At 62.8% G+C, this 449,885-nt stretch carries 439 protein-coding genes, 4 tRNA genes and 7 pseudogenes (1 of these 450 cut by a window edge); 271 read left to right on the plus strand and 179 right to left on the minus strand.

The window, feature by feature from the left end; genetic code table 11:
• Positions 1–43: 43 nt before the first annotated feature.
• The 5 genes from H0I86_RS05095 to aotJ all read left to right on the plus strand — a co-directional run bounded on the left by H0I86_RS05095 (position 44) and on the right by aotJ (position 3,953).
• On the plus strand, positions 44–1,438 hold the full coding sequence (locus tag H0I86_RS05095; protein ID WP_023969683.1) for a PhoH family protein: 1,395 nt from the start codon (positions 44–46) through the stop codon (positions 1,436–1,438).
• A 262-nt stretch (positions 1,439–1,700) separates the two neighbouring features.
• Positions 1,701–2,174: a cyclic pyranopterin monophosphate synthase MoaC gene (gene moaC, locus H0I86_RS05100; RefSeq protein WP_180924262.1), complete on the plus strand. Its 474-nt coding sequence runs from the start codon at positions 1,701–1,703 to the stop codon at positions 2,172–2,174.
• Positions 2,171–2,413, plus strand: coding sequence for a molybdopterin converting factor subunit 1 (moaD, locus tag H0I86_RS05105; protein WP_007932097.1), 243 nt, complete (start codon positions 2,171–2,173; stop codon positions 2,411–2,413). The genes moaC and moaD overlap by 4 nt, the downstream gene beginning before the upstream one ends.
• A gap of 1 nt (position 2,414) precedes the next feature.
• Positions 2,415–2,867: a molybdopterin synthase catalytic subunit MoaE gene (moaE, locus tag H0I86_RS05110; protein ID WP_007932098.1), complete on the plus strand. Its 453-nt coding sequence runs from the start codon at positions 2,415–2,417 to the stop codon at positions 2,865–2,867.
• Positions 2,868–3,176: 309 nt separating this feature from the next.
• Positions 3,177–3,953: an L-arginine-binding protein AotJ gene (gene aotJ / locus H0I86_RS05115; protein WP_180924263.1), complete on the plus strand. Its 777-nt coding sequence runs from the start codon at positions 3,177–3,179 to the stop codon at positions 3,951–3,953.
• A gap of 96 nt (positions 3,954–4,049) precedes the next feature.
• Here the strand turns inward: aotJ and H0I86_RS05120 are convergent, their stop codons facing one another.
• From H0I86_RS05120 to H0I86_RS05140, 5 genes are all read right to left on the minus strand, one after another.
• Positions 4,050–4,676, minus strand: coding sequence for a helix-turn-helix transcriptional regulator (locus H0I86_RS05120; RefSeq protein ID WP_009047099.1), 627 nt, complete (start codon positions 4,674–4,676; stop codon positions 4,050–4,052).
• A gap of 87 nt (positions 4,677–4,763) precedes the next feature.
• Complete coding sequence (locus H0I86_RS05125) at positions 4,764–5,891, minus strand: NAD(P)/FAD-dependent oxidoreductase (RefSeq protein WP_180924264.1); 1,128 nt, start codon at positions 5,889–5,891, stop codon at positions 4,764–4,766.
• A gap of 118 nt (positions 5,892–6,009) precedes the next feature.
• Positions 6,010–6,984, minus strand: a complete 975-nt coding sequence (locus tag H0I86_RS05130; protein WP_180924265.1) for an ornithine cyclodeaminase family protein — start codon at positions 6,982–6,984, stop codon at positions 6,010–6,012.
• Positions 6,985–7,123: 139 nt separating this feature from the next.
• Positions 7,124–8,614 (minus strand): ATP-dependent RNA helicase RhlB, encoded by a 1,491-nt coding sequence (gene rhlB / locus H0I86_RS05135; protein WP_180924266.1) that lies wholly within the window; start codon positions 8,612–8,614, stop codon positions 7,124–7,126.
• A gap of 95 nt (positions 8,615–8,709) precedes the next feature.
• Positions 8,710–9,366, minus strand: a complete 657-nt coding sequence (locus tag H0I86_RS05140) for an alpha/beta hydrolase (RefSeq protein WP_025806518.1) — start codon at positions 9,364–9,366, stop codon at positions 8,710–8,712.
• 467 nt (positions 9,367–9,833) lie between these two features.
• Here H0I86_RS05140 and H0I86_RS05145 point away from each other — a divergent pair, with 467 nt between their 5' ends.
• From H0I86_RS05145 to H0I86_RS05160, 4 genes are all read left to right on the plus strand, one after another.
• Positions 9,834–10,862, plus strand: coding sequence for an amino acid ABC transporter substrate-binding protein (locus H0I86_RS05145; RefSeq protein WP_180924267.1), 1,029 nt, complete (start codon positions 9,834–9,836; stop codon positions 10,860–10,862).
• A 65-nt stretch (positions 10,863–10,927) separates the two neighbouring features.
• The gene (locus tag H0I86_RS05150; protein WP_180924268.1) at positions 10,928–12,109 is read left to right on the plus strand and encodes an amino acid ABC transporter permease; all 1,182 of its coding nucleotides are present in this window, start codon (positions 10,928–10,930) and stop codon (positions 12,107–12,109) included.
• A 10-nt stretch (positions 12,110–12,119) separates the two neighbouring features.
• Positions 12,120–13,217, plus strand: coding sequence for an amino acid ABC transporter permease (locus tag H0I86_RS05155; RefSeq protein WP_180924269.1), 1,098 nt, complete (start codon positions 12,120–12,122; stop codon positions 13,215–13,217).
• A 10-nt stretch (positions 13,218–13,227) separates the two neighbouring features.
• Positions 13,228–13,992 (plus strand): amino acid ABC transporter ATP-binding protein, encoded by a 765-nt coding sequence (locus H0I86_RS05160; RefSeq protein ID WP_124319255.1) that lies wholly within the window; start codon positions 13,228–13,230, stop codon positions 13,990–13,992.
• Positions 13,993–14,051: 59 nt separating this feature from the next.
• Here the strand turns inward: H0I86_RS05160 and H0I86_RS05165 are convergent, their stop codons facing one another.
• Entirely contained in the window at positions 14,052–14,528 is a 477-nt protein-coding gene (locus H0I86_RS05165; protein WP_180924270.1) for a type II toxin-antitoxin system MqsA family antitoxin, read from the minus strand.
• Entirely contained in the window at positions 14,525–14,836 is a 312-nt protein-coding gene (locus tag H0I86_RS05170; protein WP_180924271.1) for a type II toxin-antitoxin system MqsR family toxin, read from the minus strand. The genes H0I86_RS05165 and H0I86_RS05170 overlap by 4 nt, the downstream gene beginning before the upstream one ends.
• A gap of 165 nt (positions 14,837–15,001) precedes the next feature.
• On the opposite strand from H0I86_RS05170, the gene H0I86_RS05175 reads away from it, so the two are divergent.
• From H0I86_RS05175 to H0I86_RS05195, 5 genes are all read left to right on the plus strand, one after another.
• Positions 15,002–15,661, plus strand: coding sequence for a FadR/GntR family transcriptional regulator (locus tag H0I86_RS05175; protein ID WP_180924272.1), 660 nt, complete (start codon positions 15,002–15,004; stop codon positions 15,659–15,661).
• Complete coding sequence (locus H0I86_RS05180; protein ID WP_180924273.1) at positions 15,651–16,970, plus strand: CynX/NimT family MFS transporter; 1,320 nt, start codon at positions 15,651–15,653, stop codon at positions 16,968–16,970. The genes H0I86_RS05175 and H0I86_RS05180 overlap by 11 nt, the downstream gene beginning before the upstream one ends.
• 99 nt (positions 16,971–17,069) lie before the next feature.
• Positions 17,070–17,540, plus strand: coding sequence for a nuclear transport factor 2 family protein (locus H0I86_RS05185; protein WP_180924274.1), 471 nt, complete (start codon positions 17,070–17,072; stop codon positions 17,538–17,540).
• Between the two features lie 51 nt (positions 17,541–17,591).
• On the plus strand, positions 17,592–17,915 hold the full coding sequence (locus H0I86_RS05190; RefSeq protein WP_180924275.1) for a GIY-YIG nuclease family protein: 324 nt from the start codon (positions 17,592–17,594) through the stop codon (positions 17,913–17,915).
• Between the two features lie 84 nt (positions 17,916–17,999).
• Complete coding sequence (locus H0I86_RS05195) at positions 18,000–18,935, plus strand: glutathione S-transferase family protein (RefSeq protein WP_180924276.1); 936 nt, start codon at positions 18,000–18,002, stop codon at positions 18,933–18,935.
• 69 nt (positions 18,936–19,004) lie between these two features.
• Here the strand turns inward: H0I86_RS05195 and H0I86_RS05200 are convergent, their stop codons facing one another.
• Both H0I86_RS05200 and yejK read right to left on the minus strand, forming a co-directional pair.
• On the minus strand, positions 19,005–19,358 hold the full coding sequence (locus H0I86_RS05200; protein WP_180924277.1) for a glutaredoxin family protein: 354 nt from the start codon (positions 19,356–19,358) through the stop codon (positions 19,005–19,007).
• Positions 19,358–20,362 (minus strand): nucleoid-associated protein YejK, encoded by a 1,005-nt coding sequence (gene yejK, locus H0I86_RS05205; protein ID WP_007932136.1) that lies wholly within the window; start codon positions 20,360–20,362, stop codon positions 19,358–19,360. The genes H0I86_RS05200 and yejK overlap by 1 nt, the downstream gene beginning before the upstream one ends.
• Positions 20,363–20,757: 395 nt before the next feature.
• Here yejK and H0I86_RS05210 point away from each other — a divergent pair, with 395 nt between their 5' ends.
• Positions 20,758–21,039, plus strand: coding sequence for an HU family DNA-binding protein (locus H0I86_RS05210; protein WP_007932138.1), 282 nt, complete (start codon positions 20,758–20,760; stop codon positions 21,037–21,039).
• Between the two features lie 102 nt (positions 21,040–21,141).
• On the opposite strand, the gene rlmF is transcribed toward H0I86_RS05210, so the two are convergent.
• The 5 genes from rlmF to H0I86_RS05235 all read right to left on the minus strand — a co-directional run bounded on the left by rlmF (position 21,142) and on the right by H0I86_RS05235 (position 27,884).
• Positions 21,142–22,167 carry a 23S rRNA (adenine(1618)-N(6))-methyltransferase RlmF gene (gene rlmF, locus H0I86_RS05215; RefSeq protein WP_180924278.1) on the minus strand — a complete coding sequence of 342 codons (1,026 nt, stop codon included), beginning with the start codon at positions 22,165–22,167 and terminating at the stop codon, positions 21,142–21,144.
• A 215-nt stretch (positions 22,168–22,382) separates the two neighbouring features.
• A complete protein-coding gene (locus tag H0I86_RS05220) occupies positions 22,383–25,229 on the minus strand; it encodes a valine--tRNA ligase (protein ID WP_180924279.1) in 2,847 nt (948 codons plus the stop codon).
• A gap of 218 nt (positions 25,230–25,447) precedes the next feature.
• Complete coding sequence (locus H0I86_RS05225) at positions 25,448–25,897, minus strand: DNA polymerase III subunit chi (RefSeq protein WP_180924280.1); 450 nt, start codon at positions 25,895–25,897, stop codon at positions 25,448–25,450.
• A gap of 7 nt (positions 25,898–25,904) precedes the next feature.
• Positions 25,905–26,333 (minus strand): DNA polymerase III subunit chi, encoded by a 429-nt coding sequence (locus H0I86_RS05230; RefSeq protein ID WP_007932146.1) that lies wholly within the window; start codon positions 26,331–26,333, stop codon positions 25,905–25,907.
• Between the two features lie 60 nt (positions 26,334–26,393).
• Positions 26,394–27,884 (minus strand): leucyl aminopeptidase, encoded by a 1,491-nt coding sequence (locus H0I86_RS05235; protein ID WP_124337714.1) that lies wholly within the window; start codon positions 27,882–27,884, stop codon positions 26,394–26,396.
• A 311-nt stretch (positions 27,885–28,195) separates the two neighbouring features.
• On the opposite strand from H0I86_RS05235, the gene lptF (H0I86_RS05240) reads away from it, so the two are divergent.
• The 8 genes from lptF (H0I86_RS05240) (at position 28,196) to pdxJ (ending at position 36,680) form a co-directional block, all read left to right on the plus strand.
• Positions 28,196–29,314, plus strand: coding sequence for an LPS export ABC transporter permease LptF (gene lptF / locus H0I86_RS05240; RefSeq protein ID WP_180924281.1), 1,119 nt, complete (start codon positions 28,196–28,198; stop codon positions 29,312–29,314).
• Positions 29,307–30,368: an LPS export ABC transporter permease LptG gene (lptG, locus tag H0I86_RS05245; RefSeq protein WP_180924282.1), complete on the plus strand. Its 1,062-nt coding sequence runs from the start codon at positions 29,307–29,309 to the stop codon at positions 30,366–30,368. The genes lptF (H0I86_RS05240) and lptG overlap by 8 nt, the downstream gene beginning before the upstream one ends.
• Positions 30,369–30,536: 168 nt before the next feature.
• Entirely contained in the window at positions 30,537–32,336 is a 1,800-nt protein-coding gene (gene lepA, locus H0I86_RS05250) for a translation elongation factor 4 (protein ID WP_009042305.1), read from the plus strand.
• A gap of 5 nt (positions 32,337–32,341) precedes the next feature.
• A complete protein-coding gene (gene lepB, locus H0I86_RS05255; protein ID WP_007932153.1) occupies positions 32,342–33,196 on the plus strand; it encodes a signal peptidase I in 855 nt (284 codons plus the stop codon).
• A gap of 214 nt (positions 33,197–33,410) precedes the next feature.
• Complete coding sequence (gene rnc, locus H0I86_RS05260; protein ID WP_009042306.1) at positions 33,411–34,100, plus strand: ribonuclease III; 690 nt, start codon at positions 33,411–33,413, stop codon at positions 34,098–34,100.
• Positions 34,093–34,995, plus strand: a complete 903-nt coding sequence (gene era / locus H0I86_RS05265) for a GTPase Era (RefSeq protein ID WP_180924283.1) — start codon at positions 34,093–34,095, stop codon at positions 34,993–34,995. Before rnc ends, era begins: the two co-directional genes overlap by 8 nt.
• 124 nt (positions 34,996–35,119) lie before the next feature.
• A complete protein-coding gene (gene recO, locus H0I86_RS05270; RefSeq protein WP_009042307.1) occupies positions 35,120–35,809 on the plus strand; it encodes a DNA repair protein RecO in 690 nt (229 codons plus the stop codon).
• 127 nt (positions 35,810–35,936) lie between these two features.
• Positions 35,937–36,680 (plus strand): pyridoxine 5'-phosphate synthase, encoded by a 744-nt coding sequence (gene pdxJ / locus H0I86_RS05275; RefSeq protein ID WP_023969711.1) that lies wholly within the window; start codon positions 35,937–35,939, stop codon positions 36,678–36,680.
• Between the two features lie 118 nt (positions 36,681–36,798).
• Here the strand turns inward: pdxJ and mltF are convergent, their stop codons facing one another.
• Entirely contained in the window at positions 36,799–38,259 is a 1,461-nt protein-coding gene (mltF, locus tag H0I86_RS05280) for a membrane-bound lytic murein transglycosylase MltF (RefSeq protein WP_009042308.1), read from the minus strand.
• Between the two features lie 287 nt (positions 38,260–38,546).
• Here mltF and purL point away from each other — a divergent pair, with 287 nt between their 5' ends.
• Both purL and H0I86_RS05290 read left to right on the plus strand, forming a co-directional pair.
• Positions 38,547–42,443 (plus strand): phosphoribosylformylglycinamidine synthase, encoded by a 3,897-nt coding sequence (purL, locus tag H0I86_RS05285; RefSeq protein ID WP_180924284.1) that lies wholly within the window; start codon positions 38,547–38,549, stop codon positions 42,441–42,443.
• Positions 42,444–42,448: 5 nt separating this feature from the next.
• Positions 42,449–42,760, plus strand: coding sequence for a YqfO family protein (locus tag H0I86_RS05290; RefSeq protein ID WP_009047129.1), 312 nt, complete (start codon positions 42,449–42,451; stop codon positions 42,758–42,760).
• A 78-nt stretch (positions 42,761–42,838) separates the two neighbouring features.
• Here H0I86_RS05290 and nagE read toward each other — a convergent pair whose 3' ends face one another.
• The 7 genes from nagE to H0I86_RS05325 all read right to left on the minus strand — a co-directional run bounded on the left by nagE (position 42,839) and on the right by H0I86_RS05325 (position 51,437).
• Entirely contained in the window at positions 42,839–44,560 is a 1,722-nt protein-coding gene (gene nagE, locus H0I86_RS05295; RefSeq protein ID WP_180924285.1) for an N-acetylglucosamine-specific PTS transporter subunit IIBC, read from the minus strand.
• Between the two features lie 26 nt (positions 44,561–44,586).
• Complete coding sequence (ptsP, locus tag H0I86_RS05300; RefSeq protein WP_180924286.1) at positions 44,587–47,109, minus strand: phosphoenolpyruvate--protein phosphotransferase; 2,523 nt, start codon at positions 47,107–47,109, stop codon at positions 44,587–44,589.
• Positions 47,110–47,139: 30 nt separating this feature from the next.
• A complete protein-coding gene (locus H0I86_RS05305; RefSeq protein ID WP_180924287.1) occupies positions 47,140–48,162 on the minus strand; it encodes an SIS domain-containing protein in 1,023 nt (340 codons plus the stop codon).
• Positions 48,143–49,249 (minus strand): N-acetylglucosamine-6-phosphate deacetylase, encoded by a 1,107-nt coding sequence (gene nagA, locus H0I86_RS05310; RefSeq protein WP_180924288.1) that lies wholly within the window; start codon positions 49,247–49,249, stop codon positions 48,143–48,145. The genes H0I86_RS05305 and nagA overlap by 20 nt, the downstream gene beginning before the upstream one ends.
• Before the next feature lie 57 nt (positions 49,250–49,306).
• A complete protein-coding gene (locus H0I86_RS05315; RefSeq protein WP_180924289.1) occupies positions 49,307–50,038 on the minus strand; it encodes a GntR family transcriptional regulator in 732 nt (243 codons plus the stop codon).
• A gap of 295 nt (positions 50,039–50,333) precedes the next feature.
• Positions 50,334–50,837 carry a L,D-transpeptidase family protein gene (locus H0I86_RS05320; RefSeq protein WP_023969718.1) on the minus strand — a complete coding sequence of 168 codons (504 nt, stop codon included), beginning with the start codon at positions 50,835–50,837 and terminating at the stop codon, positions 50,334–50,336.
• A 48-nt stretch (positions 50,838–50,885) separates the two neighbouring features.
• On the minus strand, positions 50,886–51,437 hold the full coding sequence (locus H0I86_RS05325) for an NUDIX hydrolase (RefSeq protein ID WP_009042316.1): 552 nt from the start codon (positions 51,435–51,437) through the stop codon (positions 50,886–50,888).
• 413 nt (positions 51,438–51,850) lie between these two features.
• Between H0I86_RS05325 and H0I86_RS05330 the strand changes: the two genes are divergently transcribed.
• The 5 genes from H0I86_RS05330 (at position 51,851) to purT (ending at position 55,133) form a co-directional block, all read left to right on the plus strand.
• The gene (locus H0I86_RS05330) at positions 51,851–52,450 is read left to right on the plus strand and encodes a CoA pyrophosphatase (RefSeq protein WP_009047136.1); all 600 of its coding nucleotides are present in this window, start codon (positions 51,851–51,853) and stop codon (positions 52,448–52,450) included.
• Between the two features lie 66 nt (positions 52,451–52,516).
• On the plus strand, positions 52,517–53,038 hold the full coding sequence (locus tag H0I86_RS05335; protein WP_009047137.1) for a gamma carbonic anhydrase family protein: 522 nt from the start codon (positions 52,517–52,519) through the stop codon (positions 53,036–53,038).
• Positions 53,038–53,250 carry a DUF1289 domain-containing protein gene (locus H0I86_RS05340; protein WP_180924290.1) on the plus strand — a complete coding sequence of 71 codons (213 nt, stop codon included), beginning with the start codon at positions 53,038–53,040 and terminating at the stop codon, positions 53,248–53,250. The genes H0I86_RS05335 and H0I86_RS05340 overlap by 1 nt, the downstream gene beginning before the upstream one ends.
• Before the next feature lie 129 nt (positions 53,251–53,379).
• A complete protein-coding gene (locus H0I86_RS05345; RefSeq protein ID WP_180924291.1) occupies positions 53,380–53,847 on the plus strand; it encodes a VUT family protein in 468 nt (155 codons plus the stop codon).
• 104 nt (positions 53,848–53,951) lie between these two features.
• A complete protein-coding gene (gene purT / locus H0I86_RS05350) occupies positions 53,952–55,133 on the plus strand; it encodes a formate-dependent phosphoribosylglycinamide formyltransferase (protein WP_009047140.1) in 1,182 nt (393 codons plus the stop codon).
• 79 nt (positions 55,134–55,212) lie between these two features.
• On the opposite strand, the gene H0I86_RS05355 is transcribed toward purT, so the two are convergent.
• The 3 genes from H0I86_RS05355 to H0I86_RS05365 form a co-directional block, all read right to left on the minus strand.
• Positions 55,213–56,529 carry an MFS transporter gene (locus H0I86_RS05355; protein ID WP_180924292.1) on the minus strand — a complete coding sequence of 439 codons (1,317 nt, stop codon included), beginning with the start codon at positions 56,527–56,529 and terminating at the stop codon, positions 55,213–55,215.
• Between the two features lie 339 nt (positions 56,530–56,868).
• Positions 56,869–58,107, minus strand: a complete 1,239-nt coding sequence (locus H0I86_RS05360) for a transporter associated domain-containing protein (protein WP_180924293.1) — start codon at positions 58,105–58,107, stop codon at positions 56,869–56,871.
• Positions 58,108–58,119: 12 nt separating this feature from the next.
• A complete protein-coding gene (locus tag H0I86_RS05365; RefSeq protein ID WP_007927682.1) occupies positions 58,120–58,932 on the minus strand; it encodes a cytochrome C assembly family protein in 813 nt (270 codons plus the stop codon).
• Between the two features lie 197 nt (positions 58,933–59,129).
• On the opposite strand from H0I86_RS05365, the gene ffh reads away from it, so the two are divergent.
• The 6 genes from ffh to H0I86_RS05395 all read left to right on the plus strand — a co-directional run bounded on the left by ffh (position 59,130) and on the right by H0I86_RS05395 (position 63,204).
• Positions 59,130–60,506 carry a signal recognition particle protein gene (gene ffh, locus H0I86_RS05370; protein ID WP_007927681.1) on the plus strand — a complete coding sequence of 459 codons (1,377 nt, stop codon included), beginning with the start codon at positions 59,130–59,132 and terminating at the stop codon, positions 60,504–60,506.
• Between the two features lie 248 nt (positions 60,507–60,754).
• Positions 60,755–61,006, plus strand: a complete 252-nt coding sequence (rpsP, locus tag H0I86_RS05375; RefSeq protein ID WP_007927680.1) for a 30S ribosomal protein S16 — start codon at positions 60,755–60,757, stop codon at positions 61,004–61,006.
• A gap of 5 nt (positions 61,007–61,011) precedes the next feature.
• Entirely contained in the window at positions 61,012–61,548 is a 537-nt protein-coding gene (gene rimM / locus H0I86_RS05380; RefSeq protein WP_007927679.1) for a ribosome maturation factor RimM, read from the plus strand.
• Positions 61,549–61,592: 44 nt separating this feature from the next.
• On the plus strand, positions 61,593–62,303 hold the full coding sequence (trmD, locus tag H0I86_RS05385) for a tRNA (guanosine(37)-N1)-methyltransferase TrmD (protein ID WP_230589668.1): 711 nt from the start codon (positions 61,593–61,595) through the stop codon (positions 62,301–62,303).
• Between the two features lie 45 nt (positions 62,304–62,348).
• Positions 62,349–62,699, plus strand: coding sequence for a 50S ribosomal protein L19 (gene rplS, locus H0I86_RS05390; RefSeq protein WP_009047143.1), 351 nt, complete (start codon positions 62,349–62,351; stop codon positions 62,697–62,699).
• A 91-nt stretch (positions 62,700–62,790) separates the two neighbouring features.
• Entirely contained in the window at positions 62,791–63,204 is a 414-nt protein-coding gene (locus H0I86_RS05395; protein WP_180924294.1) for an acyl-CoA thioesterase, read from the plus strand.
• A gap of 69 nt (positions 63,205–63,273) precedes the next feature.
• Here H0I86_RS05395 and H0I86_RS05400 read toward each other — a convergent pair whose 3' ends face one another.
• On the minus strand, positions 63,274–65,079 hold the full coding sequence (locus H0I86_RS05400; protein ID WP_180924295.1) for a cation:proton antiporter: 1,806 nt from the start codon (positions 65,077–65,079) through the stop codon (positions 63,274–63,276).
• A gap of 107 nt (positions 65,080–65,186) precedes the next feature.
• Between H0I86_RS05400 and xerD the strand changes: the two genes are divergently transcribed.
• The 6 genes from xerD (at position 65,187) to H0I86_RS05430 (ending at position 74,977) form a co-directional block, all read left to right on the plus strand.
• On the plus strand, positions 65,187–66,083 hold the full coding sequence (gene xerD, locus H0I86_RS05405) for a site-specific tyrosine recombinase XerD (RefSeq protein WP_180924296.1): 897 nt from the start codon (positions 65,187–65,189) through the stop codon (positions 66,081–66,083).
• A gap of 188 nt (positions 66,084–66,271) precedes the next feature.
• Positions 66,272–67,003 (plus strand): thioredoxin fold domain-containing protein, encoded by a 732-nt coding sequence (locus H0I86_RS05410; RefSeq protein WP_180924297.1) that lies wholly within the window; start codon positions 66,272–66,274, stop codon positions 67,001–67,003.
• A gap of 131 nt (positions 67,004–67,134) precedes the next feature.
• Entirely contained in the window at positions 67,135–68,439 is a 1,305-nt protein-coding gene (locus tag H0I86_RS05415) for a homoserine dehydrogenase (protein ID WP_007927672.1), read from the plus strand.
• 62 nt (positions 68,440–68,501) lie between these two features.
• Positions 68,502–69,911 carry a threonine synthase gene (gene thrC, locus H0I86_RS05420; protein WP_016702738.1) on the plus strand — a complete coding sequence of 470 codons (1,410 nt, stop codon included), beginning with the start codon at positions 68,502–68,504 and terminating at the stop codon, positions 69,909–69,911.
• Positions 69,912–70,066: 155 nt separating this feature from the next.
• Complete coding sequence (locus H0I86_RS05425) at positions 70,067–73,642, plus strand: transporter substrate-binding domain-containing protein (protein ID WP_180924298.1); 3,576 nt, start codon at positions 70,067–70,069, stop codon at positions 73,640–73,642.
• Positions 73,643–73,732: 90 nt separating this feature from the next.
• Positions 73,733–74,977 (plus strand): EAL domain-containing response regulator, encoded by a 1,245-nt coding sequence (locus H0I86_RS05430; RefSeq protein WP_180924299.1) that lies wholly within the window; start codon positions 73,733–73,735, stop codon positions 74,975–74,977.
• 8 nt (positions 74,978–74,985) lie between these two features.
• On the opposite strand, the gene H0I86_RS05435 is transcribed toward H0I86_RS05430, so the two are convergent.
• Complete coding sequence (locus H0I86_RS05435) at positions 74,986–75,648, minus strand: response regulator (RefSeq protein WP_180924300.1); 663 nt, start codon at positions 75,646–75,648, stop codon at positions 74,986–74,988.
• A gap of 477 nt (positions 75,649–76,125) precedes the next feature.
• Here H0I86_RS05435 and H0I86_RS05440 point away from each other — a divergent pair, with 477 nt between their 5' ends.
• Entirely contained in the window at positions 76,126–76,410 is a 285-nt protein-coding gene (locus H0I86_RS05440; protein ID WP_016702741.1) for a DUF3509 domain-containing protein, read from the plus strand.
• Positions 76,411–76,576: 166 nt separating this feature from the next.
• On the opposite strand, the gene H0I86_RS05445 is transcribed toward H0I86_RS05440, so the two are convergent.
• Complete coding sequence (locus H0I86_RS05445; RefSeq protein WP_180925791.1) at positions 76,577–77,419, minus strand: TIGR02285 family protein; 843 nt, start codon at positions 77,417–77,419, stop codon at positions 76,577–76,579.
• Positions 77,420–77,525: 106 nt separating this feature from the next.
• Entirely contained in the window at positions 77,526–78,725 is a 1,200-nt protein-coding gene (locus H0I86_RS05450; protein WP_180924301.1) for a CaiB/BaiF CoA transferase family protein, read from the minus strand.
• Between the two features lie 149 nt (positions 78,726–78,874).
• On the opposite strand from H0I86_RS05450, the gene H0I86_RS05455 reads away from it, so the two are divergent.
• The 3 genes from H0I86_RS05455 to H0I86_RS05465 all read left to right on the plus strand — a co-directional run bounded on the left by H0I86_RS05455 (position 78,875) and on the right by H0I86_RS05465 (position 82,603).
• The gene (locus tag H0I86_RS05455; RefSeq protein ID WP_007923023.1) at positions 78,875–79,414 is read left to right on the plus strand and encodes a YaeQ family protein; all 540 of its coding nucleotides are present in this window, start codon (positions 78,875–78,877) and stop codon (positions 79,412–79,414) included.
• A 61-nt stretch (positions 79,415–79,475) separates the two neighbouring features.
• Positions 79,476–81,185 (plus strand): single-stranded-DNA-specific exonuclease RecJ, encoded by a 1,710-nt coding sequence (gene recJ / locus H0I86_RS05460; RefSeq protein WP_180924302.1) that lies wholly within the window; start codon positions 79,476–79,478, stop codon positions 81,183–81,185.
• 311 nt (positions 81,186–81,496) lie between these two features.
• Complete coding sequence (locus tag H0I86_RS05465; RefSeq protein WP_180924303.1) at positions 81,497–82,603, plus strand: NADH:flavin oxidoreductase/NADH oxidase; 1,107 nt, start codon at positions 81,497–81,499, stop codon at positions 82,601–82,603.
• 114 nt (positions 82,604–82,717) lie between these two features.
• On the opposite strand, the gene H0I86_RS05470 is transcribed toward H0I86_RS05465, so the two are convergent.
• Positions 82,718–84,337 (minus strand): glucan biosynthesis protein D, encoded by a 1,620-nt coding sequence (locus H0I86_RS05470; RefSeq protein WP_180924304.1) that lies wholly within the window; start codon positions 84,335–84,337, stop codon positions 82,718–82,720.
• 191 nt (positions 84,338–84,528) lie between these two features.
• Here H0I86_RS05470 and H0I86_RS05475 point away from each other — a divergent pair, with 191 nt between their 5' ends.
• Positions 84,529–85,062, plus strand: coding sequence for a GNAT family N-acetyltransferase (locus H0I86_RS05475; RefSeq protein ID WP_180924305.1), 534 nt, complete (start codon positions 84,529–84,531; stop codon positions 85,060–85,062).
• Positions 85,063–85,284: 222 nt separating this feature from the next.
• On the opposite strand, the gene H0I86_RS05480 is transcribed toward H0I86_RS05475, so the two are convergent.
• Entirely contained in the window at positions 85,285–85,596 is a 312-nt protein-coding gene (locus tag H0I86_RS05480) for a hypothetical protein (RefSeq protein WP_180924306.1), read from the minus strand.
• Between the two features lie 166 nt (positions 85,597–85,762).
• Between H0I86_RS05480 and H0I86_RS05485 the strand changes: the two genes are divergently transcribed.
• A complete protein-coding gene (locus H0I86_RS05485) occupies positions 85,763–86,191 on the plus strand; it encodes a hypothetical protein (protein WP_258019401.1) in 429 nt (142 codons plus the stop codon).
• A 19-nt stretch (positions 86,192–86,210) separates the two neighbouring features.
• Here the strand turns inward: H0I86_RS05485 and H0I86_RS05490 are convergent, their stop codons facing one another.
• The 7 genes from H0I86_RS05490 to H0I86_RS05520 all read right to left on the minus strand — a co-directional run bounded on the left by H0I86_RS05490 (position 86,211) and on the right by H0I86_RS05520 (position 94,525).
• A complete protein-coding gene (locus tag H0I86_RS05490; RefSeq protein WP_180924308.1) occupies positions 86,211–87,635 on the minus strand; it encodes a gamma-aminobutyraldehyde dehydrogenase in 1,425 nt (474 codons plus the stop codon).
• Positions 87,636–87,776: 141 nt separating this feature from the next.
• Positions 87,777–88,604, minus strand: a complete 828-nt coding sequence (locus H0I86_RS05495) for an ABC transporter permease (protein ID WP_180924309.1) — start codon at positions 88,602–88,604, stop codon at positions 87,777–87,779.
• Positions 88,594–89,541 (minus strand): ABC transporter permease, encoded by a 948-nt coding sequence (locus H0I86_RS05500; protein ID WP_180924310.1) that lies wholly within the window; start codon positions 89,539–89,541, stop codon positions 88,594–88,596. The genes H0I86_RS05495 and H0I86_RS05500 overlap by 11 nt, the downstream gene beginning before the upstream one ends.
• 1 nt (position 89,542) lies before the next feature.
• Entirely contained in the window at positions 89,543–90,580 is a 1,038-nt protein-coding gene (locus H0I86_RS05505; protein WP_180924311.1) for an ABC transporter ATP-binding protein, read from the minus strand.
• Positions 90,581–90,776: 196 nt separating this feature from the next.
• A complete protein-coding gene (gene ydcS, locus H0I86_RS05510) occupies positions 90,777–91,928 on the minus strand; it encodes a putative ABC transporter substrate-binding protein YdcS (RefSeq protein WP_180924312.1) in 1,152 nt (383 codons plus the stop codon).
• An 87-nt stretch (positions 91,929–92,015) separates the two neighbouring features.
• Positions 92,016–93,506 (minus strand): gamma-aminobutyraldehyde dehydrogenase, encoded by a 1,491-nt coding sequence (locus tag H0I86_RS05515; protein WP_080748335.1) that lies wholly within the window; start codon positions 93,504–93,506, stop codon positions 92,016–92,018.
• 104 nt (positions 93,507–93,610) lie between these two features.
• Positions 93,611–94,525, minus strand: coding sequence for a LysR family transcriptional regulator (locus H0I86_RS05520; RefSeq protein ID WP_081362584.1), 915 nt, complete (start codon positions 94,523–94,525; stop codon positions 93,611–93,613).
• Between the two features lie 190 nt (positions 94,526–94,715).
• On the opposite strand from H0I86_RS05520, the gene H0I86_RS05525 reads away from it, so the two are divergent.
• The 15 genes from H0I86_RS05525 to H0I86_RS05595 all read left to right on the plus strand — a co-directional run bounded on the left by H0I86_RS05525 (position 94,716) and on the right by H0I86_RS05595 (position 111,097).
• The gene (locus H0I86_RS05525; protein WP_180924313.1) at positions 94,716–95,420 is read left to right on the plus strand and encodes a tellurite resistance TerB family protein; all 705 of its coding nucleotides are present in this window, start codon (positions 94,716–94,718) and stop codon (positions 95,418–95,420) included.
• 232 nt (positions 95,421–95,652) lie between these two features.
• On the plus strand, positions 95,653–97,275 hold the full coding sequence (locus H0I86_RS05530; protein WP_180924314.1) for a methyl-accepting chemotaxis protein: 1,623 nt from the start codon (positions 95,653–95,655) through the stop codon (positions 97,273–97,275).
• A complete protein-coding gene (locus H0I86_RS05535) occupies positions 97,275–97,811 on the plus strand; it encodes a chemotaxis protein CheW (protein WP_180924315.1) in 537 nt (178 codons plus the stop codon). The genes H0I86_RS05530 and H0I86_RS05535 overlap by 1 nt, the downstream gene beginning before the upstream one ends.
• Entirely contained in the window at positions 97,808–99,079 is a 1,272-nt protein-coding gene (locus tag H0I86_RS05540; RefSeq protein ID WP_180924316.1) for a CheR family methyltransferase, read from the plus strand. The genes H0I86_RS05535 and H0I86_RS05540 overlap by 4 nt, the downstream gene beginning before the upstream one ends.
• On the plus strand, positions 99,076–99,762 hold the full coding sequence (locus tag H0I86_RS05545; protein ID WP_180924317.1) for a chemotaxis protein CheW: 687 nt from the start codon (positions 99,076–99,078) through the stop codon (positions 99,760–99,762). The genes H0I86_RS05540 and H0I86_RS05545 overlap by 4 nt, the downstream gene beginning before the upstream one ends.
• Positions 99,759–102,095: a hybrid sensor histidine kinase/response regulator gene (locus H0I86_RS05550; RefSeq protein ID WP_180924318.1), complete on the plus strand. Its 2,337-nt coding sequence runs from the start codon at positions 99,759–99,761 to the stop codon at positions 102,093–102,095. Before H0I86_RS05545 ends, H0I86_RS05550 begins: the two co-directional genes overlap by 4 nt.
• Positions 102,092–103,105 carry a chemotaxis response regulator protein-glutamate methylesterase gene (locus H0I86_RS05555; protein WP_180924319.1) on the plus strand — a complete coding sequence of 338 codons (1,014 nt, stop codon included), beginning with the start codon at positions 102,092–102,094 and terminating at the stop codon, positions 103,103–103,105. Before H0I86_RS05550 ends, H0I86_RS05555 begins: the two co-directional genes overlap by 4 nt.
• Positions 103,106–103,153: 48 nt before the next feature.
• The gene (locus H0I86_RS05560) at positions 103,154–104,155 is read left to right on the plus strand and encodes a response regulator (RefSeq protein WP_007927977.1); all 1,002 of its coding nucleotides are present in this window, start codon (positions 103,154–103,156) and stop codon (positions 104,153–104,155) included.
• Between the two features lie 108 nt (positions 104,156–104,263).
• Positions 104,264–105,359 (plus strand): peptide chain release factor 2 gene (gene prfB / locus H0I86_RS05565; protein WP_124310445.1). Its coding sequence is split into 2 segments (ribosomal slippage): positions 104,264–104,335 and positions 104,337–105,359, totalling 1,095 coding nucleotides; the frame shifts between segments, so codons are not numbered across the junction.
• A 110-nt stretch (positions 105,360–105,469) separates the two neighbouring features.
• Positions 105,470–106,969 carry a lysine--tRNA ligase gene (gene lysS / locus H0I86_RS05570; protein ID WP_180924320.1) on the plus strand — a complete coding sequence of 500 codons (1,500 nt, stop codon included), beginning with the start codon at positions 105,470–105,472 and terminating at the stop codon, positions 106,967–106,969.
• 101 nt (positions 106,970–107,070) lie between these two features.
• A complete protein-coding gene (locus tag H0I86_RS05575) occupies positions 107,071–107,787 on the plus strand; it encodes a TetR/AcrR family transcriptional regulator (protein ID WP_009047176.1) in 717 nt (238 codons plus the stop codon).
• Between the two features lie 63 nt (positions 107,788–107,850).
• A complete protein-coding gene (locus H0I86_RS05580; protein ID WP_180924321.1) occupies positions 107,851–108,396 on the plus strand; it encodes a hypothetical protein in 546 nt (181 codons plus the stop codon).
• A 32-nt stretch (positions 108,397–108,428) separates the two neighbouring features.
• On the plus strand, positions 108,429–109,706 hold the full coding sequence (locus tag H0I86_RS05585) for a flavohemoglobin expression-modulating QEGLA motif protein (RefSeq protein ID WP_081362576.1): 1,278 nt from the start codon (positions 108,429–108,431) through the stop codon (positions 109,704–109,706).
• A 150-nt stretch (positions 109,707–109,856) separates the two neighbouring features.
• Positions 109,857–110,774: an alpha/beta hydrolase gene (locus tag H0I86_RS05590; RefSeq protein WP_038630690.1), complete on the plus strand. Its 918-nt coding sequence runs from the start codon at positions 109,857–109,859 to the stop codon at positions 110,772–110,774.
• A complete protein-coding gene (locus tag H0I86_RS05595) occupies positions 110,771–111,097 on the plus strand; it encodes a PA3694 family proteiin (RefSeq protein ID WP_180924322.1) in 327 nt (108 codons plus the stop codon). Before H0I86_RS05590 ends, H0I86_RS05595 begins: the two co-directional genes overlap by 4 nt.
• Before the next feature lie 107 nt (positions 111,098–111,204).
• Here the strand turns inward: H0I86_RS05595 and lptF (H0I86_RS05600) are convergent, their stop codons facing one another.
• From lptF (H0I86_RS05600) to H0I86_RS05610, 3 genes are all read right to left on the minus strand, one after another.
• Positions 111,205–111,993 (minus strand): lipotoxin F family OmpA-related lipoprotein LptF, encoded by a 789-nt coding sequence (lptF, locus tag H0I86_RS05600; protein WP_180924323.1) that lies wholly within the window; start codon positions 111,991–111,993, stop codon positions 111,205–111,207.
• Positions 111,994–112,046: 53 nt separating this feature from the next.
• On the minus strand, positions 112,047–112,460 hold the full coding sequence (locus H0I86_RS05605; RefSeq protein ID WP_180924324.1) for a DUF4398 domain-containing protein: 414 nt from the start codon (positions 112,458–112,460) through the stop codon (positions 112,047–112,049).
• Positions 112,461–112,746: 286 nt separating this feature from the next.
• Entirely contained in the window at positions 112,747–113,091 is a 345-nt protein-coding gene (locus H0I86_RS05610; protein WP_009047183.1) for a hypothetical protein, read from the minus strand.
• A gap of 240 nt (positions 113,092–113,331) precedes the next feature.
• On the opposite strand from H0I86_RS05610, the gene ppc reads away from it, so the two are divergent.
• The 6 genes from ppc to H0I86_RS05640 all read left to right on the plus strand — a co-directional run bounded on the left by ppc (position 113,332) and on the right by H0I86_RS05640 (position 119,880).
• Positions 113,332–115,962: a phosphoenolpyruvate carboxylase gene (gene ppc, locus H0I86_RS05615; RefSeq protein WP_180924325.1), complete on the plus strand. Its 2,631-nt coding sequence runs from the start codon at positions 113,332–113,334 to the stop codon at positions 115,960–115,962.
• A gap of 289 nt (positions 115,963–116,251) precedes the next feature.
• Positions 116,252–116,899, plus strand: coding sequence for an adenylate kinase (gene adk / locus H0I86_RS05620; protein WP_009047185.1), 648 nt, complete (start codon positions 116,252–116,254; stop codon positions 116,897–116,899).
• Between the two features lie 98 nt (positions 116,900–116,997).
• The gene (gene tsaB, locus H0I86_RS05625; protein WP_180924326.1) at positions 116,998–117,672 is read left to right on the plus strand and encodes a tRNA (adenosine(37)-N6)-threonylcarbamoyltransferase complex dimerization subunit type 1 TsaB; all 675 of its coding nucleotides are present in this window, start codon (positions 116,998–117,000) and stop codon (positions 117,670–117,672) included.
• 184 nt (positions 117,673–117,856) lie between these two features.
• Entirely contained in the window at positions 117,857–118,159 is a 303-nt protein-coding gene (locus H0I86_RS05630; RefSeq protein WP_180924327.1) for a hypothetical protein, read from the plus strand.
• Entirely contained in the window at positions 118,159–119,019 is an 861-nt protein-coding gene (locus H0I86_RS05635; RefSeq protein ID WP_180924328.1) for a DUF72 domain-containing protein, read from the plus strand. Before H0I86_RS05630 ends, H0I86_RS05635 begins: the two co-directional genes overlap by 1 nt.
• Positions 119,020–119,052: 33 nt before the next feature.
• Positions 119,053–119,880 carry an isocitrate lyase/PEP mutase family protein gene (locus H0I86_RS05640; protein WP_180924329.1) on the plus strand — a complete coding sequence of 276 codons (828 nt, stop codon included), beginning with the start codon at positions 119,053–119,055 and terminating at the stop codon, positions 119,878–119,880.
• A 68-nt stretch (positions 119,881–119,948) separates the two neighbouring features.
• On the opposite strand, the gene H0I86_RS05645 is transcribed toward H0I86_RS05640, so the two are convergent.
• Positions 119,949–120,569, minus strand: a complete 621-nt coding sequence (locus H0I86_RS05645) for an energy transducer TonB (protein ID WP_180924330.1) — start codon at positions 120,567–120,569, stop codon at positions 119,949–119,951.
• 94 nt (positions 120,570–120,663) lie between these two features.
• On the opposite strand from H0I86_RS05645, the gene H0I86_RS05650 reads away from it, so the two are divergent.
• Complete coding sequence (locus tag H0I86_RS05650; protein WP_180924331.1) at positions 120,664–121,446, plus strand: class I SAM-dependent methyltransferase; 783 nt, start codon at positions 120,664–120,666, stop codon at positions 121,444–121,446.
• Between the two features lie 56 nt (positions 121,447–121,502).
• Here H0I86_RS05650 and H0I86_RS05655 read toward each other — a convergent pair whose 3' ends face one another.
• Positions 121,503–122,147: a TetR/AcrR family transcriptional regulator gene (locus H0I86_RS05655; protein ID WP_180924332.1), complete on the minus strand. Its 645-nt coding sequence runs from the start codon at positions 122,145–122,147 to the stop codon at positions 121,503–121,505.
• Between the two features lie 93 nt (positions 122,148–122,240).
• On the opposite strand from H0I86_RS05655, the gene H0I86_RS05660 reads away from it, so the two are divergent.
• Together H0I86_RS05660 and H0I86_RS05665 are read left to right on the plus strand one after the other, a co-directional pair.
• A complete protein-coding gene (locus tag H0I86_RS05660) occupies positions 122,241–123,341 on the plus strand; it encodes an efflux RND transporter periplasmic adaptor subunit (RefSeq protein ID WP_180924333.1) in 1,101 nt (366 codons plus the stop codon).
• A 6-nt stretch (positions 123,342–123,347) separates the two neighbouring features.
• Positions 123,348–126,413, plus strand: coding sequence for an efflux RND transporter permease subunit (locus tag H0I86_RS05665; protein ID WP_180924334.1), 3,066 nt, complete (start codon positions 123,348–123,350; stop codon positions 126,411–126,413).
• 114 nt (positions 126,414–126,527) lie between these two features.
• Here H0I86_RS05665 and H0I86_RS05670 read toward each other — a convergent pair whose 3' ends face one another.
• Genes H0I86_RS05670 through plsB form a run of 3 tightly spaced genes read right to left on the minus strand, consistent with a single transcriptional unit; the run spans position 126,528 to position 130,200 of the window.
• Positions 126,528–127,217, minus strand: coding sequence for a DUF4197 domain-containing protein (locus H0I86_RS05670; protein ID WP_180924335.1), 690 nt, complete (start codon positions 127,215–127,217; stop codon positions 126,528–126,530).
• Positions 127,218–127,244: 27 nt separating this feature from the next.
• Positions 127,245–127,643, minus strand: a complete 399-nt coding sequence (locus tag H0I86_RS05675; protein WP_180924336.1) for a YbaY family lipoprotein — start codon at positions 127,641–127,643, stop codon at positions 127,245–127,247.
• A 52-nt stretch (positions 127,644–127,695) separates the two neighbouring features.
• Complete coding sequence (gene plsB, locus H0I86_RS05680; RefSeq protein ID WP_180924337.1) at positions 127,696–130,200, minus strand: glycerol-3-phosphate 1-O-acyltransferase PlsB; 2,505 nt, start codon at positions 130,198–130,200, stop codon at positions 127,696–127,698.
• 244 nt (positions 130,201–130,444) lie between these two features.
• Between plsB and H0I86_RS05685 the strand changes: the two genes are divergently transcribed.
• Positions 130,445–130,654 (plus strand): cold-shock protein, encoded by a 210-nt coding sequence (locus H0I86_RS05685; protein WP_007927922.1) that lies wholly within the window; start codon positions 130,445–130,447, stop codon positions 130,652–130,654.
• Between the two features lie 51 nt (positions 130,655–130,705).
• Here the strand turns inward: H0I86_RS05685 and H0I86_RS05690 are convergent, their stop codons facing one another.
• The 4 genes from H0I86_RS05690 to H0I86_RS05705 all read right to left on the minus strand — a co-directional run bounded on the left by H0I86_RS05690 (position 130,706) and on the right by H0I86_RS05705 (position 135,921).
• On the minus strand, positions 130,706–131,083 hold the full coding sequence (locus tag H0I86_RS05690; protein WP_007927921.1) for a hypothetical protein: 378 nt from the start codon (positions 131,081–131,083) through the stop codon (positions 130,706–130,708).
• A gap of 83 nt (positions 131,084–131,166) precedes the next feature.
• Positions 131,167–131,976 carry a putative RNA methyltransferase gene (locus H0I86_RS05695; protein ID WP_009047200.1) on the minus strand — a complete coding sequence of 270 codons (810 nt, stop codon included), beginning with the start codon at positions 131,974–131,976 and terminating at the stop codon, positions 131,167–131,169.
• On the minus strand, positions 131,976–133,127 hold the full coding sequence (dapE, locus tag H0I86_RS05700) for a succinyl-diaminopimelate desuccinylase (RefSeq protein ID WP_180924338.1): 1,152 nt from the start codon (positions 133,125–133,127) through the stop codon (positions 131,976–131,978). Before dapE ends, H0I86_RS05695 begins: the two co-directional genes overlap by 1 nt.
• Before the next feature lie 199 nt (positions 133,128–133,326).
• Positions 133,327–135,921 (minus strand): glycosyltransferase, encoded by a 2,595-nt coding sequence (locus H0I86_RS05705; protein ID WP_180924339.1) that lies wholly within the window; start codon positions 135,919–135,921, stop codon positions 133,327–133,329.
• Positions 135,922–136,184: 263 nt separating this feature from the next.
• Between H0I86_RS05705 and tcdA the strand changes: the two genes are divergently transcribed.
• Positions 136,185–136,994, plus strand: coding sequence for a tRNA cyclic N6-threonylcarbamoyladenosine(37) synthase TcdA (gene tcdA / locus H0I86_RS05710; protein ID WP_180924340.1), 810 nt, complete (start codon positions 136,185–136,187; stop codon positions 136,992–136,994).
• A gap of 141 nt (positions 136,995–137,135) precedes the next feature.
• Here tcdA and H0I86_RS05715 read toward each other — a convergent pair whose 3' ends face one another.
• From H0I86_RS05715 to H0I86_RS05730, 4 genes are all read right to left on the minus strand, one after another.
• A complete protein-coding gene (locus H0I86_RS05715; protein WP_180924341.1) occupies positions 137,136–137,546 on the minus strand; it encodes a SufE family protein in 411 nt (136 codons plus the stop codon).
• Positions 137,543–138,748, minus strand: a complete 1,206-nt coding sequence (locus tag H0I86_RS05720; RefSeq protein ID WP_180924342.1) for an aminotransferase class V-fold PLP-dependent enzyme — start codon at positions 138,746–138,748, stop codon at positions 137,543–137,545. The genes H0I86_RS05715 and H0I86_RS05720 overlap by 4 nt, the downstream gene beginning before the upstream one ends.
• 76 nt (positions 138,749–138,824) lie before the next feature.
• Complete coding sequence (gene dapD, locus H0I86_RS05725; protein WP_180924343.1) at positions 138,825–139,859, minus strand: 2,3,4,5-tetrahydropyridine-2,6-dicarboxylate N-succinyltransferase; 1,035 nt, start codon at positions 139,857–139,859, stop codon at positions 138,825–138,827.
• Positions 139,860–139,893: 34 nt separating this feature from the next.
• Entirely contained in the window at positions 139,894–140,202 is a 309-nt protein-coding gene (locus H0I86_RS05730) for an arsenate reductase (protein WP_231999350.1), read from the minus strand.
• A 280-nt stretch (positions 140,203–140,482) separates the two neighbouring features.
• On the opposite strand from H0I86_RS05730, the gene H0I86_RS05735 reads away from it, so the two are divergent.
• The gene (locus H0I86_RS05735) at positions 140,483–142,129 is read left to right on the plus strand and encodes a Na+/H+ antiporter (RefSeq protein WP_180924344.1); all 1,647 of its coding nucleotides are present in this window, start codon (positions 140,483–140,485) and stop codon (positions 142,127–142,129) included.
• A gap of 112 nt (positions 142,130–142,241) precedes the next feature.
• On the opposite strand, the gene dapC is transcribed toward H0I86_RS05735, so the two are convergent.
• The 3 genes from dapC to map are packed head-to-tail and all read right to left on the minus strand — an operon-like array spanning position 142,242 to position 147,013.
• A complete protein-coding gene (gene dapC / locus H0I86_RS05740; protein WP_180924345.1) occupies positions 142,242–143,441 on the minus strand; it encodes a succinyldiaminopimelate transaminase in 1,200 nt (399 codons plus the stop codon).
• Between the two features lie 39 nt (positions 143,442–143,480).
• Entirely contained in the window at positions 143,481–146,183 is a 2,703-nt protein-coding gene (locus H0I86_RS05745; protein WP_038581786.1) for a [protein-PII] uridylyltransferase, read from the minus strand.
• Between the two features lie 47 nt (positions 146,184–146,230).
• Complete coding sequence (gene map / locus H0I86_RS05750; RefSeq protein WP_009047211.1) at positions 146,231–147,013, minus strand: type I methionyl aminopeptidase; 783 nt, start codon at positions 147,011–147,013, stop codon at positions 146,231–146,233.
• Positions 147,014–147,420: 407 nt separating this feature from the next.
• On the opposite strand from map, the gene rpsB reads away from it, so the two are divergent.
• From rpsB to ispD, 23 genes are all read left to right on the plus strand, one after another.
• Complete coding sequence (gene rpsB, locus H0I86_RS05755) at positions 147,421–148,161, plus strand: 30S ribosomal protein S2 (RefSeq protein WP_007924078.1); 741 nt, start codon at positions 147,421–147,423, stop codon at positions 148,159–148,161.
• 204 nt (positions 148,162–148,365) lie between these two features.
• Entirely contained in the window at positions 148,366–149,232 is an 867-nt protein-coding gene (gene tsf / locus H0I86_RS05760; protein WP_009042383.1) for a translation elongation factor Ts, read from the plus strand.
• 208 nt (positions 149,233–149,440) lie between these two features.
• Entirely contained in the window at positions 149,441–150,184 is a 744-nt protein-coding gene (pyrH, locus tag H0I86_RS05765) for a UMP kinase (protein ID WP_007924076.1), read from the plus strand.
• On the plus strand, positions 150,181–150,738 hold the full coding sequence (gene frr / locus H0I86_RS05770) for a ribosome recycling factor (protein ID WP_180924346.1): 558 nt from the start codon (positions 150,181–150,183) through the stop codon (positions 150,736–150,738). The genes pyrH and frr overlap by 4 nt, the downstream gene beginning before the upstream one ends.
• Positions 150,739–150,752: 14 nt before the next feature.
• On the plus strand, positions 150,753–151,508 hold the full coding sequence (uppS, locus tag H0I86_RS05775) for a polyprenyl diphosphate synthase (RefSeq protein ID WP_180924347.1): 756 nt from the start codon (positions 150,753–150,755) through the stop codon (positions 151,506–151,508).
• Positions 151,508–152,314, plus strand: coding sequence for a phosphatidate cytidylyltransferase (locus H0I86_RS05780; RefSeq protein WP_180924348.1), 807 nt, complete (start codon positions 151,508–151,510; stop codon positions 152,312–152,314). The genes uppS and H0I86_RS05780 overlap by 1 nt, the downstream gene beginning before the upstream one ends.
• Positions 152,311–153,501: a 1-deoxy-D-xylulose-5-phosphate reductoisomerase gene (gene ispC / locus H0I86_RS05785; RefSeq protein WP_180924349.1), complete on the plus strand. Its 1,191-nt coding sequence runs from the start codon at positions 152,311–152,313 to the stop codon at positions 153,499–153,501. The genes H0I86_RS05780 and ispC overlap by 4 nt, the downstream gene beginning before the upstream one ends.
• A 52-nt stretch (positions 153,502–153,553) precedes the next feature.
• Positions 153,554–154,906: a sigma E protease regulator RseP gene (rseP, locus tag H0I86_RS05790; protein WP_180924350.1), complete on the plus strand. Its 1,353-nt coding sequence runs from the start codon at positions 153,554–153,556 to the stop codon at positions 154,904–154,906.
• A gap of 74 nt (positions 154,907–154,980) precedes the next feature.
• On the plus strand, positions 154,981–157,368 hold the full coding sequence (bamA, locus tag H0I86_RS05795; RefSeq protein ID WP_180924351.1) for an outer membrane protein assembly factor BamA: 2,388 nt from the start codon (positions 154,981–154,983) through the stop codon (positions 157,366–157,368).
• Between the two features lie 45 nt (positions 157,369–157,413).
• On the plus strand, positions 157,414–157,917 hold the full coding sequence (locus H0I86_RS05800) for an OmpH/Skp family outer membrane protein (RefSeq protein WP_007924063.1): 504 nt from the start codon (positions 157,414–157,416) through the stop codon (positions 157,915–157,917).
• A 3-nt stretch (positions 157,918–157,920) separates the two neighbouring features.
• On the plus strand, positions 157,921–158,976 hold the full coding sequence (lpxD, locus tag H0I86_RS05805) for a UDP-3-O-(3-hydroxymyristoyl)glucosamine N-acyltransferase (protein WP_180924352.1): 1,056 nt from the start codon (positions 157,921–157,923) through the stop codon (positions 158,974–158,976).
• Between the two features lie 109 nt (positions 158,977–159,085).
• The gene (gene fabZ, locus H0I86_RS05810) at positions 159,086–159,526 is read left to right on the plus strand and encodes a 3-hydroxyacyl-ACP dehydratase FabZ (protein ID WP_007924058.1); all 441 of its coding nucleotides are present in this window, start codon (positions 159,086–159,088) and stop codon (positions 159,524–159,526) included.
• Positions 159,523–160,299: an acyl-ACP--UDP-N-acetylglucosamine O-acyltransferase gene (gene lpxA / locus H0I86_RS05815; protein ID WP_180924353.1), complete on the plus strand. Its 777-nt coding sequence runs from the start codon at positions 159,523–159,525 to the stop codon at positions 160,297–160,299. Before fabZ ends, lpxA begins: the two co-directional genes overlap by 4 nt.
• Before the next feature lie 2 nt (positions 160,300–160,301).
• On the plus strand, positions 160,302–161,432 hold the full coding sequence (gene lpxB / locus H0I86_RS05820) for a lipid-A-disaccharide synthase (RefSeq protein WP_373369404.1): 1,131 nt from the start codon (positions 160,302–160,304) through the stop codon (positions 161,430–161,432).
• Between the two features lie 11 nt (positions 161,433–161,443).
• On the plus strand, positions 161,444–162,076 hold the full coding sequence (gene rnhB, locus H0I86_RS05825; RefSeq protein ID WP_016705311.1) for a ribonuclease HII: 633 nt from the start codon (positions 161,444–161,446) through the stop codon (positions 162,074–162,076).
• A 69-nt stretch (positions 162,077–162,145) separates the two neighbouring features.
• Positions 162,146–165,670: a DNA polymerase III subunit alpha gene (dnaE, locus tag H0I86_RS05830; RefSeq protein WP_180924354.1), complete on the plus strand. Its 3,525-nt coding sequence runs from the start codon at positions 162,146–162,148 to the stop codon at positions 165,668–165,670.
• Positions 165,671–165,810: 140 nt separating this feature from the next.
• Complete coding sequence (locus H0I86_RS05835) at positions 165,811–166,758, plus strand: acetyl-CoA carboxylase carboxyltransferase subunit alpha (RefSeq protein ID WP_180924355.1); 948 nt, start codon at positions 165,811–165,813, stop codon at positions 166,756–166,758.
• Positions 166,759–166,877: 119 nt separating this feature from the next.
• A complete protein-coding gene (gene tilS / locus H0I86_RS05840) occupies positions 166,878–168,206 on the plus strand; it encodes a tRNA lysidine(34) synthetase TilS (protein ID WP_180924356.1) in 1,329 nt (442 codons plus the stop codon).
• Positions 168,207–168,480: 274 nt separating this feature from the next.
• Positions 168,481–170,112, plus strand: a complete 1,632-nt coding sequence (gene pyrG, locus H0I86_RS05845; RefSeq protein WP_087091385.1) for a CTP synthase — start codon at positions 168,481–168,483, stop codon at positions 170,110–170,112.
• Between the two features lie 5 nt (positions 170,113–170,117).
• On the plus strand, positions 170,118–170,963 hold the full coding sequence (gene kdsA, locus H0I86_RS05850) for a 3-deoxy-8-phosphooctulonate synthase (protein WP_009047224.1): 846 nt from the start codon (positions 170,118–170,120) through the stop codon (positions 170,961–170,963).
• Between the two features lie 157 nt (positions 170,964–171,120).
• Complete coding sequence (gene eno / locus H0I86_RS05855) at positions 171,121–172,410, plus strand: phosphopyruvate hydratase (protein ID WP_009042397.1); 1,290 nt, start codon at positions 171,121–171,123, stop codon at positions 172,408–172,410.
• 172 nt (positions 172,411–172,582) lie between these two features.
• Positions 172,583–172,861, plus strand: a complete 279-nt coding sequence (gene ftsB / locus H0I86_RS05860) for a cell division protein FtsB (protein ID WP_007924039.1) — start codon at positions 172,583–172,585, stop codon at positions 172,859–172,861.
• Complete coding sequence (gene ispD, locus H0I86_RS05865; protein ID WP_180924357.1) at positions 172,858–173,565, plus strand: 2-C-methyl-D-erythritol 4-phosphate cytidylyltransferase; 708 nt, start codon at positions 172,858–172,860, stop codon at positions 173,563–173,565. Before ftsB ends, ispD begins: the two co-directional genes overlap by 4 nt.
• Before the next feature lie 164 nt (positions 173,566–173,729).
• Here the strand turns inward: ispD and H0I86_RS05870 are convergent, their stop codons facing one another.
• On the minus strand, positions 173,730–174,626 hold the full coding sequence (locus H0I86_RS05870) for a LysR substrate-binding domain-containing protein (protein ID WP_180924358.1): 897 nt from the start codon (positions 174,624–174,626) through the stop codon (positions 173,730–173,732).
• A 106-nt stretch (positions 174,627–174,732) separates the two neighbouring features.
• Between H0I86_RS05870 and H0I86_RS05875 the strand changes: the two genes are divergently transcribed.
• From H0I86_RS05875 to rpoS, 8 genes are all read left to right on the plus strand, one after another.
• Positions 174,733–175,845, plus strand: a complete 1,113-nt coding sequence (locus tag H0I86_RS05875; protein ID WP_007924035.1) for an S-(hydroxymethyl)glutathione dehydrogenase/class III alcohol dehydrogenase — start codon at positions 174,733–174,735, stop codon at positions 175,843–175,845.
• An 83-nt stretch (positions 175,846–175,928) separates the two neighbouring features.
• Positions 175,929–176,780, plus strand: coding sequence for an S-formylglutathione hydrolase (fghA, locus tag H0I86_RS05880; RefSeq protein ID WP_180924359.1), 852 nt, complete (start codon positions 175,929–175,931; stop codon positions 176,778–176,780).
• A 52-nt stretch (positions 176,781–176,832) separates the two neighbouring features.
• Positions 176,833–177,306 carry a 2-C-methyl-D-erythritol 2,4-cyclodiphosphate synthase gene (ispF, locus tag H0I86_RS05885; RefSeq protein ID WP_180924360.1) on the plus strand — a complete coding sequence of 158 codons (474 nt, stop codon included), beginning with the start codon at positions 176,833–176,835 and terminating at the stop codon, positions 177,304–177,306.
• Positions 177,303–178,361, plus strand: a complete 1,059-nt coding sequence (gene truD, locus H0I86_RS05890) for a tRNA pseudouridine(13) synthase TruD (protein ID WP_081362552.1) — start codon at positions 177,303–177,305, stop codon at positions 178,359–178,361. The genes ispF and truD overlap by 4 nt, the downstream gene beginning before the upstream one ends.
• Positions 178,349–179,098 (plus strand): 5'/3'-nucleotidase SurE, encoded by a 750-nt coding sequence (gene surE / locus H0I86_RS05895; protein ID WP_009047229.1) that lies wholly within the window; start codon positions 178,349–178,351, stop codon positions 179,096–179,098. Before truD ends, surE begins: the two co-directional genes overlap by 13 nt.
• Positions 179,099–179,139: 41 nt before the next feature.
• Positions 179,140–179,775, plus strand: coding sequence for a protein-L-isoaspartate(D-aspartate) O-methyltransferase (locus tag H0I86_RS05900; protein ID WP_172667005.1), 636 nt, complete (start codon positions 179,140–179,142; stop codon positions 179,773–179,775).
• 209 nt (positions 179,776–179,984) lie between these two features.
• Positions 179,985–180,818 carry a peptidoglycan DD-metalloendopeptidase family protein gene (locus H0I86_RS05905; RefSeq protein WP_180924361.1) on the plus strand — a complete coding sequence of 278 codons (834 nt, stop codon included), beginning with the start codon at positions 179,985–179,987 and terminating at the stop codon, positions 180,816–180,818.
• A gap of 106 nt (positions 180,819–180,924) precedes the next feature.
• Positions 180,925–181,929, plus strand: coding sequence for an RNA polymerase sigma factor RpoS (rpoS, locus tag H0I86_RS05910; protein ID WP_007924026.1), 1,005 nt, complete (start codon positions 180,925–180,927; stop codon positions 181,927–181,929).
• 501 nt (positions 181,930–182,430) lie between these two features.
• Here the strand turns inward: rpoS and fdxA are convergent.
• Together fdxA and mutS are read right to left on the minus strand one after the other, a co-directional pair.
• Positions 182,431–182,754: a ferredoxin FdxA gene (gene fdxA / locus H0I86_RS05915; protein ID WP_007924025.1), complete on the minus strand. Its 324-nt coding sequence runs from the start codon at positions 182,752–182,754 to the stop codon at positions 182,431–182,433.
• 142 nt (positions 182,755–182,896) lie between these two features.
• Positions 182,897–185,476 (minus strand): DNA mismatch repair protein MutS, encoded by a 2,580-nt coding sequence (gene mutS, locus H0I86_RS05920; RefSeq protein ID WP_180924362.1) that lies wholly within the window; start codon positions 185,474–185,476, stop codon positions 182,897–182,899.
• A 187-nt stretch (positions 185,477–185,663) separates the two neighbouring features.
• Between mutS and H0I86_RS05925 the strand changes: the two genes are divergently transcribed.
• The 11 genes and pseudogenes from H0I86_RS05925 to H0I86_RS05975 all read left to right on the plus strand — a co-directional run.
• Entirely contained in the window at positions 185,664–186,398 is a 735-nt protein-coding gene (locus tag H0I86_RS05925; RefSeq protein ID WP_164485924.1) for a LexA family transcriptional regulator, read from the plus strand.
• 543 nt (positions 186,399–186,941) lie between these two features.
• On the plus strand, positions 186,942–187,130 hold the full coding sequence (locus tag H0I86_RS05930; protein ID WP_180925793.1) for a Com family DNA-binding transcriptional regulator: 189 nt from the start codon (positions 186,942–186,944) through the stop codon (positions 187,128–187,130).
• Between the two features lie 8 nt (positions 187,131–187,138).
• Complete coding sequence (locus H0I86_RS05935) at positions 187,139–187,720, plus strand: DUF642 domain-containing protein (protein WP_180924363.1); 582 nt, start codon at positions 187,139–187,141, stop codon at positions 187,718–187,720.
• A 102-nt stretch (positions 187,721–187,822) separates the two neighbouring features.
• Positions 187,823–188,170 (plus strand): phage holin family protein, encoded by a 348-nt coding sequence (locus H0I86_RS05940; protein WP_009047293.1) that lies wholly within the window; start codon positions 187,823–187,825, stop codon positions 188,168–188,170.
• Positions 188,171–188,336: 166 nt separating this feature from the next.
• Positions 188,337–189,101 (plus strand): N-acetylmuramoyl-L-alanine amidase, encoded by a 765-nt coding sequence (locus H0I86_RS05945; protein ID WP_180924364.1) that lies wholly within the window; start codon positions 188,337–188,339, stop codon positions 189,099–189,101.
• A 213-nt stretch (positions 189,102–189,314) separates the two neighbouring features.
• Positions 189,315–189,839 carry a hypothetical protein gene (locus tag H0I86_RS05950; protein WP_180924365.1) on the plus strand — a complete coding sequence of 175 codons (525 nt, stop codon included), beginning with the start codon at positions 189,315–189,317 and terminating at the stop codon, positions 189,837–189,839.
• Between the two features lie 3 nt (positions 189,840–189,842).
• Positions 189,843–190,451: a phage baseplate assembly protein V gene (locus tag H0I86_RS05955; RefSeq protein ID WP_180924366.1), complete on the plus strand. Its 609-nt coding sequence runs from the start codon at positions 189,843–189,845 to the stop codon at positions 190,449–190,451.
• A gap of 13 nt (positions 190,452–190,464) precedes the next feature.
• On the plus strand, positions 190,465–190,797 hold the full coding sequence (locus H0I86_RS05960; RefSeq protein ID WP_180924367.1) for a phage baseplate protein: 333 nt from the start codon (positions 190,465–190,467) through the stop codon (positions 190,795–190,797).
• A complete protein-coding gene (locus H0I86_RS05965) occupies positions 190,794–191,789 on the plus strand; it encodes a baseplate J/gp47 family protein (RefSeq protein ID WP_180924368.1) in 996 nt (331 codons plus the stop codon). The genes H0I86_RS05960 and H0I86_RS05965 overlap by 4 nt, the downstream gene beginning before the upstream one ends.
• Positions 191,786–192,421, plus strand: a complete 636-nt coding sequence (locus H0I86_RS05970; protein ID WP_038630731.1) for a phage tail protein I — start codon at positions 191,786–191,788, stop codon at positions 192,419–192,421. Before H0I86_RS05965 ends, H0I86_RS05970 begins: the two co-directional genes overlap by 4 nt.
• A pseudogene (locus H0I86_RS05975) lies at positions 192,422–193,015 on the plus strand (phage tail protein); the annotation flags it as partial.
• 36 nt (positions 193,016–193,051) lie between these two features.
• Here H0I86_RS05975 and H0I86_RS05980 read toward each other — a convergent pair.
• Positions 193,052–194,271, minus strand: a protein-coding gene (locus H0I86_RS05980; protein WP_373369362.1) for an IS3 family transposase whose coding sequence is annotated in 2 segments (ribosomal slippage) — positions 193,052–193,926 and positions 193,926–194,271 — 1,221 coding nt in all. Because the reading frame shifts where the segments join, the coding sequence is not laid out codon by codon here.
• A 73-nt stretch (positions 194,272–194,344) separates the two neighbouring features.
• On the opposite strand from H0I86_RS05980, the gene H0I86_RS05985 reads away from it, so the two are divergent.
• From H0I86_RS05985 to recX, 36 genes are all read left to right on the plus strand, one after another.
• Positions 194,345–195,292 carry a gp53-like domain-containing protein gene (locus tag H0I86_RS05985; protein WP_180924369.1) on the plus strand — a complete coding sequence of 316 codons (948 nt, stop codon included), beginning with the start codon at positions 194,345–194,347 and terminating at the stop codon, positions 195,290–195,292.
• A gap of 10 nt (positions 195,293–195,302) precedes the next feature.
• The gene (locus H0I86_RS05990) at positions 195,303–195,728 is read left to right on the plus strand and encodes a phage tail assembly chaperone (RefSeq protein ID WP_180924370.1); all 426 of its coding nucleotides are present in this window, start codon (positions 195,303–195,305) and stop codon (positions 195,726–195,728) included.
• A 100-nt stretch (positions 195,729–195,828) separates the two neighbouring features.
• On the plus strand, positions 195,829–196,050 hold the full coding sequence (locus tag H0I86_RS05995) for a hypothetical protein (protein WP_180924371.1): 222 nt from the start codon (positions 195,829–195,831) through the stop codon (positions 196,048–196,050).
• 2 nt (positions 196,051–196,052) lie between these two features.
• Positions 196,053–197,219, plus strand: coding sequence for a phage tail sheath protein (locus tag H0I86_RS06000; RefSeq protein ID WP_180924372.1), 1,167 nt, complete (start codon positions 196,053–196,055; stop codon positions 197,217–197,219).
• Positions 197,219–197,725, plus strand: coding sequence for a phage major tail tube protein (locus H0I86_RS06005; protein ID WP_023969819.1), 507 nt, complete (start codon positions 197,219–197,221; stop codon positions 197,723–197,725). Before H0I86_RS06000 ends, H0I86_RS06005 begins: the two co-directional genes overlap by 1 nt.
• 127 nt (positions 197,726–197,852) lie before the next feature.
• Positions 197,853–198,434 carry a phage tail assembly protein gene (locus H0I86_RS06010; RefSeq protein ID WP_081362543.1) on the plus strand — a complete coding sequence of 194 codons (582 nt, stop codon included), beginning with the start codon at positions 197,853–197,855 and terminating at the stop codon, positions 198,432–198,434.
• Complete coding sequence (locus tag H0I86_RS32035) at positions 198,431–198,556, plus strand: hypothetical protein (RefSeq protein ID WP_003184823.1); 126 nt, start codon at positions 198,431–198,433, stop codon at positions 198,554–198,556. Before H0I86_RS06010 ends, H0I86_RS32035 begins: the two co-directional genes overlap by 4 nt.
• A gap of 6 nt (positions 198,557–198,562) precedes the next feature.
• On the plus strand, positions 198,563–200,833 hold the full coding sequence (locus H0I86_RS06015; protein ID WP_180924373.1) for a phage tail tape measure protein: 2,271 nt from the start codon (positions 198,563–198,565) through the stop codon (positions 200,831–200,833).
• Positions 200,833–201,216, plus strand: coding sequence for a phage tail protein (locus H0I86_RS06020; RefSeq protein WP_180924374.1), 384 nt, complete (start codon positions 200,833–200,835; stop codon positions 201,214–201,216). Before H0I86_RS06015 ends, H0I86_RS06020 begins: the two co-directional genes overlap by 1 nt.
• Positions 201,209–201,421, plus strand: coding sequence for a tail protein X (locus tag H0I86_RS06025; RefSeq protein ID WP_023969822.1), 213 nt, complete (start codon positions 201,209–201,211; stop codon positions 201,419–201,421). Before H0I86_RS06020 ends, H0I86_RS06025 begins: the two co-directional genes overlap by 8 nt.
• A gap of 9 nt (positions 201,422–201,430) precedes the next feature.
• Positions 201,431–202,450, plus strand: a complete 1,020-nt coding sequence (locus H0I86_RS06030) for a contractile injection system protein, VgrG/Pvc8 family (protein ID WP_180924375.1) — start codon at positions 201,431–201,433, stop codon at positions 202,448–202,450.
• Between the two features lie 180 nt (positions 202,451–202,630).
• Positions 202,631–203,215 carry a phage tail terminator protein gene (locus H0I86_RS06035; protein ID WP_180924376.1) on the plus strand — a complete coding sequence of 195 codons (585 nt, stop codon included), beginning with the start codon at positions 202,631–202,633 and terminating at the stop codon, positions 203,213–203,215.
• A complete protein-coding gene (locus tag H0I86_RS06040; RefSeq protein WP_007923975.1) occupies positions 203,212–203,394 on the plus strand; it encodes a DUF2635 domain-containing protein in 183 nt (60 codons plus the stop codon). Before H0I86_RS06035 ends, H0I86_RS06040 begins: the two co-directional genes overlap by 4 nt.
• The gene (locus tag H0I86_RS06045) at positions 203,394–204,890 is read left to right on the plus strand and encodes a phage tail sheath subtilisin-like domain-containing protein (RefSeq protein ID WP_180924377.1); all 1,497 of its coding nucleotides are present in this window, start codon (positions 203,394–203,396) and stop codon (positions 204,888–204,890) included. Before H0I86_RS06040 ends, H0I86_RS06045 begins: the two co-directional genes overlap by 1 nt.
• A 66-nt stretch (positions 204,891–204,956) precedes the next feature.
• Complete coding sequence (locus H0I86_RS06050) at positions 204,957–205,304, plus strand: phage tail tube protein (RefSeq protein WP_007923973.1); 348 nt, start codon at positions 204,957–204,959, stop codon at positions 205,302–205,304.
• Complete coding sequence (locus H0I86_RS06055) at positions 205,301–205,597, plus strand: phage tail assembly protein (protein WP_180924378.1); 297 nt, start codon at positions 205,301–205,303, stop codon at positions 205,595–205,597. Before H0I86_RS06050 ends, H0I86_RS06055 begins: the two co-directional genes overlap by 4 nt.
• A 130-nt stretch (positions 205,598–205,727) precedes the next feature.
• Positions 205,728–207,680: a phage tail family protein gene (locus H0I86_RS06060; protein WP_180924379.1), complete on the plus strand. Its 1,953-nt coding sequence runs from the start codon at positions 205,728–205,730 to the stop codon at positions 207,678–207,680.
• A complete protein-coding gene (locus tag H0I86_RS06065) occupies positions 207,667–208,905 on the plus strand; it encodes a DNA circularization protein (RefSeq protein ID WP_009047312.1) in 1,239 nt (412 codons plus the stop codon). Before H0I86_RS06060 ends, H0I86_RS06065 begins: the two co-directional genes overlap by 14 nt.
• A 3-nt stretch (positions 208,906–208,908) precedes the next feature.
• Positions 208,909–209,949, plus strand: coding sequence for a phage baseplate assembly protein (locus H0I86_RS06070; protein WP_180924380.1), 1,041 nt, complete (start codon positions 208,909–208,911; stop codon positions 209,947–209,949).
• A gap of 64 nt (positions 209,950–210,013) precedes the next feature.
• Positions 210,014–210,523: a phage baseplate assembly protein V gene (locus tag H0I86_RS06075; protein ID WP_180924381.1), complete on the plus strand. Its 510-nt coding sequence runs from the start codon at positions 210,014–210,016 to the stop codon at positions 210,521–210,523.
• Positions 210,523–210,921 carry a phage GP46 family protein gene (locus H0I86_RS06080; RefSeq protein WP_007923962.1) on the plus strand — a complete coding sequence of 133 codons (399 nt, stop codon included), beginning with the start codon at positions 210,523–210,525 and terminating at the stop codon, positions 210,919–210,921. Before H0I86_RS06075 ends, H0I86_RS06080 begins: the two co-directional genes overlap by 1 nt.
• On the plus strand, positions 210,911–211,951 hold the full coding sequence (locus tag H0I86_RS06085; protein ID WP_038581716.1) for a baseplate J/gp47 family protein: 1,041 nt from the start codon (positions 210,911–210,913) through the stop codon (positions 211,949–211,951). The genes H0I86_RS06080 and H0I86_RS06085 overlap by 11 nt, the downstream gene beginning before the upstream one ends.
• Positions 211,939–212,538: a YmfQ family protein gene (locus H0I86_RS06090; protein ID WP_009042430.1), complete on the plus strand. Its 600-nt coding sequence runs from the start codon at positions 211,939–211,941 to the stop codon at positions 212,536–212,538. Before H0I86_RS06085 ends, H0I86_RS06090 begins: the two co-directional genes overlap by 13 nt.
• Positions 212,539–212,549: 11 nt before the next feature.
• Positions 212,550–213,407, plus strand: a complete 858-nt coding sequence (locus H0I86_RS06095) for a glycine-rich domain-containing protein (protein ID WP_101336991.1) — start codon at positions 212,550–212,552, stop codon at positions 213,405–213,407.
• A 4-nt stretch (positions 213,408–213,411) separates the two neighbouring features.
• Positions 213,412–214,053 (plus strand): hypothetical protein, encoded by a 642-nt coding sequence (locus H0I86_RS06100; RefSeq protein ID WP_180924382.1) that lies wholly within the window; start codon positions 213,412–213,414, stop codon positions 214,051–214,053.
• A gap of 109 nt (positions 214,054–214,162) precedes the next feature.
• Positions 214,163–215,083: a glycine-rich domain-containing protein gene (locus H0I86_RS06105; RefSeq protein ID WP_180924383.1), complete on the plus strand. Its 921-nt coding sequence runs from the start codon at positions 214,163–214,165 to the stop codon at positions 215,081–215,083.
• Positions 215,083–215,571 (plus strand): phage tail assembly chaperone, encoded by a 489-nt coding sequence (locus H0I86_RS06110; protein WP_180924384.1) that lies wholly within the window; start codon positions 215,083–215,085, stop codon positions 215,569–215,571. Before H0I86_RS06105 ends, H0I86_RS06110 begins: the two co-directional genes overlap by 1 nt.
• Positions 215,572–215,739: 168 nt before the next feature.
• Complete coding sequence (locus H0I86_RS06115; protein ID WP_180924385.1) at positions 215,740–216,660, plus strand: gp53-like domain-containing protein; 921 nt, start codon at positions 215,740–215,742, stop codon at positions 216,658–216,660.
• 2 nt (positions 216,661–216,662) lie between these two features.
• Positions 216,663–217,148, plus strand: a complete 486-nt coding sequence (locus tag H0I86_RS06120) for a phage tail assembly chaperone (RefSeq protein WP_180924386.1) — start codon at positions 216,663–216,665, stop codon at positions 217,146–217,148.
• Positions 217,149–217,220: 72 nt separating this feature from the next.
• On the plus strand, positions 217,221–217,961 hold the full coding sequence (locus H0I86_RS32645) for a gp53-like domain-containing protein (RefSeq protein ID WP_180924387.1): 741 nt from the start codon (positions 217,221–217,223) through the stop codon (positions 217,959–217,961).
• A gap of 2 nt (positions 217,962–217,963) precedes the next feature.
• Positions 217,964–218,395, plus strand: coding sequence for a phage tail assembly chaperone (locus tag H0I86_RS06130; protein WP_180924388.1), 432 nt, complete (start codon positions 217,964–217,966; stop codon positions 218,393–218,395).
• 45 nt (positions 218,396–218,440) lie between these two features.
• The gene (locus H0I86_RS06135) at positions 218,441–219,004 is read left to right on the plus strand and encodes a glycoside hydrolase family 19 protein (RefSeq protein WP_180924389.1); all 564 of its coding nucleotides are present in this window, start codon (positions 218,441–218,443) and stop codon (positions 219,002–219,004) included.
• Positions 218,986–219,522: a lysis system spanin subunit gene (locus tag H0I86_RS06140; RefSeq protein WP_180924390.1), complete on the plus strand. Its 537-nt coding sequence runs from the start codon at positions 218,986–218,988 to the stop codon at positions 219,520–219,522. Before H0I86_RS06135 ends, H0I86_RS06140 begins: the two co-directional genes overlap by 19 nt.
• A gap of 82 nt (positions 219,523–219,604) precedes the next feature.
• Positions 219,605–220,105, plus strand: a complete 501-nt coding sequence (locus tag H0I86_RS06145; protein WP_180924391.1) for a CinA family protein — start codon at positions 219,605–219,607, stop codon at positions 220,103–220,105.
• 83 nt (positions 220,106–220,188) lie between these two features.
• Positions 220,189–221,241 carry a recombinase RecA gene (gene recA / locus H0I86_RS06150; RefSeq protein ID WP_007923942.1) on the plus strand — a complete coding sequence of 351 codons (1,053 nt, stop codon included), beginning with the start codon at positions 220,189–220,191 and terminating at the stop codon, positions 221,239–221,241.
• A gap of 8 nt (positions 221,242–221,249) precedes the next feature.
• Positions 221,250–221,717: a recombination regulator RecX gene (recX, locus tag H0I86_RS06155; protein WP_180924392.1), complete on the plus strand. Its 468-nt coding sequence runs from the start codon at positions 221,250–221,252 to the stop codon at positions 221,715–221,717.
• A gap of 45 nt (positions 221,718–221,762) precedes the next feature.
• Here recX and H0I86_RS06160 read toward each other — a convergent pair whose 3' ends face one another.
• Positions 221,763–222,878: an LOG family protein gene (locus H0I86_RS06160; RefSeq protein WP_180924393.1), complete on the minus strand. Its 1,116-nt coding sequence runs from the start codon at positions 222,876–222,878 to the stop codon at positions 221,763–221,765.
• Positions 222,879–223,361: 483 nt separating this feature from the next.
• Here H0I86_RS06160 and H0I86_RS06165 point away from each other — a divergent pair, with 483 nt between their 5' ends.
• Complete coding sequence (locus H0I86_RS06165; RefSeq protein ID WP_180924394.1) at positions 223,362–223,556, plus strand: hypothetical protein; 195 nt, start codon at positions 223,362–223,364, stop codon at positions 223,554–223,556.
• Position 223,557: 1 nt separating this feature from the next.
• Here the strand turns inward: H0I86_RS06165 and H0I86_RS06170 are convergent, their stop codons facing one another.
• Positions 223,558–223,980 (minus strand): PA3611 family quorum-sensing-regulated virulence factor, encoded by a 423-nt coding sequence (locus tag H0I86_RS06170; RefSeq protein WP_007923938.1) that lies wholly within the window; start codon positions 223,978–223,980, stop codon positions 223,558–223,560.
• 188 nt (positions 223,981–224,168) lie between these two features.
• Here H0I86_RS06170 and H0I86_RS06175 point away from each other — a divergent pair, with 188 nt between their 5' ends.
• From H0I86_RS06175 to H0I86_RS06185, 3 genes are all read left to right on the plus strand, one after another.
• The gene (locus H0I86_RS06175) at positions 224,169–224,879 is read left to right on the plus strand and encodes a tRNA-uridine aminocarboxypropyltransferase (RefSeq protein ID WP_180924395.1); all 711 of its coding nucleotides are present in this window, start codon (positions 224,169–224,171) and stop codon (positions 224,877–224,879) included.
• 335 nt (positions 224,880–225,214) lie between these two features.
• Positions 225,215–225,865: a response regulator transcription factor ErdR gene (erdR, locus tag H0I86_RS06180; protein WP_009047330.1), complete on the plus strand. Its 651-nt coding sequence runs from the start codon at positions 225,215–225,217 to the stop codon at positions 225,863–225,865.
• A 75-nt stretch (positions 225,866–225,940) separates the two neighbouring features.
• Positions 225,941–226,303, plus strand: a complete 363-nt coding sequence (locus tag H0I86_RS06185) for a diacylglycerol kinase (RefSeq protein WP_096373215.1) — start codon at positions 225,941–225,943, stop codon at positions 226,301–226,303.
• On the opposite strand, the gene H0I86_RS06190 is transcribed toward H0I86_RS06185, so the two are convergent.
• On the minus strand, positions 226,300–227,226 hold the full coding sequence (locus H0I86_RS06190; protein ID WP_007923931.1) for a LysR family transcriptional regulator: 927 nt from the start codon (positions 227,224–227,226) through the stop codon (positions 226,300–226,302). The genes H0I86_RS06185 and H0I86_RS06190 overlap by 4 nt on opposite strands.
• Before the next feature lie 135 nt (positions 227,227–227,361).
• On the opposite strand from H0I86_RS06190, the gene fpr reads away from it, so the two are divergent.
• A complete protein-coding gene (fpr, locus tag H0I86_RS06195) occupies positions 227,362–228,141 on the plus strand; it encodes a ferredoxin-NADP reductase (RefSeq protein WP_009047333.1) in 780 nt (259 codons plus the stop codon).
• Positions 228,142–228,213: 72 nt separating this feature from the next.
• Here fpr and tsaA read toward each other — a convergent pair whose 3' ends face one another.
• From tsaA to rimO, 5 genes are all read right to left on the minus strand, one after another.
• Positions 228,214–228,909, minus strand: a complete 696-nt coding sequence (gene tsaA / locus H0I86_RS06200) for a tRNA (N6-threonylcarbamoyladenosine(37)-N6)-methyltransferase TrmO (RefSeq protein WP_180924396.1) — start codon at positions 228,907–228,909, stop codon at positions 228,214–228,216.
• 48 nt (positions 228,910–228,957) lie between these two features.
• Positions 228,958–229,419, minus strand: coding sequence for a YehS family protein (locus H0I86_RS06205; protein ID WP_180924397.1), 462 nt, complete (start codon positions 229,417–229,419; stop codon positions 228,958–228,960).
• Between the two features lie 66 nt (positions 229,420–229,485).
• Positions 229,486–230,196 carry an rRNA pseudouridine synthase gene (locus H0I86_RS06210; protein ID WP_180924398.1) on the minus strand — a complete coding sequence of 237 codons (711 nt, stop codon included), beginning with the start codon at positions 230,194–230,196 and terminating at the stop codon, positions 229,486–229,488.
• 82 nt (positions 230,197–230,278) lie between these two features.
• Positions 230,279–230,752, minus strand: coding sequence for a GNAT family N-acetyltransferase (locus tag H0I86_RS06215; RefSeq protein WP_180924399.1), 474 nt, complete (start codon positions 230,750–230,752; stop codon positions 230,279–230,281).
• Positions 230,753–230,858: 106 nt separating this feature from the next.
• The gene (gene rimO / locus H0I86_RS06220; protein ID WP_016702026.1) at positions 230,859–232,196 is read right to left on the minus strand and encodes a 30S ribosomal protein S12 methylthiotransferase RimO; all 1,338 of its coding nucleotides are present in this window, start codon (positions 232,194–232,196) and stop codon (positions 230,859–230,861) included.
• A 391-nt stretch (positions 232,197–232,587) separates the two neighbouring features.
• Between rimO and H0I86_RS06225 the strand changes: the two genes are divergently transcribed.
• Positions 232,588–234,429 (plus strand): potassium transporter Kup, encoded by a 1,842-nt coding sequence (locus H0I86_RS06225; protein ID WP_373369422.1) that lies wholly within the window; start codon positions 232,588–232,590, stop codon positions 234,427–234,429.
• A 202-nt stretch (positions 234,430–234,631) separates the two neighbouring features.
• Here H0I86_RS06225 and H0I86_RS06230 read toward each other — a convergent pair whose 3' ends face one another.
• The 4 genes from H0I86_RS06230 to H0I86_RS06245 all read right to left on the minus strand — a co-directional run bounded on the left by H0I86_RS06230 (position 234,632) and on the right by H0I86_RS06245 (position 239,216).
• Positions 234,632–235,927, minus strand: coding sequence for a virulence factor family protein (locus tag H0I86_RS06230; protein WP_180924401.1), 1,296 nt, complete (start codon positions 235,925–235,927; stop codon positions 234,632–234,634).
• Positions 235,927–238,488, minus strand: coding sequence for a bifunctional lysylphosphatidylglycerol flippase/synthetase MprF (gene mprF, locus H0I86_RS06235; RefSeq protein ID WP_258019451.1), 2,562 nt, complete (start codon positions 238,486–238,488; stop codon positions 235,927–235,929). The genes H0I86_RS06230 and mprF overlap by 1 nt, the downstream gene beginning before the upstream one ends.
• Before the next feature lie 366 nt (positions 238,489–238,854).
• A tRNA-Met gene (locus tag H0I86_RS06240) sits at positions 238,855–238,931 on the minus strand.
• 208 nt (positions 238,932–239,139) lie between these two features.
• Positions 239,140–239,216, minus strand: a tRNA-Met gene (locus tag H0I86_RS06245).
• 299 nt (positions 239,217–239,515) lie between these two features.
• Here H0I86_RS06245 and dinB point away from each other — a divergent pair.
• Positions 239,516–240,580, plus strand: coding sequence for a DNA polymerase IV (gene dinB / locus H0I86_RS06250; protein ID WP_180924403.1), 1,065 nt, complete (start codon positions 239,516–239,518; stop codon positions 240,578–240,580).
• 64 nt (positions 240,581–240,644) lie between these two features.
• Here the strand turns inward: dinB and H0I86_RS06255 are convergent, their stop codons facing one another.
• The 4 genes from H0I86_RS06255 to H0I86_RS06270 form a co-directional block, all read right to left on the minus strand.
• On the minus strand, positions 240,645–241,598 hold the full coding sequence (locus tag H0I86_RS06255) for a hypothetical protein (protein WP_180924404.1): 954 nt from the start codon (positions 241,596–241,598) through the stop codon (positions 240,645–240,647).
• A 17-nt stretch (positions 241,599–241,615) separates the two neighbouring features.
• Entirely contained in the window at positions 241,616–243,331 is a 1,716-nt protein-coding gene (locus tag H0I86_RS06260) for a proline--tRNA ligase (protein WP_180924405.1), read from the minus strand.
• 129 nt (positions 243,332–243,460) lie between these two features.
• Entirely contained in the window at positions 243,461–245,038 is a 1,578-nt protein-coding gene (locus H0I86_RS06265; RefSeq protein ID WP_180924406.1) for an AmpG family muropeptide MFS transporter, read from the minus strand.
• A gap of 44 nt (positions 245,039–245,082) precedes the next feature.
• Positions 245,083–245,436 (minus strand): MGMT family protein, encoded by a 354-nt coding sequence (locus H0I86_RS06270; RefSeq protein ID WP_009047348.1) that lies wholly within the window; start codon positions 245,434–245,436, stop codon positions 245,083–245,085.
• A 163-nt stretch (positions 245,437–245,599) separates the two neighbouring features.
• On the opposite strand from H0I86_RS06270, the gene H0I86_RS06275 reads away from it, so the two are divergent.
• The gene (locus H0I86_RS06275) at positions 245,600–246,607 is read left to right on the plus strand and encodes a DUF481 domain-containing protein (protein ID WP_180924407.1); all 1,008 of its coding nucleotides are present in this window, start codon (positions 245,600–245,602) and stop codon (positions 246,605–246,607) included.
• 94 nt (positions 246,608–246,701) lie between these two features.
• Here H0I86_RS06275 and H0I86_RS06280 read toward each other — a convergent pair whose 3' ends face one another.
• Positions 246,702–248,099, minus strand: a complete 1,398-nt coding sequence (locus H0I86_RS06280; protein ID WP_258019402.1) for a toxin-antitoxin system YwqK family antitoxin — start codon at positions 248,097–248,099, stop codon at positions 246,702–246,704.
• A gap of 145 nt (positions 248,100–248,244) precedes the next feature.
• Positions 248,245–248,454: a cold-shock protein gene (locus H0I86_RS06285; protein WP_002554837.1), complete on the minus strand. Its 210-nt coding sequence runs from the start codon at positions 248,452–248,454 to the stop codon at positions 248,245–248,247.
• A 352-nt stretch (positions 248,455–248,806) separates the two neighbouring features.
• Between H0I86_RS06285 and dcd the strand changes: the two genes are divergently transcribed.
• Together dcd and H0I86_RS06295 are read left to right on the plus strand one after the other, a co-directional pair.
• Positions 248,807–249,373, plus strand: a complete 567-nt coding sequence (dcd, locus tag H0I86_RS06290; protein WP_009047351.1) for a dCTP deaminase — start codon at positions 248,807–248,809, stop codon at positions 249,371–249,373.
• Between the two features lie 106 nt (positions 249,374–249,479).
• Positions 249,480–249,686, plus strand: a complete 207-nt coding sequence (locus H0I86_RS06295; protein ID WP_016702032.1) for a hypothetical protein — start codon at positions 249,480–249,482, stop codon at positions 249,684–249,686.
• An 85-nt stretch (positions 249,687–249,771) separates the two neighbouring features.
• Here H0I86_RS06295 and H0I86_RS06300 read toward each other — a convergent pair whose 3' ends face one another.
• The 7 genes from H0I86_RS06300 to H0I86_RS06330 form a co-directional block, all read right to left on the minus strand.
• Complete coding sequence (locus tag H0I86_RS06300) at positions 249,772–250,536, minus strand: ABC transporter ATP-binding protein (protein ID WP_009047353.1); 765 nt, start codon at positions 250,534–250,536, stop codon at positions 249,772–249,774.
• Between the two features lie 13 nt (positions 250,537–250,549).
• Positions 250,550–251,668: a succinylglutamate desuccinylase/aspartoacylase family protein gene (locus H0I86_RS06305; protein WP_180924408.1), complete on the minus strand. Its 1,119-nt coding sequence runs from the start codon at positions 251,666–251,668 to the stop codon at positions 250,550–250,552.
• A 20-nt stretch (positions 251,669–251,688) separates the two neighbouring features.
• On the minus strand, positions 251,689–252,399 hold the full coding sequence (locus H0I86_RS06310) for an ABC transporter permease (protein WP_009047355.1): 711 nt from the start codon (positions 252,397–252,399) through the stop codon (positions 251,689–251,691).
• Positions 252,396–253,124: an ABC transporter permease gene (locus H0I86_RS06315; protein ID WP_180924409.1), complete on the minus strand. Its 729-nt coding sequence runs from the start codon at positions 253,122–253,124 to the stop codon at positions 252,396–252,398. Before H0I86_RS06315 ends, H0I86_RS06310 begins: the two co-directional genes overlap by 4 nt.
• 56 nt (positions 253,125–253,180) lie before the next feature.
• The gene (locus H0I86_RS06320; protein WP_180924410.1) at positions 253,181–253,963 is read right to left on the minus strand and encodes a transporter substrate-binding domain-containing protein; all 783 of its coding nucleotides are present in this window, start codon (positions 253,961–253,963) and stop codon (positions 253,181–253,183) included.
• A 319-nt stretch (positions 253,964–254,282) separates the two neighbouring features.
• Positions 254,283–256,706 (minus strand): penicillin acylase family protein, encoded by a 2,424-nt coding sequence (locus H0I86_RS06325; RefSeq protein ID WP_180924411.1) that lies wholly within the window; start codon positions 256,704–256,706, stop codon positions 254,283–254,285.
• Between the two features lie 185 nt (positions 256,707–256,891).
• Positions 256,892–257,536 carry a glutathione binding-like protein gene (locus tag H0I86_RS06330; protein WP_180924412.1) on the minus strand — a complete coding sequence of 215 codons (645 nt, stop codon included), beginning with the start codon at positions 257,534–257,536 and terminating at the stop codon, positions 256,892–256,894.
• A gap of 147 nt (positions 257,537–257,683) precedes the next feature.
• On the opposite strand from H0I86_RS06330, the gene H0I86_RS06335 reads away from it, so the two are divergent.
• On the plus strand, positions 257,684–258,244 hold the full coding sequence (locus H0I86_RS06335) for a cysteine hydrolase family protein (RefSeq protein ID WP_180924413.1): 561 nt from the start codon (positions 257,684–257,686) through the stop codon (positions 258,242–258,244).
• A gap of 126 nt (positions 258,245–258,370) precedes the next feature.
• On the opposite strand, the gene H0I86_RS06340 is transcribed toward H0I86_RS06335, so the two are convergent.
• The 4 genes from H0I86_RS06340 to H0I86_RS06355 all read right to left on the minus strand — a co-directional run bounded on the left by H0I86_RS06340 (position 258,371) and on the right by H0I86_RS06355 (position 260,113).
• Positions 258,371–258,571 (minus strand): SEC-C metal-binding domain-containing protein, encoded by a 201-nt coding sequence (locus tag H0I86_RS06340; protein WP_007923047.1) that lies wholly within the window; start codon positions 258,569–258,571, stop codon positions 258,371–258,373.
• Entirely contained in the window at positions 258,568–259,062 is a 495-nt protein-coding gene (locus H0I86_RS06345; RefSeq protein ID WP_180924414.1) for an LEA/WHy family protein, read from the minus strand. The genes H0I86_RS06340 and H0I86_RS06345 overlap by 4 nt, the downstream gene beginning before the upstream one ends.
• A gap of 72 nt (positions 259,063–259,134) precedes the next feature.
• Complete coding sequence (locus H0I86_RS06350; protein WP_180924415.1) at positions 259,135–259,611, minus strand: YchJ family protein; 477 nt, start codon at positions 259,609–259,611, stop codon at positions 259,135–259,137.
• Between the two features lie 4 nt (positions 259,612–259,615).
• On the minus strand, positions 259,616–260,113 hold the full coding sequence (locus H0I86_RS06355) for a DUF6231 family protein (RefSeq protein ID WP_180924416.1): 498 nt from the start codon (positions 260,111–260,113) through the stop codon (positions 259,616–259,618).
• Between the two features lie 195 nt (positions 260,114–260,308).
• On the opposite strand from H0I86_RS06355, the gene H0I86_RS06360 reads away from it, so the two are divergent.
• From H0I86_RS06360 to H0I86_RS06375, 4 genes are all read left to right on the plus strand, one after another.
• The gene (locus tag H0I86_RS06360) at positions 260,309–261,001 is read left to right on the plus strand and encodes a PA1041 family peptidoglycan-binding anchor lipoprotein (protein WP_028681813.1); all 693 of its coding nucleotides are present in this window, start codon (positions 260,309–260,311) and stop codon (positions 260,999–261,001) included.
• A 102-nt stretch (positions 261,002–261,103) separates the two neighbouring features.
• Positions 261,104–261,823, plus strand: coding sequence for a PA1041 family peptidoglycan-binding anchor lipoprotein (locus H0I86_RS06365; RefSeq protein ID WP_180925795.1), 720 nt, complete (start codon positions 261,104–261,106; stop codon positions 261,821–261,823).
• A gap of 120 nt (positions 261,824–261,943) precedes the next feature.
• A complete protein-coding gene (locus tag H0I86_RS06370) occupies positions 261,944–262,222 on the plus strand; it encodes a DUF1145 domain-containing protein (RefSeq protein WP_180924417.1) in 279 nt (92 codons plus the stop codon).
• Positions 262,215–262,973 carry a collagen-like protein gene (locus H0I86_RS06375; protein ID WP_180924418.1) on the plus strand — a complete coding sequence of 253 codons (759 nt, stop codon included), beginning with the start codon at positions 262,215–262,217 and terminating at the stop codon, positions 262,971–262,973. The genes H0I86_RS06370 and H0I86_RS06375 overlap by 8 nt, the downstream gene beginning before the upstream one ends.
• An 87-nt stretch (positions 262,974–263,060) precedes the next feature.
• Here H0I86_RS06375 and H0I86_RS06380 read toward each other — a convergent pair whose 3' ends face one another.
• Complete coding sequence (locus H0I86_RS06380; protein ID WP_087089239.1) at positions 263,061–263,525, minus strand: CopD family protein; 465 nt, start codon at positions 263,523–263,525, stop codon at positions 263,061–263,063.
• Between the two features lie 99 nt (positions 263,526–263,624).
• Between H0I86_RS06380 and dinG the strand changes: the two genes are divergently transcribed.
• The 5 genes from dinG to pdxH all read left to right on the plus strand — a co-directional run bounded on the left by dinG (position 263,625) and on the right by pdxH (position 271,646).
• Complete coding sequence (gene dinG / locus H0I86_RS06385; protein ID WP_016702043.1) at positions 263,625–265,769, plus strand: ATP-dependent DNA helicase DinG; 2,145 nt, start codon at positions 263,625–263,627, stop codon at positions 265,767–265,769.
• A 93-nt stretch (positions 265,770–265,862) separates the two neighbouring features.
• Positions 265,863–268,289 carry a beta-galactosidase gene (locus H0I86_RS06390; protein WP_180924419.1) on the plus strand — a complete coding sequence of 809 codons (2,427 nt, stop codon included), beginning with the start codon at positions 265,863–265,865 and terminating at the stop codon, positions 268,287–268,289.
• 219 nt (positions 268,290–268,508) lie between these two features.
• A complete protein-coding gene (locus H0I86_RS06395; protein ID WP_180924420.1) occupies positions 268,509–269,654 on the plus strand; it encodes a serine hydrolase domain-containing protein in 1,146 nt (381 codons plus the stop codon).
• A gap of 140 nt (positions 269,655–269,794) precedes the next feature.
• Positions 269,795–270,967: an OmpA family protein gene (locus H0I86_RS06400; protein WP_180924421.1), complete on the plus strand. Its 1,173-nt coding sequence runs from the start codon at positions 269,795–269,797 to the stop codon at positions 270,965–270,967.
• A gap of 31 nt (positions 270,968–270,998) precedes the next feature.
• Positions 270,999–271,646: a pyridoxamine 5'-phosphate oxidase gene (gene pdxH, locus H0I86_RS06405; protein ID WP_009047373.1), complete on the plus strand. Its 648-nt coding sequence runs from the start codon at positions 270,999–271,001 to the stop codon at positions 271,644–271,646.
• 12 nt (positions 271,647–271,658) lie between these two features.
• On the opposite strand, the gene H0I86_RS06410 is transcribed toward pdxH, so the two are convergent.
• A complete protein-coding gene (locus tag H0I86_RS06410) occupies positions 271,659–271,895 on the minus strand; it encodes a hypothetical protein (RefSeq protein ID WP_092299109.1) in 237 nt (78 codons plus the stop codon).
• 173 nt (positions 271,896–272,068) lie between these two features.
• Between H0I86_RS06410 and H0I86_RS06415 the strand changes: the two genes are divergently transcribed.
• On the plus strand, positions 272,069–272,533 hold the full coding sequence (locus H0I86_RS06415) for an outer membrane lipoprotein (protein WP_023969877.1): 465 nt from the start codon (positions 272,069–272,071) through the stop codon (positions 272,531–272,533).
• A gap of 79 nt (positions 272,534–272,612) precedes the next feature.
• Here the strand turns inward: H0I86_RS06415 and nhaA are convergent, their stop codons facing one another.
• Positions 272,613–273,800, minus strand: coding sequence for a Na+/H+ antiporter NhaA (nhaA, locus tag H0I86_RS06420; protein WP_180924422.1), 1,188 nt, complete (start codon positions 273,798–273,800; stop codon positions 272,613–272,615).
• Between the two features lie 323 nt (positions 273,801–274,123).
• Between nhaA and H0I86_RS06425 the strand changes: the two genes are divergently transcribed.
• Complete coding sequence (locus H0I86_RS06425; RefSeq protein ID WP_009047376.1) at positions 274,124–275,218, plus strand: PLP-dependent cysteine synthase family protein; 1,095 nt, start codon at positions 274,124–274,126, stop codon at positions 275,216–275,218.
• Between the two features lie 66 nt (positions 275,219–275,284).
• On the opposite strand, the gene H0I86_RS06430 is transcribed toward H0I86_RS06425, so the two are convergent.
• From H0I86_RS06430 to H0I86_RS06440, 3 genes are all read right to left on the minus strand, one after another.
• Entirely contained in the window at positions 275,285–276,898 is a 1,614-nt protein-coding gene (locus H0I86_RS06430; protein ID WP_180924423.1) for an NAD(P)/FAD-dependent oxidoreductase, read from the minus strand.
• A 110-nt stretch (positions 276,899–277,008) separates the two neighbouring features.
• Positions 277,009–277,692: a COG3650 family protein gene (locus tag H0I86_RS06435; protein WP_180924424.1), complete on the minus strand. Its 684-nt coding sequence runs from the start codon at positions 277,690–277,692 to the stop codon at positions 277,009–277,011.
• A 149-nt stretch (positions 277,693–277,841) separates the two neighbouring features.
• Positions 277,842–278,441 (minus strand): short chain dehydrogenase, encoded by a 600-nt coding sequence (locus H0I86_RS06440; RefSeq protein WP_180924425.1) that lies wholly within the window; start codon positions 278,439–278,441, stop codon positions 277,842–277,844.
• Positions 278,442–278,547: 106 nt separating this feature from the next.
• Between H0I86_RS06440 and H0I86_RS06445 the strand changes: the two genes are divergently transcribed.
• Positions 278,548–279,456, plus strand: a complete 909-nt coding sequence (locus H0I86_RS06445) for a LysR family transcriptional regulator (protein ID WP_180924426.1) — start codon at positions 278,548–278,550, stop codon at positions 279,454–279,456.
• Positions 279,457–279,583: 127 nt separating this feature from the next.
• Here the strand turns inward: H0I86_RS06445 and H0I86_RS06450 are convergent, their stop codons facing one another.
• The 9 genes from H0I86_RS06450 to H0I86_RS06490 all read right to left on the minus strand — a co-directional run bounded on the left by H0I86_RS06450 (position 279,584) and on the right by H0I86_RS06490 (position 287,254).
• Positions 279,584–280,093 (minus strand): DoxX family protein, encoded by a 510-nt coding sequence (locus tag H0I86_RS06450; protein WP_096373238.1) that lies wholly within the window; start codon positions 280,091–280,093, stop codon positions 279,584–279,586.
• Between the two features lie 2 nt (positions 280,094–280,095).
• On the minus strand, positions 280,096–280,866 hold the full coding sequence (locus tag H0I86_RS06455; protein ID WP_180924427.1) for an HvfC/BufC N-terminal domain-containing protein: 771 nt from the start codon (positions 280,864–280,866) through the stop codon (positions 280,096–280,098).
• Entirely contained in the window at positions 280,863–281,747 is an 885-nt protein-coding gene (gene bufB / locus H0I86_RS06460) for an MNIO family bufferin maturase (protein ID WP_258019403.1), read from the minus strand. Before bufB ends, H0I86_RS06455 begins: the two co-directional genes overlap by 4 nt.
• Before the next feature lie 31 nt (positions 281,748–281,778).
• Positions 281,779–282,084, minus strand: coding sequence for a BufA1 family periplasmic bufferin-type metallophore (locus tag H0I86_RS06465; protein WP_009047384.1), 306 nt, complete (start codon positions 282,082–282,084; stop codon positions 281,779–281,781).
• Positions 282,085–282,252: 168 nt separating this feature from the next.
• Positions 282,253–282,954 carry an ABC transporter ATP-binding protein gene (locus H0I86_RS06470; protein ID WP_007926621.1) on the minus strand — a complete coding sequence of 234 codons (702 nt, stop codon included), beginning with the start codon at positions 282,952–282,954 and terminating at the stop codon, positions 282,253–282,255.
• Positions 282,955–283,722 (minus strand): high-affinity branched-chain amino acid ABC transporter ATP-binding protein LivG, encoded by a 768-nt coding sequence (gene livG, locus H0I86_RS06475; RefSeq protein WP_009047385.1) that lies wholly within the window; start codon positions 283,720–283,722, stop codon positions 282,955–282,957. It lies immediately after the preceding gene.
• The gene (locus H0I86_RS06480; RefSeq protein ID WP_180924429.1) at positions 283,719–284,975 is read right to left on the minus strand and encodes a high-affinity branched-chain amino acid ABC transporter permease LivM; all 1,257 of its coding nucleotides are present in this window, start codon (positions 284,973–284,975) and stop codon (positions 283,719–283,721) included. Before H0I86_RS06480 ends, livG begins: the two co-directional genes overlap by 4 nt.
• Entirely contained in the window at positions 284,972–285,895 is a 924-nt protein-coding gene (gene livH, locus H0I86_RS06485; protein ID WP_007926616.1) for a high-affinity branched-chain amino acid ABC transporter permease LivH, read from the minus strand. Before livH ends, H0I86_RS06480 begins: the two co-directional genes overlap by 4 nt.
• Positions 285,896–286,126: 231 nt before the next feature.
• Entirely contained in the window at positions 286,127–287,254 is a 1,128-nt protein-coding gene (locus tag H0I86_RS06490) for a branched-chain amino acid ABC transporter substrate-binding protein (RefSeq protein ID WP_180924430.1), read from the minus strand.
• Positions 287,255–287,593: 339 nt separating this feature from the next.
• Between H0I86_RS06490 and H0I86_RS06495 the strand changes: the two genes are divergently transcribed.
• The gene (locus tag H0I86_RS06495; protein ID WP_180924431.1) at positions 287,594–287,905 is read left to right on the plus strand and encodes a DUF2288 domain-containing protein; all 312 of its coding nucleotides are present in this window, start codon (positions 287,594–287,596) and stop codon (positions 287,903–287,905) included.
• Between the two features lie 267 nt (positions 287,906–288,172).
• Here the strand turns inward: H0I86_RS06495 and H0I86_RS06500 are convergent, their stop codons facing one another.
• Positions 288,173–290,356, minus strand: coding sequence for a hypothetical protein (locus tag H0I86_RS06500; RefSeq protein WP_180924432.1), 2,184 nt, complete (start codon positions 290,354–290,356; stop codon positions 288,173–288,175).
• A gap of 192 nt (positions 290,357–290,548) precedes the next feature.
• On the opposite strand from H0I86_RS06500, the gene H0I86_RS06505 reads away from it, so the two are divergent.
• Positions 290,549–291,445 carry an NAD(P)-dependent oxidoreductase gene (locus H0I86_RS06505; RefSeq protein ID WP_180924433.1) on the plus strand — a complete coding sequence of 299 codons (897 nt, stop codon included), beginning with the start codon at positions 290,549–290,551 and terminating at the stop codon, positions 291,443–291,445.
• Here H0I86_RS06505 and H0I86_RS06510 read toward each other — a convergent pair.
• The gene (locus tag H0I86_RS06510; protein WP_180924434.1) at positions 291,336–293,624 is read right to left on the minus strand and encodes a putative bifunctional diguanylate cyclase/phosphodiesterase; all 2,289 of its coding nucleotides are present in this window, start codon (positions 293,622–293,624) and stop codon (positions 291,336–291,338) included. The genes H0I86_RS06505 and H0I86_RS06510 overlap by 110 nt on opposite strands.
• A gap of 144 nt (positions 293,625–293,768) precedes the next feature.
• Positions 293,769–294,128 carry a YkgJ family cysteine cluster protein gene (locus H0I86_RS06515; protein ID WP_180924435.1) on the minus strand — a complete coding sequence of 120 codons (360 nt, stop codon included), beginning with the start codon at positions 294,126–294,128 and terminating at the stop codon, positions 293,769–293,771.
• Between the two features lie 337 nt (positions 294,129–294,465).
• Here H0I86_RS06515 and H0I86_RS06520 point away from each other — a divergent pair, with 337 nt between their 5' ends.
• Positions 294,466–295,812, plus strand: coding sequence for a spinster family MFS transporter (locus H0I86_RS06520; RefSeq protein WP_180924436.1), 1,347 nt, complete (start codon positions 294,466–294,468; stop codon positions 295,810–295,812).
• Positions 295,813–295,887: 75 nt separating this feature from the next.
• Here H0I86_RS06520 and rapA read toward each other — a convergent pair whose 3' ends face one another.
• Positions 295,888–298,734: an RNA polymerase-associated protein RapA gene (gene rapA, locus H0I86_RS06525; RefSeq protein ID WP_009047393.1), complete on the minus strand. Its 2,847-nt coding sequence runs from the start codon at positions 298,732–298,734 to the stop codon at positions 295,888–295,890.
• A 218-nt stretch (positions 298,735–298,952) separates the two neighbouring features.
• On the opposite strand from rapA, the gene H0I86_RS06530 reads away from it, so the two are divergent.
• The 3 genes from H0I86_RS06530 (at position 298,953) to ccoM (ending at position 299,945) form a co-directional block, all read left to right on the plus strand.
• A complete protein-coding gene (locus H0I86_RS06530) occupies positions 298,953–299,294 on the plus strand; it encodes an aspartate-semialdehyde dehydrogenase (protein WP_180924437.1) in 342 nt (113 codons plus the stop codon).
• Positions 299,295–299,524: 230 nt separating this feature from the next.
• Positions 299,525–299,683: a hypothetical protein gene (locus tag H0I86_RS06535; protein ID WP_023968072.1), complete on the plus strand. Its 159-nt coding sequence runs from the start codon at positions 299,525–299,527 to the stop codon at positions 299,681–299,683.
• 145 nt (positions 299,684–299,828) lie between these two features.
• The gene (ccoM, locus tag H0I86_RS32345) at positions 299,829–299,945 is read left to right on the plus strand and encodes a cytochrome c oxidase subunit CcoM (protein WP_007926603.1); all 117 of its coding nucleotides are present in this window, start codon (positions 299,829–299,831) and stop codon (positions 299,943–299,945) included.
• A gap of 153 nt (positions 299,946–300,098) precedes the next feature.
• Here ccoM and H0I86_RS06540 read toward each other — a convergent pair whose 3' ends face one another.
• Positions 300,099–301,574, minus strand: a complete 1,476-nt coding sequence (locus tag H0I86_RS06540) for an inorganic phosphate transporter (RefSeq protein ID WP_180924438.1) — start codon at positions 301,572–301,574, stop codon at positions 300,099–300,101.
• Positions 301,575–301,927: 353 nt separating this feature from the next.
• Positions 301,928–302,128, minus strand: a complete 201-nt coding sequence (locus H0I86_RS06545) for a hypothetical protein (RefSeq protein ID WP_009047397.1) — start codon at positions 302,126–302,128, stop codon at positions 301,928–301,930.
• Between the two features lie 99 nt (positions 302,129–302,227).
• Here H0I86_RS06545 and H0I86_RS06550 point away from each other — a divergent pair, with 99 nt between their 5' ends.
• From H0I86_RS06550 to pcaC, 12 genes are all read left to right on the plus strand, one after another.
• Positions 302,228–302,572, plus strand: coding sequence for a hypothetical protein (locus tag H0I86_RS06550; RefSeq protein WP_180924439.1), 345 nt, complete (start codon positions 302,228–302,230; stop codon positions 302,570–302,572).
• A 201-nt stretch (positions 302,573–302,773) separates the two neighbouring features.
• The gene (gene pcaR / locus H0I86_RS06555; protein ID WP_009047398.1) at positions 302,774–303,616 is read left to right on the plus strand and encodes a pca regulon transcriptional regulator PcaR; all 843 of its coding nucleotides are present in this window, start codon (positions 302,774–302,776) and stop codon (positions 303,614–303,616) included.
• Positions 303,617–303,928: 312 nt separating this feature from the next.
• A complete protein-coding gene (gene pcaK, locus H0I86_RS06560) occupies positions 303,929–305,275 on the plus strand; it encodes a 4-hydroxybenzoate transporter PcaK (RefSeq protein WP_180924440.1) in 1,347 nt (448 codons plus the stop codon).
• A 297-nt stretch (positions 305,276–305,572) separates the two neighbouring features.
• Complete coding sequence (locus tag H0I86_RS06565) at positions 305,573–306,430, plus strand: CoA transferase subunit A (protein WP_009047400.1); 858 nt, start codon at positions 305,573–305,575, stop codon at positions 306,428–306,430.
• Complete coding sequence (locus H0I86_RS06570; protein ID WP_174248213.1) at positions 306,427–307,209, plus strand: CoA-transferase subunit beta; 783 nt, start codon at positions 306,427–306,429, stop codon at positions 307,207–307,209. The genes H0I86_RS06565 and H0I86_RS06570 overlap by 4 nt, the downstream gene beginning before the upstream one ends.
• On the plus strand, positions 307,206–308,411 hold the full coding sequence (pcaF, locus tag H0I86_RS06575; RefSeq protein WP_180925796.1) for a 3-oxoadipyl-CoA thiolase: 1,206 nt from the start codon (positions 307,206–307,208) through the stop codon (positions 308,409–308,411). The genes H0I86_RS06570 and pcaF overlap by 4 nt, the downstream gene beginning before the upstream one ends.
• A gap of 29 nt (positions 308,412–308,440) precedes the next feature.
• The gene (pcaH, locus tag H0I86_RS06580) at positions 308,441–309,145 is read left to right on the plus strand and encodes a protocatechuate 3,4-dioxygenase subunit beta (RefSeq protein WP_180924441.1); all 705 of its coding nucleotides are present in this window, start codon (positions 308,441–308,443) and stop codon (positions 309,143–309,145) included.
• A 1-nt stretch (position 309,146) separates the two neighbouring features.
• Entirely contained in the window at positions 309,147–309,713 is a 567-nt protein-coding gene (gene pcaG, locus H0I86_RS06585; protein WP_180924442.1) for a protocatechuate 3,4-dioxygenase subunit alpha, read from the plus strand.
• Positions 309,714–309,844: 131 nt separating this feature from the next.
• Complete coding sequence (locus tag H0I86_RS06590) at positions 309,845–311,140, plus strand: MFS family transporter (protein WP_180924443.1); 1,296 nt, start codon at positions 309,845–309,847, stop codon at positions 311,138–311,140.
• A gap of 47 nt (positions 311,141–311,187) precedes the next feature.
• The gene (locus tag H0I86_RS06595; RefSeq protein WP_180924444.1) at positions 311,188–312,552 is read left to right on the plus strand and encodes a 3-carboxy-cis,cis-muconate cycloisomerase; all 1,365 of its coding nucleotides are present in this window, start codon (positions 311,188–311,190) and stop codon (positions 312,550–312,552) included.
• An 11-nt stretch (positions 312,553–312,563) separates the two neighbouring features.
• Positions 312,564–313,364, plus strand: coding sequence for a 3-oxoadipate enol-lactonase (gene pcaD, locus H0I86_RS06600; protein ID WP_180924445.1), 801 nt, complete (start codon positions 312,564–312,566; stop codon positions 313,362–313,364).
• 11 nt (positions 313,365–313,375) lie between these two features.
• Positions 313,376–313,768: a 4-carboxymuconolactone decarboxylase gene (pcaC, locus tag H0I86_RS06605; protein WP_007926582.1), complete on the plus strand. Its 393-nt coding sequence runs from the start codon at positions 313,376–313,378 to the stop codon at positions 313,766–313,768.
• 223 nt (positions 313,769–313,991) lie between these two features.
• Here the strand turns inward: pcaC and H0I86_RS06610 are convergent, their stop codons facing one another.
• The 4 genes from H0I86_RS06610 to emhA form a co-directional block, all read right to left on the minus strand.
• Positions 313,992–315,257, minus strand: a complete 1,266-nt coding sequence (locus H0I86_RS06610) for an OprD family porin (RefSeq protein WP_180924446.1) — start codon at positions 315,255–315,257, stop codon at positions 313,992–313,994.
• Positions 315,258–315,556: 299 nt separating this feature from the next.
• Positions 315,557–317,017 (minus strand): AdeC/AdeK/OprM family multidrug efflux complex outer membrane factor, encoded by a 1,461-nt coding sequence (gene adeC / locus H0I86_RS06615; protein ID WP_180924447.1) that lies wholly within the window; start codon positions 317,015–317,017, stop codon positions 315,557–315,559.
• The gene (gene emhB, locus H0I86_RS06620) at positions 317,014–320,160 is read right to left on the minus strand and encodes an efflux RND transporter permease subunit EmhB (protein WP_180924448.1); all 3,147 of its coding nucleotides are present in this window, start codon (positions 320,158–320,160) and stop codon (positions 317,014–317,016) included. The genes adeC and emhB overlap by 4 nt, the downstream gene beginning before the upstream one ends.
• 3 nt (positions 320,161–320,163) lie before the next feature.
• Positions 320,164–321,321 (minus strand): efflux RND transporter periplasmic adaptor subunit EmhA, encoded by a 1,158-nt coding sequence (gene emhA / locus H0I86_RS06625; protein ID WP_180924449.1) that lies wholly within the window; start codon positions 321,319–321,321, stop codon positions 320,164–320,166.
• Positions 321,322–321,584: 263 nt separating this feature from the next.
• Here emhA and emhR point away from each other — a divergent pair, with 263 nt between their 5' ends.
• Positions 321,585–322,217: an efflux system transcriptional repressor EmhR gene (gene emhR, locus H0I86_RS06630; protein WP_009047414.1), complete on the plus strand. Its 633-nt coding sequence runs from the start codon at positions 321,585–321,587 to the stop codon at positions 322,215–322,217.
• Between the two features lie 162 nt (positions 322,218–322,379).
• Positions 322,380–323,267, plus strand: coding sequence for a DMT family transporter (locus H0I86_RS06635; protein ID WP_180924450.1), 888 nt, complete (start codon positions 322,380–322,382; stop codon positions 323,265–323,267).
• A 77-nt stretch (positions 323,268–323,344) separates the two neighbouring features.
• Here H0I86_RS06635 and H0I86_RS06640 read toward each other — a convergent pair whose 3' ends face one another.
• Genes H0I86_RS06640 through H0I86_RS06650 form a run of 3 tightly spaced genes read right to left on the minus strand, consistent with a single transcriptional unit; the run spans position 323,345 to position 325,917 of the window.
• Positions 323,345–324,394, minus strand: coding sequence for an alkene reductase (locus H0I86_RS06640; protein WP_180924451.1), 1,050 nt, complete (start codon positions 324,392–324,394; stop codon positions 323,345–323,347).
• Between the two features lie 28 nt (positions 324,395–324,422).
• The gene (locus H0I86_RS06645; RefSeq protein ID WP_180924452.1) at positions 324,423–325,589 is read right to left on the minus strand and encodes an MFS transporter; all 1,167 of its coding nucleotides are present in this window, start codon (positions 325,587–325,589) and stop codon (positions 324,423–324,425) included.
• A gap of 13 nt (positions 325,590–325,602) precedes the next feature.
• Positions 325,603–325,917 carry an ArsR/SmtB family transcription factor gene (locus H0I86_RS06650; RefSeq protein WP_009047418.1) on the minus strand — a complete coding sequence of 105 codons (315 nt, stop codon included), beginning with the start codon at positions 325,915–325,917 and terminating at the stop codon, positions 325,603–325,605.
• 153 nt (positions 325,918–326,070) lie between these two features.
• Here H0I86_RS06650 and H0I86_RS06655 point away from each other — a divergent pair, with 153 nt between their 5' ends.
• The gene (locus H0I86_RS06655) at positions 326,071–326,652 is read left to right on the plus strand and encodes an acyl carrier protein phosphodiesterase (RefSeq protein WP_081362488.1); all 582 of its coding nucleotides are present in this window, start codon (positions 326,071–326,073) and stop codon (positions 326,650–326,652) included.
• Between the two features lie 26 nt (positions 326,653–326,678).
• On the opposite strand, the gene H0I86_RS06660 is transcribed toward H0I86_RS06655, so the two are convergent.
• Complete coding sequence (locus H0I86_RS06660) at positions 326,679–327,473, minus strand: lysophospholipid acyltransferase family protein (protein WP_180924453.1); 795 nt, start codon at positions 327,471–327,473, stop codon at positions 326,679–326,681.
• Positions 327,473–328,228: an L-ornithine N(alpha)-acyltransferase gene (gene olsB / locus H0I86_RS06665; protein ID WP_114759865.1), complete on the minus strand. Its 756-nt coding sequence runs from the start codon at positions 328,226–328,228 to the stop codon at positions 327,473–327,475. Before olsB ends, H0I86_RS06660 begins: the two co-directional genes overlap by 1 nt.
• Positions 328,229–328,368: 140 nt before the next feature.
• Between olsB and H0I86_RS06670 the strand changes: the two genes are divergently transcribed.
• The 9 genes from H0I86_RS06670 (at position 328,369) to H0I86_RS06710 (ending at position 337,853) form a co-directional block, all read left to right on the plus strand.
• A complete protein-coding gene (locus H0I86_RS06670; RefSeq protein ID WP_180924454.1) occupies positions 328,369–329,244 on the plus strand; it encodes an acyl-CoA dehydrogenase family protein in 876 nt (291 codons plus the stop codon).
• 89 nt (positions 329,245–329,333) lie between these two features.
• Positions 329,334–330,431, plus strand: a complete 1,098-nt coding sequence (locus H0I86_RS06675) for a serine hydrolase domain-containing protein (RefSeq protein WP_180924455.1) — start codon at positions 329,334–329,336, stop codon at positions 330,429–330,431.
• On the plus strand, positions 330,428–330,757 hold the full coding sequence (locus H0I86_RS06680) for an amidase (RefSeq protein WP_180924456.1): 330 nt from the start codon (positions 330,428–330,430) through the stop codon (positions 330,755–330,757). Before H0I86_RS06675 ends, H0I86_RS06680 begins: the two co-directional genes overlap by 4 nt.
• A 213-nt stretch (positions 330,758–330,970) precedes the next feature.
• Positions 330,971–332,146 carry a M20 aminoacylase family protein gene (locus tag H0I86_RS06685; protein ID WP_180924457.1) on the plus strand — a complete coding sequence of 392 codons (1,176 nt, stop codon included), beginning with the start codon at positions 330,971–330,973 and terminating at the stop codon, positions 332,144–332,146.
• Positions 332,147–332,254: 108 nt separating this feature from the next.
• Complete coding sequence (locus tag H0I86_RS06690; RefSeq protein ID WP_180924458.1) at positions 332,255–333,565, plus strand: citrate-proton symporter; 1,311 nt, start codon at positions 332,255–332,257, stop codon at positions 333,563–333,565.
• Entirely contained in the window at positions 333,565–335,022 is a 1,458-nt protein-coding gene (locus H0I86_RS06695; RefSeq protein WP_180924459.1) for an amidase, read from the plus strand. The genes H0I86_RS06690 and H0I86_RS06695 overlap by 1 nt, the downstream gene beginning before the upstream one ends.
• An 86-nt stretch (positions 335,023–335,108) precedes the next feature.
• Positions 335,109–335,879 (plus strand): IclR family transcriptional regulator, encoded by a 771-nt coding sequence (locus H0I86_RS06700; RefSeq protein WP_009047428.1) that lies wholly within the window; start codon positions 335,109–335,111, stop codon positions 335,877–335,879.
• Positions 335,880–336,103: 224 nt separating this feature from the next.
• Positions 336,104–336,694, plus strand: coding sequence for a YceI family protein (locus H0I86_RS06705; protein ID WP_180924460.1), 591 nt, complete (start codon positions 336,104–336,106; stop codon positions 336,692–336,694).
• A 1-nt stretch (position 336,695) separates the two neighbouring features.
• Positions 336,696–337,853, plus strand: coding sequence for a phospholipase D-like domain-containing protein (locus H0I86_RS06710; protein ID WP_180924461.1), 1,158 nt, complete (start codon positions 336,696–336,698; stop codon positions 337,851–337,853).
• A 129-nt stretch (positions 337,854–337,982) separates the two neighbouring features.
• Here H0I86_RS06710 and bglX read toward each other — a convergent pair whose 3' ends face one another.
• A complete protein-coding gene (gene bglX / locus H0I86_RS06715) occupies positions 337,983–340,304 on the minus strand; it encodes a beta-glucosidase BglX (RefSeq protein ID WP_180924462.1) in 2,322 nt (773 codons plus the stop codon).
• Between the two features lie 253 nt (positions 340,305–340,557).
• Here bglX and H0I86_RS06720 point away from each other — a divergent pair, with 253 nt between their 5' ends.
• From H0I86_RS06720 to H0I86_RS06735, 4 genes are all read left to right on the plus strand, one after another.
• Positions 340,558–341,166: a LemA family protein gene (locus H0I86_RS06720; RefSeq protein WP_180924463.1), complete on the plus strand. Its 609-nt coding sequence runs from the start codon at positions 340,558–340,560 to the stop codon at positions 341,164–341,166.
• 72 nt (positions 341,167–341,238) lie between these two features.
• The gene (locus H0I86_RS06725; protein ID WP_081362480.1) at positions 341,239–341,988 is read left to right on the plus strand and encodes a TPM domain-containing protein; all 750 of its coding nucleotides are present in this window, start codon (positions 341,239–341,241) and stop codon (positions 341,986–341,988) included.
• Between the two features lie 29 nt (positions 341,989–342,017).
• A complete protein-coding gene (locus H0I86_RS06730; protein ID WP_038581565.1) occupies positions 342,018–342,635 on the plus strand; it encodes a TPM domain-containing protein in 618 nt (205 codons plus the stop codon).
• Between the two features lie 165 nt (positions 342,636–342,800).
• Entirely contained in the window at positions 342,801–344,018 is a 1,218-nt protein-coding gene (locus H0I86_RS06735; RefSeq protein ID WP_180924464.1) for a class I SAM-dependent methyltransferase, read from the plus strand.
• A 136-nt stretch (positions 344,019–344,154) separates the two neighbouring features.
• Here the strand turns inward: H0I86_RS06735 and H0I86_RS06740 are convergent, their stop codons facing one another.
• Complete coding sequence (locus tag H0I86_RS06740) at positions 344,155–345,048, minus strand: DMT family transporter (protein WP_180924465.1); 894 nt, start codon at positions 345,046–345,048, stop codon at positions 344,155–344,157.
• A 308-nt stretch (positions 345,049–345,356) separates the two neighbouring features.
• On the opposite strand from H0I86_RS06740, the gene H0I86_RS06745 reads away from it, so the two are divergent.
• Positions 345,357–345,938: a DJ-1/PfpI family protein gene (locus H0I86_RS06745; RefSeq protein WP_180924466.1), complete on the plus strand. Its 582-nt coding sequence runs from the start codon at positions 345,357–345,359 to the stop codon at positions 345,936–345,938.
• 76 nt (positions 345,939–346,014) lie between these two features.
• Positions 346,015–346,320: a ribbon-helix-helix domain-containing protein gene (locus H0I86_RS06750; protein ID WP_009042529.1), complete on the plus strand. Its 306-nt coding sequence runs from the start codon at positions 346,015–346,017 to the stop codon at positions 346,318–346,320.
• Between the two features lie 34 nt (positions 346,321–346,354).
• On the opposite strand, the gene H0I86_RS06755 is transcribed toward H0I86_RS06750, so the two are convergent.
• The 3 genes from H0I86_RS06755 to H0I86_RS06765 form a co-directional block, all read right to left on the minus strand.
• The gene (locus H0I86_RS06755; RefSeq protein ID WP_180924467.1) at positions 346,355–348,928 is read right to left on the minus strand and encodes a TonB-dependent receptor; all 2,574 of its coding nucleotides are present in this window, start codon (positions 348,926–348,928) and stop codon (positions 346,355–346,357) included.
• A gap of 121 nt (positions 348,929–349,049) precedes the next feature.
• The gene (locus tag H0I86_RS06760; protein ID WP_180924468.1) at positions 349,050–350,009 is read right to left on the minus strand and encodes a FecR family protein; all 960 of its coding nucleotides are present in this window, start codon (positions 350,007–350,009) and stop codon (positions 349,050–349,052) included.
• Positions 350,006–350,545: an RNA polymerase sigma factor gene (locus H0I86_RS06765; RefSeq protein ID WP_180924469.1), complete on the minus strand. Its 540-nt coding sequence runs from the start codon at positions 350,543–350,545 to the stop codon at positions 350,006–350,008. The genes H0I86_RS06760 and H0I86_RS06765 overlap by 4 nt, the downstream gene beginning before the upstream one ends.
• A 215-nt stretch (positions 350,546–350,760) precedes the next feature.
• Here H0I86_RS06765 and H0I86_RS06770 point away from each other — a divergent pair, with 215 nt between their 5' ends.
• On the plus strand, positions 350,761–351,096 hold the full coding sequence (locus tag H0I86_RS06770) for a YegP family protein (RefSeq protein WP_038581550.1): 336 nt from the start codon (positions 350,761–350,763) through the stop codon (positions 351,094–351,096).
• A gap of 224 nt (positions 351,097–351,320) precedes the next feature.
• Here the strand turns inward: H0I86_RS06770 and H0I86_RS06775 are convergent, their stop codons facing one another.
• Positions 351,321–352,208 carry a dihydrodipicolinate synthase family protein gene (locus tag H0I86_RS06775; protein ID WP_180924470.1) on the minus strand — a complete coding sequence of 296 codons (888 nt, stop codon included), beginning with the start codon at positions 352,206–352,208 and terminating at the stop codon, positions 351,321–351,323.
• Between the two features lie 30 nt (positions 352,209–352,238).
• Positions 352,239–353,021 (minus strand): aldolase, encoded by a 783-nt coding sequence (locus H0I86_RS06780; protein WP_097302274.1) that lies wholly within the window; start codon positions 353,019–353,021, stop codon positions 352,239–352,241.
• 159 nt (positions 353,022–353,180) lie between these two features.
• On the opposite strand from H0I86_RS06780, the gene H0I86_RS06785 reads away from it, so the two are divergent.
• Positions 353,181–353,723: a helix-turn-helix domain-containing protein gene (locus H0I86_RS06785; RefSeq protein WP_007922237.1), complete on the plus strand. Its 543-nt coding sequence runs from the start codon at positions 353,181–353,183 to the stop codon at positions 353,721–353,723.
• A gap of 294 nt (positions 353,724–354,017) precedes the next feature.
• Here H0I86_RS06785 and H0I86_RS06790 read toward each other — a convergent pair whose 3' ends face one another.
• Positions 354,018–355,037: a DUF4917 family protein gene (locus H0I86_RS06790; protein ID WP_180924471.1), complete on the minus strand. Its 1,020-nt coding sequence runs from the start codon at positions 355,035–355,037 to the stop codon at positions 354,018–354,020.
• A gap of 157 nt (positions 355,038–355,194) precedes the next feature.
• On the opposite strand from H0I86_RS06790, the gene yiaY reads away from it, so the two are divergent.
• From yiaY to H0I86_RS06820, 6 genes are all read left to right on the plus strand, one after another.
• On the plus strand, positions 355,195–356,343 hold the full coding sequence (yiaY, locus tag H0I86_RS06795) for an L-threonine dehydrogenase (protein ID WP_180924472.1): 1,149 nt from the start codon (positions 355,195–355,197) through the stop codon (positions 356,341–356,343).
• A 315-nt stretch (positions 356,344–356,658) separates the two neighbouring features.
• Entirely contained in the window at positions 356,659–357,369 is a 711-nt protein-coding gene (locus H0I86_RS06800) for a PA3715 family protein (protein WP_258019404.1), read from the plus strand.
• A gap of 84 nt (positions 357,370–357,453) precedes the next feature.
• Positions 357,454–357,870, plus strand: a complete 417-nt coding sequence (fos, locus tag H0I86_RS06805; RefSeq protein WP_180924474.1) for a fosfomycin resistance glutathione transferase — start codon at positions 357,454–357,456, stop codon at positions 357,868–357,870.
• A 127-nt stretch (positions 357,871–357,997) separates the two neighbouring features.
• Positions 357,998–358,636, plus strand: a complete 639-nt coding sequence (locus H0I86_RS06810; protein ID WP_180924475.1) for a LysE family translocator — start codon at positions 357,998–358,000, stop codon at positions 358,634–358,636.
• A 111-nt stretch (positions 358,637–358,747) separates the two neighbouring features.
• A complete protein-coding gene (locus tag H0I86_RS06815; RefSeq protein WP_180924476.1) occupies positions 358,748–360,088 on the plus strand; it encodes a sensor domain-containing protein in 1,341 nt (446 codons plus the stop codon).
• 138 nt (positions 360,089–360,226) lie between these two features.
• Positions 360,227–360,751 (plus strand): DUF4142 domain-containing protein, encoded by a 525-nt coding sequence (locus H0I86_RS06820; protein ID WP_038581538.1) that lies wholly within the window; start codon positions 360,227–360,229, stop codon positions 360,749–360,751.
• A gap of 92 nt (positions 360,752–360,843) precedes the next feature.
• Here the strand turns inward: H0I86_RS06820 and H0I86_RS06825 are convergent, their stop codons facing one another.
• Positions 360,844–361,242 carry a low affinity iron permease family protein gene (locus tag H0I86_RS06825; RefSeq protein ID WP_062823429.1) on the minus strand — a complete coding sequence of 133 codons (399 nt, stop codon included), beginning with the start codon at positions 361,240–361,242 and terminating at the stop codon, positions 360,844–360,846.
• Positions 361,243–361,482: 240 nt separating this feature from the next.
• Between H0I86_RS06825 and H0I86_RS06830 the strand changes: the two genes are divergently transcribed.
• A complete protein-coding gene (locus H0I86_RS06830) occupies positions 361,483–362,568 on the plus strand; it encodes a type I restriction endonuclease (RefSeq protein WP_162094560.1) in 1,086 nt (361 codons plus the stop codon).
• A 70-nt stretch (positions 362,569–362,638) separates the two neighbouring features.
• On the opposite strand, the gene H0I86_RS06835 is transcribed toward H0I86_RS06830, so the two are convergent.
• The 7 genes from H0I86_RS06835 to H0I86_RS06865 all read right to left on the minus strand — a co-directional run bounded on the left by H0I86_RS06835 (position 362,639) and on the right by H0I86_RS06865 (position 368,465).
• Positions 362,639–362,869: a hypothetical protein gene (locus tag H0I86_RS06835; RefSeq protein WP_180924477.1), complete on the minus strand. Its 231-nt coding sequence runs from the start codon at positions 362,867–362,869 to the stop codon at positions 362,639–362,641.
• 60 nt (positions 362,870–362,929) lie between these two features.
• Positions 362,930–363,802 carry an AarF/UbiB family protein gene (locus tag H0I86_RS06840; RefSeq protein WP_180924478.1) on the minus strand — a complete coding sequence of 291 codons (873 nt, stop codon included), beginning with the start codon at positions 363,800–363,802 and terminating at the stop codon, positions 362,930–362,932.
• A 222-nt stretch (positions 363,803–364,024) separates the two neighbouring features.
• A complete protein-coding gene (locus H0I86_RS06845; RefSeq protein ID WP_180924479.1) occupies positions 364,025–364,801 on the minus strand; it encodes an AraC family transcriptional regulator in 777 nt (258 codons plus the stop codon).
• A 112-nt stretch (positions 364,802–364,913) separates the two neighbouring features.
• Positions 364,914–366,176: an NAD(P)/FAD-dependent oxidoreductase gene (locus H0I86_RS06850; RefSeq protein ID WP_180924480.1), complete on the minus strand. Its 1,263-nt coding sequence runs from the start codon at positions 366,174–366,176 to the stop codon at positions 364,914–364,916.
• Complete coding sequence (locus H0I86_RS06855) at positions 366,173–366,406, minus strand: (2Fe-2S)-binding protein (RefSeq protein WP_180924481.1); 234 nt, start codon at positions 366,404–366,406, stop codon at positions 366,173–366,175. Before H0I86_RS06855 ends, H0I86_RS06850 begins: the two co-directional genes overlap by 4 nt.
• The gene (locus tag H0I86_RS06860) at positions 366,403–367,536 is read right to left on the minus strand and encodes an NAD(P)/FAD-dependent oxidoreductase (protein WP_180924482.1); all 1,134 of its coding nucleotides are present in this window, start codon (positions 367,534–367,536) and stop codon (positions 366,403–366,405) included. The genes H0I86_RS06855 and H0I86_RS06860 overlap by 4 nt, the downstream gene beginning before the upstream one ends.
• A complete protein-coding gene (locus H0I86_RS06865; RefSeq protein ID WP_180924483.1) occupies positions 367,533–368,465 on the minus strand; it encodes a 4-hydroxyproline epimerase in 933 nt (310 codons plus the stop codon). The genes H0I86_RS06860 and H0I86_RS06865 overlap by 4 nt, the downstream gene beginning before the upstream one ends.
• 413 nt (positions 368,466–368,878) lie before the next feature.
• Here H0I86_RS06865 and H0I86_RS06870 point away from each other — a divergent pair, with 413 nt between their 5' ends.
• From H0I86_RS06870 to H0I86_RS06885, 4 genes are all read left to right on the plus strand, one after another.
• Entirely contained in the window at positions 368,879–369,799 is a 921-nt protein-coding gene (locus H0I86_RS06870) for a dihydrodipicolinate synthase family protein (RefSeq protein WP_009047461.1), read from the plus strand.
• 173 nt (positions 369,800–369,972) lie between these two features.
• Entirely contained in the window at positions 369,973–371,541 is a 1,569-nt protein-coding gene (locus H0I86_RS06875; RefSeq protein ID WP_180924484.1) for an APC family permease, read from the plus strand.
• Between the two features lie 40 nt (positions 371,542–371,581).
• The gene (locus H0I86_RS06880; protein ID WP_180924485.1) at positions 371,582–373,156 is read left to right on the plus strand and encodes an aldehyde dehydrogenase (NADP(+)); all 1,575 of its coding nucleotides are present in this window, start codon (positions 371,582–371,584) and stop codon (positions 373,154–373,156) included.
• Positions 373,157–373,275: 119 nt separating this feature from the next.
• Positions 373,276–374,289 (plus strand): Ldh family oxidoreductase, encoded by a 1,014-nt coding sequence (locus H0I86_RS06885; protein ID WP_180924486.1) that lies wholly within the window; start codon positions 373,276–373,278, stop codon positions 374,287–374,289.
• Here H0I86_RS06885 and H0I86_RS06890 read toward each other — a convergent pair.
• Positions 374,261–374,785 carry a Fic/DOC family protein gene (locus tag H0I86_RS06890; protein WP_258019405.1) on the minus strand — a complete coding sequence of 175 codons (525 nt, stop codon included), beginning with the start codon at positions 374,783–374,785 and terminating at the stop codon, positions 374,261–374,263. The two genes, H0I86_RS06885 and H0I86_RS06890, sit on opposite strands and share 29 nt — an antisense overlap.
• Positions 374,728–374,916: a YhfG family protein gene (locus H0I86_RS31925; RefSeq protein ID WP_219637313.1), complete on the minus strand. Its 189-nt coding sequence runs from the start codon at positions 374,914–374,916 to the stop codon at positions 374,728–374,730. Before H0I86_RS31925 ends, H0I86_RS06890 begins: the two co-directional genes overlap by 58 nt.
• An 87-nt stretch (positions 374,917–375,003) precedes the next feature.
• Between H0I86_RS31925 and H0I86_RS06895 the strand changes: the two genes are divergently transcribed.
• Together H0I86_RS06895 and H0I86_RS06900 are read left to right on the plus strand one after the other, a co-directional pair.
• Positions 375,004–375,534, plus strand: coding sequence for a GNAT family N-acetyltransferase (locus H0I86_RS06895; protein WP_180924487.1), 531 nt, complete (start codon positions 375,004–375,006; stop codon positions 375,532–375,534).
• A gap of 182 nt (positions 375,535–375,716) precedes the next feature.
• Positions 375,717–376,058: a YXWGXW repeat-containing protein gene (locus H0I86_RS06900; RefSeq protein WP_009047466.1), complete on the plus strand. Its 342-nt coding sequence runs from the start codon at positions 375,717–375,719 to the stop codon at positions 376,056–376,058.
• Between the two features lie 92 nt (positions 376,059–376,150).
• On the opposite strand, the gene H0I86_RS06905 is transcribed toward H0I86_RS06900, so the two are convergent.
• The gene (locus tag H0I86_RS06905; RefSeq protein WP_180924488.1) at positions 376,151–376,813 is read right to left on the minus strand and encodes an NADPH-dependent F420 reductase; all 663 of its coding nucleotides are present in this window, start codon (positions 376,811–376,813) and stop codon (positions 376,151–376,153) included.
• Between the two features lie 102 nt (positions 376,814–376,915).
• On the opposite strand from H0I86_RS06905, the gene H0I86_RS06910 reads away from it, so the two are divergent.
• Both H0I86_RS06910 and H0I86_RS06915 read left to right on the plus strand, forming a co-directional pair.
• Positions 376,916–377,806 (plus strand): LysR family transcriptional regulator, encoded by an 891-nt coding sequence (locus H0I86_RS06910; protein WP_180925797.1) that lies wholly within the window; start codon positions 376,916–376,918, stop codon positions 377,804–377,806.
• 234 nt (positions 377,807–378,040) lie between these two features.
• The gene (locus tag H0I86_RS06915; RefSeq protein WP_180924489.1) at positions 378,041–379,819 is read left to right on the plus strand and encodes a putative bifunctional diguanylate cyclase/phosphodiesterase; all 1,779 of its coding nucleotides are present in this window, start codon (positions 378,041–378,043) and stop codon (positions 379,817–379,819) included.
• A 33-nt stretch (positions 379,820–379,852) separates the two neighbouring features.
• On the opposite strand, the gene H0I86_RS06920 is transcribed toward H0I86_RS06915, so the two are convergent.
• The 10 genes and pseudogenes from H0I86_RS06920 to H0I86_RS06960 form a co-directional block, all read right to left on the minus strand.
• The gene (locus H0I86_RS06920; RefSeq protein ID WP_180924490.1) at positions 379,853–380,767 is read right to left on the minus strand and encodes an SGNH/GDSL hydrolase family protein; all 915 of its coding nucleotides are present in this window, start codon (positions 380,765–380,767) and stop codon (positions 379,853–379,855) included.
• A 129-nt stretch (positions 380,768–380,896) separates the two neighbouring features.
• On the minus strand, positions 380,897–381,073 hold the full coding sequence (locus H0I86_RS32040; RefSeq protein WP_258019406.1) for a hypothetical protein: 177 nt from the start codon (positions 381,071–381,073) through the stop codon (positions 380,897–380,899).
• Positions 381,074–381,301: a hypothetical protein gene (locus tag H0I86_RS32045; RefSeq protein WP_258019407.1), complete on the minus strand. Its 228-nt coding sequence runs from the start codon at positions 381,299–381,301 to the stop codon at positions 381,074–381,076.
• A 209-nt stretch (positions 381,302–381,510) separates the two neighbouring features.
• Positions 381,511–381,918 (minus strand): type II toxin-antitoxin system HicB family antitoxin, encoded by a 408-nt coding sequence (locus H0I86_RS06930; protein WP_180924491.1) that lies wholly within the window; start codon positions 381,916–381,918, stop codon positions 381,511–381,513.
• Between the two features lie 32 nt (positions 381,919–381,950).
• Positions 381,951–382,073, minus strand: a pseudogene (locus tag H0I86_RS31930) (type II toxin-antitoxin system HicA family toxin); the annotation flags it as partial.
• 354 nt (positions 382,074–382,427) lie between these two features.
• Positions 382,428–382,501: transfer RNA gene (locus H0I86_RS06940), tRNA-Gly, on the minus strand.
• 202 nt (positions 382,502–382,703) lie between these two features.
• Complete coding sequence (locus tag H0I86_RS06945; RefSeq protein WP_180924492.1) at positions 382,704–383,588, minus strand: alpha/beta fold hydrolase; 885 nt, start codon at positions 383,586–383,588, stop codon at positions 382,704–382,706.
• 351 nt (positions 383,589–383,939) lie between these two features.
• Positions 383,940–384,632 (minus strand): pseudouridine synthase, encoded by a 693-nt coding sequence (locus tag H0I86_RS06950; RefSeq protein ID WP_180924493.1) that lies wholly within the window; start codon positions 384,630–384,632, stop codon positions 383,940–383,942.
• A gap of 33 nt (positions 384,633–384,665) precedes the next feature.
• Positions 384,666–384,884, minus strand: a complete 219-nt coding sequence (locus tag H0I86_RS06955; protein ID WP_308416482.1) for a cysteine-rich CWC family protein — start codon at positions 384,882–384,884, stop codon at positions 384,666–384,668.
• Between the two features lie 7 nt (positions 384,885–384,891).
• A complete protein-coding gene (locus H0I86_RS06960) occupies positions 384,892–386,379 on the minus strand; it encodes a sensor domain-containing diguanylate cyclase (RefSeq protein ID WP_180924495.1) in 1,488 nt (495 codons plus the stop codon).
• 272 nt (positions 386,380–386,651) lie between these two features.
• Here H0I86_RS06960 and H0I86_RS06965 point away from each other — a divergent pair, with 272 nt between their 5' ends.
• Positions 386,652–387,023, plus strand: a complete 372-nt coding sequence (locus H0I86_RS06965; RefSeq protein WP_373369405.1) for a hypothetical protein — start codon at positions 386,652–386,654, stop codon at positions 387,021–387,023.
• Positions 387,024–387,163: 140 nt separating this feature from the next.
• Here H0I86_RS06965 and dspII read toward each other — a convergent pair.
• A pseudogene (gene dspII, locus H0I86_RS06970) lies at positions 387,164–388,270 on the minus strand (enoyl-CoA hydratase/isomerase DspII); the annotation flags it as partial.
• Positions 388,271–388,401: 131 nt separating this feature from the next.
• Between dspII and ung the strand changes: the two are divergent.
• A pseudogene (gene ung, locus H0I86_RS06975) lies at positions 388,402–389,093 on the plus strand (uracil-DNA glycosylase).
• Positions 389,094–389,255: 162 nt separating this feature from the next.
• On the opposite strand, the pseudogene H0I86_RS06980 reads toward ung, so the two are convergent.
• The 5 genes and pseudogenes from H0I86_RS06980 to H0I86_RS07000 all read right to left on the minus strand — a co-directional run bounded on the left by H0I86_RS06980 (position 389,256) and on the right by H0I86_RS07000 (position 394,669).
• Positions 389,256–390,286 (minus strand): annotated as a pseudogene (locus tag H0I86_RS06980) (AbrB family transcriptional regulator).
• A complete protein-coding gene (locus H0I86_RS06985) occupies positions 390,279–391,793 on the minus strand; it encodes a tripartite tricarboxylate transporter permease (RefSeq protein WP_180924496.1) in 1,515 nt (504 codons plus the stop codon). The pseudogene H0I86_RS06980 and the gene H0I86_RS06985 overlap by 8 nt, the downstream one beginning before the upstream one ends.
• A gap of 1 nt (position 391,794) precedes the next feature.
• Positions 391,795–392,253 (minus strand): tripartite tricarboxylate transporter TctB family protein, encoded by a 459-nt coding sequence (locus tag H0I86_RS06990; protein ID WP_180924497.1) that lies wholly within the window; start codon positions 392,251–392,253, stop codon positions 391,795–391,797.
• A 56-nt stretch (positions 392,254–392,309) separates the two neighbouring features.
• Positions 392,310–393,296, minus strand: coding sequence for a Bug family tripartite tricarboxylate transporter substrate binding protein (locus H0I86_RS06995; protein WP_009042578.1), 987 nt, complete (start codon positions 393,294–393,296; stop codon positions 392,310–392,312).
• An 80-nt stretch (positions 393,297–393,376) separates the two neighbouring features.
• Positions 393,377–394,669: an OprD family porin gene (locus H0I86_RS07000; protein ID WP_180924498.1), complete on the minus strand. Its 1,293-nt coding sequence runs from the start codon at positions 394,667–394,669 to the stop codon at positions 393,377–393,379.
• Positions 394,670–394,905: 236 nt separating this feature from the next.
• On the opposite strand from H0I86_RS07000, the gene tctD reads away from it, so the two are divergent.
• Complete coding sequence (gene tctD / locus H0I86_RS07005; protein WP_009042580.1) at positions 394,906–395,577, plus strand: two-component system response regulator TctD; 672 nt, start codon at positions 394,906–394,908, stop codon at positions 395,575–395,577.
• Positions 395,570–396,955, plus strand: coding sequence for a two-component system sensor histidine kinase TctE (gene tctE / locus H0I86_RS07010; RefSeq protein ID WP_180924499.1), 1,386 nt, complete (start codon positions 395,570–395,572; stop codon positions 396,953–396,955). The genes tctD and tctE overlap by 8 nt, the downstream gene beginning before the upstream one ends.
• A gap of 17 nt (positions 396,956–396,972) precedes the next feature.
• On the opposite strand, the gene H0I86_RS07015 is transcribed toward tctE, so the two are convergent.
• Both H0I86_RS07015 and ygfZ read right to left on the minus strand, forming a co-directional pair.
• Positions 396,973–397,794, minus strand: coding sequence for an HDOD domain-containing protein (locus H0I86_RS07015; RefSeq protein WP_180924500.1), 822 nt, complete (start codon positions 397,792–397,794; stop codon positions 396,973–396,975).
• A gap of 37 nt (positions 397,795–397,831) precedes the next feature.
• A complete protein-coding gene (gene ygfZ, locus H0I86_RS07020) occupies positions 397,832–398,773 on the minus strand; it encodes a CAF17-like 4Fe-4S cluster assembly/insertion protein YgfZ (RefSeq protein WP_180924501.1) in 942 nt (313 codons plus the stop codon).
• A gap of 149 nt (positions 398,774–398,922) precedes the next feature.
• Here ygfZ and H0I86_RS07025 point away from each other — a divergent pair, with 149 nt between their 5' ends.
• Both H0I86_RS07025 and H0I86_RS07030 read left to right on the plus strand, forming a co-directional pair.
• Positions 398,923–399,177, plus strand: a complete 255-nt coding sequence (locus H0I86_RS07025) for an FAD assembly factor SdhE (protein ID WP_007930227.1) — start codon at positions 398,923–398,925, stop codon at positions 399,175–399,177.
• On the plus strand, positions 399,161–399,613 hold the full coding sequence (locus tag H0I86_RS07030; RefSeq protein WP_180924502.1) for a protein YgfX: 453 nt from the start codon (positions 399,161–399,163) through the stop codon (positions 399,611–399,613). The genes H0I86_RS07025 and H0I86_RS07030 overlap by 17 nt, the downstream gene beginning before the upstream one ends.
• Here the strand turns inward: H0I86_RS07030 and nadB are convergent.
• The gene (gene nadB, locus H0I86_RS07035; protein WP_180924503.1) at positions 399,582–401,198 is read right to left on the minus strand and encodes an L-aspartate oxidase; all 1,617 of its coding nucleotides are present in this window, start codon (positions 401,196–401,198) and stop codon (positions 399,582–399,584) included. The genes H0I86_RS07030 and nadB overlap by 32 nt on opposite strands.
• A 570-nt stretch (positions 401,199–401,768) precedes the next feature.
• Between nadB and rpoE the strand changes: the two genes are divergently transcribed.
• The 4 genes from rpoE (at position 401,769) to H0I86_RS07055 (ending at position 405,614) form a co-directional block, all read left to right on the plus strand.
• A complete protein-coding gene (gene rpoE, locus H0I86_RS07040) occupies positions 401,769–402,350 on the plus strand; it encodes an RNA polymerase sigma factor RpoE/AlgU (RefSeq protein WP_007930230.1) in 582 nt (193 codons plus the stop codon).
• A gap of 31 nt (positions 402,351–402,381) precedes the next feature.
• Positions 402,382–402,969 carry a sigma-E factor negative regulatory protein gene (locus tag H0I86_RS07045; RefSeq protein WP_180924504.1) on the plus strand — a complete coding sequence of 196 codons (588 nt, stop codon included), beginning with the start codon at positions 402,382–402,384 and terminating at the stop codon, positions 402,967–402,969.
• 8 nt (positions 402,970–402,977) lie between these two features.
• Positions 402,978–403,940: a MucB/RseB C-terminal domain-containing protein gene (locus H0I86_RS07050; RefSeq protein WP_180924505.1), complete on the plus strand. Its 963-nt coding sequence runs from the start codon at positions 402,978–402,980 to the stop codon at positions 403,938–403,940.
• 246 nt (positions 403,941–404,186) lie between these two features.
• The gene (locus tag H0I86_RS07055; RefSeq protein ID WP_180924506.1) at positions 404,187–405,614 is read left to right on the plus strand and encodes a DegQ family serine endoprotease; all 1,428 of its coding nucleotides are present in this window, start codon (positions 404,187–404,189) and stop codon (positions 405,612–405,614) included.
• Between the two features lie 76 nt (positions 405,615–405,690).
• Here H0I86_RS07055 and H0I86_RS07060 read toward each other — a convergent pair whose 3' ends face one another.
• Positions 405,691–407,124, minus strand: coding sequence for a M48 family metalloprotease (locus H0I86_RS07060; RefSeq protein WP_180924507.1), 1,434 nt, complete (start codon positions 407,122–407,124; stop codon positions 405,691–405,693).
• A gap of 97 nt (positions 407,125–407,221) precedes the next feature.
• Here H0I86_RS07060 and H0I86_RS07065 point away from each other — a divergent pair, with 97 nt between their 5' ends.
• Positions 407,222–407,461: a sulfurtransferase TusA family protein gene (locus H0I86_RS07065; RefSeq protein ID WP_007930235.1), complete on the plus strand. Its 240-nt coding sequence runs from the start codon at positions 407,222–407,224 to the stop codon at positions 407,459–407,461.
• 41 nt (positions 407,462–407,502) lie between these two features.
• Positions 407,503–408,573 (plus strand): AI-2E family transporter, encoded by a 1,071-nt coding sequence (locus H0I86_RS07070; RefSeq protein WP_180924508.1) that lies wholly within the window; start codon positions 407,503–407,505, stop codon positions 408,571–408,573.
• A gap of 72 nt (positions 408,574–408,645) precedes the next feature.
• Here the strand turns inward: H0I86_RS07070 and H0I86_RS07075 are convergent, their stop codons facing one another.
• Entirely contained in the window at positions 408,646–409,119 is a 474-nt protein-coding gene (locus H0I86_RS07075; protein ID WP_023968160.1) for a peroxiredoxin, read from the minus strand.
• Positions 409,120–409,129: 10 nt separating this feature from the next.
• Positions 409,130–409,690, minus strand: a complete 561-nt coding sequence (locus tag H0I86_RS07080) for a glycine cleavage system transcriptional repressor (protein ID WP_007930238.1) — start codon at positions 409,688–409,690, stop codon at positions 409,130–409,132.
• A gap of 326 nt (positions 409,691–410,016) precedes the next feature.
• On the opposite strand from H0I86_RS07080, the gene dapA reads away from it, so the two are divergent.
• From dapA to H0I86_RS07105, 5 genes are all read left to right on the plus strand, one after another.
• A complete protein-coding gene (dapA, locus tag H0I86_RS07085) occupies positions 410,017–410,895 on the plus strand; it encodes a 4-hydroxy-tetrahydrodipicolinate synthase (protein WP_009042590.1) in 879 nt (292 codons plus the stop codon).
• Positions 410,896–410,912: 17 nt separating this feature from the next.
• Positions 410,913–412,025, plus strand: a complete 1,113-nt coding sequence (gene bamC, locus H0I86_RS07090) for an NlpB/DapX family lipoprotein (RefSeq protein WP_009047492.1) — start codon at positions 410,913–410,915, stop codon at positions 412,023–412,025.
• Positions 412,026–412,029: 4 nt separating this feature from the next.
• Positions 412,030–412,788 (plus strand): MBL fold metallo-hydrolase, encoded by a 759-nt coding sequence (locus H0I86_RS07095; RefSeq protein WP_180924509.1) that lies wholly within the window; start codon positions 412,030–412,032, stop codon positions 412,786–412,788.
• Positions 412,789–412,816: 28 nt separating this feature from the next.
• On the plus strand, positions 412,817–413,527 hold the full coding sequence (gene purC, locus H0I86_RS07100) for a phosphoribosylaminoimidazolesuccinocarboxamide synthase (protein WP_180924510.1): 711 nt from the start codon (positions 412,817–412,819) through the stop codon (positions 413,525–413,527).
• Between the two features lie 84 nt (positions 413,528–413,611).
• Positions 413,612–413,701, plus strand: a tRNA-Ser gene (locus H0I86_RS07105).
• Between the two features lie 182 nt (positions 413,702–413,883).
• On the opposite strand, the gene H0I86_RS31935 is transcribed toward H0I86_RS07105, so the two are convergent.
• A complete protein-coding gene (locus H0I86_RS31935) occupies positions 413,884–414,378 on the minus strand; it encodes an abortive infection family protein (RefSeq protein WP_258019409.1) in 495 nt (164 codons plus the stop codon).
• Positions 414,379–414,447: 69 nt separating this feature from the next.
• Positions 414,448–415,589, minus strand: a protein-coding gene (locus tag H0I86_RS07115) for an IS3 family transposase (protein WP_180924511.1) whose coding sequence is annotated in 2 segments (ribosomal slippage) — positions 414,448–415,355 and positions 415,355–415,589 — 1,143 coding nt in all. Because the reading frame shifts where the segments join, the coding sequence is not laid out codon by codon here.
• A gap of 294 nt (positions 415,590–415,883) precedes the next feature.
• Here H0I86_RS07115 and H0I86_RS07120 point away from each other — a divergent pair.
• Positions 415,884–416,372 (plus strand): Hpt domain-containing protein, encoded by a 489-nt coding sequence (locus H0I86_RS07120; protein ID WP_180924512.1) that lies wholly within the window; start codon positions 415,884–415,886, stop codon positions 416,370–416,372.
• 109 nt (positions 416,373–416,481) lie between these two features.
• Here the strand turns inward: H0I86_RS07120 and H0I86_RS07125 are convergent, their stop codons facing one another.
• Positions 416,482–417,111, minus strand: coding sequence for a response regulator transcription factor (locus tag H0I86_RS07125; protein WP_180924513.1), 630 nt, complete (start codon positions 417,109–417,111; stop codon positions 416,482–416,484).
• 518 nt (positions 417,112–417,629) lie between these two features.
• On the opposite strand from H0I86_RS07125, the gene H0I86_RS07130 reads away from it, so the two are divergent.
• The 8 genes and pseudogenes from H0I86_RS07130 (at position 417,630) to H0I86_RS07160 (ending at position 422,311) form a co-directional block, all read left to right on the plus strand.
• Complete coding sequence (locus tag H0I86_RS07130; RefSeq protein WP_180924514.1) at positions 417,630–418,193, plus strand: fimbrial protein; 564 nt, start codon at positions 417,630–417,632, stop codon at positions 418,191–418,193.
• A gap of 24 nt (positions 418,194–418,217) precedes the next feature.
• Positions 418,218–419,007 (plus strand): annotated as a pseudogene (locus tag H0I86_RS07135) (fimbrial biogenesis chaperone).
• A gap of 288 nt (positions 419,008–419,295) precedes the next feature.
• Positions 419,296–419,529, plus strand: a complete 234-nt coding sequence (locus H0I86_RS07140; RefSeq protein WP_373369406.1) for a FimD/PapC C-terminal domain-containing protein — start codon at positions 419,296–419,298, stop codon at positions 419,527–419,529.
• 35 nt (positions 419,530–419,564) lie between these two features.
• A pseudogene (locus H0I86_RS07145) lies at positions 419,565–419,828 on the plus strand (fimbrial biogenesis chaperone); the annotation flags it as partial.
• A 55-nt stretch (positions 419,829–419,883) separates the two neighbouring features.
• The gene (locus H0I86_RS32060; RefSeq protein ID WP_258019412.1) at positions 419,884–420,219 is read left to right on the plus strand and encodes a hypothetical protein; all 336 of its coding nucleotides are present in this window, start codon (positions 419,884–419,886) and stop codon (positions 420,217–420,219) included.
• Positions 420,216–420,830 (plus strand): fimbrial protein, encoded by a 615-nt coding sequence (locus H0I86_RS32065; protein ID WP_258019413.1) that lies wholly within the window; start codon positions 420,216–420,218, stop codon positions 420,828–420,830. Before H0I86_RS32060 ends, H0I86_RS32065 begins: the two co-directional genes overlap by 4 nt.
• 95 nt (positions 420,831–420,925) lie before the next feature.
• Positions 420,926–421,855, plus strand: coding sequence for a LysR substrate-binding domain-containing protein (locus tag H0I86_RS07155; protein ID WP_180924515.1), 930 nt, complete (start codon positions 420,926–420,928; stop codon positions 421,853–421,855).
• Positions 421,856–421,948: 93 nt separating this feature from the next.
• Complete coding sequence (locus H0I86_RS07160; RefSeq protein ID WP_180924516.1) at positions 421,949–422,311, plus strand: 5-carboxymethyl-2-hydroxymuconate Delta-isomerase; 363 nt, start codon at positions 421,949–421,951, stop codon at positions 422,309–422,311.
• A gap of 24 nt (positions 422,312–422,335) precedes the next feature.
• Here H0I86_RS07160 and H0I86_RS07165 read toward each other — a convergent pair whose 3' ends face one another.
• The 5 genes from H0I86_RS07165 to H0I86_RS07185 all read right to left on the minus strand — a co-directional run bounded on the left by H0I86_RS07165 (position 422,336) and on the right by H0I86_RS07185 (position 427,010).
• Entirely contained in the window at positions 422,336–423,274 is a 939-nt protein-coding gene (locus H0I86_RS07165; RefSeq protein WP_180924517.1) for a LysR family transcriptional regulator, read from the minus strand.
• 184 nt (positions 423,275–423,458) lie between these two features.
• On the minus strand, positions 423,459–424,367 hold the full coding sequence (locus tag H0I86_RS07170; protein ID WP_180924518.1) for a DMT family transporter: 909 nt from the start codon (positions 424,365–424,367) through the stop codon (positions 423,459–423,461).
• A gap of 16 nt (positions 424,368–424,383) precedes the next feature.
• Entirely contained in the window at positions 424,384–425,568 is a 1,185-nt protein-coding gene (locus H0I86_RS07175) for a cyanate transporter (RefSeq protein ID WP_180924519.1), read from the minus strand.
• A 235-nt stretch (positions 425,569–425,803) separates the two neighbouring features.
• The gene (gene cynS / locus H0I86_RS07180) at positions 425,804–426,274 is read right to left on the minus strand and encodes a cyanase (protein WP_009042607.1); all 471 of its coding nucleotides are present in this window, start codon (positions 426,272–426,274) and stop codon (positions 425,804–425,806) included.
• Positions 426,275–426,350: 76 nt separating this feature from the next.
• Complete coding sequence (locus H0I86_RS07185; protein ID WP_180924520.1) at positions 426,351–427,010, minus strand: carbonic anhydrase; 660 nt, start codon at positions 427,008–427,010, stop codon at positions 426,351–426,353.
• A gap of 124 nt (positions 427,011–427,134) precedes the next feature.
• Here H0I86_RS07185 and cynR point away from each other — a divergent pair, with 124 nt between their 5' ends.
• Positions 427,135–428,025, plus strand: coding sequence for a transcriptional regulator CynR (gene cynR / locus H0I86_RS07190; RefSeq protein ID WP_180924521.1), 891 nt, complete (start codon positions 427,135–427,137; stop codon positions 428,023–428,025).
• Here cynR and H0I86_RS07195 read toward each other — a convergent pair.
• Entirely contained in the window at positions 427,998–428,780 is a 783-nt protein-coding gene (locus H0I86_RS07195) for a transporter substrate-binding domain-containing protein (RefSeq protein WP_081362423.1), read from the minus strand. The two genes, cynR and H0I86_RS07195, sit on opposite strands and share 28 nt — an antisense overlap.
• 266 nt (positions 428,781–429,046) lie before the next feature.
• Between H0I86_RS07195 and H0I86_RS07200 the strand changes: the two genes are divergently transcribed.
• The 5 genes from H0I86_RS07200 (at position 429,047) to H0I86_RS07220 (ending at position 434,070) form a co-directional block, all read left to right on the plus strand.
• On the plus strand, positions 429,047–430,696 hold the full coding sequence (locus tag H0I86_RS07200) for a phosphoethanolamine transferase (protein ID WP_180924522.1): 1,650 nt from the start codon (positions 429,047–429,049) through the stop codon (positions 430,694–430,696).
• 84 nt (positions 430,697–430,780) lie between these two features.
• Positions 430,781–431,464: a class I SAM-dependent methyltransferase gene (locus H0I86_RS07205; protein ID WP_180924523.1), complete on the plus strand. Its 684-nt coding sequence runs from the start codon at positions 430,781–430,783 to the stop codon at positions 431,462–431,464.
• Positions 431,465–431,586: 122 nt separating this feature from the next.
• Positions 431,587–432,720: a ribonuclease D gene (rnd, locus tag H0I86_RS07210; RefSeq protein WP_180924524.1), complete on the plus strand. Its 1,134-nt coding sequence runs from the start codon at positions 431,587–431,589 to the stop codon at positions 432,718–432,720.
• The gene (locus H0I86_RS07215) at positions 432,717–433,010 is read left to right on the plus strand and encodes a YcgL domain-containing protein (RefSeq protein ID WP_009047566.1); all 294 of its coding nucleotides are present in this window, start codon (positions 432,717–432,719) and stop codon (positions 433,008–433,010) included. Before rnd ends, H0I86_RS07215 begins: the two co-directional genes overlap by 4 nt.
• A gap of 127 nt (positions 433,011–433,137) precedes the next feature.
• Positions 433,138–434,070 (plus strand): D-2-hydroxyacid dehydrogenase, encoded by a 933-nt coding sequence (locus H0I86_RS07220; protein WP_180924525.1) that lies wholly within the window; start codon positions 433,138–433,140, stop codon positions 434,068–434,070.
• A 132-nt stretch (positions 434,071–434,202) separates the two neighbouring features.
• On the opposite strand, the gene H0I86_RS07225 is transcribed toward H0I86_RS07220, so the two are convergent.
• On the minus strand, positions 434,203–434,796 hold the full coding sequence (locus H0I86_RS07225; RefSeq protein ID WP_180924526.1) for a nitroreductase family protein: 594 nt from the start codon (positions 434,794–434,796) through the stop codon (positions 434,203–434,205).
• Between the two features lie 280 nt (positions 434,797–435,076).
• Here H0I86_RS07225 and H0I86_RS07230 point away from each other — a divergent pair, with 280 nt between their 5' ends.
• On the plus strand, positions 435,077–435,526 hold the full coding sequence (locus H0I86_RS07230; protein ID WP_007926912.1) for a YcgN family cysteine cluster protein: 450 nt from the start codon (positions 435,077–435,079) through the stop codon (positions 435,524–435,526).
• Positions 435,527–435,572: 46 nt separating this feature from the next.
• Positions 435,573–436,811, plus strand: coding sequence for a hypothetical protein (locus H0I86_RS07235; protein ID WP_180924527.1), 1,239 nt, complete (start codon positions 435,573–435,575; stop codon positions 436,809–436,811).
• 77 nt (positions 436,812–436,888) lie between these two features.
• On the opposite strand, the gene H0I86_RS07240 is transcribed toward H0I86_RS07235, so the two are convergent.
• The 4 genes from H0I86_RS07240 to H0I86_RS07255 form a co-directional block, all read right to left on the minus strand.
• Positions 436,889–437,266, minus strand: a complete 378-nt coding sequence (locus H0I86_RS07240; RefSeq protein ID WP_180924528.1) for a YgaP family membrane protein — start codon at positions 437,264–437,266, stop codon at positions 436,889–436,891.
• An 88-nt stretch (positions 437,267–437,354) separates the two neighbouring features.
• Positions 437,355–437,822: an RNA methyltransferase gene (locus H0I86_RS07245; protein WP_007926908.1), complete on the minus strand. Its 468-nt coding sequence runs from the start codon at positions 437,820–437,822 to the stop codon at positions 437,355–437,357.
• 166 nt (positions 437,823–437,988) lie between these two features.
• A complete protein-coding gene (locus H0I86_RS07250) occupies positions 437,989–438,354 on the minus strand; it encodes a YajD family HNH nuclease (RefSeq protein WP_009042617.1) in 366 nt (121 codons plus the stop codon).
• 49 nt (positions 438,355–438,403) lie between these two features.
• Complete coding sequence (locus H0I86_RS07255; RefSeq protein WP_009047571.1) at positions 438,404–439,090, minus strand: spermine/spermidine synthase domain-containing protein; 687 nt, start codon at positions 439,088–439,090, stop codon at positions 438,404–438,406.
• A 75-nt stretch (positions 439,091–439,165) separates the two neighbouring features.
• Here H0I86_RS07255 and H0I86_RS07260 point away from each other — a divergent pair, with 75 nt between their 5' ends.
• The gene (locus H0I86_RS07260; RefSeq protein WP_180924529.1) at positions 439,166–439,471 is read left to right on the plus strand and encodes a hypothetical protein; all 306 of its coding nucleotides are present in this window, start codon (positions 439,166–439,168) and stop codon (positions 439,469–439,471) included.
• On the opposite strand, the gene H0I86_RS07265 is transcribed toward H0I86_RS07260, so the two are convergent.
• Both H0I86_RS07265 and H0I86_RS07270 read right to left on the minus strand, forming a co-directional pair.
• A complete protein-coding gene (locus H0I86_RS07265; protein WP_180924530.1) occupies positions 439,468–439,941 on the minus strand; it encodes a cyclic nucleotide-binding domain-containing protein in 474 nt (157 codons plus the stop codon). The two genes, H0I86_RS07260 and H0I86_RS07265, sit on opposite strands and share 4 nt — an antisense overlap.
• Before the next feature lie 109 nt (positions 439,942–440,050).
• A complete protein-coding gene (locus tag H0I86_RS07270) occupies positions 440,051–442,105 on the minus strand; it encodes a S9 family peptidase (protein WP_180924531.1) in 2,055 nt (684 codons plus the stop codon).
• A 101-nt stretch (positions 442,106–442,206) separates the two neighbouring features.
• Here H0I86_RS07270 and H0I86_RS07275 point away from each other — a divergent pair, with 101 nt between their 5' ends.
• The 3 genes from H0I86_RS07275 to H0I86_RS07285 are packed head-to-tail and all read left to right on the plus strand — an operon-like array spanning position 442,207 to position 444,057.
• Entirely contained in the window at positions 442,207–442,701 is a 495-nt protein-coding gene (locus H0I86_RS07275) for a hypothetical protein (RefSeq protein ID WP_009047575.1), read from the plus strand.
• Positions 442,702–442,726: 25 nt separating this feature from the next.
• On the plus strand, positions 442,727–443,503 hold the full coding sequence (locus H0I86_RS07280; RefSeq protein ID WP_016703228.1) for a class II glutamine amidotransferase: 777 nt from the start codon (positions 442,727–442,729) through the stop codon (positions 443,501–443,503).
• Positions 443,504–443,514: 11 nt separating this feature from the next.
• Positions 443,515–444,057: a DUF2937 family protein gene (locus tag H0I86_RS07285; protein WP_096373318.1), complete on the plus strand. Its 543-nt coding sequence runs from the start codon at positions 443,515–443,517 to the stop codon at positions 444,055–444,057.
• Positions 444,058–444,198: 141 nt separating this feature from the next.
• Here the strand turns inward: H0I86_RS07285 and H0I86_RS07290 are convergent, their stop codons facing one another.
• On the minus strand, positions 444,199–445,113 hold the full coding sequence (locus H0I86_RS07290) for a LysR family transcriptional regulator (protein ID WP_101281963.1): 915 nt from the start codon (positions 445,111–445,113) through the stop codon (positions 444,199–444,201).
• A 134-nt stretch (positions 445,114–445,247) separates the two neighbouring features.
• Here H0I86_RS07290 and H0I86_RS07295 point away from each other — a divergent pair, with 134 nt between their 5' ends.
• From H0I86_RS07295 to H0I86_RS07310, 4 genes are all read left to right on the plus strand, one after another.
• On the plus strand, positions 445,248–446,534 hold the full coding sequence (locus H0I86_RS07295) for an MFS transporter (protein WP_009042625.1): 1,287 nt from the start codon (positions 445,248–445,250) through the stop codon (positions 446,532–446,534).
• Positions 446,535–446,603: 69 nt separating this feature from the next.
• On the plus strand, positions 446,604–447,353 hold the full coding sequence (locus H0I86_RS07300) for a 5-oxoprolinase subunit PxpA (RefSeq protein WP_038581381.1): 750 nt from the start codon (positions 446,604–446,606) through the stop codon (positions 447,351–447,353).
• On the plus strand, positions 447,350–448,054 hold the full coding sequence (locus H0I86_RS07305) for a 5-oxoprolinase subunit B family protein (protein ID WP_180924532.1): 705 nt from the start codon (positions 447,350–447,352) through the stop codon (positions 448,052–448,054). Before H0I86_RS07300 ends, H0I86_RS07305 begins: the two co-directional genes overlap by 4 nt.
• A complete protein-coding gene (locus tag H0I86_RS07310; protein ID WP_180924533.1) occupies positions 448,051–448,968 on the plus strand; it encodes a 5-oxoprolinase subunit C family protein in 918 nt (305 codons plus the stop codon). The genes H0I86_RS07305 and H0I86_RS07310 overlap by 4 nt, the downstream gene beginning before the upstream one ends.
• A 137-nt stretch (positions 448,969–449,105) precedes the next feature.
• Here the strand turns inward: H0I86_RS07310 and H0I86_RS07315 are convergent, their stop codons facing one another.
• Positions 449,106–449,885, minus strand: partial view of a vWA domain-containing protein gene (locus tag H0I86_RS07315; protein ID WP_007926886.1) — the 3' portion only. Its footprint extends 399 nt past the window's final position; only the last 780 of its 1,179 coding nucleotides appear in the window; the start codon falls outside the window, past its right edge; the stop codon is at positions 449,106–449,108.

Raw genomic sequence — 449,885 nt, forward strand, 5'->3', positions numbered from 1 at the left:
CCATGGTATTGCGTCGACTGGCCCCCACATAAGGTGACCGAGTATGGATGACCACGGACGTAGCCCTTCCTCCAACCAGCCAATCCTTTATGTACTCGATACCAATGTATTGATTCACGATCCAAACGCCCTGCTGAACTTCGAAGAACACCATGTGGCGATCCCGATGATCGTCCTGGAGGAACTCGACAAGCTCAAGAGCGGCCATCACAGCGTTGCAGCGGAATGCCGCCAGGCCATTCGCCTGATCGACAAGACCCTGGGTGAGGCTTCGCCGGAAGATGTCGAGCTGGGTGTGCCTATTCAGCGTGGCAAGAGCGGCCCCAAAGGCCTGCTGTCGATCCTCATGAGCAAACGCTCGGAGCCCAACAGCCTGCTGCCGGAAAACCTCAACGACAACATCATCATCAACCAGTTGATCGACCTGCACGCGCGCAACAAGGAGCTGCGCGTGGTGCTGGTGACCAAAGACATCAACATGCGTCTCAAGGCGCGCGCCTGCGGGATCGCCGCCGAGGACTACAGCACCGACCAGCTGGTCGACGACGTGGCCTTGCTGCCCAACGGCTTCCACAACATGACCGGCTCCTTCTGGGACCGCGTGAGCAAGGTGGAAACCCGCCAGGACCACGGCCGCACCTGGCACCAGGTGCAACTCACCGACAACCTGCCGGCGGTGCACATCAACGAGTTCATCATCGACGAACAGGGTTTCGTCGGCTGGATCAAGGAGATTCGCGCCGATGTGCTGCTGATCCTCGACCTGCATCAGGAACCCTTGTTGCACCAGGAAGCCTGGGGCCTGAAACCGCGCGACATCTATCAAGGCCTGGCGCTGTTCGCCCTGCTCGATCCGGATATCCATCTGGTCAACCTGTCCGGGGCTGCCGGTTCGGGCAAGACCATCCTGGCCCTGGCCGCGGCCATCGAGCAGACCATGGTCAGCAAGCGTTATCGGCGCATCATCGCCACCCGCAGCGTGCAGGGGCTGGACCAGGAGATCGGCTTCCTGCCGGGCACCGAAGCGGAAAAGATGGAGCCCTGGCTCGGCGCCATCACCGACAACCTCGAAGCCCTGCACATGGATGACGAAAGCACCCATGGCAGCGTCGACTACATCCTCAGCAAGGTGCCGCTGCAGTTCAAATCCCTCAACTACATCCGTGGCCGCAGCTTCCAGCAGAGCCTGATCCTGATCGACGAATGCCAGAACCTCACCCCGCACCAGATGAAAACCATCATCACCCGTGCCGGCGCCGGTTCCAAAGTGGTGTGCCTGGGCAACCTGGCGCAGATCGATACCCCTTACCTGTCCGCGACCAGCTCCGGGCTGACCTACCTGACTGAACGCTTCAAGGACTTCCCCAACGGGGTGCACATCACCCTGCAGGGGGTTCCCCGCTCGATCCTGGCCGAATACGCCGAATCCCATCTGTAACCTTCACCCAACGGGCGGCCGCAAGGCCGCCCGTTTTTTTGTGCCCGAACCCAACCTGCTGTAGCCGCTGCCGCAGGCTGCGATCGGCTGCGCAGCAGACGCAACGGCCCTATAGAGTTTCGTCAGGAAAACCTGTGTGTATGGATGGCGGCCGCTACGCGACCGATCGCAGCCTGCGGCAGCGGCCACAGGGGGCATAATCAGGCGTGCGGAAAATTGACCCTCGGGTTTACAATCGCCTTTCCTGATCAGGAGTAAGGCTGTGCTGACTCATCTCGATTCCCAAGGTCGTGCCAATATGGTCGACGTCACCGACAAAGCCGTGACGTCCCGCGAAGCGACGGCCGAAGCCCGGGTGCGCATGCTCCCGCAAACCCTGCAAATGATCGTCAGCGGCGGTCACCCCAAGGGCGATGTGTTCGCCGTGGCGCGCATCGCCGGCATCCAGGCGGCGAAAAAGACCAGCGATCTGATCCCCCTGTGCCATCCGCTGATGCTCACCAGCGTCAAGGTCGAACTCAGCGCCGAAGGCGAGGACAGCGTGCGCATCGTTGCCTGCTGCAAGCTGGCCGGGCAGACCGGGGTGGAAATGGAAGCCCTGACCGCCGCCAGTGTCGCCGCCCTGACTATCTACGACATGTGTAAGGCCGTGGACCGCGGCATGACCATCGAAGGCGTGCGCCTGCTGGAGAAACTGGGTGGCAAGAGCGGCCATTACCTGGCGGGTGAGCAATGAACCTGACCGTGAAGTTTTTCGCCCGCTACCGCGAGGCGCTGGGCGTGGATTCGCTGCGGGTCGCCGGCGATTTCGCCACGGTCGACGATGTGCGCGCACTGCTGGCGCAGCGTGAGGGCGCCGAGGTGCTCAGCGAACAGAACCTGATGTGCGCCCGCAACGAGGACCTCTGCCAGCTCGACGAGCCGGTGAGCGATGGCGACGAAGTGGCGTTTTTTCCTACCGTGACCGGGGGCTGACATGGCGATTCGCGTGCAATCGGGCGCCTTCGATCCGGGGGCGGAAGTCAACGCGATGCATGCGGCGAATGTCGGCGTCGGCGCGGTGGTGAGCTTTGTCGGTTACGTGCGTGATTTCAACGACGGCCTGGATGTGGCGGGGATGTTTCTCGAGCATTACCCGGGCATGACCGAAAAGGCCCTGGGCAAGATCGCCGCCGAGGCCGAACAGCGCTGGCCGCTGCTCAAGCTGGAAGTGCTGCATCGCATCGGTGCACTGGAGCCGGGCGAGCCGATCGTCTTCGTCGGCGCCGCCAGCGCCCACCGCCAGGCGGCGTTCGACGCCTGTGCCTTTGTCATGGACTACCTGAAGACCCGCGCGCCGTTCTGGAAGAAGGAGACCACCGCCGACGGCCCGCGCTGGGTGGAAGGCCGCGACAGCGATCATGCGGCGGCGGATCGCTGGAAAGAGTGACTGCCTGATCCATCCGTATTGACCGCAAGTCCGCCATCGCGGGCAGTCGAGCGTCGACCGGCCGCTCCTACGGTCGGCACCGTCTGTAGGAGCGAGGCTTGCCCGCGACAGGGCCCTCGGCTACACCCTCCATTCCCCTGTTTTTTGCCATTTCTGCCCCTCGACCAAAGGCGGCATGAAGCGCGTCCGCTCCGTTGACGAAATATACGTAAAAGTCCAGTATGGATTTACAAGTACAAAACAAGGCTTCACCGTTTCACTCCTTTCTTCTGTCTTGCCAAACCAACAACAACCCGCGAGAGAACGAATATGAAGAAACTCCCCCTCATCAGTGGCCTGGCCCTTAGCCTGTTGGCGTGCAGCAGCCTGTTCGCCGCCGAGAAAACCCTGCGCATCGGCATCGAGGCGGCTTATCCGCCGTTCGCTTCGAAAACCGACAAAGGTGAGATCGTCGGTTTCGACTACGACATCGGCAATGCCTTGTGCGCGCAGATGCAGGTCAAGTGTCTATGGGTCGAGGGTGAATTCGACGGCCTGATTCCTTCGTTGAAAGTGAAGAAAATCGACATGGCGCTGTCGTCGATGACCATCAACGAAGATCGCAAGAAGTCGGTCGACTTCACCCACAAGTACTACTTCACTTCCTCGCGGCTGGTGATGAAGGAAGGCGCGATGGTCGATGACCAGTACGCCAGCCTCAAGGGCAAGAATGTCGGTGTGCAACGGGCGACCACCACCGACCGCTACGCCACCGAGGTGTTCGAACCCAAGGGCATCAACGTCAAGCGCTACAGCAACAACGAAGAGATCTACATGGACCTGGCGGCCGGGCGCCTCGATGCGATTTTCGCTGACACCATTCCGCTGAATGACTTTCTGTCGATGCCGCGAGGCAAGGGCTATGCGTTTGTCGGGCCGGAGCTGAAGGACCCGAAATACGTGGGTGAGGGCGCGGGGATTGCGGTGCGCAAGGGCAATGCCGAGTTGGTCAGCCAGCTGAATGCCGCCATCGATGGCATTCGCGCCAGTGGCGAGTATCAGAAGATTTCCGAGAAGTACTTCAAGTCCGATATCTACGGCGACTGATGGCGTGCGGCGTCCGTGAGGACGCCATCGCGGGCAAGCCTCGCTCCTGGCGTTTTGTAGGTGCGAGGCTTGCCCGCGATGCTTTTCAGGGGGCTGTCAGCCCTTCAATTCCTTCAGGTGCTTGTACACCGTCGCCCGCCCCATGTTCAGCACGTTGGCCACATAGTTGGCGGCGCTTTTGCCCTTGAACGCGCCTTCGGCGTGCAACGCCAGTACCAGTTCGCGCTTGTGTTCGCGGGTCAGCAGGTTCAGACCCAGCTGCCGTTCGCGCAGCCAGTTGTGCAGGAAAGTGTTGATGCGCTCCTGCCAGTCGTCGCGAAACAGTGAGTCCGGTTGCGGGATCAGTTTGCTCGGCGAGAGGAACAGGTCCAGCGCCGCCTTGGCATTCTCGAACAGCGAAATATTCAGGTTGATGCACAGCACCGCCAGCGGCTGGCCGTTGCTGTCGCGCAGCACGCTGCTGAGGCTGCGGATCTTCTGGCCGTCCCAGTTGAGCTTTTCATAGGGGCCGATATTCCGCTCGTTGCTGTCCTCGCCGAGCATGTCGTCCAGGGCCGCATCGTCGCCCACTTCGCGCTTGGAGATGTTGTTGGCGATGTAGTCGATCTTCTGCGTGCGCAGGTCGTGGAGCACCACCTCGGCATGGGGGAAGAACAGCGTGGCGATGGCGTCGGCGATCGTCCGGAAGTTGTCCAGGGCAGGGTCCTGCGCGGGTGAGGTCATGGGTGGTTCTCCAGGCGGTGTCAACGCCCCGCGAGGCGGGACGCTGCGAGTGTGCCGCAATCGTTGGGGGGCGTCACCTGAACGAGCTCAGCCGAGGCGGGCAGGGGAGAGCATGGCGGCGTCCAGGCCAAAGCGCGCCAGTTGCTCGGGCAAGGCTTCGCCACGCACCAGGGCGGCGCTGGCCTGGCCCATGGCCGGCGAGGTCTGGATGCCGTAGCCGCCTTGCGCGGCGACCCAGAACAGGCCCGGGACCTGGGTGTCGAAGCCGGCCAGCAGGTCGCCGTCGCTGACGAAGCTGCGCAGGCCGGCCCAGGTGCGGGTCGGGCGGCGAATGGTCAGGGTGGTGGCTTCTTCGATCTGGTAGATACCCATGGCGATGTCCAGTTCTTCCGGTTGCACATCGTGGGGTTCCACCGGGTCGGCGTTGGCCGGCGAGCCGAGGAACATGCCGGCGTCGGGCTTCATGTAGAAGGATTCGTCGAGGCTCACCAGCATCGGCCAGTGATGGCTATCGACGCCTTCGGGCCCGGCGAAGATAAAGGCCGCGCGGCGTTTCGGCTGCAGGCCCAGGGGCCGGGCGCCGGCCATGGCGCCGACCTGGTCGGCCCAGGCCCCGGCGGCGTTGATCAGGATGGGCGCGCTGAAGGTCTGGCCGGCGGTCTGGACCTGCCATTGGCCTTGTTGGTCGCGGCTCAGCCCCAGCACTTCACAGTCGGTGCGCACCTCGCCCTGGTTGCGCCGGATGCCGCGCAGGTAACCCTGGTGCAGGGCGTCGGTGTCGATGTCGCTGGCGCTCGGGTCGTAGAGGGCGCCATGGACCTTCTCGCGGCGCAGGATCGGCAGGCGCGCGCAGGCTTCGTCGGCGCTCAGCAGTTGCATTTCCGGCACCGTGGCCTTGGCGCTCAGGTACTGATTGTTCAGCTCGGTGGGGTCGCCAGTGAAGTCCACGGTCATTTCGCCACGCGGGCTCAGCAGCGGGTGCTCGCAGAAACCTTGCGGCGGAGCATCGAAAAAGTCCCGGCTGGCAAGGGTCAGGGCGCGCACCTGGGGTGTGCCATAGGCTGCGGTATAGAGCGCCGCGGAGCGCCCGGTGGAGTGGTAGGCCGGGTGCGATTCGCGCTCCAGCACCAGCACCCGGCCATGGCGCGACAGCCAGTAGCCGGTGGATGCCCCGGCGATGCCGCCGCCGATGATGATGAAGTCTGCCTGGGTCATTCGAGCCTCCGTAAAAAGGGGATAACGCGCGTCTGTAGGTGCGAGGCTTGCTCGCGATCAATCTTGAGCCTGTCACCGTGGTTCGCTCGGGACCGTCGATCGCGAGCAAGCTGCGTTGCTACAGGTGTTCCGTCGGTATTGAGTGAGTGCGTTGCAAGCGGTACAGCGCATTGGCCAGGGCAATGTCTTCCAGGCCCAGGCCGATGGAGCGGAAGAGCACGTGGCGCCCCGGCTCCGGTCGTTGGGCCAGGTCGCTGAGCAGTTCGGGCAGGTCGCCGAGAATCGCGCCCTTGTCCCAGCCATGCTGTTCGCCGGCGATCAGCATCTCGCCGGCCGAGCCGGGGGTGGTCTGACGATAGTCGCAATACACCTGCAGGTCCTTCAGCGCGGTGGGCGGCACTTCATGGGCCCGCGGTGCGTTGGTGCTGATGGAGGTGATCAGCGCTGGTTTGTGCAAGGTTCGCGGGTCGATCACCGGGCCGGCGGAGGAGGTGCAGAGCATGATGACGTCGGCGTCCTGCAAGGCGTCATCGAGCTGGCTGACGATCTGCAGGCGTGGGTCGAGGGCCTTCAGGCGTGCGATGTCCTCGGCGGATTTTCCGGCCAGGCCAGGGGAGTACAGGCGGATGGATTGCCACTCGCGCAGGGCTTTCACGTAATGCAGGTGCGCCTGGGCCACGGGGCCGCTGCCGATGATCGCCAGGTGCCGGGCAGCAGCCGGCGCCAGGGCATCGACGGCCACGGCGGTGGTGGCCGCGGTGCGCGCGGTGGTCAGTTCGCCAGCATCGCAGAGCAGCAGCGGCTGGCCGCTGTCCATGGACATCAGCAGGGTCCAGGCGGTGACCAGCGGGCCTTCGGCGCGAACGATATAGGGCGAGGTCTTGACCCCGTAGACCCGCTCTTCGGCCAGCACGCCCAGGTAGTTGATGAAGTCCCCGGCGCCCTGGGGAAACTCCACCAGTTGCTGCGCCGGCTGCACCGCAAGCCCGGCGGCCAGGTCGTGGAACAGCTTGCGCAGGATCTGCGGGACGTCGACCTGCGCCAGCAACTGGCGGGCTTGAGGCTGGGTAATCACGCAAGGCGTGCTGGACATGCGGGTGCTCCCAAGAAAATAAACTAATTTGTCCATTATGGACTTTTAGTTTTTGCGGGCAATATCCAGGCGAAAAAAAACGCAGCCTGTGGTCGGGCTGCGTTTTCCGTTCGGAAGGTTCCATTGGAACCTTTGTCGTTCACTCGCGATCAGGCTTCCGGGCGTTCTTGCGCTCCACGGGGCGCAGCAGCTCGGTCGGCGGCATTTCGCAGCTGATCTTGCGGCCCAGCAGCGCCTCGATCGACGGCAGCTGATAGGAGTCGTCCTCGCCGGCGAAGCTGATGGACACGCCGTCGGCGCCAGCCCGGCCAGTACGGCCGATACGGTGCACGTAGTCGTCCGGCACTTCCGGCAGGGTGAAGTTGATCACGTGGCTGATGCCGTCGATGTGGATGCCGCGACCGGCGACATCGGTGGCCACCAGCACGCGGATCTTGCCTTCGCGGAAGCCTTCCAGGGTCTTGATGCGCTTGTGCTGCGGCACGTCGCCGGACAGCTGGGCGGCGTTCACGCCGTCGCGTACCAGGCGTTCTTCGATGCGCCGCACTTCATCCTTGCGGTTGGCGAAGACCATGACCCGTTCCCAGCCGTTGTCGTTGACCAGGTTGTACAGCAGCTTGTATTTGTCGGCGCCGGCCACCGCGTAGATGTGCTGTTCGACGTTGGCGTTGGCCACGTTCTCGGCTTCGATCTCGACGATGGCCGGGTCGGTGGTCCACTGCTTGGCCAGGTTCATCACGTCGTCGGTGAAGGTGGCGGAGAACAGCAGGGTCTGGCGTTCGCTTTTCGGCGGGGTCTGGCGAATGATCTGGCGTACCTGGGGGATGAAGCCCATGTCGAGCATGCGGTCGGCTTCGTCCAGCACCATCACTTCGACCATGTCCAGGTGCACGTCGCCGCGCTGGTTGAAGTCCAGCAGGCGGCCCGGGGTGGCGACCAGGATGTCGCAATGGCGGGCTTCGAGGTGCTTGAGCTGTTTGTCGAAGTCCATGCCGCCGACAAAGGTCATCACATTGAGGCCGGTGTATTTGGTCAGGCTGGCCGCATCCTTGGCGATCTGCACCACCAGTTCGCGGGTCGGCGCGATGATCAGCGCCCGCGGCTCGCCCATGTAGCGCTCTTTCGGCGGTGGGGTCTGCAGCAGCTGGGTGATGATCGAGATCAGGAACGCGGCGGTCTTGCCGGTACCGGTCTGGGCGCGGCCGATGGCGTCTTTGCCGGCCAGGGTGAAACCCAGTACCTGCGCCTGGATCGGCGTGCAGTAGGGGAAACCCAGGTCGTGGATCGCGTGCATCAGTTCCGGCGCGAGTTTGAAGTCGTGGAAGCGGGTCTTGCCTTCCTGTGGTTCGACGACGAAGTCTTCCAGTTTCCAGGTGCTCACCGGTGGTTTCGGTGCGCGTGGGCGGCGCGGCTGTTCGGCCTTGGGCTTGTCGCCGCGCGGCGCGGTCTGGGCCGTCGGGGCGGCTGCGGTCACCGGCTCTGGCTTGGCCACGGGGGCAGGCGCGGTCCGTTCCGGCTGATGGCCGTCGGTACGGCTGCTGGGGCTGGAGGAAGATGGGCTGGAGCCTGGCGCGAGCTGCTCAGCCTCGCTTTTACCGAAGATTTTCTTGAGTGCTTTGAGCACGGTCATCTCATCAATTGGTTAAGGAATGTACGCCGGGCAGTGTAATGCAAGAATCGGGCGCGGCGTAGTGGATTGCTCAACGGGCTACCGAACTTATCGATTCAGCGCAAACGCTCGCCGAGCCAGGCGCCGATATCGCGAATTTCTTCGGGTAACACTTCGTGCCCCATTGGGTATTCCTGCCAGGTCGCGGTGACACCATGGTGTTTCAGGTACTCGTAGGCGGTACGGCCCATGGAGTTCTGCACCACCTCGTCGTACTGGCCGTGCAGGCACAGGGTCGGAATCCGTTGCTGGCTGGCCGACAGTTCGAGTTCATCGCTGAAAGTCGGGGCATAGGTGGAGAGGGCAAGCACGCCACCCAGCGGACCCTGCCATTTAAGGAAGGCGGTGTGCAGGACGACCGCGCCACCCTGGGAAAAACCGGCGAGGAAAATCCGCGAAGGGTCTATTCCGCTGGCGCGCTGTTCTTCGATCAGGTCGCTCAGGCGTTTTGCCGACTCCTCCAGCTGTTCGCGGTTGATCGCGCGCGCCGGGCTCATGGCCAGAATGTCGTACCAGCTGGGCATGGCATAACCGCCATTGATGGTCACGGCGCGGGTCGGTGCCTGGGGCAGGACGAAGCGGGTGGTCAGCAGGCTTTCCTGCAGCGCTTCGGCCACCGGCAGGAAGTCGTAGCGGTCGGCGCCCAGGCCATGGAGCCAGATCACACAGGCATCGACGGGCTTGCTGGGCTGAAGAATCAAGGGTTCGGTCATGGTTGCTCCATATTTGTGCGTGCGCGCCCAAGCGGTGCGTGATCGAGGTGCGCGGTCGGTTGATCAGTGAAGAAGATGTCGCAAGGCTGCAAGTTTTGCTCTTGACCCCTGGCTGAACCGCTTTAGCCGGCACTCTGGTACGGGCTTTGCTATAGCCGTTGCGTGAAGTGATTGCGTTCACCCTGCCGGTAACACTATCAGGCTGCTGGCGGGTGTGGGATAGCAAAGATCCGATGATGGACGTTCGCCAGTGGCCGCTATGGGCTTCGCGAGCATGCAAGGGCTACAGCCCGTTCGGTCGCTTGGTGAGTATGGGTTTTCTCTTAAATGGATTTTCTCCTACTAGACTCATAGCTAAAGTCCTACGCCGCTTGACCCCATAAAAAGCCAACACGGGTCAACAGCGCCTCATAAGGGTGCGGCAGGACTCAAGCTCCGACACAACAAGAGCAAAACTGGAGGTTTGAATGAAGATGTTGAAATCCACCCTGGCTGTGGTCACGGCCGCCGCGGTACTGGGCATGAGTGGCTTCGCGCAGGCGGGTGCGACCCTGGATGCCGTGCAGAAGAAAGGCTTCGTGCAGTGCGGTGTGAGCGACGGTCTGCCGGGCTTCTCGGTACCGGACGCCACCGGCAAGATCCTCGGCATCGACGCCGACGTCTGCCGCGCCGTGGCCGCCGCGGTATTCGGCGATGCAACCAAAGTGAAATTCAGCCAGTTGAATGCCAAGGAGCGTTTCACCGCGCTGCAATCGGGCGAGATCGACGTACTGTCGCGCAACACCACCTGGACCAGCTCCCGCGACGCGGGCATGGGCCTGGTGTTCGCCGGCGTGACCTACTACGACGGCATCGGTTTCCTGGTGAACAACAAGCTGGGCGTGAAAAGCGCCAAGGAACTGGACGGCGCGACCATCTGCATCCAGGCCGGTACCACCACTGAACTGAACGTGTCCGACTACTTCCGTGGCAACGGCCTGAAATACACCCCGATCACCTTCGACACCTCCGATGAAAGCGCCAAGTCGCTGGAATCCGGCCGTTGCGACGTGCTGACCTCCGACAAGTCCCAGCTCTACGCACAGCGCAGCAAGCTGGCGACCCCGACCGACTACGTCGTGCTGCCGGAAACCATTTCCAAGGAGCCGCTGGGCCCGGTGGTGCGTAAAGGCGACGAAGAGTGGTTCAGCATCGTCAAGTGGACCCTGTTCGCCATGCTCAATGCCGAAGAGGCCGGCATCACCTCGAAGAACGTCGAGGCTGAAGCCAAGTCCACCAAGAACCCGGACGTCGCTCGCCTGCTGGGCGCCGACGGTGAATACGGCAAGGACCTGAAGCTGCCCAAGGACTGGGTAGTACAGATCGTCAAGCAAGTCGGCAACTACGGTGAAGTGTTCGAGAAGAACCTCGGCAAGAGCACTCCACTGGCCATCGACCGCGGCCTGAATGCGCTGTGGAACAACGGCGGCATTCAATACGCACCACCTGTGCGCTGATGGTTCTATCACCCGGTGGGCCAACCACCGGGTGATGTTCTGTTCCATTATTCCTGGGGCACTTCATGCAAAATTCAATCGGCGCACCAAAGCAGAGGCTCAGTCTCAGCGATCCACGAGTGCGTGCGTGGTTATTCCAGATCGTCACGATTGTCGCGGTGATCTCGCTGGGCTGGTTCCTGTTCAACAACACTCAAACCAACCTCGCGCACCGGGGGATCACTTCCGGTTTCGACTTCCTCGAGCGCAGCGCCGGCTTCGGCATCGCTCAGCACCTGATCTCCTACACCGAAGCGGACAGTTATGCCCGGGTGTTCGTGATCGGCCTGCTCAATACCTTGCTGGTAACCTTCATCGGCGTGATCCTGGCGACCATCCTCGGTTTCATCATCGGTGTGGCGCGCCTGTCGCAGAACTGGATCATCAGCAAACTGGCGACCGTGTATGTGGAAGTGTTCCGCAACATTCCGCCGCTGCTGCAGATCCTGTTCTGGTATTTCGCGGTGTTCCTGACCATGCCGGGGCCGCGCAACAGCCACAACTTCGGTGACAGCTTCTTCGTCAGCAGCCGCGGCCTGAACATGCCGGCGGCCTTGATCGCCGACGGCTTCTGGCCGTTCGTGATCAGCCTGGTGGTGGCCATAGTCGCCATTGTGCTGATGTGCCGCTGGGCCAACAAGCGCTTCGAAGACACCGGCGCGCCGTTCCACAAGTTCTGGACCGGCCTGGCGCTGTTCCTGGCGATCCCGGCGCTGTGCACGCTGATTTTCGGCGCCCCGGTGCATTGGGAAATGCCGGAGCTCAGGGGCTTCAACTTCGTCGGTGGCTGGGTGCTGATCCCGGAACTGCTGGCCCTGACCCTGGCCCTGACCGTCTACACCGCGGCGTTCATCGCCGAGATCGTGCGTTCGGGGATCAAGTCGGTGAGCCATGGCCAGACCGAGGCGGCCCGTTCCCTCGGCCTGCGCAACGGTCCGACGCTGCGCAAGGTGATCATCCCGCAGGCCCTGCGGGTGATCATTCCGCCGCTGACCAGCCAATACCTGAACCTGGCGAAGAACTCGTCCCTGGCGGCCGGTATCGGTTACCCGGAAATGGTTTCGCTGTTCGCCGGTACCGTGCTCAACCAGACCGGCCAGGCCATCGAAGTCATTGCCATCACCATGAGCGTGTACCTGGCGATCAGCATCAGCATTTCCCTGCTGATGAACTGGTACAACAAGCGCATTGCGCTGATCGAGCGGTGAGGAAACGCGCATGAGCACTCATACTTTCAAACCCGACATGCCACCACCGAGCAGCAGCATCGGGATCGTGGCGTGGATGCGGGCGCACATGTTCTCCAGCTGGATCAACACCCTGCTGACCCTGTTTGCCTTCTACCTGATCTACCTGGTGGTGCCGCCGATCCTCAGCTGGGCGATTTTCGACGCCAACTGGGTGGGCACCACCCGCGCCGACTGCACCAAGGAAGGCGCCTGCTGGGTGTTCATCCAGCAGCGCTTCGGCCAGTTCATGTACGGCTACTACCCGATGGACCTGCGCTGGCGCGTGGACCTGACCGTGTGGCTGGCGGTGATCGGCGTGGCGCCCCTGTTCATCGCCCGGGTTCCGCACAAGGCCATCTACGGCCTGAGCTTCCTGGTGCTGTACCCGATCATTGCCTACTTCCTGCTGCACGGCGGTCTCTTTGGCATGGCCAATGTCGCCACCAGCCAGTGGGGCGGCCTGATGCTGACCCTGGTGATCGCCACCGTCGGTATCGCCGGCGCCTTGCCGCTGGGCATCGTGCTGGCATTGGGACGACGCTCGAACATGCCGGCGATTCGTGTGGTCTGCGTGACCTTCATCGAGTTCTGGCGCGGCGTGCCGCTGATCACCGTGCTGTTCATGTCCTCGGTGATGCTGCCGCTGTTCCTGCCCGAAGGCATGAACTTCGACAAGCTGCTGCGGGCGTTGATCGGGGTGATCCTGTTCCAGTCGGCCTACATCGCCGAAGTGGTGCGCGGCGGGCTGCAGGCGATTCCCAAGGGGCAGTACGAAGCGGCCGCGGCCATGGGCCTGGGCTACTGGCGCAGCATGGGCCTGGTGATCCTGCCGCAAGCCCTGAAGCTGGTGATCCCCGGCATCGTCAACACCTTCATCGCCCTGTTCAAGGACACCAGCCTGGTGATCATCATCGGCCTGTTCGACCTGCTCAACAGCGTGAAACAAGCCGCCGCCGACCCGAAATGGCTGGGCATGGCCACCGAAGGCTATGTCTTCGCGGCCCTGGTGTTCTGGATTTTCTGTTTTGGTATGTCCCGCTACTCCATGTATCTGGAGCGTAAGTTGGACACAGGCCACAAGCGTTAGGAGTATCTCCATGAGTGAAGCGATCAAAAAGCCTGTGGGCCCTGAAGGCATTATTCAGATGCAGGGCGTGAACAAGTGGTACGGCCAGTTCCACGTGCTCAAGGACATCAACCTCAACGTCAAGCAGGGCGAGCGTATCGTCCTGTGCGGGCCTTCGGGCTCGGGCAAATCCACCACCATCCGCTGCCTGAACCGCCTGGAAGAACACCAGCAGGGCCGGATCGTGGTCGATGGCGTGGAGCTGACCAACGACCTCAAGCAGATCGAAGCGATCCGCCGTGAAGTCGGCATGGTGTTCCAGCACTTCAACCTGTTCCCGCACCTGACCATTCTGCAGAACTGCACCCTGGCGCCGATGTGGGTACGCAAGATGCCCAAGCGCAAGGCCGAGGAAATCGCCATGCATTACCTGGAGCGCGTGCGCATTCCGGAGCAGGCGCACAAGTACCCGGGCCAGCTCTCCGGTGGTCAGCAGCAGCGTGTGGCAATTGCCCGGGCGCTGTGCATGAAGCCGAAGATCATGCTGTTCGACGAGCCGACGTCGGCCCTCGACCCGGAGATGGTGAAAGAGGTTCTGGACACCATGATCGGCCTGGCCGAAGACGGCATGACCATGCTCTGCGTGACCCACGAAATGGGCTTCGCCCGTACCGTGGCCAACCGGGTGATCTTCATGGACAAGGGCGAAATCGTCGAACAGGCCGCGCCTAACGACTTCTTCGACAACCCGCAGAACGAGCGGACCAAGCTGTTCCTGAGCCAGATCCTGCACTGATCCAGGCACAGCCTTGAAAATGAACCCGGCCTGGCGCCGGGTTTATTTTTGCCTGGCGTTCATGAAGTCGCGAGGCGCGGCTGCTGCGGCTGGTCGTCGGTCGCCGCTGGGGCCTGCTGCGCGCTGAGGGCATGCACCTCGGCCATCAGTTCGGGATGGCGATCGAGCAGGCGCATCAACATGAACAGCGGCTGGGGTGGGGCGACCTCGCCGCGTTCGTAGCGGGAGAAGGCGTTATGCCCGCCGCCGGAGAGCAGCCTCACCGCATCCTTCTGCGAGAGGTGCAGCTTGCGGCGGATGCGTTTCATCTCGCTGGCCATGAACTGCCGGCAGTCCTCCAGCAACTGGTCGCCGGCGCTGGCGTAGCGTGCGGCGCTGGCCGGGTCGAATTCGACTTCCCCGCAGGCCTGGCATTCCCAGCCATCCAGGCCATCGACTTGCCGCAACAGGTGCTTGTAATCGATCAGCTCGCTGCGATTGTTGAACGGCTGCATGCTGGCCGGGGCACCGCAGCTGACGCATTGTCTTTGTTTCATGGGTGTTTCTCCTTGAAGGAGATCACTGGGGGACCGCCGCCGGGGCGGTAAGTGACTTTGATGTACAGCTCCACGGAATCGATGTGGGTGTAATACACGTCCTGCCAGATTCGATGATCGAGATGGCTGGTCATCGACTTGTAGAGCATTTTCCCTTGCAGGCCGGCAATCACCTGCTGCATGTCCCGGCAGGTCAGGCCGAGGTGCCGGCCGCTGACCAGGGCGGTTCGGGTAAAGGCGGCTGCCCCTAGCCGGGCGACATCCGCCTTGATCACCGACAGGTCGTAATGAGGTGTGTGCTTTTCCATAAGACACCTGGAGTCGAGATGAAATTACCCTTAAAGGGTTTTCTTAGCAATTGGATTTCCTTTCCGCTTGCTACCTGCGTGCATCGGCTTTGTTGTTCACCCACGCGAAGCTGACTAATATGCCAAAAAAATTCATCCGATGATTGGATGAAAAGGCGACGGCACATGACAGAAATTTCTCCTTTGATTAAACGTTCCCTGGTCGATCAGGCCCTGGAACAGTTGCGCCAGCGCATCAATGACGGTGTATGGCGCATCGGCCAGCGCCTACCGACCGAGCCGGAGCTGGCGGCGGAGCTGGGCATCAGCCGCAATACCGTGCGCGAGGCCATGCGGGTCCTGGCGTTTTCCGGCCTGGTGGAGATTCGCCAGGGCGACGGCAGTTACCTGCGCGCGGTGGTCGATCCGCTGGACACCCTCAAGGCGCTGTCTCAGTGCTCCCTGGCGCAGGCGCGCGAAACCCGGCAGATCATCGAGACGGAGGCCATCGGCCTGGCGGCCCTGCGGCGTACCGACCAGGACCTGCTGGCGTTGCGCGAAGCCCTGGCCCTCAGCGGCGATCACTATCACGGCGATCTGGAGAGTTACATCGCCTGCGACCTGGTGTTTCACGGGCGCCTGGTGGACGCCGCGCATAACCCCACTCTCAGCGAGCTGTACCGCTATTTCTCCAGCGTGGTCGGCGCGCAACTGCGCCAGACGCTGAACATCCATCCCCGGCGCCAGGCGGTGTTCGATCTGCACATCGACCTGCTGGACGCCGTCGAGCAGCGCGACCCGGAACGGGCCAAGGCCATTTCCCGGCAGCTGATCAATGAACCTTGAGACTGAGAGCACCATGTCCAGCCACCAGGCCAATAACCCGCCACCTATTGCTGTCCCTCGACGCGAGGCCGAGCTCGAAGAGCTGCTGATCGACGCCGAAGCCGACGATGCCGAAGTCCAGCAGAGCCACCCGGCGCCGCGTCGCCCGTGGCTGTTGCTGCTGGGGCTGATCCTGGTGGCGCTGAACCTGCGCCCGGCGCTGTCGAGCATGGCGCCGTTGCTCAGCGAGGTGTCGCGCAGCCTCGGGCTGTCGGCGGCCCAGGCCGGCCTGCTGACTACCTTGCCGGTGCTGTGCCTGGGTCTGTTCGCCCCGCTGGCCCCGGTGCTGGCGCGGCGTTTCGGCGCCGAGCGGGTGGTGCTCGGCATTCTGCTGACGCTGGCGGGCGGGATCATCCTGCGCAGTTCCCTGGGGGACGTCGGGCTGTTCGCCGGCAGCATCCTCGGTGGCGCCAGCATCGGCGTGATCGGGGTGTTGCTGCCGGGGATCGTCAAGCGCGACTTCGCCAAACACGCCGGCACCATGACCGGGGTCTACACCATGGCCCTGTGCCTGGGCGCGGCGATGGCCGCGGGGGCGACCGTGCCCTTGAGCCAGCACTTCGATAACAGCTGGGCGCTAGGCCTCGGCTTCTGGGCGTTGCCGGCGCTGGCGGCGGCGCTGTTCTGGCTGCCCCAGGTCGGCAAGCGACAGGGCGCGCACCATGTGGCCTATCGGGTGCGTGGTTTGCTGCGCGACCCGCTGGCCTGGCAAGTGACGCTGTACATGGGCCTGCAATCCTCGCTGGCCTACATCGTGTTTGGCTGGTTGCCGTCGATCCTTATCGGTCGCGGCCTGAGCCCGACCCAGGCCGGGCTGGTGCTGTCCGGCTCGGTGATCGTCCAGCTCGCCAGTTCGCTGGCCGCACCCTGGCTGGCGACGCGGGGCAAGGACCAGCGCCTGGCTATCGTGGTGGTGATGCTGCTTACCCTGGGCGGCCTGTTCGGTTGCCTGTATGCCCCGCTCGACGGCCTGTGGGGCTGGGCGATCCTGCTGGGCGTGGGGCAGGGCGGGACCTTCAGCCTGGCGCTGACCCTGATCGTCCTGCGTTCGAAGGACGCCCATGTGGCGGCCAACCTGTCGAGCATGGCCCAGGGCATCGGCTACACCCTGGCCTCCATGGGCCCGTTCGCGGTCGGCCTGGTGCATGACTGGACCGGTGGCTGGACGGCCCTGGGCTGGATTTTCGCGGTGATCGGTCTGGGGGCCATAGTCGCCGGCGTGGGCGCCGGGCGTGCGCTCTACGTGCAGGTCGAAAGCGAAAAAATCTGATCTGCCCCACTGTCGGTATTTGCGCGGCGAATGCCGATAGTGTTTCCCGGGTTTGCAGACTATCGTGCAGGCATCTTTCCCTGAGTCGGAGCCTGTTTCATGAGTGACGCCCACCGCGCCTTGATCACTGAGTTCTATAGCGCCTTCCAGCGCCTGGATGCCGAGGCCATGGCCGCCTGCTACACCGAGGATGTGCTGTTCAGTGATCCGGCGTTCGGCGAACTGCGCGGCCGCGATGCCGGAGACATGTGGCGCATGCTCACCACCCGGGCCAAGGATTTCTCCCTGACCTTCGACAATGTGCGCGCCGACGAGCGCAGCGGCGAGGCTCATTGGGTGGCGACTTACCTGTTCAGCCAGACCGGCAATACCGTGGTCAACGATATCCAGGCGCGTTTCGTGTTCCGTGACGGCAAGATCTGCGAGCACCACGATCATTTCAATATGTGGCGCTGGGCCCGCCAGGCCCTGGGCACCAAGGGCCTGATCCTCGGCTGGACCCCACTGCTGAAAAACGCCGTGCGCGCCCAGGCCCGCAAAGGCCTGAAAGCCTTCCAGGCCGGCCGCTGAATCTTTGCCTCTGGTAAGATCGCGGCTTGTTATCCACATGCCGCGATCACCGTGACCCGCCCCAGCCAATCCCCCGCCAACGACGCCGAGCCTGTACCCGTGGTGAGCAAACCCTGGTTTGTCTACCTGGTGCGCGCCGCCAACGGCGCCTTGTACTGCGGCATCAGCGACGACCCGGTCAAGCGTTTCGCCAAGCACCAGAGCGGCAAGGGCGCACGCTTCTTCCTCTCCAGCCCGGCCGTCGCGCTGGTCTATACCGAAGCCTGCCGCGACAAGAGCGAAGCCCTGCGCCAGGAGCGGCTGATCAAGAAACTCCGGAAAAGCGCCAAGGAATGCCTGGTGGCCTCGGCCACTGTGGCTTATCAAGCTGACTGATACGCTGCCATCAGACAGAGCGGTGGGCTGCCAGGAGTTTGCGCGCTAAGCTGGTTCTTCCTACTTATCCAGTGGAACCCCAGCATGTCAGAGTTGATTCTGCATCATTACCCGACCTCGCCTTTCGCGGAAAAGGCCCGGCTGTTGCTGGGCTTCAAGGGCCTGTCCTGGCGTTCGGTGAAGATCTCGCCGGTGATGCCCAAACCCGATCTCACCGCGCTCACTGGCGGTTACCGCAAGACCCCGGTGCTGCAGGTCGGTGCCGATATCTATTGCGACACGGCGCTGATCGCCCGGCGGCTGGAACAGGAAAAGGCTTCGCCGGCACTGTTTCCCGAAGGCCGGGAAATGGTCAGCGCAACCTTCGCGGCCTGGGCCGATTCGGTGGTGTTCCAGCATACGGTGAGCCTGGTCTTCCAGCCGGAGTCGGCGGCCGTGCGTTTCGGCCATTTGCCGCCGGAAGCGGTCAAGGCCTTCATGGTCGACCGCGCCGGGCTGTTCAGCGGCGGTAGTTCTACCCGAGTGCCACTGGAGTTGGCCAAGCATCAATGGCCGACGCTGATGGCGCGCCTGGAGCAGCAGTTGCAGCGCGAGGAAGGCGACTTCCTGTTCGGCGATCCGTCGATTGCCGATTTCGCCATGGCTCATCCCCTGTGGTTCCTCAAGGGCACGCCGGTGACCGCGCCACTGGTGGACGCCTATCCGGCGGTGTCGGCGTGGCTCGCCTGGGTATTGGGTTTCGGTCATGGCGCTTCCAGTGCCATGACCTCCGAGGAGGCGCTCGAAGTAGCACGCAGGGCTACACCGGCAGCCTTGCCGGATGAAGTCTTCATGGACCCGAATGGTTTTGAGGCTGGCCAGCCGGTGCGGATCGCGGCGACCGACTATGGCGTCGATCCGGTAGAGGGGGAGTTGCTGTTCGCCGGGCGCGAGGAGTTGATCCTGCGTCGCGAAGACCCGCGCGGCGGGTTGGTGCATGTGCACTTCCCGCGTTTCGGGTTCCGCATCGAGGCGCTGTAAAACTGAGAACCTATCGTGAGCCGGCTCGCTCTTACAGCCTGTAGGGGTGGGCTGGCTCGTGATGAAGGCTTAGCGCTGCAACGCCGCCATGATCTGCTCCGGATCGTAGGTGCGGATCAGCGTGCCATTCACATCGAGGATCGGAATCCCTCGTCCGCCCAAGGCTTCATAGGCCTTGCGCGCCTCGGCATCCTTCTCGATATCGAACTCGCGAAAGGCAATGCCCTTCTGATCGAGGAAGCGCCGGGTGGCCTTGCAGTAGCCGCACCAGTCGGTGGCGTAGAGCACCACCCGAGCATTGGCCCGAACCTGCTCCGAGGCGGCCTGCGAGGGGTTGAACAGGCGCTCGAGCTTGCCCCAGTTCTGGTACGCCACGACCACCAGCAGGATCAGCAGGAACTTCTTCAGTACGCCCTGCAGCATCAGTTGCGGCGCTTGAGCTGATCGGTCAGTTGGGTCGGCAGGCCCTTGATGATCAGGGTCCCGGCTTCTTCGTCATACTCGATCTTCGAGCCCAGCAGGTGCGCTTCGAAGCTGATGGACAGCCCTTCGGCACGGCCGGTGAAGCGGCGGAACTGGTTGAGGGTGCGCTTGTCCGCCGGGATCTCCGGCGACAGGCCGTAGTCCTTGTTGCGGATGTGATCATAGAACGCCTTGGGGCGGTCCTCGTCGATCAGCTCCGAGAGCTCTTCCAGGCCCACGGGTTCGCCGAGCTTGGCTTGGCTGCTGGCATAGTCCACCAGGGCCTTGGTCTTTTCCCGGGCGGATTCTTCGGGCAAGTCTTCGCTTTCGACGAAGTCGCTGAACGCCTTGAGCAGGGTACGGGTCTCGCCCGGGCCGTCGACGCCTTCCTGGCAGCCGATGAAGTCGCGGAAGTACTCCGAGACTTTCTTGCCGTTCTTGCCCTTGATGAACGAAATGTACTGTTTCGACTGCTTGTTGTTCTGCCACTCGGAGACGTTGATCCGCGCGGCCAGGTGCAACTGGCCCAGGTCCAGGTGGCGGGACGGGGTCACGTCCAGCTCGTCGGTCACTGCCACGCCTTCGCTGTGGTGCAGCAGGGCGATGGCCAGGTAGTCGGTCATGCCTTGCTGGTAGTGGGCGAACAGCACGTGGCCACCGACCGACAGGTTGGACTCTTCCATCAGCTTTTGCAGGTGCTCGACCGCGACGCGGCTGAAGGCGGTGAAGTCCTGGCCGCCATCGAGGTATTCCTTCAGCCAGCCGCTGAAGGGAAATGCGCCGGACTCCGGGTGGAACAGACCCCAGGCTTTGCCCTGTTTGGCGTTATAGCTTTCGTTGAGATCGGCGAGCATGTTCTCGATGGCCGCGGATTCAGCCAGTTCGGAATCGCGGGCGTGCAGAACTGCGGGTGTGCCGTCGGGTTTTTTGTCGATCAGGTGGACGATGCAATGGCGGATCGGCATGGGCTTCTCGGCTGGTTGGCGGGAGAGGGCGTGACTCCCCGAAAAAGTGCCCAGTGTACCGCACCCTCTGGTTTTGGCGCTGTTTGATGGGTGTGGAAGGCGGCCTGGGTCAAGCTTATGCATTTTTTTACGGATTTAGAGCAATAAAGCTGACCAAATGGCTAGGTAGAGGCGGATATTTCCCCGTCTCTGTGCTAGTTTTGCCCCGTCTTACGCGATGTCTCGGCGTTAAGCGTGCATTCAGCATTTGTCAGGTCGAACCAAACCCTGATTTCGGTATCTATAACCCCGATCTTTCGTGGTTGTGACCGGGGTGCCAGATCCACAAGATCTGGCTCGATGGCTGACACTGCACTCTGCAATCCAAATGAATTTGATAGGGAAGGAACACCACAATGGCTATTACTAAAGACCAACTGATCGCTGATATCGCTGAAGCTATCGACGCGCCGAAAACCACCGCGCGGAACGCTCTGGACCAACTGGCCCAGATCGTTGCTGATCAGTTGGAAAATGGCGGCGAAATCACTCTGCCAGGTATCGGCAAACTGAAAGTGACCGAGCGTCCTGCCCGTACTGGCCGTAACCCATCGACTGGCGCTGCCATCGAAATCGCTGCCAAGAAAGTTATCAAGCTGGTTGTGGCTAAAGGCCTGACCGACTCGATCAACAAGTAAGACTGCAGTAAGACCGTGCCTCGGAACACTTCCGGGCACGGTTTTCAGGCTTTAAGGCCACAACGATTTACGCAAGGTAAATCGCTGTTTTTCCCCTCGTATCTATCCCTTCCGAACCCAATGCTCCTGGCGCCAGGCCTGTTGCTGTGCCTTGTCCTTGAAGGTCCAGGCGACGAAGCGGCTCTGTTTCTGCCCCTGTGACATCTCCACCACCTGGCTCTCCAGTGCCCCGGCCTTTTTCAGCGCGGCCTGGATCGCCGGCAGGTTCGAGGCTTTCGACACCAGGGTGCTGAACCACAACACTTGTTGCGCCACCTGGGCGCTTTCGCCGATCAACTGGGTCACGAAGCGTGCTTCGCCACCCTCGCACCACAACTCCGCCGCCTGGCCGCCAAAGTTCAGCACCGGCAGCTTGCGCTTGGGATCGGCCTTGCCCAGGGCCCGCCATTTGCGCTGGCTGCCGCGCGTGGCTTCTTCCAGGGAGGCATGGAACGGCGGATTGCACAGGGTCAGGTCGAAGCGCTCGTCGCTCTCCAGCAGCCCCAGCAGGATCTGCTTGCGGTTGGCTTGCTGGCGCAGGCCGATGGCCTTGTTCAGGCCGTTGGCCTGGACGATTGCCTTGGCAGCGGCGAGAGCGGTGGGGTCGATGTCGGAACCGAGGAATTGCCAGCGGTAATCGGAGTGGCCGATCAGCGGGTAGATGCAGTTGGCGCCGACCCCGACGTCCAGCACCCGCACCGCTGCGCCGCGGGGAATAACGCCTTCGTTATGCGCGGCCAGCAGGTCGGCCAGGAAGTGCACGTAATCGGCGCGACCGGGTACCGGAGGGCAGAGGAAGTCGGCCGGGATGTCCCAATGGGCGATGCCGTAGAACGCCTTGAGCAATGCTCGGTTGAACACCCGCACCGCCGCCGGGTTGGCGAAGTCGATGCTCTCCTTGCCATAAGGATTGATGATCACGAAAGCCCCCAACTCCGGGGTGCTCTTGATCAACTGCGCAAAGTCGTAGCGGCCTTGATGGCGATTGCGCGGGTGCAGGCTGGCCTTTTCCCGTGGTGCGACGGCCTTGGCCGGAGCAGCAGATTGAGGCTTTTTGCGCGGAGCTTTGGGAGGGCGGGGGGCGGTCATGGGCGAAATCGGTTCGGGTATGGCTCAAAGTGGCGCGCATTGTCCCATATCTGTCCGGGTAGCGTGGCCTCGTAGGAGCCGCCGAGGATAACGTGGTGTGCCAGGAATAACGCTTCGCGGGCAAGCCTCGCTCCTGCAGAGGCATAAGCCTTTCGGGCTGGCACAAAAAAGGGAGCCCTTTGCAGGGCTCCCTTTTTATGACCGCTCCAATTGCCTTACAGGCTGGAAATCCGTGCGTGCTGCTCGGCCAGCTTGCCCAGAGCCTGTTCGGCTTCGGCCAGTTTGGCGCGTTCCTTGTCGATGACTTCGGCCGGGGCCTTGTCGACGAAGGCGGCGTTGGACAGCTTGCCGCCGACCCGCTGCACTTCGCCTTGCAGGCGCTGGATTTCCTTGTCCAGGCGCGCCAGTTCGGCACCCTTGTCGATCAGGCCGGCCATCGGCACCAGCACTTCCATCTCGCCAACCAGGGCGGTGGCGGACAGCGGTGCTTCGTCGCCGGCTTGCAGTACGGTGATCGATTCGAGTTTGGCCAGCTTCCGCAGCAGGGGCTCGTTTTCGTTCAGGCGACGCTGGTCTTCGGCGCTGGCGTTCTTCAGGAACAACGCCAGTGGCTTGCCCGGGCCGATGTTCATTTCGGCACGGATGTTACGGGTACCGAGCATAAGGCCCTTGAGCCATTCGATGTCGTCTTCGGCGGCCTGGTCGATGCGCGCTTCAACGGCCACCGGCCAGGGTTGCAGCATGATGGTCTTGCCCTGGATGCCGGCCAGCGGCGCCAGGCGCTGCCAGATTTCTTCGGTGATGAACGGCATGAACGGATGGGCCAGGCGCAGCGCCACTTCCAGCACGCGCACCAGCGTGCGGCGGGTGCCGCGCTGGCGCTCGACCGGCGCGTTTTCGTCCCACAGCACCGGCTTGGACAATTCCAGGTACCAGTCGCAGTACTGGTTCCAGATGAACTCGTACAGCGCCTGGGCCGCCAGGTCGAAGCGGAACTGGTCCAGCTGGCGGGTCACTTCGGCTTCGGTGCGTTGCAGCTGGGAGATGATCCAGCGGTCGGCCAGCGACAGCTCGTAGGCTTCGCCGTTCTGGCCGCAGTCTTCGCCCTTGTCCAGCACGTAGCGGGCGGCGTTCCAGATCTTGTTGCAGAAGTTGCGATAGCCTTCGACGCGGCCCATGTCGAACTTGATGTCGCGGCCGGTGGACGCCAGCGAGCAGAAGGTGAAGCGCAGGGCATCGGTGCCGTAGCTGGCGATGCCGTCGGCGAATTCCTGGCGGGTCTGCTTCTCGATCTTCTTCGCCAGTTGCGGCTGCATCATGCCGGTGGTGCGTTTCTGCACCAGGGTTTCCAGGTCGATGCCGTCGATGATGTCCAGCGGATCGAGGACGTTGCCCTTGGACTTGGACATCTTCTGGCCCTGGCCGTCGCGAACCAGGCCGTGTACGTACACGGTCTTGAACGGAACCTGCGGTGTGCCGTCTTCATTCTTCACCAGGTGCATGGTGAGCATGATCATCCGGGCGACCCAGAAGAAAATGATGTCGAAACCGGTCACCAGCACGTCGGTCGGGTGGAAGGTCTTGAGGAACTCGGTCTGCTCCGGCCAGCCCAGGGTGGAGAAGGTCCACAGGCCCGAACTGAACCAGGTGTCGAGGACGTCGTTGTCCTGTTGCAGGGCGACCTCAGGCCCGAGGTTGTGCTTGGCGCGCACCTCGGCTTCGTCGCGGCCGACATAGACCTTGCCCGACTCGTCGTACCAGGCCGGGATGCGATGGCCCCACCACAGCTGGCGGCTGATGCACCAGTCCTGGATATCGCGCATCCAGGAGAAGTACATGTTTTCGTACTGTTTTGGCACGAAGGCGATGCGGCCGTCTTCCACGGCGGCAATGGCCGGCTCGGCCAGGGGCTTGGTGGAGACGTACCACTGGTCGGTCAGCCACGGCTCGATGATGGTGCCGGAGCGATCGCCTTTCGGCACTTTCAGGGCGTGGTCGTCGACGCTGACCAGCAAGCCGGCGGCGTCGAATGCGGCGACGATTTCCTTGCGCGCCTGGAAGCGGTTGAGGCCGGCGAATTCGGCCGGGATCTTGCCGTCGATGCTTTCGTTCAGCGTGCCGTCCAGGTTGAACACCTGGGCAGCCGGCAGCACTTCGGCGTTCTTGTCGAAGATGTTCAGCAGCGGCAGGTTGTGGCGCTTGCCGACTTCGTAGTCGTTGAAGTCGTGGGCCGGGGTGATCTTCACGCAGCCGGTGCCGAATTCAGGGTCGCAGTAGTCGTCGCCGATGATCGGGATGCGACGGCCCACCAGCGGCAGTTCGACGAACTTGCCGATCAGCGCCTTGTAGCGCTCATCGTTCGGGTTAACGGCCACGGCGGAGTCGCCGAGCATGGTTTCCGGACGGGTGGTGGCAACGATCAGGTAGTCCAGGCCTTCGGCGGTCTTGGCACCGTCGGCCAGCGGGTAGCGCAGGTTCCACAGCGAGCCTTTCTCGTCGTGGTTTTCCACTTCGAGGTCGGAGATCGCGGTGTGCAGCTTGGTGTCCCAGTTGACCAGACGCTTGCCGCGGTAGATCAGGCCGTCTTCGTGCAGGCGCACGAAGGCTTCTTTAACGGCTTCGGAAAGACCGTCGTCCATGGTGAAGCGCTCGCGGCTCCAGTCCACGGACGAGCCCAGGCGGCGGATCTGACGGCTGATGTTGCCGCCGGACTGATCCTTCCACTCCCAGACTTTCTCGAGGAATTTTTCCCGGCCCAGATCGTGACGATTCTGGCCCTGGGCTTCGATCTGACGCTCCACCAGCATCTGGGTGGCGATACCGGCGTGGTCGGTACCCGGCTGCCACAGGGTGTTGCGGCCCTGCATGCGGCGGAAGCGGATCAAGGCATCCATGATCGCGTTGTTGAAGCCATGGCCCATGTGCAGGCTGCCAGTGACGTTCGGTGGCGGAATCATGATGGTGTACGAGTCGCCCGCGCCTTGCGGGGCGAAGTAATTCTCTGACTCCCAGGTCTGGTACCAGGAAGTTTCAATGGCGTGCGGCTGGTAGGTCTTATCCATGCGCGGCGGGACCCTATTGGCATTTATTCAGGAAAAGCCGGGAAGTATAGCGGGGATGAACCGATGCGCGTAGAGCAGGCTGACGGCGGGAGGGCGAAAATTGCCCAATGAGCGGGGATTTATGCTTGGCGCCAGGGCGTTATCGCGGGCAAGCCTCGCTCCTACAGATGGCTGGTGACCTGTAGCTGCGAGGTTTGTCCATTGAATAAGGCAGAGGATCAGGCGTCGTACTGGCTCAGCAGGCGATCCATTCGCGCGTCGAGGCGGCGCTTGATCTCAGTTTCGATGTGCGGGGCGAAGTCGTCGATCACGTCTTGCATGATCAGTTGCGCGGCGGCGCGCAGTTCGCTGTCCAGGTGCAGCAGGGCATCCTGGCTCTTGGGCGCTGGCGCGGGTTTCGGTGCAGGGGCTGGAGCGGCCGCTACGGGAACAGGTGGCGGTTCGACCACCGGAGCGGGGGGCGGTTGTGGTTCTGCCGGCGCCTCTTCGAGGGGTTCGACGGCAGGCTTGCCGCCGACCATATCGAACAGCAGTGGAATCTGCACTTCGCCGTCGATGGTCTCGGTCAGCAGCGGAGGTTGCAGGTCGTCATCGCCGAGCAGTTGGCGGATGGACTCGAGGTCATCCAGCAGGTGCGCGGACTTTTGCAGCGGTTTGGGAGTGTCCATCGATGGCTCAGAGTCGCTGTAAACGGTGATCTTGCAGAGGATAGCCCTGTTCGCGGTAGAAACGGAAACTCTCGCGAGCGGCCTGGCGGATAGTCGGGTCTTCTACCACCACTTCGGCGATGCGGGCAAAACGCTGGGCAAATGCCGGGACTTTCAGGTCCAGGTTGACCAGCAGGTCATGGTGCTCGCCGGGGTCATCGCCCAGGCCGAGAACGATCAGGCCATCCGGCTCGCTTTCGGCGGGACCGTGGGGCACGAAGGTTTCGCCCTTGAAGCGCCACAACCGGGCATCGAGCTCGTCGCGCTGGGCCGCGTCGCTGCAATGCAGGTAGATACGGTGCCCCATGCGCCAGGCCTTGTCGGTGAGCTTGCAGGCGAAGTCCAGGCGCGCCGAAGGATCCGCGCTGGGAAGGATATAGAAGTCGACTTTGGTCATTGCGGTTCCTGAACCCGGGAGTGCGCCGCGTGTGGGTGGCGCACCCCGAGGTCATAGGTTTCAGGCTTTGGCGCGGTCCAGCAGGTACTGGGTCAGCAGGGGAACCGGACGGCCAGTGGCGCCCTTGTCCTTGCCGCCGCTGGTCCAGGCGGTACCGGCTATATCCAGGTGTGCCCAGTTGTACTGCTTGGTGAAGCGCGACAGGAAGCAGGCAGCGGTAATGGTGCCGGCTTTCGGGCCGCCGATGTTGGCGATGTCGGCGAACGGGCTGTCCAGCTGTTCCTGGTACTCGTCGAACAGCGGCAGTTGCCAGGCACGGTCGTCAGCCTGAACGCCGGCGCTCAGCAACTGGCCGATCAGCTCGTCGTTGTTGCCCAGGAGGCCCGAGGTATGGGCGCCGAGGGCGACCACGCAGGCACCGGTCAGGGTGGCGATATCGATCACCGCCTGTGGCTTGAAGCGCTCGGCGTAGGTCAGGGCATCGCACAGCACCAGACGGCCTTCGGCGTCGGTGTTGAGGATTTCCACGGTCTGGCCGCTCATGGTGGTGACGATATCGCCCGGACGCGAAGCGGTGCCGCTCGGCATGTTCTCGGCGCAGGCCAGGATGCACACCAGGTTGATCGGCAGCTTGAGTTCCAGCACGGCACGCAGGGTGCCGAACACGCTGGCGGCGCCACCCATGTCGTACTTCATTTCATCCATGCCGGCACCAGGCTTGAGGCTGATGCCGCCGGTGTCGAAGGTGATGCCCTTGCCGACCAGGGTGTACGGCTTTTCGGATTTCTTGCCGCCGTTGTATTGCATGACGATCAGGCGTGGTGGCTGGGCGCTGCCCTGGCCCACGGCATAGAACGAGCCCATGCCCAGTTCCTTGATCTTCTTCTCGTCGAGGACTTCGACTTTCAGGGCCTTGAATTCCTTGCCCAGGGCCTTGGCCTGTTCGCCGAGGAAGGTCGGGTGGCAGATGTTCGGCGGCAGGTTGCCCAGGTTGCGGGTGAAGGCCATGCCGTTGGCGATCGCCTTGGCGTGGGTCACGGCGCGCTCGACTTCGGCCAGCGCGGCCTTGATGGTCAGCAGGGTGATTTTCTTCAGGGCGCGCGGTTCGGCCTTCTGGCTCTTGAACTGGTCGAAGCTGTATTCGCCGTCCACCAGGGTTTCAGCCAGCAGGCGGGTCTTGCCGTAGCTGTCGCGGCCCTTGACCACCACTTCGTCCAGCGCTAGCACGGCATCGCTGCCGCCCAGGCCCTTGAGGGTAGCGAGGATGCCGCTGACGATCTTGCGGAACGGGCGGTCGCCCAGTTCGGCGTCCTTGCCGGTACCGACCAGCAGGACACGTTCGGCTTTCAGGTTCGGCAGGGCGTGCAACAGCAGGCTCTGGCCGACCTTGCCGTCCAGGTCGCCGCGCTTGAGTACCGCGCCGATGGCGCCGCCACTGAGCTCATCGAGTTGTTTGGCAACGCTGCCGAGCTTGCGGCCTTCGCCGACGGCGACCACCAGGGTGGCGGTCTTCAACGTTTCCGGGCTAACGCTTTTTACAACCAGTTCCATGTCCGGGTCCCTGAATTAATGGTCAAAGAGCGCAGGGCCAATGCCGTGCGCCAGGCTTGTCATGTCTGTAGCTTTTATAAGGAGAGGCGTCGGCAGCGGCCAACGACAGGGCCGCCAGTTTGAACCCGGGCGGTCGAGGCTGACAACCCTCCCATGAGCGAACTTCGCCGCTTTAGAGGCCTGCGTGAGCATGCGCAGTGACAGGCGCATGCAATCACAGGATAATGCGCCATCTTTTTTCGGCGGCTCGGCTTCACGGGCCGTGTTTGCTTGTTTGGCCGCCTTAGCCTGACAACCCTGGAGTGTCTGGTTTGATCGTCTTCCGTTATCTATCCCGCGAAGTGTTGCTGACCCTGAGCGCCGTGAGTGCCGTTCTGCTGGTCATCATCATGAGCGGACGTTTCGTCAAGTACCTCGCGCAAGCGGCCTCGGGCGCACTGGACCCGGGCTCGCTGTTCCTGATCATGGGCTTTCGCCTGCCAGGCTTCCTGCAACTGATCCTGCCGCTGGGGTTGTTCCTCGGCATTCTCCTGGCCTACGGCCGGCTGTACCTTGAAAGCGAAATGACCGTGCTGTCGGCCACCGGCATGAGCCAGCAGCGCCTGCTGGGCATGACCATGATCCCGGCCCTGCTGGTGGCCCTGCTGGTGGCGTGGTTGAGCCTGAGCCTGGCGCCGCAGGGGGCCAATCAGTTCCAGCTGCTGCTGAACAAGCAGGACGCCATGACCGAATTCGACACCCTGGTGCCGGGGCGCTTCCAGGCGCTCAACGACGGTACCCGGGTGACCTATACCGAACACTTGTCCGATGACCGGGCCAACCTGGGCGGCGTGTTCATCTCGGAAAAACGCCTGAGCCAGGACAAGAAGGACCAGGGCATCTCGGTACTGGTGGCAGAAAAGGGGCACCAGGACATTCGTCCGGATGGCAACCGCTACCTGATCCTGGAAAACGGCTATCGCTACGACGGTAACCCGGGCCAGGCCGATTACCGGGTCATCAAGTACGACACCTACGGCGTATTGCTGGCCAAGCCGGATGTCAGCGACGAAGTCACCGACCGCGACGCCATGCCGACCCGCGATCTGATCGGCAACCCGGACCTGCGCGCTCATGCCGAGTTGCAATGGCGTATTTCCCTGCCATTGCTGGTGTTTGTCGTGACCCTGATGGCGGTTCCGCTGGCCCGGGTGAACCCGCGCCAGGGTCGTTTCCTCAAACTGCTGCCGGCGATTCTTCTTTATATGGCTTACCTGACCATCCTGATCGCGGCCCGTGGCTCGCTGGAAAAAGGCAAGCTGCCGCAAGCGCTGGGCCTGTGGTGGGTACACGGACTGTTTCTATTGATTGGCCTCGGATTGCTGTACTGGGAACCCTTGCGTCTGAAACTGGCGAGCCGCCGCAGCATGAAGGAGGTGGCTCGTGGTTAAGCTCGATCGCTACATCGGTAACAGTGTCCTGCTGGCCATTCTGGCGGTACTGGGGATCATTCTCGGCCTGGCGTCGCTGTTCGCCTTCATCGACGAGATGGGCAGTGTCAGCGATAGCTACACCGTGATGGACGTGCTGAGCTTCGTGGTCATGACGGCGCCGCGCCGGCTCTACGAAATGCTGCCGATGGCGGCCCTGATCGGCTGCCTGATCGGCCTGGGCAGCCTGGCCAGCAACAGTGAGCTGACCATCATGCGCGCCGCCGGTGTGTCCATCGGGCGGATCGTCTGGGCGGTGATGAAACCGATGCTGTTCCTGATGCTGGCCGGTGTGCTGATCGGCGAGTACGTCGCTCCCGCCACGGAAAGTCAGGCACAAGCCAGTCGCGCGCTGGCCCAGGGTTCGGGTGACGCGCAAAGCTCCAAACGTGGCCTGTGGCACCGTCAGGGCGAGGAGTTCATCCACATCAACGCCGTGCAACCCAACGGCCTGCTGTATGGCGTGACCCGTTACCACTTCGACGATCAGCGGCACATGCTGTCCTCGAGCTTCGCCCGCCAGGCCCGTTTCGAAGAGGACTACTGGCAACTGAGCGACGTTACCACTACCTATTTCCGCGAAGGCCACACCGAAGTCATCAACACTCCTCAAGAACGCTGGGACGTGGCCTTGAGCCCGCAACTGCTGAGCACTGTGGTGATGGCGCCGGAATCCCTGTCGATCAGCGGTCTGTGGGGCTATATCCACTACCTGGCCGATCAGGGCCTGAACAACGGTCGCTACTGGCTGGCGTTCTGGGTCAAGGTGCTGCAACCGCTGGTCACCGCGGCCCTGGTATTGATGGCGATCTCGTTCATTTTCGGTCCGTTGCGTTCCGTGACGCTCGGTCAACGGGTGTTCACCGGCGTGCTGGTGGGGTTCACCTTCCGTATCGCCCAGGACCTGCTGGGCCCGTCGAGCCTGGTATTCGGCTTTTCGCCGCTGTTCGCGGTGCTGGTTCCCGCCGGTTTCTGTGCCCTGGCCGGGTTCTGGCTGATGCGCCGGGCCGGCTGACCGGCGCCAATGACGCCACGCGCAAGAGCGACGCCCCTGTCGAAAGGCCGGGGCGTTTTGCGTTTATGCACCACTGACAGGCGAACGTGACGCTTGCGTCGTCTATCAGGTACAATTCCCGGCTATTTTTCGGCGGGCTATGCCTGCAGCCTTTTTGAGTGTTGATCCGTGAGTGATTTGAGTCATATCCGCAATTTCTCCATCATCGCCCACATTGACCATGGCAAGTCGACTCTGGCCGATCGCTTCATCCAGATGTGCGGCGGCCTGGCCGAGCGCGAAATGGAAGCCCAGGTTCTGGACTCCATGGACCTTGAGCGTGAACGCGGGATCACCATCAAGGCCCACAGCGTTACCCTCTATTACAAAGCCCGCGACGGCATCACCTACCAACTGAATTTCATCGACACCCCGGGCCACGTGGACTTTACCTATGAAGTCAGCCGGTCGCTGGCCGCCTGTGAAGGCGCCTTGCTGGTGGTCGACGCTGGCCAGGGCGTGGAAGCGCAGTCGGTTGCTAACTGCTACACCGCCATCGAGCAGGGCCTGGAGGTCATGCCGGTGCTGAACAAGATCGACCTGCCGCAGGCCGATCCGGACCGGGTCAAGGAAGAGATCGAGAAGATCATCGGTATCGATGCCACCGACGCCGTGACCTGCAGCGCCAAGACCGGCCTGGGTGTCGACGAGGTGCTGGAGCGCCTGGTAACCACCATTCCCGCGCCGACCGGCAACATCGAGGATCCGCTGCAAGCGTTGATCATCGACTCCTGGTTCGACAACTACCTGGGCGTCGTGTCCCTGGTTCGCGTGCGCCATGGCCGCGTGAAGAAGGGCGACAAGATCCTGGTGAAATCCACCGGCAAGATCCACCTGGTGGACAGCGTCGGTGTATTCAACCCGAAACACACCGCCACCACCGACCTGAAGGCCGGTGAAGTGGGCTTCATCATCGCCGGCATCAAGGACATTCATGGTGCACCGGTTGGTGACACCCTGACCCTGAGCTCGACCCCAGACGTCGAAGTACTGCCCGGCTTCAAGCGCATTCAGCCGCAGGTCTACGCCGGCCTGTTCCCGGTCAGCTCCGACGACTTCGAAGACTTCCGCGAAGCCCTGCAAAAGCTCACGCTGAACGACTCGTCGCTGCAATACACCCCGGAAAGCTCCGACGCACTGGGCTTCGGCTTCCGTTGCGGCTTCCTCGGCATGCTGCACATGGAAATCATCCAGGAGCGCCTGGAGCGCGAATACGACCTGGACCTGATCACCACGGCGCCGACGGTGATTTTCGAGCTGCAACTGAAGAATGGTGAGACGATCTACGTCGATAACCCGTCGAAGTTGCCGGATCTGTCGTCCATCGAAGACATGCGCGAGCCGATCGTACGGGCCAATATCCTTGTGCCGCAGGAGCACCTGGGTAACGTCATTACCCTGTGCATCGAGAAGCGCGGCGTGCAGCACGACATGCTGTTCCTCGGCAGCCAGGTCCAGGTGACCTACGACCTGCCGATGAACGAAGTGGTCCTGGACTTCTTCGACCGCCTCAAATCCACCAGTCGTGGCTATGCTTCGCTGGATTATCATTTCGATCGCTACCAATCGGCTAATCTGGTCAAGCTGGATGTGCTGATCAACGGTGAGAAAGTCGACGCCCTGGCATTGATCGTGCACCGTGACAACGCGCACTACAAAGGGCGTGCGTTGACCGAGAAGATGAAGGAACTGATTCCTCGGCAGATGTTCGACGTGGCAATCCAGGCCGCCATTGGCGGGCAGATTGTGGCGCGGACAACCGTCAAGGCACTCAGAAAGAACGTGCTGGCCAAATGCTACGGTGGTGACGTTAGCCGTAAGCGCAAGCTGTTGGAAAAGCAGAAGGCCGGTAAGAAACGCATGAAGCAAGTGGGTAACGTGGAGATTCCACAAGAAGCCTTCCTTGCCGTGCTCAGGTTGGATAGTTAGGTCCTATGTCGCTAAATTTCCCGCTGTTGCTGGTCATCGCCGTCGCCGTCTGCGGCCTCCTGGCGTTGCTCGATCTGGTCTTTCTGGCGCCGCGTCGGCGTGCCGCCATTACCAACTATCAGGGCAGCGTCAGCCAGCCGGATGGACTGGTCATCGAGAAACTGAACAAGGAGCCGATGCTGGTCGAGTACGGCAAATCGTTCTTTCCGGTGCTGTTCATCGTGCTGGTGCTGCGTTCGTTCCTGGTGGAACCGTTTCAGATTCCTTCGGGATCGATGAAACCGACCCTGGATGTGGGCGACTTCATCCTGGTGAACAAGTTTTCTTACGGGATCCGCCTGCCGGTGATCGACAAGAAAATCATCGAGGTCGGTGATCCGCAGCGCGGCGATGTGATGGTGTTCCGCTACCCGAGCGATCCGAACGTCAACTACATCAAGCGTGTGGTTGGCCTGCCGGGCGACGAGGTGCGCTACACCAGCGACAAGCGCCTGCTGGTCAACGGCCAGTCGGTCGCCGAACAGCTGGTCGGCTCCGAGCCGGGCACCCTGGGCAGCGCGGAGCTCTACAAGGAAAAACTCGGCGCCGCCGAGCACCTGATCCGCAAGGAAATGAGCCGCTACCGGGCCACCCCGGACCGTCAGTGGACCGTGCCTGCCGGGCACTACTTCATGATGGGCGACAACCGCGACAACTCGAACGACAGCCGCTACTGGGATGATCCGAGCATTCCCAAGGACCTGCTGGGCATGGTTCCCGACAAGAATATCGTCGGCAAGGCCTTCGCAGTCTGGATGAGCTGGCCCGAACCGAAACTCAGCCACCTGCCGAATTTCTCGCGGGTTGGCCTGATCAAGTAATCAAACACGGCGCTGTTGAACACAGCGCCGAATGCTTTTCTGGATCTTGCAGAACACCAGGCCCGCCAGGTTCGGCAGCCTCCCAGGCGTCACCAGAAGCAGCAGTCAACGATATTCAGGATGTGGATTTGAACACAGCGTTAATTGCCACAGGCACCTCGTGCCTCGTCTCCAAGGTGGTGAAATTCAACCACGAACTCAGCGTGGGTAAACCGTGAGCGTTTCTTTGAGCCGTCTCGAGCGTCAGCTCGGTTACACCTTCAAGGACCAGGAGCTGATGGTCCTGGCCCTCACTCACCGCAGCTTTGCCGGGCGCAACAACGAACGCCTGGAATTCCTCGGTGACGCCATCCTCAACTTCGTCGCCGGCGAAGCGCTGTTCGAGCGTTTCCCCCAGGCCCGCGAAGGCCAGCTGTCGCGTCTGCGCGCGCGCCTGGTGAAGGGAGAAACCCTGGCCGTACTGGCCCGCGGTTTCGATCTGGGCGAATACCTGCGCCTGGGCTCCGGTGAGTTGAAAAGCGGCGGTTTCCGCCGTGAGTCGATCCTCGCCGATGCCCTGGAAGCGCTGATTGGTGCGATCTACCTGGATGCCGGCATGGAAGTCGCGCGTGAGCGTGTGCTGTCCTGGCTGACGTCCGAGTTCGACAGCCTGACGCTGGTCGACACGAACAAGGATCCCAAGACCCGCCTGCAGGAATTCCTGCAGTCGCGTGCCTGTGAATTGCCCCGCTACGAAGTGGTGGATATCCAGGGTGAGCCCCATTGCCGGACGTTCTTCGTCGAATGTGAAATCACCCTACTGAACGAAAAAAGCCGAGGTCAGGGCGTGAGCCGTCGTATTGCCGAACAGGTGGCGGCCGCCGCAGCACTGATTGCCCTGGGCGTGGAGAATGGCCATGACTGATACAACCGCAACACGCTGTGGCTATGTCGCCATCGTCGGCCGTCCGAACGTGGGCAAGTCCACGCTTCTGAACCATATCCTGGGGCAGAAGCTGGCCATCACCTCGCGCAAGCCGCAGACCACTCGTCACAACATGCTCGGCATCAAGACCGAAGGCGCCATCCAGGCGATCTATGTCGACACCCCGGGCATGCACAAGAGCAACGAGAAGGCGCTGAACCGCTACATGAATAAGACCGCTTCGGCGGCCTTGAAAGACGTCGACGTGGTGATCTTCGTCGTTGACCGCACCAAGTGGACCGACGAAGACCAGCTGGTGCTGGAACGCGTGCAGTACGTGCAGGGTCCGGTGATCCTGGCGATCAACAAGACCGACCGCATCGAGGACAAGGCCGAGCTGATGCCACACCTGGCCTGGTTGCAGGAACAGCTGCCGAATGCCGAGATCGTTCCGGTGTCGGCCCAGCAGGGCCACAACCTGGAAGCCCTGGAAGGCCTGATCGCCAAGCACCTGCCGGAAAACGATCACTTCTTCCCGGAAGACCAGATCACCGACCGCAGCAGCCGTTTCCTCGCCGCCGAACTGGTGCGCGAGAAGATCATGCGCCAGCTGGGTGCCGAGCTGCCGTACCAGATCACCGTGGAAATCGAAGAGTTCAAGCAGCAGGGCAAGACCCTGCACATTCATGCCTTGATCCTCGTCGAACGCGACGGCCAGAAGAAAATCATCATTGGCGACAAGGGTGAGCGCATCAAGCGCATCGGCATGGAAGCGCGCAAGGATATGGAGCTGCTGTTCGATTCCAAGGTCATGCTCAACCTGTGGGTCAAGGTCAAGGGCGGTTGGTCCGATGACGAGCGCGCCCTGCGTTCGCTGGGTTACGGCGACCTGTAATCCTGCCTCGTCGCCAGCGCCTCGCTCCTGCAGCGTGCAGGGGGCGAGCCGCTGGCGATAAAGGTTCAACGAGCCTTCCCGTGGACCTGTCACTTTCTCAAGCCTTGAGATCCCCCCGACACCTATGTCCAGTAATGCTCCCATCGGCCAGCCCGCTTACGTCCTGCACAGTCGCGCCTATCGCGAGAGCAGTGCGTTGGTGGACTTCCTCACGCCCCAAGGGCGGCTGCGCGCGGTGTTGCGTGGCGCGCGCGGCAAGGCCGGGACCCTGGCGCGGCCGTTCGTGCCGCTGGAAGTGGAGTTTCGTGGGCGCGGCGAGCTGAAAAACGTCGGGCGCATGGAGAGCGCGGGAACCTCCACCTGGCTCAACGGCGAGGCGCTGTTCAGCGGTCTCTACCTCAACGAGCTGCTGATCCGCCTGCTGCCCGCCGAAGATCCGCATCCGGCGATCTTCGAGCACTATGCGGCGACCTTGCTGGCGTTGGCCGAGGGCAGGGCTCTGGAGCCCTTGCTGCGTGCCTTCGAGTGGCGCCTGCTGGACGACCTCGGCTACGGCTTCGCCCTGGACATGGATATCCACGGCGCGCCGATTGAGGCGCAGGGCATGTATCGCCTGCAGGTGGATGCCGGTCTGGAGCAGGTTCAGCTGTTGCAACCGGGCCTGTTCAACGGCACCGAGCTGCTGGCCATGGCGCAAGCCGACTGGAGCGCCCCTGGAGCGCTGGCGGCGGCCAAGCGCCTGATGCGCCAGGCGCTGGCGGTGCACCTGGGCGGTCGGCCATTGGTCAGTCGCGAATTGTTTCGCAAGCCCTAGCCGTCCCGTCACGCCAATACGCTCGAATCCTGCCTGGCTTGCTCGTGCGGCCGAACGCCGGCAGTTATTTTCGCCAGCGGACACTATATGCTGTGCACCGAATCTCTAACTCCTCAGGAGCGCTTCCGTGACCACCAGCAATCGCATTCTTCTTGGCGTGAACATCGACCACGTAGCCACCCTGCGTCAGGCCCGGGGCACCCGTTACCCTGACCCGGTCAAGGCGGCGCTGGACGCGGAAGAGGCGGGGGCCGACGGCATTACCGTGCACCTGCGCGAGGATCGCCGGCATATCCAGGAGCGCGATGTGCTGCTGCTCAAGGACGTGCTGCAAACCCGCATGAACTTCGAGATGGGCGTCACCGAGGAAATGATGGCATTCGCCGAGCGCATCCGTCCGGCGCACATCTGCCTGGTTCCGGAAACCCGCCAGGAACTGACCACCGAAGGCGGCCTGGATGTCGCCGGGCAGGAGGCGCGGATCAAGGCGGCGGTAGAGCGCCTGTCGAAGATCGGCGCCGAAGTGTCGCTGTTCATCGATGCCGATGAGCGGCAGATCGCGGCCTCCCGGCGCGTGGGCGCACCCGCCATCGAGTTGCACACCGGGCGTTACGCCGATGCCGAAACGCCGAGCGAGGTGGCCGAGGAGCTGCAACGCGTGGCCGATGGCGTGGCGTTCGGCCTGGGCCAGGGGTTGATCGTCAATGCCGGCCACGGCCTGCATTACCACAACGTCGAGGCGGTCGCGGCGATCAAGGGCATCAACGAGCTGAACATCGGCCATGCGCTGGTGGCCCATGCGCTGTTCGTCGGCTTCAAGGGGGCGGTGGCGGAGATGAAGGCGCTGATCCTGGCGGCGGCCAAGGCCTGACGAAAGCTCTGTAGCCGCTGCCGCGGGTTGCGATCGAGCGGAACGGTCGTGGCGATTTTACGGTTGTTCAGGTCCTGCGCACCTGTCGCAGCCTTCGGCAACGGCTACAGCAGAGGGTTTAAAGCGGCGGGGTTTCCTGGGTCGGCTTGGTCTTGTCCACGCCCGGCACATGCAGATTGCCTTCGGCCACCTGGTCGCCTTCCAGCTGCGGCTGCGTGACCCAGGTCAGGATGTCGTAGTAACGACGGATGTTGGCGACGAAATGCACTGGCTCGCCGCCCCGGGCGTAGCCATAGCGGGTCTTGCTGTACCACTGCTTCTGTGAGAGGCGCGGCAGCATCTTCTTCACGTCCAGCCACTTGTTCGGGTTCAGCCCTTCCTTTTGTGCCAGCTTGCGGGCGTCGTCCAGGTGGCCGCTGCCGACGTTGTAGGCGGCGAGGGCGAACCAGGTGCGGTCCGGCTCTTCGATCTTGTCGTCCAGTTGATCCTTCATATACGCCAGGTACTTGGCGCCGCCCTGGATGCTTTGCTTGGCGTCCAGGCGGTTGGACACGCCCATGGCCTGGGCGGTGTTCTGGGTCAGCATCATCAGGCCGCGCACGCCGGTCTTGGAGGTGACGCTCGGTTGCCACAGGGATTCCTGGTAGCCGATGGCCGCCAGCAGGCGCCAATCGACCTTTTCTTCCTTGGCCGAGGCCTTGAAGTGCTTCTCGTATTTGGGCAGGCGCTGCTGCAGGTGCTGGGCAAAGGTGTAGGCACCGACATAACCCAGGACATCCACGTGCCCGTAATAACGGTCTTTCAGGCGTTGCAGGGTGCCGTTCTTCTGCACCTTGTCGAGGAAGTCGTTGATTTCGTTGAGCAGGCTGTTGTCTTCGCCGGCGGCCACGGCCCAACTCTGGTTGCGGGCATCGCCAAGGTCGAAGGCCACGCGGATGTTGGCGAAATACACCTGGTTCATCGCCACTTCGTTGGAGTCCACCAGGGTCAGGTCGATCTGCCCTTCGTCGACCATGCGCAGCAGGTCGACCACTTCGACCTCGTCGGACTCTTCATATTGAATGCCGGGGTATTTCAGCTTGAGTTCGGCCAGTTGCTCGGCGTGGGTGCTGCCCTTGAGCACCATGATCTTCTTGCCGACCAGGTCGCCCGCATCGGTGGGGCGGGACTGGCCGTTGCGGTAGATGATCTGCGGGGTGACTTCAAGATAGGTGTGGGAAAACCTGACTTGCTGCTTGCGTTTCTCGCTGCTGACCAGACCGGCAGCAGCCAACACCGGACCGTTAGGCTTACCCAGCTGGTCGAAGAGGTCGTCGAGGTTGTCCGCGGTTTCGATCTTCAGCGTTACCCCCAGATCGTCGGCGAAGCGTTTCACCAGCTCGTATTCGAAGCCGGTTTCACCATTGCGATCCTGAAAGTAGGTGGCCGGGCTGTTACGGGTGACCACCCGCAGCACGCCATCCTCCTTTACTCGCTCCAGTGTGCTGGGTTTCTCAACGCAGGCACTGAGCATCAGGAAGAGTCCGGTTGCGATGAGCCATCGGGCACAGCGCGGACGTAAAGCCATTGGGGAAAACATCTGCGCAGTATACGCAAAGGACAACAACCGCCATATCTCGACAGCGAAGGGCTTGTCTGCTAGATGTCCCGGCCCCCGGCCAGAGCCCTCGGGAACGGGCCTTCGCGGCTTGCCGGGAGGGTTGAAATAACCCTTCCGAAGGGGCCGGATAAGCCTTTGTCGCAGGGGGCTGCGCACGGGCCGACGTCTGGCCGCGCTCGGGCGTGCCGTTTCGGGTGCCGTCGCGGGCGGTTTAGGCTAGAATGCACGGCCTCAAAGCACACCCCCTTCCCGAGGCTGTCCCGAAGATGTTGATCCTGCGCGGCGCTCCTGCCCTTTCTGCCTTTCGCCACAGCAAACTCCTTGAGCAACTGAGCCAGAAGGTTCCAGCTGTCAGTGGCCTGTATGCTGAATTCGCTCACTTCGCCGAAGTTACCGGCGTCCTGACCGGCGACGAACAGCAGGTGCTTGCGCGCCTTCTGAAGTACGGCCCAAGCGTACCGGTGCAAGAACCTACCGGTCGTCTGTTCCTGGTGCTGCCGCGTTTCGGCACCATCTCGCCATGGTCGAGCAAGGCCAGCGATATTGCCCGCAACTGTGGCCTGGGCAAGATCCAGCGCCTGGAACGCGGCATTGCCTTCTACGTGGCCGGCGAATTCAGCGACGCGCAAGCGCAGTTGATCGCCGACACCCTGCACGACCGCATGACCCAGATCGTGCTGGGCAACCTGGAACAGGCTGCCGGCCTGTTCAGCCATGCCACGCCGAAGCCGCTGACCGCCATCGACATCCTCGGTGGTGGCCGCGCCGCGCTGGAGCAGGCCAACACCGAGCTGGGCCTGGCCCTGGCCGAAGACGAAATCGATTACCTGGTCAACGCCTTCCAAGGGCTCAAGCGCAACCCGCATGACATCGAACTGATGATGTTCGCCCAGGCCAACTCCGAGCACTGCCGCCACAAGATCTTCAACGCCAGTTGGGATATCGACGGCCAGAGCCAGGAAAAAAGCCTGTTCGGCATGATCAAGAACACCTATCAGATGCACAACGAAGGTGTGTTGTCGGCCTATAAGGACAACGCGGCGGTCATCGTCGGTTCCGTTGCCGGGCGCTTCTACCCGAATCCCGATACCCGCCAGTACGGCGCGGTGCAGGAGCCGGTGCACATCCTGATGAAGGTCGAGACCCACAACCACCCGACCGCCATCGCGCCATTCCCTGGGGCCTCCACCGGTTCCGGCGGCGAGATCCGCGACGAAGGCGCGACCGGTCGCGGCGCCAAACCGAAAGCCGGCCTGACCGGCTTCACCGTGTCCAACCTGCAGATCCCGGGCTTCGAACAGCCATGGGAAAAACCCTACGGCAAGCCTGAGCGCATCGTCGACGCCCTGGACATCATGATCGAAGGCCCGCTGGGCGGCGCGGCGTTCAACAACGAATTCGGCCGTCCGGCCCTGACCGGCTACTTCCGTACCTTCGAACAGTCCATCAACACCCCGCGCGGTGAAGAAGTTCGTGGTTACCACAAGCCGATCATGCTGGCGGGCGGCATGGGCAACATCCGCGCCGAACACGTACAGAAAGGCGAGATCACCGTCGGCTCCAAGCTGATCGTCCTCGGCGGCCCGGCGATGCTCATCGGCCTGGGCGGCGGCGCCGCTTCCTCCATGGCCACCGGCACCAGCTCGGCCGACCTGGATTTCGCCTCGGTACAGCGTGAAAACCCGGAAATGGAACGCCGTTGCCAGGAAGTCATCGACCGTTGCTGGCAACTGGGCGACAAGAACCCGATCAGCTTCATCCACGACGTCGGCGCGGGCGGCCTGTCCAACGCCTTCCCGGAGCTGGTCAACGATGGCGGCCGTGGCGGTCGCTTCGAACTGCGCAACATTCCGAACGACGAGCCGGGCATGGCCCCGCACGAAATCTGGTCCAACGAATCCCAGGAGCGTTACGTCCTGGCCGTCGGCGCCGCTGACTTCGAACGTTTCCAGGCCATCTGCGAGCGTGAGCGTTGCCCGTTCGCGGTAGTCGGCGAAGCCACTGCCGAGCCGCAACTGACCGTGACTGACAGCCACTTCGGCAACAGCCCGGTGGACATGCCGCTGGAAGTGTTGCTGGGCAAGGCCCCGCGCATGCACCGTTCGGCCGTTCGCGAGACTGAACTGGGCGACGATTTCGACCCGGCCAACCTGGACATCGCCGAAAGCATCGAGCGCGTCCTGCATCACCCGGCCGTGGCCAGCAAGAGCTTCCTGATCACCATCGGCGACCGTACCATCACCGGCCTGGTGGCCCGTGACCAGATGGTCGGCCCGTGGCAGGTTCCGGTGGCCGACGTTGCCGTCACCGCCACCAGTTTCGACGTCTACACCGGCGAAGCCATGGCCATGGGCGAGCGCACTCCGCTGGCGCTGCTGGACGCTCCGGCGTCGGGCCGCATGGCCATCGGCGAAACCCTGACCAACATCGCGGCTTCGCGTATCGAGAAGATCTCCGACATCAAGCTGTCGGCCAACTGGATGTCCGCTGCCGGTCACCCAGGCGAAGACGCTCGTCTGTACGACACCGTCAAGGCGGTCGGCATGGAACTGTGCCCTGAGCTGGGCATTACCATCCCGGTGGGCAAGGACTCCATGTCCATGGCCACTCGCTGGAACGACAAGGGCGTCGACAAGAGCGTGACCTCGCCGCTGTCGCTGATCGTGACCGGTTTCGCGCCTGTGGCCGACATCCGCCAGACCCTGACCCCGCAACTGCGCATGGACAAGGGCACCACCGACCTGATCCTGATCGACCTCGGTCGCGGCCAGAACCGCATGGGCGCCTCGATCCTCGCCCAGGTGCACGGCAAGCTCGGCAAGCAGGCTCCGGACGTCGATGACGCCGAAGACCTGAAGGCCTTCTTCGCGGTGATCCAGGGCCTCAACGCCGACGGTCACCTGCTGGCTTACCACGACCGTTCCGACGGTGGTCTGCTGACCAGCGTGGTGGAAATGGCCTTCGCCGGCCACTGCGGCCTGAACCTGAACCTCGACGCCCTGGCCGAGACCTCGGCCGATATCGCCGCCATCCTGTTCAATGAAGAACTGGGTGCGGTGATCCAGGTTCGCCAGGACGCGACCCCGAGCGTGCTGGCGCAATTCAGCGCCGCCGGCCTGGGCGACTGCGTGGCGGTGATCGGCCAGCCGGTCAACAACGGCCATATCAACATCAGCTTCAACGGCGAAAGCGTCTTCGCCGGCGAGCGTCGCCTGTTGCAGCGCCAGTGGGCTGAAACCAGCTACCAGATCCAGCGCTTGCGCGACAACGCCGACTGCGCCGAGCAGGAATTCGACGTCCTGCTGGAAGAAGACAACCCGGGCCTGAGCGTCAAGCTGAGCTTCGACGTCAACCAGGACATCGCCGCGCCTTACATCAAGAAAGGCGTGCGTCCTCAGGTTGCCGTGCTGCGCGAGCAGGGCGTCAACGGCCAGGTGGAAATGGCCGCGGCGTTCGACCGCGCCGGCTTCAACGCGATCGACGTGCACATGAGCGACATCCTCGCCGGTCGCGTCGACCTCAACGAGTTCAAGGGCATGGTTGCCTGCGGCGGCTTCTCCTACGGCGACGTACTCGGCGCCGGCGAGGGCTGGGCCAAGTCGGCACTGTTCAACAGTCGTGCCCGCGACGCCTTCCAGGGCTTCTTCGAGCGCAACGACACCTTCACCCTCGGCGTGTGCAACGGTTGCCAGATGATGTCCAACCTGCACGAGCTGATCCCGGGCAGCGAGTTCTGGCCGCACTTCGTGCGTAACCGTTCCGAGCAGTTCGAGGCCCGTGTGGCGATGGTCCAGGTCCAGGAGTCGAACTCGATCTTCCTGCAGGGCATGGCCGGTTCGCGGATGCCGATCGCCATCGCCCACGGCGAAGGCCATGCGGAATTCGAAAGCGCAGAAGCCCTGCTCGAAGCCGACCTGTCCGGTTGCGTGGCCCTGCGCTTCGTCGACAACCACGGCAAGGTCACCGAAAGCTACCCGGCCAACCCGAACGGCTCGCCTCGCGGGATCACCGGCCTGACCAGCCGCGACGGTCGCGTCACCATCATGATGCCGCACCCTGAGCGGGTATTCCGTGCCGTGCAGAACTCCTGGCGTCCGGAAGAGTGGAACGAAGATGCGGCGTGGATGCGCATGTTCCGTAACGCTCGCGTGTGGGTGAACTAAAGCCTGTGTACAAGCTCAGCTTTTTCGTCCCGCCCAGCCACGTGGAAGTGGTCAAGAACGCCGTATTCGCCGCCGGTGGCGGACGGATCGGCGCTTACGACCAGTGTGCATGGCAGGTGCTGGGCCAGGGCCAGTTTCGCCCGTTGGACGGCAGCCAGCCGTTTCTCGGGCAGACCGGCCAGGTCGAGCAGGTGCAGGAATGGAAAGTCGAGCTTGTGGTGGCCGACGAGTTGATCCGTAGCGTGGTGATGGCCCTCAAGCAGAGCCATCCCTACGAGACACCGGCTTATGAAGTCTGGCGTCTGGAAGACTTCTAAGGCCTCGCCCATGAAAAAGCCCGCTGAACCGGTAACGGTCAGCGGGCTTTTTTGTGCCTGCTCTCCTGTCGGAGAGGGTCAGACCTTGGCGCTGACCTCGCTGCGGTTGATCAGGATATCCAGCGCCTGGCTCAGGCTTGCGGCCTTTTCGCCGATCAGCAGGTGCCAGACGCCATTGTCGAGCTGGCTCGAGCCCTGGCAGCCGAGGCTCTTCAAGTGATATTCCGACAGCGCCTTGTTGTCACCCAGTTGCACCCGCAGGCGGGTCATGGCCACGCAGTCCAGTTGCAACACATTGTCGCTACCGCCGAAGGCATCCAGCCATTTCACGGCTTCCTGGGGCGCGATGCTCACCGTTGGCGGGGCTTCGAAGGCCGCGGCGGCGGGGCCTGGCTGCTCCAGTGGCTTGCCGGCGCCGGGCATGGCCAGGCGAATTTCATCGGCGATGCTGTCGGCCAGCGGGCCGACCACCACTTGCAGGCTGCCGCCCTTGCCGGGGCGCACCACGGCCATGGCGCCAAGGGCCTTGAGCTCGCTGTCCGACGCCTTGGTGCGGTCGGCCAGTTCCAGGCGCAGGCGGGTGGTGCAGGCGCCGACGGTCATCAGGTTGTCCGCGCCGCCCAGGGCCCGGATATAGGCGCCGGCGCGCTGATTGTTGGTCATGGTGGTTTTTTCGGCGCTAGGGGTGTCTTCGCGGCCCGGGGTTTTCAGGTTGAAGCGTTTGATGCAGAAGTCGAAGACCGTGTAGTAGATCACCGCATAGAGCAGGCCCACGGGGAATATCAGCCAGCCGTTGGTGGACTTGCCCCAGCCCAGCGCCATGTCGATGGCGCCACCGGAGAAGGTGAAGCCCAGGTGAATATTGAGGAAGTTGGTCAGGCCCATGGCGAGGCCGGTCAGCAGGGCGTGCACCAGGTAGAGGAAGGGGGCGAGGAACATGAAGGCGAATTCCACCGGCTCGGTCACCCCGGTGAGGGCCGAGGTCAGGGCCATCGACAGCAGGATCCCGCCCATCACCTTGCGCCGCTCCGGCAAGGCGTTGCGATACATCGCCAGGCAGGCGGCGGGCAGGCCGAAGATCATCATCGGGAACATGCCGGTCATGAACTGGCCGCCCTTGGGATCGCCGGCGAAGTAGCGCGAGATATCCCCGGTGACCAGGGCGCCGGTGGTCGGATCGGTGAAGTTGCCGAAGACGAACCAGGCCATGTTGTTGAGGATGTGGTGCAGGCCGGTGACGATCAGCAAGCGGTTGAACACACCGAACACGAAGGCGCCGAAGCTGCCGCTGTCCAGCAGCAGGGCGCCGAAGCTGTTGATGCCGTGCTGGATCGGCGGCCAGATCAGGCCGAACACCACCCCCAGGCCGACGGCGCTGAAACCGGTGACGATCGGCACGAAGCGCCGCCCGCCAAAGAACGCCAGGTATTCCGGCAGCTTGATGTCCTTGAAGCGGTTGTACAGGGCGCCGCCCAGCAGGCCGCTGATGATCCCGGCGAGCATGCCCATGTTGATGCTGGTGTCGAGCACCTTGAGGGTCGCCACCATCACCAGGTAACCGATGGCGCCGGCCAGGCCGGCGGTGCCGTTGTTGTCCTTGGCGAAGCCCACGGCGATACCGATGGCGAAGATCAGCGCCAGGTTGGCGAAGATGGTCTGGCCGGCATCGTGGATGATCGCGATGTTCAGCAGGTCGGTGTCGCCCAGGCGCAGCAGCAGGCCGGCGATCGGCAGGATCGCGATCGGCAGCATCAGGGCCCGGCCCAGGCGCTGCAGGCCTTCGATGAATAATTGGTACATGGCGTGTCTCCCGGTGTTCTTGTTGTTCAGCTCAGGGGCCAGTGTTGGTGGCAGGCATGGCGCACCGCCGAGGCACTGCTCAGGTTCAGCAGGTCGTGGCTGAGACACCGGCATTCGGCGGCGTCCAGTTGGCGGACCCGTTCCTTGATCTCGCCCACTTGCGGCGGGCTCACCGACAGCTCGCTGACCCCCAGGCCGACCAGCACCGGCGTCGCCAGCGGATCGGAGGCCAGCGCGCCGCACACGCCGACCCAGCGCCCATGCCTGGCCGCGCCAGCGCAGGTCTGGGCGATCAGCCGTAGCAACGCCGGGTGCAGGGCATCGACCCGCGCGGCCAGGCCGGCATGGTCACGGTCCATGGCCAGGGTGTATTGCGACAGGTCGTTGGTGCCGATGGAGAGGAAGTCGGCGTATTCGGCCAGTTGCTCGGCGAGCAGGGCGGCGGCCGGGACTTCGATCATCACCCCCAGCTCCGGGCGCTGGCCGATCCCCAACTCGGCGCACAGGCAGTCGATGCGCTCGCGGATATGCAGCAGTTCGTCGAGCTCGCTGACCATCGGCAGCAGGATGCGGCAGCGTCGCAGCGGGCTGACCTGCAGCAGGGCCCGCAGTTGCTGGTCCAGCAGTTCCGGGCGGGCCTGGGCCAGGCGAATGCCACGCAGGCCGAGCACCGGGTTGGTTTCCACCGGCAACGGCAGGTAGTCCAGTTGCTTGTCGCCGCCCACGTCTATGGTGCGGATGATCACCGACTTGTCGCCCATGGCATCGAGCACGGCCTGATAGGCCTGGCGCTGCTCCTGCTCATCGGGGGCGGTATGCCGGTCGACGAACAGAAACTCGGTACGCAGCAGGCCGACGCCGTCGGCACCGTTGGCATGGGCGTTCTCGGCTTCCTGGCTGGAGGCGACATTGGCGGCGACTTCGATCGCCTGGCCATCGAGGGTCATGGCCGGCAACTGGGCCTGTTGCTGTTGTTGCTCGCGCCGTTGCTGGCGCAGTAGATGGCTCTGCCGGACCTGTTCGATACGGGCGCTGTCCGGCGTCAGTTCCAGGCGACCCTGATCGGCGTTCAGCACCACCTGTTGGCCTTGAGGCACATCGAGAAGCTCCGAGCCCAGGGCCACCAGGCAGGGCAGACCCTTGCCCCGGGCCAGGATCGCCACGTGGGAGGTAGCGCCGCCAGCGGCCATGCACAGGCCAACGGCGCCTTGCTCGCTCAGTTGCAGCAGATCGGATGGGGTCAATTCGTGGGCCGCGACTATGGCGCCAGCCGGCAGCTGGTAATGCCAGGCCTCGCCGAGCAGGGCGCGCAGGACCCGTTGTTGCAGGTCGCGCAGGTCGTTGGCGCGTTCGGCGAGCAGGGCATTGCCCAGTTGCAGCAGGATCTCGCACTGTTCACCGATGGCATCGCTCCAGGCGTGGGTGGCGGCACGTCCCTGGGCGATGCTCTGGCGGGCGGCGTCCAGCAGCGCCGGGTCTTCGAGCAGGGCCAGGTGGGCGGCGAAGATCGCTTCTTCCTGGTTGTCCTTGCGCTGCCGGGCGTGGTCCAGGGTGCCGCGAATGTCACTGCGAACCTTTTCCAGGGCCTGGCCCAGCGCCTGCAGTTGTTCCTGGGGCGGGTGACCGCCGTTGTCTTCGGGCAGGGTCATGGCGGTCAGGTGAAACAGCGGCCCGCAGACCAGCCCGGGGGCGGCGCAGACACCCTGGATCACCCCGGCTTCGGCGGGGCGCTGGGGCGCGACGGCCTTCACCGCCGGCGCCGCGGCGTGGGCGTCTTCGGCCAGCGGTGTGGCGAGGGCGTCCAGCAGCGCCAGCAGGGCGGCCTTGCAATCCTTGCCCTGGCAGCTGACCCGCACCTCATCCTGCTCGCCGACTCCCAGCCCCATCAGGCTGACCAGGCTGTCACAGGACGCCGACTTGCCGTTGAAGTGCAGTTGCGCCTTGCTGCTGAAACCCTGGGCGGTCTGGCGGATCAGCGCGGCCGGCCGGGCATGCAGGCCGCCGCGATGATTGACCCGGGTGTGGCCTTCGACCTCGTCGGTCGAGGTGTCGCCAGCTTCCGCCTGGACCGCATTGGCCGCCCGCGGAACGATGTGCAGCAACGGTTCGCCGACTTTCACCGATTTCAGGGTGATGGGCAGGGTCTGGAAGTGTTCGCCGTTGGTCAGGATCATCAGGCTGATCAGGCTTTTGCTGTTCCGCGCGACCTGGTCGAGGTCGAAGCGCAGCAGGGCCTGGCCGCTGCTGACCCGGGCGCCTTCCTGCACCAGCATGGAGAAACCCTCGCCTTGTAGCTGGACGGTGTCCAGGCCCAGGTGCAGCAGCAGCTCCGCGCCATTGTCGGCACGCAGGGTCACCGCGTGGCCGGTGCGGGCGGCATGCACCACCACGCCGGCGCACGGGGCGTGCAGGGTGTTGTTCAGCGGGTCGATGGCGATCCCGTCGCCCATGGCGCCGCTGGAAAACACCAGGTCGGGGACCCTGGCGAGGGTGAGCACCGGGCCGCTCAAGGGAGCGCCGAGCGTCAGGTCTTTATTGTTGTTGTGCATGGCGCAGTACTCATCCGTTGAAGGAAAGGCTCAGTGGGTACGGGTCACTTTGCTCAGGTGCCGTGGCTGGTCCGGGTCCATGCCGCGGGCCTCGGCAAGGCTCGCGGCCATGCCGTAGAAACTCTGGATCGCCAGGATCGGATCGAGCGCCGGGTGTTCGGCCCGGCTCAGGGTCAGGTCGCGCTCGGCGATGTCGTCCGGCGCCGCCAGCAGCACCCGGGCGCCACGCTGGCGCATGTCGGCGGCGAGGCTGATCAGGCCGGCCTGTTCCGCTCCCCGTGGGGCGAACACCAGCAGCGGGTAGTTGTTGCCGATCAGCGCCATCGGGCCGTGGCGAACTTCCGCGCTGCTGAAGGCTTCGGCCTGGATCGCCGAGGTTTCCTTGAGTTTCAGCGCCGCTTCCTGGGCGATGGCGAAGCCGGCGCCGCGGCCGATCACCATCAGCCGCTGGCTATCGCGCAGGGCCTCGACGGCCGGGCTCCAGTCCTGGGTCGCGGCCTCGCGCAGTCCCTGGGGCAGGGCGAGGCCGGCTTCCAGCAATTGCGCGTCCTGTTTCCAATGGGCGATCAGGCGGGCGCTGGCGCTGAGAGTGGCGATAAAGCTCTTGGTCGCCGCCACGCTGCGTTCGGCGCCGGCGTGCAGCGGCAGGCAGAACTCGCTGGCGGCTTCCAGCGGGGTGTCCTGGGCATTAACCATAGCCACGCTCAAGGCCCCGCGCTTGCGCAGCAGCCGCATGCTGTTGACCAGATCGGGGCTCTGCCCGGACTGGGAAAAGGCGAATGCCGCCTGGCCGCTGACCCGCAGTGGCGCCTGTTGCATGGTCACCACCGACATCGGCAAGGACGCGACCGGGAAGCCCAGCTGCTGCATGGTCAGGTAGGCGAAGTAGCTGGCGGCATGGTCGGAGCTGCCACGGGCGACGGTCATCACCACCTGTGGTGGCTGGCGGTTCAGGCGCCCGGCCACTTCGATCAATTGCGGGTCCAGGTGCTGCAACTGGCCTTCGACGGCCGCGGCAGAGGACAGCGCCTCTTCAAGCATTTTTGAAGTCAATGTCTTCTCCTTCGACCATGACGGCGGTCAGTGTGAGTGAGCGGTCCAGGCACACGCAGTCGGCCCAGCTGCCGACCTGCAAACGCCCGCGTTCGGCCAGGCCGAGATAATCGGCGGGAAACTGTGACAAGCGTTGCGAAGCTTCGGCCAGGGGCAGGCCGATCTTCACCAGGTTGCGCAACGCTTGGTCCATGGTCAGGGTGCTGCCGGCCAGGGTGCCGTCCGGCAGGCGCACGCCGCCCAGGCATTTGGTCACGGTGTGGCTGCCGAGCTTGTATTCGCCGTCCGGCATGCCGGCGGCCGCGGTGGAGTCGGTCACGCAGTACAGGCAGGGGATCGAACGCAGGGCCACGCGCATGGCGCCGGGGTGCACGTGCAGCAGGTCGGGGATCAGTTCCGCGTACTGGGCGTGGGCCAGGGCGGCGCCGACTATGCCCGGCTCGCGGTGATGCAGCGGGCTCATGGCGTTGTACAGGTGGGTGAAGCTGGTGGCCCCGGCGTCGAGCGCGGCCACGCCTTCCTCGTAGCTGCCCAGGGTGTGGCCGATCTGCATGCGGATGCCGCGGGCGCTGAGGGCGCGGATCAGCGCGTCATGGCCGGCGATTTCCGGGGCGATGGTGATCACCCGGATCGGCGCCAGGCGCAGGTAAGCCTCGACTTCGGCCATCAGCGCGGTATGGGCGAAATTGGGCTGGGCGCCGAGTTTGCCCGGGTTGATGTACGGACCTTCCAGGTGCACGCCGAGTACCCGGGCGCTGCCGCTGGGGCGCTGCTCGCAGTATTCACCGATGGCGCCCAGGACCCGGCTGATCTCCTCGGTCGGCGCGGTCATGGTGGTGGCCAGCAGCGAGGTGGTGCCGAAGCGTACGTGGGTGCGGGTGATGGTCTCGAACGCCGGGGCGCCTTCCATGATGTCCTTGCCGCCGCCGCCATGCACATGCAGGTCGATGAAGCCCGGCAGCAGGTAGGGCAGGTCGTTGTCCGCCGGGTCGCAGGGGCTGCCTTCGATACCGGTGACCTTGCCGTCCCGGTGATTCAGGTGGCCGCGAATCCAGCCTTGCGGGGTGAGGATGTTGTGTTCGGACATGGGCAGCTCTCTGGGACGGGTTCTTGGCGACTCGACGGCCTGGCTCAGCGGCCTGGTTTAGCGACGCAGCTCGGCGACGAAGTCGTAGTAGTCGTTGCGGCAATAGGTGTCGGTGACTTCGATCGGGGTGTTGTCTTCGAGATAGCCGACACGGGTCATCAGCAGCATCGCGGTGCCGGGGGCGATGCCCACCAGGGCGGCGAACTCGGCGGAGGCGTTGATCGCCTGGATGTGCTGCAGGGCACGGACCACCGGGCGGCCGATGCCATCGAGGTAGGCGTAGAGCGAGTCGCCGATGGCGTCCGGCTGGGCAATGATCGAGGCCGGCAGGGTACTCATTTCGATCGCCATCACCGTGTCGTCGGCTTTGCGCAGGCGCTTGAGGCGCGCCACCTTGTCGTTCGGCGACAGGCCGAGGCGGATCAGCTCTTCGTGGGTCGGCATGGTGATTTCCCGCTCCAGCCATTGGGAACCGGGGACGAAGCCCTTGAGGCGGAGCATTTCGCTGAAGCCGGACAGCCGCGACAGCGGTTGTTCCAGGCGTGGGGTGATGAAGGTGCCGGAGCCCTGGCTGCGGCGGATCAGACCTTGTTCGAACAGCACTTCCAGGGCCTTGCGCGCGGTGACGCGGGAGATGTTGAGCATCTCGCTCAGGTTGCGTTCCGAGGGCAGGGCCTGTTCGGCTTTCCACTGGCCGGCATGGATCGCGGCTTCAAGGTTGCGCGCCAGTTGCAGGTACAGCGGGGTCGGCTGGGTATCGTCGGGGCGCAGGGCCAGGATGTGGTTCATCTGTCGAGGTTCCGATGCGTTATTGGTTTGTTGTCGCCCGGTAATGTGGCAAAAACTAATACCACTTAAATACCATGTCAACGCCGGTACTATGGCGATGAGGCACGAAAACGGGCGTTTTATGGGGCTTGGCGGGGTTGGTTTGGGAAAGTGGTATTAGGGCGGTCTGGCCGTGAGCGCGAAAATCGCAGGGGCGGCGGTTTTTCGAGCGGGAATTGGTATTCACCTTTCGAAGCCGGCGCGACCTGCGATTTTTTTTGTAACTGAGGTGTTTTAGCGGCGTTTCAGCGAGGAGTCAGGGGCGGATTTCGATCATCGTGCCGTCCGGGACCAGGCCCCAGACTTCGCGCATGTCGACGTTGCGCATGGCGATGCAGCCGTCGGTCCAGTCCAGGGTGTGGAAGTACTGCTCGGGGTAGTCTTCGCTGTCCGGGGTGCCGTGGATCATGATCATGCCGCCGGGCTCCACGCCCTCGCGGCGCGAACGCGCGGAATCGCTGATGTTCGGGTAGGAAATATGCATGGCCAGGTTGAAGCGGTCGCTGGTCTTGCGCCAGTCCAGCCAGTAGAAGCCTTCCGGGGTGCGCTTGTCGCCTTCCATGAGTTTCGGGCCCTTGGGCTGTTTGCCCAGGGAAATGCGGTAGGTCTTGATGGGTTTGCCGTCGTTGATCAGTTGCAACTGATGGGCCGACTTGAGGACCAGGACTTTTTCGATGACCTTGCCGTCCAGGGTATCCGTCGCGGAGGCGTGGGAGACAGCGATAACCGAGCAGCAGAAAAGAGCGAGCAACCAGCGCATTGAAACGATATCCCTAAGAGTACACAGGTGCCGCGTACGTTTTGTTGTTTAAGTGAGGGCCGGCTGAGCCAGGGGCGGAATGGACTCGGAGCGCACGGGGTATTGCTCGTTCCGCCGGTCAGCGAAGAAACATTCTAAGGTACGCCCGACCGTGCGAAAAGCCAGCTCGGACCAGGGGATGTCGGCTTCTTCGAAAAGCCGGACTTCCAGGCTCTCTTCGCCGGCGGCGAAATCCAGGTCCGCCAGCTCGGCGCGGAAGAAGACATGCACCTGGCTGATGTGCGGGACGTCGATCAGGGTATAGATGCTCAGGTTGCGCACCCGGGCGCAGGCTTCCTCGAACGTCTCGCGAATCGCCGCCTGTTCGACGGTCTCGCCGTTCTCCATGAAACCGGCCGGCAGCGTCCAGTAACCACGACGCGGCTCGATCGCACGCCGGCATAGCAGCACCTGGGTGCCCCAGGTCGGCAGGCAGCCGGCGACTATGTTCGGGTTCTGGTAATGGATGGTCTGGCAGTTGTCGCAGACAAAACGCAGGCGCGAATCGCCTTCGGGAATGCGCTGGGTGACCGGGTGACCGCACTGGCTGCAGAATTTCATGCTGGGTATCCGAAAAGGCTGCTCCTATCTTGGCGTGCACGGGGCTTTGTCGGCAAGTTGTCGTTACGCGACATGGCGTGGATCGGGGGTTGGGCGGTCGGTTTGTTTGGTGCATGATGCATAGGGTCTGTTGACCTTTGGTGACGAGCCGCGTTGCTGGGCCAAACTGTGCGAGGCAAGGCGCGGGATGCCGCTAATGGTTGTTCCCTTGGCAAATCCCGCAACGCAGCCTCGCGCAGTTTGGCACGCAACCCGAAGGGACGGGGCCCACTTGGCGCAGGGCTGTGTTGCTCGGAGCTTATTTGGAACAACCAAACTGCGCTCCTCGCGCCTTGCCCTGCGCCAAGTGGGCTCCCGTCGCGGCCGTCACCAAAGGTCAACAGACCCTAATAGTCGACAGATCGAGAAGACTCATGCTGGACGAGCTACTGCACCGGGTAAGCAACCATACGCCGCGACCGCTGGAGACGGATCGACGTTTTCCCGAGGCCGCCGTGCTGGTGCCCATTACCCGCAGTGACGAGCCTGAGCTGGTGCTGACCCTGCGCGCCAAAGGATTGTCCACCCACGGCGGCGAAGTGGCGTTCCCCGGCGGCCGCCGCGACCCGGAAGATCCAGACCTGGTTTTTACCGCCCTGCGCGAAGCCGAAGAGGAAATCGGCCTGCCTCCCGGACTGGTGGAAGTGATCGGCCCCTTGAGCCCGCTGATTTCCCTGCACGGGATCAAGGTCACGCCCTATGTCGGGGTGATTCCCGATTACGTCGAATACCTGGCCAATGATGCCGAGATCGCCGCGGTATTCAGCGTGCCGCTGGAGTTTTTTCGCCAGGACCCGCGCGAGCATACCCACCGCATCGATTATCAGGGCCGCAGCTGGTATGTGCCGAGCTACCGCTTCGGCGAGTACAAGATCTGGGGCCTGACGGCGATCATGATTGTCGAGCTGATCAACCTGCTGTATGACGCCAAGATCAGCCTGCACCAACCGCCCAAAAGCTTTATCAATATTTGAAGCCATCGCTCGTATGGCCTGAACCCTGCTGTGTACCTGAACCTGCCTGGCCTTGAGGACAACAATATGAAATACCGCCTGGGCGACGCCCGTGTCGAAACCCACCCGCAAAGCTGGGTCGCACCCAATGCCACGCTGGTGGGCAAGGTCAAGCTGGAGGAGGGGGCCAACGTCTGGTTCAACGCGGTGCTGCGTGGCGACAACGAGCTGATCCTGATCGGCAAGGACAGCAATGTGCAGGACGGCACGGTGATGCATACCGACATGGGCTTTCCGCTGACCATCGGTACCGGCGTGACCATTGGCCATAACGCCATGCTGCATGGCTGCACTGTCGGCGACTACAGCCTGATCGGCATCAACGCGGTGATTCTCAACGGTGCGAAGATCGGCAAGAACTGCATCATCGGTGCCAACTCGTTGATCGGCGAAGGCAAGGAAATCCCCGACGGTTCGCTGGTGATGGGCTCGCCGGGCAAGGTGGTTCGCGAGTTGACCGAGCAGCAGAAGAAGATGCTCGAAGCCAGCGCCGCGCACTATGTGCATAATTCCCAGCGTTACGCCCGCGACCTGGCCGAGCAAGAATAATGACCACCCCCGAAAAACCCGTTCCCTCGCCCTGCGTGAGCATCTGCGCGCTGGACGATGACGATATCTGCACTGGCTGCCAGCGCACGGTGAGCGAGATCACCCGCTGGAGCCGCATGGACAACGCCGAGCGCCGCGAGGTGCTGGCGTTGTGTCATGAGCGCGCCAAGTCCAACGGGTTGCTGTGGATGATCGGCACCCAGTCCGGCTAAACGGCTGTCGCGAGCAGCCTCGCCTCAGCCGGAGCGAGCCTGCCCGCGGTATCGGCGCCAGCTCCCGTCTGGTCCATCCCACCCACCTGAAGTACCCTGTGCGCCTTACTGACAGGTACTTTTCGCCCCATGCTCTTCCTGATCGCCTATATCGGCAGTGTCGTACTGATCAACTACGCCTTTTCCACCGCTCCGCACCTGGACATCATCTGGTCGGCCTGGGGCGGGCTGGTGTTCGTCCTGCGAGACATGGTGCAGACCCGCTTCGGCCATGGCGCGCTCGTCGCCATGCTGGTGGCCCTGGTGCTGTCCTACGTGACCTCCGACCCGGCCATCGCCCTGGCCAGCGCCACGGCGTTCGCGGTTTCCGAATGCATCGACTGGCTGGTGTTCAGCATCACCAGGCGCCCGCTGCACGACCGCCTGTGGATAAGTTCGGCGTTGAGCATTCCCCTGGACACCTTTATCTTTTTCGGACTGATCGACGCCTTGACCCCGGGCGTGATCCTCACGGCGCTGGGTTCGAAGTTCGCCGGCGTGACCGTGGTCTGGCTGGCCATGGCCTGGCGTTTGCGCAAGGCGGCGTGCGCCAGCTGAGGCCAAAGCGCGCGGTTCATGTAGAATGCCGCGCTTTCTTCCCCCATGGGCCGCCCGCCTGGTGCGCGACCCTCGATGATCCGCTCCTTTTTGAGGACCTTCAGATGACCCGTATCGGAACTCCATTGTCGCCAACCGCGACCCGCGTTTTGCTGTGTGGCTGTGGTGAGTTGGGCAAGGAAGTGGTGATCGAGCTGCAACGCCTGGGCGTTGAGGTGATTGCCGTGGATCGTTACGCCAATGCGCCGGCGATGCAGGTCGCCCATCGCAGCCATGTGATCAACATGCTCGACGGCGCCGCGCTGCGTGCGGTGATCGAGGCGGAAAAGCCGCACTTCATCGTGCCGGAGATCGAAGCCATCGCCACCGCCACCCTGGTGGAACTGGAGTCCGAAGGGTTCACCGTGATCCCGACCGCCCGTGCCGCCCAGTTGACCATGAACCGCGAAGGCATCCGTCGCCTGGCCGCCGAAGAGCTGGACCTGCCGACCTCGCCTTACCACTTCGCCGATACCTTCGAAGACTACCGCAAGGCGGTGGACGACCTGGGTTTCCCCTGCGTGGTCAAGCCGGTGATGAGTTCCTCGGGCAAGGGCCAGAGCCTGCTGCGCAGCGTCGACGACGTGCAGAAGGCCTGGGACTACGCCCAGGAAGGCGGGCGTGCCGGCAAGGGCCGGGTGATCATCGAGGGTTTCATCGATTTCGATTATGAAATCACCCTGCTGACCGTGCGCCATGTCGGTGGCACCACCTTCTGCGCGCCGGTCGGCCACCGCCAGGAGAAGGGCGACTACCAGGAATCCTGGCAGCCCCAGGCCATGAGCCCGAAAGCCCTGGCCGAGTCCGAGCGTGTGGCCAAGGCCGTGACCGAGGCCCTGGGTGGCCGTGGCCTGTTCGGCGTCGAACTGTTCGTCAAGGGCGACCAGGTCTGGTTCAGCGAAGTCTCGCCGCGTCCTCACGACACCGGCCTGGTGACCCTGATTTCCCAGGACCTGTCGCAGTTCGCCCTGCATGCTCGGGCGATCCTCGGCCTGCCGATCCCGTTGATCCGTCAGTTCGGCCCGTCGGCTTCGGCGGTGATCCTGGTGGAAGGCCAGTCGACCCAGACCGCTTTCGCCAACCTGGGCGCGGCCCTGAGCGAGCCGGACACTGCCCTGCGCCTGTTCGGCAAGCCCGAAGTCAATGGCCAGCGCCGCATGGGCGTGGCCCTGGCGCGCGACGAGTCGATCGAGGCTGCCCGGGCCAAGGCGACCCGTGCTTCCCAGGCGGTCGTTGTAGAGCTGTAAAAGTATCGCGGGCCAGCCTCGCTCCTACTTCTGTAGGGGCGAGCGGGCGGCGATCCGTCTGGCCCGCGATGACGTTCTGTCAGCCGACCTGATTCAGGTCGTTATCACGCGTTTCCTTCAGGCACAGCACAGCGATCAGGCTGAGCATCGCTGCCGCCGACACATACCCGCCGACCCAACTCAAGCCCCCCATCGCCACCAGCTTCTGGGCGAAGAAGGGTGCCGCCGAGGCGCCGACAATGCCGCCCAGGTTATAGGCCGCCGATGCACCGGTATAACGCACGTGGGTCGGGAACAGCTCGGGCAGCAGCGCACCCATCGGGGCGAAGGTCACGCCCATCAGGAACAGCTCGATGCACAGGAACAGCGCCACGCCCCAGGTCGAGCCCTGGGTCAGCAGCGGTTCCATGGTGAAGCCGGAGAGAATCGCCAGCAGGCCACCGATGATCAGCACCGGTTTGCGTCCGTAACGGTCGCTGGCCCAGGCCGACAGCGGTGTGGCCGCAGCCATGAACAGCACGGCGAAGCACAGCAGGCCGAGGAAGGTTTCGCGGCTGTAGCCCAGGGTCGCGACGCCGTAGCTCAGCGAGAACACCGTCGAGATGTAAAACAGCGCGTAACACACCACCATCGCCGAGGCGCCCAGCAGTACCGGCAGCCAGTACTGGCTGAACAGCTCGACCAGCGGCATCTTGACCCGTTCCTGGCGGGCGATGGCGTTGGCGAATACCGGGGTTTCATGCAGTTTCAGACGCACATACAGGCCGACCAGCACCAGCGCGGCGCTGAGCAGGAACGGGATCCGCCAGCCCCAGGAGCGGAACTGTTCGTCGCTCAGGCTCATGGCCAGGGTCAGGAACAGGCCGTTGGCCGCGAGAAAGCCGATCGACGGCCCCAGTTGCGGGAACATGCCGAACCAGGCGCGCTTGCCTTTTGGCGCGTTTTCCGTGGCGAGCAGCGCGGCTCCGCCCCATTCGCCGCCCAGCCCCAGGCCCTGGCCGAAGCGCAGCAGGCACAGCAGGATCGGGGCCCAGGCGCCAATGCTGTCATAGCCGGGCAGCACGCCGATCAGCGTGGTGCACACGCCCATCAGCAGCAGCGATGCCACCAGGGTCGACTTGCGGCCGATCCGGTCGCCGAAGTGGCCGAACAGCGCCGAACCCAGGGGACGGGCGAGGAAGGCGATGCCGAAGGTCAGGAAGGCCGAGAGCATCTGGGCGGTGCCGGACGTCTGCGGGAAGAATACCGGGCCGATCACCAGTGCGGCGGCGGTGGCGTACACGTAGAAGTCGTAGAACTCGATGGCGGTACCGATAAAGCTGGCGGTGGCCACGCGGCTGGCGGAGTTGGTCGGCTGGGCAGGCACGGAGGCGCTGTAAGTGGTGCTGGTCGTCATGCGGTAATCCCTGACAGTCATGTGCTCCATGGGAGCGAATTATTATGGTCGAACACCCAGGGATGTGGGTTTGGCGCGGGCGTGGCTCGGGGTGGGAGCGAAGCCTGCCAGAAGCGGGCGGAGCAGGGCAGAAGCCGCTGGGTGCGGGTAGCACGCGGGTGCTGCGGGGCTTGGGTAAGCGGCTCGATTATAGGAAGGCCCCTAACGATCAAACAAGCGCGACTTGCCGCCCTATAGCCGGCGCAAGCGGTGCATCAGGCGGAATACGGATACAGGGTTTGCGACCGCGTTGCGGTCGATCGCAGCCTCGCGGGCTCGGCAGCGGCTACAGGGCCACGATTACAGCGAGGGGGTGGTGACCGGCTTGGTGTGCCAGATCAGCACGCGGCTGACCCGGTTGTCCTCGGTCTCGAGGATTTCCAGGCGGTAGCGGCCGATTTTCAGGCAGACGGCGCTGTCGGGAATGGTCTCCAGCGCTTCGGTGACCAGGCCGTTGAGGGTTTTCGGGCCGTCGCAGGGCAGGTGCCAGCCCAGGCTCTTGTTCAGCTCGCGAATCGAGGCGGCGCCTTCGATGACAAAGCGTCCGTCGGCCTGGGGGCGGATATGCGGGTTGTCGAGGCTGTGTTCGCTTTCGAATTCGCCGACGATTTCTTCGAGGATATCTTCCAGGGTGACAATGCCCAGCACTTCGCCGTATTCGTCCACCACCATGCCCAGGCGGCGCTGCTGCTTGTGGAAGTTCAGCAGTTGCAGCTGCAGCGGGGTGCTTTCCGGCACGAAGTAAGGTTCGTGGCAGGCCGCCAGCAGGGCCTCTTTGGTCAGGCTGGCATCCGGCAGCAGGTGGCGGATCTGGCGGGTATTGAGGACCGCCTCGACCTGGTTGATATCGCTGTGGAACACCGGCAGGCGGGTGCGCTTGGACAGGCGCAGCTGCTCGATGATCTCGCCGATAGGCTCGTCCAGGTTGATCCCGTCGACTTCGCTGCGCGGGACCAGGATGTCATTGACGGTGATGTTGTCCAGGGCATGGATGCCCGACACCGGGTGCGGGCGGCCATTGGCATGTTCCTCGGCGCCGTCCGGGTCGGCGGCCTGCTCGTCTTCGCTCTGCTTGACGGTGCCGGCCTTGCGGGTGAAGGGGCGCAACAACAGCTGGCTGATGCTGCCGAGCAGCCAGGCCGCGGGGTAGATGATCTTCAGTGGCACGCCCAGCAGGGTATTGCCCAGGCTGAGGATGGCGTCCGGATAACGGGTGGCCAGGGTGCGCGGAAGATAGTCGGCGAGTACCAGCAACACGCTGGTGGCGATCAGGCAGGCCAGCCACGGACCGTTTTCCGCCCACTGCAGGAGCGCCAGCAAGGTGCTGATGATGACCGCCAGCACCCGGCACAGGGTGTTGCAGAGAATCAGGCTGTCGCGCGGGAAGCTCAGGCGCGCCAGCGGTTTATCGCCGGAGCGCGAAGCGGTGCGTAGGGTCAGCAGGTGTTGCTGGGCGGCTTCGATGGCGGTGAACAGCCCCGACCACAGCACCAGCAAGGCCAGGACCACGAGCATCGGCTCTATGGGCAGGTTGTCCATTATCGCCGCTCGTCAGATATGCAGGATGTATTCACGGACCAGCTTGCTGCCGAAATACGCCAGCATCAGCAGGCAGAAGCCGGCCAGGGTCCAGCGAATCGCCTTGTGTCCGCGCCAGCCGAGGCGGTTGCGGCCCCACAGCAGCACGCTGAACACCACCCAGGCCAGGCAGGCCAGCAGGGTCTTGTGCACCAGATGCTGGGCGAACAGGTTCTCGACGAACAGCCAGCCGGAGATCAGCGACAGCGACAGCAGGGTCCAGCCGGCCCAGAGGAAGCCGAACAGCAGGCTTTCCATGGTCTGCAGCGGCGGAAAGTTCTTGATCAGCCCGGACGGATGCTTGTGCTTGAGCTGGTGGTCCTGCACCAGCAGCAACAGGGCCTGGAATACGGCGATGGTGAACATGCCATAGGCGAGGATCGACAGCAGGATATGGGCGAGAATGCCTGGCTCTTCGTCGATCACCGGCACCGTGCCGGTGGGCACGAACTGCGCCAGCAGCACGGTCAGCGCCCCCAGCGGAAACAGCAGGACCAGCAGGTTCTCCACCGGAATGCGCGAGCAGGCCAGCAGGGTCAGGGCAATCACCGCGGCGGCGATCAGGCTGGCGGCGCTGAAGAAGTCCAGGCCCAGGCCCACGGGCGTCATCAGGTGAGTCAGGAGGCTGGCGCTGTGAGCGAGCAGGGCAAGGATGCCGAGCGAGACCAGCAGGCGCTTGTTCGTCTTGGCGGCTTGAGCCAGACGAGTGCCTTGATAGAGGGTCGCAGCGGCATAGAGACAGGCGGCGGCGAGGGTGGTTAGCAAGCTGGGTGACAAGGGGAGCATAAATCCTGTTAGGCAAGCCCGAAAGTCGTTGAGTTTGGCATAGAACCGCCACCACACGAAAGACCGTGCGACCAGACGGCGGCTGTGCGTCGCGCGCAGTCTTCGCTATAATCCGCGACCTGCCCACGGAGCACCCTTTATATGAGGGGCCCGAGCCGCCATTACCTCGGTCTACTTAGGGCCTGAAAGGATCGCGCATGTTTGAAAACCTAACCGACCGTCTCTCGCAGACGCTGCGCCATGTCACCGGCAAGGCCAAGCTGACCGAGGACAACATCAAAGACACCCTGCGCGAAGTGCGCATGGCGTTGCTCGAAGCCGACGTTGCCCTGCCGGTGGTCAAGGACTTCGTCAACTCGGTGAAGGAACGTGCCGTCGGCACTGAAGTGTCGCGCAGCCTGACTCCGGGCCAGGCGTTCGTGAAGATCGTCCAGGCCGAGCTCGAAAGCCTGATGGGCGCGGCCAACGAAGATTTGAACCTGAGTGCCGTGCCGCCTGCCGTCGTGCTGATGGCCGGTTTGCAGGGTGCCGGTAAGACCACCACCGCCGGCAAGCTCGCGCGCTTCCTTAAAGAGCGCAAGAAGAAGAGCGTGATGGTGGTGTCCGCCGACGTGTACCGTCCGGCGGCGATCAAGCAGCTCGAAACCCTGGCCAATGACATTGGCGTGACCTTCTTTCCGTCCGACCTGAGCCAGAAGCCGGTCGCGATCGCCGAAGCGGCTATCAAGGAAGCCAAGCTCAAGTTCATCGACGTGGTCATCGTCGACACCGCCGGTCGTCTGCACATCGACGCCGACATGATGGACGAGATCCAGGCGTTGCACGCGGCGGTCAAGCCGGTGGAAACCCTGTTCGTGGTCGACGCCATGACTGGCCAGGACGCCGCCAACACGGCCAAGGCCTTTGGCGACGCACTGCCGCTGACCGGTGTGATCCTGACCAAGGTCGACGGCGATGCCCGTGGCGGTGCCGCGCTGTCGGTGCGTGCGATCACTGGCAAGCCGATCAAGTTCATCGGTATGGGCGAGAAGAGCGAAGCGCTCGAGCCGTTCCACCCCGAGCGTATCGCTTCGCGCATCCTCGGCATGGGCGACGTGCTCAGCCTGATCGAGCAGGCCGAGCAGACCCTCGACAAGGAAAAAGCCGACAAGCTGGCGAAGAAGCTGAAAAAAGGCAAAGGCTTCGACCTCGAAGACTTCCGCGATCAGCTGCAACAGATGAAGAACATGGGCGGCCTCGGCGGCCTGATGGACAAGCTGCCGAATATCGGTGGCGTGAACCTGGCGCAAATGGGCAATGCCCAGGGCGCGGCCGAGAAACAGTTCAAGCAGATGGAAGCCATCATCAACTCCATGACCCCGGCCGAGCGCCGCGACCCTGAGCTGATCAGCGGTTCGCGCAAGCGTCGGATCGCCATGGGTTCCGGCACCCAGGTGCAGGACATCGGTCGCTTGATCAAGCAGCACAAGCAGATGCAGAAGATGATGAAGAAATTCTCCGCCAAGGGCGGAATGGCGAAAATGATGCGCGGCATGGGCGGAATGTTGCCCGGCGGCGGCATGCCGAAGATCTGAAGAATCCGCGCCGGCAGCCATGCCGGCGTTTCCCGCGGGGACGCGGGACCTCCAGCAAACCCGCGCTTGGCGGGAGCTGACTCGCCGTTGTTGCTAACGGCCCTATAGCAAATCTGGATGGCAGCCGGTAGGCGCCGGAAAAAGTCATTTGCAAAAGTCCGGATATTCCTTAGAATATGCGGCCTTTCGGGCACCCATGCCCGCTGTGCATTTAGATTTGCAGCACCGACTACAGGAACGATGTTCACATGCTAACAATCCGTCTTGCCCTTGGCGGCTCCAAAAAGCGCCCGTTTTACCACTTGACCGTGACCGACAGCCGCAACCCACGCGACGGTTCGCACAAGGAACAAGTTGGCTTCTTCAACCCGATCGCTCGTGGTCAAGAAGTCCGCCTGTCCGTGAACCAAGAGCGCGTAGCCTACTGGCTGAGCGTTGGTGCACAACCGTCTGAGCGCGTTGCTCAGCTGTTGAAGGAATCGGCTAAGGCTGCAGCCTGAACCCTATGAACGCGACGCCTGCTCCTGCTGATGATTTGATCGTTATCGGCAAAATCTACTCTGTTCACGGCGTTCGCGGCGAAGTGAAGGTTTATTCCTTTACTGATCCGATTAAAAACCTGTTGGATTACAAAACCTGGACGCTCAAGCGCGAAGGTAGCGTGAAACAGGTTGAGCTGGTCAGCGGACGCGGGAATGAAAAATTCCTGGTCGCAAAGCTCAAGGGTCTCGATGATCGTGAAGAAGCGCGTCTTCTGGCCGGTTATGAGATCTGCGTGCCGCGCAACCTGTTCCCTGAACTGACCGACGGCGAGTACTACTGGTACCAGCTGCAAGGTCTCAAGGTCATCGACACTCACGGACAACTGTTCGGGAAGATCGATCACCTGCTGGAGACCGGCTCGAACGATGTAATGGTGGTCAAGCCTTGCGCTGGCAGCCTGGATGATCGCGAACGCCTGTTGCCCTATACCGAGCAATGCGTGTTGGCCGTCGACCTGGCAGCGGGCGAGATGAAGGTGGATTGGGACGCGGACTTCTGAACGTGGCTAGCCTGCGCGTAGAAGTGATCAGTTTGTTTCCCGAGATGTTTTCCGCCATCAGCGACTACGGCATAACCAGCCGCGCGGTGAAACAGGGGCTCTTGCAGCTGACCTGTTGGAATCCGCGAGACTACACCACGGATCGACATCACACTGTGGACGATCGCCCATTTGGCGGTGGCCCGGGCATGGTGATGAAGATCAAGCCCCTGGAAGATGCTCTGGTTCAGGCCAGGCAGGCAGCCGGGGAGGGCGCGAAGGTGATCTACCTGTCGCCCCAAGGCCGCAAACTGACTCAGTCGGCGGTACGCGAGTTGGCGAATGAGGATGCATTGATCCTGATTGCCGGTCGTTATGAAGGCATTGACGAGCGTTTTATTGAAGCTCATGTCGATGAAGAGTGGTCGATTGGCGACTATGTACTCTCCGGTGGCGAGCTGCCGGCGATGGTCCTGATTGATGCGGTTACGCGACTGCTGCCCGGAGCTTTAGGGCATGCGGATTCCGCGGAGGAAGATTCCTTCACGGATGGTCTGCTGGATTGCCCGCACTACACCCGACCGGAGGTGTATGCGGATCAGCGTGTTCCCGACGTGTTGCTAAGTGGCAACCACGCACACATCCGGCGTTGGCGTTTACAGCAGTCCCTTGGTCGGACCTATGAACGACGCGCCGATCTTCTGGAAAGCCGCTCGCTTTCTGGAGAAGAGAAGAAGCTGCTCGAGGAATACATCCGCGAGCGGGACGATAGTTAACAACGTATCGATGGTAGATCCGACGATTTACCTTAGGAGCACAGCATGACCAACAAAATCATTCTTGCACTCGAAGCAGAGCAGATGACCAAAGAGATCCCAGCCTTTGCCCCGGGCGACACCATTGTCGTTCAGGTGAAAGTGAAGGAAGGCGATCGTTCCCGTCTGCAAGCGTTCGAAGGCGTTGTAATCGCCAAGCGTAACCGCGGCGTGAACAGTGCATTCACCGTTCGTAAAATCTCCAACGGTGTTGGCGTAGAGCGTACTTTCCAGACCTACAGCCCGCAAATCGACAGCATGGCTGTCAAGCGTCGCGGTGACGTACGTAAAGCCAAGCTGTACTACCTGCGCGACCTGTCGGGTAAAGCAGCTCGCATCAAGGAAAAACTGGCTTAAGTCCAGCTTCCGATGCAGAAAAAAGCAGCCTACGGGCTGCTTTTTTGTTGTCCGTCATTTATCCCCGAAGTGTGTTTCAGGCAGTAGAACCATGAGCTCCCGCGAGCAAGAAATCCAACGCCGGACCGAGCTGTCGGTTACCCGCGTGACCAAGGCGGTATTCCCGTCGACCACCAACCACCACAACACCCTGTTCGGCGGCGCGGCGCTGGCCTGGATGGACGAAGTGTCGTTCATCGCCGCGACCCGTTTCTGCCGGCTGCCGCTGGTCACCGTGTCCACCGACCGTATCGACTTCAATCACCCGATTGCCGCGGGCTCCATCGTCGAGTTGGTGGGACGGGTGGTGAAGGTCGGCAACACCAGCCTCAAGGTCGAGGTTGAAGTCTTCGTCGAGAGCATGAGTTGCGATGGGCGGGAGAAGGCCATCCATGGCCTGTTCAGCTTTGTCGCCATCGATGACGACAAGCGCCCGGTGCCGGTGCTGCCGGGTTTTGTCGACTGATCGCGAGCAAGCCTCGCTCCTGCGGGATTTCACCGTTCTGTAGGAGCGAGGCTTGTCCGCGATGGGCTATCAGGCCGCCATATCCTTCTGAATCAACGCCACCAGGGTCCAGCCCGCAGCAGGCTTGAGAGCGCTGCCTGGCGTCACCACGTGCACCCAGCCGCTGTTGTCGCGAGCGAACAGCAGGGTCGCCCGTTCACCGTGCAGCGCCTGGTAATCCTCCCAGCCAAAACCTTCGGTCAGGTTGGTGCTGTACAGCTCCGCACCCTGTCCCAGCAGGCTGGCCAGTTTGCTGTAGGACAGCGCCTCGCTGCCCAGCAGATGCCCACGGTGTTCATGGCTGGCCCGGTGCTTGTCGGTACGCCGGCTTTCCTGGCTGTTGGCCAGGCCGAACAGACGCTGATGGCCGAAGTCGTGACGGAAGCGCATGGAGGCCAGGGTGTTCAGTTCGCCGGAGGGCGACAGCGCCAGCAGATGACCAAGCCCCACCAGGTCCAGATGGGCATCGGCGTGTTGCGACGCCGGGTTGCCGAAGTAGGTCGGCAGGCCGTCCATGCGCGCGGCGCGGATGTTTTCCCAACTCGAATCGGTCAGCAGTACGCGACTGCCCAGTTGCTGCAGGGCTTTGCCGATGGTCCGCGCCGGAGCGTTCGCCCCGACGATCAGGAAACCGCTCGGCGCCGGTTCCGCGACCTTCAGCAGGCGGGCCAGCGGCCGCGCGGTGGCGCTTTGCAGCACCACGGTGCCGATGATCACGGCGAAGGTCAGCGGCACCAGCAGCAGCGCGCCTTCATGGCCTGCCTGGTCCAGGCGAATGGCGAAGATCGCCGAGACAGCCGCGGCAACGATGCCCCGCGGTGCGATCCAGGCCAACAAGGCCCGTTCGCGCCAGTTCAGATTGGAGCCAGCGGTGGACAGCAGCACGTTCAAGGGCCGGGCGATGAACTGGATCACCAGCAGTAGAATCAACACCAGCGGCCCCAGGGCGATCAGGGCATTGAGGTCCAGGCGCGCCGCCAGCAGGATGAACAACCCGGAAATCAGCAGCACGCTGAGGTTTTCCTTGAAGTGCAGGATGTGCCGGACGTCGACGTCTTTCATGTTGGCCATCCACATGCCCATCAGGGTCACGGCCAGCAGGCCGGACTCATGCATCACCTGGTTGGCGCCGATGAAGATGCCCAGCACCGCCGCCAGCGTGGCCAGGTTGTGCAGGTATTCCGGCAGCCACTGGCGGCGCATGATGGTGCCCAGCACCCAGCCGCCGACGATGCCGAACAGGCTGCCGCAGAGGATCACCCCGCCGAAGGTCATCAGGCTGTGCTGCAAGCCCTGGCCCTCGGCGCTGGCGATGATGAAGCTGTAGACCACCACCGCCAGCAGGGCGCCGATCGGGTCGATGACAATGCCTTCCCAGCGCAGGATATTGGCGATCGACGCCTTGGGCCGGACCACCCGCAGCATGGGCACGATCACCGTTGGCCCGGTGACCAGGGTCAGGGTGCCGAACAGCAGCGCCAGCAGCCAGTCGAAGCCCAGCAGCCAGTGGGTGGCCAGGGTGATCACCGCCCAGGTCGAGAGCGCGCCGATAGTCACCAGCCGGTGCACCACCTTGCCGATCTCGCGCCATTCCGACAGGTGCAGGGTCAGGCTGCCTTCAAACAGGATCAAGGCCACCGCCAGCGATACCAGTGGCATCAACAGCGGTCCGAACAACTCTTGTGGGTCGAGCCAGCCCAGGACCGGGCCGGCGAGAATGCCGCTCAACAGCAGGAACAGAATGGCCGGCAGTTTCAGGCGCCAGGCCAGCCATTGGCAGCCCACTGCCGCCACGCCTATGCCGCCAAAGGCCAACAGAATCTGTTGTTCGTTCATTGAAGCTCCCTGTTCCTTGAAATAGCGGGCTATGAAAGACTAGCGACCCTCTGCACAGTTCACTATTTATTTGCGCCCGGCCTCAAGCCCGCGCCTTTCGAGTATTTATGCCCGCCATCGACCATCCCCTGATAGACCGTTTCCTCGATGCGCTATGGCTGGAAAAGGGCCTTTCCGACAATACTCGCGAGGCGTATCGCAGCGACCTGGCGTTGTTCAACGGTTGGCTGCAGGAAAAGGGACTGGAGCTGGTGAATGCCGGTCGCGAGCTGATTCTCGACCACCTCGCCTGGCGGGTGGAGCAAGCCTACAAGCCGCGTTCGACCGCGCGTTTTCTCTCCGGGGTACGCGGCTTCTATCGTTACCTGCTGCGGGAAAAGCTGATTGCCGTGGACCCCACGCTGCAAGTCGACATGCCGCAGTTGGGCCGACCGTTGCCCAAGTCCCTGTCGGAGGCCGATGTCGAAGCCCTGCTGGCGGCTCCCGACCTGAGCGAAGCCATTGGCCAGCGCGACCGCGCCATGCTCGAAGTCCTGTATGCCTGCGGCCTGCGGGTCACCGAGCTGATCAGTCTGACCCTGGAGCAGGTCAATCTGCGGCAGGGCGTGTTGCGGGTGATGGGCAAGGGCAGCAAGGAGCGCCTGGTGCCGATGGGCGAGGAAGCGATTGTCTGGGTCGAGCGCTACATGCGCGATGCCCGGGGCGAACTGCTCGGCGGGCGGCCCAGCGATGTGTTGTTCCCCAGCCAGCGCGGCGAGCAGATGACCCGGCAGACCTTCTGGCACAGGATCAAGTATCAGGCCAAGGTCGCCGGGATCGGCAAGTCGCTGTCGCCGCATACCTTGCGGCACGCCTTCGCCACCCATCTGCTCAACCACGGCGCCGACCTGCGGGTGGTGCAAATGCTGCTCGGCCACAGCGACCTGTCGACCACCCAGATCTACACCCATGTCGCCCGGGCCCGTTTGCAGGACCTGCACGCCAAGCACCATCCCCGCGGTTGAGTGAGGCATCGGTCACGACCCGGCAGCGGCCCCGCGCTGATCGGCAAATGACCGGCCTGGCTCAGCGGGAGCCCGCCAGGCGGGCCTTATGTGGTAGGCTTTGCCGGTTTGCAAAGTGGGCCGTTATGACCCGGTGTTCCAGTACGGGCGTTCTGACCGTCCCATTTGTCCGCCTTCAGGAGTTCCCAATGCGCGTGACCCAGATGATCGCCGCCGCAGCCATTGCGTTGGCCAGTACCTTTGTTGTGGCCGATGACGCCGCCGAAAAAGCGATTCGTAAAAGCCTCCAGGGCCTGCAGCTCGAAGTCCCGGTAGAAAGCATCAGCGCCAGTCCGCTGCCCGGTGTCTATGAAGTCAAGCTCAAGGGCAGCCGCGTGCTGTACGCCAGCGCCGACGGCCAGTTCGTGATGCAGGGCTACCTGTTCCAGCTCAAGGACGGCAAGCCGGTCAACCTGACCGAAAAGACCGAGCGCCTGGGCGTGGCCAAGCTGATCAACGCCATTCCGGTCGCTGAAACCGTGGTCTACCCGGCCATCGGCGAAACCAAGACCCACATCACCGTCTTCACCGACACCACCTGCCCGTACTGCCACAAGTTGCACGCCGAAGTGCCTGAGCTGAACAAGATGGGCGTGGAAGTGCGTTACGTAGCCTTCCCGCGCCAGGGCCTGGGTTCGCCGGGTGACGAGCAGTTGCAGGCAGTCTGGTGCTCGGCCGACAAGAAAGCGGCCATGGACAAGATGGTCGATGGCAAGGAAATCAAGGCCGCCAAGTGCGCCAACCCGGTTTCCAAGCAATTCGCCCTGGGCCAGTCGATTGGTGTGAATGGCACGCCGGCCATCGTTTTGGCCGACGGCCAAGTGATTCCGGGCTACCAGCCTGCGCCACAAGTCGCCAAACTGGCGCTGGGCGCGAAATAATCCTGCGTCGTCGAGCCTTTGACGATCATGGCGCGGCGGTTGTGGCCGGCGCGTCGTTAATAGAGAGCCGTGTGGTTTGCGGCTGTTTTCCACGGCCGACCTAGTGTCGGCCGTTTCATGGGGAGTTCAGAGTGAATCCGGTCAAAGTGGGCATCTGTGGGCTGGGTACCGTCGGTGGCGGTACCTTCAATGTACTTCAGCGTAACGCCGAGGAAATTGCTCGTCGTGCCGGGCGTGGAATCGAAGTGGCACAAATTGCCATGCGCACGCCAAAGCCTCAGTTCCAAACGACCGGTATTGCGATTACCAACGATGTGTTCGAAGTGGCCACGAACCCAGAGATCGACATCGTCATAGAGCTGATGGGCGGCTATACCGTTGCCCGCGAGCTGGTACTCAAGGCCATCGAGCATGGTAAACATGTGGTCACCGCCAACAAGGCGCTTATCGCCGTACACGGTAATGAAATTTTCGCCAAGGCCCGTGAGAAGGGCGTGATCGTGGCGTTCGAAGCCGCCGTGGCGGGTGGTATTCCAGTCATCAAGGCGATCCGCGAAGGCCTGTCGGCCAACCGCATCAACTGGGTGGCCGGGATCATCAACGGCACGGGCAACTTCATCCTCACCGAAATGCGCGAGAAGGGTCGCACCTTCGAAGACGTGCTGGTCGAGGCCCAGGCCCTGGGTTACGCCGAAGCCGACCCGACCTTCGACGTCGAAGGCATCGACGCGGCGCACAAGCTGACCATCCTGGCGTCCATCGCCTTTGGTATCCCGCTGCAGTTCGACAAGGCCTACACCGAAGGCATCACCAAGCTGACCACCGCCGACGTGAACTATGCCGAAGCTCTGGGGTATCGTATCAAGCACCTGGGCGTGGCCCGCCGCACCGATGCCGGCATCGAGCTGCGCGTGCACCCGACGCTGATCCCGGCCGATCGCCTGATCGCCAATGTCAATGGCGTGTTCAACGCGGTGATGGTCAACGGTGATGCCGTTGGCTCCACCCTGTACTACGGTGCTGGCGCCGGCATGGAGCCGACCGCTTCGTCGGTGATCGCCGACCTGGTGGACGTGGTTCGCGCCATGACCAGCGACCCGGAGAACCGTGTGCCGCACCTGGCCTTCCAGCCGGACTCGCTATCGGCGCACCCGATCCTGCCGATCGAGGCCTGCGAAAGCGCCTACTACCTGCGGATCCAGGCCAAGGATCACCCGGGCGTACTGGCCCAGGTGGCGAGCATCCTCTCCGAGCGCGGCATCAACATCGAGTCGATCATGCAGAAAGAGGTCGAAGAGCACGACGGCCTGGTGCCGATGATCCTGCTGACCCACCGTGTGGTGGAACAGCGCATCAACGATGCGATCACCGCGCTGGAAGCCCTGCAGGGCGTGGTCGGTCCGGTCGTACGGATCCGCGTCGAGCACCTGAACTAATCCGCTTCGTTGCGGGAGCCCCGGCGGCTCCCGCTTGAGAACTCTTTTTAGAGGAGCCAGTCATGCGTTACATCAGCACCCGCGGCCAGGCACCGGCCCTGAATTTCGAAGACGTCCTGCTGGCCGGCCTGGCGAGCGACGGCGGTTTGTACGTACCGGAAAACCTGCCACGTTTCACCCAAGAGGAAATCGCTTCCTGGGCTGGCCTGCCGTATCACGAGCTGGCCTTCCGGGTGATGCGCCCGTTCGTCACCGGCAGCATCCCGGATGCCGACTTCAAGAAAATCCTCGAAGAAACCTACGGTGCGTTTTCCCATAACGCCATTGCCCCGCTGCGCCAGCTGAACGGCAACGAGTGGGTCCTGGAGCTGTTCCACGGCCCGACCCTGGCGTTCAAGGACTTCGCCCTGCAACTGCTGGGTCGCCTGCTGGACTACGTGCTGGAGAAGCGCGGTGAGCGTGTGGTGATCATCGGCGCCACTTCCGGCGATACCGGTTCGGCCGCCATCGAAGGCTGCAAGCGTTGCGACAACGTCGATATCTTCATCCTGCACCCGCACAACCGTGTGTCCGAAGTGCAGCGTCGGCAGATGACCACCATCTTCGGCGAGAACATCCACAACATCGCCATCGAAGGCAACTTCGACGACTGCCAGGAAATGGTCAAGGCCAGCTTCGCCGACCAGGGTTTCCTCAAGGGCACTCGCCTGGTGGCGGTGAACTCGATCAACTGGGCGCGGATCATGGCCCAGATCGTCTACTACTTCCACGCGGCCCTGCAACTGGGCGGCCCGGCGCGTTCGGTGGCGTTCTCGGTACCGACCGGCAACTTCGGCGACATCTTCGCCGGTTACCTGGCCCGCAACATGGGCCTGCCGATCAACCAGCTGATCGTCGCCACTAACCGCAACGACATCCTGCACCGCTTCATGAGCGGCAACCAGTACGTCAAGGAAACCCTGCACGCCACCCTGTCGCCGTCGATGGACATCATGGTCTCGTCGAACTTCGAGCGCCTGCTGTTCGACCTGCACGGCCGCAACGGTGCCGCGCTGGCCGCGCTGATGGACTCCTTCAAGCAAGGTGGCGGTTTCAGCGTCGAGCAGGAGCGCTGGACCGAAGCCCGCAAGCTGTTCGACTCCCTGGCCGTGGACGATGCCCAGACCTGCGAGACCATCGCCGAAGTCTTCGCCCAGACCGGTGAAGTGCTCGACCCGCACACCGCGATCGGCGTGAAGGCCGCCCGTGAGTGTCGTCGCAGCCTGGACATCCCGATGGTGGTGCTGGGCACCGCGCATCCGGTGAAATTCCCGGAAGCGGTGGAAAAGGCCGGGATCGGCAAGGCCCTGGAACTGCCGGCGCACCTGTCCGACCTGTTCCAGCGCGAAGAGCGTTGCACCGTCCTGGCCAACGACCTGAAGGCCGTCCAGGCCTTCGTCAGCCAGCATGGCAATCGCGGAAAACCGCTCTGATCGAGTGACATCGATCGTCAACAAGGCCCGTCTCTGACGGGCCTTGTCTTTTTATACACAGGCTGTTTATCGCGACGCGTCTTCTAAGGATCGAGCTCAAGAACTGGGCACAAGGACAGGGCGGCGCCGCGTCGAGGATCACTCACAGGATGCTTATGTTGCTGCGCCCGGTTTTCCGCACATTGATGGTTTTGGCGATGCTGTCTCTGGCCCCGTGCCTGATGGCGGCGCAGAACCTGCCCTTCAAGCTGGTGCCGGCCTTCGTCCAACTGCAACCGCTCACCCTGGCTCCGGCCGAACGGCAATGGCTGGCGGGCCGTGGCACCTTGAAGGTGGGCATTTCGATCGACGACTACCAGCCGATCGACATCACCCGCGACCGCAACCGCTACCAGGGCATCAGCGCCGATTACCTGAGCCTGGTGGGCGAACGCCTGGGCGTGTCCCTGGAAGTCCTGGGGTTCTCCGAGCGCGAACAGGCGGTCGAGGCGCTGCGCACGGGGGCGATCGACATCCTGACCAGTGCCAACGGTTATGAGCGTGGCGCCGCGGGGCTGCATTTCTCCAGTGACTACATGCCCGACCGCGCGGTCGTGGTGGTGCGCCGGGACGAGGCGGAAATTCCCGAAGACCTGGCCGGCAAGAAAGTGGTGCTGCTGGAGGGCTATGCGGACGCCAAGATCGCCCACGCCGCCTATCCCCACAGCCAGATCATTCTTTCGCCCAATCTGTACAGCGGCCTGGAAGCCCTGAAGCAGGGGGATGTCGATGCCTTTATCGGCAACGAGGTGATCGTCCGTGCCTACAAGGCGCTGCGCCCTTACCTGGGGTTGCAGGTCCGCACTGAAAGCCGGCTGCCGCCGATCGGCTTTGCCTTCGCCACGCGCCAGACCGACCCGCTGCTCGGCCGCCTGATCGAACGGGCGCTGCAAAGCATCGACGACTCCACGCACCGGGAGATCCTGGCCCGTTGGACCACCGGGCTGGGCGCCAGCACTGGCGATGAGCGGATCAAACTGAGCAAGGAGGAGCGTGCCTGGCTGCTCGAGCATCAGCATGTGGTAGTGGCTTCCCAGCAGTACCCACCCTACGTGTTCAAGGACAAGGACGGTCAGTGGACCGGGCTGAATATCGACCTGCTCAACCGCATCTCGAGAATGACCGGGCTGCAATTCGTCCAGGAGGAAACCTTCTCCACGGCCCACACCCTGGACCTGCTGCTCAAGGGCCGGGCCCAGATGAACACCACCTTGTCGGCCAACGATGAGCGCTGCGGCTTCCTCGATTTCACCCATGCCTTTGGCGGTTCGGCCTGGGTGTTCGTGGTCCGCGCCGACGACATCCAGCTCAATACCTTCAACCAACTGGCCGGCAAGGTGCTGGCGCTTCCGGCCAAGCATGCGCTGGAGAGTTACGTCCGGCAGAACTACCCGAAGGTCCACCTGCGTTTGGTCGACACCTACCTGGAGGCGCGGGCCCTGGTGGCCAGCGGCGAGGCCGACGCGACCATCCAGAACGAAGTCGAGGTGCAGGGCTACCCGGCGAACGGGCTGCGCATCGGTCGCAGCGTCGAGGGCAAGTGGTCGGCCGACGAATTGTCGGTGCGCCGGGACCAGCCCGAGCTGCTGAGCATTCTGAACAAGGCCCTGGAAGCTTTCCCGGTGGCCGAGCTCAGCGCCATCCGCCTGAAATGGCTGGGGGTGACGCCGGTGCCGGTGCCCATGTGGCAGCGGGTGCCGGTGTGGATCTACTGGGTCACCTTCACCGCGATTCTGTTCGGCCTGCTGTCCCTGGCCTGGAACACCCGGCTCAAGGGGCAGATCCGCCAACGCCTGCAAGCCGAGCAGCGCCTCAACGATCAGCTGGCGTTCAAGCGCGCCTTGCTCGACGGCATCCCCAACCCGATCTTCGTCCGCGACCTGGCCGGGCGCCTGATCACCTGCAACAAAAGCTATGAAACCCAGACCGGTATGCGTCTGGAACAGATCAAGGGGCTGTGCCTGACCGAGCTGGATGTGTTGCCCGAGGCCACGGCCCGGCAGTTGCACCATGAGTTCCTGGAGCAGCTGGAGTCCCAGGAGTCGGTATTCGTCGACCGGCAGATCGAATCCAGGAACGGCCCGGTGCAGGTCTATCAATGGACGGTGCCGTTCTACAGCGCCCAGGGCGAGTTGCAGGGGCTGCTGGGGGGCTGGATCGACATCACCGAGCGCAAGCGTCTCGAGGAAGAGCTGCTGGAGGCGCGTCGCGCCGCGGATCAGGCGAACTACGCCAAGAGCGCCTTTCTCTCGACCCTGAGTCATGAGATTCGCACGCCGATGAACGCGATCATCGGTTTGCTGGAGCTGGAAAAGGAACAGGCGCGCCTGCGCGGCATGCCGTTTTCCGATGCCTTGCGCGTGGCTTATCAGTCGGCGCAGGAGCTGGTCGGCCTGATGGGCGACAACCTCGACCTGGCCAAGATCGAGGCCGGGCATATGCAACTGACGCCGCAGACCGTGGCCCTGCGAGGCTTCTTCGAAGACATACAGCAATTGTTCGAGGTCACCGCGCGCAACAAGGGGCTGCACCTGACCCTGGCCTTCGACAAGGCGGCGGACGGCTTCTACTGGCTCGACCCGTTGCGCCTGCGCCAGGTGCTGCACAACCTGCTGAGCAATGCCCTGAAGTTCACCCAGGTCGGCGAGGTGCGGGTATCCGTCGAGCGCCAGGCCGATGAGCATGGCGCCGACCGCTTGTGCATCAGCGTGGCCGACACCGGGCCAGGCATCAGTCCGGAGAAGCAGGCGAGCCTGTTCGATCCATTCATTCAGGCCCATGTGCAGACGACGCCGGAGCAGGGCGGAACCGGCCTGGGCCTGAGTATCTGCAAGCAACTGGTGGAGCTGATGGGCGGCCGCATTCTGCTGCAAAGCCAACCCGGCGCGGGGACCCGCGTGACCCTCGAGCTCTATCCGGAGCAAGTGGTCGAGGCTTTCAGCCAGTCGCCCCAGGTGACCAGCGAGCGTCCGCAGAGCCGTCGCATGTCGGTGCTGGTGGTCGACGACGTGCGGGCCAATCGCATGGTGCTCAGCCAGCAATTGATGTTCCTCGGGCACAAGGTGGTGGCGCTCGACAGCGCCGAGGCGGCGCTGGTGCGTTGGCAGGGCGAGGCGTTCGACCTGATGATGACCGACTGCCACATGCCGGGCATGAGCGGTTATCAGCTGAGCGAAGCGATACGTGAGATCGAGGCCCGGGAAGGGCGTGACGCCTGCCCGCTGATTGGCTGCACCGCCAATGCCTTCGAGGATGAACAGCAGCGCTGCGAGCAGGCCGGCATGGACGAGCTGCTGGTCAAGCCAGTGACCCTGGACCGGCTGGCGCAGATGCTTGCGCGCTTCTTGCCGCGGCCATCCTTTGATATCCAGACCCTGCGCAGCATGACCCAGGCCGACGAGCCGATCCTGCAACGCATGCTGCGCGAGCTGTGGAGCAACCTGGGGCAGGAGCAGGTGGCCCTGGAGTCGGCGGTGCTGGAGCAGGACTGGGCGCGTATCGGCGCGTCCACGCACCGCCTCAAAGGGGTCTGCTGCCTGATCGACGCGCTGCCGCTGGCCCAGGTCTGCATCGACCTGGAGGCCGTCGCCCGGGCCCGCTCGACGGCGGTGCTGGCGGAGCACTGGCTGCGCCTGAAGGAGGCCATCGGCTGCTTGCGCAGCGATATCGAGCCGCACCTGGGTAGCGATTAAGACTTGTCTTATGGGGCGGCCTGCCCTCTGCGATTAACGTACCGGCCCGCTGCGGATTCTCGCCGCTCTCGCCGTATCGGAGGTCGTTCCATGCACTCGTTGAAAGTGCTCGTTCTTGAAGACAATTCGTTCCAGTTGATGGCCCTGCACCAGATGCTCAACGCCAATGGCGTGTTCAACGTGTTGAATGCCGAAAGCGTTGCCGCCGCCCGGCAATCCCTGGACAGCAAGGGGCCGGTGGACATCGCCATCTGCGATCTGTACCTGGAGCAGGCCGACGGCCTGGAGCTGATTCGTTACCTGGCGGATCAACAGCGGGCGAAGGCGCTGATCATTCTCAGCGACGCGCAAGCGGATGTCCGCGAAGGCGCCGCGGCCATGGCCCGGCAGCAGGGCCTGAATGTGCTGGGCTGTCTGCCCAAGCCGGCCTCGGTCACCCTGGTCAATGAACTGCTGAGCCTGTACCAGCAATGTTTCGAGCCGGGCCCGCAAGCCTTGTCGCTGGCCCAGGTGCGCGAAACCCTGGCACTGGATGTATTCCAGCCTGAGGTCCCGACCGCGGAGGAAGGGCAGGCGGCGGTACTGCGCCATGGGGTCGCGCACTTTCAGCCGGTAGTCAGCCAGGACGGCGAGGTCCAGGGCGTCGAGGCGCTGGCACGCTGGCAGCATCCGGAGCATGGCCTGATGCTGCCCGCCGAATTCCTGCCGGTGATCGAGTTCGCCGGGCTGGAAGAAGCCTTCACCTGGCTCATGCTGGAGCAGGCCATGCAGCTGTCGGCCGGGGTGCGCCTGGTCATGGGCCGTTCGCTGGCGATCTCGGTGAACATTCCGGTGGGCATGCTGGAATTGCCGAACTTCGCGCGTCAGCTGGAAGCCCTGCTGCGCCGTTTTGAAGTGCCGGCACGCCTGCTGACCCTGGAAATCGTCGAGACCACCGAGCTGCAAACCGATACCGCCCATGTCGAGGCCCTGCTGCGCCTGCGCATGATCGGTTGCAAGCTGTCGATTGGCGACTTCGGCACCGGTGGCACCAGCCTGCAGCGTCTGCTGGAGTTGCCGTTCACCGAGCTGAAGATCCCGCCGGCCTTTGTCTGCGGGCTGGCGGCCGATGAGCGCAAGTCGGCGGTGGTGGCCGGCGCCATGAGCATGGCCCGGCGCATGTCGCTGGGTTTGGTGCTGGCCGGTATCGAGAGCGCCGCCGACTATGAGGCGGCCAAACGGCTGGGGCAGGCGCGCCTGCAAGGCTGCTTCATCGCCGAACCCATGAGCGCAGTCGCCGTGCGTCAGTGGATCGCCCGGCGCGTGAGGGGCGACCTCGGCGAAGAGATGGGCTGAGCCCGCGTTCAGGCCAGCCCGTGTTCCTGCACATAGATGTACAACGCCGCGGCGCTGGACAGGCCGAGCTTGCGCATCGCGCTGACCTTCTGGGTGCTGACGGTCTTTTTGCTGCGACTGAGCTTGGCGGCGATTTCCCCGACCGTCAGTCCGGCCGCCAGCAGGCGGATCACTTCGAGCTCGCGGGGCGACAGCTGTTCCCCGGACAACAGGCGGTCCGGCCCGACCTCGCCCGCCAGGCTGAGGAGTTGCTGGATGGCCTGGGCGACGAACACCTTGTTCCGACGCACATGGCTGATCGCCGCCGGCAGTTCATCGGCCAGGCTGGCCTTGCTCAGCAGGCCCATGACGCCAAGGTCGAGAATCGAGCGGAACAGCCCGGCGTTGTTGAGCATGGTCACCACCACGATCGGCAGCTCGGGGTGATGCCGGCGCAGTTGTTCGATCAGGCGCAGGCCATCGTTCTGCTGCTCTCCCGGCATCATGAAGTCGGTGACCAGGACTTCGCAGGGACAGCTTTGCAGCAGTTCGCCGAGGGCGGTCGGGGAGCTGGCTTCGCCGACGATCTCCAGGTTGTCGTCGCGCTCCAGGACGGCCCGCAGGCCGATGAGAAAAATCGGGTGATCGTCAGCCAGGACGATCCGCAGTTTTTTAGTGGATGTTTGATTCAAGACTCGCTCCGGTGAGAAGGCAGCATTTCGGCCAGGCCCTGCAGCCGGGCAACCGTCATCGCTGCGCCGCCGGGCTTTGCCAACCGCTCGAGGAGAGGGCCCCCATGGCCACAACCCCACCTGCCAGAAAGACCTGCGCAAGGCCTGAAAATCCGCCCCGGGAGCAGGTCGCGATGCCGGTTCGGATCGACCCTCGGCGCTACTCCTGCCAACAGGCGGTATCGCGCTACAAGAAGGTCGAGGCGCTGATCGATCAGCCGGCACCGTCGCGTTCGTTTCTGGTTTGAAGTGCCGATTCTAGTCTGATACGGGCGGTTTTTTATCTGTCATGTTTTGCGGGCATGCTGGATCAACTCAGGTCGGCAACCGCCAGCGGTTGCGAACTTTCTTCTCTGGGCGATGGTCACTTGAATGCCAGAAAGCTACCGGCATTCGTGTATTCGAGCCTTTAATTCCAGCTATTGAGTGGTGATCGAGATGGAAAGTATCAGCCTATTGTTGGGTGAAGCTTTGAGCCCGTATCAGGTAACTCTGACCCCGCGCGCGCAAGGGGAATGCCTGGTGACCCTGAAGAATGCCTTGGGGGCCATCGTGGTCGAGCGTGAGTTCAACCAGGTCCAGTTGACCGACAAGCGCCAGTTGACCGATGTCGTCGACGGCCTGCATCGCGATGTATTGATCGCCGAAGGTCGCCTGGAACCCTGTGTCATCGCGGCCTTGCGCAATGTGGCCCAGGAGAAGGCGTTCGACAGCGCCCGTTGATTGAAATTTTCGGGAACCTTCGCTTCAGCCCATCAGTCAGACCCTTGGCAACAGGATCGAGCATTGTGCTCCGGTGCTTGTCGCTTGTTGCACGGGTCTGGTTTCAGACCACGTTTAACCCCGAGTCGTCTCCCCACTGCTCGGGGTTTCTTTTTGCCCGGATTTTTTATTGCTGCGGCGTGTCGCGGAAAAACGCCAGGGCATCGCTGCGGTACTGCTCGCGCAGCGATGGTTCCAGCCACTCGGTGTACAGCTCCAGCAAGCTGTGCGGGCGCAGTTCGAGCAGCGCCCGGTTGATGCGCTCCACCGCCTGCCGTCCCTGCGTTGTGTTCGAACAGCCGACGTTCACCGATTGATACTTGGGCATGCCCTGGATCGGGTAGAACTCCAGGTCGTTTGGATCGATCCCTTGCTGTTGCGCCTGGAAACGAATCTCCGGCTGGTAGCCGATCAGGGCTTTGAGGCGCCCACGCCTTTGCATCTGCAGCAGGTTGCCGATGGCGCTGTTGCCGTAGTGGGCCATCAGGGCTCCGGGCGGCGCCTGTGTGAGCAGGCTGTCGATCTGCTCGCCATAACTGCGCTCGGCCACCACGCCAACGCTGTGTGGCGCGCTGGCCAGGAGCGCGCGCAAGTCGATCTGGCCATCGTGGATAAACGGCTGCAAGCCGTCACTGTCTTTGCGGCGCACCGCCAGGCCGTTGCTGAACACGCGAAAACTGGTGATGGAAAACGCGATCCACTGCGCCCGTGGCAGGTTGAACATCAGCGCCGGGTCGCAGACGAAGGGGTGCTCCCGGAGCATCTGCATGCCCCGGGCGCGGTTGACGTGCACGATCTGGTGGTCGTACTCCGGCAGGCTGGCCATCAGCACAGGCAAGGCCTGGTCGATCACCCCCCGGCCTTTTTGCGGGCCTTCGAAAATCGTCGTTGGCGGCAGGTCGCGCAGGATCCAGACCAATGTGTCCCTGGCCTGGCTGACCTGGGGCCAGGTGCCGAGCGCCAGCAACATGAAAAACAAACGTATCCCGCGAATCATTCGCCCGCCACTGCTGGGGTTCATCAGGCTGCTGATCCTTGTCGGAAAAACTCTCATTGTCGCGAAATCGTGTGCAACGCTAGATCGCACCGCTGTCACGCAGGTTTTTGATCTGCTGGTTGTCGTAACCCAGGGCGCCCAGCACCTGGGCATTGTGTTCGCCGAGCGCGGGGCCGACCCATTCGGACGAGCCCGGGGTGTCCGAGAGTTTCGGCACGATGCCGGGCATCTTGAATGCCTTGCCGTCCGGCAGCTTGGCCTGGAGGAACATTTCCCGGGCGAGAAACTGCGGATCGCTGAACATGTCCTCGGCGCTGAAGATGCGGCTGGCGGGGACTTCCGCCTGGTTCAGCGATTCGAGCACGCGCTCCAGCGGCAGCGAGTTGACCCAGCGATCGATGACCCCGTACAGCTCGTCGCGCCGGCTGTCGCGACCGTCGTTGCTGGCCAGGGCCGGGTCGTTGGCCAGGTCGTCGCGGCCGATCACCTGCATGAAGCGCTTGAAGATCGCATCGCCGTTGGCGCCGATCTGCACGTGCTTGCCATCGGCGCTGGTGTGAATGGAGGAGGGCGTAATGCCGGGCATGATGTTGCCGGTGCGCTCGCGGATGAAACCGAAGACGTCGAACTCCGGGACCATGCTTTCCATCATGGCGAAGATCGCTTCGTACAGCGCCACGTCCACCACCTGGCCCTGGCCGCCGTTGACCTCGCGGTGCCGCAGGGCCATCAGCGCGCCGATCACACCCCACAGGGCGGCAATCGAGTCGCCGATGGAAATGCCGGTGCGCACCGGCGGACGGTCCTCGAAACCGGTGATGTAGCGCAGCCCGCCCATGGACTCGCCGACCGCGCCGAACCCGGGCTGGTCCTTCATCGGCCCGGTCTGGCCGAAGCCGGACAGGCGCACCATCACCAGCTTGGGGTTGAGGGCATGCAAGGTGTCCCAGCCCAGGCCGAGTTTTTCCAGGACCCCGGGGCGGAAGTTCTCGATCAGGATGTCGGCCTCCGCCAACAGCTTCTTCAGCACCTCCAGGCCGTCCGGGTGCTTGAGGTTCAGGGTCAGGGACTTTTTGTTGCGCGCCTGGACGAACCACCACAGCGACGTGCCTTCATACAGCTTGCGCCACTTGCGCAGCGGGTCGCCGCCATCGGGCGATTCGACCTTGACCACCTCGGCGCCGAATTCGGCGCAGATGCGCGAGGCGAACGGGCCGGCGATCAGGGTGCCGAGTTCGACGACTTTCAGGCCGGCAAGGGGTTTGGCAGTAAGCGGCATGGAAGATCCTTGTAGGACAAAGATTGGACGGTAGAGCGTTTTAACATAGCCCGGCGCTCCCTCGCCAAAGGATGATGGTGCGCGATTCGTGGATTGGCCCGTGCATCGGTTAGACTTGCCGCCTTTCCTCGTATCAAGAAGCCCCGTCCATGGCCCAGCCGTCTACCACCTACAAGTTTGAATTGAACCTGACTGACCTCGATCGCGGGGTGTACGAAAGCGTCAAGCAAACCATCGCCCGCCATCCGTCGGAAACCGAAGAGCGCATGACCGTGCGCCTGCTGGCCTACGCCCTTTGGTACAACGAACACCTGTCGTTCGGTCGTGGCCTGTCGGAAGTGGATGAGCCGGCCCTGTGGGAAAAAAGCCTGGACGACCGTGTGCTGCACTGGATCGAAGTCGGCCAGCCGGACGCCGAGCGCCTGACCTGGTGCTCGCGCCGTACCGAGCGCACCAGCCTGCTGGCCTATGGCAGCCTGCGCGTGTGGCAGACCCGGGTGGTGGACGCGGTGAAGAACCTGAAGAACCTCAATATCGCTGGCGTACCCCAGGACGTCCTGGAAGTCCTGGCCAAGGACATGCCGCGCGTTATCAAGTGGGACGTGATGATCAGCGAAGGCACGATCTTCGTCACCGACGATCGTGGCCAGCACGAAGTCCAGCTGGAATGGCTGTTGGGCGAACGCTGATTTCGTTCCGCCGCGCTGTTTCGCTGTATCCCCCGTATCGAAGAGAAGCTTCTGTCACCCCATGCGTATCGAACCTCGTGAGTTGCCCGCCACCCTGCCGTTTCTCGGTGATCTGCCGCCCTTGCTGACCCGCCTGTACGCCGCCCGTGGCGTGCAGTCCGAGGCCGAGCTGGACAAGAGCCTGGCGCGGTTGATTCCGTTCCAGCAACTCAAGGGCATCGAGGCCGCGGTGGACCTGCTGGTGACCGCGCTGGAGCAGCGCGAACGCATCCTGATCGTCGGCGACTTCGACGCCGATGGCGCCACCGCCAGTACCGTGGGCATGCTCGGCCTGCGTCTGCTGGGCGCGGCCCATGTCGATTACCTGGTGCCGAACCGTTTCGAATACGGCTACGGCCTGACCCCGGAAATCGTCGCGGTGGCCCTGGGGCGCAAGCCCCAGTTGCTGATTACCGTGGACAACGGCATCTCCAGTGTCGAGGGCGTGGCGGCGGCCAAGGCGGCCGGGCTGAAAGTGCTGGTCACCGACCACCACTTGCCGGGCCACGAGTTGCCGGCGGCCGATGCCATCGTCAACCCGAACCAGCCCGGCTGCGAGTTTCCGAGCAAGGCCCTGGCCGGGGTCGGGGTGATCTTCTATGTGCTGATGGCGCTGCGGGCCCGCCTGCGCAACCTCGGCTGGTACGAAGCCAAGCCGCAGCCGAACATCGGCGAGCTGCTGGATCTGGTGGCACTGGGCAGCGTCGCCGACGTGGTGCCGCTGGACGCCAACAACCGCATCCTGGTGCACCAGGGTCTGGAGCGGATTCGTGCCGGGCGCGCGCGGCCGGGGATCAAGGCGATCCTCGAAGTGGCCAAGCGCGAGGCGTCGCGCATCACCTCCACCGATCTGGGGTTCATCCTCGGCCCACGGCTGAATGCCGCCGGGCGCCTGGACGATATGAGCCTGGGCATCGAATGCCTGCTCAGCCATGACATGGCCCTGGCGCGAGAAATGGCCAGCCGGCTGGACGAGTTGAACCAGGATCGCAAATCCATCGAGCAGGGCATGCAGCGCGAAGCCCTGGCCCAGCTCAAGGATCTGCCGGTGGAGTCGATGCCGTTCGGCCTGTGCCTGTTCGAGCCCGACTGGCACCAGGGGGTGATCGGGATTCTCGCTTCGCGGTTGAAAGAGCGTTACCACCGGCCGACCATCGCCTTTGCCGACGCCGGCGAAGGCATGCTCAAGGGGTCGGCGCGTTCGGTGCCGGGTTTTCATATCCGCGATGCCCTCGACGCGGTGGCGGCCAAGCACCCGGACTTGATCAGCAAGTTTGGCGGTCATGCCATGGCCGCCGGCCTGTCGCTGCCGGAGCAGAATTTCCCGGCCTTTGCCGAAGCCTTCGATGCCGAGGTGCGCCGCCAGCTGCGCGAGGAAGACCTGACCGGGCGCCTGCTGTCGGACGGCACCCTGGCGGTGGAAGAGTTCCACCTCGAACTGGCCCGCGCCCTGCGCCATGCCGGGCCCTGGGGCCAGCACTTTCCCGAGCCGCTGTTCCATGGCGTGTTCCAGCTGGTGGAGCAGCGCGTGGTCGGTGAGCGCCATCTCAAGGTGGTGCTGCGCAGCGAATGCGGCTCGGTGAAGCTCGACGGCATCGCCTTCGGCATCGACCGCGATATCTGGCCGAACCCGACCATCCGCTGGGTGGAGCTGGCCTACAAGCTGGACCTCAACGAGTTCCGCGGCCAGGAAACCGTGCAACTGATGATCGCCCATATCGAACCGCGTTGATGGCCCACGGCGCCCCCCGGCTTCTGTAGGAGCCAGGCTTGCCGGCGATACAGGCACCGCGGTGCTTCAGGACCGACACCATCGAGGGCAAGTCGGATCGCCGCCCGCTCGCTCCATGGATCGAGTACCGACAAAGTGTGTCGGAACCCTGCTTGTCGCGTCGTTGTCGACTAGTCTCTAAACACTGCTTGATTGGCCTTGTGACGTTTTGTCTTTTTTTCTCCCGCGGGGGCGGGCGCTGTTCCTTTCCAGTCACTCGTCGACTTTTCAAACAGAACCCTGGAGCCTGACCACTGATCGAGAGGTGCCCCATGAGTCTGCTGCTTGAACCCTATACCCTTCGTCAATTGACCTTACTCAACCGCATCGCGGTATCGCCCATGTGCCAGTACTCCAGCGTAGATGGACTGGCCAATGACTGGCACCTGGTGCACCTCGGCAGTCGTGCCGTGGGCGGCGCCGGACTGATTTTCACCGAGGCCACGGCGGTCACCGCCGACGGGCGCATCACCGCCCAGGACCTTGGCCTGTGGAACGATGAACAGATCGCACCCTTGCAACGCATCACCCGGTTCATCGCCGCCCAGGGCGCGGTCGCCGGTATCCAGCTGGCCCACGCCGGACGCAAGGCCAGCACCCATCGGCCGTGGCTGGGCAAGCATGGCAGCGTCAGGCCCGAGGAGGGCGGCTGGGTCCCGGTAGGCCCTTCGCCGATTGCCTTCGACCCGCAACATACGCCGCCGACCCAACTCGACGAAGGGCAGATCGCCGCGATCGTCCAGGCTTTCGTCGACTCGGCCAAACGCGCCCTGATCGCCGGTTTCAAGGTGGTCGAAGTGCATGCCGCCCACGGCTACCTGCTGCATCAATTCCTCTCGCCCCTGAGCAATCAGCGCCGCGACCAGTACGGTGGCTCCTTCGATAACCGCATTCGCCTGGTGTTGCAGGTGAGCGAGGCGGTGCGGGCGGTCTGGCCGCAAGAGTTGCCGCTGTTCGTCCGGGTTTCGGCCACCGACTGGGTGGAGGACGGCTGGAATCCGGATGAAACCGTCGAGCTGGCCTGCCGCCTGAAGGCCCTGGGTGTGGACCTGATCGATGTTTCCTCGGGCGGCACCGCAGTCAATGCCGAGATCCCCACCGGCCCGGGCTACCAGACCCGCTTCGCCGAACGGGTGCGCAAGGAGTCGGGGATCGCCACCGGCACCGTGGGCATGATCACCGAGCCGGCCCAGGCCGAGCACATTCTGCGCACCTGCCAGGCCGACATCATCTTCCTCGCCCGGGAGCTGCTGCGCGACCCGTACTGGCCGTTGCATGCCGACGACGACCTGAGCGGGCACAAGGCGATCTGGCCGGCGCAGTACCAGCGCGCGACCCATCGCGACCAGCCGATTCATGAGTCGGACCTGCGCGAGTGAGCTGAACGGGGCATAAAAAAACCGGCCTGTGGGGGCCGGTTTTTTTGTGCCGTGTCGTATCACCGCGACCTGTAGCCGCTGCCTTCGGCAGCGGCTACAGGCGATAGTGCTTCCTCAGCTGTACTTGCGCTTGTCCGGCGCGGGCGGGAAGTACTGGTACAGCCAGGTTTCGCTCAGGGTGCGATCGTTGGTGCGGATGAACAGCCGCAGTTCCACCGGATCGACGCTGTCGTTGGTCGGGTACCAGTCGAAGAGCACGCGATAACCCTGGATCTCGTCCAGCTTCAGCACGTGGAAATCCTTGACCTGGCCGTTCGACGTGGTGACCACCGGTTCGATGCCGGTACCCTCCGGCAGCCGCTCCAGGCCGCCGCCATTGAAGTCCACCGCGAAGCGCCGGGCCCAGACCGGCGGGTGATGCTCGCCCGGGGCCCAGCCCTCGACGAAGCCGCCCATGCCCGAACGGGTGGCATTGACCCGCGCCAGCGGCGTGCCCACCGGTGGCAGGGCGCTCCAGTACAGCTTGTAGCCGTAGTTCAGCGAGTCCCCGGCGGCCAGCGGCTTTTTCGGGGTCCAGAAGGCCACGATGTTGTCCAGGGTCTCGCCGGTGGTGGGGATCTCCAGCAGGTCGACCGAGCCTTCGCCCCAGGCGGTGGTCGGCTCGACCCACAGGCTCGGGCGCCGGCTGTACCAGTCCACGGTGTCCTGGTAGTTGGCGAACTCGTGGTCGGTCTGCACCAGGCCGAAGCCCTTCGGGTCCTTGTCGGCGAAGGCATTGAACTGCAGGGTCGCCGGGTTGTTCAGCGGGCGGCAGATCCACTCGCCGTTGCCGCGCCACATGGCCAGGCGGTCCGAGTCGTGGACCTGCGGATGGATGGTGTCGCACATGTGCCGTTCATGGGTGCCGCAGCTGAACATGCTGGTCATCGGCGCGATACCCAGCTGTTCGATGGCGGTGCGGGCGTTGACGTGCGCGTCGACGTCCATCACCACGCGTTCGGCCTGGCAGTCGATGTCGAAGCGGTAGGCGCCGGTGGCGCTGGGCGAGTCGAGCAGGGCATAGACCACGAAACGGGTGCTGTCCTTGTCCGGGGTCTCGAACCAGAACTTGGTGAAGTCGGGAAACTCTTCACGTTTCTTGGCGTAGGTGTCGATCGCCAGGCCGCGGGCCGACAGGCCGTACTGGCCGGTCTTGTCCACCGCGCGGAAATAGCTGGCGCCGAGGAAGGACACCACGTCGTGCCTGTCCAGTTCCGGGGCCTTGAACAGCTTGAAGCCGGCAAAGCCCAGGTCGCCCTTGAGCTGCGCGGTGTCGACGCTGGTGTTCTGGTAGTTGAACAGCGACGGACGGAAATGCACTTCCCGCGCCTGACGGGTCTTGGCATCGACGCTGTACATGCGCACCGGCTGCTTGAAGCCCATGCCGACGTGGAAGAACTGCACGTCCAGCTGGCCGTTCAGCTCCTTCCACAGCGAGTGGTTGCCGTCGTACTGGATCGCGTTGAAGTTCTGCGGGGTCATGGTCGCCAGGGTTGGCGGCAACACCTGCTTGGTGTCCACGTAGGGCTTGCTGGCCAATTGCTTGGCCTGGGCCTTGAGAAGCTCGAAATCGAAGGCCTGCGCTTCGCCGTCGGCGGCGCCCGCCCAGGCCCGGGTGGCCAACAGACCCGTGGCCGACAGGCCGGTGTAGGCTGCCAGCGCCATGGATGCTTTCAGAAGATGCCTGCGATGCATAAGTGAGCCTTGTCAGGAGATCCCGAGCCCTTCCTGGCTGCGCTGGATCGGAAATGGAGGTTCGGTCATGCCTTCGGCCAAACACAACGGACTTTTAACAGCTGGCGGATAGAATAATCGGTTCGCCCGAGGCAAAAAATGCCCCGCGTGTATCGATACGTAAAACCACGGACGGCTTCAGGAAACCCAAGATGCTCAATGAACGCCCTTTGACTCCGCAAGACATCCCGCTGTTCAAACTGATTGACCGCGCGGAACTGATCGAAGAGTTCTACCGCCTGCAGGACGGGCAACTGCTGTGTTATCCCCAGCGCGAAGTGGTGACCGGCTGGCCGCCCGGCGAGGCCGAGCATGACGCGCAGGTCTTGCAGGCGTGCGAACAGCGCGGCGGCTGGCTGTACGGGGCGTTCGACGAGCACCGGCTGGTGGCCGCGACGGTGGTCGATTGCCTGGTTATCCACAGCGCCGGCTTGCAACTGCGGCAGCTGAAGTTCCTGCATGTCAGCCAGGCTTACCGCGGGCGCGGCCTGGGCCAGCGGCTGTTCGGCCTGGCCGCCGAGCAGGCGCGGCGCATGGGCGGCGAGGGGCTCTATGTCTCGGCCACGCCATCGCGCAACACCGTGGATTTCTACCGCCGCCTGGGCTGCGAGCTGTTGTCGGCCCCCGATCCGGAGTTGTACCGACTGGAGCCCGAGGATATCCATCTGTACCTCAGGCTGGCCTGATCTTCAGCCAGATTGCGGCCTGCAGGTCCGGTGCAGCCAGCGGGCCAGGCCGATCGCGGCCAGCGGCAGAAGGCTGGCCTGCGCGCAGTAGAAGTAACCCCGGACGGGATTGTGAGGAAACGCCGTAGCGATTGGCCAGGAGAAAGGCCAGTACCGCCAGCGAGTGGGCGAAGAGGGCTGTGAGCAGGCGGAGCCAATCATCCCGAGTGAATCCGCTGTGATTCATGTGCCGCTCCCCGCCGATGGTATGAACCGCAGCACGGCATACAGCACCAGCACGCAGCCCAGCCACAGGCCCAGCCAGCGATAGTGGGCCGGCATGCCGCAGGCGTGCCAGCCTTTGGCGGCGGCATACACCAGGGTGATCTGAATCAGTACCAGGGACAGGACCCCGGTGGGAACCGCCACCGCCGAGACAAAGGGCGCGGCGCCGGCGCGGGTCAATACCAGGCCCAGTTGCAGGGCGGCGAACGGCAGCACCAGCCAGACGGCCACTTGCAGCATCAGGCTGACGATTCGGGAGTGACGAGGCATGGGCGCATCCTTGCTGCCGGAGAAGTTTCCGTGCCGTAGGCGGGGAAGCCAGGCGTTTTGTGGCGGCGGATGGTGCCGCAACTTGATCGGCTTGGCCAGACCTCGTTCAATAGCCGCCTTTCAGGGAGATCGGGCAAATGAATTGCGGTTTTTCGGCGTGCGCGCGATGAAGTACAAGAAGACCCTGGCGGTCGTGGGGGGCCTGCTGGGAGCCTGTGCACTGGTGTTCATCAGCGCGCTCTACACAGTGCTCGAACGCGAGCCCTATTCGGCGACCAGCCCCTCCGGTCGTTACCTGTTGCAGCATGCCTCGGCCGGCGGGCTGCTGGTGCCTTCCGGCGGCAAGGGCTATCTGCAGGTCATCGACCTTGAGGACCCGGAGCGGGTCTACCGCACGCCCTTGATCCGGGACTGGACGCTGGACCTGCGGATGTACGAGGACGACAACAGCATCAGCATCTTTGGCCTGGAGTTCATCAAGGCCACCAAGACCTACATCATTCAGTGGCCGGATTGGCAACACCATTGGCTCGATGGGTTCATCAGCAACACGCCCTACGAGTTTTGCCGGGAAACCGACGGCAACTGTTACTAGCAGGGCGTGCTGCCCGGGGTCAGTGCTTGAACATCACATGGCGCACGACGGTGTAGTCCTCCAGCCCGTACAGGGACATGTCCTTGCCGTAGCCGGAGAGTTTCTGCCCACCGTGGGGCATTTCGCTGACCAGCATGAAGTGGGTGTTGACCCAGGTGCAGCCATATTGCAGCCGCGCCGAAAGACGGTGGGCGCGGCCGACATCGGCGGTCCACACCGAGGACGCCAGGCCGTAGTCCGAGTCGTTGGCCCAGCCCAGGACCTGGGCTTCGTCGGCGAAGCGGGTGACCGAGACCACTGGCCCGAACACTTCGCGGCGGACGATTTCGTCGTCCTGCTGGGCGTCTGCCAGCACCGTCGGTTCGAAGAAGAAGCCGTCGCCGTCCACCGCCTTGCCGCCGGTGACCAGGCGGATATGCGGCTGGGCGATGGCACGTTCGACGAACCCGGCCACGCGGTCGCGGTGCTGGGCGCTGATCAGCGGGCCCAGCTCGGTGTCCGGGTCGCCCTGCAGGCCGTACTTGATGCTGGCGACCGCCGCGCCGAGCTTCTCGACGAAGCGTTCGTAGATACCTTCCTGCGCATAGATGCGGCAGGCGGCGGTGCAGTCCTGGCCGGCGTTGTAGAAGCCGAAGGTGCGGATGCCTTCCACGGCGGCGTCGATGTCGGCGTCGTCGAAGATGATCACCGGCGCCTTGCCGCCCAGTTCCATGTGCATGCGTTTGACGCTGTCGGCGGTGCTGGAAATGATGTTCGAGCCGGTGGCGATGGAGCCGGTGAGCGACACCATGCGTACCTTCGGATGGGTCACCAGCGGCTGGCCCACCGTGGCGCCGCGGCCGAAGACCAGGTTGAGCACGCCGGCGGGAAAGATCGCCGCCGCCAGCTCGGCCAGGCGCAGGGCGGTCAGCGGGGTCTGCTCCGAGGGCTTGAGCACCACGGTGTTGCCGGCCGCCAGGGCCGGGGCGATTTTCCAGGCGACCATCATCAGCGGGTAGTTCCACGGTGCGATGGAGGCGATCACTCCCACCGGGTCGCGACGGATCATCGAGGTATGGCCCGGCAGGTACTCGCCGCCGGCCGAACCGCTGAGGCAACGGCTGGCGCCGGCGAAGAAACGGAACACGTCGGCAATTGCCGGGATCTCGTCGTTCAAGGCGGCGCTCAATGGCTTGCCGCAGTTGTCCGACTCCAGCCGGGCCAGCTCTTCGCCGTGGGCTTCGATGCTGTCGGCCAGCTTGAGCAACAGCAGCGAGCGTTCTTTCGGCACCGTTTGCGACCAGCTCTCGAAGGCGCTGTCGGCGGCGCGCACCGCGGCATCGACCTGGGCTTCGCTGGCCTCGTTGATGTCCACCAGCACCTGGCCCAGGGCCGGGTTGAATACTGGCTGGGCAGGGCCTTCGCCAGTGACCAGTTGGCCGTTGATCAAGAGTTTGGTTTGCATGGCTGTTCTCCTGAAATATCTGTTGGATGTCCTGCGATCTGTAGCCGCTGCCGCAGGCTGCGATAAGGCCGAAGGCCTTCAGCGAACCGGAGCGCGCCACGACCCTTTGGGTCGATCGCAGCCTGCGGCAGCGCTACAGGGTTATTTGCCACCGCTGCCCGCCACGCTCTCGCCGCCGCGGGTCAGGTAATAGGCGCCGAGGATCGGCAGCATGGTCACCAGCATCACCAGCATGGCGACGACGTTGGTCACCGGTACGTCCCGCGGCCGGCTGAGCTGGTTGAGCAGCCACAGCGGCAGGGTGCGTTCATGGCCGGCGGTGAAGGTGGTGACGATGATTTCGTCGAACGACAGGGCGAACGCCAGCATGCCGCCGGCCAGCAACGCCGAGCCGAGGTTCGGCAGGATGATGTAGCGGAAGGTCTGCCAGCCGTCGGCGCCCAGGTCCATCGAGGCCTCGATCAGGCTGTGGGAGGTACGGCGCAGGCGGGCGATCACGTTGTTGTAGACAATCACCACGCAGAAGGTCGCGTGGCCGACGATGATGGTGAACATCCCCGGTTCGATCCCCAATGTCTTGAAGGTCGCCAGCAGGGCGATGCCGGTGATGATCCCCGGTAGGGCGATGGGCAGGATCAGCATCAGCGAAATCCCCTGCTTGCCGAAGAAGTCCCGCCGGTACAGCGCCGCCGAGGCCAGGGTGCCGAGGACCAGGGCGATCAGGGTGGCGATGGCGGCGATCTGCAGCGACAGCTTGATCGCCTCGAGCACGTCGGGGCGGGCGAAGGCCACGCTGAACCACTTCAGGGTGAAGCCCTGGGGCGGAAAACTGAAGGCCGCGTCTTCGGTGTTGAAGGCGTAGAGGAAGATGATCAGGATCGGGAAGTGCAGGAACAGCAGCCCGCCCCACGCGGCAAGGCGCAGGCCCAACGAGGCTGGTTCTCCGTGCTTGGCTGAGTCAGAGCGCATCGAAGGCCCCCAGGCGTTTGACGATGGACAGGTAAATGGCGATCAGCACGATCGGCACCAGGGTGAAGGCGGCGGCCATCGGCATGTTGCCGATCGCCCCTTGCTGGGCGTAGACCATGCTGCCGACGAAGTAGCCGGGCGGGCCCACCAGTTGCGGCACGATGAAGTCGCCCAGGGTCAGGGAGAAGGTGAAAATCGAGCCGGCGGCGATGCCCGGCACCGACAGCGGCAGGATCACCTGCATGAAGGTCTGGCGCGGCTTGGCGCCGAGGTCGGCGGAGGCTTGCAGCAAGGACGGCGGCAGGCGTTCCAGGGACGCCTGGATCGGCAGGATCATGAACGGCAGCCAGATGTAGACGAACACCATGAAGCGCCCCAGGTGCGAGGTCGACAGGGTGCTGCCGCCGACCCCGGGAATCCCCAGGATGAACTGCAACAGCGGCTCCAGCCCCAGGTGCTGGACGAACCACTGGGCCACGCCGCCCTTGGCCAGCAGCAGGGTCCAGGCGTAGGCCTTGACGATGTAGCTGGCCCACATCGGCAGCATCACCGCGATATAGAAGAACGCCTTGGTCTTGCCGCTGGTGTAGCGTGCCATGTAGTAGGCGATGGGGAAGGCGACCACGGCGCTGGCGAGCGAGACGGCGATGGCCATGCTCAGGGTGCGCAGGATGATGTCGAAGTTCGACGGCTGGAATAGCGCGGCGAAGTTGGCCAGGGTCAGGTCCGGGGTGACCGCCATGGTGAAGTCGTCGAAGGTGTAGAAGCCTTGCCAGAGCAGGATCAGCAAGGAACCCAGGTAGATCGCGCCGAACCAGAGCAGCGGTGGCACCAGCAGCAGCGCCAGGTACAGGTTCGGCCGTCGGTACAGCAGGTTGGAAAAGCGCCGCAACGGCGAGCCGCCGGCGCTTTGGGGAGTGATCGCCAGGGTGTTCATGTCACACCTCGCTCGCCAGGGTATCGGCCAGCGGGATCATCGCCTCGCGGGCCCAGCGCGCGCTGATGCGTTGCCCGGTCTGGTGCTGGGCGCTGCTGTCCAGCCATTGGTTGTTGGCCTGGCTGATACTGAGGGTCTGGCCGTTGTCCAGTTGCAGCTCGTAGCGGGTGGCGCTGCCCTGGTACTGGATATCGTGCAGCAGGCCGCTGACTTCGATCTCGTGGCTGGACAGCGGGCCTTCGGCGAAACGCACGTGTTCCGGGCGGATCGAGAAGGGCCGCTGGCTGCCGCTCAGGCGTTCGGCCAGCTCGCCGCGAATCACGTTGGAGGTGCCGACGAACTCGGCGACGAAGGTGGTGGCCGGCTTCATGTACAGGTTGCGCGGGCTGTCGACCTGCTCGATGCGGCCCTTGTTGAACACCGCCACGCGGTCGGACATCGACAGGGCTTCGGTCTGGTCATGGGTGACGAAGATGAAGGTGATGCCGAGCTGGCGCTGGAGCTTCTTCAGTTCGCCCTGCATCTGTTCGCGCAGCTTCAGGTCCAGCGCTCCCAGGGGTTCGTCCAGCAGCAGGACTCGCGGCCGATTGACCAGCGCCCGGGCCAGTGCCACGCGCTGGCGCTGGCCGCCGGACAGCTGCACCGGCTTGCGCTCGCCGTAGCCTTCCAGGGCGACCATGGCCAGGGCTTCTTCGGCGAGCTTGAGGCGCTCGGCCTTGGCGACGCCTTTGACTTTGAGGCCGTAGGCCACGTTGTCGCGCACGTTCATATGGGGGAACAGCGCGTAATCCTGGAACACGGTATTGACGTCCCGCTGGTAGGGCGGCAACCCAGTGGCTTCGGCCCCGTGGATGTGGATCGAGCCGGCGCTCGGCTGTTCGAAACCGGCGATCAGGCGCAGGCAGGTGGTCTTGCCCGAACCGGAAGGGCCGAGCATGGAAAAGAACTCGCCGTCCCGGATATCGATGGAAACCCGGTCAACGGCCTTCACCTCGCCGAACTGCCGGGAAACGTTGGTGAACTGGACTGCAAGCGTCATGGTGCGGTGCTCCGGGAAAGCGCGCTGTCGAAATTAAGCGGGATCAGGTCTGGCGGCGAAGGCCGCTCCTGCTGGAGCCGGCCTGGCGCAGGAACCTGTAGCCGCTGCCGCAGGCTGCGATCGCCCCGCAGGGGCGCGGCGATCCTGAGGGCGCAGGAGGTCCTGCGGACAGCCTGCGGCAGCGGCTACAGGGGGCTCACCTACCGCCCATGATTGCGATGTAGTCCTGGGTCCAGCGGCTGTACGGCACGAACTTGCCGCCCTCGGCCTGCGGGGTTTTCCAGAAGGCGATCTTGTCGAACTGGTCGAAGCCGTTGGTCTTGCAACCCTCGGCGCCCAGCAGTTCGCTTTCCTTGCAGGCCGCCGGTACGGCCGGCAGCGAGCCGAACCAGGCGGCGACGTCGCCCTGGACCTTCGGTGTGAGCGACCAGTCCATCCACTTGTAGGCACAGTTGGGGTGCTTGGCCTCGCTGTGCAGCATGGTGGTGTCGGCCCAGCCGGTGGCCCCTTCCTTGGGAATGGTCGAGGCGATCGGCTGTTTCTCGTTGATCAGGCCGTTGACCTGATACGGCCAGGAACTGGCGGCGACCACGCCTTCGTTCTTGAAGTCGCTCATCTGCACCGTGGTGTCGTGCCAGTAGCGGTGGATCAGCGGCTGCTGGGCGCGCAGCAGGTCGAGCACCGCCTTGTACTGGGCTTCGGTCAATTCATAAGGACTCTGGATCCCCAGTTCCGGTTTCGCGCTCTTGAGGTACAGCGCGGCGTCGGCGATGTAGATCGGCCCGTCATAGGCCTGCACGCGGCCCTTGTTGGATTTGCCGTCCGGCAGGTTCTGCGCGTCGAACAGTACGCTCCAGCTGGTCGGCGCCTGCTTGAAGACGGTGGTGTTGTACATCAGCACGTTCGGGCCCCACTGGTAGGGCGTACCGTAGGTCTGCTTGTCGACCACGTACCAGGGCGCGTCCTTGAGGCGCGGATCGAGGTTTTTCCAGTTGGGAATCAGCGCGGTGTTGATCGGCTGTACGCGCTTGCCGACGATCAGTCGCAGGGAGGCGTCGCCGGACGCGGTGACCAGGTCGTAGCCGCCCTTGGCCATCAGGCTGACCATCTCGTCGGAGGTGCCCGCGGTCTTGACGTTGACCTTGCAACCGGTCTCCTTCTCGAAGCCGGTGACCCAGTCGTAATTCTTGTCGCTTTCGCCACGTTCGATGTAGCCGGGCCAGGCCACGATATCCAGCTGGCCTTCGCCGGCGCCGACGGCCTTGAGCGGTTCGGCGGCCTGGAGGCTGGCGCTGGCCAGCAGGGCGGTAGTGATTGCACTGAGCAGTGCGGTCTTGTGCACGAACATGGGGAAACCCTCTTCTTCAAATTATGGTCGGGGCAGTTGTGAACGTGATGGAGCGCGCCCTAAGGGCTTGTTATTAGCTTAGTGCCGTTATTCCAGGTCATTGCCGTGGCGGGCCATGATGTGGCGCACCACGCTGTAGTCCTGCAGCGAATCGCTGGACAGGTCCTTGCCGTAGCCGGAGCGTTTCAAGCCGCCGTGGGGCATTTCGCTGGCCAGCATGAAATGGCTGTTGATCCAGGTGCAGCCGTATTGCAGGCGGGCCGCCACCTGCATGGCCTTGTCCAGGTTCTGGGTCCAGACCGACGAGGCCAGGCCGTATTCGGAGTCGTTGGCCCACTCCACCGCCTGCGCCAGCTCGTCGAAACGGGTGACGGTGACCACCGGGCCGAACACTTCGCGCTGGACGATTTCATCCTGCTGCCGGCAGCCGGCCAGCAGGGTCGGCTGGTAATAGAAGCCGGCGCCCGAATGCACCGCCGCGCCGGTGATCCGTTCGATATGCGGCTGGCCCAGGGCACGCTCGACGAAGCTGGCCACGCGGTCGCGCTGGCGGGTGCTGATCAGCGGACCGATCTCGTTGTCGGCATCGCGCTTGCCGGCGAACCGCAGGCTGCTCACGGCGGCGCCCAGCTCGGCTACCAGGCGGTCATGGATCCCACCCTGGGCGTAGATCCGACAGGCCGCGGTGCAGTCCTGGCCGGCGTTGTAGTAGCCGTAGTTGCGCACGCCTTCGACCACGGCCTGCAGGTCGGCATCGTTGCAGACGATCACCGGGGCCTTGCCGCCCAGTTCCAGGTGCGTGCGTTTCAGGGTTTTCGAGGCGGCCTGGAGGATCTTCTGCCCGGTGACGATATCGCCGGTCAGCGACACCATGCGCACCTTGGGATGGCTGACCAGGTGGCTGCCGACGCCTTCGCCACCGCCGCAGACAATGTTCAGCACGCCGCGCGGCAGCAACTCGGCCAGGGTCGGCGCCAGGGCCAGGATCGACAGTGGGGTGTGCTCCGACGGCTTGAACACCAGGGTATTGCCGGCGGCCAGGGCCGGGGCGATCTTCCAGGCGGCCATCATGATCGGGTAGTTCCATGGCGCGATGGACGCCACTACGCCTATAGGGTCGCGCCGCACCATGCTGGTGTAGCCCGGCAGGTACTCGCCGGCCAGCTGGCCGGTCTGGCAGCGCACCGCGCCGGCAAAAAAACGGAACACGTCGACGGTGGCGCCGAGATCATCCTGGCGCGCCAGGTGCAGCGGTTTGCCGCAATTCAGCGATTCCAGGCGGGCCAGGTGGTCGGCCTGCTTTTCCACGGCATCGGCAATCGCCAGGAGGATGTTCGAGCGTTGCTGGGGCGTGGTTCGCGACCAGTCGGTAAAGGCGCGGTGGGCGGCGAGGATCGCGCCTTCCACCTGTTCGCTGCTGGCCTCGGCGATCTGGGTCAGCACTTCGCCGGTGGCCGGGTTGAGGATCGGCTCGACAAGGCCCTGGCCGGCGACCAATTCGCCATCGATCAACAAAGCGGTGGACAACGGAGTCTGCGCGCCAGCCATTTTCCGGGTTCTCTTTTCTTGTATGGCCATGGTGCTCTCCAGTGACGGAGGCCCGGCCCTCTCTGGACGGATGATCAGAGACTAGTGGCGGGGCCGGCGCTCGACAAATACTAAATACTGAATGCAGCGTTCGATTAAATAGATGGCTTGCGCCCGCCGTGGGGCTGTTCGCGGGCCACGGTCAGGAACGGGTCCACCAGCGCCGGGCGCGCCGTGCCGCGGCGCCAGGCCAGGCCGACGTCGAGGGTCTGGCTGAGGTCGGCGATGGGCCGGGCTTCGATGATGTCGCCCTCCAGCGACCAGGGGCGATAGGTCATGTCCGGCTGGATCGATACCCCGAGCCCGGCCGCCACCAGGCTGCGCACCGCTTCGGTGGAGGCGGTGCGCAAGGTGATGCGCGGCTGCAGGCCGGCGCCGGACCACAGGCGCTGGGCGTTGCGGTCCATTTCATCGACGTTGAGCTGGATCAGCGGCTCGCGGGCGACATCCGCCAGGTTGATGCTGTCGTGTTCCAGCAGCGGATGCTGGGCGGGCAGCCACAGGCGGTGAGGGGAGTGGGTCAGCACTTCGGTTTGCAGGGCGTGGCGGTCCTCGAGGTTGGAGAGGATCAACACCCCGACGTCGATTTCGCCGCTGACCAGCAGGTGCTCGATGTACGGGCGCTCATCCTCCATCACGCGGATTTCCACATTGGGGTAGGCACGCTGGAAACGCGTGAGCAAGTCCGCCAGGTAGTAACCGGCGACCAGGCTGGTCACGCCGACGATCAACTGGCCGGCCACCTGGTCGGTGCTCTGTTGCAGGCTGCGCTTGGCGTTGTCGACCGTGGCCAGGATCAGGTGCGCCTGGCGCAGGAACTGGTGGCCCTGGTGGGTCAGGGTCATGCCCTTGGCGTGGCGGTTGAACAGGCTGACGCCGATTTCCTGTTCGAGCTGCTGGATCGCCAGGGTCAGGGTCGACTGGGAAATGAACACCGCCTGGGCGGCGGACGAGATCGAGCCGGTCTCGGCCACGGCGATGAAGTGACGGATCTGGCGCAGGGTCATCATGGGCAATCACCGGTCAGGCGTTTTTATCGATTTTTTCGAGTGTATATCTTTTTAATCGAACGACTGCCCAGGCATATGACCGAGCCCGGCGAAGCAACATCTGGAAGCACACTCGAGCCCAGGCGCAGGGCACTTCGATCTAGGCTGGTGGCCTTATTGATTCGATCAACTCAAGTTGCTGGAGGTTTGGATGAACACCCGTGGATTGCTCGATCAATTGCTCAAGTCCGGCCAGGAGCTGTTGCAGAACAAGGCATCCGGTGCCGACAAGGGGGCGCTGGGCGGGTTGCTCGGCGGCGGTTCCGGCGGGCTCGGCAGCCTGTTGTCCGGGGCTGGTGGCGGAGCGTTGGCCGCCGGCGCCATGGGCTTGCTGCTGGGCAATAAAAAAGCCCGCAAATTCGGGGGCAAGGCGCTGACCTATGGCGGCCTGGCGGCATTGGGCGTGATCGCCTACAAGGCCTACGGCAACTGGCAGGCGCAGCAGGCCGGTGCGCCGAAAAGCGAGCCGCAGACCCTCGACCGCCTGCCCGCGCAGCAGGTCGAGCAACACAGCCAGGCGATCCTCAAGGCGCTGGTGGCCGCAGCCAAGGCCGATGGCCATATCGACGAGCGCGAGCGCGCCCTGATCGAAGGTGAGTTCACCAAGCTGGACAACGACCAGGCGCTGCAGCACTGGTTGCATGCCGAACTCAACAAACCCTTGGATCCGGCGGATGTGGCGCGGGCCGCCGGCACGCCGGAAATGGCCGCCGAAATGTACGTCGCCAGCGTGATGCTGGTGGATGAGGAAAACTTCATGGAAAAGGCCTACCTGGATGAGCTGTCGCGTCAGCTCAAGCTGGAGCCGGGGTTGAAACTCGAACTGGAAAAGCAGGTGCGCCAGGCCAGTCTTTGACGCTAATCGGGCGTGTAGTGGGGAAAACCCGGCACGCCCTCCTTGATGGCTGAAATACCCTCTGCTTGTGCCGGATCATCGCTGGCGGCGCTCGAGCCATCTGGCGGAAAGTAGCCCTCCAGAGCGGACCCTGCCTTTCGCTCTGAGTGAGACGTGGTGCGCAATACGCTGATAAATGATGGTACGCCCTCGGCTATACTCCCCACCATTTGAATGGCCCCGAGGACTGACTGTGAAGAACTGGACGTTGCGCCAACGCATTTTGGCGAGCTTTGCGGTGATTATCACCATCATGCTGCTGATGGTCATAGCCTCGTACTCCCGCTTGTTGAAGATCGAGGCCGGCGAAAACCGCATGCGTTCCGATGCCATTCCCGGGGTCTATTTCAGTTCGATGATTCGCGGTTCGTGGGTCGACAGTTTCCTGCATACCCAGGAAATCATTGGCCTGAACGAAGGCAAGGGTGTGAGTGCCAAGGATGAGGCCGACTTCAAAAGCTTCGAGCAACGCCTGCAGAAATACATGGACAGCTACAAGGGAACGCTTCGCGCTGAGAAAGACCGGCAGGAGTTCGACGAGTTTGAAAAACGCCACCAGGAATTTCTCAGGATTCAGGCCACGGTCCTGGATCTGCATCGGCGTAATCAGGAAGCCGAGGCTGTCCGCGTATTCCATGACCAGTTGACGCCCACCTGGATCGCCGGTCGGATGAAACTCAACGACATCATCGACGAGAACAAGGGGGTCGCCGATTCGGCCGCCTCGCAGATCGACGATGCGGTGGCCGAGGCCAAGGTCACCATGGGCGTTTCCCTGCTGGTGGCGGTGCTGGCGGCGGGCCTGTGCGGCCTGTTGCTGATGCGCGCGATCATGGCGCCGATGAACCGTATCGTGAAGATCCTCGACGTCATGCGCACGGGCGATCTGACCAGCCGCCTGAACCTGGAGCGCAAGGACGAATTCGGCGCCGTGGAAACCGGCTTCAACGACATGATGACCGAGCTCAACTCCCTGGTGTCCCAGGCGCAGCGCTCCTCGGTCCAGGTCACCACCTCGGTCACCGAGATTGCCGCCACCTCCAAGCAGCAACAGGCCACCGCCACCGAGACCGCGGCAACCACCACCGAAATCGGCGCCACTTCCAGAGAGATCGCCGCGACTTCCCGGGACCTGGTACGCACCATGACCGAAGTCTCCAGCGCCGCCGACCAGGCTTCGGTGCTGGCCGGTTCCGGCCAGCAGGGCCTGGCGCGAATGGAAGAAACCATGCATTCGGTGATGGGCGCGGCCGACCTGGTCAACGCCAAGCTGGCGATCCTCAATGAGAAGGCCGGCAACATCAACCAGGTGGTGGTGACCATCGTCAAGGTCGCCGACCAGACCAACCTGCTGTCGCTCAACGCCGCGATCGAAGCCGAGAAGGCCGGCGAGTACGGGCGCGGTTTTGCCGTGGTGGCCACCGAAGTGCGGCGCCTGGCGGACCAGACTGCGGTCGCCACCTACGATATCGAGCAAATGGTCCGGGAGATCCAGTCGGCGGTCTCGGCCGGGGTCATGGGCATGGACAAGTTCTCCGAAGAAGTGCGCCGCGGCATGGCCGAGGTGCAGCAGGTTGGCGAGCAGTTGTCGCAGATCATCCATCAGGTCCAGGCCCTGGCGCCGCGGGTGTTGATGGTCAACGAGGGCATGCAGGCCCAGGCCACCGGTGCCGAGCAGATCAACCACGCCCTGGTGCAACTGGGCGATGCCAGCAGCCAGACCGTCGAGTCGCTGCGCCAGGCCAGTTTCGCCATCGATGAACTGAGCCAGGTGGCGGTGGGGCTGCGCAGCGGCGTCTCGCGTTTCAAAGTCTGATGAACGAGCTCGTAGCGAAAGGCGGCGCAGGGACGGCGACCAAGGACGCGCTGTTCCTGGTGTTCCGCATCGGCACCGAACGTTACGCCTTGCAGGCCGTCGAGGTGGTCGAGGTATTGCCGCGCCTGCAACTCAAGCCGATTCCCCGGGCACCGTCCTGGGTGGCCGGGGTCTTTGCCCATCGCGGCGCGGTGGTGCCGGTGCTCGACCTGAGCGCCCTGACCTTTGGCCAGCCGGCGCAGGAGCGCACCAGCACCCGCCTGGTGCTGGTGCATTACCGCCCGCAGGCGGCACAGCCCGCGCGGTTGTTGGGGCTGATCCTCGAGCAGGCCACCGATACCCTGCGGTGCAACCCGCAGGACTTCAAGGCGTACGGCCTGGATAACCGCAATGCGCCGTACCTGGGGCCGGTCTACGAAGACGCCCAGGGCCTGCTGCAATGGGTGCGGGTCGACGATCTGCTGGATACCGAGGTGCGTGCGCTGCTGTTTCCCTCGCCGCCGCTGGATCCGGCGTTGCTCGGGGAGTCGTCATGAGCAGCGACCAGCGATTTTTCGATTTTCTCAAGGAGCGCATCGGCCTCGACGTGGCCTCGGTGGGGCCGGCGATCATCGAGCGCGCGGTGCGCCAGCGCAGCATCGCCCAGCAGGCGCCCAGCACCGACCATTACTGGCAGACCCTGCAAGGCTCGCGCGATGAACAGCAGGCCCTGATCGAGGCGGTGATCGTTCCGGAAACCTGGTTTTTCCGTTACCCGGAGTCCTTCGCGACCCTGGCCAAACTCGCCCTCTCGCGCCTTGCCCAGCTCAAGGGCATGCGCGCATTGCGCATCCTCAGCCTGCCATGCTCCACTGGCGAAGAGCCGTACTCGATTGCCATGGCCCTGTTCGACGCCGGGCTCGCTCCCCATCAATTCAAGGTCGATGGCTTCGATGTCAGCCCGCTGTCGGTCGAGCGGGCCAGGCAGGCGGTGTACGGCAAGAACTCCTTTCGTGGCCAGCACAGCGATTTTCGCGAGCGGCACTTCACCGCCGAAGATGAGCGCTACAGCCTCAGCGAGCGGGTGCGCGAGCAGGTGCGCCTGCAGGTCGGCAACTTGCTGGACCCGACCTTGCTGGCCAATGAGCCGCCCTACGATTTTGTCTTCTGTCGCAACCTGCTGATCTATTTCGATCAGCCGACCCAGCGCCAGGTGTTCGAAGTGCTCAAGCGCCTGACTCACGTTGAAGGCGTGCTGTTCATCGGCCCGGCCGAAGGCAGCCTGCTGGGCCGCCTGGGCATGCGCTCGATCGGCATTGCCCAGTCCTTTGCCTTCAGCCGGCATAACGAACCCGAGCCCACGCCGGCACCGGCCTTTGTCCCGAGCGCATTGCCGGTGCGCCAGCCGGTGCGCAGTATCGCGCCGCCCGTGCGCACCCGGCCGTTTGCCAGTGCCGTGGCGAGCCAGCGCCCCGCACCGGTCAGGCCGGCCAGCGACGCCACGACCCTGCTGGCGAGCATCGCCACCCTGGCCAACGAAGGCAAAAGCGCCGAGGCCCGGGCGGCGTGCGAGCACTACCTGGACACCCACGAGCCGGTGGCGCAGGTGTTCTATTGGCTGGGGCTGCTCAGCGACGTGGCGGGCAGCGCCCTGGAAGCCCAGGGTTTCTATCGCAAGGCCCTGTACCTGGACCCGCAGCACGCCGAAGCGCTGGCGCACCTGGCCGCCTTGCTGGCCTCCCAGGGCGACGTCGCCGGTGCCCGTCGATTGCAGGAGCGTGCGGCCCGCAGCGGCCGTGCAGCAGACAGTGAGCGTAAATCATGAGCGGCTCTGTTTCGTTGAACCTGACCCACGACGATGCGCAGGCCATCGACGATTGCTGGAACCGCATCGGTATCCATGGCGACAAGAGTTGCCCGTTGCTGGCCGGGCATGTGCATTGCCGCAACTGCTCGGTGTATTCCGCCGCGGCCACCCGTCTGCTCGACCGCTATGCGTTGCAGCAGGCGCGCCATGAGCACGCGATGGCGGTCGAGGCCGATACGGATGTCGTCACCCGTTCGTTATTGATGTTCCGCGTGGGCGAGGAGTGGCTGGGTATTGCCACCCGTTGCCTGGTGGAAGTGGCGCCGCTGCAACCGATCCATTCCTTGCCGCACCAGCGCTCGCGGGCCTTGCTGGGCGTGGCGAATGTGCGTGGCGCGCTGGTGGCCTGCCTGTCGTTGGTGGAACTGCTGGGGCTGGACACCACCGGCACGGTCGTGTCGGGCGCGCGGGTCATTCCGCGCATGCTGATCATCGCCGCCCAGGGCGGGCCGGTGGTGGTGCCGGTGGACGAGGTGGAGGGCATCCATGCCATCGACGAGCGCACCCTGAACGCCGCCGCGGTTTCCGGTCCGCAGGCCAGTGCCAAGTACACCCGTGGCGTCCTGCAATGGAAGGGCCGCAGCCTGCGTTGGCTGGATGAAGAGCAGTTGCTGTCTGCCGTGACCCGGAGCCTGACATGACCCCCGATCAAATGCGCGACGCCTCGCTGCTCGAACTCTTCAGCCTGGAAGCCGAAGCCCAGACCCAGGTGCTCAGTGCCGGCCTGCTGGCGCTGGAACGCAATCCGATCCAGGCCGACCAGCTGGAAGCCTGCATGCGCGCCGCCCACTCGCTCAAGGGCGCGGCGCGGATCGTCGGGGTCGACGCCGGGGTCAGCGTGGCCCATGTGATGGAAGATTGCCTGGTCGGCGCCCAGGAAGGGCGGCTGTATCTGCATCCCGAGCATATCGATGCGCTGCTGCAGGGCACCGACTTCCTGATGCGCATTGCCACGCCGGGCAGCCAGGTCGGTGATCAGGACATTGCCGCCTACGTGGCGCTCATGGAGCAGTTGATCGGCTCGTCGGGCGCGCCGGCTGCGGGCGTTGTCCTGCCCAGGGTCGAGCCAGGCTTGTCGCCCATGGCCGAGCTGCAACTGGAGGCTCTGCGGATCGAACCCGAACCGCAGGTCCCGCCGTTCGAGATGCCGCAGGAGGTATTGCAGGAAACCCTGCAAGAGACAGCCGCGGCGCTTGTGCAAAAGGGCAAGAGGCTCGCCGAGGGTGGCGAGCGGGTGTTGCGGGTCACGGCCGAACGCTTGAACAGCCTGCTCGATCTGTCGAGCAAGTCGCTGGTGGAAACCCAGCGCCTGAAGCCGTACCTGGCGGCCCTGCAGCGCCTCAAGCGCATGCAGGGCAACGGGCTGCACGCCCTGGAAAACCTCAATGGGCATCTCAAGGAGCAGGCGTTGGGCCTGGAGGCCCTCGAAGCCCTGGAGGATGCGCGGCGCCTGCTGGCGGAATCCCAGCAACTGCTGATCGAGAAAACCGCCGAGCTGGATGAGTTCGGCTGGCAGGCCAGCCAGCGTGCCCAGGTGCTCTACGATACCGCGCTGGCCTGCCGCATGCGGCCGTTCGCCGATGTGCTGGTGGGCCAGGTACGGATGGTTCGCGACCTGGGGCGCAGCCTGGGCAAGCAGGTCCGCCTGGAAGTCGAGGGCGAGAAGACCCAGGTCGATCGCGATGTGCTGGAAAAGCTCGAAGCGCCGCTGACTCACCTGTTGCGCAACGCTGTCGATCATGGCATCGAAACGCCCGAGCAGCGGCTGCTGGCGGGCAAGCCGGCCGAGGGCCTGATTCGCCTGCGCGCTTCCCACCAGGCCGGATTGCTGGTGCTGGAACTCAGCGACGACGGCAATGGCGTCGACCTGGAACGGGTGCGCCAGAGCATCGTCGAGCGCCAGCTGTCCCCGGCCGAGACCGCTGCCCAACTGAGCGAGGAAGAACTGCTGACTTTCCTGTTCCTGCCGGGCTTCAGCCTGCGGGACAAGGTCACCGAGGTCTCCGGGCGCGGTGTCGGCCTGGACGCGGTGCAGCACATGGTGCGCCAGCTGCGCGGCGCGGTGCAGATGGAGCAGGTGGCGGGGCAGGGCAGTCGTTTCCACCTCGAAGTGCCGCTGACCCTGTCGGTGGTGCGCAGCCTGGTGGTGGAGGTCGGCGAAGAGGCCTACGCCTTCCCGCTGGCGCATATCGAACGCATGTGCGACCTGGAGCCCGACGACATTGTCCAGCTGGAAGGGCGCCAGCATTTCTGGCACGAAGGCCGCCATGTCGGCCTGGTCGCGGCCAGCCAGCTGTTGCAGCGCCCGGCGGGGCAGAGCAATGACTCCACGCTCAAGGTGGTGGTGATTCGCGAGCGCGACGCGGTCTACGGCGTGGCGGTCGAGCGTTTTATCGGCGAACGGACCCTGGTGGTGCTGCCGCTGGACGACCGCCTGGGCAAGGTCCAGGACATTTCCGCCGGGGCCTTGCTCGACGATGGTTCCGTGGTGCTGATCGTCGATGTCGAGGACATGCTGCGTTCGGTGGACAAGCTGCTCAATACCGGCCGCCTGGAGCGCATCGCCCGTCACAATCGCCATCAGGCCGAGACGGCGCGCAAGCGCATCCTGGTGGTCGACGACTCGCTCACCGTGCGAGAGCTGCAACGCAAGCTTTTGCTCAATCGTGGTTATGACGTAGCGGTCGCCGTCGACGGCATGGATGGCTGGAACGCCCTGCGTTCGGAAGACTTCGACCTGCTGATCACCGACATCGATATGCCCCGAATGGATGGGATTGAATTGGTCACACTCCTGCGCCGTGACAATCGCCTGCAGTCGTTGCCGGTGATGGTGGTTTCCTACAAGGATCGCGAAGAGGACCGGCGTCGTGGACTGGATGCCGGAGCTGACTATTATCTAGCCAAAGCCAGTTTCCATGATGACGCCCTGCTGGATGCGGTGGTGGAGCTGATTGGAGGAGCGAGGGCATGAAAATCGCGATCGTCAATGACATGCCCATGGCCGTGGAGGCCCTGCGCCGGGCCCTGGCCTTCGAACCCGCGCATGAAGTGGTGTGGGTCGCGACCAATGGCGCCGAGGCGGTCGAGTACTGCGCGCAGCTGACGCCCGACCTGGTCCTGATGGACCTGATCATGCCGGTGATGGACGGCGTGGAGGCGACCCGCCGGATCATGGCCGAAACCCCTTGCGCCATCGTGATCGTCACGGTGGATCGCCAGCAGAACGTGCATCGGGTGTTCGAGGCCATGGGACATGGCGCGCTGGACGTGGTCGATACCCCGGCCCTGGGGGCCGGCAATGCGCAGGAAGCGGCGGCGCCTTTACTGCGCAAGATCCTCAATATCGGCTGGCTGATCGGCCAGCAGCGCGGCAACCACGTGCGTTCGGCACCGGTGCCGATGCGCACCATGGCGCAACGCAAGGGCCTGGTGGCAATCGGCTCGTCCGCCGGTGGCCCGGCCGCGCTGGAGGTGCTGCTCAAGGGGTTGCCCGCCCATTTCCCGGCCGCCATCGTGCTGGTTCAGCATGTCGACCAGGTGTTCGCCGCGGGCATGGCCGAATGGCTCAGCAGCGCCTCCGGGCTGAAGGTGCGCCTGGCTCGCGAAGGCGAGCCACCGCAGAGCGGCACGGTGCTGCTGGCCGGGACCAACCACCATATCCGGCTGTTGAAGAACGGCACCCTGGCCTACACCGCCGAGCCGGTAAACGAAATCTATCGGCCATCGATCGATGTGTTTTTTGAAAGTGTCGCCAGTTACTGGAATGGTGACGCGGTCGGCGTATTGCTGACCGGCATGGGGCGCGACGGCGCCCAGGGCCTGAAACTGATGCGCGACCAGGGTTACCTGACCATCGCCCAGGACCAGAATAGTAGCGCGGTGTATGGCATGCCCAAGGCGGCAGTTGCCATCGACGCTGCCACAGAGATTCGCCCACTGGACAAGATCGCTCCACGATTGCTGGAGATATTTGCCAAATGACCGACAAACGCAGCTGTCCTGGCCAGGTAGCAACTCAGGTGACAACCCATGAATGATTTACAGCTCGACGATTTTAAAACCGATGAAAATGCTGCGATGGTGCTGCTGGTCGACGACCAGGCAATGATCGGTGAGGCTGTGCGGCGTGGGTTGGCGAATGAAGAAAACATCGACTTCCACTTTTGTGCCGACCCGCACCAGGCCATTGCCCAGGCGATCCGCATCAAGCCGACGGTGATCCTGCAGGACCTGGTGATGCCGGGCCTGGACGGGTTGACGCTGGTGCGCGAGTACCGCAACCACCCGGCGACCCAGAACATTCCGATCATCGTGCTTTCGACCAAGGAAGACCCGCTGATCAAGAGTGCGGCCTTCGCGGCCGGGGCCAACGATTACCTGGTCAAGCTGCCGGACAACATCGAGCTGGTGGCGCGCATCCGTTACCACTCGCGCTCCTACATGACCCTGTTGCAGCGGGACGCGGCCTATCGCGCGCTGCGGGTCAGCCAGCAGCAGTTGCTCGATACCAACCTGGTGCTGCAGCGCCTGATGAACTCCGATGGCCTGACCGGGTTGTCCAACCGCCGGCATTTCGACGAGTACCTGGAGCTGGAATGGCGCCGGGCAATGCGCGACCAGACCCAGTTGTCGCTGCTGATGATCGATGTCGACTACTTCAAGTCCTACAACGACAACTTCGGCCACCTGGAGGGCGATGAAGCCCTGCGCAAGGTGGCGACGGCGATCCGCGAGGCCAGCAGCCGACCGTCGGATTTACCGGCGCGTTATGGCGGGGAGGAGTTTGCCCTGGTGCTGCCGAACACCTCGCCCGGCGGGGCGCGACTGGTGGCCGAGAAACTGCGCCAGACCGTGGCCGCGCTGAAGATTCCGCATATCGCGCCAACCGAAGGGGCCAGCCTGACCATCAGCATCGGTCTGTCGACCATGACGCCGCAGCCGAGCACCAGTTGCCGGCAATTGATCTCGGCCGCCGACAAAGGCCTGTATCTGGCCAAGCACAATGGTCGCAATCAGGTAGGGATCGAGTGAAAAAAACCGCCACCGCGGGGGCCTAAAGCCGCCAGGCGGGCTGCCGCGCCAGCTTGATTACGTTATACTCGCCGGCTTTCAAAAGTTCGCCAACGAGTGCTGCCTGCCATGGAAATCAACCCGATCCTTAACACTATCAAGGACCTGTCCGAGCGCTCCGAAACTATTCGGGGGTATCTTTGACTACGATCAAAAGCATGAGCGTCTGACCGAGGTCAATCGCGAGCTTGAAGATCCGAACGTCTGGAACAAGCCTGAATACGCCCAGGAACTGGGCCGCGAGCGCGCTGCGCTGGCGCAGATCGTCGAGACCCTGGACGAATTGTCCGGTGGCCTGGCCGATTGCCGCGATCTGCTGGACATGGCCGTCGAAGAGAACGACGAAGGCGCTGTGGGCGATGTGGTCGCCGAACTGACCCGTCTCGACGAGGCCCTGGCCAAGCTGGAATTCCGTCGCATGTTCAGCGGCGAGATGGACATGAACAACGCCTACCTGGACATCCAGGCCGGTTCCGGCGGCACCGAAGCCCAGGACTGGGCCAACATCCTGCTGCGCATGTACCTGCGCTGGGCCGCCAAGCGCGGCTTCGACGCCACCATCATGGAACTGTCCGAAGGCGAAGTCGCCGGCATCAAGGGCGCCACCGTGCACATCAAGGGCGAGTACGCCTTTGGCTGGCTGCGCACCGAGATCGGCGTGCACCGCCTGGTGCGCAAAAGCCCGTTCGACTCCGGCGCGCGCCGTCACACCTCGTTCTCGGCCGTGTTCGTGTCGCCCGAGATCGACGACAAGGTGGAAATCGAGATCAACCCGGCGGACCTGCGGATCGACACCTACCGTTCCTCCGGTGCCGGTGGTCAGCACGTAAACACCACCGACTCGGCCGTACGTATCACCCACGTACCGACCAACACCGTGGTCAGCTGCCAGAACGAACGTTCCCAGCACGCCAACAAGGACACCGCCATGAAGATGCTGCGGGCCAAGTTGTACGAGCAGGAAATGCAGAAGCGCAACGCCGCTTCCCAGGCGCTGGAAGACAGCAAGTCCGACATCGGCTGGGGCCACCAGATCCGCTCCTACGTGCTCGATGCCTCGCGGATCAAGGATCTGCGTACCAACATCGAACGCAGTGACTGCGACAAGGTGCTCGACGGCGACATCGACGAATACCTGGTGGCCAGCCTGAAGTCGGGGCTGTAAGCCGCGACACCCATGCCGCGGGCATGGCGCGCTCTTGTAGGAGCGAGGCCGGCCCGCGATCCCTTGCCACAGGCAAGGGGCAACGAACCTGTGATGGAAATTTTAAAGACATGAGCGACCTACAACTCGACCAGGCCCTGCAACAGGAAGAAAACACCCTGATCGCCCTGCGCAAGGAAAAGCTTGCTGCCGAGCGCGCCAAGGGTCAGGCCTTCCCCAACGACTTCCGCCGCGACAACTACTGCAACGACCTGCAGAAACAGTACGCGGACAAGACCAAGGAAGAGCTGGCCGAGGCGGCGATTCCGGTCAAGGTTGCCGGTCGCATCATGCTCAACCGTGGCTCGTTCATGGTGATCCAGGACATGACCGGGCGTATCCAGGTCTACGTCAACCGCAAGACCCTGCCGGAAGAAACCCTGAACGCGGTCAAGACCTGGGACCTGGGCGACATCATTGCCGCCGAAGGCACCCTGGCTCGTTCCGGCAAGGGCGACCTGTACGTCGAGATGACCCACGTGCGCCTGCTGACCAAGTCGCTGCGCCCGCTGCCGGACAAACATCACGGCCTGACCGACACCGAGCAGCGCTATCGCCAGCGCTACGTCGACCTGATCGTCAACGAAGACGTCCGCGAAACCTTCCGCGTGCGTTCCCAGGTCATCGCCCACATCCGCAGCTTCCTGATGAAACGTGACTTCCTGGAAGTGGAAACGCCGATGCTGCAGACCATTCCTGGCGGCGCGGCGGCCAAGCCGTTCGAGACCCACCACAACGCCCTGGACATGGAAATGTTCCTGCGTATCGCCCCGGAGCTGTACCTCAAGCGTCTGGTGGTCGGTGGCTTCGAGAAAGTCTTCGAGATCAACCGCAACTTCCGTAACGAAGGCGTTTCGACCCGGCACAACCCTGAATTCACCATGTTGGAGTTCTACCAGGCCTACGCCGACTACGAAGACAACATGGACCTGACCGAAGAACTGTTCCGCGAGCTGGCGCAACTGGTCCTGGGCAGCACCGACGTGCCGTACGGCGACAAGGTGTTCCACTTCGGCGAGCCGTTCGCCCGCCTGTCGGTGTTCGACTCGATCCTCAAGTACAACCCCGAGCTGACCGCCGATGACCTGAACGACATCGACAAGGCCCGTGCCATCGCCAAGAAGGCCGGTGCCAAGGTGCTCGGCTTCGAAGGCCTGGGCAAGCTGCAGGTGATGATTTTCGAAGAGCTGGTCGAGCACAAGCTGGAGCAGCCGCACTTCATTACCCAGTACCCGTTCGAAGTCTCGCCGCTGGCCCGTCGCAACGATGAGAACCCGAACGTGACCGATCGTTTCGAGCTGTTCATCGGTGGCCGCGAAATCGCCAACGCCTACTCCGAGTTGAATGACGCGGAGGACCAGGCCGAGCGTTTCATGGCGCAGGTGGCCGACAAGGACGCCGGTGACGACGAAGCCATGCACTACGATGCCGACTTCGTGCGCGCCCTGGAGTACGGCATGCCGCCGACCGCCGGTGAAGGTATCGGCATCGACCGCCTGGTGATGCTGCTGACCAACTCCCCGTCGATCCGCGATGTGATCCTGTTCCCGCACATGCGGCCGCAAGCGTAAATATGTTGAATAAAAAGCCGCCGCTAACAGGCGGCTTTTTATTGTCTGTGTGGCACTGACGTACTGCTTTTTTCATTTTTTATGTGAGAGGAATACCTGTCGTGAACCGTGCAATTGCTCAAGAAGGTGCAGCTGGCATCGCCACTGCGGTCGCTGAAAGTGTTCAGTACCAGGGCCGCAAGGCCAGCCGACAGGGCAGTGAGCAACGTCGCCAGGATATTCTCGACGCGGCCATGCGCATCGTCGTGCGCGATGGCGTGCGCGCCGTGCGCCATCGCGCGGTCGCCGCCGAAGCCGGTGTGCCGCTGTCGGCCACCACCTACTACTTCAAGGATATCGATGACCTGCTCACCGATACCTTCGCCCAGTACGTCGAGCGCAGCGCCGCCTTCATGGCCAAGCTCTGGGCCAACAATGAAGGCTTGCTGCGGGAGATGGTCGCCTATGGCGATGGCAGCCCGGAGTCCCGCGCGCAACTGGCCGATGACATTGCCCGCCTGACCGCCGACTACGTGCAGCGGCAACTGCACAACCGCCGCGAGCATCTGATGGCCGAGCAGGCGTTTCGCCAGGAGGCGCTGCTCAACCCGCGCCTGGCGGTGCTGGTGCGTTCCCACCAGCAGATCCTGCTGCACGGCACCTGCCAGTTTTTCCAGGTATTGGGTTCCCGCGAGCCGCAACAGGATGCCAAGGTGTTGACGTCTATAATCGGACGGATGGAATATCAGGGCCTGCTCAACGGGGCAGAGCCTTTGGCCGACGAGGATATGCTGGGCATTCTTACCCGGTACATGCACCTGGTTCTGGCCTCGGTGTGATCCGCCCGCCCGAACGCAGGCTTCGCTAGCGGCTACGGGTCGACTGCTGATAGGGAGTGTTGAATGAAAGCCTGGCGCGTTGTGATCGCCTTGTCGTTCCTGCTGCTCAGCGGCTGCCTGGTGTCCTTCAAGGAACCCTTGCCGGCCGACCAGGCAGCGCCCGCGGCATTGCTGGGCAAATGGACCAGCAAGAATGCCTGGGGCGAACCGCTCACCCTGCAGCTGAGCCGCATCGGCAACAACCGCTACAAGGCTGTCACTTCCGTCAAGGCCAAGCCGCAACAGCACGACACCTACGAGTTCACCGTTTCCCGCCATGGCAGCCGCTGGTACCTCTCGGCGGCGGTGCCCCAGGCGCTGGGCGGGCACTTCACCATCGCCGGTTTCGAGTTGACCGACGACCACGAACTGGTGCTCTACCAGCTCGATCTCGAGCAGATCAATCAGGCCCGCGGGCAGAACGCCCTGCAGGGCGAGCCGTTCGACACCAAGGACGGCGAGGGCGTGCTGATCGACAGCGCGCTGCCACAGGTTTTCGCCTATCTGGACGACCCCGCCAACTCCGACGTGTTCGTCGAGGCGGCGCGTTTCCAGCGGGCAGGCAAGTAAACGCAGTACAGACGTTTTAACAGGAGTTTGGGGTGGACGATTACCAGCAGACGATACGCACCTTGTCCGATCGCATTGTGCTGGCACAGACGCCGATCCGCGTACTGGATGCGGTGAAGTGGGATGACAACATCCGTAAAGGTTTTCTCAAGGCCAACGGTAAGGAAATGCCGGCAGTGGACCGCGCCTATTACGAAGGCCGGCCGCTGTCTTTCGACTCCAGCGCGGTGAAACTGGAGTTTCAGAACATCGAGCGAGACATCACCCGGCAACTGGGCCAGTTCAACCCGGTGGGGCAGATCATGCGGCGCATGTGCAAGGAGTACCGCATGGTGGTGCGGATGCTCGAGGCCCGTGGCACCGAGGATTTCGGGCTGATATCCCAGGAGCTCTATGGCGCGGCCTCCGACGCCTTTCATGCCGGCGACCCGACCCTGGCCGACCTGGGCCTGATGCTCTCGGATTACCTGAACAACATCGACGGCCGTGGCGACCTCAAGGACGAACCCAAGACCCTGAGCGCCAAGGAAGCCGTGAGCCTGCTGCAAAGCCGGCTGAACAAGGTGTTCGGCGAGGCCGAGGAAACCATCCGGGTCTTCGAGTCCGATGGCATCGTCGCCGACGCGGCGGCCGGCGCCGACTACATCAAGATCCGCGCCGACGCGCTGTTCAACGAGCGCGATGTGCGGGCCCTGGAAGTCCACGAAGGCCTGGTGCACGTGGGCACTACCCTCAATGGCCTGAACCAGCCGATCTGCACCTTCCTGTCCAAGGGCCCACCCTCGTCGACCGTGACCCAGGAAGGCCTGGCGATCCTGATGGAGATCATCACCTTTGCCTCCTACCCGAGCCGTCTGCGCAAGCTGACCAACCGCACCCGCGCCATTCACATGGTGGAGGAGGGCGCGGACTTCATGCAGGTGTTCGCGTTCTTCCGCGAGCAGGGTTTTGAAATGGCCGAAAGTTATGGCAACGCCAGCCGGGTGTTCCGCGGTTCGGTGCCGACGGGCCTGCCATTCACCAAAGACTTGTCCTATCTCAAGGGCTTCATCATGGTTTACAACTATATTCAGTTGGCCGTGCGCAAGGGCAAGCTCGAGCAGATACCGCTGATGTTCTGCGGCAAGACCACCCTGGAGGACATGCGTACCCTGCGCCAGTTGGTCGACGAAGGCCTGGTGGTGCCGCCCAAGTACCTGCCGGACCAGTTCCGCGACATGAACGCGCTGTCGGCCTGGATGTGTTTCTCCAACTTCCTCAACCACCTGAGCCTGGACCGGATCGAGGCGGATTACTCGAACATCCTCTGACGCATACCTGTAGGAGCGGCCGGTCGAGGTTCGATTGCCCGCGATAAAGGCGCCGCGGTTTTTCTGAGTCACCGCGCCATCGGTTATCGCGGGCAAGCCTCGCTCCTACAGAAGTATCCCTTTCACCCCTTGTCGTGAGGCTTCAAACGGATGCGAGTCCTCAGCATTGTCTGCCTGCTACTGGCCTTGAGCGGTTGCAGCTCGCTGCTGTTCTATCCCGAGCGCGGTTTGCCGTTCACCCCGGACAAGGCTCGGCTCGACTACCGCGACGTTACCCTGACCGCCGCCGATGGCACGCGCCTGCACGGCTGGTGGCTGCCGGCCAAGGCCGGGGTGCCGGTCAAGGGCACGGTGCTGCACCTGCACGGTAATGGCGGCAACCTTTCCGGGCACCTCGGTGGCAGCTGGTGGTTGCCGGAGCAGGGCTACCAGGTGCTGCTGGTGGACTACCGCGGCTACGGGGTGTCGCAAGGCAAACCGAGCCTGCCGGCGATCTATCAGGACGTCGACGCAGCCTTCCAGTGGCTGGACCGGGCGCCCGAGGTCCAGGGCAAGCCGCTGATCGTCCTGGGCCAAAGCCTGGGCGGCGCCCTGGCCATCCACTATCTGGTGGAACAGCACCCGGAGCGCCAGCGTCAGCTCAAGGCTATTGTCTTCGACGGGGTGCCGGCCAGTTACCGCGAGGTGGGTCGTTTTGCCCTCAGTACGTCCTGGATGACCTGGCCGTTCCAGGTGCCGCTGTCGTGGCTGGTGCCGGATGGCGACAGTGCGATCAAGGCCATCGCGCGCCTGGATGGCGTGCCCAAGCTGATCTACCACAGCATCGACGATCCCCTCGTACCGCTTTCCAACGGCATTCGTCTGTATCAAGCTGCGCCCCCGCCCAGGGTGCTGCAGCTGACCCGTGGCGGGCATGTGCAGACCTTCGCCGATCCGGTCTGGCGCCAGGTGATGTTGCGTTACCTTGAGGACCCGCAGCACTTCAACGGCCTGCGCCGCCTGGGCGAAATCCCGAATTACCCTGCACCTTTGAATCCAGTCGTAGAACCTCCAGAGAGTCCGCAATGAGCGAAGAACGTAACGCCATCCCCCTGATCATCACTGGTATCGGCAGCATCCTCGGCACCGTGGCGTGCCTGTGGTACTACGGCTACCTGCATTTCGCCAAGCCGGAGGATGCGCTGCTGCTCAACGATTTCACCATGCTCAAGACCGTGCCCGGCGAGGACTACAAGGTGTCCCTGGAGCCGGCGGCCGAGGTGGCGCAGTGCATCGATGGCGTGCTGGTGCTGTTCGACACTGAGCAGAAAGGCCTGACCGGCGTGCTGGTCAACAACAAGAAGCGGGCGGTGCGTTGCATGGGCCAGGAAACCCCGAAGCTGGAGCAGTGACCAAAAGGCTTGCCAGCGCAAGCCGCGATCCGTTTGCCGCAATAAAAAGCCCCGCCGATCAAGGCGGGGCTTTTTATTGGCTGCGCGATTGAGTGCGCGGGCAGGGCTTAGTTGACGCTGACGGTCGAACGTGGCGCGACCGGCTGGTTGTCGTTGGAAATGGTGACTTCCACGCGACGGTTCATGGCGCGCCCGGAAACGCTGCCGTTGTCGGCAACCGGGTATTGCTTGCCATACCCCTGGGCGACGATGCATGCCGGATCGACACCCATCTTGATCAGGGCGACCTGTACCGAAGTGGCGCGACGCTCGGACAGCGACTGGTTGTAAGCCGCGCTGCCGGTACTGTCGGTATAGCCTTCGACAATCACTTTGCGGTCAGGGTTGTCGCGCAGGAACTGCGCCAGCTTGTTGATGTTGACCAGGCCGCTGGACTTCAGGTCGGCCTTGTTGGTGGCGAACAGCACGTCACCGAAGGTCACCAGGGTACCGCGATCGGTCTGCTTGGCGTTGAGGCTCGATTGCAGTTGCCTGATCTGCGCGTCGCGGGCATCGAGAAGCGCCTTGGCGCGCTGGTCGCCGGCGTCCTTGAGCTGGGTTTCCGCGGTGCGCAGGGCGATGGTCTGCTTGGCCACTTCAATTCGCTGGTTGGTCAAGTAGGCCAGTTGGTCGACCTTCTTTTCGTCCTCCTTGTTCAGGTAGGCCTTGTCGGCCTTGTCCAGCCATTCGCTGGCGTCCTTGGTTTCCAGGGCCGCCACCTTGGTGGCTTGCGGATTGGCCTGCAGGGCGGAGTAGTTGGTCCGGGCGTTTTCCAGGTTGGCGTTAGGTGGGGTGGAGCATGCCGCCAGCGCCACGCTCAGGGCCAACAGGGCAGGGATCATCAGTTGTTTACGCATAATGGTTTCGTCCTTTTATCGATTGCGAATACGTGGGAATCGGCGCCCGTGGCTCATTGCACGCTGCGCATGCCTTCCTGACGTAGTTCCTGAACACCTTTCTGAGAGTCCTTCAATGCCTGTTCGGCCTTGGCTGCCTGAGCCTTGCGCTCGGCGACGCGGGCGTCCCATTCGGCCTGCTCGGCCAGACGCCGGGCTTCGTCGTAGTTCTTGTCGTGCATGGCGAGCTCGGCTTGCTTGAGCTTGTCCTGAGCCGATTTCATTTCCACGGCGGCAAATTCGGTACCGCCTGCGCTGACTGCGCTGTTGACCGCAGATTGCGTCACCGCGTATTGCTCGCTTGGCGGATTACCGGCGCAACCGGCCAGGACCAGGCTGCTACCGAGAACCAGCGCGGCCAGTTTCAGCCCGCGCAGAGGGGTGGACGAGGATTTGGCAGTGCTGATCTTCATGGTCTTCAACTCCATTGGATAACTCCTGAAAAACATCAAAATCCATCCCGGTTCCGACGCCGTAACGCTGAGTGACGACAATGCCGAGGGCGTTGAAAATGAAACGGCCGTTCCAGTGATGGTTATTGGCTGTGACCCGAGGCTTTTTTGAATAGTTCAGAGAAGATGGCCAATCGCCCGGAAATTTTCTGACTGCGCGGACAAGGCTCTAAATAAGGAACTTTTGCCGTGCGCAGGGGTACTCCTGACCCGATCCGGGGTCAGGAATAACGCTTTTATCGGTGAGAAATACAGGAATGGATCAGTGTTTCTGCTCGTCTGCCTGGGCCGACATATCGTGTAGATAACGCCGCGACAGGGCGAGAAAACGCGGGGTAGGACCGATGTCTTCGTAGAGTGGATCGCCTTCCTCGTCGGTGGCGACCACATGCTGGCCCTGGACATAAGGGAAGCTGGTTTCGAGTTCCTCCAGGGCGGCCCCGATCAGTTCGCCGAGCAGCTCCTCGGTCCGGCGCTTGGGGTACATCTCGGAAATCGCCGCCAGGCGTGCAGCGGCTTCGACATCCAGGTAGATCGTGTAGCCGGTCTTGGTCAGGCGACCCTTGGCGTTTTCTTCCCAGTGTTGCGCGAGCTCACGGATTTTCATGGCAACCTCAATGAACACCTGCTTGTGGCAGGGCCTGGTGAGTGACCGGCCTGTGCCGGCGCTAAGCCGTTGTGCGGCTTACTCTTGAGACTAGCTCCATCGCGCAAGGTTTAAAGGCGCTTCGTCGTGCGCCGGCCTTGCCGGAACCCGTTCGCGCCAAGACCGCCCTTGCTAATAGCCATGTGCTGGCGGCACTCTTGGGGCTTAGCAGGAGCCCCGAGTCCGCTGGAGAACAGGTAGATGACCGATATTGATGCGCGCTTGCGCGAAGATGTTCACCTGCTGGGTGAGCTGTTGGGCAACACCATTCGTGAACAGTATGGCGAGGGTTTCCTCGACAAGATCGAACAGATTCGCAAGGGCGCCAAGGCTGATCGGCGCGGTTCGCTGGATGCCGAACTCAGCGCCAGCCTCAACCAGCTCAGCGAGGACGAATTGCTGCCGGTGGCGCGGGCGTTCAACCAGTTCCTCAACCTGGCCAACATCGCCGAGCAGTACCAGTTGATTCACCGGCGCGAGGAGTCGCAGCCGGCGCCGTTCGAGTCGCGGGTGCTGCCGGAACTGCTGGCGCGCCTGCGGGCCGAAGGTCATGGCGCCGAGGCGCTGGCCCGGCAATTGGGGCGGCTGGAAATCGAACTGGTGCTGACCGCCCACCCTACTGAAGTCGCCCGTCGCACACTGATCCAGAAATACGATGCCATCGCCGCGCAACTGGCCGCCCAGGACCATCGCGACCTCACTTCGGCCGAGCGTGCGCAGATCCAGACTCGCTTGCAGCGGCTGATCGCCGAGGCCTGGCACACCGAAGAAATCCGCCGTACCCGGCCGACCCCGGTGGACGAAGCCAAGTGGGGCTTCGCCGTGATCGAACATTCGCTGTGGCAGGCCATCCCCAACTATTTGCGCAAGGCCGACCAGGCCCTGCATGCGGCCACCGGCATGCACTTGCCGCTGGAGGCGGCGCCGATCCGCTTCGCTTCGTGGATGGGCGGCGACCGTGACGGCAACCCCAATGTCACCGCGGCGGTGACCCGCGAGGTGCTGTTGCTGGCGCGCTGGATGGCCGCCGACCTGTACCTGCGCGATGTCGATCAACTGGCTGCCGACCTGTCCATGCAGCAGGCCAACGCGGCGCTGCGGACCCTGGCCGGCGACAGCGCCGAGCCCTATCGCGCGGTGCTCAAGCAGCTGCGCGAGCGCCTGCGGGCCACCCGCAACTGGGCCCAGGCCTCATTGAGCGGTAGCGTGCCGGCGACTGCGCAGGTCTTGCAGAACAACCGCGAGCTGCTGGACCCGCTGGAGCTCTGCTACGAGTCCCTGCACGAATGCGGCATGGGCGTGATCGCCGACGGACCGTTGCTCGACTGCCTGCGCCGCGCGGTGACCTTCGGCCTGTTCCTGGTGCGCCTGGACGTGCGTCAGGACTCCTCGCGGCACACCGCGGCCATGACCGAAATCACCGATTACCTGGGGCTGGGCCGCTACGGCGACTGGAGCGAGAAAGAGCGTATCGATTTCCTGATGCGCGAACTGGGCAGCCGCCGTCCGCTGCTGCCCGGTTACTTCAAGCCATCGGCCGATACCGCCGAAGTGCTGGCGACCTGCCGGGAAGTCGCCGCGGCCCCGGCGGCTTCGCTGGGTTCCTACGTCATCTCCATGGCCGGCGCCGCTTCCGATGTGCTCGCCGTGCAACTGCTGCTCAAGGAAGCCGGTGTGCTGCGGCCGATGCGCGTGGTGCCGCTGTTCGAAACCCTGGCCGACCTGGATAACGCCGGCCCGGTGATCGAGCAACTGCTGCTTCTGCCGGGCTATCGCACGCGCCTGCAGGGGCCACAGGAAGTGATGATCGGTTATTCCGACTCGGCCAAGGATGCCGGCACCACCGCTGCCGCCTGGGCGCAGTACCGGGCCCAGGAAAAACTGGTGGATATCTGCCGTGAGCAGCAGGTCGAGCTGCTGCTGTTCCACGGTCGTGGTGGCACCGTGGGGCGTGGCGGCGGCCCGGCCCACGCGGCGATCCTGTCGCAGCCGCCGGGATCGGTGGCGGGGCGCTTCCGCACCACCGAGCAAGGGGAAATGATTCGTTTCAAATTCGGCCTGCCGGACATCGCCGAGCAGAACCTCAATCTCTACCTGGCGGCGGTGCTGGAAGCGACCTTGTTGCCACCGCCGCTGCCGCAGCCGGCCTGGCGCGACTTGATGGACGAGTTGGCCGACGATGGGGTCAAGGCCTATCGCGCGGTGGTGCGGGAGAACCCGCAGTTCGTCGAGTATTTCCGCCAGTCCACGCCGGAGCAGGAACTGGGGCGCCTGCCGCTGGGCAGCCGGCCGGCCAAGCGCCGTGCCGGCGGCATCGAAAGCCTGCGGGCCATCCCGTGGATTTTCGGCTGGACCCAGACGCGCCTGATGCTGCCGGCCTGGCTGGGCTGGGAAACCGCCTTGAGCAAGGCCCTGGAGCGTGGGGAAGGCGAGTTGCTGGGGCGGATGCGCGAACAGTGGCCGTTTTTCCGCACGCGCATCGACATGCTGGAGATGGTGCTGGCCAAGGCCGACGCGGATATCGCCCGTTCCTACGACGAACGATTGGTCGAGCCGGCCCTGCTGCCATTGGGTGCGCATTTACGCGACTTATTGTCGCAGGCGTGTTCGGTGGTCTTGGGGCTGACCGGCCAGTCGCAGTTACTGGCACATAGCCCTGACACCCTGGAGTTCATTCGTCTGCGCAATACCTATCTGGACCCGCTGCATCTATTGCAGGCCGAACTGCTGGCCCGTTCGCGACGCCAGGACGGCGCGCAGGACAGCCCGGTGGAACAGGCGTTGCTGGTGTCTGTGGCGGGGATTGCCGCCGGTTTGCGTAATACCGGCTAAGGTAATTGCCGGGGTTTTCAGTGGCTTGGCACGGTCCTTCGGGCGCTGGCCGGAAAGGGCTGGCGACCGTCGCCAGGCGACACTTTGTTATGGGGTTGCGACCAGCAACACCCTGTCGCCAGGGCATAAAGTCGGCGGGTTGCTCCGACTTTCGGCTGCTTGTGTGCGCTGTGTCGGCTGTGTATCTTGATCAGCCTTTGGCCGTTTGGGCGGCCACTATCCCATTTCCGAGATTGGCCCCACGAGGCGAATCCGAGCGTTTCTAAATAAAAAATTGAGGAGCACATCGATGCGCGTAATTCTGCTGGGAGCTCCCGGGGCCGGTAAAGGTACTCAGGCAAAGTTCATCACCGAAAAGTTCGGCATTCCGCAAATCTCCACCGGCGACATGCTGCGCGCAGCGGTCAAGGCCGGCACCGAGCTGGGTCTGAAAGCCAAGAGCGTGATGGACGCCGGTGGCCTGGTCTCCGATGACCTGATCATCAACCTGGTCAAGGAACGCATCAGCCAGGCCGATTGCGCCAAGGGTTTCCTGTTCGACGGCTTCCCGCGCACCATTCCTCAGGCCGAAGCGCTGGTCAAGGCCGGCGTCGAGCTGGACAACGTGGTCGAAATCGCTGTCGACGACGAAGAGATCGTCCAGCGTATCGCCGGTCGCCGCGTACACGAAGCCTCGGGCCGCGTTTACCACACCGTCTACAATCCGCCGAAAATCGCCGGTAAAGACGACATCACCGGTGAAGACCTGGTCCAGCGTAAAGACGACACCGAAGAAACCGTGCGTCATCGCCTGTCGGTCTACCACTCCCAGACCAAGCCGCTGGTGGAGTTCTACCAAGGCCTGGCCGCCAATCAGGGCAAGCCGAAGTACAGCCACATCGCGGGCGTCGGCTCGGTCGAGTCGATCACCAGCAAGGTGCTCGAAGCGCTGAGCTGACCAGTCGTACCGGCTTCATCTTCAACGGCCCGCTTGCGGGCCGTTGCTGTTTATAATGCGTCACTTTTTTCAACTCCCTCTGCCTTATGGATACATCGATGAGCACCTTGCTGGCCCTGGACACCGCGACTGAAGCCTGCTCGGTTGCCTTGCTGCACGACGGCAAGGTGACGAGCCACTACGAGGTGATCCCGCGCCTGCATGCGCAGAAGCTGCTGCCGATGATCCAGAAGCTGCTGGCCGATGCCGGCACCAGCCTGCAGGCCGTCGATGCCATTGCCTTCGGTCGCGGGCCGGGGGCCTTTACCGGGGTGCGGATCGCCATCGGCGTGGTGCAGGGCCTGGCCTTCGCCCTCGAGCGCCCGGTGCTGCCGGTGTCGAACCTGGCGGTGCTGGCGCAGCGGGCCTTGCGCGAACACGGCGCGACCCAGGTGGCCGCCGCCATCGATGCGCGGATGGATGAGGTCTACTGGGGCTGCTACCGCGAAGTGGCCGGCGAGATGCGCCTGGCCGGGGCCGAAGCGGTGCTGCCGCCGGAAGCCGCGGCATTGCCGGCGGACGCCAGCGGCGCCTGGTTCGGCGCGGGCACCGGCTGGGGCTACGCCGAGCGTATCGGCGTCGAACTCAGCGGCCAGGACGCAGGCATGCTGCCCCACGCCGAAGACTTGCTGACCCTGGCGCGCTTTGCCTGGGAACGCGGCGAGGCAATCCCGGCGGACGAGGCGCAACCGGTGTACTTGCGGGACAAGGTGGCGACGCCCAAGGCGCGCTGACCGCGCTACAGGGCTGTCTGCCAGCATGAGTCCGTGCGATGAACCTGCCAATCGTCAGGTTTTCGCGGCAGTTTCCGGCGGCTTTTAAACCTTTTGCATTTTCTGTGTTCTAGTTATCACTCGGGCATTTGCGTAGTCGGCTAGGTGCCGCTAAATTGCCATCATTGATATCGGGCATGTATTTATGCGCATAGACGGCATTTCCTCTCAGTCCTATCCCATCAAGCGCAAGCCTCGCAAAGGCAGCATGCTGCTGGACGACTCCCTCGAGGACGCAGATGCCGTCGAAGTCCAACCCGAGACTCCTGCCCAGGCGCGCTCCCAGGCTTCTGCCGGGCGCACCAGCAATCTTCCCGCCCGTCCGCAGGACATGATCTTCCAGCGCGCCATGAAAAGAAGCGTCGCCAATGCCCTGGCCAGCTACCTGACCACCGCCGGTTTCGTCGATTGGGATATGGAAGTGGTGGGTCTCGACCTGCACATCTGATGTTGCTGCCTTATTACCTCGGTTGTCCTTCCTGGAGCGAAAACGCCTGGCGTGAGTACCTGTACCCGGAAAGCGCGCGGCCGACGGATTTTCTCGGCCTGTATTGCCAGGTCTTCAATGCCGTGGAAGGCAATACCACCTTCTACGCGAGCCCCGCCGAGGCCACGGTGCAGCGCTGGGCGCAGACCATGCCGGAACATTTCCGCTTCACCGCCAAGTTTCCCGGCGACATCAGCCATGGCGGCGACCTGCGCGAGCAACTGGGCGCGGCCGAGAGCTTCCTGCAATTGCTCAGCCCGCTGGGCGAACGGGTTTCGCCGCTGTGGCTGCAACTGCCCGCGAGCTTCACGCCACAACGCCTGGCCGAGCTGGCAGGCTTTATCGATGGCCTGGAGCGGCCATTGGCGGTGGAAGTCCGGCATCGGGATTTCTTCGCCAAGGGCGATGCCGAGCGCATGCTCAATCGCCTGCTGCTGGATCGCGGCGTGGAGCGCATCTGCCTCGACCCGCGTGCCTTGTTCAGCTGCACTTCCAGCGAGCCGTCGGTGCTCCATGCGCAATCGAAGAAACCCAAGGTGCCGCCGCGCCCAGCGGCCTTCACCCAGTTTCCCCAGGTGCGCTTTATCGGCCATCCGCAGCTCGAGGCCAACGATCCGTTCCTGGTGCCCTGGATCGACAAGGTCGCCGGCTGGATCGAGGAAGGGCGAACCCCCTACATCTTCCTGCACACCGCCGATAACCGCCTGGCCGCCGAGCTGGCGCGGCGTTTCCACGCGCGGCTGATGCAGCGCCTGCCTGGATTGCCGGCCTTGCCTGAGCTATACAGAGAGCCCGCCGCGGAGCAACTCGGCTTGCTCTGAGACGGGATCATTTCCCTGCCCAGGAGTCCGCCAATGGATGCGCGAAATCTTCGAGCCCAAACCTTCAAGGCCCTGCATGAACGTGATCGGGCTTTCGTGATTCCCAACCCCTGGGACGCGGGCTCCGCCAAGATGCTGACCAGCCTCGGTTTCGAGGCCCTGGCGACTACCAGCGCCGGTTTCGCGTTCTCCCTGGGCCGCCCCGACGCTGAAGGCGCCTTGTCCCTGGACGACACCCTGGGCAACGTTCGCGCCATAGTCGGGGCCAGCGATCTGCCGGTGGCGGTGGACCTGGAAAACGGTTTTTCCGACAGCCCCGAAGGCTGTGCCCGGACCCTGCGCCGAGCGGCCGCTTGCGGGGCGGTGGGCGGCTCCATCGAAGACGCCACGGGCCGGGCCGATGATCCGATCTATGACTTCAAGCTGGCGGTCGAGCGTATCGAGGCATCGGTCGCCGCGGTGCGGCAATTGCCTTTTCCCTTTGTGCTCACGGCGCGGGCGGAGAATCTGCTGCATGGCCGACAGGATCTGCCGGACACCATTCGCCGCCTGCAAGCCTATGCCGAGGCCGGCGCCGATGTGTTGTATGCGCCCGGGCTGCGCTCGGCCGAGGAAATCATCGCGGTGGTCCGCGCGGTGGCGCCCAAACCGGTCAACGTGCTGATGTCGGGCGGCCTGAAATTGACCGTGGCGCAACTGAGCGAGCTGGGGGTGAGGCGGATCAGCGTCGGTTCGGCCCTGGCGCGGGCCGCCTATGGCGCCTTTTATCAGGCGGCGCAGGAAATTCGCGACCACGGCAGCTTCGACTTTGCCGACCAGGCCATACCGTTCGGGCAGATCAACCAGTTGTTCAAGGGTTGAGCAGGGCGGGAAAGCGTCGTTGCTGGCCGCGCTCAGGCTAAAAAGTGCCTGACGCGGCTGGTTGAAGGTCAGGCGGCGATCCGCAGGTTCTGCAGGATCAGCGGACGTGCCCAGCCGGTATCGAAATCGAACTGTTTCTGCTGCTCGATGAGTTCTTCCGGCGGGAAGGGCGGAAACGGTTTGTCCAGCAGGTCCATTTCGAATTCGGCGATCGGCAGGTGCAACGGCCGTGGTTGCGGCGCCGGGCTCGGCTCGGGCAGGGGCTGGCCGGCATTGAGGACGATAGGGCGTACCCAGCCGCTTTCGAAGTCTTGCTGGCGTTGCTGGGCGACGACTTCTTCAGGCGGGAAGGGTGGAAAGGGTTTGTCCAGCAGGTCCAGTTCGAACTCGGCGATCGGCAGGAACAGCGGCTCCGGCGGGCGGATCTCGGTGTCCTGGACGTCGCAATGGCGCTGGGTAACGATTTGCGTCAGCAGGTCGCTGCCGCCATGGGGTTCGGTCGGGCCGTCCACGGCCACCCGAGAGCTGTCGTCAGTGACCTTCGTGCCATCGCCGCGTTGCTCGGCCAGCGCCTGGGCAAAAAAATCCTGCCACAGATGGCTGACGCCGCTCAGTGCCTGGGAGTTTTTGAGGCTGTAATCGCCGTGGGGCGATATGACGCCAATGGATAGGCTTCGAATGTCTGACATTTCTCTCGGGTCGACGCTCAGCTCTGGCAAAATGCCGGATAGTTCTTTTATCGGCAGTTTTTGCCGATCATTAATTTTTTGAGCGTGTTTTCAGATGAGTGAGCAACCAGCGGCCTGCCGCATCAAAGTCGAAGCCTTGGCCGATGTATTCCAGCCGCAGGCGGCGCACTGGGCCGAGCGACTGGGGCTGCCATTGCAGATCGACGAGGCGGAGTTCGCCCTGCAGGTCGGCGAGCAGGGTTTGCAACTGCAACAGCTCGGCGCCGACGCGCCAGGGCCGGTGCGCGTGGACTTTGTCGAAGGCGGCGCGGCGCATCGGCGGCTGTACGGTGGCGGTAGCGGACAGATGATCGCCAAGGCGGTGGGGATCGCCCAGGGCGTGCGTCCGCGGATCCTGGATGCCACGGCGGGGCTGGGCAAGGATGCGTTCGTCCTGGCCAGCCTGGGCTGCGAGATGAGCCTGATCGAGCGCCAGCCATTGATCGGTGCATTGCTGGAAGACGGCCTGGTCCGGGCGGGAGAGGATTTCGAAGTGGCGCCGATCGTGGCGCGCATGCGCCTGCTCAAGGGCAACTCGATCGAGGTCATGCGCAACTGGGAGGGCGAGCCGCCTCAAGTGATCTACCTGGACCCGATGTTCCCGCATCGGGAAAAGACCGCGCTGGTGAAAAAGGAAATGCGCCTGTTCCGCCCGCTGGTCGGGGACGACCCGGATGCCCCGGCGCTGCTGGAGGCCGCCCTGGCCCTGGCCAGTCACCGGGTGGTGGTCAAGCGCCCGCGCAAGGCGCCGTGCATCGCGGGCCCCAAGCCGAGCCATGCGCTGGACGGCAAGTCCAGCCGCTACGATATCTATCCGAAGAAGGCGCTCAAGGCCTGATCTTCCTCGGGGCTTTCGGGCCTCTATAGCGAGCAGGGACCGGGCGCCCCGCTCGCTCAGGCCGACTCCGGCCGATACGCGCGCATGAACAATCCCACCACTTCTCGCACATGATCTTCGGCGGCTTCGTCGCTCAGTGGCTCGCCGCAGCCGTAGAGCAGGCGAAAGTTCGCCGCACCCTTGAGCAGGCAGAAGAAGTGCTCGGCGGCATTGCGTGGTTTGTCGATGCGCAGGGCGCCGTTCTGGTCGATCCTGGTCAGCAGCCGCTCCATGCCTTGCACCATGCGCTGCGGACCGGCCTCGAAGAAGATCTGCGAGAGCTTCGGGTCCTGGCTGCCCAGGGCCATGATCAGGCGGTGCAGGTTCAAGGATTCTTCGCTGTTGATCAGCAGATGAAAGCCCCGGGCGATGTTCAGCAACACGCTTTCGATCGGCATGCCGGCAGGCAGTTCGAAGATTAGCGTCGGCAGTTGCTCCTCGCACTTGGCCATTACCGCGGAGGAGAAGAGTGTCTCCTTGTCGTTGAAATGGCTGTACACCGTCAGCTTGGAAACGCCGGCTTCGGCGGCCACCGCGTCCATGCTGGTGTTGGCGTAGCCATTGCTCAGGAACAGCGTTTTCGCGGCTTCGAGAATGGCCTGGCGCTTTGCCAGATCCTTGGGGCGGCCGGGGCCGTTTGAGGTGGAAATATTGTCGGACATTCTTCGCTTTAATACTGGACTGGTGAGTTTGCTATTAATAACATACCCGCCAGTATAATTATTCGAAGCACCCTTAGCGAAAGGTCCCTCACCATGTTCCGCTATGCCTTACCCCTCGCGTTGCCCGTCAGCCTGGCCGTTCTGCTGTCCGCGTGCGGACATGAAGAAACGGCGCAAACCACCATTCGCCCAGCCATGGTGGTGCAGCCAGAGCCCGCGGCGCAGGCCATGGACAGCTACCCCGGTGAGGTCCGCGCGCGTTACGAACCGGATCTGGCGTTCCGGATTGGGGGCAAGGTCAGCCGACGACTGGTCGATGAGGGGCAGCGGGTGAAAGCCGACCAGCCATTGGCCGAGCTCGATCCGCAGGACGTGCGACTGCAACTGGAAGCCACCCGGGCTCAGGTGGCGGCGGCTGAAGCCAACCTGAACCTGGTGCGTTCCGAGCGCGACCGCTACAAGACCCTGATGGATCGGCAACTGGTCAGCCGTTCCCAGTACGACAACGCCGAGAACCTGTATCGCTCGGGTCTGGCCCGGCTCAAGCAGATCAAGGCCGAATTCGACGTGGCCAGCAACCAGGCCGGCTACGCCGTGCTGCGCGCGCCCCAGGATGGCGTCGTGGCCCGGCGTACGGTCGAGGTCGGCCAGGTGGTTGCCGCCGGCCAGACCGTCTTTACCCTCGCTACCGACGGCGAGCGGGAAGTGCTGATCAGCCTGCCGGAGCAGGGTTTTGGCCGCTTCCACATCGGCCAGCCGGTGGCGGTGGAATTGTGGAGCCAGCCCGACCAGCGTTTCGCCGGACAGATCCGCGAGCTGTCGCCGGCCGCGGACCCACGCTCCCGCACCTTCGCCGCCCGTATCGCCTTTACCGCCGGCAAGGTTCCAGCCGAACTCGGGCAGAGCGCCCGGGTGTTCATCCAGGCCGCGGCCAGTGTGCCGTTGTCGGTGCCGCTGTCGGCGGTGACCGCGGAAAACGGCGCCGCCTATGTCTGGCGGGTCGACGCCAACAACACCCTGAAAAAGACCCCGGTGCGTCTCGGTGCCTTCGGCGAGAAGAGCGTGCCGGTGCTCGAGGGCCTCGGGGTCAGTGACTGGGTAGTGGCGGCTGGCGTGCATGTGCTCCATGAGGGGCAGCAGGTACGCCCGGTGGATCGCTCCAACCGCGTGGTCAATCTGGCGGCCAAGGAGTAATCCCCGATGGGTTTCAATCTTTCCGAATGGGCGTTGCGCAACCGCCAGATCGTGCTGTTCCTGATGCTGTTGCTGGCCATTGTCGGGGCGTTGTCCTACACCAAGCTGGGCCAGAGCGAAGACCCGCCCTTCACCTTCAAGGCCATGGTGATCCGCACCAACTGGCCGGGCGCCACCGCCCAGGAGGTTTCCCGGCAGGTCACCGAGCGTATCGAAAAGAAGCTGATGGAAACCGGCGAGTACGAGCGCATCGTCTCGTTTTCCCGCCCGGGCGAGTCCCAGGTGACCTTCATGGCGCGCGACTCGATGCACTCGAACCAGATCCCCGAGCTCTGGTATCAGGTGCGCAAGAAGATCAGCGATATCCGCCATACCTTGCCGCCGGGTATCCAGGGCCCGTTCTTCAACGACGAGTTCGGCACCACCTTCGGCAATATCTACGCGCTGACCGGCGACGGTTTCGACTACGCGGTGCTCAAGGATTACGCCGACCGCATCCAGATCCAGCTGCAGCGGGTCAAGGACGTGGGCAAGGTCGAGTTGCTGGGCCTGCAGGACGAGAAAGTCTGGATCGAGCTGTCGAACGTCAAGCTGGCGACCCTCGGTCTACCGCTGGCTGCGGTGCAGCAGGCCCTGGAAGAACAGAACGCGGTGTCCACCGCCGGTTTCTTCGAGACCAGCAGCGAGCGCCTGCAATTGCGCGTGTCCGGTAATTTCCAGAGCGTCGAGCAGATCAGCAGTTTCCCGATCCGGGTGGCCGACCGCACCTTCCGGATCGGCGATGTGGCGGACGTGCGCCGCGGCTTCAACGATCCACCGGCGCCGCGCATGCGTTTCATGGGCCAGGACGCGATCGGCCTGGCGGTGGCGATGAAGGACGGCGGCGACATCCTGGTGCTGGGCAAGGCGCTGGAACTGGAGTTCGCCCGGATCCAGAAAACCCTTCCCGCCGGCATGGAGCTGCGCAAGGTCTCCGACCAGCCGGCCGCGGTGAAGACCGGCGTCGGCGAGTTCGTCCAGGTGCTGGTGGAAGCCCTGGCGATTGTGCTGCTGGTGAGCTTCTTTTCCCTCGGCGTGCGTACCGGCATGGTGGTGGCCCTGGCGATTCCGCTGGTGCTGGCGATGACCTTCGCCACCATGTATTACCTGGGGATCGGCCTGCACAAGATCTCCCTCGGCGCACTGGTGCTGGCCCTGGGCCTGCTGGTGGACGACGCGATCATTGCGGTGGAGATGATGGCGATCAAGATGGAGCAGGGCTACGACCGGCTCAAGGCCGCCAGCTACGCCTGGACCAGCACCGCGTTCCCGATGCTCACCGGTACCCTGATCACCGCTGCGGGCTTCCTGCCGATTGCCACGGCGCAGTCCGGCACCGGCGAATACACCCGCTCGATCTTCCAGGTGGTGACCATCGCCCTGCTGGCCTCATGGATCGCCGCGGTGGTGTTCGTGCCCTATCTGGGCGAGAAGCTGCTGCCGGACCTGGCCAAGCTGCATGCGGCCAAGCACGGCAACGGTGACGGCCAGCCCGATCCGTACGGCACACCGTTCTATCAGCGGGTGCGACGGATGGTGGAATGGTGCGTGCGCCGGCGCAAGACCGTGATCGCCCTGACCGTGCTGCTGTTCATTGCCTCGGTGATGCTGTTCCGTTTCGTGCCGCAGCAGTTCTTCCCGGCTTCCGGGCGGCTGGAGCTGATGGTCGACCTGAAGCTGGCCGAGGGCGCATCCCTGAGCAACACCGCCGACCAGGTCAAGCGTCTGGAGGCGATGCTCAAGGAGCACGCCGGCATCGATAACTACGTGGCCTACGTCGGCACCGGTTCGCCGCGTTTTTACCTGCCCCTGGACCAGCAACTGCCGGCGGCGAGCTTCGCCCAGTTCGTGGTGCTGGCCAAGACCATCGAGGAGCGGGAAAGCCTGCGCAGCTGGCTGATCGAAACCCTCGACGAACAGTTCCCGACCCTGCGTTCGCGGGTCACCCGCCTGGAGAACGGCCCGCCCGTGGGCTATCCGGTGCAGTTCCGCGTCACCGGCGAGCACATCGAAGAAGTGCGGGCCCTGGCGCGCAAGGTGGCGGCCAAGGTCCGCGAGAACCCCCATGTGACCAATGTGCACCTGGATTGGGAAGAACCGAGCAAGGTGGTCTACCTCAATATCGATCAGGACCGTGCGCGCGCCCTGGGCGTGAGCACGGCCAACCTGGCGAAATTCCTGCAAAGCTCGCTCACCGGCTCCAGCGTCAGCCAGTACCGCGAAGACAACGAGTTGATCGAGATCCTGCTGCGCGGGACCTTGCATGAACGTACCGAGCTGTCGCTGCTGTCGAGCCTGGCGGTGCCCACCGACAACGGCAAGAGCGTGGCGCTGTCGCAGGTCGCGACCCTGGAGTACGGCTTCGAGGAAGGCATCATCTGGCACCGCAACCGCCTGCCGAACGTCACCGTGCGCGCCGACATCTATGGCAAGGAACAACCGGCGACCCTGGTGCAGCAGATCCTGCCGACCCTGGAGCCGATCCGCGCCGAATTGCCGGACGGTTACCTGCTGGACGTCGGCGGCACCGTGGAAGACTCGGCCCGCGGGCAGAACTCGGTGAAGGCCGGCGTACCGCTGTTCATCGTGGTGGTGCTGACCCTGCTGATGCTGCAACTGCGCAGCTTCTCGCGCACGGCGATGGTGTTCCTCACCGCGCCGCTGGGGCTGATCGGCGTGACCCTGTTCCTGATGGTGTTCCGCCAGCCGTTCGGCTTCGTGGCGATGCTCGGGACCATCGCGCTGTCGGGGATGATCATGCGCAACTCGGTGATCCTGGTGGATCAGATCGAGCAAGACATCGCCGCCGGACTCAAGCCGTGGCAGGCAATCATCGAGGCGACGGTAAGGCGCTTCCGGCCGATCGTGCTGACCGCGCTGGCGGCGGTGCTGGCGATGATCCCGCTGTCGCGCAGTGTGTTCTTCGGGCCGATGGCGGTGGCGATCATGGGCGGGCTGATTGTGGCGACGGCGCTGACCCTGCTGTTCTTGCCCGCGTTGTATGCGGCGTGGTTCCGGGTCAAGAAAACCTGAGCCTCTGTAGGAGCGAAGCTTGCTCGCGATCGAGACGCCGCTGTGTGTCAGGCACACCGCAGCGCTTAGATCGCGAGCAATCGAGCGTCGACCGGCCGCTCCTACAGGTAGGGGTCAGAGGGTACCGAACACCTTCTTCGCCAGGCTGGTGGCCGCTGCCGCCGGGTTCTCGCGAATGGTTGCTTCCTGCTTGCCGATCATCTCGAACAGGCCGTTGAGCGCCTGTTCGGTCACGTAGCTTTCGATATTCGCGTTCTTCGCATCCAGCACGCCGAGGGTGGCGGCCTGGCCGGCGAAGGCGTTGTACTGCTTGGCCAGGCCCACCTGGTCGGTGGCCTGCTTGACGATCGGCAGGAACTTCACGCGGATCTGCTCACGGCTGGTCTTGCTCAGGTACTGGGTGGCGGAGTCCTTGCCGCCGCTGAGAATGCCCTTGGCGTCCTCCACGCTCATCTTCTTCACCGCATCCACCAGCAGCGCCTGGGCCTGCGGCACGGCGGCCTCGGCGGCCTTGTTCATGCTGCTCTCGAGTTCCTCGACCTGGGCCCCCATGCCGAACTGCTTCATTTTCTTCGCCACTTTGCCGAGGTTGCCCGGCAACTCGATGCGCACGTCCGGGTTGTTGCTGAAACCGCCGGCGGTGCCCAGCTGTTTGACCGCGACCTGGGCCCCCTGGGTCAGGGCGTCCTTGAGGCCGCCGGTGGCGTCTTGCTGCGACAGGTCGCCGAGGGACAACGCCAGGGCGCTGGCGCAGATCAGCAGGCCGGCGCACAGGCTGGTGAAGCGAAGGGAAGAACGGAGCATGGCAGCTTCCTTGTTCGAGAAAAGGGATTAACGAACCGCGTCGACGCGGATTTTCAGCGGTTGCGGGTCACTGCCGTCGAGTTTCACCCCGTTGTGCTCGGTGGTGACGAACAGCAGTTTGCCGGCGATTTCGATCCGCGCGCTGACCGAATAACGGTGTCCGGGTTTGACCTGGGCCGGGTCGTAGCGGAGGTGGAAGGGCAGTGGCACCTGGCCTTTGACCGGGCCTTTCTGTTCGGCCAGCACCACCGCGGGGGCGTCGGCCAGCGACACGTCCTGCAGGCTGACGCTCAGGGTGGCGGCTGGCGGCAGGGCGATGCGTTGCAGGTAGAAGACTTCGCCGTCGAGACTGGCGTTGTTGGCAGGTTGCATGCTGTTACAAGCCCCGAGCAGGGTAGTAAGGGCGAGCAGGGTGAGCTTTTTCATGATGGATCTCCGTATCGGGAGGCGCCAGAAACCGCCTGGCGCCGATAAGAATCTAGTCGCTTTGTTGCGGGGCGGCGACCTGCTCGGCGGCATCTTCGCTGCGATGCAGGGCCACCTGGCGGATCGACAGGCGAATCTCCGCTGGCAGCACGCGCTTGGCCGCGCCTTCGGCCAGTTCGCCGAGCAGTTCGTGGTAGCTCAGCTTGCCGGCCTCGTCGCGGCGCAGTACGTCCTGCTCCAGCAAGGTCTGGATGAAGTGGCGGAACAGGCTCTTGTCGAAGAACTCCGGGGCATTCAGGCCATGCAGGATCGACAGGCGCTGGGCCATGACCGTGCACAGGTCTTCCAGCTCTTCGGCGCTGATGCTGCGCTGGCCGCTGTTGAGCAGCAGCGAGATGGCCATGTAGAAGCGCTGCAGGGTCTGGGCGATGCTCTTGGACAGCAGGGTCAGCAGCACGAAGTGCCGCGAACTCGGCGCCGGACGCAGGTACAGGTCCTTCTCGAAGCGCAGCAGGCCTTGCTCGACGAAGGCCTCCAGCCACTGGTCGATCACCCCGTCCAGCTCGTCCAGGGACCAGCGGATGAACAGTTCCGACTGCAGGTAGGGGTACAGCGCCCGGGTGTAGCGCAGGATCTGTTCGCGGCTCATGCGCGACGAGCTCTGGAAGAAGCTCGCCAGCAACGCCGGCAGGGCGAAGATGTGCAGCACGTTGTTGCGGTAGTAGGTCATCAGGACGGCGTTCTGCTCGTCCAGGTAGAGGATCTTGCCCAGTGCATCGCTCTGCTCGGACAGCAGGTCCATGTCCTTCACGTGCTTGATCAAGGCCCGGCCATCGCCTTCCGGCAGGGTGGTGTGGGGCGAGTAGGGAACCTTGCGCAGCAGCGCCAGGTACAAGTCCAGGACCCGGGCCATGGCGCGGTCGTCGAGGGCCAGGCGGCTGGTGGACAGCAGCGCCAGGGCCACCAGGTTGACCGGGTTGATCGCCGCCGCTTCGTTCAGGTGCTGGGCGACCTTTTCCCCCAGGCGGTTGGTGGTTTCGTTGAGCCACGCCGGCTTGAACTGCGGGCCCAGCTCCTGGGCGCGCCAGCCCGGTTGTTCCTGGTCGAGGAACTCGGCCAGCTTGATCGGCTCGCCGAAGTTCACCGCCACCTGGCCGAAGCGCTGCTTGAGGGCGCCGATGACCTTGAAGATGTCGAAGATCGACTCTTTCTTCTTGCTCGCGCCGCGCAGTTCGCCCAGGTAGGTGCGGCCTTCCAGCACGCGCTCGTAGCCGATGTAAACCGGCACGAAGACGATCGGCATGCGCGAGGAGCGCAGGAAGCTGCGCAGGGTGATGGCCAGCATCCCGGTTTTCGGTTGCAGCATGCGCCCGGTGCGCGAGCGCCCGCCCTCGACGAAGTACTCCACCGGGAAGCCCTTGGTGAACAGGGTATGCAGGTATTCGTTGAACACCGAGGTGTAGAGCGGGTTGCCCTTGAAGGTGCGGCGCATGAAGAACGCTCCACCCCTTCGCAGCAGGCTGCCGATCACCGGCATGTTCAGGTTGATCCCGGCGGCGATGTGCGGCGGGGTCAGGCCGTTGCGAAACAGCAGGTAGGAGAGCAGCAGGTAGTCGATATGGCTGCGGTGGCAGGGCACGTAGATCACTTCGTGACCGGGGGCGATCTTCTGCACGCTTTCGATGTGGTTGACCTTGATCCCGTCGTAGATCTTGTTCCAGAACCAGCTCAGCACCACTTCGAGGAAGCGGATCGCGGTGAAGGTGTAGTCCGAGGCGATCTCGTTGCCATAGCGCAGGGCCACGGCCTTGGCTTTTTCCGGGGAGATCTTTTCCCGTTCGGCTTCGTCGAGGATTGCTTGCCTGACCAGTGGCTGGTTCAGCAGGCCCTTGACCAGGTTGCGGCGGTGGGAAATGTCCGGGCCGATCACTGCGGCCTTCAGGTTGCGGAAATGCACCCGCAGGATGCGTTGGGCCATGCGCACGGTGCGCTCGTGGCCCTTGTTGTGCTCGATCAGCTCGCGCAGGTGGATCGGTGCGGAAAATTGCACCCGGGTCTTGCGGCCCAAAATCATGATGCTCAGCAGCCGGCGCAGGCGCCCGGTGACTGCCCAGCTGTCGGCAAACAGCAGTTTCCACGGGCTTGATTCGCTGTCTGGCGACTGGCCCCAGAACACGCTGACCGGAATGATCTGCGCGTCTTCGGCGGCATTCTGGCTCAGGGCGCTGACCAGGCGGGTCAGGGTCGGGGGGGCGCCGCGCTTGTCCTGGCGGCCGAGCCAGTCCGGGGCCGGGGTCAGGTAGAAGAACGCGGCGGGTTCCAGCAGGTTGCCCACCGAGACCGGCAGCACCGGGCGCGGCAGCCCGGCCTTGGTGCACTCGGTATCGACCACGGCGAGGTCGGTGAGCGAAGGGTTTTGCAGGACGTAGAACACCGGGCGACTGCGGTCGAGGTTGAGGGTGAAGGACGACTGGTTGATCGTCTCCGAGCGAACCCAGAGGTACAACAGTCGGCGCAAGGTGCCAAACACAAGACGGCGGAACGGGGAGCGGGTCATACGGCTTCTGCTTTAGTGGAAAAAACCGAGCAGTTGCTCGGGGCGGCTAGTGTGCCGGATTCACCGAAAATCGGCAAAAAAGCGGCAAACAAGATTGAGTTGAGAGTTTTTGTGCCTGTCATATACTCGCCCGACTGACGCCTGGGCATGTGGGGCCCATCAATAGAAACCCAGGTCCAGGCGAAAGTTCTCACGGCTTCGTTTCAGTAAGCCGACTGATAATAAAAAGACGGAGGATGGATTGATGGCAACTCGCGAGACCGGCAGCGTGAAGTGGTTCAACGACGCCAAGGGCTACGGCTTCATTCAGCGTGAAGGTGGTGCCGATGTATTTGTCCACTACCGTGCTATTCGTGGTGAAGGCCACCGCTCGCTGACCGAAGGGCAGCAGGTTGAATACGCCGTGGTAGAGGGGCAGAAGGGTTTGCAGGCTGAGGATGTAGTGGGCTTGTAAGCGCTGTGCTCCATGCAGGAGCGAGCATGCTCGCTCCTGCAGCAATCAAGATCAGGCGGTACGCCAGGTAATCTCTTCTTCCCCGTCGGCGCTGATGCGAATCCAGCGGTCGGCCGACTCTTCACCTTCTTCCTCGACCCAACTGCCCGGTGCGCAGCGCACTTCGACGTTCAGCGCGGCGAAGGCGGCGCGGGCGCAGGCAATGTCGTCGTCCCACGGCGTCTGGTCGCTTTCCAGGTACAGGCTGTTCCACTTGCCCACGGCTTTCGGCAGCCAGGTCACCGGCACGCTGCCGGCCTTGCATTTGTAGGTCTGGCCTTTCTGCACCCAGTCGCTGCACGGGCCCAGGGCCGCGCCGAGCCAGGCGGCGATGGCCTTGTGGTCGACGTCGGCGTCTTTCAGGTAAATCTCGATATCCGGTTGGCGCATGGATGTCCTCACTGCGGGTCTGAAAAATCCATTCGCGGATTTATTCGGCCTCGAGACTTTGCTCGAGGCCGTGGATTGATGGGTTATTGCAGAACGAAGTAATCGTAGCGCATCGACACGCTGACCTCGAAGGGCTCGGCCTGCTCGATCACACTGGCCCGGCGTTCGGCGCTGGCGCGCCAGCCGTGGGGCGTCATGGCCAGCAGGTTGGCGCGATCCTGCGGATTGCTCAGCGTCAGCTTGAAGTCCAGGGTTTCACTGTGTTGCAACGCCATGCCCGCGGGCACCAGCGCCAGGTGTTTGTCGTCGGTGTATTCGCGGACCTCGTCGTACAGGCGCTCGCGCAATTCCATCAGGTGACCGCTGGTCGGTCCGACCTTCATCAGGCCGCCACCAGGGCTGAGCAGGCGCTTGGCTTCCTGCCAGTCGAGCGGGCTGAAGACGCTGGCGAGAAACTGGCAGCTGGCGTCGGCCAGGGGCACCCGGGCCATGCTGGCGATCAACCAGGTCAGTTGCGGGGCACGGCGACAGGCACGCTTGACCGCTTCCCGGGAGATGTCCAGGGCATAACCGTCCGCCTGGGGCAGGGCTTGGGCGATCTGTGCGGTGTAGTAACCCTCGCCGCAACCGATATCCACCCAGCGCTGTGGGGCGCGCTCGGCGGCCAGTTCGGCCAGGCGCCTGGCCACCGGGGCGTAATGGCCGGCATTGAGAAAGTCGCGGCGGGCTTCGACCATGGCCTGGTTGTCACCCGGGTCGCGGCTGTTCTTGTGCTGCACCGGCAGCAGGTTCAGGTAACCCTGGCGGGCGCGGTCGAAGCGGTGCCCGGCCGGGCACACGACACCGTTGTCGACGGCGCTCAGGGGCGCCGCGCAGATAGGGCAGGCAAGCATCAGGCGAGCAACTTGATCAGGGTCTGGTAGTAGATTTCGGTCAGCACGTCGAGGTCGCTGGCCAGCACCCGCTCGTTGACCTGGTGGATGGTGGCGTTGACCGGGCCCAGCTCGACCACCTGGGTGCCGAGGGTGGCGATGAAACGCCCGTCGGAGGTGCCGCCGCTGGTGGAGGCCTTGGTCTCGCGACCGGTGACGTCCTTGATGCTGGCCGACACCGCGTCGAGCAGGGCGCCTGGCTCGGTGAGGAACGGCAGGCCCGACAGCGCCCACTCCACGTGCCAGTCCAGGCCGTGCTTGTCGAGGATGGTGGCCACGCGCTGTTGCAGGCCTTCGACCGTGGACTCGGTGGAGAAGCGGAAGTTGAACACCGCCACCAGCTCGCCGGGGATCACGTTGGTCGCGCCGGTGCCGGAATTCAGGTTGGAAATCTGGAAGCTGGTGGGCGGGAAGAAGGCATTGCCGTCGTCCCAATGTTCCGCGGCCAGTTCGGCCAGGGCGGCTGTGGCCAGGTGGATCGGGTTCCGGGCCAGGTGCGGGTAGGCCACATGGCCCTGTACGCCGCGCACCGTGAGCTTGGCGCCGAGGGAGCCGCGACGACCGTTCTTGACCACGTCACCGACCAGGCTGGTGCTCGACGGCTCGCCGACGATGCACCAGTCCAGGCGCTCCTTGCGCGCCGCCAGGCGCTCGACCACGGCCTTGGTGCCGTGGTGGGCCGGGCCTTCTTCGTCGCTGGTGATCAGGAAGGCCACCGAGCCTTTGTGGTCCGGGTAGTCGGCGACGAAACGCTCGGCCGCCACCAGCATCGCCGCCAGGCTGCCCTTCATGTCCGCCGCGCCGCGCCCGCAGAGCATGCCGTGCTCGTCGATCAGCGCGTCGAACGGATCGTTCTGCCAGGCCTGGACCGGGCCGGTGGGCACCACGTCGGTGTGGCCGGCGAAACACAGCACCGGGCCTTCGTGCTTGCCGTGGGTGGCCCAGAAGTTATCCACATCCTCGATGCGCATCGGCTCCAGCTTGAAGCCGGCATCGCCCAGGCGCTGCATCATCAGCTTCTGGCAGTCGGCGTCGACCGGCGTCACCGACGGGCGGCGGATCAGGTCACAGGCAAGTTGCAGGGTCGGCGAAAGGTCGGCGTGGGCCGTCATGGGGAAACTCCGGTGCAAGGCGTTATGCGTAGGCGCGAGGCTGGCCCGCGATGGCCACGACGCGGTTTGCCTGGGGCAGCGCAGGGTGTTCATCGCGGGCAAGCCTGGCGCCTACGGTAATGGGGCAAGGCGCGCAAAATGGCGGATATCTTAAAGCAAAACGGCGGCCAGAGGCCGCCGTTTAGTGCTTTGCCGCGATTTATGCCGCCGCCACCGGCGCGCTTTCGGCAACCGGTTTTGGCAGCGACGACAGGAAGGCCATGACCAGCGCCGCCACATACGGCAGCGACTGCACCAGCAGCATGGTCACCCAGAAGCGCATGTCGTTGCTCGGCAGGCCGCCCTGCACCAGGTAGATGCCCAGCGCCGCGCCCCACAACAGCAGCATGATGAACAGCTCTTCCCGGGCCTCCGAGATCGCCACCCAGAAGCCATGGTTGTCGGCATTCTTCGGTGTGCGGAAGAACGGAATGCTGCTGGTGAAGAAGCCGTACAGCACCGCCTTGGCGATGGTGTGGGACAACGCCAGGCCCGCCACGGCGGCGCAGAACGCATCCTTGAGGTTGACCCCGACCGCCCGGCGGTAGAGGAAGATGATCTTGCCGACCTTGAACACGAACAGCGCCAGGGGCGGGATCGCGAAGATCAGCAACGGCGGATCGACGCGCTGCGGCACGATGATCATCGCCGCCGACCAGAGCAGGGCGCCGAGGGTGAAGAAGATGTTCATGCCGTCCGCCACCCACGGCAGCCAGCCCGCGAGGAAGTGGTAGCGCTGGCCACGGGTCAGCTCGGTGTCCTTGCCGCGCAGCAGGCTGGCGGTGTGGCGCTTGATGATCTGGATCGCCCCATAGGCCCAGCGGAAACGCTGTTTCTTGAAGTCGATGAAGGTATCCGGCATCAGGCCCTTGCCGTAGCTTTCGTGGTAGTACGCCGCCGACAGCCCTTTCTCGAACACCCGCAGGCCCAGCTCGGCGTCTTCGCAGATGCACCAGTCGGCCCAGCCCAGTTCTTCCAGGACCGAACGGCGGGTCATGGTCATGGTGCCGTGCTGGATGATCGCGTCACGGTCGTTGCGGGTGACCATGCCGATATGGAAGAAACCCTTGTATTCCGCGTAGCAGAGCTTCTTGAAGGTGCTTTCGTTCTGGTCGCGGTAATCCTGCGGCGATTGCACCACGGCGATTTTCGGGTCGGCGAAGTGCGGCACCATGTGCTTGAGCCAGTTGCGGTCGACGCAGTAGTCCGAGTCGATCACCGCGATCACTTCGGCGTCCTTGGCGGTGTGCGGGATCAGGTAGTTCAGCGCGCCGCCCTTGAAACCGGCCAGGGGCGCGACGTGGAAGAACTTGAATCGCGGGCCGAGGGTCTCGCAATAGGCCTGCACCGGTTCCCAGACCGCCGGGTCCTTGGTGTTGTTGTCGATGATCAGGACTTCGAAGTCCGGATAGTCGAGGTTGGCCAGGGCATTGAGGGTCTGTTTGACCATCTCCGGTGGCTCGTTGTAGCACGGTACGTGGATCGAGACTTTCGGCCGGTAGTTGGAATCGCCTTCGACCGGCAGGAACTCGCGCCGGCGTTTGTGCACCCAGACCGCCTCGGCCAGTTCATGGGCCTCGGTGAGCAACACGATGAACACCCCGAGCGCACCCAGGGCGAGCAGGAAGCCCACCGTCAGGCTGAACCAGGTGCTGTATTGCTGGCTGTAATCGTAGCCGATCCACACCAGCACCGAACCGCAGAGGAAGGCGATGAAGGTCAGGAAGGTCCGGCCGCGCTGGCGCAGGGCCGAGCCGTCGATCATCAGCAGGGTCAGGGACAGCAGCGCCAGGACCACCGAACCGATGGCCAGTACGCGCCACTGCGGGATCGCCACCACCGGGCCTTCGAAGTTGAATTTCTGCTGGCGTGCGGCGTTGAACACGCCCCAGTAGGCGCCCACCGAACCTTCGTCGCTGGCCTTCCACGGTTGGTCGAAGGCTTCGATCACGAAGTAGTTGTAGCCCTGGCGGTTAAGCTTGTTGACCAGGTTACGCAGGTAGATCGCCTGATCCGCCGGGCTGGCGTCGGCGCCGCCACGCATGCGGCCGTTGCTCGGCCAGCCTACTTCGGACAGCAGCAGCGGTTTTTTCGGGAACATCTTTTTCAGGTCGCGGGCGCGATCGAGGACGAACTGCCCGGCCTTGTCCATCGGGATGAATTCCCAGTAGGGCAGGACGTGGGCGGCGATCAGGTCGACGTGCTGGGCCAGTTCCGGGTGTTCTTCCCAGACGTGCCACTGCTCGGACGTGGTGACTGGCACCTTGACGGCAGCGCGCACGCGATCGAGCAGGACGCTCAACTGGTCGGCGGTGATTTCCTTGCGGAAGATCGCTTCGTTACCGACCACCACGCGCACCACACTGCGCGAGTTGTTGGCGATGTCGATGGCGCGGGTGATTTCACGCTCGTTGCGCTCCAGGTCCGGGCTGATCCAGATCCCCAGGGTCACGCGCAGGCCGAACTCTTCCGCCAGCTTGGGGATGTTCTCCAGCGTACCGTCGACCGAGTAGGTCCGAATGTTGTCGGTCAGCTTGCTCATGATCTCCAGGTCGCGACGCATTTCGTCGTCGGTCGGGAACTGGTCTTTCTGCGGGAACTGGCCCAGCTGGAAAGGCGAGTAGGAAAAGCCGGAGATTTGTGCAGGCCAATCGGGGGCGGAAACCGGGCGGTTGACCAGTGCCCAGAAGCCGGTGAACAGGGCGGCGATTGCCAGAACCACCACCAGGTTGAGTCCAAATTTACGCGATGACATAGCTATTTCGGGTTCCAAAGGGTGTGGAACGGGGGAACGGTCGGCATGCGCCAAGCGGCGCGCATCCTACACTGGCCTTCGACTGAGCGTACAGCGCACAGGAGAAGGCCGCAGGTTGGGCAATCCAACTCGATTTAAGTTCTCGGCGCCGGAATTTTCAGATTGTTCCCTCATTAAAGCAGCCCTGACTGCCATTCATAGGGCAAAGATGCTCTTGGCGGGCATCGGCCCTATAATGCGCGCCGGTTTTTGGGGTAATGGTCATGAGTACAGAAGATCCGCGGTTTGCTGGTGTCGCCCGTTTGTATGGCATCGAGGGGCTGGAACGCTTGCGCGCCGCCCATGTGGCGATCGTCGGGGTCGGTGGTGTCGGTTCCTGGGCGGCGGAAGCCATTGCCCGTTGCGGCGTGGGTGAGATTTCGCTGTTCGACCTGGACGATGTCTGCGTCAGCAACAGCAATCGGCAGTTGCATGCCCTCGACAGCACGGTCGGCAAGGCCAAGGTCGAGGTCATGGCCGAGCGCCTGCGCGGGATCAATCCGGCCTGCACCGTGCATGCGGTGGCGGACTTCGTCACCCGCGAGACCATGGCCGAATACATCACGCCGAACATCGACTGCGTGATCGACTGCATCGACAGTGTCAACGCCAAGGCGGCGCTGATTGCCTGGTGCAAGCGACGCAAGATCCAGATCATCACCACCGGCGGCGCGGGCGGGCAGATCGACCCGACGCTGATCCAGGTCTGCGACCTGAACCGGACCTTCAACGACCCGCTGGCCTCGAAAGTGCGCTCGACCCTGCGCCGCGACTACGGTTTTTCCCGCACCGTGACCCGTCACTACAGCGTGCCTTGCGTGTTTTCCACCGAGCAACTGCGCTACCCGAAACCGGACGGCAGCATCTGCCTGCAGAAGAGCTTTGTCGGCGATGGCGTGAAACTCGACTGCGCCGGCGGTTTTGGCGCGGTGATGATGGTCACAGCGACCTTCGGCATGGTCGCGGCGACCAAGGCGGTGGACAAACTGGTGGCTGGCGTGCGACGCCCGGCGGACAGACTCAAACCCCTGTAGCCGCTGCCGCAGGCTGCGATAAGGCCCGAAGGGGATTGCGCGGCCCTGAAGAGCACGTCTCCTGCGGAGTCGATCGCAGCCTGCTGCAGCGGCTACAGAGGTCCGTGTCTCATCCAGGCTCAGCGGTTGTGTCGGCCAGCGTCAGCGCGTGCCGGCCAGCTCGCGCATCCGCTGCAATACCGCATTCAGCCCATTGCTGCGCGAGGGCGAGAGCTGGCGCGACAGGCCCAATTGATTGAACCAGTCCGGCAAATCCACCCGTTGCAGCTCCTCGGCGGACAAACCGTTGACCCGCGCCAGCAGCAGGGCCACCAGGCCACGGATCAGGCGCGCATCGCTGCTGGCGGCGAACTGCCAGTGACCGTCCTGCAAGGTCCCCACCAGCCAGACCTGGCTTTCACAGCCATGCACTCGATTGGTCTCGACCCTGTCGGCTTCAGCCAGCGGCGCCAGGCGTTCGCCCCATTGCATCAGCAAGCGTGCGCGCTGTTCCCAGCCGGGGGCGCCCTGGAAACTGTCGAGGGCGGCCAGGGCTTCGGCGGGCAGGCTCATCGCAACAGCTCCAGCGCCTGATCGAGGGCCTCGAAGAAGCGCTCCAGATCCTCGGAGTCGTTGTACAGCGCCAATGACACGCGGATCGCCCCGGCCAGGCCGAAGCTTTTCAGCAGCGGCATGGCGCAGTGATGCCCGGCACGCACGGCGATGCCCTGTTCGGTCAGCAGGTGAGCCAGGTCGGCGTTGTGCACGCCATCGACCACGAAACTGACCAGCGCCAGCTGCGGCTTGCCCAGCAGGCGCAGGCCTTTGCGGGCCAGCAGGCCATGCAGCAGGTAGTCGTGCAGCGCGGCTTCATGGGCGTTGACGGCATCCTGGTCCAGGCCGCTGAGGTAATCCAGGGTCGCGCCCAGGCCAATTACGCTGGCGATCGGCGGCGTACCGGCCTCGAAACCCAGCGGGGCGGGGCGGAAGCTGGCGTGCTGGTAGTCGGCCTGCTGGACCATCTCGCCGCCAAACTGCCAGTGACGCAGGCCTGGCAACGCCTCGTTGCGTCCGTAGAGCACGCCGACGCCGTCCGGGCCGTAGAGCTTGTGGCTGGAGAACACATAGAAATCGCAGCCCAGCGCCTGCACATCGTGGCGGCCGTGGACCACGCCCTGGGCGCCGTCGACCACGGTCAGGGCGTCGTGCGCCTTGGCCAGGGCCAGCAGCTGCGGCAGGGGTTGCCAGGCACCGAGCACATTGGACAGCTGGCTGACGGCCAGTAGCCGGGTGCGTGGACCGATCAGGCGGGCCGCGGCGTCGAGATCGATCAGGCCGTCGTCGTCCAGCGGCAGAACCACCAGGTTGAGGCCGCGACGGTGCGCCAGTTGCTGCCAGGGCAGCAGGTTGGCGTGATGCTCCAGGGCGCTGATGACGATCTCGTCGCCCGGGTTGAACTGGTGTTCCAGGCCATAGGCCAGGAGATTCAGCGCGGAGGTCGCGCCGTGGGTGAAGATGATCTGCCCGCTGTCACCGGCATTCAGCCACTGCGCCACTTTGTGCCGGCTGTTCTCGAACGCCTGGGTGGCGTGAGCGCCGGGCAGGTGTTGCGCGCGATGCACGTTGGCCGCGCCATTGGCGTAGTAGTGCGCCAGGGCGTCCAGCAGGGCTTGGGGTTTTTGCGTGGTGGCGGCGTTGTCCAGGTAGGTCTGGTCCTGCCGTTGCAGGGCGGCGATGGCCGGGAAGTCGGCGCGCCAGGGGGAGGGTACAAGCATGGTGGCAGAACTCGTTTGAACAGGCCGGGCGCCGATGATAAGCGCCCGGCCGGTTTCAGTGGAACCGAATCGCTGCTTAGTTGTGAGCGTGCAGCGCTTCGTTCAGTTCGATGGCCGACTTGTGGGTCTTGCACTCCACGGCACCGGTCTCCGAATTGCGGCGGAACAGCAGGTCCGGCTGGCCGGCCAGTTCGCGAGCCTTGAGCACCTTGACCAGCTGATTGTTCTCGTCCAGCAGCGCCACCTTGGTCCCGGCGGTCACGTACAGGCCCGATTCCACGGTGTTGCGGTCGCCCAGAGGAATACCGATGCCGGCGTTGGCGCCGATCAGGCAGCCTTCGCCGACCTTGATCACGATATTGCCGCCGCCCGACAGGGTGCCCATGGTCGAGCAGCCGCCGCCCAGGTCCGAACCCTTGCCGACGAATACGCCCGCGGAAACCCGGCCTTCGATCATGCCCGGGCCTTCGGTGCCGGCGTTGAAGTTGACGAAACCTTCGTGCATCACGGTGGTGCCTTCGCCGATGTAGGCGCCCAGGCGAATGCGCGCGCTGTCAGCGATACGCACGCCGCTCGGTACCACGTAGTCGGTCATTTTCGGGAACTTGTCCACCGAGAACACTTCCAGCAGCTCGCCGCGCAGGCGCGCTTCCAGTTGACGCTCGGCCAGTTCGCCGAGGTCGATCGCGCCCTGGTTGGTCCAGGCCACGTTCGGCAGCAGCGGGAAGATCCCGGCCAGGTTCAGGCCATGGGGCTTGACCAGGCGGTGGGACAACAGGTGCAGCTTGAGGTAGGCCTCCGGGGTGGAGGTCAGCTGGGCGTCTTCGGCCAGCAGGGTGGCGACCAGCGGCTTGTGGCTCTCGGCCAGGCGGGTCAGCAGCGCGGCCTGGGTGGCGTCGATGCTTTTCAGGGCTTCGGCCAGTTGCGCGGCCTGGGCGGTGGTGAAGGCGATGGCCTGGTTGCCTTCGCTGTAGCCCAGTACCGGGGCGATGGCGGCAACGATTTGCGCGGATGGCTTGACCAGGGGCGCGGCGTAGAACACTTCCAGCCACGCGCCTTGACGGTTTTGAGTGCCGACACCAAAGGCCAGGCTGAACAGGGTAGTGGACATGCTGTTACCTCTTACAAAATTGAACGGGCAGGCGTTATTTGATTTCTGCCGCGTAGATATCGGGCTTGAAGCCAATCAGGGTTCGGTCACCGAGATCGAGCACCGGGCGCTTGATCATCGAGGGTTGCGCGAGCATCAGTTCGATCGCTTTCGCCTGGTCGAGATCGGCTTTGCGTTCGTCGTCGAGTTTGCGAAAGGTCGTGCCCGCACGGTTCAGCACCACCTGCCAGCCGTGCTCGTTGCACCACTGGGCCAGGTGTTCACGGTCGATACCGACCGCTTTGTAGTCATGGAAGTCATAGCTGACAGCGTGTTCATCGAGCCAGGTGCGCGCCTTTTTCATGGTGTCGCAGGCTTTGATGCCGAAAAGGTGCAACGTTTTGCTTGAAGCGGTCAAGGAATTGCCCCCTTTTGAGATGCTGGAGTTAAAGGTCACGGATTATGCCATGCCCGCGCCGGTTCGGCGTCGGCGAAGGCCTGGCTTTGTAGCTTTGTGTGACAGCGGCATGGGCCGCTTGCGACTTTTGTGCAGCGGCGAGGCCCGAGCTTAAGCGGCTAATATGGCACTTCGACGGTAACCTGTTGCCTGAAGTCTGCTGTTGATCGATTGGGAAAACCGCTTTATGCAAACCGCTTATACCGTCCTTATCCTGCTGATGCTGGTGAGTCTCTCGCGGCTGGTCGGACGGGTGATTCCGTTGCCGTTGCCACTGCTGCAGATCGCCGCCGGAGCCTTGCTGGCCTGGCCCACCCTGGGGCTGCACGTGGCCCTGGACCCGGAATTGTTTCTGTTTCTATTCCTGCCGCCGCTGCTGTTCTCCGATGGCTGGCGCATGCCCAAGCGTGAGCTGTGGCGCCTGCGCGGGCCGATCCTGACCCTGGCCGTGGGCCTGGTGCTATTCACGGTGGTGGGCGCCGGTTACTTCATTCACTGGTTGCTGCCGACCATTCCCTTGCCGGTGGCCTTTGCCCTGGCGGCAGTACTGTCGCCGACCGACGCCGTGGCGGTCTCGGCAATTTCCCAGAACCGTCTGCCGACGCCCTTGATGCACATGCTGCAGGGCGAGGCGCTGATGAACGATGCTTCCGGCCTGGTGACCTTCAAGTTCGCCCTGGCGGCGGCCGTGACCGGGGTGTTTTCCCTGGCCAATGCCAGCCTGACCTTTGTCCTGGTGGCCGTGGGTGGCCTGGCGGTCGGCGTGGCCCTGAGCTGGCTAGTGGGGCGCCTGCGTGCCTGGATGATCGCCCGCGGCTGGGATGACCCGGCGACCCATGTGGTGTTCATGCTGTTGCTGCCGTTCGCCGCCTACGTACTGGCCGAGCGCCTGGGAGCCTCGGGCATCCTCTCGGCGGTGGCGGCGGGGATGATGCAGAGCTGGCTCGACCTGTTGCCCCGGCAGACCAGCACCCGCTTGCTCAACCGCAGTGTCTGGTCGCTGCTGGAATTCGCCTTCAACGGCCTGATCTTCCTGCTGTTGGGCCTGCAACTGCCCGACATCATCAAGGCCGTGGTCAGCCATGAAACCACCTTGTGGCCGACCCTGTTCTATCGCTGCCTGGATGTCGGGGTGATCTTCCTGGTACTGCTGGTGTTGCGGTTCATCTGGGTGCAAAGCATCTGGCGCCTGTCCGGGCTGTTGCGCCGCTGGCGTGGCAAGGGCGAGTTGACGCTGGTGCCGACCGCACGTTCCTGCTGGTTGCTGACCCTGGGCGGGGTGCGCGGGGCGGTCACCCTGGCGGGCGTCATGTCGGTGCCACTGTTGCTGGGGGCGGGCGAGGCCTTCCCCGAGCGCGACCTGCTGATCTTCATTGCCGCCGGGGTGATCCTGTTGTCGCTGGTGGCCGCCTGTATCGCCCTGCCGCTGTTGCTGCGCGGTATCCAGAAGAGCCCCGACGAGAAGCGCCATGCCGAAGTGCGCGACGCCTGGCGCAAAACCGCCGAGGCGGCGATCCATGCCCTGGAGGCCGAGGAAGTGGCTGATGCCGCCAACTCGCCGGATGCGGCCCAGGCGGCGCTGGCCACCGAACTCAAGGGGCGGCTGATGTCGGAGTATCGCCATCAGTTGGAGGTGTTCAACGATTCCGCCGAAGCCCAGGCGCTGGCGTTCCAGATGGACTTGCTGGAGCGCAAGTTGCGCTTGAAGGCGCTGCGGGCGCAGCGGCTGGAGTTGTATCGGTTGAGCCGCCAGCACCAGATCGGCGACGACGTATTGCGTGAGGTCCTGGGTGAGCTGGACCTCAGCGAGGCCAACCTGGGGCAGGTGAAATAACGCTTGCCTTCCTGTAGGCGCGAAGCTCGCTCGCGATGAATGATGACGCGGTGTATCAGGTGGACTGCGTCGTCTCTATCGCGGGCAAGCCTCGCTCCTACGGAGGCGTGGGTTATTTACGGCGCTGAACGAAATCCCGGATCCGCTCGGCGGCTTCCACGCATTCGGCCAATGGCGCTACCAGGGCCATGCGTACCCGACCGGCTCCCGGGTTGCTGCCGTCGACATCGCGCGACAGGTAGGAGCCTGGCACCACGGTCACATGCTCCTGTTCGAACAGGTCACGGCAGAACGCCGTATCGTCGCCCGCCACGTTCGGCCACAGGTAAAAGCTGCCGTCCGGGCGCTGCACGTCGAGCACCGGCGACAGAATCTCCAGCACCGCATCGAACTTCTCGCGATACAGCGCGCGGTTGGCGCGCACATGCACTTCGTCGTTCCAGGCGGCGATGCTGGCCAGCTGGGTCTGAACCGGCATGGCGCAGCCATGGTAGGTGCGGTACAGCAGGAAGCCCTTGAGGATGTCCGCGTCGCCCGCCACGAAGCCGGAGCGCAGGCCCGGCAGGTTGGAGCGCTTGGACAGGCTGTGGAACACCACGCAACGCTTGAAGTCCTGGCGTCCCAGTTCGGCGCAGGCAGTGAGCAGGCCAGGAGGCGGGGTCTGCTCGTCGAAGTACAGCTCGCTGTAGCACTCGTCGGCGGCGATCACGAAATCGTACTGGTCGGCCAGGGCGATGAGTTTCTTCAGGGTTTCGATCGGGATCAGCGCGCCGGTCGGGTTGCCCGGCGAGCACAGGAACAGGATCTGGCAACGCTGCCAGATCTCGGCCGGTACCGCGTCGAAGTCCGGGTTGAAGCCGTTTTCATCCAGGCACGGCAGGTAGTGCGGCTTGGCGCCGGCGAGGAAGGCCGCGCCTTCATAGATCTGATAGAAGGGGTTCGGGCTGACCACCAGCGCGTCGTCGCCACGGTTGACCACGGTCTGGGTGAAGGCGAACAGCGCCTCGCGGGTGCCGTTGACCGGCAGCACGTTGCGCGCCGGGTCGATCCAACCATTGGGTACGCCAAAACGTCGTTCGCACCAGCTGGCGATGGCTTCGCGCAGGGCGGGGAGACCCAGGGTCGTCGGATACACCGCCATCTGGTCCAGGTTGTTGGCCAGGGCTTCGGCGACAAAGCTCGGCGAGCGATGCTTGGGCTCGCCGATGGACAGCGCGATAGGGCGCTTGGCCGGGTTCGGCTGGACGCCGCCGAGCAGGGCGCGGAGTTTCTCGAACGGGTAGGGCTGCAGCTGGTTCAGAGCGTTGTTCATCGGTGCGGTGTCTCACTCAAAGCGGGTCGTGGCGCGTGATCAGATGTTCAGGCGCGTCAAGGCGGTAGGCGGTTCGTGGCTGACGCTGAGCTGTTCGACGATGGCGTCCTGCAGTCGGCTGCACAGCTGGGGATCGGACAGTTGCTGGTTGTTCGCGTCGGTAATGAAGAACACGTCTTCCACGCGCTCGCCCAGGGTGGCGATCTTGGCGTTTTGCAGCGACAGGTCGAACTCCAGGAAAATCTTGCCGATGCGCGCCAGCAGGCCGGGGCGGTCGGGTGCGCTCAGTTCGAGCACGGTGACCGGGCGCTGGGCGTCGTTGTGGATAGTCACTTGCGGCGGGAAGGCGAAGTGCTTGAGCTGGCGCGGTACCCGACGCTGGATGATGGTCGGGTAGTCGTCAGGGTTGCGCAGGGCCTCGGTAAGGCCATCGCGGATCTGCTTGACGCGTTGCGGGTTGTTGCCGATCGAGCCGCCGTCGTTGTCGAGCACGATGTAGGTGTCGAGGGTGAACTGGCTGCTCGAGGTGATGATCCGCGCGTCGTGGATGTTCAGGTTCAACTGGTCCATCGCGGCCACGGTCACGGCGAAGAAATCGTGCTGGTCCGGGGCGTAGATGAAGATCTGCGTGCCACCCTCGAATTCGCGCTGGGTGGTTTCCTTGATCAGCACCAGCGGGCCGCCGTCGGCCGGCTGCTGGAGGATCGCGTCGCTGTGCCAGGCCACGTCGCCGGCGGTGTGGCGCAGGAAGTAGTCGTCCCCCAGCTGCGCCCAGAGCTGCTCGACGTCGTCCGGGTCGGTGCCGGCGCGGACCAGGATGTCCAGCGCCGCGCTTTGCGTCTGGCGGATCTGCTCTTCGCGGTCCACCGGGTTTTCCAGGCCACGGCGCAGGGCGCGCTTGGTCTCGGTGTAGAGCTGGCGCAGCAGGCTGGCGCGCCAGGAGTTCCACAGTGTCGGGTTGGTGGCGTTGATGTCGGAAACCGTCAACACGTACAGATAGTCCAGGCGGGTCTGGTCGACCACGACCTGGGCGAAGTCATGGATGACCTGCGGGTCGGACAGGTCCTTGCGCTGGGCGGTGGTCGACATCACCAGGTGGTTCTGCACCAGCCAGACGATCAGGCGCGTGTCCCACAGCGGCAACTGGTGGCGGATGCAGAAGGCTTCCGCATCCACGGCGCCGATTTCCGAGTGGTCGCCGTGCCGGCCCTTGCCGATGTCGTGGTAGAGCCCGGCCAGGTAGATCAGCTCGGGCTTGGGCAGCTTGGCCATGAGCTTGCTGGCCAGCGGGAATTTTTCCGAAACCTGGGTGTACTGCAGTTTGCGCAGGTGCTTGATCAGGTTCAGGGTGTGGGCGTCGACCGTATAGATGTGGAACAGGTCGTGCTGCATCTGCCCGACGATATGGCCGAACTCTGGCAGGTAACGCCCGAGAATGCCGTAGCGATTCATCCGCCGCAGGTTGCGGTGAATGCCGATCTCGCACTTGAACAGCTCGATGAACAGGCTGGTATTGCGAATGTCATGGCGGAAGTCGTCGTCGATCAGGTGGCGATTTTCGCGCAACAGGCGAATGGTGTCGGCGCGTACGCCCTTGATCTCCGGGTGCTGGGCCATGAGCACGAAGATTTCCAGCATGGCGAACGGCGTGCGGCGGAACACGTTGGCGTTGATCGCTTCGATGTAGCCATCGTGCAGCTGGAAGCGCGAGTTGATCGGCTGCGGCGGCGCTTCGTCTTCCGGGGCGAGGATGACTTCCTCGAAGTGCTGGATGATCAGGTCGCTGAGCTGGGCGATGCTCATCACCACCCGGTAGTACTGCTGCATGAAGCTTTCGATGGCCTGCTTGGCATCGTTGCCTTCGAAGCCCAGCAACTTGGCGATCGAGCGCTGGTGATCGAACAGCAGGCGGTCTTCGGCGCGCCCGGCGAGCATGTGCAGGGCGTAGCGGACCTTCCACAGGAATTCCTGGGACGAAGCCAGCAGCGCGTTCTCGCTTTCCACCAGGAAGCCTTCGCCGGCCAGGGCCCGCAGGTTCAGCGTGCCGTACTGGCGACGGGCGACCCAGAGGATGGTCTGGATGTCCCGCAGGCCGCCGGGCGAGCCTTTGACGTTGGGTTCCAGGTTGTATTCGGTGTCGTTGTACTTGTGGTGCCGGGCCTTCTGTTCGGCGCGCTTGGCCAGGAAGAAGTCCTTGCTCGGCCACATGTGCGCGGTGCTGGTGACGTCGAGCATGCGCTGGCGCAGGCGTTCGGGGCCGCAGATGGTGCGGCTTTCCATCAGGTTGGTAACCACCGTCAGGTCGGCGCGGGCCTCTTCGGCGCATTCCTCCACCGAGCGCACGCTTTGTCCGACCTCCAGGCCGATGTCCCAGAGCAGGGTCAGGAAGCGTTCGATGGGATCGCGGAAAATCTCGTGGTCGGCGCTGTCCAGCAGAATCAGCAGGTCGATGTCCGAGTAGGGGTGCAGCTCGCCACGACCGTAGCCACCGACCGCCACCAGGGCGATGTCGGCGTCTTCGCTCCAGTCGAACTGGTCCCAGGCCTTTTGCAGGATGTTATCGACGAACCAGGCGCGGTCCTCGATGAGCCGGCGGATATCCCGTCCGCTGCGAAAGCGCTCGTCGAGCACTTCACGTGCCTGACGAATGGCTTTCTTGAAGGCGGCGATAGGGCTTGCCTTCAGGGCCAGTTCCGCCTGGAACTGGCCGCGGTCGAACAATTCGGGATCCACCTGCGGCATCGATTGGCTTTCCTTTCTATCTATAGGTAAGGGCGCAGCTGCGTGGATCAGGCCGAGACGCGCGGGATGGTGTCATCGCTGCGCAGGGTGAAGATCTCGTAGCCGGTCTCGGTCACCAGCAGGGTGTGTTCCCACTGCGCGGAGAGCTTGCGGTCCTTGGTGATCGCGGTCCAGCCGTCGCCCAGCACCTTGGTGTCGGCCTTGCCCTGGTTGATCATCGGCTCGATGGTGAAGGTCATGCCGGCTTTCAGTTCCATGCCGGTGCCGGCGCGGCCGTAGTGCAGGATCTGCGGTTCTTCGTGGAACACCTTGCCGATACCGTGGCCGCAGAACTCGCGGACCACCGAGAAGCCGTTCTTTTCAGCGTGCTTCTGGATGACTTCGCCGATGTCGCCCAGGCGGCAGCCCGGCTTGACCAGTTCGATGGCCTTGTACATGCATTCCTGGGTGATCTGCGACAGGCGCTCGGCCCAGACCGGCACGGTGCCGACGTGGAACATGCGGCTGGTATCGCCGTGGTAGCCGTCCTTGATAACGGTGACGTCGATGTTCAGGGTGTCGCCATCCTTCAGCGGCTTCTCGTTCGGGATGCCGTGGCACACCACGTGGTTGATCGAGGTGCAGATGGACTTGGGGAAGCCCTTGTAATTCAGTGGCGCGGGAATCGCGTGCTGCACATTGACGATGTAGTCGTGGCAGATGCGGTCCAGCTCTTCGGTGGTCACACCGGGTTTGACATGCTCGGCAATCATTTCCAGCACTTCGGCGGCCAGTTTGCCGGCGACACGCATTTTTGCGATGTCCTCGGGAGTTTTGAGGGTGACGGTCATACAGGCTCTCTTGACGCTCAGTGGCGCGGATAAACACGGAATGGCTTGAAAACGGTGTATCGAAGGCTGAGCCCGCTGTGGGGTCGCCACGTTTTCAAAAGCCTCAAAGCTGCGATTCTAACAGAGCCCCGGGGCAAATCTGAGGCTCTGTGTGTCGCATCTCTCTATATCAGTGGAGCATTCTGACCCGATTCCAAGGGGGGAGCAAAAAAGCGCTCCGGGGGAAATGAGAATCCGGGTTCCGTTTTTACCCTTCTTGTGGTATAAAATGCGCCGCTTTCCGGGGATGCCCCGAAAAGCCTAAACCCACACACGTGTCGACACGATGACCTGGGTGCCCTCAGCACAAGCTGTTGGTTGGTCATTGGGATGCGTGGAGGCCTAACCCGACTTATTAAGGAACTATCATGTCCCAAGTCAACATGCGCGATATGCTGAAGGCCGGTGTGCACTTCGGTCACCAAACCCGTTACTGGAATCCGAAAATGGGCAAGTACATTTTCGGCGCGCGCAACAAGATTCACATCATCAACCTTGAAAAAACCCTGCCAATGTTCAACGAAGCTCTGACTTTCGTAGAGCGTCTGGCCCAGGGCAAAAACAAGATTCTGTTCGTCGGCACCAAGCGTTCCGCTGGCAAGATCGTTGCTGAAGAAGCAGCACGTTGCGGTTCGCCGTACGTCGATCACCGCTGGTTGGGCGGCATGCTGACCAACTACAAGACCATCCGTGCTTCCATCAAGCGTCTGCGTGACCTGGAAGTTCAGTCGGAAGACGGCACCTTCGCCAAGCTGACCAAGAAAGAGGCGCTGATGCGCACTCGCGATCTGGAAAAGCTGGATCGTAGCCTGGGTGGTATCAAGGACATGGGCGGTCTGCCTGACGCGCTGTTCGTGATCGACGTTGACCACGAGCGCATCGCGATCACCGAAGCCAACAAGCTGGGCATCCCGGTCATCGGCGTTGTCGATACCAACAGCAGCCCGGAAGGCGTTGACTACATCATCCCAGGTAACGATGACGCCATTCGCGCCATCCAGCTGTACATGGGTTCGATGGCAGACGCCGTGATCCGTGGCCGCAACAACGTTGCTGGCGGCACCGAAGTATTCGCTGAAGACGCTCCAGCGCCGGCAGCTGAAGCCTGAGTAACTGACGCTTAGCGTTTACTCAGTACGCAAAAAGGGGGCTAGGCCCCCTTTTTGCCACCTCGAAAATCATTTACCGATGGCGCCCCTGCAGTTCTTGTCATGTGCGGCGGCTATCAAGGGTTTTCGAGAGCGCAGCTCAAGAATTGATCGCCCGTTGAGTCGGGTGGAATGGTTGAAAACCTATCCAAGAGGAATTTGAAAATGGCAGAGATTACTGCAGCGTTGGTTAAAGAACTGCGCGAGCGTACCGGCGAAGGCATGATGGACTGCAAGAAAGCCTTGACCAAGGCTGGCGGCGACATCGAGAAAGCCATTGATGACATGCGTGCTTCGGGCGCCATCAAGGCTGCCAAGAAAGCAGGCAACATCGCTGCTGAAGGCGCCATCGCCATCAAGGACGACGGTAAAGCCGCCGTTCTGCTGGAAGTCAACTCGCAGACCGACTTCCTGGCTCTGCAGGACGACTTCAAGGCATTCGTTGCTGCCAGCGTTGAAAAAGCGTTCGCTGACAAGCTGACCGACGCCGCTCCGCTGATCGAGGCTCAAGAAGCCGATCGTCTGGTTCTGGTTGGTAAAACTGGCGAGAACGTCAACATCCGTCGTCTGGCTCGCGTTGAAGGTGACGTGGTCGGTACTTACCTGCACGGTAACAAGATCGGTGTTGCGGTTGTCCTGAAGGGCGGTTCCGTAGAACTGGCCAAGGACATCGCCATGCACGTGGCTGCAAGCAACCCTGAGTTCCTGCTGCCATCGCAAGTTTCCGCTGAAGCCATCGAGCGCGAAAAAGCCGTGTTCCTGCAGCTGAACGAAGACAAGATGAAAGGCAAGCCAGCCGAAATCGTTGAAAAAATGATCGGTGGCCGTATCAGCAAGTTCCTGGCCGAAGCCAGCCTGGTTGAGCAAGCTTTCGTCAAGGATCCAGAAATCACCGTAGGTGCCCTGGCCAAGAAAGGCGGCGCTGAAATCGTTTCGTTCACCCGCTTCGCGGTAGGTGAAGGCATCGAGAAGAAAGAAGACAACTTCGCTGAGGAAGTTGCTGCACAACTGGCTGCTGCCAAGCAACAGTAAGACGGTTTTTCAACTGTCGCCCGAAAGAGGCTGCCCGCTCACGCGCGCAGCCTCTTTTCAAATGGGGTAACCAATTTAGTTGGTTGCCTTCGGAACTGGTTTACAAAGTCGTGTTCTGATGGCGCTGTGACAGCGTCAAGCTAGAGTGAACGCAGGCTGCAAACAGCTTGCAGAGAATTTTTAAAATACGCCGCAGGAGAGATTCGCAATGGCTCAGCAGGGCAGTGGTTATCAAGCTCGCTATAAACGCATTCTACTCAAGCTTAGCGGCGAGGCCCTGATGGGCTCGGAAGAGTTCGGGATCGACCCTAAGGTGCTGGATCGCATGGCGCTGGAAGTCGGCCAGCTGGTTGGCATCGGTGTTCAGGTCGGTCTGGTCATCGGCGGTGGCAACCTGTTCCGTGGCGCGGCGCTCAGCGCGGCCGGCATGGATCGGGTGACAGGCGACCACATGGGCATGCTGGCCACTGTGATGAACGGCCTGGCCATGCGCGACGCGCTGGAACGTGCGAATATCTCGGCGATCGTCATGTCGGCCATTTCCATGGTCGGTGTGACCGATCACTATGACCGTCGCAAGGCGATGCGTCATCTGAACTCCAAGGAAGTGGTGATCTTCGCTGCCGGTACCGGTAACCCGTTCTTCACGACCGACTCCGCAGCATGCCTGCGGGCGATCGAGATCGATGCCGACGTAGTGCTCAAGGCAACCAAGGTTGACGGTGTATATACCGCAGACCCATTCAAAGACCCGCATGCCGAGAAGTTCGATCATCTGACCTACGATGAAGTACTGGATCGCAAGCTGGGTGTCATGGATCTGACGGCGATCTGCCTGTGCCGCGACCATAAGATGCCGTTGCGTGTATTCAACATGAACAAGCCCGGCGCCCTGCTGAACATCGTGCATGGCGGCGCTGAAGGAACCCTGATCGAGGAAGGCGAACAATGATCAACGAAATCAAGAAAGACGCTCAAGAGCGCATGAAGAAGTCCCTGGAGTCGCTGGCGCATGCGTTCGGCCAGATCCGCACCGGCAAGGCGCACCCGAGCATCCTGGGTAGCGTGATGGTGCCTTACTATGGCACTGACACTCCGTTGAGCGGTGTGGCCAGTGTTACCGTGAAAGACTCTCAGACCCTGCAGGTGGTGCCGTTCGAGCGCAACATGCTTGGGGCAATCGACAAGGCTATCGGCAGTGCTGGCCTGAACCTCAATCCGACCAATCTTGGCGAGCTGCTGCTGATCAAAATGGCGCCGCTGACTGAAGAAACCCGTAAAGGCTTCACCAAGCAGGCGCGTGCCGCTGCTGAAGATGCCCGTGTTGCTGTGCGCAATATTCGCCGCGATGCCTTGGGTGATTTGAAAAAACTGTCCAAGGACAAGGAAATCAGTGAAGACGAAGAGCGTCGCGCCGGTGCAGAGATCGACAAGCTGATCAAAGAGTTCGAGGCTCAGATCGCTAAGGCAACTGAAGAAAAAGAAAAGGACCTGATGGCCGTATAAGGGTCGGGCTTTAAATGGACAAGACCAAGCAGAGTGCGCCGTCCTCGGTGCCGCGCCATGTCGCGATCATCATGGATGGCAACAATCGCTGGGCGAAAAAACGCTTCATGCCCGGCGTCGCCGGGCACAAGGCGGGTGTGGATGCCGTGCGGGCGGTGATCGAGGTCTGTGCCGAGGCCAGGGTCGAAGTGCTGACCCTGTTCGCCTTCTCCAGTGAAAACTGGCAGCGGCCGGCCGATGAGGTCAGTGCCTTGATGGACCTGTTCTTCAAGGCGTTGCGCCGCGAGGCCAAGCGCCTCAACGAGAACAACATCAGCCTGCGCATCATCGGCGATCGTTCGCGTTTCCATCCTGAGTTGCAGGCGGCGATGCGCGAGGCGGAGGCAATGACCGCAGGCAGTGACCGCTTCATTCTGCAGATCGCCGCCAACTATGGCGGTCAGTGGGATATCGCCCAGGCCGCTCAGCGCCTGGCGCGGGAAGTCCAGGCAGGGCACCTGCGCCCTGACGACATTACCCCTGAGTTGTTGCAAACCTGCCTGGCGACTGGCGACCTGCCGTTGCCGGACCTGTGCATCCGTACGGGCGGCGAGCACCGCATCAGCAATTTCCTGCTCTGGCAGCTGGCTTATGCCGAGCTGTACTTCTCCGACCTGTTCTGGCCGGACTTCAAACACGATGCCATGCGCGCCGCGCTGGCCGATTACGCTTCTCGCCAGCGCCGCTTCGGTAAAACGAGCGAGCAGGTCGAAGCTGGAGCCCGGGTTTAATGCTCAAACAACGAATCATTACTGCGCTGATCCTGCTGCCGATCGCCTTGTGCGGTTTTTTCCTGCTAGAAGGTTCCGTCTTCGCCCTGTTTATCGGGCTGGTGGTGACCCTCGGGGCCTGGGAGTGGGCGCGCCTGGCGGGTTTCGAGGCTCAGCCGACCCGTATTGCCTATGCGGTAGTGGTCGCTGCGCTGTTGTTCCTGATGCAGCTGTTGCCGGGTATCGCGCCTTGGGTGCTTGGTGCTGCGGTGCTCTGGTGGGGACTGGCGACTTTCCTGGTGCTCACCTATCCGCGTACCAGTGAGCATTGGGCTGGTGCCGCGGCCAAGCTGGTGATCGGCCTGCTGATTCTGCTGCCGGCCTGGCAAGGCCTGGTCTTCATCAAGCAGCAGCCTTTGGGTAACTGGTTGATCATGGCGGTGATGGTGCTGGTCTGGGGCGCCGATATCGGTGCCTACTTTTCCGGCAAGGCGTTCGGCAAGCGCAAGCTGGCGCCGCAGGTCAGCCCGGGCAAGAGCTGGGAAGGGGTGTACGGCGGTCTGCTGCTGAGCCTGGTGATCGCTGCGGTGGTCGGTCTGGTTGCAGGCTGGTCCGTCGGGCAGATCATCCTTGGTTTGCTGGGCGCGGCTGTCGTGGTGTTCATTTCGGTGGTCGGCGACCTGACCGAAAGCATGTTCAAGCGCCAGGCCGGGATCAAGGACAGCAGTAACCTGCTGCCGGGTCATGGTGGCGTGCTTGATCGTATCGACAGCCTGACCGCGGCCATTCCGGTATTCGCCGTACTGTTGTGGATGGCTGCATTGTGAGTCGCCCACAGCAGATTACGGTTCTCGGGGCCACCGGCTCTATCGGCCTCAGTACGCTGGACGTCATTGCCCGCCATCCCGAGCGTTATCAGGTCTTCGCCCTGAGCGGTTTCAGTCGTCTGGCCGAGCTGCTGGCGCTCTGTCTCCGTCATGCTCCGCGTTTTGCCGTCGTCCCGCATATCGCTGCCGCGCGCAGCCTGCAGGAAGACTTGCGCAATGCCGGTTCGCGCACCCGTGTACTGGTGGGCGAGGAGGGCCTGTGTGAAGTGGCGTCCGCCCCTGAAGTCGATGCGGTCATGGCGGCTATCGTCGGTGCCGCGGGCTTGCGTCCGACCCTGGCTGCCGTCGAGGCTGGCAAGAAAATTCTCCTGGCCAATAAAGAAGCACTGGTCATGTCCGGCGCGCTGTTCATGCAGGCGGTGGGCAAGAGTGGTTCGGTATTGCTGCCCATTGATAGTGAGCACAATGCCATCTTCCAGTGCATGCCCGCGGACTTTTCCCGTGGGTTGAGCAATGTAGGGGTGCGGCGCATTTTGCTGACCGCATCCGGTGGCCCGTTCCGGCAAACTCCGCTGGCCGATCTGGAACAGGTAACGCCCGAGCAGGCATGTGCCCACCCCAACTGGTCGATGGGGCGCAAGATTTCCGTCGATTCGGCCAGCATGATGAACAAAGGCCTCGAACTGATCGAGGCGTGCTGGCTGTTCGATGCCAAGCCTGCCCAGGTCGAGGTGGTGATTCATCCGCAAAGCGTGATTCACTCGCTCGTCGACTATGTGGACGGTTCGGTGCTGGCCCAGTTGGGTAACCCGGATATGCGCACGCCGATCGCCAATGCCCTGGCCTGGCCGGAGCGGATCGACTCGGGCGTGCCTCCGCTGGATCTGTTCGCCGTGGCGCGCCTGGATTTCCAGGCGCCTGATGAAGAGCGGTTCCCGTGCTTGCGCCTGGCGCGCCAGGCCGCGGAGGCTGGCAACAGCGCTCCGGCCATGTTGAATGCCGCCAACGAGGTAGCTGTTGCCGCGTTTCTCGAACGGCGCATCCGCTACCCCGAGATCGCGAGTATCATCGAAGAAGTTTTAAGCCTTGAACCGGTTGCCGCAGTCGATGAGCTGAGCGCCGTGTTCGCGGCGGACGCCAAAGCCCGTGCCCTGGCTGAGCAGTGGTTGGGTCGCAACAGCCGGTAAGTTGCGACAAGCCCGAGCGTATCGGTACTGGATAGGATTGCGGAGAAAGTAGATGAGCGCGCTCTATATGATTGTCGGCACCCTGATCGCCCTGGGTGTGCTGGTCACCTTCCATGAATTCGGTCACTTCTGGGTGGCGCGTCGTTGCGGCGTCAAGGTTCTGCGTTTTTCCGTGGGCTTCGGCATGCCGCTGCTGCGTTGGTATGACCGGCAAGGTACCGAATTCGTGATTGCCGCCATTCCGCTGGGTGGCTACGTGAAGATGCTCGACGAGCGCGAAGGCGAGGTGCCTGTCGACCAGCTCGATCAATCGTTCAATCGCAAGTCGGTGCGCCAGCGTATCGCCATCGTTGCCGCCGGTCCTGTCGCCAACTTCCTGCTGGCACTGGTGTTCTTCTGGGGACTGGCGATGCTCGGTACCGAGCAGGTGCGTCCGGTCATCGGCAGTGTCGAGTCTGGAAGCATCGCCGCCAAGGCTGGCTTGAGTCCTGGCCAGGAAATCGTTGCAATCGATGGCGAGCCCACCGTGGGCTGGTCGGCGGTCAACCTGCAGCTGATTCGACGTCTGGGCGAAAGCGGTACCTTGCAGTTGCTGGTGCGTGAGCAGGGTTCGACCGCCGATTCGCCGCGCGAGCTGGTGCTCGACAACTGGCTCAAGGGTACCGATGAACCTGATCCTATTCGTTCCTTGGGGATTCGCCCCTGGCGCCCGGCGCTCGCCCCCGTTCTGGCCGAACTCGATCCGAAAGGCCCGGCCCAGGCGGCTGGCCTGAAAACCGGCGATCGCCTGCTGGCGCTGGATGGTCAGGTGTTGACCGATTGGCAGCAGGTCGTCGACTGGGTGCGTGTACGTCCTGATACCAAAATTGTGCTGCACGTCGAGCGTGATGGTGCTCAAATCGACGTCCCGGTGACCCTGGCCGCACGCGGTAAAGAGAAGGTCGCCAGTGGTTATCTGGGAGCTGGGGTGAAGGCGGTCGATTGGCCGCCGGAAATGCTTCGCGAGGTCAGTTATGGTCCACTGGCCGCCATTGGCGAGGGTGCCCGGCGTACTTGGACCATGAGCGTGCTGACCCTCGATTCACTGAAGAAAATGTTGTTCGGCGAGCTCTCGGTAAAAAACTTGAGTGGACCGATAACCATTGCTAAAGTGGCGGGCGCTTCTGCCCAGTCGGGCGTTGCTGATTTCTTGAATTTCCTTGCTTATCTGAGTATTAGCCTAGGGGTTCTGAACTTGCTGCCCATTCCTGTACTGGATGGGGGGCATCTGTTGTTTTATCTGATCGAGTGGGCGCGTGGTCGTCCCTTGTCGGATCGGGTGCAAGGTTGGGGGATACAGATCGGTATCAGTTTGGTAGTCGGGGTGATGTTGCTTGCCCTGGTCAACGATCTGGGTCGTCTGTAACGCTTCGCTGAATTGCGAATCTGCCGCATTTTGCGGCAGTTTCTTTATTGCCAGTTGGAATAAGAAAGGACTTCATGAAACGTCTGCTGCTAACTGCGGTTCTCTCCGTATTGATGATCGCCGAAGTTCACGCCGAGTCCTTCACTATCTCCGATATCCGCGTCAACGGCCTCCAGCGGGTCTCCGCGGGTAGCGTCTTTGGGGCCTTGCCGCTGAACGTCGGTGAGCAGGCGGACGATCGTCGCCTCGTGGAATCCACTCGTGCGCTGTTCAAAACCGGCTTCTTTCAAGATATCCAGCTGGGCCGCGATGGCAATGTCCTGGTCATCACGGTAGTCGAGCGTCCATCCGTCGCCAGTATCGAAATCGAAGGCAACAAGGCGATTTCCACTGAAGACCTGATGAAAGGCCTCAAGCAATCCGGTCTCGCGGAAGGTGAAATCTTCCAGCGTGCGACCCTTGAAGGTGTTCGTAACGAACTGCAGCGCCAATATGTCGCACAGGGCCGCTACTCGGCCACCGTCGATACCGAAGTGGTCCCGCAGCCGCGCAACCGTGTGGCGTTGAAGGTCAATATCAACGAAGGCACCGTAGCCGCCATCCAGCACATCAACGTCGTGGGCAATACCGTATTCCCGGACGAAGACCTGGTTGATCTGTTCGAGCTGAAAACCACCAACTGGCTGTCGTTCTTCAAGAACGATGACAAGTATGCCCGTGAGAAGCTGTCCGGTGACCTGGAGCGCCTGCGTTCCTACTACCTGGACCGTGGCTATATCAACATGGATATCGCTTCGACCCAGGTTTCGATCACCCCGGACAAGAAACACGTCTACATCACTGTGAACGTCAACGAAGGCGAGAAGTACAGCGTTCGTGACGTGAAGCTCAGCGGTGACCTGAAAGTGCCTGAAGACCAGGTCAAGTCGCTGCTGCTGGTCGAGAAGGGCCAGGTGTTCTCGCGCAAACTGATGACCACCACTTCCGAGCTGATCACCCGTCGCCTGGGCAACGAGGGTTATACCTTCGCCAACGTCAACGGTGTTCCGCAGCCTCACGACGAAGATCATACGGTCGATATCACTTTTGTGGTCGATCCCGGCAAGCGTGCCTACGTGAACCGCATCAACTTCCGCGGCAACACCAAGTCCGAAGACGAAGTGCTGCGTCGCGAAATGCGTCAGATGGAAGGTGGCTGGGCTTCGACCTACCTGATCGACCAGTCCAAGACCCGTCTGGAGCGCCTGGGCTTCTTCAAGGAAGTCAACGTCGAAACCCCGGCCGTGCCAGGTGTCGACGACCAGGTAGACGTCAACTACGCAGTAGAAGAGCAGGCTTCCGGTTCGATTACCGCCAGCGTCGGTTTCGCCCAGAGCGCCGGTCTGATCCTCGGTGGTTCGATCACCCAGAACAACTTCCTGGGTACCGGTAACAAGGTCAGTATCGGCCTGACCCGCAGCGAATACCAAAGCCGTTACAACTTCGGTTATGTCGACCCCTACTGGACTGCCGATGGCGTGAGCCTGGGTTACAACGCGTTCTATCGCACCACCGACTACGACGACCTCGATGTCGACGTGGCGAGCTATGCGGTAGACAGCCTGGGTGCCGGCGTCAGCGTTGGTTACCCGATCAGCGAGACTTCGCGTCTGACCTTCGGCCTGACCGCGCAGCAGGACAAGATCAAGACCGGTCGTTATACCGTCGACGAAATCTTCGACTTCGTGAACCGCGAAGGCGACAACTACCTGAACTTCAAGGCTTCGGCCGGCTGGTCCGAGTCGACCCTGAACAAAGGTGTCCTGGCGACCCGTGGTCATTCCCAGAGCCTGGTGCTGGAAGCCACTACTCCGGGCAGCGACCTGTCGTTCTTCAAGCTCGACTATCGTGGCCAGTTGTTCCAGCCGCTGACCGACACCTACACCATGCGCCTGCACACCGAGCTGGGTTATGGCGACGGTTATGGTTCGACCGACGGCTTGCCGTTCTATGAAAACTACTATGCTGGTGGTTTCAACTCGGTTCGTGGTTTCAAGGACAGCACCCTGGGGCCTCGCAGTACCCCAAGCCGTGGTTTTGCCGATACAGGCAACTCCGGTACGACTCGTGACCCGGACCAGGATCCGCTGCCATTCGGTGGCAACGTGCTGATCCAGGGCGGTGTCGAGGTGCTGTTCCCGATGCCGTTCGTCAAGGATCAACGTTCGCTGCGGACTTCCGTGTTCTGGGACGTGGGTAACGTATTCGACTCCAAGTGCGAGAAGACCACCAACACCAACGGCACATCGTCCAATACACAATGTAACGACATCAGCCTGAGCAATCTGGCCAGCTCCGTGGGTGTCGGTGTGACATGGGTAACCGCTCTGGGCCCGCTGAGCTTTGCTCTGGCGATGCCGATCAAGAAACCTGACGACGCTGAAACCCAGGTGTTCCAATTCTCCCTCGGTCAGACTTTCTAAGAGCCTGACCCAAGATAACGACAATGGATTTTGTAGGAGTGCATCGTGCGTAAGTTGACTCAATTGGTTCTCCTGGCGACTGTCCTGGTAGCAGGTCCGGCCTTCGCCGACATGAAAATCGCCGTGCTGAACTATCAGATGGCTCTGCTGGAATCCGATGCTGCGAAGAAATACGCAGTGGATGCCGAGAAGAAGTTCGGCCCGCAGTTGAACAAGCTGAAAACCCTGGAAAGCAGCGCCAAGGGCATCCAGGATCGTCTGGTTGCCGGTGGTGACAAGATGCAGCAGGGCGAGCGTGAGCGCCTGGAACTCGAATTCAAGCAGAAAGCCCGCGACTTCCAGTTCCAGTCCAAGGAGCTGAACGAAGCCAAGGCCGTTGCCGATCGTGAAATGCTCAAGCAACTGAAGCCGAAACTCGACAGCGCCGTGGAAGAAGTCATCAAGAAAGGTGGTTTTGACCTGGTGTTCGAGCGTGGTGCAGTGATTGATGTCAAACCTCAGTACGACATCACTCGCCAGGTTATCGAGCGCATGAATCAGCTGAAGTAACCCATGACAGCGACTATAAAGCTCGGCCAGCTGGCCGAGTTCCTCGGAGCCACCCTGCGTGGCTCCGCAGAGAAAGAAATCACTGGGCTAGCCACCTTGCAGGAGGCTGGCCCAGCTCAGTTGAGCTTTTTGGCAAATCCCCAATACCGTAAGTATCTGGCTGACAGTCAGGCAGGCGCCGTGCTGCTGAAAGCGGCGGATGCCGAGGGTTATGCCGGTGATGCCTTGGTCGTGGCCGATCCCTACCTGTCGTACGCCCGGATTTCCCACCTGTTCGATCCCAAGCCCAAGGCCGCTGCCGGTATTCATCCGACTGCGGTCATCGCCGAGGATGCTGTGGTCGACGCAGCTGCCAGTATTGGCGCGTTTGCGGTCATCGAGAGCGGTGCGCAAATCGCCGCGGGTGTCACGATCGGTGCTCATTGTTTTATCGGTGCCCGTTGCCAGATTGGCGAGGGCGGCTGGCTGGCTCCACGCGTGACGCTTTACCACGATGTGCGTATCGGCAAGCGCGTGGTCATTCAGTCCGGTGCGGTACTGGGCGGCGAAGGTTTCGGTTTCGCCAACGAGAAAGGCATCTGGCAGAAGATCGCGCAGATTGGTGGCGTCACCATTGGCGATGATGTCGAGATAGGCGTGAATACCGCTATCGATCGCGGTGCGCTGGCCGATACCGTCATTGGCAATGGCGTGAAGCTGGATAACCAGATTCAGATCGCCCACAACGTCCAGGTCGGTGATCACACCGCCATGGCGGCCTGTGTCGGCATTTCCGGCAGTACCCGGATCGGCAAGCACTGCATGCTCGCCGGCGGTGTCGGGCTGGTTGGCCACATCGATATTTGCGACAACGTTTTCCTGACCGGGATGACCATGGTGACCCACTCGATTACCGAGCCGGGCTCCTACTCTTCCGGTACAGCCATGCAGCCTGCTGCCGAGTGGCGCAAAAGCGCGGCACGCATCCGTCAGCTCGATGATCTCGCGCGACGCCTGCGACAGCTGGAAAAGCGTGTAGGGGACGTGACCCCCGACGGTAAAGCTTCATCAGATGGCTGATACCATTTCCATATCAAGTGTGCACAGCCGTTAGACTGCCTCCTTGATTTGCTAGAGGAGTGTGCGTTAGTCGCGCGCTCCCAATCTTTACTACAGGCTTCCCCCCGAAATGATGGACATCAACGAGATTCGCGAATACCTGCCTCACCGTTACCCGTTCCTGTTGGTGGACCGGGTAGTGGACCTGGATGTTGAGGGCAAGTGCATTCGTGCCTACAAGAATGTCAGCATCAACGAACCTTTCTTCAATGGTCACTTCCCTGCGCATCCAATCATGCCGGGCGTGCTGATCATCGAAGCCATGGCTCAGGCTGCGGGCATTCTTGGTTTCAAGATGCTGGACGTGAAGCCGGCCGATGGCACCCTCTACTACTTCGTCGGCTCCGACAAGCTGCGCTTCCGCCAGCCGGTACTGCCGGGTGACCAGTTGATCCTGGAAGCCAAGTTCATCAGCTGCAAGCGCCAGATCTGGAAATTCGAATGCCAGGCTTCGGTCGACGGCAAGCCGGTCTGCTCCGCTGAAATCATCTGTGCGGAACGCAAACTATGAGTTTGATTGACCCTCGCGCAATCATCGATCCGACGGCCATTCTGGCCGACGACGTTGAGGTTGGCCCGTGGTCGATCGTTGGCGCCGGTGTGGAAATCGGCGAGGGTACGGTGATCGGGCCGCATGTGGTGCTCAAAGGCCCGACCCGGATCGGTAAGCACAATCGTATCTACCAGTTCTCCTCGGTAGGCGAAGACACTCCCGATCTGAAATACAAAGGCGAGGAAACCCGCCTGGTGATTGGTGACCACAACGTCATTCGTGAAGGCGTGACCATTCATCGCGGCACTGTCCAGGATCGTTCCGAGACCACTCTCGGCGATCACAACCTGATCATGGCGTACGCCCATATCGGTCACGACAGCGTGATCGGCAACCATTGCATCCTGGTCAACAACACGGCGTTGGCCGGCCATGTGCATGTGGACGACTGGGCGATCCTGTCCGGTTTCACCCTGGTTCACCAGTACTGCCATATCGGCGCCCACAGCTTTTCCGGCATGGGTACGGCGATCGGCAAGGATGTTCCGGCCTTTGTCACAGTGTTCGGCAACCCGGCCGAGGCGCGCAGCATGAACTTCGAGGGCATGCGCCGTCGTGGTTTCAGCGAAGACGCGATTCACGCCCTGCGTCGAGCCTATAAAGTGGTGTATCGCCAGGGCTTGACCGTCGATCAGGCGCTCGTCGAGCTGGCAGAAGCTGCTGCACAATTTCCCGAAGTCGCGGTATTTCGTGACTCGATCCAGTCTTCGACTCGCGGCATCACCCGTTAATCATGAGCAAACTGCGTATTGCGCTGGTGGCTGGCGAAGCTTCCGGCGACATTCTTGGCGCCGGTTTGATGCGTGCGCTCAAGGCCCAGCATCCTGCCGTTGAGTTCATCGGTGTCGGAGGCCCGCTGATGCAGGCTGAAGGGTTGACGTCCTATTTCCCGATGGAGCGCCTGGCGGTCATGGGCTTGGTGGAAGTCCTGGGGCGCTTGCGCGAACTGCTGGCCCGGCGCAAGAAGCTGGTTCAGACCCTGATCGCCGAGAAGCCGGACGTGTTCATCGGCATCGACGCCCCCGACTTCAACCTGAACATCGAACTCCAGTTGCGCCAGGCCGGTATCAAGACCGTGCACTACGTCAGTCCTTCGGTCTGGGCCTGGCGGCAAAAGCGCGTGCTGAAGATCCGCGAAGGTTGCGACCTGATGCTGACGCTGTTCCCGTTCGAAGCCAAATTCTATGAAGAGAAGGGCGTGCCAGTGCGGTTCGTCGGGCACTCCCTGGCTGACGCCATTCCGTTGGAAGCCGATCGGGCTGCGGCTCGCGCTGAGCTGGGCTTGGCCGAGGGTCCGCTGGTGGCCCTGATGCCGGGCAGCCGTGGCGGCGAAGTCGGGCGCCTCGGGGCCTTGTTCCTCGACGCGGCGCAACGCCTGCGCGCCTTGCGTCCAGGGGTGCGTTTCGTCATGCCTTGCGCGAGCCCCGAGCGGCGTACTCAGCTGGAAGAGCTGCTGGCCGGTCGCGACTTGCCGCTGACCCTGCTCAACGGCCAGTCGCATCAGGCGCTGGCGGCTTGCGATGCGGTATTGATCGCTTCCGGCACCGCGACCCTTGAGGCGCTGCTGTACAAGCGCCCGATGGTCGTCGCCTATCGCCTGGCGCCGCTGACCTTCTGGATTCTCAAGCGCATGGTCAAGAGCCCTTATATTTCCCTGCCGAACCTGCTGGCCCAGCGCCTGCTGGTTCCCGAGCTGCTGCAGGATGACGCGACTGCGGAGGCCCTGGCCCAGACCCTGTCGCCCCTGATCGAAGACGGCCAGGAGCAGACTCGCGGGTTTGACGAGATCCATCGCACCCTGCGCCGGGATGCCTCCAACCAGGCGGCTGAAGCGGTGTTGAACCTGATTGGCAAACCGGCATGAGTAACGAAAAGATGCAGATGGGACTGGATTTCTCGCTGGTGGCCGATGCCGAAGACCTGGTGGCCGGTGTCGACGAAGTAGGGCGCGGCCCATTATGCGGCGCAGTGGTCACGGCCGCGGTCATCCTCGATCCGAGCCGGCCGATTCTCGGCCTGAACGACTCGAAGAAGCTCACCGAGGCCCGCCGCGAAAAACTCTACGACGAGATTTGTGAGAAAGCCCTGAGCTGGTGCATTGCTCGCGCCGAAGTCGAGGAAATCGACGAATTGAATATCCTGCATGCCACCATGCTGGCCATGCAGCGCGCGGTAGAAGGGCTGAGCGTGACCCCGAAACTGGCAATGATCGACGGTAATCGTTGCCCGAAACTGTCGATGCCTGCCGAAGCGGTGGTCCAGGGCGACAGCAAGGTGCCGGCGATCGCCGCGGCGTCGATTCTGGCCAAGGTCAGCCGGGATCGCGAGATGGCGGCGTTCGAGCTGATCTACCCAGGTTATGGCATCGGCGGGCACAAGGGCTACCCGACGCCCGTTCATCTGGAAGCGCTGGCCCGCCTGGGGCCGACGCCGATTCACCGGCGCTCGTTCGCGCCGGTACGTCAAGCCTACGAAGCCCGTGAGAACCTGGGCGAGATTCAGTCCTGAGGCTGATGTTTTAGCGAAGGCCCGGTACAATCCGGGCCTTGTTGTTTTTGTGCTCATTACAGGATCACTATGCCGGCTTCATTCGTTCATCTACGCCTGCACACTGAATATTCCCTGGTTGACGGTCTGGTGCGGATCAAACCGCTGGTCAAGACGTTGGCTGGCATGGGCATGCCCGCGGTGGCGGTTACCGACCAGAACAACATGTGTTCCCTGGTCAAGTTCTACAAGGCGGCCATGGGCACCGGGATCAAGCCGATCTGTGGCGCCGACCTGTGGCTGTCGAACAAGGATCCCGAGAATCCACTGAGCCGCATCAGCCTGCTGGTGATGAATGCCGTGGGCTATCGCAACCTGACCGAGCTGATTTCCCGCGGCTTTATCGATGGCCAGCGTAATGGCCAGATCATCATCGAGCGCGAGTGGGTGGCCGAGGCCGCCGAAGGCCTGATCATGCTCTCGGCCGCGAAAGAGGGCGAGATCGGTATCGCCTTGCTCTCTGGTGACCTGCAAGAAGCGGAAACCCTGGCTCGCGAGTGGATGGCGGTGTTCCCGGACCGTTTCTACCTGGAAGTCCAACGCACCAACCGTCCCAACGACGAAGAGCAGTTGCACGCAGCCGTGGCCCTGGCGGACAAGATCGGCGCGCCGCTGGTGGCGACCAACGATGTGCGGTTCATCAAGCGCGAAGACTTCGAGGCCCATGAAACCCGGGTCTGCATCGGTGAGGGCCGTGCCCTCGACGACCCGCGTCGCTCGAAGAACTACAGCGACCAGCAGTACCTGAAAAGCGCCGAGGAAATGGCCGAGTTGTTCAGCGACCTGCCCGAGGCCCTGGAAAACACGGTCGAGATCGCCAAGCGCTGCAATATCGAAGTGAAGCTGGGCAAGCACTTCTTGCCTGACTATCCGATCCCCGATGGCATGACCATCGATGAATATTTCCGCAAGGTTTCGTTCGACGGGCTGGAAGAGCGCCTCAGCGTGCTGCTGCCCAAGGACACTACCGAAGACTATGAAGCCAAGCGCCAGGTGTATGTCGACCGGCTGAATTTCGAACTCGATATCATCATCCAGATGGGGTTCCCCGGTTACTTCCTGATCGTTATGGACTTTATCCAGTGGGCCAAGAGCAACGGTGTGCCGGTAGGGCCTGGCCGGGGGTCAGGTGCCGGCTCCCTGGTGGCCTATGTACAGAAGATCACCGACCTCGACCCGCTGGCCTACGACCTGCTGTTCGAACGTTTCCTCAACCCGGAACGGGTTTCCATGCCCGACTTCGACGTCGACTTCTGCATGGACGGTCGTGACCGGGTTATCGACTACGTGGCCGAGAAGTATGGCCGCAACGCGGTAAGCCAGATCATCACCTTCGGTTCCATGGCCGCGAAGGCTGTGGTGCGGGACGTGGCGCGGGTGCAGGGCAAGTCTTACGGCCTGGCTGACCGTCTGTCGAAGATGATCCCCTTCGAAGTCGGCATGACCCTGGAAAAAGCCTACGAGCAGGAAGAAATCCTGCGCGATTTCATCAAGGTCGATGAAGAGGCGGCGGAAATCTGGGAGATGGCGCGCAAGCTCGAGGGCGTGGTGCGTAACGTCGGCAAGCACGCCGGTGGCGTGGTTATCGCCCCGACCAAACTGACCGATTTCTCGCCGATCTACTGCGACGAGGCCGGCGACGGCCTGGTAACCCAGTTCGACAAGGACGACGTCGAGGCCGCCGGCCTGGTGAAGTTCGACTTCCTCGGCCTGCGGACCCTGACCATCATCAAGTGGGCGATGGAGACCATCAACCGCGAGCAGGCGAAAAAGAACCTGCCCGACGTCAACATCGACTTCATCCCGCTGGACGACAAGAAGACTTACGAGCTGCTGCAGAAGGCCGAGACCACTGCGGTGTTCCAGCTCGAATCCCGAGGCATGAAAGAGCTGATCAAGAAGCTCAAGCCCGACTGCCTGGAAGACCTGATCGCACTGGTAGCGTTGTTCCGTCCTGGTCCGTTGCAATCGGGCATGGTGGACGACTTCATCAACCGTAAGCACGGTCGCGCCGAGCTGGCCTATCCGCATCCGGACTACCAGTACGATGGCTTGCGGCCGGTACTGGCGCCGACCTACGGCATCATCCTGTATCAGGAACAGGTGATGCAGATTGCCCAGGTGATGGCTGGCTATACCCTTGGCGGGGCCGACATGCTGCGTCGTGCCATGGGTAAGAAGAAACCCGAGGAGATGGCCAAGCAGCGCGGCGGCTTCATCGAAGGTTGCGCCAACAACGGTATCGATGCCGACCTGGCGGGCAACATCTTCGACCTGGTGGAGAAATTCGCCGGCTACGGTTTCAACAAGTCCCACTCGGCCGCCTACGGGCTGGTGTCCTACCAGACTGCATGGCTCAAGACGCATCACCCGGCGCCTTTCATGGCGGCGGTACTGTCCGCGGATATGCACAACACCGACAAGGTGGTGGTGCTGATCGAAGAAGTGCGCAGCATGAAGCTGCGCCTCGATGCGCCGGATGTGAACAGTTCCGACTTCAAATTCACCGTCAACAACGACGGCCGCATCGTCTATGGCCTGGGAGCGATCAAGGGCGTGGGCGAAGGGCCGGTGGAGGCGATCGTCGAGGCCCGTGCCGAAGGTGGCCCGTTCAAGGACCTGTTCGACTTCTGCAGCCGGGTCGACCTCAAGCGCATCAACAAGCGTACCCTCGATGCGTTGATCCGCAGTGGTGCCCTGGATCGTCTGGGTCCTCACTTTCATGATGAACTCAAGGCCTACCAGGCCAATATCGACCGCAACCGTGCAGTGTTGCTGTCGGCCCTGGAGGAAGCGGTCAAGGCGGCCGAGCAGACCGCGCGAACCGCCGACAGTGGCCACGCCGACCTGTTCGGCGGGGTCTTCGTCGAAGAGGATGCGGATGTCTACGCCAATCATCGCAAGGCCAAGGAACTGACCCTCAAGGAGCGCCTGAAAGGGGAGAAAGATACCCTCGGCCTGTACCTGACCGGGCACCCGATCGACGAATACGAAGGTGAGATCCGGCGTTTCGCCCGCCAGCGCATCGTCGACCTGAAGCCGGCGCGCGATACCCAGACCGTCGCGGGCATGATCATTGCCCTGCGGGTCATGAAGAACAAAAAGGGCGACAAGATGGGGTTCATCACCCTTGACGATCGTTCGGGGCGGATCGAGGCTTCGCTGTTCGCCGATGCCTTCCATTCGGCCCAGTCCCTGCTGCAGACCGACGCGATGGTGGTGGTCGAGGGCGAGGTTAGCAACGACGACTTCTCCGGTGGCCTGCGCCTGCGGGTCAAGCGGGTGATGAGCATGGAAGATGCTCGCACCAACCTGGCGGAAAGCCTGCGCCTGAAGGTGCACACCGAAGCCCTCAAGGGCGATCAGCTACGCTGGCTGGGGGAGCTGTGCAAACGCCATCGCGGCGCTTGCCCGATCTCCATGGAGTACACCAAGGAGGACGCCAAGGCCTTGCTGCAGTTCGGCGAAGCCTGGCGGATCGATCCGGCGGATGCCTTGATTCAAGCCCTGCGTGACCAGTTCGGGCGAGACAACGTCTTCCTCCAATACCGTTGACGGTCAGGCGCCATGAAAGTGCGCCGATCTCGACCCGAATTTTTAATCTCGACCTGAACGCGCCTCTCCCTTAAGGTAGGGCGCGAATAGACAACCGGCCGGCCCAAGCTCTCTTGGACGTCGACCCAAGACGGACGCCTATGAACCCGAATTTTCTTGATTTCGAACAGCCGATCGCCGACCTGCAAGCCAAGATCGAAGAGTTGCGCTTGGTCGGTAATGACAATTCGCTGAATATCGGCGATGAGATCACCCGCCTGCAGGACAAGAGCAGCACCCTGACCGAGGACATCTTCGGCAAGCTGACCAGCTGGCAGATCGCACGCCTGGCGCGTCACCCGCGTCGTCCGTACACCCTGGACTACATCGAGCACATCTTTACCGAGTTCGACGAACTGCATGGCGACCGTCACTTCTCCGACGACGCCGCGATCGTTGGTGGTGTTGCCCGTCTGGACGACCAGCCGGTCATGATCATCGGCCACCAGAAAGGCCGTGAAGTGCGCGAGAAAGTCCGTCGCAACTTCGGCATGCCGCGTCCTGAAGGCTATCGCAAGGCGTGCCGCCTGATGGAAATGGCCGAACGCTTCAAGATGCCGATCCTGACGTTCATCGACACCCCGGGCGCCTACCCGGGCATCGACGCCGAAGAGCGCAACCAGAGCGAGGCAATCGCCTGGAACCTGCGGGTCATGGCGCGCCTGAAAACCCCGATCATCGCCACCGTGATCGGTGAGGGTGGTTCCGGCGGTGCGCTGGCCATCGGTGTCTGCGATCAGCTGAACATGCTGCAGTACTCCACTTACGCGGTGATCTCGCCGGAAGGCTGCGCCTCGATCCTGTGGAAAACCGCCGAGAAAGCGCCGGATGCCGCCGAAGCCATGGGCATCACCGCCGAGCGCCTGAAAGGCCTGGGCATTGTCGACAAGGTCATCAGCGAGCCGCTGGGTGGCGCGCACCGTGATCCGGTTGCCGCTGCTGCTCTGATCCGCGCCGAGCTGACTTCCCAGCTGGCGATGCTTAAGAAGATGGATAACGACACCCTGCTGGCGCGTCGTTACGATCGCCTGATGAGCTACGGTCTCTGACAGATCGACGCTCCTTGTAGGGGCGGGCTTGCTCGCGAAATGGGCGCCTCGGCCATTCAGGTCGAGGCTTTTCAGGCGCTGCGAGCAAGCTCGGTCTCTACTCAGGATCCGGTCCACTCATGAGCCCATTCGATACCGCCCTTACGCAAAAACTGCTGCAACGCCTCCTGCCCTGGCTGGATCGATCGGTCTGGCGCATCGCGTTCTCCGGTGGCCTTGATTCCACCGTCTTGCTGCACCTGCTTGCCCAACTCAGGCAGCGACATATGCTTCCCCCGTTGACCGCCATCCATGTGCATCACGGCCTTCAGGCTGTGGCTGACGCCTGGCCGGAGCATTGTCGAATCCAGTGCGAAGCGTTGGCAGTGCCGTTACAAATAGTGGCGGTGCAGGTGCAACCGGGAGCCAGCCTCGAGCGTGCGGCACGGGAAGCGCGTTATGCCGCGTTCGAAGAGGTAACCGGCAGCAATGAGCTGTTGCTGACGGCCCAGCACCGTGACGATCAGGCGGAAACCCTGTTGTTCCGTTTGCTGCGTGGGGCCGGGGTCAGGGGGCTGTCCGCCATGCCGGCGTCGCGTGCCTTGGGGCGGGGGCATTTGCTGCGGCCTTTGCTCGACGTCTCCCGCGACGAGTTGGAGCGTTACGCTCGTGATCACCAACTGCACTGGATCGACGACCCCTCCAATCAGGACCGGCAGTTCTCCCGTAATTACCTGCGCCATCAGGTGTTCCCATTGCTGACCGCCCGCTGGCCACAGGCTGCCAGCAGCCTGGCGCGCAGCGCGGCGCATTTGCGTGAGGCCCGGGAGTTGCTGGATGAGCTGGCGATCATCGATCTGCAAGAGGCGGCTAAGGGTGTTGGGTTCGAGTGGCTGGGCTTGCCATCCCTGGCACTGGCGCCTTTGGTCGGTTTGTCGGAGGCGCGTCAGCGCAATGCCCTGAGTCACTGGCTGAGCCAGTTCACGACCTTGCCTGACAGCGACCACTGGGCGGGTTGGCAGACGCTGCGCGATGCCGCAGGCGACAGCCGCCCGGTATGGCGGCTGGGGCAGGGCGAGTTGCAGCGGGCGGCAGGGCGTGTCTGGTGGTTGTCGGGTTGCTGGTTGCAATCCCCGCTATCGGCGCCGAGTTGGGTCGATACCGCTGCGCCTTTGCAGTTACCAGGCAATGGGCAATTGCAATTCATCGGTGGCGCACCGCAAGGGCCCTTGCAGGTGCGTTACCGTCAGGGGGGCGAGGTGATGCAACTGCCTGGGCGCGGCCACCGCGACCTCAAGCGCCTGCTCAATGAGACAGGTCTGCCGGCCTTCGTCCGTGGCAGATTGCCGCTGCTGTATCGAGGCGAGCAATTGCTCGCGGTGGCGAACCTGCCAGGTCTTGACGCAAATGCCCATGAAGGTTGGCAATTGCATTGGCAGCCGCCTTCGAGCGATCAAGGTTTGAGCTGAAAGTCCCTTTCCGGTAGACTACGCTCCCTTCTTGATACAACTTCTGTGGATTCGCCTGAATTGCAGGAGTTGCCGATTACCAAGCAGTCTTTGCTGGGCGATTCCAAAAAATGTGTAGCGAGCAACGTACCGGTGTTTTTTCTTCCGGTCTGTCCCAACGCGGCGGTTTTTTTGAAAGGTGCACTGTGATTAATGCAGGTGATCGGGGGCTTCGGCCTTCCTTCGCTTTCCCCGGCGGCTCGGACCGCTTTAACGCAGACTTCTAGGGTTTTTCATGACGCGCTACATATTCGTCACGGGCGGTGTTGTTTCTTCATTGGGGAAAGGCATTGCCTCGGCTTCATTGGCGGCCATCCTGGAGGCGCGGGGACTTAAGGTCACCATGCTCAAGCTGGACCCGTACATCAACGTTGACCCGGGCACCATGAGCCCGTTCCAGCACGGTGAAGTGTTCGTCACCCACGACGGCGCCGAGACCGACCTGGACCTGGGCCACTACGAGCGGTTCATCCGCACGACCATGACCCAGAACAACAACTTCACCACCGGTCGTGTCTATGAGCACGTGCTGCGCAAAGAGCGCCGTGGTGATTACCTGGGCGCCACCATCCAGGTGATTCCGCACATCACCGACGAAATCAAGCGTCGCATCATCAAGGGCGCCGGCGATGCCGACGTGGCCCTGGTGGAGATCGGCGGCACCGTGGGTGACATCGAGTCGCAACCGTTCCTCGAGGCCATCCGCCAGTTGCGCGTCGAAGTCGGTTCCAAGCGTGCGATGCTGATGCACCTGACCCTGGTTCCGTACATCGCCACCGCTGGCGAGACCAAGACCAAGCCGACCCAGCACTCGGTGAAAGAGCTGCGCTCCATCGGCCTGCAGCCTGACGTGCTGATCTGCCGCTCCGACCATCCGGTGGATGTGTCCTCGCGTCGCAAGATCGCGTTGTTCACCAACGTTGAAGAGCGCGCGGTGATCTCCCTGGAAGACGTCGACACCATCTACAAGATTCCGGCCGTGCTGCACGCCCAGGGTCTGGACGATTTCGTCGTCGAGCGTTTCGGCCTGCAATGCAACGGTGCCGATCTGTCCGAGTGGGAAAAAGTGGTCGACGCCAAGCTCAACCCCGAGCACGAAGTCACCATCGCCATGGTCGGCAAGTACATGGAGCTGCTGGACGCCTACAAGTCGCTGATCGAAGCGATGAGTCACGCCGGCATCACCAACCGCACCAAGGTCAACCTGCGTTACATCGACTCCGAAGACATCGAGAACCAGGGCACCGCGCTGCTCGAAGGTGTCGATGCGATCCTGGTGCCAGGCGGTTTCGGCCTGCGTGGCGTGGAAGGCAAGATCACCGCCGTCCAGTACGCTCGCGAAAACAAGGTGCCTTACCTGGGTATCTGCCTGGGCATGCAAGTGGCCGTGATCGAGTTCGCTCGTAATGTCATGGGCTGGAAAGACGCCAACTCCACCGAGTTCGACCGCGCCAGCGGTCACCCGGTCGTCGGACTGATCACCGAGTGGGCTGATGCCACCGGTGCCGTAGAAACCCGTACCGAAGCCTCCGACCTGGGCGGCACCATGCGTCTCGGCGCTCAGGAATGCCTGCTCGAAGCCGGTTCCAAGGTGCACGACTGCTACGCCAAGGACGTGATCGTCGAGCGTCACCGTCACCGCTACGAAGTGAACAACAACCTGCTGCCACAGCTGATCGACGCCGGCCTGAAGGTTTCCGGTCGTTCCGGCGATGGCGCGCTGGTTGAAGTGGTCGAGGCACAGGACCATCCGTGGTTCGTCGCCTGCCAGTTCCACCCTGAGTTCACCTCGACTCCACGTGACGGCCATCCGCTGTTCAGTGGCTTCGTCAAGGCCGCTTTGGCTCAACACCAGAAGAAGGCGTAACCCCGATGGCACAGAAGATCATCCGCGTCGGCGATATCGAGATTGCCAACGACAAGCCCATGGTGCTGTTCGGCGGCATGAACGTGCTGGAAAGCCGTGACATGGCCATGCAGGTCTGCGAAGAGTACGTGAAGGTCACCGAAAAACTCGGTATCCCTTATGTGTTCAAGGCCAGTTTCGACAAGGCCAACCGGTCTTCTGTGACCTCTTATCGTGGTCCTGGCCTGGAAGAGGGCATGCGCATCTTCCAGGACATCAAGCAAGCCTTCGGCGTGCCGATCATCACCGACGTCCACGAGCCCTACCAGGCCGCGGTCGTCGCCGAGGTCTGCGACATCATTCAGCTGCCGGCCTTCCTGTCGCGCCAGACCGACCTGGTGGTTGCGATGGCCAAGACCGGTGCGGTGATCAACATCAAGAAAGCCCAGTTCCTCGCGCCCCAGGAAATGAAACACATCCTGAGCAAGTGCGAAGAAGCGGGTAACGATCAGTTGATCCTCTGCGAGCGTGGTTCGAGCTTCGGTTACAACAACCTGGTGGTGGACATGCTTGGCTTCGGCATCATGAAGCAGTTCGAATACCCGGTGTTCTTCGACGTGACCCACGCGCTGCAAATGCCCGGTGGTCGTGCCGACTCGGCCGGCGGTCGTCGTGCCCAGGTCACCGACCTGGCCAAGGCCGGCATGAGCCAGTCCCTGGCCGGCCTGTTCCTGGAAGCCCACCCGGACCCGGACAACGCCAAATGCGACGGTCCATGCGCCCTGCGCCTGGACAAGCTCGAACCTTTCCTGGCCCAGCTCAAGGCCCTGGACGAACTGGTTAAGAGTTTTCCGACGGTAGAGACCGCGTAAAACCGATTTCTCCGGTAAAGTACCGCACGATTAAATGCTCAGGCCCGCGGGCCTGAGCCTTATCGTCCGCAAGTCTGCCCCCTGTTCCCTGCTTGCCGACGGTAAAGAGATTCCCTTCAGCTGCGTCGTTTTCGTCAACTTTGGAGTGTTTACAACAATGGCAAAAATCGTCGACATCAAAGGTCGTGAAGTTCTCGACTCCCGTGGCAACCCCACCGTCGAAGCGGACGTGCTTCTCGATAACGGCATCATCGGCAGCGCCTGCGCGCCGTCCGGTGCTTCCACCGGCTCGCGTGAAGCGCTGGAGCTGCGTGATGGCGACAAGAGCCGTTACCTGGGCAAGGGCGTACTGAAGGCCGTAGCCAACATCAACGGTCCAATCCGTGACCTGCTGCTGGGTAAAGACCCAAGCGACCAGAAGGCCCTCGATCAGGCAATGATCAAGCTGGACGGTACCGACAACAAGGCAACCCTGGGCGCCAACGCGATCCTCGCCGTTTCCCTGGCCGCGGCCAAGGCAGCAGCACAGGACCAGGACCTGCCGCTGTACGCGCACATCGCCAACCTGAATGGCACACCGGGCGTCTACTCGATGCCGGTGCCGATGATGAACATCATCAACGGTGGCGAGCACGCCGATAACAACGTCGACATCCAGGAATTCATGGTGCAGCCGGTTGGCGCCAAGTCCTTCTCCGAAGGCCTGCGCATGGGCACCGAGATTTTCCATCACCTCAAAGCCGTGCTGAAGGCCCGTGGCCTGAGCACCGCCGTGGGTGACGAAGGTGGTTTCGCGCCGAACCTGGCTTCCAACGAAGACGCCCTGAAAGTGATCTCCGAAGCCGTGGCCAATGCCGGTTACAAGCTGGGCACCGACGTGACCCTGGCTCTGGACTGCGCGGCGAGCGAGTTCTTCGAAGACGGCAAGTACAACCTGTCTGGCGAAGGCCAGGTGTTCACTGCTGAAGGTTTCGCCGACTACCTCAAGGGCCTGACCGAGCGTTACCCGATCATCTCCATCGAAGACGGTCTGGACGAGTCCGACTGGGCTGGCTGGAAGATCCTCACCGACAAGATCGGCGAGAAGACCCAGTTGGTAGGCGACGACCTGTTCGTGACCAACACCAAGATCCTGAAAGAAGGCATCGACAAGAAGATCGCCAACTCGATCCTGATCAAGTTCAACCAGATCGGCACCCTGACCGAAACCCTGGAAGCCATCCAGATGGCCAAGGCAGCCGGTTACACCGCAGTGATTTCGCACCGTTCCGGCGAAACCGAAGACTCGACCATTGCCGACCTGGCGGTGGGCACCTCGGCTGGCCAGATCAAGACCGGTTCGCTGTGCCGTTCCGACCGCGTGTCCAAGTACAACCAATTGCTGCGTATCGAAGAGCAATTGAATGGCAAGGCCAAGTACAACGGCCGCAGCGAGTTTCGCGGTTAAGCGGTAGATGGTACAAAGACACCGGATTGGGTCAGAAAAATCGCATCAGCGAGGTTTTTGCCACTAATCTGATGCCTTAAGAGCACAAGCCTGGTTCTTCCAGGCTTCGTGCTGTCAGTAGGTTCGAAGTTGTTGGCATGGCTGTCTTTTTTCACTGGATACCCGATATTCGATGCGCAGTCCCAATTGGTTGTTCCTCGTCTTGCTCTTGCTGCTGGCTGGCCTGCAGTACCGCCTCTGGGTGGGGAATGGCAGCTTGGCGCAGGTAACCGACCTGACTCAGCAAATTGCCGATCAGCGCGCTGAAAACGAGCGCCTGCTGGAGCGCAATCGTGTACTCGATGCGGAAGTCATGGAATTGAAGAAAGGCATGGAGACCGTGGAAGAGCGGGCTCGTCATGAACTGGGCATGGTCAAGGAGGGCGAAACCCTCTACCAGTTGGCCCAATGATTCAGTCTCTACCGGCCTTCTGGGCCGTGATTCCTGCCGCGGGCGTCGGTGCCCGCATGGCCGCGGACCGTCCCAAGCAATACTTGCAACTGGGCGGGCGCACTATTCTCGAACACAGCCTCGGCTGTTTCCTCGACCATCCCTCCCTGAAGGGGCTGGTGGTCAGCCTGGCGCTTGACGATCCTTACTGGCCGACCCTGGTCTGTGCCCACGACCCACGGATCCAGCGGGTCGAAGGCGGCGCGGAGCGTTCCGGATCGGTCCTCAATGCCTTGCTCCATCTGCACGCCCGGGGCGCTGCGGATGAAGACTGGGTGCTGGTCCACGATGCGGCACGGCCGAACCTGTCCCGGGATGACCTGGACAAGTTGCTGAGCGAACTGGCGGATGACCCCGTGGGCGGCCTGCTCGCGGTACCGGCCCGTGACACCCTGAAACGGATCGACAAGCACGGCCGAGTGCTGGAAACCGTGGATCGCAGCCTGATCTGGCAAGCCTATACGCCGCAGATGTTCCGTCTTGGCGCCTTGCATCGCGCCTTGGCCGACAGCCTGGTGGCGGATGTGGCGATTACCGACGAGGCATCGGCAATGGAGTGGGCCGGCCAGGCACCGCGCCTGATCGAAGGGCGTTCGGACAACCTCAAGGTGACCCGTCCGGAAGACCTGGAGTGGCTGCGCCAGCGCTGGGCCAATCGCCGCTGAATGCAGGTTTCGCTGGTCCCTGTAGCCGCTGCCGCAGGCTGCGATCGGCTACGCAGTAGCCGTTTACCGGGTAACACGGTCGATTGGTTTGACCATGCGTGGTGGTGACCTGCGAAAAGCGCGTCTCGTTTCGGCCGATCGCAGCCTGCCGTAGCGGCTACGGATCAATCCTTGTACTCCGACCGCTTGGCCAGCCCCTCCTTGAGATAATCCACCAGCTTGCGCACCTTGGGCGACAGGTGCCGTTGTTGCGGATACAGCGCCCACACCGCGGTATTCGGTGGCTGATGCGCCTCAAGCAGGGAAATCAGACTGCCCTGATGCAGGTGTTCCAGCACGTAATAATCCGGTAGCTGGCAGAGGCCAACCCCCTGCAGCGCCGCATCCAGCACAGCTTGCCCGCTGTTACAGCGCCAGTTGCCTTGCACCCGCTGGGAGAACTCGCGCCCGTCCTGCTCCAGCTGCCAGATGTCCGAGCTACCGATCAGGCAGTTGTGCCGACTCAATTCCGACAAACTGTGGGGGCGACCATAACGCTCCAGGTAGGACGGCGAGGCGCAAAGGTACATGCGACGCGGCGCCAGGCGGGTCGCCACCAGTCGTGAATCCTGCAGGCGGCCGAGGCGGATCGCCAGGTCCAGGCCTTCATGCACCAGGTCCAAAGGGCGGTTGCTCAGTTCGATATCCACCCGCAGTTGCGGATAAAGCCCCATGAAACTGGTGACCAGCGGCACGATAAACCGCTCGCCGTAGGCCACTGCGCAGGTCATGCGCAGCATGCCCTTGGGCTCACTGGTCAGGTCGCCGACGGCGCGCAACGCCTCTTCGCGTCCATCCTGCAGACGCTGGCAATGCTGCAAGAAGGTCTGCCCGGCTTCGGTCAGGGTCACCCGGCGGGTACTGCGATACAGCAGGCGGGTCTGCAGCCGCTCTTCCAGGCGGACGATCTGCCGGCTGATATGGGAAGACGACACCCCGAGGCGTTCGGCGGCGGCAGTGAACTGGCTGCATTCGGCCACGGCGACGAACTCATCAATGCCTTCCCAGCGGTTCTCGTTCATGTTGATTATCCCTGTACGGCAATAATGTTTTGCTTTTGTCCGGATTATTCATCGCCAGGCGCTGTTTTACACTCCCTGTCTCGTTTTTATTCGCTGGAGACCCAGGATGATCAAGTCGCGCGCTGCCGTTGCCTTCGAGGCCAAGAAACCCCTTGAGATCGTTGAAGTCGATGTCGCCATGCCCAAGGCCGGCGAAGTGTTGTTGCGGGTCGTCGCTTCCGGCGTGTGCCACACCGATGCCTACACCCTGTCCGGGGCTGATCCGGAAGGCATCTTCCCGTCGATCCTCGGTCACGAAGGTGGTGCCGTGGTCGAGGCCATCGGCGAGGGCGTGACCTCGGTGGCTGTGGGTGATCATGTGATTCCGCTGTACACCCCGGAATGCGGCAAGTGCAAATTCTGCCTGTCGGGCAAGACCAACCTGTGCCAGGCGATCCGCGCCACCCAGGGCAAGGGCCTGATGCCGGATGGCACCACCCGTTTCTCCTATAAAGGCCAGCCGATTTTCCACTACATGGGCACCTCGACCTTTTCCGAGTACACCGTGTTGCCGGAAATCTCGGTAGCCAAGATCCCTAAAGAAGCGCCTCTGGAAAAAGTCTGCCTGCTGGGTTGCGGCGTCACTACCGGGATCGGCGCGGTGATCAACACCGCCAAGGTCAAGGCCGGCGACACCGTGGCGATCTTCGGCCTGGGCGGCATCGGCCTGTCGGCGGTGATCGGTGCCGTGAAAGCCAAGGCTGGCCGGATCATCGCCATCGACATCAACCCGGCCAAGTTCGAAATCGCCAAGCAGCTGGGCGCCACCGATTGCGTGAACCCGAAAGACTTCGACCGGCCGATCCAGGAGGTCATCGTCGACATGACCGACGGCGGCGTGGACTTCTCCTTCGAGTGCATCGGCAACGTGCAACTGATGCGTGCCGCGCTGGAGTGCTGCCACAAGGGTTGGGGCGAGTCGGTGATCATCGGGGTGGCCGGTGCCGGCCAGGAAATCTCCACCCGTCCGTTCCAGCTGGTTACCGGTCGCGTCTGGCGCGGTTCGGCGTTCGGCGGGGTGCGTGGCCGTTCCGAGTTGCCAAGCTATGTGGAAATGGCCCAGAGCGGCGAAATCCCGCTGGACACCTTCATCACCCATACCATGGGACTGGAGGACATCAACAAGGCCTTCGACCTGATGCACGAAGGCAAGAGCATCCGTACCGTCATTCATTTCTAAGGAGCAGTGGCAAGCGGCAAGCCAGAAGCTGCAAGAGCGATCACCGCCAACTTGCAGCTTGAAGCTTGAAGCCTGCGGCTGAAATGCCCATGAGTCTGGAAAACCTGTCCTGCCAGAAAAGCTTCGACGGCTGGCACAAACGCTACAAGCATCATTCCGAGGTGCTGGGCTGCGACATGGTGTTTGCCGTGTACCTGCCGCCACAGGCGGAGCAGGGTGGCAAGCTGCCGGTGCTGTACTGGTTGTCCGGCCTGACCTGCACCGACGAGAACTTCATGCAAAAGGCCGGTGCCCAGCGCCTGGCCGCCGAGCTGGGTTTGATCATTGTCGCGCCGGATACCAGCCCGCGTGGCCCTGGCGTGCCGGGCGATCCGGATGGCGCCTGGGACTTCGGCCTGGGGGCCGGGTTCTACCTGAATGCCACCCAGCAGCCCTGGGCCGAGCATTACCGCATGCATGACTATGTGGTGCAGGAGCTGCCGGCATTGGTCGAGGCACATTTCCCGGCCTCGGACAAGCGCGGCATCAGCGGGCACTCCATGGGCGGCCACGGGGCTCTGGTCTGTGCGTTGCGCAATCCGGGACATTACCAGTCGGTATCGGCCTTCGCGCCGATCAGCAACCCGATGGATTGCCCGTGGGGGCAGAAAGCCTTTTCCCGCTACCTGGGCGAAGAACGTTCCCGTTGGCGCGAATGGGATGCCAGCGTGCTGATCCAGGAGGCCAGTGAAAAGCTGCCGTTGCTGGTGGACCAGGGCGATCGTGACGATTTCCTGGCCAATCAGCTCAAGCCAGAAGTGCTGCAACAGGCGGCGAAAGCCGCGGGTCACCCGCTGACGTTGCGCCTGCAACCCGGCTACGACCACAGCTATTTCTTCATCGCCAGCTTCATTGGCGACCATCTGCAGCATCATGCGCGCGCTCTGAGCGGCTAATGTCCGCCAAAGCAGGTAGAATCACGCCCTGACTCAATCAGGGCGTTTTTTTATGCGTATTGGCCACGGCTACGATGTGCACCGTTTCGCTGAAGGCGATTTCATCACTCTGGGCGGCGTGCGGATTGCGCACAGCTTCGGGCTGCTCGCCCACTCCGACGGCGACGTGCTGTTGCACGCTCTGAGCGATGCCTTGCTGGGTGCGGCCGCGCTGGGCGACATCGGCAAGCATTTTCCGGACACCGATCCGCAGTTCAAGGGCGCCGACAGCCGTGCGCTGTTGCGTCATGTCGTCGCACTGATCCATGCCAAGGGCTGGAAGGTCGGCAACGTCGATAACACCATCGTGGCCCAGACGCCGAAGATGGCCCCCCATATTGAAACGATGCGCGCGCTGATCGCCGCGGATCTGCAAGTCGAGCTGGATCAAGTGAACGTCAAGGCCACCACCACCGAAAAGCTCGGCTTCGTCGGGCGCGAAGAAGGCATCGCCGTACATTCCGTTGCCTTGTTGCTGCGCGCATGAATGAACTGCAACTGTTGGGCCCGCGGGCCTATGGCGAAGCCCTGGGCAGCGCGGTACTGAAGGCCACCGCCGAAGACTTCCAGGTCGACGAAGTCCTGGACATTCCCCTGACCGGCGAAGGCGAACACCTGTGGTTGTGGGTGGAAAAGCGCGGCCTGAACACCGAAGAAGCGGCGCGGCGGATTGCCAAGGCCGCGGGCGTGCCGTTGCGCACCGTCAGCTATGCCGGCTTGAAGGATCGCCAGGCGCTGACCCGGCAGTGGTTCAGCATCCAACTGCCTGGCAAGGCCGACCCCGATCTGTCGGCGGCTGAAAACGACACCCTGAAGATCCTCAAGCTGACCCGCCACAAGCGCAAGCTGCAACGCGGCGCCCATGCGGCCAACGGCTTTACCCTGCGCCTGACCGAATTGAAGGCAGACAAGGCGGGAATCGAAGAGCGCCTGCAATCGATCGCCAAACACGGCATCCCCAATTATTTCGGCGCCCAGCGTTTTGGCCATAACGGCGGCAACCTGGTCGATGCCCGCGATTGGGCCGCCCGCAAGGCCTTGCCGGAACAGCGCAACGTGCGTTCGCGACTGCTTTCCACCGCGCGCAGTTACCTGTTCAACCGGGTGCTGGCGGCGCGAGTGGCCGATGGCAGCTGGCAGCGGGCCCAGGTCGGCGACCTGCTGGCCTTCACCGATAGCCGCAGTTTTTTCCCGGCCGGCGAAGCTGAATGCAGCGATCCGCGCCTGGCCATCCTCGACTTGCACCCGACCGGCCCGCAGTGGGGCGAGGGCGAATCGCCTGCTGCGGGAGCGACCCATCTGCTGGAACAGCAGGTGGCTGGCGACGAAGCGGATCTGCGCGATTGGTTGATTAAAGCCGGAATGAGCCACGAACGTCGCATCCTGCGGCTGCCCATTGGCGGGTTGACGTGGCATTATCCCGAGCCTGACATTCTGCAACTGGAATTCGTCCTGCCGGCCGGATGCTTCGCCACCGTATTGGTGCGTGAACTCGTCGATCTGGTGCCGGTGGGGCAGACGGACAGCCCATGCGTATTCTGATTTCTAACGACGATGGTGTAACAGCACCCGGTCTCGCCGCGCTTCATGCTGCGCTGGCGGATTACGCCGAGTGTGTGGTGATCGCCCCGGACCAGGACAAAAGTGGCGCCAGCAGCTCGCTGACGCTCGACCGGCCGTTGCACCCGCACACCTTGAGTAACGGTTTCATCAGTATCAATGGCACCCCCACCGACTGCGTGCACCTGGGCCTCAACGGGCTGCTGGAGCGCGATCCGGACATGGTGGTGTCCGGAATCAACCTCGGGGCGAACCTGGGTGACGACGTGCTGTATTCCGGCACCGTCGCCGCGGCCCTGGAAGGGCGTTTTCTGGGGCTTCCGGCGTTTGCCTTTTCGTTTGTCTCGCGTCAGGTGGATAATCTGCCGACGGCTGCCTATTTCGCCCGCAAACTGGTCGAGGCCCATGGGCAGTTGGATCTGCCACCACGTACCGTGCTGAACGTGAACATTCCCAATCTACCCCTCGATCATATTCGCGGCATTCAGCTGACCCGTCTGGGGCATCGCGCCCGTGCGGCGGCGCCGATGAAGACGGTCGACCCGCGCGGCAAGGCCGGTTATTGGATCGCCGCGGCGGGGGACGCCGAGGACGGCGGCCCGGGTACGGACTTCCACGCCATCATGCAGGGCTATGTCTCGGTCACGCCGTTGCAGCTCGACCGCACCTTCAATGATGCTTTCAGAAGTCTTGATGGCTGGCTGGAGGGGCTGCGCTGATGGCTCGCGAACAGGACGATTTGTTGCGTCGGGGTATCGGGATGACTTCCCAGCGTACCCGCGAACGCTTGATCCAGCGTCTTTACGATGAAGGCCTGTCCAACACCCAGGTGCTGGAAGTCATTCGGCGTACGCCGCGGCATCTGTTCGTCGACGAGGCCCTGGCGCATCGCGCCTATGAAGACACGGCCTTGCCGATCGGGCACAACCAGACGATCTCGCAGCCTTATATGGTGGCGCGCATGAGCGAGTTGCTGCTGGCGGCCGGTCCATTGGACAAGGTGCTGGAGATCGGCACCGGCTCGGGTTACCAGACGGCGGTATTGTCGCAACTGGTGGAGCGGGTGTTCTCGGTCGAGCGCATCAAGGTATTGCAGGATCGGGCCAAGGAACGCCTGGTCGAGCTGAACCTGCGCAACGTGGTATTCCGCTGGGGCGACGGCTGGGAAGGCTGGCCGGCGCTGGCGCCGTACAACGGGATTATCGTGACGGCGGTCGCCACCGACATCCCTCAGGCCCTGCTGGACCAATTGGCACCGGGTGGGCGGATGGTGATTCCGGTCGGCTCCGGCGAAGTACAGCAACTGATGCTGGTCATTCGTGAAGAGCAGGGGTTTTCGCGGCAGGTTCTCGGCGCGGTTCGCTTCGTTCCCTTGCTCAACGGGCCGTTGGCCTGAGCATTTGTTCGGAGCGGGTGAATTCTGTTTGATCGGCTTGGTCTTACAGCTTGATCAATCGGTTAAGTAACCTTGAACCCTGATCGATATGCCTGTGCCTGCCGATTTCGCTTTGCCGGGAGTAAAGCGCGGGTGGCCGGTTATACTTGCGACATTTCATGCCTGAGCCAGGCACTATTTATCTTCAACCACCACAAAGGGAGCGGCGGGTGAGTCTCACAGTCATTGCGCAGCGTATGGGTACAACAAGCTTTCAGCGACTGGTGATTGGCCTTGTCTTGAGTTCTCTGTTGGTCGGGTGTTCGAGCAATAAGTCGAGCAGCGCCCGGGTCGTCGATCGCACCAGTGCGGTACCGCAGCGTCCGACGGTGACCACGGGGCAATACACGGTTCGTCGCGGCGATACCCTGTTCTCGATCGCCTTCCGCTATGGCTGGGACTACAAGGCCCTGGCCGCGCGCAACAATATCGCCGAGCCGTACACCATTCACCCGGGGCAGACCATCCGCTTCGACGGTCGCTCGGGTTCGGCACCGACAGCAGTGGTTACAAAGTCGGCTTCCAGTGCATCTTCTTCAAGTAAAACCACGGTAATTCGTCGTCCGGCAGGGGCCGCGCCAACGATTGCGAGCCAGCCCTCGCCGGCTCCATTACCGCCTGCAGGCCCCGCGCCAAAGGGCTGGGGCTGGCCTGCGAACGGTATTCTGATTGGAAAATTCTCTTCAAACGGTAGTTTGAATAAAGGCATTGATATCGCCGGGGATTTGGGACAGCCTGTTTTAGCTGCGTCTGATGGGACGGTGGTTTACGCCGGGAGTGGCTTAAGGGGCTACGGCGAACTGGTCATCATCAAACACAGCGATACCTACGTCAGTGCTTACGGCCACAGCCGTAGGCTGTTGGTTCGGGAGGGGCAGCAGGTCAAAGTCGGACAGACAATTGCCGAAATGGGATCAACTGGTACAGACCGGGTGAAACTGCACTTTGAGATTCGCCGACAAGGTAAACCTGTAGATCCGCTGCAATTCCTGCCACGTCGTTGATCCGTTACCAAGCCTGTTCCGTCACGTAGAGGGAACAGGTTCCAGCGTTGCCAAGGATAAAGGCGTCGCTTGAGCCTGAGGTCGAACTCACCAAAGGACTATAACAATGGCTCTCAGTAAAGAAGTGCCGGAGTTTGACATCGACGATGAAGTTCTCCTTATGGAGACGGATATCGCCACTGATTCGATGTCGAATGAGGGATCTGCTGTACCTTCAGTTCGTGCCAAATCCAAACACTCCGCTTCATTGAAACAACACAAGTACATTGATTACACACGAGCGCTCGACGCGACGCAGTTGTATCTCAATGAAATCGGCTTTTCTCCATTGCTCTCTCCGGAAGAAGAAGTTCATTTTGCGCGTCTGTCGCAAAGTGGCGATCCGGCCGGGCGCAAGCGCATGATTGAAAGCAACCTGCGTCTGGTGGTGAAAATCGCCCGGCGTTATGTCAATCGTGGGCTTTCGCTGCTGGACCTGATCGAAGAGGGCAACCTCGGTTTGATCCGGGCGGTGGAGAAGTTCGATCCGGAGCGCGGTTTCCGCTTCTCGACCTATGCCACCTGGTGGATCCGTCAAACCATCGAACGGGCAATCATGAACCAGACCCGGACTATCCGGCTGCCGATTCATGTGGTCAAAGAGCTCAACGTCTACCTGCGGGCAGCACGGGAGCTGACACAGAAACTCGACCATGAACCCTCCCCTGAAGAAATCGCCAACCTGCTGGAGAAACCGGTAGGTGAGGTCAAGCGCATGCTGGGCTTGAACGAGCGGGTTTCTTCAGTCGACGTCTCGCTGGGTCCGGATTCGGATAAAACCCTGCTGGACACCCTCACCGACGATCGTCCGACCGATCCGTGCGAGCTGTTGCAGGATGACGACCTGTCGCAAAGCATCGATCAATGGCTTTCCGAATTGACCGACAAGCAACGTGAAGTGGTCGTTCGCCGCTTCGGCTTGCGCGGTCACGAGAGCAGCACCCTGGAAGATGTGGGCCTGGAGATCGGGCTTACCCGAGAGCGGGTACGCCAGATCCAGGTCGAAGGTCTCAAGCGTTTGCGTGAGATCCTCGAGAAGAACGGCCTCTCCAGCGAGTCGCTGTTCCAATAACGGCACGAGCAACCCTGCCGTGAAAAGCCCCGACAGGTTCGGGGCTTTTTATTGGGAGATCGATAGGAGTCAGATGAAATAGTCAGGCGCGCGTTCAATAGCTGAAAGAGCATGTAAGTAAAGGCTTACTCTTTCGTAAGTGTTCGGTTTTTATACGGTATGAAAGTTGTCTGTTTGACCTGAGGATTTTAGTTATCCTGTTGATTAATAAGAGCTTATTTTGATGTCTAGAATGGCGTTCGACACTTTTTCTAGCTGTCAGTGCCATTGCTCTGTCATGGAAAATCTCTAATATCAGCCCTGTGTCGACGGATAGACACAGCCATCAAGGATGATGGTCAGGACATCGCAGGATGCGATTCATCAGGACGATGAAAAGGAACACAGGGACTAGGGAAAAAAGGTGGGCGGGTCATACCGCCCCTTTTTTTTGCCTGCGTAAAAGTGAATCCGGAATAGCAAAAAGGCCTGCAAGGGGCCTTTTTGGGGAACGCGAGGTAATCAGCGTTCGAGGTCTTTGATCTTGCCTTTGACGCCATCCCACTCTTCGGCATCGGGCAGGGAATCTTTCTTTTCAGTGATATTGGGCCAGATTTCGGCCAGCTCAACGTTCAACTGAATGAATTCCTGCATCTCTTCCGGAACTTCGTCCTCGGAGAAGATCGCTACAGCGGGGCATTCAGGCTCGCACAGCGCGCAGTCAATGCACTCATCCGGGTGAATCACCAGGAAGTTCGGGCCTTCGTAAAAGCAGTCCACCGGACAGACTTCTACGCAGTCGGTGTACTTGCACTTGATGCAGTTGTCGGTGACGACGAAGGTCATTTCTAATTCTCTCCTCAGGCGGCGGCAGCGGAGCCCCTTCAGGACGGGGTCGCCAGGTTCGGGAGCGATAGTCTGCGGACCAGGCTAATAGTCCGCAGCATCCCAAACCGCGCGAGATTCTAACAGCTTGAAAGCATCAGCGTTAGATGCGTGTCTTCAATGTATAGAGCATTTCCAGTGCCTTGCGCGGGGTCATGTCGTCCAGATCGAGCTTGGCCAGGTCATCGAGGACTGGGTGCGGCAGGCTGGCGAACATGTCGCTTTGCTGCGGGACCGAGGGCTTGCCCGGTACCAGAGACGGCGCTTCATGGGGCAGGCTGGTGGTCTCCAGGCGACTCAGGTGCTCGCGGGCGCGGACGATCACATCGCTCGGAACCCCCGCTAACTGGGCCACGGCCAGGCCATAGCTCTGGCTGGCAGGGCCTGGCAGCACGTGGTGCAGGAACACGATGCGTTCGTTGTGCTCGGTGGCGTTGAGGTGCACGTTGGCGACCAGAGGTTCGCTTTCCGGCAGGACGGTGAGCTCGAAGTAGTGGGTGGCGAACAGGGTGTACGCCCGCAGCTGGGCGAGACGTTCTGCCGCAGCCCAGGCCAGGGACAGACCATCGAAGGTACTGGTGCCGCGACCCACTTCGTCCATCAGCACCAGGCTGCGCTCGGTGGCGTTATGCAGAATGTTGGCGGTTTCGCTCATTTCCACCATGAAGGTGGAACGACCGCCGGCCAGGTCATCGCTGGAACCGATCCGGGTAAAGATGCGGTCCACCAGCGACAGCTCGCAGCTCGCCGCCGGCACGAAGCTGCCGATATGGGCCAGCAGCACGATCAGCGCGGTTTGCCGCATATAAGTGGATTTACCACCCATGTTCGGGCCGGTGATCACCAACATCCGGGTTTGATCGTCGAGGCTCAGGTCGTTGGCCACGAACGGCGTGGTCAGGACCTGCTCGACCACCGGGTGACGACCCTGGGTGATGCGCATGCACGGCTCGCTGACGAAGCGCGGGCAATTGAGGTCGAGATTCAGCGCTCGCTCGGCCAGGTTGCTCAGCACGTCCAGCTCGGCCAGCGCCGCGGCGGTGTCCTGCAGCGGCGGCAGGTGACCGATCAGGGTTTCCAGCAGGGCTTCGTAGAGCATCTTTTCGCGAGCCAGCGCGCGGCTCTTGGCGGACAGCGCCTTATCTTCGAAAGCCTTGAGCTCCGGAGTGATGAAGCGTTCTGCGCCTTTGAGGGTCTGGCGGCGGATGTAGTCCGCGGGGGCCTGTTCCGCCTGTTTGCTCGGCAATTCGATGAAGTAGCCGTGAATCCGGTTATAGCCGACTTTCAGGTTGGCCAGGCCGGTGCGGGCCTTCTCCCGGGCTTCCAGGTCGATAAGGAATTGGCCGGCGTTTTCGCTCAGCGATTGCAGCTCGTCCAGCTCGGAGTCGTAGCCGGTCTTCAGTACGCCACCATCGCGGATCACCGCTGGCGGGTTGTCGATGATGGCTTTTTCCAGCAGCGCCGCCAGTTCCGGGTAGGTGTTGGTGGTCACGGCCAGTTGGCTCAGGTGCTCGGCTTCGAGCTCGGTCATCGCCACTTGCAGTTCCGGCAGCGCCGCCAGGGCATCGCGCAGGCGCGCCAGGTCGCGGGGACGGGCGTTGCGCAGGCCAATACGGGCGAGGATCCGCTCGATGTCGCCGATCTCCTTGAGCTGCGGTTGCAGCCTTTCGAAACGGTAACCGTCCAGCAGGCAGCCGATCGAGGTCTGCCGCGCCTGCAGGACTTTCAAGTCGCGCAGTGGGCGGTTCAGCCAGCGGGTCAGCAAGCGGCTGCCCATGGCCGTCTGGCAACGGTCGACCACCGATTGCAGGGTGTTGTCGCGACCGCCGGCGAGGTTGGTGTCCAGCTCCAGGTTGCGCCGGCTGGCGCCGTCGAGCACCACGGTGTCGTCCAGGCGTTCGTGACGCAGGCTGCGCAGGTGGGGCAGGGCGGTGCGCTGGGTTTCCTTGGCATAGCTCAGCAGGCAGCCCGCGGCGCCGATGGCCAGGGTCAGATTCTCGCAGCCGAAGCCCTTGAGGTCCTGGGTGGAGAACTGCTGGCACAGGCTCTTGTGGGCCGAGTCGCGTTCGAAGTCCCAGGGCGCGCGACGGCGCACGCCACGGCGTTTTTCCGCCGGCAGGCCTTGCGGCCAGTCGTCCGGAATCAACAGTTCCACCGGGTTGATGCGTTCCAGCTCGGCCAGCAGGTTTTCCCAGCCCTTGATTTCCAGGACCGTGAAATTGCCGCTGGTGATGTCCAGCACCGCAAGGCCGAACAGACGCTCGTCGCCCAGCACCGCCGCGATCAGGTTGTCCCGGCGCTCGTCGAGCAGGGCCTCGTCGCTGACGGTCCCCGGGGTGATGATCCGCACCACCTGGCGCTCCACCGGGCCCTTGCTGGTGGCCGGGTCGCCGACCTGTTCACAGATCACCACCGACTCGCCAAGCTTCACCAGTTTGGCCAGGTAACCTTCGGCGGCGTGATAAGGAATCCCGCACATCGGAATCGCCTGGCCAGCCGACTGCCCGCGCGCGGTCAGGGTGATGTCCAGCAACTTGGCGGCCTTCTTTGCGTCTTCATAGAAGATTTCGTAGAAGTCGCCCATGCGATAGAACATCAGCTGGTCGGGGTGCTGGTTCTTGAGGCGCCAGTACTGCTGCATCATCGGCGTGTGGGAGGACAGATCGGTGAGCGCTTTATTCATCGGGTCGTCAGGTTGATTCGTTGAAAGGGTGGGCAAAAGCAAAGGGCATGGGCCCGGCTTTTTCGCGATGGGCGCAAGGTTACCATGGGCGGTCCGACCTTCGCAGGGATGAACCCAGACGGATTTTGGGTGTTTTATGCATAAATATGCATTTTAGCATTTGTCATCGGCGAAAATAACCCGCAATATGCGCGTTATGCAAAAGCGCAACGTATCTACCGTCTTAAGAGAGCTACTCGATCGCGATGGCATTTCCCCCACGGAACTCCATCGGCGTACCGGCGTGCCTCAATCCACCCTTTCGCGGATCCTCAGCGGCAAGATTGTCGATCCTTCGGACAAACACATCTCGCGGATCGCCGAGTACTTCCAGGTGAGCACTGATCAACTGCGCGGGCGCGCGGCGGTCGCCTCTGCCCGGCCGGCCGATCCGCATTCGGAACTCAAGGACATAAGTCTGTGGGACGACGATACCCCCGTCGATGACGACGAGGTGTCGGTCCCCTTTCTTCGCGAGGTTGAATTGGCTGCGGGATCAGGAAGATTCGTCATCGAGGAAAGCGAGCGCTCCAGTCTGCGCTTCGGCAAGCGCAGCCTGCGACACAATGGCGTGCAGTTCGACCAGGCCAAATGCGTGACGGTACGCGGCAACAGCATGTTGCCGGTGCTGCGCGACGGTGCCACGGTGGGGGTCAATGCCGGCAAATGCGGTATCGGCGACATCATCGACGGCGACCTGTATGCCATCAACCACAACGGCCAGCTGCGAGTGAAGCAGCTCTATCGTCTGCCTTCCGGCATTCGCCTGCGCAGCTTCAACCGCGACGAACACCCGGATGAGGACTACAGCTTCCAGGAAATGCAGGAAGAGCAGATCGTCATCCTCGGTCACGTCTTCTGGTGGGGCATGTACGCCCGTTAACCACAGCCCATAACGCCAAAGCCCGCCATCGAGCGGGCTTTTTTGTGCCCGCGGAAAACCCTCCACGCCTTTATTTATGCGGTGTTCATGCGTAGGTGCATTTGACCTGCATAAATAAATGCATTTGTGCATTGACTGTATATGCATCAATGCATATTATTCGTTCCAAGCCGCCCGACAGCGGTGAGCGACACTGCTCTTTAGTGGCAAAAGCAAAGGCAGCGATGAACCGGCCTCGACGGTTCAGAGGGTTGGCAACTGACCCGGGTGTGCAGCGTAAAGCACCGTGAACAGTTATCCGGCGGGCAGGGACCGCGGTCGGAAAAACAATTTGAATAGACTCGTACCGCGCCAGTAGCGCCGAAAAGTCAGCTTCCTTTTTGTTCACAGGATGAAAGGAAGGCGAAGGATCGCATTCTGAAAAGCCCGGCGGATTGCCGGGCTTTTTGGAATGCCTACCTGAAGCGCATAGGCATATCAGGCTTCATCCCTGGATGGCCAATGCAAAAGGAAGGATCCGATGAACATCACAAGGCATTGCAGATGTTGAAAGATTGTCGATGTGGACATTGCAAGAGACTGCTCGCCCGGATCGGCGAGTATGCAGAGCTCCAGATCAAATGTTCCCGATGCGGAACGCTGAATCATGTGAGGGCCGCGAGCCCCGAGCGATCGCCTGTGAGCGACATGAATGCTGCTTCGGCGGCCCGACCCAATCCATCACAGCCATAGGTGAACACATGAAAGTCTTGAAAAAATATGTCGCTCCCATTCTGGCCGCCGTTGTGCTGCTGGGCTCCGCAGCCAATGCCGTTGCGGCCAACCTGCTGGTCAACGGCAGCTTTGAACAGCCCGGTTGCAGTGGTAGCTGTATTCTGGATACCCCGGCAAAAACCAACTTCATTACCGGCTGGACGACATTCCTGTCCGGTGCCGAGTACTTCAACGTGCCGGCTTCGATTGGCGGCTCCGTAGCCGCGGACGGTCTGGTGATTGTTGACCTGGCGAACTATATCTATGGCAACGGCGGGGGCATTCAACAGAACTTTGCCACTGTCGTTGGCGCCAAGTACCGACTGACGTTCAGCGCCGGTAACTCGAAGTTCGCCGGTCGTTCGGGCGACGGGGTGGTACAGGTCAAAGTGGCTGGCCAAACCGCCACTTTCAATACGCCGACCGCCAAAGGCGTTGCGATCGAGTGGAGCACCCTGACCTACGACTTCACCGCCACTACCACGCAAACGACTCTGGCGTTCTCCAACGAACAGAATCCGTACGCCAACTTTGCCTTTATCGACAACGTCATTGTTGAACGTCTGTAACTCCCGTTCAGCGGACTTTTCCGGGGTTGAAGACAGCGCCGGTGACTCGGTGCTGTCTTGCCCTCAATCCCTGCACTCATCAACGCTCCCAGGAGGCGTGACATGACAAACGAGCAACAAGCGTTGCTGGACATGCCGATCTGGCTTGTCATCGTCCTCGCCCTGGTGGGCGGGGTGTCCGGCGAAATGTGGCGCGCCGACAAGGAGGGCGCCCGCGGCTGGTTGCTGCTGCGGCGCCTGGCACTGCGCTCCGGGGCCTGCGTGATCTGCGGGGTCTCGACCATCATGCTGCTGTACGCCGCCGGCGTATCGATCTGGACCGCTGGCGCCTTCGGTTGCCTGACCGCCATGGCGGGCGCCGACGTGGCCATCGGGCTCTACGAGCGCTGGGCGGCCAAGCGGCTGGGTGTGTGCGAAGTGCCGCCCAAGGATCCCCGCTCGGACTCCTGAATAACGACCAAAACAGATCGTCGACTCATTGAGTCGACGCTGCCGTGATACCCGCCTGACGCAGGACGCGTACTCGTATTGAACGAGCTCAATCGGCCCTCCCGGCAGGGAGGCGCCAGGTACGGCCCAGCGCCGTCCATCCATCCGTTTCAAACAGAGGCAAACCATGATTCCAATCGACTACAACAGCTATCGCACCCTCGCGCCCTACAACAAGCGGGTGCGGTTCCTGGTGCTGCATTACACGGCCCTGAACTTCGAGGCGTCGGTCAAGGCGTTGACCACCGGTGCGGCGAGCGCCCATTACCTGATCCCGGCGGTACAGGATCCGACGTATCAGGCCGCGGGTTTCCAGGAACAACGAATCTTCAACCTGGTGGCCGAAGAAGACCGCGCCTGGCATGCCGGAGTCAGTGACTGGGCCGGTCGCAGCGGCTTGAACGATACTTCCATCGGCATCGAGATCGTCAACGAGGCCACCGATGTCAATGGCGTCTTCACTTTCCCGGATTACGAACGCTCCCAGGTCGAGGCGCTCAAGCAACTGGCCCTGAATATTCTCCAGCGTTATCCGGACATGTCGCCGAAAAACGTGGTGGGCCACTCCGATATCGCGGTGGGCCGCAAATCCGATCCGGGCCCCAAACTGCCCTGGAAAGAACTCTACAAGGCCGGTATCGGCGCCTGGTACGACGAGCCGACCAAGAAGAAATACGTCCGGCAATTCCGTGTCGCGGGTCTGCCTGAGCGCGCCGAAGCGCTCAAGGCCTTCGCCACCTACGGCTATGGCGTGCCGGCCCAGGCAACGGATGACTTCTTCCAGTCGCTGGTGCGGGCCTTCCAGATGCACTTCAGGCCGAAGAACTACGCCGGGAAACTGGATGTGGAAACCTGCGCGATCCTTTATGCGCTGAACGAGAAGTACGCCTGATTCGACCCGACCGGGACTCCATCGAAGGTGATGCCGGACCTCAGCGAAGTCTCGTGAGTCATCCGTTGCATCACCCAACCCTTCGCGATCTCGCGCACCGATCTGGCGAGCCAGAGCCCTGCTCAAACCGACGTTCACCGCCCCTCCAACTCGCACCACATCCGCAGCACCCCAGCGCAATCTCAACCCTGATATCCGAACAGGAAGCCCCCTATGCCCGCCGTCATCGACAAGCCGTCGCAGCTGTTTTTTGCCATTGCCGAGACTCTGCGAGGGGCGGGCCTTGGCCTCAAGGTTGGCAGTCACCAGGAGTTCGATGGTCTGCTCGACCAGGCCTGGGTGCTGATGGCGATCGAGCGCGATGCCCCGGGCATGCGCAGCCAGGAAGGGCGTATCGCCCATGTCCTGACGATCTCGCTGCAAGTTGTGGCGGCTGTGGGGGCCGAGCGTTCCGGGTTCGAGGCCTGCGATCTGGCGAGCGTGCTGAAGGATCTGGCCATGGATAACCGTTGGGGCCTCCCGGCAGCGCAGTGCGACCTGCCGATGAGCCTCGAGGGCCTGCCCTCGACCCTGATCCGCGGCGAGCAGCAATACGCCGCCTGGACGCTGTCGTTCACCCAGACGCTGTACCTCGGGCAACCATTGCTGGACGACCCGACCGGCATACCGAAGTTCGCCCGTACCTGGGAAGTCTCGAACATCGACGACCCCGACCAATACCAAGCACTTGAGGGTTGAGCCATGTTTGACGAGCTGCTGCGCATGCAGCTGGGCCCGATCATCGAGCGACTGGCCGAAATGGAAACCGAACTCGATGACTTGCACCGGCGGGCGGAAAACCATTGCCGTATTGGCGTGTGCCAGGCGGTCGATGCGGCCAGCAACACCTGCCGGGTCAGCCACGGAGAGCTGCTGACGCCGGCGATCAGGTTCTTCAACCCCAGCGCCGGCGCGCAAAGCGAATCGCGCATTCCTTCCGTGGGCGAGCAGTGCCTGCTGCTCAACTACGGTGGCGGCGACGGCGGGGCCCAGTCGGTGGCGCTGTTCGGCCTCAACTGCGACCGCTTTCCACCGGTGTCGACCCTGGCCGCGCTGACCCGCCGCCAATACGCCGATGGCACCCAAAGCAGTTATGACGACGCCGGCCATGTCTTGAACTGGAGCAACGGCCCGACCGCGCTCACCGCCTCCCGCGAGGCGGTCGAGTTGAGCATCGGTCCCGCCCGGCTGGCGATGAGGCCCGAGGCGATTGAGCTGCAGTTGGGCGCGGTGGGCATCTTGCTCGACAGCGCCGGCATCCACTTCAGCGGCCCCCTGGTGGAACACCAGGGCCGCGTTATCAGCCCTTGATAAGAGGCTTTCCATGATTGGAGTCGATAGAAACACCGGCGCCGCGGTCGATGACTGGCTGCAGTTCGTGCAGCGCGCGACCCGCGCCCTGACCACGCCGTTGGGTACGCGGCAGAAGCGCCCTTTGTACGGTTCGCTGATTCCCGACCTGCTGGGCCAGAACCTCGGCGACGACCTGCTGATCCTCGCCCAGAGCCATGCCGCGCAGGCGTTCTACAACGAGCAGAACGGCATTGGCGATTTCGAGCCGCAGGTCATAGTCGCCAGCCGGCGCGGCGCCGGGCTGCTGTTGCGTTTCGCCGGCAGCTGGAAAAACCGCCAACAGACGTTCGAGGTCGTGACATGAGCATGCTGATACCCGGTGAACACCAGTTGGCCGAGCCGGCCATTGTCACAGTCGAAGAATTCGAGCCGCTGCTCGTCGAGTTCAAGGCCTTCGTCGTCGACTACGTGGCCCAGCGTTCCCCCGCCCATGCACAGAAGCTGCAGGCCAGCCTGGCCAACGAAAGCGAGCTGCTGACTCTGGCGCTGGAGGCCTTCTGCCTGCGCCTGCAGACCCATGAGCGCAAGTACAACGCCCGCATCAAGCAGATGCTGGCCTGGTGGGCCACCGGCAGCAATCTCGATGCACGCCTGGCGGACATGGGCCTGGAGCGACAGTTGCTCGACCCAGGCGATCCGGCGGCCTTTCCGCCGGTCCCCGCGGTCTACGAAAGCGACCAAGATGCGCGCCTGCGCTATTACCTGGCGCCCCATGCGCCGGCGGCGGGTTCGCGAATGCAGTATCGCCGCGAGGTGTTCACCCTCGGTGAGCGGCCGAGGGTGAAGGTGGACTCCACCGATGCGGGCGTGGTGACCGTCACCTACACCTTCGACCCGGACGGTTTCGCCGCTCAGGTCAAGGATGGCAACGGACGCCGTACCGCGCCGGGCGAAGTGCAGGTCACCGTGCTCTCACGGGAAGGCGACGGCACGCCGTCCGAAGACCTCCTCGAAGGCGTGCGCCGACACTTTGCCCGACCGGACGTGAAGCCGGAAACGGACCGGGTGACGGTGCAGGCGGCACAGATCAAGCCCTACAAGATCCGCGTGGTGGCCAAGATCAACCCGGGCCCCGATTCCGGACTGACCCAGGTCGCCACGCAGCGGCAACTCCAGGCTTACGCGGACAGCTGCCATCGCCTGGAAGGGCGGGTGGATCCGAGCTGGATCGATTACACCCTGCATGCCGCGGGCGCGGTGCAGCTGGAAATTCTCGAACCCTTGGCGCCGATCGTCACGACGGCCTTCCAGGCGCCGTACTGCACGGATGTCGAGGTTGAGGTGCTCACGCTATGAAGGACGAAGCCGTTCACCCGAGTCTCCTGCCGGTCAACAGCTCGCCTCTGGAGCGAGCGCTCGACCTCGGTTTTGCCCGCTTGCTCGAACGCATCGCGCCGCCGTTTCCGGAGCTGATGAGCCCCGCCGAAACACCGGTGGAATTCTTGCCTTATCTCGCGGCTGATCGGGGTGTCGGCGAGTGGCGCTCCGAAGCGCCCGAGGCCGAAAAGCGTTTGACGGTCGAGCTGGCTTGGCCCACCGCGCGTCAGGCCGGCACACGAAAGGCGCTGGAAAATGCCGCCAAGGGTTTGCAATTGATGCCCGAGGTTCGCGCCTGGTATGAGCAGACCCCGCCTGGGGCGCCCTACAGCTTTTCGGTCAGGGCCTTCACCGAGCGGCCTTACAGCGAAGAGATCGACGCGCGCCTCGATCGGCGCCTGGCGGATGCCAAAAGCGAACGCGACATCTTGACGGTATCCGTGGGCCTGAGCGCATTCGGTTCCCACTCCATCGCGGCGGCGACCGTCTGCGGCGAGTTGACCACCATCTACCCGATCGTCGTCGAGGGGCTCGAAGCCTCGGGCCAGGCCTTCATGGCCGCCGGGCTGTACAGCGTCGAAACATCCACTATTTATCCTCAGGGGTCCTAAATGGCCGACTATTACACCCTGCTCACGAATGCGGGGATCGCCTACGAAACTGCCTGCAAGGCAGCAGGCGTACCGATCAAGCTGTCGCAGATTTCCGTCGGTGACGGCGGTGGCGCGGTTTACAACCCGGCGGCGACCGATACTGTCCTCAAGCGCGAAGTCTGGCGCGGCCCGTTGAACGCCCTGTTCCAGGACGAGAAAAACCCCAGCTGGCTGCTGGCCGAAGTGACCATCCCGCCGGAGGTCGGCGGCTGGTATGTGCGTGAAGCAGGGCTGTGGACCGACACAGGTATTCTCTACGCCATCGTCAAGTATCCGGAGTCGTTCAAGCCGGTGTTGGCGACTTCGGGGTCGGGGAAAGAGTTCTATATCCGCTCGATTTTCGAGACCAGCAATGCGTCGCTGGTGACCTTGCTGATCGACGATACGGTGGTCAAGGCCACTCGTGCCTGGGTAGCCGGGTACGTGGCGGATGAACTCGCCAAGCTTGATGCCAAGCAGTCTGTACGGGTAGCTACTACAGGCAATATTGCGTTGAAGGCGTCACAAACTATTGATGGTGTTGCGGTCGTTGCGGGGGACAGGGTGTTGGTTGGACTTGCCCCTACAAAACCGGACACCAACTCCCCGTTAAATTGATGCTGGCGCCAAGCGCCTGAACTCCCTCGGTGAACGGTAATTCAAGGCGCTGTGCGGATGCTGCTCGTTGTAATGCTCGAAGGCAATTGCCAAGTTACGCAACGCCGTTTCTCGATCCGGCTTGGGCATGTGCGCCACGTAGTCACGCTTGATCGTCTTCACGAAGCTCTCGGCCATGCCGTTGCTCTGCGGGCTGCGCACCGGGGTGGTCACCGGCTGCAAGCCGATCTGTCGAGCAAACAGGCGTGTCTGTTCGGCGGTGTACGCCGAGCCGTTGTCGCTTAGCCATTGCACCGGCGTGACGGGCAGTTGATCACCAAAGCGCTTCTCCACGCTTTCCAGCATCAAGTCGCGGATATCATCGCCGCTGTACCCGGTCGGGCTCGCGACCCAGCCGATGGCCTCGCGATCACAGCAGTCCAGGGCGAAGGTCACGCTCAGTTTGGCCCCGTCCTCGCAGCGGAACTCAAAGCCGTCCGAGCACCAACGCGTATCGCTGGTTTTCACCGCAATACGGCCTTCGTGCCGACGCGGCACGCCGGGCTGTTTGAGTCGACGTTCCAACAGCAAGTTGTGATCACGCATGACCCGGTAAACTCGTTTCACGTTGATCGCCGGCAGCGACTGGGTTTCACGGGCGCGACGCAGCAATCCCCAGACACGACGGTAGCCATAGCTGGGAAGCTCGCTGACCTGTTGCTGGATTTCGACCACCAGCGCAGCATCGTCCACAGGCCTACTTCGCCGTACTTTGGGCGATACCGATTGCTTGATTCGAACCGTTAATTGCGAGCGCGCCACACCGAGACATTCGCTGACCAGCTTCACTGGTCGTCCCCCGGCAACAAGGGTGAGTGCGCAATCCATTTTCGCGACCGGGCGATCTCCACGGCCTCTTTGAGGATTTCGGCTTCCATCGTTTTCTTGCCCAGCATCCGTTGCAGTTCACGGATCTGCTTGAGCGCATCGCTCAGCTCGGAGGCAGGCACCACGGCTTCGCCAGCACTGACCGCCGACAGGCTGCCGTCCTGATACAGCTTGCGCCACAAGAACAGCTGATTGGCATTGATGCCGTTGCGCCGAGCGACGACCGACACACTTTGTCCTGGCTCAAGGCTCTCGCGAACCATGGCCAGCTTTTGCTCTGGGCTCCAGCGGCGCCGCCGCTCCTGGCCCAAAAGCTCCCCACTCTTATCGTTGCTGTTAGTCATAAACATAACCGTTTGCCTATCCCTTATCGTAAGGGGGAAACAGTGTCCTGTCTTTCATGGGGCTCGTTCATTGGTGAAGAACCAGACGTTATCAAAAGACAATGGGCTGTATGTTGTTGCGAATGATGTTTGGGTTCGCGCAAAAGATGCTGACTCAAACTTGAAAGTAACCTCTGGCCTTAACGTATCCGTTGAACAAGGCACAACTCAAGCTGACACGATCTGGCAGCTAGTGACCGATAGCCCTGTATTACTCGGCACTACCGCTTTGGTGTTTCAAAACATCACCTTCGGTTTTGCACCACTCAATTCACCGGTGTTCGCCGGCAGCCCGACAGCGCCAACAGCTAACATTTTTAGTAACGATGATGTTCTGGCAACGACTAAATTTGTTCAGCGCGCACTTGGCAGTTATGCCGGTCAGACGAACTATGATGTCAACACCCAGTTGACCATTGCCGACGTCGGGAAACTATCGATCTTTACTGCGCCCGGCTTGACGGCAACGCTTCCTGACTGGAACAGCGTTCCGCCTGGTGGCTTGGTTCATCTGACAACCACTGCGGGATTGACAGTTAAAACCCGATCCGGGGAAACCATTGGGGCTGTGAACACAACCAACTTGACTAGCGTTGTGCTTCAACCAGGCAATTTTGCGGTTTTCCGGCGCCTGTTGCTGGGGCCCGGTTGGAGTTTGGACTCGGGGGATACTGCGCTGAAGTATTCGCCGATGTTTCAAGCGTCGCTAACAGGGGCTAATGGTTACAAAAAAGACCCTAGCGGACTGATCGAGCAATGGGGACTGATTCCTTCGTACAACACTGGGGGAAACGTTTCGGTGGTGTACCCGATAGCATTTCCCAATGGTGTGCTTTCAATCACGACCCAGCGACTGGATGGAGTCATTACTGCCGGAACGATCGTGATCAATCAGATGCCGGCAACGGGATTCACCTTTGTTGATACTGCCGGTCCAACGGGGGATATCAATTCGATATTCTGGACTGCGAAAGGCAAGTAGGGAGCCATTTATGTATTACTCACCTTCAAAGAACGGCTTTTATGATTCGGACCTTACTGGTCATCTTCCAGATGATGTCGTAGAGATTAGCATTGAGGAGCACTTTCGCCTGTTGGAGGGGCAGAGTCAGGGACAGCTCATTTCAGCTGGTGCTGATGGGAAGCCTGCATTGAGCGCGCGTCCAAAACTGACGTCCGAGCAATTGTCGACGGTCGAACGTTTTTGGCGAGATCGGCGATTGTCTGATACGGATGGCATAGTCGCCAGGCACCGTGATGAGCTTGAGGACGATCACGAAACGACGCTGTCACCGGACGAGTATGTTCAGTTGCAAGCTTACCGCCGGGCCTTACGTAACTGGCCGGAGACGGGGGAGTTTCCATTGTCGGAACATCGCCCCCAAGCACCTGTGTGGCTGTTGCCGCAGACCCAATAAGCGCCCCGAATCCCGGGGTGTTTTCTTTCCCTCAAAAAACACTCAACACCTGCCAAGCCCCTCCCTCCGAGGGGCTTTCCCGTTTATGGAGAAACAAAAAATGGCAACCCGCCAAACCTACACCGTGCTAGTTCCATTCCCTGCCGGCGGTGGCCACTGGTCGAGCGTCGGCCAGCAACTGGAACTGCTCGATGTCGAGGCCAGTGCCCTGCGTGCAGCCGGCCGCCTGGAACTGACCCGCGTCCTTGCGGCGCGCCAACAGGCCGAACCGGCCACCCCGTCCACCAAGGCCTTGAAGGCCGCTGCCAAGAAGGCTGAATAACCATGGCTGAGGTTCTGAACTTCGAGCACAACGGCATTACCGTCAATGCCACCGAATCCCCCGAGGCCATGGGTGGCCTGGGTGACAACGTCATCGGTCTGGTCGGCACCGCGCCGAAGGCCGACCCGCTGATTCCGCGCAATGCGCCGTTTCGCATCAACAGCTTCACCACCCAGGCCCTGCTGGATCCGACCGGCGCCGAGGAAGGCACCCTGTATCACGCGGTTTACCAGATCCTCAAAGTGGTCAAGGTCCCGGTCTATGTGGTGATCGTCGACGAGGGCGCGACCCCGGCCGACACCGTCAACAACGTGATCGGCGGCGTCGATGCCACCACCGGCCGCAAGCTCGGCCTGGCGGCCCTGGGCAGCGTCCCGGAAGACCTGACCATCATCGGCGCGCCGGGCTTCACCGGTACCAAGGCGGTGGCCGGCGAGTTCGCTTCTTTCGGCAAGCGCATCAAGGCCCGTGTGGTGCTGGATGGCAAGGATGTCTCGGTCGCCGACCAGGTGACCTACAGCAAGGAGCTGGGCGGCGCGGACCTGGGTTTCGACCGCTGCCTGGTGGTGCACAACATGCCGGCCGTGTACTCCAAGGCGGCCAAGAAGAACGTGTTCCTGGCGCCGTCGAGCCTGGCCATCGCCGCGCTGGCCAAGGTCAAGCAGTGGGAAAGCCCGGGCAACCAGGTGACCTACGCCGAAGACGTTTCGCGCACCGTGGAATACAACATTCTCGACACCTCGACCGAGGGCGACCTGCTCAACCGCTACGGCGTCAGCTACTACGCCCGTACCGTGCTCGGCGGTTTCTCGCTGCTGGGTAACCGCTCCATCACTGGCAAGTTCATCAGCTATGTCGGCCTGGAAGACGCCATCAGCCGCAAGCTGGTCAAGGCCGGGCAGAAAGCCATGGCCAAGAACCTGACCAAGTCCTTCATGGACCAGGAGGTCAAGCGCATCAATGACTGGCTGCAGACCCTGGTTGCCGACGAAACCATCCCGGGCGGCAGCGTGTACCTGCACCCCGAGCTGAACAGCGTCGAGAAGTACAAGAACGGTACCTGGTACGTGGTCATCGACTACGGCCGCTACGCGCCGAACGAGCACATGGTGTATCAGCTCAACGCCCGCGATGAAATCATCGAGCAGTTCCTGGAGGATGTTCTCTAATGTTTACCAACCGCGTAAGACAGGCCATCGCGGCCACCCTGCAAGGCCTGCCGTTGTCGGCGACCGTGGAAGAGTTCACCCCGCCGAAGATCGAATTCGACATGGAAGAGATGCGCGGCGGGCGCTTCATCGCCGAAGAAATGGCCAAGGGCGGCAAGGTGCTCAATGCCAAGCTGACCCTCCAGGGCGTAGGTCCGGAAATCATGCTCGCCCTCGGCGTGAGCGTGGGCGACGACATTCTGTTGAATGTGCGTGAAGCCGGCCAGGACCAGGATGGCAACACCTACTTCACCTACCACACGGTCGGTGGCAAGTTGAAATCCCTGGAAGAGACGATGCTGAAAATGGGTGAAAAGCCCAAGACCAACCTGGAGCTCAGCTGCCGTACCTACAACCGCCTGGAAAACGGCGTGCCGGTGATCGACATCGACGTGCGCACCCAGAAGTTCATGCTCAACGGCGTCGACATCCTCGGTGACGCGCGCCGCGCTGTGTTGATGCCGTAACCCGTAACACCTCCCCTCTGTAGGCGCGAGCCGGCTCGCGATGACGGCCTGACAGTCCGCATCGCCAGCGCTGTTCATCTGCTGTCGCGAGCCCGCTCGCTCCTGCCTTTTACATAGGAATTCATTCATGTCCTGGACGCCTCCGATCCATGTCCTGCTGTGCCCGATCACCGCCGACGACGAGTCGCAGATCGCGCAGATTCAGCTCAAGCCATTGTTCTACGCTGCGCAGAAAGAAGCGCTGGCCCGCGCCGGCGACGATGAGGACGATCAGTTCTTCGAGCTGGCCAAGCTGGCGACCGGCCTGTCGGTGAAAGAGCTGGACCAGCTCAAGCGACCGGACTACGTGAGCATTGCGCAGTACGTTCACGAGATGTCGACCCGTCCGACCGCCCACTTTCTCAAACAGGCCGAGGGCGAGATCAACGAGGACAACCCGGACCAGGTGCAACTGCTGTTGCCGCTGGCCGTGGCCGGCCGGGACGTGACCTCGCTGACCCTGGAAATGCCGGCGCTGCGGGCGACCAAGGCGATGAAGAAACTCAAGACGGCCAAGGAACGCGCCGAGTTCATCACCGCCCACTGCACCGGCCTGATGATTCCCGATCTTGCCCAGCTGACGGTACCCGACTGGACCCAGCTGCAGGTTCGCATCGACGATTTTTTAAACAAACCGGCGGCCTTCTTTCGGAGCGCGACATCGAAGTGATTCTCGATGTGGTGCCGCTCATTTACTCGGTAAGTGAAGCGGAAATCCTGGAGTGGGACGCCGGCAAGGCCTTGCGCCGCTACGACATCGCGATCACTCGCCTTGGCGTGAAACAGGAGTAGAGCGGGATGGCGGACGATAAGTTTTCGCTCAAGTTCACCGCCGTCAAGGAAGGCTGGTTGACGTTCGGTGACATCAGGTCGGTCGACCTGAACACGCCCGTCGCGAGCATCGCGCCGTCGGGTGGATTGGCAGCCCAGCCCAAGGATCGACTACCCGGTCTTGACCGGGCACTGGATACCCTCAGCGCCGATATCGGGTTGCTGGTGACCAGCCTCGACGCCCTGAACCTGACCCTGTCGTCGCAACGTCTACGGCAGGCAGTGGTGGTCGGCCAGTCTGCTGGCGCCAAGGGGGAGCCGGCAGGTGGACAAAAAGGTGCGGGCAAGGCAGGCGGCATCGAGCCGCCGAACCTGCTCAAGCCTGCGATCAGCATGAGTTCGGCGATGGCCGATCTGGGGCGCGTACTTGATCTCTCGCCATCTCGGCGCGCGGAGGTGGTACGGGAGAACCAGCGGATGGCCAGCGCGCCGCTGATAGCCGCTGGAGGGACGACCGCCGTCGATCTGGCGAAGGTCGAATATGCGGCAGCCAAGGCAGGCATCGGCAGTGATCAGCACTCTGCGCAAGACAAGCAGCAGGCGTTGCTGACCTTTGCCGGAGCCGCGGCGATTACTGCAACGGCATTCAAGGTATCGGCCACCGATGCCGGGGAGATGATGGCCGGCTGGCGTACGTCGATGAACCTCGACGCCAAACAGGCCCTCGATCTCGCGGATGCGACCAATCACCTGGGCAAGGCCCCGGGGGATGCCGAAGCCGCAGATATTGGCGCTATTCTCCAGCGTCATGGTAGCGCTGCGGCCTCGGCCAGGTTGGCGCCCGAGCAAGCGGCGGCGCTTTCGGCGGCGTTGCTCAATAGTGGTACATCGAAGGCCGATGCAGGCCTGGCGTTCAGTAACATCGTCACTGCCCTGGGCAAGGGCGAGCAGGCTTCCGCGGCTCAGCGAGTCGCCTGGAGCGAACTGAAGCTGGATCCCCGGGCGGTCGCCGACGGGCTGCGCGAGAACGCCCAGGGTACAGTGATATCGGTGTTGGCAGCCTTGAATGCGCAACCCGCCGAGAAACGCTCGACACTGGCCGGTGCGTTATTTACCGAAGGCGATCAGGCGGCATTGCGCCTGTCGCGGAACCTGCCAGAGGTTCAGCAAACCTTCTCCCAGGTGGCCGACAAAGGCCAATACGCTACATCGGAGCTGGGTGACAAGGGTTCGGTACGGCAGTCCGCATTGGCGCAGTCGAAGACCCAGCAAACCACCTGGAACTGCTTCGAGGCGCGCACCGAGCGACTGTCCACTGCCGTGGGCAACGCGTTGGCACCGGTAGTCGACAGTACGCTTGCTCCTCTTGGCGAGTTGGTGGATGGCCTCAGCGAACTGGCCGAAACCTTTCCCAAGGTCACGGCCGGCCTCGTGCTGCTCGGCGCGGCGCTGAGGTTGTTGGTCAGCAAGCAGGGCAAGGCGGTGGTAGACGAGGTGTTCAACCGCGGCGCCAAACGCATCCTCGACGGTGCAGGCGCTCGCCAGCCCGGCGCTCCAGGTCCTTCGGGCGGTCCCAGTGCTCCGAGTACCCCGAGCGGTCCGAGCATAGATGTTCCCCAGGAACAACGTTCCAAAGGCAAGGCCGCAAGGAGGGCCGCTAAAAAGTCTGCCCAGAAAACGCCGAAAGCCACGGCCGCTGTTCCACATGCAGGTTCGTCCTTTGCTTTCGGTCTGTCCGGGTCGCAGGCCTCGGTTCGTTCCCTGAGCCGCAGGGCTCCAGGGCCGGCGAAGTACCTCGGCGCCGCGGTGGATGTCGCCGAAGGCCTGGTGACCGGCGATACCCAGATGCTCGCTTCTGGCCTGGGAACCGCTGGTGGCGGCTGGGCGGGAGCCTCCGCGGGGGCTGCCCTCGGCGGGGCGATCGGCAGTGTCGTGCCCATTATCGGAACGGCTCTCGGTGCGGCCGTCGGTGGACTGTTCGGCGGCTATTATGGCGGTGACTACGGCGCCAGCCTGGGCGACAAGCTCGGCGCTCTGGTCGATCGCCTCAGCTCGCCGGAGCAGGTCAAGAACGACCTGGTGGGCGGCCAGCCGGCGAACCCGGCGGGTGCCGGCCAGGCAGTCAGCCCGCCGATCACCTTCGCCCCGGTCATTCAGATCAGCGGGCCTGATCAAGCCAGCTCCCAGCATATTGCCAACCTCGTGCTGCAACAGCTCAGGGCGCAGTTCATACCCTTGATGATGACCGATCCACTCGCGGTAAGACGCGGTGCCGCCCTGAGCGATGGAGGTGTTTGATGCGACAGCAAATGGTGCTGGGCAGTTTTATTTTCGGCCAGTCGCGGGGGTTCGCTTACAGCTCTCTGGTGCGCAAGTCGAGTGGTGGTTGGGTGAGTCTGGAGATTCTCACCAGCAAGCCTAAATCCAGCCAGACCGGTCAGGGCCTGCAAGGGCTGACAATCAGTGGCAAGTCCATGCGTGCTATCGCCATGACGCGGCTCGATGAGTTGCGCGCCTTGCAGGCGTTGCGGGTGCCGCTGCCGCTGGTCGATGGCATCGGCCGCAACTGGGGTCTGTGGCGAATCGACAGTGTGTCCGAGAGCCAAAGCTACGTGATCGATGACGGCACGGCGATGGTCAACGACTGGGTCATAGAACTGACGGAGTTCATCAATGCGTAAGGTCAGAAGCATTGCCGGCGATTCGGTGAACCTGTTGCTCTACCGCGAGCTTGGTCGCAACGACGATGCCGCCGAGGAAGCACTCTGGCGGCTCAACCCGGGGCTGGCCGAGCATGGGCCGGTGCTGCCGGCGGGGCTCTGGGTGAAACTGCCCGAGCTGGAGACCCGGCCGGTACTCGCTACGCCGGTATCGGCCTGGGATTAAGGAGGCGACATGGCACTTGGATTTACGCCGTCGGTAGAGATCTACGGCGCCAACGCGGCGCTGCTCAATGAGCGTCTGGTGCAATGGCAGCACATCGACGCGGCCGGGATCGAATCCGATCAACTGACCCTGACCCTCGATACCGAAGGGCTCGACGGGTTGCCCAGCCTGGGCGGCCGCATCGGCTTTCGGGTCGGTTACCTGGAGTCGGGCATGGTGGACAAGGGGCAATTCATCATTGCCCGGCGTACACCCTTCCTGTACCCCATGCGCCTGGTGTTGGTGGCCACCGCCGCGCCGTTCAAGGAGAGCGACGAGACGGGTTTCAGGCGTCGCCGATCCGCCAGCTATGGGCCGATCACCCTTGGCGCGCTGTTTCGTCAACTGGTCACCCGCCACGGGTTTTCGCCGCGGGTGGCGCCGGAGCTCGATGGGGTACAGATCGCCCATGTCGATCAGTCCAACGAAACCGACATGAGTTTTCTGACGCGCCTGGCCAGGGAGTACGGCGCGGTGACCAAACCGGTGAACGGCCTGTATGTGCTGGCTCGCAGCGGCCAGGTCAAATCCCTGTCGGGCCAGGCGCTGCCGGATGTGCGCTTGTCGGTGACCCGGGATAACCGCCCGGGGGATTCGGCCTTCATTTCGGCCAAGGTCGATGAGGAAAGTCGCTCGAAATTCCAGGGCTGCCAAAGCACCTGGTGGGACAGCGCTGCTGCCAAGGAGCGAGTGGTGCAAGTCGGTAGCGCGCCCTTCAACAAGCTGGGCCAGCGCCGGGCCAGCGAGCAGGAAGCCCTGGCCGCGGCCATCAGCGAGATGCGCAGGCTGGAGCGTGAGGCGCGCAATATCCAGATCGAGTGCCCTGGCAACCCGGCGTTGTCGGCCGAGGGGCTGGTCCTGCTCGACGATACCTGGCCCGGCTTCATGCGGGGACGCTGGTCGATCAAGAAGGTGACCTCCAGCGGCTCTCGCACCCAGGGTTATCGCTGCACTCTCTCGGCCAAATGCCTGGAGCCCCAGCCGGACTGAGTATGCCCGGCGCAACGGCGGCCCGATCTCTCTGGCCGTCCGCAACCTTCCCCCTGTCACCCCCCTGATAAAGCTCAAGCGCATGTGGGGGGAGGGGAGCGTTCGCCCTTCGTGCATCCACCAATGGCTGCTGGGTATCGCCCTCGTTTTTCTTATCTCATTCGATTCTGGAGCTTCTTCATGAAGATCACTCCGCTCCTCACGCAACTGCGCGATCACTGCCCCGGCCTGGCCAATCAGGTGGCCGTCGGCGTCGATCTCGCGCTGCTGCAAAGCAATACCGCGTTGCCCACCCCCAGTGCCCATGTGACGCCGATCGCCGATCTGGCCAGCCCGAGCAGCGGGCAGAACGTCACCCGCCAGGCCATCCGCGACCGCTTTGTGATCACCCTGGTACTGGATGCCAGCGACGGCCGGCAGGCGCTGGAGCAACTCGAAAGCCTGCGGGCCGAGTTGTGGCGGGCGCTGGTGGGGTTCAAGCCGGGCGCGGACTACAACCCGATCGAATACGACGGTGGCGAGCTGGTTTCGCTCAGTGCCACGCGGTTGTTCTATCAGCTGCGCTTTTTCGCCGAGTTCCAGCTGGGACGCAACCTGGCCAGCCAGCCGGCGGAAACCTGGCGTGAACGTGAACTGGACGGCCTGCCGTCCTTTACCGGGGTCACGGTGCGGGTCGATGCCATCGATCCGGCGGACCCCAACCTGCAACACCCGGGGCCCGACGGGCGCCTGGAACTGACTTTCTCTGGAGACGTAACGCAATGAGCAAACGCATCACTGTGCTGCCGGCCGCGGGCCGCGCCGTGCCGGACCCCGAAGCCGGCGACCTGCTGCCGCTGGAAGGCCGTGAAGTCGACGACAACGCCTGGTGGCGCCGGCGTCTGGCCGATGGCGATATCACCCTCAAGGCCGCGAAGGCGGCCAAACCACAAGGAGCCAAATAATGGCGATCGGATTCAGCAATATTCCGGCGGACATTCGTGTGCCGCTGTTCTACGCCGAGATGGACAATTCGGCGGCCAATAGCGCGTCTTCGGCCATGCGTCGACTGATCGTGGCCCAGGTCAACGACAACGTCGCACCTGCCGAAACCGGCAAGCTGGTGCTGGTGTCCAGCGTCGCGCTGGCCAAGAACATCGGCGGTCAGGGCTCGATGCTCGCCTCCATGTACGAGACCTGGCGCAAGACCGACCCGATCGGTGAGATCTGGTGCCTGCCGCTGCACAACGTCGAAGGCAGCGTGGCCAAGGCTGAGCTGAAGTTCACCGGCACCGCCAGCGAAAGCGGCGTGTTCAACCTGTATGTCGGTGGTGTGCGGGTTCAGGCCGCCATCGTCAATGCCGCCACCGCGGCTCAGGCCGCCAGCGCGCTGGCGCTGAAAATCAATGCCGCCGCCGACCTGCCGGTGAGCGCCGCCGCGGTCGAAGGCACCCTGACCCTGACCGCCAAATGGACCGGCGACAGCGCTAACGACATCAGCCTGCAGCTCAACCGCCTGGGCAAGAGCAATGGCGAAGAAACCCCGGCTGGCTTGAGCGTGACGGTCGGTAAAATGGCCGGTGGCGCCGGCGTGCCGGATCAGGTCGCTGCCCTGGCGGCCCTGGGCGATGAACCGTTCGAGTTCATCTGCATGCCGTGGACCGACACCGCGACCCTCAACGCCTGGCAAGCCGTCATGGATGACAGCACCGGTCGCTGGTCCTGGGCCAAGCAACTGTTCGGTCACGTCTACAGCGCCAAGCGCGGTACCGTCGGTACCCTGGTGGCGGCCGGTCAGGCACGCAACGACCAGCACATCACCATCCAGGCCCTGGAGCCGGGCGTACCGCAGCCGTTCTGGGTGCAGGCCGCCGCACTGGCCGCGCGCACCTCGGTGTTCATCTCCGCCGATGCCAGCCGTCCGACCCAGAGCGGCAGCCTGCCGGGTGTCGATCCGGCGCCGGCCAGCGAGCGTTTCACCCTGACCGAGCGTCAGTCGCTGCTCAGCTACGGCATCGCCACCGCCTACTACGAAGGCGGTTACGTGCGCATCCAGCGTTCGATCACCACCTACCAGAAGAACGCCTACGGCCAGGCCGACAACTCCTACCTGGACAGCGAAACCATGCACCAGTCGGCCTTTATCGTGCGCCGCCTGCAAAGCGTGATCACCAGCAAGTACGGGCGCCACAAACTGGCCGCCGACGGTACCCGCTTCGGTGCCGGCCAGCCGATCGTCACCCCGAGCACCATCCGCGGCGAGCTGATCGCCCAGTACGCCAAGCTCGAACTGGAAGGCCATGTGGAGAACGCCGAGCTGTTCGCCGAGCACCTGATCGTCGAGCGCGACAGCCAGGACCCGAGCCGGGTCAACGTGCTGTTCCCGCCGGACTACATCAACGGCCTGCGAGTGTTTGCGCTGCTCAACCAATTCCGTCTGCAGTACGACGCGGCGGCCTAAGCCGAGCCGCTTTCACTGCGCTTTTCCAGCCCGCCCCGCGCGGGCTCATTTTTTGGGAGAAACACCATGGGTCAACTGATTGCGGGCACCTGCTACGTCAAAGTGGACGGCGCTCAACTGACCATCAACGGCGGCTGCGAGGCACCGCTGATGTCCGTGAAACGGGAAACCATCGTGCCGGGTTTCTACAAGGAAACCGACATTGCCCCGTCCTTCAAGGTCACGGCGCTGCACACCCCGGACTTCCCGCTCAAGCAGCTGGTGGCCGGTTCCGACATGACCGTCACCTGCGAATTCAGCAACGGCAAGGTCTACGTCCTGGCCGGCGCCTACCTGGTGGAAGAGCCGGTTTCCAAGGGTGACGACGCGAGCATCGAACTGAAGTTCGAAGGCATCAAGGGGACCTGGCAATGAGCGATAGCGTAAAGCTGCGTGTGGCCATCGAAGCCCACGGCGAACCGCTGACCGAACTGACCCTGCGCCGCCCGACGGTGCAGCAAGTGCGGGCGATCAAGGCGCTGCCGTACAAGATCGACAAGAGCGAAGAAGTCAGCCTCGACATGGACGTCGCGGCCAAGTACATCGCGGTCTGTGCCGGCATTCCTCCGTCCTCGGTCAACCAGCTGGACCTGGCTGACCTCAACGCCCTGAGCTGGGCGGTCGCGAGTTTTTTCATGAGTGCGGCATCGGAGCCATCAGCGACCTGATCGCGGTTGCCTATGACCTGGCCTGGTTCTGGAAGGTTGACCCCGAACAGATGATGGCCAGGCCACTGGATGTGCTCCGGGAGTCCCTGGAGCACGCGCAACGGATCAATGCGATGCAGCAGGTGCAGTGATGGCGAACATCAATCAAAGCTTGAATCAGACGAGCATCAAACAGCGCCTGAGCGTGACCCATGTGCAGACCACGGTGAACATGCTGGTGGTCATGCAAGGCATGCAGAAACTGGACGCCGAGCTGGGCGAGGTTCGTTCGAAAGTCAGCAACTTCAAGAAAAGCATCGAAGACAGCGGCCTGGGCGGGCTGGATTTTTCCGACCTGATCAAGGGCGGTGGCCTGGCCGCGCCTTTCGTGGCGGGGGTCAATTCCGCCATCGAATTCGAGAACCAGGCCGCGCGGGCCAAGCTGGTGGCGCAGGGCATCGAACCGCCCAAGGATGTGCTGGGCGAGACGGGCACCAACCTGAAGGCGTTCAGCGACAGCGTCGACGATATTTCGCAAAAGTTCGGCAGCGCTCTGCTGCCGGCGGTCAACTCGGTAGTGACCGCCGTGCAACCGCTGCTGGGCTTTGTGGCGAAGGTCATTGAAAGCAACCCGCAGCTGGTCCAGGGCCTTGCCGCCGGCGCCTTGGCCTTCACCGCGATCCGCGGCGCCATGACCCTGGCTTCGTCCGCCGTGACCCTGTTCAGCAGCGGCCTGCTGGCCTCGCCCATCGGCCTGATCGCCCTGGGAATCGCGGTTGCAGCGGGCCTGATCGTGGCCAACTGGGAGCCGCTGTCGGCGTTTTTTGTCACCCTCTGGGCAAGCATCAAGGACGCCGCCACGCAACTGATGGCGGGGTTGAGGACTGTCTTCGGCTGGACCCCGCTGGGCATGGTGATCGCCAATTGGGGATCGATCACGGGCTTTTTCGCCGGTCTCTGGGAGCAGCTCAAGACGATGGCCGCGTCAGTGGGCGACTTCTTCAAGCAGGTGTTTTCCTGGACGCCGCTGGGGCTGGTGATTGAGAACTGGACGCCCCTGAGCGGCCTGTTTTCGGCGCTGTGGGAGTTGCTCAAGGCGTTGTCCGTCCCGGCGATGGACTTCCTCAAAGGCCTGTTCGACTGGACGCCGCTGGGGATGGTGATCAACAACTGGGGAGCGATCAGCGGCTTCTTCGCTTCGCTCTGGGCTGGCCTGCAAGGTCCGGCGCAACGGCTCAAGGCCTTCTTCATCGGGCTGTTCGACAGCTCGCCGCTGGGGCTGGTGATCAATAACTGGGGCGCCATCAGCGCCTACTTCGCCTCGCTCTGGGCCGGCCTGCAAGGTCCGGCGCAACGGGTGAAGGACTTCTTCGTCACCTTGTTCGATACCTCGCCACTGGGGATGGTGATCAATAACTGGGGCACGGTCAGCACCTACTTCGACTCCATCTGGGCAACCCTGAAAAGCGCGGCGCAGGTCATCAAGGACTTTTTTGTCACCCTGTTCGAGTGGTCGCCCGTGGGGCAGGTCATCGCCAACTGGCAGCCCATCAGCGATGTGTTCGCGGCCCTCTGGGATGTGTTGAAAGCCCTGGCGGCGCCGGCCCTCGAGTTTATGCGCGGCCTGTTCGAGTGGTCGCCCCTGGGGCAGATCATCAAGAACTGGGAGCCGATCACCGAGTGGTTCAGCGGCTTGTGGCAACGGCTGCAGGCGGTGATCGCACCGATCAGGGAACTGTTCGACGGCGGTTTCGCCGGCTTTGTCGCCCGCGTCACCGGCAAGGTGGAAAACCTCACCGAGGCGCAGCGGCAAACCAATGCCGAAGGCAAAGGCGCGCTGGCGCCGGCGTTTTTCGGTGGCGGCCAGCCGGCGCCGGCTTCTTCGGCGCTTTCCGGCGGCCTGCCGCAAAGCTCCAGCTCGCTGCTGCAACAGAGCGCGGCCAACAACCGCACGCAATTGCAGGGCGGGCTGACGGTGAGTTTCGAAAACGCCCCGGCGGGCCTGCGTACCAGCGCGCCGCAAATCAACCAACCCGGCGTGGCGCTGTCGTCGCGTGTCGGCTATCGCTCACTTTCGCTAGGAGGTTCCAATGAGCTGGCGTGATCGTTTGTTGCCGGCGTCGTTTCGTGGCGTCGGGTTCTGGGTCGACCAGGCGAAAACCCCGGTCGGCCACAAGGGCCAGTTGCACGAGTACCCGCAGCGTGACCTGCCGTTCTACGAGAGCCTGGGACGGCAGGCGCGGACCCACGACCTGACGGCGTTCATCGTCGGCGCCGATTGCCTGGAGCAGCGTGACAAGCTGCTCCAGGCGCTGGAGCAGGGCAGTGGCGAACTGGTGCATCCGTGGCTGGGGCGCCTGCAGGTCAAGGTCGGCGAATGCGAGATGACCCAGAGCCGCCAGGACGGCGGCCTGGTGACCTTCACCCTGAAGTTCTACCCCGACCAGCCGTTGCAGTTCCCCAGCGCCACGGTCAACACCCGTCAGCTGTTGCTGGTGTCGGCCGACAGCCTTATCGGCTCGGCGGTGCGCCGCTTCGAGGAGGCCATGACCCTGGTCAAGGCTGCGCGCATCGGCATCGCCGATTTGCGCAACAGCCTCAAGGAGGTCTACCAGACCATCGAGCAGGAACTCAAGCCGCTGATCGACACCTACCGCGATCTCAACCTGCTGGTGCGGGCGATCAAGGACCTGCCCAAGGAAGTGAGCGCCGAGTTCAAGGGCTTGCTGGGGGACATCAAGGACCTCAAGGACTATGCGCGCAATGGTTACCGCGGCGTGCTGGCCAACGTTTCGCAGCAGGTCGAGGCGGTGAAGAAGATCGACACACCGAAACTCACCACCGGCAAGGACACCACCGCCGCGGCGCAAGCCATGGCGGACCTGGTGCAGGACGCCGTGCTGGTGCGGATCGCCCAGGCCGTGGCGTCGCTGCCGGTGGCGACCCCGGCGGTCAAACTGAGCGGCACGCCGTCGCTGGCCAAGCAGGCGATCCAGCCGGTGACCCGTGCGGAAGTACCGGTGGCCGACGAGGTACTGGCGCTACGCAACTCGATCAACGAGGCGATCTGGCAGGCGGCGGAAAAAGCCGACGCTGTGCACTACGAGGTGCTCAACGGCCTGCGCCAACTGGTCTACGGCCACCTCACCGCGGTGGCTTCGTCCGGTGTGCGGCTGGTGGTGAAGAACCCGATGCAGAGCCTGCCGACGGTGGTGCTCGCCTACCGGTTGTTTGGCGACGCCACCCGGGCACCCGAAGTGCAGCAGCGCAACGGCGTGGCCCATCCCGGTTTCCTGCCGCCGACCAACGTCAAAGTGGCGGGGGAGTGAGCCATGAGCAACTTCGATAACCGGGTGCTGTTGACGGTGGACGGCCAGGATTACGGCGGCTGGAAAAGCGTCGAAATCAGCGCCGACCTGGAGCGGCAGTTTCGCACCTTCAAGCTCGACGTGACCTGGCAATGGCCGGGGCAGACCCTGGACCAGCGTATTCGCCCCGGAGCCAAGTGCCAGGTGCGCATCGGCGCCGACCTGTTGCTCAGCGGCCATGTGTTCAAGGCGCCGATCAGCTATGACGGTCGGCAGATCGGCCTGAGCATCGAGGGCAGTTCCCTGACCCAGGACCTGGTGGATTGCGCGGCGATCAACCAGCCCGGCCAATGGCGCGAACAGAGCCTGCTGAAAATCGTCCAGGCCCTGGCCGCGTCCTACGGCGTCGGGGTGGTCAGCGAGATCGCGGAAACCACGCGCTTGAGCAGCCACAGCATCGTGCCCGGGGAAACCGTGTTCCAGTCCATCGACCGCCTGCTGACGTTGTTCCGGGTGTTCTCCACCGACGACGCCGAAGGCCGGGTGCTGTTGGCCCGGCCGGGCAGCGGCGGGCGCGCGGTGGATGTGCTGGAGCTGGGCAAGAACATCCTCGCGGCCAGCGCGCCGATGGACTTCAGCCAGGTGTTTTCCGAGTACCGGGTGATCGGCCAGCACAAGGGCAACGACCAGAAAAGCGGTGCCGCGGTCAGCGAAGTGTCGGGCGTGGCCAGCGACAGCACGGCCAAGCGCAAGCGGGTCACGGTGATCAACGAGCCGGCCCAGCTGACCCAGGAACTGGCCCAGCAACGGGCCGACTGGGAAAGCGCCATCCGTACCGGCAAGGCCCTGACCAGCACCTACAAGGTGCAGGGCTGGCGCCAGAGCAACGGCGAGCTGTGGCGCCACAACACCCTGGTGCGGGTGATCGACCCGGTGCTGGGTTTCGACCAGGACCTGCTGATTTCCAAGGTCACCTACTCGCTCTCCGAGCAGGGCTCGATCACCACCCTGCAAGTGGCGCCGCCCCATACCTTCGACGCCAGTCCCGTGCCACCCAAAACCTGATGCCGCCCTATCCGCAGGAGTCGCTCCTGCAAAAAGCGCAGGCTTCGCCGCCAAGGACATTTCCATGAGCCTACTGACACGCCTGTTGGCGCGCGGCACCGTCGTGCTCGCCAACTCGGCCAACAAACTGCAATCGCTGCAAATGCGCCTGACCGCCGGCGAAGTGAACGACGACATGGAGCACTTCGAACCCTACGGCTTCACCAGCAACCCGCTGGCCGGCGCCGAAGGCATCGCCACCTTTCTCGGCGGCGACCGCTCCCATGCCGTCGTGCTGGTGGTCGCCGACCGCCGTTTTCGCCTCAAGGCCCTGGCCCCCGGCGAAGTGGCGATCTACACCGACGAAGGCGACAAGATTCATTTCAAGCGCGGGCGGATCATCGATATCGAGACCGCCACTCTCAATATCCGCGCCAGCAGCGCGGTGCACATCGACACCCCGACCCTGACCCAGACCGGCAAGATCGTCTCCCAGGGCGATCAGGTCGCTGGCGGCATCAGCCAGATCCAGCACGTGCATGGCGGCGTGCAGCCAGGTAGCGGGCAGACCGGCGCGCCGGCGGGAGGCCAATGATGTTTATCAGCCAAGACCTGCACCGCGCACTGACCCGTTCCGTGCTGATCAGCCTGTTCACCTGGCGCCGCGCGGCGGACGACGACCCGCTGGATGACGAGGAGCGCTTCGGCTGGTGGGGCGACAGCTTTCCTACCGTGGCCGACGACCGCATCGGCTCGCGGCTGTGGCTGCTGCGGCGGGTCAAACTCACCCGCCAGACCCAGCTCGACGCCGAGTTCTATGCCCGCGAAGCCCTGCAGTGGCTGATCGACGATGGCCATTGCAGCGCGGTGGAGATCATCAGCGAACGTCTCGACGACCAGCGCCTGAACCTGCGCACGACGCTGGTCCTGGCCAACGGTGAACGCCTGGACATCAACCCCGATAACAGTTGGCAGGTGACCTATGCCCTTTGATACCCCTTCGCTGCCGGTGCTGATCAAGCGCACCCAAAGCGACCTGGCCAGCGATGCGCTGCGCCAGTCCGATGCGCAAGTGCTGGCCCGCGCCCTCGGTGGCGCCGCCTATGGCCTCTACGGCTACCTGGACTGGATCGCCGATCAGATCCTGCCGGACAAGGCCGACGAGTCGACCCTGGAACGCATCGCCGCGCTGCGCCTCAACCAGCCACGCAAGGCCGCCCAGGCGGCCAGCGGTTCGGTGAGCTTCAGCGCCGCGGCGGGCGCGGTACTGGACGTCGATACCCTGCTGCAGGCCAGCGACGGTCGCACCTACAAAGTCACCGCCGCCCGCACCACCAGCGCCGGCAACAACAGCACCACCATCCAGGCCCTCGACGCCGGTACCCTGGGCAACGCCGAGGCCGGCCTGGACCTGATCCCGGTGCAACCGATCCAGGGCATCGGCAACAGCTTCACCGTGCTCGCCCCCGGCCTGAGCGGCGGCGTCGCCGCGGAAAGCCTGGAATCGCTGCGCGCGCGGGTGATCCGCTCCTACCGCATCATCCCCCACGGCGGCTCGGCCCAGGACTATGAAACCTGGGCGCTGGAGTGCCCGGGGATTACCCGCGCCTGGTGCCGTGGCAGCTACCTGGGGCCGGGCACCGTGGGCCTGTTCGTGATGCGCGACGACGATGCGCAACCGATCCCCAATGCCGAGCAACTGGCGGAGGTAAAGGCCTATATCGAACCGCTGCGCCCGGTGACGGCCGAGTTGCATGTGCTGGCGCCGCAGCAGTCACCCGTGACCTACAGCCTGCGGCTGTCGCCGGACACCAGCGCGGTACGCGCGGCGGTCGAGGCTCAGCTGCGCGATCTGCACAACCGCGAGGCCGGCCTGGGCGACACCTTGTTGATCAGCCATATCCGCGAGGCCATCAGCAGTGCCGCCGGCGAGAACGATCACCGGCTCAGCGCACCGGTCGCGGATGTCCCCGCCGCCAGTAACCAGTTGCTGACGTTCGGAGGTTGCGTATGGCTGGAGTAAGAACCGCCGCGCAGTACCAGAGCCAGCTGCGCAGCCTGCTGCCCAGCGGCCCGGCCTGGGACCCGGAGCGGGTGCCGGAACTCGAGGAGGTGCTGGAAGGCGTCTCCCAGGAACTGGCCCGCCTCGACGCCCGCGCCGCCGACCTGCTCAACGAAATGGACCCCGCTGGCGCCAGCGAGCTGGTGCCGGACTGGGAGCGGGTGATGAACCTGCCCGACCCCTGCCTGGGTGCGACCCCACTGTTCGACGACCGCCGCCTGGCCGTGCGCCGGCGACTGCTGGCCGTCGGGAGCCAGGCGCTCGCCTACTACATCGAGATCGCCCGTAGCCAGGGCTATCCGAATGCCACCATCACCGAGCACGAAGCCCCGCGCATGGGCCGCGCACGGTTTGGTGACGCGCATTTCGGCACATGGCAGGCGCAATTCATGTGGACGCTCAACACCGGTGGACGACTGCTCCTGGGCCGGCGCTTTGGCGCGAGTTACTGGGGCGAGCGTTTCGGCATGAACCCGGGCTCGGCCCTGGAATGCCAGATCCACCGCAGCGCACCGGCCCATACGCGGGTGCACATCAATTATGACTAGGGGATAGACCGATGGATTATCCGAAAAGTGTGCCCAGTGCCGGGTTGGTCAACGGCAGGTTCGTCGATGAGAACCCGCTGACCGGCACGCCGGGATCGCTGATTCCGGCGGACTGGGGCAACGGGGTGACCCAGGAACTGCTGGCCGTGATCACGGCGGCTGACCTGACACCCAGCGAGGCGAACCTGACACAGCTGCTGAGCGCGATCCGCAGCATCAGCCGCAAGAGCGCGGGGTTGGGTATTCAGCGCTTTACCGCCAATGGCAGCTTCACCGTGCCGGAGGGGGTGACGAAGATTTGGTTGAGTGGGTGTGCGGGTGGGGGGGGTGGCGGTTCGTGTCCAGCTGGAACGACCGGATCCGCATCCGGCGGCAGCGGCGGTGGTGCTGGCCAGCCGGCCATCAAGGTACCCGTCACCGTCACTCCTGGCCAAGTGATCCCCATCACGATTGGAGCGGCGGGTGTGGGGGGCGTCAGCGGAGTCAGTAACCCGACAAGCGGAGGAAACACGCTCGTGGGTGTGGGGGGCGCTTTGTTGGTGCTGAGTGGCGGAGGCGCCGGTAACTCGGGGGCAAATCTTCCTGTAGACCGTGTGGCCGGTCCCAGAGGGGGAGAGGGATTTCCCGCCGGTGGCGATGCTACTGACTCTCAGGCCCAGGTGACGGCAGGACTGTCGGGGGCTGGCGCAAGCGGGCCATTTGGTGGCGGTGGCAGCGCCTGTCGGTATGGAACATCGGGAGGGTATGCGGCACGGGATGCCTACGGCTTCGGGGCTGGCGGCAGCGGCGCGGGAGGTTGGTATGTGTCTGGTGCCTTGGCCGTCTCGGGGGGGCGCGGTGCTCCTGGTCTGATGATCATTGAGTGGTGAACATATGACTAAGCAAGTTCTTTACTGCCTTGGGTCCGGGGTGGTCATCGAGTGGCAGGACACTGAAGTACTGGCCTACGCGGCGACAGCCGAGGGCAACAGTGTCCTGCAGGTGACGGCCGAGCAATGGAAGCAGAAAGATGCGTTGCATTTCGTGCTGGATGGCGAACTGACTCGGGTCGATGGACCTCCACCCTCTGCTGCTCACTACTGGGACGGTAGCCAGTGGTCGCTGGACTCCCTGGAGGCCGCAACCATCGCCGAACAGGAGGCGGAGCAACTTTGCCGGCGAGTGGACGCGGAGGCTGACGCCGCCCGGCAGATGCTCGGCGGCGACCCGCTGCGTGCCATGGAGTATGCCCAGGCCGCCAGCGACGCCCAGGCGTTCAAGGAGGCCGGCTACCCGAAAAAGGCAGTGCCCCTCGCGGTAAGCGCCTGGGTAGTGAAAGGCCGTACCGCCAAGGCAGCGGCCGACCAGATTCTCGACAAGGCGGCCGAGCTCAACAGCAAGCTGTTCGCACTTCGCACGCTGCGCTTGCAGGCAAAAGAGCGCATCCGGGCTCAGGCCAGCAAGGGCAAGCAGGAAGCTGCGAAAGACGCCTGCGAGGCAGCGATTGAGGCGATTGGCAAGGTTGTCGGCGACTGATCCGGCCTTTGTCGGGCCTGTCTTTCATAAACATGCTATGGCGCTCACTGCAACGTGGGCGGCTTTTCGCACAGGGCTCCCTGAGCAAGGGGGATTGCAGGGCAATGATATGGATTATCCGAAAAGTGTACCCAGCGTTGGCTTGGTCAATGGCTGGTTTGTCGATGAGAACCCTCTGTCGGGCACACCGGGATCGCTGATTCCCGCCGCCTGGGGCAACGGGGTGACGCAAGAAATCCTGAATGTCATCAAGGCCGCCGGCCTGGCACCGGACGAAGCGAAAAACGACCAGTTGGCGCTGGCGATCGCAGCCCTGGTCGACTTCACCAAGCTGAAGAACACCCCAACCACCTTGAGCGGATATGGCATCACTGATGCCGGCGGGCGCTTGTTGGCAGTGAAGCAGTTCGACACCGTCGGCGTCACGGTCTATCGCCCCAACCCCAAGGCCAGGCGTATTCGGGTCCGCCTGGTCGGTGCGGGAGGCTCCGGTGCCGGTTGTCCGCCGGTAGCGGCCACTTATCAAAGCCTGGGCGGTGGCGGAGGGGCTGGCGCCTATGCGGAGAGTCTTTACGACGTGACTCCGGAAATGTTGGCGGGTGTACCCATCACACTGGGTGCCGGTGGGGCCGCTCGAACCAGTATGGGGGCCGCGGGAGGTGCTGCGTCGTTTGGCAGCCTCATGAGCGCCGCAGGGGGAGGAGGGGGGCAGATTCTGACCTTCGTATCTAACACGCCAGGATTTGTCCAGGGCGGCATGGGCGGCCAAGTCGTAACGGGTGGCAACCTTGCCAATGCGCGTGGTGCAACGGGTGGTTATGCGATGAGCAATCCCAATTGGGGCCTGCTTTCTGGATGGGGAGCCGCCAGCCCGTTCGATGGCGGCGGCCCCTTCAACGGGGTGAATGGCAATGGCAATGCGGGTCAGCGAGGTTCCGGCGGCAGCGGCAGCTGTTCGAGCAATCCATCTGCTTCGTATGTGAGTGGCTCCGGCGGCAACGCCTTTTGTGAAATCTGGGAGTACGAATAATGGCCCTCTATGCACGAGTCGAAGACGACGTTGTCGTCGAACTGATCGAGACCGGTGGCTTCATGATTTCCCAGCTGTTTGCCGCGGATTTTCTGAGTTCGATGGTCGCTGTCCCTGAGGGCGTCGAGGTTGAGCTGGGGAAGCCGATCTACCTTCCCGAGGTTGCACCGCTTTCCCCCGTGGTGGACGTGGCGGAGGCAGTGGCGCTTGCTCCCGAAGTGCGAGTCAAGGCGACTGACGAGGATGCTCTGGTTCAGGAGCGCAACTGGCGTCAATCGATGCTATCGACCAGCCAATGGCTGGTGACCCGCCATCGTGATGAACAGGAGCTGGGGCGGGGCACGACGCTGACGGCGAAACAGTACCTGGAGTTGCTTGAGTATCGCCAGGCACTGCGTGATTGGCCCGCCTCCGATAGCTTTCCCGAGATGACCGCCCGACCGTCGATTCCAGTGTGGTCAGTGAGTTTTTTTCATACAGCCGATTGATCGAGGGCTGCGTTTATTTCAAATGGATCAGCAGCGTATGTATCTGCATCGCGCTCATCAATAAAAACGCCCGCTTCAAGCGGGCGTTTTTTATGGGGCGTGCAGTTGGCTGCTTCATGACCCTGGTCCGCAGGTGGGCCAACAGAATTTATTATCAGGAGCAAGACCTTGGATTATCCAAAGAGTGTGCCCGGTGTAGGGCTGATGAATGGAAGGTTTGTTGATGAAGACCCGCTGGCCGGCACGCCAGGTTCGCTTATTCCGGCAAGTTGGGGGAATAGCGTTACCCAAGAGATTCTCGGCGTAATTCAGGCGTCGGGTATGACGCCGGACGAAGGGGCGGATGATCAACTGCTGAGTGCATTACGCAGTCCAACGCTCTTTTCTACGCCTCCTCGTTTTGACGTGAGTCGGTCGGTCGCTACTCCAGAGTTTGTACAGCGCGCGCTGGGTAATTACTCCAGCGCTCGAGGAATATCGGAAAGCACGCAACTGACCATTGCCGATGTAGGTTGCTCAATCGGCCTCGGTGGGACCACCGGTTATACTGTAACCTTGCCGGATGTTTCGACTGTTCCAAATGGCGCGACCATCAGCTTGCATTGCCGCAATAGTGCGATGGTTACCATCGCCAGCAAGAGTGGGGCGCAGATCAGTCCACAAGGGAACTTTCTGAATTCCATTGTGATGAGTAGCGGTGAAAGCGCGAATCTGGTTCGTGAGTCAGGTGTCTGGACCGTTTATGGTACGGCTAGCCTCAAGTACTCCGCGTTGTATGGGGCTCAGTTGTCGACGGCGGGTTATCAGAAGTACCCGAGCGGGCTGATCATGCAATGGGCGATGGGTGGAACCGATGCCGATGGGGTCATGTCTCTGTCGCTGCCCATAAAGTTTCCCAATGCCATATTGGGAGGCATCGCTGATGAAGGTTATCCGCCAGGCTGGGGAGGCAACGTTACCGTCTGGTCATTCGACGTAACGTCATCGAGCACGTCAACAGCTGTCGCCCGGGCCAGATGGGTCGAGGTTGGTGGAACCATCAGAGTGAGCTCGGGCATATCCGGTCGCGTACTGGTTTGGGGGCGATAACCATGAAGATTTATTTCTTTGCGAAAACCCTCGGCTTCGATGTTGTCGCCTCTGCGAACGAGGCTCCGCCAGAAGGTGCGGTTGAAATCAGTCAGGTTGAATATGCCGAACTCTTTGCCGGGCAGGGCGTGGGCAAGCGGATTGCGGCCAATGACAACGGCGCGCCCATTCTTGTCGACCCTGCCGGCCCCTCGCCGGAACAATTGATTTCAATTGAACGTGCCTGGCGAGACACAGAACTGCTCAAGAGCGACGGGTTGATCGCCCGGCACCGCGATGAACTGGAGTCTCAAGCCGTCACCACCTTGTCCGATGCCGACTACAACGCCCTGCAAGCCTATCGCTGCGATCTGCGCAGTTGGCCAAAATCCCGAAAGTTTCCAGCCGTCACAGATCGCCCCGTGCTGCGAATGACTTCCGGCACTATGGGAGCGACGGTGAAAAGAAAGAGGGTGAGAAAGCCGGTGCAGGTGACCGAGTCCGTTTGAGTTTGTCGGTTCTGTGTTGGGCTTTGCCGAACGCTGAAGTTTTTTATGTTTAATTTGTATGAGGGCTAGATAGTGGACTACCCAAGGAGTGTACCTGGCGCCGGTTTGGTAAACGGAAAGTTTGTCGATGAAAACCCCCTCACGGGTATGCCAGGGTCTTTGATTCCGGCTGATTGGGGGAATGCTGTTACACAGGAAATTCTGGAAGTTATTCGAGCGGCAGGCGATACGCCGAATGAGTCTGACAATACGCAACTGAAAGCAGCGGTTTCTGGTTTGATTTCAAAGAAACAAAGCGAAAACCTGGCGAATCAGGAAGAGGCGGAAGCCGGAGTCAATACCGCCAAGACGATGTCGCCGTTACGCGTGTTTCAGGCCATTGCTAAGAAGGTGGTCCAGGCAACGGAGTCCATCGCGGGTATTGCCAGAGTGGCTTCGCAGGCAGAGGTCAATGCCGGTACAAGTGACATTTCTGTCGTGACTCCTAAAAAGCTTCGATTGGGCTTTCTGGTAAGAATGGGAGCTTCTGGGTACATCGTTTTTCCTTCATGGATGGGGGGGCTGATTATTCAATGGATCACGGGGAGTGCAAGTCAGACTGCCAATAATGGTTACGGTGAGTACAACCCTTGGCCTCTGGCATTTCCCAATGCGCGTTTTCTCGCAGTTGCCACTCATGAAGGGACAGCTTCTGGAACATTTCTAACGGTCTGCAACCTTTCGGTTGCGAGCAGCCTTACCGGGATCAATGTACGTTGCCCCGATTGGCCGTCGCAAACTATCGCCGCCCGAGTTATTGGCATAGGGTATTGAATATGTATTACTTTTCTCCCGAAACTTTCGGTTTCTATAACTCAGAACTGCACGGGAAAAATATTCCAGTAGATGCCTTCGTGATCAGTGATGAAGACTATGAGTCACTGGTAATAGAGGCACTGCCTGGTACCGTTTTATCCCTGAATAGCAAAGGTTTTCCCGAACGTATTTCCTTCGATTCCCAAAATACTCCTGAGGTCGAAAGGGCCTGGCGTAACAAGGTCCTTGAGTCGACTCAGTGGCTGGTTATTCGTGATAACGAAGAGCTGGAAATGGGTGAAGGGACGACGCTGAATACCGAACAGTTCAAGGAGCTGCTGGCTTATAGGCAGGCGTTGCGGGACTGGCCTTCAGCCGCCGACTTTCCGGACGCTGAATATCGACCTGTCGAACCAGCCTGGCTTGAAAGTGTTCTCCAGGAGCGTAAATGACCCTGTTTGTTCTGAACGTCCTCGATGTAGAGGAGGTAGAGTGAAATGCCTGTCACCCTTGAAATGATTCAACGCATCATGCCCAACGCCCGCTCCCAAGCGGGCGTTTTTGTTTCTGCGCTTAACACCGCCATGGTGCATCGCTATATCGACACACCCAAACGCATGGCCGCCTTCCTCGCGCAGGTCGGTCATGAGTCGGGGCAGTTGCGTTATGTGCGGGAGCTGGGCAATGACCAGTACCTGAGCAAATACGACACCGGCAGCCTGGCGGCCCGTCTGGGCAATACCCCGGAGGCCGATGGCGACGGCCAGAAATACCGTGGCCGTGGTCTGATCCAGGTCACCGGTCGCGACAACTACCGGCAATGCAGCCTCGGATTGTTCGGTGACGAGCGTTTGCTGGCGTTGCCGCAATTGCTGGAACAACCGCAGTGGGCCGCCGAGTCGGCCGCCTGGTTCTGGCAGCAGAACGGCCTTAATGAACTGGCCGACCGCGACCAGTTCAACAGCATCACCCGTCGTATCAACGGCGGCTTGAACGGGCTGGAGGACCGCCTGCAACTCTGGGCGCGGGCGCGGGAGGTGTTATGCCAGCCTTCGGCTTGATGCCGCTGTCTTACCGGGCAATGGCTATCGTCGTGCTGCTGGCTGTGGTGGCCGGCGTTGTCGGGACGCTGGCCTGGCAGGTCCAGGAGTGGCGTTTTGGCCGGCAGCTGGCGGAGCAGGCCAGGCTGCACGATGAAGCGCTGAATCAACTGAACCTGGCGGCCGCTGTCCGGCAGCGGGACGAACAGGACAAACGCCTGGCCCTGGAGCAACGGCTGCAAGCCAGCGACCAAACCCATTATCGAGCCTTGAGCGATGCCCAACGTGATCAAGGTCGCCTGCGCGACCGCCTTGCCACTGCTGATCTGCGCCTGTCAGTCCTCCTCGACGCCCATGACAGCGTCACCGGCTGCACGGTGCCTGCCACCGCCGCCACCGGCGGCCTGGTTCATGGAGCCCCGCGAGCCCGACTTGACCCGGCGCATGCTCAACGAATTGTCGGCATCACCGATGCCGGCGACCGGGGACTGATCGCCCTGCAGGCCTGTCAGGCCTACGTCAGGGCGTTGAACCGCTAAACATTTTGATCCGCTGCGTGCCTTGCAAGCGCGTATCGCTCGTGTACGGTAAGACCTCCGCCAGCCCGATCAGGAGAGGACCGTGAACGAAATCACCCAGCTTGCCGCTGAACTTGGCAGGCGCTTGCAGGCTCTGAATACCCACGTCACCACCGCCGAATCCTGCACCGGGGGCGGGATTGCCGAGGCCATTACCCGCATTCCGGGGAGTTCGGCCTGGTTCGAGGCGGGTTATGTAACCTACTCCAATCGACAGAAGACCCAGCAACTGGGGGTGCCGGAAGCGCTGTTCGCTTCCGTCGGCGCGGTCAGCCGCGAGGTGGTCGAGGCGATGGTGCGGGGCGCGCAGGGTAAAAGCAGGGCGCGTTTTGCCGTGGCGGTCAGCGGCGTGGCCGGTCCGGATGGCGGCTCGCCGCAGAAGCCGGTGGGCACCGTATGGCTGGCCTGGGGTGTCGGAGAGGCGGTAACGGCCGAGTGCCGACACTTTGCCGGGAATCGGGACGAAGTCCGCCGACAAACGGTGAAGGCCGCGCTAGAGGGCTTGCTGCAACATGCCGCGGCAGAAATCTCAAAACAGGGGTAGGCGATCCACAAACGCTGTGGAATAATACTGGCTACTTATACAGGTGTTGGCCGTCAGGCCTTATTGATTACGTGAGGACTTTAATGGACGACAACAAGAAGAAAGCCTTGGCTGCGGCCCTGGGTCAGATCGAACGTCAATTCGGCAAGGGTGCCGTAATGCGTATGGGCGATCACGACCGCCAGGCGATCCCGGCCATTTCCACTGGCTCTCTGGGTCTGGACATCGCACTCGGCATCGGCGGCCTGCCAAAAGGCCGTATTGTTGAAATCTACGGTCCGGAATCGTCCGGTAAAACCACCCTGACCCTGTCGGTGATTGCCCAGGCACAGAAGATGGGCGCCACCTGCGCCTTCGTCGACGCCGAGCACGCACTGGACCCGGAATACGCCGGCAAACTGGGGGTCAACGTTGACGACCTGCTGGTTTCCCAGCCGGACACCGGCGAACAGGCGCTGGAAATCACCGACATGCTGGTGCGCTCCAATGCCATCGACGTGATCGTGATTGACTCCGTGGCGGCACTGGTGCCCAAGGCCGAGATCGAAGGCGAGATGGGCGACATGCACGTGGGCCTGCAGGCCCGTCTGATGTCCCAGGCGCTGCGCAAGATCACCGGTAACATCAAGAACGCCAACTGCCTGGTGATCTTCATCAACCAGATCCGTATGAAAATCGGCGTGATGTTCGGCAGCCCGGAAACCACCACCGGTGGTAACGCGCTGAAGTTCTACGCCTCGGTTCGTCTGGATATCCGTCGTACTGGTGCGGTGAAGGAAGGCGACGAAGTCGTCGGTAGCGAAACCCGGGTCAAGATCGTCAAGAACAAGGTGGCTCCACCGTTCCGTCAGGCTGAATTCCAGATCCTGTACGGCAAGGGTATCTACCTGAACGGCGAGATCATCGATCTGGGCGTGCTGCACGGTTTCCTCGAGAAGTCCGGTGCCTGGTACAGCTACCAGGGCAACAAGATCGGTCAGGGCAAGGCCAACTCGGCCAAGTTCCTGCAGGACAATCCGGAAATCGGCAATGCCCTCGAGAAGCAGATTCGCGACAAGCTGCTGGCTCCAACCGCTGATGTCAAAGCTTCGCCGGTCAACGAGACCATCGATGACATGGCTGATGCGGATATCTGATCGATCCGATGACCGCCGTACTCGATACCCTCGTCGCGGTGCGGCGAACCGCAATGGACCTGCTCGCGCGACGCGAGCACGGTCGAGTCGAGCTGACGCGTAAACTGCGTCAGCGCGGCGCCCCTCCCGAGATGATCGAAACAGCCCTTGACCGTTTGACGGAAGAGGGGCTGTTATCCGAATCCCGCTACCTCGAAAGTTTCGTTTCCTATCGTGCCCGTTCTGGCTACGGCCCCATGCGTATTCGCGAAGAACTCAGCCAGCGCGGTTTGCAGCGTGCCGATATCGAACTCGCCTTGCGTGAGAGCGGTATCGACTGGCAGGCGCAACTGGAAGAGGTTTGGCGGCGCAAGTTTGCCGGGCATTTCCCGATAGATGCCAAGGAGCGTGCCAGACAAGGCCGCTTTCTGGGCTATCGGGGATATTCGATGGACATGATCGGCCGCTTGTTGAGCGGCCGAAGGGTGGACGACTGACCTGTAGGGCCCGCAAGTCGAATGCGCGGGCCGCTGCATTTGCGCTCAAGTGACCTTGATCGGTTCTCTGCTACGTTGTGGTGTCCTGGCCTGATTCACCGCCCAGTTTTCCGGCAGGTTGATGAAGTCGATCAGCTCGCGCAGGCGACCATTGTCGCGGGCGTTGAAGGTGAACGACAGGCGGGCCAGATGGCTGAACTCCGGTTCGTTGTGTTCTTCCACATTGTAAGCATGTTGATGGAAGCGATCGCTCAGGCACAGGTCGGCAAAAGCCGTCTGCATCTGCTCGAGCGCCGATTCGCTGAGCTTGTGATTCATGCGAATGACAAACTGATGTTTCAGCCAGCGACTGGAGTGGAAGTTGCTGTAGAACTGGTTGATTTCCTCCACCGCCTCCTCGGTGTTGTGCACCAGACGCACCAGTTTCATGTCGGTTGGCAGGATGTAGCGGTTGTTCTCGAGCTGGTTGTGGATAAAGTCCAGCGCCCCTTGCCAGAAGGTCCCTCCCGGGACGTCCAGCAGTACCACTGGTACCAGCGGGCTCTTGCCGGTCTGGATCAGGGTCAGTACTTCCAGCGCCTCATCGAGTGTGCCAAAGCCACCCGGGCATAACACCAGGGCATCGGCTTCCTTGACGAAGAATAGCTTGCGGGTAAAGAAGAAGTGGAAGGACAGCAGGTTTTCTGTGCCGTCCACCGTCGGGTTCGCATGCTGCTCGAAGGGCAGGGTGATATTGAACCCCAGGCTGTGATCGCGACCGGCACCTTCGTGGGCCGCGGCCATGATGCCGCCGCCGGCACCTGTGATGACCATCAGGTCGGAGCGGGCCAGGGCTGCGCCGAGTTCTCGCGCCAGGCCATACAGCGGGTGTTCGATTGGCGTGCGCGCGGAGCCGAATACCGTCACCTTGCGCCGCCCCTTGAACTGTTCCAGTACGCGGAAAGCATGTTCCAGTTCGCGCAGGGCCTGCAGGGTGATTTTCGCGTTCCAGCGGTTGAGGTCGTCCTGGGCCATGCGCAGGACGGTGAGAATCATGTCGCGATAAAGAGGGATGTTAGGGCTGTTGGGGGCGATCAGGTTGAGTTGTTCTTCGACCTTGCTGAGGTCGATACCGTTGCTCTGAAAATGACGACTGAGGAGGTCATTCGGTTCGTAAGGCATTCAACTTCTCCTTCTGCACAGAACCTTTGACACGAACGAAGCATTCGTTGGCGTCACGACACTGCATGTGTCGCTGTCAGCCCGGCTTTGGCGGCTGATTCGCCAGGGTGGAAACCCCCTGGCGTGGCCAGCGGGCCATCCATACAGGTTCTGCTATTCCTTGATTTAGAAAGCATGTGCACTGCAAGACGCGCTTGGGCAGCCTCCGGATCCACCCAGGAAAATTCAGCATGAACACTTTGAAATCTAGACCTTCATGATGATTCGCGCTGACTTGATCATGGCCCTTGAAAGTCGGGGCTGGCAATCACTTATTGCCGGTGGCGTGCAGGGTTTTCACCGCCTGTCTGAACGAGTGCCGCCCAGTGGATGCTCTGATTTACTAAGTTACAGCGCCAGCAAGACAGCTTGGCGTCAAAGGTCAGGATGCATGGGACGGGATTGTCGAGCAGGTAATGGCGAGTGGGGGCACGGAGGCTGGTCATGCACAAAGTCGTGCTGGATATAGATGCGCAGCTGTATCAACTGCTGAAGTCATCGGCAGACGCCAATCATCTGACTCTTGAAGAGGAATGCCGACGCCGGCTTGAAGGTGGGGAGCGCCGTTCGAGCTATTTGCAGGCCCTGTTGGCGGAGCTGCGGGCCGATGATCAACAGCGGCGCGCAGCAGGGCACTGAATCACTTTTTCTTCTTCGCCGGGGCCGGGCAGTCCGACTCCTGGAAGCGCGCCGAAGCGACCGGGCGGTTGGTACGGTTTTCGGTGAATTCGTAGCGCATGATTGCGCCCTTGGCCATCAGCTTGCGGTAGTTCGGGTCACGACAAACGCTGGCGCCCAGTTGCAGGTAGACCGCCTTGGGGTTGGCGCGCATTTTTTCAGCGTGTTCGGCCTGGACGCTGAGGTGGTTGATCAGCTCCTTGCCTTCGACGGTATAACCCTGGTCGAGGATGTTCTCGTTGACTTCCCGAGGCGTGCCGACGTTACTTTCCTCGGCGGTTTTCTGCAGGGTCTTGTTCAGTTCGAAGTCTTGCAGCGATGCAGCCTGAGCACTGAACGGCAAGGCCAGCAGAAGGGCGGCGGTGGGAACGATAAAGCGCAACATGAAACTCTCCTGGTTCAGTGACTGATGCTTCGACCAATCACGCGACTGTGCGTTCAGTGGCGGCGAATTATAGGGGAGCGAGGGTAGGCGGTACAGGTTTGAGCAGAGGGCTCTGATAAACTTGTGCGAATTTTCAGCTTTCCGAGTTCCTTCGTGTCGATTCCTTCTTTCTGTCAGGGCGGCTTCTAATGAGTCATGCCGTTTCCCGCCTGCGTGCCCAGCGTCTTGCGCGTGCTGTCAGGCCTTTTACCGCACGGGGTTCCCGGGCGGAACGCTGTGCAGGCTGTCGGGTGATTCCCAGCCACTGCATGTGCGCCTGGCGCCCCAAGGTTTCCGCGCAGTCGGCCATGTGCCTGATCATGCATGACGTCGAACCCATGAAGCCGAGCAATACCGGCTGGCTGATCGCCGATGTCATAGAAGACACCATGGCGTTCCCCTGGTCACGGACGGAAGTCGATCCACAATTGCTGGCCTTGCTGGCCGATCCCCAGTGGCAGCCTTATGTGGTGTTCCCTGGAGAGTTCGTCGCGCCAGAGCGGGTGGTGAGCGAAGTCCGCCTGGAGGCGGGCAAGCGCCCGCTGTTTATCCTGCTGGATGCGACCTGGAGCGAAGCACGCAAGATGTTTCGCAAAAGCCCTTATCTTGAACACTTGCCGGTATTGAGCCTGGAGCCGGAGCAGTTGTCGCGCTACAAGCTGCGGCGCTCCAAGCGCGATGACCACTTCTGCACCGCGGAGGTAGCGGCGCTGTGCCTGGAACTGGCCACCGACCGGCAGGCCGGCGAAGTGCTGGATGCTTATCTGGATGTGTTCAGCACCCATTACCTATCGGCCAAGTTCCAGCTTGAGATCGACCCTGATGATGAGACGCACACACGCCTCAAACCTTTTCTGTAAGGCCTGAGGCAAGGGGCTGGAGTTTTTCCGGCCAGAGCGGTGCCACCAGTATCCCGCTCAGCATCGAGGCACAGTCGCGCAGGGCGCGGGCTTTGCGTGATGGCACTGTTATTAGTTAGCAAGCTAAGATGCCGCACAGCCCGAAGCTTGACCACCCTGGCTTCGCTGGGCATGCTTGGCGCCGATTAGGGCGCGGCCGATCCTTGACACACCGCATTTCCGGACTCTTGGCGTTGATCGTGCTCTTTGGGTGCAGCATTCTGGCTGACACCTGTGTTGCCTTGGCGAGGACCGAATGCATCGGTTCTTCCATAAAAAACAGGATCATTTGAAAAATGGCCACATACGAAATCCTGATTGCCGATGACCACCCCCTCTTTCGTAGCGCACTGCACCAAGCGGTGACCCTGGGCCTCGGCCCGGATGTCCGTCTGGTGGAGGTGGCGAGCATTGCCGAACTGGAAGCCCGCCTGACCGAAAAGGCCGATTGGGACCTGGTGCTGCTGGACCTGAACATGCCTGGCGCTTACGGCTTCTCCGGCCTGGTGCTGTTACGCGGTCAGTACCCGCAGATTCCGGTGGTGATGGTGTCGGCACAGGAAGAAGCATCAGTGATGGTGCGTTCACGCGAATTTGGCGCCAGCGGGTTTATTCCCAAGTCCAGTTCTCTCGAAGTCATTCAGCAGGCCGTGCGCAGTGTGCTCGACGGCGATGTCTGGTGGCCGCCGCAGGCCTTCGAACAGGTTAGCGTCTCCGCCGAGGCCAAGGCGGCCAGCGAAGGCTTGGCCAGCCTGACGCCACAACAGTTCCGTGTGCTGACCATGGTCTGCGAAGGTTTGCTGAACAAGCAGATCGCTTATGAACTGAGCGTTTCGGAAGCGACCATCAAGGCCCACGTGACGGCGATCTTCCGTAAGCTGGGTGTGCGTACCCGCACTCAGGCGGCATTGCTCCTGCAACAACTTGAGTCAATTTCCAGCCAGTAACTGGCTCTTTCTTCACGCTTTTTTGACTTTTGTTGAACTAGCTTTCCCATTCCTTATTGTTCTAGTTGCCTATTTATGTCGCCTTTCAAAGGTCAAACCGGTCTTAAACGCATCCTCAATGCCTCGGGATACTCCCTTGATGGCCTGCGGGCCGCCTTCACTGGCGAAGCGGCGTTTCGTCAACTGGTGCTGCTCAACGTGATTCTGATCCCCGTGTCTTTCCTGCTGAATGTCAGCCGGGTCGAGCGGGCGTTGTTGATTGCTGTCTGCCTGCTGGCGCTGATTGTCGAATTGCTCAATTCTGCGGTCGAGGCGGCGATCGACCGCATCTCCCTGGATCGCCATCCACTGTCGAAAAATGCCAAGGACATGGGCAGCGCCGCGCAACTCGTGGCCTTGAGCATGATTACCGTGGTCTGGGCCGTGATTCTTATCTAGGGAATGCTCGGCAGCACGATCTCGTCGCTGCGCTGTACTCCGGCGGTAAAGGCGCGGCAGAGTTCGAGGAACTCGCGCATCGCCGAGGTCTGGTACTTCTGTTTGTGCCAGATGAAGTAGAACTGCCGGGCCAGGTCCAGGTCCGGCGTCTCTACCGGCACCAGGCTGCCGCGGCGGAAGGCATCGCGCAGTGCCAGTCTGGAAATGCAGCCAATCCCCAACCCCGACTCCACCGCGCGCTTGATCGCTTCGGTGTGTTCCAGTTCGAGCCGGATATTCAGTGCGCTGCGGTGATGACGCATGGCCTGGTCGAAGGTCAGGCGGGTGCCAGAGCCTTGTTCGCGCAGAATCCAGGCCTCGTGGGTCAGCTCCTCCATGCTCGCATGGCCGCGTTTGGCCAAGGGGTGCTGCGGGGCGCAGAACACCACCAGTTCATCCTCGACCCAGGTTTGCACTTCGATGTCCGGGTGGCTGCAGTCGCCTTCGATTAGACCCAGGTCAATTTCGTAGTGGGCGACTTGTTGCACGATATGCGCAGTGTTCTGCACATGGAGTTTGACCTGGCTCTCGGGGTGGACCTGCATGAAGCTGCCGATCAACAGGGTCGCCAGGTAATTGCCGATAGTCAGGGTCGCGCCCACCGACAACGAGCCGAAGCCGGATTTGCCGTTGAGCAGGTCTTCGATTTCCTTGGCCTGGTCCAGCAACGCCACCGCCTGCGGTAGCAGCTGTTTGCCCAGGGCGTTGAGGCTCAGGCGTTTGCCGGCGCGATCGAACAGCTGGCAACTGGATTGCCGTTCGAGCTCGGTGATCGAAGTGCTCGCCGCGGATTGGGAAAGGGCCAGCAGGCCGGCAGCACGAGAAACGCTCTCTTGCTGGGCGACGGCGACGAATACTTGCAGTTGACGGAGAGTGAATCGCATATCGATATAACCGATAACCCTTATCTTAATAATCCAGTTAACAGATATTGTCGCCGCCATTAGAATGCTGTGCAATTGCGCTCGGCTCGCCTGTCGCAGAGCGTGCGCTGACAACTTTCCAGGAGTCCCCCGTACATGAGCAACATGAACCACGAGCGTGTCCTCAGTGTTCACCACTGGAACGACACTCTGTTCAGCTTCAAGTGCACCCGCGATCCGGGCCTGCGCTTCGAGAACGGTCAGTTCGTGATGATCGGCCTGCAACAACCCAACGGCCGCCCGCTTATGCGCGCTTACTCGATTGCCAGCCCGAACTGGGAAGAGCATCTCGAGTTCTTCAGCATCAAGGTTCCCGATGGTCCGCTGACTTCCCAGCTGCAGCATTTGAAGGAAGGCGATGAGATCATCATCAGCAAAAAGCCTACCGGTACCCTGGTACTGGACGACTTGAAGCCTGGCAAACATCTGTACCTGCTCAGCACCGGCACCGGCCTGGCGCCGTTCATGAGCGTCATCCAGGATCCGGAAACCTACGAGCGTTTCGAGAAAGTGATCCTGTGCCACGGCGTGCGTTACGTCAACGAAGTCGCCTACCGCGAGTTCATCACCGAGCACCTGCCGCAGAACGAGTTCTTCGGCGAAGCGCTGCGTGAAAAACTGATCTACTACCCGACCGTGACCCGCGAGCCGTTCGAGAATGAAGGCCGCCTGACCGACCTGATGCGCAGCGGCAAGCTGTTCAGCGACATCGGCCTGCCGCCGATCAACCCGCAGGACGACCGCGCCATGCTGTGTGGCAGCCCGAGCATGCTCGAGGAGACCAGCGAAGTGCTCAACAGCTTCGGCCTGACCGTTTCGCCACGCATGCGCGAGCCGGGTGACTACCTGATCGAGCGCGCCTTCGTCGAGAAGTAAGCGACTCGCAGCACAGAAAAAGCCCGCGTTGCCTGGGAAGGCAGCGCGGGCTTTTTCGTTTCCGGCTACCGGTCAGCGCGCGGGAACCACTTCCAGGACCTGGATCAGGCCCGGCTGCGGGTAGTACCAGCGTACGTCCAGGTCCCAGAACTGCGCGCCGTATTCACGCTCTGGAGTGGGTGTCTGGTAGGCCGGGCGCGGGTCCTGGGCCAGGCATTGTTCGATCAGCTCCACCAGCGGTTCCTGCAGGCGTTGAGCATGCGCCTGGGCCTGTTGCAGGGCGTTGTCGCTCCACTGCACCGGGATCAGCTCTGGCGCTGCGCTGGCGATGCTGTTGCTCGCGCTGTCGATGATGTCGGCGTAGGGCACGTAGGGCTTGATATCGAGAATCGGTGTGCCATCCAGCAGGTCGATGCCGGAGATCCACAGGCGATTGGCCTCGACCTTGTCCAGCTTGACCACCGACTGGCCGATACCGTTGGGTCTGTGGGTGGCGCGGGTGGCGAATACGCCCATGGATTTGTTGCCGCCCAGGCGCGGCGGGCGGACCTTGAGCCGCGGTTTGTCTTCCAGCGCCTGGTGAAACAGGAACAAGAGCCAGACGTGGCTGACCTGTTCCAGGCCCTGCACTGCGTCGCCCTGGTCGAAGGGCGCCACCAGCTCCAGCACGCCACGGGCCGCCGGGGCCAGTTGCGGCTGGCGCGGGATGGCGAACTTTTCCTTGAAGCAGGAGCGCACGAAGCCAATGGGGGAAACGCTGTAGGTCATTTGGCAAGCCTCAAGTTGCAAGCTTTGAACTTGCAGCTTGTAACTGTCTTAAGCTCTGACACGCAGGGTCAGGCCCTTGAGGAAGTTGCGCAGCAACTGGTCGCCGCACGGGCGGTAGTTGGTGTGGCCGAACTTGCGGAACAGCGCGCTCAGCTCGGGCTTGGACACCGGGAAATCGGCGGCCTTGAGGATGGCGTGCATGTCGTCTTCCTTCAGCTCGAAGGCGACCCGCAGCTTCTTCAGGATGATGTTGTTGGTCACCGGTAGTTCGATCGGCAGCGGCGGACGGCTTTCGTCCTTGCCACGCTTGAAGATCACCAGGCCGTCGAGGAAGTGCGCCATGACCTCGTCCGGGCAATGCACGAAACCTTCTTCCTCGTCCTTTTTCAGGTAGCCGACGATGTCGTTCAGGCTCACTTCAAAGCCGGTGAGCTTGATGATCTCGACGACCTTCTTGTCGCTGATGTCGAGCATGTAGCGCACGCTGCGCAGTACATCGTTATGAATCATGTCTACAGTCCTGGTCTGTTCACGTTGAGCGCCGCAGGCAAGCGCGGCGTCTGAATGGGTGTCGGCCTAGAATTTCTCTTTGGCGGACAGGTAGCGCCATTGCCCGACCCGTACCTTGCCGATGGAAACCCCACCGATACGAATGCGGCGAATGGCGACGACCTTCAGGCCTACCGCTTCGCAGAGCTGGGCGATCACGCCCGGTTGCGGGTTCTTCATGGCGAAGCGCAGGCGGTTTTCGTTCTGCCAGCTGGCCTTGACCGGCGGCAGTTCCCGTCCCTTGTAAGTCAGGCCGTGGTTCAGGCGATTGAGGCCGTGGGCGACCATCTCGCCTTCCACCTCGACCACGTATTCCTGCTCGATCTTGGCCGCGTCGGCGGTCAGCTTGCGCAGGATCTTCCAGTCCTGGGTGAGCACCAGCAGGCCGCTGGCGTCGGCTTGCAGGTCGGCGCTGGCGGTCAGGCGCAGGAAGTGGCCCTTGAGCGGCCGTTTGCCGAAGCGGTGTTCCTCGGACAGGCTGGCGGCGCTCAGCGACTGCATGGCGCTGTCGACGTCCTGGCCGGCCGGCACGTTCAGCAGCAGGGTCACCGGCTCCGGCGCGGTGGCCTTGGCCTGCGGGTCGAGCTCGACTTTCTGGGTGTCGACCTTGAACTGCGGCTCGTCGATGACCTCGCCATCCACGGTGACCCAGCCGCCCTCGATGAACAGCTCAGCCTCCCGGCGGGAGCAGCCGACGAGTTCGATGAGGCGTTTGGAGAGACGAATCGGGTCAGTCATGACAGGGGCCGTAACAAAAGGGGGCAGGCATTGTACCTGCCCGGCGCCGGTTAATCGCGGGTCCATTTGCCCGCTGTGGCTTTTAGCCGCGCAGTGCCTGCTGCTGGGGTTGTTTCAGACGCATGTGCAGCAGCGGGTAAGGCTGGCCCATGCCATCGTGCTCGGAGCGGCCGACGATCTCGAACCCCTGCTTGAAGTAGAAGCCCAGGGCTTGTGGGTTCTGTTCGTTGACGTCCAGCTCGTCGGCGTTCAGGTGTTCGATGGCGTACCTGAGCAATTGCTTGCCCAGACCCTGGCCGCGATGGTGGGGATCGATGAAGAGCATTTCGATCTTGCCGGCGGCGACCCCGGCGAAACCGGTGATGTGTTGGCGCTGATCCCGGGTGCAGATCAGCATCACCGCATCCAGATAACGGCTCAGCACCAGGTTTCTCAGCAGTTCGATGTAGCTGTCCGGCAGGAAGTCGTGGGTGGCGCGCACCGAGGCCTCCCAGACCCGGGTCAGTTCCGGGTAGTCGCTGTGTTTCGGAGTATGGATGACCGAATGTTGGCGCATGCCGCCTGCTCCTGTGTTGTGATGCATCCGTGGTCCTGAGCAAACGATAGACGTAAAAAAGCCCCGCATCTCGCGAAGAGAGCGGGGCTGTGCGGTTTTTTACGCCTTACAGGACTTCGGCCCACAGGTCGTATTCGTCGGCGTCGGTCACCCGGCACCAGACCTTGTCGCCTGGTTTGAGGTCGCCGGCACCGTCGATGAACACATTGCCGTCGATTTCCGGGGCGTCGAAGAAGCAGCGACCCACGGCGCCCTGTTCGTCGACTTCATCGATCAGCACTTCGATTTCCTTGCCGATGCGCTGTTGCAGACGCGCCGAGCTGATTTCCTGCTGGTGCGCCATGAAGCGCTCCCAACGGTCCTGCTTGACCTCGTCCGGGACCACTTCCAGGTCCAGGTCGTTGGCCGGCGCGCCTTCCACCGGCGAGTACTGGAAGCAGCCGACGCGATCGAGCTGGGCTTCGGTCAGCCAGTCGAGCAGGTACTGGAAGTCTTCTTCGGTCTCGCCGGGGAAGCCGACGATGAAGGTCGAGCGGATGATCAGCTCGGGGCAGATCTGGCGCCAGTTCTTGATCCGGGCCAGGGTCTTGTCTTCGAAGGCCGGGCGTTTCATGGCCTTGAGCACTTTCGGGCTGGCGTGCTGGAACGGGATGTCCAGGTACGGCAGGATCTTGCCGGCGGCCATCAGCGGGATCAGCTCGTCGACGTGCGGGTACGGGTAGACGTAGTGCAGGCGGACCCAGACGCCCAGGGTACTGAGGGCTTCGCAGAGCTCGGTCATGCGGGTTTTCACCGGCGCACCGTTCCAGAAGCCGGTGCGGTACTTGACGTCGACGCCGTAGGCGCTGGTGTCCTGGGAGATCACCAGCAGTTCCTTGACCCCGGACTTGACCAGGCGCTGGGCCTCGTCCAGCACATCGCCCACCGGGCGGCTGACCAGCTTGCCGCGCATCGACGGGATGATGCAGAAGCTGCAGCTGTGGTTGCAGCCTTCGGAAATCTTCAGGTACGCGTAGTGGCGTGGGGTCAGCTTGATGCCTTGTGGCGGTACCAGGTCGATCAGCGGGTTGTGGTCCTGTTTCGGCGGCACTACTTCGTGCACCGCGCTGACCACTTGCTCGTACTGCTGCGGACCGGTCACGGCCAGCACGCTCGGATGCACGTCGCGGATGTTGCCTTCTTCCACGCCCATGCAGCCGGTGACGATGACCTTGCCGTTTTCCTTGATGGCTTCGCCGATCACTTCCAGGGATTCGGCCTTGGCCGAGTCGATGAAACCGCAGGTGTTGACCACCACGACGTCGGCGTCCTGGTAGGTGGACACCACGTCATAACCTTCCATACGCAGTTGCGTGAGGATGCGCTCGGAGTCGACCAGCGCTTTCGGGCAACCCAGGGAAACGAAGCCGACCTTGGGGTTGGCTGGCGCGGTAGGGGTGGACATGTCTAACCTCGGTATAGGTGTCGGGCCGCTCGGCGATCTGGATAAAACCGCTGGCGACGGATGGGCGCTAGGGGCGCCTCTGATCAAAAAGTGCGCAATTCTAGCGATGGCCGGCGCACTTGACCAGCTTTATGCAGGGAAATACGACGAGTGCTGCGTTATGCTTCGCGCCGTTGCGCCCGGGTGAATTCTTACAGTCAACAGAAGGTCTGTAACTGTAAGTAAAAGGGTGCTTGCTGCATGGGCATTCACGAGAGTCTTGCAAGCTTAGCGTTGTCTTGAATGTCATGCCTTTTATAAGAAGCCCCGATCTGGGTAGTAGGAGTGGTGGATGGGTCAGGCAAGTAGTCAGGCGGTAGGCAGCGAGCATTCCAGGGCCAGGCCCCTGGGGATGCTGGTGGCGGCGGTCGGAGTGGTTTATGGCGATATCGGCACCAGCCCGCTTTATACCTTGAAGGAGGTATTCGCGGGGCATTACGGGGTTCCGGTCAACCACGACGGTGTATTCGGCATTCTTGCGTTGATCTTCTGGTCGCTGATCTGGGTGGTCTCGATCAAGTACGTGTTGTTCATCCTGCGGGCCGACAACCAGGGCGAGGGCGGCATCATGGCCTTGACCGCCCTGGCCCGGCGGGCGTCGACGCCCTATCCGAGGCTGCGGGTGGTTCTGGTCATCCTGGGCCTGATCGGCGCGGCCTTGTTCTACGGCGACAGCATGATCACCCCGGCGATTTCCGTATTGTCGGCGGTAGAGGGGCTTGAGATTGCCTTCGACGGGCTCGAGCACTGGGTCGTACCGATGGCTCTGGTCATACTGGTGGCGCTGTTTCTGATCCAGAAACACGGCACCGATCGCATCGGCAAACTGTTCGGGCCGGTGATGGTCCTGTGGTTCGTGACCCTGGGCGGGCTGGGGGTCTACGGCATCGCCCAGCATCCGGAAGTGCTGCAGGCGCTGAACCCGGTCTGGGGCGTGCGGTTCTTCATCGTGCATCCGGGCATGGGCGTGGCCATCCTGGGCGCCGTGGTGCTGGCGTTGACCGGTGCCGAGGCGCTGTATGCCGACATGGGCCACTTCGGTCGCAAGCCGATCGCCCGCGCCTGGTTCGCCCTGGTGCTGCCGGCGCTGGTGCTCAACTATTTCGGCCAGGGCGCCTTGCTCCTAGAGAACCCGGAAGCGGCGCGTAACCCGTTCTATCTGCTGGCACCGAGCTGGGCCCTGATCCCGCTGGTGGTGCTGGCGACCCTGGCCACGGTGATTGCCTCCCAGGCGGTGATTTCCGGCGCGTTCTCCCTGACCCGCCAGGCGATCCAGCTGGGTTATATCCCGCGTATGTACATCCAGCACACCTCCAGCGCGGAGCAGGGGCAGATCTACATTGGCGCGGTGAACTGGGCGCTGATGGTCGGTGTGATCCTCCTGGTGCTGGGCTTCGAGTCTTCCGGCGCACTGGCTTCGGCCTACGGTGTGGCTGTGACCGGGACCATGCTGATCACCAGCATCCTGGTGTCGGCGGTGATGCTGTTGCTGTGGAAGTGGTCGCCGGTGCTGACGGTGCCGATCCTGGTGGGCTTCCTGCTGGTGGACGGGCTGTTCTTCGCCGCCAACGTGCCGAAAATCTTCCAGGGCGGTGCTTTCCCGGTATTGGCGGGGATTGTGCTGTTCGCCCTGATGACCACCTGGAAGCGCGGCAAGGAACTGTTGATGGACCGCCTCGGCGAGGGTGCGTTGCCGTTGCCGATCTTTATCAACAGCATCCGTGTGCAGCCGCCGCATCGGGTCCAGGGCACCGCGGTGTTCCTGACAGCGCGTTCCGACGCCGTGCCCCATGCGCTGTTGCACAACCTGCTGCATAACCAGGTGCTGCACGAGCAAGTGGTGTTGCTGACCGTGGTCTATGAAGACATCCCGCGGGTGCCGACGCAACGCCGCTTCGAGGTGGACTCCTATGGCGAAGGCTTCTTCCGGGTGATCCTGCACTTCGGTTTCACCGACGAGCCGGACGTGCCTGAAGCGCTGAAGCTGTGCCACCTGGACGAGCTGGACTTCAGCCCGATGCGCACCACCTACTTCCTCAGCCGCGAGACGGTCATCACCTCCAAGATCGTCGGCATGGCGCGCTGGCGCGAGACGCTGTTCGCCTTCATGCTCAAGAACGCCAACGGCAACCTGCGCTTCTTCAAGCTGCCGGTGAACCGGGTGATCGAGTTGGGTACGCAGATCGAGATGTAAGCTGGCGCGATAGCAGAGGCCCCCGTCACCTCAGTGGTGACGGGGGCTTTTTTGTTGGAGGGAGGGTTCTCTCTCCGCGTCCTGCGAGGTGAGTCGGCTGATGCCCCTCAATGTCTTTGAACTCATCGCAAGCGCGTTCCAAGGGCATGAAAAAGCCCCCGGTACCGGTTGGCAGCGGGGGCTTTTGTCTGGGCCATTCAGATCACTCGTTGGCGACCTTGTCCTTGCCCTGGCGTTTCTCGATGACGTTGACCAGGCGCTGGGCCAGGGCCGGGTAGTTCTCGTCGAAGTGGTGGCCGCCCGGCAGCTTCATGGCTTCGCCGACGGCGGTCTTGTCGGTGCAACCGCTTTCGTCGACTTCTTCCTCGCCATAGATGCACACCACCTTGGCCGCTGGCAGCTTGGCCATTTCCGGGCCGGTGGCGGCTTCCTTGCCGGCGTTGCCCAGCCAGCCTTCGACTTCGATCTCGAAGCTGCCGGTGCGGGCGAAGGCCAGCAGGATAATGGCGTCGACCCGCTGCTGCTCGGCTTCCGGCAGGCGGTTGTAGATGGCCGGCAGCACGTCGGCGCCGAACGAGTAGCCGGTCAGCACGAAGCGCTTGGTGCCCCATTTCTGCCGGTAGTGCTGCATCAGTTCGGTCAGGTCGGTGGCGCTCTGTTCCGGGGTCTTGTGCTGCCAGTAGTAGCGCAGGGTGTCGATGCCGACCACCGGGTAGCCGATCTTGGCCATCTCGCCGGCCACGTCGCGGTCCAGGTCGCGCCAGCCGCCGTCGCCGGAGAGGAACAGGGTCACGGTGTCCTTGGCCTGGCCGGCCGGCACTTCGACCACCGGGATGTTCAGGCCGCCGTTGTCCGAACCCACCAGCAGCTTGCGCAGCTCGTTGTTCAGCACCTGGGGCAGGTGAATGTCGTAGTCGCTGATGCTGGTGCTGGCATTGGGGGTGTCACGCACGAAGCCGGCGCTTTCGTCATCCGGGTTGTCGTTCCAGGCCACCAGCCAGTGGCCGTGGGCCAGGGTCTTGGGCAGTGGGTCGGTGCAGCCCGGGGCCGGGTTGATGGTAAAGCCCACCGACACGGCCTGGGCCTTGTCGTCGTTCTGGGTGGCAATCCAGCGCCAGGCCAGGGCGGCGCCAGGGCCGATGCCGCTGACCAGGGTCGCCGGGCCCTTGAGTTGGCCAAGGGCGTTCTGCAGGGCTTGTTCCTGCAGCTTGCAGTCGTCCTTGGGCAGGATCACCTGGACGATCTGCGCCGCGCCGCCGCGGCTCAGGGCCATGAGTTGGGTATCGGTCAGGGCTTCGTCGGCGAGGACGGCCACGGCCACCCGGGCCTTGGCCTGGGCGGCCGGGGTGACGCGGGTCAGGGTCGAGCCATCGGTCTGGGCCAGGTGTTCCAGGGTCGGTTGGGGGGCCGGACGATTCCAGTACCAGTAGCCGCCTCCCGCTATCAGGGCAAACACCACCAGAGTGGCTAATACATACCGCCAGGAGCGTTGAATCATCAGCGTTTCACCAATCCAGTCAGGCCGCCCGCAATCAGGGCGGCGGTATCGGCCAGTGCCACCAGCGGATCCAGTCCGGCGGGCACGGCCATGTAACGAGGTTCCCAGTCAGGCTGGAATTTGTCTTTGAAACGGCGCAACCCTTGGAAGTTGTACAGCTGCTCACCCCGACGGAAAACCATCGATCCAAGGCGCTGGGTCAGTGGCGCGCCACGCCGGGGTTGCAGGCCCGACAACGGCACCATGCCCAGACTGAAGCGGGCATACCCATGGTTTTTATAATGCTGGATCAGGCCGACCATCATGAATTCCATGGTCAGCTTGGGAGCCTCCGGGTGGGCGCGCATCAGGTCGAGGCTGGCCAGGTCGTGGCTGTAGGTCTCGAGCAGGTTGGCGAAGGCCACCGGACGTCCTTCAAAACGAATGATCGCGATACGGAAATGCTTGAGGTAGTCCTCGCTGAAGCGTCCGAGGGAGAAGCCTTTCTCGCGGACATTCTTGCCGGTCAGCCAGGCGTCGGAAATGACTTTCAGCTCGTCCATCGGCGCGTGCCCGGCCTCATGGATTTCCAGCGACAGACCATCCCGGGTGCCACGGTTCCAGGTGTAGCGCAGGTCCTTCATCTCCTTGCCCTTGGCTTCGAGGTCAAAGCGATTCAGGTCGACCCGGGCTTCTTCACCGAGCTTGATCGCGGTCAGGCCGATGTCCATGTAGTACGGCAGGTTTTCCGCGCGCACCTGGTAGAACACCGGACGCGCATGGTGGACGTCGCACAGGTCGCGGAACTGCCAGATCATCTCGGCCCGTTGCTGGGTCGGGCCGATCGGGTCGTACAGCGCCACTAGGCTGCGGCCGCGCCGGGCATACATGAGGAAGGCGTCGTCGTTGGGGTGGAACAGCAAGGCCTTGTCGCCGGTCAGGGACAGGCCGCCGTCGGGCTGGGACGAGGCCATGAGGATCTTCGCCGCGCGGTCCAGTTCCTCGCCATTGGGCAGGTGAATCACCGGGCGCGCAGTGCGCAGCAGCCAGGTCAGGGACACCACCACCAGCAACACCGCGGCCCCCAGCAGAGAACGCAGGCCCCGCGGGGCGTCGGCGTCGAGGGTGAACTGCCACCACAGCTGATGGCTGTAGGGCACGTCCTGATAGGCGAACAGCAGCAACCAGATCGAGGCACCCAGCACACAGACGCTGGCCACCAGGTACAGCGGCGAGAACGGCAGTTCGGTGAGGCGGCTCGGCCGGTAGAAGGAGCGCCGGAAGATCGCCAGCAGGCTGGCGGTCAGGGTCATCAGGCTGGCTTCTTCCCAGTCGAAGCCCTTGAGCAGCGAGAGTACGGCGCCGACCAGCAGCAGGATGGTGGTGAGGATCCAGGCCGCGGACAGGCGCCGGCGCAGGCCCTGGGCCAGCAGCAGGCAAAGCACCCCGACCAGGCTGGCGCCGAAGTGCGAGGCATCCACCAGGCGGTGCGGGATCAGAAAACCGATGTGTTGCAGGCGCGTGTCGATTTCCGGGGTCACACCGGAAAACAGCAGCACCACGCCGGACAGGAACACCAGCACCGCGAGGATCGGCGCCGCCAGGCCCGAGGCCGCCCGTAGCGATTGACGGGTCTGGAACAGGCGCTGGGCTTCATTGATCAGCAGCAGGACGCAGGCCACCAGCATCGGCAGGATCACATAGATCAACCGGTACAGCAGCAGGGCTGCGGCCAGTGGCGCCGCGCCGAGCTTGTCGGCGAAGGCGGCCAGCAGAATCGCTTCGAACACCCCGACGCCGCCGGGTACGTGGCTGAGCACGCCGGCCGCCAGGGCCAGCAGGTAGACCAGCAGGAAGGCGCCGAAGGGCGGTGCTTCGGGCAGCAGCAGATACAGCACGGTGGCTGCCGCGGCGACGTCGAGGGCGGTGATCAGCAGTTGCAGGAGCGTCAGGCGGCGTCCCGGCAGGCGCAGGGTGCGGCGCCCGGCCTTGACCAGCAGGTTGTCCGGCAATGGCTGTTCGGGCAGGCGGCGCCGGTAGATACCGATGACCAGGATCGCGCAGAGCAGCAGTACGGCGCCGGCAATGCTGGCCAGCAGGCCCTCGGAGAGGCGCAGGGCGGCGGAGGCGGCGGGCAGGTTGCTCAGGGTCGCCAGGGCCGCAAGCGGTGGCAGGGCGCAACCCAGGGACAGGCTGGCGAACAGCGTCATATGGGCGACGTCGCCGGCGCCCACGCCATGCCGGGCATAGAGTCGGTAACGCACCGAGCCACCGGAGAGCAGCGACAGGCCGATGGCGTTGCCGATGGCAAAGGCGGTGAAACCACCGAGGGCCAGGGTACGCGGCGGGAGGTTCACCCCGGCGTAGCGGCTGGCGGACCATTCGTAGCCGAGCAGGATGACGAAGCCGACCACGGTCGCGGCCAGGGCGCCGAGCAGGGCCGGTTTAGGCACGTCGAGGATCGAGTCATGCAGGGCATACAGATCCAGCTCGCTGAGCAGGTGGCGACAGGCAATCAGGGCGATACCGAACAGCAGCAGGGTCACGACCATGCCGATCGGCTGGCGGTATTTGCTCAACATCTCCAGCCAGCGCAAGCGGGTGGCCGCAACCGGTTGGTTCGTTGTAACGGTATCGGTGTCTTGTGAGTCAGACGAGTTGGCGCGCATCAATCACCTCGTGGATTGTGCGCGACAGGATGGGGGTATCCAGCCAAGTTACCAATCCCTGCAGAAAAAATAGTTTCAAATATTAACGCGTCTCACCATGGCCCTGCGAGCCCGGACGGCCAGCGTTTTCAAGCGACAGCCTGGCAATGAGCATAGTGGGTTGGAAAGAGTGGGGGAGGTGACTGACGGTTCACGGGAGATTGCCAGGTCATTGTTGCGAAAAGATTTTTTCGACAGATACAAAAAAGGCCACTCTTTCGAGTAGCCTTTTTTGATGTTTGGTTGCGGGAGCCGGATTTGAACCGACGACCTTCGGGTTATGAGCCCGACGAGCTACCAGGCTGCTCCATCCCGCGTCTGTGTGGCGGCATTCTACAGACGAATGCTGGAGTGTCAACCGTTAATGATCCGTTGAGTCAAATAAGTGTTGAATGACTCGCAAGGCGGGTTAAGTCCCGATGGTGCAAAGGGTTTTGTTTTTTTGCGCGACACTCGCACAAGGCGTGGAGATAAAACCGGCGCGCACAAAAAAGGCCACTCTTTCGAGTAGCCTTTTTTGATGTTTGGTTGCGGGAGCCGGATTTGAACCGACGACCTTCGGGTTATGAGCCCGACGAGCTACCAGACTGCTCCATCCCGCGTCTGTGTGGCGGCATTCTACAGAGGATCGCCGGTCTGTCAACCGATCAGGCGAAAAAAACTGTTCTCGTTCAATCGTTTAGCTTGAAATAGCAGTCTTGGAATCGACCTCGGGGGCATGCTGCACAAGGCTTTCAGCTCTATTGAAGGGCTCTGGCCGATTGAGGAAACAAATTCATCGTCCGATTTTTCTGGCGCCGGGCAGGAGAAATCAAACTACTGGTGCTATATACAGTTCCTGGTGAGATACTGTCGCCCTGTTTTGTGATCGACCTCTTGCTTCCATGAACTCTGCCTTTATATGACGCAGCGCAAAATCATCCACATCGACTGCGATTGCTTCTATGCCGCCATCGAAATGCGCGACGACCCGCAATTGGCCGGCAGGCCGATGGCGGTGGGCGGCTCGGCGGAGCGGCGCGGGGTGATCGCCACCTGCAACTATGAAGCCCGTGCCTTTGGCGTGCGTTCGGCCATGTCCTCGCGGCATGCGCTGACGCTGTGCCCCGACCTGCTGATCGTCAAGCCGCGCATGGAGGCCTATCGGGAGGCGTCGAAAGAGATTCATACGATCTTTCGCGATTACACCGACCTGATCGAGCCTTTATCCCTGGATGAGGCCTATCTGGACGTTTCCGACAGCCCCAACTTCGCCGGCAGCGCCACGCGCATCGCCCAGGATATTCGCCGCCGGGTCTCCAATCAGCTGCATATCACGGTGTCGGCCGGGGTGGCGCCGAACAAGTTCCTGGCCAAGATCGCCAGCGACTGGAAAAAGCCCAACGGCCTGTTCGTGATCACCCCGGACCAGGTCGAGGACTTTGTTTCGGCCTTGCCGGTCAACAAGTTGCATGGCGTGGGCAAGGTCACCGCCGACAAGCTGGGGCGCCTGGGCATCGTCAACTGCGAGGTATTGCGCGAATGGAGCAAGCTGGCGCTGGTGCGCGAGTTCGGCAGTTTTGGCGAACGCCTGTGGAACCTGGCCCGGGGCATCGATGAGCGGCCGGTGCAGAACGACAGTCGCCGGCAGTCGATCAGTGTGGAAAACACCTACGACGTCGATCTGCCCGATCTGCAGAGCTGCCTGGATAAACTCCCGGAACTGATGCAGACCCTGGCCGGCCGGATCGAACGAATCGACAGCAGTTATCGTCCGGGCAAGCCCTTCGTCAAAGTGAAGTTTCACGATTTCACCCAGACCACGCTCGAACAGGCGGGGGCAGGGCGGGACCTGGAGAGTTACCGGCAGCTTTTGACCCAGGCGTTCAAGCGCGGGGACAGGCCGGTGCGGCTATTGGGGATTGGTGTGCGTTTGCAGGATCTGCGCGGCGGGCATGAACAGCTGGAGCTGTTCAACCGCTCCTGAAAAAACATCGCGATCGAGCCCGTTCCTGCAGTGCGGGAGCAGCTGGCTCGCGATGGTTTTCAGATCAATGGGCGCCGGGATCGGCGACCAGGCGGCCGGCGTTCTTGGTCAGCGACTTGAGAAACTCGCTTTGCAGCTCCGGATCGTTGCGGGTCAGCTCGATCAGGCTCTGCTCCAGTTCGCTGGCTTCTTCTTCCATACCCAGTTCGGAGAGACGCTTGACCCGGTGCACCCACTGGCTCACTTCGTCGTCTTCGAGATCGTCGTAGATCAGGTTGTGCGCTTCCTGCAGCTTGCCGCGCAGGGTGTTGCTGATGGTCAGCGACGAGTCGGAATGCACGTCGTCCTGGGCATCCGCGACGCTGATCTGCAGCTTGCCGATGTGGTTCAGGTCCTGCTCGGAAAACGGGCTGTCCAACAGGTTCAGGCGCAGTACGCCGTTGCGGTCGGTGCTCAGCTCATGGGTTTCCTTGCCGGCCTTGACCTGCACCGGACGTTCGCTCCAGGGCAGGCTCGAATACTCCACGCGCTTGTCGCGCTGGACTTCATCGATGCCCGCCAGGTTCTGCTGCGCCCGACCGTGGGACTGCACGTTCATGAACGGGTTGAGCCCGGCCACGCCGTAGCTGATCCAGTCCTTGGTGACGCTGTCCGGCAGATTGCCCAGGGCAAACACATTGACCACGTTGGCGCCGACCCCGGCGACCACGGCTACCGCGCCCAGCGGGATCTCGTAGAGCTCCCGCCAGGGTTGATAGGGCGTGTAGCGATCGTAGCGACGCGTGACTTCGAACTCGGTGACTTCGAAGGTCTTCTGTTCGTGGATGCGTACCCGGCGTTGCGGCAGCTCAAGCACCTTAGGCTCACCGACATCGATCTGCAGGCTGTGATCGAGCAATTTGCGCTCGACACGTTCCTCGTGCTCGCTGCGTTGCGACATCTGGTTGGCACAGCCGCTGAGCAACAGGGCGCCGCACAAGGCGGCGCCACCGAGGCTTAAGGTGTTTCGCTTGAACATGACTTCTCTATCTGGTTTCAGCGACGGATACGGGCTTGGAGGAAGGACAGCACGTCAGCCACTGGCAGCGCTTGCGCCTCGGCTTCGGTACGGCTCTTGTATTCCAGGTTGCCTTCGGCGAGGCCGCGGTCGCTGACCACGATCCGGTGTGGAATGCCGATCAGCTCCATGTCCGCGAACTTGATGCCCGGGCTGGTCTTCTTGTCGCGGTCGTCCAGCAGCACTTCGAAGCCGGCGGCAGTGAGTTGCGCGTACAGCTTGTCGGTGGCTTCGCGAACCTGCTCGGTTTCATAGCGCAGCGGTACCAGGGCGATCTGGAACGGGGCCAGGGCGTCGCTCCAGATGATGCCGTTCTCGTCGTTGTTCTGCTCGATGGCCGCAGCCACCACGCGGGACACACCGATGCCGTAGCAGCCCATTTCCAGGGTGACCGGCTTGCCGTTCTCGCCCAGCACTTCGCACTTCATCGCCTTGCTGTACTTGTTGCCCAGCTGGAAGATGTGCCCGACTTCGATGCCGCGCTTGATTTCCAGGGTGCCCTTGCCGTCCGGGCTCGGGTCGCCGGAGACGACGTTGCGCAGGTCGGCGACGGTCGGGAGCGGCATGTCGCGTTCCCAGTTGAAGCCGAAATAGTGCTTGTCGTCGACGTTCGCGCCGATACCGAAGTCGCTCATCAGGGCTACCGAACGGTCGATGATGATTGGCAGCGGCAGGTTCAGCGGGCCCAGGGAGCCGGCGCCGGCGCCGATGGCGTCACGCAGCTCGGCTTCCGAAGCCATGACCAGCGGGCTGGCGACGCCAGGCTGGTTGGCGGCCTTGATTTCGTTCAGCTCGTGGTCGCCACGGATGATCAGGGCGATCAGCTTGCCGGCCTCCTCGGCGTGCACCACCAGGGTCTTGACGGTCTTTTCAATCGGCAGGTTGTAGCCTTCCACCAGCTGCGCGATGGTTTTCGCGTCAGGGGTGTCGACCAGGCGCAGCTCTTCGCTCGGCGCCGGACGCGAGGTTTCCCGTGGCACGGCTTCGGCTTTCTCGATGTTCGCCGCGTAGTCGGAACCGTTGCTGAAAACGATGTCGTCTTCGCCGGATTCGGCCAGTACGTGGAACTCATGGGAGCCGGCGCCGCCGATGGAGCCGTTGTCGGCTTCGACCGGACGGAATTTCAGGCCCAGGCGGGTGAACACGTTGCAGTAGGCCTGGTGCATGCGGTCATAGGTGACCTGCAGCGATGCCTGGTCGGCGTGGAAGGAATAGGCGTCCTTCATGATGAACTCGCGACCGCGCATCAGGCCGAAGCGTGGACGGATTTCATCGCGGAATTTGGTCTGGATCTGGTACAGGTTGATCGGCAGCTGCTTGTAGCTGCTCAGCTCGTTGCGGGCCAGATCGGTGATCACTTCTTCGTGGGTCGGGCCGGCGCAGAAGTCGCGACCGTGGCGATCCTTGAAGCGCAGCAGTTCAGGGCCGTACTCCTCCCAGCGACCGGATTCCTGCCACAGTTCAGCCGGCTGGGTGCTCGGCATCAACACTTCAAGCGAGCCGGCGGCGTTCATTTCTTCACGAACGATGGCTTCGACCTTGCGCATCACCCGCAGGCCCATCGGGAGCCAGGTGTACAGGCCCGAGGCCAGTTTGCGGATCATGCCGGCGCGCAGCATCAGCTGATGGCTGATCACGACCGCATCGGAAGGCGTTTCTTTCTGTGTGGCGAGCAAAAATTGACTGGTGCGCATGGTAGGCCGTTGTCGGTTGCTGAAGACTAGAAATGACGAAGCATTGTACGGGCGAGAACCGTTGGCGTACAGGATTGCGGCCGGGAGAGGTCGGGGCGCCGGATGAATGCCGGTGTGCCCCGGTGTTTCCTAGGGTTCTTCGCTGGCAGCTGCAGCGGGTGGAGTGGCCGGCGGTGTGGCTTCGGGCGCTTCCGGCGGTTCGGCGCGGCGGCTTTCCTGGAACCAGTGCAGGGCGATCAGGACCAGGGTCGGCACGCCGAGCAGGGCGGTGATCAGGAAGAAGTCGTGATAGCCGAACTTCTCCACCATGACCCCCGAATAACCGCCGATCAGGCGCGGCAACAGCAGCATGATCGAGCTGAGCAGGGCGTACTGGGTCGCCGAGAACTTCAGGTTGGTCAGGCTCGACAGGTAGGCGACGAAGGCCGAGGTGGCCAGCCCCGAGCTGAAGTTGTCCAGGGAAATGGTCGCCACCAGCATCTGCAGGTTGGGGCCCATGTCGGCCAGCATCAGGAACAGCAGGTTGGTCGCGGCCGAGGCGGCGCCACCGATGAACAGGATCGGCAGGATGCCGAAGCGCACGATCAGCAGGCCGCCCATGCCGGCGCCGACCAGGGTCATGATCAGGCCGAAAATCTTGCTGACGCTGGCGATCTGGTCCTTGGTGAAGCCCTGGTCGATGTAGAACACGTTGGCCATCACGCCCATCACCGTGTCCGACATCCGGTAGGTGGCGATCAGGCCCAGCAGCAGCAGGGCTTGCCAGCGGTAGCGCAGGATGAAGTCGTTGACCGGCGTCAGCACCGGGGCCAGGCCGCGGCGACCCATGGCCGACAGGCACAGCGCGGTCAGGATGGTGTAGAGAATGGCGCGCAGGAACGCCCGGTCTTCGAGCAGCAGGTCCAGCAGGCTGACGCCTTCGAACAGCACGCTGGCGAAGTCGGTGTTGTACAGCTGGGTGAACATCGCCGGCACGGACACCAGCAGCACGATCAGCACGAATACCGACACCAACTGGTGCAAGAAACTGTAGCGCCCGGCCGACAGCTGGGTGCGCAGCGGTACGGGTGGTTCGCGCATGAACAGGGTGGTCAGCAGGGCCGGGATCATCAGCACGCCGAACAGCACGTAGGTGCCGGTCCAGGCCGAGTGCTTGTAGCTGAAACCGGTGGAGCCGAAACCTTCGGCGAAGAACAGGGCGCCAGCGGTGGCCAGCAGGGCGGCGACGCGGTAGCCGGACATATAGGCGGCGGCCAGGGCGGCCTGGCGGCTGTCTTCGGCGATTTCCAGGCGGTAGGCGTCCACCGCGATGTCTTGGGTGGCAGAGGCGAAGGCGACGATAACGGCAATGGCGATCAGCCAGGACAGGTGCTTTTGCGGATCGCAGAAGCCCATGCCGATCAGCCCGAGCAGCACCAGCGATTGCGACAGGACCAGCCAGGAGCGGCGGCGCCCGAGTTTGCCCAGCAGGGGCAGGCGCCATTGGTCGAGCAAGGGCGACCAGACCCATTTAAAGGCGTAGGCCAGGCCGATCAGGCTGGCGTAGCCAATGGTCTCGCGGGCCACGCCGGCTTCGCGCAACCAGACTGAAAGTGTCGAAAACACCAGCATGTAGGGCAGGCCGGCGGCGAAACCAAGCAGCAACAGCACGAGCGTCGAGGGGCTGGCATAGGCGGCGAGCGCGGCGCGCCAGGTTTTACGGGGCATGGGCTGGAGTCTGCCTCAAGAATTACGGAAACAAAGCGCGCACTCTAACCGCTGTGCTCTACCGGACGCCAGCCATGGCGCCGAATATCCACACGATTGTTCAGGATCGAGACACCTTCCATACGCAGTCGCGCGCGCTGTTCGTCGCCCGATGCACTGCCCACGGGCAGGCTGATGCGCCCGCCCGCACCCAGTACACGGTGCCAGGGCAGGGTGGTGTCGGCGGGCAACCGGCTGAGGGTACGTCCCACCCAGCGTGCGGCGCGACCCAGGCCCGCCATTTCCGCCAGTTGTCCATAGCTGACTACCTTGCCTTCCGGGACTTGGGCCAGGGTCAGGTAGAGCGCCGTGCGTCGGATTTCGGCGGGGCTTTGGTCGGCGTCGAGCGGTTCGATCACGTTCGGGTTTCCTGATGCAGGCTTTAAACCGTCTGTAGGACAAAGGGTTTATTAACCGTTGAGGATTGAACTCACTATAGATAGTCGAGTCAGTCCCTACCTGAGGTTTTATTCATGTGGATAATGCCGGTTTTTTTCGCAAACTCGAGTCCTGTATCTGTTTATGTTGTCCAGAACCCTGTTGTGCCTTGCCGTTTTCAGCACCTCCACACCTTTGCTCGCCGATACCGTCTGGTTGAAGAACGGTGACCGTCTGAGCGGCAAGATCAAAGTGTTCGATGGTGGCAAGTTACTGATCCAGACCGAGTATGGCGGGGCCATCCCGATCGACTGGAAGCAGGTCAAGACGCTGGAGAGCGATCAGGAGCTGCTGGTCAAGCAGGATGCCTACACCGGCGAGAAGGCCAAGTCCCTGCGCGCGGCGGAAGACGGCAAGGTCACCCTGGCCAATGGCGAGACGCCGAAGACCGTCGAACTGGCGAGCATCCAGCAGATCATGAAGCCCAAGCCGGTGGTCGAGGACCTGGTATGGAAGGGCAATGTCGACATGGCGCTGGATTATCAGCGGGCGGAAAAGGACACCGACGACTACGACATCGACTTCAAGACTTCGGCGCGCCACGGCAAGTGGCGACACACGGCGGAAGGCGAGTACAACCGCGAATTCCAGAACGATGTCGTCACCACCGACAACTGGCGCGCCGAATACGCGCTGGACCGCTTCCTCACCGATAAGTGGTTCTGGCAAGGGCGGCTGAACTACAAGCGTGACAAGGTCGAGGATTTGGCCCGCCAGCGTGTGGTGGGTACCGGTCCGGGTTACCAGTTCTGGGATAACGAACTGGGGGCGTTCTCCCTGGGTTCGCTGCTCAACCGCACCGACTACGAGTACAAGGATGGTGGCAAAGACAACTTCTATTCCCTGGCCATGAAGTGGGACTACAACCGTTACCTGATTGGCAAGCGGGTCGAGCTGTTTACCAATGGCGAGGTGGGCAGGCCGCTGTCCAATATTGCCGATTACGCCCTGGATGCCGAGATCGGCCTGCGCTACAAGGTCACGGAGTGGGCGTCGCTCAACCTCAAGGCCGAACGGGACATCATCAGTGGCACCAAGGAGAGCGATCTCAACAAGACCCGTTACACCGCGGGGTTTGGCGTCGCCTGGTAAGGTTTGCGGGTCTTGAATGAGGAAGTCCCGCGGTTTGCACCAGCGGGACTGTCTTGGCGGCGGGGAGGGGGAATAGCGCTGTGTTATGCCCGGCTCAACTGCATGCGCCTTGACGGGCGCCTGTCTGGTACTGGCATTCGCTCTGCAGGCTGCCGTCCTCGTTCCAGAGGCGTATCCAGCCGTGCGCTTTGCCATCCAGGTAATCCGTAGATGATTCCATCTGACCGTTTTCGTACCAGGTAACGGCAGGGCCTCCGAGTTTCGCGTCCTTGTAGATCTTGTGATCCTTGAGCTGGCCGTTGTCGTACCATGCCTTGAAGTCGCCCTGCTCGCGGTGCTGGTCATCCCATTGCCACTGGAGGGTTTGCACGCCCTGTTCGTTCCAGAGGGCATAACTGCGCTGGGTGCCGTGTTCGTCGTTGAATTGCTTCTGCTTTACCTTGCCGTTGGGGTGGTACTGGATTTGCCAGCCCACGGGCTGGTTGTCGACGAAATCGACGGTGCTTTCCAGTGTGCCGTCAGGGTAGTAGGACAGGCTGGGGCCGACTTTCTTGCCGGCAACGAACTGTCCGCTGTCTTTGATCTGGCCATCCGGGTAGTAGCTGATAGCTGGGCCATCCGGCAGGTCTGCACGGTAGCTGATGCGCCCGACCCGCTTGCCGTTCTCGTCGTACTCCAGGTATTCGCCGTCGACGCGTTTGCCCTGGCGCCAGTTGTAGGAGTCGGCGACTTTGCCATTGTCGTGGTAAGCGCTCTGCCAGCCCTCGAGGAGACTGTCCCGATAGTTCGAGCGTTTAACCACGACACCGCTCTCGGAGTAGGTCAGCGCCTCTCCCTGGCGTTTGCCATTGAGGTCATAACCAACGCTGTGGCGGAGCTGGCCGTCCGGATAGTAGGTTTTCGAGGCATGAACAGCCTTGCCCGAAACGAAGTCCTCGGCGCTGACGAAATAGTCCCGGCGCAGGGTGCCTGATTCGACGTAGAAGATTTTTGCGTTCCAGGCCTTTTGCCGGTCGTCGTAGCTCATTGGCATCGTCAGGAAGTACGAGGCTTGGCCTTGGCCTGTCGGGGCGTAGTGCTCGTCGAGGTAGAGCTTGCCGTCGACCAGGGAGGCTGTCAGTTCAGCGCACTCCTGGGCGGTGCAGGGCCGCACTTTTTCGAAAAAGGCTCGTTTTCCGTCGCAGTCCGAAAGTGTCAGCAAGAGTGGGGTCTGGTCATCGATCAGTTGCTGGATTTCTTCCAGGACCTGGCCGAACGACTCAGTGGGGATGCCTGAGGATTCCGGCGTGAGGTAAACCTCGTTGCTGCCACAACGATGGGCGCTGGAAAGCTCCAGCAGCACGGCGCGCCGCAACTCGGCTTGTTGTTTCGAATCCTTGGCAATGTAGCTGGCGTCGCTGTCCATGCCGACGATGACCGTTGGATGGTCGGGGCGAGGTGTGGCGTTGAGTGCGAGAGGGAGGGCGAGTGTGAGCACCGCTGCGCTCGACAACTTCCAGTGTCTGAACGGCATCCTGCTATTTCCATATGATTGTCCGAGGGGGCGGATCATATAGCGTGGGTGCCATTAAGCAAAAACATCCGGGCACAAAAAAGCCCCGCTTTGAGGGCGGGGCTTTTTACTGTTTCAGTACAAGTTAGATAACTTGAACTTCTTCAGCTTGCATGCCTTTCTGACCGCGGGTAGCGATGAAAGAAACCTGTTGGCCTTCTTTCAGGCTTTTGAAGCCGTCGGATTGGATAGCTTTGAAGTGTACGAACAGGTCGTCACCGGATTGTGGGGTGATGAAGCCGAAGCCTTTTTCATCGTTGAACCACTTAACGGTACCGGTTTGGCGATTAGACATGGTGTATCTCCTTGGACAAAGTTAACTGCGACTCAGGAAAAGCCCTGGCCGAGACTGAGTGCAAAGAGCAGGAAAAATTCTTGGAGATGGTTGGATCGAAATTCAACATCGTGTAGAGATTCTCAGTGACACAAGCAGCACAGTGACGCCACCTTAACCCTTTTTCCGGAACCTGCCAATGTTCTTTGCCAAGGATTCGCGCTTTTAGTGACTGGCGGTGCCGTATATACCTTCCAGCCCGCAAGTATTGCGGCTTTCAGCGAGAAAAGCGGTCCAGACTTTGAACCCGCAGGCGCACCCCGGTAAGATGCCGGACAGATTTTTTCCACCTCGCTATTTCAGGACACCCGCCATGAGCATCAAATCGGACAAGTGGATTCGCCGCATGGCGCAAGAGCACGGCATGATCGAACCTTTCGTGGAGCGCCAGATGCGTGGCGAAGGCTCGGATCGGCTGATTTCCTTCGGTGTCTCGAGCTACGGCTACGATGTGCGTTGCGCCGATGAGTTCAAGGTGTTCACCAACATCAATTCGGCCACTGTCGATCCGAAAAACTTCGACGCCGGCAGCTTCGTCGACATCAAGAGCGACGTGTGCATCATTCCACCCAACTCCTTCGCCCTGGCCCGCACCGTCGAGTACTTCCGCATTCCGCGCAACGTGCTGACCATCTGCCTGGGTAAAAGCACCTACGCCCGCTGCGGCATCATCGTCAACGTCACCCCCCTCGAGCCTGAGTGGGAAGGTCACGTGACCCTGGAGTTCTCCAACACCACTACCTTGCCGGCGAAGATCTACGCCAACGAAGGCGTGGCGCAGATGCTGTTCCTGGAGTCCGACGAAGAGTGCGAAGTGTCCTACAAGGACCGTGGCGGCAAGTACCAGGGCCAGCGTGGCGTGACCCTGCCGCGTACCTGAGTCCGTCGTCTGACGAATAGCGGGAATTCCTCAGCGGGCAGATACTCTAACCAGAGGACTGCCCCGGTTTGCGCACAGCGGACCGTGCTTAGCTCAGGAGTGCCCCATGAAGATCGATCCGCTTATAAGCGCCACACTTGCCAGACTTGAGCCCAATCAGGTCGGCGTCCTGGCCTGGTCACTGCTGGCGCACCCCAGTGTGGCAGGCGGCATTCCCGGTCAGCCTGACCCGGATACCCCGCAACCCGCCGAGCCGACCGAACCAGGCGAGCCAACCTTGCCGGACGAGCCTCCTCCCGCTCCTGTCGCCTGATTGACGCCAACCTACAAAAAAGGCCAGCCCGCCGGACTCCATCGAGGTCCCGGCGGGCTGGCCTTTATCCATAGAGGCGCCTGGCTTACTTCAGGTTACCGCTGAGGAACTGCTGCAAGCGCTCGCTCTTCGGATTGCCCAGCACCTCTTCCGGCGCACCTTCCTCTTCCACCAGGCCCTTGTGCAGGAACAGCACCTGGCTGGACACCTTGCGGGCGAAACTCATTTCATGGGTGACCATGATCATGGTCCGGCCTTCCTCGGCCAGGCCCTGGATCACCTTGAGCACTTCGCCCACCAGTTCCGGGTCGAGGGCCGAGGTGGGTTCGTCGAACAGCATCACTTCCGGCTCCATCGCCAGGGCCCGGGCAATTGCCACCCGCTGTTGCTGACCACCGGAGAGAAAGGCCGGGTACTGGTCGGCCACCCGGGGGAGCAGGCCGACCTTGTCCAGGTAACGCCGGGCGCGCTCCTCGGCGTCCTTCTTGCTGACGCCCAGCACCCGGCGCGGGGCCATGGTGATGTTCTCCAGCACCGTCATGTGGCTCCACAGGTTGAAATGCTGGAACACCATGGCCAGGCGGGTGCGAATCCGCTGCAGTTCGTCGGCGTCGGCCACGTGCATGCCGTGGCGGTCCTTGACCATGCGGATCGGCTGGCCGTCCAGGCTCATGGCGCCGTCGTCCGGGGTTTCCAGGAAGTTGATGCAGCGCAGAAAGGTACTTTTGCCCGAGCCGCTGGCGCCGATCAGGCTGATCACGTCGCCGGTCTTCGCCTTGAGCGAAACACCTTTGAGCACTTCATTGTCGCCGTAGCATTTATGCAGGCCTTCAATGGTCAGTTTGTACATGGGGCATGCATCCTCAAGGCGAAAGTAGGTAGCCGCTGCGATAGGCTTCGTGGCCGGCGACATGGGCGATCACCATGCCGGCCGTGGCCATGCGGCGCAGCGAGCGGGTGTAGAGCAGGCCGGCGCAGCTGCAATGAACGGGGGTGACGCGATCGTTGATCGGGTCGATGACTTCGGCCACCTGCTGCCCGGCTTCCAGGTACTCCCCGGGCAGGGCGGTGAATACCAGCAGGCCGCCCACGGGCGTGGCCACAGGTTCCACGCCGGCCAGCGGCGTGGCCGGGTAGGGCAGCTCGGGCTGGGGCGGAGCCTCGCCGGCGATGGCGCCAAAATAGGTCAGGTAATCCAGTATGGCCTGGCAATCCCGGCTGGCCAGGTCGTGGTTGACGTCGCCCTGGCCGCGCAGCTCGACGGTGACCGAGAAGCTGCCCTGGGGAATGGCGAAGCGCTCGCCGAAACGCTGCTGCAATTGCCACCAGAGCAGGGTGAAGCATTCGTCGAACGACTGGCCGCCGGAATCGGTGGCCAGCAGGCTGGCTTGCGAGCCGATATAGCGGGCCAGTGGCTCGACCTGCGGCCAGGCCTCGGGCGTGGTGTACAGATGGGTCACGGCTTCGAAATCGCAGTGCAGGTCCAGCACCATGTCCGCGTCGCAGGCCAGGCGCTGCAGGGCCAGGCGCTGGGACTGCAACTGAGTGCCGGCGGTCTGCCGTGCCAGGGCGTTGCGCAGGCTGGCGCGGATGATTTCGCGGTTGTGTCGTGGGGCGTCGCCCAGTTGGCCTTCGATGGCGTTGCCGACTTCTTCGCCGAGGTCGAGGAACCAGCGGTTGAAGTTCTGCCCGCTTTCCAGCTCGTAGCGGCCCAGCGGCACGTCCATCAATACCTGTTCCAGGCCGGCCGGGTTGGCTACCGGCACCAGGACGATTTCGCTGCGCAGGCGGCCCTGGGCCTCCAGTTCCGCCAGGCGCGCCTTGAGGTGCCAGGCCACGAGCATGCCCGGCAGTTCATCGGCGTGTAGTGACGACTGGATGTAGATCTTGCCTTCGGCCCGCTCGGGGCCGAAGTGAAAGCTGTGGATCTGGCGCGTGGTCCCCGGCACCGGGGTCAGCAGATCATGAGTCTGTTGGCGCATGGATGATGATTTGCCTTGTTCTAGTGGGTCGGCCCGAGGAAGGCCAGCCAGCGGCGTTCGGCGAGACGGAACAGGCCGACCAGCGCGAAGGTCACGGTGAGGTAGATCAGCGCGGCGATGCCGAAGGACTCGAAGGTCATGAAGGTCGCCGAGTTGGCGTCGCGGGCGACTTTCAGCACATCCGGGATGGTCGCGGTGAAGGCCACGGTGGTCGAGTGCAGCATCAGGATCACTTCGTTGCTGTAGTAGGGCAACGAGCGGCGCAGGGCCGACGGCATGATCACATAGGCGTACAGCTTCCAGCCGCTGAGGCCGTAGGCCTTGGCCGCCTCGACCTCGCCATGGGCCATGCTGCGGATCGCCCCGGCGAAAATCTCCGTGGTGTAGGCGCAGGTGTTCAGGGCGAAGGCGAGGATGGTGCAGTTCATCGCGTCGCGAAAGAACGCATCGAGCATGGGCTGGGCGCGGACCGCGGCGATGCTGTAGATCCCGGTGTAGCAGATCAGCAGCTGGATATAGAGCGGTGTGCCGCGAAACAGATAGGTGTAGAACTGCACCGGCCAGCGTAGGTAGAGCTTGGGCGAGACCCGGGCGATGGACAGTGGGATCGACACCAGGAAACCGATGAAGATCGAGGCGCTGAGCAGCCACATCGTCATCGCCAGGCCGGTGACGTTGTAGCCGTCGCTGTAGAGGAAGGGTCTCCAGTATTCCTGCAGGAGCTCGATCATCGCACCGCCTCCCGCGCGCCCGCGGCATAACGGCGTTCGAGCCAGCGCAGGACGATGTTGGAGGCGCTGGTGATGACCAGGTAGATCAAGGCTGCCAGCACCAGGAAGTAGAACAGCTGATAGGTGCTCTTGCCGGCATCCTGGGCCGCCTTGACCAGGTCGGCCAGGCCGATGATCGACACCAGTGCGGTGGCCTTGAGCATCACCATCCAGTTATTGCCGATACCCGGCAGGGCAAAACGCATCATCTGTGGAAACACCACGAAGCGAAAACGCTGGCCACGTTTGAGGCCGTAGGCGGTGGCGGCTTCGATCTGCCCGCGCGGCACGGCGAGGATGGCGCCACGGAAGGTTTCGGTGAAGTACGCCCCATAAATGAAGCCCAGGGTGATGACCCCGGCGCTGAACGGGTCGATCTCGATGTATTCCCATTCCATGAAGTTGGTGAAGGTGGTCAGCCAGGTTTGCAGGCTGTAGAAAATCAGCAGCATCAGCACCAGGTCCGGTACGCCGCGGATCAGCGTGGTGTAGAGCTGGGCGGACAGGCGCAGCAGACCCAGCCGCGAGAGTTTGGCGCTGGCGCCGAGCAGGCCGAGCAGGACACTGAGTAACAGCGACAATACCGAGAGTTTGATGGTCATCCAGGTGCCTTCCAGCAACAACGGACCGAACCCCTTGAGGCTGAAGGCGGAAAGCCCAAGGGTTTGCAGAAGTTCTTCGAACATAAATCAGAGACCTGTGGCGATAAAAAAGGCGCCCATCGAGGATGGGCGCCAGGAGCTTATTTACCGCTGTAGAGATTCAGATCGCCAAAGTGCTTTTTCTGAATGGTGGCGTAGGTGCCATCGTCGTGTAACGCTTTGATACCTTTATCCAGAAGAGCCTTGAGCTCTTTGTTACCTTTGGAGATACCGATAGCTGTCTTGGACGGCAGCAGGGGGCTGTCCACCGGTTTGCTCACCTCGTAGTCGGCGCCCTGTGGCGACTTCAGGAAGCCCAGTTCGGCTTGCAGCATGTCCTGGATCGACGCATCGAGACGCCCGGAGATCAGGTCGGCATACACCTGGTCCTGGTTCTGGTAGGCCTGGGTCTTCACCCCGGCCTTGTCCAGCACGGCCTTGGCGTAGGCTTCCTGGATGGTGCCCTGCTCGTAGCCGACGGTCTTGCCTTTGAGCGATGCGGTGTCTTCGGTCAGGCCGGAACCTTTCTTGAACACGTAGGAAGTCGGGCCGGAGAACAGTTCGTTGGAAAAGTCGATGACTTTCTCGCGGGCCGGAGTGACGGTCATGGATGAGATCACGCCGTCGAATTTATTGGCTTTGAGGCCCGGGATCATGCCGTCGAAGTCGCTTTCGACCCATTTGCACTTGACCTTCAGTTCGGCACAGATGGCGTTGCCCAGATCGATGTCGAAGCCGACGAGGCTGCCGTCGGCGGCCTTGGATTCAAAAGGTGCGTAGGACGGGTCAACGCCGAAGCGCAGTTCCTTGTATTCCTTGGCCAGCGCGGAACCGGCGGCCATGCAGAGAGCCAGTGCAGAAAGGGTCAGCAATGCTTTTTTCATTATTAAATCCCTGAAAACCAATATGAGCGCTTGTGGCGCATTAGTACTGTTACTGCAACGCGTCAGACTTAATGAAAGTAGCAATTTCCGAACCAGAGTCCCGAACAACTGTTTTAAAAGGTGGTGCGAGAGCCTGCCGTGCGTCGGCTGTGCCCCAAAAAAGAGCGTGCGCGAAGCCTTGCATCAATAGGGCGCGTGAGAAATTTCGAGCAGGAAAGGGCGCGGCTGCCGGGAGCGTGGCAGGGCCGGATCGGCGAGGGGATTGAAGCGTTACCGGGCTCAAGCCCGCCCCTTGTGGAGAGGGGCGGGCTGGCCGGTGTTACTTGCCTGGCGCCAGGGTCAGGCGGGTCTTGCCGTAGAGGCGGTCGAAGTTCTGCGGTTGCAGCGGCAAGCTCAGGTACTGGCCCTTGAGCCAGGCGTCGATGCCGTTCAGGTAGTTCGGGCTGGCCGGGTTGCCCGACTGGCCGCTGCTGTTGATGACGCTCAGCGGTTCGCTCTGGCCAAAATCGACGATCAGCCGTAGCGCTGGAGCCTCGGTCACCGTGAAGTCCTGGCCCCAGCGGTACGGCGAACTGTTCAGGGTGCTGTGATCGCCACCGGCCTGCAGCGGCCCGCGAACGACCTGGCCATTGGCGTTCTTCCAGTGGTAGCTGTGCAGCTTGCCCCACTGCCAGGCCCGGCGATCGCCACCCAGCTGGCTTTCACCGGCGCTGATGGCTGCGGCCAGGCTGCGGGCGAGGATCGCCGGCTTGTCTTCTTTTTGCGGGGTGCGGCTGTCATCCCAGAACGGGCTGTCTTCCTGGCCCAGCAGGTGGTCGGCCTGGGCCGAGTAGGACAGCGTGCCGTTGGCCACCAGGGCCTTCCAGGCCGGGCTGGATTCCGGACCCAGTTTGTCGAGGAAGATCTGCCGGGCGCTTTCCTGCAGGAACAGCTCATAGATCGCCGCGTCGGCCGACACCGGGCTGAGTTTGCCGTCGAACGCCATCAGGCGGCTGTAGGCCTCGCGAGCCTTGCTGCGCTGCGCTTCGGGCAGGGCGTCGATGGCTTTCTTCAGGGGCTGTGCCATGCCGGGGGCTTCGAACATCTTCTTCAGCTTGGCGGCGAAGGGGGTGGTCTGGTCGTACTGCATGGCGATCATGCTGCGGCCGTCGTGCTTGCCGTTGCCGGCCAGTTCGGCCAGGCGTTCGCCACGCTCCGGGTAGTACCAGGAGTTGGACAGCTGCATGCCGTAACCGTGGGGGATGATCCGTTGGTTGGCGGTGCCCAGCCAGCCCTGGGCCGGGTCCTGGTCATAGGGGTGGAGCATCGGGTCGGCATAACCGTCCCAGTCGTAACGGCCTTCCCAGCCCGGCGACGGCAGCAGGCCTTCGCCTTCACGACGGTTGGGGAAGCGGCCGGTGACCTGCCAGCCGATATGGCCGGCATCGGCGAACAGCATGTTCAGGCCGATGGCGCGGATCTCGCGGCTGGCGTCGGAAGCCCGCTCCACGTTCTGCGCCCGCGACAGGTCGAAAAACGCGTCCAGGCTCTTGTCGTCCTTGAGGTCCGGCTGTTGCAGAGCCAGGCCGTAGCCGCCGCTCAGGTTGCTGGCGCTGTTGAGCAGGGCGCCATGACGGGTTTCATAGACCACCTCGCGAATCGGCCGCTGGCCTTTGACGAAGTAGGTTTCGTTGCGCACCACGGCCGGCAGCCATTTGCCGTTGGCCTCGTAATACAGGGCATTGCCCTGGCGCTTGAGTTTCTCCAGGAACAGGTCCTGGTTGTCACCGGCGACCGAGGTCATGCTCCAGGCCACCTTGCCGTTGAAGCCCTGGACGATTATCGGCAGGCCGGCGATCGAGGCGCCCGCGGCCTGGTACTTGGGCGCACGGATCTGCACCAGGTTCCATGCTGGCGAGTGGCTGTCGGCGGCCAGCAGGCTTTTGCCGCTGCGGCTGCGCTGAGGAGCGATGGCCCAGTTGCTGGCGCCGGCGACGCTCAGCGGGTTGAGTTCGCCAAGCTTGCCGGCGGCGGCACTGATTTCGCTCAGGCCCGGGACATTCAGGTTGAGGCCCTTGAGCTTGTCGCTCTCAGCCAGCGGCAGCGGTTCGTCCGGGTAGCTCGGGGTCAGCCAGGCGAGCTTGTCGGCGCCGACTTTCTGCGCCAGCACCAGTGCGTTGATTTCTTCCGGCAGGTTGGCCGACTGGCTGAAGTTCAGCAGGCAGAAGATCAGCGCCGAATCTTCCGGTTTCCAGTATTCGGGCTTGTAGCCGGTGGCGGCCAGGTCTGGTGGCAGCTTGTCGCGGTAGCGGAACAGGTAGGCGTTGACCCCGCGGGCGTAGACCTCGAAGAAGCGCTTGATCCGCGGGGACGAGGCTTTGTACAGCTCGCTGGCACTGTTTTTCAGGTTGACCGCGCGCATGTAGCGGTCGACGTCCAGAACGTCGGCACCGGACATCTCGGCCAGCCGGCCCTGGGCCAGCAGGCGCAGGGTCACCATCTGGTTGATCCGGTCGCTGGCGTGCACATAACCCAGGGCGAACAGCGCATCGTGGAAGGTGTTGCTTTCGATCAGCGGCATGCCCATGGCATTGCGCCGGACCGAAACGTTCTGGGCCAGGCCCTTGAGCGGTTGCACGCCGGAGGTCGGCGGCAGGCTGTCCTGGGTGTTCCATGACTGGCAACCGGCCAGGCTGAGAACGCCGGCCACTGCCGCGGCAACGCCGAACCGGGGAAGAAAATGTGAGAAGGCTGGCGAGGCCATGGCAAAGCTCCTGCGGGGGGGTAGCGTCGATAAAGGCGCTACGTTAGTGAGCAGGCGAGTGCCGCGCAAGCGGGGGCTGAGAGTATTTCTGCGTTGCCGGATAAATAGCCCGCGCCGGCCGTTCCGCGGCTGCCCGAAACAGAGCAGTCACCGCTGTTTACCGGCCGGCAGTGGACTATCGGGCCTCAGGATTTGGGTGGGTTGATCCGTGCGGCGATGGCGTAGGCGCGCGCGGTCGCGGGGCGATCGAGGATGCGGTTGAACCAGCGGTGCAGGTTGGGGAAGTCTTCCAGGTTCTGGCTTTGCCACTTGTGGGACACAATCCACGGATAGATCGCCATGTCGGCGATGCTGTATTCGCCGCCGGCGACGAAATCGCGGTCCGCCAGGCGTCGGTCCAGCACCTCGTACAAGCGCGCGGTTTCATCGACGTAGCGTTTGATCGCGTAGGGGATCTTCTCCGGAGCGAACTGGCTGAAATGGTGGTTCTGCCCGGCCATCGGCCCCAGCCCGCCCATCTGCCAGAACAGCCACTGCAGGGCTTCCTGGCGACCACGCAGGTCCTTGGGCAGGAATTGCCCAGTCTTTTCCGTCAGGTACAGCAGAATCGCCCCGGACTCGAACAGCGACAGCGGCGCGCCGCCGTCGGCCGGCTGATGGTCGACGATGGCGGGGATCCGGTTGTTCGGCGCGATCTTCAGGAACTCGGGCTTGAACTGCTCGCCCTGGCCAATGTTGATCGGGTGCACGCTGTAGGGCAGGCCGGTTTCCTCGAGGAACAGGGAAATCTTGTGGCCGTTGGGGGTGGTCCAGTAATACAGATCGATCATGGAGCTCTCCAGGTAAACGAAGGACATTCTGCTACGGATAGCCAGCAGCGGTATTCGGTGGTCCGGTCTACGTTCGACGGCTTGCCTGTCTGGAGAGGTGATGTTGAAGTGCGTGGAATTCAATGACCCGACACGAGAAAAGTCAGCATGGAGCTTCAGACCAATGCAGCGCTGATCCTGATCGATCAGCAACAGGGCATCCTGCATCCCAGGCTCGGGCGGCGTAACAACCCCGAGGCCGAGGAGCGCATCGCCGAGTTGCTGGCTTACTGGCGCCAGACGGCGCGGCCGCTGATCCATGTGCAGCATCTGTCGCGCAGCGAGCAGTCGGTGTTCTGGCCAGGGCAGTCGGGGGTGGAGTTTCAGCAGCGGTTTTTGCCGCAGGGCGCTGAAGCGGTGATCCAGAAGCAGGTGCCGGATGCCTTCTGCGCCACGACCCTGGAGGCCGATTTACGCAAGGCCGAGATCGGCCAACTGGTGATTGTCGGTGTGGCGACCCACAACTCGGTGGAATCGACGGCGCGGACCGCCGGCAATCTGGGGTTCGATACCTGGGTGGTGGAAGACGCCTGCTACACCTTCGACAAGGTCGACTTTTTCGGCCAGGCCCACAGCGCCGAGGAGGTGCATGCCATGTCGCTGGGCAATCTGCATGGCGAGTATGCGACGGTGACTACGGTGAAGCAGATCTTGCCTTTGTCTCTGTAGGGGCGAAGCTTGCTCGCGATGAAATCGACTCGATCAGATTGATTAACCGAGTCGCCCGCATCGCGAGCAAGAGCTGGGTGCTCCCCTTGCTCCTGCATAAAGGCAGGAAGGCAGGGCGTTACGGCATCAGGCGCCGTGGCACTTCTTGAATTTCTTGCTGCTGCCGCATGGGCAAGGGTCGTTGCGGCCGACATCTTTCAAGGCGTTGCGCACCGGCTCCTGGTGGGCGTGGTTGCAATGCGGACCGTGAACATGGCCGTGGTCGTGATCGTGGTGGTCATGATCGTGGTTGCAGTCAGGGCCATGGACATGGGGTTGCTGGGTCATCGAGGTTGCTCCGGAATAAAATCGGCGGGAATTATCTCGCCTTTGCGCGCCAGGTGCACGTCATGGCCGATGAATAATCCGGTTTCCAGCAATCCGTCCAGGCGATAGGGGATCGGTTGCTGCGGTTCCTTCAGCCATTTCACCACCTGGCGTATCTGCGGCCACAGGTTGGTGCGCACGGGGACCTGGAAGTAGGCGCTGTGCTTGGGGCCGATGGTGAACCAGTGTTCATGCTCACCCTCCGCCAGCAACACGCCGCCGAGATGAACCCGGTACTCCAGGGCGCGGACGGTCAGGTCGGCATCGTTGGGGTTGTCGACACGAAAGTGCAGGCGCAAGCGCTGCTCCAGCAAATTCGCCTTGATCACCTCGACCTTGACCAGGTGCACCTGCGGGTCGAGGGTGTCGTCGACGAACCACGAGGCGCAGCCCGAAAGCGCCAACACCGTGAGCAGTCCTAGGGTCCGTAGTGCGCGCAGATGAACGACCATGGCGTTACTCCGTTTGAGCTCCCAGTCTAGCAACCGTGGAGCGCACGCGAGGACAGGCTCAGGGGCGGGGATTCAGCTGGCGAAATAGCTGGCGCAGCACTTCTTGAATTTCTGCCCGCTGGCGCAGGGGCAGGCATCGTTGCGGCCGGCCTTGAGTTGCACGGTCGGGTCGATGAAATACCAGTGCCCGCTGTTCTGCACGAAGGATGAGCGCTCGCGATGGCTGTGTTCGCCGTTGCTGTCATGCCAGCGTGCAGTGAAGGTGACGAACGCGTGCTCCGGCTGGCCGCCGAAGACTTCCGAGCTTTCGACTTCCAGGCCCAGCCAGGTGCTTTGCGCGCTCCAGTCGCTGATGGACTGGCGATCCAGGCCGCTCTGTTGCGCCGGCAGCGTGGTGGCCACCAGGTAATCCACCAGGCCCAGCACGTAGGCGCTGTAGCGCGAGCGCATCAGGGCCTCGGCGCAGGGCGCGGGGTGGCCGGCGTGGTAGTGGCCGCAGCAGGCGTCCAGCAGGTTGCCGCTGCCGCAGGGACAAATAGAGGTACTCATCGCATTACCACCAGTACTTTCCGAAGTTTTCCGGATTCGCCCAGAACCTGGAGTTGAGCCAGTCGGGCACTTGTTTGTATTCAAGCAGATCGTAGGTGAACAGGGTCAGGACCTGCTCGTCGCGCTGGAAACGTTCGCTGGCCTGCAGGGCCAGGGAGAAAAAGTCGGTCTCCTGCCAGCCGCAGGCATTCAGGTCAGCCAGTACCGCGATGCGGCTGGCGTTGAGGTTGCGGATCCCGCCGAGCAGGTTCAGGCCGTCGCGCTTGGGCAGATGCTCCAGGCAATCGACCACCAGCGCCAGGTCGAAACGGCGCGCCGCCAGTTCCGCCGGCAACGGCCCGGGCGCGGTCTGGGCGATGACGGTTTCGGGGTGTGCCTGGCGAAACGCTTCCAGGGCCGGAAACCCGCTGGCCCCGATCAGCAGCAGCTGTTGCGGGGAGTAGCGGTCGAGCAGGGCGGCCAGGGCCTGTTGGGGCGTGCGCGAAGAAATACCTGCGGTCATCGAAGTTCCTCAATCTTTGAGTGGCAAAGACTAGCCTGCCCGGACCCGCGGGCCTAGAGCCGTTTTGTCTGAAATGACAGCCGTTCCTGGGCAAATCCAGGGGCAAAGCCCGCCGGCCTCATGCTGGCGGAGATTTAAAGCCAGGTCTTTACTCCCCCAATCGGTTCTAAGCCGATTCCCTCAGGAGATAACTAGATGAGCATAGTTCGGACAGCACTACCCTTGGTTCTGCTAACCAGTGTGTTGACTGGTTGCGCAGGTTTGCAGAAAACCGATTGGCCGACCTGCGCTGCTGTCGGGGGTGTCGGTGGGGCCGCGTTGGGCGCGATTGAAAGCTCGTCCTGGGCGGGGTACGGCGCCTTGCTGGGCGCCGGCGTCGCGGCCGGTTATTGCTGGGTGCACGGTGATGGCGACGAAGACGGCGATGGCGTGCCGGACAGCCGCGACAAGTGCCCTGGCACGCCTAAAGGCGTGCAAGTGGACGCCAACGGTTGCCCGCCAGAGCCTGTAGCCGTGGTCGAGGAAGTGGTGGTGGTCAAGGAAGAGACCATTGTCATCCGTGATGTGCACTTCGAGTTCGACTCCGCCAGGCTGACCGGCGCCGACAAGGCCAAGCTCGACACCATCGCCACACGCCTGAAACAGGAAGCCCCGAGTGCGCAGCTGCGCGTGACCGGGCACACCGACAGCGTGGGCAGCGATGCCTACAACCAGCGTCTCTCGGAAAAACGCGCGCGTTCGGTGACCGAGTACCTGATCAGCGCGGGCGTACCGCGCAGCAGTTTCGTTTCGGTAGTCGGTGCCGGCGAGAGCCAACCGGTCGCGGATAACAAGACCGCCGACGGCCGGGCGATGAACCGGCGCACGGAAATCAAAATCAACCGCTGATTGCCTGGCGTGATTGCCTGGCATGGGCGGCTTGTGCAGCCGCCCATGCGGGTCTTTACTCCTGTGTGACCGGTATGGGCCGGTGACACAGGAGCATTCATGATGAGTCTTCTCTCGCGAGCCGCCTTGCCGGTTCTACTGCTCGGCAGCCTGCTCACAGGCTGCGCTACCCACAGCGACGGCACTGCCCCCCTCAACCAGCGTACGTGGCCAATCTGCAGCCTGCTCGGCGGCCTGGTGGGCGGCGGCCTGGGCGCCATTGAAAGCGGTGGCTGGGCTGCGGGTGGCGCGGCACTCGGCCTGGTGACCGGTGGCTTGATCTGCTACGCCCAGGATGGCGACAAGGACGATGACGGCGTGTTCGACCGCCGTGACCGTTGCCCGGATACCCCGGCCAATACCCCGGTCGACAACCGTGGCTGCCCTTTGCCGCAATACCCGGCCGCCCCAGCAGCCGAGCCGGCGGCGCAATCCGAGGTGATCACCCTCAGCGATCAGGGCGATGTGTTGTTTGCCTTCGACTCGGCGGAGCTGACACCCGAAGCGCAAAACCAGCTGCAAGGGCTGCTGGCCAAGCTTCAGGGCCCCGACGTGCAGAGCATCAAGGTGGTCGGCCACACCGACAGCCAGGGGACGGATGAATACAACCAGAAACTGTCCGAACGCCGTGCCAGCAGCGTCGTCGCATTCCTCCTGAGCCAGGGCCTGGCACCGGAAAAACTGACCAGCCAGGGCAAGGGCGAGAGCGAGCCGGTCGCCGACAACGCCACCGAAGAAGGGCGGGCGCAGAACCGTCGAGTGGAGCTGCACATTCAGCGTTGATCACCAGGCGCCAGGGCGGCTTGGCAGGGGGGGCGGCGGGAGAATTTTCGCTGCCCTCTGGCTTATGCCTCGCCGAAGTCGTTACTGTGCGCGCAAAGAAAAACTCGCAAAGGGGGGCATATGAAGGTGTTTTGGGGGCTGGGCAAGTTGTTGACGCTGCTGTTCTGGTTGCTGGTGCTGGTCAATCTGGTCAGCCCGCTGATCAATCCGATTCATCTGTTGATCAATCTGGCAGGCAGCCTGTTGCTGCTGACCCACCTGATGGAACTGCTGCTGTTCAACGGCAGCCTCAAGGGCCGTGCCCACCCTTGGCGAGATCGCCTGCAGATCCTCCTGACCGGCATTTTCCACCTGCAGACCTTCAAGGCGGCGAAGCCCGCGGAGGTCGGCCATGCGTAAGCTCTGCCTGCTCGCCGTGCTATGCAGCCCACTGGTCCAGGCCCAGGTGGTGACGGTCGAGACCAACTCCCTGATGCGCCTGCCCAACACCACCAGCAGCCTGCAACTGGAGCGCCTGGAAGTGGCCGACTACGGCACCTTGCTGATTCCGTCCACGGTCACCGAGGTCAAGGTCGGCGAGCTGCGCCTGGGGCGTGAAGCGCGGATCGCTATCGTTCCGGCTGAACAGAGCCTGCTGCTGAACGTCGACCATGCCGACCTGGAGGCTGGTAGCCAGATCACCTCCCGCGGGGCTCCGGGGACTTACCAGAAGGCGGCCAAACCCGGGCGCAACCTGACGCTGCGTATCGCCTCGCTGCAGGCCGGGGAACTGTCGGTGGATGCGCGCGGTGGCACCGGCGCGCCGGGTTATGTCGGCCTCGATGGCGCCAACGGCGAAGAGCCGGGTTGCACCTGGGGCCAGGCCGGGCGCGGCGCTGATGGCGACAACGGCGGTGATGGCCAGCCGGGGGCGGCGGGCGCCCAGGTGCGGGTCGAGCTGCCGCGCGATTACCCGGCAGAGCAGATCAAGGTCTGGGTCGATGGCGGGGCCGGCGGTGTGGCCGGTGCGGGCGGCAAACCCGGGGCCGGCGGCAAGTCCAAGGGCTGCTTCGTCTATCGCGCCGACGGTGGCAAGAGCGGCCGTCCTGGTGCCGAAGGCCATCCAGGGCCGGCAGGCCCCGCGGGTTCGGTCACGATACAGCGCCTGTAATTGACGCTCGGTCGCGGGCAGCCGCCTCTGTAGGAGCGAGCGGGCGGCGATCCGACTTGCCCGCGATGCTTTTTCCGGCATCCGCCTTTAGAACATCGGCCGGGCCGCCGCCACGGCCACCAGCAACAGGCCAATGATCAGATTGATCCCCACCAATTTCCGAATATTGCCCAGGGTCGTGGCCCCTGTCGGCCAGTCCTCGGCCGCCACCGCCTGACGCAGCGCTGGCAGCTGCAACGACTGGATCCGGATAAACAGCGCGGTCATCACCACATACAGGCCCATCATCACCTGCACATAGCGCGGCGCGGTCTCGAAGCCGCTGAACCGCAGATGGATCAGGCCGACGCCGCTGATCGGCAACAGCACCACCGCGACCCAGACCCAGACGAAAAACCGTGGGAACACTTCTGCCCACAGCTTCAACCGCGCCGGCCCCTCAAGGGCGGCCACCGCCGCCGGACGCAGCACCATCCAGGCAAAAAACATGCCGCCGACCCAGACCAGGGCGGCCAGGACATGCAGGGTGTAGGCAAGGGCAAAGGCTGTCATTCGGGTACTCCGTTCTGCGCGGGATGAATTAGCGGGGTATGATAGCGGCCGATCCGAACCACTGAAAATTTATCCAGCGTTTCTCGCGCCCGAAGAACCATGATCAGCAACGAACTCAAAACCACGATCCAGGGCGCCTACTCGCGTTTTCTCGAAGCCAAGAGCCTGAAACCGCGTTACGGCCAGCGCCTGATGATCGCCGAAGTGGCCAAGGTCCTGGGCGATGTCGATACCGACGACGAAGGCCGGCGCTCTGGCGACCCGGCCGTGGTGGCCGTGGAAGCCGGCACCGGTACCGGCAAGACCGTGGCCTACAGCCTGGCCGCGATCCCGACTGCCAAGGCCGCCGGCAAGCGTCTGGTAATCGCCACCGCCACCGTCGCCCTGCAGGAGCAGATCGTCTACAAGGACCTGCCCGACCTGATGCGCAACAGCGGGCTTAACTTCACCTTCTCCCTGGCCAAGGGCCGTGGCCGCTACATGTGCCTGTCCAAGCTCGACATGCTGCTGCAGGAAGGCCACGCGCAAACCGCCACCGCCCAGCTGTTCGAAGAAGAAGGCTTCAAGATCGAGGTCGACGAGGCCAGCCAGAAGCTGTTCACCAGCATGATCGAGAAGCTCGCCGGCAATAAATGGGACGGCGACCGCGACAGCTGGCCCACGGCCCTGGAAGACTCTGACTGGGCGCGCCTGACCACCGATCACAGCCAGTGCACCAACCGTCATTGCCCGAACTTCGGCCAATGCGCCTTCTACAAGGCCCGCGAAGGCATGGGCAAGGTCGACGTGATCGTCACCAACCACGACATGGTCCTAGCCGACCTGGCCCTGGGCGGTGGCGCGGTGTTGCCGGACCCGCGCGACACCCTCTATGTGTTCGACGAAGGCCACCACCTGCCGGACAAGGCCATCGGCCACTTCGCCCACTACACCCGCCTGCGTTCCACCGCCGACTGGCTGGAGCAGACCGCCAAGAACCTCACCAAGCTGCTGGCCCAGCACCCGCTGCCGGGCGACCTGGGCAAGCTGATCGAACAGGTGCCGGAGCTGGCGCGGGAGATCAAGACCCAGCAGCAGTTCATGTTCACCGCCTGCGAGCAACTGGCCGACTTCAAGACCGGCGAAGACATGGAAGGCCGTGAGCGGCCGCGCCATCGTTTCGTCGGCGGGCTGATCCCCGACCATATGCGGGAAATGGGCATCGAGCTGAAGAAAGGCTTCTCGCGCCTGACCGACCTGTTCACCCGCCTGACCGACCTGCTCAAGGAAGGCATGGACGGCGAGGTCAACATCGGCATCGCCAGCAACCAGGCCGAGGAGTGGTACCCGCTGTTCGGCAGCCTGTTGTCCCGTGCCTCGGGCAACTGGGAGCTGTGGACCGCCTTCACCACCGAAGACCCGGAAGACAACCCGCCGATGGCGCGCTGGCTGACCCTGGCGGAAAGCGGCTCGCTGTTCGACATCGAGGTCAACGCCAGCCCGATCCTCGCCGCGGAAATGCTCCGTCGGAACCTGTGGAACGTGGCCTATGGCGCGCTCGTGACCTCCGCCACCCTGACCGCCCTGGGTACTTTCGATCGCTTCCGCATGCGTGCCGGGCTGCCGAAAAAGGCCGTGACCGCGGTGGTGCCCAGCCCCTTCCATCACGCCGATGCCGGGGTGCTGCGGGTTCCCGACCTGCGTGCCGACCCACGGGATGCGCCGGCCCACACCGCGGCGATCATCCGCGACCTGCCGGAACTGGTGGAAGGCTCGCGGGGCACCCTGGTGCTGTTCTCGTCGCGCAAGCAGATGCAGGACGTGTTCGACGGCCTCGACCGCGACTGGCGCAAGCAGGTGTTCATTCAAGGCAACCTGTCGAAGCAGGAAACCCTGAACAAGCACAAGGCGCGGGTCGATGGCGGAGATTCCAGCGTGCTGTTCGGCCTGGCCAGCTTCGCCGAGGGCGTGGACCTGCCCGGTGCCTACTGCGAGCACGTGGTGATCGCCAAGATCCCGTTCTCGGTGCCGGACGATCCGGTGGAGGCCGCGCTGGCCGAGTGGATCGAAGCCCGGGGCGGCAACCCGTTCATGGAAATCTCGGTGCCGGACGCCTCGCTCAAGCTGGTCCAGGCCTGCGGCCGCCTGCTGCGTACCGAACAGGACCGCGGCACCATCACCCTGCTGGACCGGCGCCTGGTCACCCAGCGTTATGGCAAGGCTATTCTCAATGCGTTGCCGCCGTTCCGCCGGGAAATTTCCTGAGCGCGGCCGGCCTGTGGGCCGGTCGCGTTGTCTATTGCATGCCACTGATTGCACACAGGCCGTTCATCGGTCGTTAAGGAGCACCAGGTCTCTATGATTCGCCGTTCGTTACCCGCAGTCCTTGCTCTGCTGTTCGCCACGCCGCTGCTCGCCGCGCCCGCGGGGCAACAGACGCTGTTCAACTTTGTCCGGCCTGCCGATGTGGTGCAGGTGGCGACAGTGGATGCCAGCCTGCCGCAAGCCAACGCGGAGCAGACAGCCGAGGGCGAAGTGCTGCGCCGGGTGACGTTCAATCCGGCGATTCAGCCAAGCCTGCGCCTGACCCCGCAGACAGGCGCCTGGGACTGGTCGCAGTCCGGGGCCATGAGCCTGCGGATCCAGAGCGCGATGAACTGGGCCCTGACCCTGTACGTGAAGATCCAGAGCAATGACGGCAAGACGCTGGTCAGCCGCATCGACCTGCCGGCCGGCCCGGCGCAGACCCTGCTGGTGCCGCTGGTTGCCAGCTCGCCGCTGAGCCAGGGCATGAAGGCCGGCCCGCCGATGCCGATGACCTTCGAAGGCCAGCGCGTCTTGCTGGCCAGCAGCGAAGGCGAGCTGGACCGCAGCCAGGTGGTGTCGGTGACCTTGTCGATGGATCAGCCGAAAGCTGCCCAGAGCATCCTGCTCGAACGTTTTGGCGTGCAGGACGGCGAGGCGGTGATCAAGGCTGCCTACGGTGGTCTGGTGGATGCCTATGGCCAGTCGACCCGGGCCAAATGGCCGGAAAAGGTCGCCAGCGACGAGCAGCTCAAGGCTGCCGCGGCCAAGGAACAGCAGCAGCTGAAAACCTGGCTGGCCGAACGCGAGCGCTCCTCCCTGGACACCTTCGGCGGCTGGAGCAACGGGCCGGCCTTCAAGGCCAGTGGTTTCTTCCGTACCGAGAAACGCGATGGCCGCTGGTATCTGGTGACGCCCCAGGGGCACCCGTTCTATTCCCTGGGGGTCAATGCGGTCACGGCGGACGACAGCCAGACTTATATCGCTGGCCGTGAATGGATGTTCTCGACACTGCCTAACGTCGGCGAACCGCTGGCCGGTTATTACGGCGAAGGCGACAACCGCAGCGGCAATGGCGCCGACCGGGGCCGCGCCTATAACGCCGGCCGCTGGTACGACTTCTATGGCGCCAACCTGCAACGCATCTACGGGGTGCCTTGCACCCCGGGCAGCGAAACCAAGGCCGGTGTGGCGGACGCCGCCAAGGCCGACGCCCAGCAAGCCCAGGCCGGGCAGGGCACCGAACCGCCAGCCGCGGCACCTTGCCCTGTCGCGGCCCTGGATCAGAAACGCTGGGCCAGTCACGCCCTGGATCGCCTGCAAGCCTGGGGCTTCAACACCATCGGCAACTGGAGCGCGCCGGCACTGGGCCTGAACGACCGCGTGCCCTACACCTTGCCGCTGTCGATCGTCGGCGACTATGCAAGCATCAGCACCGGCACCGACTGGTGGGGCGGCATGCCCGACCCGTTCGATCCGCGTTTCGCCATGGCCACCGAGCGCGCCGTGGCCATTGCCACCCGCGATCACCGCGACGATCCATGGCTGATCGGTTACTTCGCCGACAACGAACTGGCCTGGGCCGGCCCCGGCGATGACCCCAAGGCGCGTTATGCCCTGGCCTATGGCACATTGCGCATGACCACCGACGTGCCGGCCAAGCGTGCGTTCCTCAAGCAACTGCGCGACAAGTACCGCAACCAGGAGGGCCTGTCGAAGGCCTGGGGTATCAACCTGACCGCCTGGGAGCTGATGGAAGACCCGGGGTTCGAGCCGCCTTTGCCTAGCCCGGAGCATCCGGAGATCGAAGCCGACTTCAAATACTTCCAGAAGGTCTTTGCCGACACGTACTTCAAGACCATTTCCGATTCGCTGAAATGGCACGCGCCGAACCACCTGCTGCTGGGCGGACGCTTTGCCATCAGCACTCCCGAGGCCGTGGCGTCCTGTGCCCAGTACTGCGATGTGTTGAGCTTCAACATGTACACCCTCAAGCCGCAGGACGGTTACGACTTTGCCCGGCTGAACACGCTGGACAAGCCGATCCTGATCACCGAGTTCAACTTCGGTTCCAGGGATCGCGGCCCGTTCTGGGGCGGCGTGACCGAGCTGGTGCGGGAGGAGGATCGCGGTCCGGCCTATGCCCAGTTCCTCAAGCAGGCGTTGAGTGAGCCGTCGATTGTCGGCGTGCACTGGTTCCAGTACCTCGATCAGCCGGTCACCGGTCGTCTGCTGGACGGCGAGAACGGCCATTTCGGCCTGGTGGGCATCACCGATGTGCCATTCCAGGGGTTTGTCGACAGCGTGCGCAAGAGCAACCTGCAGGCCCTCGACCAGTTGGGCAAGGAAGCCGAAAAGGTCAAGGCAGAGGCCGACAAGGCCGCGGGTCATGCCGCCGACGGTGGCAAGCCGGGCCATGAAGGCAAGGGCGCAGAGCAGGGCGGCGGCCATGCGGGTGGTCATTCGGCGAATGGCCATTGATCGCTGAGCCAGGCCTTTTGGGGTACGGCTTCCCTCGCGCGGGCCGGTCCGCCTCTACACTCACTCGTAGGGGGTGGTCGGCCCGCAGTGCGTTCAATGTCCGTCGATTTCTGAACAATTCTTCCGGTGGATCGCCACCGGGCTCGCTTCTGTTCCCAAAACCCTCAAGGGCTGGAACAATGCGCACCACTTTGTAGAGCATGGTCCGGGGAGTTACGGGTGCAGATTCAGGGTCATTACGAGCTTAAGTTCGAAGCGGTGCGCGAAGCCTTCGCGGCCCTCTTCGAGGATCCCCAGGAGCGCGGCGCGGCGTTGTGCATTCAGATCGGCGGGGAAACCGTGATCGACCTCTGGGCCGGCACCGCCGACAAGGACGGCAGCGAGGCCTGGCACTGCGATACCATCGCCAACCTGTTTTCCTGCACCAAGACCTTCACCGCGGTCACCGCCCTGCAACTGGTGGCCGAAGGCAAGTTGCAGCTGGACGCACCGGTTGCCCGGTACTGGCCTGAATTCGCCGCGGCCGGCAAGGAAGCGATTACCCTGCGTCAGTTGCTCTGCCATCAGGCCGGACTGCCGGCCTTGCGTGAGTTGCTGGCGCCGGAAGCGCTCTACGACTGGCAAACCATGGTCGATGCCCTCGCGGCGGAAGCGCCTTGGTGGACGCCGGGCGAAGGCCATGGTTATGCGGCCATCACCTACGGCTGGCTGGTGGGCGAGCTGTTGCGTCGGGCTGACGGGCGCGGTCCCAGCGAGTCCATCGTGGCGCGGGTCGCCAGGCCGCTGGGGCTGGACTTCTACGTTGGCCTGCCCGACGAGGAGTTTTACCGCGTGGCGCATATCGCCCGGGGCAAGGGCAATGTCGGCGACGCGGCCGCGCAGCGCCTGTTGCAAGTGACCATGCGCGAACCCACGGCCATGACCACCCGGGCGTTCACCAACCCGCCGTCGATCATGACCAGTACCAACAAGCCGGAATGGCGGCGCATGCAACAGCCAGCGGCCAATGGCCATGGCAATGCCCGCAGTCTGGCCGGGTTCTACAGCGGCCTGCTCGATGGCAGCCTGCTGGAAGCGGACATGCTCGAAGAGTTGACCCGCGAACACAGCGTCGGCATGGACAAGACCCTGTTGACCCAGACCCGTTTCGGCCTGGGCTGCATGCTTGACCAGCCGCAGGTGGCCAACGCGACCTTCGGTCTCGGCCCTCGGGCGTTTGGTCATCCGGGAGCGGGTGGCTCCATCGGTTTTGCCGATCCTGAGTACGATGTGGCCTTCGGTTTTGTCACCAATACCCTGGGGCCATACGTGCTGATGGATCCAAGAGCGCAGAAGCTGGTGAGGGTTCTGTCGGATTGTCTGTAAAAAGGTTGCTGTCAGGATTTTTTTTGCCTAAACATGAGTAAAGGCATCAGAAAGGAACCCTGTGGCTTTTATACTTTCAAAGCGTCTGTTTGTACGGTTCGTAGAGACCGTAATTTTTGATCTCATTTTGTGGATATCCCATGTCGTCGAACAAGTCTTTAGCCTTGGCTCTTTGCCTCACTGTCACCGGTTGTGCACAAACTCCACAAAATGACGCAGAAGGAGGGCACTGGTGGTCTTTCGGTTCCGATAAGACCGCCAGCAAGGAAGCGGTGCAACCGGTAGCAAAAGCAGCTGCCAACGAAGTTTCCGCGGCCAAGTCCGCCGCCACATCCACCGCCAAGTCCGCGACCGCTCCTGCCGCGGCCAAGGTCGAAACCGCAACCGCTTCCGCCGCTGCTCCGGCCGCCAAGGCCGAGACCACCAACTGGTGGTGGCCGTTCCCTTCCAAGGACGCGAGCAAAGACGCAGTCAAAGAGCCGGTAGCCGACGCCAAGGCCAAGGCGGACGCCGCGACCGCGGCTCCGAAGGTCGCCAAGACCGAGACCGGCAACTGGTGGTGGCCTTTCAATCAGCAGCCCAAGTCTCCAACCAAGGAAGACGTGAAAGACATCCCGATGCCGGATCCAAAAGTCACCCAGGCCTGGCTGGACGACTACGAGCCGCGCCTGCGTGAAGCCATCAAGGACAGCCGCCTGCAACTGGAACGTCGCGAGAACACCCTGGTGGTGATCGCTCCGGTCGACGGTTCGTTCAACCCGGATCGCCCGGCCATGTTGCTGCCAGTCACCCTGAGCCCGTTCACCCGCGTGGCCAAGGCCGTGGGGACCGACGCCAAGACTTCCGTGCTGGTACTGGGCCATGCCGACACCACTGGTGCCGCGGCGGCCAACCAGAAGCTGAGCCGTGATCGTGCGCAGTCTGTCGCCGCGATTTTCAGCCTCACTGGCCTCAAGCGCGATCGCCTGATGCTGCGTGGCATGGGTTCGGTCATGCCTCGTGCTGCCAACGACAGCACCGAAGGTCGTGCGCTGAACCGTCGCGTGGAAATCATCGTCACCCAGCGCAGCACCATGCTGGCCCTGCTGAGCAAGTACAACCAGCCGACCCCGTCCGAGGCTGAACTGGTTGCCGTACAGGATGTGAAGTCGGTCGTTCCTGCTGCTTCCTCGAAGAAAGCCGTCGCCGCGAAGAAAGCCGCTCCGGCGAAAAAAGCCCCAGCCAAGAAGCCTGTGGCGAAGAAAACCGTCGCCAAGAAAACCACCACTGCCAAGGCTCCGGCCAAGGCAGCGACCGAACAGGCGAAGAACTGACTCATCAGGCATCGGGCAAAAGGAACCTGCAATGACCCAGGGACTGGCGGACATGCGCCGCGACTACACCCGTGACGGACTGACCGAAGCCCAGGCTCCGGTCGAGCCCTTCACGCTGTTTCACCAGTGGTTCGCGCAGGCAGTGAAAACCGAGCAGCCGCCGGTCGAGGCCAATGCCATGACCCTGGCGACCGTTGACGAGGAGGGGCGCCCCCATTGCCGCATCCTGCTGCTCAAGGGGCTGGATGCGCAGGGGTTCACCTTTTTCACCAACTACGACAGCGCCAAGGGACAGCAACTGGCCGCACGGCCTTTTGCCGCCATGACCTTCTTCTGGCCGGCCCTGGAGCGCCAAGTGCGTATCGAGGGGCGGGTGGTCAAGGTCACCGCCGAGGAGTCCGATGCCTACTTCCAGGTCCGCCCGCTGGGCAGCCGCCTGGGTGCCTGGGCATCGCCGCAGAGCCAGGTGATCGCCGATCGCCAGGAACTGGAAGCCTTGCTCAAGAACACCGAGGAGCGCTTCAGCGATACCCAGCCCCATTGCCCCGAGCACTGGGGAGGTTATCGCCTGTTACCGGAGCGCATCGAGTTCTGGCAAGGGCGCGCCAGCCGTTTGCACGATCGCCTGAACTACCGTCTGCAAGGTGCCGACTGGGTGCGTGAGCGCCTGGCCCCCTGACCCCGAATCAGCTCATTCGCCGGGATAACCGGCCGCGGCGGCTTCAAGCCACTGTGGCAGGTCCCGGCGTTTTACTTTCTGGCGATGGGCATTCTCCAGCTGTTGCAGCATGAAGGATTTTTTCTTCTCGTCCCCGCCGGCCAGCGACAGCGCCAGGTCCCGGTCCATCCAGCGCTTGATCCGTACATACAGCCACCAATGGAAGTACAGGCCGGCTACGGTGGTTACGACGATGATGAAGTAATCCATGGAAAATCCTTTGGTCGGTGGCGCAACTCGGGAAATAAGCGCTACCGTGTGAAGAGTTTTTATAGGCACGCAGTCTGTACTGCTGCTGAATGGAACCAATTTTATCCGGGCGATGCCGTGACAGGCGTCAAGCTGCGGAGTTTAATGATTATCTGTCCTTTGGAGTTGATCCTATGCGTAAGTCTGTTTTGCTGGTTGCTTCCTTTTCCACGATGGCCATGTTGCTCACCGGTTGCCAATCCAACCTGTCCGGTGACTCTTACTCCCGTGACGAGGCGCGTCGCGTACAGACCGTTCGCATGGGCACCATCGAATCCCTGCGTCCGGTGAAAATCGAAGGCACCAAGACCCCGATCGGCGGCCTCGCCGGTGCAGCGGTCGGCGGCGTTGGCGGCAGCGCCATCGGCGGCGGCAAAGGCAGCATCGTGGCGGCGGTCATCGGTGCGGTGGCTGGCGGCCTGATCGGTTCCGCCACCGAGGAAGGCCTGACCCGTACCCAGGGCGTGGAAATCACCGTGCGTGAAGACGACGGCAGCATGCGTGCCTATGTGCAACAGGTTCAGGAAAACGAAGTGTTCCGTGTTGGCGAGCGCGTGCGCATCATGAGCGTCAACGGCACCAGCCGTGTCGCCCACTAAGCGTTAACCGCGACAAAACAAAACCCCGGCCAGGCAACTGGTCGGGGTTTTGTGTTTTCAGCCCTGGCAACGCCGGTGGTTATGCCGGCAGTTGTGGGTTCTTGCGGCTGGCCGCGGCCGTTACGGCGTAGCCGATCAGGGCGGCGAAGAGCGAGCCGGTGAGGATGCCCATGCGGTCCATGCCGGCGTATTCGCTGCTACCGGGTACGAAGGCCAGGGAGCCGACAAACAGGCTCATGGTGAAGCCGATCCCGCAGAGAATCGCCACGCCCAGCACCTGGCCCCAGTTGGCGCCGCCGGGGAGGGCGGCCAGACCCATCTTCACCGCCAGCCAGGTCAGGCCGAACACGCCGACGGTCTTGCCCAGCAGCAGGCCGATGGCGATGCCCATGGGCACGTAGTGGGTGAAGCTTTCCACGGTGATGCCTTGCAGCGACAGGCCGGCATTGGCGAAGGCGAACAGCGGCAGGATGCCGTAGGCGACCCACGGATGCAGCGCATGCTCCAGGCTCAGCAGCGGCGAAGGCTCGGCATTGCGGGTGCGCAGCGGGATGCAGAAGGCCAGGGTCACGCCGGCCAGGGTCGCGTGGACGCCACTCTTGAGCACACAGACCCAGAGAATCAGACCGATGATCATGTACGGTCCGAGCTTGACCACCCCCAGGCGGTTCATCGCCACCAGCGCTACCAGGCAGGCCGCGGCGAGCATCAGCGACAGGGTCGACAGGGCGCCGGAGTAGAAAATCGCGATGACGATGATGGCCCCCAGGTCATCGATGATCGCCAGCGTCATCAGGAACAGTTTCAGCGACACCGGCACCCGCTTGCCCAGCAGGGCCAGTACGCCGAGGGCGAAGGCGATGTCGGTGGCCATGGGAATCGCCCAGCCGCTGAGCGCTGGCGGGTTGTCCTTGTTGAGGAACCAGTAGATCAGCGCCGGCACCACCATGCCGCCGATGGCGGCGGCGCCCGGCAGGACAATCTGCGAAGGCTTGGATAGGTGGCCGTCGAGGACCTCGCGCTTGACCTCCAGGCCGATCAGCAGGAAGAACATGGCCATCAGGCCGTCGTTGATCCACAGCAGCAGGGGCTTGGCGATTTTCAGGGCGCCGACCTGGGCGACCACGGGAGTGTCCAGCAGGCTGTTGTACAGCCAGGACAGCGGTGAGTTGTTGATGATCAGGGCAAGCACGGCAGCGGCAATCAATAACAGACCGCTGGCAGCTTCCAACTGAAAGAAACGCGTGAAAGTGCTACGCAGAGGCAAGGTCGCTCTCCATCAGAAAACTAAAAAGGTGGCACACCCTAACTCGTACTGTTAGTTGTTAAAACAAAAGTTATATTCTTTTTTGTTATATGCAGCAGAGCAGCGGCCTGCTGGAAAACCAGCCGAGCAGTTGTGTATCCAATTGATTCAAAACTGTACCTGTGAGCGACCGGGGATGTTTCTTAATATGTCCGGCCCCAGCCCGACGGGCCGGGGACTTTTGCCTGTTGCAGCGCCTGATTTTCCTTGTGCCTGGATCGCCTATGCTGGGCGCACTTCATCTTTTGCGTCCTGTGTGGCGTTCGAGCCAATGAGAAAACACCATGAGCGACAACCGTCAGTGGGCCCGCGAGGCCATCCGGATCATCGAAGCCGACTTCCAGCGCAGTGCCGATACCCATCTGATCCCCTTGCCCCTGCCGGGTCTGCCGGGCATCGAGCTGTATTTCAAGGACGAGTCCAGCCATCCCACCGGCAGCCTCAAGCATCGCCTGGCGCGTTCGTTGTTCCTCTATGCACTGTGTAACGGCTGGCTCAAGCCCGGGGCGCCGGTGATCGAGGCGTCCAGCGGTTCGACGGCGATTTCCGAAGCCTATTTCGCGCGCCTGCTGGGCTTGCCGTTCATTGCGGTGATGCCGGCCACTACCTCCCAGGAAAAGATCGCGCAGATCGCCTTCTACGGCGGCAAGAGCCACCTGGTGCAGGACCCGACGCAGATCTACGCCGAGTCGGAGCGCCTGGCCCGGGAGAGCGGCGGGCATTTCATGGACCAGTTCACCTACGCCGAGCGCGCCACCGACTGGCGGGCGAACAACAACATCGCCGAGTCGATCTTCCAGCAGCTGCGTTTCGAGCGTTACCCGGAGCCCAAATGGCTGATCTCCAGCCCGGGCACCGGCGGCACCACCGCCACCCTGGGGCGTTATGTGCGTTATCGCCAGCATTGCACCCGGGTACTCTGCGCCGACGCCGAGCGTTCGGTGTTCTTCGATTATTACCAGAGCGGTGACGCCAGCCTGCGCCTGGACTGTGGCTCGCGCATCGAAGGGATCGGTCGGCCACGGGTCGAGGCGTCGTTCCTGCCCAAGGTGATCGATGCGATGGTCAAGGTGCCGGATGCCCTGTCGCTGGCGGCCATGCATTACCTGGCGCAGCGCCTGGGGCGGAGGGTGGGCGGCTCCAGCGGTACCAACCTGATCGGCGCGCTGATGGCGGCGCAGCAGATGAAACAGGCCGGCGAGAGTGGTTCGATCGTCGCCATCCTGTGTGACGGTGGCGAGCGTTATGCGACCACCTATTACGATCAGGACTGGCTGACCGCCCAGGGTTACCAGTTGACGGCCTTGATCGAGGCGGTGGCAGCGAGTGTGGAACGTGGCGAGGCGTTGCCGGCCAGCGTATTGCGCGCTGGCATCTGAGGCTGCAAGCCGGCTCCCAGGGGAGCGAGCCCGCCTGTGAAAAGGCCCCTGTAAAGGGGCCTTTTTTTACGCCTCGATGCCGAGGATGTTGCGCGCCACCGCTTCGGCGATGCGGATCCCGTCGACCCCGGCCGACAGGATGCCCCCGGCATAACCGGCGCCTTCGCCGGCCGGGTACAGGCCCTTCACGTTCAGGCTCTGCATCGATTCGTCGCGGGTAATGCGCAGTGGTGACGAGGTGCGAGTCTCGATCCCGGTCAGTACCGCATCGTGCAGGGAGTAGCCCTTGATCTGCCGCTCGAAGGCCGGCAGCGCTTCGCGGATCGCCTCGATGGCGAAGTCCGGCAGGGCCAGGGCCAGGTCACCCAGGGCGACGCCCGGCTTGTAGGACGGCTCGACGCTGCCCAGGGCGGTGGACGGCTTGCCGGCGATAAAGTCGCCGACCAGTTGCGCCGGGGCTTCGTAGTTGCTGCCGCCGAGGACGAAGGCGTGGGACTCCAGGCGTTCCTGCAGCTCGATGCCGGCCAGCGGGCCACCCGGGTAATCCACTTCCGGGGTAATGCCGACCACGATGCCGGAGTTGGCGTTGCGCTCGTTACGCGAGTACTGGCTCATGCCGTTGGTGACCACGCGGTTCGGCTCGGAGGTCGCCGCCACCACAGTGCCGCCCGGGCACATGCAGAAGCTGTAGACCGAACGGCCGTTCTTCGCGTGGTGCACCAGCTTGTAGTCGGCGGCGCCGAGTTTCGGGTGACCGGCGTACTTGCCCAGGCGCGCGCTGTCGATCAGCGATTGCGGGTGTTCGATGCGGAAACCCACGGAGAACGGCTTGGCTTCCATGTAGACGCCACGGCCATGGAGCATGCGGAAGGTGTCGCGGGCGCTGTGGCCGAGGGCCAGGATCACGTGTTTCGAGTGAACCTGTTCGCCGCTGTTGAGCTCGACGCCGACCAGCTGGCCGTCTTCGATCAGCACGTCGGTGACCCGTTGCTCGAAGCGCACTTCACCGCCCAGGGCGATGATCTGCTGGCGCATGTTCTCGACCACGCCGGTCAGGCGGAAGGTACCGATGTGCGGCTTGCTGACGTAGAGGATCTCTTCCGGCGCGCCGGCCTTGACGAACTCGTGCAGGACCTTGCGGCCGTGGTGTTTCGGGTCCTTGATCTGGCTGTACAGCTTGCCGTCGGAGAAGGTCCCCGCGCCGCCTTCGCCGAACTGCACGTTGGATTCCGGGTTGAGCACGCTTTTGCGCCACAGGCCCCAGGTGTCCTTGGTGCGCTGGCGCACTTCCTTGCCGCGCTCGAGGATGATCGGCTTGAAGCCCATCTGCGCCAGCAGCAGGCCGGCGAAAATCCCGCAGGGGCCGAAACCGACCACGATCGGGCGTTGCGCCAGGTCGGCGGGCGCCTGGCCGACGACCTTGTAGCTGACATCCGGCGCCGGGTTGACGTTACGGTCGTCGGCGAACTTGTGCAGCAGCTTGGCCTCGTCGCGCACGTTCAGATCGAGGGTGTAGATGAAGCACAGCTCGGACGACTTCTTGCGCGCATCGTAGCTGCGCTTGAACAGGGTGAAGTCGAGCAGGTCCTCGCTGGCGATGCCCAGGCGCTGCAGGATGGCAGGGCGCAGGTCTTCATCGGGATGGTCGATCGGCAGCTTGAGTTCGGTGATTCGTAACATGACAGGGTCCGGTTCGCGGGACGCACCAATGCGTCAGGGCGGTTTTACAAACCGGCGATTATAAGCCGCAAAGCCCGGACCCCGTGAGGTTAAAACGGTTGCCCGTCGCCTCAGTCGCTACGCGAGCCGCCGAAATAGGCACAACCGCGCTGGACCAGGCCATCGACCCGCAGTTCCGCCGTCAGGTGCTGCACGCTGCCGGTCTTGCTGTCCACGCAGCGCTGCGGCGCGACCCAGAGTTCGACATGGCGGTTGTTGGCTTCGCTGCTGAGGTTGAAACGGCCGTCGCCCAGTTGCTCTTCCAGGTAAGGCAGCGCCAGTGCCGGCTGGCCGGCGCGTTCGATGCGCATGCCCTTGGCGCTGACGTCGACGTTCCAGTCCGGGGCCTTGCCGCTGGCCCGCAGGATCAGGCGCGGGAAGTCGGGATCGCCGCAGGCATCGTTCGAGCGCTCGACGCGATACAGCTGGCTCAGCGCCACTTCACTGTCGGCGCCGCCGGCCTTGCTCGGGGAGAAATGCCCGCGCAGGTCGGCGAACAGCGTGCCCTGCTGGTCGGCCAGGCTGGCGGCTTCCTGGAGGATGCTGGTGCCGCCGTTGTCCTTGACCACATAACGCTGCTCGCCGACGCAAGGCTTGAACAGCAACTGGCCGTCGGCGGCGGTCAGCGTGCCCTGCATGCGGGTCTGGCCGGCCTGGGACTGCGTCCGGGGCTGGCCATCGAACACCGACAGCATCTGGCAACCGGCAAACAGGGGGAGCAGGGCAATACAAACAAGGGAACGGGCGGCACGCATCGTCGGGTCTCCAATCAAGTGCCGCCACGTTACGCAGCCTGACCGTTCATCACAACCCTGGATCCATTTACGTCTATGTAGGAAGGCACTGCGGTGTGCCGGGTGCAGCGCTATCGCGAGCAAGCTTCGCTCCTGCGCCGGCAGGTGGGTCAGCCGACGATAAAGGTCTGGCCGGTCTGCAGGCCTTCCACGCTCTTGGCGTAGGCCAGCGCCACGTCGGCGCCGGGGACCGGCTTGTAGCCACGGAAGTACGGGGCGTAGCTGTCCATGGCTTCTTCCAGCACGGTCGGGCTTACCGAGTTCACCCGCAGGCCGCGTGGCAACTCGATGGCGGTGGCGCGGACGAAACCGTCGATGGCGCCGTTGACCAGGGCCGCCGAGGCGCCGCTGCGGATCGGGTCGCGGTTGAGGATGCCGGAGGTGAAGGTGAACGACGCGCCGTCGTTGGCGAACTCGCGACCGATCAGCAGCAGGTTGACCTGGCCCATCAGCTTGTCTTGCAGGCCCAGGGCGAAGTGCTGTTCGCTCATCTCATCCAGCGGGGCGAAGGTGACATTGCCCGCGGCGCAGATCAGCGCGTCGAATGTGCCGGTTTGCTCGAAGAGCGCGCGGATCGAGGCGCTGTCGCTGATGTCCACCTGGAAGTCACCGCTGGTGCGGCCGATGCGGATGATTTCATGACGCTGCGACAGCTCTTTGTCGACCGCTGAACCTATGATGCCGTTGGCGCCGATCAGAAGAATTTTCATGGGGCTGTTCCTCGGGTGGGTTGAACGAGGTTGCAGTCTAGTGCTGGTTTTTCCTGTTGATTAGCGCACTAATAGGCAACCTTTGGTTTTCAAATGGAAACAATCCATGAGCGAGATGGATGACCTGGCGGCGTTCGCCGTGCTGATCGAGGCCGGTAGTTTCACCCTGGCCGCCCAGCAATTGGGTTGCAGCAAGGGGCAATTGTCCAAGCGCATCAGTGCCCTGGAGGCACAGTTCTCGGTCGTGCTGTTGCAGCGCACCACGCGGCGCTTGAGCCTGACCGCGGCGGGCGCCGCCTTGTTGCCCCAGGCCCAGGCGCTGCTGGTCCAGGTCGAGCGGGCGCGCCAGGCGCTGGCGCGGCTCAAGGACGACATGGCCGGGCCGGTGCGGCTGACGGTGCCGGTGTCCCTGGGGGAGACCTTTTTCGAGGGCCTGTTGCTGGAGTTCTCCCGGCAGTATCCCGAGGTGCAGATCGAGCTGGAGCTGAACAACCACTACCGCGACCTGACCCGGGACGGCTTCGACCTGGCGATCCGCTCGGAGGTGGCCAGCGACCAGCGGCTGGTGGCCAGGCCGCTGCTGGCCTGGCACGAGATGACCTGCGCCAGCCCGGCCTACCTGGAACAGTATGGCGAGCCGCTGGCGCCCAGGGACCTGGCCGAGCATCGCTGCCTGCTCAACAGCCATTACAGCGGTCGTGAGGAGTGGCTCTATCACCAGCAGCACGAACTGTTGCGGGTGCGGGTGTCGGGGCCTTTCGCCAGCAATCACTACAACCTGCTGAAAAAGGCTGCGTTGGTGGGGGCGGGGATCGCCCGGCTGCCGTCCTACCTGCTACAGGCGGAACTGGCCGACGGGCGTTTGCGCGGGCTGCTGCGCGACTACCAGACCCGCAGCATGCCGATGTACCTGGTGCACCCGTATCAGGGCGGGCTGCCCAGGCGCACCCAGGTCCTGGCCGATTACCTGATCGGCTGGTTCAAGCGCAGCGGCGAAGCGCTGGATCGCCTGTAACCGTCAATCTCCCCGCCACACTGCTTCTGTAGGAGCGAAGCTTGCTCGCGATGACGTTAACGCGGTTTTTCAGACAATCCGCGGCGTGGCCATCGCGCGCAAGCTGCGCTCCTACAGAGGCTGGGGATCAAGGCCGCTGGTAGCGGCGGGCGATCAGGTGGTCGATGGAGAGCTTGCCGGGGCCGCGGGCCATCAGGTACAGCAGGACCGCCGCCCAGGTGCCGTGGGTCGGGTAGGCGTCAGGGTAGACGAACAGCTGGATGGTCAGGGTCATGCCCAGCAGCGCCAGGGCCGAGAAGCGCGTGGCGAAACCGACCAGGAGCAGCAGCGGGAACAGATGCTCGGCGAATGCCGCCAGGTGCGCGGCCAGTTCGGGGGAAAGCAGCGGTACCCGGTACTCGCTCTGGAACAAGGGAATGGTCGAGTCGGCCAGGCGCGGCATGCCGAGCTCGAACGTCCCGGAGAACAGATCGATGGCCAGGCCCTCGACCTTGGTCTGGCCGGATTTCCAGAACACCGCGGCAATGGAGAAGCGTGCGATAAAGGCGATCAGGCTGTGGGGAATACGCTCCAGCAGTTGGATGAGTCGGTTCACCCCGTGGCTGAGCGGGTGGTGCTTGGTGCAGTGGGTGTCCATGTTCAAACCTCGGAATGGTGGGACAGGCGAGTGATGGCGCCGCGGCCGATCAACAGCGCCAGGGCCTGGCTCGGCTCGAATGCCGGATCGGCCGCCAAGGCATTGGCCACGGCAACCTGCAGCGGCTGTGAGTGGCGCAGGGCGTGGATGAAGCGGGCGCCCCCGGCGTCGATGGCGAACACCTCGACCTCCAGGTCGTGACGCAGTACCAGGGCGTTTTGCCCTTGCTGCAGGTCGATCGCCTGCCAGTCGCCATCGCCCTGGTGGGCGGCCCATAAGGCGACCACCGGGTGCGCCGATTCCAGCAGGCCGAGCGAAGGGTGCAGCTCCAGGCGCAATTGCCCCAGGGTTGCAGGCTCGGCCATGGCCGCGGCGATCTGCTGCGGTTGAACCGGGCAGGCGTCGGCGGCGTGATAGGCGGTGACCCGCAGGCGTTCCAGGCGCGCGACATCGGCCAGGTAAGGCAGGCCGGCGGCGGGAGGGAAGCCGCCGATGAAATCGGCGAAGTCATGGCTATAGTCGCTGAGCACGGCGCTGGTGGGCGGGAAGCGCCTGACGTAGAGCGCGGCCATGGCCCGGAAGAACTCATCGCCCACCAGTTGCGCCACCACCGGGTAGGCATCGGCCAGGGCGCCGATCAACGAGCTCTGCACATTGTTGCGGTACACCGCGAAGCGGCTGGCCGGGTCGGCGCCGTTGCCGCAGTACAGGCCCGCCGGGCAGGGTTGCTCGGGATCGAGCAGGGCGCTGGCGAAGCTGGCTTGTGTGTTCATGCCAGCCTCCTGGCGCATTGCAGCAGCTCATCCGCCTGGCGCACCTCGGTATGCAGCACGGAGAACGCCGGCACCTGGTTGTCGCGCTCGATCAGGGTCGCGGTCGGCCCGATCCGCTCCAGCAGCCGCAAGTACAGCGCCCACACGGCGTTATCGATCGGCGCGCCGTGATCGTCGATCAGCAAGCGCTCGCCCAGGCTGTCGCTGTCTTCGGCAAAGCCGGCCAGGTGGATCTCGCCCACCGCGTGCAACGGCAGGGCATCGATGTAGGCCAGCGGATCGCGCCGGTGGTTGATGCACGACACGTAGACATTGTTCACGTCCAGCAACAGGCCGCAGCCGGTGCGGCCTATCACTTCGCGGATGAACTCGGCCTCGTCCATGCTCGACTGGCGAAACTCCAGGTAGGTCGCCGGGTTCTCCAGCAGCATGGGGCGGCGCAATGTGCTCTGTACCTGGTCGATGTGTTCGCAGACGCGGTCCAGGGTCGGGCGGTCATAGGCCAGGGGCAGCAGGTCATTGAGAAACACCGGGCCATGGCTGGACCAGGCCAGGTGTTCGGAAAAGGACTGGGGTTGATAACGCTCGATCAGCACCGCCAGGCGTTTGAGGTGCTGTTGGTCCAGCGGACCTTCGGCGCCGATCGACAGGCCGACGCCGTGCAGCGACAGCGGGTACTGCTCGCGGATCAGCCCCAGGTAGTGATGGAACGGCCCGCCGGCGACCATGTAGTTTTCCGCATGGACTTCAAAAAAACCGATATCGGGCTGTTCCCTCAGGACCTGGCGAAAGTGTTCGGTCTTGAGCCCCAGCCCGGCGCGTTGCGGCAAGCTGGAGAGGGGCGCCTGAGTGGCGGGATGGAGGGGGAGTGGTACGGCCATGTTCATCATCGACACTCAGGCAGACGGTGGATTACGACTTGGCTTTGTAGGCCTGGAGCTGGCCGAAACCGGTAGGCGAGGTGCTGCTGGCGGTTTTCTCGCAGGTGCCTTTAGGAACCAGTTTCCAGGCGTTGGCCTGGTGGTCGACTTTGGCGGTGCCGGCACAGGTGGTGCCCGCGCCTGCCGCGCAATCGTTCTTGCCTTTCATGGCGACGCCAAAGCATTTCTCCATGTCGTCGGCGGCCTGGGCGGTGGTCGGCAGCGCGGCCATGCTCAAGGCAGAACCGAGGGCCAGGGCCAGGGCGGCGGCGGACAGGGTGCGAGTGGTAGCGGTCATGGTGTTTCTCCAGAAAAGGTAGTGGGGAAGGCAGGCATGTGTGCCTGCTTATCCCTCTAGAGAAAGGTCAATGGGGTTTGTTACAGCCCAGGTGGAAAAAATCCAGGAGGGGAGATTTCCAGGCAAAAAGAACGGCCCCGAAGGGCCGTTCTTTGTTGCTGCGGATGCTCAGCCGCCCAGATAGGCTTCGCGCACCTTGGGGTCGGTCAGCAGGGCTTCGCCGGTGCCTTGCATCACCACCCGACCGTTTTCCAGTACATAGGCACGGTCGGCGATCTTCAGCGCCTGGTTGGCGTTCTGCTCCACCAGGAACACCGTCACGCCGTCACGGCGCAGCTGTTCGATGATGTCGAAGATCTGCTGGATGATGATCGGCGCCAGGCCCAGGGACGGTTCGTCGAGCAGCAACAGCTTGGGCTTGCTCATCAGCGCGCGGCCGATGGCGAGCATCTGCTGTTCGCCGCCGGACATGGTGCCGCCGCGCTGGTTGAAGCGTTCCTTGAGGCGCGGAAACAGGCCCAGGACCTTGTCCATCTGCTCCTGGTAATCGCCCTTGTCGGTGAAGAACCCGCCCATGGCGAGGTTCTCCTCCACGGTCAGGCGGGCGAATACCCGGCGACCTTCCGGCACCACGGCAATGCTCTTGCGCATGATCTGCGCGGAGGTCTGCCCCACCAGCTCTTCACCCAGGTAACGGATGCTGCCGCTGTGGGCCTGCGGCGAACCGCAGAGGGTCATCAGCAGGGTGGATTTGCCGGCGCCGTTGGCGCCGATCAAGGTGACGATCTCGCCCTGGCGGATCTCGACGTTGACGCTGTGCAGCGCCTGGATCTTGCCGTAGAAGGTGGAAACGTTTTCGAACTGCAGCATTTACGCTTCCCCCAGGTAGGCTTTGATCACTTCGGGATTGTCGCGGATCTGTTCCGGCGTGCCGTCGGCCAGGGGCGTGCCCTGGTTGATCACGACGATGTGGTCGGAAATGCTCATGACCAGCTTCATGTCGTGTTCGATCAGCAGCACCGTGGCGTTGTGCTCTTCGCGCAGCACGCCGATCAGCGCCTTGAGGTCCTCGGTTTCCCGCGGGTTGAGGCCGGCGGCCGGTTCGTCGAGCATGAGGATCCGCGGACGGGTCATCATGCAGCGGGCGATTTCCAGGCGCCGTTGCTGACCGTAGGCCAGGGTGCCGGCGGGACGGTTGGCGAACTCCTTGAGGTTGACCTTTTCCAGCCAGTACTCGGCGTATTCCATGGCCTCGCGCTCGCTCTTGCGGAACCCCGGGGTCTTGAACAGGCCGGCCAGGAAGTTGGTGTTCAGGTGACGGTGCTGGGCGATCAACAGGTTCTCGACCGCGGTCATGTCCTTGAACAGCCGCACGTTCTGGAAGGTGCGTACCACACCCTTGAGGGCGATCTTGTGGCCGGGCAGGCCCTGGATCGGCTCGCCGTCGAGCAGGATGCTGCCGGCGGTGGGCTGGTAGAAACCGGTCAGGCAGTTGAACACCGTGGTCTTGCCGGCGCCGTTCGGGCCGATCATCGACACCACTTGTTTTTCTTTGACGGTCAGGGCCACGCCGTTGACCGCCAGCAGGCCGCCAAAGCGCATGCTCAGGCCCGTTACTTTCAGGATCTCACGGCTCATTTGCGCAGCTCCATGTGAGGACGTTGCATGGGCAGCAGGCCTTGAGGACGCCAGATCATCATCAGCACCATCATGGCGCCGAACATCAACATGCGGTATTCGCTGAATTCACGCATCAGTTCAGGCAGCAGGATCATCACGGTGGCCGCGAGGACCACGCCCAACTGCGAGCCCATTCCGCCCAATACCACGATGGCGAGGATGGTCGCGGACTCGATGAAGGTGAAGGACTCCGGCGTCACCAGGCCCTGGCGCGCGGCGAAGAAGCTGCCGGCGAAACCGGCGAAGCAGGCACCCAGGGTGAAGGCCGACAGTTTGATCACGGTCGGGTTCAGGCCCAGGGCGCGGCAGGCGATTTCGTCTTCACGCAGGGCTTCCCAGGCACGCCCCAGGGGCATGCGCAGCAGGCGGTTGATGACGAACAGGGCGAACAACGCCAGCAACAACGCGACCAGGTAAAGGAAGATCACCTTGTTGATCGAGTTGTATTCGATGCCGAAGTACTCGTGGAAGGTCTGCAGGCCCTCGGCGGCCCGGCGTTCGAAGGACAGGCCGAAGAACGTCGGTTTATCGATGTTGCTGATACCGTTCGGACCACCGGTGAGGTCGGTCAGGTTACGCAGGAACAAGCGGATGATTTCACCGAAGCCCAGGGTCACGATCGCCAGGTAGTCACCGCGCAGGCGCAGTACCGGGAAGCCCAGCAGGAAGCCGAAGGTGGCCGCCATCAGGCCGGCGATAGGCAGGCAGATCCAGAAGCTCAACCCGTAGTAGTGCGACAGCAGCGCGTAGCTGTAGGCGCCCACGGCGTAGAAGCCGACGTAACCCAGGTCCAGCAGGCCGGCCAGGCCGACCACGATGTTCAGGCCCAGGCCGAGCATCACGTAGATCAGCACCAGGGTGGCGATGTCCACCGCGCCGCGGGAACCAAAGAACGGCCAGACCAGCGCACCGATGATCAGCGCAATGATGATCCAGCGCTGGGTGGTCGGCAGGGTCAGGAAGTTACTGGCCTTGGCCGGGATCACCGGCATGCTGGGCGAGGACTTCCAGGCCGCGCTGATCTGCTGGTCGAACAGCACCCGCAGGAACATCAGCACCGAACACGCGGCGATGATCATCAGCGTGGTAGGGCTGGTGCCATGGACTTCCAGGTTGATGCCGACGATGGTCAGTTTCAAACCGAGTATCGGGTAGGCGACGGCCCACACCAGCAAGGCGCTGAAGAACGCCTGTCGAAGATTCCTAGTCATACTTTCTCAACCTCCGGACGGCCCAGCAGGCCGGTTGGCCGGAACAACAACACCAGAACCAGCAGGCCGAACGCCACGACGTCCTTGTACTGGTCGCCGAAGATATCGGCACCGAAGGCTTCCGCCACCCCAAGCACCAGGCCGCCCAGCATGGCGCCCGGAATGCTGCCGATGCCGCCCAGTACCGCGGCGGTGAATGCCTTGAGACCGACCAGGAAGCCGGCGTTGGGGTTGATCACGCCGTATTGCATGCTCAGCAGCACGGCCGCGATCGCCGCCAGCGCGGCGCCGATCACGAAGGTCAGGGCGATGATGTTGTTGGTGTTGATACCCAGCAGGTTGGCCATCTTGATGTCCTCGGCGCAGGCACGGCAGGCGCGGCCCAGGCGGGAACGGGAGATGAACAGGGTCAGGCCGAGCATGGCGATGAGGGTCACCACGAACACCACGATTTGCATGTAGGAGATCAGCACTTCATGTGCGCCACCTGGCCCGATGGAGAAGTTGCCCGGGATCAGGTTGGGGATGGATTTGTCCTTGGAGTCCTGCGCCAGCAGAACCGTGTTCTGCAGGAAGATCGACATGCCGATGGCCGAGATCAGCGGGATCAGACGGTTGCTGCCGCGCAGGGGGCGGTAGGCGATCCGTTCGATGCTGTAGCCGTAGGCACTGGTAACGACGATGGTCGCGATAAAGGCCGCGGTCATCAAGAGCGGGACACTGTCGAGTCCCATCATGGTCAGGCCCGCGATGGCGATGAACGCCACATAGGAACCAATCATGTACACCTCGCCGTGGGCGAAGTTGATCATTCCAATGATGCCGTAAACCATCGTATAGCCGATGGCGATCAGGGCATACGTGCTGCCAACGGTGAGACCGTTAACCAGCTGTTGGAAAAAGTGATAGAGGTCAGGCATTACAGCGCTCCTAAAAACCTGATACGCATTTCACTGGTGGAGTCATTTTCCCGCCTGCGCCCCGTGGATCTGCATCCACTTCGGGTCAGGTTTTGCCAGCGAACCGCTGATGACGGTTTTGAGATTTTCAGGTGGGCGGGCTTCCGGATCACGGAAAACAGGCCCAATACGTTCGTAAAACAAAGCCCACGGCACGCCGTGGGCTTTATTGGCAGTCAGTAAGACAGGGCCTTATTGAGGCGAGACTTCGGTTTTAGGTTTGCCGAAGTGCCACTCGTAGACCACGAACTTGAAGTCTTTCAGGTCGCCCTTGGCGTCGAAGCTCAGGTCGCCGGTCGGCGTCTTGAAAGTACCGGCGTGGATGGCTTCGGCCACTTTGGTCGGGTCTTCGCTCTTGGCTGCGGTGATACCGCCGGCAATGACTTCAACCGCGGAGTAGGAAGGGAACACGAACGGACCGCTCGGATCTTCTTTCTTGGCCTTGAACGCATCCGCCAGGGCCACGTTGGCCGGATCCTGGTCGAAGGATTTCGGCAGGGTCACCAGCAGGCCTTCGGAAGCGTCCTTGGCGATCTGCGAAATGGAGTCGTTACCCACGCCTTCCGGACCCATGAACTTGGCCTTCAGGCCTTTTTCCTGGGCCTGGCGCAGGATCAGGCCCAGCTCCGGGTGGTAGCCGCCGTAGTAGACGAAGTCGACGTTGGCTTGCTTGAGCTTGGCGATCATCGAGGAGAAGTCCTTGTCGCCGGCGTTGATGCCTTCGAACACGGCAACCTTGGTGCCTTTCTTCTCGAGGGTCTGTTTAACGGCGGTGGCGATGCCTTCACCGTATTGCTGCTTGTCGTGCAGCACGGCAACGATTTTCGGTTTCACGTGGTCGGCGATGTAGTTGCCGGCGGCAGGGCCCTGGGCGCTGTCCAGGCCGATGGTGCGGAACACCATCTTGTAACCACGGGTGGTGATGTCCGGGCTGGTGGCGGCGGGGGTGATCATGACCACGCCTTCGTCTTCGTAGATGTCCGAAGCCGGTTGAGTGGAGCTGGAGCACAGGTGGCCGATCACGAACTTGACGCCGTCGTTGACGACTTTGTTGGCTACGGCGACGGCTTGTTTCGGATCGCAGGCATCATCGTATTCGACGGCCTGGAGCTGCTTGCCATCGACGCCGCCCTTGGCGTTGATGTGTTCGATGGCCATTTTGGCGCCACTGAACTGCATGTCGCCGTACTGGGCTACAGGGCCGGTCTTGGGGCCGGCGATGCCGATCTTGATGGTGTCAGCTGCGAACGAATGGCTGGCGACTCCGGCCAGAACCATAGCGGCAAACAGTTTGGAAATCTGCTTAGTAGCCTTATTCATAGTGCTCCACTCTTACTGTTGTAATTTTTATAGTCCTGGCGCCGTAGCAGCAGAACCGGGTCAGATATCTCTTGGATATCCCCGGAAAATGCCCCCGGCAACTGTACCGGTACAGTGTAGAGCGCCGATTGTTAGCCTGGGAAGCTGGCGCCAGGGGGCAAAATCAGGGGGTGTCGCTTTATTGAAAGAAAAAGACAGAATCGCGGCGGGGTTTTGACCGTATCCAGCGAGCAATCCTTGGCTCTCCTGCACTTCTCTATCGTTGACGCAATTGCAACCGGGTTTGTCTGCCAGAGCACCGACGTTATCATTGCGCCGATTTCTTTTCGGGACAGGCCCATGACTCAAGAACCTAGCACCCTCTATGCCAAGCTGCTTGGTGAAACCGCATCTATTACCTGGAAGGAGCTGGAGCCGTTCTTCGCCAAGGGTGCCCTATTGTGGGTCGACGCCAGTCTGGATTTGATCGAGGCAGCCGAGGCAATGGCCGAGAACCAGGCCGAGAAAGTCTCTGCTTGGCTGGCCGCGGAGAAGGTTGGCAAGGTGTCTGCGACGCGGGCGCTGGATCTGGTGGAGCGTGATCCGCTGCTGTGGGCGGTGGTGGTTTCGCCGTGGATTCTGGTCCAGGAAAGGGCGCAGGTCGAAGGTTGAGCACCAAAATAGTGCCTGGTTTTTCCGACTAAAAGTGTGTAGCCGAGTAACCGCGATCACGATGATGGCAAGTTGCCCGTGGAGAAAGGCCCCACCCGTTTCAGGCTGACGGTGACGTAAGCGGAATGGGAACAGTTTGCAAGGCAGCCCGAGGGCTGCCTGATTGTTTCTGGAGACTACCTTCCTTCTATATATCGCCTTGCAGAAACCGTCGGTCGGACGCTGGTGAAAGCATCGACCGGCGGCACCTGCAGGGGCGACAGGCGGTCAGTAAGCGGTCCTGCCCGTGTGGTTGTTCAGCGAGATGACCTTGGTCTTGCCGATGCGGTGACGATAGATCTCGCGCAGGTACTTGATGGCTTTCTTTACGCAATCGCGGGACAGGCGGATGTCGTTGATCGAGACGAACTTGTCCTTGTCGTTGATCAGCTCGCGGTACTTCTTCTCGTACATAGGCTTGATCGCATACCAGTTGGTATCGAGGATCTTCGCCGGGTTCTCGAACTCGTTGAGCAGCTCGTCGATGCGGCTTTCATCGAACGCTTCGCTGACAATGAAATCGAGGATCGAGTTGTCCAGGGTCTCGTCGAAGCGGTACGGGTTGCGGGCGAAGCAACGCTTGATAAAGGCCACGATCAGGGTCAGGAAGTCGTCCGACAGGCACGGGCTCTTGGCGATCAGGGTGGTCAGCGAGAGGTTGGCCGAAGCGCCGATCACCAGGGCGTAACGCTTGAGGGTGGTGTTGGGGAACAGGCTGTTGAGGTGGGTCTTGAGCCGGTTCAGGTCCATGTAAGACAGCTTGTAGTCCTTCGGCAGGGAGACGATCGACACCACCGACGAGCAGTTCTTGAAGAAGTGCAGGTCGTGCAGGGCGGCCGCGTCGTAACCGGAAGCCTTGTATTGCTCCAGCGCCGCGCGATAGCGCTTGGACTCGATCGGCAGCAGGCTGATGCCCTCGATGGCCTGGGTCACCTTGTTGAAGTGCGGCAGGTCGATGGAGCGGAAGAACAGGTCGTCGATGTTCAGGCGCTGCGGCTCTTTCTCGAACACCTTGAACTTGTCGCCAGTCGGCACCGGGGTTTCCGGGACCACGGACTCGGCATAGGCGATCGCCACCGGGCCGGCCAGGCTCATGAACAGGTCGTTGGCATCCAGGCGGATGGTCTCGCCGATGTCGATGCCGGCGCGGCGGAAATAGTTCTGGTCGTAGTCGGTGGTCACCGCCTGGGCGGTGAGGATGTTGAAGATCTGCTGGGAGATGTACTGGTTGGCGTGCTTCTCCATGGCGTTGACGTCGATGTTCTGGATGTTGCCGTCATCGCTTTCTTCGGCATAACGCATGATGTCGTTGGAAATCAGCATCATCGCGTTCCATGGGCGGATGCGCCCCATGACGCTGGCTTCGCTGCTGTCTTCGTTATCGAAGTTGTAGGAGAAGTCCCATTCTTCCGACAGGTATTTGCACAGCAGGCGTCCGGCGTTGATGTGCAACGCTTCGGACATTTCGCTACGGTGGTCGGAGATATTCGGCAGTACGCAAATACCGCTGGTGAAGATCGGCTCGAAGACGAAGGAGTGGCCGCTCTTGCTGTCGTGCTCGTCGATCGGCTTGGTGTCGAACGTCTTGTTCATGTACGAATACTGCTGGGCCAGGCCGAACTCCGAGGCCATGCCCGAACCGGTACCGCCGCCGGCGCTGAAGATCGAGAAGTACAGGCGCGACTGGTTGGCCTTGATGCCGCAGGAGTCGATCAGGTACGAGTGGATCATTTTCCAGTCGGGGCTGGAGAAACGCTGGGTGTCCTTGTTGAGGATGATCTTGGCCAGGTACTGGCCAAGGATCGGCGCGTTACCGGCGCCACCGGCGTGGACTTCCGAGAGGTCCATGATCTTCATCTTGCTGTAGTCGCGGATGAAGCCGCTTTTCTCGCCCTTGCGCGAGAAGCGGATGCGCCCGGCGATGTCCTTGTCCAGGTCGCCCAGCATCACCAGCGGCTCGACCAGGAACACCGGTTTGCTGGCCTTGTTCTGGCCCAGGCGCAGGTTGTGGCGGATCCACTGGGCGGGGCTGTAGCCCTTGTCGGCATAGGCCTTGTCGTCGTTGTTGAATTCGTTGAGGTAGAACTTGCGGGCGTTGTACACCAGCTCCGCCACATCCAAGGCGATGTTCGACCCGCAGCGGCCCAGGCCGATCAGGCAGACCGAGGGGAACTCCTGCTCGCGGCGTCCCTCGAGTTCGTCTTCCAGGTGCGGCGGGCGCGGGAACACTGAGTCGCGCAGGCCGTCGAGGTTGTCGAGGATGCGGTCGGTGTTGGTTTCGGTGAAGTAGAGGTATTGCTGGGGCGCCTGCGGGCGCGAGCTGGACAATGGCTTCGAATCTGAAAAGCTCTGGCTGCCCGGGGTCAGCGTCAGTTCGGATACTGCGTTGGCAGAATTGTTTTTAGAAGTCATTGTGCGCCGTGTGCCTGGACTGGTCGGCTCGGTGAAAGGATATCAAAGAGCCATCAAGTGGGATCTCGCGACTTTACAGTGCGATATTGGCCCCAGCGATAGGGATAAGTCTGATGGCCGCTAGGGGGAATCCTTTCCTAAGTTCAGATAAATCGGCCAGTTTTCGGTGATCTTTAATCAAAAGGAGGCAAGATGATGGCAACGTTACCCACCCTCGGGTTCGCCGGTATTGGCCTGATGGGCTTGCCCATGTCTCGCCGTCTGTTGGCGGTGGGTTATCCCCTGGTGGTGTGGAATCGCAACCGGGAAAAATGCACGCCGCTGCTGGAGGTGGGTGCACGACTGGCCGAGACTCCGGCCCGGTTGTGCGAGGCGGCGGACCTGGTGCTGCTGTGCCTGGCCAACACCGAGGTGGTGCGCGAGGTGGTGTTCGGTGCCGAGGGCATTGCCCAGGGAGCCCGGGCCGGCCAGTTGCTGGTGGACCTCTCCAGCCTGGAGCCGACCGCCACCCGGGAAATGGCCGCGCAGCTGGCGAGCACGACCGGCATGGGCTGGGTCGATGCCCCGGTGTCCGGCGGCACGCCTGGTGCCGAGGCTGGCAGCCTGGCGATCATGGTTGGCGGCGAGGCGGCGGATATCGAAAGGGTGCGCCCGGTCCTGCTCAACCTGGGGCAACGGGTGACTCATATGGGCGGTGTCGGCGCGGGCCAGGTGACCAAGGCCTGCAACCAGATGATCGTCGCCTGCAATGCGCTGGTGATCGCCGAAGTGGTGGCGCTGGCCGAGCGTTCCGGGGTCGATGCGTCATTGCTGGCCGAGGCGCTGGCCGGTGGTTTCGCCGATTCCAGGCCGCTGCAGATCCTCGCCCCGCAGATGGCCGAAAGCCGCTTCGAACCGATCAAATGGCATGTGCGCACCCTGCTCAAGGATCTGGACGGCGCGGTGAAGTTCTCTCGTGAGCAGGGCTCGGCCACGCCGATCAGCGGATTGGCCGCACAACTGATGCGCCTGCATGGCGGCCAGGGTTATCTGGAGCAGGATCCCTCGACCCTGGTCCGTCTGTATCGCGAACCGGCATCAGAGGGCTGACCGCGTCGACGGCGGGCAGCATGCGCTGCTCGATCTCGCCGATCACCCCGGGCAACTCTTCCAGGGGCAGCGCCCGGCTGAGCAGGTAACCCTGGATGAAGTCGCAGCCGTATTGAGCGAGGAACTCGTACTGCTGCACGCTCTCGACGCCTTCGGTCACCACCTGCAAATGCAGGGTATGGGCCATGACGATGATCGCCTGGACGATCTCCTTGTCCTGGGTCGACTGGGGCACGTCCTGGATGAACGAGCGGTCGATCTTCAGGGTGTTGAGCGGCAGGCGCTTGAGGTAGGCGAGGGACGAGTAACCGGTGCCGAAGTCATCGATCGACAGCGACACCCCGAGATTGCGGATCTGCCGCAACAGGGCCACGGTGCTGTCGATGTTGCCCATCAGGGCGTTTTCCGTGACTTCCAGCTCCAGGCGCTGGGGCGCGACACCGGCGCTGCTCAGGGCGTTGGCGATCTCCTCGGCCAACTCCTCCCGGGCCAGGTTCAGGGCCGAGCAGTTCACCGCGATTTTCAACTCGGCAAAGCCGTGGCGGGACAGGGCGGCCAGGTCCTCGCAGGCCTTGCGCAGGACCCAGTTGTCCAATTCGGCAATCAGCCCGTTGGCTTCGGCGATCCCGATAAAGCGATCCGGGGCCAGCAGCCCGTGCAACGGATGCCACCAGCGCACCAGCGCTTCGAGCTTGCTGACCTTGCGGCTGCCCAGGTCGTAGATGGGTTGGTAATACAGGGTCAAGCCGGCTTCGTTGCGCAGGGCATTGCGCAGTTCTTCTTCCAGTTGCAGTTCCAGGCTCGCCTTGGTCTTCAGGTTGGTACTGAAGAAATGCAGGCTGTTGCGACCGCTGCCCTTGGATTGATAGAGCGCCAGGTCGGCATGCTTGAGCAGCTCTTCGCTGGTCTTGCCATCGTCGGGAAAGACGCTGATGCCGATGCTGGTGGTCATCACCATGCGTCGCCCCGCCAGCTCAATGGGCTCCTTCATCTTGCTCATGATGCGTTGCGCCATGTGCTGGGCTTCGTCGCGGTCGCTCAAGCTCATGAGGATGCAGAACTCGTCTCCGCCGAAACGCGCCACCACGTCTTCATGGCTGCGGGTGGAGCTTTTGATATGGCCGGCAATCACCTTCAACAGTTCGTCGCCGGCATCGTGGCCGAGGCTGTCGTTGATCCGCTTGAAGTGATCGATGTCGAGGAACATCACCGCCAGCATGCCGCCCTGCACGGTCTTTTCGATGAGCTTTTCGGCGAACAGCTGGTTGAAGCCGCGACGATTGATCAGGTTGGTCAGGGCGTCGTAGTGCGCCACCTGTTGCAGTGCTACCCGGGCCTGGTCCAGTTGGCTCAGCAGGGTGTTGACCCGGCGCAGGTCCTGTTCCTTGTGTTGGAGTTTCTTGTCCGCCAGGGCCGCGCTGATGCTGCTGCCAATGATCAACAGGGCAATGACGGCGATGGTCAGGCCCAGTTGCAAGGGGTTGTCGTCCACCGCGATGGAGGGCGTGCCCGCCGCCGGCAGCACCAGTTTCAACGCCCACATGCCGGTGAAATGCATGGCGACTATGCCGCCCCCCAGCAGCAGGCTGGCTGCGTATTTGAGCAACTGGTGGAACACGCCGCTGCCGTTGCTCAGGTAGCGGGACAGCAGCAGGGCGACCAGGCTCGCGCTGATGGCGATGGCAATCGACAGGCCGAAGAGGTCGGGCTGGTAGTAGGCCGTGGCTGGCGAGCGCATGGCCGCCATGCCGACATAGTGCATGGTGCAGATGCCCAGGCCGATCCAGATCGACGCCAGCAGGTAGCGCCATAGCTGCAACTGGGGATGGCTGAGGGTCTTCATCGCCAGCCAGGATGCAACCACCGCGATCAGCAGCGACAGCAGGGTCATCGGCAGGTCGTAATGGGTTTCGATGGGGATCTGCAGTGCCAGCATGCCGATGAAGTGCATGGCCCAGATGCCGCCGGCCAGGCAGAAGGCGCCGACCCAGCGCCAGCGTTGCTGGGCCGCTGCCAGGTCGACGTGGCGCACCCGTTCGGCCATGTCCAGGGTGGCGAAGCTGCCGGCACAGGCCACCAGATAGGCGAGGATCACCAGCACGGGGTTGTGGTTGCAGGTGAGTAATACTTGCCCGCCTTCGGGGAGCTCGGTAAAAAAAAGCAGACCAAGCCATTCCATCGCATGCCCCGTTTCTTGAGTCATCCAGGGCCAGCCCTGGGTGGCCGGCCAATGGGACTGAGTATAGGAAGCCGGGCCGAGGCCGGGAGCGATGGTGGCAGATTGACTTAAATGATTTCGGAATTCAGTCCATAGCCAATCGAGCTAAGCACTCTGTTCGAAGTACAGCGCCGGCTCCAGGGGCGCGAGCCCGAATGCCGCGCGTGCCGCGTCGCAATCGACGTTCTGTTGGCCATTTTCCCAGGACGCCTCGAATTCGCGGCAGGTGCTGGAACGTTGGTGGTAGATCGAACAGCTGACTTCCTTGCCGACCTCGCCGGTCAGCGCGGTACAGCGGGTCGGCTTGCAATCGGTACCGAGCATGGCGACCCGGCTGGGGCTGATGGACGCCACCAGATCGTCGGGGACCGTACCGCCGGAAGAGGTGCATTCACCCCAGAAAAAAGACACACGAAAGTATGAACAGCAGGCACCGCAATTCAGACACGGACTGGCTTCGGACATGGGCGTATTCAAAGGGGAGGAGGTTGATGAGGGGGTCAGCAAGGCCGCTATTCTAGGCTTCGCAACGGCCTTGGGAAGGGGGCGCGCGAGGTATTTTTCAGGCCCTGCGCAAGCCCTTGAAAAATCGGGCTTTAGCCCCGGTATCCGGGGGCTTTCGGCGGTTTAGGCGGGGGCGCTGGCGCTGTTTGGGCGGTCGTCGAGCGCGGTCGATGGCCTGTGCTTCGGATTGCCTGGTATCAGCCTTACGAATCATTACAGACAAGCGCGGCGGGGCTGACTAGATTGCAACTTCCAGGCTCGGTTGCGTCTGGCCGAATAACAATAAAGAGACCGACCCATGCAGAACTCGACCCAAGCGGCGAATGCCTGGCGCATTCTGTTCCTGTTGTTCCTGGCTAACCTGTTCAACTTCTTCGATCGCACCATTCCGGCCATCATCATCGAGCCGATCCGCATGGAGTGGCATCTGAGCGACTTCCAGATCGGCATCATCGGCACCGCCTTCACCATCGTCTACGCCATTGCCGGCCTGCCCCTGGGGCGCATGGCCGATACCGGCTCGCGCAGCAAACTCATGGGCTGGGGCCTAGCGGTGTGGAGCGGGCTGACCGCGGTCAACGGCCTGGTGGGCAGTTTCTGGAGTTTCCTGCTCGTGCGCATGGGCGTCGGCATCGGCGAAGCCAGCTATGCGCCGGCCGCCAACTCGCTGATCGGCGACCTGTTCCCGGCCCATCGCCGGGCCCGGGCCATGGGCATCTTCATGCTCGGCCTGCCCCTGGGCCTGTTGCTGGCGTTCTTCACCATCGGCGCCATGGTCCAGGCCTTCGACAGCTGGCGCGCGCCGTTCTTTATCGCCGCGGTGCCGGGCCTGTTGCTGGCGGTGTTCATGTTTTTCATCAAGGAGCCCAAGCGCGGGGCGGCGGAGACGGTGAAGGTCTCCCAGGAACGCGTCGACCGGCCGATCCGCCGGGTGCTGGCAATCCCGACCTTTCTCTGGTTGGTGCTGGCCGGGCTGACCTTCAACTTCGCCACCTACGCCTGCAACTCGTTCCTGGTGCCGATGCTGCAGCGTTATTTCCTGATGCCATTGCAGGAAGCCGCGGTGGCGACCGGGGTGATAGTCGGGTTGACCGGCCTGTTCGGACTGACCCTGGGCGGCTGGGTCGCCGATAAGATTCACCAGCGTGTCGCCAACGGCCGGTTGTTGTTCGCCGCCTTCAGCATGCTGATTTCGACCCTGTGCACCGCCTGGGCCCTGCATGCGGGGCGCATCGAGATCGGAGTGTTCGTCGCGGTGTTCAGTGTCGGCTGGCTGTTCGCCTACAACTTCTATACCTGCGTTTACACGGCGATCCAGGATGTGGTCGAACCACGTCTGCGTGCCACGGCCATGGCGCTGTTCTTCGCCGGCTTGTACCTGCTGGGCGGTGGCCTGGGGCCGGTGGTGGTGGGGGCGCTGTCCGATCACTTTGCCCATGCGGCGATGTACGCCGCCGGGGCCGAGCAGATGACCGAGGTGTTCAAGGCGGTCGGCCTGCATGACGCCATGTACCTGATCCCGGTGGCGTTGCTGCTGACCATGCTGTTCCTGTTCCTGGCCTCGCGCTGCTTCGTGCGCGATGCGCAGCGGATGAAGGACGGATTGGTGCCGGGCGCGCCGGCGGAGGCTGCGGTGACCGCCTGAACGGTGCTTCTACAGAAGCTAATAAAAAGGCCCGCATTGTGCGGGCCTTTTTTCATTTACCGGGAGAGCAGGGGATCAGCCCGCCACCAGTACCCGGATCGCTTCCAGGCGCAGCGCCGCTTTCTCAAGCATGGCCAGGCCTTGTTCGCGTTGTTGGCGCAGGGCCACCAGCTCGCTGTCGCGCACGGTCGGGTTGACCGCCTGCAACGCGGTCAGGCGCGCCAGTTCTTCGTCGGTGTCGGCGGCCAGGCGACGTTGCGCCTCGGCCACGCGCTCGGCGTGACGCGGGGCGATCTTCGCCTCGCCGGCGTTGATCTTCGGCGTCAGCTGGTCGCGCTGGGCCTGGATGAACTTGTTGGCGCTGGCCCGCGGCACGCTTTCCAGCTGGTCGTTGAGGGTCTCGAAGGCGACGCGTGCCGACAGGTCATTGCCATTGGCGTCCAGCAGGCAGCGCAGGGCGGCCGGTGGCAGGTAGCGGCCCAGTTGCAGCGAGCGCGGCGCTACCACTTCACTGACGTACAGCAGTTCCAGCAACACGGTGCCGGGTTTCAGCGCCTTGTTCTTGATCAGCGCCACGGCGGTGTTGCCCATGGAGCCGGACAGCACCAGGTCCATGCCGCCTTGCACCATCGGGTGTTCCCAGGTAATGAACTGCATGTCTTCGCGAGACAGTGCCTGGTTGCGGTCGTAGGTGATGGTCACGCCTTCGTCGTCGCCCAGCGGGAAGCTGGCGTCGAGCATTTTTTCGCTCGGCTTGAGGATCAGCGCGTTGTCCGAATGGTCTTCGCTGTCGATGCCGAAGGCGTCGAACAGGGTTTCCATGTAGATCGGCAGGGCGAACTGATCGTCCTGCTCAAGGATCGCTTCCACCAGCGCATCGCCTTCGCCAGCGCCGCCGGAGTTGAGCTCCAGCAGACGGTCGCGACCGGTGTGCAGTTCGGCCTCAAGACGTTCGCGCTCGGTGCGCGCCTCGTCGATCAGCGCTTGCCACTCGCCGTCGTCGGCTTCTTCCAGCAGCGGCAGCAGGCGCGGGCCGAACTGATGCTGCAGGGCGTTGCCGGTCGGGCAGGTATTGAGGAAGGCGTTCAGCGCTTCGTGGTACCACTGGAACAGGCGCTCTTGCGGGCTGGTTTCCAGGTACGGCACATGCAGTTCGATCACGTGTTTCTGGCCGATCCGGTCGAGACGGCCGATCCGCTGTTCCAGCAGGTCCGGGTGCGACGGCAGATCGAACAGCACCAGGTGGTGGGCGAACTGGAAGTTGCGACCTTCACTGCCGATTTCCGAGCAGATCAGCACCTGGGCGCCGAACTCTTCGTCGGCGAAGTAGGCGGCGGCGCGGTCGCGCTCGAGGATGTTCATGCCTTCGTGGAACACCGTGGCCGGGATGCCGGAACGCACGCGCAGGGCATCTTCCAGGTCCATGGCGGTTTCGGCGTGGGCGCAGATCACCAGGACCTTGGTGCGCTTGAGCATTTTCAGCTGGTCGATCAGCCACTCGACACGCGGGTCGAACTTCCACCAGCGCTCTTCTTCGCTGGCATCCGGCTGGGCCTGGAAGCTGACTTCCGGGTACAGCTCGGCGTGCTCGCCCAGCGGCAGTTCCAGGTATTCGTCCGGGCACGGCAGCGGGTAGGGGTGCAGCTTGCGCTCGGGGAAGCCTTGCACCGCGGCGCGGGTGTTGCGAAACAGCACACGGCCAGTGCCGTGGCGGTCCAGCAGCTCGCGCACCAGGCGCGCGCTGGCCTCGCTGTCGCCCTCGTTGACGGCGGCGAGCAGGGCTTCGCCTTCGTTGCCGAGGAAATTGTGGATGGTCTTGTGCGCTTCGGGCGACAGGCGTCCTTTATCCAGCAGTTCCTGCACGGCTTCGGCCACCGGGCGATAGTTTTCGCTCTCGGCGCGGAAGGCGGCCAGGTCGTGGAAACGGTTCGGGTCGAGCAGGCGCAGACGGGCGAAGTGGCTGTCCTGACCCAGTTGTTCCGGGGTGGCGGTGAGCAGCAGGACACCGGGGATCACCTCGGCCAGCTGTTCCACCAGCGCGTATTCCGGGCTGACCTGGTCTTCGTGCCACACCAGGTGGTGGGCTTCGTCGACCACCATCAGGTCCCAGCCGGCGGCGAACAGCGCGTCCTGGGCCTTCTCGTCGTCCACCAGCCATTCCAGGGCCACCAGGGCGAGCTGGGTGTCCTCGAAGGGGTTGGCGGCATCGCTTTCGATAAAACGTTCTTCGTCGAACAGCGCGACCTGCAGGTTGAAGCGCCGGCGCATTTCCACAAGCCACTGGTGCTGCAGGTTTTCCGGGACCAGGATCAGCACGCGACTGGCGCGGCCCGACAGCAACTGGCGATGGATCACCAGGCCGGCTTCGATGGTCTTGCCCAGGCCCACTTCGTCCGCCAAGAGAACCCGCGGCGCGATACGGTCGGCGACTTCACGGGCAATGTGCAACTGGTGGGCGATCGGCTGGGCGCGTACGCCACCCAGGCCCCACAGCGACGATTGCAACTGGCGGCTGGTGTGTTCCAGGGTGTGGTAGCGCAGGGAGAACCAGGCCAGCGGGTCGATCTGCCCGGCGAACAGACGGTCGCTGGCCAGACGGAACTGGATGAAGTTCGAGAGTTGGGTTTCCGGCAGGGTGACGACTTCGTTCTGCCCGTTGAGGCCGTGATAGACCAGCAGGCCGTCGACGTCGTCGACTTCGCGCACGGTCATCTTCCAGCCTTCGAAGTGGGTGATGGTGTCACCCGGGGAAAACCTCACGCGAGTGAGGGGCGCATTCCGTAGCGCATACTGGCGAGTGTCGCCAGTGGCCGGATAGAGCACGGTCAGCAAGCGGCCGTCCTGTGCCAGAACGGTGCCTAGGCCTAGCTCGGCTTCGCTGTCACTAATCCAGCGTTGCCCCGGTTGATACTGCTGCGCCATGCTGCCTGACTCCCGCCTTGAAAAAGCCGACTATGTTAACGGATCGGCGCCCTCAGGCCAAAGAACTCTAACAAAAACAACTACGCTGGAAGGTAGCGTATCGGGCGCATTTGTCGGGGTCGGGGCACTATCGGGTGACGACTGGGTCACAAGTTTGCGACCGATGGCTCAAGTCGCCCCCGCAGCAGCCGACAGCCTGCCGACAGGAGACCAATAATATGCTGCCCCCGATGCTGCCCTTGAGTGCCGTGCCCGTGACCTCCCAGCAGGATCCGATCCGGCCGCGCCCGGATATCCCGCCGGTGGTGCCGGTGCAACAGAGTTCCAACGAAAGCACCATCGACCTGCAAAAACGCGATGCCGAACAGTCGGCGCTGCTGCTGCGCGAAGAACAGCAGCGCCAGCAGCAAAGGCATAAACGCCAGCGCGAAGCCGAGGACGATCCCGAGCTGCACCTGGCCGTGCCTGGGGACGAGTTGAATGCCGACAATACCGTGCCGGTGGTGCCGCTGATCGAGGATGCGCCACGCCAGGGGCTGTGGGTCGACGTCGAGGTTTAGATAGCGCTCTTTAATGCCTGCAACAGCGAGGCAAGAAATCACACGCCGCAATCGGCACGATGCTGGTCAAATACGGCGGACCTCCACCTTTAATTGCGCTCGATACCTGCCGATCACTGGTCAGCCGCCGCGTCACGCCGCATTATTGGCAAACCCGCAAGGGCCGCAGCCGCGCTATCTATATATAGAGGCTGCGGTCGACATTGACCTGAATGATGCAAGCCAACGCCATGAGCCAAGACGACAACCTGATCGACCTGAACGCCGAACGTGCCAAGCGTGTGCATGACTTGAAGGAAAAGCGCCTGAATGAAGTGCGCCAGGCATTCGAGCAGGCAATGCCCTTGGGCAAGCCGAAGAAGAAACCGAAAAAGCCGAAAAAGCGCTGAACCGGGCGCGATCTGTTGATGTAAGTCAGTTATTTCCCCTCCCTGTCGTCCTGTCTTGGGCGACCATTGACCCCGGTCAATTTTCCCCGCCGCCTCTTTGGTTAACTTAGCCCCATCGCAACAGGGCAAGAGCAGGAGGCCAGTCATGTTTTTCGACAATGTGGTGATCGCCGGAGTGCTGACTGTCGGCCTCATGGTTCTGTTTTTCGCCGGGTTTGGATTTTTCATCTGGAAAGATGCGCATAAACGCAAAAAACCTTAAGTCTTTCCGGTAACGAGCACGCAAGGCATTTTGGGCAACTTCGGTTGCCCTTTTTTTTTGCCTGTGTGTTTTGTGGGGGAACGATCACTTCCTTCAGGCATAAAAAAGGTGCGACCCGAGGGGCGCACCTTTTTTTGTCGCGGACCGAGCGAATCAGGTCCCGAGGGCCTTCGAGGCCAGCCAGAACAGACCGGCCGACAGCGCCACGGTCGCCGGCAGGGTCAGCACCCAGGCCAGCAGGATGGTGCGTACGGTGCCGCTTTGCAGGCCGCTTTTGTTGGCAACCATGGTCCCGGCCACACCCGACGACAGCACGTGAGTGGTCGATACCGGCAGGCTGAAGATATTGGCCATGCCGATCAGGCCGGCGGCGGTGATCTGCGCCGACATGCCCTGGGCATAGGTCATGCCTTGCTTGCCGATCTTCTCACCGATGGTCTGCACCACACGTTTCCAGCCGATCATGGTCCCCAGGCCAAGGGCCAGGGCCACGGCCAGGATCACCCAGAACGGCGCGTATTCGGTGGTGGCGGTCAGGTCTTTGCGCAACTTGTCCAGGTCAGCCTTTTCCCGGACCGCGAGGTGCGGCAGCTTGCCGACTTTCTTCGCGGTGTCGTCCAGGCAGAGCAGGTAGCGACGCACTTCGATGCGGCTTTCGGCCGGCAGCGAGTGATAGTCGGCTACACCCTTGAGGGTGCCCAGCAGCGCGGCGATGGTCGGTTCGGTCTGCTGCGGGTTGCAGCGGAACTTGCCTGGCAGATCGTCCTTCACGCTTTTGCCCAGGGCCAGGAACTCGCCCAGGGAGTCCTGGTTGCGTTGGTAAAACTGGCTCAGGTGCAGGGTGGCGTCGCGGGTACGTTCGATCTGGTAGGTGGTGCTGTTCAGGTCGAGCACGAACTGCGCGGGCACGATACCGATCAGTACCAGCATGATCAGGCCGATGCCTTTCTGGCCGTCGTTGGAACCGTGCACGAAACTCACGGCCATGGCCGAGATCACCAGCACCAGGCGATTCCAGAAGGGCGGGTGTTTCTTGTCGTCGACCTTGCGGCGTTGTTCCGGGGTCTTGTGCATCTTCGAGATCGGGCGCCACCACTTCAGGCCGATCAGCACCAGGGCGGCAATCAGGAAGCCGGCCATGGGCGAGAACACCAGGGAAGCACCGATGTCGATCGCCTTCTGCCAGTTCACGCCATCGCCCAGCGGGATGTCGTTGAGCAGGGCATTGGCCAGGCCGACGCCGAGGATCGAGCCGATCAGGGTGTGGGAGCTGGAAGCGGGAATACCGAAGTACCAGGTGCCCAGGTTCCAGGTGATGGCCGCGGCCAGCAACGAGAAGACCATGGCCAGGCCGTGGCCGGTGTTGACATTGATCAGCAGCTCGACCGGCAGCAGATGGACGATGGCATAGGCCACGCCGACGCCGCCCAGCAGCACACCGAGGAAATTGAATACACCGGAAAAGAATACGGCCAGGTGCGGCGGCATGGCTTTGGTGTAGATAACAGTGGCAACCGCATTTGCGGTGTCATGAAAGCCGTTGATGAACTCGTAGGCGAGGACAAAAGCCAGGGCGAGCAAGAGGCTCACAAGCACCCAAGCATCCAGTCCGCTGAATAAATCGATCATGAAGGTTTTCTGACCCGGTCGTAAGGGGGCGCGATTATGCCAGAAAACCCTGGTAATCGATGCACTAGGTGCTGGTTGGTAACATTCTTCAACGAAAAAGCCGGAAGCAGGCCAATGGCCATGATTTTTTTCGAGGCATGGGCAAGTCCTTGATTTTACTGGGGCTCATCCTCAAGGTCAGGGATGCAAGGCTCAGCCAAACGTCTCAAACGCTTGTATGAAATTTCACTTCCATGACAGTTTTTGAGCCCTTGAGTCCCATCCGCGATTGCACGGCGGATGCCCGGCCGACCTTGCGATCGGCATTTATCTGCAAGGGCATCGAGCAGTGCGAAAGCTTCAGGCGAAGAGCGTCACGGCTGTTCTGCCTTGAGCTCTTTTTCCATCTTTTGCAGTTCTTGGGTAAATGCCTGGTCGAGAATGCTGGCGCGCTTTCGCCAAGGTTTGCGTTCCGGTTCAGGCTGGGCGGCGTAGGTGGTGACTTCGCCTCCGTAAACTTCCTTGTAACGTTGTTCCTGGCGCTCAAGTTCCGCGCGCAGTTCGTCTTTCGTCACAGTGTTACCTAACTGAGTTGAGATTATCCCGATGATACGCATTGCCTAGATCGGGTTTATCAAACCGCTTCGCACTCGGCTCGATTAAAGGAGCCAGGATTGCGATGGGGCTCGCCAAACCGCTTCTTGTTGCATGCGGCCACGCCACCGGACAAGAACAGCTGTCGTAGCAACAGTCACTTTTTTGCAAGCACATTGGCCGGGCATATTGAGATGAGCGTCAAGCGCTTGCAGCAGGAAGCGTCACTTACCGATACGCAACCTGATGATGCTGCCGAGCGCAGAAAAGCGTCGGTGATCACTTTGCTCATTATAGCGGCGGCCATGAATAACTCTATCGGCAATAAGTTAAAAATCGTCAACTTGATATCAGGGTTTTGTTACACGAAAGTTTTAAGCCGAATGATGAGAGTGGTGACACCGCAGTTCTGTAACAAGGCCTGACAAGTTGCCTGGACTAACACGGAAGAAATGAGATTTTTATTGGCGGCGAAAAAACGCCACATCGCGTAGAAGCACTTAATCGCTATGGATTGCGATTATCGGTCGATGGTTCGATAATCGCCCGATGTTGGCTGTACAGGCTTGTGCATCCTCTCCAGTACGGCTTGTAATAAGCCAGACTTCCGTCGCAGAGAACCTGAAATGAACGATCAATTGCGTAATTCCTTCGCTTCCGCCGCGCCACCGATCGTCGCTTCGCCGGCCAAGCGGATTCAGGCGCTGACGGGTGATCCGGATTTCATGACTTCTCTGGCTCGCGGCCTGGCAGTGGTCCAGGCCTTTCAGGAGCGCAAGCGCCATCTGACCATCGCCCAGATCAGCCACCGCACGGAGATCCCCCGGGCCGCCGTGCGCCGCTGCCTGCATACCCTGATCAAGCTCGGTTACGCCACCACCGACGGCCGCACCTATTCGCTGCTGCCCAAGGTGCTGACGCTGGGGCACGCCTATCTGTCTTCCACGCCGCTGGCGGTGTCGGCCCAGCCTTACCTGGATCGCATGAGCGAGCAACTGCACGAAGCCTGCAACATGGCCACCCTGGAAGGCGACGACATTCTGTACATCGCCCGTTCGGCCACCACCCAGCGCCTGATCTCGGTCGATCTCTCGGTCGGTGGGCGCCTGCCGGCCTACTGCACGTCCATGGGCCGGATCCTGCTGGCAGCGCTGGATGACGCTTCGTTGCGCGAATACCTCGAGCATGCCGACCTGCAAGCCAAGACCAGCCGTACCCTGCACACACCGGAGGCGCTGCTCGAATGCCTGCAACAGGTTCGGCAGCAGGGCTGGTGCATCGTCGATCAGGAGCTGGAGCAAGGCCTGCGTTCCATTGCCGTGCCGGTGTACGACGCTTCGGGCCAGGTGCTGGCCGCACTCAACGTCAGTACCCATGCCGGCCGCGTCAGCCGCGCCGAGCTGGAGCAACGCTTCTTGCCGGGCCTGCTCAGCGCCAGTCGCGACCTCAGCGCCCAATTGTTCGCTTGAGGGCTGCCTGTTTAAGCTGTTCGATAAACGCACAGATACGCGCTTGCTGAATTGACGCTCTTTCCCTTGCCTCATTAATGTCGCGGCAGCGTCATCCGGCCACTGGAGCTCTGCCTCTCCAATGGCCGCCTGGCGACCCCATAATAATGAAGAGGCCAGCCCCCCATGAGCATCGCCCGCGCACCCAGCCGCGCTCCTTTATCCGGCTTTCGCCTGCCGATGGCCTGATCCCGCACGACCCTTTTTCGATTTGAACCGACCAGCCCAGGCTGGCACCTGTTCGCCTGCGTTTTTTCGCGTGGAATAAAAATAATGAACCAGCCTCAATCCGCTGTAGGGAACTGCCTTGATGTGCAGTCCTTTATCAATGCCCAGCCGCTGTCGCGCTATCAGTGGCGGGTGGTGATCCTGTGTTTCCTGATTGTCTTCCTCGATGGCCTCGACACCGCGGCCATGGGGTTCATCGCGCCGGCGCTGTCCCAGGATTGGGGCATCGACCGCGCCAGCCTCGGTCCGGTGATGAGTGCGGCGCTGATCGGCATGGTGTTCGGGGCGCTGGGCTCCGGCCCGCTGGCTGACCGCTTCGGGCGCAAAGTGGTGCTGGTAGGGGCGGTACTACTGTTCGGTGCCTTCAGCCTGGCGTCGGCCTACAGCACCAATGTCGACCAGTTGCTGGTGCTGCGTTTCCTCACCGGCCTGGGCCTGGGCGCCGGCATGCCGAATGCCACCACGCTGCTCTCCGAGTACACCCCCGAGCGCCACAAGTCGTTGCTGGTGACCAGCATGTTCTGTGGTTTCAACCTGGGCATGGCCGGTGGTGGTTTCATTTCCGCCAAGCTGATTCCGGCGTTCGGCTGGCACAGCCTGCTACTGATCGGCGGGATCCTGCCGCTGATCCTGGCGCTGGTATTGCTGGTCTGGCTGCCGGAGTCGGCGCGTTACCTGGTGGTGCGCAATCGTGGCACCGATAAGGTGCGCAAGGCCCTGGCGCCGATCAAGCCGGGCACGGTCGGCCAGGCCGCGAGCTTCAGCGTGCCGGAACAGAAAACAGTGAAGGCGCGCAACGTGTTCGCGGTGATTTTCTCCGGGACCTACAGCGTCGGCACCTTGCTGTTGTGGCTGACCTATTTCATGGGGCTGGTGATCGTGTACCTGCTGACCAGCTGGCTGCCGACCCTGATGCGCGACAGCGGCGCGAGCATGGAGCAGGCAGCCTTTATCGGCGCGCTGTTCCAGTTTGGCGGGGTACTCAGCGCCGTGGCGGTGGGCTGGGCCATGGACCGCTTCAACCCGCACAAGGTCATCGGCACCTTCTACCTGCTGGCCGGGGTCTTCGCCTACGCGGTCGGGCAAAGCCTGGGTAACATCACCTTGCTGGCGACCCTGGTGCTGATCGCCGGTATGTGCGTCAACGGCGCGCAATCGGCGATGCCGTCCCTGGCCGCGCGCTTCTATCCGACCCAGGGCCGCGCCACCGGCGTGTCGTGGATGCTCGGCATCGGTCGCTTCGGGGCGATCCTCGGGGCCTGGATGGGCGCCACGCTCTTGGGGCTGGGCTGGAACTTCGAGCAGGTGCTGACCGCGCTGGTGATCCCGGCGGCGCTGGCAACCACGGCGGTGGTGATCAAGGGCATGGTCAGTCATGCGGACGCGACCTGATCGAATGAGCAAAGCGCTCCCGAGGGGGCGCTGAATACCGGTAGCCGCTGCCGCAGGCTGCGATAAGGCCGAAGGCCTTCAGCAATCCTGAGGTCTTCGCGACCGTTCCGGTCGATCGCAGCCTGCGGCAGCGGCTACGGCGCAATCGATAGTCAGGCAACAATCTGTTCGATAAACGAACGCTCAGTCGATTATCGGATTGTTTGGGTTTTTCCCCCGGCTTAATCTTCAGTCACTCAGGCGTATCCCTCGCGCCTTTTTCTTCCAGTCGCTCAATAACAATCGGGAGATCCCTCCATGGCTGAAATCCTTTCGCTGCACGATGCGGTGAAGCAGTTCGTCAACGACGGCGATACCGTCGCGCTCGAAGGCTTCACCCACCTGATCCCCACGGCCGCGGGTCACGAAATCATTCGCCAGGGCAAAAAAGACCTGACCCTGGTACGGATGACCCCTGACCTGATCTACGACCAGTTGATCGGTGCCGGTTGTGCCCGCAAGCTGATTTTCTCCTGGGGCGGCAACCCGGGCGTCGGCTCCCTGCATCGCCTGCGGGACGCGGTCGAGAAGCAATGGCCGCATGCCCTGGAAATCGAAGAACACAGTCACGCCGACCTGGCCAACGCCTACGTGGCGGGCGCCTCGGGCCTGCCATTCGCGGTGTTGCGCGCTTATGCCGGCTCCGACCTGCCGAAGGTCAACCCGCTGATCAAGAGCGTGACCTGCCCATTCACCGGTGAAGTGCTGGCCGCGGTGCCATCGGTACGCCCTGATGTCACCGTGATCCACGCGCAGAAAGCCGACCGCAAGGGCAACGTGCTGCTGTGGGGCATCCTCGGCGTGCAGAAGGAAGCCGCCCTGGCCGCCAAGCGCTGCATCGTCACCGTGGAAGAAATCGTCGACGACCTGAACGCCCCGATGAATGCCTGTGTGCTGCCGACCTGGGCCCTGAGCGCGGTCTGCCATGTGCCGGGCGGCGCCCATCCGTCCTACGCCCACGGTTACACCGAGCGCGACAACATCTTCTACCAGGCCTGGGACCCGATCGCCCGCGACCGTGAGACCTTCACCGCCTGGATCAACGAATACATCCGCGGCAGCGCTGACTTCAGCGAATTCCAGGCCAAGCTGGCCGCAGCAACGGGGGCCAAATAATGACTTACACCACCAATGAAATGATGACCGTTGCCGCCGCCCGCCGCCTGCAGAACGGCTCGGTGTGTTTTGTCGGGATCGGCCTGCCGTCCAAGGCCGCCAACCTGGCGCGCCTGACTTCGTCGCCGGACGTGGTGCTGATCTACGAATCCGGCCCGATCGGCGCCAAGCCCAGCGTGCTGCCGCTGTCCATCGGTGACGGCGAGCTGGCCGAGACCGCGGACACCGTGGTGCCGACCGGCGAGATCTTCCGCTACTGGCTGCAAGGCGGACGTATCGACGTCGGTTTTCTCGGTGCCGCCCAGGTCGACCGTTTCGGCAACATCAACACCACGGTGGTCGGCGACTACCACCAGCCGAAAGTCCGCCTGCCAGGTGCTGGCGGTGCGCCGGAGATCGCAGGTTCCGCCAAAAGCGTGCTGATCATCCTCAAGCAGTCGTCGCGTTCCTTTGTCGACAAGCTCGACTTCATCACCTCGGTCGGTCACGGCGAAGGCGGCGATTCGCGCAAACGCCTGGGCCTGCCAGGGGCAGGGCCGGTGGGGATCATCACCGACCTGTGCATCATGGAGCCGGAAGCCGGCACCCATGAGTTCGTGGTGACCTCGCTGCACCCGGGCGTGACCCGCGAGCAGGTAGTGGCCGCCACCGGTTGGGCGATCCGTTTCGCCGACCAGGTCGCAGAGACCGCCGCGCCGACCGAGATCGAACTGACCGCCCTGCGCGACCTGGAAGCCCGAACCGCCGCGGCCCATGGCCAGACTCCGGGAGAAGCCTGATGCGCGAAGTGTTTATCTGTGACGCCATTCGTACCCCCATCGGCCGCTTTGGTGGTGGCCTGTCGACGGTGCGTGCCGACGATCTGGCCGCCGCGCCGATCAAGGCGCTGATCGAGCGCAACCCATCGGTGGACTGGAGCGCGGTGGACGAGGTGTTCCTCGGCTGCGCCAACCAGGCCGGCGAAGACAATCGCAACGTGGCTCGCATGGCGCTGCTGCTGGCCGGGCTGCCGGAAACCATTCCGGGCGTGACCCTCAACCGCCTGTGCGCTTCGGGCATGGATGCCATCGGTACCGCCTTCCGCGCCATCGCCAGTGGCGAGATGGAGCTGGCCATCGCCGGCGGAGTCGAGTCGATGTCCCGCGCGCCCTTTGTCATGGGCAAGGCCGACACCGCCTTTTCGCGCAACATGAAACTGGAAGACACCACCATCGGCTGGCGCTTCATCAACCCGCTGATGAAGGCCCAGTACGGCGTGGATGCCATGCCGCAGACCGCCGACAACGTCGCCGATGACTATCAGGTGTCGCGCGCCGACCAGGATGCCTTCGCCCTGCGCAGCCAGCAGCGCACCGCCGCTGCGCAGGCCGCCGGGTTCTTCGCCGAGGAAATCGTCCCGGTGCGTATCGTCCACAAGAAGGGCGAGACGGTGGTCGAGCAGGACGAGCATCCGCGGGCCGATACCTCGCTGGAAACCCTGAGCAAGCTCAAGCCGGTCAATGGCCCGGACAAGACCGTCACCGCCGGCAACGCTTCGGGCGTCAACGATGGGGCGGCGGCGCTGATCCTGGCGTCGGCCGGGGCGGTGAAAAAGCATGGCCTGACCGCCCGTGCCCGAGTGCTGGGCATGGCCAGCGCCGGCGTCGCGCCACGGGTGATGGGCATCGGCCCGGTGCCAGCGGTGCGCAAGTTGACCGAGCGCCTGGGCGTGGCGGTCAGCGATTTTGATGTGATCGAACTCAACGAAGCCTTCGCCAGCCAGGGCCTGGCGGTGTTGCGCGAACTGGGCCTGGCGGACGACGCGCCCCAGGTCAACCCCAACGGCGGCGCCATCGCCCTTGGCCATCCGCTGGGCATGAGCGGCGCGCGCCTGGTATTGACCGCCCTGCACCACCTGGAAAAGACCGGTGGCAAGAAAGGCCTGGCGACCATGTGCGTGGGTGTCGGCCAGGGCCTGGCACTGGCCATCGAGCGCGTCTGACGCGCTTTTTATAAGAACGAGGATCGAGCATGACCGACAAGCCCGGTTACCGGCGCCCGCAACCAGGTACTCAGCCTGATTACCTGCACCCGGCCTACAAATCCACCAACACCCGCTCGCCGTCCAAGCCTCTGGTGTTCCTGCCCCATTCGCTGTCGGAAATCACCGGCCCGACCATCGGCGCTGATTATCTGCAGGACAAGGACAACGACCTGACCGCCCAGCATGCCGGCGAGCCCCAGGGCGAACGCATCATCGTCCACGGCCGGGTGCTGGACGAGAACGGCCTGCCGGTGCCGGGGATCCTGGTGGAGATCTGGCAGGCCAACGCCGCCGGCCGTTACAACCACGAGCGTGACCTGCACGATGCGCCGCTTGACCCGAACTTCACCGGCACCGGGCGCACCGTCACCGATGCCGATGGCTGGTACCAGTTCCAGACCATCAAGCCCGGCGCCTACCCCTGGGGTAACCACCACAACGCCTGGCGTCCGGCGCATATCCACTTCTCGCTGTTCGGGCCGAGCATCCTCACGCGCCTGGTGACCCAGATGTATTTCCCGGGCGACCCGTTGCTGACCTACGACCCGATCTACAACTGCGTGCCGGACACCAGCGCCAAGGAACGCCTGATCGCCAGCTTCGACCTGGAGAAAACCATTCCGTCCTACGCCCTCGGCTACCGTTGGGACATCGTCTTGCGCGGCCGCGATGCCACGCCGATGGAGAAATAAGATGACGCTGACTGCGACTACGTCCCACACCGTCGGCCCGTACTACCACATCGGCCTGACCTGGCTGAACCGCGAAGACCTGACCCAGGCCGAGACCCTCGGCGAGCGGGTGGCGATCAGCGGCCAGGTGGTGGATGGCAACGGCGATTTCGTCAACGACGCCATGCTGGAAATCTGGCAGGCCAACGCGCTCGGCAAGTACGACCACCCGGAAGACGATCAGGACAAGGCCCTGGACCCGAACTTCCAGGGCTTCGGCCGGGTACCGGTGGATGGAGAAGGGCGTTTCCGCTTCACCACCATCAAGCCGGGTACCGTGCCCGGCCTGCAGGGTTCGACCCAGGCGCCGCACCTGGTGGTGTTGGTGTTTGCCCGGGGCCTGGTCAAGCACCTGCTGACCCGTATCTACTTCGACGGCGAGCCGGCCAACGCGGCCGATCCGCTGCTGGCCTGCGTGCCCGAAGAGCGTCGCGCCACCTTGCTGGCCAAGGCGGATGCGCCGGGTCACTACCAGTGGAATGTGATCCTGCAGGGTACCGACGCGGAAACGGTGTTCTTCGATTATTGAGTGTGCCTGGGGGGAGCGCGGGCTGGTTCGCGATAAGGCTGAACCGGTCGCTCCCCCCCAAGGTCGTCTTGCGGAACGGGACTGTTACAAAGTATGTCTAGACTCACCACGTCCCCAAAGAGTGAAAACCCATGACAACGTTAACCAGTCACTACACGACCGAGGAACGCAGCAAGAGGATCTTCGCGATCGTCGGCGCCTCCTCCGGCAACCTGGTCGAATGGTTCGACTTCTACGTCTACGCCTTCTGCGCGATCTATTTCGCCCCGGCGTTTTTCCCCTCCGACGACCCTACCGTGCAACTGCTCAATACCGCCGGCGTGTTCGCCGCCGGGTTCCTGATGCGTCCTATCGGCGGCTGGCTGTTCGGCCGGGTGGCCGACAAGCACGGGCGCAAGAATTCCATGATGATCTCGGTGCTGATGATGTGCGCCGGCTCCTTGGTCATTGCCTTCCTGCCGACCTACGCCAGCATCGGTGCCTGGGCACCGGCGCTGCTGCTGATGGCGCGACTGTTCCAGGGCCTGTCGGTGGGCGGGGAATATGGCACCACCGCGACCTACATGAGCGAAGTCGCACTCAAGGGCCAGCGCGGGTTCTTCGCCTCCTTCCAGTACGTGACCCTGATCGGCGGGCAACTGTTGGCGGTGCTGGTGGTGGTGATCCTGCAACAATTTCTCGACGAGGCGGAGCTCAAGGCCTGGGGCTGGCGGATTCCGTTCGTGATCGGCGCCATCGCGGCCCTGATCTCCCTGCTGCTGCGGCGCTCGCTGAAAGAAACCACCAGCAAGGAAATGCGTGAAGACAAGGACGCCGGCAGCGTTGCCGCGCTGTTCAAGCATCACTCGAAAGCCTTTGTCACCGTGCTCGGCTACACCGCCGGTGGCTCGCTGATTTTCTACACCTTCACCACCTATATGCAGAAGTACCTGGTGAACACCGCCGGCATGCACGCCAAGACCGCCAGCTACATCATGACCGGCGCGCTGTTTCTTTATATGTGCATGCAGCCGCTGTTCGGCATGCTGGCGGACAAGATCGGCCGGCGTAACTCGATGCTCTGGTTCGGCTCGCTGGGCACGCTGTGCACCGTGCCTATCCTGCTGACCCTGAAAACCGTTACCAGCCCGTTCCTGGCCTTCGTGCTGATCACCCTGGCCCTGGCGATCGTCAGTTTCTACACCTCCATCAGCGGCCTGGTAAAAGCCGAGATGTTCCCGCCGCAAGTGCGGGCGCTGGGGGTAGGCCTGGCCTATGCGGTGGCCAACGCGCTGTTCGGCGGTTCGGCGGAATACGTGGCCCTGGGCCTGAAATCCCTGGGCATGGAAAACACCTTCTACTGGTACGTGACGGCGATGATGGCGATTGCCTTCCTGTTCAGCCTGCGTCTGCCTAAACAGGCGGCGTACCTGCACCACGATCTTTGACCTGTCCGCGTGCGTCCGTCGCGGACGCACGCCCCAAAGGATTGTTTATGAGTACACCGGCGAGCAACCAACTGTTCGATGCCTACTTCACCACCCGCGATATGCGCGCGGTGTTCTGCGACCAGGGCCGGGTCCAGGCCATGCTCGACTTCGAGGCCGCGCTGGCCCGGGCCGAGGCCCGGGTCGGAGTGATTCCGGCCGCGGCGGTGGCGCCGATCGAGGCGGCCTGCCGCGCCGGACTCTATGATTTTTCCGACCTGGGCCAGGCTATCGCCACCGCGGGCAACTCGGCGATTCCACTGGTCAAGGCCCTGGGCAAGCAGATCGCCAAGAGCGATGCCAGCGCCGAGCGTCATGTGCACCTGGGCGCCACCAGCCAGGATGTGATGGACAGTGGCCTGGTCCTGCAACTGCGGCAGGCGCTGAGCCTGATCGACAACGATCTGGCGCGCCTCGGCGGCATCCTGGCCGCGCAGGCCCAACGTTATGCCGACACCCCGATGGCCGGCCGCACCTGGCTGCAACATGCCACGCCGGTCACCCTCGGCATGAAGATCGCCGGCTGGCTGGGGGCCGTGACCCGCAGCCGCGAGCGTCTGGCGCAGCTCAAGCCGCGCTTGCTGGTGCTGCAGTTCGGGGGGGCCTCCGGCACCCTCGCGGCCCTGGGCGAGCAAGCCCTGCCCATTGCCCAGGCCCTGGCCGAGGAGTTGCAACTGAGCCTGCCGGAACAGCCCTGGCACACCCAGCGCGACCGGCTGGTGGAGTTCGCCTCGGTGCTCGGCCTGATCGCCGGCAGCCTCGGCAAGTTTGGCCGTGACATCAGCCTGCTGATGCAGACTGAGGCGGCGGAAGTCTTCGAGCCGTCGGCGCCGGGCAAGGGCGGTTCCTCGACCATGCCGCACAAGCGCAACCCGGTGGGCGCGGCGGTGTTGATCGGCGCGGCGACCCGGGTTCCCGGGCTGCTGGCGACTATGTTCAGCGCCATGCCCCAGGAGCACGAACGCAGCCTGGGCCTGTGGCACGCCGAATGGGAAACCCTGCCGGAGATCTGCTGCCTGGTGTCCGGTGCCTTGCAACAGGCGCTGCTGGTGGCCGACGGGCTGGAAGTCGACGCTGCGCGCATGGCCAGGAATCTCGACCTGACCCAGGGGCTGGTGCTGGCGGAAGCCGTGAGCATCGCCCTGGCCCAGCGCCTGGGTCGCGAGACCGCACACCATCTGCTGGAGCAGTGCTGCAAGCGCGCGGTGGCCGAACAGCGGCATCTGCGCGCGGTGTTGGGGGACGAGCCGCAAGTGACCGACGAACTGTCGGCGGAAGAACTGGACTGCCTGCTGGACCCGGCGCATTACCTCGGCCTGGCGCAAGCCTGGGTCGAGCGCGCCGTGGCCGAACATTTAGCCTTGAACGCCTGAAGGAGACTGCCGTGGCATTCGTACAACTCGCCGAGGGCGAACTGCATTACCAACTCGACGGCCCGGCCGATGCGCCGGTGCTGGTCCTGTCCAACTCCCTGGGTACCGACCTGCACATGTGGGACATCCAGATTCCGGCCTTTACCAAGCACTTCCGGGTGCTGCGTTTCGACACCCGTGGCCACGGCAAATCCCTGGTCACCGAAGGCCCCTACAGCATTGAGCAGTTGGGCCGTGACGTGCTGGCACTGCTGGATGCGCTGCATATCCAGCGCGTGCATTTCTGCGGCCTGTCCATGGGCGGGTTGATCGGCCAGTGGCTGGGCATCAATGCCGGCGAGCGCTTGAACAAGCTGGTGGTGTGCAACACCGCGGCGAAGATCGGCGACCCGTCGGTATGGAACCCACGCATCGAAACCGTGCTGCGCGACGGCCAGGCGGCCATGGTCGCATTGCGCGATGCCTCGATCGCCCGCTGGTTCACCCCGGGCTTCGCTGCGGCGCACCCGGACCAGGCCAAGCTGATCACCGACATGCTGGCGGCCACCTCGCCCCAGGGTTATGCCGCCAACTGCGCGGCGGTGCGCGATGCGGATTTCCGCGATCAACTGTCGGCGATCGAGGCGCCGACCCTGGTGGTGTCCGGTACCGAAGATGCGGTCACACCGCCCTCGGGCGGGCATTTCATTCAGGAGCGCGTGCGCGGCGCCGAATACGCCGAGTTCCATGCGGCGCACCTGTCCAACGTCCAGGCCGGCGCGGCGTTCAGCGAGCGGGTCGTGGCATTTCTGCTGGCTGACCAGATCATTTGAGGATGCCCCCGATGGACGAGAAACAACGTTACGCCGAAGGCATGCAAGTGCGTCGCGCGGTACTGGGCGATGCCCATGTCGATCGCAGCCTGAGCACCCTGACCGAGTTCAACTCGGAGTTCCAGGAAATGATTACCCGGCACGCCTGGGGCGATATCTGGACGCGTCCGGGCCTGCCACGCCACACCCGCAGCCTGATCACCATCGCCATGCTGATCGGCATGAACCGCAACGAAGAGCTCAAGTTGCACCTGCGTGCCGCCGCCAACAACGGCGTGAGCCGCGCCGAGATCAAGGAAGTGATCATGCAGAGCGCAATCTACTGCGGCATTCCGGCGGCCAACGCGACCTTCCACCTGGCCGAGTCGGTGTGGGACGAGCTGGGCGTCGAATCCCGCGGCTGATAACCCACGACTTATAAAGAAACGCGGCGCCGGGCAACTCGGCGCCGCTGCGTTTTCCCTGCGGGAGCGAGCTTGCTCGCGATGAACCTGAGGGTGCCGCGTTTAGCCAGTCGGTACGCGCCATCGTTGGCGATCATCGCGAGCAAGCTTCGCTGCTACAAAAACAAGGCCAGCCCTGGGGAATGGGGCTGGCCTTGTTTTTGGTGTGGGCGAGCGAATGGGCTTACAGCAGGCTGATCGGGTAGCTGATGATCAGGCGGTTCTCGTCGAACTCGTTGGTGCTGAAGTCGCGGCGTATGGTGGAGTTGCGCCATTTGACGTTGAGGTTCTTGAGCGTGCCGCTTTGCACGGTGTAGGCCAGCTCGCTCTCGCGTCCCCATTCCTTGCCGTCGGTGATGGTGCCGGTGTGCACGTTGTCGCCCTTGATGTAGCGGTTCATCAGGGTCAGGCCGGGTATGCCGACCGCGACGAAGTTGTAGTCATGGCGCAGCTGCCAGGATCTTTCCTGGGCGTTGTCGTAGCTGGCGTTGTAGCTGTCGTTGGCCAGGGTGCCGCCGCTGGTGCCGTTGACGCGCATCCAGGCGTTGTCGCCGGTGAGTTTCTGCAGGCCGACATAGAAGGTGTGGCCGCCGTACTTGGCCGAGAACAGGCCCGACCAGGTCTTGTTGTCCAGGTCGCCGGCGCGGGCGCTGCCATCCTCCTTGCCGTAGAAGAAGCCGATGTTGGCGCCCAGGGTCCAGTCGCCCAGTGGCTGGCTGTGGATCAGGTTGAGGTATTGCTGGCTGTAGATGTCCTTGAGCTGGGCGTTCCACACGCCGACCTGGGTGCGCTTGTCGTTGAAGCTGTATTCGCCGCCCTGGAAGTTGAAGCGGTCGGAGGTGAAGGCCGCTTTGCCGGTCATCGACATGTCGCTCATGCTGCTGTCGTCACGCGGGCTGTTGGCGCGGAACTGGCCGCCGTAGAGGGTCAGGCCGTCAATTTCCTTCGAGGTGATCTGGCCGCCGCGGAAGGTCTGGGGCAGGGAGCGGCCGTCGTCCGAGCGCAGGATCGGCAGCACCGGCATCCATTCGCCGACCTTGACTTCGGTCTGCGACAGGCGCGCCTTGAGCGCCACACCCGTGCGGCCGAAGTGATCGGCCGGGCGCCCGTCGTGATCCAGGGGCAGCAGCTGGGTGCCGCCGGTGCCCTTGCCGCCATCGAGCTTCACCGAATACAGCCCCAGCACGTCCATGCCGAAGCCGACGGTGCCCTGGGTGAAGCCGGACTTGGCGTCGAGGATGAAGCTCTGGGTCCACTCTTCAGCCTTGCCCTGGCTCTTGCCCGGGTTGGTGAAGTTGCGGTTGATGTAGAAGTTGCGCAGGTTCAGGTTGACCTTGGCGTCTTCGAGAAATCCGGACTCCGCGGCCATGACCGGCAGGGCCGTGCCGGCGATGCTGGCGGCCAGCAGGCTGGGCAGCAGGGAATAGGGCGTACGAGTGGATGGTTTCATGGATCGGGCTCTCTAATTGTTAGGGGTGAGGCAGGGCGCTGCCGCAATGTCAGGTTGCAGACAAGGTTGAAACCGGGAGAGTGGATGGAGCGGAATCAGCCGGAGCGGGCAGGGCGCGGGGTCATGATGACGAACCTGTTGTTATTGGTTTTTGTAGGTGCGGGGAATGGTGCGTTGGATCAACGGGCCTGTTCAATTGGCCTTGGCGGGTTTTGGGCGATTAACGAACACAAGTGACGGCCGTCTTCGACCCATTAAAAAGCCCACCGGGAGGTGGGCTTTTTTCAAGCGTCATGCACTCAGAACAGCTTCAGTGGCGGTGCCTCTTTGCTCACTTCCACTTTCTGCGAACCTTGCTCGTTCCAACCGCCACCCAGGGCCTTGTACAGGTTGACCTCGCTGGTCAACTGCGCAAGCCGGTCGGTGATCAACGCTTGCTGCGCGCTGAACAGCGAGCGCTGGGCGTCGAGGAAGGTCAGGTTGCTGTCGACACCGATGCGGTAGCGACGCTCGGCCAGGCGGTAGTAGTCCTGGTTGGCGTTGACGAAGTCACGCTGGGCCTGCAACTGCTGGTTGTAGGTCTGACGTGCGGCCAGGCCATCGGAGACTTCCTGGAAGGCGGTCTGGATGGACTTCTCGTACTGCGCCACATTGATGTCTTTCTGGATCTTCGAGTAATCCAGGCTGGCGCGCAGGCTGCCGGCGTTGAAGATCGGGATATTGATCTGCGGCGCGAACGACCAGGTGCCCGAGCCACCCTTGAACAGGCCGCCCATGTCCGGGCTCAAGGTCCCGGCATTGGCGGTCAGGCTGATGCTCGGGAAGAACGCCGCGCGTGCCGCGCCAATACTGGCGTTGGCGGCTTTCAGGTTGTGCTCGGCGGCGAGAATGTCCGGACGGCGTTGCAGCAGTTCCGACGGCAGGCCGGCCGGCAACTCGCTGAGCAGGTCGGCCGACAACAGTTGCGGGCTCGGCAGGTTGGCCGGGATCGCGGTACCCAGCAGCAGGGTCAGGCTGTTTTCGTCCTGGGCCACCTGGCGGGTATAACGCGCCAATTGCACCCGGGCGTTCTCCACCGAGGTCCGCGACTGGCTCAGGTCCAGGGCCGAGGCCACGCCGACTTCGTTGCTGCGCGAGGTGAGGCGGTAGCTCTCCTCGTAGGCCGCCAGGGTGTCCTGGGTCAGCTTGAGCAGTTCCTTGTCGGCCTGCCAGGTCAGGTAGGCGTTGGCCACGCTGGCCACCAGGCTGATCTGCGTGCTGCGCCGGGCTTCTTCGCTGGAGAAGTAGGTCTGCAAGGCCTGCTCGCTCAAGCTGCGAACGCGACCGAACAGGTCCAGCTCATAGGCGCTGATACCCAGGGTTGCCGAGTACTGGCTGGAGATGGCCGCTTCACCGGTCTGCGACATCCGCGCCGGGGTGCGTTGACGGCTGCCGCTGCCGTTGGCCGAAATCGCCGGGAACAGGTCCGCGCGCTGGATCTGGTACTGCGCGGCATAGGCGTCGATATTCAGCGCCGCGACCCGCAGGTCGCGGTTGTTCACCAGAGCGGTCTGGATCAGCTGCTGCAGGGCAGGGTCATGGAAGAACTGCCGCCAGCCCTGTTCGGCGGCTGCCTGGTTGGCAGCCTCCGCAGGCGAATAGGCCGGCCCTTGCGGGTATTGCGCCGCGACCGGCGCTTGCGGCTGCTGATAATCCGGTATCAGCGAGCAACCACTCAGCACGGCGGCGGTGATTGCGAGGGAGAGTAGCGACTTGCTCATTGGCCAGCCTCTTCAGGAGTTTCGGTAGTTTGCGCTTCGATTGCCTTGCGGCGGCTCATCGAGGACACGGTGACGAAGAACAAAGGTACCCAGAATATCGCCAGGACAGTCGCGGTGAGCATACCGCCAATTACCCCGGTACCGATCGCATGCTGGCTACCCGAGCCTGCGCCGGTGGAGATGGCCAGCGGTACCACACCGAGCACGAAGGCCAGGGAGGTCATGATGATCGGACGCAGACGCATGCGGCAGGCTTCGATCGCTGCATCCACCAGGCTGCGGCCCTGTTCGTGCAGTTCCTTGGCGAACTCGACGATCAGAATGGCGTTTTTCGCCGCCAGACCGATGGTCACCAACAGCCCCACCTGGAAGTACACGTCGTTGGACAGGCCGCGCAGGCTGGTCGCCATCAGCGCACCGATGATTCCCAGCGGCACCACCAGCATGACCGCGATCGGAATCGACCAGCTTTCATACAGCGCCGCCAGACACAGGAACACCATCAGCAGCGACAAGGCGTACAGCGCAGGCGCTTGCGAGCCCGACAGGCGTTCCTCGTAGGACAGGCCGGTCCAGGAGATACCGACACCGGCCGGCAGCTTCTTGGCGATGGCTTCGACTTCGGCCATGGCTTCACCGGTACTGTAGCCCGGTGCCGGGGCACCCAGGACTTCCACCGCTTCCACGCCGTTGTAACGGGCCAGTTTCGGCGAACCGTAGATCCACGTGCCCTTGGCGAAGGAGGCGAACGGCACCATGGTCCCGGCGCTGTTGCGCACGTACCACTTCTTCAGGTCCTCGGGGCTCATGCGAGCGTTAGGCTGACCCTGGATGTACACCTTCTTCACCCGACCGCGGTCGATGAAGTCGTTGACGTAGCTACTGCCAAGGGCAATCGACAAGGTGTTGTTGATGTCGGAGATGGTCACGCCCAGGGCGCTGGCCTTCTCGTCATCGATTTCCAGCTGGTACTGCGGTTCGTCGTTCAGCCCGTTCGGACGCACCTGGGACAGGATCTTGCTCTGTGCCGCCATGCCGAGGAACTGGTTGCGCGCTTCCATCAGTTTCTCGTGGCCGATACCGGCGCGGTCCTGCAGGAACACGTCGAAACCGGTGGCGTTACCCAGCTCCAGTACCGCCGGCGGAGCGAAGGCGAACACCATCGCATCGCGGAAGCTGAAGAAGTGTTGCTGGGCCCGGGCGGCCAGGTTGAACACGCTGTTTTCCACGGAGCGTTCGTCCCACGGCTTGAGCATGATGAACGCCATGCCCGAGCTCTGGCCACGACCGGCGAAGTTGAAGCCGTTCACGGTGAAGACCGAGGCCACGGTGTCCTTTTCCTTGTCCAGTAGGTAGGCGCGCATTTCATCGACTACCACCTGGGTCCGCTCCGAACTGGAACCGGCCGGGGTCTGTACCTGGGCGAACAGTACGCCCTGGTCTTCTTCCGGAAGGAACGCAGTCGGGATACGGGCGAACAGCCAGATCATGCCGACCACGATCAGCACGTAGGCCAGCAGGTAAGGCGCCTTGTGCCGCAGGATGTTGCCCACGCCACGCTCGTAGCTTTTGACGCTGCGGTCGAAGGTACGGTTGAACCAGCCGAAGAAGCCGCGTTTCGGCGCAGCGTGTTCGCCGTGGGGAATGGCCTTGAGCATGGTGGCGCACAGGGCCGGGGTGAAAATCAGGGCAACCAGGACCGACAGGGCCATGGCCGAGACCACGGTGATCGAGAACTGCTTGTAGATCACACCGGTGGAACCGCTGAAGAACGCCATTGGCAGCAGTACCGCCGACAGCACCAGGGCAATACCGACCAGGGCGCCCTGGATCTGGCCCATGGATTTCTTGGTCGCTTCCTTGGGTGACAGGCCTTCCTCGGCCATTACCCGCTCGACGTTTTCCACCACGACGATGGCGTCGTCCACCAGCAAGCCGATGGCCAGCACCATGCCGAACATGGTCAGGGTGTTGATGCTGAACCCGGCGGCCGCGAGAATGCCGAAGGTACCCAGCAACACCACCGGAACGGTCATGGTGGTGATGACGGTGGCGCGGAAGTTCTGCAGGAACAGGAACATCACCAGGAACACCAGCACGATCGCTTCGACCAGGGTTTCAACCACACCCTTGATCGACTCGGTCACCACCGGGGTGGTGTCGTACGGGAATACCACTTTCATCCCTTCCGGGAAGAACGGTTCCAGGTCGCTGATGGTCTTGCGCAGGGCCTTGGCGGTGTCCAGGGCGTTGGCGCCGTTGGCCAGTTTCACTGCCAGGCCGGAAGCCGGGGCACCGTTGAACTGGGCACTGACGGAGTAGTTTTCACCCCCCAGGCCGACATCGGCGACGTCGCCCAGACGCACTTGCGAGCCGTCCGCGTTGACCTTCAGCAGGATCGCCTTGAACTGCTCGGCAGTCTGCAGGCGGGTCTTGCCGATGATGGTGGCGTTCAGTTGCTGGCCTGGCAGGGCCGGCAAACCACCGATCTGGCCGGACGACACCTGGACGTTCTGCGCCGCCACGGCGTTCTTCACGTCGACCGGAGTCAGGTTGAAGTTGTTCAGCTTGGCCGGGTCGAGCCAGATACGCATGGCGTACTGGGCACCGAACACCTGGAAGTCACCCACGCCCGCGGTCCGCGAGATCGGGTCCTGCATGTTGGAGACGATGTAGTTCGAGAGGTCGTCCTTGGACATGCTGCCGTCCTCGGAAACCACACCGATCACCAACAGGAAGTTCTTCACCGCCTTGGTCACGCGGATACCCTGTTGCTGTACTTCTTGCGGCAGCAGCGGGGTGGCCAGGTTCAGCTTGTTCTGCACCTGAACCTGCGCGGTGTCCGAGTTGGTGCCCTGCTCGAAGGTCGCGGTAATGGTCATGCTGCCGTCGGAGTTACTTTCCGAGGACACATAACGCAGGTTGTCGATACCGTTGAGCTGCTGCTCGATGACCTGGACCACGGTGTCCTGCACGGTCTGTGCGGAAGCGCCTGGGTAGGTCACGGAGATGGCGATCGCTGGAGGCGCGATGCTCGGGTATTGGTTGATCGGCAATTTGAGGATCGATAGAGCCCCGACCAGCATGATCACCAGGGCGATTACCCAGGCGAAAATCGGACGGTCGATAAAAAATTTCGACATGGTTTACTCCCCTTTGCCGCCTGCAGCTTTGTTAGTTGCCTGTGCAGTGGCCGGGTTTTTTGCTGGAACGTTGGTCGCTTCGCTGGCTTTGACTTCGACGCCAGGTCGGACGAATTGCAGCCCTTCGGTGATCAGGCGATCACCGGCCTTCAGGCCGTCTTCGATCAGCCACTGGTTGCCAACGGTGCGGCTGGCCTTGAGCTGACGCAGTTCAACCTTGTTGTCCGGGCCAACCACCAGGGCGGTCGGTGTGCCCTTGAGGTCGCGGGTCACGCCTTGTTGCGGGGCGAGGATCGCCGCGGCATTCACGCCGGCCTGCAGTTGCGCGTGCACGAACATGCCTGGCAGCAGGGTGTGTTCCGGGTTCGGGAACACCGCGCGCAGGGTCACGGAACCGGTGGTTTCGTCGACCGACACTTCGGAGAACTCCAGCTTGCCGTCGAGCTTGTACTGGCTGCCGTCTTCCAGGGTCAGCTTGACCTTGGCGGCGTTGTCGCCGGCCTTCTGCAGGCGACCGCTTTCCAGCTCGCGGCGCAGCTCGAGCAGTTCCACCGACGACTGGGTGACGTCGACGTAGATCGGGTCGAGTTGCTGGATGGTTGCCATGGCGGTGGACTGACCGTTGCTGACCAATGCGCCTTCGGTGACCGAAGAACGGCCGATACGCCCGGAGATCGGCGCCAGCACCTTGGTGTAGCGCAGGTCGATCTGGGCGCTCTGCAGCGCGGCTTCCGATTGCAGGCGGTTGGCGACGGCGGTGTCGTATTCCTGGCGGCTTACGGCCTGTTCGTCGACCAGTTGCTTGTAGCGATCGGAGATCGACTTGGTCGATTGCAGATTGGCCTGGGCGCTCTTGAGGGTCGACTCATAGACCGACGGGTCGATCTGGTAGAGCTGCTGACCTTCCTTGACGTCGCCGCCTTCCTTGAACAGGCGCTTGAGAATGATGCCGTTGACCTGAGGACGGACCTCGGCGATCCGGAACGCGGTGGTGCGCCCTGGAAGCTCGGACGTCAGGGTAAAGGCTTGAGGTTGCAGGGTGACTACGCCGACCTGAGGGGCTTGTGGGGCGGGAGCCGCCTCTTCCTTTTTACATCCGCTGAGCAGCGATGCCAGGGCGACGGCAGTGACCAGAGCGGTAACAGCTGGCTTGAGTTGCATGAAGATCCTCGGTCAGGCGCGCAAAATGCGCACTCGAAAAGTGGAAGGGTAAAAAACGAGTGCTGAGTGGATAAGTAGCTTGCTAAGGAATATACTTACGTTCATGGTTGTTTGTAAATACCTTGGCGGCGTACCCATTCGGTTACAAAAGCCGTTGCAAACGTTGAATTGTAGGCTGAGTAAACGGCACTCGAGATGCCGTTCCATATTTATTCAGATGAGCTTCATGCATCGCTGAAACATCCTGATCGAGGTTTACTGCCATGGTCCGTCGTACCAAAGAGGAAGCTCAAGAAACCCGCAAACAGATACTCGAGGCGGCCGAAAAAGCTTTCTACGAGCGCGGTGTGGCGCGTACCACCCTGGCCGATATCGCGGCGTTGGCCGGTGTCACGCGTGGAGCCATTTACTGGCATTTCAGCAACAAGGCGGATCTGGTGCAGGCCATGCTCGATACCTTGCGCGAGCCGCTGAATGAAATGGCCAGGGCCAGTGAAGACGAAGAGGAAGTCGATCCGCTGGGGTGCATGCGCAAGCTGTTGATTCATTTGTTTCATCAAATTGCCCTGGACCCGAAAACCCGACGCATTAATGAGATTTTGTTTCACAAGTGCGAAATCACCGATGAAATGTGCGACATGCGGCGCCAGCGTCGCGCGGCCAGCCTGGATTGCAACGTGCATATCGAGCTGGGGTTGCGCAATGCCGTGAAGCGGGGACAACTGCCCGAGAACCTCGATACTGCCCGGGCGGCCATCAGCATCCATGCCTATATTGATGGCATTCTTTATCAGTGGCTGTTGGCGCCGGACAGTTTCGAACTCCATAAGGAAGCGGAGCGCTGGATCGATACCGGATTGGACATGCTGCGCCTGAGTCCCAGCCTGCGTAATTGAGACAAAATGCGGAATTACGTCGGCAGATGTCAACGTTTGCGCGTTATAAAACGCGATGTTTCATTCGTCACGGCTCACCGGGATGCCTTTATATACGTGGCGACTTTATCTTGATAGATAGCGAGCTACGTATTTTGTAGGGAAATTGTTGCGGGTGTGTGAATGAGTGTAAGTACCGCGGCTTACAAGGGCGCCGAGCAACCGGTAAAAGGTATCGCACTGATTTGCCTGGCGGTTTTGCTGTTCGCCAGTCATGACACCCTGTCCAAATACCTGTCCGGGTTCTACCCCATCGTCATGGTGGTCTGGGCCCGGTATGTGGTGCACACGCTGTTGATGCTGGTGGTGTTCGTGCCGCGTAGCGGTTTTTCCGCGGTGGTGCGTACCAAGCGGCCAGGCCTGCAACTGTTGCGCGCCTTGTGCCTGATCGGCACCAGCCTGTTTTTCACCACCGGCCTGCGTTATATCCCCCTGGCCGAGGCCACCGCGGTCAACTTCCTCGCGCCTTTGCTGGTCACCGCCTTGTCCGTGCCGCTGCTGGGCGAGCGGGTGACCCGCGGCCAATGGCTGGCGGTGCTGGCCGGTTTCGTCGGGGTCTTGATCGTGATTCGTCCGGGCGGCGCCTTGTTCAGCCCGGCGATCCTGTTGCCGCTGTGCTCGGCCTTGTGTTTCGGCTTCTATCAGTTGCTCACCCGCAAGCTCAGCGGGGTCGACAGCCCTACCACCAGCAACTTCCTCACCGGAATTCTCAACAGCCTGATCATGAGCGCGGCGCTGCCGTTCTTCTGGAGTACGCCGACCCTGTGGCACGCCTTGTTCATGATCGGCCTCGGCACCTGCGGCATGCTCGGCCACCTGTTGCTGACCCAGGCCTTCCGCCATGCCGCGCCGGTGATGCTGGCGCCATTCAGCTACGGGCAGATACTGTTCGCCGGCATGTACGGCTACCTGATTTTCGATCACACCCCGGACAGCTTCGCCATAGTCGGGATCGCGGTGATCTGCCTCAGCGGCCTGGCCGTGGCCTGGGGCCAGCGCCAACGCAACTGATCGAGGCCCACCTACAGGTGAACGCGCATTAAAAAGCCCCGGCTCTCGCGAGTCCGGGGCTTTTTAATTGAAGCGCCTTACAGCGTTGGGTAGTCGATATAGCCGACCGGACCCTTGCCATAGAACAGTTCAGGACGCGCGTCGTTCAGCGGCGCATCGGCCTTCAGGCGGGCCGGCAGGTCCGGGTTGGCGATGAAGGGCACACCGAAGGCCACGGCATCGGCCTTGCCGCTGGTCAGCCAGGCGTTGGCGCTGTCCTTGGTGAAACGTTCGTTGGCGATATACGGGCCGCCGAAGGCTTCTTTCAGTTGCGGGCCGAGGCTGTCGGTGCCTTCTTTCTCGCGGGAGCAGATAAAGGCGATACCGCGTTTGCCCAGCTCGCGAGCGACATAGGTGAAAGTTTCGGCCAGGTTGTCGTCGCCCATGTCATGGGCGTCGGCCCGTGGCGCCAGGTGTACGCCGACACGGCCGGCGCCCCAGACTTCGATGGCGGCGTCGGTCACTTCCAGCAGGAGGCGGGCACGGTTTTCCAGGGAGCCGCCGTACTGGTCGGTGCGCTGGTTGGTGGAGCTTTGCAGGAACTGGTCGAGCAGGTAGCCGTTGGCGCCGTGGATTTCCACACCGTCGAAACCAGCGGCCTTGGCATTCTCGGCGCCGACCCGGTAGGCGTCGACGATATCGGCGATTTCAGCGGTTTCCAGGGCGCGCGGGGTCGGGTAGTCGGCCAGCGGGCGCACCAGGCTGACGTGGCCCTTGGGCTGGATGGCGCTTGGGGCGACCGGCGCTTCGCCGTTCAGGTAGCTCGGGTGGGAAACCCGGCCCACGTGCCACAGTTGCAGGAAGATCTTGCCGCCCGCGCCGTGAACGGCCTTGGTCACGTTGCTCCAGCCGCGCACCTGGTCGTTGGACCAGATGCCCGGGGTGTCCGGGTAGCCGACGCCCATCGGGGTCACAGAAGTGGCCTCACTGAGGATCAGGCCGGCGGAGGCGCGTTGTACGTAGTACTCGGCCATCAGCGCGTTCGGTACGCGGCCTTCGTCGGCGCGGCAGCGGGTCAGCGGCGCCATGATGATGCGGTTGGCCAGCTCGAGGTCGCCGAGTTTGATCGGATCGAAAATAGTCGTCATGGAATACACCCTTCTTTAGATGAACGTATCAGTTGGTCGCAGGAGCCAGATCGGCGTTGCCGTCCTGGCGAAAGGTAATCAGCGTCACCAGCAGGGCCAGGATCGCCAGCGCGGCGGCCGCCAGCGGCACGTTGACCAGGCCGTAGCCGTGGGCGATGACGCTGCCGCCGACCCAGGCGCCCAGGGCGTTGCCGATGTTGAAGGCGCCGATGTTCAGCGTGGACACCAGGTTCGGCGCGGCCTTGCCGAAGGTCACCACATTGACCTGCAAGGCTGGCACCGCGGCGAAGCAGGCGGTGGCCCAGAGGAACAGGGTGATTTCGGTGGGGATCAGCGCGACGCTGGTCCAGGTCAGCACGGAGCTGGTCACGGCCATGACGATCAGCACGCCGACCAGGGTTCCCGACAGGCTTTTGTCGGCCATCTTGCCGCCGATGATGTTGCCCAGGGTCAGGCCCAGGCCGATCAGCACCAGGGTCCAGGTCACGCCCTGGGGCGAGACGCCGGTCACCTCGCCCAGCAGCGGGGCGACATAAGTGAACAGGGTGAACACCGAGGCGGAGAACAGCGCGGTCATGCTCAGCGACAGCCAGATCCCGGCGCCCTTGAGGGCGACCAGTTCCGAGCGCATGTCGAGCTTCTCCTCGTCGCGCTTGGCCGGCAGGAAGCGGATCAGGCCGATCAGGGCAATCACGCCGATCACGGTCACCGCCCAGAAGGTCGAGCGCCAGCCGGCCTGCTGGCCCAGGGCGGTGCCCAGCGGTACGCCGAGCACGTTGGCCAGGGTCAGGCCGGTGAACATCAGGGCCACGGCGGAGGCACGCTTGTTGGCGGGCACCAGGCCTGCCGCGACCACCGAACCGATACCAAAGAAGGCGCCATGGCACAGGGCGGTGACCACACGGGCGAACATCAGCACGTTGTAGTCACTGGCCAGCGCACACAGCAGGTTGCCGACGATGAAAATCCCCATCAACGCTACCAGGGCGGCCTTGCGCGGCAGCCTGGCGGTGGCCAGGGCCATGAAGGGCGCGCCGATGGCCACGCCCAGGGCGTAGCCGGTCACCAGCCAGCCGGCGCCGGGGATCGACACACCCAGGTCGTTCGCCACATCGGGCAGCAGGCCCATGATGACGAACTCGGTGGTGCCGATGGCGAAGGCGCTCAAGGCCAGGATGAGGAGCGAGAGGGGCATTGTCGGGTCCTTGTCAGCGTCTGCTGCTGAGTTCTTGGGTGAGCGCTTCGAGGAAGGCTTGGATCACATCCTCGTTGCGTTTGAAAAAGTGCCATTGGCCGGCTTTCTGGCTGCTGATCAGGCCCGCCCGCTGCAAGGTCGCCAGGTGCGCGGAGACGGTCGACTGCGACAGGCCGCAGCGTTGGTCGATCTGTCCGGCGCAGATGCCGTACTCGTGGTTGTGGGTCTGATCGGGGAACTGGACCTTCGGGTCCTTGAGCCAGATAAGGATGTCTCGTCGTACTGGGTGCGCCAGGGCTTTTATTATTTCGTCGAGGTCGATGGACATGGCGGTGCTCGTTTTCCGTAAAACGTTATATCGCGATGAGGCGAACTTTAAATCGCTATTTCGCGATATACCAATATGATTTTGATCTGAGATCAGCGTTAATCGGTATATCGGGTTATAACGATATGTGAGGCGCGGTGCTAAGCTGCGCGAATGAATTATCTCGCACATCTGCATCTCGGCGGCCAGCGCCCCGGTCAATTACTCGGCAGTCTGTACGGCGACTTCGTCAAAGGGCGCCTGCAGGGCCAGTTCGACCCGGAGATCGAGGCGGCTATCCAGCTGCACCGCAGCATCGATATCTTTACCGACCGCCATCCGCTGGTGGGCGAATCGCTGTCGCGTTTTTCCCTGACCCGCCGACGTTACGCCGGCATCGTGCTGGACGTGTTTTTCGACCACTGCCTGGCCCGGGACTGGGCGTTCTATGCCGACCGGCCGTTGGAATTGTTTACTTCGGACGTGTACCGGGTGCTGGCGGCCGAACCCCGGTTACCCGGGCGCCTGGCGCAGATCGCGCCGCATATGGCCGCCCATGACTGGCTGGGTTCCTACCGCGAGTTCGAGGTGCTGGAGCAGGTATTGCGGGGGATTGCCCGGCGCCTGTCCCGCCCGGAAGAACTGGCGGCGGCTATGGGCGAGCTGGAGCGGCTGTATCAGCCGTTGAGCGAGGACTTCCGGGTGTTCTACCCGCAGTTGCAGGCGTTTGCCGCGCAACATATGCAGCCGCGGTAGGAGCCGGCAGGCCGGCTCCTCCAGGCTCAGGCAGCGATCAGGTCGCCGGCACGCCGTGGTTCGGCTGGCTGGGCGATATTGCCAAACAGGACCTTCTGCACTGCCTGTTGCGCCTGGAACGCCAACGCGGCGCGCTCCTGGCCCTGGCAGGCAATCGGCTTGAGCAGATGGATCTCCACCCGGCCCTGGTCGTTGGCGAACAGGCGCATCAGGTGCGACAGCAAATCATCGTCGCCGATGAACGGCGCCAGCGGATCGATATCGCCATCGCGCAGGTAACGAATGGCCACCGGTTGCAACGCCACGCCGGCCTCGATGGCGCTGGCCAGCAGGCGCCCGTGGAAGGTGCGCAGGCTGCGACCGTCGGTGGTGGTGCCTTCGGGGAACATCAGCAGCGGGTGGGTCTGCTGCAGATGGCGGGTCATCTGCTTGCGGATCAACTGGCTGTCGCCCGAACCACGGCGGATAAACAGGCTGCCAGCCTTGGCGGCCAGCCAGCCGGCGACCGGCCAGGTGCGCACTTCGGCCTTGGACAGGAACGACAGCGGCGTCAGCGCGCCGAGCAACGGGATATCGGTCCAGGACACGTGATTGCTGACCCAGAGCATCGGCTGCTTGGGCAACTCGCCGTGCACCGTCACACCGAAGGGCAGGGCATTGCTCAGGCGCGCCATGAAAAAGCGCGACCAGCGCTGGCGCCGGACCATGGAATTGGCGATGCCCAGGCGCTCGAACACGCCGAACACGCAGGCCATGCTCAGGCCCAGCGCCACCACCAGCAGCACGCGGGCGATGCGCCCGTAGACCCGTAGCCGGCGCATCACACAGCCGCCTTGAAGTGACGGGCGTAGCGCGGGCACAGCTCGTCGCGCTTGAGCAGGATGAACACGTCGGCCACCTGGAAGTCCTGGTCCCAGCACGGCTCGCCGCAGATCTTTGCGCCCAGGCGCATATAGGCCTTGAGCAGCGGCGGCATCTCGGCGATGACGTTGGACGGGAGGTCGAGGTTCGGCAGTGGGTTCTTCGGTTCGGCGCGCAGGTGTTCGGTGCACAGGTAGCGTTCGCGCAGGCGCTGCATGATCGCGTGGGCCTGCACGCCGCCGTCCTGCATCGGGATGCTGGCGCAACCCATCAGGTAGCTGTAGCCGCCCTGGTTGAGCACTTCGGCCAGCTCGCCCCAGAGCACGGCGATGGTGCCGCCGTTGCGGTAGGCCGGGTCGACGCAGGTGCGGCCGATTTCCAGGATCGGGCCCTTGAGTTGGACTAGGCCGTGCAGGCTGAATTCTTCTTCGCTGTAGAAACGTCCCAGGCTGCTGGCGGCCTGGTGGTCGAGCAGGCGGGTGGTGGCGACCAGGCGGCCGCTGTTCAAGTCACGCACGCCGATGTGGCTGCAGTGGACATCATAGTCATCCATGTCCAGACCCAGCTCAGCGCCTTTCAGTTTGGCGTTGAACTCGCCGCTGAAGACGTTGAAGCGCAGGGCCTGGGCTTCTTGCAGGGCCGCGGCGCCAACCAGGCGCTCGGCTTGCAGGCGGCGTTCATTGCCGGTGTCGCTGATGCGGGCGATCTGAGTCATTGTGAATCTCCGTGCGGGCCACTGACCCGCCTTGGGTTGCAGCCGATCGACTTTGTTGTGCAAAGTCAGGCTATGTAGCCCCGGTGTCATCGCCATGAAGCTTTGGTGATGCTTATATGACAGCCCCTGAGGACCCGCTTATGCCCTGGCAAGCCCTGCTGCACAGCCGTCGCCGACTGCCCGCCCATCCGGACCTGGCCGAGGGTTATGCCGTGTTGTTACAGGAGCTGGGGCCGGTGACGCCCTTCGAGCTGGCGGTGCGCGGCGGGCGGTTGATGGCCACCCCGGGGCTGGCCTTCCTGGTGGGCTACCAGGCGGCCTTGCGCATGCTCTGGCCCAGCGCGCCGCTGAGCCTGGGCGCGCTGTGCGCCACCGAGCAGCGCAGCCTGCGCCCGGCTGACATGCAGACTCGGCTGCGGGACCTGCACCTGAGCGGGTGCAAGGACTTCGTCACCGCGGGCGATGCTGCCGACTGGCTGCTGATCGCCGCCCGCTGCGAGGCCCAAGGCGAATCGCCGCGCCTGAGCCTGGCGGTGGTCTACGCCGGCGAGCCCGGGGTCAAGGTCGACAAGCTGCCGGCGATCCCGTTGATGCCGGACATCAGCCACGGCCGCCTGCAACTGGATAACGCCCTGTGCGAACTGCTGGCGGGCGACGGTTGGGATGCCTACGTCAAACCCTTCCGCACCCTGGAAGACATCTATGTACTCAGCGCCATGACGGCCTGGCTGTATGGCGTCGGCCAGGACAACGACTGGCCGCAGACCCTGCTCCTGCAATTGCTGGCCTTGCTCGCCGGTTGCGCGGAAGTCAGCCGGCAGAATCCGTCGCTGGGCAGTGGGCATGTGTTGCTGGGTGGCCTGTTCGCCCAGTTCGACGGGCTCAAGCCGGCCCTTGAGCAAGCCTTTGCCGATGGCCCGCCGGAGTGGGCCGAATTGTGGAAGCGCGATCGGGCGGTGCTGGACCTGGCGGCGGGGGCGCGGAGCAAACGCCTGGCCAAGGCGCTGGCCATATAAATAGAAGGGAGTCGCGGGAGCGCCGGCCGGACAAAAACTGTCATCTCCCTGGTCTACCCTCAGCGGGTTCCCTTGCCCGAGTTCCCGCCATGCTCAAAGGCTCGACCCTGCTGCTTGCGCTGCTATTCATGCTCCCCCCGGCCTGGGCCGAGAACTGGCCCGCTGCGCAATGGAGCAAGGGCCCCGCCGCCAGCGGCCCGGCCCTCGAGGCGCTGGAGGCCTACGCCTTCGCACCCCGCAACGAGGCGACCCGCCTGGGCATCCGCAGCGATGCCTTGCTGGTGATCCGCGACGGCCAGTTGATCTATGAGCGTTACGCCCACCCGACCAGTGCCGACACCCCGCACCTGACCTGGTCCATCAGCAAAAGCCTGTTGGCCGCGGTGTTGGGCGTGGCCTATGGCGAAGGGCGTTTCCAGTTGCAGGACAAGGCTGTCCGCTTCCTTCCGGCGTTGCGCCAGCACCCGGACATCAGCCTGGCCGACCTGTTGCACTGGGCGTCGGGCCTGGACTGGCAGGAGGACTACGAGTACGCGCCACTCAAGTCCTCGGTGGTGGCCATGCTCTACACCCGCGGCCACGGCGACATGGCGACCTTTACCGCCGAGCACCCGGCCTTCAGCCCTCCGGGGCAGGTGTTTCGTTATTCCAGCGGTGACAGCAACCTGCTGTCGGCGGCCCTGAAAGGCATGCTGGGAGCCCAGCGTTATGCCGACTATCCCTGGCAGGCGCTATTCGAGCCCCTGGGCATTACCCACGCCGTGTGGGAAAGCGATGCCACCGGCACTTTCGTCGGTTCCTCCTATGCCTACCTCACTGCCCGCGATCTGGCGCGGGTCGGTTTGTTGATGTTGCGCGATGGGCGTTGGGGTGAGCGCCAGTTGTTGCCCAGGGACTGGGTAGAATTCAGTCGCACGCCGTTCGCCGGTTATCAGGCGAACCAGGACGAGCTGGTGCCTGGCGGCCACTGGTGGCTCAATCGCGCCGTCGGCGGCGCTCCATCGCCCTGGCCGGACGCACCGGCCGATACCTTCGCGGCGCTGGGCCATTGGGGGCAGGCGTTGTACGTGATCCCCGGCGCCGGGCTGGTGATCGTGCGTTATGCCGACGACCGCGACGGCAGCTATAGCCACAACGAGCTGCTCAAACTGGCCCAGGCGGCCTTTGCCCGGCAGGTGCAGCCATGAGCCGGCGTCCGTGGGTCGTGCGCCATCCCTTCGCCAGCCTGCTGTTGCTGGCGCTGCTGGCCTTGTTCGGCTGGGGCTGGCACGAGCGGGTCGCGCTGCGGGCCTTCCCGGACATCCTCAGCGCCTACAGCGCCAAGGAGTACTGTTCCTGCCGCTACGTGATGCATAACGCCGCCGAGTACTGCGAAGGTTATGTGCAGCAGTACCTGCCACTCAAAAGTCTGCGAGACGATGCCGAGCACAAACGGGTGAGCGCCAGCGGCCTGGGACGCAGCCACAGCGCTGTCTGGCTGAGCGAACGCCAGGGCTGTCGACTGGAGCCCTGAACGGCGTCGCGCAAAGATCGGTAATCCTTTCCCGGGGCTGCCAGCCCCCGTGCTTATAGGCTCCCCGCACAAGGTTCCACCCTGTGGAACCACATTTGATTGTCGCAGGCGACGGCTCGCGGTTATCTGAGGGCACGCCGCGATCACGCCTTGCTGCACCGTGAGACGCTCCGAAAAAAAGAACGGGATTACACCCGGCCAAGGAGATACGTCATGACCCGTTTCCCGCATATCTTTGCCTGGCTCGACGACGTCGCCAGCGACCTGCGCGCCGTGCGCCAGGATATCCACGCCCACCCCGAACTCGGTTTCGAGGAGAGCCGCACCGCGGCGCTGGTCGCCCGCTCCCTGGAGGAATGGGGCTACCAGGTGCATAGCGGTATTGGCAAGACCGGGGTGGTCGGTGTGCTGCGCAATGGCAACAGCCCGCGCCGGCTGGGCCTGCGCGCCGACATGGACGCCTTGCCGATCGTCGAGAACAGCGGTGTGGCCTACAGTAGCCGCCACAGTGGGTGCATGCATGCCTGCGGGCACGACGGCCACACCGCCATGCTCCTCGGCGCGGCGCGCTACCTGGCGGCCACGCGCCAGTTCGAGGGCACCCTGACCCTGATTTTCCAGCCGGCCGAAGAAGGCCAGGGTGGCGCCGAAGCGATGCTCGCCGATGGCCTGCTGGAGCGTTTCCCCTGTGATGCGCTGTTCGGCATGCACAACATGCCGGGGCTGCCGGCCGGCCACCTGGGCTTTCGCCAGGGGCCGATGATGGCCTCCCAGGACCTGCTCACCGTGACCCTCGAAGGCGTGGGCGGGCACGGTTCGATGCCGCACCTGACGGTCGATCCGCTGGTGGCCGCGGCCAGTGTGGTGATGGCCTTGCAAACCGTGGTGGCGCGCAACATCGATGCCCAGGAGGCGGCGGTGGTGACGGTCGGTGCGCTGCAGGCCGGCGAGGCGGCCAACGTCATTCCGCAACAGGCGTTGCTGCGCCTGAGCCTGCGGGCGCTGAACGCGCCGGTGCGCGAGCAGATGCTCGAACGGGTCAAGGCGATCATCCACACCCAGGCCCAGAGCTTTGGCTGCTCGGCCAGCATCGAACACCGCCCGGCCTATCCGGTGCTGGTCAACAGCCCGGAGCAGACCGAGTTCGCCCGCCAGGTGGGGGTGGCGCTGCTGGGCGAGCAGGCGGTCGACGGCAACACGCGCAAGCTGATGGGCAGCGAAGACTTCGCCTGGATGCTGCAGCGTTGCCCCGGCAGTTACCTGTTCATCGGCAATGGCCTGTCCCGGCCGATGGTCCACAACCCCGGCTACGACTTCAACGACGACATCCTGCTGACCGGCGCCGCCTATTGGGCCGCGCTGGCCGAGAGCTGGCTCGAGCCGGCCTGAGTTTTCCCTTTCTTCTGCCGCTGAATCGGGCGCCATGGCGCCCGGCACTTCCCATAAGGGCTCGACTCGTTATCCGAGAGGCCCGACAAGAATAGAAGGACAGCGCTCATGCACGCCTCGAGATCCAGTGTTTCGCGTACCCGGCAAGTGGTCGCCGCGGTGATCGGCAACGCCTTGGAGTGGTACGACTTCATCGTCTACGGCTTTCTGGCGAGCATCATCGCCCGGCAGTTTTTTCCCTCCGACGACGAGTACGCCTCGCTGCTGATGGCCCTGGCCACCTTCGGCGTGGGCTTCTTCATGCGCCCGGTGGGCGGCATCCTGCTGGGCATGTATTCGGACCGCAAAGGCCGCAAGGCCGCCATGCAACTGATCATCCGCCTGATGACGGTTTCCATCGCCCTGATCGCCTTTGCCCCCAACTACGCGGCCATCGGCATGGGCGCGCCGCTGATGATCGTCGTCGCGCGCATGCTGCAGGGCTTCGCCACCGGCGGCGAATACGCCAGCGCCACGGCCTTCCTGGTGGAAAGCGCGCCGGCCCATCGCAAGGGCCTGTACGGCTCCTGGCAACTGGTCGGGCAATGCCTGGCGGTGTTCTCCGGGGCGGCGATGGTGGCGCTGGTCACCCATCTGTTCTCGCCCGAGGACCTCGATCTGTGGGGCTGGCGCCTGCCGTTCGTGATCGGCCTGCTGATCGGTCCGGTGGGCCTGTGGATCCGCAAGTACATGGAAGAGCCGGAAGCCTTCGTCGAGGCCCGCAAGCAGGTACGCGGCAATGGTCCGGGCCTGATGCAGGTCATGCGCGAGCATCGGCGCAGCATCCTGGTATCCATGGGCCTGGCCTGTGGCGCGACGGTGTCGTTCTACGTGGTGCTGGTGAACATGCCGACCTTCGCCCACAAGAACCTTGGCTTGCCGCTGGACCAGGTGTTGCTGGTGCAGATGTTCGCGGTGGCGCTGATGACGGTGGTGATCCCATTGTCTGGCGCCCTGTCGGACCGGCTGGGGCGGCGCCCGGTGTTGCTGGCCTTTACCCTGGCGTTTTTTGTCATGGTCTACCCGCTGTACGTCTGGGTGGCCGCGGCGCCGTCGATCGAGCGGCTGCTGGTGATGCAGGTGCTGCTGTGCAGCGCCATCGGCGGCTTCTTCGGCCCGGCGCCGACGGCGCTGGCCGAGCAGTTCCCGGTGCCGGTGCGCTCCACCGGGGTGTCGGTGGCCTACAACGTGGCGGTCATGGTCTTCGGCGGCTTTGCCCCGCTGATCGTGACCTGGCTCAGCAAGGTGCTGGGCACCCCGGTGGCCCCGGCGTTTTATGTGTTGTTCGCCTGCGTGTTGACGCTGCTGGGCACTTATTGCCTGCATGAGGCACCCAAAGAGAAGAAACCGAGCGCACTGAATTTCGGGGTGAAACCTTGATGGATATCGCAGCACAAGACTTTGGGCCCATCGTTGAGCTGGGCGCCGTCGAACTGTCCCGGGCGATCCACGCCCGCAGGTTTTCCTGTCGCGAAGTGATGTTGGCCTATCTGGACCGGATCGAGTGCTGCAACCCCCGGGTCAATGCCCTGGTGTCCCTGCGCGAGCGCCGGGTGTTGCTGGCCGAGGCCGAGGAGCGCGACCGCCAGCTGGACCGGGGCCAGTCCATGGGCTGGATGCACGGCATGCCCCAGGCGATCAAGGACCTGGCGGCCACCGCCGGGCTGCGCACGACCCTGGGCTCGCCGCTGTTCGCCGAACAGATACCGGCCCATGACGCCATCTGCGTGGAGCGGGTCCGGGCCAGTGGGGCGATCATCGTCGGCAAGAGCAACGTGCCGGAGTTCGGCCTGGGTTCGCAGACCTACAACAAGGTGTTCGGCACCACCGGCAACGCCTACGACCCGAGGCTGAATGCCGGCGGCAGCAGTGGCGGGGCGGCGGTGGCCCTGGCGCTGCGCATGCTGCCGGTGGCCGATGGCAGCGACATGATGGGCTCGTTACGCAACCCGGCGGCCTTCAACAATGTCTTTGGCCTGCGCCCGTCCCAGGGCCGGGTGCCTCATGGCCCGGCACCGGAGCTGTTCGTCCAGCAACTGGCCACCGAAGGCCCGATGGGCCGCAGCGTGGCCGATATCGCCCGCCTGCTGGGCACCCAGGCCGGGTACGACCCGCGGGTGCCCTTGTCGCTGAAGGACGACCCGGCGATCTTCAACGAGCCCTTGCAGCGGGATTTTCGCGGCGCGCGCCTGGGCTGGATGGGGGACTTCGACGGCTACCTGGCCATGGACGACGGCGTGCTGGCACTGTGCGAAGCGGCGCTGGGGGACTTTCGCCAACTGGGCTGCGAGGTTGAAGCCTGCCAGCCGGCGTTTTCCATGGCGGCGCTGTGGCAGTGCTGGCTGGTGCACCGGCATTGGCTGGTCCAGGGCAACCTGGGGCCGCTGTATGCCGACCCGCAGAAGCGCCAGCTGCTCAAGCCCGAGGCGCAGTGGGAAGTCGAGGGCGGGCTGGGCCTGAGCGCGGCGGAGGTCTATCGCGCCTCGCAGGTTCGCAGCGATTGGTACCGGGCCCTGGAGCGCCTGTTCGAACGTTACGATTTCCTGCTGCTGCCCAGCGCCCAGGTGTTCCCTTTCGATGCAGGAATGCCGTGGCCACGCTTTGTCGGAGGGCGGGAGATGGACACCTACCATCGCTGGATGGAGGTGGTGATTGGCCCGACCCTGGCCGGCCTGCCGAGCCTCAGCGTGCCGGTCGGCTTCAATCCGGCGGGCTTGCCCATGGGCATGCAGATCATCGGCCCGGCCCAGGCCGACCGGGCGGTGTTGCAGCTCGGTCATGCCCACGAACAACTGATGCAGTGGGTCAGGCGTCGGCCGCCTGGTCATCCGTTGTAACCCTAGAATCGGGGTGTGCGGGTTTATCGGGCCCGCATCTTGCTGCGTAAAACGCTCATCCATCCGCTTATCAGGGAGGTCGGCATATGGCCAGCAAGGTAGAAACCGGCAGTGTGCGTTCGGTCGAACGGGCCTTGGCGATCGTCGAACTGCTGGGCCAGCACCAGGCCCTGGGCCTGGAGGAACTGCACTACCTGACGGCGCTGCCCAAGGCCACGGTGTCGCGCATGCTCCTGACGTTGCAGGAGCAGGGCTGGATCTATCGCGGCCTGAGCGACCGGCGCTATCGGCTGTGCGCCAGGCGGTTGTTCGGCGACCAGCAGCAACGTTTCAAGCGGCAGCTGGTGGAGCGCGCCGCGCCCTGGTTACAGGCGTTGAGCGAGCGCACCGGGCTGGTGGTCGACCTGTCGTGTTTCGACGGCGAGCGCCTGGAGGTCATGGAAAGTTCGATCCCGGCGGTGCTGCGCAAGCGTTATCCGCATAACTGCCAGATCGTCGGCCATTATTCGAGCCTGTTCCATTCTGCGATGGGCAAGGCCTGCCTGGCCGAGCTGGATCACGAGCAGGTCCAGCGCCTGGCCGTCCGCGAGCGGGTGCCCCAGGAGGACCAGTACCGCGCCTGCGAACAATCCCAGCATCAGGGGTTCGGCCAGCGCACCGAGGGTTATTGGGAGTACCCGGTGCGGCTGCCGTTCCTGATCCGCGCCGTGGCCTTGCCGATTCGTGACCAGGGCCGGCTGGTGGGCAGCATGGCCCTGCACTGGCCGATGGACCAGGCGCCGGTGGAGCGGGTGCTGAGTTTGCACCTGGCGAGCCTCGAGGCGACTGTCCACGATGTCGAGCGCAGCTTGATCTAGACTCAGCCGCTCGGCTTGGCATTGCGGCGTATCCGGACCACCGGCCGCCCTGTTCGGGGCCGCTGCAAGCCCATCGCGGCTTGCGGCAGCGGCTACAGGGAATCGGGGATCTTTTTCGTCTTTATGCACTCCGAGTATTCGCCGTTCACGGCCCTGTCGCTGTTTGCAAGCGCACGCGGGCCGGTTAAGGTTCGGCTCAGATTTCTCGACCCCATGAGTCTTCCATGTTCAACGCCTCTTTTCCCAAGGCCCTGGCCGCTTTGCTGTTGGCCTGCGCGGCCTGGCCGGCCCAGGCCAACTGGTACCTGGACAACGAGTCCTCGCGCCTGTCTTTCGTCACCACCAAAAACGCCAATGCCTCCGAAGTCCAGCGCTTCCTGGTCCTGCACGGCAAGGTCGACGCCAAGGGCATGGCGCAGCTGGAAGTCGAGCTGGACTCGATCAACAGCGGGATTCCGCTGCGCGACGAGCGCATGCGCAAGGAGCTGTTCGAGATCGACCGGCATCCGGATGCCCTGATCAACGCGCAGATCAACCTGCGGCCGATCAACGACCTGGCGTCCGGCGCGCAGATCGAATTGCGTCTGCCGGTCAATGTCACCCTGCACGGTAAGCAGCACCAATACACCGCCGAACTGCTGGCCACGCGCCTGGACGATCGACGTTTCCAGGTGGTGACCCTGGAGCCGCTGGTGCTCAACGCTGCCGATTTCGACCTGGTGCCGGGGCTCGACACCCTGCGCAAGGCGGCCGGCCTGTCGGCGATCAGCCTGTCGGTGCCGGTGGGTGCGGTACTGATCTTCACGGCACGTTGATATGGCGGGCGCGGTCTTTCCCTGGCGTGAAGGCAATCGTTTCGAGTTGCTGATCGACGGTCCGAGTTTTTTCCCACGGATGCTGGTGGCGATCGCCCGGGCCCGTGAGCAGGTGGAACTGGAGTTGTACCTGGTGGAGGCGGGCGCCTGCGCCGAGGCCATGGTCCAGGCCCTGATCCAGGCCGCCGAGCGCGGGGTGCGGGTGCGTTGCCTGTTCGATGACTACGGCAGCCTGGCCTTCACCATGGGGCTGCGCCAGCGCCTGACCGGCGCCGGGGTCGAGCTGCGTTTCTACAATCGCCTGAGCTGGCGCCGCGGGGTGCGCAACCTGTATCGCGACCACCGCAAGTTGCTGCTGGTGGATCAGGAGCTGGCGGTGGTCGGCGGCACCGGCGTGACCGATGAATTCTGGAACCCGCTGCAGGACAGCTGCGACTGGCATGAAGTCATGGTGGAGATCAGCGGCCCGCTGGTGCTCGACTGGCAGATGCTGTTCGACCGGCAGTGGATCGCCAACCGCTATCGCACCGCCTGGAAGCCGGCGTCGAACTTCGGCCTGCCACGCCTGCCGCGCGTGCCGGCCCAGGGCGCGGGCATGGGCCGGGTGGCCTATGCCGACGCCCGGCAACACCGGGACATTCTGCAATCGCTGGTGCGCGCGTTGAACAGCGGGCAACGGCGGATCTGGCTGGCGACCCCGTATTTCCTGCCGACCTGGAAGGTCCGCCGCTCCCTGCGCCGCGCGGCCGGACGCGGGGTGGATGTGCGCCTGCTGCTGACCGGGCCGCGCACCGATCACCCGTCGGTGCGTTATGCCGGGCATCGTTATTACCCGCGCCTGCTGCGGGCCGGGGTGAAAATCTTCGAATACCAGCCGCGTTTCCTGCACCTGAAGATGGTGCTGATCGACGATTGGGTGAGCATCGGCTCGTGCAACTTCGATCACTGGAACCTGCGTTTCAACCTCGAGGCCAACCTCGAGGCCCTCGACATGCCACTGACCGATGCAGTGGTTGCGAGCTTCCTCGCCGACTTCGACCAGAGCCAGGAAGTCAGCCTCGAAGCCTGGAAAAACCGCCCGCTGTGGCGGCGGATCAAGCAGCGGATCTGGGGCTGGGTGGACCGGCTGGTGGTGAACCTGCTCAATCGCCGCGACTGAACCCGCCCTGGCCTGGCTTGTGCTTCTGTAGGAGCCAAGCTTGCTGGCGATGCGGGCAGCGCGGTGTATCAGGAGAATCGCTATCGCGGGCAAGCCTCGCTCCTACATAGGAGCGAGGCCGGGGGAGGGTTACAGCAGTTCGAAGCTCTGTTGCTTGACGTCCCGGGAGTCCAGGCCGATCTCGACCTTGAACTCGCCCGGTTCCGCGGCGTACTTGAGCTGGGCGTTGTAGAACTTCAGGTCGTCTTCGCTGATGCTGAAGCGGATCACCTTCTGTTCGCCGGCCTTGAGCTGCACTTTCTGGAAGCCCTTCAGTTCCTTGATCGGGCGGATGATGGAGCCGGCGACGTCCTGGATATACAGCTGCACCACGGTTTCACCGTCGCGCTTGCCGGTGTTCTTCAGGGTCACGCTGGCGTCGAGCTTGCCGCTCTTGTTCAGGGTGGTCGACGACAGGGCCATGTCCGACAGGCTGAACGTGGTGTAGCTCAGGCCATAGCCGAACGGAAACAGGGGACCTGTGGTGTCGTCGAAGTACTGCGAGGTGTAGTTGCCCGGCTTGCCCGGGGTGAACGGCCGGCCGATGGTCAGGTGGTTGTAGTAGGTCGGGATCTGCCCCACCGAACGCGGGAAGGTGATCGGCAGCTTGCCGGACGGGTTGTAGTCGCCGAACAGTACGTCGGCGATGGCGTTGCCGCCTTCGGTGCCGCTGAACCAGGTTTCCAGGATCGCATCGGCCTGTTCGTTCTCGTCGAGCAGCGCCAGCGGCCGGCCGTTCATCAACACCAGCACCAGCGGCTTGCCGGTGGCCTTGAGGGCCTTGATCAGCTCGCGCTGGCTGGCCGGGATGTGCAGGTCGGTACGGCTCGAGGATTCGTGGGACATGCCCCGCGATTCGCCCACCGCCGCCACCACTACATCAGCCTGCTGCGCGGCCTTCACCGCTTCGTCGATCAACTGCTGGGCCGGACGCGGGTCGTCCACCACTTCCGGGGCATCGAAGTTAAGGAAGTTCAGGTAGTCGACCACGGCCTTGTCGGCGGTGATGTTCGAGCCACGGGCGTAGATCAGTTGTGCCTTGTCGCCCAGGGCGTTGCTCATGCCGTCGAACAGGGTGACCGATTGCGCCGGTACGCCGGCGGCGGCCCAACTGCCCATCATGTCGATCGGTGCCTTGGCCAGCGGGCCGACCAGGGCGATCTTGCCGGCCTTTTTCAGCGGCAGGGTGTCGTTGGCGTTCTTCAGCAGCACCAGGCTGCGGCGCGCCACATCGCGGGCGTCGCTGCGGTGCAGGCGGTTTTCGGCGTTGGTGTCGGCCGGGTCTTGCTCGGCCTTGCCGATGCGCAGGTAGGGGTTGGCGAACAGGCCCATGTCGTACTTGGCGGCCAGTACTTCACGCACGGCGTTGTCCAGGTCGCGCTGGCTGACGTCGCCGGACTTGATCAGCCCCGGCAGCTCCTTGGCGTACAGCGAGTCGTTCATGCTCATGTCGATGCCGGCCTTGATCGCCAGCTTGGCGGCTTCGCGGCCGTCCTTGGCGACGCCGTGGCGCATCAGCTCGACGATGGCGCCGTGGTCGCTCACCGCCAGGCCCTTGAAGCCCCACTCCTTGCGCAGCAGGTCGTTCATCAGCCAGGTGTTGGAGGTGGCCGGCACGCCGTTGATCGAGTTCAACGCCACCATCACCCCGCCGGCACCGGCGTCGATCGCGGCGCGGTAGGGCGGCAGGTAGTCCTGGTACATCTTTACCGGGCTCATGTCGACGACGTTGTAGTCGCGACCGCCTTCCACCGCGCCGTACAGGGCGAAGTGCTTGACGCTGGCCATGATGCTGTCGGCGTTCTTCGGGCTGTCGCCCTGGTAGGCCTTGACCATGACCTTGGCGATGCGCGAGACCAGGTAGGTGTCTTCGCCGAAGCCTTCGGAGGTGCGGCCCCAGCGTGGGTCGCGGGAGATGTCGACCATCGGCGCGAAGGTGATGTCCAGGCTGTCGGCGCTGGCTTCCTGGGCGGCGATGCGCCCGGAGCGGCCGATGGCGTCCATGTCCCAGCTCGACGCCAGGGCCAGGGGGATCGGGAAGATCGTACGGTGGCCGTGGATCACGTCATAGGCGAAGAACATCGGGATCTTCAGCCGGCTGCGCATGGCCGCGTCCTGCATCGGCCGGTTTTCCGGGCGGGAGATGGAGTTGAAGGTCCCGCCGATGCGGCCGGCGGCGATTTCCTTGCGGATCATCTCGCGGGGCATTTCCGGACCGATGCTGATCAGGCGCAACTGGCCGATCTTTTCATCCAGGGTCATCTGCTTGAGCAGGTTGTCGATGAAGGCGTCCTTGTTCTGCAGGACCGCATCGGAAAAGGGTTTTTCCTGGGTCGATACCGGCGTGGTGGCGGCCAGGGCAGGGTGACTGGCCAGGCTGACCAACAAGCCCAGCAAACACAGCTTCTTCATGAATATTGTTCTCTAGGGCCTAAAACAGACGCGATCAGTACGCGTCGAGCGGCCGAAAATTGGGAGAGCGGCTAATAAAGGAACGACTATTGTTGTTCGGATAAATGCAGCACACTTCTGAACTCTTTTTCGCGCTGGGCATCTTTTAGCCGATTGGCCCGATGCAATCCAGTGGTGGCGGCAGATTATGTCGATGCACTCGATTCAAAGGGTTACAGGTTCCATCCCCTAGGTTGCAAGGAGCGTCACCACCATGAAAGTACGACAGAGCCTGTGTTCAAGCTGGCCCGTGATGGCATTGCTGCTGCTCAGCAGCTTGCTCAGCGGCTGCGGGATCAACAACATCCCGACCCTCGACGAACAGGCCAAGGCGGCCTGGGGCCAGGTACAGAACCAGTACCAGCGTCGCGCCGACCTGATCCCCAACCTGGTGGAAACGGTCAAGGGCTACGCCAGGCACGAACAGGAGACCCTGACCGCGGTGATCGAGGCGCGGGCCAAGGCCACGTCCATCCAGGTCGATGCCAGCACCCTGGACAACCCGGAAAGACTCAAGCAGTACCAGCAGGCCCAGGACCAGCTGACCGGAGCCTTGAGCCGCCTGATGGTGGTGTCCGAGCGTTATCCGGACCTCAAGGCCAACCAGAACTTCCTGGCCCTGCAGTCGCAGCTCGAAGGCACCGAGAACCGCATCGCCGTGGCCCGTCGCGATTTCATCCTCGCGGTGCAGAAGTACAACACCGAGATCCGTACCTTCCCTGGCCGCCTGTGGCACAGCGTGATGTACAGCGACCTGCCGGTGCGTGAGACCTTCGAGGCCACCAGCCCCGACGCCGAAAAAGCGCCAGAAGTGAAGTTCTGATCAGCAGCGGCTGCCCGCGGATCGCGCGAGCGGCCGCGGATCCGGCCCGGCGTTACCACGGATGAGGTTCCAATGCGCGTGTTGAGAGTTGGCCTGGTGCTGTTGCTCTGGGTGTTTGCGATAACGGCCCAGGCCGAGCTGAAGTTCCCGGCGCTGAGCGGGCGGGTGGTGGACAACGCCCAGATGATCGAACCGGCGGTGCGCCAGCAACTGACCCAGGAGCTGGCCTCCCACGAGCAGTCCACCGGCGAGCAGGTGGTGGTCGTGACCCTGCCGGACCTGCAAGGCACCAGCATCGAGGACTTCGGCTATCAGCTGGGGCGCTACTGGGGCATCGGCCAGAAGGACAAGAACAACGGCGCCTTGTTGATCGTCGCTCGCGATGATCGCAAGCTGCGCATCGAAGTCGGTTACGGCCTGGAAGACCGCCTGACCGACGCGCAAAGCTCGGTGATCATCCATCAGGTGATCACCCCGGCCTTCAAGGCCGGCAATTTCAGCAAGGGCATCAGCGACGGTGTGTCGGCCATGTTGCTGGTGCTGGGCGGCAATCCGCTGGACGAGCCGAGCGCCGCCTATGACGGTGGCGGCGAGCGCGGCAGCGAGTTTTTCGATCGGCATCCCGGCGCCCTGGTCTTCCTGGTGCTGCTGTTTATCGTGACGATCTTCGTCTGCCAGTTGCTTGGCATCCTGCCCAGCGGTGGCGGCGGGCGTGGCGGTTCCGGCGGTTTTGGCGGGGGCGGCTTTGGTGGCGGAGGCGGTGGGGGCTTCAGCGGTGGCGGTGGTAGCTTTGGCGGCGGCGGATCGTCAGGCGGCTGGTGACTAAAAATAATCGATGAGTATGGGAAGACATGGCACTACTGAGTGAGTACGAACAACGGCAGGTCGCCGAGGCGATCGCCCGGGTCGAACAGCAGACCGATGCCGAACTGGTCACCGTGCTGGCCGCCCGCGCCGACGACTACGCCTATATTCCGTTGCTCTGGGCCAGCCTGCTGGCGCTGATCGTGCCGGGCGTGGTGCATTACGCCACCGGCTGGATGAGCATGCACCTGTTGCTGCTGGTGCAGTGGGCGACCTTTATCGTGCTCTGCCTGGTGTTCCGCATCCCACGGATCACCACCCGCCTGATTCCGCGCTCGGTACGCCACTGGCGCGCCTCGAACTTGGCCCGCCGCCAGTTTCTCGAACAGAACCTGCACCACACCGTCGGCAGCACCGGGATGCTGATCTTCGTCTGCGAAGCCGAGCGCTATGTGGAGATCCTGGTGGACGAGGGCATTTCCAAGCGCCTCGACGACAAGACCTGGGACACCATCGTCCAGGCCTTCACCCAGCAGGTGAAGCAGGGGCAGACCCTGCAAGGCTTCATCACCTGCATCGAGGCCTGCGGCGAACTGCTCAAGGTGCATGTGCCGGTGACCCACGTGCGCAACGAGCTGCCCAACCGCCTGGTGGTCCTGGCCTGACTTCCCCCGCTCCTGTAGCCGCAGCCTTCGGCAGCGGCTACAGGAGGCCCACTCCCGCAGAATCTGCGCCGTCGGGTAAATAACTCCGTGCCCCGGCGGGCCATCCCCCCTAAAATACCCGCCATTCCCCGATTCACACCCGCACCGCCCGAGGCGCCTTTTTCCATGTCTGCAACCGCAACCCCCGCCAGCCTCGCGCCGGATCATCACGCCCAGTTTCTCGAGCTGCTGGAAACCAGCCTGGCGCAGAACGCCTTTATCAAACTGGTACTGGCCAAGCATGTGGGGGCCGAGGCGGATTTGCAGCGGCTGATCATCAAGCAGCTGACGGTCAAGGAGCAGCCGTGCCTGTCCTTCGTCTACCGCTACAAGACCCGCGACATCACCAAGAACTTCCCGCTGGACGAAGGCGTGGCGCTGATCGCCGGGCTGCTGCCGGCGTCGTTCAAGAACGCGCACCTGCTGTCGCTCACCGATGAAGTGCAGCTCGAATACAGCAAGAAGGGCAAAAGCTCGCTGTTCAAGGGCAAGGCCCAGCAGCAGCGCGAAGTACCGTCCGCCGAGCACAACCGCGAAAAGAACCGCTACCTGGAGCTGAGCCGGCCCTTCCTCACCGACCTGGGAGTGACCAACAAGCAGCACGAGCTGATCCCGGCGATGTCGCGCAAGTGGAAGCAGATCAACAAGTTCATCGAGGTCTTCAGCCATGCGCTGAGTTCGTCGCCGATCGACCTGCAACAGCCGGTGCGGGTCGCGGACTTCGGCTCCGGCAAGGGCTACCTGACCTTCGCCATCCACGATTACCTGTGCAACACCTTGCAGGCGCAAGGGCAGGTGACTGGCGTGGAGCTACGCGAGGACATGGTGACCCTGTGCAACGCCGCGGCGGCGCGCCTGGAGCATCAGGGCCTGGAGTTCAAATGCGGCGACGTGCGCAGCGTGGCGCCGAGCCAGCTGGACGTGATGATCGCCCTGCATGCCTGCGATATCGCCACCGACTACGCGATCCACACCGGCATTCGGTCCGGCGCGTCGATCATCATGTGCTCGCCGTGCTGCCACAAGCAGATCCGCCCGCAGATGCAGAGCCCGGCGCTGCTCAAGCCGATGCTGCAATACGGCCTGCACCTGGGCCAGCAGGCGGAGATGGTCACCGACAGCCTGCGTGCGCTGTTCCTCGAAGCCTGCGGCTACGAGACCAAGGTCTTCGAGTTCATCTCCCTGGAACACACCAACAAGAACAAGATGATCCTCGCGGTCAAACGCGCCGAGCCCCAGGACCCGACCCAGCTGCTGGCGAAGATCGGCGAGTTGAAGGCCTTCTACCACATCAGCGAGCACTGCCTGGAAACCCTGCTGCGGGCCGACGGCTACCTGAGCTGACCACGCCCCTGTAGCCGCTGCCGCAGGCTGCGATCGGCACCGAAGGGGCCGCAAACCAGGCGACGCGCTACATCTGACAGGGCCGGGATACCGCCTTTGCGCCGGCTACGCCGTCGATCGCAGCCTGCGGCAGCGGCTACAGGACGCGCGCTGGGACTGCTTGGCGCACGGCAGTCTTGCGCCCGAGCATCACGGTGAGGATCACGCCGACGGCGAACAGCCAGGTGATCGGTTCCACCTGCTCGCCGAAGAACAGCACCGAGAAGGCGATGGTGAAGAAGATCTGCAACAGCTGGATCTGGCTGACCCGGGCGATGCCGCCCATGGCCAGCCCGGCGTACCAGGCAAAAAAGCCGATGAACTGCGAGAACAGCGCCACGTAGCCGAAGGCCCACCAGGTCTTCGCCGAGACCGCGCCCTGATGCTGCGCCGCGAGGTACCACACTGGCCCGATCAACAGCGGCGTCGACAGCACCAGGGCCCAGCAGATCACCTGCCAGCCGCCCATTTCCCTGGCCAGCCGGCCGCCTTCGGCATAACCCAGCCCGCCGACCGCAATTGCCCCGAGCATCAACAAGTCGCCGGCCTGGATGCTGCCGGCGCCGCTGATCAGCGCGTAGCCCAATACCAGGGCGCTGCCCAGCGCGGCGCAGCCCCAGAAGGCTTTCGACGGCCGTTCATGGGACAGCCATGCCGCATACAGCGCCACGCACAAGGGTTGCAGGCCATTGACCAGCGCGCCATGGGACGCCGGCAGGGTCTGCATGGCCCAGGCCGACAGCACCGGAAACCCCAGGATCACCCCGGCGATCACCAGGCTCAGGCCCTTGATCTGGTGCCAGGTCGGCCATTTTTCCCGCCGCCAGAGCAATAGCAGCGCCGCCGGAATCGCCGCGAACAGCGCCCGTCCCAGGCCGTTGAGCAGTGGATGCAGTTCCTGCACCACGATGCGGGTGAAGGGCAGGGTCAGGCTGAAAATAACCACGCCGAGCAGGCCCAGGGCCATGCCGGTGTTTTCGCGGGAAGACATGATGACAACCGTTTTTTATTGGGGAAGGGCAGGTGCGCTTATCTAGCCATAAACCCACCGCGGCACCCTGTTACAGCTGTACGCAGAGTTATCCATACAGTTCGGCTTCTGTAGGAGCGAAGCTTGCTCGCGATGAACGATGACGCGGTGGGCCAGGTAATCCGTGGTGTCTGGATCGCGGGCAATCGAGCGTCGACCTGCCCCTCCTACAGAAGAAGGCGTCGGGCGTAGTACCGGGTTATTACCCGGCTCCGCGGATAAGGACTACCTTGAACACTCCTGTTTTCCCTTGAAGAGGAGTCATCTCCATGGCCGCGAAAAAAATCCTCATGCTGGTCGGCGATTACGTCGAGGACTACGAAGTGATGGTGCCGTTCCAGGCGCTGCTGATGGTCGGCCACACCGTGCATGCGGTGTGCCCGGACAAAAAGGCCGGGCAGACCGTGCGCACCGCGATCCACGACTTCGAAGGCGACCAGACCTACAGCGAAAAACCGGGCCATCAGTTCGCCCTGAACTTCGATTTCGCCAAGGTCGGGGCGGCCGATTACGACGCGCTGCTGATACCTGGCGGTCGCGCCCCGGAGTACCTGCGGTTGAACGAAAAAGTCCTGCAACTGGTGCAGGCCTTCGACCAGGCTGGCAAGCCGATCGCCGCCGTCTGCCACGGCGCCCAGCTGCTGGCCGCGGCGGGCATTCTCGAAGGCCGCGAGTGCAGCGCCTATCCGGCCTGCGCCCCGGAAGTGCGCCTGGCCGGCGGTACCTACATCGATATCCCCGTGACGGACAGCCACGTTCAAGGCAATCTGGCGACGGCTCCGGCCTGGCCGGCACACCCCAGCTGGCTGGCCGGTTTCCTCGGCCTGCTGGGCACCCAAATTACCCTGTAAACGGATGACTCGCCGGCGCTGCTTTTCTGTCAGGAAGCAGCGCCATCGTCCTACCTCCAACCGAGGAGCGCCCACCATGTGCGAGCTCTACGTCAAAGCCGACCCGATCCTCTATGAGTCCCGCTCGCGCTCGCTGCGCATCTGCGGGGTGGTCACCACCCTGCGCCTGGAGAACCAGTTCTGGGACATCCTCAGCGAAATCGCCGAGGTCGATGGCATGACCACCAACCAGCTGATCGCCAAACTCTATGAAGAAGTGATGGATTACCGCGGCGAGGTAGTGAATTTCGCCTCGTTCCTGCGGGTCAGCTGCACCCGCTACCTGAGCCAGCGCCGCAGCGCCACGCCGGAACTCAGCGTGGTGCGCAGCGCCACCAAATAACCCCGCAACGGTTACAGGGGCAGTGCAACCTGGTTCAGAAGAACCGCGTCACGCTGATCTTGGCGTTGCGCCCAAGGCTGGAGGCGTTTTCGCCGCTCAGGGGCGGGCGGTAATCGCGGTTGAACATGTTGTCCAGGGTGAAATTGACCTCGGTGCCCTTGAGGTACGGCTGCTGCGGTTTCCAGTTGGCGAACAGGCCCTGCACGTTGTAGCGGTCGTTCTCGTACTGGTCCCAGTAGGAGTCGCCCGCGGCGCTGGCCGGGCCGCTCGGGTAGATGTCACTCGGCACGCGGTCGGTCTGGCGTACCCACTGGCCTTGCCAGCCCACTTGCGCATCCCACTGCGGGATTTTCACCCCCAGGGTGGCGACCCACTTGCGTGGCGGGATGTCCCGGGCCCAGACATTCGGCCCCCAGGGGTTGGTGTAGGCGCCTTCATGCTTGCCGGTGATCCAGGAGTAGGACAGCGAGCCGAACAGGTAGGTCGAATCGTAGAAGCTCTCGACCTCGAAGCCCTTGATGGTCAGGTCGCCGATATTGCGGTAGACCCCGATGGTCGGCTGGTTGCACACCTGGCCGATGTTCTTGCCGCCGCTCAGTTGCTCGGGGCAGCCGATCCCCAGGTTCTTCATGATTTCGTCCTTGATCTGGTTGCGGAACACCGTGGTGCGGATCTGCAGGCTGTCGGCCTGGGTCAGGACGTCGGAGAAGCGGGTGATGTTACCGGCGCGCAATGCGGTGATGCGCTCCGGGTCGAGGTCGCGGCTGGTGGAGGAGCGGGTGGTGCCGGCCGCCTGGACTTCGTACTGCTCGTCGATCACCGGCGCGCGCCAGGTCTTGCTGTAGTCGGCGAACAGGGCGAATTGCGGGGTGACCGTCCAGAACGCCGACAGCCGTGGCGACCAGCCGGTGTAGGTCTTGTCGCCGTAATCGTGGCCGACCACCGGATCGGGGCTGTTGTAGATCGGCGCGTCGTTTTTCTGCCCACGGTTGCGCACATGGTCGTAGCGCAGGGACGGGGTCAAGGTGAAGTTGCCCAGGGTGATCGCGTCCTGGATATAGAAGGCGTTGTTGTCGACCTTGCCATGGGGCATGAAGCCCGGCTGGTAATGCCCGTTGTTGTATTTGGGCACCTCGTAGGTCTTGCCCGGCATCCACATGTCCACTTCGCGGTCGTGCTTGCGGATCTGGATGCCATTGGTCAAGGCGTGTTCCAGCAGGCCGGTGTTGAAGCGGCTGGTGTTTTTCAGCGAGAGGATCCTGTCCTCGTAACCCACGGTGATCTTGCGGCCACCGGAGGCCGGCTGGAAGTAGGCGTTCGGGCCGCGCTCGTCGGTCTGGTCGGTCTTGGACTCGGAGTACTTGGCCTCGAAGTCGATCCACGGGTTGTCCAGCGGCGTGTATTGGTACTTGGCCTGCCAAGTGGTGTCGATGGTGTTGCGCTGGGCCAGGAAGCGCCGGGTGGCGCCGTCGTAACCGTACTTGTCGATATCGCGCTGGGTCGGCGGCGTCGGGTAGCTCTTGGCCGAGAAGGGCGCCCAGATATCACTGTTGGAGCGCATGTAGCTGAAGCCCAGGCGATGTTCGTCGGTCAGCTGCATGTTCAGCTTGAACAGCTCGCCGTCCAGATCCTGGGCGGTGTTGGGCAGGCGCTTGGGGTTGATCGGGTAGGCGTTGCGCGGGTCCGGCTGGGCGCTGGCCAGCTTCATGTCGTCGCCGTCGCGTTTGGTCCAGTAGGCCAGGGCGTCGAAACGCCGGTCCTCGGTACGCCCGTACACCGCGCCGGTGTAGGCCTGCTCATGGCTGTTGCTGCTGTAGCCATACTTGAGCATGGCGCCGGTGTCACGGCCTTCCAACAGCAGGTCCGGGGCGTCCTTGGTTTCCATGTGCACGGTGCCGCCGAAACCGCCGTTGCCGGTCTCGGGCGAGTGCGGGCCCTTTTCCACTTCGATGCGCTTGATCAGTTCCGGCTCGATGAAGATCGAGCCCTGCTGGTAGCGTTCGAAGCCGCTCTTGGTCGCGCCGTCGACGCTCATCGGCACGTCTTCGGCATCGCCCAGGCCCCAGATGTTGATGGTCTGGCCGCCGGGCTTGAGCGAGCCGCCGAGGCTGACGCCGGGCAGGGTGGCGATCAGGCTGGGGATGTTGGTGGCCTGGTGGCGATCGATCTCGGCCTGGTTCAGGGTCGAGCGGCCGACCGTGGCGGAGTCCACTTCCAGGCCGCTGCCGATGACGCTCATGGCGCCCAGCTGCAGCGCCGAACTGCGGGTGCTGCTGTTTTCCGCGGGGCGCACCACGTAGGTCTGGTCGACCTTGACCAGGCTGAACTCGCTGCCGCCCAGCAACTGCTGGATCGCCGCCTCGGGGCTGAAATCGCCCTTCAGCGCCGGGGCCTTCACGTTGCGCAGCAACTCTTCGTCGAACAGCAGCTGGATCTTCGCCTGCTGCGCCACCTGGCTCAACGAGGTCGCCAGCGGCTGGGCGGGCAGGGCGAAGGCGAACGATTCGGCCTGAATCTGCGCCTGGCACTGCAGGCTGAACGCCAGGCAGGCGGCGAGCAAGGTCGGACGCGAACAGATGAGCTGCAAGTGATAAGGCACGCGAAACATGAAATCCCCCGGAGCGGCGACAAAGGCCAGAAAAGGTGTGCGTAAACAACGCAGACCGGAGGAAGACGTGTCAGTAAGCTAAAACCTCATATGCGAATGCAAAATATTCGCATATGGGTTTTCAGCGCCGGGCTTCGATGCGCACGCGGCCGTCGGCCAGGGCCACGGTTTTCACCGGAATCAGGGCTGGCAGGGCCTTGATCAGGGCGTCCGGATCCTGCACATCGAGGTTGCCCGAGACCTTGAAGTTGCCCAGGGCGCCGTCGGCCAATAGCACGGGCTGGCGGCGATAGAGGTTCAACTCGTCCACCAGGCTGGCCAGGTCGCGATTGCGAAAGGCCAGGTGGCCGCCGCGCCAGTCGGCGACCTCGGCGACGTTCACGGGCTGTTCCCGCAGGGCGCCGCTGGCGTAGTCATAGATCCCGCGCTGGCGGGCGCCGAGCAGCAGCGAATCGGGCTTTTGTTCGTCGGGAACGAACGCCACCTGGCCATGGGCAACGCTGACCACCAGTTGTTTCTCGCCGCGACGCACATCGAAGCCGGTGCCGACCACCCGCACCCGGGCCGCGCCGGAGTGCACCCACAGCGGCCGTTCCTTGTCGGCGGCGACTTCCAGGTACAGCTGGCCCTGGTCCAGATAGAGGTTGCGTTGTTGCGCCGTGAAGTCGATGCGCAGGCGGGTATTGGCGTTGACGTACAGGGTGCTGCCATCGGGCAGGTTGAAGCTGCGCATGCCCTGGTCCTGGGCGGCGATCTGTTGCGAATAGATCGCCGGCGGGGCGCCCAGCTCGATGGCCAGCAGTGCGCAGACCAGCGCAGCGGCCACCGCCAGGGCCGGGCGCCAGCGCGGCTTTTTGCGCAGCGGCAGCGGCGTCGGTCGATTCAGCGGTTCGAGTTCGGCCAGGTCGGCCCACAAGCGCTCGAACTCGGCGTAGGCCCGGGCGTGGGCCGGTTCGCTGGACCAGGCCGCGAAGGCGTCGCGCGTGGCCTGGCTGCGATCGTTGCGATTGCGAGTGAACCAGCCGGCCGCCTGGGCATCGATGCTGTCGATCTGCTGCTCGGTGTCGTGGGGGCGGGTCATTGGACTTGCTCCTTGCCGTGTTCCTGTTCCAGGCGCTGCTTGCAGTGCAGCAGGGCAAAGGCGATGTGTTTTTCCACCATGCTCAGGGATATACCCATGCGTTCGGCGATCTGCGCCTGGCTCAGGCCTTCGAAGCGGTGCAGCATAAGGGCTTCGCGGCGGCGCGGCGAGAGTTCGGCGAGCACGCTCTTCAAGCGCTCCAGGCGTTGCAGGCGCTGGACCGCGGGCAGTGGTTCGTGGTGTTCGTCGGCCAGCGGCTCGGGTTCTGTTGCATGCGGTTCGTGGTGCACCTTGTGCCTGACCTTCTGCCGGCGCCAGTGATCGCGCAGCAGGTTGCGCGCCATCTGGAACAGAAAGGCGCGGGGTTGTTCGACCTTGGCCCGGTCGCGGTAGTCGAGCCATTGGGTGAAGACGTCCTGAGTCATGTCCGCCGCATCGCTGGCGTTGTCCGTGCGTTTACGCAGGTAATGCAGGATGTCCGCATAGAACCCGCGGACGGGGTCCGCCGAGGTGGGGTCGGGCTTGAAGCGAGACATGAAAATCCTTCGCAAGTACTGCCGGGCAGAAAGGTCGCGAATGATATCGAGAATTATTACTATTTGTCTGCATGAGTTTCGCCTCATGAACCGGATGCGATTTTTCCTGTCTGATGCTGCGTGCCTCAGCAACACACCCCAAACGCTGGTAAACCGGCAAAGACAAGCTTTAATCCGAAGTGCATTCGCATCTTTGGACACTCAGGAGCAGGACCATGGCTGGATGGTATGAATTAAGCAAAAGCAGTGACGGGCAGTTCCGCTTCGTTCTCAAGGCTGGCAATGCTGAAACCATTTTGACGAGTGAGTTGTATTCCTCCCGCAGCGCCGCCGAAAACGGCATCGCTTCGGTGCAGAGCAACAGCCCCAACGAGGCCCGCTACGCCAAGGAAGTCTCCAAGGACGGCAAGCCTTATTTCAACCTCAAGGCGGCGAACCACCAGATCATCGGCAATAGCCAGCGCTATTCGTCCGAGGCGGCACGCGACGGCGGTATCGAAAGCGTCAAGACCAACGGTCCAACCACCACCATCAAGGACAAGACCGTTTAGTTTCTGCTCTGAAACAAAAGAGCCCGGCAGGACAACCTGCCGGGCTTTTTGTTGGGCGACGTTTTTGTGGGAGCCAGGCAATGGGTTTGTGCCTGATGTACCGCTATCGCGGGCAATCGAGCGTCGACCGGCCGCTCCTACAGGTCTGCGGCGCCCCGGCTTCTGTAGGAGCCAGGCTTGTCGGCGATGAGGCCCGCAAGCTCGCCGCTACAGCGAAGGCCCGATCAGCGCACGGCGTGCAACATGGCCTGCAATTGATTACGCCCAGCCTCACCCAGCGGGAACACCGGCAGGCGCGGGTCGCCGACCTGCAGCCCGGTCATGTTCAACCCGGCCTTGATGGTGGTCGGCAGGCCGCCCTTGAGGATGAAGTCGAGCACTGGCAACTGGCGGTAGAACAGCTCGCGCGCGCGGTCCAGGTCGTTGTCCAGCACCGCCTGGTACAGGTCCAGGTTGAGCTGCGGGATCAGGTTCGCCGCGGCGGTGCACCAGCCCTTGGCGCCAGCGGCGAAGGCTTCCAGGGCCAGCGGGTTGCAACCGTTGTAGAACGGCACCTGGCCTTCGCCCAGCAGTTGCAGCTTGTGCATGCGCTGGATGTCGCCGGTGCTCTCCTTGACCATGGTCACGTTTTCCACGGCATGGAAGATCCGCAGGATCAGCTCCACCGACATGTCGGTGCCGCTGGTGGCCGGGTTGTTGTAGAGCATGATCGGCACGCCGATGCTGGCGCCGATGGCCTGGTAGTGGGCGAGGATCTCGGCTTCGCTGAGCTTCCAGTAGGACGTCGGCAAGACCATCACCGCATCGGCACCCTTGGCCTCGGCAAAGCGCGCGCGGCGCACGGCCTTGGCGGTGGTCAGGTCGGAAACGCTGACGATGGTCGGCACGCGCCTGGCGATGTGGCGGATGCTGAACTCGGCGACCTGGTCCCACTCGGCGTCGCTCAGGTAGGCGCCTTCGCCGGTGCTGCCCAGGGGCGCGATGGCATGCACGCCGCTGTCGATCAGGCGATCGATGGAACGGCCGAGGGTGTCCAGGTCCGGTTGTTCACCGTTGGCGGTGAACGGGGTGATGGTGTAGCCGATGATGCCGTGAATATTGGTGTTCGACATGGCGACGCTCCTTTAGCGAATGAGGGGGGATCAGTTCAGGCAATCGGCGTGTTGCTTGAGGTTTTGCCGAGCGTAGTAGTTGAAGGCGGCGGCGTGGCGCTTGGGCTTGGAGATCCAGTCATGGGCCTCGCGACCGAGCTCCGGCAGGATCGGCTTGATGGTGCCGGCGGCCATGGCCAGCAACTGCAGCTTGGCGGCGCGCTCGATCAGTTGGGCGATCACACAGGCTTCCTCGATGCTGGCGCCGGTGGACAGCTGGCCGTGGTGCGAGAGCAGGATGGCGCGCTTGTCGCCCAGGGCCGCGGAGATGATTTCGCCTTCTTCGTTACCCACCGGCACGCCCGGCCAGGCCTCGAGAAAGGCGCAGTCGTCGTACAGCGGGCACAGGTCCATGTGGGAGATTTCCAGCGGTACTTCGATCATCGACAACGCGGCGACGTGGGTCGGGTGGGTGTGGATGATGCAGTTCACGTCGGGGCGGGCGCGGTACACCCAGCTGTGGAAACGGTTGGCCGGGTTGGGCATGCCGTGGCCTTCGAGCACCTCCAGGTCTTCGTTGACCAGCAGCAGGTTGCCCGCGGTGATTTCGTCGAAACCCAGGCCCAGTTGCTGGGTGTAGTAGGTGCCCGGCTGCGGGCCGCGGGCGGTGATCTGCCCGGCCAGGCCGGAGTCATGCCCGTTCTCGAACAGGATGCGGCAAGTCAGCGCCAGCTTTTGCCGGTCGGTCCACGTATTATCCGCCAGGGTGTTTTGCATCTGGGTCAAGGCTTGCTTGACCAGTTGCTCTTTGGGTAGTGCTAATGTCTTGGCCATATCGGTGTCCTTTGGTGGTTGCAATGGACGTCGGATTTGCCAGCTCCCGCAGCTCGCAAGGTCGTTGGGTGAAAGCAAATGACACTAAAGAGGCTATATGACACTTTGTGTCATTGGCAAGGACAAATCGTCGCCTCCTTGATGGGTTAACCGTTCTACATGTCTATCCGTTTGAAATTATTGAGAAAAAAACTTGGCGTGACGCTGGAGGCCCTGGCCGAGAAATCCGGCATGACCAAGAGTTACCTGTCGAAAGTCGAACGCGGCCTGAACACGCCCTCGATCGCCGCGGCGTTGAAACTGGCCAAGGCATTGAACGTGAACGTCGAGGAGCTGTTCGCCGAAGACAAGGTCAGCCTCGACAGCTACAGCCTGGTGCGCAGCGACGAGCGCCAGTCGCTGGCGGCCAACGACCAGGCGCCGGGTTATGCGGTGCTGGCGCATCAGGTCAGCGAGCGCAGCCTGCTGCCGTTCATCATCTACCCGCCCAGGGAGTTCACCGACAAGAGCTTCAAGGAACACCTGGGGGAGGAGTTCCTGTTTGTCCACGAAGGGCAGGTGGAAGTGGATTTCATGAACGAGCGGGTGATCCTCAACCGTGGCGACGCGCTGCACTTCAACGCGCAGAAACCCCATCGCCTGCGCTCGGTGGGCGAGGTGCAGGCACAGTTGTTGGTGGTGGTGCACAGCGGCGAGGAGTGAGCCCGCTCCTGCGGATTGTGGATTTTCTTACACCATTGGCGCCGAACCGCTGCCCCGTAGCCGCTGCCGAGCGCAGCGAGGCTGCGATCGAGGATGTAGTCCTCGCAAAACCTGGGCACGCGGTGGGTCAGGAAAATCAGGTTGCCTGCCTTACGGCCGCTTCGCAGCCGATCGCAGCCTCGCTGCGCTCGGCAGCGGCTACACGACGATGGACAACCCACAATCCGTAGGAGCGAGGTTTGCCCGCGATGGTGTCCGTCCAGGTGGGCCGCGGTGCCTGGGCGCGGGCGGATCTCAGCGCTCGACCGGCACCGATAGCGCAGGCGCGCCTAGGGCATGGCTCTTCGAATCGAAGAAGCGTAGCGTCACTTCCATCCCCTCGAACAGCTGGGTGTAGCGCCGCTTCTGGTTCTGGATAAAGGCCTTGCTGCGCGGGTGGATCGAGATCGCCAGGGTCTGCCCCCCGGACTGGCGGATCGCCTGCACCAGGTGGCTGTCCTGGGGGCCGAGGTCGTGGCCGAAGATGCACAGCGCGTCGCTGTGGTTGAGCAACTGCTGGTAGCAGAACGACAGGTAGTCGCTGCTGCGAATGGTCTTGAGCTTGTCCGCCACCGGGCCTTCGCTGACGAACAGCGGCACATCGTCGAGGGTCTTCAGGGTGTTGTTGATGGCGAAGTTGCCCAGCAGGGTGCCTTCGGTGGAGCCCAGCTTGCGCGCGGTGCCGTCCTGGTTGCGCACCAGGTGCAGGCCGCCGTGCAGGTACAGCACGCGGGTCTGTTGGCTGGCGGTCTGGCCGATGTCGAAGCTCGGGTCGGCGCCCTGGAACAGGTCGTCGATGCCCTGGGCATCGTGCTGGATCGCCCAGTAGTTGAGCAGGTCGTAGTTGCTGGTGAACACCGTGCGGTAGCGGCGCAGTTCCTGGTTGATCTGCGAAAGCGTCGCCGGCTGCACCAGGCGCCACGGAATGTGCACCGCATGCACGGTATTGATCAGCGCTTCCTTGATCGCATAGTAGCGATTGCGCGGCGCCGCGGAGCTGACGGCCAGGGCCTTGTTGACCCGGCTGGTGGTTTTCAGCGCGCCCAGCACCTGCTCGAAACTGCGGGTCTGCAGGGCGTCGAACACGCTCAGCTCGGATTGGCTCAGGGGCTTTTCCTCGACGGTGCGGGCGTTCTCGAACAGCGAGTCGTAGGCGAAGTCTTCCCACACCGCGCGGCTGGCGCCGTTGCCGATCAGCAGGCCGGCGATCGGCGTGCTGGCACGCAAGGCGTTCCAGTCTTCAAGGTCGGTATCAAATTCCTGGAAATCCATCATCGCGGTTCGTCGTCTCAAGGCAGAAGGTGTACAGGGCGCCGACTTTATCACGACCGATCCTTGAGCCAGATCAACAACGCGCGTGACCGATGGGTCGATCCTGTGCGCATTTGCCGGATCGGCACGGTCGATCCGCCCCTAGCCTGGAGGACGCGCCATGAGCAGCACTTTTTTCATCCCCGCCGTGAACATCATGGGTATCGATTGTCTCGACGAGGCCATGGTCGCGATTCGCAACTACGGTTTTCGCAAGGCGCTGATCGTCACCGACGCCGGCCTGGCCAAGGCGGGAGTGGCCGGGATGATTGCCGAGAAGCTGGCGATGCAGGACATCGATTCGGTGATCTTCGACGGCGCCAGGCCCAACCCGAGCATCGACAATGTCGAGAAGGGCCTGGCGCAATTGCAGCAAAGTGGCTGCGACTTCGTGATTTCCCTCGGTGGCGGTTCGCCCCATGACTGCGCCAAGGGCATCGCCCTGTGCGCCACCAATGGCGGGCATATCAGCGACTACGAAGGCGTCGACCGTTCGACCAAGCCCCAGCTGCCGTTGATCGCCATCAACACCACCGCCGGCACTGCCAGCGAAATGACCCGTTTCTGCATCATCACCGACGAAAAGCGCCACGTGAAAATGGCCATCGTCGACCGGAACGTCACGCCGTTGCTGTCGGTCAACGACCCTGCGCTGATGGTCGCCATGCCCAAGGGCCTGACCGCCGCCACCGGCATGGACGCGCTGACCCACGCCATCGAAGCCTATGTGTCCACTGCGGCCAATCCGATCACCGATGCCTGCGCGCTGAAAGCCGTGACCATGATCAGCCAGAACCTGCGCCAGGCGGTACGCGACGGCAGCGACCTGACGGCCCGGGAAAACATGGCCTACGCCCAGTTCCTCGCCGGCATGGCCTTCAACAATGCGTCGCTGGGTTTCGTGCATGCCATGGCGCATCAGCTGGGCGGCTTCTACGACCTGCCCCATGGCGTGTGCAACGCGGTGCTGCTACCCCATGTGCAGAGCTTTAACGCGATGGTCTGCGCCGGACGCCTGACCGACGTGGCCCACGCCATGGGCGCGGACATCCGTGGCTTCAGCCCGGAGGAGGGCGCGCAGGCGGCCATCAGCGCCATTCGCAGTCTGGCCCGGGATGTCGAGATCCCCAGCGGCTTGCGCGACCTGGGCGCCAAGCTGACGGACATCCCGATCCTGGCCGCCAACGCCCTGAAAGACGCCTGCGGCTTCACCAATCCACGCACCGCCGACCAGCGCCAGATCGAGGAAATCTTCCGCAGCGCGTTCTGACCCATCCCCCATTCCCTGTAGGAGCGAGCTTGCTCGCGATCGATCTCGGCGATGTTCCGCGTTGTTCTGACGAATATCGCGAGCAAGCTCGCTCCTACAGAGGGGCATAACTGGCGTTTGCGAATCGAGCCCCCAGGCTTGCATGTAGCCGAAAACCGGCAGGCTTGTTCATATGGACGCGCGGGAGTCAGGCCTGAACGGGGTTGAAAGAGTCGATTGGGCGGGGGATAGTGCGTGGCTGAAACGTGGTGATCGTCGATGGGCGCAGGGAGCGGAACAATGACATCGAGATATGGTGCGCTGGGTTGCTTGGTCATGATCGGACTGTCGCTGGGCACGACTCATGTCTATGCCCAATGTGCCGCACCCGAACTCAAGGACGGCGTGGCGGGATACTCGGAGTGCAAGGCTTGGCCAGCCTATCCTGGAGTGAGCATTGCTGCGAGTTCGCAGCTCGAGGCGCGCTCGGCTACTGAAAACCCCTATGGCGAAGGCACCTACGATCTCCGCCTGGCGCTGGTCGCGAGTGAAGGTGGCGCCGCCCTGGCCACTTATTCTCAGGCCTCGTCATTCAATTCCGACGCGATCAGCTTCAATGGGCTGAGTATTGATACTGCCCGGTATAGCCTCACGACGCAGTTACGTGCATTCGGCATTCGCGCTGCTTTCCGAGGGTCGTCACGGGCCAACCCTTTCGGTGAAACCTGGCTGTCACTCTACGTCAAAGAGGGCAACACCCTGCGTCCGGTGCTGGAGTCGTTGGTTGTCGAGTCCTATGGGGGAGAATGGGACACCAACTGTGAAGGCGAATTTCATGAGACCAAACGCACCCTTCAGATGGCCAAGAGCAGCAGCCACGGTTATGCCGACTTGATCGTCAAAACCCAGTCAAGTGCTTCGACCAATATTCGCAAGGGCGAAGAGTGCGTTTCCGTATCCCGTGTCGAGAAGCCGGCAGTGACCACCCTGCGTTACGATGGCAAGCAATACGTGGTACCGGAAGGCCTGAAAGGTCGTTCATTCTGATGTGTTGCCTGGTCTCCTGATGTTGGCTCGTCTGTTAGTCGTGCTGGCCAGGGGCGAGGCGATGGACTCGAAGGTATCCAAGGCATGCTGACCGGCCTCAACCACCTGACCCTCGCCGTTACCGATCTCGACCGCAGCCTGGGGTTTTACCGCGATCTGCTGGGCCTGCGCCTGGATGCCAGTTGGGACAGCGGCGCCTATCTGTCGCTGCCGGGCCTGTGGTTGTGCCTGTCGCTGGACCCGTCGCGCCGCTCGGCGCAAGTGCCGGACTACACCCATTACGCCTTCAGTATCGAAGCCGGGCATTTTGTGGCGTTCGCCCAGCGCCTGCGCGCCGCCGGCGTGCGGGAGTGGCGCGACAACCGCAGCGAAGGCGCCTCGTTCTATTTTCTCGACCCCGACGGCCACCAGATGGAAGCCCATGTCGGCGATCTGGCCTCGCGCTTGCGCGCCTGTCGGCAGCAACCCTATGCCGGGATGACGATCTTTACCGACGAATGACCGTCCGCCGCCGCTTCAAGACGACTGGCTGTCGCTGTGACGACCATTGTGGGGTGGTGCGGGGGCGCACAAGGCGGCAGAATCCTGCGATCAAAACCGCGCCACCTTCGGCGCTTCGGAGTGTGGCATGACTTCTTCGCTGTTACTGGCCGTCCTTGCCTCGGGCTTTATCTACGGTATTACTCCAGGACCCGGCGTGCTGGCGGTATTCGGTATCGGCGCGGCGCGCGGACGGCGAGCCGGGGCCGGCTTTCTCTGCGGGCATCTGCTGGGCGATGTGGTCTGGTGCAGCACCGCGCTGATCGCCATCGTCGGCGCGCGGGAGATCGGCAGCAGCGCCTTCGATGTGCTCGGCGTGCTCAGTGGCCTTTATCTGTTCTGGCTCGGCCTGCGGGCGATCCGCAGCCGGCGCAGCAGCGGGCAGGAGCCCCAGGGCCCGGCGCGCCAGCCGTTCTGGCACGGCATTCTGTTCGGCCTGACCAACCCCAAGGCGTACCCGGTGGCCGTGGCGACGTTCACCGCGCTGCTGTCCAGTCGCGCCGAGCTGCTCAACTGGTCGATGCTGCCCTGGCTGATCTTCCTCAGTTTCCTCGGCGGTATCGGCGCATACGCTATTCTGATTGGCATCGTCGGTGCGCGGCGGGTGCGGACCCTGTATCAGCGCCACGAACTGGCTATCACCCGGCTTTGCGGCGTGATGTTCATCGGGTTTGCCATCAACGCCTTGCTGCATGCCGTTCCGGGATTGCTGGCGAACAAGGCATAAAGGCTGTTCGCAAGGTTGCGACAGTCACGGACAAGCAGCGGCTTTGCGCCGCTGCCGGAACCCAGGGATTGATACTCGGCGCTTTATCTTCACAGGCAGTGTCGTTCCCTGATGGCAACCAACAACTCCGCGCCCTTGGCCAGTTTCATCGACCTTCTGCTGGACGCCGTCTGCGCGGTGGATGTCGAAGGCCGTTTCGTCTTCGTCAGCGCCGCCTGCGAGCGGATTTTCGGCTACACGCCGGACGAACTGGTCGGCCGGCGCATGATCGAGCTGGTGCACCCCGCGGACCGCGCACGCACCCTGCAGGCCGCCGACCGGATCATGGCTGGCGAGCCCATGCCCAACTTCGAGAACCGTTACCTGCGCAAGGACGGGCAGGTCGCCCATATCCTCTGGTCGGCGCGCTGGTCCGAGGTCGACCAGCTGCGCATCGCCGTGGCCCGCGACATCACCGAACGCAAGCAGGCCGAGTCACGGCAGGCGGCGCTGTATGCGATTTCCGAAGCGGCCCATGCCGCCGAGGACCTGCTGGCGTTGTTCCGGCGCGTGCACCGGATCATCGGGGAATGGCTGCCGGCGCTGAATTTTTCCGTCGCGCTGTACGACGAGCAATGCCAGGCGCTGAGCTTTCCCTATCACGTCGACGACCGCGAGCGTTGCCCGGAGCAGCCGGGCACGCTGACCGGCAGCCTGTGTGCCGAGGTGATCCGCAGCGGCCAGCCGTTGCTGCTGACCCCTGACGATTATGTGCCGCTGCCGGATGCCAGCGCCGACCCGCATTCACCCTGCTGGCTCGGTGTCCCGCTGAATTCGCAGAAGGGCACCATCGGCGCGCTGGTCGTCAAGAGCGCGCCGGGCGACGAGCGATACACCGAGCAGGACAAGGAGCTGCTGCAATACGTCTGCGCCCAGCTCGCCACCGCCATCGAGCGCAAGCAGCTGCATGCGCGCCTGCAGTACATGGCCCAGTACGACCAGCTGACCCAGTTGCCCAACCGCGAATTGCTCCGCGAGCGCCTGCGCAGCGCCCTGGCCCGTGCCCGTCGCGAGTCCGGGCGCATGGCCTTGCTCTACGTCGACCTGGACCGGTTCAAGCAGGTCAACGACACCTTTGGCCACGCCGTGGGCGACATGCTGTTGCAGGCCGTGGCCAACCGGCTCAAGGCCTGCGTGCGCGAAAGCGATACCGTGGCGCGGATCGGTGGCGATGAGTTCGTGGTGCTGCTCGGCTGTATCCAGCACGCGGAAGATGCCGGCATCGTCGCCGGCAAGATTCGCCAGGCACTCAACGAGCCGCTGCGCCTGGATGGCCATCAGCTGAGCATTCTGCCGAGCATCGGTATCGGCCTGTTCCCCGAACACGGCCATGACGAAAAGCAGTTGTTCAAGCACGCCGACGAGGCGATGTACGCGGCCAAGCGCGCCCAGCGCAGCCCGTCCCGCGCCTGACAGAGGCGGTGGGTCTCACCGTTTTTTTGCCAACCGTTCGTCGTGGCCGATACAACTTTTTCAAACCTTCGATGGCCTGAAAACTCTCACTCTGTGCAGGCGCCGTGCGCCGTCACCTGATCAAAGGAGGCCGACACCATGAGCTTCATGGCCACCCATCTGTCCCGCACCGGCTTCGCGCTGTTGCTCGGCCTCAGTGCCAGCGCAGCGTTCGCCCAGTCCCCCGCGGAGTTTATCGACGACGCCTCGGCCAAGGGCATGGCCGACATCGAGGCCAGTCGCCTGGCCCATCAGAAGACGTCCTCCAAGGCCGTCAAGGACTACACCATCGTGGTCATCAACGACCGCACCACCGCCAACCAGCACCTGGCGAAAATCGCCAAGAAACTCGACCTGCCCGTGGCGCCCCGGGAAGAAGTGATCAGCAAGGCCAAGGCGCTGATCCCCGAGGTCCCGGAAGGCGAAGCCTTCGACGCCGCCTATGCCGAGAGCCAGGTCAAGGCCACCGAAGAGGCCATCGAGCAGATCCAGCAACAGGCCGAAATCACCGAGGTCCCGGAACTCAAGGCTTTTGCCGAAGAGACCCTGCCGAAACTGCAAAACCACCTGCAAATGGCCAAGGCCCTCAAGGCTGGCCGGCCTCTGGACCAGTTGGATGGCTGAGGGCCGTCCCGCCGCGGCTGCGCCTTCAGGCCTGGCCTGAAGGCGCATCGCGTCCAGTGTCGCCGTTCCCCCCAGGCATTTTCAGCATCGATTCAACTCGGCTTCTGCTGTTGCTCCGGCGGTAGCTCATCCAGCTTCAAGGGTTCGCCCTCGCCGATTTCCTTGTATTCCTGGCGCAGCTTCTCCAACTGCTCGAGATCCAGCCCATCCAGGCTCAGCAACGCATTGTGCGCATCCTTGGTGGCGCGCAGCAGCTCGTCGATCTTCAAATGCAGGATGTCGTTGTCGCGGTTCTGGGTGTTCTGGATCAGGAACACCATCAGGAAGGTGATGATGGTGGTAGAGGTATTGATGACCAACTGCCAGGTATCGTTGAAACCAAAGACCGGCCCGCTCATGCCCCAGATCGCAATCAACGCCAGCGCGATCAGGAAGGTCCCCGGACTGCCGGCCCACAGCGACAGCTTCTGCGAGAATTTGGCGAATTTCATTGTCGTTTCCCCTGTGCGGCGGCATCTGAAATTCAGACATCGGCGGTAGGGGGAAAATTCTTTTTTGTGCTCGCCCTCTTTGGCGGCAGGGCTTGCATCCGTTCGGTCGTCAGAGATCCTGCCCCGGTGTTCTTTCGAGAATGGGCGGAATCTTTCTTTGTGGCGGTTTGTGTCTAGTATCAATGGCAGTCAATTTGCCACCACGCTCATACACGGATCGGAACAGGTAAGAGGCCACTCATGGAATTTTTCGAGAAGTTAACCAGTCTTGCTGCCAAGGTACGTCTGCAGGGAGCAGCTATTCAGACGGAGGAAGCGACAAAAAATGCTTTTGTCATGCCTTTCATCAGTACGGTATTGGGCTATGACGTATTCGATCCGACGGAGGTGACGCCAGAATTTGTCTGCGATATTGGAACCAAGAAGGGCGAGAAGATCGATTACGCGATTATGAAAGATGGGGAGGTTCAGATCCTCATCGAGTGCAAGAAGATCGGCGAGCCGTTGCATATCAATCATGCATCGCAATTGTTTCGTTACTTCCATGTCACCAGCGCGCGGATTTCCATCCTTACCAATGGCCAGGTGTATAAGTTTTTCACCGACCTGGATGCTCCCAACAAAATGGATGAGAAACCTTTCCTTGAACTGGATCTGCTCGATATCGACGAGTATTCGGTACCAGAGCTGACCAAGCTGACCAAGTCGTCTTTTGATGTGGAGTCGATTATCAGCGCGGCAGGTGAGCTGAAGTATGTTAGCCAGATCAAAAAAGTCATCGCTTCTCAGGTTAGTAAGCCAGACGATGACTTCGTCAAAGTCTTTGCATCGCGGGTGTACGACGGAGTGATTACCCAAAAAGTCCGTGAGCAGTTTTATGAGCTGACTCGAAAAGCGGTGGGGCAATTTCTCAATGATCAAATCAATGATCGTCTCAAGTCTGCAATGAGTGGCGCGATCCAGCCGTCTCTTGCGGTTGCCTCAGCCTCTGGAACGGGGAATGCCGATAACGATCATGCAGAAGCAGCGGACGATAAAGTGCTGACGACGTTGGAGGAGCTTGAGGGGTATCACATCGTACGTGCGGTGGTTCGCTCCGTGGTCGATGCCAAACGTATTGTCCAAAGGGACACTCAGAGTTACTTCGGTATCTTGCTCGACGACAATAACCGAAAACCGATTTGCCGACTGCATTTCAACCGTTCACAAAAGTACATCGGGATTTTTGACGAGGAAAAGAATGAGACCCGTCATCCGATCAACTCTGTCGATGAAATCTACGAGTACTCCGATCACCTGAAAAAAACCGTCGGGTATTACGACTAGAAAATCTGCATTTGGTACGAGTTAAAGAACCGGCGGGCTACGCCGGTTTTTTTATGTCTGACTCACTCCGTCAGCGTCGCCTCGATCCCCCGCTTGAAATACCCAGCACCTGGCACTGAGTGTCGACCAGCATGAAGCTGATCTCGCAGGTTTCGGCGCTACCAATGGCGATCTTGTAGATCAGCACGCTGTGCTCGGCGCACAAAGCGATGATCCGGTCACGGATATGAAAGACCTGACCGAGGCTGGCAACTAGGTTCAAAGCGTCATCGGCCTCGCCGACCTGGGCCCTCAGCTCCAATGCGCCACCGACCTGGCTCCCTGCCTTCGCCTATCAAGAGCACTTGAGCGGGATCTCGGATTAGCCGCGGGAACCGCTGATTTCACGCTGGAACGCCGCTTGTGCCCGGGCACAGGTGAGGATGCGGTAGCGTGTGCTGCGTGAGACGTTTTGGTCGCGAAAGCGCTGGTACACCGGCTGGAAGACGGTGCGATCCAGGTTGGGCTGCTCCGCGTTCAGGTAGGCCTCGCAAAGCCGGTCGTAATCCTGCTGCAAGATGAAGCGCCGGAACCAGAAGCGGTAGAAGTAACCCAGCAGGAAACCCAGGCTGAAATCGCGGTCGAGTACCAAGTGGGCGCAGCACTCGAAGTCGATCAGGCGCAGTCGGCCATCGGCGGCGACCAGAATGTTTTTCGGGTGAGGGTCCATGTGCACGAAGTCGTCGTCGAGCATCTGGCCGAACAGTCGGAAGATCGTCGGCAACAGGGTTTCAGCCTGCTCGGGATGGGCCAGCAAGCGGTCGTCGACGCTGCAATGATCGGCCCAGAAACCCACCAGCAAGTACTCTTCGCGCAGGAATGGAAAACGCCCCTTGTAGCCAAATGCCGAGACTCGGGGCGAGAGGACGGATTTGCCTGACACCACCGACAGGTTGATGAACTCGTTGGTCAGGTCGTGCAGGCCGAAGCTGCGCTTGAGGCCGAGGAAGTTCTGCAGCTGCTTTTTCCAGTGAGTCAGGCGGTTGCGTTTGAGCACCCATTGGTGTTCGCCTTCGAGCAGGAACACCCCCCGAGTGTCTTCCGGAATATCCAGCGTGGGGTATTGCTCGGGCTTGGCAAAAAAACAACGTATCAGTGTGTCCAGTTCGTGCCGGTGGGATGGATCGAAATGGAAGGTCACGCCATCGATCTGCTGCCGATGCAGCGTTCGGGTGAAGCTCCTGAGGTGAAGCATGTAGGGTTCCTGGCCTTGGATGGCGAACGAGGAGGGGCGCTGTGAGCCTGCGCTGAAACGCGAGCCGAAAGGGCGCGCATCATAATTCATCGCAGGTCCTGGCGTTCACGAAATTCATCCAGGTTGTGCGGCCTTGCGTGCCCTGGTGCTGGAAAAAACCATGCAGCGATTTGTCCTGCCGCAGACTGTGTTGGCCGGGCCTGAGCCGGCTGGTGGACTGCTTCAGTGCGCGGCATTCTGCCGGAACTGCCGTGGGCTGACGCCGGTCAGGGCCTTGAACTGGCGGCTGAAGGCGCTGTGGTCGGTGTAGCCGCATTGCAGGGCGACGTCGGTGATCGGCAGTTCGCCGAGCAGCAGGCGCGAGGCGTGTTCCAGGCGCACCTTGTGGATCATCTGCCGCGGGGTGAGGTGGAAGATGCGTTTGCAGTAGCGCTCCAGCTGGGCGATGGACAGGTCGGCGATGTGGGTCAGGTCGTCGAGGCGGATGGCTTCGTTGTAGTGCTCGCGGATATGCCGGTCCACCGCGGCCAGGCGTTCGTAGGCCGGGTGCGCGTCGCGGGCGGCCTGCAGGTCGAGGGAGATGCCGGCCATGCCGATGATCCGCCCGTCGCGCCCGTGCAGCGGCAGCTTGTGGGTCAGGCACCAGCCGGGTTCGCGGCTGCCGTACAGGTGCAGTTCCAGCTGGCCCTTGATGGTGATGCCCTGGCGCAGCACGCGCTGGTCCTGCTCGGTATAGACCGGGCCGAGCACGGCGGGAAACACCTCGGCCGAGGTCTTGCCCAGCAGCGGCGCGACGTTCTTGAAACCGCAGCGCTGGGCCAGGGTCAGGTTGGCGGTGAGGTAGCGGGCCTGCAGGTCCTTGATGAAAAACACCGCGTTGGGCAGGGTGTCGAGCAGCGGGATCACCAGGGCCATGCTGCCCAGCAGGTCGTGAATATTCTCGGGCGCCTGGCTGGCGATGGCTTCGGGCAGGCGGTGCAACTGAGCGGTGTCGATCATCAAGGGCTGCTCTTGTTATGGGGCGGGGGGCGCCCCGCGACTTTGGGTCTACTGGCTCATCCTTGAATCCCACGGCGCCGTTGGCGGGCAGTCAGCGGCAACGGTCTGCTCGTCACTTCGCGCTGGGCGTCGACTCCATCAGCAAGGTCTCGATCCGCGCGGGCACCAGGGGCGCTCGTGGTGTCGGCGCGGTCCAGCCGAACAGGGCCTGTGCCGCCGTGGCGCAGACCCGTCCCTGGCAGGCGCCCATGCCGCAGCGGCTGTGCAGTTTGGCCTCGCTCCAGCTCGCTTCGCCAGCCACGGCGGCGTACGGCACATCCTCGCAACGGCACAGCAGCGTATCAGCTCGCGCCAGGCGCAGAAGCGCCGGTTGCAGGGCGAAGGTTTCACTCACTCGCTCGGCGAACGCCTGCCAATGGGCCCGGCGCTGGATCATCGCGGTGGCCTCCCGGGTCTGCCCGCTGGCGGCCAGCCCGGCGATCTCGCCTTCGACCCTCGCCAGTTCGCTGCCGCCGATCCCGGTGCACTCGCCGGCCGCGTAGACCCGGGCGAGGCTGGTGCCCTGGTAACGGTCCACTGCAATCGCGTTGGCTTGCAGCTGGCAGCCGAGGTGGCTGGCCAGGGTGGTGTTGGGCACCAGGCCGAAACCGCAGGCAAGACGCTCGCAGGGTATTTCCCGCACCTGTTCGCCCTGCTGGATGCGCACCGCTTCCAGGCGATCATCGCCCAGGGCTTCGAGCACATGGGCGTTGCAGCGATAGGAAGTGGTGGCCAGTCCGGCGGCCTGGCTGAGCTTGGCCGGCCAGCGCCAGAGCCCGGCAGTGAAGGTCGCCAGCGCGGCCAGCGGGGCCTGTTCCAGGACCGCCTCGACCCGGGCGCCGGCCTGGCGGGCGGTGGCGGCGCTGGCCAGCAGCAATGGCCCGCTGCCGGCGATGACCACCCGCTCGCCGGCCACGGCCAGGCCGTTTTTCAGCAGCGCCTGCAAGGCCCCCGCGCCCGTCACTCCGGGCAAGGTCCAGCCGGGGAAGGGCAGCAGCAGTTCGCGGGCGCCGCAGCACAGAATCAGGCTCTGGTACTGGACCAGTAGAGCCTGCTCGGCATCTTCCAACAGCAGGGCATTGGCACCGGCGCCGGCCACCACCCGGGTGCCGGGCAGGTAGCGCAGCTGCGGATGCTCCAATACCTGCAAGGCATCGCGAGCGCTACCGTTGAGCGTGACGCCGGGCCCGTTGCGCCAGATCTGGCCGCCGGGGCGCGGGTTGTCGTCGAGCAGGATGATGGAGAGCTCGCTGTGGCTCACTGCCCGGGCCGCCGCGAGGCCGGCCGGGCCACTGCCGACGATGAGGATGTCGCAGCTCAGGCGTTGTTGGCTCATGGCGTACGCTCCACGTGCATGCCTTCGCGGCACAGGGTCTGGCAGGCCAGTTGGCGCCGGCCGTCGATGGTCATGCGGCATTCCTGGCAGATGCCCATGCCGCAGAAGGGCGCCCGGGGCTGGCCAGTGCAGGAGGTTCGGGTACGTGGGTCGCCGCTGGCGGCGATGGCGGCGGCGACGCTCAGGCCATCGCGCACGGTCAGCGCCTGACGGTCCAGGTAAATGATCATGGGGCGCTTCCTGTCAGGGGGGCGTTCAACTCGGCGAAGCGTTGGGGGCGATAGGCCTGGGCGTCGATATCCGGCCGTTCGCCGAGCATCAGGCTGGTCAGCAGCCGGCCGCTGCCGGGGGCGGTGGTGACGCCCAGGCCTTCATGACCGACCGCCAGCCACAGGCCTGTGTGTCGCGGGTGTTCGCCAAGGATCGGCAGGCCGTCCGGGGTGGCGGCGCGAAAGCCGGTCCAGGCGCGGATACCGTTCAATTGCGCGAGCCCCGGCAGGTAGGTCACGGCCCGTTGCAGCATCGGCGTCAGCACCTCGGGCTCGATGGCCGGGTCTAGGCTGTCGAACTGGCGGGACGAGCCGATCAGCAATTGTCCGGTCGGCCGTGGCTGCACATTGAACGCCACCGAGGTGCCGTTGCTGGCGTGGGCGCTGGCGGCGTAGCCCAGCTCCACCAGTTGGTGGGACACCTGTCGGGGGTAACGATCGGTGATCAGCAGGTGGCCCTTCTTCGGCCGCAACGGCAACTCCGGCAGCAGGTTCCTGACCGCCAGACCGTTAGCCAGCACCACGTACTCGGCACGCAACACACGGCCGTCATCCAGCTCCACGCGATGGGCGGCGATGGCGCTGACCGTGGCCCGCTCGCAGCTGATCCCCGGCGTGTTGTGCAACAGCCAGTGGGCCGTGGCCGGGGCGTAGAGAATGCCGTCGCCGGGGATCTTCAAGGCGCCGCCAAGACCTTTGCGCAACATGGGTTCGAGTTCGGCCAGGGTCGTGTCGCTGATCAACTCGCCCGCCACGCCGTGCTGGGCCAGGTTGATTTGCTTGGCCCGGGCCAGGTCCATTTCCGCCCGGTCCGCGGCCAGCCACAGGGTGCCGCAATTGCGGTAGGCGCAGGCGGCCGGCAGGTGTGTGCGCAGCTGGTTCCACAGGTCGATGGAGTAGTGACTCAGCGCCAGTTCGGCGGGGTTGTCGTCCATCGCCACCAGGTGGCCCATGCCCGCGCCGGTGGCGCCGCCGCTGGCGTTGTCGAGCACCCGCACCCGCAGACCGCGGCCGGCCATTTCGTGGGCGCAGGCGGCCCCGATAATGCCGCCGCCAATCACCAGCACGTCGGCTTCGGACGGCTCGCTCACGAGACGATGCCCCAGGCGAAGGGATCGTTGTCTTCGATCAGCAGGGTGGCTTCGGCGCTGATATGGGCAGTGCCGCGAAGGGTCGGGATGACCTGCTCGCCCGCCTGCTCGTAGCTGGCGCTGAACTGGCTGCCGATCACGCTGGCCTGACGCCAAATCGCCCCGGGCGCCAGCTTGCCGTCGGCGGCCAGGCAGGCCAGCTTGGCGCTGGTGCCGGTGCCGCAGGGGGAGCGGTCGTAGGCCTTGCCGGGGCACAGCACGAAGTTGCGGCTGTCGGCGTGCGGGTCGTCGGCGAACAGCTCGATATGGTCGATCACGCCACTGTCGGCGCCGCTGATGCCGGCGGCCTCCAGGGCTTCGCGCACGGCCCGGGTGTAGTGGGTCAGGGCCTCGACGTTGTCCAGGGCGATGCGCTGGCCATGCTCGCTGATCAGGAAGAACCAGTTGCCGCCCCAGGCGATATCGCCGCGGACGGGGCCGTGGCCGGGCAGCTGCAATTCGACGCCGCTGCGGTAACGGTAGGCCGGCACGTTGCGCACACTGACCGATAGGTCGTCGTGCAGGGTGGCGCTGACGGTGCCCACCGGGGTTTCGATGCGGTGCACGCCGGGTGCGATGCGCCCCAGGTGATGCAGCGAGCGCACCAGGCCGATGGTGCCGTGGCCGCACATGCCCAGGTAGCCGCTGTTGTTGAAGAAAATCACCCCGGCACAGGCATCCTCCGCCTGGGGGTCGCACAGCAGGGCCCCCACCAGCACGTCGCTGCCCCGCGGCTCCAGTACGCAAGCCGTGCGCCAGCGATCGTGGCGCTCTTGAAGGACGGCCAGCCGTTCGGCCATCGAACCGCTGCCCAGGTCGGGAAAGCCGTCGACAACCAGGCGAGTCGGCTCGCCCCCCGTATGTGAATCGATGACGGTTATTTTTTTCATGGCAGCACCTGACGGAAAAGGCCTACAGATTGGCTCGGGAAAGGGCCGTATCGCTTGTGGGTTTTCTCCGTGGCGGATGACGAAATCGGCACAGTTGGATTTTCCGCCAACCCTGTAGCCGCTGCTGCAGGCTACGCAGCGTCCGCCAGATCGGACGACGCGGTGTGACAGAAAGACCGGGGATGCAGGTTCTGCGTCTGCTGCGCAGCCGATCGCAGCCTGCGGTAGCGGCTACAGGGGCATGGTTCTGCGGGAAAAAGCGCAGCAAAGGTCTGTGGGCGATTGGGCGAATGTGCCGATTTCGTCTTGCTTGAGCGGGAAAAACCTCAAGCTCCAGGGCGGCGAAAGGCGGAATCTGTTTTTCGTTTTCAACGCCTGTCGGCCCGGCCGACTCAACCAACAAGGACAAGACCATGAGCCGTAAAGCCATCCACTGGAGCGGTGTGTTCCCTGCTGTCAGCACCCAGTTCAAAGCTGACTTTTCCCTGGACCTGGACGCCACCCACAGCGTCATGCGCAACCTGGTGGCCGACGGCGTGTCGGGCCTGGTGGTGTGCGGCACCGTGGGCGAAAACACCTCGCTGAGCACCGCGGAAAAACTCTCGGTGATCGAGGTCGCCAAGGACGCCGCCGGCGGCCGCGTACCGGTGATCGCCGGGATCGCCGAGTTCACCACCGAGTTCGCCCGCAACACCGTGCGCGAAGCGGCCAAGGTCGGGGTCGACGGGGTGATGGTCATGCCGGCCCTGGTGTATTCGGCCAAGTCCCATGAAACCGCCGCGCACTTTCGCAGCATCGCCACCGGCACCGACCTGCCGGTGATGGTCTACAACAACCCGCCGATCTACAAAAACGACGTCACCCCGGACGTGCTGATCGCCCTGCAGGACTGCGAAAACATCGTCTGCTTCAAGGATTCCTCCGGCGACACCCGGCGCTTCATCGACCTGCGCAATGCCGTGGGCGACCGCTTCGTGCTGTTCGCCGGCCTGGATGACGTGGTGGTGGAAAGCATCGCCGTCGGTGCCGAGGGCTGGGTCTCCGGCATGTCCAACGCCTTCCCGAAAGAGGGCGAGACACTGTTCCGCCTGGCCAAGGAAAAACGCTTCGAAGAGGCCCTGGCGCTGTACCGCTGGTTCATGCCGCTGCTGCACCTGGATGCGCGTCCGGACCTGGTGCAGTGCATCAAGCTCTGCGAGGAGCTGGTCGGTCGCGGCTCCTCGATCACCCGCCCACCGCGCCTGGCCCTGCAGGGCGAGACCCTGGCCGAGGTCAAGGCGATAGTCGCCAAGGCCCTGGCCGAGCGTCCGCAATTGCCGGACGTCGGTCTGTAAACCCGCCGACAGGACGCTCCCGCGCGGTGGGTGGCGGGGGCGCCCTGGTCCACGAGAAGAACAATCAGGCACTCGCGCAAGTGCCGTGTTTCACCACGTCGGCAACCCGTCCGCGGGAGGCCGGCGCGACATTCGATCTGCCTACTCCAATAACTCAATAAGAAGGCGCGCCTATGTCAGGCCAAGGCAAATTCAAGAAACAGCTCTCTCTGGTTGACCTCACATTCATCGGCCTGGGGGCGATCTTCGGCTCCGGCTGGTTGTTCGCCGCCAGCCATGTCTCGGCCATCGCCGGGCCGGCGGGGATCTTCTCCTGGCTGCTCGGCGGTTTCGCCGTCCTGCTGCTGGGCATCGTCTATTGCGAACTGGGCGCGGCCTTGCCGCGAGCGGGCGGGGTGGTGCGTTATCCGGTGTTCTCCCACGGGCCGCTGCTGGGCTACCTGATGGGCTTCATCACGCTGATCGCGTTTTCCAGCCTGGTGGCCATTGAAGTGGTGGCGGCGCGGCAATACGCGGCGGCCTGGTTTCCGGGGCTGACCCATGCCGGCAACAGCAACCCGACCATTCTCGGCTGGCTGGTGCAGTTCGCCCTGTTGTGCCTGTTCTTCTGGCTCAACTACTCCAGCGTCAAGACCTTCGCCAAGTCCAACAACCTTATCAGCCTGTTCAAGTTCGTCGTGCCGCTGCTGGTCATCGGCGTGCTGTTCACCTTCTTCAAGCCGGAGAATTTCCACGTCCAGGGCTTTGTTCCCTTTGGGCTGTCCGGCATCGAAATGGCGGTCTCCGCCGGCGGCATCATCTTCGCCTACCTGGGGCTGACGCCGATCATTTCGGTGGCCAGTGAGGTGCGCAATCCACAGCGCACCATTCCCATTGCGCTGATCCTTTCGGTCCTGCTCTCGACCCTGATCTACGGCCTGCTGCAACTGGCGTTCCTTGGCAGCATTCCCACCGACATGCTGGCCAACGGCTGGAGCAGCATCAGCAAGGAGTTCTCCCTGCCGTACCGCGACATCGCCCTGACCCTGGGCGTCGGCTGGCTGGCCTATCTGGTGGTGGCGGACGCGGTGATTTCCCCCAGCGGCTGCGGCAACATCTACATGAACGCCACGCCACGGGTGGTCTACGGCTGGGCGAAGACCGGGACCTTCTTCAAGATATTCACCCGCATCGACGAGCAGTCCGGCATCCCGCGCCCGGCGCTGTGGCTGACCTTCGGCCTGTCGGTGTTCTGGACCTTGCCGTTCCCGTCCTGGGAAGCCCTGATCAGTGTGGTGTCGGCGGCCCTGGTGCTCAGTTATGCGATTGCCCCGATCAGCGTGGCGGCGCTGCGCAAGAGCGCGCCGGACCTGCCGCGGCCGTTCCGGGTCAGCGGCTTCGGCCTGTTGGGGCCGGTGTCCTTTGTCATCGCCGCGCTGATCGTCTACTGGTCCGGCTGGAGCACAGTGTCCTGGCTGCTGGGCCTGCAGATCCTGATGTTCGTCATCTACCTGGGCTGCAAGCGCCTGGTGCCCACCGACCACCTGAGCCTCACCGAACAGGTGCGCTCGTCCCTGTGGCTGATCGCCTTTTACGCCCTGACCATGGTCATTTCCTGCCTGGGCAGCTTTGGCGGTATCGGCACCCTCACTCACCCCTACGACACCCTGGCCGTCACCCTCATGGCCCTGTGCATCTACTACTGGGGAGCCAATACCGGCGTGCCGGGCAACAAGCTGGTGCTGGAAGGGGAAGACGAATGACCGCCAGGCACTCCACGCCATTTATTCAGAGAGGTAACCCATGCCTGTAACGGGACAACTGCTGATCGGCCAAGCCCGCGTGCGCGGCGACCATGGCGACGTGCATGCGCTGGCCGCCGCCACCGGCGAGGCCCTGGCGCCGAGTTTTGGCGGCGCCGGCCCGAATGACCTGGAGCGCGCCTGCGCCCTGGCCGAGGCGGCATTCGACCGCTATCGGGAAACCAGCCTGGAACAACGGGCGGCGTTCCTCGAGAGTATCGCCAGCAACATCCTCGCCCTCGGCGACGAGCTGATCGAGCGCTGCATGAGCGAGACCGGCCTGCCTCGCGCCCGCCTGGAAGGCGAGCGCGGGCGCACGGTCGGCCAACTGCGTTTGTTCGCGGCGGTGGTGCGCGACGGCAGTTTTCTGGAGGCGCGCATCGACCCGGCACAGCCGGAGCGCCAGCCCTTGCCCAAGGTGGATCTGCGCCTGCACCAGATTGCCATCGGACCGGTGGCGGTGTTCGGTGCCTCGAACTTTCCCCTGGCGTTTTCCGTGGCCGGCGGCGACACCGCCTCGGCGCTGGCCGCCGGTTGCCCGGTGGTGGTCAAGGCGCATTCGGCGCACCCTGGCACGTCGGAACTGGTAGGGCAGGCGATCCAGCAGGCGGTGCACAGCCACGGCTTGCCGGAAGGGGTGTTCTCACTGCTGTTCGATGCCGGCCGCAGCATTGGCCAGGGGCTGGTGGCGGACCGTCGGATCAAGGCCGTGGGCTTTACCGGTTCGCGCAGCGGCGGCATGGCGCTGATGCAGATCGCCGCGGCCCGCGAGGAGCCGATCCCGGTCTATGCCGAGATGAGTTCGATCAACCCGGTGCTGTTGTTGGCCAATGCACTGGCCGAGCGGGGCGAAGCCATCGCCAAGGCCTTTGTCGGTTCCCTGACCCTGGGCGCCGGCCAGTTCTGCACCAACCCGGGTTTGATTCTCGCCGTCGACAGCCCGGCGTTGCGGACGTTCGAAGCCGCGGCGGCCGCAGCGCTCAAGGTAGCGCCGGCGCAGACCATGCTGACGCCGGGCATCCACGCCAGCTACTGCCAGGGTGTCGAGCGGCTGCTGCGGCATGCCGAGGTGGACAGCCTGGGGCAGGGCGGCGACGGCGAGCGTTATCAGGCCCGGGCCGCGCTGTTCGCCACGTCGGCCGAGGCCTTTATGGCCCGCGCTGCGCTGCGCGAAGAAGTCTTCGGCCCGGCCTCGTTGATTGTGCGCTGCGCCGATGCGGCCCAGATGAAAGCGCTGCTGGCGGCCCTGGAAGGTCAACTGACCATCGCCCTGCACCTGAGCGACGACGACCATCCGCAAGCCCGGGAACTGCTGCCGTTGCTGGAGCGAAAGGCCGGCCGCCTGCTGGTCAACGGTTTTGGCACCGGTGTCGAAGTCGGCCATGCCATGGTCCATGGCGGGCCGTTCCCGGCCACCTCGGATACGCGTACCACCTCGGTGGGTAGCCTGGCGATCCAGCGTTTCCTGCGCCCGGTGTCTTACCAAGACTTGCCGCAAGCCCTGCTGCCGCAGGCCCTGCGCAGCGACAACCCCTGGCAGGTTCCACAGCGTCTCAACGGCGAACGGCCGCGTTGAGAGGGGGGTAGCGAGTGCGCCGGGTTGGCTGTGTGCTGCTCAGGCGCATTTCACTCATTAGGTTTTGCCGCCCCCGCCTTATGGGGGCAGTTATGTCTTCACGATCATGAGGCAGTGAAATGTCCGAATTCATCACCCTGTCCCTCGACCAGGTCCGCGAGCTGTCCCTCAAGGTGCTGACCCGCCACGGCCTGTCCGATGTCCATGCCCGGGCCATTGCCGAGGTCATCACCCAGGGCCAGCGCGACGAATGTCACTCCCACGGGGTGTATCGCCTGCTGGGCTGTGTGCGTTCCGTGCGCGAGGGCCAGGTCGATCCGCTGGCCGAGCCGAGCTTGCGGTCTATTTCCGCGGGCGTGCTGGAGGTGGATGCGCACTACGGCTATTCCTTGCTGGCGTTCCAGACCGGCTTGCCGTTGCTGGCGGCAAAGGCCCGCAGCCAGGGGCTCGCGGCCATGGCGATCAAGCGGTGTTTCCACTTCTCGGCGCTGTGGCCGGAGGTCGAGGCGATCGCCGCCGAGGGGCTGGTGGGCATCGCCATGAACCCCAGCCACAGCTGGGTGGCGCCGGCCGGTGGCAGCAAGCCGGTGTTTGGCACCAACCCCCTGGCCTTCGCCTGGCCACGGCCGTCGGGCCAGTCGTTCGTGTTCGACTTCGCCACCAGCGCCATCGCCCGCGGCGATATCGAACTGCACGCGCGCCAAGGCAAAGCCATCCCCGAACACTGGGCCATCGATGCCCAGGGCCAGCCCACCACGGATGCCAAGGCGGCCCTGCAAGGCGCCATGCAAACTTTCGGCGGGCACAAGGGGTCAGCCCTGGCGGCGATGATCGAACTGCTGGCCGGCGCGCTGATAGGCGACCTCACCAGCGCCGAGTCCATGGCCTTCGACGCTGGCGTCGGCGCCGCGCCTTGCCACGGCGAACTGATCCTGGCGTTCGACCCCAAAGTGTTCTTGGGCGAGGACTACCCGCAAGGCCTGGCGCGCGCCGAAGGCCTGTTCGCGGCCATCACCGAGCAAGGCGCGCGGCTGCCGTCGCAGCGACGCTTCGAGGCCAGGGCCCGCAGCGCGCAACACGGCGTGCAGATTCCACTCGCGCTGTTCAACGATATCCAGGCGCTGTTGGCGTAGCGCGTTGGGTTCGCCCGTTGCCTTCCCTGAAGGGATGCAGGACGTTGATTGTTCCGTAAGACTCGGCGCAGGCGACTACCAGCTGTTCACGTGAATAACCTTCAAACCAGCCTGCTGCCTTGAGCCGGCTGAATTCTTTGGTCGCTTCCGGCTCGATGCGTTCCGGGATACAGAACTGATTGCCACCCTTGCTTATCTTCACGGTTCTCAGTTCGCCTGCCCAACTGTAGATCTGCGAAAACAGCGTGTGATGGATGTCATTCAAGGTTGCCAGGCTGTAGGGCGGCTCCTGGAATTCGAACTGCGTTGCACACTTCTCGGTGAGATAGCGTTCTGCCTCGTTGAGGTCTCGCTCATCACGCAAATCCAGGAGGTTTCTCAGGACATCGGTTCCCGGGTAGCAATCCGGGTCATGGCAAACGCCGTATTTGTCGGTATTCACACTTTGAGTTGTTGAACGGCTTTGAGTGCTGCTTTGCGGGAGGGCAGTTTGCATTCCTCATCGTTGAGCGATGTGGAGAAGCCTTCAAGGCGCAGACTGGCGCTGAAGTTGGATTTACGATGCTTGGCGAAGTAGGCTTTTTTAGCTTGAAAACTCAGCTTTCCATATCGGGCCCCTCTGTGCAAGTGATGGAAAATTATAGCTGATAGCTGGCGGGACTTTGTTATCGTTCATCGCTCGTTTCAATCTTCCTGAATATGGATATCCAGTTAATGAACCTCCACTTCGAAACCCCCAACCTGCTGCTGCGCCCGCGCACCTTCGAACACTTCGAGGCGTGCATCGCGATGGACCTCGATCCGCACGTCACCCGTTACCTTCCCGGCCCTTGGGACGGTGGCGAGGAGCACCGCGACTTCGTGCGTTCGCGCATCGAGCGTGATTTTGGTGAGCACTGCGGTTACTGGGCGATCTTTGCCAAGTCCGCGCCGGAGGAGTTTCTCGGCTGGGTGTCGTTCATTCCCTACGAGGCCGTCGGCCCGGAACTGGAAATGGGCTGGCGCCTGGTGCGGCGGGCGTGGGGCAAGGGAGTCGCGTCCGAGGCGGCGGGGCGCATCGTCGAGCATGCCTTTGTTGGGGCTGGAGTCGAACGCATCGTCGCCGATGCCCATGCCTTGAACGAGGCGTCGTTGGCGGTGGCGCGCAAGCTGGGTTTTCGTTTTGTGCGCGACGGTGAGTTCGAAGGCTTGCCGAGCAAGTTTTTCGAAATGACCCGGGCGGATTTCGACGCTCGACGACCTTGATCTACCGCCGCTGACTGGCCGTTTGTCGCCACCTCGCTGTCGCGATCTGCCTGCCGCTACCAGGTTCAGCAAGCAGACAGTTTCGAGCTGTTAAAACACTCCGTACGCCTGGCAGGAGCCGGGTTTTTGCAGGGGGCGTTGTCAGCAGTTCAAACGTCGGCGTCAAGCGCCGGGGAGGCAGCATGTTGTTACGTTACACGGCTCTGATGGCGGTGGTCGTAGTGGCCTCCGGGTGTGTGCAGGAACGGGTGGTGCATGAGCGGCGGGTGGTCGAGCGCGCGGCACCGGTGGAGTACACCGAGGTGGTTGCGTCGCAGCCACCGCCGGTGCGGGTTATCGAAGTCGAGCCCATGCATCGCCCGGGTTATGTCTGGTCCCGGGCTTACTGGCACTGGGATGGCCGGCAGTATGTGGCGGTCCATGGTCACTGGGAGCCGTTGCGCCCCGGGTACCATTATGTGCACCCGTTCTGGGAGCGTCGTGGCGATGGCTGGCACCTGCATGCGGGTGGCTGGGCCAGTTGAGCGAGGCGAACCGGCGCACAGGCAAACCGCTGAAAACGACCCGAACGGGTCGTTTTTTTTTTTGCGCTCTCAGAACGTTGCATGTCCTGGTATCAGGAGCGCCACCAGCCTTCGGGCAGTTCGACCTCTCGTTGCGCCTGCGCCAGGGCCGCGCGCAGCCCCGGTTTATCCAGCGGGATGCAGTAGGCCGGTTTGGCCCGTTCGAAGCGCCAGCTGTCCGCCAGCCTGCCACCATCGACAGCGTCGAAACCCAACTCGTCGAGCAATTGCACGACCTGCGCCTTGGCCTGTGGATCGTCGCCGGCAATCGGCAGGGCCCGACGATCGGCAGCGCCGCTGGGGCGGGCGTCGGTCAGTAGGTCCTGGGCGAGGATGGCATTGAACACCTTCACCACCCTGGCGCCTTCGAGATGCTCGGCGAGCAGTTGGCTGGTGGTGGTTTCGAAGCGGTCCAGGGCCTCGATATGACCGTCGCGATCCGGGTAATAGTTGTTGGCATCCAGCACCGTCTTGCCGGCCAGCAGGGCCGCGGGAAGGCTGCGGTAGTGGGCCAGCGGGATGGCCACCAGTACCCGCTCGCCGAACTGCACGGCATCTTCGACGCTGCCGATGCGGCTGCCGCGAATGCCGCTGGCCACGCTGCTCATGGTCTGCGGGCCGCGGGAGTTGCTGAGCAGCACTTCATGCCCCGCCGCCAGGGCCAGTTGCGCCACGGCACGCCCGATAAAACCTGCTCCGATAATGCCGATACGCATGTCCATGCTCCGTTGAAAGGGTCGAGCGGCTATGATGATTCGCCACCCAATGGCGATAAATAAGCGTCTGGTACTTGGTCTTGTTACTGGGAGTATTGAATGATGGATCGTCTGACCAGCATGGAGGCCTTTGTCGCGGCCGCCGAAAGCGGTTCCTACGCCCGTGCGGCGACCCGCCTGGGGCTGTCGCCGCAGATGGTCGCCAAGCATGTCGCGGCGCTGGAGCAGCGGCTGGGGGCGCGCCTGCTCAACCGCACCACGCGCCGGCAAAGCCTGACCGAGCTGGGCAGTGCCTACCTCGAGCGCTGCAAGCACATCCTCGGCGAGGCCCAGGCCGCCGATTCCCTGGCGCAGATCATGAACGCCACGCCCCGGGGCAAGTTGCGTATCAGCGCGCCGGTGACCTTCGGTTCCTACAGCCTCATGCCGTTCGTGACGGCGTTTTTGCGTGAGCATCCGGAGGTGGAAATCGACCTGCACCTCACCGATCGCTACATCGACTTGGTGGAGGAGGGCTACGAGGCAGCCTTTCGTATCGGGCCGCTGGCCGATTCCAGCCTCACCGCCAGGCCGCTGGCGCCTTATCGGCTGATCGCCTGCGCGGCGCCTGCCTACCTCGCCGCCCGGGGTACGCCACGGGTGCCGGCCGATCTCGAACAGCATGAGTGCCTGGGGTACGCCTACTGGTCACGGCCGGCGGACAACCAGTGGCAGTTCCGCCGCGCCGGCCAGGTGCATGAGGTTCAGGTACGCAGCCGCTTGCAGGTCAACGAGAGCAGGGCCCTGCTGTCGGCGGCCGTGGATGGCTTCGGCATCGTCCTGGGGCCGGCGGATTTTCTCGAGCCGGCACGGGCCGCGGGGGAGTTGGTGCAGTTGCTACCCGGCTATGAGGCACCGAGTCGCGCGATGCATCTGCTGTACCGGCCGGACCGGCGGATGACCGCCAAACTGCGGCACTTCATCGATGCGGCTATCGCGCGTTTTGGCGCCTGAGATCAGCGCCGAAAACCGGCAAAGCGCTCAGGACCGAAGGTCTTGAGAACCGCACTTTTTTAACCGATACCGTTCGTCCGACGGATGGGTTTGGCAAGCGCCTGCCCGTCAGTCATTCTGGAGGCAGAGATGTCCTAATGCCACTATCGCATTCAAGGCCGTCGCGTCCCTCCAGCCTCCCTGCGAATAGGTTGTTTATTGTGATGATCGCGTTATCCCGGCCCGAGGTTGTATATGCCCGATAAGGCGATTGCCGAGGAGCGGCGCCTGGCCGCCCTACATGCCCTGGAGTTGCTGGACACCGCCAGTTGCGAGAATTTTGACCGGATCTGCCGCATGGCGGCCGAGTACTTCAAGGTGCCGACCGCCTTGATCAGCCTGGTGGATCGCGATCGCCAGTGGTTCAAGTCGCGGGTGGGCTTCGATGAGCCGCAGACACCCATCAGCCAGTCGTTCTGCGCCTTCACGGTGCAAGGCCGCGAGGTGCTGGAGGTGCGCAACGCGGCGCGCGATCCGCGCTTTTGCGACAACCCGCTGGTGACCCGGGACCAGGGCATCCGCTTTTACGCCGGGGCGCCGCTGTTGACCTCCTCCGGTTATGCCATCGGCAGCCTGTGCATCATCGACAAGGTCGAGCAGCAGTTGAGCATCGTCGAACGCCAGCAGTTGCGGGACATGGCGGCGATGGTCATGGAGCAGGTCGAGCAGCGCCAGCGCCTGCGGCGTCGCGACCCGGTCAGCGGCCTGGCCAATCGCGAGCAGTTCCAGAGCGACCTGCGGGACCTGGCCGAGCACCACCTCGGCGAAAAGCGCGTGCTGGTCCTGATCGATGCCCTGGACATGAAGGTCGCCCATGAGCTGACCCTGGCCCTGGGGCTGGCGCCTTTCGAGACTCTCATCCGTTTTCTCGCGCTGCGCCTGCAGGAGTACCTGGGGCGACATGTGCGGGTCTATCACGTGTCGGTCAAGCGTTTCGGTTTCCTGCTGCCGGCGCCAGCCCAGGGGCTCGATAAATTGCTCGATGCACTGGTCAGTCGCCTGCGCCGCCAGCCGCCCGGGCTGGGGTTTCCCATGATTCCCACGGTCTGTGCCGGAACCGTGGAGTTCGAGATCGATACCCAGTCGGTGGACGATGCCTTGCGCAAGGCCATGTTCGCCCTGGAGCTGGCCATGGCCAGGCGCAGCTTCTGGGCGCACTACGATGCCGGGCGCGATCATGCCCAGCGCCGCGCGTTCAACCTGGCCTCGGACCTCAACGATGCCTTGCGCAGTGGCCAGATCTACCTGATGTTCCAGCCACGCTTCGCCCTGCCCGATGGAGCCCAGGTCAGTGCCGAAGCCTTGCTGCGCTGGGAGCATCCGTGGCTGGGCCCGATCTCGCCCGCCGAGTTCATTCCGGTGATGGAGCGCAACGGCCTGATTCATCAGGTGACCCGCTGGGTCATCGACACGGTGTTGAGCAAGTTGCACACCTGGAGCCTGCCCGAGAGCAGCAAGCTGTCGATCAATCTGTCGCCCAAGGATTTCGAGGACCAGGATATCGCCGAGCTGATCCGCCACGCCTGCGAGCTGCACCGCATCGACCCGCGGCGCCTCGAAGTGGAGATCACCGAAGGCGAATGGCTGCGTTCCAACCCGAATGTCCTGGCGCAGTTGACACGCATCCGCGAGCTGGGCATGGATGTGGCCATCGACGATTTTGGCACCGGCTACAGCAATTTCGCCTACCTGCATCAGATCCCGGCCAATGTGGTGAAACTCGACAAGTCGATGATCACGGACCTGGAGTGCAACACCCAGCACCAGAAGATCACCCGCTCGATCATCAGCCTGGCCCGCGAGCTGGGTTATCGCACCGTGGCCGAGGGCATCGAGAGTTTCAAATGCCTGCAGATGCTGTGCGCGTTCGGCTGCGATGAGGCCCAGGGTTATTTCCTCGCCCGGCCGATGCTGCAGGAACGCTTCCTGGCCTGGAGCGGGGCGAACCGCTTTCCGTTGCAGCCCTGCGTCTAGGGCTGGGCTGCTGCTCATCGGTGAGGCTGTGCCTTAGCGGGCCTGGCCGAGGGCTTTGGCCATGGCTTCCCCCGCCAGGGCATGGACCTTGCGGGTCGGGTGCCATTCATCCCAATAGAAATATTCGTCCGGATGGGCGCATGCCGGCTTCACCTCGGGGTAGGTCGGCTGGCACGGCCGGTCGAGTTGGGTCAGGCCCTCTTCGCCAGGCTGGCGGCGCAACTGGTCGCTGAAAGCGATGTGGTCGAAGTAGCTGATCTGCACATCGAGCTTTTTGTTCTCGGCCACCAGCAGCGGCGGCAGTTGCCGTTCAAGTATCTGCTGATAGCGCAGCGCCGGTTCGCGCTGCCCGCTGGCCACCACTGCCGGAGCATGGCTCAGGTCGGTGCTGCCGATTACCAGGAAATGCCTGGCCCCGGCCTTGGCCAGGCGACTGACGGCGTTCTGGATATGGCCGATGCTGCTGGCGGCCAAGTCGTCGATCGGCTCCTGGTGGCCGAAGTCGGCGTGCTCGAAAAAGTCGTTGGCGCTGATGAAGATGAAGTACAGCGCGCGAGGGTCGGCCTGGCCTTTGGCGTTGGTCAGGTAGTCATCGATTTGCCCGCTCACTCCTGTGTCACGGTACGCAGTCATCCAGGCGTAGTAATTGTTCTGGCCGCTTTTCGCGCCGCCAACGGCGTGGTCGGTGAGGGGCAGCTGCAGGCTTTTGGCAAGCACTTCCACGGCGGTCGGGCCGTTGCTCCAGCGGCCTTGCCAATACAGCTCGCCGGGCAGCTGCTGGGCATCCTTGAATTGGCGGGCCAGCATGTCCCGGGTCAAGCGGTCGCTGGCGCCGTTGTCGGAATAGCTGTCGCCGAAGGCGTAGAGATGATCGAACGAAGGGCCGGCCAGACAGCTGCCGGCGACCAGTGAAAGTGCGAGCAAGGGAGCGAGCAGGATCTGGCGCATGGGCGGTCTCTACGGTGAAAGGCGAGGGCTCATCGTAGAAGTTTCGAACGCTGTCGATGCACCGGATGCGACCTGGGCTTAGCCGTACTCGTCCGCGCGTGCCTGTGGGCGACCTGTACGACTAAAGTCTCACCGCGGCGAACGGGCGAGCAGGGCCTCGACCTTTTGCCGGAACGCGTCCAGCGCGGTCTGTTCTTCGGCGCTGTATTGCCTGGCGCTTTCATGCAGCGCGCAGACGGTGCCGAACACCGCGCCATCGGCATCGCGTACCGGATAACCCAGGTAGTTGCTCAGGTCGAATGCCACCTAGTCCTCGTTGCCCGCCCACTCGGCTTCCAGGCGCGAGTCCTTGACGTACAACGGCTGGCCGCTGTCCACCACGCGCTCGCAATACAGTGCCTGGCCGTTGTGCGCGAGGCTGCTTTTCTGGCCCTGGGCGCCAATCGGATAAGTATCCTCATGCCGCCTACCCGAGGCTTCGACCTGCATGTGCTGGGACAGCGAACGCATGATCAGGATGGAGCTGATGCCCAACTGCCTGGCCAGAACGGGGCGGATGGAGCGGTTTTAAATACCGAATGGGTCCTTGCTTATATTCGTTTGCAGGTCGTTTGTCGGGGCATCGCAAGGGGATAAAAAATCGGCCAGGCCGGACCGATTCTTGCGCGCGCTAGCCGGTTCAGGGTTGAGCGGCCACCAACAGCATCATTGGCCGCTCACGTTCTTCGACCAGAGCGGCGTGTTCAGTCCTGTTGCAATACCTTCAATGCAGCCGAAGCGAGAAAACCCGAGCGGCTCTTCGCTTCCGGGTGATGCAGTACGTATTCGTCGATGCGGTTCAGCAGGTAGCCGGGCAGGGTGATGTTGAGCTTCTGCGCCTTGCCCAGGTACTTGGTGACATCGATGTCGATCAGGGCCCAGGTGCAGCCTGCGTACTGAGGGTTGGCCGCGTGCAGGGTGACCTTGTTGGCAGGCGGAATGGGGGCACCGTCTTCGGCGAGAATTTCGAAGTGCCCTTCGATGGCTTCGCGGGCCATGGCCATGGCGTCGTCGAGGTCGTCGCCGGCCGAGAAACAGCCAGGAATGTCGGGGACTTCCACGCCCCAGGCGTGCTTGTCATCGCCCATTGAAATTGCAACCGGGTAAAGCATGTGCGGAACCTCCAGGGCGCACTGAATCACCTTCACATGAGCAGCGCCTGTTTCAGAATGCTGATGGCGGTTTTTCTCAGCAGGTCCTTTTTGGGATGTGGAACTGTCACCAGCCCCGGTTTACTGGGGTGCCTGAAGTGGTGGTTACTATACCTACCAAATAAAAGTGATCAACACCTTGCCTGCCCGACGGTCGTTGGCAGGGGCACTCTGCAGGTTGAAGTGTAGAAAGAGCGAGTTTGTGACGTGGCGGATAAGAGCGCTGGCTGTGTTGCAGGATCCCTCCTGAACGGAGAAGTAGAGGATGAGCGGGCCTGGTCAGCTACATCGTCCTTGAAGATGAGCGAATCCGGTCCGCTGGAGGACAGCACGGGGTCGTTGCCATTTCCGCGCTCGTTTATCCTGGCAACAGGTTGATACCACACCCATAAAAAAACCGGTCACTCGAGGACCGGTTTTTTGTTTCTGCATCCCCCGTCGGCAGGGCCTGACGCTGGACTCGAATGAAGTGGAGCGGGTGAAGGGAATCGAACCCTCGTTATCAGCTTGGGAAGCTGGAGTAATGCCATTATACGACACCCGCTCGGAGCGGCTGACTTTGTACCAGAAGTGCACGCGGATTTGAAGTTTTTCTTTGTCGGGCCTGTGTCTGCGAGGCGGCGGGAGACGTGCGCGGGCACGCTTCTACGCCGTCATCGCGGTGACGGGGCGAAGACCGTCTTGCGGTCTATCGCGAGCAAGCTCGCTCCTGTGGCAGGGGACGAGTTGCTCGCGATGACGCCACTTCAGATAGCCAGGGCATGGTGGTCCTGCAGGTAGTGATAACGCGGACGACTGGTGTGCTGGGTCGGTTTGAGAAACCCCATCAGCGCGTTGCGGCTGTCCCGGCAGGCGGCCTTGTGTTCCATGTCGAGGAAGTGCCCGGCGGCCTGGATGGTACTGAACGTCGAGTGCCGGACATGGTTGCCGAACAGCCGGGCGTCATTGGCGGCGGTGTATTCGTCCCATTCGCCGTTCATGAACAGCACCGGTACGTCGATGTTCTTCGCCGCTTTCAGGTAGCACTGACGGTCGCTGTTGAGGACATGGCTGATATGGAAGTGCATCTGTCCGTATTCATGCTCGGCCAGGGTGCTGACATGGCGATAGTTGAAGCGCTTGAACAGCGACGGCAGGTGCTTGCCGATGGTCTCGTTGACCAGGTGCCCGACCCGGTCGCGATCCAGGCTGCCGAGGTAATCGACACCGCGTTCGAGGTAGTCGCGCATCGGCTCGTTGATCACTGGCGAGAACGAGCTGATCACCGCCTTTTCGATGCGTCGCGGGCGCTGTGCCAGGGCGAGCAGCGTCGGCGCGCCACCCCAGGAAAACGACATCACGTGCTCGGCGGCGAAGTGGTCGATCAGTTCCAAGAGGATCTGTCCCTCGATTTCCTTGGTGAGCATTTTCTCGTGTCTGTTGTGGGCTTTCGAACGACCGGCGTAGGGCTGGTCGTAGAGCACAACGTTGAATTGCGGATGCAGGTTCTTCACGGTCTGCGCAAAAGACGCAGTGGTGGCCATTGAGCCGTTGACCAGAATGATGGTCTTTTCTGCGGCATCTGCGCGATAGAACTCCGTGTAAACCCGATACTGACCTTGTATATCCAGCACAGCGATTTCTGGCCTCATGTCATAAGACTCCTGGCAAGCGGGTATGCGCGCAACCGAGGGTGCACGAGATTTGTGACAGGTAGGCATACGCCTGGAATTTTTGAGCCCATGTCGATCCGCAACAGATGGTCGACGGGTGTTGTTATAAGCGGGCAATTTGCCGTAATGCGGGGTGAGCACAGGCGGCTCGGACGGCAAAGGGTTTCTTAGAAGTATGTTCGTGACTCATCGGTCACATTTCGGCCGACGGACTGATTCAAGCAGGGAGAACGCCGTCTCGCAAGTGCCGTTGGTAAATTGTTCGACAACTTCGGCTGAATGGTCATCGCATCGTCAATGGCTTACAGCGGCTACAGAAATTGTAGGTACTCAGATCAGGCGGATTTCTTCATCGGTCAGCGACCGGTACTCGCCGGGGGCCAGGTTTTCGTCGAGGGCCAGCGGTCCCATGCGTTCGCGATGCAGGCGCAAGACCTTGTTGTCGAAATGGCCGAACATGCGTTTGACCTGGTGGTAGCGGCCTTCGACGATGCTCAGCCGCGCGCACCGGGGGCCGAGGATCTGCAGCTTGGCGGGCAGGGTGGTGAGGTCCTCGAAGGCGAAGTACAGGCCCCGGGCGAAGGTCTCGGCGTACTCCGGGCCTATGTCCTGTTCGGTCTCGACGTAATAGCGCTTCGGCAGTTTGGTCTGCGGCTGGGTCAGGCGTCGCGACCAACTGCCGTCGTTGGTGAGGATCAATAAACCGGTGGTGTTGTAGTCCAGGCGCCCGGCGATGTGCAGCTCGTGCTTGTCCGGTTCGTCCAGCAGGTCGAGCACGGTGCGGTGTTCGGGATCGCGGGTGGCGCTGACGCAGCCCATGGGTTTGTGCAGCATGAAATAGCGCGGCGGCTTGCCGGCCTGCAGCACTTCGTCGTCGAGTTCGACCCGGCTGAATTCGCGCACCTCGGCGTGAGGATCGCTGACCACCTGGCCGTCGATGCGGATGCGCTTTGCCACCAGCAACAGGCGCACCTGCTGACGGTTGAAGCGGGGCAGGTTACTGAGGAAGCGGTCAACGCGCATGGCTATCGGCAGGCTGGCAAAGGGCTGCGCATCTTACGGGATCGGCCTGGCGGCCGCTTGCAGTTGCGCCTCGACCCGGGTGCAGCGCGGACACAGGCAGGCGCGATCGCGCAGCTCCGGCGGCAGTGCCTGGAGCACCGCCGGGTCGATGCTCACGCTGTAGCACCAGCAGGCCTGGTCGGCGGTACGCGGGTCGGCCAGGCTGCAGTTGTTGCGGGCGCCGCAGGCCGGGCAGAGGTTGGGGTTGTTCAGGGTCGGTTCATTCATAACGGGAGTGAGGCATTTCCACGCAGGTTCGGTTACGGCCGGTCTGTTTGGCACGGTACATCGCATGGTCGGCGCGCGACAGCAGGCTGTGCAGGGTATCGTCCGCCTGCAGCGTGGTCACGCCGATACTGACGGTCAGTTGCATGTTCTTGCCCTCATAGGCGTAGCTCTGTTGCTCGATCAGCAGGCGGATTTTCTCGGCGATCTTCAGCGCCGTGGCGCTGTCGGTGTCCTTGAGCAGCACGATGAACTCTTCGCCGCCCCAACGGCAAACGATATCAGACTGGCGCAGGCAGCTTTCCAGGTGCCGGGCGAAGCCGCTCAACACCTGGTCGCCGGCGAGGTGGCCGTAGGTGTCGTTGAGGCGTTTGAAGTGGTCCAGGTCGAGCAGCAGCGCGGTCAGCGGCTTGGACTCGCGCCGGGCTTCGTGCATGGCCTGGGCGGCCAGCAGGTCGAAGCCGCGGCGGTTGTGCAGGCCGGTGAGGCTATCGAGGGTAGCCTGGGTTTCGATCTTGCGCTGGAAGCGTCTGACCACGCCGTTGAGCAGGGTCAGCACGATCAGGGTGATCGCCAGGCAGATCAGCAGGTTGAGGTACAGCGAGCGGCGGATATTGCCCAGGGCGCTGCCTTCGTGCTTGTCGACGAACAGGTACCAGTTCAGCTCGGGAATGAAACGCACATTGAGAAAGTGCCGCTGGTCTGGGGCGCTGTACTCGTAGCTGCCGCTGTGGGGCTTGGGCAGCCTGGCCTGCAGGTCGCGCAGGTTTTCCAGTTCGAGCAGCGACTGGCCGGCCCGCGCGCCCTGCGGACCGCCTTCGGTTCCGGTGAGGACGATCCGGCCCTGGGTATCGACGAAATACACACTGCGCTGATAACGCTGCTGATAGCGGTCGATCAGCTTGATCACCGCGTCTACCTTGAGGCCGACACCGGCGACGCCGATGAAATTGTCCTGGTAGTCGTAGACCTTGTAGTTGATGAAAAACGTCAGGTTGTTCTGGTTGGCCTGGTCCGGATCGACGTTGATCTCATACGGGGTGGCCATGTCGCGGACGCGGAAATACCAGGCGTCGCGAGGGTTGTCATGAGCGATTTTTTTCAGCACACCCTTGGCATGGTAGTAGGTCAGGGTGCTGTTGGAGACGAAGAACGCGGTGTAGGCGCCGTAGTGGGTCATGACTTCGTTGAGGTAGCGGGTCATCTGCTCGGGATCGCGTTCGCCACCCATTACCCAATCGCGCATGAAGGTATCGCGGGACATCATCGAAGAAATCAGGATCGGTCGTACCAGGTCTTTCTGGATCTCCGAATACACGGTGTCGGAGGTCAGCGGCAGCTCTGTGTTGACGATGTTGTTGCGGATCGAGGTTCGCGAGGCGTAGTAGCTGAGCAAGGAGGTAGCCATGAAACCGCAACCCAGCAGCGCGATGAGCGTGATGATCAACCAGCGCTGCGAATACAGCGGGGAACTAAGCAGCATGGGCGATTCCCTGGCAGTGACCCGATGCGAGCATTCTAGTGGACGCGCCGACGAGTAGCTGCGTGATTTGATAGCTCGCCAGCAATGGCCCGCAGCCAGCGAAAACCGGCCCTTCTCGGATCCAAGATCCTGGCCTGGCGACTTGTATCAAGGTGTAACCGAAATCGCACCAGACCCCGTTTTCACGGTCAGATATTCCGTCAGCCAGAACATCCTTGGCTGCCGCCGGCCAGCGTCGCTGGCATGGCCCATCAGCGGTCCAGGAGGCCGCCATGTATCGTCGAATTCTTCTCACTGCGTTCCTGGGTTTGGCTCTTTCTGCCTGCGTTCCCTATTACGACTACGACGGAGGTTCCACTTACTACCGCTCTGAGGTCTATACGACGCCGGCGCCGGTCTACTACGGCGGCCTCCTATTATTCTTCACGGCCGCGGCTATTACGCGCCGCGTTATTATCAATCTGCGCCTCGCTACTACCAACCTGCGCCCCGGTACTACCAGCCGCGGTATTACCAACCGTCACCGCGTTACTACCAGTCGCGCGCGGGCCGTTTTACCGCGCCTACCCGAACCGTGGCTGGGAATGGCCCACCCGCCAGGGCTGGAAAACGACTACCGGCATGACGGTCCGCCGCGACCATGACGGTCGGCGTGGCGGTCGAGACTGGAGCGATCGCGGTCGCGACGATCACCGTCGTGACCGTCATCACAACCGCTGTCTGCCCACAACGAACAAGCGGCGCCTGGAGCGCCGTTTTTTTTCATGGCTGGCTTTTTAGAAGTCGACAGATCCGCCAGGGGGTGACGGCCTTCCAGGCCTTGTGGAAATGCGCCTGCACCACGGCGTCGGGGACGCTGTGATGTCCGGCCAGTGCCAGCGGGGCTTGTGGTCCTTGTCGATCAAGCGCGCCCGCACTCCCTTCGCTGAATTCAGGATGCCGGCAGCAGTTCAGACTCAGGGTGTATGTCCATCTGGAACACCTGGGCCAGGGACAGGTGCCGGGCCCCCTGGATCTGTTCCCAGACCAGGCAGGCGGTCAGCGGGCAGCCTTCGCCGAGGGTTTTTCGCCCGCCCGGGCCCAGCAGGGCATCGGAGTGATCGTGCAGCTGGCTGATGGCTCGCCAGGCACAGCGTACATCGCTGACGTCCAGCCATTCGTCGATCTGCTGGCGCCGTGGCAACCATTGGGCCGCGGGCATTTGTGCCACGGCTTCCTGTTGCAGGGCCTTGAGCAGGCTGTTGAGCTGCATCGGTGTCTGCTCCTGCCAGTTGAGCTGCAGCAGCCCGTCGATCAGCGCTTCCTGCTGGTCGTCCCGCAGGAAGCGGTCGGCCAGGTCCAGGTCGATGGCGTCGCGGCCGTTGATGTGTGCGCCGGTCAGGCCGAGGAACAGTCCGAGCTTGCCCGGCAGGCGCGAGAGGAACCAACTGGCGCCGACATCCGGGTACAGGCCAATGCTGATTTCCGGCATCGCCAGGCGGCTGCTCGGCGTGACGATACGAATGCTGGCGCCTTGCAGCAGGCCCAGGCCGCCACCGAGCACATAGCCGTGGCCCCAGCAGATCAGCGGTTTCGGGTAGGTGTGCAGGCGGTAGTCGAGACGGTATTCCGCGGCGAAGAACTGCGCGGCCAGCGGTGGTACTTCGCCGGGGTGGGCCAGGCAGGCCTGGACCAGGCTGCGCACTTCGCCGCCGGCGCAAAAGGCCTTGGCGCCGTTGCCGCGCAACAGCACGCAGACCACTTGCGGGTCCTTGGCCCAGGCTTCCAGGCGGTCGCTCAACAGATGGATCATCGGCAGGGACAAGGCGTTGAGGGATTGTTCGGCATCCAGGCTGGCAATTGCGATGCGCGCGCCGTCGGTGCCGGTGAGTTCTTCGAAGTGCAGATTCATCGTGACCTCGATCGGGAATTTGAGCGTTCAGTATGATCGCTATAGGCGAAAGTGGCGGTTCTGCGTCAGATCAATTGACAAGCGTGGTGGGCTTTCCTAGGGTGCGCCCATTGATTTTACCGGGTGCAACCATGACCGATGACGACCGTATCAAACTCGAACCCAGCTGGAAGCAGGCACTGCGTGCCGATTCGACCAGCCTTACATGGCGGAGTTGCGCGAGTTCCTGCGTCAGGAACATGCCGCCGGCAAGGAGATCTACCCGCCGGGCCCGTTGATCTTCAATGCGCTGAATTCCACGCCGCTGGACAAGGTCAAGGTGGTGATCCTCGGCCAGGACCCTTACCACGGCCCCGGCCAGGCCCACGGCCTGTGCTTCTCGGTGCAGCCCGGCGTACCGGCGCCGCCGTCCCTGGTGAACATCTATAAAGAGCTCAAGCGCGACCTGAACATCGACATGCCCAACCACGGTTACCTGCAGAGCTGGGCCGACCAGGGCGTGCTGATGCTCAATACCACCATGACCGTGCAACGGGCCAACGCCGCTTCCCACGCGGGCCGGGGCTGGCAGCATTTCACCGACCGGATCATCGAAGTGGTGAGCGAGCATCAGCCGCATCTGGTGTTCCTGCTGTGGGGTTCCCACGCCCAGAGCAAGCAGAAGCTGATCGATGCCACCAAACATCTGGTGCTGACCTCGGTACACCCGTCGCCCCTGTCGGCGTACCGCGGCTTTATCGGTTGCGGGCATTTCAGCCGGACCAACAAGTACCTCGAGCAGAATGGCGAGACGCCGATCGAATGGCGGTTGCCGCCGGTTTGATGGGCCTCATCGCGGCTAGCCTCGAGCCTGCTTGAATCAACGCAAAACCCTGTAGCCGCTGCCGCAGGCTGCGATAGGTCCGAAGGGCCTCGGCGACTCTGAACATCGCGCGCCCCTTCGGGGTCGATCGCAGCCTGCGGTAGCGGCTACAGGGGACCGGCTTCAGTCCGGTTTCTTGTCCCAATGCCGGAACAGCGGCTCGGCCAGAAACAGCACGAACAGCAAGCGCATCACCTGCATCGCCGTCACCAGCGGTACCGACAGTTGCAGGGTCTCGGCCGTCAGGCTCATTTCCGCGATGCCGCCGGGCATCATGCCCAGCGTCAGCGAACGCAAATCCAGATGAGTCAGGGCGCTCAGGGCTACGGCCGCGAGGCTGGCGATCAGCATGGTCAGCGCCGTGCCGACCAGGGTGCGGCCCATGAATGAGGGCGCGTGGCGGAAGAACTGGCGATTGAAGTGACAGCCCAGGCCGCTACCGATCAGCCACTGGCCGATCTGGCTGCCGCCGTCCGGCAGGCCGATGTGCAGGTCCCAGCCGACACTGACCGCGGCGCTGACCAGCAGCGGCCCGAACAGCCAGGGTTGGGCTGGCGCAGACGCTGCCAGAGCCAGGCGAGCAGGGCGCCCGCCGGAAACAATACGGCCAGCCAGCGCCAATCGACGCTGGCCGGATGCAATTGAGGCACGCCTTCACCGAGCAGGTATTTGAAGGCCGCCGGTACACAAGACCACCACCAGCACCCGCAGGCTTTGCCCGGCCGCCACACGGCTGAGCACCGCGCCGTTGCGCGCGCGCCGAGGTTGACCATCTCGCCGGAGCCGCCCGGCATGCTGGAAAAGAACGCGGTGGCCCGGTCCTCACCGGTGCGCCGCAGCAGCCAGACCCCGACCACGCTGGACAGGCTGGTGACCAGGGCACCGAAGAAGATCAGGCCGAAATGGCTCATGACCTGCTCCATCACCACCGGGGTGAAGTGCAGGCCGATGCCGATACCCACCACCCATTGCCCGCATTTGCGGCCGCCGGGAATTTCCCCCAGTTGCCAGGGCGTCAGGCAGCGCACCAGGATGATCGCCAGCAACGAGCCGACCATCCACGGCAGCGGCCAGCCGATCTGGCTGGCGAGGTAACCGCCGACCAGACCGACCAGGGGCGTACCCCACCACTGTTTGAAGCTGACCTCAGACATCGGCCACGGCGCGTTGCAGGGCCGAGCGCTTGCGCCAGATGCGGATCATCGGCATCAGCAGCATGATTACGGTCAGCACCCAGACGCCGACGGTGATCGGGCTGGACCAGAGGATTTCCATCGCGCCGTTGGAGATCGACAGCGCGCGACGCAGGTTCTGCTCCATCAGCCCGCCGAGGATAAAGCCCAGCAGCACCGGCGACAGCGGGAAGTCCAGCTTGCGCAGGATGTAGCCGAAGATGCCGATGCCGACCATCAGGAACAGGTCGAAGGTGGTGGCGTGCACCGCGTAGACGCCGATCCCGGTGATGATCGCGATCACCGGCACCAGGGCCCAGTTCGGCACGGCGAGGATGCGGGTGAAGACGCGGATCATCGGGATGTTGAGGATCACCAGCATGATGTTGGCGATGAACAGCGAGGCGATCAGGCCCCAGACGATATCCGGTTGCTGCTGGAACAGCAGCGGGCCCGGGGTGATGTTGTACAGCGACAGGGCGCCGATCATCACCGCGGTGGTGCCCGAGCCCGGGACGCCGAGGGTCAGCATCGGTACCAGGGCGCCGCAGGCCGAGGCGCCGATCGCGGTTTCCGGAGCCGCCAGGCCGCGCTTGTCGCCCTGGCCGAACGTGCCGCTGGCGCCGGCGATGCGTTTTTCGGTCATGTAGGCCACGGCGCTGGCCAGGGTCGCGCCGGCACCCGGCAAGACGCCCATGATGAAGCCCAGCAGGCCGCTACGGATATTCACCATGAATACCGACGCCGCTTCCTTGAAGTTGAACATCATGCGCCCGGTGGCTTTCACCGCTTCCTGGCCGCGATGGGTTTTTTCCAGCAGCAACAGGATCTCGCTGATGGAGAACAGGCCCAGTACCAGCACCACGAACTGAATACCGTCAGTGAGGTGGATGTTATCGCCGGTGAAGCGGTACACGCCGCTGTTGGCGTCGATGCCGACCGACGACAGGAACAGCCCGATCAGCGCGGCGATAAAGGTCTTGATCGGTCGGTCACCCGCCATGCCGCCGAGGCAGACAATGGCGAACACCATCAGCACGAAGTACTCCGCCGGGCCGAAGGCGATCGCCCATTTCGCCAGCAGCGGGGCGAACATCACCATGCCGCAGGTGGCGATGAGGGCGCCGATGAACGAGCTCCAGGCCGACAGCGACAAGGCTACCCCGGCCAGGCCCTGGCGCGCCATCGGGTAGCCGTCGAGGGTGGTCATCACGGTGGAGGCTTCGCCCGGGATGTTCAGCAGGATCGAGCTGATCCGGCCACCGTATTCGCACCCCAGGTACACCGCCGCCAGCAGGATCAGCGCCGACTCCGGTGGCAGGCCGAGGGCGAAGGCGATCGGGATCAGCAGTGCCACGCCGTTGATCGGGCCCAGGCCCGGAAGCAGGCCGACCACGGTGCCGATCAGGGTGCCGGTCAGGGCGGTGACCAGATTGTAGGGGCTCAGCGCGACGCCGAAACCCTGGCCCAAATAGCCAAGCGTATCCATATCAGTTCTCCAGAACGTCGAGCAGGCCCAGGGGCAGTGGCACGTCCATCACCCGGTCGAAGAGCACATACAGACCGATGGCCATCAGCGTAGTGACCACGGCGCTGGGCACCCAGCGGCCGCCATACAGGCGCGCCATCGGAATGCCGATCAGGATGCTGCTGAGAATGAAACCCAGGGGTTCGAACAGACCGGCGAAGATCAGCAGCAGGACCACGCAGATGCTGATCTTGGTCAGGGTTTCACGGTCCAGCGGCGGCTCGTCTTCGCTGTGCTTGATCGGCGCCGGGCGAAACACCATGTACAGCAGCGCCAGGCCCATCAACCCGAGCATCAGCAGGGGAAAGGCGCGCGGGCCGACCGGTTCGTAGGAAAACGCGGCCTGGTAAGGCCAGGCCATCAGTGCCAGGCCCAGGCAGGCCAGGAGCAGCACTGAGGCGAAAATGCGTTGTAAGAGCATGGCAAACTCCTGGGCCCTGCCCCCGCAAAAGGGGCAGGACCGCTAGATAGGGGCGATTACTGGATCAGGCCGAACTCTTTGGCCAGGGTCTTGTAGTCGGCCACCTGTTTCTTCACGTAGGCGTCCAGTTCCGGCCCGGTCATGGCGAACGGGAAGAGTTCGCGCTGGTCGCGCAGCTTGGCGAACTCTTCGGAAGCCAGCAGCTTGTCGAAGGCGTCTTTCCACCAGGCGTAGTCTTCGTCGCTGACCTTCGGCCCGAGATAGAAGCCGCGCACCACTGGCCAGACGATGTCGTAGCCTTGCTCCTTGGCGGTCGGGATGTCCTTCATTTCCGGTTCGTCCAGGCGCTTGTCGGAGAACACCGCGAGCAGGCGCATGTCACCGCTCTGGATATGCGGCATGGAGTCGGAAATGTCGGTACTGCCAACCTGGATGTGCCCGCCCAGCAACGCGGTGGCGATTTCGCCGCCGCCTTCCAGGGCCACGTAGCGCAGGTCGCGCGGGTTGATCCCGGCGGCCTTGGCGATCAGCGCGGTCTGCATCCAGTCCTGGCTGCCGACGGTACCGCCGGAGCCGATCACCACCGAACTCGGATCTTTCTTCAGCGCCTTGACCAGGTCGTCGAGGGTCTTGTACGGCGAGTCGCTCTTCACCGCGATGGCGCCATAACTGGTGCCGACCGCGGCCAGCCAGCGCACCGCGCTTTCATCGAAACGGCCGAACTTGCCCTGGGCCAGGTTCAGCAGCGAACCGCTGGACCAGGCCACCAGCGTGCCGGCGTCGGCGGGACGCTGGGCCACCACCGCGTTGTAGGCCACCGCGCCGACACCGCCGGGCATGTAGGTCACGCGCATCGGTTTGGTCAGCAGCTTTTCGTTGACCAGCGCGCTCTGCGCCAGTTTGCAGGTCAGGTCGAAACCGCCGCCGGGGGAGGCCGGGGCGATGCATTCCGGGCGCTTGGGTTCGGCGCTGGCGGCGAGCAGTTGACCGGCGAACAGCATACAGCCGGCGGCGAGGGCCAATTTACGCAGTGATGGGTTCATGCTTGTCTCCACAGGAGTTGTTGTTGTGTATTGCATGCCAAGATCTTTGGCAGGCGCGGCGCCTGCCAAAGGTCGGTCGATTACCAGAGCGCCAGGCTGTAGCTCACCAGCAGGCGCACTTCATCCGCATCGCGGGCCGAATAGTTGGAGCGGTAGGTGGCGTTGCGCAGGCGCACCGCGACGTCCTTGAAGGTGCCGCTTTGCACCACGTACTTGATCTCGGTGTTGCGTTCCCATTCCTTGCCGGTGTCGCCGTTTTTCAGGGCGATGTTGTCACCGCTCAGGTAGCGGGTCATGAAGGTCAGGCCGGGGATGCCGAGCTTGCCGAAGTCGTAATCGTAGCGGGCTTGCCAGGAGCGTTCTTCGGCACCGGCGAAGTCGTTGATCTGCACGAAGTTGACCAGGTACGGGTCGGCCCCGTCGAGGTAGGGGAAGGCGCTGTCGCCGGACATGTGCTGGTAGCCGGCGCTGAGTTTATGCCCGTTCAGGGCGTAGCTCACCAGGCCGTTGAGGGATTTGTTGTCGATCTTGCCGCCACGGGCCTGGCCCTGGTCGTCACTGACGGCGAAGCGCAGGTCCGTGGCGAAAGTGCCCGGGCCCATCGGCTGCGAGGCGAGCAGACCGAAGAAGTGCTGGTTGTAGACTTCGGCGAGCTGGGCGAAGTGGTAGCTGCCGGTGATCTTGTCGGTGAACTTGTAGTCCAGGCCGCCGAAGTCGAAGTGCTTGCCGGCGACGGTGCCGGCGAAGCGGCTGTTCTTGTTGTTGAGGGCGATGTCCTCGAAGTCGGTGCTGTCGCGATCCTTGGCTTTCTCCAGGCGCCCGCCGGTGAAGGTCAGGTTCTTGATTTCCCTGGAGGTCAGCAGGCCGCCCTCGAAGGTCTGGGGCAGGATGCGCCCGTCGTTGGGCTTGATGGTCGGCAGTTCCGGGATCAGGCTGCCGATCTTCAGTTCGGTGGTGGAGATCTTCACTTTGCCGGTCAGGCCGACCTTGGAGTACTCGTCGGCGGCGCGCCCGTCGTCGTGGGTCGGCAGCAGGCCGGTGCCGGTACGGTCGGGGCTGGAGTCGAGCTTGATGCCGAGCATGCCCAGCGCGTCGACGCCGAAGCCCACAGTACCGTCGGTGTAGCCCGATTGCAGGTTGAGCATGAAGCCCTGGGCCCATTCGTCGCGCTTGGATTGCTGGGCACTGGTGCCGCTGCGGAAATCGCGGTTGAAGTACATGTTGCGGGTTTCGAGGGTAGCGCTGCTGTCTTCGAAGAAGGCGGCCTGGCTGATCGGTGAGAAACCGGCAAGGGCGGCGGCACTGGCGAGGGCGGTGTGGCTGAGACGGGAAAAACGAACAGGCTGGCAAGCCTGAGGCTGCATGGACAGCATCGTGTTGTACTCCGTTATTGTTCTTATTGGCGAAAACGCATCGAGGCGTTTTTCGGGAGGCCACCGGGAGGTCGCCACGGAAGTCGAAACAATCCGTAACAGGACTCTAATGGGCCAACCTTTCGCTAACCTTTCAGCAGGCTTTCACGGTTTTCGGGCTTCACAGCAGCGGTCCCGGCTGTAAACTCCGCGGCAATTAAAAGTGCCGTCGATCCCCTGAACGAGGTAGGAAATCCATGCGCGTGCTTCTCGTCGAAGACCACCTGCAGCTGGCTGAAAGTGTCGCCCAGGCGCTCAAGAGCACGGGTTTGACCGTGGATGTGCTGCACGATGGGGTCGCCGCGGACCTGGCCCTGGGCAGCGAGGATTACGCCATGGCGATCCTCGATGTGGGCCTGCCGCGCCTGGATGGTTTCGAAGTGCTGGCGCGCCTGCGAGCGCGGGGCAAGAACCTGCCGGTGCTGATGCTGACCGCGCGCAGCGATGTGAAGGATCGGGTCCATGGCCTCAACCTGGGGGCGGACGACTACCTGGCCAAACCCTTCGAACTGACGGAGCTGGAAGCACGGGTCAAGGCCCTGCTGCGGCGCAGCGTGCTTGGTGGTGAGCGGGTGCAGCGCTGTGGAGTGCTGGCCTACGACCTCGATACCCGGCGCTTTACCCTCGGTGAAGAACTGCTGACGTTGACCTCCCGCGAGCAGGCGGTGCTCGAGGCGCTGATCGCCCGGCCGGGGCGGGTTATGAGCAAGGAGCAACTGGCTTCCCAGGTCTTCGGCTTGGATGAAGAGGCCAGCCCGGATGCCATCGAGATCTATGTCCATCGCTTGCGCAAGAAACTCGACGGCCAGCCGGTGGCCATCGTTACCTTCCGGGGCCTCGGTTACTTGCTGGAAAGCCGCGATGCATAGGCCCAGCAGCCTGCGCTGGCGCCTGTTGTGGAACCTGGCGCTGCTGCTGGTGGTACTGATGCTGGCCAGCGGCCTGAGTGCCTACTGGAACGGCCGCGAGGCCGCGGACACCGCCTACGACCGGACCCTGCTGGCCTCGGCCCGCACCATCGCCGCCGGCCTGTCCCAGCGCGACGGTGGCCTCAGCGCCAATGTGCCCTATGTCGCCCTCGATACCTTCGCCTACGACAGCGCCGGGCGGATCTATTACCAGGTCAATGACATTCATCAGAAGCTGATTTCCGGCTACGAAAACCTGCCCGGTCCGCCGCCAGGCACGCCGCGCACCGACGATTACCCGGCGCTGGCGCGGTTCTACGATGCCACCTATCAAGGGCAGAATGTCCGAGTGGTGAGCCTGCTCAAGGCGGTCAGCGAGCCGAACATGAACGGTATGGCGGAGATTCGCGTGGCGGAGACCGACGAGGCGCGGGTTCGCATGGCGCGCAGCCTGATGGCCGATACCCTGTTGCGCCTGGGCATGCTGGCCATGGGGGCCTTGTTGCTGGTGTGGTTCGCGGTCAGCGCCGCGTTGCGCCCGCTGGAGCGTTTGCGCACCGCGGTGGAAGAGCGCCAGCCCGATGATTTGCGCCCCTTGCCGCTGGTCGAGGTGCAACGCGAGCTGTGGCCACTGGTGCGGGCGCTCAACCATTTCACCGAGCGGCTGCGTGGGCAGTTCGAGCGCCAGGCGCAGTTCATCGCCGATGCCGCCCATGAATTGCGCACCCCGCTGGCAGCACTCAAGGCGCGCCTGGAACTGGGGCTGCGGGCATCGGAGCCCGAGACCTGGCGCAGCACCCTGGAAAGCGCCGCCCAGGGTACCGATCGCCTGACTCACCTGGCCAATCAACTGCTGTCCCTGGCGCGGATCGAAAACGGCGCCCGGGCGATTGCCGAGGGCGGCGCGCAATTGCTCGATCTCAGCCAGCTGGCTCGCGAACTGGGCATGGCCATGGCGCCCTTGGCTCACGCCCGGGGGATCGCCCTGGCCCTGGAAGCCGACGAGCCGGTCTGGCTGCGCGGCGAGCCGACCCTCTTGAACGAGCTGCTGAGCAACCTGGTGGACAATGCCCTGGCCCACACCAGGCCGGGCGGAAACGTGATCCTGCGGGTCAGCGCGCCGGCGGTGCTGGAGGTGGAGGACGACGGCCCGGGGATTCCCCAGGAAGACCGCGACCGGGTATTCGAGCGATTCTACCGGCGTAACTCCGATGTCGCGGGTTCCGGCCTGGGCCTGGCGATCGTCGGTGAAATCTGTCGCGCCCATCTGGCGCAAATCAGCCTGCACGACGGCGCGCAGGCGGGACTGAAGGTGCGGGTGAGTTTTAACGCAGGCTAGAGGCTGGCGGTACAGGTTCAGTAGAACATTGACTGCGATTCGGCCAGATCGCTGCACATCACCTTGTTCTCGGGGTCGATCCCGAGCTTTTTGAAGGCCGGCACGCTGAGGATATCGATCTTCGCCAGCGGGTGGTTGGTGTCCTTGTGGCAATACAGGCTGGCGACCTGCACCAGGTCGACGTAATCCACACGTACGGACTGGCGCTTGAAGTCCAGGTACTGCCCCGGCAATTTGGCCAGCTGTTCCGGAAACTCCCAGACCTGTAGCAGCTTGTCGCCCAGTAACGGGTGGATGCGTTCGATCACGTGGTTGAGGCTGACCGGGTCGGACAGCAGCTCATAGTGATCTTCCGCATAGGTCAGGATCGGCAGCACGCCGATCTGATGCACCAGTCCGCCAAGGGCGGCCTGGTCGGGTTTCAACTGGGTATGGCTGCGGCACAGGGCATAGCTGACGCCGGCCACTTCCAGGCTTTTGCGCCAGACGTCGTGCATTTTCTGCGCGATTACCTCCGAGCGGGCATGGAAAATCTGCTCCATGACCAGGCCGATGGCCAGGTTGCTGCTGTAATTGACACCCAGCCGGGTAATCGCGGTGTGCAGGTCGGTGACTTCCTGGGTGGCGCGCAGCAGCGGGCTGTTGACCACTTTGATCAGGCGCGCCGACAGCGCCGTATCACGGCCAATCACTTTGCTCAGGGTGCTGACGCTGATTTCCGGATCTTCAGCGGCCCGGCGAATCTGCAGGGCCACTTCCGGTAATGTTGGCAGAACCAGGTCATCGTTATCGATGGCCTCAACCAAATCCTGTTGGACCTTTTCCGCCAGCTCACTCATTTCTGTTCTCTAGGGGTGTTGCAGGAAGTTGCGGCGATCAGCGCTGGATTTCTCGATCGCGATCCAGCTGGTAAGGCAGGTCCAGCAGCTGCAGCCCGGGACCTTCAAGCGCGCCGAGATGGAGATTGCCATCCTCTGCGGCTTCGGCTTGCAGTACGGCCAGGAGTTCAATGTTTTGTTCGGCACGCGCGGCGATCACCACTTCGCCGATGGAGCTGCCGTGGGTCGGGGAGAACAGCGGGGTGCCGGGTTCCGGCAGCTCTTCGACGTTCAGGGCCAGGCGGTACAGGCGGCGCTTGAGTTTGCCCAGGTACTGCATGCGGGCGACGATTTCCTGGCCGGTGTAGCAGCCTTTCTTGAAACTGACGCCGCCGATGGCCTGCAGATTGAGCATTTGCGGGATGAACAGCTCGCGGGTGGCCGGCATGACCTGGCCGATACCGGCGCGGATCTGGCCCAGCAACCATTGATTGAGATCGCCTTCGGGCAGTTGCGCGGTCAGCTTTTCGCGCAGGTCTTCAGCTTTATCTGCCGGGGCCCAGAGCTCGGCCCGGTCCGCTGAGGCACGAATGGCGATCAGGCCGTCGTTGCGGGCGACCGCGCCGTCTTCCGCCGGCAGTTCCAGCCCGAGGCCGGCCAGCAGCGCATCGGCGTTGCCCAGGCCGAAGCGTACCCACAGGGCGCTTTCATCACTGAGCTTGGCCTTGGAAAACACCGCGTATTTTTTCAGGTCCGCCAGTTGCGGCTCCAGCAGCTCGGTGGCCATGGCCAGCAGGCAGCCATCGCCTTCGAGCAGGATACGAAAGCTCGATTGCATGCGGCCTTTCTGGGTGCAACGAGCGCCCAGGCTGGATTGGCTATCGCTGAGGTAATTGAGGTTGCAGGTCAGCTGGCCCTGAAGGAACTTGCTGGCATCGGGGCCGCGGACGGCGAGAATGCCCTCGTGGGACAGTGAGCAGAAAAAAGCGGAATCAGCCATGGGTCATCGCAGGGTAAAAAGTCTGGCGAACATCATAAGGTGGTGCCCTTGAAATGGGTAGTTCACAAAGGATGGGTGGCGACCGACCAAAGCCGACTGTTCTGGCGTCCGTCGGGCTGTATACTTGCGCTCTATTTGAGGAGCGCTCCATGGTCGAAGATGTTGAACTGAACCGCCTCTATTGGCACAGCCGCCGCGGCATGCTGGAACTGGACGTGTTGCTGGTGCCATTCGTGAAAGAAGTCTATCCGCATCTGAACGATGTTGACCGTGCCTGCTACGTCAGGCTGCTCGAATGCGAAGACCAGGACATGTTCGGCTGGTTCATGGAACGCTCCGAATCCGAAGATCCCGAGCTGCAACGCATGGTCCGCATGATCCTGGATCGTGTCCAACCCAAGTAACACCTTCGAATGCCGCTGGCAGCCTTCCAGGCAATTGCTGGCGGCCTATCTCCTGGCCCAGCTGTTCGCGCTGGGCGCCTTGCTGATGCTCGATATTCCGTTCTGGGCCCGTCTGCTCGGGGTTGTGTTGTGCCTGGGCCACGGAGTCTGGGCGTTGCCTCGGCGGATTCTGCTGAATCATCCCTCGGCTTTCAGCGGTCTGCGTCGCGATGCCGATGGCTGGCAATTGTGGTGCGCGGGGCAGGGCTGGCGGCCGGTGCAACTGTGCCCTGACAGCCTGGCGCTGCCGTTGCTGGTGGTGTTGCGTTTTCGCCTGCCGGGCGAGCGCTGGGTGAGGTCGGTCTGTGTGCCGCGGGATGCGCAGGCGGCCGATGTGCATCGGCGCCTGCGCGTGCGGCTCAAGTTCAGTCGCCGTAGGTGGGTGGCACCAGAATAGTGTCCAGTGCTTCGGGCAGCAGGTTCGGGTAGTCGAGAGTGTAATGCAGGCCACGGCTTTCCTTGCGCTCCATGGCCGAGCGAATCATCAGCTCGGCGACCTGGGCCAGGTTGCGCAACTCGATCAGGTCGCGGCTGACCTTGTAGTTGCTGTAGAACTCATCGATTTCGTCCAGCAGCAGGCGCACCCGGTGCTGAGCCCGTTGCAGGCGCTTGTTGGTGCGCACGATGCCGACATAGTCCCACATGAATCGCCGCAGTTCGTCCCAGTTGTGCGCAATGATCACGTCCTCGTCGGAATCGGTGACCTGGCTGGCGTCCCAGGCGGGCAGGGCGATCGGAATGGCGATCTGCGGCAGTTGCTCGAGAATGTCGGCGGCCGCGGAACGGGCATAGACGAAGCATTCCAACAGCGAGTTGCTGGCCATGCGGTTGGCGCCGTGCAGGCCGGTGAAGCTGGTTTCGCCAATGGCATACAGGCCCGGAACGTCGGTGCGGCCCTGCTGGTCGACCATAACCCCGCCGCAGGTGTAGTGCGCGGCCGGTACCACCGGGATCGGCTGCTTGGTGATGTCGATGGAGAACTCCAGGCAGCGCTCGTACACGGTCGGGAAGTGGCTTTTGATAAAGGCTTCCGGCTTGTGGCTGATGTCCAGGTACACGCAATCGATACCCAGGCGCTTCATTTCATGGTCGATGGCTCGGGCGACGATATCCCGCGGCGCCAGTTCGGCACGCGGGTCGAAGCGCGGCATGAAGCGTTCGCCGTTGGGCAGCTTCAGGTGCGCGCCCTCGCCGCGCAGGGCTTCGGTGATCAGGAAGCTCTTGGCCTGCGGATGGTAGAGGCAGGTCGGGTGGAACTGGTTGAACTCCAGGTTGGCCACCCGGCAGCCCGAACGCCAGGCCATGGCGATGCCATCGCCACAGGCGCCATCGGGGTTGCTGGTATAGAGATAGACCTTGGCGGCACCGCCGGAAGCGAGGATGACAAAGCGCGCACCGTAGGTGTCGACTTCACCGGTGGCGCGGTTGAGTACATAGGCGCCGAGGCAGCGATCGCCTTCCAGCCCCAGGCGTTTTTCGGTAATCAGATCGACGGCGACCCGCTGTTCCAGCAGTTCGATGTTCGAGCGTTGCCGGGCCTGGTCCAGCAATGTCGTGAAGATGGCCGCGCCGGTGGCGTCGGCGGCATGGATGATGCGGCGATGGCTGTGGCCGCCTTCGCGGGTCAGGTGGAATTCGAAACCACGGTCTTCATTGCCCGATTGTTCGTCACGGGTGAAGGGCACGCCCTGATCGATCAGCCACTGAATGGCCTCGCGGCTATGCTCGACGGTAAACCGTACCGCGTCTTCGTGGCACAGGCCGCCGCCGGCATTGAGGGTGTCGTCGACGTGGGATTCGACGGTATCGGTGTCGTCCAGCACCGCTGCGACGCCACCCTGAGCCCAATAAGTCGAGCCATTGGCGAGATCGCCCTTGCTCAATACGGCAATGCGCAGATGACCGGGCAAGGTCAGCGCAAGGCTCAAACCGGCAGCGCCGCTGCCTATCACCAGAACATCATGTTGAAACTGTTGGCTCATTGGAAGATTCCGCTCAAAAGCGACCCGGGTCGGGGTTGGCGCAAGACGCCTGGATCGGCGAGTCAAAGCAGCCATGCAGCCCACTAGTATATAGAGGGGGGGATCGGCACAATAGCGGTGCCTGCGTGGCATTATGAAATTATGGGCGCGGGAAAGGCGGTGTTGCGAGGCAGTGATGGGTGGCTCGATTTTTCCGTCAAGTCGGGGAGCTGGCGACTGTATCGAAGATGTAGCAACCTTTTTCTCTTCATGGTTACACAATGTTCGCTCTGCAAGGCTATAAAGATTGGGAACTTTTGACACGGCCCCAAACTCAATAGAAGGTTGCCTGATAGAAGGGACAGCGTCGGTTTTTATGCAGGACTTGTGTTGTGGTCATGCAACTCAATTCGACGACAGGATTATTCGCGCAGCCGGCCTTGCCCGCGCTGCGTTTTTCGTGCGTGCCAAATCAGAGCCCGCAGGAAACTTGCTTGGAGGGGGAGAACTTTTGCGAAAAGCCCGAGTCTATGTTTGCAAGCCTGATCGTTTAGTTATGCAAGCCTCCTCCGAGCTTATCGAGGAGTGTTCATGCTAACCCAGGAAGAGGATCAGCAGCTGGTCGAGCGCGTTCAGCGCGGCGACAAGCGAGCTTTCGATCTGCTAGTGCTGAAATACCAGCACAAAATTCTCGGGTTGATCGTGCGTTTTGTGCACGACACCCATGAAGCCCAGGATGTTGCACAAGAAGCCTTTATCAAGGCTTACCGTGCGCTTGGTAATTTCCGCGGTGACAGTGCGTTTTATACGTGGCTGTATCGTATCGCCATCAACACGGCGAAAAACTATCTGGTTTCACGCGGTCGCCGGCCGCCGGATAGCGATGTCAGTTCCGAGGATGCGGAGTTCTACGATGGCGATCATGGCCTCAAGGATCTCGAATCGCCGGAGCGCGCATTGCTGCGGGATGAGATCGAAGGCACCGTCCATCGAACCATTCAGCAACTGCCAGAAGATTTGCGTACGGCTTTAACTTTACGTGAATTCGATGGTCTGAGTTACGAGGACATTGCCAGCGTCATGCAATGTCCGGTGGGTACCGTGCGCTCCCGGATTTTCCGCGCTCGGGAAGCCATCGATAAAGCCCTGCAGCCGTTGTTGCAGGAAACCTGAGACAGCGGCGACAGCCAAGAGAGGAACCGCCATGAGTCGTGAAGCCCTGCAGGAATCGCTGTCCGCGGTGATGGATAACGAAGCGGACGAACTGGAATTGCGTCGGGTATTGAATGCCGTCGACGAAGTGGAAACCCGTGAGACCTGGGCTCGTTACCAGATCGCCCGGGCGGCCATGCACAAGGAATTGCTGCTTCCGCGTCTGGACATCGCCGCGGCCGTTTCTGCTGCGCTGGCTGACGAAGCCGTACCGGCCAAGGCCACTCGTGGTCCATGGCGCAGCCTGGGTCGCCTGGCTGTTGCCGCTTCGGTGACCGTTGCCGTGCTGGCGGGTGTTCGCCTATACAACCAGGACGAGATCGCTGGTGTCGAACTGGCGCAGCAATCGAACCAGCCAACCCTGGCCGCTCCTCAAGTAAAAGGCCCAGCTGTATTGGCCGGCTACAATGAGAGTTCGGAAGCCACAGGCCCTATGGCCAGCGGCGTATTGCAAGGTCAGCCAGGCTGGCACGATCAGCGTCTGCCAAGCTACCTGCGTCAGCATGCTCAACAAGCTGCACTGAAGGGCACTGAAAGCGCTCTGCCTTATGCTCGTGCGGCGAGCCTGGAAAACCGTTAAGGAGGATCATGCGCGCCATCCCTCTACTCTCGCTTCTGCTCAGTGGCTGGTTCATTGTTCCAGCCCACGCCGACGAAGCTCAGGATTGGTTGAAACGTCTTGGGCAAGCCGAACAGCAGCAAAGCTTCCAGGGTACTTTCGTCTACGAGCGTAACGGTAGTTTTTCTACCCATAACATCTGGCATCGCGTCCAGGATGGCCAGGTCCGCGAGCGGTTGATTCAGCTCGACGGTTCCGCTCAAGAGGTTGTGCGTGTTGATGGGCGTACCCAATGTGTCAGCGGTACGCTGGTGGCTGGACTGGGGGATGCCCCCAACGCTTCGGCCCACTCACTCGATCCAGAAAAGCTCAAGAATTGGTACGACCTTGCCGTCATCGGCAAGTCGCGTGTGGCTGGGCGTGCAGCGGTCATTGTTTCCCTGACCCCGCGGGACCAGCACCGTTATGGTTTTGAATTGCATCTGGACCGCGAAACGGGCCTACCGCTGAAATCGTTGCTATTGAACGATAAGGGGCAGTTGCTCGAGCGCTTCCAGTTCACTCGCCTGGATACGGCGGATGTGCCGAAGGACAGCGAGTTGCAGGCCAGCGCCGAATGCAAGGCTGTGGCCCTGGACAGCGACAAGGCTTCCGCGGTGAAGGCTGCGCAGGCCTGGCATTCCGACTGGTTGCCACCAGGCTTCGAGTTGACCAGCAGCAGTGCGCGCAAGGATCCCGAGACCAAGGCCATGGTCAACAGCCTGATGTATGACGATGGCCTGGCCCGCTTCTCGGTGTTCCTCGAGCCGCTCAATGGTGCGACGGTGACCGACACCCGTACTCAACTGGGCCCGACCGTGGCGGTATCCCGGCGCCTGACCACGCCTGAAGGCGAAATGATGGTAACGGTGGTGGGTGAGATCCCTATCGGCACCGCCGAACGGATCGCCTTGTCGATGCGTACCGACGCCGCTGCGCCCAAGGCGCAGTGAGTACAGCCCCAGGTGTTCATCGAGCGTTAATGTTGGTTGTGTAAGAGGTCTGCAATGCCAGCTCTGCAATCGAGATATCTAAATGTTCGGTGAACATTTTCATTTGCAAAACCCCCTGTTTTTTCTTATAGGTCAGAGCCACTAGGTTCTGGCCTTGTTTGTCGTTTCCGGGACAAAATTACTGCGCGAGTCGCCTGGTATTTCTTGTCCCTATCGCTTAACCACGCTCGTTGTAATGGGAGCCGTATGTCGATACCACGTTTGAAATCCTATCTCTCCATTTTCGCTACTGTGCTGGTGCTCGGTCAGGCCGTTACCGCGCAGGCGGCGGACTTGCCTGACTTCACGCAACTGGTCGAGCAGGCATCGCCCGCGGTGGTCAATATCAGTACCACGCAGAAGCTCCCGGACCGCCAGGTTTCCGCCCAGATGCCGGATCTCGAAGGCTTGCCGCCGATGCTGCGCGAGTTTTTCGAGCGTGGCATGCCGCCGCAGCCACGTTCGCCACGGGGCGATCGCCAGCGTGAAGCCCAGTCCCTGGGTTCTGGCTTCATCATTTCCTCGGATGGTTACATCCTGACCAATAACCATGTGATTGCCGACGCGGATGAAATCCTTGTCCGCCTGGCTGACCGCAGCGAACTGAAAGCCAAGCTGATCGGTACCGATCCACGCTCCGACGTGGCATTGCTGAAAATCGATGGCAAGGACCTGCCGGTGCTGAAACTGGGCAAATCCCAGGACCTGAAGGCCGGCCAGTGGGTAGTGGCCATCGGTTCGCCGTTTGGTTTTGACCACACCGTGACCCAGGGCATCGTCAGCGCCATCGGTCGTAGCCTGCCGAACGAAAACTACGTGCCGTTCATCCAGACCGACGTGCCGATCAACCCGGGTAACTCCGGTGGTCCGCTGTTCAACCTGGCCGGTGAAGTGGTGGGTATCAACTCGCAGATCTATACCCGTTCCGGCGGCTTCATGGGTGTGTCCTTCGCTATCCCGATCGATGTCGCCATGGACGTTTCCAACCAGCTGAAAGCCGGTGGCAAAGTCAGCCGCGGCTGGCTGGGCGTGGTCATCCAGGAAGTGAACAAGGATCTGGCGGAATCCTTCGGCCTGGAGAAACCGGCCGGTGCGCTGGTGGCTCAGATCCAGGACGATGGCCCGGCGGCCAAGGGCGGCCTGCAGGTGGGCGATGTGATCCTGAGCATGAACGGTCAACCGATCATCATGTCGGCGGACCTGCCGCATCTGGTGGGTGCCCTCAAGGCGGGCGCGAAAGCCAACCTTGAAGTGATTCGTGACGGCAAACGCAAGAACGTCGAATTGACCGTTGGTGCGATTCCGGACGAAGACAAGACCCTGGATGTCATCAGCAAGTCCGGTGTCGAGCGCAGCAGCAACCGTCTGGGTGTTGCGGTGGTCGAGCTGACCGATGAGCAGAAGAAAGCCTACGACCTCAAGGGCGGTGTGGTGATCAAGGAAGTTCAGGACGGCCCGGCCGCGCTGATCGGCCTGCAGCCGGGCGATGTGATCACTCACCTGAACAATCAGGCGATCACTTCGACCAAGAACTTCACTGAAATCGCCCAGGCGCTGCCGAAGAACCGTTCGGTATCGATGCGTGTTCTGCGTCAGGGGCGCGCCAGCTTCATTACCTTCAAGCTGGCCGAGTAATCCGCTTAGCGGGTTGATCGCGCAATAAAAAGCCCGCCTCGAAAGAGGCGGGCTTTTTTGTGGGCGCCGATGGGGCTCAGCGCATCATGTCCTTGACCATTTGCTCCTGGTCCATCAACTCACGCTGACGGGCGTCGATCCGCGAAGACAGGGGGAAGTTGCTGCCGGCGCGGCGTTTGGCGAAATCCAGCTGCTGGATCGCCTGGCGATAATCGCCGACCAGGGCAAAGTATTCGGCCCGCGCCTGATGCAGGCCGATGATGTTGCCGGACAGGCCACGGGTTTCCGCCACTGAGTACCAGACATCCGGATCATCGGAGCGGGTCTTGAGCAGGCTTTCCAGGGCCTTTTCGGCGTCCGCCGGGCGATTCTGCTTGAGCAGCAGGTCGACCCTGACCTGATTCAGTGGATAGTTGCCCGGGTACTGCGCAAGTATTTTATCCACCCGGGCCTGGGCATCGGAAAAGCGGCTGGTGGCGGTATCCAGGTCGATCTGGGCCAGGTTGTAAGTGATGTCGTTAGGCTGCTTGGCCAGCAGATGCTTGAGGTTTTCCCGGGCATCGTTGAACTGGCTTCCCTTGATCTGGGCGATGGCGAGGCCGTAGCGGGCGATGTCGTTTTTCGGGTTTTCGTCGAGCTGGGCGCGAAAACGCTTGGCGCCCATGCCGGGAGACTCTTCGTAGATCAGTTGCACTCGTGCGCGAATCAGCTGGTAGCGCAGGCTGTCTTCCTTGCCGCCGGCCTTGGCCTGTTCAGCGCGGTTTCGGGTGTCGGCGATCCGCGATTCGGTAACCGGGTGAGTCAGCAGGAACTCCGGCGGCTTGGCGTCGAAGCGGTACTGGCGCATCAGGCGTTCGAACATGGTCGGCATGGAGCGCGGGTCATAACCGGCCTTTTCCAGGTTGAGGATGCCAATGCGGTCGGCTTCCTGCTCGTTTTGCCGGGAAAAGCGCCGTTGTTCCTGGATGGCCGCAGCCTGGGTGCCGGCAATGGCGGCGATCCCGGCGTCGCCACCACCCGCCGCGGCGATCACGATGCCGGCCAGCAGGGCGGCCATCATCGGCACCTGCATGCGTTGCGAGGCCTCGACCCCACGGGCGAAGTGGCGTTGTGACAGGTGAGCCAATTCGTGAGCCAGTACCGAGGCGTATTCGCCTTCGGTCTGGGCGTTGAGGAACAGCCCACCGTTGACCCCGACAATGCCGCCTGGAGCGGCAAAGGCGTTGAGCTGCGGGCTGTTGATCAGGATGAACTCGAGGCGCCGGTCGTTGACCTGGCTGGTCTCGACCAGCTTGTAGACGCTGGTTTCGACATAGTCCTTGAGTTGCGGGTCGTTGAGTTGCGAAACCTGGCTGCGCAGCAACGCCAGCCAGGCGCGGCCCAGTTGGTGTTCCTGTTGGGGCGAGACAATGGCAGAACTGGCATCACCGAGTGACGGCAGGTCGTCGGCGAAGCCTGGTGAGGCGAGCAGGCAAGCGAGCGTCAGCAGGGTAGGGCGCAAAAAAGTCATGCACAAAGCCTTAGTCGACAAAGAGTCTACTGTAGCCGGACACCAGGCCTTGGACCAGATATTCTAGGCACCTCGACGACCCTCCCGGAGTGACGCAATGACTGATGCTGTAGCCCACGACGCCGAGCTCGATGCCAGCGGCCTGAACTGCCCGCTGCCGCTGCTCAAGGCCAAGATGGAACTCAATCGCCTGGCCAGCGGCGCGGTACTCAAGGTGATCGCCACGGATGCCGGTTCCCAGCGCGACTTTCGCACCTTTGCCCGTTTGGCCGGTCATACCCTGCTTCGCGAGGAAGACGAAGCCGGGGTCTATCGTTACTGGCTGAAGAAGGCCTGAACCGCCCCGGAAATCATCGCGCCTCTGTCTAAGGATCATTGATGTTCAAAGTGTTACGCGACTGGATTCAGCGCTACTTCTCCGATGAAGAGGCCGTGGTACTGGCCGTTCTGCTATTCCTGGCCTTCACCGCCGTGCTGACCCTGGGTGGCATGCTCGCGCCAGTGTTGGCGGGAATGGTGCTGGCCTACCTGATGCAGGGGCTGGTGCTCACTCTGGAGCGCTGGCGTTTGCCTGGCGGGGCGGCGGTGGGCCTGGTCTTTGCCTTGTTCATGGGGCTGCTGCTGGTGTTCATCGTGGTCGTCGTGCCGCTGCTGTGGCACCAGTTGATCACCTTGTTCAACGAGCTGCCGGGAATGCTCGCCAAGTGGCAATCGCTGCTTCTGCTGTTGCCGGAGCGTTATCCGCACCTGGTGTCCGACGAACAGGTGTTACAGGCGATCGAGGTGGCGCGCGGCGAAATCGGCAAGTTCGGCCAGTGGGCGCTGACCTTTTCGCTGTCCAGCCTGCCGCTGCTGGTCAACATCATGATCTATCTGGTGCTGGTGCCGATCCTGGTGTTTTTCTTCCTCAAGGACCGGGCGATGATCAGCCAGTGGGTGCGCGGTTACCTGCCGCGCGAGCGGGCGTTGATCACTCGGGTGGCCCAGGAGATGAACCGGCAGATCGCCAATTACATTCGTGGCAAGGTGATCGAGATCGTCATTTGCGGCGCAGTGACCTACATCGCCTTCGTGGCCTTGGGCCTGAACTACGCGGCCCTGCTGGCGTTGCTGGTGGGGATTTCGGTGGTGGTGCCTTACGTCGGGGCGGTGGTGGTGACCGTGCCGGTGGCGCTGATCGCCTTGTTCCAGTGGGGCTGGAGCGACCAGTTCATCTATCTGATGGCGGTCTATGGGATCATTCAGGCCCTGGACGGCAATGTGCTGGTGCCGCTGCTATTCTCCGAGGCCGTGAACCTGCATCCAGTGGCGATCATCTGCGCGGTGCTGCTGTTTGGCGGGTTGTGGGGCTTCTGGGGCGTATTTTTCGCGATTCCCCTGGCCACCCTGTTCAAGGCGGTACTGGATGCCTGGCCGCGCAAGGAGCCGGTCGTGGCGCCCTTGCTCTAGAATGGCTCTGTTCTGGAAATGAAAAGGGGGCGGCTGATTCAGTCGCCCCCTTTTTTTAGTCGGTTACCCTGCTCAGGCCTTGTTCAGCGCCTGGGCGGCAGCCAGTACCGCATCCACGTGGCCTGGCACTTTCACGCCACGCCATTCCTGGCGCAGCACGCCATTCTTGTCGATCAGGAAGGTGCTGCGATCGACGCCCATGTATTCCTTGCCGTAGAGCTTCTTCAGCTTGATCACGTCGAACAATTGGCAGACGGCTTCGTCCTTGTCGCTGATCAGCTCGAAGGGGAATTCCTGCTTGCACTTGAAGTTCTCGTGGGACTTCAGGCCATCGCGGGAGACGCCGAACACCTCGGTGTTGGCGGCCTTGAACGCGGCGTATTGATCGCGAAAGCCCTGGCCTTCGGTGGTGCAGCCCGGGGTGCTGTCCTTGGGGTAGAAGTAGATCACCACCTGCTTGCCCTTGAGCGCGGCGAGGCTGACGGTCTGACCGCTGGTGGCCGGGGCTTCGAAGTTGGCAACAGGTTGGTCGATGGCAACGGCCATTAGGGCTTCCTTACATTGGGTTCTGTGGGCGCCAGGGTTCGATCAACGCATCGAGATTCATTGCGTCGGCGAAATCCAGGAACTGATCGCGCAGCCAGCTGATCTGGGTGCCGGCCGGCAAGGTCACGGTAAAGGTGGCGTTGAGCATGGTGCCGCCGGTCTGCGGAGCCTGGTAGGTGTCGCAGGTCAGGTTTTCCAGCTCGACATGGTGGTCGATGAAGAACTGGCACAGTTCGTTGACGATGTCCGGGCGGTAGGCGGCGCTGACGTAAGCCACATAAGGCAGGGCCTGCGGGCGGTTTTCCAGGGCCGCGCTGCGTACCACGTTGACGGTGAAGGCGTATTTCTTCGCCAGCGACGGCAGGCCGGCCTCCAGGCGCGCCAGGGCGTCCCAGCTACCGGAAACCTCCAGGACCAGCGCGCTGCACTCGCCATGGCGGGTCAGGCGGGAGGTCACCACGGCGCAGCGGTTTTCATGGCTGGCGCGGCACAGGACGTTGGTCAGCTCCATGGGGTTGGCGCCGAGGGCACTGATGACAAGGAATTGTTCGCGGACTGTGGGGGTGGACATGCAGCATTCCTAAAGCGATGAGCGGTCGATACTTTTGCAGGCTCGAGTACCGGGTAAACGTCCGGATGCGGTTTCAGAAGCCCTGAACCGCCCGGTTGCGACGAGCTCCATAAAGGCGAGAGCGAAGGGCGGCAACGCGGGATTGGGGCTTCGGATGCCGAAAAGGGAGGCTGGAACCCGGCGTACAAGCTTATCAGTACCGATCAAAGCCTGAAGGGTAGCGAAATACATCGCTCAGGGGAATGCTCGCAGCGCGGTACTTCGCTTGTGCAAGCATCTTGGCGCCAGTACCATTACCGCTCTCTTTTTCCGGCAGGAGCGGTTGCATGATTGCGGGCAGTATGGTGGCACTGGTCACACCCATGGATGCACAGGGTCGTCTCGACTGGGACAGCCTGAGCAAACTGGTGGACTTCCACCTGCAAGAGGGCACCAACGCCATTGTGGCGGTCGGCACTACAGGTGAGTCGGCTACCCTCGATGTGAACGAACACATCGAGGTGATTCGTCGCGTGGTCGCTCAGGTTGCAGGGCGCATCCCGGTGATCGCCGGTACCGGCGCGAACTCGACGCGCGAAGCGATCGAGCTGACCACCAATGCGAAGATCGCCGGTGCCGACGCGTGCCTGCTGGTGACCCCTTATTACAACAAGCCGACGCAAGAAGGCCTGTATCAGCATTTCCGCGCCATTGCCGAAGCCGTCGATATCCCGCAGATCCTCTATAACGTGCCGGGCCGCACCGCTTGCGACATGCAGGCCGAGACCGTGATCCGCCTGTCGACCGTGCCGAACATCATCGGCATCAAGGAAGCTACCGGTGACCTGCAGCGCGCCAAGGATATCCTGGCCGGCGTGAGCAGCGACTTCCTGGTGTATTCCGGCGACGACGCAACCGCCGTCGAACTGATCCTGCTGGGCGGCAAGGGCAATATTTCGGTGACCGCCAACGTGGCGCCAAAAGCCATGAGCGAGATGTGCGCCGCCGCGATGCGTGGCGATGCCGCCACCGCCCGGGCGATCCACGAGAAGCTGATGCCGCTCAACAAGACGCTGTTTATCGAATCCAACCCTATTCCCGTGAAATGGGCCCTGTGCGAGATGGGCTTGATGGCGAACGGTATCCGTCTGCCGCTCACCTGGCTCAGTGCTGCCTGTCACGAACCGCTGCGGCAGGCCATGCGCCAGTCCGGCGTATTGGTTTAATTGAGGAAGTACTACGCATGAAGCGATTGGCCGGACTTTCCGCACTTGCCTTGATTATCTCCAGCACCAGTGGCTGCGGTTGGATTTGGGGGCCGGAAGGCTATTTCCGTGATCGCGGCAGCGATTACCTGCAAGCGCAACAGACCGCACCGATGCAACTGCCATCGGATGTCAGCACCTCCAAACGCCTTGATCCGCTGCTGCCTATCCCGCGCAACGTGGCCGACGACACCGTCAAGGGTGAATACATCGTGCCGCGTCCGCAGCCGTTGGGCTCGGTGGCCGATGCCAGCGACTACACCCTGCAGAAGAGCGGCGATGCGCGTTGGGTCATGGCCCAGCACGCCCCGGCCGAAGTCTGGCCGGTGGCCATGCAGTTCTTCCAGGACAACGGTTTCCGTATTGACGAACAACGCCCGCAAACCGGCGAGTTCAGCACCGCCTGGCAGCGTTCCGACGAACTCTCCGCATCCATGGCCAAGCGCCTGGGCAGCGTAGGTTCGGCCGATAACGAAACCCGCGTGCGGGTGCGTATCGAACCTGGCGTGCAGCGCAATACCAGTGAAGTCTACGTGGTCAGCGCCGAGCGTCCTGTCGGCAGCACGTCCAATGTCGATTTCACCAACCGTTCGGTCAACACCAGCCTGGATGCCGCGCTGGTCGACGAAATGCTCGCCAGCATGAGCCGCAGCGCCGAGAAGGGCGGTTCGGTCTCCCTGCTGGCCGCCCGTGATTTCGATACCCCAAGCCGCGTCAGCCTCACCGAAGACGGCAGCGGCAACGTGGTGCTCAACCTCGGCGAAGACCTCGATCGCGCCTGGTCGAGCGTCGGCCGTGCCCTGGAGCAGGGCGAGTGGCGTGTTGAAGACATCAACCGCAGCCTGGGCCTGTACTACATCAACCTGGCGGAAAAAGCCGAGAAGAAAAATGACGAGCCGGGCTTCTTCGGCAAGTTGTTCGGCAGCGCACCGGCCAAGGAAGAGATCGAAGCCCGCGCCGAGCGTTATCAGGTTCGCCTGAGCAAGGTGGGCGACAACGTCCAGGTTACTGTCGAGAAGGACATCAACACCGTTGCCCCGCCTGAAGTGGCGCGCAAAGTGTTGACCGTGATTCAGGACAACCTGGGCTGATCCGATGCGTTTCGCCGTTCTCGGCAGTGGTAGTCAAGGGAATGGCACGCTGATAGCCAGTGACGACACATACGTCCTGGTGGATTGTGGTTTCTCCTTGCGCGAAACCGAGCGGCGTCTGCTGCGCCTGGGGGTAGCCCCCGCGCAGCTGAGCGCGATTCTGGTAACCCACGAACATGCCGACCACGTGCATGGCGTGGGTTTGCTGTCTCGGCGCTACAATTTACCGGTCTACCTCAGTCGCGGCACGTTGCGCGGGATGCGCAAGCCGGTGGAGGCCGCGGGTTTTCTCGCCGGCGGCGAGACGCTTCAGGTCGGTGCCTTGAGCATCGACGTGACCCGCGTCGCTCACGATGCGCTGGAGCCTGTGCAGTACGTGTTCAGTGACGGTCAGCGGCGTTTCGGCCTGCTGACCGACCTGGGTTCCTACTGCGACACGGTGATCGACCGCTATCGCGGGCTGGATGCCTTGATGATCGAGGCCAATCACTGTCGCGACATGCTGGCCCGAGGTTACTACCCGTATTTCCTCAAGCAGCGGGTCGGTGGAGAAATGGGACATTTGAACAACCACCAGGCCGCAAGCCTGGTGGCCGAGTTGGGCTGGCAGGATCTGCAGCATCTGGTACTGGCCCACCTCAGCAGCAAGAACAACCTGCCGCAGCTGGCCCGGCGATGTTTTGTCGACACCCTCGGGTGCGACCCGGACTGGCTGCAACTGGCCGATCAAGATTCAGGGCTCGACTGGCGCCACATCGCCTAGCCCACCTACTTAGCAAGCGGAGCCCATCATGGAAAAACGTGAAGAACTCTACCGTGGCAAAGCCAAATCGGTTTACAAGACCGACGCCGCCGACCGCCTGGTCCTGCTGTTTCGCAACGACACCTCGGCGTTCGACGGCAAGCGTATCGAGCAGCTCGATCGCAAAGGCATGGTGAACAACAAGTTCAACGCCTTCATCATGCAGAAGCTCGAAGAGGCCGGCGTGCCGACCCAATTCGACAAGCTGCTGGGCGACAACGAGTGCCTGGTGAAGAAGCTGGACATGATCCCGGTCGAATGCGTCGTGCGTAACTACGCCGCCGGCAGCCTGGTCAAGCGCCTGGGTGTGGAAGAGGGCCTGAAACTCAACCCTTACACCTTCGAACTGTTCCTGAAGGACGACGCCAAGGGCGACCCGTTCATCAACGAATCCCACGTCGTGGCGTTCGGCTGGGGCACCGCCGAGCAACTGGCGCGCATGAAAGAACTGTCGCTCAAGGTCAACGAAGTCCTGAGCAAGCTGTTCGACGATGCTGGCCTGCTGCTGGTGGACTTCAAGCTGGAGTTCGGCGTATTCCACGGCCAGATCGTCCTGGGCGACGAATTCAGCCCGGATGGCTGCCGCCTGTGGGACAAGGAAACCCGCAAGAAGATGGACAAGGACCGCTTCCGTCAAGGCCTCGGTGATGTGATCGAAGCCTACGAAGAAGTCGCAAACCGTCTGGGCGTACCGCTGTAATCGACGCAACCGACTGATAGCACGGAAAAAATTTGCCCGAGGGGCTTCGCTTCGGGCAAAGGTGCTGTTATGATGCGCGCCGTTGGAGAGATGCCAGAGTGGCCGAATGGGACGGATTCGAAATCCGTTGTACCTTCGCGGGTACCTAGGGTTCGAATCCCTATCTCTCCGCCATACGTATAAAGCCCTCGCAAGTCGTTGATTTGCGGGGGTTTTTCGTTTATGGGTTTTGGTCGTTGTACGTAGGGATAGTACGTAAAATTTTTGCCGTCTTAGGTTATTTCAGTCATTTTTTCGTTTGTTCGTGCGCCGTTTACCTTCTGCTAAAAAGTCAGGACGGCTCCTTTGCTCGGGTATCAGACGGGTTTGGTAGATTTAGCCTCCCATGTGCCGAGCAGGTATAGAGCAAGCGAGCCTGCCAGATTCACAGCCAGTTCAGCATGCCTTGGAGCTGGTTTCACGCCAGCTTTACCTGTGCCATGGGAGTCGCTCAGGCGGTTCCTCAAAGCCCCCAGTCCTTCGACTACGGACGTGCAGCCGCCAAGGATCTGCTTGAAAACCTTTTCTGTGTGTTGTGAGGGTGCAAGATTGAGCAATTCAGCCGTTTGACGGTAAAGCTTGTTGAGGTCTGGGGTATCGTCATAGTCGATCCCAGCTTCTTCTAGGATGTGCTTGCAAACCGATTCGAGAAGGGTACGCGCCATAGTAATTGCGCCTTCTGGATCAGTGGTGCGGCGTTCCAGTGATTTCGTCCATGCGACTCTCACATGCTCGGAATCAAACCGCTCGATTGCACCAGTGACAACGTGGTCTGCTGGTGACGATCCACCTTTCTCTACGTAGTCCAGCAATGGGCGAAATTCATCCCACAAGTAGGTTCGGCGTTCGGCATAGGTGCCGTATGAATCGCCCCGGATTCTCTAGACACCTTGCAAGCTCATTGCGTAACGCTTTTCAAACTCTGCCGGTGACAGCTGATTGTTGAAACCATGACGGCGTTTTGCGTTGTAGAACATCTCGATGTAATCGAACACATCACTACGAGCATCTTGCCGCGAGGTGTAGATTTTTCGCTTGATCCGTTCCCGTTTCAGAAGCTGGAAAAAGCTCTCGGCCACAGCGTTGTCATGACAGTTGCCTCGGCGGCTCATGCTGGCAACCAAATTGTTTGCCTTCAAAAAGCTGCGCCAATCGGAGCTGCTGTACTGGCTGCCTTGGTCGGAATGAACCATCACTTCTTGCTTCGGTTTACGCCTCCAAACCGCCATCAACAACGCGTCAATAGCCAAATCACTGGTCATCTGCGACTTCATTGACCAGCCAACGACCTGGCGAGAAAACAGATCCAACACCACAGCCAAATACAGCCAGCCTTCATAAGTGCGAATGTAGGTGACCCAAACTTTGTTGGGTTCTACGACATCAAACTGGCGCTTCAGCAAATTGGGTGAGGCGACCGCTGGCTTACCGCCGTACTTTCCAGGGCGGCGTCGATACCCTGTCTGAGAGCGCAGACCTTCAAGACGCATCAGCCTCGCTACACGATGGCGACCACAATCTTCACCGACCTCGCGCAGATCGTCATGGACTTTGCGATAGCCATAAACGCCGCCACTCTCCAGCCATGAATGCTTGATCAAACCCAGCAGTCGCTGGTCGTCTTTGGCGCGTACAGATTGCGGCTCGGACAGCCAGGCGTAATAACCGCTGGGATGGACTTTAAGCGTCAGACAAAGCCGCCGAATCGAATAGTCGCCCGCGCGCTGCTTGATAAAGGCGTACTTCAGCCGCACTCCTTGGCAAAGTACGCGGCGGCCTTTTTTAAGATGTCTCGCTCTTCAGTGACGCGCTTGAATTCTGCTCGCAGACGACGCAGTTCAGCGTGCTGATCATCGTCTTGCTGTCGTTCTTCTTGAGGTTTGCTGTAGCGCTTTATCCAGGCATATAAGCTATGCGTCGACACGCCAAGACGGGCCGCTACATCAGCAACAGGCAGCTTCTTTTCGGTCACTTGATTGACCGCTTGGATTTTGAATTCTTCGGGGTAACGCGGGTTGCTCATGGCACCTCCTAATTGGCCTCAGTTTAAGGTAAAGAGGTGTCTACGAAACCCAGGGCGATTCAGTGCTGGATGCCTGGCAAGTTGCAGTGTCAGTTGTTAAAAGAAACGCCAGAGCATTTTTCTGGCGGGCCTTTTTCATCCTGTCCGGATTTCAATGTCCGGGGCCTCCCCGAGTAAAGCCGTCTTGTTCAGCGCTTTGAGAAACGTCTGATATTCGCCTCTAGGAGTTTTGCCTAGCCTGATCCGTATTCGATGAACGGGCTGCGGCATATTCAAGTGAGCAAGGAGGCAGATATGAATCGGCAGGATGCACAGGCCGGCGCAACGCCGGAGACGCCAAGCTTCAACGCAGGCGTAAGCGTGGATGGCGAGGTGTTTCACGCTATCCGGGTCGGTTCCGCCGAGTCGTTGCTGGAGGTGCTTGGCGGGCTCATGGACCTTGCTGGCGACAATGAGCAAGTCGCACGACGGCTTATCGAGGAGGTACGGACTTACCAGATCAAAGACCTTGAACTGTTGCGGGCGTACTGCGAACAAAAAGATCGGCAAGCCATTGCCAGGCTGTGCCACAAGATGGCGGGTGCCGCTTGTGTATTGAAGTACCAGCCGCTGATCTCCAGCTGCCAGCGCCTGAGGGAAGTCAGCATCGCAGGGACCTGGCCGGTGCTGTTGGAAAGGGCGCAGTGGGTCGAGCAGGCGTTGCTCAACCTCAAGGACATCTGTCTTGTAGCCATACAGGATGATGGGCCAATCAATCTGAGAGAACTGCCTCGTGAGCGCTGATTCCTCTGCTGCTCCAAGGGAGTCGTGTTCGATGTCCCGTCGCAAAACCGATAAGGCGAAGATTCTGAAACGGACAGATGTCCATGCACTGCTGAGTTTCGCAAGCGGCCTATATGATTCCTTTCTGCCTGGCTATTTCAATCAGGGCCAGAAGGTTGGTGGTGTTGAACTTCTTCAAGAGTCTTACTTTGTAAGTACTGACCGTTTTGTGACTGATAAGCAGAGTCGCTGCAATCTCCCTATTGTTAAGCCCCTGTGCCAATAACCTTAACGTGGTGATTTCCCTGTTGGTCAGTTGGGAGGCAGCGATGCTTTGCATCTGGTTGGTGTGAATGCTTTCCTGCAACAGGAGCAGAGAACTCTCAGGAAAATAGGTATGTCCTGATAACAGTGCCTTTACTGCATCTCCCACCTCATCCAGCGCTTCGTCCTTGCAGATGAACCCTGCTGCGCCCCCATGCAAACAACGTACGGCAAAGTTCTTTGAGTCGCTGGAAGTCAATATCAGCGTTTTTACCAGGAAGTTATTTGCCTTGAAGTGAGTGAGGACAGATAGCCCGTCCAGTTGCGGTAGATCGAGGTCAAGTATCACCAGGTCCGGTTTATGTGTGCGAACAACTTGAATGGCGTCGACGCCATTGTCTACCTCGGCGGCGATATGGTGCCCGTTGCGTTCGAGTATGACTCTCAATGCAACTCTGACCAAGGGATGGTCGTCGACTATTACTATGGATCCCATAGTGTGCTCTCTCTATGTTAGTTGTGTATGCAGGTTTTATATTTTTACTCTCTATATTCAATTCTTTTCATTGAGGTTCGGCCTTGTGTAGGTGCTCACTGCGCAGGCCGGCGAGGTAGACTCCTTTCGTTTTTTATTGAGTAGCGAGTTAGCCTGGTTCAGGCTACTGCGATGCAAGCATTTGGCAGAGTTCAGCTGGACGCAGCATTTTGAAGAAGTACACAGTCTTGTCTCATAAGTAAAGACGAAATCAGCGGGCAGTTTATTAAGATTTTTCTGATGGGTGCTTCGGCCGTCTCTCAATTCAAATTCGAGGGTTGATCGGTAAGCTACGGCTTCCTTTGGACCGTCCCTCGTGGGGTGATCAAAGGAGCTGCTATTGTTGTCGACCAATCGACTTAGACTTTGTGAGAGAGGCTTGGACTGCTATGGCAGGTGCGATTGGGTCATGGCTGAACCAGGAGGGTGATCAAATAGATTGCACTTTTTCTGCCGATCAACGTGAACAAGGAAATCACATGAAACGAACATCTCTAGTATCCCTCGCAACTTCAAGCTTGATGCTTGCCGCACTTGTTCCTTCGTTATCTCATGCCACTGACGGCGTGATTAACTTCTCTGGCAGCATCACTGACGTGACTTGCAATATCAACGGCAAGGCACCAGGTGAAAACAACATCACCAACGTGGAACTGGGGCGCATCTCTCCTTCGATCTTCAAGGCCATTGGCGATGCTTCTCCGTTCGAGAAGTTCTCGTTGGTGCTGTCCGGCGCGCAATGTGCCAATGGAACCAAGGTCGTCGTTGATTTTGACCAGGTGGGCAACGTTGACTCGGCGACCGGGAACCTCAAGCTGATCGGCGCGGCGCCTGCAACCGGCGTGCAGATCCAGGTGTACAACGACGACGGCGCTGCTGGTACGAAAGTCCCACTCGGTCAGTCGGAAGCCTCGCCACAGGTCGCCACAGTTGCAGGCAACACGGCAACCCTGAAGTTCAAGGCGAACTATGTTGCGACCGCGGCTACCGTTGGCGCGGGTTCGGGTAACTCCTTCGTTCGATACACCCTGTCGTATAAGTAAAGGCTAACGCCCGAGGAGTGATTCATGACGCCGAAAGCGCGTATTTTTCTTCTTTCGTTCTCGGCGTCATGTTCTTCGGAGCATGTTCTGGAACTGCACAGGCGTCGCTAGTCATCCAGGGCACTCGGCTGGTTTATCCGTCGGATGCTCGTGAGGTGACAATAAAAATGAACAATACCGGCCCCTCTGCTTCATTGGCCAAACGTTGGATTGACGATGGCGATTCAACTAAGTGTCCCGAGGAATAAAGGTTCCATTTTTGGTGTCCCCCGCGGTGATTCGCCTGGATCCGGACAGTTCGGCATCACTGCGTGTTTCCTATACGGGGGAGAAACTTGCAGAAGATCGAGAGTCTTTGTTCTGGCTCAATGTGCTGGAAACGCCTCCGCGCAAGGAAACTGATGAAAACGTCTTACAGTTTACCTTCAGAACCCGAATCAAAGTGTTCTTTCGACCCAAGAACCTGAAGTCGGATGTGGACTTGGTGGCGAATAAGCTCGATTGGCAATTCAAACAAGCCAGTCATCCGGATGGAAAAGGTAAAGTCGAGAATTGCCTGGGAGTTCAGGTAAATAATCCGGCTGCATACTACGTTTCTTTTGGCAAGATAGAAGTTGCTCTGGATGGGCAGCGGGTTGCAGTTAAAGATGAAATGATCGCACCTTTCAGCAGTGGGTTTTTTATTCCTCAGATCTATCGCAAAGCCTCTGTTCATTACGAAGTCATTAATGATTTCGGTGGACGGCGGGTACTTAAAAAACATTGCCCCTGTAATTATTATCACCCTGCAGTTTTTGTCATCTCTATGACCTGATTGCATGCCGGTATCGAATATGTTGAACGTCCAGCGTAGTTATCTGGTTATTTTTGCTTGTGCGTTAGTTTCGTACGGTTTTAGTTCAGGTCGATTTTTTCTATGTCTTGTTTCTACGGCGGCTATTGTCATGGCGACTGAAACATGGGCGGAAGCTTCCGCTGCCGAGCCCAAGGGACAGGGCGTTATAGCAATCAGTGGCGGGGCAACAGCTATTCCTTCGCCGTACAGCGCACGTTGGGACAGAACCGGTATTCAGGGCGTCGGGCAGTCAGTAGCAACACGACCTTGAGTTTGACCCTTACGATCCCGCTGGGCCGTGAGACCCGGGACCAGGGTTCGATCCGCGTCGAATGGGGTGACCAGCCTGGGCAGCAATGCCTGATCGACTACCGCTTGCCCGAGCGCGATGCCGCGCCTGCCAAGGCGGCCGAGGCGAAGGGCTATGAGGTGTTCGACCTGCCATGCCGCCCGGTGCCGCCCGACGCTGCCGGGGCACCCGCCCAGGCGAGGAACGGCTGATGCAACAGACATGCGGCTTGCGCTGCTCCTCGGCCATGGCTCGGCGGATCCGTGGCGGCCTGCTGTCGGCCTGGTTGCTGATGTCGCTGTGCGTCGACGCCCAGGCGGCGCTGGCCATTACCGGCACGCGCTTCATTTACCCGGCCAATACCCCGGCGTTGACGGTCAGGGTCGGCAACACCGGCGATGCGCCGATCCTCCTGCAAGCCTGGCTGGACCGGGGGGATACGCACACCGACCCGAGCCGCTTGACGGTACCGTTCGTCCTGTCGCCACCGATTTCACGGCTGGACCCACAATAGCGCGCCATTGACCAGCGCTACGCCGGTAGGCGCCGTCCTGTGGCAACGACCGGTGGCCCTGATCACCAACTACAAATATGGCGGCGGCACCGGCAACAAGGCCCATGAGCTGGTATCTGCCGGGTACTGGACCGCGGGCACGCCATTGTCCGATGCCATTGCGCCGATCAATATCAGTGGCATCGGTTTCAAGATTGCCGTGAATTCCTCGGACGGAGTGCTCAGGGAGATTTCCCAGACTAACAAACCCGTCGCGCTGGAAAAGAACCAGGTTATGTTTGGCCCCGGCGCTGGCCAGAACCAGCGCTCGGTGATGGTGACCAACTACATACAGTCTCTGATCCTGACGGTCCCCCCCCCCCCAGCCAGTTACCCAGCGGCGAGTTGATCGTCAAACGGGTGGATGGCAGCTCGGGGCTGATGCTGTATGCGGTCGACCTGCTCAAGGGGGTGGCTAGCCTGGGCGAGGAGGTCAGCATCCCGAACGACAACATACCCATCGGCATCTGCCGCAAATCCTACTCGTTGATGGGGCCAGCCATCATCAATATGGGGGGTGGAGGCGAGGTCGTCATTCCCAACACCTGTGTGGTGGAGTCGTACAGGACCATCCCGGTGAAGCTTGGGCGTTTCTCCCTGGCCGATTTTCCCAAGGAGGGTTCCACCTCGTCGCCGGTGCCGTTTCGCATCGAGCTGAGCCAGTGCGCATTGAATGCCAAGCCACAGATCACCTTCACCGACAAAGTAGCCGGTCACACCGACCCGTCGGTGCTCAATCTGACGGCTTCGCCCAACAGCGCCAAGGGCTTCGGCATCGTCATGATCAACGACCTGAACCAGCAGCGGATCAAGTACGATGGCACCCTCTACGACATGCAACGGGTGGGCGACAGCGCGATCATCCCGCTGCGCGCCGGCTATATCCGCACCGGCAGCGATGCCGAGCTCAAGGTCGGCGATGCCGATGGCGCGGCGGAGTTCACCTTTACCTTCCCTTGAGTCATTTCAGGGCTGAGCGCAGCCCCTTCGATGACAATGGACGCCGTTGCGGGGCCTTTCTACACTGGGCTCCGACCTGGGGATGGAGCACACGGATGAATCGCAACGAACTGCGCAAGGCCGATATCAACCTGATGGTGGTGTTCGAAACCCTGATGCTCGAGCGCAATGTGACCCGGGCGGCGGAGAAACTGTTTCTCGGCCAGCCGACCATCAGCTCGGCGCTCAATCGCTTGCGCGCGATCTTCAACGATCCGCTGTTCATTCGCGTGGGCCACCGGATGGAGCCGACCGCCCGCGCCGAGGAGCTGATCCAGCACCTGTCGCCGGCGCTGGATGCCTTGTCCTCGGCCTTGAGCCTGACCCACGATTTCGATCCCGCCAGCAGCACCATGACCTTTCGCATCGGCCTGTCCGACGACGTCGAGTTCGGCCTGCTGCCGCCGCTGTTGCGGGCCTTGCGCCAGGAAGCGCCGAAGGTGGTGTTCGTGGTGCAGCATGCCGACTACTGGCGGATCCCGGACCTGCTGGCCGCCGGCGATATCACCGTGGGCATCAGCCAGACCCGTGGGCTGCCGGCCAACGCCAAGCGCAAGCTGCTGCGGCATATCCAGCCCAGCGTGCTGCGCGCCGATGCCAGCGACACGCCGCTGACCCTCGACGAATACTGTTCCCGTCCGCATGTGCTGGTGTCGCATACGGCCAATGTCAGCGGCTTCGCCGATGAGTGGCTGGCCGAGATCGGCCGGCAGCGCCAGGTGGTGTTGTCGGTGCCGCAGTACAGTTCGCTGCCGGCGTTGCTGGCGGGGACCGACATGATCGCCAGCCTGCCGGACTACGCGGCGGCGGCCATGGCCGCGTCGGGGCAATTGTTCCAGGAGCCGTTCCCGTTCAAGACCCCGACCCTGGACCTGTCCATGGTCTGGCTCAGCCATGTCGATACCGACCCGGCCGAGCGCTGGTTGCGTTCGCGGCTGGAGGTGTTCATGAGCGACCGCGACCAGGCACCGCTCAAGGCGCGTTGAGCTTCTTATCCCTTGGTAGATGATTCAGGCAGGCCGTCGCGGGGCGTGTAGTATGGAGCGCCTTTTTCACGCCACCTTTCAGGGAGCTCTGCCATGCCTCATCTGTATATGGAATACACCGCCAACCTGCCGCAACTGGACGCCGACAAGGCCTTGCTGCGGTTCAATCACGCGTTGGTGGCGTCCGGGCAGTTCGCTGAATACGACATCAAGAGCCGCGCGCACAAGGTCGAGACGTTTCGCGTCGGCACCGGTCTCGGCGAGCGGGCGTTCGTGCATGTGAAGCTGTCGTTGCTCAGCGGGCGTTCGCCACAGATCAAGAAGCAGCTTTCGCAAAGCCTGCTGACGGTGCTGCAGGAACTCTGCGAATGGCCGGCCGGCGTCGAGTTGCAACTGGCGGTGGAGATCCTCGATATCGACCGCGACTCCTACGGCAAGCTCAGCATCGGTCACTGAACCGGAATGCAGCAGGGCCTGAACCTACAATAGGCCCTGCTGCGCACAGACCTTGACCACCTGCTCGCGGAACCAGGTGTTGGCGCTGTCCTGGTCGGTGCGTGCGCTCCATTGCATGTCCAGGGTAAAGCCCGGCAGGCCGTTGGGCGCTTCGCAGTGGCTGAACACCGCGTCGTTGGTCAGCAGCGCCTGGATACGCCGCGGCAGGGTCAGGATGAAGTCGGTGCCGGTGATCATCTTCAGCGCCGCGCTGTAGCTGTTGGAGCGCGCGACGATCTGCCGCCGCTGGGCCTGGCGGGCCAGCCAGCCGTCGACCATGTTGGTGGTCGAGGTCCAGGGCGTGGGGTAGACATGCCGGCGCTCGACGAACGACTGCAAGCTGAAACGCGGCTCCAGCGGCGGCGTCGCGCGCTTGTCGAAGACACATACCAGGTCATCCTCGAGCAGCACCTGCGACTTGAGGTCGGGGTGGTTGTGGTGAAAGTTCGGGCCGAAGCAGATCACCAGGTCCAGGCTACCGTCGCGCAGTTCATCGGCGGGGATGTCGGTTTCCAGCTTGTGCACATTGACCGACACTGGCAGGTCGGCGAAGTCGAAGCCCTTGAGCAGGCGGGGCAGGATCAGCAGTTCGAAATATTCCGGCGCGCAGACGTTGAAGGTGACGGCCTGGCGGGTCGGGTCGAAAGCCTGGACCCCGGAGTGGCACAGGTTGATGCTCTCGAGAATCTTCAGCACATGGCTGTACATGGTGGTGGCTTTGTAGGTCGGACGCATGCCGGTGCGAGTGTTGATGAACAGCTCGTCCTCGAAGCCGGTGCGCAGTTTTTTCAGGCAGTAACTGACGGTCGACTGACTCACGCACAGGGTTTCCGAGACCCCGGTCACGCTGCTTTGCTCGTATACGGCGACAAACACCATCAGGTCCTGCATGTCGAGCTTTCTAAGCAAGTTACTGTTCAGCATCAGTTCCGTCTCGTTAAGCACCTCGCGCGGTCGTGCGCAAACTCGCCTGATGCTAACGGAGCGATCGTCCTAATTGAATCCTTGCCCCGGGGTTTCATGGACAGCAAGGGGACAATTAATTCCGAGAACACGACCTGCGCAGTGTGGCGCAGCACGTAGCGGCTTGTCCCTGTGCTTTGTGCGTTCAGCCGAGCGCGGGCGCTGGCCGGCGGCTGCCGAGGATCAGCGCGAACATGCCCAGGCCCACCAGCAGCGCGCCGAGCAGCTCGCTCGGCAGGGGCTGCCTGCCCAGCCCGAACCAATGGAAGAGGGTGATGAACAGGGTGCTCAGGTAGATGTAGGAAATCACCGTGGCTGGCGCGATCACCCCGATGGCCCGGTGTAGCAGCCAGAAGGTCGCCAGGGTGGCGAACAAGGCCAGGTACAGCAGCCACAGGCCGTCGTCGAGGGGCAACAACTCGGCGCTGCGCCAGCCACCGCCCGGCAGGCAGAAGGCGAACAGGAACAGCGCGCCGAACAGCATGTTCCAGAAGGTCATGGCGGCCGGGCTGCGATCTTTCAGGCTGGTGGCTTTCAGCCGTTGGCTCAGTGGCGAGTAACAGGCCATGGCCAGACAACCGACGCCATAGACGCCGACCGCGTAGAGCGACGGCATGCCCTCGGCGCCGCCCTTGAAGGTCAGCAGCATGGCCCCGGCGGCCGCCAGCAGCATCGGCAACAGGCGGTTTTTCGCAGGGTCGCCGCTCAGCAGGATGCCTTCGAACAGCAAGGTCAGCAGCGGCACCAGGGCAAACAGGATGCCAGTGTTGACCGCCGAGGTATGCCGCAGCGCTTCGAACAGCGAGGCGAAGTAGATCGCCAGCAACAGGCCCAGCAGTGCATGCGCGCGTAACCCGACGCGGGTGATCCGGAACGCGCCGTTGAGCCACAGCGACGGCACGAACATCAGGGCCGACAACAGCAGGCGCAGGCCCGTCAGCAACAGCGGGTCGACGGCCTGGCTGACCTGGGCCGCGGCGAAAAACGAGGCGGCGATCAGCACCGCCCACAACAGCATGCCGAGATGGGCATTGAGGAAGCTGGCGGGTTTCATCGGCGCGTTCCCCGGGTTATTGGAAGTGGCGGTGGTAGTGCCGCGGATCGAAGCGCAGGACCATCAGGATCATCAGCGCCATGACCGCGGTCAGCGACCACCAGGCCCATTCGAAACTGCCCAGACGGTCGCGGATGATCCCGGCGAGCAGCGGCGACAGGCCGGCGATCAGGTAGCCGATGCCTTGCACGAAGGCGGTCAGGCCACCGGCGCGCCGTGGATTGTCCAGGTGGTCGAGGGACACGATCAGGCTCATGGGAAACAACCCGCCGATACCCAGGCCGAGCAGGCACGGCCAGAGCAGGCTCAGGTGTTGCGGACTGAGGATCAGCCCGCAGAAGCCGGCGATGATCAGCACCAGCAACGTCACCAGCACCAGGCGGCGGTCCTGGCTGCGGTTGGCGATGGTCGGCGTCACCAGGCCCGAGACCACTTCCATGGCGGTGAGAAACCCCAGCAGCAGGCCGGCGTTCTGTTCGCTCCAGCCCTGCTCCACGTAATAGGGGGCCAGCCACGCCAGGACACAGGTGTAGGACGCCGTGCCCAGGCCGAAGAAGACCGCCAGCAGCCAGGCGCGACGGTTGCCGGCAAAGGCTTCGTGGTGGGTCGCGGCGCCTGGCAGCTTTGGCATGGCCGCCCGTTGCGCGTGCCAGAACAGCAGCGCCAGGACCGCCAGCGCCGCCCAGATCGCCAGGCCCAGGCGCCAGCTGCCGGTGCGGCTCATCACCAGCGGGGCGAAGGACGCCGCGACGGCCGCGCCGCCCATGATCGAAGTGACGTACAGGCCCATGAACAGCGAGACATTGTCGGGAAAACGCAACTTGATCAGCGCCGGCATCAGCGCCTGGATCAGGGCGATGCCGAGGCCGGCGAGCACGGCGCTGAGAATCAGCTCGGCGGCTGAATCGAGGAACAGCCGCGACAGGGTGGCCAGGCCAATGACCAGCAGCGAAACCACTACGCTGCGGTGGTCGCCCAGGCGCTGGCCGATGCGCACGCCGAAGAACATCGCCAGGCCCATGGCCATGACCGGCAGCATGGTCAGCAGCGCGGCGCCGCTGAAGCTCAGGGCGATATCGCCACGGATGCCGGACAGCAAAGGACCGACGGCGGCCATCGACGGCCGCAGGTTCAAGGCCACCAGAATCACACTGAGCATTAGCCAGAAGGCGGGGCGGGTTGTTGCACGAACGTTTTCCATAACCAGGCCTTGAACAATTCAGGCGCTGATTAGGCGGGGAGGGGCAGGGCAGGGGCAAATCAGAAAGTCAGCAGTGGTATTTAAAAATTAAATAACACCTGTAGCCGCTGCCGCAGGCTGCGCTGGGCCGCGAAGCGGCCCCAACCTGCACACGCGGTCTCCCAGAAACATCGCGTTGCCCGGTTCGCCAGTCCTGCGGCCTGGATCGCAGCCTGCGGCAGCGGCTACAGGAAGATCAGAACGGCTTGGTCGGCAGGTACTTGCCGTCCAGGGTGATCACCGCGCGGGAGCCGCCTTCCGGGTCTTCGACTTTCTTGATGTCGAGCTTGAAGTTGATGGCACTGATGATGCCGTCGCCGAACTGCTCGTGGACCAGCGCCTTGAGGGTCGAACCGTAGACCTGGAGCATTTCATAGAAGCGGTACACGGTCGGGTCGGTGGGGATGCCACCGGGGATGCTGCCGCGCGACGGGATGCTTTGCAGCAGGCGGCTGGCGTCCTGGTCCAGGTCGAGCTTGCTGCAGACCAGGTCGGCGGCCGCGGCCGGCAAGGCGTGCTGGCCGAGCAGGGCGGCGGTGACGAACGCCAGGCTCAGGCCGGTGCCGTCGGTGAGCTGTTGCCACGACAGGTTCTTGCGCGCCTTGGCATCGATGATGGTGTCGGCCAGGGCCAGGCGTGGGGCTTGGGCGAATTGGGATTGCAGCATGTCGAGTTCCTCTTTGGGGATGATGAAGCGGTTGTTGAACGAGTTGTTGAACAGAAGCTGTTAAGAAAGGCAGCGCTCAAGCCGCGTGTCGCGGTTTGCCGACCAAGGCGCAGGTGTCGGGGTGTTCGGCCAGGGACACGAAGCCCTGGCTCGGTCCGTCCAGCGCGGCAATGTCGCCGCTGGCGATGTCGTAGACCCAGCCGTGCAGGTTAAGCCGGCCTTGTTCCAGGGCCAGGGCGACCGCGGGATGCGTCTTCAGGTTAGCCAACTGGGCGATCACGTTTTCCCGCACCAGGGCGTCCAGGCGGGCGGCGTCCGAAGCATGGCTGCGGGCGGCATTGACCACCTTGGCCGACTCGGCATGGCGCAGCCAGCTGGCCACGGCGGGCAGGTGGTCGAGGCATTTGCAGGTGGAAATGGCGGTCATGGCGCCACAGTCCGAATGGCCGCAGATCACGATGTCGCTGACCCCGAGCACGGCCACCGCGTATTCCACCGTGGCCGACACGCCCCCCGGTTCCGGCCCGTAGGAGGGCACGATATTGCCGGCGTTGCGGATCACGAACAGACCGCCCGGCTCCTGCTGGGTCAGCAGTTCCGGCACCACCCGGCTGTCAGAGCAGGTGACGAACAGGGTGCCCGGGTTCTGGGTGGTGGCCAGTTGCTTGAACAGCTCGCTGCGTTTGGGAAAGGCTTCGCGCTGGAACTTGAGGAAGCCGTCGATGATGTGCTGCATGGTGGTTCTCCTTGCATCGCTGATGGTGCAAGGATGGGAAATTTCAGCTATAGCGTCCAAGACCGGCTTGTTATGCTCTCCATAAGTACTGCCTATAGTTGGCTGCTTTAATTTTGGGACCCCCATGCTGCTACGTCATATCCGTTACCTGCTGGCCGTTGCCGAGCACCGCAACTTCACCCGCGCCGCCGAAGCCTTGCATGTGTCGCAGCCGACGCTGTCGCAACAGATCAAGCAACTGGAGGACAGCCTCGGCGCGCCACTGTTCGACCGCTCGGGGCGCACCGTGCGCCTGACCGACGCCGGCGAGGCCTATGTGCGTTATGCTCGGCTGGCCCTGCAGGACCTGGAGGCGGCCAAGCGAGCGATGCATGACGTGCAGGATCTGCGGCGCGGCTCGTTGCGCCTGGGCATGACCCCGACCTTCATCACTTACCTGGCGGGGCCGCTGCTGACCCGTTTCAACCAGCGTTATCCGGGGATCGCCCTGAGCCTCGAAGAAATGACCCAGGACCAGTTGGAAGCGGCCCTGGCCGAAGACCGCCTGGACCTCGGCATCGCCTTTGCCGGGCAGCACCTGCCGGACATCGACAGCCAGCTGTTGTTCGAGGAGAGCCTGAGCCTGATGGTGAGCCGCGAGCAGCAGCCCGAGCTACCGCGGCAACTGACGGCGGCCGAGCTGGAGCGGCAGCCGCTGGTGCTGCTCAGCGGTGATTTCGCCACCCGCCAGCATATCGACCGTTATTGCCGCGAGCAGGGCATAACGCCGCGCATCGCCATCGAGGCCAATTCCATCGGCGCGATTGTCGAAATCGTCCGCCGTGGGCAATTGGCGACCATCCTGCCGTTGGCCATCACCCAGGAACAGCCGGGCCTGCGCCCGGTGCTCCTGCAACCGGCCCTGGCGCCCCGCAGCGTGGCGTTGCTGGGGCGCAAGGGCGCCTATCGCAGTGCCGCGTGCCAGGCTTTTCGCGAGCTGCTGACGACTCAGGGCGTGGGCGCCGCCAGCCACTGATTGACCACGCCGGTGTAGAAGCCGGTGGCCTTGCTCAGGTGCAGCCACTGGTCGACGTAGCTTTTCCAGGCGACGTCGTCCCGTGGCAACAGAAAGGCTTTTTCACTGTATTGCAGGTACTGCTCGGGGTTCACCGCGCATAGCCCCGGCTTGAGCTTCTGCTGGAAGCGCGCTTCGGAAGCGTCGGTGATCATCACGTCGGCCTTGTTCTCCAGCAATTGCTCGAAGATGGTCACGTTGTCGGCGAACAGGGTCAGGCTGGCCTTGGGCAGGTGGGCCCGGGCGAAGACTTCGTTGGTGCCGCCCGGCGGCTCGATCAGGCGTACCGAAGGCTGGTTGATCTGCTCGACGGTCTGGTAACGCTGCTTGTCGGCGCAACGCACCAGGGGGATCTTCCCGTCGACGCCCAGGGTGTCGCTGAAGAAGGCTTTCTTCTGCCGCTCCAGGGACACGGAAATACCGCCCACGGCGATGTCGCACTGGTTCGCCAGGAAGTCCGGCATCAAGGTTTTCCAGGTGGTCTTCACCCACTTCACCTCGACCCCCAGGCTTTGCGCCAGGGACTGCGCCATCGAGATATCGATGCCTTCGTAGGCACCGTCCGCGCGCAGGTAGGTGTAGGGCTTGTAGTCGCCGGTGGTGCAGACGTTCAGGTGGCCGCGTTCGATGACCTGATCCAGGTGCGAGGCGTCTGGTGCGGCAAATGCCGGGGCGCTGAGGGTCAGCAGCGAGCAGAGCAGGAGGCGTGCTTTCATGCGGTCGATCCTTGATGACGAGGGGAGTGGCCGAGGGCGGCTCATTATTTGCGCCGGACCGGAGCGGGGCAAGGCGCATCGCTTGCCAGGGCGTTGTGGATTGTGTTCACCGAAAAAGTTTTGGCAAAGGGCCATGCCAACTATTTGTTGGCTTCTTTTTCACGAAACGTTGATGGTCGGCTACCTAAAGTTCGTGCTGTCGTGGGCAGTCATTGAATAACGGGCTTGTCGGCGACGCACTTCTTTCAAGGAACACGCCGATCGTCATGCTAAACATCAAGCCCCTGCGTCCCGAATGGGTGACGCTGATTGCCTGCGCCTTTTTATTACTGGGCTGCAACTTTGTGCTCTGGCAGCACCTGTTTAGCATTACCACCTCGGACACCCGTGGCATCGCCATGCGCGTGGCCTTCGGGGTGATGATCTTCTGTGCCTTCAACCTCATTCTGAGCTGGCTGGCGTTTCGCCGGGTACTGAAGCCGGTGCTGGTTCTATTGTTCATGGTCAGTGCCGGCGTGGCCTATTTCATGAACCAGTACGGAGTGCTGATAGACGCCGGAATGTTTCGCAACTTCGCCGAGACCAATGCAACGGAAGTGCGTGACTTACTCTCGCTGAAGTTGCTTGTTTATATTCTGTCTCTGGGTGTATTGCCTTCCTGGTTATTGTGGAAAACCCCGATTAATTATCGTCGCTGGCACCGCGAGTTATTCAGCAAGTTGCTGGTTTCCTTTATTTGCGCGGTGGCCATTGGCGGGGTCGCCCTGGCCAACTATCAGGGGCTGGCCTCGCTGTTTCGCAATCACCATGAATTGCGCCTGATGATAGTGCCGAGCAACTACGTGGGCGCTTCCTTCGGTTATCTGCGTGAGCAAGTGGTCTCGGCGCGCCAGCCCTTCGTCAAGATCGGTGAAGATGCCCAGCGCAATCCGACCTGGCAAAACCACGCGCGCAAGTCGCTGACGGTGCTGGTGGTCGGTGAGAGTGCCCGGGCCGAGAACTTCGGCGTGCTGGGCTACGAGCGCAACACCACGCCGAAACTCAGCCAGGAAAACGGCCTGATCGCTTTCACCGACGTGTCGTCCTGTGGCACCGAGACCGCGGTCTCGGTGCCCTGCATGTTCTCCAACATGGGGCGCAAGAACTACGACGCCAGCAAGGCGAAGAACGAAGAAGGGCTGCTGGACGTGCTCAAGCGCGCCGGACTCGAGGTGATCTGGCGGGACAACCAGTCCGGCTGCAAGGGCACCTGCGACCGGGTGACCCTGGACGATGTCAGCAACCTCAAGGACCCGGTGCTCTGTGCCAACAGCGAATGTCGCGACGAAATCCTGCTCCAGGGCCTGCAGCATTTCATCGATAGCCTGGACAAGGACACCGTGCTGGTCCTGCACCAGATGGGCAGTCACGGGCCGGAATATTTCAAGCGCTACCCCAAGGAATATGAGCGCTTCACTCCGGTGTGCCAGAGCAATGCCCTGAACAATTGCAGTCGCGAGAGCATCGTCAACGGCTACGACAATACGTTGCTGTACACCGACTACGTGCTGGCGACCCTGATCGACCTGCTGCGCAGCAACCAAGACAAGGTCGATACCGCGATGCTCTATCTGTCGGACCATGGCGAGTCACTGGGCGAATACAACCTGTTCCTGCATGGCACGCCCTACATGCTCGCGCCGTCGCAGCAAAAGCACGTGGCGATGCTGGCCTGGTTCTCCGACAGCTATCAGAAGGCGTTCTCGGTGGACACCCATTGCCTGCAACTGAGCCGGGAGAAGCCGCTGAGCCAGGACAACCTGTTCCACTCGATGCTTGGCCTGCTGGAGGTCGACAGCCAGGTCTACCAGCCTGACCTTGACCTGTTCGCCGGCTGCCGGGGCAGCGTGGTCGACGGCGTTCTGGCGCGGCAATGAAGCCTTGATCGGCGTTCGACCTTTTTTTCACGATCGGGGCGCTAACCTGTTTTTTATCCAAGACCTACAAGAGTCAGCAGATCCATGTCCGCCCACCCTCCATCCCCCCTCGAACTCGAGTTCGCCAGGCGTTATGACCAGGCGCATGCACGCGTCTGTGGCGACGAACGTCCGCTCGGGCTGGGGCGGCGCCTGTCGCTGTGGCGCGACGAATGGCTGGTCCGCCACGCACTGAAGGTGGCGGGCGAGCCGGGGCTGATTCTCGACCTGGCCTGTGGCGCGGGGCGCTTCTGGCCGGTGCTGGGCGAACACGGTAATCGGGTGATTCTGGCGGCGGACCCGTCCCAGGACATGCTCAACCACGCCCAGACCCACCACCCGGCGAGCCTGCTCAGGCGGGTCAGGACCTTCCAGAGTTCGTCGTTCAGCATCGGCCTGTCGGCCAACGCGGTGGACTGCATTGTCTGCCTGCAACTGTTCCCGCATGTCGCCAGCAGCGAGGCGCGCCTGGCGTTGCTGGGCGAATTCCATCGGGTCAGCCGCGACTCGGTGATCCTGGCGGTGCGCATTGACAGTCGCCTCAAGGCGTTGCAAGAGCGGCTGCTGGGCAACCGAACCCGGCAACTGCAGCCTGAGCCATGGGGGCAGACCAGCCGGGCGCAGGTGGAGGCCGAGTTCAAGGGCGCGGGGTTCGAAGTGCTCAGCCACCAGGATTTCATTCCCGGTTGCGCCGCCTGGCGGGTTTGCGTGCTGCGCAAACAGGGTTAGCCGACGGCGGGTGGATTATTCTTGTGGCCGGGTGCCGATTTCGCGCAGGCTCTTGTCGAGTGAATGCTCAGAAATCGCCGAGGGCGATATATACTGCGCGCCATTCTTCAAGGGAGAGCCGTGTGGCCATCGATATTCACTGGATTCGCGACAACGATAGCCTCGGTCAATTCTGCACCGAGTGGCAGAAGCTGCCATTCGTCGCCCTCGACACCGAATTCATGCGGGTCGACACCTTTTATCCGATCGCCGGCCTGTTGCAGGTTGGCGATGGCCAGCGTGCTTACCTCATCGACCCCTTGACCATCGACGACTGGCAACCGCTGGCGGCCTTGCTGGAGAACAGCGCGGTGGTCAAGGTGGTGCATGCCTGCAGCGAGGACCTCGAAGTCCTGCTGCGCCTGACCGGCAGCCTGCCGGCGCCGTTGTTCGACACGCAACTGGCGGCCGCCTACCTGAACCTGGGGTTCTCCATGGGCTACTCGCGACTGGTCCAGGAAGTGCTGGGCATCGAGTTGCCCAAGGGCGAGACCCGTTCCGACTGGCTGCAGCGTCCACTGTCGGAAACCCAGGTCAGCTACGCCGCCGAAGACGCCGTGCACCTGGCCGAGGTCTTCACCCAACTGCGGCCGAAACTGTCCGGGGACAAATACAGCTGGGTACTGGAAGACGGCGCCGAGCTGGTGGCCAACCTGCGCCGCGAAGTCGATCCCTACGAGGTGTATCGCGAGGCCAAGCTGGCCTGGAAACTGTCCCGTGCGCAGCTGGCGGTCTTGCGTGAACTCTGCGCCTGGCGCGAGCGCGAGGCACGGGCGCGGGACCTGCCGCGCAACCGGATCGTGCGCGAGCACTCGCTGTGGCCGTTGGCCAAGAGCCAGCCGGACAGCCTCGGCGCCCTGGCGAAAATCGAAGACATGCACCCGCGCACCGTGCGCCAGGACGGCGAGTTCCTGCTGGGCCTGATCAAGCGTGCCGCCAGCGTCAGCCCCGACCAGTGGCCGCCGGCCGTCCCAGAACCCTTGCCGATGGAAGCCTCGCCCCTGCTCAAGCGCCTGCGCGCCGTGGGCCAGGCCGAAGCCGAGCGCCTGGGCATCGCCCCGGAACTGATGCTGCGCAAGAAAACCCTGGAAAGCCTGCTCAAGAGCGGCTTCCCCAACGGACCCTACCAATTGCCCGATTCGCTGCGTGGCTGGCGCCGCGAATTGATGGGCCAGGCGCTGCTCGACAGCCTGGCCACCGCCGGAGAACAGCCATGAAACGTATCTGCTCGATCTACAAAAGCCCGCGCAAGAACGAGATGTACCTCTACGTGCTCAAGAGCGATGCCCTGGAGCGCGTGCCGGAAAACCTGCTGCTGGCGTTCGGCAAGCCGCAGCACGCCTTCGACCTGGTGCTGAGCCCGGAGCGCAAGCTGTCGCGCGAGGACATTCACCAGGTGCTGGAGAATCTCGAGAAGCAGGGTTACCACCTGCAGATGCCACCGGCCGAGGACGAGTACATCGAGCACTTGCCCGAAGAGCTGCTGCGCCGTAATGATCCGGTCTGACGGACACCTGTAGATGCCCTGTCCGGGGCATCGTTGAAAATGGAACTGACTATATCTGGCGGCTGCCGCGATCGATGGAGCGATACTCCGTCGGCGGCTGCCTGCACCGTTTTGTAAGGTTTGAACCATGCGCGTTCTGATTGCCGAACACGATCACGCTATTTATGCCCGTTTGTTGCGTCAGTTGGCACCTGACCTGGAAGTGCTCACCAGCGGCGATTCCGCCGAGTTGTCAAAGCTGGCCGCGGACTGCCCGGTCTGGCTCGGCCAGCCGGACCTGCTGGCCACCCTGCTGCGCCAGGGCCACCAGCCGCGGTGGCTGCAATCGACCTGGGCCGGCATCACGCCGCTGCTCGCCGACGGCCTGCCACGGCATTACCGGCTGACCCGCGCTGTTGGGATCTTCGGCCAGGTCATGGCCGAATACGTGCTCACCTACATGCTTGGCCACGAGCGCGAAGTCCTCGCGCGCCTGGTCAGCCAAGTCGAGCGCAAGTGGGATAACCGCACGGGCCAGAGCCTGGCCGGGCGCAAGGTGCTGATCGTCGGCGCGGGCGATATCGGCCACAGCGTGGCGCAGTTCCTGCTGCCATTCGGCGTCGAGCTGTACGGCATCGCCAGCGAAGCCCGGGAGCAGGCGCCGTTTGTCGAAGTGGCGGCGATGTCGGAGCTCGGGCGCCTGGTGGGCGAGGTGGATTATGTGATCAACCTGCTGCCCAACACCCCGCACACCCATGACCTGTACGACGCGGCGCTGTTCAAGCAATTCAAGCCGACCGGCCTGTTCATCAACGTCGGCCGCGGTGTCGCGGTGGTCGATGCGGATCTGGTGGAAGCCTTGAAGGAAGGGCATCTGGCGGGTGCGGTGATCGACGTCTGCCGCCAGGAGCCGTTGCCGCAGCGCCATCCGTTCTGGACCGCCTGGGGCCTGCTGCTGACCGGCCACAGCTCGGCGCCGACTTCGCCGACCCTGATGGCGCAGCTATTCATCGACAACCTGCAGGCCTATCAGGCCAACACGGCGTTGCGTGGCGAAGTGGATTTCGCGCGGGGTTACTGAGAGGGACCACAGACTCTGTAGCCGCTGCCGAAGGCTGCGATAAGTTCGAAGGACTTCAGCGATCTTCAGATCCTGCGCCCTCGTTGTGGGCGATCGCAGCCTGCGGCAGCGGCTACAGGGATTGCAGCAGGCTTACAGGCTGAAGTCGCCTTCGGCCACGGTTTCGCTCAATGGGCGACGCGGGCTTGGCTCTTCACGGGCCTGCAGGTATTCGGCGAGGCTCGCCTTGTCACCCAGCTTGCCGACGGCCACCGCGGTATGCAGGGCATAACCTTCTGGAATCTTCAGCTCCTTGCGGGTCAGCTCCTGGTCGAACCCGGCCATGCCGTGGGTGTGCCAGCCGCTGATGCTGGCTTGCAGCGCCAGGTGGCCCCAGGCCGAGCCGGTGTCGAAGGTGTGCCACAGGGCTGGGGTTTCCTCGCTGGCGCCGGGTGCGGTGAAGGTGGTTTTCGAGATCACGATCACCAGCGCCGAGGCGTGCTGCGCCCAGCCACGGTTGAACTCGTTGAGCAAGCCGAGGAAACGTTCCCAGTTCGGCGTGTCGCGGCGCGCATACAGGAAGCGCCACGGCTGTGAGTTGTAGGCCGACGGCGCCCAGCGCGCGGCTTCGAAGAAGCTCAGCAGGGTTTCCTCGGGAATGGCCTCGCCGGTGAAGGCGCGCGGCGACCAGCGATCGGTGAACTGCGGGTGGATGGCGTACTCGGCAACGCGGGGATTGGCGCTCATGACAGAGATTCCTGGCTACGTTTGAGAATGAAATGTGGATAAACCGGCGAGCGCAGTTGAACTGAGCAATGGGGTTTTTCCTGACCCTGGGGCGGTTCACCGGTGCGACGCGGTCGAGCGTTAATGGCACGCGGATAAAGGGTTTTGCGACAGGCAAAACTACTGCGCCGCATGCGGCCTGACAAGTAGTGCCTTACCGACAGTCGCCAGCGCTTGGCCCGCGCGGCCTTGGGCACTAGACTGGCGGCCTTTTCCCTGTCCGATACCGATTACCTGAGCCATGGCCGCCAAAGTTGAACCCTTCTGGATCCGCAAAACCCTCGAACAACTCGATCAGGAGGAGTGGGAGTCGTTGTGCGATGGTTGTGGCCTGTGCTGCCTGCAGAAGCTCGAGGATGAAGAAGACAACAGCGTCTACTACACCCGTATCGCCTGCAAACTGCTGGACCTGAAGACCTGCCAGTGCAGCGACTACGCCAACCGCCGCGCCTCGGTGCCGGACTGTATCCAGCTCACCCCTGGCAAGGCCGATGAGTTCAAATGGCTGCCGCCGACCTGCGGTTATCGCCTGGTCAGCGAAGGCAAGGACCTGCCGCTCTGGCACCATCTGGTGTGCGGTGACCGCGACGCGGTGCACCACGAGCGTATTTCCCAATCCGGACGCATGCTCGCCGAAGGCAGCGTGGCCGAAGAGGACTGGGAAGACCATCTGATTTTCCGCGCCGGCTGAAGGTACGCCGCGCTCGCGTTCAAGGTTGTTTCACGAAGGAGTGTGTATGGCTGTGGGGGCAAGGCTGGCGCTGGCCGGCTGGCTGCTGGTGCTCAGTGCGCCGGGGTGGGCGGCGAAAAAAGTCGATCTGGATTACCACGTGCGTCTGTTGCCGCAGAGCGACCAGGCCGAGGTGCGCCTGACCCTGGCGGACGGCGCGGCGGTGCGTAGCCTGGATTTCAACCTGGGCAAGCATGGCGATTACAGCGACTTCAAGGCCGATGGCCAATGGCAGTCCGATGCGGCCAAGCCTTCCGCGCTGCTGCGTGGCATATGGCGCCCGGCCAGCGGCAAGGCCAGCCTCAGCTACCGGGTGCGGATCAGCCACAGCCTGAAGAAGGACAGCTTCGACAGCCGCATGACCCCGCATTGGGCCTTGTTGCGTGGCGACGCGCTGGTGCCGGCGGCCAAGCTCGACCAGCAGGACGGTATCGAGCTGGTGTCGCGCCTGGAGTTCGAGCTGCCTGCGGGCTGGAAAAGCGTGGAAACCGCCTGGCCGCGGATCGGCAAGAACCGTTTCCGTATCGATAACCCCGCGCGCCTGTTCGACCGGCCCACCGGCTGGATGCTGGCCGGCGCCCTGGGCAGCCGCCGCACCCGACTGGGGGAGACCGAAGTCACGGTGGCCTCGCCACAAGGGCAGGGCATGCGGCGCATGGATGTGCTGACCCTGTTGACCTTTGTCTGGCCGCAGATCCAGGCGACCTTTCCCCGTCACCCCAACAAGTTGCTGATCGTCGGCGCGGCCGACCCGATGTGGCGCGGCAGCCTGGCCGGGCACGATTCACTGTTCTTGCACAGCCGCCTGCCGCTGGTCAGCGAGAGCGGCACCAGCCCGCTGCTGCGCGAGGTGATCCAGGTCTTTGCCCGGATCAACGACAGCGAACGCAGCGACTGGATCGGCGAGGGGCTGGCGGAGTACTACGCCATCGAATTGATGCGCCGCGCCGGCGGCATGAGCGACGAGCGTTATCAGGCGCTGGAGACTCGGCTGGCCAAGAGCGGCCACGGCGTCAGCAGCCTGCGCGGCGAGCAGGTGGACGCGCCGGTGGTGGCCAGGGCCGTGCTGCTGTTGCAGGAGCTGGATCGGGAGATTCGCCTGAAGACCCGCAACAAGCGTTCGCTGGATGATGTGACACGCGAAGTACTGCGTCTGCAAAGCGTCAGCACCGAGGAGTTCGTGAAACTCAGTGAAGGCGTGCTGGACGGCTCGTCCAAGGTGCTCGACAGCGATTTGTTGCGCTAGGTCCGGCTGAGCGCTTTGCGGTTATCGCGAGCAGCCGGTCGATGGCTCGCGATAACCTTCGTTCATTCGACGCGACGCTAGACCCCGGCCTTGGGCGATTTCAGCGAATCGTTGCCGGTCACGGTCGCGGTACGGGTCACCGCCTCGGCATTGGCCTTGAGGGTTTTCAGCTCCGCGCCGGCACGCTCGATCTTCGCCCGCACGTTCTGCATGTCCTGGCGGCTTTTCTCCAGCAGGCTTTTCGCCGAGCTGTGGCCGGTGATGCCACGGGCCAGGGCGACCCCGCCGATGGCCACCTGGATCAGGCCGAACACACCGCCACGGCGCAGGCCCTTGCCAACCATGACCACGCCGCCGGCCAGCGAGCCGATGCGCTCCCAGCCCTGTACATTCTGCTCCGCCGGGCTCTGGAAAGGGGTGGTTGCGATGGGTTCCAGTTGTTTGCTGTCGCTCATGATCTGTCTCCAGGGGGGATGGATATAAAGCTGACTGCGCTGGCGCGTCGCTTGTTCCATCGAATGTGCCGCGAACTTGAGGCAGTGCTCAGAACTTGGGGCCGGAGCGAGTGTTGTTGCCCTTGGCCAGGCGGTCGTAGAGCACCACGTTGACGGTGGCGGCGAGGTTCATGCAGCCGGTGGTCGGGATGTAGACCACGTCTTCGCACCAGTCGCGGATGTCCTTGTCCAGGGAGCCGTCTTCCGGGCCGAAGATGTACAGCGCGCGATCCGGATGGGTGTACTCCGGCAGCGAGCGGGCGCCTTCCACCAGTTCCACCGCCACCGGCACGCAGCCCAGGGGCAGGATCTTCTTCAGGTCGTCGATGCCGATCAGCGGGATGTCCTGGTGGACTTTCTTGGTGTCGGTGACGAAGTCGCGGGCCCGTTCATAGCGCTTGCCGGTGTAGAACACCGACGCGACGCCATAGCAGCCGGCGGCGCGCATCACCGAACCGACGTTCTCCGGTGACTTGGGGTTATACAAACCAATGCAGCTGTACCTTTTGTTTGCCACGAGCGGGGTGCCTTCGAGAAAAATCGCGATTATACGGGGATTGTCGGCCAGCGGTTGGATCCGGCAAACGCATCGCGGGCAAGCGGCGCACCTGCAGGATTCAGTGTCTGCCGGTGCGCCGCTTGCCCGCGAGAGGCCGGTCCAGTTGGACCGGAGAGGGCGAAGGTTACTCTTCGTCTTTCTTCATCAACCCCGCCAGCGCGGCGAAGGGGTTGTGGGTGGCCTTGGCGACTTTCGGCGTGCTCAGGGAGCCTTCGCCGAAGTACTGCTGGTCGGTGTAGCGCGAGTGTTCGTTGTCGTGGCAGTACAGGCACAGCAGTTCCCAGTTGGAACCGTCCTGCGGGTTGTTGTCGTGGTTGTGGTCGCGGTGGTGCACGGTCAGTTCGCTCAGGCGCTTGCCGGAGAACTCGCGGGCGCAGCGCCCACAGACGTGCGGGTACATCTTCAGGGCCTTGTCGCGGTAGCCCATCTCGCGGTCGCGCTGGGCGTCGGCGAGGATGCGGTCGAGCTTGGACGTGTTGGTCGAACTCATGGGTTCACCTTTATGCAAAGACTAATGACGGTAATGGGCCAAGTTTAGCTCAGGCCTTGAGCTTCTCGGCAATCCAGATGGTGTGGCGGGTGCCCTTGTTGCCGTGGGCGAAGACCTGCACTTGCTCGGCCTTGAAGCCGGCCTTGCGCAGCTTGTCGGAATACTGCTTGTCGGCGCTGGCCGACCACACGGCCAGCACGCCCTTGGGCCGCAGGGCCCGGGCGCAGGCTGCCAGCCCGGCGGCGGAGTACAGCCAGCTGTTGGCTTTCTGGGTCAGGCCTTCGGGGCCGTTGTCGACGTCGAGCATGATCGCGTCGAACCCCTGGGGCTCGGCCTGCAGCACCTTGGCCACGTCTTCCATGCGGATCACCGTGCGCGGGTCGAGCAACGGCCGGCCGGATTTTTCCCCCAGCGGCCCGCGGTTCCATTCCACCACCCCCGGCACCAGCTCGGCGACCACCACTTCGGCGCCCTTGCCCAGGTGCTTGAGGGCCGAGGCGAGGGTGAACCCCATGCCCAGGCCGCCGATCAGCACCCGCGAATTCGGCCGCCCGGCGACCTTGCGGCAGGGGATTTCCGCCAGGGCATCTTCGGAGCCGTGCATGCGCGTGTTCATCAACTGCCCGCCGTCGCCGCCCTGGATCTTGATGACAAAATCCTCGCCGTATTCGAACAGGCACAAGGCACCGCCATTTTCGGGAATCGGGGTGGTGTCCAGCAGAACGAAACGTTTCATGAGGGTCTCAATGAAGAAGGCAAACCGGCCCGGTTGGGAGTAGCCTGAGGGCTGACAATAGCGATGGAGCCATTGATGAAGCGCACTATTCTAACGGTCATTGCCCGCACAGCGCTCTTGCTAAGTGCGGCGCTCGCGATGAGTGCCGTGCACGCCGAGGAACTGCAGGCGGTGCCCGTGACTCCGGTCCCCGCCGCCGGCTCGCCCGGCACCGCGACCCCGACCCCTTATCCGCAGGTCACGCCCCCCAGCACCCCCAAGGCCACGGCCCATGGCGGTGCGCCATTGCTGCCGCCGATCGACATGCCCAAGCCGCCGAAGGATCAGACCTTGCCAGGGTTGGAGCAGAACGAGACGAAAACCAAGACGCCGGGTGGCTAGACCTGTTGCGACAGCAACTGCCCGTCGGCCATGCGCAGGCGCTTGGACAGTGACACTGCGAGGGCGCGGATGATCTTGGCGGCGATCTTCGGCGCGTCGTTGAGCATTTTCTCCAGCGAGTCCTTGCCCAGGTTGAGCAGCCGGCAATCGCTGGCGGCCACGCAGGTGGCCGAACGCCGCTCGCCATCGAGCACCGCCATCTCGCCAAAGGCCCGGCCGCTGCGCAGGGTGGCGATGGTCACGCGCACGCCTTCACTGTTGCTCTTCTGCACGGCCACCTGGCCGGAATGGATGATGCACATGAAGCTGCCGGCATCGCCTTCGCGGAAGATCTCCTGGCCCTGGGCGATGCTGCTGATGCTGAAGTAGCCGGCGGCGGCATTGAAGTCGGCCGGCAAGAGCTGATCGAACAATCCGCAGTCCATCAACCAGTCGCGGATTTCGTTGTTCAACAAGGTGGGTTCTGGCATGTCGTCACGGTCTTTTTCTTGTGTCTGTTGCGGTCCCGGGCAGGTGCAGGTGCAGTATGGCCTGGGGCCGTCGGTCCTGTGTTAAGACAGGACCGCCGGCCGGAGTTCCTCAGGCGATGCCCAGAATCTTGAAAACAAATGCATATTCGAGCGCTACGTCACGCAATCCCTGGTAACGCCCGCTCATGCCGCCGTGGCCGGCGCCCAGCTCGGTCTTGAGCAGCAGCAGGTTGTCGTCGGTCTTGGTGGCGCGCAGCCGGGCCACCCACTTGGCCGCTTCCCAATACTGCACGCGGCTGTCGTTGTAGCCGGCGATCACCAGGGTCGCCGGATAGGCCTTGGCCTCGACATTCTCGTAGGGCGCGTAGGCCTTGATCCGCGCGTAGACCTCGGGCTCCTCGGGGTTGCCCCATTCGTCGTACTCGGTGACGGTCAGCGGCAGCTCGGGGTCGAGCATGGTGTTGAGCACATCGACGAACGGCACCTCGGCGATCGCCGCCTTGAACAGTTCCGGCCGCTGGTTGAGCACCGCGCCGATCAACAGGCCGCCGGCGCTGCCGCCGCTGATGGCCAGTTGTCCGGAAGTGGTCAGGCCCTGGGCGATCAGGTGTTCGGCGCAGGCGATGAAGTCGCTGAAGGTGTTCTGCTTGTGTTCCTGCTTGCCGGCGCGGTACCAGGCTTCGCCCAGCTCGCCGCCGCCGCGCACGTGGGCGATGGCGAAGGCCACACCGCGCTCCAGCAGGCTCAGGCGCGCATGGGAGAACCACGGGTCGAGGCTTTCGCCGTAAGCGCCGTAGCCGTACAAGTACAGCGGTGCCGGCCGGCCCAGGGCCTCGCGCTTGATCACCAGGCTGATCGGCACCTGGGTGCCGTCGGCGGCGGTCGCCCACAGGCGCTGGCTGACATAGGCATCCGGGTCGAAGACGCCCAGCACCGGGGTTTCCTTGAGCACTTTCTGTTCGCCGCCGGCCAGTTCCAGCTGGCGGATCTGCGCCGGGCGGTTCAGCGCTTCGTAGCGCAGGCGGATGCGCTGGCTGACGAATTCCAGGCTGTTCTGCACATGCAGGCTGTAGGCCGCATCCGGCAGTTGCACGCGATAGGCCGGCAGGCCCTCGGGGTGCACCTCGATGATCGGCAGGCCGCCTTCGCGCAGGCTCAGGGTCATGGCCGAGTTGTTCAGGCTCAGGCCTTCGAGCATCACGCTGTCGCTGTGGGGGATCAGGTTCTGCCAGTCGGCCTGGCCTGGCACCGTGCCCAGGTCCGGCGCCTGGTAGAGGGCGAAGTTGATGCCGTCGCGGTTGCTGCGGATAAACCAGGTCCACTGGCCGTCGAGCAGGCCATGGTCGACGTCGTACTCATGGTGCTCGACCCGCGGCGCCAGGCAGATGAAGGCGTGCTGTGGCTGCGCCGCGTCGAGTACCCAGACCTCGCTGGTGGTCTTGCTGCCCAGGGACAGCAACAACTGTTTCTCCGAGCTTGAGCGGTAGCAATGGAGGAAAAAGCGTCCATCCGGCTCATGGAACACCTCTTCGGCGGCGGTGCCGTCCAGGCGATAACGGAACAGCTTGTGCGGGCGGTGGGTGTCGTCCAGCTCACCGAAGAACAGGGTCAGGCTGTCGTTGGCCCAGGTCATGCTGCCGTCGCAATCGGTGAACGCCAGCTCGCTGACCTTGCCGTTGGACAGTTCCTTGACGAACAGGGTGTAGACCTCTTCGCCGCTGGTATCGAGGCTGTAGGCCAGGCGCTGGTGGTCGGGGCTGATGCTGAAGGCCCCGAGGGAGAAGAAACCACCCTTGGCCAGCTCGTTCGGGTCCAACAGCAGTTGTTCCTGGCTTTCGTCGACGCTCAGGCTGTCGTCGGCCGGGCGCGGGCAGCGGTAGTGCCGGGCATATTCGTCGCCGGCGGTGGTGCGGGTGTAATACAGGTACGGGCCCCAGGGCGAGGGCAGCGAGAGGTCGGTCTCCAGGATCCGTCCCTTGATTTCCTGGAACAGGGTTTCACGCAGCGCCGCCTGGTCGGCGAGGGCGGCTTCCTGGTAGCTGTTTTCGGCCTTCAGGTAATCGAGCACGGCGTCGGTGTCGCGCTCCTGGAGCCAGGCGTACGGGTCCGGGCCTTCGGCCTTGCGGGCGATCGGGGCGCTGGTGACGTGGGCGGATACGGGCATGAAGGGCTCTCGGGGCGGTGACAATTAAGGGCGCGGCAGACGGCGGTGCAGCCTGACATGCGAAAAGCCGTTATCATAAGCGCCTCTTTGCCTGCCTTGCCATGGACACCATGACCGAGAACGACTATCTGATCGCTTGGGGGCTTTACGCCTTCGCCGCCTTGGGCTGCCTGCTGGTGTGGATGCGCCTGACCCGCTGGATGTGGCGCTGGCTGCGCGAGCCGCTGCGAGTGCTGGTGGCGGTGCTGCTGTTCAGCCCGACCGTGGTCGACCCGGCCAAGGAGATGTTCGCCCCGGCCGTGGCCATCACCGCCCTGGACATGCTGTTCAAGGTTGGCAACAACGCCTGGCGCGCGGTTTCCGACCTGTTCATGTACGGCGTCATCGCCTTCGGCATCTACCTGGTGTTCGTCCTGATCCGCTGGCCGATCGAACGCGCATCCAAGGCCCGCAAGGAACAGGCCGAGGCCGCCAAGGCCGCGGCCCGCGCCGAAGAGCCGGACGACCAGCCTTTCGGCGGCGCCGGCGATGATCGCTACGGCCGCCCGCCAGTGCCCAGCAACCCCCAGCGTTCGCGGATCGAGCCGCGTCTGTAACACGCATTGAAGCGAGAGTCCGAGCATGTGTGAGTTATTGGGCATGAGCGCCAATGTACCGACCGATATCGTGTTCAGCTTTACCGGGCTGATGCAGCGCGGCGGGCGCACCGGCCCGCATCGCGACGGCTGGGGCATCGCGTTCTACGAGGGCCGTGGCCTGCGCCTGTTCCAGGACCCGGCGGCGAGCAGCGAGTCGGAAGTGGCCAACCTGGTGCAGCGCTACCCGATCAAGAGCGAAGTGGTGATCGGCCACATTCGCCAGGCCAACGTCGGCAAGGTCTGCCTGTCCAACACCCATCCATTCGTGCGCGAGCTGTGGGGGCGCAACTGGTGTTTCGCCCATAACGGCCAGCTGGCGGACTTCCAGCCGGCCATCAGCTTCTATCGTCCGGTGGGCGATACCGACAGCGAAGCGGCCTTCTGCGATCTGCTCAATCGGGTGCGCGAAGCCTTTCCCGAGCCGGTGGAAGTCGAGGAGCTGCTGCCGTCGCTGGTGGCCGCCTGCGCCGAATATCGCAGCAAGGGCGTGTTCAACTGTCTGCTCAGCGACGGCGACTGGCTGTTCTGCTACTGCTCGACCAAGCTGGCGCAGATCACCCGCCGCGCGCCCTTTGGCCCGGCCCGCCTGAAGGACGTCGATGTGATCGTCGACTTCCAGGCGGAAACCACGCCCAACGACGTGGTGACGGTGATCGCCACCGAGCCCCTGACCGAAAACGAAACCTGGACTCGCTACGAGCCGGGCCAATGGAGCCTGTGGCGGCGCGGTGAATGCGTGCTGCACGGCCAGACCGAATAAGGACATCCCCTATGTTGCTCAGTTATCTGCGGCTGGTGTTGTTTGCGGCCGGCCTGTTGGTCGGCGTCCAGGTGCCGGGGTTCATCAGCGATTACGCCAAGCGTGTCGAGGCTCACCTGATCGAGGCCCAGGCCAGCCTTCAGGGGTTCCAGGGCACCGCCAACCAGTTCTTCAAGGGCGATCTGCAGGCGCTGGTCGCCCACTATCGGGCCAGCGACGATCCGGTGTTCCGCAGCGATGCCGACAGCCTGGGCAATCTGCTCGTTCGCCAGCGCGCCCTGGACAAGCAGTTCCAGGCCATGCAGGGCCCCTGGTACATCCGCCTGCTGCAAGTGGTGCTGGCCGCCGACCCGGATATCCGCAAGGAAACCTGGAACGGCTACAGCTACCAGATCCTGCTGACCCCGCAGGCGATGATCTGGGCCATGAGCGGCGCCTTGCTGTTGTCGTTCGGCCTGGAATGCCTGTATCGCCTGATCGATTGGGTGGTGCTCGGCGGCAAGCGCCTGCGCCAGAGCCGGCCGATCGAAGAGCGTGACTTGAAGGGGCTGTGATGTAGCCGCTACCGCAGGCTGCGATCGGTTGCGCAGCAACCGCAAAGATGGCAGGCCCACAAACCCTCATCGAGGCGATTCACGCAGGCTGCGCCCGCAATCGCAGCCTGCGGCAGCGGCTACAAAGGCCTTCGCGGTGGATCAGCCCGCCAGCACGATATAGTCCGGCCCCACCTTGCGCGCATAACTTTCCAGCACCTGCTGGCACAGCACCACCACCTCTTCCACCAACTCGACACCCACCCGCCACGACACCACCACCTGCAGGTTCGGCGGGCGCTGGTCGATGGCCAGCAAGGTCAGTTCGCCGCGCGCCAGTTCTTCGCTGACCAGCACCGGCGGCAAGGCGCCGATGCCGAAACCGTCGCGTAGCAGGCGGGTGATGGCCGACACCGAGTTCACGCAGTTCAGCCGTGGCGCGCTCACGCCGTTGGCCTGCATCAGGCTCAGCACTTCCTGGTGCGGCAGGGAGTTCTTCGAGTAGGTGATGATGCGTTCCCGGGCCAGCTCGGCCAGGTTGGCGTACTCGCGGTTGTAGATCGAGTGGCTGGCGACTATCCAGCCCATCGGGTGGCTGGCCAGTTCCAGGCTGCGAATGGACTCCTGGCGCAGCAGGTCGGTTTGCAGGACCAGGTCGAGAAAGCCTTTTTGCAACTGGTCGCAGAGGTTCAGCGAGGTATCGGCCACCAGCTCGATTTCCACCTGGGGATAGCTGTCCATCATCCGCGCCACCAGGGGGCTGAGCCAGGTGTGGATCACCGTGTCCATGACGCCGATGCGAATCCGCCCGACCTTGCTCGAACGGGTCTCGATCGACTGCTTGAGCGCCTGCATGGTGTCCATCATCTGCTCGGCATAGTCGAGCACCTTGAGGCCTTCCGGGGTCAGGCTCACACCGCGCGAATCGCGCAGGAACAGCTTCACTCCGAGTTCTCCCTCGAGCACGGCGATGCGGCTGGAGATCGATGCTTGGGTGGTGAAGAGTTTGTCGGCGGTCAGGCGAAAGCTTTTCAGGCGCGCGACCCAGACAAAGGTTTCGAGAAACTTGAGGTTCATGCGATCAACTTTTCTTATGTCTGGAGGCGGTTTTTATTAGTTGGACGGGGCAGGGCGCGGGCGCCAAAAATCGCTGCGTCTCACGATAAGCGTCGTCGGGACCCAGAACAATATTAATAAGGTGGAGATTTGCCATGAGTGCGCCCGACACGCTCGCCGCCAGCAAGGCCAAAGGCCGCGCCGGCCCCTTCGACTGGTACCGCGACATCAACCAGCAGGAACGCCGCACGTTCTGGAGCTGCAAGGCCGGTTACGGCCTGGATGGCATGGACACCCAGATGCTCAGCTTCGTCATTCCGACCCTGATTGCGCTGTGGGGCATCAGCTCCGCCGAGGCCGGCCTGATCCACACCAGCACCTTGCTGGCCTCCGCCCTGGGCGGCTGGATCGCCGGCATCCTGTCCGATCGCATCGGCCGGGTGCGTACCTTGCAACTGACCGTGCTCTGGTTCGCCTTCTTCACCTTCCTCTGTGGCCTGGCGCAGAACTACGAGCAACTGCTGATCGCCCGGACCCTGATGGGCTTCGGTTTCGGCGGCGAGTGGACCGCCGGCGCGGTGCTGATCGGCGAGGTGATCCGCGCGGAAAACCGCGGCAAGGCGGTGGGCATGGTGCAGTCCGGCTGGGCCTTGGGCTGGGGCATCACGGCACTGCTGTATGCGCTGATGTATTCCCTGCTGCCGCCGGAAGACGCCTGGCGCGCCCTGTTCCTGCTGGGCATCCTGCCGGCGATCTTCGTGATCTTCGTCCGTCGCCTGGTCAAGGACCCGGAGGTCTACCGGCAAACCCGGGCCCGGGAAGTGCCTGACAACCCCTCGCGGTTCTACGAGATTTTCGCCCCCGGCATTCTCAGCACCACCCTGCGCGCGTCGCTGCTCGCGGCCGGTGCCCAGGGCGGTTACTACGCCATCACGTTCTGGCTGCCGACCTTCCTCAAGACCGAGCGCGGCTTGAGCGTGCTCAGCACCGGCGGCTACCTGGCGATGGTGATCTTCGGTTCCTATGTGGGCTATGTGATCAGCGCCTATCTGACCGATATTCTCGGGCGCAAGAAGAACTTCGTCCTGTTCGCCGCCGGCTCGTTCACCATCGTCCTGCTGTACACGCAAATGCCGGTGAGCAACGCGGTGATGCTCTGGCTGGGCTTCCCCCTGGGCTTCTTCGCTTCGGGGATCTTCAGCGGCATGGGCGCCTTCCTGACCGAGCTGTTCCCCACGCGGATCCGCGGTTCGGGCCAGGGTTTCTGCTACAACAGCGGTCGGGCGCTGGCAGCCCTGTTCCCGCTGCTGATCGGCCTGCTCAGCCAGCACATTCCGCTGGGCGCGGCCATCGGCACCTTCGCCGCCGTGTCCTACGGCATCGTGGTGCTGGCGGCCTTGAGCCTGCCGGAAACCCGCGGCAAGCAACTCGAAGCGCGCTAACTGATAATCTGTGGGCATCCCACCGCGATCCCCGCAGCCAAAACGACAAACGCTACAGGAGCACTGACCGTGAGCCGCCTGTTATTGAATTGCGACATCGGCGAAAGCTTTGGCAACTGGACCATGGGCCTGGATGCCGAGGTGATGCCGTTCATCGATTGCGCCAACATCGCCTGCGGTTTCCACGCCGGCGACCCGAGCATCATGCGCAAGACCGTCAGCCTGGCCCTGGCCAATGGCGTGCGCATCGGCGCGCACCCGGCGTACCAGGACCTGGCCGGTTTCGGTCGCCGCTCCATGGCCTACGGTGCCCAGGAACTGCAGGACCTGCTGCATTACCAGATCGGCGCCCTCGACGGCATCTGCCGGGCCCAGGGCAGCCGGGTGAGCTACGTCAAACCCCATGGCGCCATGTACAACGACATGATGGCCAACCCGGCGCAGCTGCGCGCGGTGATCCAGGCGGTGGCCGCCTACGACCGGCAGCTGCCGTTGATGCTGATGGCCACCCGTGACAACAGCGCGGCCCAGGCCCTGGGCGACGAGTTCGGCGTGACCCTGTGGTTCGAAGCCTTCGCCGACCGCGCCTACGACAGCGCCGGCCATCTGGTGTCGCGGCAACTGCCGGGGGCGGTGCATCACGACCCGGAAAAGATCATTGCCCAGGCCCTGACCATCGCCCGTGGCGACGCGCTGCTGGCCAGCGACGGCAGCGCCTTGCACCTGCAGGCCAATACCCTGTGCGTGCACGGCGACAACGCCAGCTCGGTGGCCGCCGTGCAGCGTATCCGCGCGGCCCTTCAGCAGTTGCCAGCATGAAAATACGCCTTGAAGTGGTGGCCATCGACTGCCTGATGGTGCGCCTGTTCGATGCCATCGCCGAGGCCAACATGCCGTGGATGCTCGCCGCCAGCGAGCGCCTGCGGGCGGCCTTCGGTGGGCAGTTGATCGACCTGGTGCCGTCCTACACCACGCTGATGGTGCACTACGACCTGCGTGCCCTGAGCCCGTCCCAGGCCCGGGAACTGATCGATGTGGCGCTGACTGACTTGACTCCGGATTCGCGCACCGGCGGCCAGCGCCATGTGCTGCCGGTCTGGTACGACCTCAGCGTCGGCCCGGAGCTGAGCCTGTTGTCGCGGCGCAGTGGCCTGTCGGTAAGCGAGGTGATCCGTTGCCACAGCGAGCGCGAGTACCAGGTGTTCGCCTTGGGGTTTGCCCCGGGTTTCGCCTTTATGGGGCTGGTGGACGAAGTGCTGGCCGCGCCGCGCCTGGATACACCGCGCAAGCGCGTGGCGGCGGGCAGCGTCGGCATTGCCGAGCGGCAGACCGCGGCTTATCCGGCGGTGTCGCCGGGTGGCTGGAACCTGATCGGGCGCACACCGAGCCGCCTGTTCGATCGCGAGCGCGACGGCTACAGCCTGATGCAACCGGGCGACAGCGTGCGTTTCGCCGCGGTGGACCACGCCGAATTCATCCGCCTGGGCGGCGACGACACGCCATTGGAGGTGCCGGCATGAGCCGCCTGACGATTGAAGCCAGCACACCTTTGTGCCTGTTGCAGGACGCCGGTCGCTTTGGCGTGCGGCACCTGGGCGTGACCCAGGGTGGTGCGCTGGACTGGGTGTCGATGTCCTGGGCCAACTGGCTGCTGGGCAACGTTTTGGATGCGCCGGTGATCGAGATCACCCTGGGCGGCTTCAGCGTGGTCGCCGAGGAGCTGTGCCTGCTGGCGCTGGCGGGCGCCGACCTGGGGGCCTTTATCGACGAGCGTCCGCTCAGCCCGGGGCGCAGTTTTATCCTGCAAAAAGGCCAGCGGCTGCGTTTCACCCAGCCGTATCTGGGGGCGCGGGCCTATCTGGCGGCGCCCGGTGGTTTCAATGCGCCCAAGGTGCTGGGCAGTTGCGCCAGCGTGGTCCGCGAGGAGCTGGGCGGGCTCGACGGGTTCGGCCGGCCGCTGGCCGAGGGTGCGCGGCTGGAGTATTCCGGGGCGGGGGTGAACCTCAAGGCGTTGTCGGGCAAGCAACTGCCGGACCTGCAATCGAAGGCACCGCTGGAGGTGATTCTCGGGGCGCAGATCGGCCAGTTCAGCGGGCAGAGCCTGTTCGATGCCTTCAACAGTGACTGGACCCTGGACAGCCGCGCCGACCGCATGGGCATGCGCCTGCTGGGGCCGCAATTGCGTTATCAAGGGGCGCCGATGATCTCCGAGGGCATTCCCCTGGGGGCGATCCAGGTGCCGCCGGACGGCCAGCCGATCGTGCTGCTCAACGACCGGCAGACCATTGGTGGTTATCCGCGGCTGGGAGCCTTGACGCCTCTGGCGCTGGCGCGGCTGGCGCAATGCCTGCCGGGCAGCGAGGTGCGCCTGACACCGGTGGTGCAGGAGACGGCGTATCGGCAGCAGATCGAGTTTCTACGCGGTTTGGTGTGACACGGAGCAATACCTGTAGCCGCTGCCGCAGGCTGCGATAAGGCCCGAAGGGCCTTCAAGCGGACTCAAGAGCGCGTCTGCTTCGCAGCCGATCGCAGCCTGCGGCAGCGGCTACAGGGATCGCGTTGGACAGGATCCTACTTGGAGAGAAACCGCATCCCTTCTTCCAGGCCGCGCAAGGTCAGCGGGTACATCTGGTCTTCGATCAGCTCGCGCACGATGTTGGTCGAGGCGGTGTAGCCCCAGGTGTCTTTCGGGTAGGGGTTGATCCAGATGAGCTTCTTGTACTTCTCCATGAAGCGCTGCATCCACACATAACCGGCTTCTTCGTTCCAGTGCTCGACGCTGCCGCCGGCCTGGGTGATTTCGTAAGGCGCCATGGCGGCATCGCCGACGAAGATCACTTTGTAGTCGGCACCGTACTTGTGCAGCACGTCCTGGGTCGAGGTGCGTTCCGAGCCGCGGCGCAGGTTGTTCTTCCACACCGACTCATAGATGAAGTTGTGGAAGTAGTAGTACTCCAGGTGCTTGAACTCGGTCTTGCAGGCCGAGAACAGCTCCTCGCAGATCTTCACGTGGGCATCCATCGAGCCGCCGATATCGAACAGCAACAGCAGCTTGATGCTGTTGCGCCGTTCCGGGCGCATCTGGATGTTCAGCAGGCCGGCGTCGCGGGCGGTGTGGTCGATGGTGCCATCGATGTCCAGCTCGTCCGCCGCGCCCTGGCGGGCGAATTTGCGCAGGCGGCGCAGGGCCACCTTGATGTTGCGGGTGCCCAGTTCCACCGAGTCGTCGAGGTTCTTGTACTCGCGCTGGTCCCAGACCTTGACCGCCTTGCCCTGGCGCTTGCCGGCGTCGCCGACGCGGATGCCTTCCGGGTTGAAGCCACCGGAGCCGAAGGGGCTGGTGCCGCCGGT

The organism is Pseudomonas chlororaphis subsp. aurantiaca (assembly GCF_013466605.1).
Lineage (GTDB): Bacteria > Pseudomonadota > Gammaproteobacteria > Pseudomonadales > Pseudomonadaceae > Aquipseudomonas > Aquipseudomonas chlororaphis_I.

Bases quoted from the DNA above. Each gene is read 5' to 3' on its own strand.
- yiaY (WP_180924472.1), top strand. From the start codon at position 355,195: ATGAGCAGCACTTTTTTCATCCCCGCCGTGAACATCATGGGTATCGAT.
- lpxB (WP_373369404.1), top strand. From the start codon at position 160,302: ATGAGCAAACTGCGTATTGCGCTGGTGGCTGGCGAAGCTTCCGGCGAC.
- H0I86_RS05480 (WP_180924306.1), bottom strand. From the start codon at position 85,596: ATGCCTCGTCACTCCCGAATCGTCAGCCTGATGCTGCAAGTGGCCGTC.
- pdxH (WP_009047373.1), top strand. From the start codon at position 270,999: ATGACCCAGGGACTGGCGGACATGCGCCGCGACTACACCCGTGACGGA.
- H0I86_RS06825 (WP_062823429.1), bottom strand. From the start codon at position 361,242: ATGAAATTCGCCAAATTCTCGCAGAAGCTGTCGCTGTGGGCCGGCAGT.
- H0I86_RS07125 (WP_180924513.1), bottom strand. From the start codon at position 417,111: ATGGGATCCATAGTAATAGTCGACGACCATCCCTTGGTCAGAGTTGCA.
- H0I86_RS06085 (WP_038581716.1), top strand. From the start codon at position 210,911: ATGCCCTTTGATACCCCTTCGCTGCCGGTGCTGATCAAGCGCACCCAA.
- H0I86_RS06325 (WP_180924411.1), bottom strand. From the start codon at position 256,706: ATGGCCTCGCCAGCCTTCTCACATTTTCTTCCCCGGTTCGGCGTTGCC.
- rpoS (WP_007924026.1), top strand. From the start codon at position 180,925: ATGGCTCTCAGTAAAGAAGTGCCGGAGTTTGACATCGACGATGAAGTT.
- H0I86_RS06055 (WP_180924378.1), top strand. From the start codon at position 205,301: ATGAGCGATAGCGTAAAGCTGCGTGTGGCCATCGAAGCCCACGGCGAA.
- H0I86_RS05150 (WP_180924268.1), top strand. From the start codon at position 10,928: ATGCAAAATTCAATCGGCGCACCAAAGCAGAGGCTCAGTCTCAGCGAT.
- H0I86_RS07055 (WP_180924506.1), top strand. From the start codon at position 404,187: ATGTCGATACCACGTTTGAAATCCTATCTCTCCATTTTCGCTACTGTG.
- H0I86_RS06380 (WP_087089239.1), bottom strand. From the start codon at position 263,525: ATGACAGCCTTTGCCCTTGCCTACACCCTGCATGTCCTGGCCGCCCTG.
- H0I86_RS06035 (WP_180924376.1), top strand. From the start codon at position 202,631: ATGAAGATCACTCCGCTCCTCACGCAACTGCGCGATCACTGCCCCGGC.
- H0I86_RS06785 (WP_007922237.1), top strand. From the start codon at position 353,181: ATGTCTATCCGTTTGAAATTATTGAGAAAAAAACTTGGCGTGACGCTG.
- H0I86_RS06060 (WP_180924379.1), top strand. From the start codon at position 205,728: ATGGCGAACATCAATCAAAGCTTGAATCAGACGAGCATCAAACAGCGC.
- H0I86_RS06340 (WP_007923047.1), bottom strand. From the start codon at position 258,571: ATGACCCAGCAACCCCATGTCCATGGCCCTGACTGCAACCACGATCAT.
- H0I86_RS07185 (WP_180924520.1), bottom strand. From the start codon at position 427,010: ATGCAGCACATCATCGACGGCTTCCTCAAGTTCCAGCGCGAAGCCTTT.
- H0I86_RS05140 (WP_025806518.1), bottom strand. From the start codon at position 9,366: ATGACCGAACCCTTGATTCTTCAGCCCAGCAAGCCCGTCGATGCCTGT.
- H0I86_RS06080 (WP_007923962.1), top strand. From the start codon at position 210,523: ATGTTTATCAGCCAAGACCTGCACCGCGCACTGACCCGTTCCGTGCTG.
- H0I86_RS05930 (WP_180925793.1), top strand. From the start codon at position 186,942: ATGTTGAAAGATTGTCGATGTGGACATTGCAAGAGACTGCTCGCCCGG.
- lysS (WP_180924320.1), top strand. From the start codon at position 105,470: ATGAGCGACCTACAACTCGACCAGGCCCTGCAACAGGAAGAAAACACC.
- H0I86_RS06745 (WP_180924466.1), top strand. From the start codon at position 345,357: ATGGCCGCGAAAAAAATCCTCATGCTGGTCGGCGATTACGTCGAGGAC.
- yejK (WP_007932136.1), bottom strand. From the start codon at position 20,362: ATGCCGATCCGCCATTGCATCGTCCACCTGATCGACAAAAAACCCGAC.
- ydcS (WP_180924312.1), bottom strand. From the start codon at position 91,928: ATGTTCGTGCACAAGACCGCACTGCTCAGTGCAATCACTACCGCCCTG.
- tilS (WP_180924356.1), top strand. From the start codon at position 166,878: ATGAGCCCATTCGATACCGCCCTTACGCAAAAACTGCTGCAACGCCTC.
- fpr (WP_009047333.1), top strand. From the start codon at position 227,362: ATGAGCAACATGAACCACGAGCGTGTCCTCAGTGTTCACCACTGGAAC.
- H0I86_RS06445 (WP_180924426.1), top strand. From the start codon at position 278,548: ATGAGCGAGATGGATGACCTGGCGGCGTTCGCCGTGCTGATCGAGGCC.
- H0I86_RS06870 (WP_009047461.1), top strand. From the start codon at position 368,879: ATGAGCCGTAAAGCCATCCACTGGAGCGGTGTGTTCCCTGCTGTCAGC.
- H0I86_RS05605 (WP_180924324.1), bottom strand. From the start codon at position 112,460: ATGGAGTTGAAGACCATGAAGATCAGCACTGCCAAATCCTCGTCCACC.
- H0I86_RS07045 (WP_180924504.1), top strand. From the start codon at position 402,382: ATGAGTCGTGAAGCCCTGCAGGAATCGCTGTCCGCGGTGATGGATAAC.
- pcaH (WP_180924441.1), top strand. From the start codon at position 308,441: ATGACCGACAAGCCCGGTTACCGGCGCCCGCAACCAGGTACTCAGCCT.
- bamC (WP_009047492.1), top strand. From the start codon at position 410,913: ATGAAGCGATTGGCCGGACTTTCCGCACTTGCCTTGATTATCTCCAGC.
- H0I86_RS07075 (WP_023968160.1), bottom strand. From the start codon at position 409,119: ATGGCCGTTGCCATCGACCAACCTGTTGCCAACTTCGAAGCCCCGGCC.
- H0I86_RS05945 (WP_180924364.1), top strand. From the start codon at position 188,337: ATGATTCCAATCGACTACAACAGCTATCGCACCCTCGCGCCCTACAAC.
- map (WP_009047211.1), bottom strand. From the start codon at position 147,013: ATGACCGTCACCCTCAAAACTCCCGAGGACATCGCAAAAATGCGTGTC.
- H0I86_RS05120 (WP_009047099.1), bottom strand. From the start codon at position 4,676: ATGACCTCACCCGCGCAGGACCCTGCCCTGGACAACTTCCGGACGATC.
- H0I86_RS06895 (WP_180924487.1), top strand. From the start codon at position 375,004: ATGAACCTCCACTTCGAAACCCCCAACCTGCTGCTGCGCCCGCGCACC.
- H0I86_RS05365 (WP_007927682.1), bottom strand. From the start codon at position 58,932: ATGCTCCCCTTGTCACCCAGCTTGCTAACCACCCTCGCCGCCGCCTGT.
- H0I86_RS07250 (WP_009042617.1), bottom strand. From the start codon at position 438,354: ATGAGTTCGACCAACACGTCCAAGCTCGACCGCATCCTCGCCGACGCC.
- H0I86_RS06920 (WP_180924490.1), bottom strand. From the start codon at position 380,767: ATGCGCCAGATCCTGCTCGCTCCCTTGCTCGCACTTTCACTGGTCGCC.
- H0I86_RS05525 (WP_180924313.1), top strand. From the start codon at position 94,716: ATGAACACCCGTGGATTGCTCGATCAATTGCTCAAGTCCGGCCAGGAG.
- H0I86_RS05925 (WP_164485924.1), top strand. From the start codon at position 185,664: ATGCGCGTTATGCAAAAGCGCAACGTATCTACCGTCTTAAGAGAGCTA.
- H0I86_RS05870 (WP_180924358.1), bottom strand. From the start codon at position 174,626: ATGAACGAGAACCGCTGGGAAGGCATTGATGAGTTCGTCGCCGTGGCC.
- H0I86_RS06900 (WP_009047466.1), top strand. From the start codon at position 375,717: ATGTTGTTACGTTACACGGCTCTGATGGCGGTGGTCGTAGTGGCCTCC.
- H0I86_RS06915 (WP_180924489.1), top strand. From the start codon at position 378,041: ATGCCCGATAAGGCGATTGCCGAGGAGCGGCGCCTGGCCGCCCTACAT.
- H0I86_RS06110 (WP_180924384.1), top strand. From the start codon at position 215,083: ATGGCCCTCTATGCACGAGTCGAAGACGACGTTGTCGTCGAACTGATC.
- frr (WP_180924346.1), top strand. From the start codon at position 150,181: ATGATCAACGAAATCAAGAAAGACGCTCAAGAGCGCATGAAGAAGTCC.
- H0I86_RS05535 (WP_180924315.1), top strand. From the start codon at position 97,275: ATGAACGAGCTCGTAGCGAAAGGCGGCGCAGGGACGGCGACCAAGGAC.
- lptF (WP_180924323.1), bottom strand. From the start codon at position 111,993: ATGCGTAAACAACTGATGATCCCTGCCCTGTTGGCCCTGAGCGTGGCG.
- thrC (WP_016702738.1), top strand. From the start codon at position 68,502: ATGCGTTACATCAGCACCCGCGGCCAGGCACCGGCCCTGAATTTCGAA.
- pcaG (WP_180924442.1), top strand. From the start codon at position 309,147: ATGACGCTGACTGCGACTACGTCCCACACCGTCGGCCCGTACTACCAC.
- H0I86_RS05340 (WP_180924290.1), top strand. From the start codon at position 53,038: ATGACCACCCCCGAAAAACCCGTTCCCTCGCCCTGCGTGAGCATCTGC.
- ispF (WP_180924360.1), top strand. From the start codon at position 176,833: ATGCGTATTGGCCACGGCTACGATGTGCACCGTTTCGCTGAAGGCGAT.
- H0I86_RS05180 (WP_180924273.1), top strand. From the start codon at position 15,651: ATGAACCTTGAGACTGAGAGCACCATGTCCAGCCACCAGGCCAATAAC.
- H0I86_RS06710 (WP_180924461.1), top strand. From the start codon at position 336,696: ATGGCGGGCGCGGTCTTTCCCTGGCGTGAAGGCAATCGTTTCGAGTTG.
- H0I86_RS07025 (WP_007930227.1), top strand. From the start codon at position 398,923: ATGGTCGAAGATGTTGAACTGAACCGCCTCTATTGGCACAGCCGCCGC.
- H0I86_RS06345 (WP_180924414.1), bottom strand. From the start codon at position 259,062: ATGGTCGTTCATCTGCGCGCACTACGGACCCTAGGACTGCTCACGGTG.
- H0I86_RS05160 (WP_124319255.1), top strand. From the start codon at position 13,228: ATGAGTGAAGCGATCAAAAAGCCTGTGGGCCCTGAAGGCATTATTCAG.
- H0I86_RS05545 (WP_180924317.1), top strand. From the start codon at position 99,076: ATGAGCGGCTCTGTTTCGTTGAACCTGACCCACGACGATGCGCAGGCC.
- H0I86_RS05715 (WP_180924341.1), bottom strand. From the start codon at position 137,546: ATGAGCCTGCCCGCCGAAGCCCTGGCCGCCCTCGACAGTTTCCAGGGC.
- H0I86_RS07160 (WP_180924516.1), top strand. From the start codon at position 421,949: ATGCCTCATCTGTATATGGAATACACCGCCAACCTGCCGCAACTGGAC.
- H0I86_RS05430 (WP_180924299.1), top strand. From the start codon at position 73,733: ATGCACTCGTTGAAAGTGCTCGTTCTTGAAGACAATTCGTTCCAGTTG.
- tsaA (WP_180924396.1), bottom strand. From the start codon at position 228,909: ATGACCTACAGCGTTTCCCCCATTGGCTTCGTGCGCTCCTGCTTCAAG.
- dcd (WP_009047351.1), top strand. From the start codon at position 248,807: ATGAGCATCAAATCGGACAAGTGGATTCGCCGCATGGCGCAAGAGCAC.
- H0I86_RS06880 (WP_180924485.1), top strand. From the start codon at position 371,582: ATGCCTGTAACGGGACAACTGCTGATCGGCCAAGCCCGCGTGCGCGGC.
- H0I86_RS06730 (WP_038581565.1), top strand. From the start codon at position 342,018: ATGGCACTACTGAGTGAGTACGAACAACGGCAGGTCGCCGAGGCGATC.
- H0I86_RS05095 (WP_023969683.1), top strand. From the start codon at position 44: ATGGATGACCACGGACGTAGCCCTTCCTCCAACCAGCCAATCCTTTAT.
- truD (WP_081362552.1), top strand. From the start codon at position 177,303: ATGAATGAACTGCAACTGTTGGGCCCGCGGGCCTATGGCGAAGCCCTG.
- H0I86_RS06435 (WP_180924424.1), bottom strand. From the start codon at position 277,692: ATGCGTGCCGCCCGTTCCCTTGTTTGTATTGCCCTGCTCCCCCTGTTT.
- H0I86_RS05640 (WP_180924329.1), top strand. From the start codon at position 119,053: ATGGATGCGCGAAATCTTCGAGCCCAAACCTTCAAGGCCCTGCATGAA.
- H0I86_RS06670 (WP_180924454.1), top strand. From the start codon at position 328,369: ATGCCCTGGCAAGCCCTGCTGCACAGCCGTCGCCGACTGCCCGCCCAT.
- H0I86_RS05690 (WP_007927921.1), bottom strand. From the start codon at position 131,083: ATGCGCCAACCGGATATCGAGATTTACCTGAAAGACGCCGACGTCGAC.
- H0I86_RS05550 (WP_180924318.1), top strand. From the start codon at position 99,759: ATGACCCCCGATCAAATGCGCGACGCCTCGCTGCTCGAACTCTTCAGC.
- H0I86_RS06610 (WP_180924446.1), bottom strand. From the start codon at position 315,257: ATGAAACCATCCACTCGTACGCCCTATTCCCTGCTGCCCAGCCTGCTG.
- bufB (WP_258019403.1), bottom strand. From the start codon at position 281,747: ATGGCCGTACCACTCCCCCTCCATCCCGCCACTCAGGCGCCCCTCTCC.
- purL (WP_180924284.1), top strand. From the start codon at position 38,547: ATGTTGATCCTGCGCGGCGCTCCTGCCCTTTCTGCCTTTCGCCACAGC.
- dinB (WP_180924403.1), top strand. From the start codon at position 239,516: ATGACGCAGCGCAAAATCATCCACATCGACTGCGATTGCTTCTATGCC.
- aotJ (WP_180924263.1), top strand. From the start codon at position 3,177: ATGAAGAAACTCCCCCTCATCAGTGGCCTGGCCCTTAGCCTGTTGGCG.
- tsaB (WP_180924326.1), top strand. From the start codon at position 116,998: ATGAGCACCTTGCTGGCCCTGGACACCGCGACTGAAGCCTGCTCGGTT.
- H0I86_RS07275 (WP_009047575.1), top strand. From the start codon at position 442,207: ATGGACACCATGACCGAGAACGACTATCTGATCGCTTGGGGGCTTTAC.
- H0I86_RS06640 (WP_180924451.1), bottom strand. From the start codon at position 324,394: ATGACGACTATTTTCGATCCGATCAAACTCGGCGACCTCGAGCTGGCC.
- pcaC (WP_007926582.1), top strand. From the start codon at position 313,376: ATGGACGAGAAACAACGTTACGCCGAAGGCATGCAAGTGCGTCGCGCG.
- H0I86_RS05970 (WP_038630731.1), top strand. From the start codon at position 191,786: ATGAAGGACGAAGCCGTTCACCCGAGTCTCCTGCCGGTCAACAGCTCG.
- H0I86_RS07065 (WP_007930235.1), top strand. From the start codon at position 407,222: ATGACTGATGCTGTAGCCCACGACGCCGAGCTCGATGCCAGCGGCCTG.
- H0I86_RS05610 (WP_009047183.1), bottom strand. From the start codon at position 113,091: ATGAAAATCCGTGAGCTCGCGCAACACTGGGAAGAAAACGCCAAGGGT.
- H0I86_RS06425 (WP_009047376.1), top strand. From the start codon at position 274,124: ATGAGCGACAACCGTCAGTGGGCCCGCGAGGCCATCCGGATCATCGAA.
- H0I86_RS06765 (WP_180924469.1), bottom strand. From the start codon at position 350,545: ATGTCTCGCTTCAAGCCCGACCCCACCTCGGCGGACCCCGTCCGCGGG.
- recX (WP_180924392.1), top strand. From the start codon at position 221,250: ATGACCGCCGTACTCGATACCCTCGTCGCGGTGCGGCGAACCGCAATG.
- H0I86_RS06495 (WP_180924431.1), top strand. From the start codon at position 287,594: ATGACTCAAGAACCTAGCACCCTCTATGCCAAGCTGCTTGGTGAAACC.
- purC (WP_180924510.1), top strand. From the start codon at position 412,817: ATGGAAAAACGTGAAGAACTCTACCGTGGCAAAGCCAAATCGGTTTAC.
- H0I86_RS05445 (WP_180925791.1), bottom strand. From the start codon at position 77,419: ATGTTGCTGGCGCTCGGCACCTGGCCCCAGGTCAGCCAGGCCAGGGAC.
- H0I86_RS06815 (WP_180924476.1), top strand. From the start codon at position 358,748: ATGGCAACCAACAACTCCGCGCCCTTGGCCAGTTTCATCGACCTTCTG.
- H0I86_RS06095 (WP_101336991.1), top strand. From the start codon at position 212,550: ATGGATTATCCGAAAAGTGTGCCCAGTGCCGGGTTGGTCAACGGCAGG.
- H0I86_RS06070 (WP_180924380.1), top strand. From the start codon at position 208,909: ATGAGCAACTTCGATAACCGGGTGCTGTTGACGGTGGACGGCCAGGAT.
- H0I86_RS05720 (WP_180924342.1), bottom strand. From the start codon at position 138,748: ATGCTTGTACCCTCCCCCTGGCGCGCCGACTTCCCGGCCATCGCCGCC.
- H0I86_RS06995 (WP_009042578.1), bottom strand. From the start codon at position 393,296: ATGAACCCATCACTGCGTAAATTGGCCCTCGCCGCCGGCTGTATGCTG.
- H0I86_RS06645 (WP_180924452.1), bottom strand. From the start codon at position 325,589: ATGCCCCTCTCGCTCCTCATCCTGGCCTTGAGCGCCTTCGCCATCGGC.
- H0I86_RS05440 (WP_016702741.1), top strand. From the start codon at position 76,126: ATGGAAAGTATCAGCCTATTGTTGGGTGAAGCTTTGAGCCCGTATCAG.
- H0I86_RS06905 (WP_180924488.1), bottom strand. From the start codon at position 376,813: ATGCGTATCGGCATTATCGGAGCAGGTTTTATCGGGCGTGCCGTGGCG.
- tcdA (WP_180924340.1), top strand. From the start codon at position 136,185: ATGAGTACAGAAGATCCGCGGTTTGCTGGTGTCGCCCGTTTGTATGGC.
- adk (WP_009047185.1), top strand. From the start codon at position 116,252: ATGCGCGTAATTCTGCTGGGAGCTCCCGGGGCCGGTAAAGGTACTCAG.
- H0I86_RS05450 (WP_180924301.1), bottom strand. From the start codon at position 78,725: ATGCCGCTTACTGCCAAACCCCTTGCCGGCCTGAAAGTCGTCGAACTC.
- H0I86_RS07295 (WP_009042625.1), top strand. From the start codon at position 445,248: ATGAGTGCGCCCGACACGCTCGCCGCCAGCAAGGCCAAAGGCCGCGCC.
- H0I86_RS05935 (WP_180924363.1), top strand. From the start codon at position 187,139: ATGAAAGTCTTGAAAAAATATGTCGCTCCCATTCTGGCCGCCGTTGTG.
- H0I86_RS06050 (WP_007923973.1), top strand. From the start codon at position 204,957: ATGGGTCAACTGATTGCGGGCACCTGCTACGTCAAAGTGGACGGCGCT.
- H0I86_RS06945 (WP_180924492.1), bottom strand. From the start codon at position 383,588: ATGAGGCCAGAAATCGCTGTGCTGGATATACAAGGTCAGTATCGGGTT.
- fghA (WP_180924359.1), top strand. From the start codon at position 175,929: ATGCCCATGAGTCTGGAAAACCTGTCCTGCCAGAAAAGCTTCGACGGC.
- H0I86_RS07230 (WP_007926912.1), top strand. From the start codon at position 435,077: ATGGCCGCCAAAGTTGAACCCTTCTGGATCCGCAAAACCCTCGAACAA.
- H0I86_RS06215 (WP_180924399.1), bottom strand. From the start codon at position 230,752: ATGCGCCAACATTCGGTCATCCATACTCCGAAACACAGCGACTACCCG.
- H0I86_RS05520 (WP_081362584.1), bottom strand. From the start codon at position 94,525: ATGATGACCCTGCGCCAGATCCGTCACTTCATCGCCGTGGCCGAGACC.
- plsB (WP_180924337.1), bottom strand. From the start codon at position 130,200: ATGACCCGCTCCCCGTTCCGCCGTCTTGTGTTTGGCACCTTGCGCCGA.
- ftsB (WP_007924039.1), top strand. From the start codon at position 172,583: ATGCGCAGTCCCAATTGGTTGTTCCTCGTCTTGCTCTTGCTGCTGGCT.
- tctE (WP_180924499.1), top strand. From the start codon at position 395,570: ATGCATAGGCCCAGCAGCCTGCGCTGGCGCCTGTTGTGGAACCTGGCG.
- H0I86_RS06885 (WP_180924486.1), top strand. From the start codon at position 373,276: ATGTCCGAATTCATCACCCTGTCCCTCGACCAGGTCCGCGAGCTGTCC.
- livG (WP_009047385.1), bottom strand. From the start codon at position 283,722: ATGAGCCGTGAGATCCTGAAAGTAACGGGCCTGAGCATGCGCTTTGGC.
- H0I86_RS05345 (WP_180924291.1), top strand. From the start codon at position 53,380: ATGCTCTTCCTGATCGCCTATATCGGCAGTGTCGTACTGATCAACTAC.
- H0I86_RS05455 (WP_007923023.1), top strand. From the start codon at position 78,875: ATGGCCCAGCCGTCTACCACCTACAAGTTTGAATTGAACCTGACTGAC.
- H0I86_RS06590 (WP_180924443.1), top strand. From the start codon at position 309,845: ATGACAACGTTAACCAGTCACTACACGACCGAGGAACGCAGCAAGAGG.
- H0I86_RS06695 (WP_180924459.1), top strand. From the start codon at position 333,565: ATGGATATCGCAGCACAAGACTTTGGGCCCATCGTTGAGCTGGGCGCC.
- nagA (WP_180924288.1), bottom strand. From the start codon at position 49,249: ATGTCCGAACACAACATCCTCACCCCGCAAGGCTGGATTCGCGGCCAC.
- H0I86_RS06140 (WP_180924390.1), top strand. From the start codon at position 218,986: ATGCCAGCCTTCGGCTTGATGCCGCTGTCTTACCGGGCAATGGCTATC.
- H0I86_RS05675 (WP_180924336.1), bottom strand. From the start codon at position 127,643: ATGAAAAAGCTCACCCTGCTCGCCCTTACTACCCTGCTCGGGGCTTGT.
- H0I86_RS06800 (WP_258019404.1), top strand. From the start codon at position 356,659: ATGATCGGACTGTCGCTGGGCACGACTCATGTCTATGCCCAATGTGCC.
- H0I86_RS06040 (WP_007923975.1), top strand. From the start codon at position 203,212: ATGAGCAAACGCATCACTGTGCTGCCGGCCGCGGGCCGCGCCGTGCCG.
- H0I86_RS07095 (WP_180924509.1), top strand. From the start codon at position 412,030: ATGCGTTTCGCCGTTCTCGGCAGTGGTAGTCAAGGGAATGGCACGCTG.
- ffh (WP_007927681.1), top strand. From the start codon at position 59,130: ATGTTTGAAAACCTAACCGACCGTCTCTCGCAGACGCTGCGCCATGTC.
- H0I86_RS07015 (WP_180924500.1), bottom strand. From the start codon at position 397,794: ATGAGTGAGCTGGCGGAAAAGGTCCAACAGGATTTGGTTGAGGCCATC.
- H0I86_RS05875 (WP_007924035.1), top strand. From the start codon at position 174,733: ATGATCAAGTCGCGCGCTGCCGTTGCCTTCGAGGCCAAGAAACCCCTT.
- xerD (WP_180924296.1), top strand. From the start codon at position 65,187: ATGCCCGCCATCGACCATCCCCTGATAGACCGTTTCCTCGATGCGCTA.
- tsf (WP_009042383.1), top strand. From the start codon at position 148,366: ATGGCAGAGATTACTGCAGCGTTGGTTAAAGAACTGCGCGAGCGTACC.
- H0I86_RS06875 (WP_180924484.1), top strand. From the start codon at position 369,973: ATGTCAGGCCAAGGCAAATTCAAGAAACAGCTCTCTCTGGTTGACCTC.
- H0I86_RS06130 (WP_180924388.1), top strand. From the start codon at position 217,964: ATGTATTACTTTTCTCCCGAAACTTTCGGTTTCTATAACTCAGAACTG.
- H0I86_RS05230 (WP_007932146.1), bottom strand. From the start codon at position 26,333: ATGACCAAAGTCGACTTCTATATCCTTCCCAGCGCGGATCCTTCGGCG.
- H0I86_RS06335 (WP_180924413.1), top strand. From the start codon at position 257,684: ATGGAGCTTCAGACCAATGCAGCGCTGATCCTGATCGATCAGCAACAG.
- H0I86_RS07130 (WP_180924514.1), top strand. From the start codon at position 417,630: ATGAAACGAACATCTCTAGTATCCCTCGCAACTTCAAGCTTGATGCTT.
- H0I86_RS05400 (WP_180924295.1), bottom strand. From the start codon at position 65,079: ATGAACGAACAACAGATTCTGTTGGCCTTTGGCGGCATAGGCGTGGCG.
- ispD (WP_180924357.1), top strand. From the start codon at position 172,858: ATGATTCAGTCTCTACCGGCCTTCTGGGCCGTGATTCCTGCCGCGGGC.
- H0I86_RS07255 (WP_009047571.1), bottom strand. From the start codon at position 439,090: ATGAAACGTTTCGTTCTGCTGGACACCACCCCGATTCCCGAAAATGGC.
- H0I86_RS06755 (WP_180924467.1), bottom strand. From the start codon at position 348,928: ATGTTTCGCGTGCCTTATCACTTGCAGCTCATCTGTTCGCGTCCGACC.
- nagE (WP_180924285.1), bottom strand. From the start codon at position 44,560: ATGTACCAATTATTCATCGAAGGCCTGCAGCGCCTGGGCCGGGCCCTG.
- H0I86_RS07200 (WP_180924522.1), top strand. From the start codon at position 429,047: ATGCTAAACATCAAGCCCCTGCGTCCCGAATGGGTGACGCTGATTGCC.
- dnaE (WP_180924354.1), top strand. From the start codon at position 162,146: ATGCCGGCTTCATTCGTTCATCTACGCCTGCACACTGAATATTCCCTG.
- mltF (WP_009042308.1), bottom strand. From the start codon at position 38,259: ATGTTTTCCCCAATGGCTTTACGTCCGCGCTGTGCCCGATGGCTCATC.
- H0I86_RS05470 (WP_180924304.1), bottom strand. From the start codon at position 84,337: ATGCATCGCAGGCATCTTCTGAAAGCATCCATGGCGCTGGCAGCCTAC.
- H0I86_RS06735 (WP_180924464.1), top strand. From the start codon at position 342,801: ATGTCTGCAACCGCAACCCCCGCCAGCCTCGCGCCGGATCATCACGCC.
- H0I86_RS05155 (WP_180924269.1), top strand. From the start codon at position 12,120: ATGAGCACTCATACTTTCAAACCCGACATGCCACCACCGAGCAGCAGC.
- rpsP (WP_007927680.1), top strand. From the start codon at position 60,755: ATGCTAACAATCCGTCTTGCCCTTGGCGGCTCCAAAAAGCGCCCGTTT.
- H0I86_RS05950 (WP_180924365.1), top strand. From the start codon at position 189,315: ATGCCCGCCGTCATCGACAAGCCGTCGCAGCTGTTTTTTGCCATTGCC.
- H0I86_RS05495 (WP_180924309.1), bottom strand. From the start codon at position 88,604: ATGCGCTCTGACTCAGCCAAGCACGGAGAACCAGCCTCGTTGGGCCTG.
- H0I86_RS06370 (WP_180924417.1), top strand. From the start codon at position 261,944: ATGAAGGTGTTTTGGGGGCTGGGCAAGTTGTTGACGCTGCTGTTCTGG.
- H0I86_RS07205 (WP_180924523.1), top strand. From the start codon at position 430,781: ATGTCCGCCCACCCTCCATCCCCCCTCGAACTCGAGTTCGCCAGGCGT.
- H0I86_RS06400 (WP_180924421.1), top strand. From the start codon at position 269,795: ATGTCGTCGAACAAGTCTTTAGCCTTGGCTCTTTGCCTCACTGTCACC.
- H0I86_RS06135 (WP_180924389.1), top strand. From the start codon at position 218,441: ATGCCTGTCACCCTTGAAATGATTCAACGCATCATGCCCAACGCCCGC.
- pcaK (WP_180924440.1), top strand. From the start codon at position 303,929: ATGAACCAGCCTCAATCCGCTGTAGGGAACTGCCTTGATGTGCAGTCC.
- H0I86_RS06105 (WP_180924383.1), top strand. From the start codon at position 214,163: ATGGATTATCCGAAAAGTGTACCCAGCGTTGGCTTGGTCAATGGCTGG.
- H0I86_RS06225 (WP_373369422.1), top strand. From the start codon at position 232,588: ATGCTGGTGGCGGCGGTCGGAGTGGTTTATGGCGATATCGGCACCAGC.
- H0I86_RS06775 (WP_180924470.1), bottom strand. From the start codon at position 352,208: ATGTCGAACACCAATATTCACGGCATCATCGGCTACACCATCACCCCG.
- H0I86_RS06410 (WP_092299109.1), bottom strand. From the start codon at position 271,895: ATGGATTACTTCATCATCGTCGTAACCACCGTAGCCGGCCTGTACTTC.
- dapD (WP_180924343.1), bottom strand. From the start codon at position 139,859: ATGTCCACTACCCTGTTCAGCCTGGCCTTTGGTGTCGGCACTCAAAAC.
- dapE (WP_180924338.1), bottom strand. From the start codon at position 133,127: ATGACGGCCCACGCCGACCTTTCGCCGACCCTGCAACTTGCCTGTGAC.
- H0I86_RS06000 (WP_180924372.1), top strand. From the start codon at position 196,053: ATGGCTGAGGTTCTGAACTTCGAGCACAACGGCATTACCGTCAATGCC.
- rseP (WP_180924350.1), top strand. From the start codon at position 153,554: ATGAGCGCGCTCTATATGATTGTCGGCACCCTGATCGCCCTGGGTGTG.
- H0I86_RS06480 (WP_180924429.1), bottom strand. From the start codon at position 284,975: ATGACTAGGAATCTTCGACAGGCGTTCTTCAGCGCCTTGCTGGTGTGG.
- H0I86_RS05170 (WP_180924271.1), bottom strand. From the start codon at position 14,836: ATGGAAAAGCACACACCTCATTACGACCTGTCGGTGATCAAGGCGGAT.
- H0I86_RS05635 (WP_180924328.1), top strand. From the start codon at position 118,159: ATGTTGCTGCCTTATTACCTCGGTTGTCCTTCCTGGAGCGAAAACGCC.
- H0I86_RS05145 (WP_180924267.1), top strand. From the start codon at position 9,834: ATGAAGATGTTGAAATCCACCCTGGCTGTGGTCACGGCCGCCGCGGTA.
- pyrH (WP_007924076.1), top strand. From the start codon at position 149,441: ATGGCTCAGCAGGGCAGTGGTTATCAAGCTCGCTATAAACGCATTCTA.
- H0I86_RS06780 (WP_097302274.1), bottom strand. From the start codon at position 353,021: ATGGCCAAGACATTAGCACTACCCAAAGAGCAACTGGTCAAGCAAGCC.
- H0I86_RS06470 (WP_007926621.1), bottom strand. From the start codon at position 282,954: ATGCTGCAGTTCGAAAACGTTTCCACCTTCTACGGCAAGATCCAGGCG.
- H0I86_RS06660 (WP_180924453.1), bottom strand. From the start codon at position 327,473: ATGCGCCGGCTACGGGTCTACGGGCGCATCGCCCGCGTGCTGCTGGTG.
- H0I86_RS07260 (WP_180924529.1), top strand. From the start codon at position 439,166: ATGAAGCGCACTATTCTAACGGTCATTGCCCGCACAGCGCTCTTGCTA.
- kdsA (WP_009047224.1), top strand. From the start codon at position 170,118: ATGGCACAGAAGATCATCCGCGTCGGCGATATCGAGATTGCCAACGAC.
- H0I86_RS06255 (WP_180924404.1), bottom strand. From the start codon at position 241,598: ATGTTCAAGCGAAACACCTTAAGCCTCGGTGGCGCCGCCTTGTGCGGC.
- H0I86_RS05960 (WP_180924367.1), top strand. From the start codon at position 190,465: ATGATTGGAGTCGATAGAAACACCGGCGCCGCGGTCGATGACTGGCTG.
- H0I86_RS05360 (WP_180924293.1), bottom strand. From the start codon at position 58,107: ATGGACAACCTGCCCATAGAGCCGATGCTCGTGGTCCTGGCCTTGCTG.
- fos (WP_180924474.1), top strand. From the start codon at position 357,454: ATGCTGACCGGCCTCAACCACCTGACCCTCGCCGTTACCGATCTCGAC.
- H0I86_RS06330 (WP_180924412.1), bottom strand. From the start codon at position 257,536: ATGATCGATCTGTATTACTGGACCACCCCCAACGGCCACAAGATTTCC.
- mprF (WP_258019451.1), bottom strand. From the start codon at position 238,488: ATGTTGAGCAAATACCGCCAGCCGATCGGCATGGTCGTGACCCTGCTG.
- H0I86_RS05940 (WP_009047293.1), top strand. From the start codon at position 187,823: ATGACAAACGAGCAACAAGCGTTGCTGGACATGCCGATCTGGCTTGTC.
- H0I86_RS06415 (WP_023969877.1), top strand. From the start codon at position 272,069: ATGCGTAAGTCTGTTTTGCTGGTTGCTTCCTTTTCCACGATGGCCATG.
- H0I86_RS05320 (WP_023969718.1), bottom strand. From the start codon at position 50,837: ATGCGCTGGTTGCTCGCTCTTTTCTGCTGCTCGGTTATCGCTGTCTCC.
- H0I86_RS06010 (WP_081362543.1), top strand. From the start codon at position 197,853: ATGTCCTGGACGCCTCCGATCCATGTCCTGCTGTGCCCGATCACCGCC.
- H0I86_RS07280 (WP_016703228.1), top strand. From the start codon at position 442,727: ATGTGTGAGTTATTGGGCATGAGCGCCAATGTACCGACCGATATCGTG.
- H0I86_RS06005 (WP_023969819.1), top strand. From the start codon at position 197,219: ATGTTTACCAACCGCGTAAGACAGGCCATCGCGGCCACCCTGCAAGGC.
- rimM (WP_007927679.1), top strand. From the start codon at position 61,012: ATGAACGCGACGCCTGCTCCTGCTGATGATTTGATCGTTATCGGCAAA.
- H0I86_RS06075 (WP_180924381.1), top strand. From the start codon at position 210,014: ATGAGCCTACTGACACGCCTGTTGGCGCGCGGCACCGTCGTGCTCGCC.
- H0I86_RS06265 (WP_180924406.1), bottom strand. From the start codon at position 245,038: ATGCCCCGTAAAACCTGGCGCGCCGCGCTCGCCGCCTATGCCAGCCCC.
- H0I86_RS06740 (WP_180924465.1), bottom strand. From the start codon at position 345,048: ATGTCTTCCCGCGAAAACACCGGCATGGCCCTGGGCCTGCTCGGCGTG.
- H0I86_RS06810 (WP_180924475.1), top strand. From the start codon at position 357,998: ATGACTTCTTCGCTGTTACTGGCCGTCCTTGCCTCGGGCTTTATCTAC.
- H0I86_RS05660 (WP_180924333.1), top strand. From the start codon at position 122,241: ATGTTCCGCTATGCCTTACCCCTCGCGTTGCCCGTCAGCCTGGCCGTT.
- H0I86_RS05475 (WP_180924305.1), top strand. From the start codon at position 84,529: ATGCTCAATGAACGCCCTTTGACTCCGCAAGACATCCCGCTGTTCAAA.
- H0I86_RS07050 (WP_180924505.1), top strand. From the start codon at position 402,978: ATGCGCGCCATCCCTCTACTCTCGCTTCTGCTCAGTGGCTGGTTCATT.
- H0I86_RS05685 (WP_007927922.1), top strand. From the start codon at position 130,445: ATGGCAACTCGCGAGACCGGCAGCGTGAAGTGGTTCAACGACGCCAAG.
- H0I86_RS06910 (WP_180925797.1), top strand. From the start codon at position 376,916: ATGGATCGTCTGACCAGCATGGAGGCCTTTGTCGCGGCCGCCGAAAGC.
- H0I86_RS06315 (WP_180924409.1), bottom strand. From the start codon at position 253,124: ATGTTCGAAGAACTTCTGCAAACCCTTGGGCTTTCCGCCTTCAGCCTC.
- H0I86_RS07265 (WP_180924530.1), bottom strand. From the start codon at position 439,941: ATGCCAGAACCCACCTTGTTGAACAACGAAATCCGCGACTGGTTGATG.
- H0I86_RS06565 (WP_009047400.1), top strand. From the start codon at position 305,573: ATGGCTGAAATCCTTTCGCTGCACGATGCGGTGAAGCAGTTCGTCAAC.
- H0I86_RS06260 (WP_180924405.1), bottom strand. From the start codon at position 243,331: ATGCGCACCAGTCAATTTTTGCTCGCCACACAGAAAGAAACGCCTTCC.
- H0I86_RS06170 (WP_007923938.1), bottom strand. From the start codon at position 223,980: ATGTTGCGCTTTATCGTTCCCACCGCCGCCCTTCTGCTGGCCTTGCCG.
- H0I86_RS06930 (WP_180924491.1), bottom strand. From the start codon at position 381,918: ATGCTTTACCCGGTTGCAATTTCAATGGGCGATGACAAGCACGCCTGG.
- H0I86_RS05165 (WP_180924270.1), bottom strand. From the start codon at position 14,528: ATGAAACAAAGACAATGCGTCAGCTGCGGTGCCCCGGCCAGCATGCAG.
- H0I86_RS06365 (WP_180925795.1), top strand. From the start codon at position 261,104: ATGAGTCTTCTCTCGCGAGCCGCCTTGCCGGTTCTACTGCTCGGCAGC.
- H0I86_RS07310 (WP_180924533.1), top strand. From the start codon at position 448,051: ATGAGCCGCCTGACGATTGAAGCCAGCACACCTTTGTGCCTGTTGCAG.
- H0I86_RS07165 (WP_180924517.1), bottom strand. From the start codon at position 423,274: ATGCTGAACAGTAACTTGCTTAGAAAGCTCGACATGCAGGACCTGATG.
- H0I86_RS06965 (WP_373369405.1), top strand. From the start codon at position 386,652: ATGTATCGTCGAATTCTTCTCACTGCGTTCCTGGGTTTGGCTCTTTCT.
- H0I86_RS05590 (WP_038630690.1), top strand. From the start codon at position 109,857: ATGCGAGTCCTCAGCATTGTCTGCCTGCTACTGGCCTTGAGCGGTTGC.
- H0I86_RS05200 (WP_180924277.1), bottom strand. From the start codon at position 19,358: ATGCTGCAGGGCGTACTGAAGAAGTTCCTGCTGATCCTGCTGGTGGTC.
- H0I86_RS05235 (WP_124337714.1), bottom strand. From the start codon at position 27,884: ATGGAACTGGTTGTAAAAAGCGTTAGCCCGGAAACGTTGAAGACCGCC.
- H0I86_RS06705 (WP_180924460.1), top strand. From the start codon at position 336,104: ATGTTCAACGCCTCTTTTCCCAAGGCCCTGGCCGCTTTGCTGTTGGCC.
- H0I86_RS06675 (WP_180924455.1), top strand. From the start codon at position 329,334: ATGCTCAAAGGCTCGACCCTGCTGCTTGCGCTGCTATTCATGCTCCCC.
- H0I86_RS05330 (WP_009047136.1), top strand. From the start codon at position 51,851: ATGCTGGACGAGCTACTGCACCGGGTAAGCAACCATACGCCGCGACCG.
- H0I86_RS06685 (WP_180924457.1), top strand. From the start codon at position 330,971: ATGACCCGTTTCCCGCATATCTTTGCCTGGCTCGACGACGTCGCCAGC.
- rnhB (WP_016705311.1), top strand. From the start codon at position 161,444: ATGCAGATGGGACTGGATTTCTCGCTGGTGGCCGATGCCGAAGACCTG.
- H0I86_RS06465 (WP_009047384.1), bottom strand. From the start codon at position 282,084: ATGACCGCTACCACTCGCACCCTGTCCGCCGCCGCCCTGGCCCTGGCC.
- rlmF (WP_180924278.1), bottom strand. From the start codon at position 22,167: ATGACCGCCCCCCGCCCTCCCAAAGCTCCGCGCAAAAAGCCTCAATCT.
- H0I86_RS06015 (WP_180924373.1), top strand. From the start codon at position 198,563: ATGGCGGACGATAAGTTTTCGCTCAAGTTCACCGCCGTCAAGGAAGGC.
- H0I86_RS05595 (WP_180924322.1), top strand. From the start codon at position 110,771: ATGAGCGAAGAACGTAACGCCATCCCCCTGATCATCACTGGTATCGGC.
- H0I86_RS07000 (WP_180924498.1), bottom strand. From the start codon at position 394,669: ATGCTGTCCATGCAGCCTCAGGCTTGCCAGCCTGTTCGTTTTTCCCGT.
- H0I86_RS05465 (WP_180924303.1), top strand. From the start codon at position 81,497: ATGAGTCTGCTGCTTGAACCCTATACCCTTCGTCAATTGACCTTACTC.
- H0I86_RS05325 (WP_009042316.1), bottom strand. From the start codon at position 51,437: ATGAAATTCTGCAGCCAGTGCGGTCACCCGGTCACCCAGCGCATTCCC.
- pyrG (WP_087091385.1), top strand. From the start codon at position 168,481: ATGACGCGCTACATATTCGTCACGGGCGGTGTTGTTTCTTCATTGGGG.
- H0I86_RS06160 (WP_180924393.1), bottom strand. From the start codon at position 222,878: ATGCCTTACGAACCGAATGACCTCCTCAGTCGTCATTTTCAGAGCAAC.
- H0I86_RS07270 (WP_180924531.1), bottom strand. From the start codon at position 442,105: ATGCCCGTATCCGCCCACGTCACCAGCGCCCCGATCGCCCGCAAGGCC.
- H0I86_RS06440 (WP_180924425.1), bottom strand. From the start codon at position 278,441: ATGAAAATTCTTCTGATCGGCGCCAACGGCATCATAGGTTCAGCGGTC.
- H0I86_RS06540 (WP_180924438.1), bottom strand. From the start codon at position 301,574: ATGATCGATTTATTCAGCGGACTGGATGCTTGGGTGCTTGTGAGCCTC.
- H0I86_RS05515 (WP_080748335.1), bottom strand. From the start codon at position 93,506: ATGGCCATACAAGAAAAGAGAACCCGGAAAATGGCTGGCGCGCAGACT.
- H0I86_RS07225 (WP_180924526.1), bottom strand. From the start codon at position 434,796: ATGAGCGCCAATCCCCGCGTTGCCGAGTACGCCATCCACCCGCAGTTC.
- H0I86_RS06310 (WP_009047355.1), bottom strand. From the start codon at position 252,399: ATGATCGAGCTCCTGCAGGAATACTGGAGACCCTTCCTCTACAGCGAC.
- H0I86_RS06100 (WP_180924382.1), top strand. From the start codon at position 213,412: ATGACTAAGCAAGTTCTTTACTGCCTTGGGTCCGGGGTGGTCATCGAG.
- H0I86_RS05735 (WP_180924344.1), top strand. From the start codon at position 140,483: ATGCAAACCGCTTATACCGTCCTTATCCTGCTGATGCTGGTGAGTCTC.
- H0I86_RS06985 (WP_180924496.1), bottom strand. From the start codon at position 391,793: ATGGATACGCTTGGCTATTTGGGCCAGGGTTTCGGCGTCGCGCTGAGC.
- H0I86_RS07290 (WP_101281963.1), bottom strand. From the start codon at position 445,113: ATGAACCTCAAGTTTCTCGAAACCTTTGTCTGGGTCGCGCGCCTGAAA.
- H0I86_RS05500 (WP_180924310.1), bottom strand. From the start codon at position 89,541: ATGAACACCCTGGCGATCACTCCCCAAAGCGCCGGCGGCTCGCCGTTG.
- H0I86_RS06500 (WP_180924432.1), bottom strand. From the start codon at position 290,356: ATGACTTCTAAAAACAATTCTGCCAACGCAGTATCCGAACTGACGCTG.
- H0I86_RS06960 (WP_180924495.1), bottom strand. From the start codon at position 386,379: ATGCTGCTTAGTTCCCCGCTGTATTCGCAGCGCTGGTTGATCATCACG.
- emhB (WP_180924448.1), bottom strand. From the start codon at position 320,160: ATGTCGAAATTTTTTATCGACCGTCCGATTTTCGCCTGGGTAATCGCC.
- H0I86_RS06205 (WP_180924397.1), bottom strand. From the start codon at position 229,419: ATGATTCATAACGATGTACTGCGCAGCGTGCGCTACATGCTCGACATC.
- H0I86_RS05410 (WP_180924297.1), top strand. From the start codon at position 66,272: ATGCGCGTGACCCAGATGATCGCCGCCGCAGCCATTGCGTTGGCCAGT.
- H0I86_RS05745 (WP_038581786.1), bottom strand. From the start codon at position 146,183: ATGCCGCAGGTGGATCCCGAATTGTTCGACCGCGGCCAGTTCCAGGCG.
- dapA (WP_009042590.1), top strand. From the start codon at position 410,017: ATGATTGCGGGCAGTATGGTGGCACTGGTCACACCCATGGATGCACAG.
- H0I86_RS05485 (WP_258019401.1), top strand. From the start codon at position 85,763: ATGAAGTACAAGAAGACCCTGGCGGTCGTGGGGGGCCTGCTGGGAGCC.
- H0I86_RS06820 (WP_038581538.1), top strand. From the start codon at position 360,227: ATGAGCTTCATGGCCACCCATCTGTCCCGCACCGGCTTCGCGCTGTTG.
- pcaR (WP_009047398.1), top strand. From the start codon at position 302,774: ATGAACGATCAATTGCGTAATTCCTTCGCTTCCGCCGCGCCACCGATC.
- lpxD (WP_180924352.1), top strand. From the start codon at position 157,921: ATGACAGCGACTATAAAGCTCGGCCAGCTGGCCGAGTTCCTCGGAGCC.
- H0I86_RS06350 (WP_180924415.1), bottom strand. From the start codon at position 259,611: ATGAGTACCTCTATTTGTCCCTGCGGCAGCGGCAACCTGCTGGACGCC.
- H0I86_RS05670 (WP_180924335.1), bottom strand. From the start codon at position 127,217: ATGCTCCGTTCTTCCCTTCGCTTCACCAGCCTGTGCGCCGGCCTGCTG.
- H0I86_RS05560 (WP_007927977.1), top strand. From the start codon at position 103,154: ATGAATGATTTACAGCTCGACGATTTTAAAACCGATGAAAATGCTGCG.
- H0I86_RS06760 (WP_180924468.1), bottom strand. From the start codon at position 350,009: ATGACCCGCCCCCACGACACCGAGCAGCAGATCGACAGCATCGATGCC.
- lepB (WP_007932153.1), top strand. From the start codon at position 32,342: ATGTCGCTAAATTTCCCGCTGTTGCTGGTCATCGCCGTCGCCGTCTGC.
- H0I86_RS05630 (WP_180924327.1), top strand. From the start codon at position 117,857: ATGCGCATAGACGGCATTTCCTCTCAGTCCTATCCCATCAAGCGCAAG.
- H0I86_RS05315 (WP_180924289.1), bottom strand. From the start codon at position 50,038: ATGAACCACATCCTGGCCCTGCGCCCCGACGATACCCAGCCGACCCCG.
- H0I86_RS06090 (WP_009042430.1), top strand. From the start codon at position 211,939: ATGGCTGGAGTAAGAACCGCCGCGCAGTACCAGAGCCAGCTGCGCAGC.
- erdR (WP_009047330.1), top strand. From the start codon at position 225,215: ATGGCCACATACGAAATCCTGATTGCCGATGACCACCCCCTCTTTCGT.
- H0I86_RS07195 (WP_081362423.1), bottom strand. From the start codon at position 428,780: ATGAAAGCACGCCTCCTGCTCTGCTCGCTGCTGACCCTCAGCGCCCCG.
- H0I86_RS06045 (WP_180924377.1), top strand. From the start codon at position 203,394: ATGGCGATCGGATTCAGCAATATTCCGGCGGACATTCGTGTGCCGCTG.
- livH (WP_007926616.1), bottom strand. From the start codon at position 285,895: ATGCCTGACCTCTATCACTTTTTCCAACAGCTGGTTAACGGTCTCACC.
- H0I86_RS05220 (WP_180924279.1), bottom strand. From the start codon at position 25,229: ATGGATAAGACCTACCAGCCGCACGCCATTGAAACTTCCTGGTACCAG.
- H0I86_RS05995 (WP_180924371.1), top strand. From the start codon at position 195,829: ATGGCAACCCGCCAAACCTACACCGTGCTAGTTCCATTCCCTGCCGGC.
- H0I86_RS06305 (WP_180924408.1), bottom strand. From the start codon at position 251,668: ATGCGCCAACAGACTCATGATCTGCTGACCCCGGTGCCGGGGACCACG.
- H0I86_RS06165 (WP_180924394.1), top strand. From the start codon at position 223,362: ATGCACAAAGTCGTGCTGGATATAGATGCGCAGCTGTATCAACTGCTG.
- H0I86_RS05195 (WP_180924276.1), top strand. From the start codon at position 18,000: ATGTCAGAGTTGATTCTGCATCATTACCCGACCTCGCCTTTCGCGGAA.
- H0I86_RS05355 (WP_180924292.1), bottom strand. From the start codon at position 56,529: ATGACGACCAGCACCACTTACAGCGCCTCCGTGCCTGCCCAGCCGACC.
- ccoM (WP_007926603.1), top strand. From the start codon at position 299,829: ATGTTTTTCGACAATGTGGTGATCGCCGGAGTGCTGACTGTCGGCCTC.
- H0I86_RS06655 (WP_081362488.1), top strand. From the start codon at position 326,071: ATGAATTATCTCGCACATCTGCATCTCGGCGGCCAGCGCCCCGGTCAA.
- H0I86_RS06850 (WP_180924480.1), bottom strand. From the start codon at position 366,176: ATGAGCCAACAACGCCTGAGCTGCGACATCCTCATCGTCGGCAGTGGC.
- H0I86_RS06065 (WP_009047312.1), top strand. From the start codon at position 207,667: ATGAGCTGGCGTGATCGTTTGTTGCCGGCGTCGTTTCGTGGCGTCGGG.
- H0I86_RS06300 (WP_009047353.1), bottom strand. From the start codon at position 250,536: ATGTACAAACTGACCATTGAAGGCCTGCATAAATGCTACGGCGACAAT.
- H0I86_RS07060 (WP_180924507.1), bottom strand. From the start codon at position 407,124: ATGACTTTTTTGCGCCCTACCCTGCTGACGCTCGCTTGCCTGCTCGCC.
- H0I86_RS05540 (WP_180924316.1), top strand. From the start codon at position 97,808: ATGAGCAGCGACCAGCGATTTTTCGATTTTCTCAAGGAGCGCATCGGC.
- H0I86_RS06025 (WP_023969822.1), top strand. From the start codon at position 201,209: ATGCGTAAGGTCAGAAGCATTGCCGGCGATTCGGTGAACCTGTTGCTC.
- recJ (WP_180924302.1), top strand. From the start codon at position 79,476: ATGCGTATCGAACCTCGTGAGTTGCCCGCCACCCTGCCGTTTCTCGGT.
- H0I86_RS06650 (WP_009047418.1), bottom strand. From the start codon at position 325,917: ATGTCCATCGACCTCGACGAAATAATAAAAGCCCTGGCGCACCCAGTA.
- fdxA (WP_007924025.1), bottom strand. From the start codon at position 182,754: ATGACCTTCGTCGTCACCGACAACTGCATCAAGTGCAAGTACACCGAC.
- era (WP_180924283.1), top strand. From the start codon at position 34,093: ATGACTGATACAACCGCAACACGCTGTGGCTATGTCGCCATCGTCGGC.
- trmD (WP_230589668.1), top strand. From the start codon at position 61,593: ATGTTTTCCGCCATCAGCGACTACGGCATAACCAGCCGCGCGGTGAAA.
- moaD (WP_007932097.1), top strand. From the start codon at position 2,171: ATGAACCTGACCGTGAAGTTTTTCGCCCGCTACCGCGAGGCGCTGGGC.
- H0I86_RS06175 (WP_180924395.1), top strand. From the start codon at position 224,169: ATGAGTCATGCCGTTTCCCGCCTGCGTGCCCAGCGTCTTGCGCGTGCT.
- H0I86_RS06865 (WP_180924483.1), bottom strand. From the start codon at position 368,465: ATGAAAAAAATAACCGTCATCGATTCACATACGGGGGGCGAGCCGACT.
- H0I86_RS07220 (WP_180924525.1), top strand. From the start codon at position 433,138: ATGCGCGTTCTGATTGCCGAACACGATCACGCTATTTATGCCCGTTTG.
- uppS (WP_180924347.1), top strand. From the start codon at position 150,753: ATGGACAAGACCAAGCAGAGTGCGCCGTCCTCGGTGCCGCGCCATGTC.
- H0I86_RS06430 (WP_180924423.1), bottom strand. From the start codon at position 276,898: ATGTTACGAATCACCGAACTCAAGCTGCCGATCGACCATCCCGATGAA.
- H0I86_RS06700 (WP_009047428.1), top strand. From the start codon at position 335,109: ATGGCCAGCAAGGTAGAAACCGGCAGTGTGCGTTCGGTCGAACGGGCC.
- surE (WP_009047229.1), top strand. From the start codon at position 178,349: ATGCGTATTCTGATTTCTAACGACGATGGTGTAACAGCACCCGGTCTC.
- H0I86_RS06990 (WP_180924497.1), bottom strand. From the start codon at position 392,253: ATGCTCTTACAACGCATTTTCGCCTCAGTGCTGCTCCTGGCCTGCCTG.
- H0I86_RS06285 (WP_002554837.1), bottom strand. From the start codon at position 248,454: ATGTCTAATCGCCAAACCGGTACCGTTAAGTGGTTCAACGATGAAAAA.
- H0I86_RS05425 (WP_180924298.1), top strand. From the start codon at position 70,067: ATGTTGCTGCGCCCGGTTTTCCGCACATTGATGGTTTTGGCGATGCTG.
- H0I86_RS07305 (WP_180924532.1), top strand. From the start codon at position 447,350: ATGAAAATACGCCTTGAAGTGGTGGCCATCGACTGCCTGATGGTGCGC.
- purT (WP_009047140.1), top strand. From the start codon at position 53,952: ATGACCCGTATCGGAACTCCATTGTCGCCAACCGCGACCCGCGTTTTG.
- H0I86_RS05335 (WP_009047137.1), top strand. From the start codon at position 52,517: ATGAAATACCGCCTGGGCGACGCCCGTGTCGAAACCCACCCGCAAAGC.
- H0I86_RS05955 (WP_180924366.1), top strand. From the start codon at position 189,843: ATGTTTGACGAGCTGCTGCGCATGCAGCTGGGCCCGATCATCGAGCGA.
- H0I86_RS06790 (WP_180924471.1), bottom strand. From the start codon at position 355,037: ATGATGGATTTCCAGGAATTTGATACCGACCTTGAAGACTGGAACGCC.
- H0I86_RS06210 (WP_180924398.1), bottom strand. From the start codon at position 230,196: ATGACTGACCCGATTCGTCTCTCCAAACGCCTCATCGAACTCGTCGGC.
- eno (WP_009042397.1), top strand. From the start codon at position 171,121: ATGGCAAAAATCGTCGACATCAAAGGTCGTGAAGTTCTCGACTCCCGT.
- H0I86_RS06750 (WP_009042529.1), top strand. From the start codon at position 346,015: ATGTGCGAGCTCTACGTCAAAGCCGACCCGATCCTCTATGAGTCCCGC.
- H0I86_RS06355 (WP_180924416.1), bottom strand. From the start codon at position 260,113: ATGACCGCAGGTATTTCTTCGCGCACGCCCCAACAGGCCCTGGCCGCC.
- H0I86_RS06505 (WP_180924433.1), top strand. From the start codon at position 290,549: ATGATGGCAACGTTACCCACCCTCGGGTTCGCCGGTATTGGCCTGATG.
- fabZ (WP_007924058.1), top strand. From the start codon at position 159,086: ATGATGGACATCAACGAGATTCGCGAATACCTGCCTCACCGTTACCCG.
- H0I86_RS05965 (WP_180924368.1), top strand. From the start codon at position 190,794: ATGAGCATGCTGATACCCGGTGAACACCAGTTGGCCGAGCCGGCCATT.
- H0I86_RS06840 (WP_180924478.1), bottom strand. From the start codon at position 363,802: ATGCTTCACCTCAGGAGCTTCACCCGAACGCTGCATCGGCAGCAGATC.
- H0I86_RS05505 (WP_180924311.1), bottom strand. From the start codon at position 90,580: ATGACGCTTGCAGTCCAGTTCACCAACGTTTCCCGGCAGTTCGGCGAG.
- H0I86_RS05645 (WP_180924330.1), bottom strand. From the start codon at position 120,569: ATGTCAGACATTCGAAGCCTATCCATTGGCGTCATATCGCCCCACGGC.
- bamA (WP_180924351.1), top strand. From the start codon at position 154,981: ATGAAACGTCTGCTGCTAACTGCGGTTCTCTCCGTATTGATGATCGCC.
- dapC (WP_180924345.1), bottom strand. From the start codon at position 143,441: ATGAACAACGCTCTGAACCAGCTGCAGCCCTACCCGTTCGAGAAACTC.
- H0I86_RS05225 (WP_180924280.1), bottom strand. From the start codon at position 25,897: ATGGACACTCCCAAACCGCTGCAAAAGTCCGCGCACCTGCTGGATGAC.
- H0I86_RS06230 (WP_180924401.1), bottom strand. From the start codon at position 235,927: ATGATTCAACGCTCCTGGCGGTATGTATTAGCCACTCTGGTGGTGTTT.
- H0I86_RS06530 (WP_180924437.1), top strand. From the start codon at position 298,953: ATGCTGCCCCCGATGCTGCCCTTGAGTGCCGTGCCCGTGACCTCCCAG.
- H0I86_RS06510 (WP_180924434.1), bottom strand. From the start codon at position 293,624: ATGGAATGGCTTGGTCTGCTTTTTTTTACCGAGCTCCCCGAAGGCGGG.
- H0I86_RS05175 (WP_180924272.1), top strand. From the start codon at position 15,002: ATGACAGAAATTTCTCCTTTGATTAAACGTTCCCTGGTCGATCAGGCC.
- H0I86_RS06455 (WP_180924427.1), bottom strand. From the start codon at position 280,866: ATGAACACACAAGCCAGCTTCGCCAGCGCCCTGCTCGATCCCGAGCAA.
- H0I86_RS06535 (WP_023968072.1), top strand. From the start codon at position 299,525: ATGAGCCAAGACGACAACCTGATCGACCTGAACGCCGAACGTGCCAAG.
- olsB (WP_114759865.1), bottom strand. From the start codon at position 328,228: ATGACTCAGATCGCCCGCATCAGCGACACCGGCAATGAACGCCGCCTG.
- ygfZ (WP_180924501.1), bottom strand. From the start codon at position 398,773: ATGGCTGATTCCGCTTTTTTCTGCTCACTGTCCCACGAGGGCATTCTC.
- rplS (WP_009047143.1), top strand. From the start codon at position 62,349: ATGACCAACAAAATCATTCTTGCACTCGAAGCAGAGCAGATGACCAAA.
- H0I86_RS05650 (WP_180924331.1), top strand. From the start codon at position 120,664: ATGAGTGAGCAACCAGCGGCCTGCCGCATCAAAGTCGAAGCCTTGGCC.
- H0I86_RS05730 (WP_231999350.1), bottom strand. From the start codon at position 140,202: ATGAAAAAGGCGCGCACCTGGCTCGATGAACACGCTGTCAGCTATGAC.
- H0I86_RS05990 (WP_180924370.1), top strand. From the start codon at position 195,303: ATGTATTACTCACCTTCAAAGAACGGCTTTTATGATTCGGACCTTACT.
- recA (WP_007923942.1), top strand. From the start codon at position 220,189: ATGGACGACAACAAGAAGAAAGCCTTGGCTGCGGCCCTGGGTCAGATC.
- lpxA (WP_180924353.1), top strand. From the start codon at position 159,523: ATGAGTTTGATTGACCCTCGCGCAATCATCGATCCGACGGCCATTCTG.
- dinG (WP_016702043.1), top strand. From the start codon at position 263,625: ATGATCAGCAACGAACTCAAAACCACGATCCAGGGCGCCTACTCGCGT.
- H0I86_RS05655 (WP_180924332.1), bottom strand. From the start codon at position 122,147: ATGTCCGACAATATTTCCACCTCAAACGGCCCCGGCCGCCCCAAGGAT.
- H0I86_RS06890 (WP_258019405.1), bottom strand. From the start codon at position 374,785: ATGCAAACTGCCCTCCCGCAAAGCAGCACTCAAAGCCGTTCAACAACT.
- H0I86_RS06680 (WP_180924456.1), top strand. From the start codon at position 330,428: ATGAGCCGGCGTCCGTGGGTCGTGCGCCATCCCTTCGCCAGCCTGCTG.
- H0I86_RS07080 (WP_007930238.1), bottom strand. From the start codon at position 409,690: ATGTCCACCCCCACAGTCCGCGAACAATTCCTTGTCATCAGTGCCCTC.
- H0I86_RS06950 (WP_180924493.1), bottom strand. From the start codon at position 384,632: ATGCGCGTTGACCGCTTCCTCAGTAACCTGCCCCGCTTCAACCGTCAG.
- H0I86_RS05580 (WP_180924321.1), top strand. From the start codon at position 107,851: ATGAAAGCCTGGCGCGTTGTGATCGCCTTGTCGTTCCTGCTGCTCAGC.
- H0I86_RS07120 (WP_180924512.1), top strand. From the start codon at position 415,884: ATGAATCGGCAGGATGCACAGGCCGGCGCAACGCCGGAGACGCCAAGC.
- emhR (WP_009047414.1), top strand. From the start codon at position 321,585: ATGGTCCGTCGTACCAAAGAGGAAGCTCAAGAAACCCGCAAACAGATA.
- nadB (WP_180924503.1), bottom strand. From the start codon at position 401,198: ATGAGCCAACAGTTTCAACATGATGTTCTGGTGATAGGCAGCGGCGCT.
- H0I86_RS05695 (WP_009047200.1), bottom strand. From the start codon at position 131,976: ATGCTTGCCTGCCCTATCTGCGCGGCGCCCCTGAGCGCCGTCGACAAC.
- H0I86_RS06725 (WP_081362480.1), top strand. From the start codon at position 341,239: ATGCGCGTGTTGAGAGTTGGCCTGGTGCTGTTGCTCTGGGTGTTTGCG.
- H0I86_RS07175 (WP_180924519.1), bottom strand. From the start codon at position 425,568: ATGGAAAACGTTCGTGCAACAACCCGCCCCGCCTTCTGGCTAATGCTC.
- H0I86_RS05555 (WP_180924319.1), top strand. From the start codon at position 102,092: ATGAAAATCGCGATCGTCAATGACATGCCCATGGCCGTGGAGGCCCTG.
- H0I86_RS06375 (WP_180924418.1), top strand. From the start codon at position 262,215: ATGCGTAAGCTCTGCCTGCTCGCCGTGCTATGCAGCCCACTGGTCCAG.
- mutS (WP_180924362.1), bottom strand. From the start codon at position 185,476: ATGAATAAAGCGCTCACCGATCTGTCCTCCCACACGCCGATGATGCAG.
- H0I86_RS06595 (WP_180924444.1), top strand. From the start codon at position 311,188: ATGAGTACACCGGCGAGCAACCAACTGTTCGATGCCTACTTCACCACC.
- H0I86_RS06275 (WP_180924407.1), top strand. From the start codon at position 245,600: ATGTTGTCCAGAACCCTGTTGTGCCTTGCCGTTTTCAGCACCTCCACA.
- ptsP (WP_180924286.1), bottom strand. From the start codon at position 47,109: ATGCACAACAACAATAAAGACCTGACGCTCGGCGCTCCCTTGAGCGGC.
- H0I86_RS07235 (WP_180924527.1), top strand. From the start codon at position 435,573: ATGGCTGTGGGGGCAAGGCTGGCGCTGGCCGGCTGGCTGCTGGTGCTC.
- H0I86_RS06295 (WP_016702032.1), top strand. From the start codon at position 249,480: ATGAAGATCGATCCGCTTATAAGCGCCACACTTGCCAGACTTGAGCCC.
- H0I86_RS06845 (WP_180924479.1), bottom strand. From the start codon at position 364,801: ATGATCGACACCGCTCAGTTGCACCGCCTGCCCGAAGCCATCGCCAGC.
- moaE (WP_007932098.1), top strand. From the start codon at position 2,415: ATGGCGATTCGCGTGCAATCGGGCGCCTTCGATCCGGGGGCGGAAGTC.
- H0I86_RS07155 (WP_180924515.1), top strand. From the start codon at position 420,926: ATGAATCGCAACGAACTGCGCAAGGCCGATATCAACCTGATGGTGGTG.
- rpoE (WP_007930230.1), top strand. From the start codon at position 401,769: ATGCTAACCCAGGAAGAGGATCAGCAGCTGGTCGAGCGCGTTCAGCGC.
- H0I86_RS06190 (WP_007923931.1), bottom strand. From the start codon at position 227,226: ATGCGATTCACTCTCCGTCAACTGCAAGTATTCGTCGCCGTCGCCCAG.
- H0I86_RS07170 (WP_180924518.1), bottom strand. From the start codon at position 424,367: ATGAAACCCGCCAGCTTCCTCAATGCCCATCTCGGCATGCTGTTGTGG.
- cynS (WP_009042607.1), bottom strand. From the start codon at position 426,274: ATGCTGCAATCCCAATTCGCCCAAGCCCCACGCCTGGCCCTGGCCGAC.
- H0I86_RS05130 (WP_180924265.1), bottom strand. From the start codon at position 6,984: ATGTCCAGCACGCCTTGCGTGATTACCCAGCCTCAAGCCCGCCAGTTG.
- H0I86_RS05210 (WP_007932138.1), top strand. From the start codon at position 20,758: ATGGCTATTACTAAAGACCAACTGATCGCTGATATCGCTGAAGCTATC.
- tctD (WP_009042580.1), top strand. From the start codon at position 394,906: ATGCGCGTGCTTCTCGTCGAAGACCACCTGCAGCTGGCTGAAAGTGTC.
- H0I86_RS06690 (WP_180924458.1), top strand. From the start codon at position 332,255: ATGCACGCCTCGAGATCCAGTGTTTCGCGTACCCGGCAAGTGGTCGCC.
- H0I86_RS05835 (WP_180924355.1), top strand. From the start codon at position 165,811: ATGAACCCGAATTTTCTTGATTTCGAACAGCCGATCGCCGACCTGCAA.
- H0I86_RS06450 (WP_096373238.1), bottom strand. From the start codon at position 280,093: ATGGACACCCACTGCACCAAGCACCACCCGCTCAGCCACGGGGTGAAC.
- H0I86_RS06390 (WP_180924419.1), top strand. From the start codon at position 265,863: ATGATTCGCCGTTCGTTACCCGCAGTCCTTGCTCTGCTGTTCGCCACG.
- H0I86_RS05125 (WP_180924264.1), bottom strand. From the start codon at position 5,891: ATGACCCAGGCAGACTTCATCATCATCGGCGGCGGCATCGCCGGGGCA.
- H0I86_RS06515 (WP_180924435.1), bottom strand. From the start codon at position 294,128: ATGTCCGAAGCCAGTCCGTGTCTGAATTGCGGTGCCTGCTGTTCATAC.
- H0I86_RS05395 (WP_180924294.1), top strand. From the start codon at position 62,791: ATGAGCTCCCGCGAGCAAGAAATCCAACGCCGGACCGAGCTGTCGGTT.
- H0I86_RS05900 (WP_172667005.1), top strand. From the start codon at position 179,140: ATGACTTCCCAGCGTACCCGCGAACGCTTGATCCAGCGTCTTTACGAT.
- rimO (WP_016702026.1), bottom strand. From the start codon at position 232,196: ATGTCCACCCCTACCGCGCCAGCCAACCCCAAGGTCGGCTTCGTTTCC.
- H0I86_RS05780 (WP_180924348.1), top strand. From the start codon at position 151,508: ATGCTCAAACAACGAATCATTACTGCGCTGATCCTGCTGCCGATCGCC.
- recO (WP_009042307.1), top strand. From the start codon at position 35,120: ATGTCCAGTAATGCTCCCATCGGCCAGCCCGCTTACGTCCTGCACAGT.
- H0I86_RS06770 (WP_038581550.1), top strand. From the start codon at position 350,761: ATGGCTGGATGGTATGAATTAAGCAAAAGCAGTGACGGGCAGTTCCGC.
- H0I86_RS07215 (WP_009047566.1), top strand. From the start codon at position 432,717: ATGAAACGTATCTGCTCGATCTACAAAAGCCCGCGCAAGAACGAGATG.
- H0I86_RS07285 (WP_096373318.1), top strand. From the start codon at position 443,515: ATGTTGCTCAGTTATCTGCGGCTGGTGTTGTTTGCGGCCGGCCTGTTG.
- H0I86_RS05665 (WP_180924334.1), top strand. From the start codon at position 123,348: ATGGGTTTCAATCTTTCCGAATGGGCGTTGCGCAACCGCCAGATCGTG.
- H0I86_RS07240 (WP_180924528.1), bottom strand. From the start codon at position 437,266: ATGAGCGACAGCAAACAACTGGAACCCATCGCAACCACCCCTTTCCAG.
- cynR (WP_180924521.1), top strand. From the start codon at position 427,135: ATGCTGCTACGTCATATCCGTTACCTGCTGGCCGTTGCCGAGCACCGC.
- bglX (WP_180924462.1), bottom strand. From the start codon at position 340,304: ATGAAGAAGCTGTGTTTGCTGGGCTTGTTGGTCAGCCTGGCCAGTCAC.
- H0I86_RS05705 (WP_180924339.1), bottom strand. From the start codon at position 135,921: ATGTCATCGCGTAAATTTGGACTCAACCTGGTGGTGGTTCTGGCAATC.
- emhA (WP_180924449.1), bottom strand. From the start codon at position 321,321: ATGCAACTCAAGCCAGCTGTTACCGCTCTGGTCACTGCCGTCGCCCTG.
- rpsB (WP_007924078.1), top strand. From the start codon at position 147,421: ATGTCCCAAGTCAACATGCGCGATATGCTGAAGGCCGGTGTGCACTTC.
- H0I86_RS06855 (WP_180924481.1), bottom strand. From the start codon at position 366,406: ATGATCATTTACCTGGACCGTCAGGCGCTGACCGTGCGCGATGGCCTG.
- H0I86_RS06120 (WP_180924386.1), top strand. From the start codon at position 216,663: ATGAAGATTTATTTCTTTGCGAAAACCCTCGGCTTCGATGTTGTCGCC.
- H0I86_RS06360 (WP_028681813.1), top strand. From the start codon at position 260,309: ATGAGCATAGTTCGGACAGCACTACCCTTGGTTCTGCTAACCAGTGTG.
- rhlB (WP_180924266.1), bottom strand. From the start codon at position 8,614: ATGACCGTGCTCAAAGCACTCAAGAAAATCTTCGGTAAAAGCGAGGCT.
- adeC (WP_180924447.1), bottom strand. From the start codon at position 317,017: ATGAGCAAGTCGCTACTCTCCCTCGCAATCACCGCCGCCGTGCTGAGT.
- H0I86_RS06830 (WP_162094560.1), top strand. From the start codon at position 361,483: ATGGAATTTTTCGAGAAGTTAACCAGTCTTGCTGCCAAGGTACGTCTG.
- H0I86_RS05185 (WP_180924274.1), top strand. From the start codon at position 17,070: ATGAGTGACGCCCACCGCGCCTTGATCACTGAGTTCTATAGCGCCTTC.
- H0I86_RS05490 (WP_180924308.1), bottom strand. From the start codon at position 87,635: ATGCAAACCAAACTCTTGATCAACGGCCAACTGGTCACTGGCGAAGGC.
- H0I86_RS06520 (WP_180924436.1), top strand. From the start codon at position 294,466: ATGCAGAACTCGACCCAAGCGGCGAATGCCTGGCGCATTCTGTTCCTG.
- H0I86_RS06030 (WP_180924375.1), top strand. From the start codon at position 201,431: ATGGCACTTGGATTTACGCCGTCGGTAGAGATCTACGGCGCCAACGCG.
- H0I86_RS06635 (WP_180924450.1), top strand. From the start codon at position 322,380: ATGAGTGTAAGTACCGCGGCTTACAAGGGCGCCGAGCAACCGGTAAAA.
- ppc (WP_180924325.1), top strand. From the start codon at position 113,332: ATGACCGATATTGATGCGCGCTTGCGCGAAGATGTTCACCTGCTGGGT.
- rapA (WP_009047393.1), bottom strand. From the start codon at position 298,734: ATGGCGCAGCAGTATCAACCGGGGCAACGCTGGATTAGTGACAGCGAA.
- H0I86_RS06320 (WP_180924410.1), bottom strand. From the start codon at position 253,963: ATGAAAAAAGCATTGCTGACCCTTTCTGCACTGGCTCTCTGCATGGCC.
- H0I86_RS06720 (WP_180924463.1), top strand. From the start codon at position 340,558: ATGAAAGTACGACAGAGCCTGTGTTCAAGCTGGCCCGTGATGGCATTG.
- H0I86_RS07070 (WP_180924508.1), top strand. From the start codon at position 407,503: ATGTTCAAAGTGTTACGCGACTGGATTCAGCGCTACTTCTCCGATGAA.
- H0I86_RS06185 (WP_096373215.1), top strand. From the start codon at position 225,941: ATGTCGCCTTTCAAAGGTCAAACCGGTCTTAAACGCATCCTCAATGCC.
- H0I86_RS06020 (WP_180924374.1), top strand. From the start codon at position 200,833: ATGCGACAGCAAATGGTGCTGGGCAGTTTTATTTTCGGCCAGTCGCGG.
- H0I86_RS06490 (WP_180924430.1), bottom strand. From the start codon at position 287,254: ATGAATAAGGCTACTAAGCAGATTTCCAAACTGTTTGCCGCTATGGTT.